Below are 461373 nucleotides of genomic sequence, written 5' to 3'. Positions count from 1 at the left end.
GCACATGATTCTCCCTGCGTACCGGTTTATGACGATCAAGGGCGGCTGGTTCATACCAATACATGTATGAAAGGTACTACGCAGGATAACTGGGAGACAGCAGGCGCTATTGCTGGCGGCGCTGCGGCGGTAGCAGGGTTGACGATGGGTATCATTGCGCTTTCTAAATGATACATGCAGGCGCGGCAATGCCGCGCTTTCAGTAATAATATAAAGGTCGTAAGGATACTCAGCGACGTAATCTGTTCAGCCTATCCCCCGAAAGTTAACACGATAAAACGCTCTCTTTTCTTACTCGCCCATCCCGATAGTATTTATTCTATTCCTTGTCCGATGCAGACAAAATTGTAGCTTGATAGCATCGTAAGCCGCATTACAAACAGGCTTTATACAGTAAGACTTAGAGCGTGATCATTAGGCGTAATTATTACAGACAGTCTGGATATAAACCGGAGCATACACGTAATACATGAGGATTTTGAGCACTGTCCCAGGGCCAAACTGGCAAATAAAATAGCCTAATGGGCCAGACTCTTAGTCCTCAGCGAATATCTCTATTGCTTATTAGAGGCGTAAGTAAAAGCCGTTTGTACATCTACTTCAGCACGGTTCACATTCGATGGTTCAGGCGGATATATGGCGGGAAATCACGTTTACTAAAACGGTTTTTATCCACTCTACGAAGATGTTTAAAACGTGTCGGCGTCATTACCCGATAACTTTTTCCATAGAAAGATAAATGCAAAAAGGCCCAGTCTTTCGATTGGGCCTTTTGTTTTATTTGATGTCTGGCAGTTCCCTACTCTCGCATGGGGAGACCCCACACTACCATCGGCGCTACGGCGTTTCACTTCTGAGTTCGGCATGGGGTCAGGTGGGACCACCGCGCTACTGCCGCCAGACAAATTCTTTTTCAAATGCCGAACTTTAACCGTATTAAGTGGTGCTGATACCCAGAGTCGAACTGGGGACCTCACCCTTACCAAGGGTGCGCTCTACCAACTGAGCCATATCAGCACACTAAATTTGATGCCTGGCAGTTCCCTACTCTCGCATGGGGAGACCCCACACTACCATCGGCGCTACGGCGTTTCACTTCTGAGTTCGGCATGGGGTCAGGTGGGACCACCGCGCTAGTGCCGCCAGGCAAATTCTGTTATCAGACCGTTTTTACGTTCTGATGTAATCTGAATCAGTGCTGAAAATCATCTCTCATCCGCCAAAACATCTTCGGCGTTGTAAGGTTAAGCCTCACGGTTCATTAGTACCGGTTAGCTCAACGCATCGCTGCGCTTACACACCCGGCCTATCAACGTCGTCGTCTTCAACGTTCCTTCAGGAGACTTAAAGTCTCAGGGAGAACTCATCTCGGGGCAAGTTTCGTGCTTAGATGCTTTCAGCACTTATCTCTTCCGCATTTAGCTACCGGGCAGTGCCATTGGCATGACAACCCGAACACCAGTGATGCGTCCACTCCGGTCCTCTCGTACTAGGAGCAGCCCCCCTCAGTTCTCCAGCGCCCACGGCAGATAGGGACCGAACTGTCTCACGACGTTCTAAACCCAGCTCGCGTACCACTTTAAATGGCGAACAGCCATACCCTTGGGACCTACTTCAGCCCCAGGATGTGATGAGCCGACATCGAGGTGCCAAACACCGCCGTCGATATGAACTCTTGGGCGGTATCAGCCTGTTATCCCCGGAGTACCTTTTATCCGTTGAGCGATGGCCCTTCCATTCAGAACCACCGGATCACTATGACCTGCTTTCGCACCTGCTCGCGCCGTCACGCTCGCAGTCAAGCTGGCTTATGCCATTGCACTAACCTCCTGATGTCCGACCAGGATTAGCCAACCTTCGTGCTCCTCCGTTACTCTTTAGGAGGAGACCGCCCCAGTCAAACTACCCACCAGACACTGTCCGCAACCCGGATCACGGGTCCACGTTAGAACATCAAACATTAAAGGGTGGTATTTCAAGGCCGGCTCCATGCAGACTGGCGTCCACACTTCAAAGCCTCCCACCTATCCTACACATCAAGGCTCAATGTTCAGTGTCAAGCTATAGTAAAGGTTCACGGGGTCTTTCCGTCTTGCCGCGGGTACACTGCATCTTCACAGCGAGTTCAATTTCACTGAGTCTCGGGTGGAGACAGCCTGGCCATCATTACGCCATTCGTGCAGGTCGGAACTTACCCGACAAGGAATTTCGCTACCTTAGGACCGTTATAGTTACGGCCGCCGTTTACCGGGGCTTCGATCAGGAGCTTCGCTTGCGCTGACCCCATCAATTAACCTTCCGGCACCGGGCAGGCGTCACACCGTATACGTCCACTTTCGTGTTTGCACAGTGCTGTGTTTTTAATAAACAGTTGCAGCCAGCTGGTATCTTCGACTGACTTCAGCTCCATGAGTAAATCACTTCACCTACGTGTCAGCGTGCCTTCTCCCGAAGTTACGGCACCATTTTGCCTAGTTCCTTCACCCGAGTTCTCTCAAGCGCCTTGGTATTCTCTACCTGACCACCTGTGTCGGTTTGGGGTACGATTTGATGTTACCTGATGCTTAGAGGCTTTTCCTGGAAGCAGGGCATTTGTTGCTTCAGCACCGTAGTGCCTCGTCATCACGCCTCAGTGTTAAAGTGAACCGGATTTACCTGGAACACACACCTACACGCTTAAACCGGGACAACCGTCGCCCGGCCAACATAGCCTTCTCCGTCCCCCCTTCGCAGTAACACCAAGTACGGGAATATTAACCCGTTTCCCATCGACTACGCCTTTCGGCCTCGCCTTAGGGGTCGACTCACCCTGCCCCGATTAACGTTGGACAGGAACCCTTGGTCTTCCGGCGAGCGGGCTTTTCACCCGCTTTATCGTTACTTATGTCAGCATTCGCACTTCTGATACCTCCAGCAACCCTCACAGGCCACCTTCGCAGGCTTACAGAACGCTCCCCTACCCAACAACGCATCAGCGTCGCTGCCGCAGCTTCGGTGCATGGTTTAGCCCCGTTACATCTTCCGCGCAGGCCGACTCGACCAGTGAGCTATTACGCTTTCTTTAAATGATGGCTGCTTCTAAGCCAACATCCTGGCTGTCTGGGCCTTCCCACATCGTTTCCCACTTAACCATGACTTTGGGACCTTAGCTGGCGGTCTGGGTTGTTTCCCTCTTCACGACGGACGTTAGCACCCGCCGTGTGTCTCCCGTGATAACATTCTCCGGTATTCGCAGTTTGCATCGGGTTGGTAAGCCGGGATGGCCCCCTAGCCGAAACAGTGCTCTACCCCCGGAGATGAATTCACGAGGCGCTACCTAAATAGCTTTCGGGGAGAACCAGCTATCTCCCGGTTTGATTGGCCTTTCACCCCCAGCCACAGGTCATCCGCTAATTTTTCAACATTAGTCGGTTCGGTCCTCCAGTTAGTGTTACCCAACCTTCAACCTGCCCATGGCTAGATCACCGGGTTTCGGGTCTATACCCTGCAACTTAACGCCCAATTAAGACTCGGTTTCCCTCCGGCTCCCCTATTCGGTTAACCTTGCTACAGAATATAAGTCGCTGACCCATTATACAAAAGGTACGCAGTCACACCCCAAAGGGTGCTCCCACTGCTTGTACGTACACGGTTTCAGGTTCTTTTTCACTCCCCTCGCCGGGGTTCTTTTCGCCTTTCCCTCACGGTACTGGTTCACTATCGGTCAGTCAGGAGTATTTAGCCTTGGAGGATGGTCCCCCCATATTCAGACAGGATACCACGTGTCCCGCCCTACTCATCGAGCTCACAGCACATGCGCTTTTGTGTACGGGGCTGTCACCCTGTATCGCGCGCCTTTCCAGACGCTTCCACTAACACACATGCTGATTCAGGCTCTGGGCTCCTCCCCGTTCGCTCGCCGCTACTGGGGGAATCTCGGTTGATTTCTTTTCCTCGGGGTACTTAGATGTTTCAGTTCCCCCGGTTCGCCTCATTAACCTATGGATTCAGTTAATGATAGTGTGACGAGTCACACTGGGTTTCCCCATTCGGAAATCGCCGGTTATAACGGTTCATATCACCTTACCGGCGCTTATCGCAGATTAGCACGTCCTTCATCGCCTCTGACTGCCAGGGCATCCACCGTGTACGCTTAGTCGCTTAACCTCACAACCCGAAGATGTTTCTTGCGATTCATCATCGTGTTGCGAAAATTTGAGAGACTCACGAACAACTTTCGTTGTTCTGTGTTTCAATTTTCAGCTTGATCCAGATTTTTAAAGAGCAAATATCTCAAACATGACTCGTAAGTCAGTTTTGAGATATTAAGGCAGGTGACTTTCACTCACAAACCAGCAAGTGGCGTCCCCTAGGGGATTCGAACCCCTGTTACCGCCGTGAAAGGGCGGTGTCCTGGGCCTCTAGACGAAGGGGACGTATCAGTCTGCTTCGCAAGACGCCTTGCTATTCACTTTTCATCAGACAATCTGTGTGAGCACTGCAAAGTACGCTTCTTTAAGGTAAGGAGGTGATCCAACCGCAGGTTCCCCTACGGTTACCTTGTTACGACTTCACCCCAGTCATGAATCACAAAGTGGTAAGCGCCCTCCCGAAGGTTAAGCTACCTACTTCTTTTGCAACCCACTCCCATGGTGTGACGGGCGGTGTGTACAAGGCCCGGGAACGTATTCACCGTGGCATTCTGATCCACGATTACTAGCGATTCCGACTTCATGGAGTCGAGTTGCAGACTCCAATCCGGACTACGACGCACTTTATGAGGTCCGCTTGCTCTCGCGAGGTCGCTTCTCTTTGTATGCGCCATTGTAGCACGTGTGTAGCCCTGGTCGTAAGGGCCATGATGACTTGACGTCATCCCCACCTTCCTCCAGTTTATCACTGGCAGTCTCCTTTGAGTTCCCGGCCGGACCGCTGGCAACAAAGGATAAGGGTTGCGCTCGTTGCGGGACTTAACCCAACATTTCACAACACGAGCTGACGACAGCCATGCAGCACCTGTCTCACGGTTCCCGAAGGCACATTCTCATCTCTGAAAACTTCCGTGGATGTCAAGACCAGGTAAGGTTCTTCGCGTTGCATCGAATTAAACCACATGCTCCACCGCTTGTGCGGGCCCCCGTCAATTCATTTGAGTTTTAACCTTGCGGCCGTACTCCCCAGGCGGTCTACTTAACGCGTTAGCTCCGGAAGCCACGCCTCAAGGGCACAACCTCCAAGTAGACATCGTTTACGGCGTGGACTACCAGGGTATCTAATCCTGTTTGCTCCCCACGCTTTCGCACCTGAGCGTCAGTCTTTGTCCAGGGGGCCGCCTTCGCCACCGGTATTCCTCCAGATCTCTACGCATTTCACCGCTACACCTGGAATTCTACCCCCCTCTACAAGACTCAAGCCTGCCAGTTTCGAATGCAGTTCCCAGGTTGAGCCCGGGGATTTCACATCCGACTTGACAGACCGCCTGCGTGCGCTTTACGCCCAGTAATTCCGATTAACGCTTGCACCCTCCGTATTACCGCGGCTGCTGGCACGGAGTTAGCCGGTGCTTCTTCTGCGGGTAACGTCAATTGCTGCGGTTATTAACCACAACACCTTCCTCCCCGCTGAAAGTACTTTACAACCCGAAGGCCTTCTTCATACACGCGGCATGGCTGCATCAGGCTTGCGCCCATTGTGCAATATTCCCCACTGCTGCCTCCCGTAGGAGTCTGGACCGTGTCTCAGTTCCAGTGTGGCTGGTCATCCTCTCAGACCAGCTAGGGATCGTCGCCTTGGTGAGCCGTTACCTCACCAACAAGCTAATCCCATCTGGGCACATCTGATGGCAAGAGGCCCGAAGGTCCCCCTCTTTGGTCTTGCGACGTTATGCGGTATTAGCCACCGTTTCCAGTAGTTATCCCCCTCCATCAGGCAGTTTCCCAGACATTACTCACCCGTCCGCCACTCGTCAGCAAAGCAGCAAGCTGCTTCCTGTTACCGTTCGACTTGCATGTGTTAGGCCTGCCGCCAGCGTTCAATCTGAGCCATGATCAAACTCTTCAATTTAAAAGTTTGATGCTCAAAGAATTAAACTTCGTAATGAATTACGTGTTCACTCTTGAGACTTGGTATTCATTTTTCGTCTTGCGACGTCAAGAATCCGTATCTTCGAGTGCCCACACAGATTGTCTGATAAATTGTTAAAGAGCAGGTGCGACGCGGCTTTCAGCTCACCGTCGCGAGGTGGCGTATATTACGCTTTCCTCTTTCAGAGTCAACCCTGAATTTCAGGATTTTTCTCTTCAACCGACCGGCTGTTTGTGTGAAGTGATTCACATCCGCCGTGTCGATGGAGGCGCATTATAGGGATCCCATTTTTTTGCACAAGCGTTTTTTGGATCTTTTTTTCTGTTTGTTGATTTTTCATCCCTTTCGCTCCATTCCTGCGCAAAGTGGCGATTTTTTGATGCTATCTCCCCTTGCACAACGCCGTTAAAGCAACCAAAGTCTTCATGACTATTCATTTATGATGAGGTAGACATGTCTGACACATTACGTCCTTATAAGGATCTTTTTCCTGAAATCGGTCAGCGCGTGATGATCGATACCAGCAGCGTGGTTATTGGCGATGTCCGTCTGGCAGATGATGTCGGGATCTGGCCGCTTGTGGTGATTCGCGGCGATGTGAATTACGTTGCGATAGGGGCTCGTACGAACATTCAGGATGGCAGCGTTCTTCACGTAACCCACAAGTCTCCATCCAATCCACACGGCAACCCATTAATCATTGGCGAAGATGTTACCGTTGGCCATAAAGTTATGCTGCACGGCTGTACCATCGGTAACCGCGTACTGGTCGGTATGGGCTCCATTGTGCTGGATGGCGCGATAATAGAAGATGACGTAATGATTGGCGCGGGAAGCCTGGTGCCGCAGCACAAACGGCTGGAAAGCGGCTATTTATATCTTGGCAGTCCGGTAAAACAGATCCGCCCCCTAAGCGATGCTGAGAGATCGGGCCTGCAGTACTCCGCCAATAACTATGTAAAATGGAAAGACGACTATCTTTCTCAGGATAACCATATCCAACCGTGATCGTCTTCCTGCTGGGCCAGGATTAATGCTTCAGCCTCTTCTTCCAGGTCCCAGCGATACTCACGAAAAATGGCCAGCCATTGCTCCGCTGTTTCTCCACCAAAGCGATACGCCAGTACATCTTTTTTTATTGCACACGTGAGTTGCATCCCATTGACCATGGCGGGAAAGATGACAGCGCTGGCGGCAGTATCCCATTCTTCGCGGTCAGGAAATTGTATGGCCTGGTTCACGCTAATAATTCCTGCTGTAGCAGCTCAATCACTGGCTCGACCTGCGGTAATACACCGTGCCAAAGCAAAACGGCATGTGCAGCCTGCCCCACCAGCATTCCCAGCCCATCTGCGTATCGTTTTGCGCCCTGTTGTACACACCAGGAGAGAAATGGCGTATTCCCTTTTTGATAGAACATGTCATAGCAACAGAGGGAAGGGTGAATAAGTGACGCCGGAATCGCCGGGATTTCGCCCCGTATGCCGCTGGAGGTCGCATTAATAATCAGGTCAAACTCACAACCATGCAGCTTGTCCATATCCGTGGCATGAACGCTGCCGGTATGAGCAAAGATTTTCGCCAACGCTTCGGCACGTGAAGCTGTACGGTTAGTGATAGTGACCGCGCAATCCAAAGAAAGCAGAGGTAACAGCACGCCCCGGGATGCGCCGCCCGCGCCAATCAGCAAAATACGCCATCCTGGGCGGATAAAATTTAACCGTTTGAGATCGCTTAATAAACCGATACCGTCAGTATTGTCGCCAAGCAAACGACCATCTTCCAGCCGCTTTAATGTATTGACTGCTCCCGCCAGCGATGCTCGTTCCGTTAACTCATCCGATCGCGCAAACGCCTCCTCTTTAAAAGGTACTGTGATGTTTGCGCCTTTTCCCCCTGCCGCGAAAAAGGCATCAAGCGTATTAATGAAATTATTAATAGGGGCCAGCACGCGACCATAGGGGTGAACAATATCTAGCTGCTGAGCAAACTGCTGATGAATAAATGGCGATTTGCTGTGAGCAATCGGATTTCCAAAAACAGCATAGGTTTCCATCATATTACCCCTGTCGAAACAGTTCGCCCGTCAGAGCATCGCGAATTTCTGAAGGATTTAAACGCCCACCCGTTGCGCCTTCAACCACCGGAAAATCATCGCCAAATTGCGCACGTACCTCTTCAACGGTACGACATGGCGGTAATCCGCTCAGATTGGCGCTGGTGGAAACCAGCGGTTTGCCATACGCATTGCATAGCGCGACCACCAGCGGGTGGTTGGTAACACGAACGGCCAGGGAATCAAAACGTCCCGTGAGCCAACGCGGCGTTGTCGCGGGCGCAGGAAAAACAAACGTTACCGGCCCGGGCCAGCAATCAAATACCGCTTTACGCTGTGCGGCGGTAAGTATGCTGTCATCAATATAAGGTTTTAACTGCTCAAAGCTGGCGGCAATCAAAATGAGTCCCTTATCGACGGGCCGTTGTTTTAACGCCAGCAGGCGCGTAACGGCTGTTTCACTATCGGGATCGCAGCCGACGCCGAAAACGGCTTCTGTTGGATAAGCGATGACATTTTCTTTATTCAGGAGATCTACCGCTGCGACGATAGATCCTGTTGGCAGGTTATTATTCACTTGTTTATTCCACCGGAACCGGCTTTCCACATTGTTTACTGGCGCAAAAGCGCTTCACGCCCTGCGCGGTTTTCTTTTCGATGAGTAGCGGATAATGGCACTCGGGGCATTCCCCCGCAACCGGTGTGAAGTTAATGACGAACTGACATTCCGGGTAGCGATCGCAGGAATGAAAGATTTTACCGTAACGAGAACGGCGCTGGACCAAATGTCCTTGCTGGCAGGCTGGACAGGCAATCGCCGTTTCATCCGGTTTATCAATAACCACTGTATGTTCACATTGCGGATACTGACTGCATCCGATGAACATGCCAAAGCGCCCCTGACGCAGCACCAGCACGGCGCCACACTCAGGGCACGGTTGCCCCTCCAGAATTTTAACGATATGTCCGTCCGCCTGACTTTTCAGCGGACGAACGTAATCGCATTCTGGATAGCGAGAACAGCCGAGAAACGGACCATGTTTCCCGGAACGAATGACCAGTTCGGCCCCGCACTGCGGGCAGGGCTCATTTTTACGCACCGAAAACAGTGCTGATTTAGCCATATTCACTCATGCAGCATTAACACCTATCAATGCAGCATACCTTCATTTACCTCAAAGAGTAATTCTTCCATTTGCTGATAGGCGTTTTCACAGCCCGGAATGTTGAATAACACCATCAAAATAACCCATTTCAAGTCTTCCAGGTCAAACTCTGCGGTATCCAGCGCCAGCACACGCTCAATCACCATTTCTCGTGTTTCGAGGTTTAGCACCTGAATCTGCTCAAGGAATAACAGGAACCCCCGGCAACTGGCATCAAGCCTTTCACACTCTTCAACCGTATAAATGCGCATTGAAAGAGGGTCGGAAGCAAGTTGCATGGGTTCCGCGAGGCCATCTTGATAGTCAGCGAGTTTTTCCAGCCACAGCAGCGCATTGTAGATGTCTTCGCGATCAAACCCAGCGTCGGTGAGATCACGCTCCAGTCTGTCCTGATCCACGCGCAGCTCGGCTTCGTTATGGATGTATGTTTCAAACAAATACATTAGTACGTCGAACATGGCTTGCCCTCCTTAATCGGACATAGCCGCCGGGTACAGCTGCGATCCATCCTGCTAACTCCAGTTCGAGTAGCTGAGCCACTACCGCTGGCACAGGTTGGCCGGCACGTTCAGCGACGACGTCAACAGGTGTTACCTCATCTCCTACGTTAGCCAGGAGCTCAGGAAATGGCAATGCCGCCTCATCCTGATTTAGTGAATAAAGTGAATTTTCCGCCGTAGTTGGCAACCAGTGTAAGCCGTATTGCAAATTTTCCAGAATATCCTCCGGCGTCGTCACAAGCGTGGCCCCTTGTTTAATTAACCAGTGCGTGCCTTCGCTTCCCGGACTACCGATAGGGCCTGGTAATGCAAAAACGTCCCGCCCCTGTTCAAGCGCGCAGCGCGCCGTCACCAACGAACCGCTGCGCAACGCCGCCTCAATCACCAGCACGCCTTTGCTCAGTCCGCTGATGATACGGTTTCTACGAGGAAAATTTTGCGGTAGCGGAGGCGTTGAAAGCGGAAATTCTGAGACCACTGCGCCGCCGGTGGCAATCAAGTTTTCAGCCAGCACGGCATGTCGGCGAGGATAAATCTTTGCCAAACCATTCCCTAACACCGCTACACTTTTTCCCCCCATACTCACCGCGGCGTTGTGTGCTACGCCATCAATTCCCCGGGCAAGGCCGCTGGTGATCGTCAAACCGCTTTTCGCAAGGCTTTCGCAAAGCAGACGTCCCCAGCGTTCTCCATACCAGGAGTGGCTCCGGCTTCCTACGACGGCAAGCTGGCAGGTATGCAGACAGGCAGGATCGCCGTCAATAAAAATAGCGCCGGGATAATCGTCAATAGCACGCAGTTGGGGAGGATAAATCTCACTATCCGCACACAGAAAATGGTGCTGCGGTAGTTCAAGCCAGCGTAATGTCTCATCAAGCACACCTGCTGGAAGCTGTAAAAAACGTTCAGCTTGCCGCGCGGTAAGACCAGCCTCCTGAAGGTGCGTGCGATTTATCTGAGGCTGGCGAATAAGCGAATTCGCCATGTTCAACATCGCCTCGCCATAAAGGTCGCCGACGTACATTAAACGTAACCAAATTTCGGTACGGGCCATCCTTTCCCTCCCCTGCCACAAGCAGTCTGAACAATCTTTGCGATTGGTCACTGATGCTGTCAATCAGGTGGGGATTTGTCTAGAATAGAGGTAATAATCTTTTCAACTCCTGAACACAACTCTGGATAATTATGTCAGTTTTGCAAGTGTTACATATTCCGGACGAGCGCCTTCGCAAAGTCGCAAAGCCGGTTGAAGAAGTGAATGCAGAAATTCAGCGTATCGTCGATGATATGTTCGAAACGATGTACGCCGAAGAAGGTATCGGTCTGGCTGCAACGCAGGTCGATATCCACCAGCGAATCATCGTGATTGACGTTTCGGAAAACCGCGACGAGCGCCTGGTACTCATTAACCCGGAATTGCTGGAGAAAAGTGGCGAAACGGGTATAGAAGAAGGCTGTCTGTCGATTCCGGAACAGCGCGCTTTAGTGCCGCGCGCCGAGAAAGTGAAAATCCGCGCGCTGGATCGCGACGGCAACCCGTTTGAGCTTGAAGCGGATGGTTTACTGGCAATCTGCATTCAGCATGAGATGGATCACCTGGTCGGTAAACTGTTTATCGATTATTTGTCGCCGCTGAAGCAACAACGTATTCGTCAGAAAGTAGAAAAACTCGACCGCCTGAACGCCCGGGCTTAAAGGACAAGAACCAACGTGTCAGATTCACTACGTATTATTTTTGCGGGTACACCTGACTTTGCAGCGCGTCATCTCGACGCGCTGTTAACTTCTGGACATAACGTTGTCGGCGTATTTACCCAACCCGATCGTCCAGCAGGTCGCGGCAAAAAGTTGATGCCCAGCCCGGTAAAAGTGCTGGCGGAAGAAAAAGGCCTGCCCGTTTTCCAGCCCGTGTCGCTTCGTCCTCAGGAAAACCAGCATCTGGTTGCTGACTTACATGCTGACGTCATGGTTGTCGTAGCATATGGTCTGATTCTCCCAAAGGCAGTGCTGGATATGCCCCGTCTCGGATGTATCAACGTTCACGGTTCGCTGCTTCCACGCTGGCGTGGCGCGGCGCCTATTCAGCGCTCACTCTGGGCAGGCGATGCGGAAACCGGCGTCACAATTATGCAGATGGATGTAGGGCTGGATACCGGCGACATGCTGTATAAACTTGCGTGCCCGATTACCGCAGAAGATACCAGTGGCTCACTGTATAATAAGTTGGCTGAACTTGGCCCGCAGGGGTTAATTACCACACTAAAACAACTGGCGGACGGCACAGCGACGCCTGAAGCGCAGAATGAAGCGCTGGTCACTCATGCGGAAAAGCTCAGTAAAGAAGAAGCGCGTATTGACTGGTCTCTCTCCGCAGCACAGCTGGAGCGTTGCATTCGCGCCTTTAATCCGTGGCCAATGAGCTGGCTGGAAATCGACGGTCAGCCGGTAAAAGTCTGGCAGGCGTCCGTCATTGAGGACGCCACGCAGTCGCTGCCGGGAACTATTCTGGCCGCGACGAAACAGGGCATTCAGGTTGCAACAGGCAAGGGGATATTAAATTTGCTTTCGCTTCAGCCTGCCGGCAAAAAAGCGATGAGCGCCCAGGATCTGTTAAATTCACGCCGGGAATGGTTTATTCCTGGTAACCGTCTTGCCTGACGGTCACGCCTTTATAAGCCCGGTGTTACCGGGCATTTTTATTTTATACATATGAAAAAACAAAACAATTTACGTAGTCTGGCAGCACAGGCCGTTGAACAGGTCGTCGAGCAGGGACAATCATTAAGTAATGTGCTCCCGCCGCTGCAACAAAAAGTCGCCGATAAAGACAAAGCGCTACTTCAGGAGCTGTGCTTTGGCGTCCTGCGCACCCTTTCACAGCTGGAATGGCTGATCAATAAGCTGATGTCTCGTCCAATGACCGGCAAGCAGCGTACTGTGCATTACTTAATTATGGTCGGCTTTTATCAGTTGCTGTACACCCGCGTCCCTCCCCATGCGGCGCTGGCTGAAACCGTTGAAGGCGCGGTCGCCATCAAACGTCCGCAGTTGAAAGGGTTAATTAACGGCGTCCTGCGCCAGTTCCAGCGCCAGCAGGAAACGTTGCTTAATGAGTTTGCGACCAGCGATGCGCGCTTTTTACATCCAGGTTGGCTGGTAAAGCGTTTGCAAAATGCTTACCCCACACAGTGGCAACGCATTATTGATGCGAATAACCAGCGTCCGCCTATGTGGCTACGTGTAAATCGTACACACCATACCCGCGACGGTTGGCTTGGCTTACTTGAAGACGCAGGCATGAAGGGATATCCGCATCCCGATTATCCCGACGCTGTACGTCTGGAAACGCCAGCTCCGGTACATGCTTTACCCGGTTTTGCTGAGGGTTGGGTAACTGTCCAGGATGCCTCTGCGCAGGGATGTGCGGTTTTTCTCGCTCCTCAGAACGGTGAGCACATTTTAGACTTGTGCGCCGCGCCCGGCGGTAAAACCTCGCATATTCTCGAAGTGGCCCCCGAAGCAGACGTGTTGGCGGTTGATATTGATGAACAACGGCTCTCCCGCGTTTACGACAACCTAAAGCGTCTTGGGATGAAAGCGACAGTTAAACAAGGGGATGGTCGTTATCCCGCCCAATGGTGCGGCGAGCAGCAGTTTGACCGTATTCTGCTGGATGCGCCCTGCTCCGCAACCGGCGTCATTCGCCGTCATCCAGATATCAAATGGCTGCGTCGCGATCGCGATATCGCGGAACTGGCGCAATTACAGGCGGAAATCCTTGATGCCGTCTGGCCGCGCCTGAAGCCCGGCGGGACGCTGGTTTACGCCACCTGTTCCGTACTGCCGGAAGAAAACCGCGATCAGATCAAAACCTTTTTGCAACGCACTCCCGATGCCGCACTCAGCGAAACGGGAACACCTGATCAGCCAGGACAGCAAAATCTGCCGGGCGGCGAAGAAGGTGATGGGTTCTTTTACGCTAAGCTAATCAAGAAGTGATGAGATAACGGGCCACGACTGATGAAAATTATCATACTGGGCGCAGGGCAAGTTGGCGGAACACTGGCGGAAAACCTGGTCGGCGAAAACAACGACATCACGGTGGTTGATACCAACGGCGAACGGTTACGCAGTTTGCAAGATAAGTTCGATCTACGCGTAGTTCAGGGGCATGGTTCGCATCCCCGCGTGTTGCGCGAAGCGGGCGCTGACGATGCGGATATGCTGGTCGCTGTCACCAGTTCAGATGAAACTAATATGGTTGCCTGTCAGGTAGCCTATTCACTCTTCAACACTCCAAACCGTATCGCCCGCATTCGCTCCCCGGACTATGTTCGCGATGCGGATAAACTCTTTCATTCTGAAGCGGTTCCGATTGATCATCTGATAGCGCCGGAGCAGTTGGTTATCGATAATATTTATCGTCTGATCGAGTATCCAGGAGCATTACAGGTTGTAAACTTTGCCGAAGGGAAAGTCAGTCTGGCAGTAGTAAAAGCCTACTATGGCGGTCCACTAATAGGTAACGCGCTCTCGACAATGCGAGAGCATATGCCGCATATCGATACCCGCGTTGCCGCAATTTTCCGCCATGACAGACCAATCCGTCCTCAGGGCTCGACTATCGTGGAAGCAGGGGATGAAGTCTTCTTTATTGCGGCTTCACAGCATATCCGTGCAGTAATGAGCGAATTACAGCGTCTGGAAAAACCCTACAAGCGCATCATGCTGGTGGGCGGCGGCAATATCGGCGCCGGGCTGGCAAGGCGTCTGGAAAAAGACTATAGCGTTAAATTGATCGAACGCGATCAACAACGCGCCGCAGAACTGGCTGAGAAACTGCAAAACACGATCGTCTTTTTTGGCGACGCTTCCGATCAGGAATTGCTGGCGGAGGAGCATATTGATCAGGTCGATCTCTTTATCGCGGTCACTAACGATGATGAAGCCAATATCATGTCCGCGATGTTGGCTAAGCGGATGGGTGCCAAAAAAGTGATGGTGCTGATTCAGCGTCGAGCTTATGTCGATCTTGTGCAGGGTAGCGTTATAGATATTGCGATTTCTCCGCAGCAGGCCACCATCTCTGCATTACTGAGCCATGTGCGTAAAGCAGATATCGTCGGCGTTTCCTCACTACGTCGCGGGGTTGCCGAAGCCATCGAAGCCGTCGCGCACGGCGATGAAAGCACTTCCCGCGTGGTTGGCCGCGTCATTGACGAAATTAAACTGCCGCCAGGCACCATTATTGGCGCGGTCGTTCGCGGTAATGATGTCATGATTGCTAATGACAATTTGCGCATTGAACAAGGCGATCACGTCATTATGTTTTTGACCGATAAAAAGTTTATTACCGACGTCGAACGTCTGTTCCAGCCAAGTCCTTTCTTCCTCTAATTTTAGGGGCGCTCATTCAGCGCCCTTTTTAATTCCCTTTATTTATCAAGGTTTAATTTATTTCGCTAAACAGAAGCCGTAAATGGAAAATGCCTTAGCATTTGTTAAACTTATAACGTCAGCTGCATAGGGAGAATAAAAATGAGTTTTATTAAAGAATTTCGCGAATTCGCGATGCGCGGGAATGTTGTGGATTTGGCAGTGGGTGTCATTATTGGCGCGGCATTCGGTAAGATTGTTTCTTCACTGGTTGCCGATATCATTATGCCGCCGTTGGGATTGTTAATCGGCGGGATCGACTTTAAACAATTTGCTTTTACGTTACGCGAAGCGCAGGGAGATATTCCGGCGGTCGTCATGCATTACGGCGTGTTTATCCAGAACGTATTTGATTTTGTGATTGTGGCCTTTGCTATCTTTGTTGCCATTAAGCTTATCAACAGACTCAACCGTAAAAAAGCAGAAGAGCCGGCAGCTCCGCCAGCGCCTTCTAAAGAGGAAGTGTTATTGGGCGAAATCCGCGATCTGCTGAAAGAACAAAATAACCGTTCTTAATAAGCAGAAGGCCAGTGGTAAAAAAGTCACTTACTTTCTTGCCACTGGCCTCCCAGTTCCCTCGATTACCGTGTTTACCTTTACGCAGATAACTTCCTTTGCCTTTCTTATTTTTTTCAACGCGTTGCCTGAACAGTGGATCATGCAGTAATGCCTCAATGGCATTGTCCTTTATCTGCCCTTTCTTATGTTGATAACGACTCATAATGTCTCCCGATTGTATAAATTAACGGCGCGAGTGTAGCCCCGCCGGTTCAATAAATCAACATCCTGATTTCGCTCCACTGGCCCCCTGCTCCAGGGCTTCCAGAATGGAACAATAGACGCTACTGTGGGCCGTTCCGCAACAAGCATCATTAAGCCTTTGTAACGAACGCTGCATCGTTTGCAGTTCCGCAATCCTGGCTTCAACCTCCTGCAATCGCTCTTGCACAATACTTTTTGACTCCTGACAGGTATGGTGCTCAGGATCAATTCGGATCGATAAAAGTTCGCGGATCGAGTCGAGCGTGAAACCCAACTGTCGCGCATAACGAATAAATTTGAGACGCTGCAGATCGTTTTCGGTATACAGACGAAACCCGCCTTCAGTACGTACCTCATGATCCATCATCTGCTGTTTTTCATAGTAGCGAATGGTATCAGGCGTTACGTCTGCCAGCTTTGCCAGCTCACCAATGCGATACATACAAGCTCCGTTAATTATCGTTGATTTTATGCAGCAGTTTTTCTGCATACTCACCGTGTAAAAAGTCGGTACTCAACCCAGCCTGCCGAAGTTTTAGTTCAAGCAGCGAGAGCTGGCGACTAACCTGATGGTATCGAGGGTCATCTTCCCGGATACTGTTGAGGATATCAAGTAACTGAATAGCGTCTCTGCGCTGCTCCAGTTCAGGGGGAAGACAGCCCGCATTCTTGAGTAAGCGATAACCCGCACGAAGTTCCGCCGGCACATGAGAATCATCATCCAGAATAAGCGGCTCGCCGCGGCCAGGCAGATTATCAAACTCGCCTTTACGCTGTGCCTCGATAATATGACGCTCTGCCCACTGGTCAAGTAACCACATACGTCGCTCCAGGGATTGAACGAAAAGAATACAATTATTGTAGATACATGGGGTTCAGGAGGGTATAAAAAAACCCGCCGAAGCGGGTTTTTTTACGTTACTACAGATTACTCTGCAGCAGCTTCTGTTTTCTCTGAACGATCAACCAGCTCGATGTATGCCATCGGCGCGTTGTCGCCTGCACGGAAGCCACACTTCAGAATGCGAGTGTAACCACCGGCGCGGCTCGCGAAACGCGGGCCCAGCTCGTTAAACAGTTTTGCCACGATCTCGTTATCACGAGTACGGGCGAATGCCAGACGACGATTAGCAACGCTATCAGTCTTGGCAAGAGTAATCAGCGGCTCAACTACGCGACGCAGCTCTTTCGCTTTAGGCAGGGTCGTCTTGATGATTTCATGACGAACCAGTGAACCTGCCATGTTGCGGAACATAGCCTGGCGATGGCTGCTGTTGCGGTTCAGTTGACGACCACTCTTACGATGGCGCATGACCTTATCCTTCTCAGTAAAACCTTAACCTGTGATCCGGTTACTCGTCAGCGATGCTTGCCGGTGGCCAGTTTTCCAGGCGCATACCCAGAGACAGTCCACGGGAAGCCAGCACGTCTTTAATCTCGGTAAGAGATTTTTTACCCAGGTTAGGCGTCTTAAGAAGCTCAACCTCGGTACGCTGTACCAGATCACCGATATAGTGGATAGCTTCTGCCTTGAGGCAGTTAGCAGAGCGGACAGTCAATTCCAGATCGTCAACAGGGCGCAGCAGGATCGGATCGAATTCTGGTTTCTCTTCTTTCACTTCCGGTTGACGTACATCACGTAAATCAACGAAAGCTTCCAGTTGTTCAGCCAGGATGGTTGCCGCACGACGAATCGCCTCTTCAGGATCGATTGTGCCGTTGGTTTCCATTTCGATGACCAGCTTGTCCAGGTCGGTACGCTGTTCTACACGCGCTGCTTCAACATTGTAGGCAATACGCTCTACAGGGCTGTAGCAGGCGTCGACCAGCAGACGGCCGATTGGGCGCTCATCTTCTTCCGAATGAATTCGGGTAGAAGCCGGCACATAACCACGACCGCGCTGAACTTTGATACGCATACTAATAGACGCGTTTTCATCGGTCAGGTGGCAGATCACGTGCTGCGGCTTGACGATTTCGACATCCCCATCATGGGTGATATCGGCTGCAGTCACAGGGCCAATGCCAGATTTATTCAAGGTAAGAATAACTTCATCTTTACCCTGAACTCTCACCGCCAGCCCTTTCAGGTTGAGCAGGATTTCCAGGATGTCTTCCTGAACGCCTTCTTTGGTGCTGTACTCATGTAGTACACCATCAATCTCAACCTCGGTCACCGCGCAACCCGGCATCGATGAGAGCAGAATACGGCGCAGTGCGTTACCCAGAGTATGGCCGAAGCCACGCTCTAAAGGCTCAAGGGTCACCTTGGCGTGCGTCGAACTCACTTGCTCGATATCTACCAGGCGCGGTTTTAGAAACTCTGTCACAGAACCCTGCATTGTGTCCTCTCTTTGGTACTAAGCTTTACTTGGAGTAAAGCTCGACGATCAGGTGTTCGTTAATGTCCGCAGACAGATCAGAACGCTCAGGCTTACGCTTGTACGTACCTTCCATCTTGCCAGCATCAACTTCCAGCCAGGTTGGCTTTTCACGCTGCTCAGCCAGCTCCAGAGCGGCTTTCACGCGAGACTGCTTCTTCGCTTTCTCACGAATGCTAACAACGTCATTCGGACTAACCTGATAAGAAGCGATGTTAACAACACGACCGTTTACCATAATTGCTTTATGGCTAACCAGCTGACGTGCTTCTGCACGAGTGGCGCCGAAGCCCATACGGTATACAACGTTGTCCAGACGACCTTCCAGCAGAGCCAACAGGTTTTCACCGGTGTTGCCTTTCAGACGTGCTGCTTCTTTGTAGTAGTTACGGAACTGACGCTCCAGCACACCGTAAATGCGGCGAACTTTTTGCTTTTCACGCAACTGCACACCATAGTCAGACAGACGCGGCTTGCGCGCACCGTGCTGGCCAGGAGCTTGTTCAATTTTACACTTGGTATCGATCGCGCGAACGCCAGACTTAAGGAATAAGTCGGTGCCCTCACGACGGCTCAGCTTGAGCTTAGGACCCAAATATCTTGCCATTTTCTTTCTCCAACTAACCTGGAAAACGAAGCGTTATACGCGACGTTTTTTCGGCGGACGACAACCGTTATGAGGGATCGGAGTCACATCAGTAATATTAGTGATGCGGAAACCAGCGGCGTTCAGAGCACGAATAGTAGATTCGCGGCCTGGACCCGGACCTTTAACCATAACTTCCAGATTCTTGATACCGTATTCTTTCACGGCGTCAGCGCAACGCTCTGCTGCAACCTGAGCTGCAAACGGAGTGGATTTGCGAGAACCACGGAAACCGGAACCACCGGCTGTTGCCCAACCCAGCGCATTACCCTGACGATCGGTAATAGTCACGATGGTGTTGTTGAAAGAAGCATGGATATGAGCCACGCCGTCAGAGACTTGTTTTCTTACACGTTTACGTGCGCGAACTGGTGCCTTTGCCATTATTCAATCACCCCGATTATTTCTTGATCGGTTTGCGCGGACCCTTACGGGTACGAGCGTTGGTCTTGGTACGCTGACCGCGAACCGGGAGACCACGACGATGACGCAAACCGCGATAGCAACCAAGATCCATCAGGCGCTTGATGCTCATGCTGATTTCACGGCGCAGATCACCTTCAACGACAAATTTGGCAACTTCGTCACGCAGCGTGTCGATTTGTTCTTCAGACAGCTCACTGATCTTAACATTTTCAGCGATACCCGCTGCAGCCAGGATGGCTTTAGAACGGGTCTTGCCGACACCGTAGATCGAAGTTAACGCGATCACGGCGTGTTTCTGATCAGGAATGTTAATGCCTGCTATACGGGCCACTATGCACTCCTACTATTTAATATGTACGTACCATGCTGAAAAGCCCGTTTTCAGGATACTCAAATGGAAACGTACAGACATACAAAAGATTGGCTGGCTAATCTAGCCAGCTCAACCCAACTTTGCAAGAAAAATATGCGAAAAAATCAGCCTTGGCGCTGTTTATGCTTCGGCTCGGCACTGCAAATCACACGGATGACACCATCACGCTTAACGATTTTGCAGTTACGGCATAATTTCTTGACGGAAGCACGAACTTTCATTTTTACTCTCCGTAACTTCTCAGGCGACCAATTAACGGCCGTAGCCTTTCAGGTTCGCCTTCTTCAATGCAGACTCATACTGACTGGACATCATCAGAGTTTGCACTTGAGCCATAAAGTCCATAATCACGACAACAACGATAAGCAGTGAGGTCCCACCGAAGTAGAACGGCACTTTCATTGCATCACGCATGAACTCCGGGATCAGGCAGATAAAGGTAATATACAGCGCACCAACCAGGGTCAGGCGGGTCATTACTTTATCGATATACTTCGCCGTTTGCTCTCCCGGACGAATTCCTGGTACAAATGCACCGGACTTCTTCAGGTTATCTGCTGTTTCACGCGGGTTGAAAACCAACGCCGTGTAGAAGAAACAGAAGAAGATGATTGCAGACGCATAGAGTAACACATAAAGCGGTTGCCCAGGCTGCAAATACAGCGAAATTGTTGTCAGCCAGTTCCAACCAGTACCGCCCCCGAACCATGACGCGATGGTCGCCGGGAACAGAATAATACTGGAAGCGAAGATTGCCGGGATTACCCCCGCCATATTCACTTTCAGCGGTAAATGTGTGCTCTGTGCAGCATAGACACGACGACCTTGCTGACGTTTGGCGTAGTTTACCACAATACGGCGTTGACCACGTTCAACGAATACTACAAAGAACGTCACTGCAAATACTAATACTGCAACCAACAGCAACACGAGGAAGTGCAGGTCGCCTTGACGCGCTTGCTCGATAGTATGGGCAATGGCTGGCGGGAGTCCCGCAACGATACCAGCGAAGATGATGATTGAGATACCGTTACCGATACCGCGCTCAGTAATCTGTTCGCCGAGCCACATCAGGAACATGGTTCCTGTAACCAGACTTACAACAGCGGTGAAATAGAATGCAAAGCCTGGATTCATCACCAGGCCCTGCATACCAGGCATATTCGGCAAACCGGTAGCAATACCGATCGACTGGAATATCGCCAGCACCAGAGTACCGTAACGGGTGTACTGGCTGATCTTACGACGACCAGACTCCCCTTCTTTCTTAATTTCTGCCAGCGTTGGATGAACCACCGTCAACAGCTGGATAATGATCGACGCCGAAATATACGGCATGATCCCCAGGGCAAAGATAGAAGCACGGCTGAGAGCACCACCAGAGAACATGTTAAACATTTCAATGATGGTGCCTCGCTGTTGCTCAAGCAGTTTGGCAAGTACAGCGGCATCAATACCAGGGATCGGAATAAAAGAGCCAATACGGAACACAATCAGCGCGCCGATAACAAACAGCAGTCTGCGTTTCAGCTCACCTAAGCCACCTTTGGCACTTTGAAAATCTAATCCCGGTTGTTTAGCCATCTGCTACTTATTCCTCGATTTTACCGCCAGCAGCTTCGATAGCAGCACGAGCGCCTTTAGTAACACGCAGGCCACGAACAGTTACCGGAGTAGTGACTTCGCCAGCCAGGATCACTTTCGCGAACTCGATCTGGATACCGATAATGTTTGCCGCTTTCAGCGTGTTCAGGTCTACAACGCCGCCTTCTACTTTCGCCAGGTCAGACAGACGAACTTCGGCTGTAATCGCTGCTTTGCGAGAAGTGAAGCCGAATTTCGGCAGACGACGGTACAGAGGCATCTGACCACCCTCGAAACCGCGACGTACGCCACCGCCAGAACGAGACTTCTGACCTTTGTGACCACGACCACCGGTTTTACCGAGGCCAGAACCGATACCACGACCCAGGCGTTTACCCGCCTTTTTGGAGCCTTCGGCCGGAGACAGAGTATTTAAACGCATCTCTTACTCCTCAACTTTAACCATGAAGGAAACCGCGTTGACCATACCACGAACAGCAGGAGTATCCTCGCGCTCTACGGTGTGGCCAATACGACGCAGACCCAGGCCAAGCAGCGTTGCCTTGTGTTTCGGCAGACGACCGATTGCACTGCGGGTTTGAGTAATTTTAATAGTCTTTGCCATGGTTTATTTCCCCAGAATTTCTTCAACGGATTTACCACGCTTGGCAGCGACCATTTCTGGAGAATTCATATTTTCCAGGCCATCAATAGTTGCACGAACCACGTTGATCGGGTTGGTGGAACCGTATGCTTTAGCCAGAACGTTATGAACCCCAGCAACTTCCAGAACGGCGCGCATTGCACCACCGGCGATGATACCGGTACCTTCGGAAGCTGGCTGCATGAATACACGAGACCCCGTGTGAACACCTTTAACCGGGTGCTGCAGGGTGCCGTTGTTCAGCGCGACGTTAATCATATTGCGACGGGCTTTTTCCATCGCTTTCTGGATCGCTGCTGGAACTTCACGCGCTTTACCGTAACCAAAACCTACGCGACCGTTACCATCGCCTACTACAGTCAGAGCTGTGAAGGAGAAAATACGACCACCTTTAACGGTTTTAGATACGCGGTTTACCGCGATCAGCTTTTCCTGCAGTTCGCCAGCTTGTTTTTCGATGTGAGCCATCTTACACCTCTACCTTAGAACTGAAGGCCAGCTTCACGGGCAGCATCTGCCAGTGCCTGGACACGACCATGATATTGGAACCCGGAACGGTCAAAGGACACATCTTTGATGCCTTTTTCCAGAGCGCGTTCAGCGACAGCTTTACCCACAGCTGCAGCCGCGTCTTTGTTACCGGTGTACTTCAGTTGTTCAGCGATAGCTTTTTCTACAGTAGAAGCAGCTACCAGAACTTCAGAACCGTTCGGTGCAATTACCTGTGCGTAAATATGACGCGGGGTACGATGTACCACCAGGCGAGTTGCGCCCAGCTCTTTGAGCTTGCGGCGTGCGCGGGTCGCACGACGGATACGAGCAGATTTCTTATCCATAGTGTTACCTTACTTCTTCTTAGCCTCTTTGGTACGCACGACTTCGTCGGCGTAACGAACACCCTTGCCTTTGTAAGGCTCAGGACGACGGTAGGCGCGCAGATCTGCTGCAACCTGGCCGATCACCTGCTTATCAGCGCCTTTCAGCACGATTTCAGTTTGAGTCGGACATTCAGCAGTGATACCTGCCGGCAGCTGATGGTCAACCGGGTGAGAGAAACCTAAAGACAGGTTTACTACATTCCCTTTAACCGCTGCACGATAACCTACACCAACCAGCTGCAGCTTCTTAGTGAAGCCTTCGGTAACACCGATAACCATTGAGTTCAGCAGGGCACGCGCGGTACCAGCCTGTGCCCAACCGTCTGCGTAACCATCACGCGGACCGAAGGTCAGTGCATTATCTGCATGTTTAACTTCAACAGCATCGTTGAGAGTACGAGTCAGCTCGCCGTTTTTACCTTTGATCGTAATAACCTGACCGTTGATTTTGACATCAACGCCGGCAGGAACAACGACCGGTGCTTTAGCAACACGAGACATTTTTTCCTCCGATTAGGCTACGTAGCAGATAATTTCGCCACCAAGACCAGCCTGGCGCGCTGCACGATCAGTCATAACACCTTTAGAGGTAGAAACAACTGCGATACCCAGACCGGCCATAACTTTCGGCAGCTCATCTTTACGTTTGTAGATGCGCAGACCTGGGCGGCTGACACGCTGAATGCTTTCTACAACAGCTTTACCCTGGAAATACTTAAGAGTCAGTTCCAGTTCCGGCTTGGTGTCGCCTTCAACTTTAAAATCTTCAATAAAACCTTCTTCCTTCAGCACGTTGGCAATTGCCACTTTCAGCTTGGAGGAAGGCATGGTGACCGCAGCTTTGTTCGCGGCCTGACCGTTACGGATACGGGTCAGCATATCCGCGATCGGATCTTGCATGCTCATCTGTCTTTACTCCCGTGATTCAATTGGTGACAATTACCAGCTAGCCTTTTTCAGACCCGGAATTTCACCGCGCATAGCGGCTTCACGGACCTTAATACGGCTCAACCCGAACTTCCGCAGGAAAGCGTGCGGACGACCAGTTTGACGGCAGCGGTTACGCTGACGTGACGGGCTGGAATCACGCGGCAGAGTCTGCAGCTTAAGAACCGCATTCCAACGATCTTCGTCGGTTGCGTTCACATCAGAGATGATCGCTTTCAGTTCAGCGCGTTTCGCGAAGTATTTATCAGCTAAAGCTACGCGTTTTACTTCGCGTGCTTTCATTGATTGCTTAGCCATTTAGTAACCCTACCTTACTTGCGGAACGGGAAGTCAAAGGCAGCCAGCAGAGCACGGCCTTCTTCGTCAGATTTCGCAGTAGTGGTAATGGTAATATCCAAACCACGAACGCGGTCGACTTTATCGTAGTCGATTTCTGGGAAGATGATCTGCTCACGGACACCCATGCTGTAGTTACCACGACCGTCGAATGACTTAGCGGACAAGCCACGGAAGTCACGGATACGAGGAACAGCAATAGTGATCAGGCGCTCAAAGAACTCCCACATGCGTTCGCCACGCAGAGTTACTTTACAGCCGATCGGATAGCCCTGACGGATTTTGAAGCCTGCAACAGATTTGCGTGCTTTGGTGATCAACGGTTTTTGACCGGAGATTGCTGTCAGGTCTGCTGCTGCGTTATCCAGCAGTTTCTTGTCAGCGATCGCTTCACCAACACCCATGTTCAGGGTGATCTTCTCGACCCGAGGGACTTGCATGACAGAATTGTAGTTAAACTCAGTCATGAGTTTGTTAACTACTTCGTCTTTGTAGTAATCATGCAGTTTCGCCATCGTACTACTCCAAATTACTTGATAGTTTCGCTGTTAGACTTGAAGAAACGGACTTTTTTGCCGTCTTCGAATCTAAAGCCTACACGGTCAGCCTTGCCGGTTGCCGCATTGAAGATTGCAACGTTAGAAACCTGAATTGCAGCTTCTTTTTCAACGATGCCGCCCGGTTGGTTCAGAGCCGGAACCGGCTTCTGGTGTTTCTTAACCAGGTTGATACCTTCAACAATGACCTTGCCGGAAGACAGGACATTCTTAACTTTACCGCGTTTACCTTTATCTTTACCGGTTAACACGATAACTTCGTCATCACGACGGATTTTCGCTGCCATGATTCGCTCCTTAGAGTACTTCTGGTGCCAGAGAGATAATTTTCATGAACTTCTCGTTACGAAGTTCACGAGTTACCGGCCCAAAAATACGCGTACCGATAGGCTGCTCGCTGTTATTGTTTAAAATAACGCATGCATTACCATCGAAGCGAATGACAGAACCGTCCGGGCGACGAACACCCTTCTTGGTGCGCACCACTACCGCCTTCAGCACATCACCTTTTTTGACCTTACCACGCGGAATCGCTTCTTTGATGGTGATCTTAATGATGTCGCCTACGCCTGCGTAGCGACGGTGCGAGCCACCCAGAACCTTGATACACATTACGCGACGTGCACCGGAGTTGTCGGCGACGTTCAGCATAGTCTGTTCTTGGATCATTTTAGTGCTCCGCTAATGTCAACTACTACTGAGACCCGAAAATCAGGTCGTTAAAAAAACCCCATATCGAGGGCGCGGCATTATAACACCGCAAATCAGATATGGGTAGAAAAAATAAACGGCCCATCGCTGAGCCGTTTATTCGTTGAGAATGCGTACTGTATTACAGAACCGCTTTCTCTACAACGCGAACCAGAGTCCAGGATTTGGTCTTGGACAGCGGACGGCATTCGCGGATTTCAACCACGTCGCCGATACCGCATTCGTTGTTCTCGTCATGTACGTGCATTTTGGTCGTACGCTTGATGAATTTACCGTAGATCGGGTGTTTCACAAAACGTTCGATAGCAACAACAATGGATTTCTCCATTTTGTCGCTAACCACGCGACCTTGCAGAGTACGGATTTTATCGGTCATTACGCACCCGCCTTCTCAGTCAGTAAAGTCTTAACGCGTGCGACATCACGACGCACTTGCTTCAACAGGTGAGACTGTTGCAGCTGGCCACTTGCAGCCTGCATACGCAGGTTGAACTGCTCACGCAGCAGGTTCAGTAGCTCGGTGTTCAGCTCTTCAACGCTCTTCTCACGCAGCTCTTTTGCTTTCATTACATCACCGTCTTAGTTACAAAGGTGGTTTTAATCGGCAGTTTCGCTGCTGCCAGCTTGAATGCTTCACGGGCCAGCTCTTCCGGTACGCCGTCCATTTCATACAGGACTTTACCCGGCTGAATCAAGGCAACCCAATACTCCACGTTACCTTTACCTTTACCCATACGCACTGCCAGCGGCTTTTCAGTGATCGGTTTGTCCGGGAATACACGGATCCAGATCTTACCTTGACGCTTAACTGCACGGGTCATAGCACGACGTGCTGCTTCGATCTGACGGGCAGTCAGACGACCACGGCCAACAGCTTTCAGGCCGAAGCTGCCGAAGCTAACATCCGCGCCTGCAGCCAGACCACGGTTGCGGCCTTTGTGCATTTTACGGAATTTTGTACGCTTTGGTTGTAACATCAGCGACGCTCCTTATTTACGGCCTTTACGCTGCTGCTTTTTCGGTTGAGCAGCCGGTTTTTCCGGTTGTTCAACAGCAGCCATACCACCCAGGATCTCGCCTTTGAAGATCCACACTTTAACGCCGATTACACCATAAGTGGTGTGCGCTTCAGAGGTGTTGTAGTCGATGTCAGCACGCAGAGTGTGCAGCGGTACGCGACCTTCGCGGTACCATTCGGTACGTGCGATTTCCGCGCCGCCCAGACGGCCGCTAACTTCAACTTTGATACCTTTAGCGCCCAGACGCATGGCGTTCTGTACAGCACGCTTCATCGCACGACGGAACATAACGCGACGTTCCAGCTGAGAAGTGATGCTGTCAGCAACCAGTTTAGCGTCCAGTTCAGGTTTACGAACTTCGGCGATGTTGATCTGTGCAGGAACGCCAGCGATATCCGCTACGACCTTACGCAGTTTTTCTACGTCTTCACCTTTTTTACCGATAACGATACCCGGGCGAGCGGTGTGAATAGTCACACGGATGCTCTTAGCCGGACGCTCGATAACGATACGAGATACAGACGCTTTAGCCAGTTCCTTCGTCAGGTACTGACGTACTTTAAAATCGCTGTCCAGGTTGTCAGCGAATTCTTTGGTGTTCGCAAACCAGGTAGAGTTCCATGGTTTTACAATACCCAGGCGAATACCATTAGGATGTACTTTCTGACCCATTGCTAGTCTCCAGAGTCTCAGCGATCGGACACAACCACAGTGATGTGGCTGGTGCGCTTCAGGATGCGATCTGCACGACCTTTTGCACGCGGCATAATGCGCTTCATGCTCGGGCCTTCGTCTACGAAAATTTTCGTAACTTTCAGATCGTCAATGTCAGCGCCATCGTTGTGTTCAGCGTTAGCAATGGCAGATTCCAGAACTTTCTTGACCAGTACAGCCGCTTTCTTGTTGGTGTAGGTCAGAATATCCAGAGCCTGCGACACTTTCTTACCGCGAATCAGGTCAGCAACAAGGCGAACCTTCTGAGCAGAAGAACGAGCATGGCGATGTTTAGCGATAGTTTCCATCTCTTCCTCCTACCTTATTTCTTCTTCGCTTTTTTATCAGCAGCGTGGCCGCGATAAGTACGAGTCGGTGCGAATTCACCCAGTTTGTGACCGACCATTTCGTCGGAAACAAATACCGGAACGTGCTGACGACCATTATGGACAGCGATGGTCAAACCGATCATGTTAGGAAAGATCGTTGAACGACGGGACCAAGTGCGCAGGGGCTTCTTGTCTCCGCTTTCCACCGCTTTCTCTACCTTCTTCAGCAAGTGCAGGTCAATAAAAGGACCTTTCTTGAGAGAACGTGGCATGGCTTATCCTCTAAAATTATTTGCTACGGCGACGTACGATGAATTTATCAGTACGCTTGTTGCTGCGGGTCTTCTTACCTTTGGTCTGAACGCCCCACGGAGTTACCGGGTGCTTACCAAAGTTACGACCTTCACCACCACCATGTGGGTGGTCTACTGGGTTCATCGCAGTACCGCGAACGGTAGGACGAACGCCACGCCAGCGTGCAGCACCTGCTTTACCCAGAACGCGCAGCATATGCTCAGCATTGCCAACTTCGCCCAGGGTTGCACGGCAGTCTGCTTCGACTTTACGCATTTCACCAGAACGCAGACGCAGGGTGACATAAGCGCCATCGCGAGCAACGATCTGAACGTAAGTACCAGCGGAACGCGCCAGCTGACCGCCTTTACCTGGTTTCATTTCTACGTTATGAACGGTAGAACCAACCGGGATATTGCGCATCGGCAGGGTGTTGCCTGCTTTGATTGCAGCATCAACGCCAGACTGAATCTGGTCGCCAGCTTTCAGGCCTTTCGGGGCCAGGATGTAACGGCGTTCGCCGTCTTTGTACAGAACCAGCGCGATGTTCGCGGAACGGTTCGGATCGTACTCAAGACGTTCAACAACTGCCGGGATACCGTCTTTGTTGCGTTTGAAGTCAACAATACGATAAGCCTGTTTGTGACCACCACCGATATGACGAGTGGTGATACGGCCATTGTTGTTACGACCACCGGATTTGCTGTTTTTTTCAACCAGCGGAGCAAAAGGTTTGCCCTTGTGCAGCTCTGGGTTGACCACTTTAACGACGTGGCGACGACCCGGAGATGTCGGTTTACATTTAACAACTGCCATTGTATTACTCCTCCGACTTACTCAGCGCCGCCGACGAAGTCCAGATTCTGGCCTTCTTTCAGGGTGACGTAAGCTTTTTTCCAGTCGCTACGACGACCGATACGCTGTCCGTGACGTTTAACTTTCCCTTTAACAACCAGGGTGTTAACGACTTCGACTTCGACTTCAAACAGTTTCTGCACAGCAGCTTTGATTTCTGCTTTGGTCGCGTCTTTAGCAACTTTGAGAACGATGGTGTTAGTTTTTTCCATCGCAGTAGACGCTTTTTCAGAAACGTGCGGTGCGCGCAGCACCTTCAGCAGACGTTCTTCACGAATCATGCCAGCATCTCCTCAACTTGCTTAACAGCATCAGCAGTCATTACGACTTTGTCGAAGGCGATCAGGCTAACCGGGTCGATACCAGTCGCATCGCGTACGTCAACCTTGTGCAGGTTACGTGCGGCCAGGAACAGGTTTTCGTCCAGCTCACCGGTGATGATCAGCACATCTTCCAGAGCCATGTCTTTCAGTTTCTGTGCCAGCAGCTTAGTTTTCGGCGCTTCTACAGAGAACTTCTCGACAACGATCAGACGATCCTGACGTACCAGTTCGGACAGGATGCTTTTCAGCGCGCCGCGGTACATCTTCTTGTTAACTTTTTGACTGTGGTCCTGCGGACGAGCAGCGAAGGTCACGCCACCGGAACGCCAGATCGGGCTCTTGATAGAACCTGAACGCGCACGGCCAGTGCCTTTCTGGCGCCACGGTTTTTTACCGGAACCAGTTACTTCAGCACGAGTCTTCTGAGCACGAGTACCCTGACGAGCACCAGCTGCATAAGCAACAACAACCTGGTGAACCAGCGCTTCGTTGAAATCACGACCGAAGGTAGTTTCGGAAACAGTCAGCGCGCTCTGCGCGTCTTTCAATACTAATTCCATTGCTATCCCCTTACGCCTTCACAGCTGGTTTAACGATCAGGTCGCAACCGGTTGCACCCGGAACACCACCCTTAACCAGCAGCAGGTTGCGCTCAGCGTCAACGCGTACTACGTCAAGGCTCTGAACGGTTACGCGCTCATTACCCATCTGACCTGCCATTTTCTTGCCTTTGAACACTTTGCCCGGAGTCTGGTTCTGACCGATAGAACCCGGAACGCGGTGAGACAAGGAGTTACCGTGAGTAGCGTCCTGGGTACGGAAGTTCCAGCGCTTAACGGTACCAGCGAAACCTTTACCTTTAGAGGTACCGGTTACGTCAACTTTTTTAACGTCAGCAAACAGTTCAACGCTGATGCTCTGACCTACGGTGTATTCTTCGCCTTCAGCCAGGCGGAATTCCCACAGACCACGGCCAGCTTCTACGCCAGCTTTAGCAAAGTGACCCGCTTCCGGCTTGGTGACACGGTTAGCTTTTTTAGCACCCGTAGTAACCTGAACAGCGCGGTAGCCATCGTTAGCCAGGTCTTTAACCTGAGTAACACGGTTTGCTTCAACTTCGATTACGGTTACTGGGATAGAGACGCCATCTTCAGTGAAGATGCGGGTCATACCCACTTTTTTACCGACTAAACCAATCATTGTATCAACCTCTCAATCGCTCGATGACCTGATTAACCCAGGCTGATCTGCACGTCTACACCGGCAGCCAGGTCCAGACGCATCAGAGCATCAACGGTTTTCTCGGTTGGCTCAACGATGTCAACCAGACGCTTGTGAGTGCGAATTTCGTACTGATCGCGCGCATCTTTGTTAACGTGCGGAGAGATCAGAACGGTAAAGCGCTCTTTGCGGGTCGGCAGCGGGATCGGACCGCGAACCTGCGCACCAGTGCGCTTGGCAGTCTCGACGATTTCCGCGGTTGATTGATCGATCAGACGATGATCAAACGCTTTCAGGCGGATACGGATTCTTTGGTTCTGCATGAGACCAGAGCTCCAATTATTTTATAAACGAAAATGATTACTCCTCACACCCATTACGATTGATGGGAGAGTGTAACCGTTCTTACGTAGCTCCCCGATTGGGAGCATTGTTAAATAGCCAAATCGGCTATTCGAGGTTCAAATCGAACCTGCCGTCAATTACGACAAGCCCGCGCATTATACGTAAATCTCAGCCTGACGCAAGTGTCGGATAGAAATTAAGCGCTTTATTCTTATGCGAGCATGATTCCAGGTGGTACGCATGGGATGGCAACGCGCATCTTTTCTTTGGAAGGCATCAGGCAAATCTGGCGATACGTCGTTGTCGCTGTCGCATAAATCTATAAAGGTGAGCACAAGCCTTGACGAGGATTTGCTTATGTTTGTTGCCCTCCCCTTTCTCATTTTTTATGCGTCGTTCTCTTTATTACTTGGCATATACGACGCGCGTACCGGTCTGTTGCCTGACCGGTTTACCTGTCCATTACTGTGGGGTGGTCTGCTTTATCACCAGATTTGCCTGCCGGAGCGTTTACCGGATGCGCTTTGGGGTGCTATCGCCGGCTATGGCGGATTCGCGTTAATTTACTGGGGCTATCGCCTGCGTTATCAGAAAGAGGGGCTTGGATATGGCGACGTCAAGTACCTTGCAGCCTTAGGAGCGTGGCATTGTTGGGAAACACTGCCGTTACTGGTTTTCCTTGCCGCCATGTTGGCCTGTGGCGGGTTTGGCGTCGCGCTACTGGTGAGAGGTAAATCGGCATTAATAAACCCGCTACCTTTTGGGCCATGGCTGGCGGTGGCGGGTTTCATAACAGGTTGGAAAGCTTTCTTTCCAGACGGTTAATCGGTAACCTTGATTTGTGATTGCAGATAATTTTGCATACCAAGTTTGGCAATCAAATCCAGCTCAGTTTCCAGCCAGTCGATGTGACCTTCCTCGTCGGCAAGAATTTCAATCATCATATCCCGGCTGACATAATCATGAACGCTATCGGCATAGGCTATTGCCTCACGTAGATCTTTTGCGCCTTCCAGTTCGAGCCGGAGATCCGATCGTAGCATCTCTTCGACATCTTCACCGATGCCCAGCTTGCCCAGATCCTGTAGGTTCGGTATGCCTTCCAGAAATAAAATACGCTCAATATACTTATCGGCGTGTTTCATCTCATCAATGGATTCATGGTACTCAACATCATTAAGCCGGGTCAGCCCCCAGTTTTTGAACATACGGGCATGAAGAAAATACTGATTAATTGCGACAAGCTCATTTCCCAATAGTTTATTGAGATAATTTATGATTTTAACATCACCTTTCATTTTATAGTCCCTCCGCTTCCACTCTCTAGAGCGTAGATGGGGCTACAGGGATGTCAAAAAAAAGAGTGTGACTCAGGCGATCTCTTTAAATTCCGGCATTTGCGTTAACTCATCCTGCATCACTTCTCGCGCGGCGCGAATACACTTACCACATTGATTTCCCACAGGAATAAATTTACGCAACTGTTGAAATGACTGTGGATGAAATTGTCGTACAGCCTGGCGGATTTTTTTATCGCTTATACCATTACACAAACAAACGTACATGATCGCTCCCGTTCAATTTCCGCACAAAGTGTAAATGAGAATGGTTATGATTACAATAGCACAAAGCGATTTACGCCATGGGAGAAGCGTTAAAAAGGGTGAATAAATATAACAGCGGCTAAATAGCAGGCAACAAAAAGGGCGCCGAAGCGCCCTCTTCAATTCAAAACTAATTAACGAGTAATTAGCCCAGAACTTTAGCAACAACGCCCGCGCCAACGGTACGGCCGCCTTCACGGATTGCGAAACGCAGACCGTCGTCCATTGCGATCGGGTGGATCAGGGTAACAACCATTTTGATGTTGTCGCCCGGCATTACCATCTCTACGCCTTCCGGCAGTTCGATGGTACCAGTCACGTCAGTAGTACGGAAGTAGAACTGCGGACGGTAGCCTTTGAAGAACGGAGTATGACGGCCGCCTTCATCTTTGGACAGAATGTACACTTCAGATTCGAACTTGGTGTGCGGCTTGATGGTGCCCGGCTTAGCCAGTACCTGACCACGTTCGATTTCTTCACGTTTGATACCACGCAGCAGAACACCTACGTTCTCACCGGCACGGCCTTCGTCCAGCAGTTTGCGGAACATTTCAACGCCAGTACAGGTAGACTTCTGAGTCTCTTTGATACCAACGATTTCAACTTCTTCGCCCACTTTGATGATACCGCGTTCTACACGACCGGTAACAACGGTACCACGACCGGAGATGGAGAATACGTCTTCGATCGGCAGCAGGAACGGCTTGTCAATCGCACGCTCTGGTTCCGGAATGTAAGAATCCAGGAAGCCAGCCAGTTCGATGATTTTCGCTTCCCACTCTGCGTCGCCTTCCAGCGCTTTCAGAGCAGAACCACGAACGATCGGCGTGTCGTCGCCCGGGAAGTCGTACTGAGACAGAAGTTCACGAACTTCCATTTCAACCAGTTCCAGCAGCTCTTCGTCATCAACCATGTCGCATTTGTTCAGGAACACGATGATGTACGGAACGCCTACCTGACGACCCAGCAGGATGTGCTCACGGGTCTGCGGCATCGGGCCGTCAGTCGCAGCAACAACCAGGATCGCGCCGTCCATCTGAGCAGCACCGGTGATCATGTTTTTAACATAGTCGGCGTGCCCCGGGCAGTCTACGTGTGCGTAGTGGCGGGTCGGGGTATCGTATTCAACGTGAGAAGTGTTGATGGTGATACCACGCGCTTTTTCTTCCGGAGCGTTATCGATCTGGTCGAATGCACGAGCAGCACCGCCGTAGGTTTTAGCCAGTACGGTGGTGATTGCAGCGGTCAGGGTAGTTTTACCGTGGTCAACGTGGCCGATGGTGCCGACGTTAACGTGCGGTTTTGTACGTTCAAATTTTTCTTTAGACACGGCTATATTCCTTACTATAGCGCTCTCCCCTTCAGGAGAGAGCACGGGATTTTGGTTTTTAACCCTGCGGCTTATTTACCACGGGCTTCGATTACGGCCTGAGCAACGTTGTTCGGCGCATCATCATACTTCAGGAATTCCATAGTGTACGATGCGCGACCTTTGGTCAGAGAACGCAGCTGAGTTGCATATCCGAACATTTCAGACAGCGGTACTTCAGCGTGGATCTTAACGCCTGTAACTTCAGATTCCTGACCTTTGAGCATACCACGACGGCGGCTAAGGTCGCCGATAACGTCACCGGTATTCTCTTCAGGTGTTTCTACTTCAACCTTCATGATCGGCTCAAGCAGAACTGGTTTTGCTTTCTTAAAGCCTTCTTTAAAGGCGATAGACGCAGCCAGTTTAAACGCCAGCTCAGAGGAGTCAACGTCATGGTAAGAACCGAAGTGCAGACGCACACCGAGATCAACTACCGGATAACCCGCCAGCGGGCCAGACTTCAGCTGCTCCTGGATGCCTTTATCAACGGCCGGGATGTATTCGCCAGGAATTACACCACCTTTGATGTCGTTGATGAACTCGTAACCTTTCGGGTTAGAGCCCGGCTCCAGCGGGTACATGTCGATAACAACATGACCATACTGACCGCGACCACCAGACTGTTTCGCGTGTTTACCTTCGATGTCGGTAACTTTCGCGCGAATCGCTTCGCGGTAAGCAACCTGAGGTTTACCCACGTTAGCTTCAACGTTGAATTCACGCTTCATACGGTCAACGATGATATCCAGGTGAAGTTCACCCATACCAGCGATGATGGTCTGGTTAGATTCTTCGTCAGTCCATACGCGGAATGACGGGTCTTCTTTCGCCAGACGGCCCAGAGCCAGACCCATTTTTTCCTGGTCAGCTTTGGTTTTCGGTTCTACCGCGATGGAGATTACCGGCTCAGGGAATTCCATACGTTCCAGAATGATCGGGTTTTCCGGATCACACAGGGTGTCACCGGTAGTCACGTCTTTCAGGCCGATAGCAGCCGCGATGTCGCCCGCGCGAACTTCTTTGATCTCTTCACGTTTGTTGGCGTGCATCTGAACGATACGACCGAAACGCTCACGTGCGGTTTTCACGGAGTTCAGTACGGTATCACCAGAGTTAACCACACCGGAGTACACACGGAAGAAGGTCAGGTTACCCACAAACGGGTCGGTAGCGATTTTGAACGCCAGCGCAGAGAACGGCTCGTCGTCGCTTGCGTGACGCTCAGCCGGAGTATCTTTACCGTCGTCCAGAATACCGTTGATCGCAGGTACGTCTACCGGGGATGGCAGGTAATCAATTACCGCATCCAGCATCGCCTGAACACCTTTGTTCTTGAATGCAGAACCACAGGTTACCAGGATGATTTCGTTGTTCAGAACGCGCTGACGCAGAGCTTGTTTGATCTCTTCTTCAGTCAGTTCTTCACCACCCAGGTATTTTTCCATCAGCTCTTCAGAAGCTTCTGCGGCGGACTCGATCAAGTTCTGGTGCCATTCGTTAGCCAGGTCCTGCATGTCAGCCGGGATATCTTCGTATTCGAAGGTAACGCCCTGGTCGGCATCGTTCCAGTTGATGGCTTTCATTTTCACCAGGTCAACAACGCCGGTGAAACCTTCTTCAGCACCAATTGCCAGCTGCAGCGGAACCGGGTTCGCGCCCAGACGGGTTTTGATCTGACCAACAACTTTCAGGAAGTTCGCGCCCATGCGGTCCATTTTGTTAACGAACGCAATGCGCGGAACTTTGTATTTGTTTGCCTGACGCCATACGGTTTCAGACTGCGGCTGAACACCACCAACTGCGCAGTAAACCATTACCGCACCATCGAGAACACGCATGGAACGTTCTACTTCGATAGTGAAGTCAACGTGCCCCGGGGTGTCGATGATGTTGATGCGATGCGGTTCATACTGCTTAGCCATACCAGACCAGAATGCAGTAGTCGCTGCGGAGGTGATAGTAATACCACGCTCCTGCTCCTGCTCCATCCAGTCCATGGTAGCTGCGCCGTCATGAACTTCACCGATTTTGTGGTTTACACCGGTGTAGAACAGAATACGTTCGGTAGTAGTGGTTTTACCGGCGTCGATGTGCGCACTGATACCGATATTACGGTAGCGTGCGATGGGTGTTGTACGAGCCATTTGATTCCTCGTTGATATCTTTAGGCGTTCAGTTAAGTTATCCAAAACGGGCGACTTACCTGAAGCGCCCGCCTGGTGACTATGACTCCGAAGGGATTACCAACGGTAGTGTGCGAACGCCTTGTTGGCTTCTGCCATACGGTGAACGTCTTCACGTTTCTTAACTGCAGTACCTTTGTTTTCTGCAGCGTCAGAAAGTTCGTTCGCCAGGCGCAGAGCCATGGATTTATCACCGCGTTTACGAGCAGCTTCTACGATCCAACGCATTGCCAGAGCATTACGACGGACCGGACGGACTTCAACTGGTACCTGATAAGTAGAACCACCTACACGGCGGGATTTAACTTCTACAGTCGGGCGAACGTTTTCGAGAGCGACTTCGAAAGCTTCCAGTTCAGATTTACCAGAACGCTGAGCCAGGGTCTCCAGCGCGCTGTATACGATTGATTCTGCAGTAGATTTTTTACCATCTACCATCAGGATATTGACAAATTTAGCCAGCAGTTCTGATCCGAACTTCGGATCCGGCAGAATTTTACGCTGACCAATGACGCGACGACGTGGCATGGAAATACTCCGTTGTTAATTCAGGATTGTCCAAAACTCTACGAGTTTAGTTTGACATTAATTTAAAACGTTTGGCCTTACTTAACGGAGAACCATTAAGCCTTAGGACGCTTCACGCCGTACTTAGAACGAGCTTGCTTACGGTCTTTAACGCCGGAGCAGTCAAGCGCGCCACGAACGGTGTGGTAACGAACACCCGGGAGGTCTTTAACACGACCGCCACGGATCAGGATCACGGAGTGCTCCTGCAGGTTGTGACCTTCACCACCGATGTAGGAAGTCACTTCAAAACCGTTAGTCAGACGAACACGGCAAACTTTACGCAGTGCGGAGTTCGGTTTTTTAGGAGTGGTAGTATATACACGAGTACATACGCCACGTTTTTGCGGGCATGCTTCCAGCGCAGGCACGTTGCTTTTCGCAACTTTGCGAGCACGTGGTTTGCGTACCAGCTGGTTAACTGTTGCCATTAAATAGCTCCTGGTTTTAGCTTTTGCTTCGTAAACACGTAATAAAACGCCCTCACACAATATGAGGACGCCGAATTTTAGGGCGGTGTCGAAAAGGTGTCAAGAAATATACAACGATCCCGCCATCACCAGGCCATCTGGTTGGCATACTTAACCGTGAGTCTGACAAACTCAGTATAGTCAACCCTGACGACACTGTCTGAAATTTGACCACCCAGGCCGCGGGCGTCAATGTCTTCTTTCAAGGCATAGACCGTTATGGGGGCATCACGCAGACTTTCAAGGAAGCGGTTACCTTCAATCGCGACGGTAACGCCATCCTGGAGCAGCAAAAGCGCATCGCCCTCTTTTAGCAGGCGCAGCAAAGCGGGAAAATCAACGCCCGAGGCGCAATGAGGTAAGGTATGCAGCATAAACGCCTCAGAATCTCAGGATGACATCATAGTTGCCAAGCTCGCGGCGTAACGCTACGGGTTCCAGCGGCGTGGCGTCTACCACAAAATTAACGTTCTCCAGACCACGCTCGCGCAGCGATGCCGCGCAGATCCAGCATTGATCAATATCGTACAAATCAAAGAGCTTGAAAGTAGCAATATAATCACGCGCCAGCACAGCGTCTGGTTTTTGTCCCGGTAATAACTGAAAGACGCCGTCGCTGATAAAAAAGACGCCCAGCGCTTCCGTTAGAGCTGACGTCGCCAGCAGCGCATCCAGTCCTTCACGGCCTGAGGCGCTGCCGTGCGGCGCGGTGGAAAAGACAAATGCAATACGTTTCATTAAAACTGCACCACCCGATCGCAGGTGAGAGATGCCTCCGCCAGCGCGCCCAGTCCGCTTAGCGTAAAGCCCGGCTGAAGATTGGCGGACGGCAACGCCAGTCTGCCAGCTTCAGTTTCATCAATAATACCGCGACGAAGCGCCGCCGCGACACAGATGTTCAGCGCTACGCCATGCTGCGTATTCAATTTCTGCCAGGCGCGTACCAGATCATATTCATCGCTCGCCGGCGAGGTCAGGAGATTGGCGTTATAGACACCTTCCCGATAGAAAAAGACGCTGGCTAACTCATGCCCCTCATTGAGCAGCGCGTGGGCGAACTGCAAAGCGCTGCTGGCCTGCTGGGTGCCATATGCCGGCCCGGTGACCATAATGGCATAACGCATTATTTATCCTGCCCCTGAAAATCGCCGCTTTTGAACTGGCGAATATAGAGGTAAACCGTGTGTTTTGAGATATTCAGACGATCGGCTACCTGGTTAATGGCGTCTTTAATATCGAAAATGCCTTTTTCGTACAGGTTAAGGACGATCTGACGATTTTTCGCGTTGTTAGAGACATTACGATCGGCATTCACTTCTTCGATCGTGAACTCCAGCGTCTGGGTGACTAAATCTTCGACTGAGGAGGCAAAATTAACCGCTGAGCCGACTTCCGGCGTTTCCGGCGGAATAAAGGTATTCATAATCTGTGAAAATGGCACATCAAGGTTCATGTTGATGCACAGTAGACCAATGACGCGCTGCTCGCGGTTGCGAATGGCAATCGTCAACGACTTCATCAAGACACCGCTTTTCGCGCGCGTGAAATAGCATTTCGACACGCTACTGTCCGCCCCTGTCATGTCGTGCAACATGCGCAACGCCAGGTCGGTAATCGGCGAGCCAATTTTACGGCCCGTATGTTCGCCATTGGCAATACGAATGGCTGAACATTTTAGATCCTGCAAAGAGTGCAATACGATTTCACAATGGGAACCTATAAGCATCGCTAACCCGTCCACTACCGCTTCGTAGGATTTCAGAATATCGAAGTCGGTTTGCTCGAAGGGACGCTGATCCAGCAAATCAAGTTCACTGGTTTCGTTGGTTAAAAGCGACCTGGACATGAAAAAAAACACTCCTTTTCAGGAGCCTGTCGTTATGTTTTCAGGGCAGGCTCATTATTTACGCGGATGATTAAATTAATACAGTGAGGGTTCATCTTTCCAGTACTAATTTGCTCGTCTATTTCAGACTACGTGCGCGTTGGCGGTCATTCAGCCTACGGTCTCGCCCTTAACGACCAGCACAAGCGCCGTTATCCGCAAATCAAATTATGGTGAGTAATATATCCGGCCTGCATAAAAAAAACCGCCGCTATTACAAGCGGCGGCTCTCAGTTTTTATTTTTTAGCAGCATCTGCGGCTTTAGCGTCAGCCGCATCGGCAGGTTTAGCATCCGCTTTCGGTGCTGGTTTGATATCCAGCAGCTCTACGTCGAATACCAGGGTGGAGTTCGCCGGGATACCCGGAACGCCCGTTTTACCGTAGGCCAGCGCCGGTGGGATAACCAGCTTGATCTTGCCGCCTTTCTTAATATTTTTCAGGCCTTCAGTCCAGCCAGGGATAACGCCGTCCAGACGGAAGGAGAGCGGTTCGCCGCGCGTGTAAGAGTTATCAAACTCTTTACCGTCGATCAGCGTACCTTTGTAGTTCACCACAACGGTATCGCTATCTTTCGGCGCCTCGCCTGTGCCTTCTTTCTCTACTTTGTAAAGCAGACCGGTAGAGGAGGTTTTCACGCCTTTCTCTTTAGCAAAAGCGTCGCGGAACGTTTTACCTTTTGCTTCGTTATCGGCAGCGTCTTTTTCCATCTTCGCCTGAGCAGCGCTCTTCACGCGTGCTTCAAACGTCTGCAGCGTTTGCTCAATTTCCTGATCGGACAGTTTGCTCTTATCGGCAAAGGCATCCTGAACGCCGGCAATCAACTGATCTTTATCCAGTTTGATGCCCAACTTTTCCTGCTCTTTAAGCGAATTTTCCATGTAACGACCCAGCGAGGCGCCCAGCGCATAAGCCGCTTTTTGGTCGTCGTTTTTAAATGCTGCTTTGCTATCAGCGGTAGCTGCCGGTTTCGCCGCATCAGCAGCAAAAGTGATCGGTGCGTGCATAGCAACGGCCATCGTAGTTGCCAGCAGCGTGGCTTTAAACAGTGATTTCATCCATATCTCCAGGGCCGGGGCATCTCGCCCCATGTTAACTTACGTAAGAAGCGTACTATAAATCGTTGCAGAACAAATCAACATACGAACACGCCCTATTATCACTTCTTTTCAGACTCTTTTTGTTTAAATTAGTTTCGTAGGGCGCGTAATGGTTGCTGTGAAAGCCGGTAAAGTTAAGTAGAATCCGCCGACGGAGACAACATAAAGAGGTACATCATGCAGGATATCACGATGGAAGCTCGTCTGGCTGAACTGGAAAGCCGTCTGGCGTTCCAGGAGATTACCATAGAAGAACTAAACCTGACGGTAACCGCACATGAAATGGAGATGGCGAAGCTGCGCGATCATCTGCGTTTGCTCACGGAAAAGTTAAAAGCCAGTCAGCCGTCAAATATCGCCTCTCAGGCAGAAGAAACGCCGCCGCCGCATTATTGAGACGAAAAAAAAAGCGGGGTTAACCCGCTTTTTTTGTGCCCGATGATTTATCGAACCAATGATAATACCCTAAGGATTTCGAGTCACAGCAAGGCGGCAAGCTTGAAAATTCCCCGGGAGCATAGATAACTATGTGACCGGGGTTTGAAAGCGTAGCCAACACCACGGTGGCTTGAAAGACGACGGGGATTAGTGGCAACCGCAGCCGCCTTTACCACCGCCACCGCAGCAGCCTTCGCCGCCGTGCTCGTGACCATGGTCATGACCATGACCGCCACAGCAGCCGTCTTCACCGTGATCGTGGTGGTGATCGTGCGCGCCGTGAACATGACCGTGAGCCAGTTCTTCTTCAGTCGCTTCACGAATCGCAACAACTTCGACGTTAAATTTCAGATTCTGGCCCGCCAGCATGTGGTTACCATCAACCACAACGTGATCGTCTTCCACTTCGGTAATCTCTACCGGTACCGGGCCCTGGTCGGTTTCAGCCAGGAAACGCATCCCTACCTGCAGTTCATCAACGCCCATAAAGACGTCTTTAGGCACACGCTGCACCAGATTTTCGTCATACTGGCCGTAAGCGTCGTTCGCGCCAACAGCGACATCAAATTTGTCGCCAACTTCATGGCCTTCCAGCGCGGTTTCCAGACCAGAGATCAGGGAGCCGTGACCGTGCAGGTAATCCAGCGGCGCACTCACCGGAGACTCATCAACCAACACACCGTCTTCTGTACGTACCTGATAGGCCAGGCTGACCACCAGGTCTTTTGCTACTTTCATGATATCTCCTGAGCATGGGAAGAATAGTGGCGCAGATTGTAGCGGAATTCTGCAGCCGTGTACCCCTTAGCTTAAAAAAACCTGCGGCATATCGCTAGTCCGGATGAAAAATCCCGATCACTTGCTCTTCTTTGCGAACATGCTCGCGAACGTCTTTATCCGCTTCCCGCATTTGATGCCCGCACTTAACGCATTCAACAATATCGACATTATTTTCACGCCACATCGCCATTGTATCCTGCGCCTGACAGGCCGGACATTTCGCGCCTGCAATAAAACGTTTACGGATTGCCATTGTTCACCTCTACTCAAATTCATCCCAGCCATCCAACTGGCGCCGTTCCTGTTGCATTTCGCGCTGAAAAATCTCCTCCAGTTCGCGTCGGGCCTCTCTGGCGCGCGAAATCTGTACCATGTCGCTATGCTCCGGGATCAGTTCCCGCAACATTCGCATATCCAGCCGACGAAAATGCAACTGCGCGCGTTGCGCCTGATGCGGATGCATACCTAACGACACCAGAGTTTTACGTCCCAATTCCAGCGCGCTGGAAAACGTTTCACGGGAAAACTGCGTGACGCCAGCCTGTAATAACTCATGGGCCTCCACACGTCCACGCGCTCGCGCAAGAATATGCAGATGAGGAAAATGCTGCTGACACAGCGCCACCAGCTTCATCGTGTCTTCCGGTTCATTACACGTGATGACTATCGACTCCGCCGCCTCCGCGCCCGCAGAACGCAGCAGCTCGACTTGTGTAGCGTCGCCGTAATACACTTTATAACCATATTTGCGCATCAGATTAACGGCGCCGATATCGCGTTCCAGCACGGTGATACGCATCTTATTCGCCATCAATAAGCGAGCGATCACCTGACCAAAACGGCCAAAGCCGACGACAATCACCTGGGGCTTATCATCCTCAACCCACGGCTTTTCATCATTCTCTTCCGGGCCATTAAGACGGCGCGATAACCACTTATCAATCCCTTTCATCAGTAGCGGCGTGGTCATCATTGATAACGTGACAGTCACCAATAATAACGCCATCTGATCGCCCTGAAACAGGCGCTGAGAAGAGGCGGTAGAAAAGAGCACAAAAGCGAACTCGCCCCCCTGACTCAGCACGCTGGCAAACTGCATCCGTTCAGAACTTCTTATTCCATATAGCCGCGCCAGCAGATACAGCGTCAGCATTTTTATGGCGACCAGAATAACAACGCTCGCCGCCACCCACAGTAAATGGGTATAAAGTACGCCGAGATTTAGCGACATACCGACGGAGATAAAGAACAGCCCAAGCAGTAAACCTTTAAAGGGATCGATAGCGTTTTCCAGCTCATGCCGGTATTCGCTCTCTGCCAGTAAAACGCCGGCAATGAAGGTTCCCAGGGCCATCGACAGTCCCAGCGCGTCCATAAATAAGGCGGCGCTCAACACCAGCAACAACGTCGCGGCAGTGAAGACCTCCCGCACGCCGGACGCAGCAATAAAACGAAATACCGGGCGCAACAGGTAACGACCGCCAATCAGCATTACCGCGAAGGCCAATACCTTCATTGCCACTTTAAACCAGTCGAAATGCTCGTCGGCCGATCCCGCCAATAAAGGCACCAACGCCAGCGCGGGGATCACCGCTAAATCCTGAAACAGTAAGACGGAAAACCCTAACTGCCCGGACTCGCTACGGTTCATGCCTTTCTCGCGCATCAGTTGTAGCGCCATCGCCGTCGAAGACATCGCCAGGCCAATCCCGCCGACGACCGCCGCCTGCCATAAGAAATCAGCAAGCATCAATAACCCCGCCAGCACCGCCGCGCTTAACAGCACCTGAGCAGCGCCGACGCCGAAGATAGAGCGCCGTAGTTGCCAAAGCCGGGACGGATTGAGTTCGAGACCAATGATAAACATCAGAAACACGACGCCCAGTTCGGAAAAGTGCAGGATCTCGTCAACGTCGCTGATAAATCCCAGCCCCCACGGACCGATGGCGATTCCCGCCAGCAAATACCCTAGCACCGCGCCGATGCCCAGCCTCGCGGCTAACGGCACCGCCGCCACCGCCGCGAAGAGGAACAACACTCCCGCTGTCAATAAATCAGCACCTTCCATCAATAGCCTCCCGCGCTCACAGGATTCGCCAGCCACTCGCCATAGGCTTTCGCATGACTGGCCAGCGTCTGCGGCGACTGGCGGCGCGCCCAGTACACAATAATGGGCGGCATCCAGTGCATCCGGCACATGGCCGCGGTCAGTTCAAAAGGGCGGAGTACATCGCTCATTGGATAGCGGTTTAGCGCGTCATACCGGTAAGCGCTCTCCGGCTCGCCGGTCGTAATCACGCTACGCCAGTACTTTCCCACCAGTTGGTTTCCCCCTGGTCCGCTGGCGAACCCCCGACTCAAAACGCGATCAAGCCATTCTTTCAGTAAAGCCGGACAGCTATAGGTGTAAAGGGGATGCTGAAAAACAATGACGTCGTGCTCACGTAACAGGGCTTGTTCATAGGGCGTGTCGATAAAAAAATCAGGATAGCGCGCATAAAGATCGTGCACGGTTACGTTATTGTGCTGTATGGCCGGTTTAAGCAGTACCCGGTTAGCAACCGAGTCCTGAGATTCCGGATGGGCATACAACAGCAAGACTTTCGCTGGCTGAGACATCAATCCCCCTCCCGGTTGTTTTGGGTCGATACATGCCATTCTTCAGGCCGCTTCTACGTTGACAGCGTTTGTTCAACTCAGGAACGTACTCTATGTCCGCCGCTTGGGATTAATGAGAGATATTCTTGTCCCTCACCAAAGGCGGCCTGAATGATTTTGTGTATCGTTGTTGTTTTGAGCTACCATTGCGCTCCAGCGCGGCGGTACGCCCGAATATTACATTATCATAATGATAAATTAACATAGTCTGAACATACGGCGCCTTATGATTGTTTTCTCCTCGTTACAAATTCGTCGCGGCGTGCGCGTCCTACTGGACAATGCCTCGGCTACCATTAATCCAGGCCAGAAAGTCGGCCTGGTGGGTAAAAACGGCTGCGGTAAATCTACCCTGCTGGCATTGCTAAAAAATGAAATCAGCGCCGATGCCGGGAGTTTTACCCTGCCCGGAACCTGGCAATTAGCGTGGGTGAATCAGGAAACACCTGCGTTGCCTCAGCCAGCGATTGAGTATGTCATTGATAGCGACCGTGAATACCGGCAGCTGGAGGCGCAGCTTAACGACGCCAACGAACGTAACGACGGACATGCTATCGCCTCCATACACGGTAAGCTGGACGCCATCGACGCATGGACCGTTCGCTCGCGCGCCGCCAGCCTGCTACACGGCCTCGGCTTCTCTAACGATCAGCTGGAACGTCCGGTCAGCGACTTTTCCGGCGGCTGGCGGATGCGCCTTAACCTGGCCCAGGCGCTGATTTGCCGTTCCGATTTACTGCTGCTCGACGAACCGACCAACCACCTCGATCTGGATGCCGTTATCTGGCTGGAAAAATGGCTGAAGAGCTATCCGGGCACCCTGATTCTGATCTCCCACGATCGCGATTTTCTTGACCCGATAGTGGATAAAATTATCCATATCGAACAGCAGACTCTGTTCGAGTACACCGGCAACTACAGCGCGTTTGAAGTTCAGCGCGCCACGCGCCTGGCGCAACAGCAGGCGATGTATGAGAGCCAGCAGGAGCGTGTGGCGCATCTGCAAAGCTACATCGACCGTTTCCGCGCCAAAGCGACCAAGGCCAAGCAGGCACAAAGCCGTATCAAGATGCTGGAGCGTATGGAGCTGATTGCGCCAGCTCATGTCGACAACCCGTTCCATTTCAGCTTCCGCGCGCCGGAAAGCCTGCCGAACCCGCTGCTGAAGATGGAAAAAGTCAGCGCAGGTTATGGCGATCGCATCATTCTGGAATCCATCAAGCTGAACCTGGTGCCCGGCTCACGTATCGGCCTGCTGGGCCGCAACGGTGCGGGGAAATCGACGCTGATCAAGCTGCTGGCGGGCGAACTGGAACCGTTGCACGGTGAAATTGGCCTCGCCAAAGGCATTAAGCTCGGCTACTTCGCCCAGCACCAACTGGAGTTCCTGCGCGCCGATGAATCCCCGTTGCAGCATATGGCGCGTCTGGCGCCGCAGGAACTGGAGCAGAAGCTGCGCGACTATCTCGGCGGCTTCGGTTTCCAGGGCGACAAAGTAACGGAAGAGACGCAACGTTTCTCCGGCGGCGAGAAAGCGCGCCTGGTACTGGCGCTGATCGTCTGGCAGCGTCCAAATCTGCTGCTGCTCGATGAACCGACCAACCACCTGGATCTCGACATGCGTCAGGCGCTCACCGAAGCGCTGATTGATTTTGAAGGCGCATTGGTCGTCGTGTCGCACGACCGCCACCTGATTCGCTCCACCACTGACGACCTCTATCTGGTGCACGACAAAAAGGTCGAACCGTTCGACGGCGACCTGGAAGATTATCAGCAGTGGCTGAGCGACGTGCAGAAGCAGGAAAACCAGGCCGACGACGCGCCGAAGGAAAACAACGCCAACAGCGCCCAGTCACGCAAAGATCAGAAGCGTCGCGAAGCCGAGCTACGTACTCTGACGCAGCCGCTGCGTAAAGAGATTACCCGTCTGGAAAAAGAGATGGAAAAGCTCAACGCCCAACTGGCGCAGGCGGAAGAGAAACTCGGCGACAGCAGCCTGTATGACCCCAGCCGTAAAGCGGAGATGACCGAGTGTCTGCAACTGCAGGCCAGCGCCAAATCCGGGCTGGAAGAGTGTGAAATGGCATGGCTTGAGGCGCAGGAGCAGCTTGAGCAAATGATGCAGAACGACTAACGCGCGGGGCGGACGATGAACCTGTCAATCACCGATGACATTACCTTCCGCAAGCTCACCATCTTCATGATGTTTGTGGAGAAAGGTAACATCGCCCGCACCGCCGAGGCGCTGAACACGCTGGAAGAGAACGTTCGTTGTCCGCTGTTCGTCCATAAAGGCCTCTTCGGTACTCGTCCCGATATAAAGGTTACCGTTGCGGTCGGCAGCACCGGAACAGAAGCCTGCGTTATGTGATTTAGCGGCAAAGGTTGCCGTGATTTATTTTCGTCAGCGCGTCGTTCACGCCAAATAATTTAAACGTCACCTCATCAACGCCAAGATTTTTCAGACGCGCAGTGTGTTTTTTAATATAAGCCTGCGCCGTTTCTTCGGATTCAAACAAGTAAATGCCGCCAGCTTGCTGGTTTTTCTCGCTTTCTGTCCAGATTTTCCAGATGAAGCCCGGCTCCTCATTGATAGACTCCGCCAGCCCGACCAGTTGCTGAGTCATCTCCTCGCCAAAAGGGCCGCTAAAGTTAAAATGGATCTGTAAAAGTGTTTTCGACATGCCTTCTCCTTGAGTCACATAACTATCGTGTTGCCACACTACCACGATTAATTCGGCTGATGCAGAGGTTCACGCGATTTCTGTGGGGTATTGCGCGCGCCTTGCATACCGCCCCCTCTGGGGAAATGAGGCGCAATTTTATTTCGCCAGACGACCAATTGAACGTAAAATCACATATTGACTAATCTGTGAACCTTATGCGCGGTATAGTATTGTTTCCAATTATCAATTGTTCTGGTGCTATGGTTGAGATCACGTCCACAGAAATGACCCCGCCTGTCAATGACTCGCATGAATTTATTCCCATGCGTGGCATTCGTAATCGCCATTTACAAACTATGCTGCCGCGCTTAATCCGCCGCAAAGTGAAGTTCAACGCCCACTGGCAGCGGCTGGAGCTACCGGACGGCGATTTTGTCGATCTGGCATGGAGCGAAGAACCGCAACAGGCAAAGCATAAACCGCGGCTGGTGGTCTTTCACGGTCTGGAAGGCAGCCTGAACAGCCCCTATGCCCACGGGCTGATTGAGGCGGCGCAAAAGCGCGGTTGGCTGGGCGTGGTGATGCACTTTCGCGGCTGTAGCGGCGAACCCAACCGTCTGAATCGTATTTACCACTCCGGTGAAACGGAGGACGGAGCCTGGTTTTTACACTGGTTACAGCGGGAGTTCGGCGCCGTTCCGACAGCCGCCGTGGGCTATTCGCTCGGCGGTAATATGCTGGCGTGCCTGCTGGCGAAAGAAGGCCGCGATATTCCCATCGAGGCGGCGGTGATTGTTTCTGCGCCTTTCGTTCTCGAAGCCTGTAGCTACCACATGGACAAAGGGTTTTCCCGCGTCTATCAGCGTTATTTGCTTAATCTGTTAAAAGCGAATGCGTCACGCAAGCTGGCGGCGTATCCCGGGTCGCTGCCGGTGAATCTGGCGCAACTGAAATCAATGCGCCGAATTCGCGAGTTTGACGACCTGATCACCGCGAAAATTCACGGCTTTGCCGACGCCATCGACTACTATCGTCAGTGTAGCGCCATGCCGTTGCTTAACCAGATTGCTAAACCGACGCTGATTATTCACGCTAAAGACGATCCGTTTATGGATCATCATGTGATCCCTAAAGCGGAAGATCTGCCCCCGCAGGTGGAGTATCAGCTGACTGAGCATGGCGGACACGTAGGATTTATCGGCGGTACGCCGCTGCGCCCTGAAATGTGGCTGGAACGCCGAATTCCTGACTGGCTGACAACGTACCTGGAGGCGTCATCATGATCATTCCCTGGCAGGGGCTCGCCCCCGACACGCTGGACAACCTGATCGAAAGCTTTGTGTTGCGCGAAGGCACCGATTATGGTGAACATGAACGTTCGCTTGAACAAAAAGTCGCTGACGTAAAACGCCAACTGCAATCCGGCGAGGCCGTGCTGGTATGGTCTGAATTACATGAAACGGTCAATATTATGCCGAAAAAGCAGTTTCGCGAATAAAACGCCTTTGCCGACAATACATTATTACTAAAGCTCAATCATGGAGTTGCCATGTCAGCCAAACATCCGGTGATAGCAGTAACAGGGTCAAGCGGCGCGGGGACCACCACCACCAGCCTCGCGTTTCGTAAAATTTTCGCGCAGTTAAATCTGCACGCCGCCGAGGTGGAAGGCGACAGTTTTCATCGTTACACCCGCCCGGAAATGGACATGGCGATCCGCAAAGCGCGTGACGCCGGGCGGCATATCAGTTATTTCGGGCCTGAAGCCAATGACTTCAGCCTACTGGAACATACCTTTATTGAGTACGGGCAGACGGGTAAAGGCCAGTCGCGTAAATATCTGCATACCTATGATGAAGCCGTACCGTGGAATCAGGTTCCCGGCACGTTTACCCCCTGGCAGCCGCTTCCCGAACCGACCGATGTGCTGTTTTATGAAGGACTGCACGGCGGCGTCGTCACCCCGCAACATGATGTCGCGCGTCATGTTGATCTGTTGGTTGGCGTGGTGCCTATCGTCAACCTCGAGTGGATTCAGAAACTAATCCGCGACACCAGCGAGCGCGGACACTCCCGTGAAGCGGTGATGGATTCCGTGGTGCGTTCCATGGACGACTACATCAATTACATTACGCCGCAGTTCTCGCGTACCCATATCAACTTCCAGCGCGTGCCGACCGTCGATACATCCAATCCGTTCGCCGCAAAGGGTATTCCCTCGCTGGATGAGAGTTTTGTGGTGATCCATTTTCGCAACCTGGAAGGGATCGATTTTCCCTGGCTCCTGGCGATGCTCCAAGGCTCGTTTATTTCTCACATTAATACATTAGTGGTGCCGGGCGGCAAAATGGGGCTGGCGATGGAGCTGATTATGTTGCCGCTGGTGCAGCGATTAATGGAAGGCAAAAAAATCGAATAACCGCGGTGAAATGCCCGATGGCGCTACGCTTATCGGGCCTACGAGATAAAAACGGGTAGGCCGGATAAAGCCACGCCGCCATCCGGCATCACATGTTACGCCGCAATCACTTCATACGAATGGGTAATATTGACCGCTTTTTCCAGCATTAGCGCCACCGAGCAATATTTTTCCGCGGAGAGATCGACAGCGCGCGCGACGGCAGCCTCTTTCAGATCGCTGCCGGTAACGATAAAATGCAGATTAATGTGCATAAACAGGCGCGGCGCGTCTTCCCGGCGCTCGGATGTCAGCTTCACTTCGCAGTTGGTGACATTCTGACGGCCCTTTTGCAGGATTGATACCACATCAATAGCGCTACATCCGCCAGCCGCCATTAATACCATCTCCATCGGACTCGGCGCTTTGTCACCGGAGTTACCATCCATTAAAATCTGATGGCCGGAGGAGGACTCTCCGAGGAACGTGAGTCCTTCAACCCACTTTACACGCGCTTGCATATTTCGTAACTCCAATGTTTCAATTTTCCTGAAAGATTACGCGCATACAACAAAACTGGCAATGGAAGGCGACCTGGGTCATGCTGAAGCGAGACACCAGGAGACACACGGCGAAAGCTATGCTAAAACAGACAAGATGCTACAGTAATACATTGACGTACTGCATGTATGCAGAGGACATCACATTACAGGCTACAATCTATTTTCGTAGCCCCCTTCCCAGGTAGCGGGAAGTATATTTTTGCAACCCCAGAGACAGTGCCGTTTTCTGGCTCTGGAGACAGCTTATAACAGAGGATAACCGCGCATGGTGCTTGGCAAACCGCAAACAGACCCGACTCTTGAATGGTTCTTGTCTCATTGCCACATTCATAAGTACCCGTCAAAGAGCACGCTGATTCACCAGGGTGAAAAAGCAGAAACGCTGTACTACATCGTTAAAGGCTCCGTGGCAGTGCTGATCAAAGATGAGGAAGGGAAAGAAATGATCCTTTCTTATCTGAATCAGGGTGATTTTATTGGTGAACTGGGCCTGTTTGAAGAAGGTCAGGAACGCAGCGCCTGGGTACGTGCGAAAACCGCATGTGAGGTCGCTGAAATTTCCTACAAAAAATTTCGCCAATTAATCCAGGTCAACCCGGATATTCTGATGCGCCTCTCTTCCCAGATGGCTCGTCGCTTACAAGTCACCTCTGAAAAAGTAGGTAACCTCGCCTTCCTTGACGTCACCGGGCGTATCGCTCAGACGCTGCTGAATCTGGCGAAACAGCCCGATGCCATGACGCACCCGGATGGGATGCAGATCAAAATCACCCGTCAGGAAATCGGCCAGATCGTCGGCTGCTCCCGCGAAACCGTTGGTCGTATTTTGAAAATGCTGGAAGATCAAAACCTGATCTCCGCGCATGGCAAGACCATCGTCGTCTACGGCACCCGTTAATTCCGTCAGAATGGCGCGTTTTATCATGCGCCATTTTTGTTTGCATCGATGTGGCGAAGACTGATTTATCACCCAGAGATTAATTACGCACTACGGCAAACGCTGGTGCTGTGCCTGCCTGTGGCTGTCGGTTTATTGATAGGCCAGCTACACCTGGGCTTGCTTTTCTCTCTTGTTCCCGCCTGCTGCAACATTGCAGGTCTGGATACCCCGCACAAACGCTTTTTTAAACGCCTGATCATCGGCGCGTCGCTGTTCGCCGGATGCAGTCTGGTAACGCAACTTCTGCTGGCGGAATCCATCCCCCTGCCGTTGATCCTGACCGGGCTCACGCTGGTGCTTGGCGTGACGGCGGAAATTAGCCCGCTTCACGCGCGGCTACTGCCAGCGTCGCTGATTGCCGCCATCTTTACCCTGAGTCTTGCGGGATACATGCCCGTCTGGGAGCCGCTGCTCATTTATGCGCTGGGCACGCTATGGTACGGCGTGTTTAACTGGTTTTGGTTCTGGCTATGGCGCGAACAGCCGCTGCGCGAGTCATTGAGTTTGTTATACCGTGAACTGGCCGATTATTGCGAAGCGAAATACAGCCTGCTCACCCAACATATCGATCCGGAAAAAGCGCTGCCTCCCCTGCTGATACGCCAGCAAAAAGCGGTCGATCTCATTACCCAGTGTTACCAACAGATGCATATGCTTTCGGCGCACAATAATAATGATTACAAGCGTCTACTGCGGGCTTTTCAGGAAGCGATGGATTTGCAGGAGCACATCTCCGTCAGCTTGCATCAGCCGGAAGAGGTACAGAAACTGGTAGAACGCAGCCATGCGGAAGAGGTGATTCGCTGGAATGCGCAAACGGTCGCCGCCCGCCTGCGCGTGCTGGCGGATGACATTCTTTATCATCGTCTGCCGACGCGCTTCTCCATGGAAAAACAGATTGGCGCTCTGGAGAAGATCGCCAATCAGCATCCTGAAAATCCGGTAGGCCAGTTCTGCTATTGGCACTTCAGTCGAATCGCCCGTGTGCTGCGTACTCAGCGGCCGCTGTACGCCCGCGACCTGATGGCCGATAAACAGCGTCGCCTGCCGCTACTTCCGGCGCTGAAAAATTATATGTCTCTAAAATCGCCGGCGCTACGCAATGCCGGACGCATCAGCGTGATGATGAGCATCGCCAGTCTGATGGGCAGCGCGTTGCACCTGCCTAAACCGTACTGGATCCTCATGACAGTGCTGTTTGTCACCCAAAACGGCTATGGCGCGACGCGCGTACGTATTCTGCATCGTTCGGTCGGAACGCTGGTCGGCCTGGTGATTGCCGGCGTCACGCTGCACTTACATATTCCCGAAAGCATTACGCTGGCGGTCATGCTGGTACTAACGCTGGCAAGTTATCTGATTATTCGTAAAAACTACGGCTGGGCGACGGTCGGCTTTACGGTGACGGCGGTATACACCATCCAGTTACTGACGTTAAACGGAGAGCAGTTTATTGTGCCGAGGCTGATCGATACGCTGATTGGCTGTTTAATTGCCTTTGGCGGCATGGTCTGGCTGTGGCCGCAATGGCAAAGCGGGCTATTACGTAAAAACGCCCATGATGCGCTGGAAGCCGATCAAGAAGCTATCCGACTGATCCTCAGTAACGATCCGCAGGCCACCCCGCTCGCTTATCAAAGAATGCGGGTCAACCAGGCGCATAACACGTTATTCAACTCGTTAAATCAGGCAATGCAGGAACCCGGGTTCAATACCCACTATCTGTCGGATATGAAACTGTGGGTCACGCACAGCCAGTTTATTGTCGAGCATATCAACGCCATGACGACGCTGGCGCGGGAACACACCATGCTGACGCCGGATCTGGCGCAGCGCTATCTGGAATCTTGCGAGATTGCAATTCAGCGCTGCCAGCAGCGCCTGGAGTACGACAGGCCAGGCGGCTCCGGCGATGTCAATATTCTGGAGTCGCCGGACATGCCGTCACATGGCTTATTGAGCACTCTGGAGCAACATTTACAGCGCATCATTGGCCATCTGAACACCATGCACACCATTTCGTCGATGGCCTGGCGTCAGCGTCCGCATCACGGTATCTGGCTGAGTAAGCGGCTACGGGATACAAAAGGTTAAGTCCGACTGCCGGATGCGCTACGCTTATCCGGCAATCCGCCATCAGGCCACCACCTTCCCTACCGCCTGCGCAAAGCGCTGCATTCCTTCATTGATATCCGCCTCTTCCACCACCAGCGACGGGGCAAAACGCATCACGTCGGCTCCGGCATTGAGCACCATCACGCCGGCCTCCGCTCCTGCGTACAGAAAATCGCGCGCCCGGCCTTTGTACTTCGGCTTCAGTTCCGCGCCAATCAGCAGCCCCATGCCGCGAATATCGCTGAAAATGTCAAATTGCTCGTCAATCGCCTGCAAATGTTGCACAAACTGTTGCCGCTTAGTGTGAATGCCTTGTAGTACCTCTGGCGTATTAATAATATCGAATGCCGCGCCAGCCACCGCACAGGCTAGCGGATTGCCGCCATAGGTTGAACCATGCGAACCGACATGGAAGGCCGAGGCGATCTCCTGCGTGGTCAGCATGGCGCTCACCGGAAAACCGCCGCCTAACGCTTTGGCGCTGGTGAGGATATCCGGCGTGACGCCGTAGTGCATATAGGCAAACAGGTCTCCGGTGCGCCCCATCCCGCACTGCACTTCATCAAACACCAGCAACGCCTGATGCTTGTCACACAGGTCGCGTAACCCTTTGAGGAATTCCGGTGTAGCCGCCTGCACGCCGCCTTCCCCCTGAATCGGCTCGACCACCACCGCGCAGGTGTGGTCATCCATTACCGCTTTCACCGCATGAAGATCGTTGAAAGGAACGTGAATAATGTCGGCGGGTTTCGGCCCAAAGCCGTCGGAATATTTCGGCTGTCCGCCGACAGAGACGGTAAACAAGGAACGGCCATGAAAGGCGTTATGGAAGGCAATGATTTTCGTTTTGAACGGGCTATGGCGCACGCAGGCATAATGACGCGCCAGTTTAAAAGCGGTTTCGTTCGCTTCGGTGCCGGAATTCATAAACAGCACGCGCTCGGCAAACGTGGCGTCGATCAGTTTACGTCCCAGACGCAACGCTGGTTCATTGGTAAAAACGTTACTGGTATGCCACAAGGTTTCCCCCTGGGATTTCAGCGCCTCGACCAGTGCCGGATGGCAATGGCCCAGCGCAGTCACTGCAATCCCGCCGGCGAAATCGATATACTCTTTGCCCTGCTGATCCCATACGCGGCTGCCTTTACCTTTGACCGGAATAAAGTCCGCCGGTGCATAAACAGGCAGAATCACCTCATCAAAAGTTGCGCGCGTAATAGCCGTTTGTTCAGTTGCCATATCATTACCACCCGGTTAAGTAGAAATGCCAGTGAAATTATAATCACAAAATATGAATAAAAAATCACTCAATAGCAACCACAAATCAACGCCGGAGGAAATTTTCCAGCAGAGCGTGTCCTTGTTCGCTGAGAATACTTTCCGGGTGGAACTGCACGCCTTCCAGATCCCACTCGCGGTGGCGAATGCCCATAATCTCCTGCGTTTCACTCCAGGCGGTGATCTCAAAACACTCTGGCAACGTGGCAGGGTCGACAATCAGCGAGTGGTAACGTGTCACGGTTAACGGGCTGGGCAATCCCCGAAACACGCCCTGTCCATTATGCGTAACAGGTGACGTTTTACCGTGCATCACTTTCGCTGCCCGCACCACCGACGCGCCAAAGGCCTGCGCCATCGCCTGATGACCCAGGCAAACGCCCAGCATCGGAATACGTCCGGCATAATGGCGGATAACCGCCAGTGAAATGCCAGCGTCATTTGGCGTACAGGGGCCAGGAGAGATAACGATTTTTTGCGGGTTCAAAGCGTCAATGTGCGCCAGCGTCAGCGCATCATTGCGCCGGACCTGCACTTCCGCGCCCAGTTCACAAAAATACTGGTAGAGGTTCCAGGTAAAGGAATCATAGTTATCGATAAGCAGGATCATGGCGGCTCCGGGTCAGTAGAACCGCACTATTTTACTCAGTTTCGCGAGCTTCGCTTATCGCTTTCTGAAAAATCGCCTGCAAAGCGGAGAGATCGCCCATCGCGCCGCTCTGGTTCGCCTGCTTCCATGTTTCAACCGCAATACCTTGCCAACTCAGCGCGTAGCCTGCATGTAGCGCCAGCTGTTCAAAGAAGATGCGCTGCGCCAGCCCGCTCCCCAAACGAAACGGATGAAGCACGTTAATTTCACAGTAGTAATGCGCCAGCCGCTCGACAAACTTCTCGTGCGCCAGACCGACCAGATAGCCCTCTTCTTCCAGATCCTGCATCAGAGCGTTGCCCTCTTTTTCGATATAGGCAAAGTGGCAGAAACGGGTATCGCCCTGGTAAATATCGACCTCCCGCAGTTGCCCTGCCCAGTCGAAAATATCCTGATAGAGCTGGCGATGAATCGCGCACAGATGAGGCAAGCCGCGTACCAGCGGCCCCAGTTCAATCGTGGCGGCACGGAGCGCGGTCATTTCATATGCCGCTTGCGCCAGTCGCTGGGCCTGATGAATCCCCAGCCGATTACGCATCACATTCAGCCCCGGATAGAGGTACGGATCGCGCCCTTCGCCAAATTTATCGCTCATAGTGCCTCCGAAGCTCGTCAAGACGTGCCAGCGCTTCATCGGCGGTCAGGGTTACTAAGGGGATCTCAATACCTTCGAGACGGCGGCTTTGCTGGAAGTTAACGTTGCGCCGCTGTTCCCAAAAGCGTGACTTTTGTTTATCGGTAAGTTTCTTCACCTGGCCTCCCTGAATATGTCTGTGCTTGACCACAAGTATAAGCAGCAATTTCAGGTTACGCTGAGACAGGGAGAAAACGCGGGCGGCTCGCACCCGCGCAGTCATATTTTATTTTATGGCAGGACTTTCGCGGAAAGGATAACGACTGGTTTTGTCGGCACATTCTGATAAGGCCCGACATCGTGCGTCGGTACCTGTGAGATTTTATCGGCGACATCCATACCTTTTACCACTTTTCCAAATACCGCATAGCCAAAGTCGCGCTGGCCGTGGTCGAGAAAAGCGTTATCCGCGACGTTAATAAAGAACTGGCTGGTGGCGCTGTCTTTATCTGCGGTGCGCGCCATCGCGATCGTGCCGCGAGTATTACGCAGACCGTTGTCGGCTTCATTCTTAATCGGCGGATTCGGTTTCTTCTGCTGCATCTGCTCGTTAAAACCACCGCCCTGAATCATGAAGCCAGGAATAACGCGGTGAAACGTAGTGTTGTTATAGAAACCACTGTTGACGTAATCGACAAAGTTTTTCACAGAAACCGGCGCTTTCTGGCTGTTCAGCTCCAGCTCAATATTCCCGGCGGAGGTGGTTAACAGCACATGAGGATCGCCTTTTGCTGCCAACGCTGCGGGAGAAAGAGCAGAAAGAGCGAAAACAGCTGCGACAGCCGCCAGAGTCGATTTGAGCATGAGATTTCCTTAAAGAGAGCAGAAATAAAGCAAGTGGAATGATTTTAAAGAGCCTTCCTGGGCCAGGCCAGCCCTTTACCTAATTTTACGTATATGAAACAAATGTAACGTTACGACGCAACGCCGTATTCTTGCAATATGATGTGACAAACATCACATTAAAAAATGTAATGAACATTACTATCACTAATAATTATTTAAATGCATCACAAAAGCGCCTAAAATCTGCCCGCTTAACGCGCCCTCCACGCGCTTCACTTCTCTTCAAGGCCAGACATGACTAACAGCAACCGCATCAAGCTCACATGGATCAGCTTTCTTTCCTACGCCCTGACCGGGGCGCTGGTGATTGTCACCGGGATGGTGATGGGAAATATCGCAGACTATTTTCAGCTGCCCGTTTCCAGCATGAGTAATACCTTTACTTTCCTGAACGCCGGGATTTTGATCTCGATCTTCCTCAATGCGTGGCTGATGGAAATCATCCCGCTGAAAACACAGCTACGCTTTGGTTTTATCCTGATGGTGCTGGCGGTGGCCGGGCTGATGTTCAGCCACAGCCTGGCGTTGTTCTCAGCGGCGATGTTTGTGCTGGGGCTGGTCAGCGGGATCACCATGTCGATTGGCACCTTCCTGATTACGCAACTGTATGAAGGGCGTCAGCGCGGTTCCCGACTGCTGTTTACCGACTCCTTCTTCAGCATGGCGGGGATGATTTTTCCTATGGTCGCCGCCTTCCTGCTGGCGCGTAGTATTGAGTGGTACTGGGTCTACGCCTGCATCGGCCTGGTCTACCTGGCGATTTTTATCCTGACCTTCGGCTGTGAATTTCCGGCGCTGGGTAAACATGCGCAGCACTCTCAGGCGCCTGTCGCCAAAGAAAAATGGGGCATTGGCGTACTGTTTCTCGCCGTCGCCGCGCTGTGCTATATCCTCGGTCAATTGGGCTTTATCTCCTGGGTGCCGGAATATGCCAAAGGCCTCGGCATGAGCCTGAATGACGCCGGGGCGCTGGTGAGTGATTTCTGGATGTCCTATATGTTTGGTATGTGGGCGTTCAGCTTTATCCTGCGCTTTTTCGATCTGCAACGCATCCTGACCGTACTGGCGGGTATAGCGGCGGTCCTGATGTATCTGTTTATTACCGGCACGCAGGCGCATATGCCGTGGTTTATTCTGACGCTGGGCTTCTTCTCCAGCGCCATTTATACCTCCATCATTACGCTGGGATCGCAGCAAACGAAAGTGGCCTCGCCTAAGCTGGTTAACTTTATTCTGACCTGCGGCACCATCGGAACGATGCTGACCTTCGTCGTCACCGGCCCGATTGTGGCGCACAGCGGTCCACAGGCGGCGTTACTCACCGCGAATGGTCTGTATGCGGTGGTCTTTGTGATGTGCTTTGCGCTCGGCTTTGTATCCCGTCATCGTCAGCATAGTTCGCCAGCGGCGCATTGATAATGATTGCCGGATGGCGACGCGATGCGTCTTATCCGGCCTACAGCGTAAGCTGTTGGTAGGCCGGATAAGGCGACGTCGCCCTCCGGCACTCTATCCCCCCCTCCTGACGAGGTAGGCCTGTTGGTCTAAAAACCCCTCATTTTGTATGTTATTTGTACAAACCTGAAAAGCCTGACAATTCCGCCACTTATAAAAATCCAGACAAATCAGCCACATACCCATTAAGAGGTATATAAAGGTGAATTTGATTTACATCAATAAGCGGGGTTGCTGAATCGTTAAGGTAGGCGGTAATAGAAAAGAAATCGAGGCAAAAATGAGCAAAGTCAGACTCGCTATTATCGGTAATGGTATGGTCGGCCACCGCTTTATTGAGGATCTCCTTGATAAATCCGACGCTAGCCTGTTCGACATTACCGTGTTCTGTGAAGAACCCCGTAAAGCCTATGACCGTGTCCACTTATCATCCTACTTCTCTCACCACACCGCGGAAGAGCTCTCTCTGGTGCGTGAAGGATTTTACGAGAAGCACGGCGTGAAGGTACTGGTTGGCGAACGCGCAATTACCATTAACCGTCAGGAGAAAGTGATTCACTCCAGCGCGGGTCGTACCGTTTATTATGACAAGCTGATCATGGCGACCGGTTCATATCCGTGGATTCCGCCGATTAAAGGCTCCGAAACCCAGGATTGCTTCGTTTACCGTACCATTGAAGACCTCAACGCTATCGAAGCCTGCGCCCGTCGCAGCAAGCGCGGGGCGGTGGTCGGCGGCGGTCTGCTGGGGCTGGAAGCCGCTGGCGCGCTGAAAAACCTCGGAGTGGAAACGCACGTCATTGAATTTGCGCCAATGCTGATGGCGGAACAGCTCGATCAGATGGGCGGCGAGCAGCTACGTCGCAAGATCGAAAGCATGGGCGTGCGTGTACACACCAGTAAAAACACGCAAGAGATTGTTCAGCAGGGTAACGAAGCGCGTAAGACTATGCGTTTTGCCGACGGCAGCGAGCTGGAAGTCGATTTTATCGTCTTCTCTACCGGTATTCGCCCACGCGACAAGCTGGCTACCCAGTGCGGTCTGGCCGTCGCGCAGCGCGGCGGGATCGTGATTAACGACACCTGCCAGACGTCCGACCCGGATATCTACGCTATCGGCGAGTGCGCCAGTTGGAACAACCGCGTTTACGGTCTGGTAGCACCGGGCTATAAAATGGCCCAGGTCGCCGTTGACCATATCCTCGGCAGTGAAAACGCCTTTGAAGGGGCGGATCTCAGCGCCAAGCTGAAGCTGCTGGGCGTGGACGTCGGCGGCATCGGCGACGCGCATGGCCGCACGCCGGGCGCGCGTAGCTACGTTTACCTCGATGAAAGCAAAGAAGTCTACAAACGTCTTATTGTCAGCGAAGATAACAAAACGCTGCTCGGCGCAGTACTGGTCGGCGACACCAGCGATTACGGCAATTTGCTGCAACTGGTACTGAACGCCATCGAACTGCCGGAAAACCCGGATTCGCTGATCCTGCCGTCGCACGCGGGCAGTGGTAAACCCTCTATCGGCGTGGATAAACTGCCGGACAGCGCGCAGATCTGCTCCTGCTTCGATGTGACTAAAGGCGATCTGATCGCCGCTATCAATAAAGGCTGTCATACCGTGGCGGCGCTGAAAGCGGAAACCAAAGCCGGAACCGGCTGCGGCGGCTGCATCCCGCTGGTGACGCAGGTACTGAACACCGAACTGGCGAAACAGGGTATTGAAGTCAACAACAACCTGTGCGAGCACTTTGCTTATTCTCGTCAGGAACTGTTCCACTTAATACGCGTGGAAGGCATTAAAACCTTTGAAGAACTGCTGGCGAAACACGGTAAAGGCTACGGCTGCGAAGTGTGTAAGCCGACCGTCGGTTCGCTGCTGGCGTCGTGCTGGAACGAATACATCCTCAAACCGCAGCACACGCCGCTACAGGATACTAACGATAACTTCCTGGCGAATATCCAGAAAGACGGCACCTACTCGGTGATCCCGCGCTCCGCTGGCGGTGAAATCACCCCGGAAGGTCTGGTGGCCGTGGGTCGTATCGCCCGCGAGTTTAACCTCTATACCAAAATTACCGGTTCTCAGCGTATCGGTCTGTTTGGCGCGCAAAAAGACGATCTGCCGGAAATCTGGCGTCAACTGATTGAAGCGGGCTTCGAAACCGGTCACGCGTACGCCAAAGCGCTGCGGATGGCGAAAACCTGCGTCGGCAGCACCTGGTGCCGCTACGGCGTGGGCGACAGCGTCGGTTTCGGCGTGGAGCTGGAAAACCGCTACAAAGGCATTCGCACCCCGCACAAGATGAAGTTCGGCGTCTCCGGCTGTACCCGTGAATGTGCGGAAGCGCAGGGTAAAGATGTGGGTATCATCGCCACTGAGAAAGGCTGGAACCTGTACGTTTGCGGTAACGGCGGCATGAAACCTCGTCATGCGGATCTGCTGGCAGCCGATCTCGATCGCGACACGCTGCTCAAGTATCTCGACCGCTTTATGATGTTCTACATCCGTACCGCCGACAAACTGACCCGTACCGCACCGTGGTTAGACAACCTGGAAGGCGGCATCGACTATCTGAAATCGGTCATCATCGACGACAAGCTGGGCCTGAACGAACATCTGGAAGAAGAGATGGCGCGCCTGCGCGCAGCGGTGGTCTGCGAGTGGACGGAGACCGTCAACACGCCAGCGGCGCAGGTTCGTTTCAAACACTTTATCAACAGCGACAAGCGCGACCCAAATGTTCAGGTTGTGCCGGAACGCGAACAGCATCGTCCGGCCACGCCGTATGAACGTATCCCGGTCACTCTGGTGGAGGAAAACGCATGAGCCAGTGGCAAAACATCTGCAAAATCGATGACATTCTGCCGGGAACCGGCGTCTGCGCGCTGTTAGGTACTGAACAAGTCGCGATTTTCCGTCCTTACCATAGCGATCAGGTATTCGCGATCAGCAACATCGACCCGTTCTTTGAAGCCAGCGTGCTGTCTCGTGGACTGATTGCGGAACACCAGGGCGAACTGTGGGTCGCCAGCCCGCTGAAGAAACAGCGCTTTCGCCTGAGCGATGGTTTGTGCATGGAAGACGAACAGTTTTCTGTGAAACATTACGACGCGCGGGTAAAAGACGGCGTGGTGCAGTTGCGCGGTTAATTATTTTTGGGAGGCGCAACGCCTCCCCTTTTTTGACGTATTTGTAGGTCTTTTATTGGTAGGCCTGATAAGCGTAGCGCCATCAGGCAATTGCAAAAGCACATTGCCGGATGGCGGCATAAATGCCTTATCCGGCCTACGGTTACGATTTTTTTATTTTTTGTACTTCAAGGATAATCAAATGTTTACAGACACTATCAATAAGTGTGCGGCTAACGCTGCGCGCATCGCACGCCTGTCGGCGAATAATCCGCTCGGCTTCTGGGTCAGTTCGGCAATGGCCGGGGCTTATGTCGGTCTCGGCATCATTCTTATTTTCACCCTCGGCAATCTGCTCGACCCGTCAGTGCGTCCTTTGGTGATGGGAGCGACCTTTGGTATCGCCTTAACGCTGGTCATCATCGCCGGTTCCGAACTGTTTACCGGCCACACCATGTTCCTGACGCTGGGCGTCAAAGCTGGCACCATCAGCCACGGTCAAATGTGGGCTATCCTGCCGCAAACCTGGCTTGGCAACCTGGTCGGCTCCGTCTTTGTCGCCCTGCTTTACAGCTGGGGCGGCGGCAGTTTGTTGCCGGTCGATACCAGCATCGTTCACTCAGTCGCGCTGGCGAAAACCACCGCGCCCGCCACGGTACTGTTCTTCAAAGGCGCGCTGTGTAACTGGCTGGTTTGTCTGGCAATCTGGATGGCGATCCGCACCGAAGGCACGGCGAAATTTCTTGCTATCTGGTGGTGCCTGCTGGCGTTTATCGCTTCCGGCTACGAGCACTCCGTCGCGAATATGACGCTGTTCGCCCTCTCCTGGTTTGGTCATCACAGCGACGCTTATACCCTGTCCGGAATCGGACACAATCTGTTGTGGGTCACTCTGGGTAATACTTTGTCCGGCGTCGTGTTCATGGGATTGGGTTATTGGTATGCTACGCCGAAATCGGAGCGTCCGGCTCCGGCAAAAATCAATCAGCCAGAGGCTGCTGCCAATAATTAAGGGGTAATGTCGTGGACCATTTGCCTATATTTTGTCAATTACGCGACCGCGACTGTCTGATCGTCGGCGGTGGCGATGTCGCAGAACGCAAAGCACGGTTATTGCTGGAAGCAGGCGCACGTTTAACGGTCAATGCGCTCACCTTTATTCCACAGTTCACCGTATGGGCAAATGAAGGCATGTTGACTCTGGTTGAGGGACCGTTCGACGAAACGCTTCTCGACTCGTGTTGGCTGGCGATCGCGGCCACCGACGACGATACCGTCAACCAGCGCGTCAGCGAAGCGGCGGAGTCACGCCGCATCTTCTGCAACGTGGTGGATGCGCCGAAAGCCGCCAGCTTTATCATGCCCTCCATTATTGACCGCTCGCCGCTCATGGTCGCCGTCTCCTCGGGCGGCACTTCCCCGGTGCTGGCGCGTCTGCTGCGCGAGAAACTGGAGTCGCTGCTGCCGCAGCATCTGGGGCAGGTCGCGCGCTACGCCGGGCAACTCCGCGCCCGAGTGAAAAAGCAGTTTGCCACGATGGGCGAACGTCGTCGCTTCTGGGAAAAATTTTTCGTCAATGACCGGCTGGCGCAGTCGCTGGCGAATGCCGATGAGAAAGCGGTTAACGCGACAACCGAACACCTGTTTAGCGAACCGCTGGATCACCGTGGCGAAGTCGTGCTGGTTGGCGCCGGGCCGGGCGATGCCGGACTGCTCACGCTGAAAGGGTTACAACAAATCCAACAGGCGGATATCGTGGTTTACGATCGCCTCGTCTCCGACGACATTATGAACCTGGTACGCCGCGATGCCGATCGGGTCTTTGTGGGGAAACGCGCGGGTTACCACTGCGTCCCACAGGAGGAAATCAACCAGATCCTGCTGCGTGAAGCGCAAAAAGGTAAACGCGTGGTACGCCTGAAAGGCGGCGATCCCTTTATCTTTGGTCGCGGCGGCGAAGAGCTGGAAACGCTGTGCCATGCCGGTATTCCTTTCTCGGTCGTGCCGGGGATTACCGCGGCTTCCGGCTGCTCCGCCTACTCCGGTATTCCGCTAACCCATCGCGATTACGCCCAGAGCGTACGTCTGGTCACGGGTCACCTGAAAACCGGCGGCGAGCTGGACTGGGAAAACCTGGCGGCAGAAAAACAGACGCTGGTGTTCTACATGGGGCTTAATCAGGCAGCGACTATCCAGGACAAACTGATCGCATTCGGTATGCAGGCCGATATGCCGGTTGCGCTGGTAGAAAACGGCACCTCCGTGAAGCAACGCGTCGTCCACGGTGTGCTGACGCAGCTCGGGGAATTAGCGCAACAGGTTGAAAGCCCGGCGCTGATTATCGTTGGCCGGGTCGTTGGTTTACGCGATAAATTAAATTGGTTCTCTAATCATTAATTAAAATAAGGCCCTGTTATTCAGGGCCTTATTTTACAACTACTCGTAACCCCAAATTATTTTTACTTAAAATTAAATTAAGCAATCCACTTTAAATACACCACGTGAATTTAAATACTAATAATATTGCGTAAAAACCCTTTTATTCGTCAAATTCCCCCATCATTCATTCACCTAATAAATAACACCGTTAAGCACTCAATTTGACCTGACCTGGTTATCGGGTGATAAAATAAACACTAAAGCATAATTTTCTTCTGGCCATTTCATCATTGCCTGTATCGCTCTCTGCATATGTTTAGTACGCAAGGAAAATATTAATTAAGGATGAACCCTATGCAAAAGAAAAAACTTATTTCTATCGCGATCGCTTTAACGCTACAAAGTTATTACATTCCGGCCATCGCCGCAGAAAATAACGATGATGAAAAAGAATGTCCCAGTAATATCTCCTCCCTGCCTAAAGAAAAACGCGCAAAACTCTCACCGACCTGCCTTGCTACATTACCTGAAAATGATAATCACTGGGGCTGGGTTGCTGGCGGCGTTGCTGCGCTGGTCGCAGGTGTGGCTATTGGCGTTGAAAATAACGGTGGCGGAGATTCCACTCATTCTTATACCCCCCCTACGCCCGATAATGGCGGCGACGTCACTCCGCCCGATAATGGCGGCAACGTCACTCCGCCCGACGATGGCGGCGATGACGATGTGACCCCGCCTGATGATAGCGGCGATGACGATGTAACCCCGCCTGATGATAGCGGCGATGACGATGTGACCCCGCCTGACGATAGCGGCGATGACGATGTGACCCCGCCTGACGATAGCGGCGATGACGATGTGACCCCGCCTGACGATAGCGGCGATGACGATGTGACCCCGCCTGACGATAGCGGCGATGATGATGTGACCCCGCCCGATGATAGCGGCGATGACGATGTGACCCCGCCCGACGATAGCGGCGATGATGATGTAACCCCGCCTGACGATAGCGGCGATGACGATGTAACCCCGCCTGACGATAGCGGCGATGACGACGACACGCCCACAGATAATTCTGTTACTACCTTCAGCAACGGCGTCACCATCGATAAAGGCAAAGACACCCTGGCCTTCGATAGCTTCAAACTGGATAACGGCAGCGTTCTCGAGGGCGCCGTGTTGAATTATTCAGAACAGGATGACCAGTGGCAGTTGACCACCGAAGACGGCAAAACGCTGAACGTCACCGGCTGGGACGTGACTGACGCCAATGCCGCCGTGATTGAAGGCACCCAGGAAAACGGTCTCTACTGGAAGTACGACAGCCGGGGCTATCTGATTATTGCCGACGATAACACCACGGTTATCACCGGCGACGGCGAATCGCATACCTCCGATCGCGGCATGGATATCAGCGGCCAGGATCGCACCGGCGTGATTATTTCCGGCGATCGAACCGTCAACACGCTCACCGGGGACTCCAGTGTGACCGACGGCGCCACCGGCATGGTGATCTCCGGCGACGGCACCACCAACACCATTTCGGGCCATTCAACGGTAGACAACGCCATCGGCGCGCTGATTTCCGGTAATAATACCACCACCGATTTCTCCGGCGACATTACCGTGAGCGGCGGCGGCACCGCCATCATCATCGACGGCGACAACGCCACGGTTCAGAATACCGGTACCTCCAGTATCAGCGGCGCAGGCTCCACTGGCACCACCATTGACGGCAATAACGCGCGCGTCAGCAACGACGGCGATATGACCATCACCGACGGCGCCACCGGCGGCCATATTATCGGCGACAACGCGGTTATCGATAATGTCGGGGATACCACCGTCAGCGGCGCGGGGTCCGCTGCGTTGTATGTCGATGGCGATAACACGCTCATTATCAATGAAGGCGATCAGACCATCTCCGGCGGCGCGACCGGTACGCGAATTGACGGCAGTAAGGCCCGTATCGCCAATACCGGCGATATCGCAGTGGATGGCGCAGGCTCTGCCGCTGTAGTTATCAATGGCGACAACGGCAGTCTGACCCAGGCGGGCGATCTGCTGGTCACCGACGGCGCGATGGGTATCATCACCTACGGCACCGGAAATGAAGCAAAAAATACCGGTAACGCCACCGTCCGCGATCAGGACTCGGTGGGTTTTGTGGTCGCTGGCGAACAAAACGCCTTCCGCAACAAAGGGAATATTAACGTCAGCCTCAACGGCACCGGCGCGCTGGTGAGCGGCAATACGTCACAGGTTACGCTGGATGGCGATATTAACGTTATTTCCGTGCAGGACAGCGATGGCGTATTCCGCGGCGCGACGGGCGTAAACGTGAGCGGCGACAGCAACACCGTCAATATCGCTGGCAACGTGAATATGAGCGCTGAGTTCGAGCAAAATTCTTTGATCGCCGGCGATACCCCGCTAACCGGCGTCACCGTTAACGGCGCCAACAACGATATCACCCTTGATGGCACATTTGACATCAACGTCGGCGATCTGTCGACAGTCAGTGGACAAGCGTTGAGCGTTATCGGTCTGAACGTTACGGGCGAGGGTAACAACGTAGATATCCGCGGCGGTATTAGCATTACCCATAGCCAGAATACGGATGGCTCGGTCAGCATCGTCACAGGCATCAATCTCAACGGCGACAGCGAAGTTACGCTAAGCGGTCAGTCCACAATAGATACAGCCACCATGATAGGAGGCGCTGTCACACTGGCCAAGGTCAGCAACGGCGGTTCTCTGATTCTGGATGACAATTCAATCATTGATATTAATGTCAATTATATAGATGTTAGCGCTTCCATTAACAATGCGCTATTAGTCGCTAACGGAGAAAATTCATCAATTGCGAACCAGGGCGATATCACAAGCCACGGCGTCTATTCCATTATGCGCGTCGACAATGGCGCAACTATCGGCAACAGCGGTGAGATCCTGGTTTACGCAACCAGTAACGGCGGCGGCGACGATCGTACTGCCGTTGCCCGCGCCGACGACGCAGGTTCAGTAATTCATAACCAATCTGGCGGTGATATCACCATCATATCTGACCAGCAACCTGTAAAATATAAAGGTTTTTCCTTTTTCCCGCTGAAATGGTACAACCATACCTTCTATGCAATGCTCGCCTCTGGATATGGCGATGTTGTCAATGATAAAGACGCCGCCATCCATTTGCAGGGCGCAGGCGTATATGGCGTTAGCGCCATCAAAGGAGCGGCGCTAAACGCAGGCGATATTTATCTGGATGGTTTTGTCCCGACGCTGGACGATGAAGGTGATATTACCAGCACAAGCTACTGGCATCCGTCATCGCTCTATCTCACCAGTGCAGGTATGGTCGCAGGCTCAACTGATGGCGGTGACGGCGACGCCACAGCCACCAATACCGGCACCATTAACGTTAATAACGCCGGGTTCGGCATGATGGCGCTCAATGGCGGCACCGCCATTAACCAGGGCACCATTAATCTCACCGCCGATGAGGGCGTCACCAAAATTGATGATAACCAGCTGGTCGGCATGGCGGCGCTCAACGGCGGGACCGTCATCAACGATACCACTGGCACCATCAATATCGATGCCAGCTATGGCAAGCCATTTTATGCTGATGACAGCAGCGTTGTCGTTAACTACGGCACAATCTGTGTTGCTGACTCTTGCCAAAACAGTAGTCAGTATAATCCCACGGACCCGATGGTTTCTTTCGCTTATAACGATGGGCTTCTCTCCGCTTATGGAGAGAATATTAAATTAAACAACAATATACTCATTCTCGGTGATGTGGGTAATGAAGGCGCAGTAGCAACCGAGAAAGTTAACGTCACTGACAGTGGATACCTCACCAACAGCGCCAGTGGCGAAATTACCAGCTTCGTCGTCGCGGAGAATGGAGGGAAAATTGATAACCGCGGCAAAATTACCTCTGTTGACGTTGAAGAGGGCGGGACGTTAACCAACAGTGGCGACATTAGCGACACGTTAACCGTGGGAGGTGGCGCAAGCGCCATCAACAGCGCCACGGGTTCTGTCAATCACATCGATATGTGGAAAGGCTCGCTGGATAACCAAGGATATATTGGCACTCTGATACTGCAAAACACCTCCGGGGCGGTAAGCAATACAGGTGTTATTGATGTTGTGAATTTTAAAGCCGCGACCGTATTCAATAATAATGGCACAGTGAACGATCTGGCTGTCGCCAGCGGTGCAACTGTGAATAACCTGAGCGGCGGTGTGGTCAGCATACCCGAACAAATGTGGAAAGGGACGCTGAATAACTGGGGCGAAGTAAACGGCACGATGGATATCGCCAACGGTACCTTTACCTTCTATAACGCCGGGACATTCAATGGCAACATCAAGACCGCCAGCGCCAAGGGAGGAATGGTAGAAAACGATGGCGTGATTAACGTAACCGGTAATAATGTCGTCGCCATGTCAGCCTCCGGCAGCGCCAAAATGGTGAATAACGGGGAAATTAACCTGGGAACAAAGGGTACGACCGACACTGGCATGATCGGAATGCAGCTTGAGTCCAATGCCAGCAGTTCCGCCGTCATTGAAAACAACGGCACCATCAATATCTACGCCAGTAATTCTTATGCATTCAGCCAGTTGGGCAGCAATGGCCATATCGTCAACAACGGTACGGTTTATATTGATGATAGCGTAACCGGCTCCGGCTTTATCAAGCAGAGCGGTAAAACCATCGAAGGCAGCGGTGAAAACGGCGACGGTACGGAAGTGCATTATGTTGACTTCATTGCGCCAACGGAACCGACCATTAACGATGGCATGGCGACCGTGACCACCGGCGACAGCGCAGGCTCATCCACCACCAACAACCTGTCCGGCTACGTGGTCGGCACCAGCGCCGACGGCAGCGCCGGTAAGCTCAAGGTCAGCAACGCCAGCATGAACGGCGTGGAAATCAACACCGGCTTTGCCGCAGGTACCGCCGACACCACCGTCAGCTTCGACAACGTGGTCGAAGGCAGCAACCTGTCTGACGCCGGCGCTATCCAGTCCACCACCGTGGTGTGGAACGCGCAGGGAAGCCAGGACAGCGACGGCAACGTTGACGTCACCATGACCAAAAACGCCTATGCCGATGTGGCGACCGACGCCAGCGTCTCCGGCGTGGCGAGTGCGCTCGACGCCGGTTATACCAACAACGAGCTGTATACCAGCCTCAACGTTGGCACCACCGCCGAACTGAACAACGCCCTGAAACAGGTCAGCGGCGCTCAGGCCACCACCGTGTTCCGCGAAGCGCGTATCCTCAGTAACCGCTTTAACATGCTGGCCGACGCGGCCCAGCAGATTAAAGACGGCCTGGCGTTTAACGTAGTGGCGAAAGGCGACCCGCGCGCTGAACTGGGCAACGACACTCAGTACGACATGCTGGCGCTGCGCCAGAAGCTGGATTTGACCACAAGCCAGAATCTGACGCTGGAGTACGGTATTGCGCGTCTGGATGGCGACGGTTCAAAAACCGCGGGCGATAACGGCCTGACCGGCGGCTACAGTCAGTTCTTCGGCCTGAAGCACAGCATGGCGTTTGAAGAAGGTCTGGCGTGGAATAACAGCCTGCGTTATGACGTGCATAACCTGGACAGCAGTCGCTCCGTCTCGTATGGCGACACCAACAAGGTGGCGGATTCCGACGTACGTCAGCAGTACCTTGAGTTCCGCAGCGAAGGGGCAAAAACCTTCACTCTGATGAGTGATACGCTGAAAGTCACGCCGTATGCCGGGGTGAAATTCCGCCACACCATGGAAGATGGCTACAAAGAGCGCAGCGCCGGAGATTTTAACCTGTCCATGAACTCTGGCAACGAAACGGCGGTAGACTCTCTTGTCGGTCTGAAGCTGGATTACGCCGGGAAAGACGGCTGGAGCGCCACCGCTACCCTGGAAGGCGGCCCGAACCTGAGCTACAGCAAGAGCCAGCGTACAGCGTCATTACAGGGTGCGGCGGGTCAATCGTTCGGCATAGATGACGGTCAAAAAGGCGGCGGCGTTAATGGCCTGGCAACCATCGGCGTGAAATATAGCAGCAATGATACTGCGCTACATCTGGATGCGTACCAGTGGAAGGAAGACGGTATCAGCGATAAAGGCTTTATGCTTAACGTTAAGAAAACATTTCGTTAAATAAACGACATTATATAACACTAATACAGGCCGCTTATTATTAAGCGGCCTTTTTTAAATCAGATTTCCAGGTAAAGATGAAGTCCTTATTTGGACTACCTGCATGGTTTATTAATTGCTATCGTACTATACGCTAAATAGATCTTATATTTATTCCACCAGTAGTGTTCGTTTTATCAACAAGGATTTTGACATGTTCAAATTTGTAAAAATTGCCGTTGTGGCAGGGGTTCTGGCAACGCTCACCGCCTGTACTGGTCATATCGAAAACAAAAAAAACAACTGCAGCTACGATTATTTGCTGCACCCTGCAATTTCTATTTCTAAAATTATTGGTGGTTGCGGCCCGGCTGCCGATCAATAATAGAAACGACTGCGCAGATACAAAAAAACCGGGATTTTCCCGGTTTTTTTACAGGTCAGATAAACGGTACGGCGCAGATGCCTTGTCCAACTTACGCTCGTTTGTAGGCCCGATAAGCTCGCGCCATCGGGCACGCAATACCCCTTACGGTTTCGCCACAAAGCCAATAGCTTCGTAAACGGCTTTCAGCGTTTCGGCCGCACGTGCGCTGGCTTTTTCCGCCCCGTCTTTCATCACCTTCTGCAAGAACGCTTCGTCGTTGCGGAAACGATGATAGCGCTCCTGCAACTCAGACAACATTCCGGAAACCGCCTCCGCCACTTCGCCTTTCAAATGGCCATACATTTTACCTTCAAACTGTTTTTCCAGTTCAGGAATGCTCTGACCGGTCACGGCGGAAAGAATATCCAGCAGGTTAGAGACACCCGCTTTCTCTTTCACATCATAACGCACTACCGGCGGCTCGTCGGAGTCAGTGACCGCTCGTTTGATTTTCTTCACTACCGATTTCGGATCTTCCAGCAGGCCGATCACGTTATTACGGTTATCGTCCGATTTGGACATTTTCTTTGTCGGCTCCAGCAGCGACATCACGCGCGCGCCGGATTTTGGAATAAACGGTTCCGGTACTTTGAAAATATCGCCATACAGCCCGTTGAAACGCTGGGCGATATCGCGGCTCAGTTCCAGATGCTGCTTCTGATCTTCGCCTACCGGCACCAGATTGGTTTGGTACAACAGGATGTCTGCCGCCATCAGCACCGGGTAATCAAACAGGCCGGCGTTAATGTTTTCCGCATAGCGCGCAGATTTATCTTTAAACTGCGTCATACGGCTCAGCTCGCCGAAATAGGTATAGCAGTTCAGCGCCCAGCCAAGCTGCGCATGTTCCGGCACATGGGACTGAACGAAAATAGTGCTCTTTTCAGGATCAATACCACATGCCAGGTACAGCGCCAGCGTATCCAGCGTCGCTTTACGTAGCTGCTGCGCGTCCTGACGCACGGTAATAGCATGTTGGTCTACGATGCAGTAGATGCAATGATAGTCATCCTGCATGTTTACCCACTGACGCAATGCCCCCATATAGTTGCCAATGGTCAATTCACCTGAGGGCTGTGCGCCACTAAAAACGATGGGCTTAGTCATTTTTTATTTCCTGGTTATCGCTATGCGGAAGCCCAAGTGCGGGCAAAAGATCGTTAAAACTGTCATAAATGACGTCCGGCTCGCTAAGAGCGATCGCTTCGCCATAATTGTAGCCGTATGTCAGGCCAACCGAAGGGCAGCCCGCCGCTTTTGCAGCCTGAATATCATTACGCGAATCGCCGACAAAAAGCATCTGCTCCGGCATCATGCCCAGCCGGCTTGCCACCAGCAACAGCGGCTCCGGATGCGGCTTCTTATTTTGCACATCATCGCCACCGATAACCACACTAAAGTATTTGGCGATATCAAGCGATTCCAGCAACGGCGCGACGAACGGCGTCGGCTTATTCGTCACCAGACCTAATGACAATCCGCTGGCGTGCAGCGCGCCCAGCGTGTCGGCGACATGCGGAAATAAAAAGGTGCCTTCTTCCGCCACTTCGCCATAATACCTGTCGAACAGTTTACGCAGAATGCGTACCTGTTCCTCGGCAGGAATATCTTCATCAACGAGCGGTTTCCCCATCGTCTTACGCAGCGTGGCGCGCTCCTCGCGAGCCCAGGCCAGCGCGCGTTCCATCAATACGTCTGCGCCGTTACCAATCCAGGTAATCACGCGCTCCTCGCCCGCGACCGGCAGTTCCAGCGCATACAGCGCCATATCCACCGCCGCGGCAAGACCCGGCGCGCTATCCACCAGCGTGCCGTCAAGATCAAAGGCGACGCCCCGAATATTCTGCAACTTATCCATGACTTACCTTTGCCAGCTCACTGCGCATTTCATCAATCACTTTTTTGTAGTCGGGCTTATCGAAAATTGCCGACCCCGCAACAAACATGTCCGCGCCTGCTGCGGCGATCTCGCCGATATTGTTCACCTTCACGCCGCCATCCACTTCCAGGCGAATGTCGTAACCGGACGCATCAATGCGGCGTCGCACTTCGCGCAGTTTATCCAGCGTCTGCGGAATAAAAGACTGGCCGCCGAAGCCTGGGTTCACGGACATCAGCAGGATCACATCCAGTTTGTCCATGACGTAATCGAGATAACTGAGCGGCGTTGCCGGGTTGAATACCAGCCCCGCTTTACAGCCGTGCTCTTTAATCAGCTGTAGCGTGCGGTCAACATGTTCGGAGGCTTCCGGGTGAAAGGTAATGATGCTCGCGCCAGCGGCGGCAAAGTCGGGCACGATACGGTCGACTGGCTTGACCATCAGGTGGACATCAATAGGCGCGGTAATACCGTACTGACGCAGGGATTTCAGCACCATCGGGCCGATAGTCAGGTTCGGCACATAGTGATTATCCATGACGTCAAAGTGTACAACATCAGCACCGGCAGCCAGCGCTTTGGCGGTGTCTTCACCCAGGCGAGCAAAATCAGCCGACAGAATTGAGGGGGCAATCAAATACTGTTTCATCCGCTTCTCCTTGAGAATTATTTTCTTGCAGGCGTGGCGACTCCTGGTTGGTACAGAGCCAGCAGTTCGTCCACCTTTTTACGTGTGCCGCCGTTGCTGCTTATACTGCGTCTAACTTTGACGACATGCAATTTTGCGAGTTGATACCACTCGCGTGTGAGCGCCGTATCATGGTTGGAAATGAGCACCGGTATCCGGTTACTGACCAGATTCTCAGCGATTTCCGCCAGATGCGCTTGTTGCGTCAGGCTAAAACTATTGGTGTGATACGCTGTGAAGTTAGCCGTGGCGGACAACGGCGCATAAGGCGGATCGCAATAGACCACCGACGACTTGTCCGCACGCGCCATACTGTCTGCGTATGACTCACAGTAAAAGAACGCATTCTGCGCTTTTTCTGCAAAGTGGTACAACTCCGCTTCCGGGAAGTAAGGTCTTTTATAACGACCAAACGGTACATTAAATTCCCCGCGCAAGTTATAGCGACAGAGTCCGTTATAACCGTAGCGGTTCAGATATAAAAACAGTACCGCCCGACGAAAGGGGTCCTGGCAGGTGTTGAACTCCTCACGGAGTTGGTAATAGACCTCAGCCTGGTTAGTTTCAGGCATAAACAGCTCGCGCGAAGCCTGTACGTACTCGTCAGTACGTAACTTCACGATGTTATAGAGGCTAATAAGGTCGCTGTTGATATCGGCGAGGATATAACGAGAAAAGTCGGTGTTAAGAAACACCGATCCGGCACCCACAAAAGGTTCGACAAGGCACTCGCCTTTTGGCAAATGTCGTTTGATATCATCAAGCAGAGGGTATTTTCCCCCTGCCCACTTCAAAAAAGCGCGATTTTTTTTCATGCTGACTAACTAATTACACCTTCTCCGGCTGTGGAGAAAGCTCCGACAGCATCCTGCGCTTTAGGCTGTGCCGCGTTGCTTTACGGCGCATTTGACGGTAGCAAATGCGCCCCTCGCGCCTGTCCTGAACAAAATAGCTGTCAGCGACACTCACAGGCAATTGCAGGACACAGCCTGGATTATTTCAGATCGGCCTGAACCTGATGCAACGGTTTTGCCCACGGGTTTTTCGCCTGCACATCGGCAGGTAAGGTGGACACCGCACGTTTAGCATCCTCTTTCGAAGCATACATCCCCGTTACCAGCACATACCACGGTTGTCCATTACGCGTCGTCTCGTATACCACATAATTTTTCAGGTTCTCTTTCTTCGCCCAACCGTTCAGGTTGTCGTAATTTGAAGAACTACTGAGCTGCAATGTGTAGTGGCTGGATGGCGCGCTCTTTAACGCGCCAACGTTGCCGGCGCTTTTCCCGCCGCCTGCGACAGGCGTCGTGGAGGCTTGCGCTGGTTTCGCGGTTTGTACCGGCGCAGCGCTTGCCGTCGCTGTCGGAGCAGCCGTCGTGGTGGTCGCTTTCGGCGTCGCGGCTGGCGCTGCCGGTTCCGTGCGTTTCACTGGCGCGACCGGTTTCTTCGGTTCCGCAGTCGTGGTTTTCGCCGTGGTCTGCGGTTTCTTAGGTTCAATGACGGCCTGTTTACGTTCCGGACGCGTGGTATGACGCTCGGCAGGTTCGCTAACCGCCGCCTGACGCGTCGTGCTGCCATTGCGAACTGGCGCGACGGTTGCAGGCTCTGTCGGCAACGTAGAGTTCACCGCAACATTGTTCATCTGCTCTGGATTCTGCGTCAGCGCATTATTCAGATCGCCCTGCACTTCCACGCGCTGCTGACCGTCAGCGACCACAGGCGACTGTCCCTGCGTCGGCGTTGAAGAAATCGGCGGCAAAGAAATATCCTGCGACGTATTGCCCGCGGTTTGTTCTGCGGAGGTGGCGCCCGGCGCAGGCTGGGTCGCATTCGCCTGATCGGCGGCATTACCGGAAAGATCAATACTCTTTTCGCCAGAGGCCGACGGCTCGCTGGAAGACGTTGAGGGGGCTTTCAGCGCGGAGCCGATACCGATAATCAATAGCAGCAGCACCAGTACGCCAACGCCCATCATCATGTACTGACGAGAGGCTGGCTTATGGGCCGCTTTTTTACGCTTACGTGGACGGCGTTCAACACGCTCTTCGTCCACCGTATCGTCTTCATCGGATTCGTACTCTTCTTCAACTTCAGGTTCTTCACTACGCGCTTTACGCGTACGCGTCGGACGGCGATCGTCGGCATCCAGATCAACGTCATCAAAGTTGATCTGCGGCTCATTATCGCGTTCTGAAGATTGACGAGAACGACCAGTACGACGATCGCTGGGATCGGGTTTCAGCTCGTCTTCTGGTTTGAATTCATCCATTTAACACCCCACTCAAAGGTTAATGCTTACGACATTGCACATAACCTGAAGCTAAAAGACTGACATCTACGCAATATCAGTCTGACCTTTCTTGTTGTTACGCCTGCTGACAGTCAGCAATCGCGCTAAGAACGACTTCGTGCGACACTCCGCCGCGCACTTCACTTTTCCCTATGGCCAGCGGAAGCACTAAACGCAGCTCCCCCGCTAACACTTTTTTATCTCGCAGCATGTGCGGCAAATAGTCCTGCGCGGACATCTCGCAAGGGCCATTGACTGGCAACCCGGCCCGTTCGAGTAGAGCGATGATGCGCTGCGTATCAGCAGAACTGAACTGCCCCAAACGCTCGGATGCGCGCGCAGCCATCACTATACCTGCGGCAACGGCTTCACCATGTAACCAATTGCCATATCCCATTTCCGCTTCAATGGCGTGGCCAAAGGTATGTCCAAGATTCAGTAAAGCACGTAAGCCCGCTTCACGCTCGTCGGCGGCAACAACTTCGGCTTTCAGCTCACAACAACGACGAATACAGTACGCCATCGCCGGGCCGTCCAGACGCAATAGCGCATCCAGATTCTCCTCAAGCCAGGTGAAGAAGTCTGCGTCGAGTATAATGCCGTATTTGATCACCTCTGCCAGTCCCGATGCCAGTTCGCGTGCGGGAAGCGTTTTCAGGCAATCAAGATCGACAACCACAGAAGCGGGTTGGTAAAACGCGCCAATCATGTTTTTGCCAAGGGGATGGTTGACGGCGGTTTTCCCGCCCACGGAAGAATCAACCTGCGACAGTAAGGTAGTTGGCACCTGGATGAAACGTACGCCTCGCTGGTAGCTGGCCGCCGCAAAACCGGTGAGATCGCCAATCACGCCGCCGCCAAGCGCGACCAGCGTGGTATCACGACCATGCGGTTTTTTCAGTAACGCCGTAAACACCGTATCCAGCACCGTCAGGCTCTTATACTGCTCGCCGTCAGGAAGAATCACGCTGTCTACGTTAACGCCCGCCCGTTCGAGTACGCCGCGAACCTTGTCCAGATAAAGCGGCGCCAGGGTTTCGTTGGTCACTAACATGACCTGATCGCCTGATTTCAGCGGCAAGAATGAAGCTGGTTCGTTAAACAAACCAGCCGCGATGGTGATCGGGTAACTACGTTCCCCGAGAGTGACTGTAATCCTCTCCATGACGCGACATCCACCTTAGTTACTTGTGCCCGCTTACCCAGCGTATTCTGCTTGAATTAGTTGCTTTCCAGCATATGAATAATCTGGTTTGCCACAACCTTAGCGCTTTGATCGTCGGTGCGAATGGTGACGTCGGCAATCTCTTCGTACAGCGGATTGCGTTCGTTAGCCAGCGCTTCCAGAACTTCGCGAGGCGGCGCTTCAACCTGCAACAGCGGGCGTTTTTTATCACGCTGCGTGCGCGCCAGTTGTTTTTCGATGGTCGTTTCAAGGTAGACCACGACGCCACGCGCGGAGAGACGGTTACGCGTTTCACGCGATTTTACAGAGCCACCGCCGGTTGCCAGCACAATACCCTGTTTTTCCGTCAATTCGTTGATAACTTTTTCTTCACGATTACGGAAGCCGTCTTCACCTTCAACATCGAAGACCCAGCCCACATCAGCTCCGGTTCGTTTCTCAATCTCTTGATCAGAATCGTAAAATTCCATATTGAGTTGTTGAGCTAACTGGCGCCCAATAGTGCTTTTTCCGGCACCCATAGGCCCAACCAGAAAGATATTGCGTTTCTCTGCCATTTTTTCGGTACTACTAAGACTATTCGTTAATGGTAAACCCGCTTCACAGACACCCAGCGCAGCAGGACATGAACTGAAACCTCATAAGATATTGCGAGAGTCAGACTGAAAATTATCTCAATACTCAAGCGGGTTTGGCAACTGAATAAATCACCAAGCCTGATTGTTGCAAAACCCGAGTTAGCGTTGCCGGATGGCGACCAGAACAACATATCCGGCCTACAAATTGCTCTACTTTCAAACAATTGTGCGCAATCCGCAGAACCAATACGTCTGCATCAGCGGACATTCAGCCGTTTATCATCGGTCTTATGCACACCTTCGGCAAGGCAAAGCGCATTAATCAATGCGTCAGCAACGAAAAGCACGACTCTCAAATCGGTACTCCTTGTATGCTAAATACATCCGCACGTCAAATCCCGCAGATGCGTTCAGTGCAAAAACAGCGCTTTTTTATGCATAAATTATTCTGTCGCCACCAGTCTGGGGGTGATAAACACCACTAATTCGCGTCGCTCGTCCTCTTTGCCGTCATGGCGGAAGAGCTGACCAAGCCAGGGAATATCCCCCAGCAGCGGCACGCTATCGCTACCCGATTTATTTTTTCGCGAAAAAATACCGCCCAGCGCCAGCGTCTCGCCGCTTTTTACCTCTACCTGCGTTTCAATTTCCTGTTTATCTATCGCCAGCACTTCGCCGTCAGCCTGTTGTAGTACCTGACCGGGGACATTCTGGCTGATATGTAACTTCAGGCGGATGCGCCCTTTTTGCAAAACGGTGGGCGTCACTTCCATTCCCAGCACCGCTTCTTTAAATTCCACGGAGGTCGCGCCGCTTTCGCCGCTGGAAACCTGATAAGGAATTTCGCTGCCTTGCTTGATACTGGCTGGCTGCAGATGCGAAGCCAGCAGCCGGGGGCTGGCGATAATATCCAACTGCTGCTTTTGTTCCAGCGCTGACAGCTCTAGATCCAGCAAGCGTCCGTTAATGCGCCCGATGTTAAACCCGACGCGTGAGGTGGCGGCGGCGACGGATAAATCACTGGAAAGCGTCGTCACGTCACCCACCGCGCCCGCTTGCGTCGCGTCAGCCAGCGTCCACTTTACGCCCAGTTCCCGTAGACTCTTTTCGTTAATGGTGACGATATGCGCCGCCAGTTCCACCTGCGCCACCGGCAGATCCATTTGCGATACCCATTTTTCCAACTCCGCCAGGGCCGCGCGATTATCGCGCAACAGCAGGCGGTTGGTGCGCTTATCTACCATGATGGTTCCCTTCGCGCTCAGGAGTTTCTCGCCCGCTTTCGCCAGTTCGGCGGCATCGGCGTATTGCAGGCTAATGCTGCGGTTTTCCAGCGGTAAATTAGCCTGAAGCCTTAACCGCTCGGCATCCTGCCGCGTACTGTGTTCTTTCTGCCAGGCCTGTGAATGAACATGGAGAATATTCCCCTCCTGACGCAGCACCAGCCCAGCGCTATTGACCACCGTCTGTAGCGCCTGTTTCCACGGCACATCCGTCAGATGTAGCGATAATGTCCCGCTGACGTCCGGCGACACCACCAGATTCTGCCGCTCCTGCTCGGCTAAAGTCTGCAAAACCTGCACCACAGGGACGTCGTCAACCACCAGCGTCACTTTCGCCGCTTTTCCCGCCTGTGCGGCGGGCATCAAGACTATCAGTATTATGGCTATCCATCGCTTCATTGCCCGCTCCCTGACGTAGCCACCGCCACTGCGGCGGCGCACAATTTTTACCGGTCGTTAACGTTAAGGCTTCCGCCGTCAGGCGGACAATCGTCCAACCGTTTTCCAGCGTCTGCCCTTCTTCCACTCGCCGCCATTTTTGCTGGCTATCTTTAAGAATGCCTGTCCATCGCTCGCCTTTACGTACCGCGCCCTGATATCGCCACTGCGAGAGTTCCGCTATCCGGCAGCGATCTTCCGGCGGGCGGAAGGGATCGCGCATTCCTGTCAACGTCAGCAAACAAAAACAGAGCAATACACTACGGCTAGCCTTCATTCGCCAGGCGCTCCAGTTGCAGCGTTATCAATAATTCCGCCCCCTCTCTACGCAATGAAAACCGACTTACGCTCATCTCGCTTTCGGCCAACCGGACAAACAGTGACGGCACCGCATCCCAGGACGTTTTCAGCGCCATTTCTCCCCCCTGCGCCGATGGCTGCCAGTGCAGCAAACGCAGGGGAGGAGCCTGGAAATCTAACGGCGAAAAAGGACGCGGATTTTCAACGGTGCGCCCGAAAAGCGGTTCAGCCGCGACGCTCAGACGGCGCAGATGACGCCACTGTTGTCGGGCGGCCTCGCGCTGCTGGCTTAACCGCGTTTGTTGCGTATCCAGCGTTTTCCAGCCGGGATAGCCCACAGATAACGCGACCGTCAGCGTCAGGCACAGCACGCCTGCACACCAACAAAAAACCCGACCACGGCGCGACATCCCGTACCAGATATCAAAGAGCGCGTTCACGGGCGGCGCTCCTCGTTAACTGATAATGGAACTGCCAGCGCCCTTGCGTATCCTGCCGCGTGGCGCCCGTGCGGTTTAGCGGAAAACTGACATAGTGACGAAGCGATGTCTCAAGCGTGAGCAGGGCGTCAAACGTTCTCGCCAGCCCTTCCAGCTCTAGCGTCTCTTGCTGATAATTGAGGCTTGTCAGCCATGCCTGATCTGGCAACAGGTTGGCAAGGTCAGTCAAGATAGATTGCCAGGCTTGCGTCAGTTCACGCTGCGCCTGACGTTGTAATCGCGCCTGTTGCTGCCGCTGACGCTGCTGCAACTGCGGTATGTTCGCCGCAAGCGCCGTCGTGCGTCCGTTTTCCGCCGTCAGTAGCAGTTCATTAATCCTCCCCTCCTGCCAAAAAACCAACCGGGCGATCGTCGCGAGGCTTGCTATCAGCAGCAGGGACGCGCCCCATACCACGCACCACAGCCGCAGACGCGCTACGTAATGTTGGCGCCGCCAGGGGAGCAAATTGACAGAATGCGCCATCAGCGTATCTCCCCCATGGCTAAACCCAGCGCAATCGCAAAGCGATAACCGTCCGGCGGAACCGGCGGTTGGCGGACGGTAACGACGCGCCAGGGGTCGAATTCGCCTTCGGCGCATAACGAAATATGTTCCGGCACGACGGATAACGTCGCGGCAAGATCATGCAGCGTCGTCGCCTCGCGCGCCGATTTACGCCCCCACGCATAGCGCGTCGCCCACAGCCACTGGCTCTCATCGCGCCAGACCAGACATTGCCGCCCCGAAGGTATAAACGGCAGCAAGCGCTGTAACGCGCAGGCATCGGGCGTTACAGCAGCGATGCGCACATTGAGCGTTTGCGCCAGCGTTAACAGCTCTGAAATTTCTTTGCTTTGCACGGCGGTAACGTTGAACGCGGGGCTCAGCGCATCGTCCTGAAAGTCGAAACGCAATAAGTCCGGATCCATATCCAGCTCACGCGCCATCGTTTGTGAAAGCCATGCGACTTGCTCACGTTCCCGCAGACGCATCGGCGGATGTGGAAAAGCGCGTTGCAATGTCCGATTTGCGGGAAAAGAGAGATAAATACGGTGACGTAGCGGCAGCTCGCGGCTCCAGGGTCGCAGTACGTGAGCCAGCGATTGCGGGTCAGGAATCGTACCCTCTGCCGTGGAGGCGTTCATCAGCGGCAGTCGCCACCAACGTTGCAGAGACCAGCCCGATGCGCCGCGAATAACGGCGATGGCCAGCGCTTCATGCTGCTGAATATGCAATCCTATTTGCCAGGTTTTAAAAGCCATAACGGTCGATCTCCTTATCACCCGTCGCGTTAACGGGTATATCAATGCGTCTGGCTTGCCTTTATACTACCGCGCGTTTGTTTATAAACTGCCCAAATGACACTAAATGGGAAATCTCCAGTGAAGTTCGTAAAGTATTTATTGATCCTTGCAGTATGTTGCATCCTGCTGGGAGCAGGCTCGATTTATGGCCTTTATCGCTATATTGAGCCGCAGCTACCTGACGTCGCGACATTGAAAGATGTGCGTTTGCAAATTCCGATGCAGGTTTACAGCGCGGATGGCGAACTTATCGCGCAATATGGCGAAAAACGCCGTATTCCCGTTACGCTCGATCAAATTCCGCCGGAAATGATCAACGCCTTTATCGCCACCGAAGATAGCCGCTTTTATGAGCATCACGGCATTGACCCGGTAGGTATTTTCCGTGCGGCCAGCGTCGCGCTCTTCTCCGGTCACGCATCGCAGGGAGCAAGTACCATTACCCAGCAACTGGCGCGAAACTTCTTCCTTAGCCCCGAACGCACGCTGATGCGCAAGATCAAGGAAGCGTTTCTGGCGATTCGTATTGAGCAGTTGCTGAATAAAAATGAGATCCTCGAACTCTATCTGAACAAGATCTATCTCGGCTACCGCGCCTATGGCGTTGGCGCGGCGGCACAGGTCTACTTTGGTAAGACGGTCGACCAGCTTAGTCTAAGCGAAATGGCGGTTATCGCCGGACTACCTAAAGCGCCTTCTACCTTTAACCCGCTCTACTCGATGGATCGGGCGATAGCGCGCCGTAACGTAGTGCTTTCGCGAATGTTAAGCGAGGGATATATCACTCAGGCGCAGTACGATCAGGCCCGTAGCGAACCTATCGACGCAAATTATCACGCGCCGGAAATCGCCTTCTCCGCGCCTTATCTATCGGAAATGGTGCGCCAGGAAATGTATAACCGTTATGGCGAAAGCGCTTACGAAGATGGTTATCGTATTTACACGACCATCACCCGCAAAGTGCAGCAGGCCGCGCAACAGGCGGTGCGTAATAACGTGCTGGACTATGACATGCGCCACGGTTATCGCGGCCCGGCGAATGTGCTATGGAAAGTGGGCGAAACGGCGTGGGACAGTAAAAAAATTACCGATACGTTGAAAGCGTTGCCGACCTACGGACCGCTGCTTCCCGCCGTGGTCACCAGCGCTAATCCGCAAGAGGCGACCGCTGCGCTTGCCGACGGTACGTCCGTTTCGCTACATATGGAAGGAATGCGTTGGGCGCGGCCTTACCGCTCGGATACACAGCAGGGGCCGACGCCGCGTAAAGTTACCGATGTCGTCCAGACAGGTCAGCAAATCTGGGTTCGTCAGGTGGATAACGACTGGTGGCTGGCGCAGGTACCGGAAGTGAACTCCGCGCTGGTTTCGCTTAACCCGCAAACTGGCGCGGTACTGGCGCTGGTCGGCGGTTTCGATTTTAATCAGAGTAAATTTAACCGCGCGACGCAAGCTTTGCGTCAGGTGGGGTCGAACATCAAACCGTTCCTCTACACCGCCGCAATGGATAAAGGGCTGACGCTCGCCAGTATGCTCAACGATGTGCCGATTTCCCGCTGGGACGCCGGGGCAGGTTCAGACTGGCGTCCGAAAAACTCCCCGCCGCAGTACGCCGGACCGATTCGTTTACGCCAGGGGCTGGGGCAGTCGAAAAACGTGGTGATGGTACGCGCCATGCGCGCCATGGGCGTCGACTATGCGGCGGAATATCTGCAACGCTTCGGCTTCCCGGCGCAGAATATCGTGCATACCGAATCGCTGGCGCTGGGCTCCGCCTCCTTCACGCCGATGCAGGTTGCGCGCGGTTATGCGGTGATGGCGAACGGCGGTTTCCTGATCGACCCGTATTTCATCAGCAAGATTGAGAACGATCAGGGCGGCGTGCTCTTCGAAGCGAAACCGAAAATCGCCTGCCCGGAGTGCGATATCCCGGTCATTTACGGCAATACGCAGAAATCCGACGTGCTGGAAAACACCAATGTGGAAGAGGTCGCGGTTTCGCAAGAGCAGCAAAACAGCGCCGTACCGATGCCTGAGCTGGAACAGGCAAACCAGGCGCTGGTCGCGCAAAACGGCACGCAGGAGTACGCGCCGCATGTGATCAATACGCCGCTGGCGTTTCTGATCAAAAGCGCGCTGAACACCAATATCTTCGGCGAACCCGGCTGGATGGGTACCGGCTGGCGTGCGGCGCGCGACCTTAAACGTCGCGATATCGGCGGCAAAACCGGTACGACCAACAGCTCGAAAGACGCATGGTTCTCCGGCTATGGTCCTGGCGTCGTCACTTCCGTATGGATCGGCTTTGACGATCACCGCCGTGATTTAGGCCGCACTACCGCTTCCGGCGCGATCAAAGATCAAATCTCCGGCTATGAGGGCGGCGCGAAGAGCGCGCAACCTGCATGGGACGCCTATATGAAAGCCGTGCTGGAAGGCGTGCCGGAACAGCCGCTAACGCCGCCGCCGGGCATTGTCACGGTGAATATCGACCGCAGTACCGGACAACTGGCGAGCGGCGGTAACAGCCGTGAAGAGTATTTCATCGAAGGCACGCAGCCGACACAACAGGCGGTACACGAGGTGGGAACCACCATTATTGATAATGGTGAAACACACGAACTGTTCTGATCAAAAAAGGCGCTCCGGCGCCTTTTTTATTGTGTTTAGCGGATGACGGCGAACGGGGAGACGAACCTCCCGTTGGCTTGATCAACGCCGCGCCATCAGGCAATTCGGCCCTGCGCTTTCAACCACTCGCGTACCAGAAACAGCGCGCTGACGTTGCGGGCCTCGTTAAAATCGGGGTCTTCCAGCAGATCCATTAAATGCGCCAGCGGCCAGCGTACCTGCGGCAATGGCTCAGGCTCGTCGCCTTCCAGCGACTCCGGATAGAGATCTTCCGCCACCACGATATTCATTTTGCTGGAAAAATAAGAGGGCGCCATGCTGAGTTTTTTTAAGAAGGTCAGGTTATGCGCGCCAAACCCGACCTCTTCTTTGAGCTCCCGGTTCGCCGCTTCAAAAACGGTCTCGCCCGGGTCGATCAATCCTTTCGAGAAGCCCAGCTCATAGGATTCGGTTCCCACCGCATACTCACGAATAAGAATCAGATGCTCATCAACGATCGGCACAATCATTACCGCCTCACGGGTTGATGGTCGCATACGTTCATACACGCGACGCACGCCGTTGCTGAACTCCAGATCCACGCTTTCTACGTTAAACAGTCGGGATTGTGCGACGGTTTCCACTTTCAGAATGGTGGGTTTTTGTAATGATTTGCTCATTGTGAGAATCTTTGCAGTGTAATCTGTGGTCATTGTGCGACATACCGCACGGTTTCGGCAATGCGAATTGCCGTTTATTTACATTTATGTAACGTAATAAAAATTAATTCTTATTTCAAATTAAAAGTCAATAGGTTGAAATAACTCCAGGAATTTGCTGATATTCCGTTTTTGGTGGTATTGCTATGATTTGCCTTCACTGGGATGCGCTTTACAATGCTCAAGTTCAACTCCACGCTTGCCGATAGCCAACCACAGAAAAATGTTTATTGGACAGGGTGCGACTGACCACGCCTGACAGACTTAGTAAGATGGGGAAAGCATGAGCACCATTCTGATTTTTATAGCTGCTTTGCTGGCCTGCTCTCTACTGGCAATATGGCGGTTCCGGGTAAAGTCCAGACGAGGGAGCTTACCGTGGATCAGCGCCTTTCAGGACGCGCAAACGCGTAAACTGTTGCCCGAAGAGCGCAGCGCGGTAGAAAACTATCTCGATAACCTTAGCCAGATCCAGCAAGTTCCGGGGCCGACAGGCGCCAGTGCTGCGCCCATCTCGCTGACGCTGAACGCGGAAAGCAACAGTGTCGTGATACTGACCCACTCCATCACCCGCTACGGCATTACCACTGACGATCCTAATAAATGGCGCTACTACCTCGACTCCGTCGAAGTCCATCTGCCGCCTTTCTGGGAACAGTACATCAATGATGAAAACAACGTTGAGCTGATCCTCACGGATACGCTGCCGCTGGTGATCTCTTTAAACGGCCATACGCTGCAAGAGTATATGCAGGAGTCGCGCGGCTACGCGCTACAGAATACGGCCTCTACGCAGGCGTCGATTCGCGGCGAAGAGAGCGAGCAGATTGAGCTGTTGAATATCCGTCAGGAGACCCACGAAGAATATGCGCTCAGCCGCCCGGCTGGCTTGCGCGAAGCGTTGTTAATCGTCGCCTCCTTTTTGTTATTCTTTTTCTGTCTGATAACACCAGACGTTTTTGTACCGTGGATGATAGGCGGCGCGATCCTGCTGCTGGCAGCCGGACTTTGGGGACTTTTTGCTCCGCCGTCGAAAAGCGCGCTGCGGGAAATTCACTGTCTGCGGGGAACGCCCCGCCGCTGGGGACTGTTTGGGGAGAATAATCAGGAGCAGATTAACAATATTTCGCTGGGCATCATCGACCTTATTTACCCTGCCCACTGGCAACCCTACATTACGCAGGATCTTGGGCAACAAACGGATATTGATATTTACCTTGATCGCCATGTCGCCCGCCAGGGCCGGTTTTTATCCCTGCATGATGAAGTGAAAAACTTTCCGTTGCAGCACTGGTTACGCAGCACTGTTATTGCTATCGGTTCGCTGCTGGTGTTGTTTATGCTGCTGTTCTGGATCCCGCTGGATATGCCAATTAAGTTCACGCTATCGTGGATAAAAGGCGCGCAAACCATTGAAGCAACAACGGTAAAACAGCTTGAAAAAGCTGGCGTACGGGTGGGCGATACGCTGCACCTGAGCGGTAAAGGAATGTGTAATATTCATTCCGGGGCGACCTGGAGCGGCCAGTCTAACTCCCCGTTTATGCCGTTCGATTGCTCGCAAATCATCTGGAATGACGCGCCTGCGCTACCGCTGCCGGAATCAGATCTGGTGAATAAAGCGATGGCGCTAAGCCAGGCGGTAAATCGTCAGCTCCATCCAAAACCCGAAGACGACTCGCGCGTCAGCGCATCTTTACGCTCCGCGATACAAAAATCGGGCATGGTATTATTAGATGACTTTGGCGATATTGTTCTGAAAACCGCTGATTTGTGCGCGGCGGAAGACGAGTGCGTGCGTCTGAAAAATGCGCTGGTTAATCTCGGTAACAGTAAGGACTGGAACGCGCTGGTGAAACGCGCGAACGCCGGCAAACTGGACGGCGTCAACGTGCTGCTACGCCCCGTAAGCGCAGAGTCGCTGGAAAATCTGGTCACGACCTCAACGGCGCCGTTTATTTCTCGCGAGACCGCGCGTGCCGCCCAGTCGCTGAATAGCCCCGCTCCCGGCGGATTCCTGATCGCCAGCGATGAAGGCAGCGAACTGGTTGATCAGGCCTGGCCGTCAACGCCGCTGTATGACTATCCCGCGCAGGAACAGTGGAGCGCCTTCCAGCGTCTGGCGCAAACGCTCATGCAGACGCCATTTAGCGCCGAGGGCATTGTCACCAGCGTGTATACCGATGCCAACGGCACGCAGCATATCAGCCTGCATCGTATCCCCGATAAATCCGGCTGGTGGCGTTACCTCGGCACCACGCTGCTGATGTTGGCAATGATAGTGAGCGCGTTCTACAACGGCATTCAGGCGTTCAGACGTTATCAACGCCACCGTACCCGTATGGCGGACATCCAGGAATACTATGAAAGCTGCCTCAATCCCAGGTTAACTGTCTCTCCGGAAAATCTCATCTGATAGCGCCGCCGTGCGACAGGGTATGCTACCCTGTCGCGCAAATTGCGTTACCCTGGAGTTCCCCATGCATATTGATATTGACTGGCAAAACGTGGATACCGTTTTGCTGGATATGGACGGCACGCTGCTTGATCTCGCGTTCGATAACTATTTCTGGCAAAAGCTGGTACCGGAAACCTACGGCGCGCAGCAGGGTATTTCGCCGCAGGACGCGCAGGAATATATTCGCCAGCAGTATCATGCCGTACAGCATACGCTAAACTGGTACTGTCTGGATTACTGGAGCGAGCGTCTGGGTCTGGATATTTGCGCTATGACGACGGCGCAAGGGCCGCGCGCCGTTTTGCGCGACGATACCGTACCGTTTCTGAATGCGTTAAAAGCCAGCGGAAAACGTCGGATTCTGCTCACCAATGCGCATCCACATAACCTGGCGGTGAAGCTGGAGCATACCGGTCTGGCCTCACACCTTGATTTATTACTTTCCACCCACACATTTGGTTATCCCAAAGAGGATCAGCGGTTATGGCGCGCTGTCACTGAGGAAACGGGAATAAGCGCAGAGAAAACGCTGTTTATCGATGACAGCGAACCGATTCTCGACGCCGCCGCCCGGTTTGGTATTCGCTACTGTCTTGGCGTGACGAATCCTGATTCCGGCCTGGCGGAAAAGCACTATACGCGCCATCCGTCTCTGAACGACTACCGCCGTCTGATCCCCTCGCTGATGTGAAGGAGACGCCATGAAAGAAAAGTCCTCCGTTGAGGTCAGACTGGATAAATGGCTGTGGGCCGCGCGTTTTTATAAAACCCGCGCGCTGGCCCGCGAGATGATTGAAGGCGGTAAGGTGCATTACAACGGCCAGCGCAGTAAGCCGAGCAAAATCGTCGAGCTGAACGCAACCCTTACCCTGCGTCAGGGAAATGACGAACGGACGGTGATCGTTAAAGCCATCACCGAACAGCGCCGTCCGGCCAGCGAAGCCGTCGCTCTGTATGAAGAGACGGCGGAAAGCGTGGAAAAACGCGAAAAAATGGCGCAGGCGCGCAAGCTTAACGCCCTGACCATGCCGCATCCGGACAGGCGACCGGACAAGAAAGAGCGCCGCGACCTGTTACGATTTAAACACGGCGACAGCGAATAACTGTCACCCGCAAGAGAGATGATTATGCCGCAACATGACCAATTACATCGTTATCTGTTTGAAAACTTTGCCGTTCGCGGCGAGCTGGTGACCGTTTCGGAAACCTTGCAACAGATCCTCGACAATCATACCTACCCACAGCCGGTGAAAACCGTACTGGCCGAACTGCTGGTCGCCACTAGCCTGCTGACCGCAACGCTGAAGTTTGCCGGTGACATTACGGTACAGCTCCAGGGCGACGGGCCGTTAAGCCTGGCGGTGATCAATGGCAATAATCAGCAGCAGATGCGCGGCGTGGCTCGCGTTCAGGGCGACATCCCTGACAATGCGGATCTCAAAACACTGGTTGGCAACGGCTATCTGGTGATCACCATTACGCCGGAAGAGGGTGAGCGCTATCAGGGCGTGGTGGGTCTGGAAGGCGATACTCTGGCGGCGTGCCTGGAAGATTACTTCCTGCGCTCCGAGCAGTTGCCGACGCGCCTGTTTATTCGTACCGGCGATGTCGACGGTAAACCGGCGGCAGGTGGAATGTTGCTTCAGGTGATGCCGGCACAGAATGCGCAGGCGGAAGATTTCGACCATCTGGCTATGTTGACGGAAACCATTAAAAGCGAAGAGCTGCTGACGTTACCGGCAAATGACGTGCTGTGGCGTTTGTATCACGAAGAAGAAGTCACGCTCTACGATCCGCAAGATGTTGAATTCAAATGCACCTGTTCACGCGAACGTTGCGCGGGCGCGCTGAAAACATTGCCGGATGAAGAAGTGGACAGCATTCTGGCGGAAGAAGGCGAAATCGATATGCACTGCGATTACTGCGGCAATCATTATCTGTTCAATGCGATGGATATCGCGGAGATCCGTAACAACGCCTCTCCTGCCGATCCACAGGTTCACTAATCGCCTCGTAGTCAGCAACGTCATTGCCTGATGGCGCTGCGCTTATCTGGCCTACAGCATCCCGCTCCGTAGGCCGGATAAGGCATTTATACCGCCATCCGACAAAAAGCTTACTCGTTGTAGTAATCCACATCCAACCGCTTACCATCAATAATGATATCGCGCCAGGCTTTGGGGGCTGAGTCTAACCGATGCCCGGCAATCGCGTGCAACAGTTGCGTCTTAGAAAACCCGTCCGGCAATCGGGCGAACGCTTTCTGCGTCCATTTCCCCTCTTTTAAGCCGTAGACCTGGCTCTCGGCAACAATAAAGTTATACAGCACCTGCTCAGGCTGACCGTCGCCGTTAAGATCCTGACTCACCAGCACGCAGGCATCCGGTTCAAGGCAGGAAGCGCCCGAATAACGCTGCTCTTTGACAAACGCCCAAAATGCGGCATCCGGCTTCTGACTACCGGGCGCAATCATCACCACCCGCGCTAAATCGTCCGCCGTCGGAGAGACCTTCTTTCTCTGCAAAAACGTCATCAGTTCACGATTGCGCTTTCTGTTCTGCGTAAACGCCTCGTCATCCCGCAACGATTTCAGCGCTTCCTGGCCAGGTTTGCCGCTGTGATCCAGCATATACAGGCTGATCTGATCCGCAGTAATTTTACCGCTATGGTAACGCGCCATATGGCTGTTGACGCTAATACGCCAGACATCAAGTACAGGCGAGGCCAGCAACAGCAATATCACCAGCGTCAACAAAGAGACGCTCAGTATCACCTTACCTTGCCACTCACCAGGGTCGCGTCCGCGGCGTAACAGACCGATCAGATAACCGAAGGACCATACCAGCAAGACAGACACCGTCAGCGCGCCATACAGACGATCCGGCGTCCAGCCGTATTGCTGAATGCGCACCCATAACGCCCAGCCCGCCAGCAGCATATATATCGGGGCAACGCACAGCGAGGCGCTAATCATGCCGCGTAGTACGCGCGGATAGGGTAATACGCGCTTTTGCGGTTCGTTGACAATCGCCACGAGGAGCAGCAGCATCAGCGTCAGCGTGGATAGCAGCCCCGCAGCGGAAACACGCGCAGAAATTGCCTCCAGTCCGGTAAAGGGTAACGTCACAATAAACAGCAATGCCAGCAGCGACACCACCGGCAGTAAACCCGTCGCGATCAGCGTCAGCAGCTTTTGCACCGCCGCCACAAGGCGCGACTGCGTGCGGGCGAGAATGACCGCCAGCGCCGTAATCAGGCCGATGGTCACATAAATAAAGGCTTCAGTTTCAAAGAAAAGGGTGCTGAAAAAGCGGATGCCTACCAGCCTGAATAGCGCGCTCCAGAGCAGAAGCACCAGCCAGAACAGTCCGTTAGCGACCAGGACGATAAACAATGTCAGTACGTTATGCCATAACCGCAGATAAAACTGGGGATAACGCGCCGAACCGGTTTGCGAATGTAGCTGATATTGCATCCAGGGCAATACCAGCATCGCCATCAACACAAGCCGGAGACCATACAGCCAGAGGAGCTCAGCCAGGCGCCATTTCTCCACCGCCTCAACCTGCCATTTCAGCCAGCCGCTCATTGCCAGCACGACCACAAAGATCAGCCCCAGCCAGCCCCACAGCGCGCGCTGTTTAAAAGAGACCACGGTAAGCAATAGCATTGACGACAACGCTATCGTCGCAGGCATACCATAGAACAGCCAGTCGCTATTTTGTGGTACCAGCCAGGCCATCAGCAGGTAGCACAAGACGCCCTGCAGCAAACCGGTGAGCAACATACCCCAGCGAGTAGTACGTGAAAGCGCTACACTTTCCATGTCGTTATCCAGAATGATGAGAAAGTCGCATTATTGCATCATCTGTTCACCGCCAGGCGTCGTCATGCATAATTCAGAAAAAAACGCAGAGAGGTGAATCGATATTGTTAATGTTGGTGTTACGTAACTTTCTTACATGAATGCGATTACAGTCACATTATGTCGGTCAAAAACACTTCCTTTTAACGTTTTCAGAACATTTTCCACAACAAAAGTAGGTTTCCTGCCATAATAACCGCCGCTGCGTGACAGGAGTCACAGTGTTTTTCGTCAATCGTGATTTTGTCCAGATACGTAAATATATGAGCCTTGTCGCGGTTAACCAACCTCAAAAAACCTTACTATTTTCGGTAATATATATTGGCTAAGGAGCAGTGATATGCGCGTTAACAATTTAACCCCGCAAGATCTCAAGGCTTATGGTATCAATGACGTCCAGGATATCGTTTACAATCCCAGCTACGACACCCTTTATCAGGAAGAACTTAATCCTGGTCTGGAAGGCTATGAGCGTGGCGTGTTAACTAACCTGGGCGCTGTTGCCGTTGATACCGGTATTTTTACCGGTCGTTCGCCTAAGGATAAGTATATTGTTCGCGACGACACCACGCGTGATACGCTGTGGTGGTCCGATAAGGGTAAAGGTAAAAACGATAATAAGCCGCTTTCCCAGGAAACCTGGCAACACCTGAAAGGTCTGGTGACGCATCAGCTTTCCGGTAAACGCTTATTCATTGTTGATGCGTTCTGCGGCGCAAATGCCGATACGCGTCTTTCCGTGCGCTTTATTACGGAAGTCGCCTGGCAGGCCCACTTCGTTAAAAATATGTTCATTCGCCCAACGGACGAAGAGCTGGTAGGCTTCAAACCTGACTTTATTGTCATGAACGGCGCGAAGTGCACCAACCCGCAGTGGAAAGAGCAAGGGCTGAACTCGGAAAACTTCGTGGCGTTCAACCTGACTGAACGTATTCAGCTTATTGGCGGCACCTGGTACGGCGGCGAAATGAAAAAAGGGATGTTCTCGGTAATGAACTACCTGCTGCCGCTCAAAGGTATCGCCTCAATGCACTGTTCCGCCAACGTGGGTGAAAAAGGCGATGTCGCGGTCTTCTTCGGCCTTTCCGGTACCGGAAAAACCACTCTATCCACCGACCCGAAACGTCGTCTGATTGGCGATGATGAGCACGGTTGGGATGACGACGGCGTGTTCAACTTTGAAGGCGGCTGCTACGCCAAAACCATCAAACTGTCGAAAGAAGCGGAGCCAGAAATTTATCATGCGATTCGCCGTGATGCGCTGCTGGAAAACGTCACCGTGCGCGAAGACGGCACCGTTGATTTCGATGATGGTTCCAAAACCGAAAACACCCGCGTCTCTTACCCGATCTATCATATCGATAACATCGTTAAGCCCGTGTCCAAAGCAGGTCACGCCACCAAGGTTATCTTCCTGACGGCGGACGCCTTCGGCGTGTTGCCGCCGGTTTCCCGTTTAACCGCTAACCAGACGCAGTACCACTTCCTGTCGGGTTTCACCGCTAAACTGGCCGGCACCGAACGCGGCGTCACCGAACCGACCCCCACCTTCTCCGCCTGCTTCGGCGCCGCGTTCCTGACGCTGCACCCGACGCAGTATGCTGAGGTGCTGGTGAAACGTATGCAGGCAGCAGGCGCGCAGGCTTATCTGGTTAACACCGGCTGGAATGGCACCGGCAAACGTATCTCCATCAAAGATACGCGCGCGATTATCGACGCCATTCTGAACGGTTCTCTTGATAACGCGGAAACCTTCCGTCTGCCGCTGTTCGATCTGGCGATCCCGACTGAACTGCCAGGCGTGGATACCCACATTCTCGACCCGCGTAACACCTACGCGTCGCCGGAACAATGGCAGGAAAAAGCCACCGCGCTGGCGAAACTGTTCATTGAGAACTTCGAGAAGTATACGGATACCCCGGCAGGCGAAGCGCTGGTTAGCGCCGGACCGAAGCTGTAAGGAACAGGCCGGATGGCGGCTTTGAACGGCGTCATCCGGCGTTAAGAAGAAAGGGAGGGTAATACCTCCCTTTCTTATGCCTCTTTTGTCGTCCCCTGGACGCGAGCCACAGGAACCGGTAGCCAGGCGCGAATTGACAATCCGCCACGCTCGCTGGTGCCAATCTCCAGCATCCCGTTATGGTTATCGATAATGCGCTGCACAATCGCCAGCCCCAGCCCTGTGCCGCTGGTGCTACGGGCGCTGTCGCCACGCACAAAAGGCTGGAACAGATGTTTACGCTGCTCCGGCTTAATGCCCGGCCCATCATCTTCTACCTGGAACCAGGCGCGATGCGACTCGGTGCCGCTGCTGACCTTAATCCAACCGTTGCCATAGCGGGCAGCATTGACCACCATATTCGCCACCGCGCGCTTAATCGAGAGCGGGTGCATTTTCACCTGGATGCTGCCTGCCTGAAGCGCAGTGTTAATCTCACGCTCATAGCCGCTTTCCGCCGCAATCACCTCGCCCAGTACGGAATTGAGATCCGCCATCTCCATTGGCATTTCCTGACCGGTACGCAGATAGTCAATAAACTGTTCGATAATGGCGTTACACTCTTCGATGTCTTTATTGATCGACTCCGCGAGATAACCGTCTTCCTCGCCCATCATCTCCGTCGCCAGACGAATACGAGTCAGCGGCGTGCGCAAGTCGTGGCTGACGCCCGCCATCAATAGCGTACGGTCATCGGCCAATTGTTTCACGCCGGCTGCCATATGGTTAAACGCCCGGGTAACAGAGCGCACCTCAGAGGCGCCATATTCACGCAGCGGCGGCGGAATAATTCCCTTCCCTACCTGCAGGGCGGCATGTTCAAGATCCACTAACGGTCGGTTCTGTATACGAATAAACAGCCACGCGCCGCCTATCGCCAGGAGCATAATCGCCAGCGTGTAACGGAAAAGCGGAGAAAAATCGCCCTGATGAATCTCGGTCAGCGGCACGCGCACCCAGATATTGGGCGACAGCCAGGTTTTGAGCCACACGACGGGCGAGCTTTTGTTGACCTCAACGCGCACTTCCGTCGGGCCGCCTAATTGCTGCGCCATCTGGTGGCTTAAGAATTCGTAGTGTTGCGCCCAACGCAGCCCGGCCTCTTCGGCGGCTTCGTTGGTGTAGAGAGAGATCCCCAGCTCGCGATAGATTTCCCGACGAAACGCAGGCGGCACGACTAACTGCGTGCCGTCCTCCAGTTGCAGCTTATCGGTCATCAGCATACGGACTTCGTAAGCCAGAACCTTATTAAACTGCTGGAGGCTCGGCAAAATCGCGAAGTTCAGCACCACCAGGTAGGTCGTCACCAGGCTGACGAACAGCAAGGTGACGATGAGCAACAGCGTGCGGGCAAATGAACTTCGCGGCGAGAAGCGCATTCGCCTCATGCTTTAGAACCGTCCGGTACGAAGACGTAGCCCAGGCCCCAGACGGTCTGAATATAACGCGGATGCGCCGGATCTTCTTCCACCATACGGCGCAGGCGGGAGATCTGGACGTCGATGGAGCGTTCCATCGCGGAATACTCGCGGCCACGGGCCAGATTCATCAGCTTGTCGCGAGAGAGCGGCTCGCGCGGGTGGCTTACCAGCGCTTTCAGTACCGCAAACTCCCCGCTGGTCAGCGGCATCGGTTCATCTTCACGGAACATCTCGCGCGTACCGAGGTTCAGTTTAAACTTACCGAACGCAATAACGGCCTCTTCCTGCGACGGCGCGCCGGGCAGTTCGTTTGCCTGACGACGTAACACGGCGCGGATACGCGCCAACAGCTCGCGCGGGTTAAACGGTTTAGGAATGTAGTCATCGGCGCCGATTTCCAGCCCGACGATACGGTCAACTTCTTCACCCTTCGCCGTGACCATAATGATCGGCATTGGATTACTTTGACTACGCAGGCGACGACAAATCGACAGACCATCTTCACCTGGCAGCATTAAATCCAGTACCATGAGATGGAAAGATTCACGGGTCAGCAGACGATCCATCTGCTCGGCGTTAGCGACGCTTCGAACCTGGAAGCCCTGCTCGGTCAGATAACGTTCCAGTAGCGCCCGCAGACGCATATCGTCATCAACCACCAGAATCTTATAATTCTCTTGCATTGTCTGTACTCCCAAAGGTTCGCAACAAATGTAAGTGTGTATTCTTAAAAAAGCTCACGTGAGTCACCAGCAAATTCTGGTATGAATTTCAGGCTAAATTGTTACAAAGCATATTTAACAGCAGCTTAAATATACAATTAATCGGCAACCCCATTATTTATTCTGTCGGGACGATCACGTTATACCCCGTGTGCGCAATATCGACAGCAAAGGTAAATCAACGAGATGAAAACGCCCCTGATCACCCGCGAAGGGTACGAAACACTCAAACAAGAGCTCAATTATCTCTGGCGTGAAGAGCGCCCGGAGGTCACCAAAAAAGTGACCTGGGCTGCGAGTCTGGGCGACCGCAGCGAGAATGCCGACTATCAGTATAATAAAAAGCGCCTGCGTGAGATCGACAGACGCGTCAGATATCTGACCAAATGCATGGAAAATCTCAAAATCGTGGATTATTCCCCGCAGCAGGAGGGCAAAGTCTTCTTCGGCGCCTGGGTGGAAATCGAAAATGATGACGGCGATACGCTGAAGTTCCGCATTGTCGGCTACGATGAAATTTTCGGACGTAAGGATTACATCTCTATCGACTCGCCGATGGCGCGGGCGCTACTGAAAAAAGAAGTGGGCGATCTGGCGGTGGTTAACACCCCTGTCGGCGAAGCAAACTGGTACGTCAATGCGATCGAATACGTCAAATAAGACAAGAAGAATCCTAAGCCCCCGCTGATGGCTGGCATTTTTGCCAGCCAATCCGTATAACTATCCCCTGATTTTTATCCTGAAGACGAAGCTAACCCATGATGAATGATTCTTTCTGCCGCATTATTGCGGGTGAAATCCAGGCAAATGCCGGGCAGGTTGAAGCTGCCGTTCGCCTGCTTGACGAAGGGAACACCGTGCCGTTTATCGCACGTTATCGTAAAGAAATCACCGGCGGTCTGGATGACACGCAGTTGCGTAACCTGGAAACGCGTCTGGGCTATCTGCGTGAGCTGGAAGACAGGCGTCAGGCCATCCTCAAGTCCATTTCCGAACAAGGCAAACTGACCGATGAGCTGGCTGGCGCCATCAACGCTACGTTAAGTAAGACCGAGCTCGAAGACCTCTACCTGCCCTATAAACCTAAACGCCGCACCCGTGGACAAATCGCCATTGAAGCCGGCCTTGAGCCGCTGGCCGATCTGCTCTGGAACGAACCGTCCCACGATCCTGACGTGGAAGCGGCAAAGTACATTGATGGCGACAAAGGCGTGGCGGACACGAAAGCCGCGCTCGACGGCGCACGCTACATTCTGATGGAGCGCTTTGCCGAAGACGCCGCATTGCTGGCGAAAGTGCGTGATTACCTGTGGAAGAACGCCCATCTGGTCGCCACGGTCGTGAGCGGCAAAGAGGAAGAAGGGGCAAAATTCCGCGACTATTTCGACCATCATGAGCCCATTGCTAACGTCCCGTCTCACCGTGCGCTGGCCATGTTCCGTGGTCGTAACGAAGGCATTCTGCAACTTTCGCTCAATGCCGACCCACAGTTTGATGAGCCGCCGAAAGAAAGCTACTGCGAGCAAATCATCATGGACCATCTCGGCCTGCGGCTAAATAACGCCCCGGCGGATAGCTGGCGCAAAGGCGTAGTGAGCTGGACGTGGCGTATCAAAGTCTTAATGCACCTCGAAACCGAACTGATGGGCACCGTGCGCGAACGTGCAGAAGATGAAGCGATTAACGTGTTTGCCCGTAACCTGCACGACCTGCTGATGGCAGCCCCCGCAGGCCTGCGCGCCACGATGGGCCTTGATCCTGGCCTGCGTACCGGCGTAAAAGTCGCTGTCGTTGACGGCACCGGCAAGCTGGTGGCGACGGATACCATTTATCCGCATACCGGTCAGGCGGCCAAAGCGGCTACCGTGATCGCCGCGCTGTGCGAAAAATACCACGTCGAACTGGTCGCGATTGGCAACGGTACGGCCTCGCGTGAAACCGAACGCTTCTATCTCGACGTACAGAAACAGTTCCCGAACGTGACGGCGCAGAAAGTGATCGTCAGCGAAGCGGGGGCGTCCGTGTATTCCGCTTCTGAGCTGGCGGCGCAGGAGTTTCCGGATCTCGACGTCTCCCTGCGCGGCGCGGTCTCTATCGCGCGTCGCCTGCAGGATCCGCTGGCGGAACTGGTGAAAATCGATCCGAAATCCATCGGCGTCGGCCAATATCAACACGATGTCAGCCAGACCCAGTTGGCGCGTAAGCTGGATGCGGTGGTCGAAGACTGCGTAAACGCCGTCGGCGTCGATTTGAATACCGCCTCCGTGCCGCTGCTGACCCGCGTCGCGGGCTTAACGCGCATGATGGCGCAAAACATCGTCGCCTGGCGCGATGAGAACGGTCAGTTTCAGAACCGCCAGCAACTGTTGAAGGTGAGCCGTCTGGGGCCGAAAGCGTTTGAGCAGTGCGCGGGCTTCCTGCGTATTAACCACGGCGATAACCCGCTGGATGCCTCCACCGTCCACCCGGAAGCCTATCCGGTTGTCGAACGCATTCTGGCGGCGACGCAGCAAGCGCTAAAAGATCTGATGGGCAACAGCAACGAATTGCGTCACCTCAAGGCCGCTGATTTTACCGACGATAAATTCGGCGTGCCGACCGTGAGCGATATCATCAAAGAGCTGGAAAAACCGGGCCGCGACCCACGTCCTGAATTTAAAACCGCGCAATTCGCCGATGGCGTCGAAACCATGAACGACCTGCTGCCGGGGATGATTCTGGAAGGGGCGGTCACTAACGTCACTAACTTCGGCGCGTTTGTCGATATCGGCGTTCATCAGGATGGCCTGGTGCATATCTCCTCGCTCTCGAATAAGTTCGTTGAAGATCCGCACACCGTGGTGAAAGCGGGCGACATCGTGAAGGTGAAAGTGCTGGAAGTGGATCTGCAACGTAAGCGTATCGCCCTGACCATGCGTCTGGACGAGCAGCCCGGCGAAACCGCCGCTCGCCGCGGCGGCGGCGCCGATCGCGCTCAGGGCAACCGCCCGGCATCTAAAGCGGCGAAACCGCGCGGTCGTGACGCCCAGCCAGCCGGTAACAGCGCCATGATGGACGCGCTGGCAGCCGCAATGGGAAAAAAACGCTAATCGGGTCATACGCAGGCCGGGTTACTTCTTATCCGGCCTGCGATTTTGCAATACGTCCAACCCTTTCTTTTTTAATTAACAATTAAATCTTATCCATTAGAACCTGTTAATTAATTTTCTTCTGCTACCCGCACTATTAATTATCACTTTATTAACAGATGAAACCTTAATTAAACATTAAAAACGGTGAATATTTGCACATTAGGGGTATTTGCAAAAAGACAAATAAATGTTGAGCCATATCAACATCGGCGCAAATTATCTCTTATTTGTACATTCCGTCACATTTTAATCGTTGAAGATAGAAACCATTCTCATTATCATTGTGTTGTTGATTATTTACTCTTTCCTTCGTTGGCTAAACATCGGGTCTCCTGCCGCCCCCCTGAGCGCCGCATGAGGTATACATCCAGTTAGTAAGAAACAAGTAGGTCGTATGCAATTCACTCCTGACACTGCGTGGAAAATCACCGGCTTTGCGCGTGAAATCAGCCCGGCGTATCGTCAAAAACTGCTTTCGCTCGGCATGTTGCCCGGCTCTTCATTTAATGTCGTCCGCGTCGCGCCCTTAGGCGATCCGATCCATATCGAAACACGACGCGTGAGTCTGGTTTTGCGTAAAAAGGATTTGGCGTTAATAGAAGTGGAAGCGGTTTCCTGTTAATACAGTGAGTCTATAAAAATGAAAAAATTAACCATTGGTTTAATTGGTAATCCTAATTCCGGCAAGACCACCTTATTTAACCAACTCACCGGCGCGCGTCAGCGCGTGGGGAACTGGGCGGGCGTCACCGTCGAGCGTAAAGAGGGCCAGTTCGCGACAACTGACCACCTGGTCACGCTGGTAGATTTACCCGGCACCTATTCTCTGACGACCATCTCGTCACAAACCTCTCTCGACGAACAGATCGCCTGCCACTACATCCTGAGCGGCGACGCCGACCTGTTGATAAACGTTGTAGACGCCTCCAATCTGGAGCGCAACCTCTATTTGACGCTGCAGCTGCTGGAGCTGGGTATCCCCTGTATTGTCGCGCTCAATATGCTGGATATCGCTGAAAAACAGCAGGTTCGTATTGATGTCGACGCTCTGTCCACGCGTCTGGGTTGCCCTGTCGTACCGCTGGTATCGACTCGCGGTCGCGGTATCGAGGCGCTGAAACTGGCCATTGACCGTCACAACGCTAACGACAACGTCGAACTGGTGCATTATGCCCAGCCGCTGCTGCGCGAAGCGGATTTCCTGGCCGACGCGATGGCCCAGGAGATGCCTTTACAACAGCGCCGCTGGCTGGGTCTGCAAATGCTGGAGGGCGATATCTACAGCCGGGCTTACGCAGGCGAGGCGGCACAAAACCTGGACACCTCCCTTGCCCGTCTGAAGGACGAAATGGACGACCCGGCGCTGCATATCGCCGACGCCCGTTATCAGTGTATCGCCGCTATTTGCGACGTGGTCAGCAATACCCTGACAGCCGAACCCAGCCGCTTCACCAGGGCGGTCGATAAAATTATCCTGAACCGCTTCCTCGGCTTACCGATTTTTTTGTTCGTGATGTACCTGATGTTCCTGCTCGCCATTAACATCGGCGGCGCGTTGCAACCCCTGTTTGATGCCGGTTCCGTCGCCATCTTTATTCATGGCATTCAATGGATTGGCTACACGCTGCACTTCCCGGATTGGTTAACCATCTTCCTGGCGCAAGGTCTTGGCGGCGGGATCAATACCGTCCTGCCGCTGGTGCCGCAAATCGGGATGATGTACCTGTTCCTCTCCTTCCTTGAAGACTCCGGTTATATGGCGCGCGCGGCCTTCGTCATGGATCGCCTGATGCAGGCGCTGGGACTACCGGGTAAATCCTTCGTGCCGCTGATTGTCGGCTTCGGCTGTAACGTACCTTCCGTGATGGGCGCCCGCACGCTTGACGCTCCGCGCGAACGCCTGATGACCATCATGATGGCGCCGTTTATGTCCTGTGGCGCGCGCCTGGCGATTTTCGCCGTCTTTGCCGCCGCCTTCTTCGGGCAAAACGGCGCGCTGGCGGTCTTCTCGCTGTACGTGCTGGGTATTGTCATGGCGGTATTAACCGGCCTGATGCTGAAGCATACCATTATGCGCGGCGAAGCCTCTCCGTTTGTGATGGAGCTGCCGGTTTACCACGTCCCGCATATCAAGAGCCTGATCATCCAGACCTGGCAACGCCTGAAAGGTTTTGTACTACGCGCCGGTAAAGTCATTATCATCGTGAGTATTTTCCTGAGCGCGTTTAACAGTTTCTCGCTGAGCGGCAAAATCGTCGATAACATTAATGACTCCGCCCTCGCCTCCGTAAGCCGCATCATCACGCCAGTCTTTAAACCGATCGGCGTCCATGAGGATAACTGGCAAGCGACCGTGGGCCTGTTTACGGGCGCCATGGCGAAAGAAGTTGTCGTCGGTACGCTGAACACGCTCTACACCGCCGAAAATATTCAGGACGAAGCGTTTAATCCTGCCGACTTCCACCTCGGCGATGAACTGCTGGGCGCGGTTGACGATACCTGGCAAAGCCTGAAAGACACCTTTAGCCTGAGCGTACTGGCTAACCCGATCGAAGCGAGTAAAGGTGACGGCGAAATGGCAACCGGCGCGATGGGCGTGATGGATCAAAAATTCGGCAGCGCCGCGGCGGCGTACAGTTACCTGATTTTCGTCCTGCTTTACGTACCGTGTATCTCGGTAATGGGCGCTATCGCCCGCGAGTCCAGTCGCGGCTGGATGGGCTTCTCCATCCTGTGGGGGCTGAATATCGCCTATTCGCTCGCCACGCTGTTCTACCAGGTTACCAGCTTCAGTCAACACCCGACATACAGCCTGATCTGTATTCTGGCAGTGATCGTCTTTAACGTTGTGGTGTTAAGCCTGTTGCGCCGCGCCCGCAGCCGTGTAGACATTGAACTGCTGGCAACCCGCAAAAACGTCAGTTCCTGTTGTTCGGGCACTGCGGGCAATTGTCACTAAGGGATGTAAAAAATGGCTTCATTGATACAGGTTCGCGATCTACTGGCGCTACGGGGGCGTATGGAGGCAACGCAAATCAGCCATACGCTGCACGCTCCGCAGCCCATGATCGACGCCATGCTGAATCAACTGGAGATCATGGGTAAAGCGGTACGTATCCCGGAAGAACCGGACGGCTGCCTTTCAGGCAGCTGTAAAAGTTGTCCGGAAGGTAAAGCCTGCCTGCGCGAATGGTGGGCCTTGCGTTAGCCTTCGCCGGGTAGCGACGTAACGCGTCTTATCCGGCCTTTATCCCGCGTTATGTTGCCCGGTACGCGTCACGCTGCCGGGCAATTTTGCGTCATGTCTTCCACAAAGATGAAAGCGTTACCGCCGTGCGCATTTATCTCCCCATGCGCCTCGCAAGCGCACTAATCCCCTACTGCAATCAGCCCGGTCTGCGCGTAGTGTCACGCCATTGAACTTCACCGATGACGGATCGATATGGCGACCTCAACAACATCCACGCCGCATGACGCGGTATTCAAACAGTTTTTATGCCACCCCGATACTGCACGGGATTTTTTAGAAATTCATCTCCCGACGACATTACGTCAAATCTGTAATCTGAATACGTTACGGCTGGAGTCCGGTAGCTTTATTGAAGAGGATTTACGCCCCCATTATTCCGATATTCTTTGGTCGCTGGAAACAAGTGAAGGTGAAGGTTACATTTACGTGGTTATTGAACATCAGAGTACGCCGGACGCGCATATGGCATTTCGGCTGATGCGTTACGCGATGGCTGCAATGCAACGGCACCTGGAGGCCGGGCATAAGACGTTGCCGTTAGTGGTGCCAATGCTGTTTTACCACGGAAACCGAAGCCCGTATCCGTTCTCATTATGCTGGCTGGATGAATTTGCCGACCCGGTGATGGCGCGTAAGCTATACGCCACCGCCTTTCCTCTGGTCGATATTACGGTCGTGCCGGACGACGAGATTATGCGGCACCGACGGGTCGCGCTGCTGGAACTCATACAAAAACACATCCGCCAGCGTGATCTAATGGGGCTTGTCGAACAGCTGGTCGCCCTGCTGGTTAAGGGATACGCTAATGACACCCAGCTTCAAAGTTTGTTTAATTACATGATGCACACTGGCGACGCCGCGCGCTTCAATACGTTTATCCGCCAGGTGGCTATGCGTATCCCACAGCATAAGGAGAAGATCATGACTATCGCAGAAAGATTACGTCAGGAAGGACATCGTAACGGGCTACAGCAAGGCAAACAGGAAGGCCAACGGCTCGCCGCATTGCGCATTGCCCGCTCCATGCTAAACGATGGTTTCGATCGCGATACCGTGCTTAGGGTTACCGGGCTGGCGCCTGCCGATCTGGCATCTGAAAACCATTAATCTGGCAGAATGGTCCGGGCCCGGCAACGCCCTGGTTACAGCGATGATTTTAGCGTCATCAGCGCCTGACAAAACGCCGCCGGATGCGAGATAAACGGCGCATGGGCCGCCTTCGCCATTATCTGTGATGTACTGTGCGGCCATAACGTATCGAGCAAAGGCACGATTTTACGCGGCACCAGACCGTCCAGATAACCATACAAACGCAAAAACGGCATGTTCACATTTTTAAGCGCTTCTCGTAGATCAACCGTTTTTAAGATTTCCAGTCCGCCATTGAGCACGTCTACATCCGGCATAGGCTGCGCCAGCACCACGCTTTTTAAGGTGCGGGCATCCTGACGCGCCGTCTCCGTCCCTAACGTTTGCAGCGCCAGAAAACGCTCCACCGTGCGCTGAAAATCGTCGCTAAGCTGCTGCTGGAATCCACCGAGGATTTCCGGTTTTATTCCCGGCCACCCCTCACGCGCGCTAAAGCATGGCGAAGAGGCGACTGTCACCAGCGCCTGAACGCGTTCAGGGTGGGTGAGCGCCATCTGACTCGCCACCAGGCCACCCAGGCTCCAGCCAAGCCAGATAGCCTGGTCCGGCGCGTTCTTCGCTACCTGCGCCGTCATCTCTTCAAACGTCATAGCGCCAAACCCCGAACTACGGCCATAGCCCGGCAAATCGACCAGATGCAGCGTAAAATGCGAGCCGAGTTCCTCGCGAATGCAATGCCATACCTCCGCGTTCAATCCCCATCCGTGCAGCAGCACAAGATGACAATTTCCCTCGCCGTAGGTCTGCCACCAGATGTCATTCATCAGTTACTGTTCTCTTTTGTCTAACAAGGATGCACCTATGCTAACAGTACCGGGATTATGCTGGCTATGCCGAATGCCGCTGGCGTTAAGCCACTGGGGGATTTGTTCCGTATGCGCGCGCGCCGTTCGTCAGCGCGTCAGCCTGTGTCCGCAATGCGGATTACCTGCCGCGTATCCTTCGCTCCCCTGCGGTCGCTGCCTGCAAAAACCACCGCCCTGGCAGCGTCTGGTGAGCGTCAGTGACTATACGCCGCCCTTGAGTTTACTGGTGCATCAGCTTAAATTTACCCGCCGCAGCGAAATTGCCGCCGCACTGGCGCGTCTACTGCTGCAGGAAGTACTCATGGCGCGCCGCAGCACTGGCTTGCAGCTTCCCGACAGAATCGTCAGCGTTCCGCTCTGGTCGCGCCGACACTGGCGGCGGGGATTTAACCAAAGCGATCTGTTATGTCATCCGTTAGCGCGCTGGCTGGGCTGCGCGTGGGACAGCCAGACCATTACGCGGGTACGGGCGACCGCAACACAACATCATCTCAGCGCCAGGTTACGTAAACGCAATTTGAAAAACGCGTTTCGCCTTGAATTGCCGGTACAGGGTCTCCATATGGTTATTGTGGATGATGTCGTCACTACCGGAAGTACCGTCGCGGAAATCGCGCAACTGCTTTTGCGCAACGGCGCAGCGACTGTCCAGGTATGGTGCCTGTGTCGAACCTTGTAGAGCCTCGATGATGGGCGTATTATAACCAACTAAAATAGTCAACTATTAGGCCATTACTATGATCCGTATTTCCGATGCTGCACAAGCGCACTTTGCCAAACTGCTGGCAAATCAGGAAGAAGGGACGCAAATCCGCGTATTTGTCATTAATCCCGGCACTCCTAACGCAGAGTGCGGCGTTTCTTATTGTCCGCCCGACGCCGTAGAAGCCACCGATACTGCACTGAAATTTGACCTGTTGACCGCTTATGTCGACGAGCTGAGCGCGCCCTATCTGGAAGACGCGGAAATTGATTTCGTGACCGACCAGCTAGGTTCTCAACTCACATTGAAAGCGCCAAACGCGAAGATGCGCAAAGTGGCCGATGACGCGCCGCTGATGGAGCGCGTGGAATATGCTCTGCAATCGCAGATTAACCCGCAGTTGGCGGGCCACGGCGGTCGCGTCTCGCTGATGGAAATTACCGATGAAGGCTATGCAATTCTGCAGTTTGGCGGCGGTTGTAACGGTTGCTCGATGGTTGACGTCACGCTGAAAGAAGGGATCGAGAAACAGTTGCTGAATGAATTCCCGGAACTGAAAGGGGTTCGCGATCTGACCGAACACCAGCGCGGCGAGCACTCCTACTACTAAGATTTTCCCTGCATCCATGCCCGATGGCGCTTGCGCCTGTCGGGCCTTGTCTGCCCAACCGTAGGCCGAATAAGGCGTATACGCCGCCATCCGGCGCTATCAGCCACATCTCAGAACAATGGTCCTTCTTCTTTCGCCGATAACATGACCTGTGTCTCATAATTTAAATTTTGCCTGCCAGGGTCATTTTCAACACCCATATGTTACCCGTATCATTCTTATGGGCACCTAACATCCATATAACATCTGACTACGCTCATTCGTTTCAACGGTAATCAGTATTGGTGCTATTGCGACTCTGTTCCCGTCGGGAACAACAGGAATTTGTCGTCGAAACAATGACGTTACCCATAACAAAGTAAAGGCCAGGTAAATCATGCCATTAGTCATCGTTGCTATCGGTGTTATCTTGTTACTTCTTCTGATGATCCGCTTCAAAATGAACGGATTTATCGCCCTTGTCCTGGTAGCGCTCGCTGTCGGGTTGATGCAGGGAATGCCGCTGGATAAAGTCATCGGCTCCATCAAAGCCGGTGTCGGCAGTACGCTTGGCAGTCTGGCCCTGATTATGGGGTTCGGCGCCATGCTGGGCAAAATGCTTGCCGACTGCGGCGGCGCTCAACGTATCGCCACTACCCTGATCGCGAAATTTGGTAAAAAGCATATTCAGTGGGCCGTAGTGTTAACCGGCTTTACCGTCGGCTTCGCTCTGTTCTATGAAGTGGGCTTTGTTCTGATGCTGCCGCTGGTATTCACCATTGCCGCAGCGGCGAATATCCCGTTACTGTACGTCGGCGTGCCGATGGCCGCGGCGCTCTCCGTCACACACGGTTTCCTGCCGCCGCACCCGGGCCCAACCGCGATCGCCACGATTTTCCATGCTGATATGGGTAAAACGTTGCTGTTTGGTACGATTCTGGCGATCCCGACCGTGATCCTTGCCGGCCCGGTTTACGCCCGTTTTCTGAAAGGCATCGATAAGCCGATCCCGGAAGGCCTGTACAGCGCGAAAACTTTTACGGAAGAAGAGATGCCGGGCTTTGGCGTCAGCGTCTGGACGTCGCTGGTTCCGGTGATTCTGATGGCGATGCGTGCGGTTGCCGAGATGATTCTGCCAAAAGGCCACGCTTTCCTGCCCGTTGCCGAGTTCCTGGGCGACCCGGTAATGGCTACGTTGATTGCCGTACTGATTGCGATGTTCACCTTTGGCCTGAACCGCGGACGTTCCATGGATCAGATTAACGATACGCTGGTCTCTTCCATCAAAATTATCGCCATGATGCTGCTGATCATTGGCGGCGGCGGCGCGTTCAAGCAGGTGCTGGTCGATAGCGGCGTGGATAAATACATCGCTTCAATGATGCATGAAACCAATGTCTCTCCGCTGTTGATGGCGTGGTCTATCGCGGCGGTGCTGCGTATCGCGCTGGGCTCTGCGACTGTCGCGGCGATTACCGCAGGCGGCATTGCGGCGCCGCTGATCGCCACTACCGGCGTTAGCCCTGAACTGATGGTTATCGCAGTCGGTTCCGGGAGCGTGATTTTCTCTCACGTCAACGACCCGGGCTTCTGGCTGTTCAAAGAGTATTTCAATTTGACTATCGGCGAGACCATTAAATCCTGGTCGATGCTGGAAACGATCATCTCCGTCTGCGGCCTGATCGGCTGTCTGCTACTGGGTATGGTGGTTTAAGCGAGGCGGCTTGTAGGCCGGATAAGGCAGCAATGTGCGCCAGGATTGCCTGATGGCGCTGCGCTTATCAGGCCTACGTGCTCTCACCATCATAAAGCCGGGGAAATCCCCGGCTTTATTACTTCTTCTTCGCGGCCGCTTTTCGGCGCTTATCCAAATCCTTAATCAGCTTGTTTACGCCCTCATCGGCAAACATCTGCTCCAGCGTGGCGGTGAGCTTCCGTCGCCAGTTTTTATACTGATCGCTGGTGCCCGGTACGTTAACCGGATCGGCCATATCCAGCCAGTCCTCCGGCTGAAGCCCCAACAGACCGCTGTTACTGTCGGCGATATAGCGCTGAAGTCCGCGATTTAGCGTTGGCGTCATCGACATTAACGATGCCTTATGCCCGGCGCGTTTTGGCAGACAGCCATATTTATGCAGCGCGTCCAATAGCCCCTGTTTCGCCCGCTCGCGATCCTCATACAGCCCGCGCAGAATCACTTCATCCGGATAAAGCCCCAGAGCTTTACCCAACGTCAGGTCACCGCATTCCCAATAGCCGCGCAGCGTGGGGAGATCGTGCGTCGAGGCGACAGCCATCGATTGTTGCGGATACGCGCCTGGCGCGCGGAAGTTTTTCTCAAGGTCATTTTCAAACCACAGCACTTTATAAGAATAGACCCCGCTATCGCGCAGCTTGCCGACAATCTCAACTGGCACCGTCCCCAGATCTTCGCCTATCACCATACAGCGGTGACGTTGGCTCTCCAGCGCCAGAATAGCCAACAGATCGTCAACCGGATACTGAACATATGCCCCGCGATCCGCTGTTTCGCCATACGGTATCCACCACAGACGCAGCAACGACATGACATGGTCAATGCGCAACGCGCCGCAGTTTTGCATATTGGCGCGCAGCAGGTCGATAAAGGGCTCATACGCCCGGGCGACAATGATATGCGGGTCCATTGGCGGCAGCCCCCAGTTCTGACCGAGCGGGCCGAGGATATCCGGCGGCGCGCCGACAGATGCTTTCAGGCAGTACAGCTCCCGGTCGCACCAGGTTTCCGCGCCGCCTTCCGCTACGCCAACCGCCAGATCGCGGTACAGACCAATCGGTAGTTTAAAACTCTGGCAGGTATCCCAGCAGGCGGCGAATTGGCGCCAGGCCAGCCACTGAAGCCAGAGGTAAAACTCCACCTCTTCGCGGTGCGCTTCACAGAATTGTTTTACAGCGGGAGACTCTACCGACTGGTACGCCTCCGGCCAGGCTGGCCAGCCCCAGCGCTGCTCATCCTCTTTCGCCTGATACGCATGCAGCGCGTCGAATGCCGCCTGCCAGTAAAGGCTCTCGCCTTCACGGGCGATAAAGTGACGAAACTCCGCCATTTGCGCATCGTCGCGAGCGGCAAAGCGCGTCCACGCCATCCGCAACGCCGTGATTTTCAGCGCGGTAACGGTAGCGTAATCCACCCATTGCGCATCGCGCGCCTGTCGCAGCTTTTGCTGTGTGGCGGGCATTTGCCACCATGCCTGAGCCTCTTCGCTCAGGCGGAAATCTTCGACGGCATTGACGTCGATATATATCACGTTCAGCCAGCGACGAGACGAGGGGCTGTAGGGACTGGCGCTCTCCGGATTCGCCGGATAAAGCGCGTGGATCGGGTTCAGGCCGATAAACGCGCCGCCGCGTGTCGCCACGTCGACCAGCATCGACTTTAAATCGCCGAAATCGCCAATACCCCAGTTTTTTTCTGAACGCAGAGTATAAAGCTGGACGCAGGCCCCCCACAGTTTTTTCCCTTCCAGTAGCGCCTGCGGCTCATAGCATCGCGGCGGGGCGACGATAATACGGCAGTGCGTACGCTGTTCATCCTGGGTCAACGTCAGGGTGTGGTAGCCCTCCGGCAATGTAGCCGGAAGGTTAAGTTTTTTACCGCCCGTCACGCGCCCTTTGTAATGCACGCCCTCTTCCGTAGTCAGCAGCCAGGCAAACTCACCGCGCCCCTCTACCGGCAACGCCATTTTTTTACCCGCGGTATAAACCTTCACATTCGGCACGACCGCCTGTGGTCCTGTTGTCGTGCCGTGCATCGCCGCCAGCAAACGTCTCTTGGTTTCAGCGCCAATAGACTGCGGTTTGCCATGAGCATTGATGTAACTGGGGCTGATCCCCGCCGCCAGCGCGGCACTATCGAGACGTTTATTTTCCATCGCGCTCCCTTAGCGTTTTGCCTGCCAGATACGGGCCTGATAATCGCGAATAGAGCGATCGGAACTGAACATACCGCAGCGCGCGGTATTGAGGATCGCGGCGCGCGTCCACGCTTCCTGGTCGCGATACAGCGCATCCACCTGCTTTTGCGCCTCGACATAAGCGGCGAAGTCCGCCATGACCAGGTACGGATCGCCCCCCTGTTTGCCGAGGCTATGCAGCATCTGGTCAAAGGCATGTTTATCGCCATTGCTGTATTGACCGCTTTCCAGCTCTTTTAGCACCGCATCCAGCACTTTGTCTTTTTTACGCCATTTCACCGGATCGTAGCCTTTGGCTTTGAGCGCCTTGACCTCTTCCACAGTATGGCCAAAGATAAAGATATTCTCTTCACCCACCTTCTCAGCGATTTCAACGTTAGCGCCGTCCAGCGTTCCCACTGTCAACGCCCCGTTCAGCGCCAGTTTCATATTGCCGGTGCCGGACGCCTCTTTCCCGGCAGTGGAAATTTGCTCGGAAATATCCGCCGCCGGAATGAGCATTTCCGCCGCCGAGACGCAGTAATCCGGCAGGAAAACCACCTTCAGCTTATCACCCACCGCCGGGTCGTTATTAATGGCTTCCGCAACCTTATTGATAGCAAAAATGATGTTCTTCGCCAGGTAATAGCCCGGCGCCGCCTTCGCGCCAAACAAGAATACGCGCGGTACGCGATCAGCCTGCGGGTTTTCGCGGATCTCTTTGTACAGCGCCAGAATATGCAACAGATTCAGATGCTGACGCTTGTACTCATGCAGGCGTTTGATCTGAATATCAAAAATCGCATGGCTCGAAATCTCAATCCCGGTACGGGCCTGGATGAATTTCACCAGCCGTTCTTTGTTCGCCCGTTTGATGTCGCGATACTGCTGACGGAACTTCGCATCGTCAGCGTATTTTTCGAGGTTGATCAACTGGTCGAGATCGTTAGCCCACTCTTTTTTCAGCGTTTTATCCAGCAACGCCGCAAGCTGCGGATTGCACTGTTTGATCCAGCGACGCGGCGTAATGCCGTTGGTGACATTGTGGAATTTGTTCGGCCAAAGTTGGTGATATTCCGGGAACAGATCTTTCACCACCAGATCGGAGTGCAGCGCCGCCACACCGTTGACCGCAAAGCCGCTGACCACGCACATATTGGCCATGCGCACCTGACGGTCATACACCACCGCCAGTTTTGCCCATACCTGCTTATCACCAGGCCAGGTGTTATCGACCAGCTTCTTAAAGCGGTCGTTAATCTCTTTGATGATCTGCATATGACGCGGCAGCAGCGCTTTCACCAGCTTCTCATCCCAGCACTCCAGCGCTTCCGGCATCAGGGTGTGGTTGGTGTAGGCGAAGGTTTTGCTGGTGATAGCCCAGGCGTCATCCCAGCTCAGTTGGTGCTCGTCAATCAGCACGCGCAGCAGTTCCGGAATGGCGATGGTCGGGTGAGTATCGTTCAACTGAATGACCTCGTAATCCGCCAGCTCATGCAGTTTGCGTCCGGCCAGATGATGGCGACGCAGAATATCCGCTACCGAGCAGGCGCACTGGAAGTATTGCTGCATCAGGCGCAGTTTTTTGCCCGCCGTGTGGTTATCGTTGGGATAAAGCACCTTCGTCAGTTTTTCCGCATCGATACCCTGCTGTTCCGCCCGCAGGAAAGCGCCGTCGTTGAATTTGGTCAGATCAAACGGATGCGCGTGGGTCGCCTGCCACAAACGCAGCGGTTGCGCGACACCGTTACGATAGCCTAACACCGGCAGATCCCAGGCCTGGCCTGTAATCACAAAGCTTGGCTCCCAGCGCCCTTCTTTGGTGACTTTACCGCCGATCCCAACCTGGACGTCCAGCGCCTCGTTGTGGCGGAACCACGGATAGCTGCCGCGATGCCAGTCATCCGGCGCTTCCATCTGCTTGCCTTCAACAAATGACTGACGGAACAGCCCATACTGGTAGTTCAGACCATAGCCCGTAGCGGACTGCCCGACGGTGGCCATCGAATCGAGGAAGCAGGCGGCCAGACGTCCCAAACCACCGTTGCCGAGCGCCGGATCGACTTCCTCTTCCAGCAGATCGGTCAGATTAATATCGTGCGCTTTCAGTACATCGCTAACGTCCTGGTACCATCCCAGATTTAACAGGTTATTTCCCGTCAGGCGACCAATCAAAAATTCCATCGAAATGTAGTTCACATGACGCTGGCCTTTTGTCGGCTGCGCTACCGGTTGCGCGCTCAGTAATTCCGCCAGCGCGCCGCTAACGGCCTGCCACCACTGACGAGGCGTCATGTCGGACGCCGACAGTAAACCGAAACGCTGCCACTGACGCGTCAGGGCGGCCTGGAATTGATCTTTATTGAAGGTTGGCTGTGACATAGGAAATCCGTCCTCGGGTAATAAAACAACGTTATCGCTAGTTTGCCAGGCTCGATGTTGACCTTCCTCCTCCCGGCAATGATTAGGGAGGGAGGAGGAGCGGGGATGAGCATAAAAGTGTGATCGCCGCCACTTACCCCTGTATAAACGCGCCGATTCCTGTCAACGACACTCAGTGTTACGCATAATCAAATGAATAAACAGAAATAACAGTAAATCGCGAAGGGGTATTTTCGAAGATTATATGAACGCCGAAATAGTTTCTTATCTGAAATATTCAGCGGCGGGAGATTCACTAACTAAACATAATTAATTAAACGCCTGGTATCGTCATTGTGTTAAATCCGCATCATGTCCAGGACATTATTTACAATAACGAAAATATGACCTCAGCCCAGCTCTGACGCTCGTTTCAACCGCGCTGAATACTTTTTTAATACCGTTATTTAGAATTGTGACAGAGTGCAAATTCAGACACATAAAAAGTCTGCTTAGCTTGCATTAAAATGCTTTCTGGCCGACCTTATATCTATTAATTACGAAGCGCAAAAAAAATCGCAGTTCCCCCCATTTCCCACAGTGAAGTGATTGCTATGTTGATTCCGTCTAAATTAAGTCGTCCGGTTCGTCTCGACCATACCGTGGTTCGTGAGCGGCTGTTGGCTAAACTTTCCGGCGCGAACAATTTCAGGCTCGCCCTGGTAACCAGTCCTGCTGGCTATGGGAAAACCACGCTTGTCTCACAGTGGGCGGCGGGCAAAAATGAATTAGGCTGGTACTCTCTCGACGAAGGCGATAACCAGCAAGAGCGGTTCGCCAGTTACTTAATTGCCGCAATCCAACAGGCCACCGGCGGACACTGCTCTACCAGCGAAGCGATGGCGCAAAAACGTCAGTACGCCAGCCTGACGTCCCTCTTCGCACAGCTCTTTATTGAACTGGCGCAGTGGCATCGCCCGCTTTATCTGGTGATTGACGACTACCATTTGATTACCAATCCGGTGATTCACGACGCGATGCGCTTTTTCTTACGTCATCAGCCGGAAAATTTCACCCTGGTGGTGTTATCGCGTAATTTACCGCAACTGGGCATCGCTAACCTGCGCGTGCGCGATCAGCTGTTGGAAATCGGTAGCCAGCAGTTGGCTTTTAACCATCAGGAAGCAAAGCAATTTTTTGACCGTCGTCTTTCGTCGCCCATTGAAGCCGCTGAGAGCAGCCGCATGTGCGACGATGTTGCCGGTTGGGCCACTGCGCTACAGTTGATCGCCCTCTCCGCGCGCCAGAACCATACCTCTGCGCATCACTCCGCCCGCCGTCTTGCCGGGATTAATGCCAGCCACCTTTCTGATTATCTGGTGGACGAAGTACTGGATAACGTGGATGTCAGCACCCGACATTTTTTACTTAAAAGCGCGATCTTACGCTCAATGAATGACGCGTTGATCGTACGCGTGACCGGCGAAGAAAACGGCCAGATGCGGCTGGAGGAGATTGAGCGCCAGGGGTTATTCCTACAACGCATGGACGACACGGGCGAGTGGTTTAGCTATCACCCGTTGTTTGGTAGCTTTCTGCGCCAGCGTTGCCAGTGGGAACTGGCGGCGGAACTGCCGGAGATCCACCGCGCGGCCGCAGAAAGCTGGATGGAACAAGGTTTTCCCAGCGAAGCTATACATCATGCGCTGGCGGCGGGTGACGCGCAAATGCTGCGCGATATCCTGCTTAATCATGCGTGGGGGCTGTTTAATCACAGTGAACTGGCGCTGCTGGAAGAGTCATTAAAAGCGCTGCCGTGGGAAAGCCTGCTGGAAAATCCGCGGCTGGTGTTGTTACAGGCCTGGCTGATGCAAAGCCAACACCGCTACAGCGAAGTGAATACGTTGCTGGCGCGCGCCGAGCAAGAGATCAAAGGGGTCATGGACGGCACGCTACATGCTGAATTTAACGCGCTGCGCGCTCAGGTCGCCATCAACGACGGCAATCCGGAAGAGGCAGAGCGGCTGGCGAAACTGGCGCTGGATGAGCTTCCTCTCGCCTGGTTTTATAGCCGTATTGTCGCGACCTCCGTTCACGGTGAAGTGCTGCACTGTAAAGGCGATCTCAGCCAGTCTTTATCGCTGATGCAGCAAACCGAACAAATGGCGCGCCATCATGACGTCTGGCATTACGCGCTGTGGAGCTTAATTCAACAAAGCGAAATTCAGTTCGCCCAGGGATTCCTGCAGGCCGCATGGGAAACGCAGGAGAGAGCCTTCCAGTTGATCAAAGAGCAACATCTGGAACAACTGCCGATGCATGAGTTTCTGGTACGTATCCGCGCGCAATTGCTGTGGGCGTGGGCGCGCCTTGACGAAGCGGAGGCCTCGGCGCGCAGCGGTATCGCTGTGCTGTCCACCTTCCAGCCGCAACAACAGTTGCAGTGCCTGACGTTACTGGTGCAGTGCTCGCTGGCGCGCGGCGATCTGGATAATGCCCGTAGTCAGCTTAACCGACTGGAAAATTTATTAGGCAATGGTCGTTATCACTGCGACTGGATCTCTAACGCCGATAAGGTGCGTGTCATTTACTGGCAGTTAACCGGCGACAAAAAATCCGCCGCCAACTGGTTACGTCATACGCCCAAACCGGCGTTTGCCAATAACCATTTTCTGCAAGGGCAATGGCGGAATATCGCCCGCGCGCAGATCCTGCTGGGCGAATTCGAGCCTGCGGAAATCGTGCTGGAAGAGTTAAATGAGAATGCCCGTAGCCTGCGCTTAATGAGCGATTTAAACCGCAATCTGCTGTTACTCAATCAGCTTTACTGGCAATCCGGGCGGAAAAACGATGCCCAGCGCGTATTGCTTGATGCCTTACAGCTCGCCAACCGCACCGGATTTATCAGCCATTTTGTGATTGAAGGCGAAGCCATGGCGCAACAATTGCGTCAGCTTATCCAGCTCAATACGCTGCCGGAGATGGAGCAGCATCGCGCGCAGCGCATCCTGCGAGAGATTAACCAACATCACCGGCATAAATTCGCCCATTTTGACGAGGGCTTCGTCGAGCGCCTGCTTAACCATCCGGATGTCCCGGAGCTTATTCGCACCAGCCCGCTCACCCAGCGTGAATGGCAGGTGTTAGGGCTTATCTATTCCGGTTACAGCAACGAACAGATTGCCGGCGAACTGGCGGTGGCCGCGACCACCATTAAGACGCATATCCGCAACCTCTACCAGAAACTCGGCGTCGCGCACCGTCAGGACGCGGTACAGCACGCGCAGCAGTTGCTGAAGATGATGGGGTACGGGGTTTGACGTGTGCCTGATGAGCTTATCAGGCCTACGATCACGCGCAGAGTTAGGCCTGATAAGACAGTCTCTTTAGCACAGCTCTAATTGAATATGGTGGTCGGCAATCACCTGCATCACGCCCGGCGGCGGCAGGGTATCGGTGTAGACCGCATCGACCATACTAATGCTGCCCATGTTTACCATCGCGTTACGGCCAAATTTAGAGTGATCCACCACCAGCATCACATGGCGCGAATTTTCGATAATCGCGCGCTTGGTGCGTACCTCATGATAGTCAAATTCCAGCAACGAGCCGTCGCTATCAATACCGCTAATACCGAGAATGCCGAAATCGAGACGGAACTGGGCGATAAAGTCCTGCGTCGCTTCGCCAATAATGCCGCCGTCGCGGCTGCGGAGTTCGCCGCCGGCGAGGATAATACGAAAATCCTCTTTCGCCATTAGCGTGTTCGCTACGTTCAAATTGTTGGTCACGATCCGCAAATTACTGTGCCCTAACAGGGCGTGCGCTACGGCTTCCGGCGTCGTGCCGATATCAATAAACAGCGTTGAACCATTGGGGATCTGGGCCGCGACTTTGCGAGCGATGCGCTCTTTTTCTTCCGTTTGCGTCGCCTTACGATCGTGCCACGGCGTGTTCACCGAGCTGGAGGGCAACGCCGCGCCGCCGTGGTGGCGCAAAATCATATTCTGTTCCGCCAGATCGTTAAGATCCCGACGAATGGTTTGCGGGCTGACAGAAAAATGCTCCACCAGCTCTTCCGTACTGACGTACCCCTGTTTTTTCACCAGTTCAATGATCGCGTCATGCCGTTGTGTTTGTTTCATGAATAATCTCTGAAAGTAACCAACCTTGCGCCGGATAGCGGCATTCGCCCTACCCGGCCTGGAAAAATATCTCGACCACAGGCCGGATACGCCTCACGTTCGTTTTCGCGCATTCAGCGTATCAACAAAGGCCATCGCTAAACCGACGATAAGCCCGGCGATGTGCGCGCCGTTCGCCATAGACATGCCAAACCAGTCAAACCAACCAGCGACTATCCACAATAATGCAAAAATAATTAAGCCGCGCTGGAGGTAAATTCCGCTTTGCGGATCGCGCTCTCCGCGCAGCCACACGTAACCCATCAGCGCATAGACGACGCCAGACAGCCCGCCAAACCACGGGCCGCTAAATTTCTGCTGTACATAGCCGCTTAGTAGCGCGCTTATCACCGTAATGACGATTAATTTACCGCTGCCCAGGCGCTTCTCTACCGCCCCGCCTAGATACCACCACCACAGCAGGTTAAAAAGAATATGCATCAGTGAGAAGTGCATAAAGATATGGGTGAAGTAGCGCCAGACTTCAAATTTTAAAACCGGATCGAACGGCCACGCCAGCCACACCATCACCGTCTGATCGCCGATGAGACTCATCGCGATATAGACCAGCACGCAGGCGAGCATCACGATCCAGGTAACAGGGCCGGCTCGTTCACGCAGCGTGGCGAGAAAGGGAAAACGGCGGTAGCGTAGCCCGCTGTTCGTCTGCCCGGACTGCCAGCTAGCCGCCAGATAACGCGGATCGCCGGGATTTTCTATAAACCGCGCCAGCTCGACCCGCACACGTTCGGCCTGCGATTCATCCGCCAACCAGATATCGCTTTGATTATGTTGCTGAATAGTAAGAATGACGCCCTGGGTGGCCATGTAATCAACAAATGCCTGCGCCACGCGAGGATTCGCAAAGGAAGTAATCATCAACATTATTGCTGTCGCTTAGTCCATACAAAAGAAGACAGTATATATACCCTTCTCGTCGGAGGCTGCATCTTTATGGGATTACGCGCCATTTGCGACATCGGCAGGGAAACGGCGATGCCAGGCCTCAAACCCGCCGTCAATGCTGTAAACCGCATCATAGCCTTGCTGGAGCAGATACTGCGCGGCGCCTTTACTACTGTTGCCGTGATAGCACATTACCATCACGGCGGTATCGAAACCATGCTCACGCATAAACGCGCCCAGCGTATCGTTAGTCAAGTGAAACGCCTGCGGCGCATGACCCATGGCATAACTTTGCGGATCGCGAATATCGACCAGCACCGCCGCGCCCTGGTGCAGTTTCTGATACGCCTCTTCTACAGTGATACATTCAAATTGTTCCATGAATCGCTCTTTCATTATTACCGGTGAAGCCAATTAAGGCATTTTATCGCCCAGTGTACGTTGACGGAGTAGCTTAACGCCATAATGTTATACATATCACTCTAAAATGTTTTTTCGATGTTACCAATAGCGCGTTTCTTTGCTATTATGTTCGATAACGAACATTTTTGAACTTTAACGAAAGTGCAAGAGGGCAGCATGGAAACCAAAGATCTGATCGTGATAGGCGGGGGCATTAACGGTGCAGGCATCGCGGCTGATGCCGCCGGACGCGGTTTGTCCGTACTCATGCTGGAAGCGCAGGATTTGGCCTGCGCGACCTCTTCCGCCAGTTCGAAACTTATCCACGGCGGCTTACGCTACCTTGAACACTACGAGTTCCGTCTGGTCAGCGAAGCGCTGGCCGAACGTGAAGTGCTGTTGAAAATGGCGCCGCACATCGCCTTCCCGATGCGTTTTCGTCTGCCGCACCGCCCGCATTTACGTCCGGCCTGGATGATCCGTATCGGTCTGTTTATGTACGATCACCTCGGCAAACGTACCAGTTTACCCGGTTCCACCGGTGTGCGGTTTGGCGCAGATTCGGTACTCAAACCTGAAATCGTGCGCGGATTCGAATACTCCGACTGCTGGGTAGACGATGCGCGTCTGGTGCTGGCTAACGCACAGATGGTGGTGCGTAAAGGCGGCGAAGTCCTTACCCGTACTCGCGCAACCGCCGCTCGTCGGGAAAATGGCCTGTGGATTGTCGAAGCGGAAGATATCGACACCGGTAAAAAATATGTCTGGCAGGCGCGCGGACTGGTTAACGCCACCGGACCGTGGGTCAAACAGTTCTTCGACGAAGGGATGCATCTGCCGTCACCGTATGGCATCCGCCTGATCAAAGGCAGCCATATCGTCGTGCCGCGCGTCCATAATCAGAAGCAGGCGTATATTCTGCAAAACGAAGATAAACGTATCGTCTTTGTCATTCCGTGGATGGAGGAGTTTTCGATCATTGGCACAACCGATGTCGAATATAAAGGCGATCCGAAAGCGGTAAAAATCGAAGAGAGCGAAATTAATTACCTGTTGAAGGTCTATAACGCGCACTTCCAGAAACAACTGGGGCGCGATGACATCGTCTGGACGTACTCCGGCGTCCGTCCGCTGTGCGATGATGAGTCCGACTCACCGCAGGCGATCACTCGCGATTATACCCTGGATATCCATGATGAAAACGGCAAAGCGCCGCTGCTTTCCGTGTTTGGTGGTAAGCTCACGACCTACCGTAAGCTGGCCGAACACGCGATGGAAAAACTGGCGTCTTATTATCCAGGCATCGGGCCGGCATGGACCAAAACGTGCGTACTGCCCGGCGGCGACATCGACGGCAGCCGCGAAGATTACGCGGCGAAGCTGCGTCGTCGTTATCCGTTCCTGACGGAATCGCTGGCGCGCCACTATTCGCGCACTTACGGTAGCAACACGGAGTGGATTCTCGGCGAAGCTACGTCACTGCTTGATTTAGGCGAAGATTTCGGTCATGAGTTTTACGAAGCGGAACTCAAGTACCTGGTGGATCACGAATGGGTGCGCCGTACTGAAGACGCTATCTGGCGTCGCACCAAAGAAGGCATGTGGCTGACCGCCGAACAGCAGTCCCGCATCACTCAGTGGCTGGCGGCGTATGTTGAGAAACACCAGCTTTCACTGGCGTCGTAATAAAATCCGGGGCGGTTTATACCGCCCTTTTCGCCACATACCGCATTCACTCGCCGGGTTTTGTACAGCCGGGCATATGATTAGTGATACGGTAGCGCTCGACACTTATTTTGGTAATAAAGAAGGGTTTTGCCAGCGCTTCGCTATTCCAGAGAGTTTTCCCCGTTTTACACCAGCTTTTATGAGTAAAGTTGGCATAATGAACCACGCTCTCCTCCCCCAGCCCCCTTTCAAAATGCGCGCGTTTATCACCGTCGGCCACGCTAAAGTCAGCATAAAAAAGATTGCTGTCCAGGTTAAACGTCATTTCTATTTCACTGGCGGACGATGGAAAGAACACAGGCAGCCAGGTCCAGATACCGGACTGCTCGGGTATGGCGGCATAATCAGGAAAATAGCTTACCAGGCGATCATCGCAGGCGGTCAGCACAGCGATGATGCTCAATGCAGCGCCCCACCTCACCACACCGGTAGCCGCCGTTTCTCAAACGGCCAATATACAAAGCGCGCCTGAGCAGCATTGAGGCGAATAAAGACCTCACGCGGCAAATGAAAGCCAGGCCTGGTACACAACTCCTGACAGCTCGTACAACTTTCCTCGCAACCGCTTTTAGCCTGATAGAACCGGGCGTATAGCGTCAACGCCGACTGCTTTTTCCTGAATACCCTCAGGCTATTGTCGTTGTGGTATTTCAAGGCGCCCTTAAATACCTGAAAGATAAAAATATCAGTCGCATCGCTGTACTCACGAAGGCCACGCGTGGTTATCACGCTCCGCTGCTGATGAAAACCCTGCGCGGAAAAAATGACCGTGAAATCATCGAGTGTTTTGATGTCGCAGGTATGAGCTGGCACCACATCAATATAAGGATCGAAGTCCAACGACGCACCGCAGGCGCTAATACGGCTAATCGTATCAGGCTCAAGAGAAAATCCAGGCCAGATACCACTAGATGTTAAGCCAATCCCTAACATGACATCATATACATGCAGCCCTTCCAGCCCCTGCGCGCCCATGAATGCTTCACTCTCGTCGAGGACCTGATTAATCAGCTCAGCAACAATATCTTTATGCCACGAAGTGGATTCACGCCGTGCAATACGAATATCAGCGCCGCTGGCCGGGTCTACGCCTACCAGTTCCACATATAATTTAACCTCTTCCATTTAGTCCCTTTATTTCGCGGCCGGATACAGCGGCACATATCCCACATCCTGCACCAACTGTTGTCCCTGCGGGCTTAGAAACCAGTCCACCAGCTTTTGTGTTTCCGCTGTGGGGTGTTCACGGGTGACCATATAAACATCAACCGTGTACGGGTAACTGCCGTTACGAATATTTTCAACCGTCGGCGCAACATCGTTTATCGCCAGTAATTTAATCTCTTTATTGCTGTGCATCTGCGTAGCGTAATAACGAAAGGTATAGCCAATGGCGTTGTGAGTGTTGCGATGTTCGGTAATTACCTTAATCATGCCGTCCATTACGCTCACTACTTCCGTTTCCTGTGGCGACATCATCCGGGTATTTTTCATTACTTTCGCCAGCATCACCGTCTGGCTGTCAGAATCTATAAGCCTTTCAGACCGCTGACGAAGCTATTGGCGCTGTTTGATGTTGGGTTACGCTTCGCCCCACCCAACAAGTCCAAAATATCAATGCGCTACAAATTTTCGTTGGATGCAATCCAACATTTATTAGGCTCCGGCATTTGTCAGTAGCCTCCTTTATCTGGAACTTTGCGAATAAGCACTAACTCATTGCCATTGAGAAGATAATAATCATAAGACTTCTCCAACGACTCAGTGGTTTTATAAGCTACCAGCAATCGACTCTTTTTATCCATATACAGAATCTCTTCACCTATAGGCTGCGGCTCTTCGTCCGTCCCGCTATAATAGACCTGAAAGGTGTGGGATAACGCGCGCCCTGTTCGCTTGTTGATAAAAGCAATAACATGACACCCAGAACCGCCGCAGCCCCATTCGGTCTGGGCATACTCACCCGCAAAAACGGCGTCGTTCTGCAATGCTTCTTTGAAACGTGTGTGGAACATATTGGTGAACTCATCCGTGCGGTCTACGCTTGTCGCCGTTTTCCCATGATAAATAACCGCAGGGTAATCTTTACCTTTTGGTAAGGCGTCTTCTGCCAGGCCCAGCGGTGAAATCATCTCCAGCAACAGAATTGAAGAAATAAATGCAATAGCCTGTTTTTTCACAGTCCATAAATATTTATTTAATAAATCAGCATCCATACAATTATTCATCCTAAATATAAAAATGGGCAATCGCGATATTCGCTACCACCCATCTTAATAGCTTAATAAAAATATTAAGTCACATCGGAAAAATAATCACAACCGCACCGGATCAATATGCCAGATATTTTCGGCATACTCTTTGATGGTTCTGTCCGATGAGAAGTAGCCCATATTGGCAATGTTGAGCATCGCTTTCGTCGTCCACTCTTCCGGGCGACGATACAACTCATCCACCTTATCCTGGCAGTCCACGTAGCTGCGGTAGTCCGCCAGCACCTGATAGTGATCGCCAAAGTTAATCAGCGAATCTACCAGATCGCGGTAACGGCCTGGCTCTTCCGGATTAAAGACGCCGCTACCAATCTGCGTCAGTACCTGATGTAGCTCTTCATCTTTTTCATAATAGTCGCGAGGCTTATAACCCTGCCTGCGCAACGCTTCCACCTCTTCGGCAGTATTACCGAAGATAAAGATATTCTCCTCGCCGACATGCTCCTGCATCTCTACGTTCGCGCCATCCAGCGTACCAATGGTGAGCGCGCCGTTCAGGGCAAATTTCATATTACTGGTGCCGGAAGCTTCTGTTCCTGCCAGCGAAATCTGCTCAGACAGGTCGGCAGCGGGAATGATCACCTGCGCCAGGCTGACGCTGTAGTTCGGGATAAACACCACTTTCAGCTTGTCGCCAATCTGCGGATCGTTGTTAATCACTTTCGCCACGTCGTTGATCAGATGAATAATGTGTTTTGCCATGTAATAGGCGGAAGCCGCCTTACCGGCAAAAATATTCACCCGCGGCACCCAGTCGGCCTCCGGATTTTCTTTAATGCGGTTATAGCGGGTAATGACATGCAGTACGTTCATCAACTGCCGCTTGTATTCGTGAATACGCTTAATCTGCACGTCAAATAACGCTTTAGGGTTTACCACCACATTCAGTTGTTGCGCTATCACTACCGCCAGCCGTTTTTTATTTTCCAGCTTCGCCTGACGCACCGCATGATTGACCAGCGGATAATCACAATGCTGTTTCAGCTCGCTGAGCTGACTAAGATCGGTACGCCAGGTACGACCAATATTCTCATCCAGCACGTCAGACAGCGGCGGGTTTGCCAACGCCAGCCAGCGGCGCGGCGTAACGCCGTTAGTGACGTTACAAAAACGGGTCGGGAAAATCTTCGCAAAATCCGCGAACAGCGACTGCACCATCAGGTTGGAATGGAGTTCAGAAACGCCGTTGACTTTATGGCTGACCACCACCGCCAGCCAGGCCATCCGTACCCGGCGACCGTTCGACTCATCAATAATCGACGCGCGTCCAAGCAGGCTGGTATCGTTGGGATATTGCTCTTGCAACGTTTTCAGGAAATAGTCGTTAATCTCGAAGATAATCTGCAGGTGACGGGGCAGAATTTTCCCCAGCATATCGACAGGCCAGGTTTCCAGCGCCTCGCTCATCAGCGTATGGTTGGTATAAGAGAAGACCTGACAGCACACCTCAAACGCGTCGTCCCAGCTAAATTTATGTTCATCAATCAGCAGACGCATCAGCTCCGGAATTGACAGCACCGGATGCGTATCGTTGAGGTGAATGGCGATTTTATCCGCCAGATTCTCATAGGTTTTATGCAGTTGATAATGACGGTGCAGGATATCCTGCACTGTCGCCGAGACCAGAAAATACTCCTGGCGCAGGCGTAGCTCTCGTCCGGAATAGGTGGAATCGTCCGGGTAGAGCACCCGTGAAACGTTCTCAGAGTGGTTTTTATCTTCCACCGCCGCAAAGTAGTCGCCCTGGTTGAATTTACCGAGGTTGATTTCACTACTGGCCTGCGCATTCCACAGCCGCAGTGTGTTAGTGGCGTCGGTGTCGTAACCGGGGATGATCTGATCATACGCGACGGCCAGAATCTCTTCCGTCTCAATCCAGCGCGCTTTTTTACCTTCCTGCTGAATGCGCCCGCCAAAAAGCACTTTATAGCGTGTATTGTGGCGCTTGAACTCCCACGGGTTGCCATATTCCAGCCAGTAATCCGGAGATTCTTTTTGCCGCCCGTCGACAATATTCTGCTTAAACATGCCGTAATCGTAGCGAATGCCATACCCGCGACCCGGTAATCCTAGCGTCGCCAGCGAGTCCAGGAAGCAAGCCGCCAGCCGTCCTAAGCCGCCGTTGCCAAGCCCTGGGTCATTCTCTTCATCGATCAGCTCTTCGAGATCTAAGCCCATGGCCTCCAGCGCGCCTTTAACGTCATCATAAATGCCTAGCGAGAGCAGCGCGTTAGAGAGGGTACGACCAATCAAAAACTCCATCGACAGGTAATAAACCTGCCGGGTTTCCTGCGATAATTGGGCTCGATTAGAACGCAGCCAGCGCTCCACCAGACGATCGCGCACCGCGAACAATGTGGCGTTCAGCCATTCATGTTTATTGGCAATGACCGGGTCTTTACCAATCGTAAACATCAGCTTATAGGCAATAGAATGCTTAAGCGCCTCAACGCTGAGTGTGGGCGATGCATAAGTAAACGGAGCATTCATATAAATGATTCCTGGATGACTATTTCAAGCGATAGTACAGCTCGCGGTATGATTTCGCGGCAACTTGCCAGCTAAAATCCATCGCCATCGCCTGCCGTTGTACAAACCGCCAAAGCGAAGGCCGTGACCACAACACAAAAGCACGCCGAATCGCGCGTAGCAACGACCAGGCGTTACTGTCTTCGAAGACAAAACCGCTGGCGATACCGTCCGCCAGATTTTCCAGCGAACTGTCGGAGACCGTATCGGCCAACCCCCCGGTACGCCGCACCAGAGGCAGCGTGCCATACTTTAAGCCATATAACTGCGTTAAGCCGCACGGTTCGAAACGACTGGGCACCAGAATGACGTCCGCGCCGCCCATAATGCGATGCGAGAAAGCTTCGTGATAGCCGATCTGTACGCCAACCTGCCCTGGGTGTTCCGCCGCCGCCGCGAGGAACCCTTCCTGAAGCACCGGATCGCCCGCGCCGAGTAGCGCCAACTGCCCGCCCTGCTCCAGCAGCCCCGGTAACGCCTCCAGCACCAGATCCAGACCTTTCTGGTTGGTCAGACGGCTTACCACGGCGAACAGCGGCACTTTGTCGTTAACCTTCAACCCCATCGCAATTTGTAGCTGACGTTTGTTTTCCGCCTTCTCTTCCAGGGTATCGCGCGTGTAGCGCGACGCCAGCAGCAGATCGGATTCCGGGTTCCAGATTTTCTCATCCACGCCGTTCAGTATGCCGGACAAGCGCCCTTCCAGATGACGCTGGCGCAGCAGGCCTTCCATACCATAAGCAAACTGCGGTTCGGTAATTTCACGCGCATAGGTCGGGCTCACCGCCGTAATATGGTCGGCATAGTACAAACCGGCCTTCAAAAAGGAGAGTTGTCCGTTGAACTCCAGCCCATGCATATTAAAGAATGACCACGGCAGTTCGATGTCATCCATATGCTTTGCATAAAACATGCCTTGATAGGCCAGGTTGTGTACGGTAAAGACCGATTTCGCCGGCCGCCCGCGCGCTGCCAGATAGGCGGGCGCCAGCCCGGCGTGCCAGTCATGGGCGTGCACCACGTCGGGGCGCCAGAATGGATCAAGTCCGCAGGCCATTTCACAGCCGACCCACCCTAACAGGGCAAAGCGCAGCACGTTATCGGTATAGGCATATAAATTCGTATCGTGATAGGGACTGCCTGGACGCTCGTACAGATGCGGCGCGTCGATCAGATAAATGCCCACGCCGTTATAATGCCCGAACAGCAGCGATATCTTACCTGCGAAAGTATCGCGGCGGCTCACCACATGCGCGTCGGGTATCCCCCGACGGATATCGGGAAACCCTGGAAGCAGAACGCGAACATCAACACCATCCGCAATTTGTGCCGCAGGCAACGCGCCTATCACATCCGCCAGACCCCCAGTCTTCAGCAGGGGGAACATCTCTGAACATACATGTAAAACCTGCATTATCGCTCCTGTTTGACCTGCAGTTTGCGCAGCATTTCACGCGTGACCAGTACAATACCTTCTTCTGAACGGTAGAAACGACGAGCGTCCTCTTCCGCATTTTCACCAATCACCATGCCTTCCGGGATAATACAGGCACGGTCAATAACACAGCGACGTAAACGGCAGGAGCGCCCTACCCAAACCTCAGGTAACAACACTGCCGAATCAATATTACAAAAAGAATTTATTCTCACCCGTGGGAAGAGCACAGATTGCACCACCACCGAACCGGAGATAATGCAGCCGCCGGAGACCAGCGAGTTCAGCGTCATACCGTGGCTACCGGAGCGGTCCTGCACGAATTTCGCAGGCGGTAGCGATTCCATATGCGTACGGATAGGCCAGTTCTGGTCATACATATCCAGCTCCGGCGTCACCGAGGCTAAATCCAGGTTCGCCTTCCAGTAAGCTTCCAGCGTACCTACATCGCGCCAGTACGGTTCGGCTTGTGGATCGGACTGCACGCAGGAGAGCGGGAAAGGATGCGCGTAAGCCATACCTTCGCGGGTGATTTTGGGGATAATGTCTTTACCGAAATCGTGGCTGGAAGCGTCATCTTTATCGTCTGCCGCCAGCAACTCATACAGGTAATCGGCGTCAAAAACGTAAATGCCCATACTGGCCAGCGATTTGCTGGCGTCACCAGGCATTGCGGGGGGATTCGCCGGCTTTTCGACAAAATCAATAATCTTGTCGCTTTCATCGACCGCCATCACGCCGAACGCCGTCGCTTCTTTGATCGGCACCGGCATACAGGCCACCGTGCAACGTGCGCCCTTTTCAACGTGATCGATCAACATACGCGAGTAGTCCTGCTTGTAGATATGATCGCCTGCCAGGATGACGACATATTCCGCTTTATAGCGACGAATAATATCCAGGTTCTGGGTCACCGCGTCTGCCGTGCCGCGATACCAGTTTTCGCCCTTCATACGCTGTTGGGCTGGCAGCAGATCGACAAATTCGTTCATCTCTTCGCTAAACAGTGACCAGCCGCGCTGAATATGCTGCACCAGCGTATGGGACTGATACTGAGTGATCACGCCGATACGGCGAATCCCGGAGTTCAGACAATTAGATAAGGCGAAATCGATGATGCGGAACTTCCCACCAAAGTGGACGGCTGGTTTGGCGCGTTTGTTCGTTAAATCTTTTAGACGCGTGCCGCGGCCGCCGGCCAGGATTAGGGCAACAGATTTCAGTGGCAGCTGGCGCGCCAACATTACACGATCGTTCTTCTCTAAACTCACCATGATTAACTCCTTTTTTATCCTCTCTGGAACACACACAGTCCATGCGCAGGTCCCTGCCAGACCGCCGTTATCACCGGATTATCCTCTCCAGCGAATGGGGGAACGGCGCGCCATTCCCCTTCGGGTAAAACTATATCTGTCACCTCAAGCGTGGCATTTATCGCAATCAGAAAACGGTCCGACAACAGAATTTGCATCAGCTTAGGCCCGTTTTGCCACTCATCCGCACTCAAGGGTTGCGCGTTTTTATTCAGCCAACGCACGTTGCCATCGCCTTCTTCCCACCAGCTATTGCCGGTTAAAGCCGGTATCTGCTGACGCAAACGAATCAGCGCGGCGGTAAACGTGGTTAACCCACGGTTTGCCTGCTGCCAGTCCAGCCAGGTTAAGGCATTATCCTGACAGTAGGCGTTATTGTTGCCGTGCTGGCTATGGCCATGTTCATCGCCTGCCAGCAGCATCGGCGTTCCCTGAGAGAGCAGTAGCGTCGCCAGCAGGGCATGAATGCTGTCGCGCCGCCGCTCCATTAAATCAAGCGGACCGCCTAATCCTTCTTTACCATGATTGTCGCTGTAATTGCTGTTGGTGCCGTCGCGATTTTCCTCACCGTTCGCCTCATTGTGTTTCTGATTGAAACAGACGCAGTCCCGGAGCGTAAAACCGTCATGCGCCGTGAGCAGATTGACAGAGGCGCCGGGCGTGCGGCCATTGCGTTTAAACACATCGCTGGAAGCGGCGAAACGACAGGCAAATTCCCCCGTCGTCAGGTTACGCGGCAACCAGAATCGGCGGGCCGCATCGCGAAAATGATCGTTCCACTCGGCAAACGGTGGCGGAAAATTCCCGACCTGATAGCCGCCCTCGCCAATATCCCACGGTTCAGCAATCAGCTTGACCGTTGATAACACAGGACACGCTTTAATCGCGGCGAACAGCGGCGCATCCTGGCGAAACGTCGGCGTGCGCCCCATGACGGACGCCAAATCAAAACGAAAACCATCGACATGACAGGTTTCCACCCAATAGCGCAAACACTCGCACGCGTATTCCACCACGCCAGGATGGCTTAAATTGAGCGTGTTGCCGCACCCCGTCCAGTTGTGATAATCGCCATCGTCCCTTATCCAATAATAGCTACGGTTATCAATTCCGCGCAGGGAGAAGGTTGGACCGTCCAGATCCAGCTCGGCGCTATGGTTTAATACGATGTCCAGAATGACCTCAATCCCCGCGCGATGCAGCGCCTTCACCGCGTCGCGAAACTCGTCCAGCGCCGTCTCGGGCGAACTGGCCCAGGCGGGATGCAGCGCGAACATCGCCATCGGGTTATAACCCCAATAATTGGTCAGTCCCATACGTTGCAGGCGCGGCTCGCTGGCAAACTGCGCCACCGGCAACAGTTCCAGCGCCGTAATGCCAAGCTGTTTGAAATACGCCACCATGACCGGATGACCGAGCGCTTTATAGGTGCCGCGTATCTCCTGGGGGAGTTCCGGATGCAGGTAGGTAAGCCCTTTGACATGCGCTTCATAGATGACCGTTTTTCCCCACGGCGTGCGCGGCGCGGCGTCATCTTCCCAGTCATAATGGTCGCTGATTATCACGCTTTTCGGCGCCACCGCCGCGTTATCGCGGTAATCCGGTTCATCGTGTCCGCCGTGCAACAGCGGATGATCTTTTAGTTCGCCCTCCACCCGGCGCGCATAAGGATCAAGCAGTAACTTCGCCGGATTAAACCGATGCCCCTGCGCTGGCTGCCACGGGCCATGTACGCGATAGCCATAGCGCAAACCAGGCCTGGCGCCTGCCAGATAACCATGCCAGACATCGCCGCGACGTCCTGGCAGGTCATAGCGGCGCTCATTCCCTCGGGAATCAAAAACGCACAGCTCTACGCGCTCCGCATGGGCGGAAAAGAGCGTGAAATTCACGCCATGACCGTCATACGTTGCGCCATGCGGCGTTGCTTCGCCGATCGCAAGCTGCGTCATTCCCCCTCCCGCATCAGCCAGATCGTCGCCAACGGCGGTAACGTCAGGCTAAGAGAGTGCTGACGGCCATGGCTTTCGATCTCATCGCTGTGCACCACGCCGCCGTTGCCGGTGTTGCTACCGTGATAATGCATCGAATCAGTATTGAGAATTTCACGCCAGCGTCCCGGCTGGTTGATGCCAAAACGGTAGTCGTGGCGAGGAACGGGCGTAAAGTTGCTGGCGATGATGATCTCGTTACCGGCTTTATCACGGCGTACAAAAATCAGTACCGAGCGTTCATTGTCATCGACCACCAGCCACTCAAAGCCGTAAGCATCAAAATCCAGCTCATGCAACGCTTTATGGTGGCGATAGGTGTGGTTGAGATCGCGTACCAGACGCTGAACCCCGTGGTGCCAGTTATCGCCCCCCTCCAGCAAGTGCCAGTCGAGGCTGGCGTCATGGTTCCACTCGCGTCCCTGGGCAAACTCATTCCCCATAAACAGCAGTTTCTTGCCGGGGAAGGCCCACATCCAGCCATAGTAGGCGCGCAGGTTGGCGAATTTTTGCCACGCATCGCCCGGCATACGATCGAGAATGGATTTCTTGCCGTGAACCACCTCATCGTGCGACAGCGGCAGAACAAAGTTTTCGGTATGGTTGTACAACATACCAAAGGTCAGCTTGTCGTGATGATACTGGCGGTACACTGGGTCCAGCTTCATATAGTCCAGCGTGTCGTGCATCCAGCCCAGGTTCCACTTGTACCAGAACCCCAGGCCGCCCGTTTCCGGTGGACGCGTCACGCCAGAGAAGTCTGTCGACTCTTCCGCCATGCTGACCGCGCCGGGCACCTGCTCGCCAATAATGCGGTTGGTATTACGCAGAAACTCAATGGCTTCCAGGTTTTCACGACCGCCGAACTCGTTCGGTATCCACTCGCCCTCTTTGCGGCTGTAGTCGCGGTAGATCATAGAGGCCACCGCATCGACACGCAGCGCATCAATCCCAAAACGCTCCATCCAGTACAGGGCGTTACCCACCAGATAATTACTGACTTCACGACGACCATAGTTGTAGATCAGCGTATTCCAGTCCTGGTGATAGCCCTCGCGCGGGTCGCTGTGCTCATAGAGGTGGGTGCCGTCAAACTCCGCGAGGCTAAATTCATCGGACGGGAAATGGCCCGGCACCCAGTCGAGAATGACGTTAAGGCCCGCCGCATGGGCCGCATTGATGAAATAGCGGAAGTCGTCCCGCGTACCAAAGCGGCGGGTCGGCGCGTAGAGGCCGGTCGGCTGGTAGCCCCAACTGCCGTCAAACGGATGTTCGTTGACCGGCAAGAGTTCAAGGTGCGTAAAGCCCATCCATTTGGCGTAAGGCACAAGCTGATCCGCCAGCTCACGATAGCTCAGCCAGAAATTGTTATCCGTATGGCGGCGCCATGAACCTAAATGCACCTCATAAATCGAGATCGGCGCATCAAACTGATTGGCTTTTTGTCGTTCTTCGCTTGGCGTCACTTTCTCCGGCAGTCCGCAAATCATCGACGCCGTTTCCGGACGCATCTGCGCCTCAAAAGCATAGGGATCGGCTTTAATGCGCAGATTACCATTCGCATCAAGCAGCTCGAATTTATACAGTTGTCCATTATGCGCGCCGGGGATAAACAGCTCCCAAATACCGCTCTCTTTGCGCAGACGCATCGGGTGGCGACGCCCATCCCAATAGTTGAATTGCCCGACAACCGAAACGCGACGAGCATTAGGCGCCCAGACGGAGAAACGGGTGCCGGTGACGCCATCCATCGTATCGGCGTGCGCGCCCAGCGTTTCATAAGGACGCAGGTGGGTGCCTTCCGACAATAGCCAGGCATCCATTTCCTGTATTAATGGACCAAAACGGTAAGGATCGTCGATGAGGTTCTGCTGTCCGTGCCAGGTCACGGCGAGCTGATAGCGAAAGAAATTTTTACGTCGGGGTAAAACGCCGCAGAAAAAACCGCGAGCGTCGAGGCATTCCAGTTTGCCGACTTTACGTCCGGTTTTGGGTTCAATCACCCATACGTCGGTGGCGTCAGGTAATAGGGCGCGGACTTCTAGTCCGGCTTGGGTCTGGTGCATTCCGAGTACGGAAAAAGGGTCCGCAAAATGTCCTGCAATTAGCGCATTAATCACGTCTCTATCGATACGACTGGACATGGTTTGTCATCCTGTTTTGTGGCGTCACTCCATCTCACTGAATTCAACATCAGGTAGTGACACTTCTTTGACCTGAACGGCGCAGCACACTATGCATCCTATCTGCGTCGTCCTACCTTCAGGTTAGGCTTAATACCCGTGGGATTAAGCTACCCTTAAAGAATAGCCAATGCTCTGCTTAACTCCTGATAAAAATGAAACATCTGCGTTTACTCCTGTATTACGCAAAAAAAAGGGTGACGATGCACCCTACATATCAATCTGACGTCTGCTTGCCGACTACACCTTATCTGGCGGATATTGCTGGATGGTGGCGCTGACACGCCTTATCCGGCCTACAGAACCACACGCAGGCCCGATAAGCGCTGCAATAGCTACTACGCCAACTGGCGCAGCATTCGACGCAGCGGCTCGGCGGCGCCCCATAACAACTGGTCGCCTACGGTAAACGCCGACAAGAACTCTGGCCCCATGTTCAGCTTACGCAGACGACCAACCGGCGTAGTCAACGTGCCGGTCACCGCCGCCGGGGTTAATTCGCGCATAGTGATATCACGATCGTTCGGCACCACTTTCGCCCACGGATTATGTGCCGCCAGCAGTTCTTCCACCGTCGGAATGGATACCTCTTTTTTCAGCTTGATGGTGAACGCCTGGCTGTGACAGCGCAGCGCGCCGACGCGCACACACAAACCATCAACCGGGATCACAGAGGCGGTATTGAGGATCTTGTTGGTTTCCGCCTGGCCTTTCCACTCTTCGCGGCTTTGGCCGTTATCGAGCTGTTTGTCGATCCAGGGAATCAGGCTTCCCGCCAGCGGTACGCCAAAGTTATCCACCGGCAGCTCGCCGCTGCGGGTCAATGCCGTAACTTTGCGTTCAATATCAAGAATTGCGGAAGACGGCGTCGCCAGTTCATCGGCGACATGGCCATACAACTGACCCATTTGGGTTAACAGCTCGCGCATATGGCGCGCGCCGCCGCCGGAGGCGGCCTGATAGGTCGCGACGGATACCCAGTCAACGAGATTATGGGCAAAGAGACCGCCCAGCGACATCAACATCAGGCTAACGGTACAGTTACCGCCCACAAAGGTCTTCACGCCATTGTTCAGGCCGTCGGTAATCACGTCCTGGTTGACCGGGTCGAGAATAATAATGGCATCATCTTTCATGCGCAGCGTAGAAGCCGCGTCAATCCAGTAACCTTGCCATCCGCTTTCGCGCAGCTTTGGATAAATTTCGTTGGTATAATCGCCGCCCTGGCAGGTCACGATGATATCGAGCGCTTTTAGCGCATCCAGATCAAAAGCGTCCTGTAGCGTGCCGGTGGAGGTGTCGCCGAAGGTGGGCGCCGCCTGTCCAAACTGGGAGGTAGAAAAGAAAACAGGGCGAATAGCGTCGAAATCGCGCTCCTCTACCATGCGTTGCATGAGAACAGAGCCGACCATTCCGCGCCAGCCGATAAAACCAACATTTTTCATAGCGTTTTTTTCCTGCAAAGAGATGTGCTGTGTATGCGCGCCAGTATCCTGTGGCGCATCCTTCACCATACAAAAAGCAGCCAAAGTCGCAAGTGAAATTAATCAATGATAGCGAAGCCATCAGTAATGCGACTTATCCTGCCTTACCGCGCAAGCAGAAAGTCCAGTGGCGATTATCAGGGAATTTGCGTTAGGAAGGGAATCATTTCCGTCGCTGTTTTATTGATCCTAATTATGGATCAGCGTAGAAATTTGCCTGCTTTTATGCGCGTACTGAAACATGGCGAGGCAAAATGTCGTTGGGCGATTGCCATGCACACCTCAATAAAAAAACCGGGTAGCGATTACGCCTTACCCAGCTTACGGTGTCGATATGTGCCCGTTTCCAGGCCCGGTAAGCACAGCGCCACCGGGCAACAAGACTCAGCTCAGCAGTTGGAAAGCAATCATTCCGACAATCGCGCCGACCGTGCCGAGGATAGTTTCCATCATCGTCCAGGTCTTCAGCGTCTGCGCTTCGGTCGCGCCGGTAAATTTACCGAACAGCCAGAAGCCGGCGTCGTTAACATGAGAAACCACAATTGAACCGCCGGCGATACAGATAGAGAGCGCCGCCATCTGCGCGCCGGAGAAATTCAGTTGCTCAATGACCGGCATCACCAGACCGACCGCGGTTAAACACGCCACGGTCGCGGAACCCTGAATGATGCGCACCGCCGCCGCCAGCACAAAGCAGGTAATGGCAATCGGCAGCCCCATGCCGGTTAACGCTTCGCCCAGCGCCGGGCCGACGCCGGAGTCAACCAGTACCTGTTTGAACACCCCGCCTGCGCCAATCACCAGCAGAATAATGCCCGCCGGTTGCAGCGCGTGGCCGCAGATTTCCATCACTTTGTCTTTCGGCATCCCCTGACGCATCGCCAGGCCGTAAATCGCTACCAGACAAGCGACCAGAATCGCAGTGAAGGGGTGGCCGATAAACTCAAACCATTCGTAAGCGGTGGAACCTTCCGGCACAAAACGCGCGGCGATCGTTTTCAGTCCTACCAGCACCAACGGCAGCAGGATCAGCGACAGGCTGAAGCCGAAAGAAGGCATTTTGCCTTCGCCCAGATGCGGCTCGGTAATGTCGTCAGGAATACGTAGCTCAACGTAGCGGCTGATAAAATTCCCCCACAGCGGCCCGGCGATAATCATGCCAGGAATGGCGGCGCACAGCCCAATCAGGATCATCCAGCCGAAATCAGCATGCATCTGAGAAGCCAGCAGCATCGGCGCAGGCCCAGGCAACAAAAACGCCGCGGCTGCCGCCACGCCCGCAAACAGCGGAATGACCAGCTTCACCAGGTTTGTGCCGGTATGACGCGCCATTGAGAACGCCACGCTTATCAGCAGCACAATCGCCACTTCAAAGAACAGCGGGAGCGCGCAAATCAAGCCGGCCAGGCCAATCGCATAGTGCGCGCGGTTATGGCCAAAGGATTTAAGCATCTTGACGGCTATCTGATCGACCGCGCCGGTTTCATGCAGAATTTTACCGAACATCGCCCCCAGCGCGACCACAATCGCCAGGAAGCCCAGCGTGCCGCCCATCCCTTTTTCCATGGTCGCGGCGATTTTATCAAGCGGCATCCCTGAAAAAAGCCCCGCGCCCATTGAGACGACCATTAACGCGACGAAGGCGTGCATACGCGCCTTCATCACGAGAAACAGCAGCAGTAAGACGGAACCGACGGCGGTTAAAACCAGTGTTAATGTACTCACAGCGTACTGCCTTTATTGATGACCTCAATGGTGCTCGCCACGACGCCTTCCAGCGGCTGGTCGATATCCACCACCAGAACATCGCGTTCGTCGGCACCCGGCTCTTGCAGCGTTTCAAACTGCGTCACCAGCATCTGGGTTTTGAAGAAATGACCTTTGCGCGCTTTCAGACGGCTTTCAATGACGTCGAAATCACCTTTCAGATAGATAAAGGAGAGGTTCGGGTTTCCCTCGCGCAGCAGGTCGCGATAGTGTTTTTTCAGTGCGGAACAGACGATCAGCGAGATTTTATTGGTACGCTGCATCGCGAAAGCGGCGTCGTTCAGCGCCTGCAACCACGGTTTGCGGTCATCATCATTCAACGGCTCGCCGGAGGCCATTTTTTCAATATTGCAGCGCGGATGCAGAAAATCGCCGTCCAGAAACGCGGCATGAAGCTGATGCGCCACGGCGCTTGCGACAGCGGATTTACCGCTGCCTGATACGCCCATCAGAACGTAAACGTGGTGATCATGATTAGTCGTGCTCAAAGCGGGCCCCCACTCTACAAGTTGCAAAATTTGTTACGGGTAACTGTTATCGGTAACATTGTCCAACCGCACCATTCACGACGCAATGACCATTCGTGCCAAAAGTGAATAAGTGTGAGCTACTTCAAAGTTGTCAGACTAAATAGATCCGCCCGGTGACAAGGTGAAACCTAAATCTAACATTTTCGGCGTGACCGTTTCGCCGCGAATGCGGGCCAACAGACGTTCCGCGCCAATGCTGCCCATTCGCTCGCGCGGCGTCAGGACGCTTGCCAGACGCGGTTCCATCACCTGGCCGATGTCATGACCGTGGAACCCGGCGATCGCCATGTCGTCCGGGATTTTTAGCCCCAGGCGCTGGCATTCGAAGGCCGCCCCCACCGCCAGGTCATCGTTGGTGCAAAAAATACCGTCAAGCTGTGGGTATTCGCGTCGCGCCTGGCGCATGAGTTCGATACCGGAAGAGTAGGATGAAGATTGCTCCATCATCACACTGTAAGGAACCAGGCCTGCGTCCCGCATCGCCTGTTCATAACCCTTCTGCTTGATGATAGTACGTTCGTCGAGGCGCGCCCCCAGATAGGCGATATGACGATGACCGCGCGCGATAATCGCGGCGGTCATCTGGCGCGCGGCCTCGAAGTTGTCAAAACCAACGGCAATATCGAGACACGGCGACTGGCTGTCCATCAGTTCCACCACCGGAATCCCGGCGACTTCGATCATTTTTAAGGTGCGCGGCGTATGGGTACGCTCAGTGAGGATCAGGCCGTCGATATTCCAGGAGAGCATCGATTCCAGGCGCTCCTGCTCCATCTCCGGTTTATAGCCGTAGTGCGCCAGCATGGTTTGATAACCATGCGCGTCGGTGACAGCCTCAATGCCGCGTAACACTTCCGCAAAGACCTGGTTGGTTAAAGACGGCAGCAGAACGCCAATGGCGCGGCTGGTGGCGTTGGAAAGAATGTCAGGCGCGCGATTAGGAATGTACCCGAGCTCATCAAGCGCAGCCGCAATTTTACCCCGCAGCGCGACGGAGACCTGCTCCGGATTACGCAAAAAACGGCTGACCGTCATTTTGGTCACGCCCACACGGTCGGCCACATCCTGAAGTACGGGTCTTTTCTTTTTCATCGTCCTGAAAGGTATAAAAGGGATAGATTTGCCCAGTTTACCACGGACGTGCGGAATTAATGACAAACGATGAAAAGCCGGATGGCAACGCTTTCGCGTCTTATCCGGCCTACAAAAGGTTACAGCACGTTAGACTGGCGGCAAGTCAAACAACAACACTTCGCTGTCGCTGTCGGCATGAATCGAGATTGCCTGCTCATCCCAAATCGCCAGGCCGTCGCTGGTCGTCGCTTTGGTACCGTTAATGGTCACGTTACCTTTTACCACCTGGATCCAGACGCGGCGTTCAGCGGCAATCTGATGCACCGACTGTTCATCTTTGAGCAGCGCCCAGCGGTACAGCTCCATATCCTGGTGGACCTTCAGCGAACCATCGCGAGCATCTGGCGAAAGCACCAGTTGCTTGCCCTGCGCGGCGTCGAAGCGACGCTGTTCGTAGCGCGGCGTGATGCCGGTTTCTTGCGGAATGACCCAGATCTGATACAGCCGCAGACGATCCGTTTTGCTCGGGTTGTACTCGGAGTGGCGAACGCCGGTCCCGGCGCTCATAATCTGGAATTCACCGGCCGGAACCTGTTCTTTATTGCCCATACTGTCCTGGTGTTCTACGGCACCTTCCAGCACATAGGTCAAAATTTCCATGTCTTTATGCGGATGCGTGCCGAACCCCTGGCCTGCGTCGATCACATCGTCGTTAATCACACGCAGCGCCGAGAACCCCATAAAGTTCGGATCGTAATAATCGGCAAAAGAAAAAGTATGCCAGGAGTCAAGCCAGCCATGATTCGCATGACCGCGGTCGTTTGCTTTGCGTAAGTAGATCATTGTATTCACCCCCAGATGTTTTCGATGGAATAAGTGTGGACTCATTCCGTCCGGGATCATAGAGGGTGAAAATTGACTCCTCTGTTCAAAAAATATGAATAAGCGCAGAGGAGTCTGTAATGGCTATTTAGCGAGGGTTATCGTCGCAGGCGATGCCTGTTCGAAAGCACGTTCGAGGATTTCCAGATTGGTAAGAACTTCAGATTCCTTGACGTAATTAGGCATACCGACGGTCAACGTCTGGTACAGCGCATCATAAACACGACCATAGTCACCCGTTTCCGGTTTCACCTCTTCTTTCACCGTAACGCCGTCGTCATTGACATACTCCAGCACACCGACGGATTCGTCAGCGGCGAAACCGGGTTCACCGGGCATAATGTTCGCTTTCAGGCTGGTTTCTTGTTGATCGATACCGTACTTCACAAACGAACCTTTAGTCCCATGCACGATAAATTTCGGGTAATCAATTTTCACCAGATGGCTGGTTTTAACGATAGCCTTCAAATCGCCATAAAACAGTTGCGCTTCAAAGGTGTCATCCGGATTCGCTTTATTACGCAGGCTACGAATGTCATACGCGACATGATCCGGGCGGCCAAATAGCGAAATAATTTGATCCATGGTGTGGACGCCAAGTCCGTAGAAAGCGCCATCCTGCGGCAGGCCCGGTTTGGTTTCCGCCACGGGTCGGTAGTAGTCAAAATGGCTTTCAACTTCGACAATCTTGCCCAGTTTCCCGCTCTCAATCGCTTTTTTAGCCGTGAGAAAACAGGAATCAAAACGCCGATTCTGATATGGCGTGACGGTCAGTCCTTTGCTTCGCGCCAGGTCGAACAACACTTTTGCCTGCGCCAGCGTCGGCGTGAAAGGTTTCTCAACCAGCACATTTTTACCCGCTTCCAGCGCGCGTTTGGCGTATTCGAAATGGCTGTCAGCATGCGTACAGACGATCACCAGTTTTACCTGCGGATCGCCCAACACCTCATCCAGATCGCTGGTGAAGTGAATATGCGAATACTGCGGCGCCTGCTCTTCCGGTTTAGCGTGACGACGGAAAATATGCGCGACATGCCAGGCATCTTTCCGATTCAGAACGTAGGGGAGATGGTAACGGGTGGTACTTTTGCCGAATCCAATAAATGCGCAGTGTAAGGTCATGAGACGATCCTTTTGAAGATGATTGTCTACACCATAGCGCAAAGCGTGAAGAGACTGAATGTTGGATTCTTTGCCGGATGCGGCGTTGCCTTTTTGGGCCTACAAAAGCAGATGCCTCAAGATCGGCCGTCGGCGTCGCGGTCAGTTTGTTCACGGCAAGCGCGCAGGGCCCGGAGCGTACTAAATGTACGTGGGGAGCACGAGCACTTCCCGGGGACAAAATGACAAGTAAGCCAGGCTGAAACAAAACCCAAAAAAAAGCCAGCAAAAGCTGGCTAAAATAATACTGGAAGCAATGTGAGCAATGTCGTGCTTTCAGGTTCTCCGTAGGGGTTTCCCTGAACGCAAGGCAATAATAATCATTCTCATTCGCACTTGTCTACTTCTTTTTGCAAAAAAATGCGGTTGACGGAATTTTCTTTCTCAGCGAGTGTAAATACACAATTAACCCTGCAGGAGATAAGGAATGAGTGAAATAGTGATACGCCACGCTGAACCGAAAGATTACGACGCCATTCGTCAGATCCACGCCCAGCCGGAGGTGTACCACAACACGCTACAGGTTCCTCATCCTTCCCTCGAAATGTGGCAGGCGCGGCTAACCGAGCAAGCCGGGGTTAAACAACTGGTTGCCTGCATTGACGATATTGTCGTTGGCCATCTTTCTATTCAGGTCACCCAACGTCCCCGCCGCAGCCACGTGGCCGATTTTGGTATCTGCGTGGATGCCCGGTGGCACAATCGCGGTATTGCCAGCGCGCTGATCCGCACGATGATCGACATGTGCGACAACTGGCTGCGCGTCGAGCGTATTGAGTTAACGGTGTTTGTTGATAACGAGCCCGCCGTGGCGGTGTATAAGAAGTACGGCTTTGAAATCGAAGGCACCGGTAAGAAATACGGCCTGCGCAACGGTGAGTACGTTGATGCGTACTTTATGGCGCGCGTGAAATAGCGCTTCCCCGCCCCACCCTGTGGGGCGAAACGTCACAAACCTTCACAATATTCCAGTTATTGCAACCTACTTCCCCTATATCAAAACAATAACCATCTGAATTTCATGGTTATTGCCGCTTTAAGCTTTATCACCGTTTTTTCCGTAATTTTAGCAATATTAATATTACATTTTTGTTTTTTTTTGGTTTCTGCCATCACTTTATGGTGACAATCACAACAATATACTTCTCCCGGGACTAATTTAACCACGGTGAGGTAAAAAATGAAATTTGAACGCCATCATAGAATATTGAAGGAACTCAGTATTTCGGGAGTTGTAAAAGTTTCAAATCTGGCGAAAAGTCTCAAGGTAACAAAGGAAACTATTCGTTCAGATCTCAATGAACTTGCCGGACAGGGATATCTTACTCGCTGTCATGGTGGTGCATTTATTACCCTTGATTCTCTTGATAACGTCGCAAAAAATGAAATTGCTTATGTGCTGGAAAAATATGAATCAGCGCAGAAAAATAAAAAAGGTCTCTCTGCCATGAAAAATAATGTATGTGTTATTGGCTCGTTCAATGTTGATATTATCAGTTATCTACCGAGATTACCCTCAACGGGAGAATCATTGCTGGCCGATAAATTTATTTTTTCACCCGGCGGTAAGGGATGTAATCAGGCATTAGCAGCAAGCTATGCCGACTCTGATGTGCATTTTATTACTAAAGTCGGCTCAGACCATTTTAGTGATTACGCCATTAATTTTATAAACTCATCAAAAATCCATAAAAGTGTTATCTACCAGACCAAAGAAACACAAACAGGTACAGCAACCATCATGGTGAATGGAGATACCGGAGATAACGTCATCGCTATCTACCCTGGCGCCAACATGACAATTTCCCCTGATGAAATCACCATTCAGAAAGAAGCCATTATTCATTCAGATATTGTTCTTGTCCAACTGGAGACGAATTACGAAGCGCTGCAGCAAACAATTCGTCTCGCACAAAAAAATGACATACCGGTCATCATCAATCCAGCGCCATACAATGACATGGTTAACACCATCATTGATAACATTGACTATATTACGCCAAATGAAACGGAAGCAGGCCTGCTGGCCAATATGGCGGTTAATGATATCGAATCAGCCAAATGCGCGGCCAAAATTATTCATCAGAAAGGCGTCAAAAATACCATTATTACATTAGGTAGCAAAGGTTCGCTTGCTTATGATGGCACACAATTCATCTATTCCCCGGCATTTCCGGCAGTTGTAAAAAATACGGCGGGAGCGGGTGACGCTTTCAATGGCGCCCTCGCATCTGGTCTTGCAAAAGGAAAGTCACTGGCATCCGCATTGTGCTACGCCAGCGCATTTGCCTCACTTGCGGTTGAAACGCCTAATGCCTCTGATATGCCGGAAAACGACTCCGTTCTTCATCGTATTCAGGGTTCACATTACAAACAAACTATCTCTACTCACTAAATCAAGGAGCAGACTATGAACAATACGCAGAAAAAACTAAAGGTGCTCTTTATTGGAGAATCCTGGCATATTCATATGATTCATTCAAAAGGTTATGACAGTTTCACCTCCAGTAAATATGAAGAAGGCGCTACATGGTTACTGGAATGCTTGAGGAAAGGCGGCGTTGATATTGATTACATGCCTGCCCACACGGTACAAATTGCCTTTCCAGAGAGTATTGACGAATTAAATCGTTACGATGTGATTGTTATTAGCGACATTGGTAGTAATACCTTCCTGTTGCAAAACGAGACATTTTATCAGCTAAAAATAAAACCAAACGCTCTGGAGTCCATTAAAGAGTACGTCAAAAATGGCGGTGGACTACTCATGATTGGCGGCTATCTGTCGTTCATGGGTATTGAGGCAAAAGCCAATTATAAGAACACCGTTCTTGCTGAGGTTCTGCCAGTTATTATGCTTGATGGCGATGACCGGGTAGAAAAGCCAGAGGGTATTTGTGCTGAGGCTGTCTCACCTGAACATCCTGTTGTTAACGGATTCTCAGATTATCCGGTATTTCTTGGATATAACCAGGCCGTCGCCAGAGACGATGCCGATGTCGTATTAACAATAAATAATGACCCATTGTTAGTGTTCGGTGAATACCAACAGGGTAAAACCGCCTGCTTTATGAGTGACTGCTCCCCACACTGGGGAACCCAGCAGTTTATGTCATGGCCGTTTTATACCGACCTGTGGGTCAACACGCTTCAATTCATCGCCAGAAAATAAAAAACAATGGAGTAACGAAAGTTACTCCTTTTATAAAATATAAGGATTGATGTATGAACAAGAATAAGTACTCAACCCCCTTACTGATGCTTGCCACCATCTTAGCCGGTATGCTTTCCCCGATGCAGTCTGCCGTTAATGGGCAGTTAGGACATTGGTTACAAGACGGTAATGCTTGCGCAGTAATCTCGTTTGCCAGCGGTCTGGTCGTCATGTTTTTTATTATTATTGCGCGCAAAGAAACACGCCAGCAATTCGCCTCAATCCCTACTCTGATTAAAAAGAGAAAAATCCCGCTATGGAATTGGTTTGCAGGATTATGCGGGGCGATGGTCGTATTTTCTGAAGGCGCATCCGCCAGCGCACTGGGCGTTGCCACCTTTCAAACGGCATTAATTTCCGCCCTGCTCCTTTCCGGCCTGCTGTGCGACCGTTTTGGCATCGGTGTGGAGGAGAAGAAATATTTTACGCCATGGCGCATTACTGGCGCATTGTTCGCCGTTATCGCCACCATTTTTGTCGTGTCGCCACAGTGGCACTCAACCTCGTTTATCCTGCTCGCTATCCTCCCCTTTTTGGCAGGGTTACTCGCTGGCTGGCAGCCTGCAGGGAATGCGAAAGTCGCCGAGGCAACGGGCTCCATGCTGGTGTCCATTACATGGAACTTCATCGTCGGCTTTTGTGTCCTGGGCGCGGCGCTGGCGATACGTATCGCATTAGGCCATGTCACCATCCAGTTACCCGATACATGGTGGATGTATCTCGGTGGTCCGCTGGGTCTGCTGTCCATCGGGCTAATGGCGATTCTGGTGAGAGGCTTAGGGCTATTGATGCTGGGCGTAGCGTCAACAGCAGGCCAACTGCTTGGCTCAGTGCTAATTGATGAATTGATCCCTTCATTAGGCAATACGGTCTACCTGGTCACCATCATCGGTACGCTGTTCGCGTTAGTCGGTGCGATTGTGACCACCATCCCTGAATACAGAGCATCCAAAATGGCGCAAAGAATGGAGGTGTCAGAATGAAAGGTTTCCTGCAAACCGTAACAGGCCCGGTGGCGCATACGGATATGGGGCTGACGCTACCGCATGAACATCTGTTTAACGATCTGTCTTCGGTCGTAGACGAGCCACATTATGCTTTTTCACAGCAACTGGTGGGAAAGAAAGTCAGTGCTGACCTGCAGTGGGGGCTGAAACACGACCCATACTGCTGCGCCGATAACATGGACCGCAAAGAGATTGATGATGTTATCTTCGAAATCAATAACTTTATGTCTTTGGGCGGCAGGACGATTGTCGACGCCACCGGATCAGAATCCATTGGACGGGACGCCTCAGCGCTGCGAGAAGTTGCCTTAAAAACGGGTTTGAATATCGTTGCGTCATCCGGACCTTATCTGGAGAAATTTGAAAGCACCCGGATCCATAAACCTGTTGAGCTGTTAGCCTCACTCATTGATAAAGAACTGAATCAGGGTATTGGCGAGACGGATATTCGCGCGGGCATGATCGGTGAAATCGGCGTATCTCCCGCGTTTACCCAAGCGGAGCGTAACAGCCTGCGGGCAGCGTCTCTGGCACAATGTAACAACCCCCACACGGCGATGAATATCCATATGCCAGGGTGGCTGCGACTGGGTGATGAGGTGCTGGATATCGTGCTGGAAGAAATGAACGTCTCTCCGGCAAAAGTCTCGCTGGCGCATTCGGACCCTTCAGGAAAAGATGTCGTCTATCAACGTAAAATGCTCGACCGTGGCGTATGGCTTGAATTTGACATGATTGGTCTGGACATCACCTTCCCAAAAGAAGGTGTCGCGCCGGGCGTTCAGGAGACCGCAGATGCAGTAGCGAATCTGATTGCACTGGGTTACGCCGACCAAATCGTTTTAAGCCATGATGTTTTTCTCAAACAGATGTGGGCGAAAAATGGCGGAAATGGCTGGGGGTTTGTCCCGAATGTCTTCCTCGCCTATCTGGCTGCTCGCGGAGTAGACAAGGATACTCTGCGCAAGCTTTGTATTGATAATCCAGCCCGATTACTCACGGCATAATCTGCAAATAGCCCGGTGTCTGACACCGGGCCTGGAATTAAAAATCAGTATCCCGCCGTTAAATCATCCACCGAACGCGGGTCAGACGCACCGTACAGTTCGCCATCCGGGCCAACCATAATACTTTGGGTACTGCCCATCGCTTCTTTCAGCGCGACTTTCTGCCCTTTCTGTTCCAGCAACTTTAGCGTATCGGGGCTGAAGCCCTTTTCTACCCGCAGTTCGTCCGGCAACCATTGATGATGGAAACGCGGCGCGTTGGTCGCTTCGGCGACGTTCATGCCGAAATCAATGCTGTTCACTACCATTTGCAGCACGGTAGTGATGATTCGACTCCCACCAGGACTGCCGGTCACCAGCCAGGTTTTGCCATCTTTAACGACGATAGTCGGCGACATCGACGACAGCGGACGCTTCTTCGGACCGACCGCGTTAGCATCGCCGCCCACCAGGCCATAAACATTAGGTACACCGGGTTTAGCAGAAAAATCATCCATTTGATTATTCAGCAGAATACCGGTATTTCCCGCCACAATTCCTGTGCCGAAGGTGGTGTTCAGGGTATAGGTCACCGCCACAGCATTGCCGTCTTTATCCACCACCGAGAAGTGGGTGGTCTGGTTGCTTTCATACGGGGCGAGCTTGCCCGGTTTGATCTGACTGGAAGGTTTTGCCTTATTAATATCAATTTGATCGGCCAACGTTTTTGCATAGGCTTTGTGGGTCAGCGCCTGCCACGGCACTTTCACAAAGTCCGGATCGCCCAGATACTCTGAGCGGTCAGCGTAGGCATATTTTTCCGCTTCCGCCATGATTTGCATGGCATCGGCGCTGCCAAAGCCGTACTTCTTCATGTCGAAATTTTCAAGGATATTGAGAATTTGCACGATGTGAATACCGCCCGAGGATGGCGGCGGCATGGAGAAGACCTGATACCCGCGATAGTCACCGCTGATTGGCGTACGCTCAACGGCTTTATAGCTGGCTAAATCCTCTTTGGTCATCAGACCGCCGTTCTTGTGCATTTCCCCGGCAATCTGGTCAGCAATCGCCCCTTTATAAAACGCATCCGGGCCGTTTTCGGCAATCATTTCCAGGCTTTTCGCCAGATTCTTCTGGACCAGCTTATCGCCTTTTTTCAGCGGCTCGCTGTCTTTCCAGAAAATGGCTTTGCTGTTCTCATGGTTGGGGATCACTTCGCTGCCGTAAGTTTTTAAGTCGTCGGCCAGCGCATCGTTAACCACAAAACCCTCTTCCGCCAGCTTCATCGCCGGACGCACCACTTTATTCAGCGGCATCGTGCCGTATTTCTCCAGCGCCAGCGAGAACCCCGCCACGGTACCCGGCGTACCGGATGCCAGATGCGACGTCAGCGACTTTTTCGCATCGGCGTTACCCTGCTCGTCGAGGAACATATCACGGGTCGCGCCAGCAGGCGCCATTTCACGAAAATCAATCGCCGTGGTAGCGCCATCTTTAGTGCGCAGCAGCATAAAACCCCCGCCGCCCAGATTCCCGGCTTGCGGATGCGTCACAGCCAGCGCATAGCCCACGGCGACGGCGGCATCCACGGCATTACCGCCCTGCTTTAAGATATCCACGCCAACCTGCGTCGCCATTGCATCCACCGAGGCCACCATCCCTTGCGTCGCCCGCACAGGATGAAAGACATCTTCTTCAACACCATAGGAGACTGGCGGCGCGACGGGAGGATTGGCCACCGCGCTAAACGTCCCCCCGGCCAGCAGAGCGGCGATCGCCACCCAGCGCATAAACGTTGGTTTCATCGTTGTTTTTCTCCAGATGAATGGGTGTATGTCCCGTTTAATCCTGGTCCACAACGCTTAAAAAATCATCATCATGGCGAAATAGAGGTACACTTAAAAAGAGGCCTCATCGGGAGGAGACGACAATGAAACGCTTACTACTTATTACGGCTTTGTTACCCTTTGCTGTATTGGCCCAGCCAATTAACACTATGAATAATCCTAATCAGCCAGGTTATCAGATCCCCAGCCAGCAGCGTATGCAGACGCAGATGCAAACGCAGCAGATTCAGCAGCAGGGTATGTTGAAACAACAGATGCAAACGCAGGCGCGCAGCCAGCAGCAAAATCTACAGTCGCAGTTGAATGCCAATACGCAGCGGGTTCAGCAGGGACAGCCGGGCAACGGTATGCTCGGTCAGCAAACGCTGCCCAATACGCAGGGCGGAATGCTCAGCGGCAGCGGAAATCCGGACCGGATGCTAAACCATTCCCAGCCAATGTTGCAGCAGGGCAGCGGGACGCCGCAACCTGACATCCCGCTGAAAACCATCAGCCCTTAAAACTGACGGCCCTTAAAACTGAAAGTGAGGGCCGATGTCATCAATGCGATCGGTGCAGATACAATCCACGCCCCAGCGCAGCAGCTCTGCCGCCCGCTGGGGCTGATTGACGGTATACACCAGAATCCGCAGACCCGCGGCCTTAATCTCTTGCACTCGCGTCTCATCGAGTAATTTATGGTTGAGATGGAGGGAAACACAGCCCAGACGGGTCGTCAGTTCACGCCAGTCTTCACGCCATTTATCCAGCAGTAACCCGCGCGGCAGTTCAGGTGCTGCCGCCTGCGCCGCCTCCAGCGCCTCTATCTCAAAGGAAGAAAGCAGCGGCGGTGTCATCCCGGCCCACAGTTCGCGGGCGGCCAACGCCACGACGCGTCCTGTTAGCCTTCCGCTCCCCGTTGTCGGTTTTATCTCAATATTCGCCATCATGCCGTGTTTACGGCAGCGCTCCGCCACCTGCGAAAGCAACGGCAGCGGCTCGCCTTTAAATTCGCCGCTAAACCAACCGCCAGCGTCCACACGCAATAAATCCTGCCAGTTCAACTCGCCCGCCACACCCCAACCGTTGCTGGTGCGCTCCAGGTTATCGTCATGCAGCAGGAAAATTTCGCCGTCTTTCGACAGCTTGGCATCAAACTCAATCATGGTGTGCCCGTATCGCGCGCCCACGTCAATCGCCGCCAGAGTGTTTTCCGGCGCCAGTTTACCGCCGCCGCGATGGGCGACAATGTGGGGATAAGGCCAGTTACTCATACACGTTGTCCTGTTTCGCCATCAAAAATATGTCGCTGATGTTCCGGCAGATGCAGCCATAGCGTACTGCCCGCTGCCGGGCGCTGCTGATGCGCCAACCGCACCACCAGTTTCTGATCGCCCCAGCACCCATGCGCCAGATTATCCGCGCCCAGAATCTCCAGCGTGTCTACCGTTAACGGCACGCCGCCTTCCGCCTGCGAGCTTAACGCAATATGCTCCGGGCGGATACCCAGCGTCATTTTACGTCCGGCATGACCCCGATAGCCCGCACCTATCGGCAACGCCAGACCGCCAGGCAATTCGAAACGGTCGCCGGAAGCGCTGATAACGCCGTCCAACAGGTTCATCGCCGGGCTGCCGATAAAGCTCGCCACGAAGCGACTGGCCGGTTTTTCATACACCTCTACCGGCGTGCCAATCTGTTCTGCGACGCCTTTATTCATCACCATCACCCGCTGGGCCAGCGTCATCGCCTCTACCTGATCGTGAGTAACATAGAGCGAGGTGGTACGAAGACGACGATGCAGATGTTGTAACTCCAGACGCATCTGCACGCGCAGCTTGGCGTCGAGGTTAGAGAGCGGTTCGTCGAATAAGAAGACTGCCGGCTCGCGGACGATCGCGCGCCCCATTGCCACGCGCTGCCGTTGACCGCCGGAAAGCTCGCGTGGACGGCGTTTAAGCAGGCCGTCCAGCTCCAGAATGCGCGCCGCCTCCCGCACGCGTTCTTCAATATGCGCTTTGCTCATACCGCGAATTTTTAGTCCCCACGCCATGTTCTCCTCTACGCTCATATGGGGATAGAGAGCATAGTTCTGAAATACCATCGCGATGCCGCGATCTTTGGGCTCCATCTCGGTGACCCGTTTGCGATCAATCCAGATATCGCCGCCGGTCACGCGTTCCAGACCGGCCACCATCCGCAACAACGTTGATTTGCCGCAGCCGGACGGCCCGACCATCACGATAAATTCGCCATCCGCCACGTCCAGCGTTAACGGTTGAATGACCTGGGTTTTGCCGTCCCAGCTTTTGGTTACTGCCTGTAGTTTTAAACCAGCCATTTTTATTTCTCACTGTCCACTAAACCACGCACAAACGCCCGTTGCATGGCTAACACAATTACGACCGGAGGGATAAGGGTGAGCAGCATTGCCGCCATCACCTGGTTCCATTGCGTGGTACCTTCGCCGGTAGCGATCATCCCTTTGATACCCGCTACGGCAGTGCCAAGATTCACGTCGGTGATAATCAACAGCGGCCACAGATACTGGTTCCAGCCGTAGATAAAGGTGATGACGAATAACGCCGCCAGGTTGGTTTTTGACAGCGGCAACACGATGTCGCGGAAAAAGCGCATCGGCGACGCGCCGTCAATACGGGCCGCCTCCACCAGTTCATCCGGAAGCGTCATGAAGAACTGACGAAACAGGAAAGTGGCGGTAGCGGACGCCATCAGCGGTAGCGTCAGACCAGCATAGCTGTCGAGCATTTTCAGGTTGGCGATCACTTCCACCGTCGGGAAGATACGTACTTCAACCGGTAGCATCAGGGTGATAAAAATCATCCAGAAGAACAGGTTACGCAGGGGAAAACGAAACCAGACGATGGCGAATGCGGAAAGCATAGATACCGTGATTTTGCCTACCGTAATGCTGAACGCCATAATGAAACTGTTAAGCATCATCAGCCAGAATGGCGCGCTATTAACACCGACGCCGTTGACCCAAATAGTTTTGATATTCTCCAGTAACTGCGTGCCGGGAAGCAGCGTCATCGGCGTCTCAAACACCGCGCGGTCGTCCAGCGTCGCCGCGACAAACGCGACATACAGAGGAAACAAAATGACCGCGATCCCCAGAATCAGCATGGTATGGCTGAATATTGTCAGCCCGCGACGATTCTCTATCATTGGTAACGCACCTTACTTTCCACATAGCGGAACTGCACCACCGTCAGAATGATGACGAGGAACATCAACACCACCGACTGCGCGGCGGACGCCGAGAGATCCAGACCGGTAAACCCTTCGCGATAAATCTTATAAATCAGCGTCGTGGTGGCTTGTACCGGCCCGCCGGCGGTCGCGGCGTCGATCACCGGGAAGGTGTCGAAAAAGGCATACACCAGGTTGACCACCAGCAGGAAGAAACTGACCGGCGCAATAAGCGGCAAAGAAAGCCGGAAGAAACGACGAATCGGCCCGGCGCCGTCAATGGCCGCCGCTTCCACCAGCGAGCGGGGAATAGATTGCAGCGCGGCAAAGAAGAATAAAAAGTTGTAACTAATCTGCTTCCAGACTGACGCAAATACCACCAGGAACATCGCCTGACCGCTGTTTTGCGCGTGGTTCCAGTCATAGCCGAATTCGCCGAGGAAATGGGTGATTAATCCCCGCCCCGGGTTAAACAGGAAAATCCACAATACGGCGGCGACGGCGGGCGCGACGGCATAAGGCAGCAGCATCAGCGTCTGATAAAAACGGCTGCCGCGCACCACGTAATCCACCAGGGCGGCGAAAAACAACGAGACCAGCAGGCCGCTAAACGTGACCAGCGCGCTGAATTTAATCGTAGTCCAGAAGGCGTCGAGATAATAACTGTCGTGAAAAAGCGCGACGAAATTCTCCAGCCCGACAAATTGGCTGGAAAAACCAAACGGATCGACGCTTTGCAGCGAATACCACAGCGCTTCGCCCGCAGGCCAGATAAAGAAAATAACGGTGATAACCAACTGCGGGGCAACCAGTAAATACGGCAGCCAGCGCGAGCGGAACACCGGACGGGATGATGACATGAAGGTTCTTTTCCTGGAAGGTGTCGGATGGCGGTGCAAGCACCTTATCCGGCCTACAAACGCTGTAGGCCTGATAAGCGCAGCGCCATCAGGCACTTATACACTTAAGATTTGCTCGCTTTCTCAAAACGACGCAGTAACTGATTCCCGCGATCCACCGCGGTATCCAACGCCTGTTGTGGGGTTTTCTTCCCGGTCCAGACGCTTTCCAGCTCTTCGTCCACGATAGTACGAATCTGCGGCATATTGCCCAGACGCAAGCCTTTGGTGAAGGGTAACGGCGGCTTATTCAACATCTGGCGAGTGGCGATATCCGCACCGGGGTTTTTATCGTAATAACCCTGCTCGCGGGTCAGCTCGTAGGCGGCGGTGGTAATCGGCAGGTAGCCAGTTTTTTGATGCCATTCAGCAGCGTTTTCCGGTTTTGCCAGGAAGTCGAGGAATTTGGCGACGCCGGTATAGGTTTCTTTATCTTTACCCTGCATGACCCATAGGCTGGCTCCGCCGATAATGGCGTTTTGCGGCGCGCCCTTGATATCAGCGTCGTACGGCATCATACCCACGCCATAGTTAAATTTGGCATACTGGCGGATATTGGCGAGCGAACCGGAGGACGCGGTTGTCATCGCGCAGTCACCGTTATAAAACTTCTCGGTAGACTCGTCCTTACGCCCAACATAGCTAAAATCGCCTTTTTTATTCATCTCTTCCAGCAGCGCGATATGTTTCACCTGCTCTGGCTTATTAAACTCCAGCACCGCATCTGTACCGTCAAATCCATTGTTTTTACTGGCGAAGGGGAGACCGTTCCAGGCGCTGAAGTTTTCCAGTTGGATCCAGCCTTGCCAGCCGCTGGCGTAACCGCATTTCATGCCTGCCGCTCTCAGTTTCGCGGTATAGTCAGCCAGCTCCTGCCAGGTTTTCGGCGGCTGTTCCGGATCTAAACCGGCTTTCTTAAAGGCGTCTTTGTTGTAGTACAGTACCGGCGTGGAGCTGTTAAAGGGCTGGGAGAGCAGATGCCCGCTTTTAGCATCGGTGTAGTAGCCTGCAACGGTTGGTACAAACTGGGACTCGTCAAAGTTAATACCGGCGTCTTTAAACACTTCATAAACCGGCTTAATGGCTTTCGAGGCCATCATGGTCGCCGTCCCAACCTCATAAACCTGCAATATTGCCGGCGCGTTGCCGGTACGGAATGCCGCGATCCCGGCGCTCAGGTTCTGTTCATAGTTCCCCTTATAGACCGGAACGATTTTGTAATCCGGATTGGCCTGGTTGAAACGTTGCGCCAGTGAATCAACTTCTTTGCCTAACTCCCCTTCCATTGAATGCCAGAATGGAATAGTGGTGACGGCCAACGCCTGACCCGTAAATGCCAGACTCAGCGCCAGTCCTAAAGCTGTATGTCGTAACGATATCATCGGTTATCTCTCTTTTTGTGCCGGGATGCGCGATATCACGCGTTTTATGTTCGCGGGGGTAACATGACATGCTCGAATGACAGAAAAATAACTTTTTTATTACAAAAAAAAGATAGTAAGGCGACAGAGAGATGGCAAGGCAGTGAAAGCGCCGGAAAAGAAAAGTGGGAGCTACGGCACGTCTGACAGCGTAATGCCGACCAGACATGCGTTATTTGGCTGGCGTCAGCAGTTAATCACGATGAGAATACTTTTTGTACTGATTTTGTAAGCGCCGCTGATCTCGCCGCTCGCGTTCACGCTGAATGTCGGATTTTTCATCCTCCCACGTTGCACAATCCGGATGATGACGCACTTCGCAGGTCGTTGCGGCCAGTGGATTAGGCGTTGCGGTTTCTTCTTGCCAGATAGCAGGATCGCGGGGATCAAAATCGTTTGAGGTTAAGGCGTTAACACTGAACGAAGCCGCGAACAACAGCGTTCCCATTATGCAGGCGCCTGAACGTATCATCCTTGCTCCTTCTTCGGTGGTTATAGTTGATAACTATTCTCAACTATAACATATTGGTACGAAAAATGTTCTACTGATTTGCCGAATGGCGAGTAATCCGCCAGGTCCGGTAAGCGGTAGCGCCACCGGGCGCGTTTGCCAGATGGCAGCTGTAAACTGCGCCTTATCCGCCCAGATAGGCGCTGCGCACCGCTTCGTTCGCCAGCAGTGCATCACCGGTATCGGATAGCACCACGTGGCCGTTTTCCAGCACATAACCGCGGTCGGCGAGCTTCAGCGCCTGGTTAGCGTTTTGCTCGACAAGGAAGATGGTCATACCCTGCTCGCGCAACTGCTCAATGGTGTCGAAGATCTGCTGGATGATGATCGGCGCCAGCCCCAGCGACGGTTCATCCAGCAGCAATAGCCTCGGCTGGCTCATCAGCGCGCGGCCAATCGCCAGCATCTGCTGTTCGCCGCCGGACATGGTGCCCGCTCGCTGGATACGGCGTTCATGCAGGCGCGGAAACAGCTCGTACACCCATTTGATACGCTCCTGAAACCGATCGCGCTCGGCAAAAAAACCGCCCATCGCCAGGTTCTCTTCCACCGTCATCCGCGAGAAGACGCGCCGCCCTTCCGGTACTATCGCCACCGCTTCACGCATGATTTTCGCCGTCTGCCAGTCGGTGATGTCTTTACCGTCAAACACCACCCGTCCGCTGGAGGCGCGCGGATCGCCGCACAAGGTGCCAAGCAGCGTCGTTTTCCCCGCGCCGTTAGCGCCAATCAGGGTAACGATTTCCCCCTGGTTGATGTGCAGACTGACGTCGTGCAGCGCCTGAATCTTGCCGTAGTGGGCGCTGACTTTTTCAAACGTTAACATCGTTTTTTCCATCTTATGCCTCACCCAGATAAGCGCGGATGACGTCCGGGTTGTTGCGGATCTCTTCCGGCGTGCCGTTCGCCAGCGGCGTGCCCTGGTTCACCACGTAAATGCGATCGGAAATGCCCATCACCAGCTTCATATCGTGTTCAATCAGCAGGATCGTGGTGTTGTGATGGTTACGTAGTTCGGCAATCAGCTCATCCAGCTCTTTGGTCTCTTTCGGGTTAAGACCAGCCGCCGGTTCGTCGAGCATCAGAATTTCTGGCTGCGTCACCATGCAGCGGGCAATCTCCAGCCGGCGCTGGTCGCCGTAGGCCAGATTACTGGCCTGGCGGTTGGCATGTTCCAGCAGGCCAATACGCTCAAGCCAGGTCGCCGCGCGGTCCAGCGCTTCGCTTTGCGCGCGGCGGAAAGCGGGCGTTTTCAACAGGCCGGAAAAGAGGCCCGTTTTCAGTTGCTGGTGCTGCGCCACCAGCAGGTTTTCAATCACCGTCATTTCGCGAAACAGGCGCACATGCTGGAAAGTGCGTACCACGCCCATGCGGGCGATCTGCTGGCCCGGCAACCCTTCCAGATGCCGCTCGCGCAACATGATCGTACCGCCTGTCGGCTTATAGAAACCGGTCAGGCAGTTAAACACCGTCGTTTTACCCGCGCCGTTAGGGCCAATCAGCGACACAATTTCCCGCTCACGCAATTCCAGTGATACATTGTTGACCGCCAACAAACCGCCAAAGCGCATCATCAGGCCGTTAACCGCTAATAATGGCTGACTCATGCCTGCTCTCCTTTCGCCTGACCACTTTTCAGCTTCAACTGCGGACGCGTCATCGGCAGCAATCCCTGCGGGCGCCAGATCATCATCAACACCATCAAACCACCGAGCATCAACATGCTGTATTCGTTGAAGTCGCGCATCAACTCGCGCGACACCACCAGCAGAACCGCCGCCAGGATCACCGCAAACTGCGAGCCCATTCCGCCCAGCACCACAATCGCCAGCACGAAGGCGGATTCGGCGAAGGTGAAAGATTCCGGGCTGACAAAGCCCTGGCGGGCGGCAAACAACGTCCCGGCGAAACCGGCAAACGCGGCGCTGATAGTAAAAGCGGTCAGCTTGATACGCGTCGGGCTTAAACCTAATGAGCGACAGGCGATCTCATCTTCACGCAACGCTTCCCACGCCCGGCCCAGCGGCATACGCAGCAGGCGGTTAATGACAAACAGCGACAGGACCACCAGCAACAGGGCCACCAGATAGAGGAAAATGACCCGGTCGGATGGGTCGTACTTCACGCCAAAGAAATTGCTGAAGGTATCCCAGCCGCCTTCGCGGGTGTTGCGGCTAAACTCCAGACCAAACAGCGTCGGTTTGGGGATCTGACTGATGCCGTTCGGGCCGCCGGTAATTTCAGTGTTGTTGAGCAGCAGGATACGGACGATTTCGCCGAAGCCGAGCGTCACAATCGCCAGATAGTCGCCGCGCAGACGCAGTACCGGGAAGCCGAGCAGGAAACCGGCGGCGGCGGAGACCAGTCCCGCCAGCGGCAGGCAGGTCCAGAAACCCAAACCATAATAGTGGTTGAGCAGCGCAAAGGTATAAGCGCCGATGGCGTAAAAGCCGCCGTAGCCCAATACCAGCAGGCCGGACAGCCCCACCACCACGTTCAGCCCCAGACCGAGGATGATATAAATCATGGTCATAGTGGCGATATCCACGCTACCGCGCGACACCATAAACGGCCACGCCACGGCGATAACCAGCAGCGCCATCAGAAACAGCTTTTGCTTAACGGTAGAGCCATCGATCGCCGGCAGAATAAACTTCGGTCCGGAGACGTGCTTCACCGCTTTCTGGAACATCGGACGCAGCAACTGAAAGAAAAAAACCACTGCCGTACCGATAAAGATCCACTGCCAGCGGATGTCGGCGGCGGTATCCACCACCAGTTTGGTGCCGTCCAGCTCCAGTTGTACGCCCATGAAGACGCCAGCCAGAACGAAGAACATCGCCGCAGAGAATAGCGCCATCGCAATATGCATCGGTTTCATACTTTCTCTACCTCCGGACGCCCCAGGATACCGGTCGGCATCACCAGCAGTACCAGAATCAGCAGAGCGAACGATACGACATCTTTATATTCGGTACTTAAATATGCAGACGAGAGCGCTTCGGCGACGCCCAAAATCAGACCGCCGATCATCGCGCCCGGAATGCTGCCAATACCGCCCAGCACCGCCGCGGTGAACGCTTTCATCCCGGCCATAAAACCGATGTAGGGGTTAATCACGCCGTAAAATTGCCCAAGCAGCACACCCGCCACCGCCGCCATTGCCGCGCCGATAACAAACGTTAGCGCAATGACGCGGTCGGTATTAATGCCGAGCAGGCTGGCCATTTTCAGATCCTCCGCGCAGGCGCGGCAGGCGCGGCCCATCCGGGAGTAGCGAATGAAAATGGTGAGCGCCAGCATAGCCAGAAAGGTGACTATCCAGATAACCGCCTGCATGGTGGTGATGGACGCGGAAAAGTTTTCGCTGCTGCCCACAATCCACTGGCCGTTAAACAGGCTGGGTAACGCCACGTCGCGCGAACCTTCCGTCAGGCTGACGTAGTTTTGCAGAAAGATAGACATCCCGATGGCGGAAATCAGGGCGATCAGGCGCTTGGAGTTGCGCACAGGCCGGTAAGCGACTCGCTCGATACTCCAGCCGTAGGCGCTGGCAATAATAATCGCGCCGATAAATCCGGCGGCCACCAGGAGCCAACTGGTGTCTATTCCCATCATCATTAGCGCGGCGATGATCATAAAAGAGACGTAGCTGCCGATCATATACACCTCGCCATGAGCGAAGTTGATCATGCCGATAATGCCGTACACCATCGTATAACCGATAGCAATCAGCGCGTAGGTGCTCCCCAGCGTGACGCCATTAAACATCTGCTGCAAGAAATAGAGAAACTGCTCGGACATAAGGTAACCTTTTTAAACCCGCCCGGCGTGCGGGCGGTGGGATAACTTATCTTCTGGCATTACTTCGCGACGGTTGACGAGCCGTCGGCGTGCCACTGGAAGACGCCAAATTCAAATCCCTTAAGATCGCCTTTTTCATCCCATTTCAGCGGCCCAATAACGGTATCAGCCCCGTTAGCTTTAAGATCTTTCACCAGATCCAGCGGAGCATGGCTGGCGCTACGCGTCATTGCGGTCGCCAGCGACTGGACGGCGGCGTAGGTGATCCAGACATACGGACCGCTGGGATCTTTCTTGTCGGCTTTCAGCGCCTCGACAATCGCTTTATTCGCCGGGTCCTGGTCATAACGTTTTGGCATCGTCACCAACATGCCTTCCGCCGCACCGCCCGCAATATTGGACAGCGACGCGTTACCCACGCCTTCCGGCCCCATAAATTGCGTTTTCAGGCCATTAGCCCGCGCCTGGCGCAGCATCTGCCCCATTTCCGGGTAGTAGCCGCCGTAATACACAAAGTCGATATTCTCTTTTTGCAAGCGAGCAATCAGGGCGGAGAAATCTTTTTCACCGGCGGTAATACCATCAAAAAAGACAATATTGGCATTGCCCTGCTTCAGACCATCCTGCACGGAGCGCGCCAGTCCTTCGCCGTATTGCTGTTTATCGTGAATGATAGCGATGCGCTGCGGTTTCACCGTTTCCAGGATATATTTCGCGGCTGTTGGCCCCTGGGAGGAGTCCAGGCCGGCGGTACGCATAATGTACTGATAGCCGCGCTGGGTCAGCTCCGGGTTAGTCGCCCCCGGGGAGATCATCAGAATACCTTCATCTTCATAGATATCGGATGCTGGCTGAGTAGAAGAAGAACACAAGTGACCAATAACGTACTGAATACCGTCGTTAACGATTTTGTTGGCCACCGCCACCGCCTGTTTTGGATCGCAGGCATCATCGTACTCTACGCCGACCAGCTTATCGCCTTTAATACCGCCTTTAGCGTTGATGTCTTTAATGGCCTGGCGCGCGCCGTTAAATTCCATATCGCCCCATTGCGCTACCGGGCCGGACATCGCCCCGACTATGGCGACTTTAATATCATCTGCCATTGCCCCCTGCGAGACTGCTAATGCAACAATCCCTGCGATTATTGTTTTCGCTTTCCGTTTCATGTGCCTGTATCCCCATTCGTGATGTTATATGTTTTGTTTTTTGCTGGTTAAAAAGCAGACTGTACTTTTTATAAATGGTGCGCTTTTTACTGACTCATTAATGAGTTAGCGCAGCATTTAAAGCATAATAAGATTAAAATCTCTATTTTTCAGTCTATTAAGAAAAGATAATATTCTGCTTTTCGCTATAGATAAACAAAAAAAAGCATGCTTGTCAGCATAAAATAACGGCATATTAAGCGGAATAATTCACTAGCATTCAGGGAATTATGCTGCCTGTTTTCCATTCTCTAATGCTTCAAACTGTAATTATCGTTGTTAAAAAATTAATAACCTGGTAAATGACACAAAAAAGAGAAAGCATCTGGCCTGCCTGTTTCGGTACACTGATCGCATCTTTTGAAATCGGGACAAGCCGTCGATGAAGCTGACTATCCTTCGTTTAGAACACTTTAGCGCTCAGGATCAGATCGATCTGGGCAAAATCTGGCCGGAATATTCCGCCTCCTCATTAAGCGTAGATGAAACGCACCGGATTTATGCCGCGCGGTTTAACGAGCGTTTGTTGGGCGCCGTAAGAGTGACGCTGAGCGGAACGCAGGGCGCGCTGGATTCCTTACGCGTGCGTGAAATCACCCGTCGTCGCGGCGTCGGGCAATACCTGGTAGAAGAAGTCATCCGCGATAATCCCAACGTCTCGTCGTGGTGGATGGCGGATGTCGGTGTTGAAGACCGCAGCGTGATGGCCGCGTTTATGCAAGCGTTAGGTTTTACCGCCCAGCATGACGGCTGGGAGAAGCGCTAAAAGAAAGCCGGATGGCGCTGACGCTTATCCGGCCTACATGCCGGGAGAAAAGATAAAAACCACCTCGCAATTTTCCAAGAATTTCGCGTTGCAGGCAGGCGGCAAGTTATGAAATCCCCGGGAGCTTACATAAGTAAGTGACCGGGGTTGAATAACGTAGCCAACGCACCTGCAGCGCGAAAGGCGCCAGGAAAATTACTTAGCGTCTGTCGCCGTACCGTTCGCATGCCAGTCAAATACGCCGAACTCAAATCCTTTCAGATCGCCTTTCTCATCCCACGACAGCGGTCCCATTACGGTGTCGACCGTGGCGCCTTTCAGGTATTTGGCAATTTCCGCCGGATCGTCAGACTGGTTCAGGCCCGCCTGTAAGGATTGCAGCGCGGCGTAGGTGGTCCACACGAATGCGCCGCTAGGATCTTGTTTCTTGGCTTTGATGGCATCCACAATCGGTTTGTTCGTCGGCACCTGATCGTAGTTCTTCGGTTTGGTGACCAGTAAGCCTTCCGCTGACTCTCCGGCGATGTTAGACAGCGAGACGTTCGCCACCCCTTCCGGCCCCATAAACTGGGTTTTCAGCCCTGCGGCGCGAGACTGGCGCAGGATCTGCCCCATTTCCGGGTGATAACCGCCGTAGTAGACAAAGTCGATATTCTCTTTTTTCAGACGCGCTACCAGAGTGGAGAAATCTTTTTCGCCGGCGGTGATGCCGTCAAAGAATACGACGTTAACGCCGCCTTTCTTCAGACCGTCCTGCACCGCGCGCGCCAGCCCTTCGCCGTACTGCTGCTTATCGTGGATAATCGCGATGCGCTGCGGTTTTACCTTCTCCAGAATATACTTTGCCGCCGTTGGCCCCTGGTCAGAGTCCAGACCGGTGGTACGCAAAATCAGGTTATAGCCGCGTGCGGTCAGCTCCGGCGCGGTCGCCGCCGGGGTTATCATCAGGATGCCTTCGTCTTCGTAGATATCAGACGCTGGCTGTGTGGAAGAGGAGCATAAGTGACCGATAACATACTTGATGCCGTCGTTCACCACTTTGTTAGCGACAGCTACCGCCTGTTTCGGGTCACAGGCGTCGTCATATTTCACCGCGACGAGCTTATCGCCTTTAATACCGCCTTTCGCATTGATATCGGCAATTGCCTGTTCCGCACCGGTAAACTCCTGATCGCCATACTGCGCTACCGGACCGGACATCGCGCCGACAACCGCGACTTTAATGTCCTCGGCGAATGCCATATGGCTTAATGACAGGGCGATACATCCTGCCAATAACGTTTTACCCTTCATATTCATCCTGATAATCCCCATTATTCTGGTTGTTACGTGTGTTGTGGTGTTATTGTTCAGCACTTTATTTCGATTATTGGCTAGCTACTCGTGCTTTAGCAGCATACTCTGCTAAAACATACCCGATTTTTATTATTTTGGAATAGCTAAATTTACATCCAGATAACAGATTTGTGTCGGTGGGGGAGAGGAAGGGCCCGTAGGCCCGATAAGCGAAGCGCCATCGGGCAAACGTGTTGCCGGATGGCAGCGTAAACGCCTTATCCGGCCTACAAAAAACAAAACCCCCGAATTCACATTCGAGGGTTCATTGGCAATTCGCGAAGATTACGCTTCGATCGCAGCGCGAAGCTTTTTCATGGCGTTCTTTTCAAGCTGGCGCACACGCTCAGCGGAGACGCCGTAACGATCGGCCAGCTCCTGCAGCGTAGACTTAGTGTCTTCGTCCAGCCAGCGAGCGCGGATAATATCCTGGCTACGCTCGTCGAGCCCCTGCATCGCGTCGGTCAGTCGGTTGGCGGCCTGCTCTTCCCAGTTATCGTCTTCAATGCCGTCGGCAAAGTTAGACGATTTATCCTGCAGATACAGCACCGGCGCCATTGGCTGGCTGTCGGACTCATCGTCCGAAGACATGTCAAACGTCATGTCCTGCGCCGCCATACGCGACTCCATCTCACGCACGTCTTTACTGGAAACACCCAGTTCGCGCGCCACCATTTCAACCTCATCCTGATTAAACCAGCCCAGACGCTGCTTGGTTTTACGCAGATTAAAGAACAGCTTACGCTGCGCTTTCGTGGTTGCGACTTTAACGATACGCCAGTTACGCAGCACGTATTCGTGAATTTCTGCTTTAATCCAGTGTACGGCGAAGGAGACCAGGCGCACGCCTACTTCCGGGTTGAAACGACGTACGGCTTTCATCAGGCCGATGTTGCCTTCCTGGATCAAATCCGCCTGCGGCAGACCATAGCCCGCATAGTTACGAGCAATATGAACAACAAAGCGCAGGTGAGACAGGATCAGCGTTTTAGCTGCTTCCAGATCGCCCTGGTAATGCAGCCTTTCAGCCAATGCCCGCTCCTCGTCAGCCGATAACATCGGCCACGCGTTCGCCGCCCGGATATAAGATTCCAGGTTGCCAACAGGGGCTAAAGCTAAATTTTGCATTTCTTTGGTCATTCAAATCCTCTCAATCAGTATTGCCTGGCACCGTCAGCGAGCAACAACCGTGCCAAAGCCGATGAGCAACGAGAATATCACCCACTCTTTTATCAGACAGTGATTTTATCCACAAGTTCAATGTAACACTGTGCATAATTTGCACAAATCTTGTGACATAAAGATGATGCGCGGGGAAGAGACAACAGGGACTCTTTCCCTGCGAACGGAAGCCCATTGCAGGGAAAGATTATACCACGATTTTATCAATCGGGAGTAAAGTGACGTAAATGTTGCACCGTGGCCAGCCAGGCGGCGATCCAGCCGATCATGGAACAGACCAGCAGCAGCAACAGGCACTCATCGAACGATAAGCCATTGAGATCAAACTTCGTGCCGAAGACCTGCGCCACTTCAGTCACCGCCGATGATAAACGCATCACCAAAATTTCAGACAATATCAGTGAAAGAAACGCGCCGGAAAAACCGAGCAACGCGCCGCCGTAGAGGAACGGACGCAGGATAAAGCCATCGGTCGCGCCAATCAGCTTTTGCACGTTAATGGTATCGCGACGGGCAAAAATGCTCAGGCGCACGCTGTTGCCGATAACGAGGAAGACCGCCGCGACCATCAGCACGCCGATCATCGCCGACACACGGCCCACCAGCCCGGTGAGCGCCGCCAGGCGCGCAAACCAGCTATCATCCATGCGGACTTCGTCAATGCCGTTAATCTGCGAGATACGGTCGCGCAGCGTATTAAGCGAGGCGGTATTTTGAAAGTCCAGCTTGGGGATCACCACCGCCACTGCCGGCAGCGGGTTCTCTTCCAGCATGTCCAGCGCGCCGCCAAAACCCGACCAGTTGCGGAATTCTCCCAGCGCGTCCTCACGGGACAGGTAGTTGACCTTTTCAACGCCCTGCTCGGCCTGAAGCTGCCCAACAACCCGCGCCGCCGCGTCATCATCCAGCGTTTTTTGCAGATAAACGGTGATCTGCGGCGACGGATAATACTGAGTCGCCGCCTGGTTGACGTTCTTATAGACCATGTAACAGACGCTGGGCAGCGTCAGGGAGATGGCGATCACCATCACCGTCAGAAACGTCGCCAGCGGTTTGCTTTTCAGATCTTGCAGCGCGCCGTGCCAGGCATAGCGCACCTGTTCATTAAAGACATTCGTTTTACGTGAGTTCGGTTTCGGTGTCGGCTTCTGGCGTCCTGGCGCGTTGCGCCCGCCGCCTGTTCCGCCGCGAGACTTACGCAGTCGATCCAGCCGTCCGCCGAACTGCCTGATTTGGTTAATCGCGTCGCGCCTATTCATTGGCCAGGCCTCCATGCAGATGTCCATCGCTCAGGACGAGCTGCCTATAGGAACGACGGGAGATAAGTCCAATATCGTGCGTCGCCATCAGTACCGTCACCCCTACGCGGTTAAACTCTTCAAACAGACGTAAAATCCCTTCCGACAACGCGTCGTCCAGGTTCCCGGTCGGTTCATCCGCCAGCAATACCGCTGGCTTATTGACCACCGCGCGGGCGATGCCCACGCGCTGTTGTTCGCCTCCGGAGAGTTGAATCGGGAAGTTTCTCGCTTTGTCCAGTAGTCCAACCTTATCCAGCGCCGCCGACACACGACGACGGATATCATCGCCGCTGGCGCCGGCAATGATTAACGGTATCGCCACATTGTCATAGACCGTGCGATCCATCAGCAGATGGTGATCCTGGAAAATCATCCCAATCTGGCGGCGCAAAAACGGCACTTCGCGGTTTTTCAGGCGCGTAATATCATGCCCGCTGAAGAAGATTTTGCCGGCGCTGGGCCGCTCAATCCCACAGATTAGCTTCAGCAGGGTACTTTTCCCCGCGCCGGAGTGGCCGGTCAGAAACGCCATCTCGCCTGGCCGCATATGGAATGTCACTCCCTGCAGCGCTTGTCTCCCGCCGAGATAGGCCTTGCTGACATGTTCAAAGCGAATCATTGTTAATCCTCTCGGGCAAAAAGTGCCTCAATAAAATCGTCCGCCTTAAACGGACGCAAATCCTCGATACGTTCGCCCACGCCAATGTAACGGATAGGGATACCAAACTGGTCAGCTACCGAGAAAATCACCCCGCCTTTCGCCGTACCGTCCAGCTTGGTCAGGGTAATACCGGTTAAGCCTACCGCTTCATGGAACAGTTTGGCCTGGCTTACCGCGTTCTGTCCGGTGCTGGCGTCAATGGTCAGCATAACTTCATGTGGCGCTTCTTCGTCCAGCTTTTTCATGACACGAACGATTTTTTTCAGCTCTTCCATCAGGTGCGACTTGTTCTGCAGACGCCCTGCCGTATCGGCAATTAACACATCCACATTACGCGCCTTCGCGGCCTGGATAGCGTCAAAAATCACCGAGGCGGAGTCCGCGCCGGTATGCTGGGCGATAACCGGAATGTTGTTACGCTGTCCCCAGACCTGTAGCTGTTCGACCGCCGCCGCGCGGAAAGTATCCCCCGCCGCCAGCATCACTGATTTACCCTGCTGCTCAAACTGGCGCGCCAGTTTACCGATAGTGGTGGTTTTACCCACGCCGTTTACGCCAACCATCAGAATAACAAAAGGCGTTTTACCTTCAATATTAAGCGGTTCGTCTACCTTCGCCAGAATCTCGCCCATCTCGCCTTTCAACAGACCATACAGCGCCTCGGCATCTTTAAGCTGTTTGCGGCTGGCGCCTTCCGTCAGATTAGCGATAATCTTACGCGTGGTTTCTACCCCGACATCAGCGATGAGCAACTGCTCTTCCAGCTCCTCGAACAAATCATCGTCGATTTTCTTGCCGCGGAACAGACTGATAAATCCGGAACCGAGATTTTCTTTGGTTTTCAGCAGACTGCGTTTCAGGCGGGCAAAGAAACCTTCTTTAGTCGGTTTTTCCTGTTCCTGAACGATCGCTTCCACCGGCGCGTCTTCTTCCGCCGGCGGAACAACCATCACCGCCTCTTCCGCCGCCTGAGCGGCCAGCGCCTGCGCTTCCAGCTCTTCGTCGGTGAATTTCGCCGCGTTTTCGCCCTCTTCTTCTACCGCGGCAATGACCTCTACGGTTTCCGCTTCGGCCTGCCACTCTTCCGGCGAGATAGCCTCGTCTTTGACCTCTTCCGGCAGCGGCAATTCTTCGCGTTCCACCGCGATCTGCGGCGCTGCCGTCTCAACAGCCGTCGCGGGCTCCGGCTCTACCGGCTGCGGTTTTTCGCTCTCCTGAACTTTCTCAGTAACGTCCACCACCTCTTCCGCAAAGGCTTCGGTTTCTGCTTTGCTGTGCGCGGGCGTTTGCGCGTCTATGTCTGCCGCCGTTTCAACAGGGGGCTCAACCGGTCGTTGTTCCTCAACAATCTGCTGTTCTTCGGTCTGTTCCTGCTTCTGCTCTTTATCACCGAAGCCCAACCAGGAAAAGAAGCCACGTTTTTTCTGTTTTGCCATCTGCGACTACACCCCTCGCGGCGCTATATACATGGAAGCTAAAAAAATGATGAAATAGTCTATCACTTAACTTAATTCACATCACCGCCTGGAATAACTTGCAACAGGCGGTTCGAGCAAGAGAAATGAAAAAACCGACTCACTCTGGCAGCGGCCAAATCCGCATTATTGGCGGGCAATGGCGTGGCCGTAAATTACCGGTTCCGGACAGCCCGGGTCTGCGTCCCACCACCGATCGCGTGCGCGAAACGTTATTTAACTGGCTGGCTCCGGTAATGGTAGACGCCCATTGTCTGGATTGCTTTGCCGGCAGCGGCGCTCTGGGCCTGGAGGCGCTATCGCGTTATGCGGCCCAGGCAACGTTACTGGAAATGGATCGCGCCGTATCGCAGCAGTTGCAAAAAAATCTGGCGACGCTGAAAGCCAACAATGCTCGCGTCGTCAATACCAATACTCTGGCCTTCCTCAGCCAGCCGGGAACGCCGCATCACGTCGTCTTTGTCGACCCGCCGTTTCGTAAAGGGCTGCTGGAAGAGACGTTACAATTGCTGGAAACCCAGGGATGGCTGGCCGACGACGCGCTAATCTACGTAGAAAGCGAGGTGGAAAACGGTCTGCCGCCCGTTCCGGCGAACTGGGCATTGTATCGAGAAAAGGTGGCCGGACAGGTCGCTTATCGTCTGTATCAGCGCGACGCGCAAGGAGAAAATGATGTTGATTAATCTGGGCCGCTTATTAATGCTCTTCGTGTGGGCATTTTTGATTCTTAATCTGGTGCAACCCTTCCCGCGCCCGCTCAATATCTTCGTCAACGTGGCGTTGGTGTTCATGGCGCTGATGCACGGTATGCAGTTGGCGTTGCTGAAATCAACGATACCGAAAGAGGGTCCGCAGATGACGACGGGAGAGAAAATCCGCATTTTCCTGTTCGGCGTGTTTGAGCTGCTGGTCTGGCAGAAGAAGTTTAAGAACAAAAAATAACGTTTGCTGCCGGATGACGGTTTATTCGTTATCCGGGGTACGGCTAACAAACCCGACGAACCGCGTTCCCTTATAGCTCAGCGTACCTTGATCGCCCACCGTCAAAGCGTGGTACTGCTGCGCTTGTAAACGGAACGTTTTTTCCAGACCGCCATTGAGCGGCTTAAAACTTGCCTCATAGCGCATACTGGTTCCCGCCGGGCTCACTTCCTGCTGGCGAGAGCGTCGGTCATTAACCGGCTTCTCCCGTTTATTGCTGACCACGACCAGCTTTTGCTGTAACGGCGCCGCCTCATTAGCGGCTTTTTCCCGCCGTTGCTGAACGAAGCGGAACGACGCGGCAACTACGATTAATGCAATGATTATAATGAAGAAAATCGGTGGCTTACTCATACTGTTAACCTGTCAGAAAATGCGGAAATAAGCATACCCTGCCCGTTATAGTGTTGTCATCTGACCGTCACGGCCTCTACACTGAATAATAGAGCCGCAAGCATACCGTTTGCGAAAAAATAACGAATTCAAGGAATTAAGATGCTTTGGTCGTTTATCGCTGTCTGCCTGTCCGCATGGCTGTATGTGGACGCCTCCTATCGCGGGCCAGCCTGGCAACGCTGGGTTTTTAAGCCCGTCACGTTATTACTGTTGCTGTTACTGGCCTGGCAAGCGCCGATGTTTGACGCCATCAGTTATCTTGTGTTGGCCGGGCTGTGCGCCTCGCTGGTCGGCGATGCGTTAACGCTCTTACCGCGTCAACGCCTGCTGTACGCCGTCGGGGCATTTTTCTTATCGCATCTGCTCTACACCATTTACTTTGCCAGCCAAATGACGTTGTCGTTCTTCTGGCCGCTGCCGCTGGCGTTACTGATAGTCGGCGCGTTGCTTATCGCCGTTATCTGGACGCGACTGGAGGAGCTACGCTGGCCGGTATGTACTTTTATCGCCATGACTCTGGTCATGGTCTGGCTGGCGGGCGAACTGTGGTTCTTCCGCCCAACGGCGCCAGCCCTTTCGGCCTTTACCGGCGCGACGCTGCTGTTTATCGGCAATATCGTCTGGCTGGGTAGCCATTACCGCCGCCGTTTCCGGGCGGATAACGCGATTGCCGCCGCCTGCTACTTTGCCGGACACTTCCTGATTGTTCGCTCGCTGTACCTGTAAATAATAGCGCTTGACTCTGGAGTCGACTCCAGAGTGTATCCTCCGGTTAATGAGAAAATTATCATCAACCGGAGGACGTTATGTCGACCCCTGATACCGATGGCAAAAAAGTCCCGCCCTTTACCTCCTTCAGATTAGCCCCGGCAATACAGAAGGCCGATAGCTGCTGCTGCGAAGAACATTGCGCGTCCAGCGCGCCTGTTTCTACTGCCGTGGCAGGCACGCGCTATACCTGGAAAATCTCCGGCATGGACTGCGCCGCCTGCGCCCGAAAAGTGGAGAATGCGGTCCGCCAAATTCGCGGCGTCAACCAGGCGCAAGTGCTGTTCGCCACCGAAAAGTTAGTGGTCGATGCCGACGCCGACCTCCGCGCGCAAATTGAACGCGCCGTACAGAAGGCGGGTTATACCTTGCGTAGCGAAGATTCGCGCGACGCCGCGCCTGAATCTCGTCTTAAAGAGAACCTGCCGCTTATTACGCTGATCATTATGATGGCGATAAGCTGGGGGCTGGAGCAATTTAACCACCCGTTCGGCCAACTGGCCTTTATCGTCACCACTCTGGTCGGTCTGTATCCTATTGCCCGCCAGGCGCTGCGGCTGATGAAAAGCGGCAGTTGGTTCGCTATTGAAACGCTGATGAGCGTCGCCGCCATTGGCGCGCTGTTTATTGGCGCGACGGCGGAGGCGGCAATGGTATTGCTGCTGTTCCTCATCGGCGAGCGCCTGGAAGGATGGGCCGCCAGCCGCGCCCGTAAAGGCGTCAGCGCGTTAATGGCGCTTAAACCGGAAACGGCGACCCGTCTGCGCGACGGCGTACGGGAAGAGGTCGCTATTAATACCCTGCGACCGGGCGATATTATCGAAGTCGCCGCCGGGGGGCGTTTACCCGCCGACGGTAAACTGGTTTCCGGTTTCGCCAGCTTTGATGAAAGCGCGCTCACCGGCGAGTCTATCCCAGTGGAGCGCGCAACGGGCGACAAAGTCCCGGCAGGCGCGACCAGCGTTGACCGTCTCGTCACCCTGGAGGTGCTATCTGAACCTGGCGCCAGCGCGATTGACCGTATCCTGACGCTGATTGAAGAGGCGGAAGAGCGCCGTGCGCCCATTGAGCGGTTTATTGACCGTTTCAGCCGCATCTACACGCCAGTCATTATGGTCATCGCACTGCTGGTGACGCTTATTCCGCCGCTGATGTTCGATGGCGGCTGGCAGGAGTGGATTTATAAAGGGCTGACGCTGCTGCTCATCGGCTGCCCGTGCGCGCTGGTGATCTCCACGCCCGCGGCCATTACCTCCGGGCTGGCGGCGGCGGCACGGCGCGGCGCATTGATTAAAGGCGGCGCAGCGCTGGAGCAACTGGGCCGTATCACGCAGGTTGCCTTTGATAAAACCGGTACGTTGACCATCGGTAAACCACGGGTGACGGCGATTCATCCGGCAAGCGCTATCAGCGAGGCTGAACTGTTGGCGCTGGCGGCAGCCGTAGAACAAGGCGCTACGCACCCGCTGGCGCAGGCTATTGTCCGCGAAGCGCAGACACGCGATCTGGCGATCCCGACGGCGGAATCGCAGCGAACGCTGGCCGGCACCGGAATTGAAGCGCAGGTTAACGGCGAACGTATTCTGATTTGCGCGGCGGGAAAACAGCCTGCGGCAGCGTTTGCCGGGCAAATTAGCGAACTGGAAAACGCCGGGCAGACGGTGGTTCTGGTGCTACGTAACGAGACCGTTGTTGGCGTCCTCGCCCTCCAGGATACGTTGCGTGACGATGCGCGCGACGCCATCCGCGAACTGCATCAGTTAGGCGTTAACGGCGTGATTCTGACCGGCGATAACCCACGGGCGGCGGCAGCGATTGCCGGCGAGCTGGATCTGGCGTTTAAAGCCGGACTACTGCCGGAAGACAAGGTGCGGGCAGTCACCGCCCTTAACCAACAAGCGCCGCTGGCGATGGTGGGCGACGGCATTAATGATGCGCCCGCGATGAAAGCCGCCAGTATCGGAATTGCGATGGGCAGCGGTACTGACGTCGCGCTGGAAACGGCTGACGCCGCCCTTACTCATAACCGTCTGCGCGGGTTAGCGCAGATGATTACGCTGGCGCGCGCTACCCACGCGAATATCCGGCAGAACATCACCATTGCGCTGGGGCTGAAGGCCATTTTCCTGGTGACGACGCTACTGGGTTTTACCGGGCTATGGCTGGCAATCCTGGCGGATACGGGAGCCACGGTATTGGTGACCGCCAATGCGCTACGTTTGCTGCGTAAAAACTAATCTTCTCCCACCCGGCGGCGTCGTGTCGCCGGGTTATCCCGCGATATTCCTTTCTTTGTACATATTATTCACGCGAAAATTATTTATTTTCTATTACTTATCAAACCATTAATCAGAAATAGCGTGATTTGATGTAAGGTTAATTTTTATCCAACCGATATTGATCATACCGTCTACAAAATAAGGAATGTTAGGCACTATGAAAAATATCAAAGTCATCACCGGCGTTATCGCGACGCTGGGCATATTTAGCGCCTTATTGCTGGTGACAGGAATACTGTTTTATTCCGCCGTCAGCAGCGATCGGCTGAATTTCCAGAATGCGAGCGCGCTGAGTTACCAACAACAGGAACTGGGCGGCAGTTTTCAGACATTGATCGAAACCCGCGTCACCATTAACCGCGTGGCGATACGCATGTTAAAAAATCAGCGCGATCCCGCCTCGCTGGACGCCATGAACACGCTGTTAACCAACGCTGGCGCGTCGCTCAACGAAGCGGAAAAGCATTTCAACAACTACGTGAACTCCGAAGCGATCGCAGGCAAAGATCCGGCGTTGGATACCCAGGCCGAAGCCAGCTTTAAGCAGATGTATGACGTTTTGCAGCAGTCTATCCACTATCTTAAAGCCGATAATTACGCCGCCTATGGCAACCTTGACGCGCAAAAAGCGCAGGATGACATGGAGCAGGTATATAACCAGTGGCTCTCTCAAAATGCGCAATTAATAAAATTAGCCAGCGATCAGAACCAGAGCAGTTTTACCCAGATGCAATGGACGCTGGGGATAATTCTACTTATCGTGCTCATCGTACTGGCGTTTATCTGGCTGGGGCTGCAACGCGTTCTACTCCGCCCGCTGCAACGGATTATGGCGCACATTCAAACTATCGCCGACGGCGATCTTACCCATGAGATAGAGGCCGAAGGACGCAGTGAAATGGGCCAACTGGCCGCCGGTCTCAAAACGATGCAGCAGTCGTTAATCCGTACCGTCAGCGCGGTGCGCGATAACGCAGACTCTATCTATACTGGCGCAGGCGAAATTTCCGCCGGTAGCAGCGACCTCTCTTCCCGTACCGAACAGCAGGCCTCGGCGCTGGAGGAGACCGCCGCCAGCATGGAACAGTTAACCGCCACGGTACGGCAAAACACCGATAACGCACGACAGGCGACGGGTCTGGCGAAAACCGCATCAGAAACCGCGCGTAAAGGAGGACGCGTGGTGGATAACGTAGTGAGCACCATGAACGATATCGCCGAAAGTTCGGAAAAAATCGTGGACATCACCAGCGTGATTGACGGTATCGCCTTCCAGACTAATATCCTGGCGCTGAACGCCGCGGTAGAAGCCGCCCGCGCCGGCGAACAGGGGCGAGGATTCGCGGTCGTCGCCGGAGAGGTACGCACGTTGGCCAGCCGTAGCGCGCAGGCTGCCAAAGAGATCAAAGTACTGATTGAAAACTCCGTGTCGCGCATTGATACCGGCTCTACGCAGGTACGCGAAGCGGGAGAAACCATGAAAGAGATCGTCAACGCCGTGACCCGCGTGACCGATATTATGGGCGAAATCGCCTCTGCCTCCGATGAGCAAAGCAAAAGCATTGAGCAGGTGGCGCAGGCGGTATCGGAAATGGACAGCGTGACGCAGCAAAACGCCTCGCTGGTAGAGGAATCCGCAGCAGCGGCAGCGGCGCTGGAAGATCAGGCTAACGAACTTCGTCAGGCGGTCGCCGCGTTCCGCATCCAGAAACAGCCTCGTCGGGAGGCGTCGCCAACGCCGTTAAGCAAAGGTTTAACGCCACAGCCCGCCGCAGAACAGGCGAACTGGGAAAGCTTCTAATCAGAATGTTATCTGCCGTGCGGTTAATGCGCTTTACGCAATAAATAGCGGTACGGCAGACCCTCCGTCTCTTGCGCCAGCAAATCGTGTTCCATAAAGGTACAGAACCCCGGAATATCACGCGTTGTCGCCGGATCGTCGGCGATAATCAGCAATGTTTCGCCAGTTTGCATGTTGCGCACCGTTTTGCGCACCATCATTACCGGTTCAGGGCAACGCAGCCCCAGGGCGTCAAGCGTATGGTCAGGGGAGGAAAACAGATCGCTCATCTTCGTCTCAATGGTAGAAAAACGGCGATATTTTACGCCCATCTTCGTCAGTAAGCCAGGCAGGTTAACGATTGCGTGAAAATTAGCCATTGCAATGCCAGCGCAAAACAGTATTATGCGGCGGTTCTTTATTGGGTTCCCTCACCCCATCCAACAAAAAGGTCACAATATGACTCCGTTTACACAATCACAGCGCATAAAAGCGTTGTTCTGGCTATCGCTATTCCATTTACTGGTGATCATTTCCAGTAACTATCTGGTGCAGCTCCCCATCACTATTTTTGGTTTCCACACGACCTGGGGCGCGTTTAGTTTTCCTTTTATTTTTCTCGCCACCGATCTTACCGTGCGTATTTTTGGCGCACCGCTGGCGCGCCGCATTATCTTCGCCGTCATGATCCCCGCGCTGCTGGTGTCGTATGTGGTGTCATCGCTGTTCTATATGGGCGCCTGGCAAGGTTTCGCCGCGCTGGCGAACTTTAATCTGTTTGTCGCCCGTATCGCCGCCGCCAGCTTTATGGCCTACGCGCTGGGACAGATCCTTGATGTCCATGTGTTTAACCGCCTGCGCCAAAATCGTCGCTGGTGGCTGGCGCCGACCGCTTCAACGCTGTTTGGCAATATCAGCGATACCCTTGCCTTTTTCTTCATTGCGTTCTGGCGAAGCCCCGATGCCTTTATGGCCGAGCACTGGATGGAAATTGCGCTGGTGGATTATTGCTTTAAGGTGCTCATCAGCATTATTTTCTTCCTGCCGATGTACGGCGTTCTACTGAATATATTGCTGAAAAAGCTGGCAGATAAATCTGAAATTTCCCCATTACCGGCAAGTTAAAGGTTCGTTTTCCGAGTTGTGATAAGATGAGCGAATGAGCCGTTATGGCCGTTTATCGAAAGGAAGAAGTCAATGCGCAATTTGGTTAAATATGCCGGTATTGGCCTGCTGGTTATGGGGCTTGCGGCCTGTGATAACAACGATACAAAAGCGTCGGCAGAAAGCGCCGCCGCAGAAAGCCAGGCCTCCGGTCAGCCCATCAGCCTGATGGATGGCAAACTCAGTTTCTCACTGCCGGCGGATATGACCGATCAAAGCGGTAAGCTGGGCACCCAGGCGAATAATATGCACGTTTATTCTGACCCGACGGGCCAGAAAGCGGTGATTGTTATCGTCGGCGATAATACCGATGAAGCGTTGCCGGTGCTGGCGAACCGCCTGCTTGAGCAACAGCGTAGCCGCGACCCGCAGCTTCAGGTCGTCACCAATAAGTCTATTGAGCTCAAAGGCCATACGTTGCAACAACTGGACAGCATTATCTCCGCGAAAGGCCAGACGGCGTACTCTTCCATCGTGCTGGGCAAAGTGGATAACCAATTGCTGACGATTCAGGTCACGCTGCCTGCGGACAATCAGCAAAAAGCGCAAACCACGGCTGAAAACATCATCAATACGTTAGTTATTAAGTAACCTTTACGATGATGATGCGGCCTCCGGCAGTGCAGACGGAGGCCGTTTTTTTAAGCGCCAGGTCAGCAATAACGCCATCGCTACCAGCCCGGCTGCCGCCAGATAAATCACCGGCACGCCCGCCCAGGTCATCACCAGCCCCGCCAGCGGCCCGGTAACCCCCAAAGACATATCCATAAAGACGGTATAGGTCGCCAGCGCCGCGCCCTGGTTCTGCGGCGGCACGGCTTTGACGGCCACCACGCCCAGCGCCGGAAAGACCAGCGAAAACCCCATCCCCGTGAGTAAAACGCCGATTTTTGCCATCCACGGCATGGCTGCCGTTCCCACCAGTAACAGACCAATAATCTCCACGCCAAAGCAGATCATGGCGACATTCAACCCGCCTAAACGATTGATACCGTTAGGGAACAGCAAACGCGTGCCGACAAACGCGACGCTAAATAACGTGAGCGCAAAGGCGGCACCATCCCAGCCTTTAGCATCATAAAATAAGGTAATAAACGTCGCGATGACGCCAAACCCTGCCGAGGCCAGCGCCAACGCCATACCATACAGCCAGACACGCCCCAGCACCGCGCGAAACGGCAGCGGCTTGCCTTTGTTCGCCTTCACCGACGGACGTGGAAGGGCTAACAGTATCGCCAACAGCGCCACGCCCATCACCGTTAGCGCCAGCCCCTGTAACCCGCCCCAGGCATAACACAGCACGCCCAGCGGCGCGCCCATCGCCATTGCGCCGTAGGTGACGATACCGTTCCAGGAGATAACCCGACCAATATGCAACGACCCGACGACGCCGACGCCCCACAGTGTCGAACCGGTGCCGGCAAAACTTTGCCCAATCCCCAAAATCACGCGACCCAGCCCCAGTAGCAACAAACTGATCAGCGGCCAGGCGCTGGCGATATCCGCCAGCAGGTAGCCGAGTCCGCTTAAAAAACAGCCGCATAAGCCAAAGACAACGATTTTTTTCGGCCCTAATACATCCGCATACCGCCCGGCATGGGGACGGCTTAACAGAGTGGCGAAGTATTGCAGGCTGATAATAAGCCCCGCCCAGAACGCGCTGAATCCCATCGCATCATGCACATAGCCTGGCAAGACGGCGAGCGGCAGGCCGATGGTCAGGTAGCTGGCAAAGTTAAACATCACAATGGAGACAATACGCAGATTGAGGCGCAATCCGTTTAGCGCCGGTTCAGCGACGGGTTCGGGCATGAGTATCACCGCATTTTTACAACATGTTTTCTTTTCTATCATGGCGCGCGGTGAAAATCAGTAGTGAGATTCAGATTATCGGTATCAGGGCAGCCGCTACACTTAGAAAAAAACACAACAAGGAAAACTTCATGGCAACCGCTCAACCCGACAAAACGGGTATGCATATTCTGCTGAAACTGGCCTCCCTGGTTATTATTCTCGCCGGGATTCATGCCGCGGCGGATATTATTGTACAACTCTTGCTGGCGCTCTTTTTCGCCATTGTTCTTAATCCATTAGTGACCTGGTTTATTCGCCGGGGCGTGAAGCGACCGCTGGCGATTACTATCGTGGTGGTCGTCATGCTGATCGTGCTTACCGCGCTGGTGGGTGTGCTTGCTGCATCGCTTAATGAATTTATCGCTATGCTGCCTAAATACAGCAAGGAGCTGACGCGTAAGGTCTTACACCTTCAGGAGTTAATGCCCTTCCTGAATTTACATATGTCGCCGGAACGTATGCTCCGCGGGATGGATTCCGATAAAATCATGCTCTTCACCACAACATTAATGACCGGCGTATCGGGCGCGATGGCAAGCATTGTGCTGCTGGTGATGACCGTGGTTTTTATGCTGTTTGAGGTGCGTCACGTGCCTTATAAATTACGTTTCGCGCTAAACAATCCACAAATCCATATTGCCGGCCTGCACCGCGCCCTGAAAGGCGTCTCGCATTATCTGGCGCTGAAAACGCTGCTCAGTTTATGGACGGGCGCGATTATCTGGCTGGGACTGGCGTTAATGGATATTCAGTTTGCGCTAATGTGGGGCGTACTGGCCTTTTTGCTCAATTACGTTCCTAATATCGGCTCGGTGATTTCCGCCGTTCCCCCCATGATTCAGGCGCTGTTATTTAACGGTTTTTACGAGTGCGTACTGGTCGGCGCGCTCTTTTTGGTGGTCCATATGGTGATTGGCAACATTATGGAGCCACGCATGATGGGCCATCGTCTGGGAATGTCCACGCTGGTGGTATTTCTTTCGTTATTGGTCTGGGGATGGCTATTAGGCCCGGTCGGGATGCTCTTGTCCGTTCCTTTGACCAGCGTCTGCAAAATCTGGATGGAAACTACTAAAGGCGGCAGCAAACTGGCGATCTTGCTGGGGCCAGGCCGACCGAAAAGCCGTTTACCGGGATGAGGCGACAGATGCTACAATCTCCTCTTCTTCATAGGCAACGTTGGTCCTGATATGTACCAGATCGTTCTGGGAAAAGTGTCAACATTAAGCGCAGGTCAATTGCCCGACGCGTTAATCGCTCAGGCACCGCAGGGCGTTCGCCGGGCAAGCTGGCTGGCCGGGCGCGTGCTGCTTTCCCGTGCGCTCTCGCCGCTACCGGAGATGGTGTATGGCGAACAGGGTAAACCGGCTTTTTCCGCCGGAACGCCGCTGTGGTTTAACCTCAGCCATAGCGGCGACACTATTGCTCTGTTGCTTAGCGACGAAGGTGAAGTCGGCTGCGATATTGAAGTGATCCGCCCGCGCGATAACTGGCGTTCGCTGGCAAATGCGGTATTCAGCCTCGGCGAACATGCTGAAATGGAAGCGGAACGTCCGGAGCGACAACTGGCGGCCTTCTGGCGTATCTGGACGCGTAAAGAAGCCATCGTAAAACAACGCGGCGGCAGCGCCTGGCAAATCGTCAGCGTGGACAGCACGTTGCCCTCTGCCTTGTCGGTCAGCCAGTGTCAGCTCGATACGCTCAGTCTGGCAGTCTGTACCCCCACACCGTTTACGCTGACGCCGCAGACGATAACAAAAGCGTTATGACACATTAATTTTTCCCTCTGGCGGCGGACGTGTGTTACAAAATGCGGAGCTTCCCATGCGCCGACGCGCCATACCAAAAGGTTTAAGTCAGATGCAACGTGTCACCATCACCCTCGATGACGATTTACTGGAAACGCTGGACAGCCTGAGCCAGCGACGCGGCTATAACAATCGCTCCGAAGCGATCCGTGATATTTTGCGCGGCGCTCTGGCGCAGGAGGCCACCCAGGAACACGGTACACAGGGTTTCGCGGTACTTTCATATGTTTATGAACATGAGAAACGGGATTTAGCCAGCCGCATCGTCTCCACCCAGCATCATCATCATGATTTATCCGTCGCCACGCTGCACGTCCATATCAACCACGATGACTGTCTGGAGATCGCCGTTCTGAAGGGCGATATGGGCGACGTACAGCATTTTGCCGATGATGTTATCGCCCAGCGCGGCGTGCGCCACGGCCACTTGCAGTGTTTGCCGAAAGAAGACTAACGCCCCAGCGCCTTGCCGGGGGCGCTTCGCTTGCCCGGCCTACGCTCGCACGTCGTCGTTTGTAGGCCGGATGAGGCGCAGCCGCCCTCCGGCAATAGTGTTCACGCCATCGTGCCAATCGTTTTTCTGAAGCGTAACAGCGCTATCAGGAAGAACACGCCGCCTATCGCCAGCAGGGTCAGGAACTGCGGCCAGACGATGCTCAAACCTGCGCCGCGATAAAGAATAGCCTGGGCAAGGCTGACAAAATGCGTCGTCGGCATGGTCAGCATAATATCCTGCACCGCCTGCGGCATACTTTCGCGCGGCGTGGAACCGCCGGAAAGCATTTGTAGCGGTAACAGTACCAGAATCATTAATAACCCCAGTTGCGGCATCGAACGGGCGATGGTGCCCATAAAAATCCCAATTGAAGTGGTGGCGAACAGGCTCAGCGCTACGCCCAACATAAACAATGGGATCGATCCTTCAATCGGTACGCCAAGTACGCCTTTCACCATCAGCATCAAAGACAAACCGGAAACCACCAGCACGACCAGCCCCATCGACCATACTTTTGCCATCATGATCTCAAAGGGCGTGACCGGCATCACCAACAGATGCTCTACCGTGCCGTGTTCTCGCTCGCGGATCAGCGCCGATCCGGTCAGCACTATCGCCAGCATGGTAATGTTGTTGATAATCGCCATCACGCCGCCAAACCACGCCGGGTCCAGATTCGGGTTAAAGCGCATCCGAATCTCCAGCGACACCGGCTGAACGTTATCTCCCCGCGCGCGCGCCACAAAGCTGTTGACCTCGCCGCTAATAATATTCTGGATATAACTGTTGCCGGTAAACGCCTGGCTCATGCGCGTCGCATCGACGTTAACCTGAATATCAGGCTGACGTCCGGCCAGCACATCACGCTGGAAATTCGGCGGAATATTGACCGCAAAGGTATAGCGTCCGGCATCCAGTCCGGCATCCATTTCCGTTGCCGTAATCATCTCCGGCGGCAGAAACCACGGGCGGTAAAAACTATTCACAATACGGTTCGACAACTGTGACTGATCCATATCGGCGATGGCGATAGGGGCAAGATGCAACGAACCGGGCAGGACGGTAGCGGAGGAGTAAACCGAAATCGTAAAGGCGAAGACGATCAGCGACAGCATCGCTTTGTCGCCCAGCAGACTGCGCAGTTCTTTAACGCCGAGGTTATAAATATTACATAATCCGCGCATTACCCCTCCTGTTTTTTCAGCAGCAGAATGCTCAGACCCATCACCACCGGGACGGCAATCAGTAACGGCATAAATAACGGCCAGAGATCGGACAGATCCAACGCTTTGGAAAACGTCCCACGCGCGATCGTCAGAAAATGGCTGGTCGGGTAGATCTCGCCGATCCATCTTCCCGGTCCTTCCAGCGAAGCCACCGGATCGATCATGCCGGAAAATTGTGTTGCCGGAATGAGGGTAATAATCGACGTCCCAAAAATAGCGGCGATTTGGCTCTTCATAAACGTAGAGATCAGCAGCCCCAGACCGGTGGCGATGATGACGTAAAGTAGCGCCGCGAGGGTAAGCGTGAGAAAGCTGCCTTTCAGCGGCACGCCGAACACAAAGACCGACAGCGCGCACAGTAGCAAGAAGTTCAGCATACCCAGCGCGATATACGGCAGTTGTTTACCCAGCAAAAATTCGCTGCGCGTCGTCGGCGTTACGTACAGATTAATCATCGACCCCAGCTCTTTCTCCCGCACCACGCTCAGGGCGCTAAGCATTGACGGGATCATCATGAGCAGCAGCGGAATGACCGCCGGAACGATAGCGGGCAGACTTTTCACATCCGGGTTATAACGATAGCGCGTTTCAATGTTGAGCAGCCCGGTCTGTTTAACCGGGTTCGGCTGACGACTTGCCGCCTCCTGCAGCCAGCTTTGGTGCATCGCCTGAACGTACCCCTTCACCGTCTCGGCGCGGCTGGGCATGGCGCCATCCACCCAGACGCCAATCTGCGCTGGCGTACCGCGAGCAATATCGCGGCCAAAATTAGGCGGGATCTCAATGGCAACCGCCAACTCTCCCGAACGCATCCGCCGGTCAAGCTCGTCATAGCTGGCGAGCGGCGGCTGTTCGATAAAATAGCGCGATCCCGCCAGATTGAGCGACCATGCCTGGCTGCTGACGGTTTGATCGCGGTCGAGTACGGCAAAACGCAGGTTCTCCACGTCCATACTGATGCCATAGCCCATAATCAGCATCAGAATTACCGTTCCCAGCAGCGCCAGCGTCGAGCGTACCGGATCGCGGCGTAGCTCCAGCGCTTCGCGGCGACTGTAGCTGAACAAACGCCGGAAGCTCAATCCCTGCCGCGACGGTTTACCTGACGCGGCGGGCGTCTGGGATGGCGGTATTGGGGTTTCAGGAGCCGCTCCCGCAGCTTCCTGTAGCCAGGAAATAAACGCCGCCTCCAGATTGGCCGCGCCCCGCTGTTGCACCAATTCCTGCGGCGTACCGCTGGCGAGCACTTTACCGGCGTGCATCAATGACATTCGGTCGCAACGTTCCGCTTCGTTCATAAAATGGGTCGAGATAAAAATCGTCACCTTATCCTGACGCGAAAGATCGACCATAAGCTGCCAGAACATATCCCTGGCGACCGGATCAACGCCGGACGTTGGCTCATCAAGAATCAGCATTTCCGGGCGATGGATCACCGCTACCGCCAGCGATAAACGCTGGCGGATACCGAGCGGCAACGAAGCGGGGAGCGTATCTTCCACCTCCGTTAGCATAAAGCGTTCGATCATCTGCGCGACGCGCGCCGGGATCTCCGCTGGCGGAATATGAAACAGGCGGGCATGAAGTTCCAGATTCTGCCGCACGGTGAGTTCGTTATAGAGCGAAAAAGCCTGCGACATATACCCGACCCGGCGACGGGTATCGATGTCGTTCGGGTCTACCGGCTGGCCAAATAGCCAGGCCTGGCCTTCGCTGGCGGGAAGCAGACCGGTCAGCATTTTCATGGTGGTCGATTTGCCGCAACCGTTTGAACCAAGGAAGCCAAAAATCTCGCCGCGCGGAATGCGGAAATTAACATGGTCAACCGCGACGAACTTACCGAAGCGCATGGTCAGATCTTTCGCCTCAATGGCAATCTCTTCCTGCTCAGCGTGATACGGCGGGATCACCACTGGCTTATGCGCCTGGCGCTGCGCTTCTGGCAACAGGGCGATAAACGCCTGTTCCAGCGTCGCGCTATGGGTTTTTGCCCGCAGTTGCTGCGCGCTGCCGGTTGCCAGTACCTCGCCCGCATTCATCGCCACCAGCCAGTCAAAACGCTCCGCCTCTTCCATATAGGCCGTTGCGACCAACACGCTCATATTGGTCTGCCGTTGGCGGATACTGTCGATTAAGTCCCAGAACTGAGCGCGGGAGAGCGGGTCCACGCCGGTGGTAGGCTCATCAAGAATCAGCAATTCCGGGTCATGAATCAGCGCACAGCACAACCCCAGCTTTTGTTTCATCCCACCGGACAGCTTCCCGGCAGGACGGTCACGAAACGGCGCCAGGCCGGTGCTGTTCAGCAGCTCGGTAATACGCGCTTCGCGTTCAGCTTTGTCATGACCAAAGAGACGAGCGAAAAAATCGACGTTCTCATAAACCGATAACGTGTGATAAAGGTTTTTCCCCAGCCCCTGCGGCATCCAGGCGATGCGCGGACAGACGTCGCGGCGATGTTTCGCATCGCGCATATCGCCGCCCAGGACGATAACGTTCCCTTGCTCAATCACCCGCGCGCCAGAAATCAGCGACAGCAGGCTCGACTTACCCACCCCGTCCGGACCAATCAGCCCGACCATACTACGGGCGGGAATGTCCAGCGTGATATTGTTCAGCGCGACCGTTTTTCCGTAATGCTGGCTCACCCCCTCAAGCTGCGCCACGGGAGGAACAGGCACCAGCGTCAGCGACGTCATTGCGACAGCCTCACGCTTAGAGCGTCAGGCCAGGGCACGCGCTCATCCAGACGAACCCAGGCCATTCCCGGCAAACCGGTTTTGACATATTCCAGATGCTGTCGCAGCAGCTCTGGCGGAATACGCGCTTTGACGCGGAACATCAGCTTTAACCGTTCATCGTGGGTTTCCACGGTTTTGGGCGTGAACTGCGCCACGCTGGCGACAAAACTGATCGTCGCCGGAATACGCAGATCCGGCGCGGCGTCCAGCACCAGTCGCGCTTCGCCGCCGATCTTCAACAACCCCGCCTGTTCGGTCGGCAGGAAAAATGTCATATAAACGTCGCTAAGATCGACCATGTTCAACACCCGGCCGCCAGCCGATAACACTTCGCCCGGCTCCGCAACGCGGTACTGCACGCGTCCATCGCGCGGCGCTTTTAATTCGCTGTCGTCGATGTCGGCGACAATACGCCGCTCGGTCGCCTGCGCCGCTTCCACGCGCGTTTGCGCCTGGATAATACTGGTACGCGCCGCCTCAATCGCCGCTTTTGCCGCAGATACCTGCGCTTTGGCGGTCTCCAGGGCGGCGCGCGCGCTTTCCGCCGCCGCGCGATCGTCATCTAACTGTTGTACAGATACCGCGCCACGCTGCGACAGCGAACGGGAACGCACGTGACGTTTAGAGACGGAGTCCAGCTCAGCTTCCCGCTGTTTGACGACCGACTGCGCGGCGCGCATTTCACTCTGGCGTTGCTCCAGCAAGGCGCGGGCGGCGGCAACTGCGCTCTCGGCCTCTTTAATCTGCGCAATCGCCTCCAGCCGCTGCTCCTGCAGCACGCGGGTATCCATTTTCGCCAGCACCTCGCCCTGACGAACGAACTGCCCTTCCGAAACGAGGATGGTATCAATACGCCCGGCAATCTTAGTGGCAATATCCACTTCGGTGGCTTCAATTCTGCCGTTGCTGGCGGCAAACCCCTCCGGTATTCCCGCAGGGCGCAGCATCCACCAGGCTATCGCGGCCACCGCCACAAGAATCCCCGCTCCCCACCACACCAGATGACGCTTCATTTTGTCCATAATCGACCCGCCGTAATCCCTGTTGTCTAACCATGCGTGTCACAAAGTCCGCCGGGCGTGCGCTCAGCGGGGGTTTCCATCCGGGATAAGAATGAAAAAAGAAAAGGGGCCAGACGACGAACAGACGCCGATGAAGCGCTCGCCGTCAAAGGGAGTGAATGATGTAGGTACCCGGAAAAGAGGGAGTAATGTTGTCATCATCAGCGTTCCTGGCCGTAAATGAAACACGCATACTCATAACTGCTATAAATCGATACTAACACCTCTGTCCGGGATGTCTATTCGCTTATTGTTTGTAATGGTACTTAGCGTTTTGCCGCCAAATCCTGCGCGCAGGCCCAGGCGCTCGACCACGCCCACTGGAAGTTATAGCCGCCCAACCAGCCGGTGACGTCCATCACTTCGCCGATAAAATAGAGACCCGGCACGCGGCGCGCTTCCATAGTCCGCGATGATAGTTCGTTTGTATCCACGCCGCCCAGCGTCACTTCCGCTGTCCGATAGCCTTCGGTGCCGTTAGGCTGCACTTGCCAGGCCGTAAGCGTGTCAACTAACGCCTGCTGGTCACGAACGTTCAACTGCCTGAGCGATACATCCGGGATGTGCCCCAACTGTTGTAAACACTCCACCAACCGTTTCGGCAAATGCATCGCCAGCGTGTTCTTCAGACTCTGGTTCGGGTGCGCGTTACGCTGTTCATTGAGAACGTCTTCCAGCGAGAGGTCCGGCAATAAGTTAATGCTCACTAACTCGCCCGGTTGCCAGTAGCTGGAAATCTGTAAAACAGCGGGGCCGGACAGCCCACGATGGGTAAAAAGTAGGTTTTCCCGAAATACCGTGCCATTGCGGGCGGTAATCACGCAGGGCACAGAGACGCCAGACAGCGTCTGGAGCTGTTCTAACAGCGGCTTATGCAGCGTAAAGGGCACCAGCCCGGCGCGCGTCGGCAACACCTTGAGACCAAACTGTTCGGCGATTTTATAGCCAAACGGCGATGCGCCAAGCCCCGGCATCGACAGGCCGCCGCTGGCAATCACCAGCTTTTGCGTAGTCACCGTCTCGCCGTTCAGCGCCAGTATGAAACCCGACTCATCACGCTCGACGCTCAGTACCTCGCTACGCAGGCGCATCGTTACGCCGCCTTTGTCGCACTCGGCAACCAGCATATCGACAATGCGTTGGGCGGAATCATCGCAAAAAAGCTGTCCCAGCGTTTTCTCATGCCAGGCTATCCCATACCTGCCGACCAGATCGATAAAGTCCCACTGGGTATAGCGGGCTAATGCTGATTTGCAAAAATGGGGGTTCTGGCTCAAATACGCAGCAGGCTCAACATAAAGATTAGTAAAGTTGCAGCGGCCACCGCCGGACATGAGGATTTTACGTCCTGGCTTCTTGCCATTATCGACGAGCAGCACGCGGCTACCCGCCTGTCCTGCCTGCGCGGCGCAAAACATGCCCGCTGCGCCAGCGCCTATAATAACGGCATCAAACCTTTCCACGTCGCCTTCCTCTCTCAAATTCGGGCGGGAATTGTAAAGTTTCCTCAGTGGTCGCACCAGCGCGAAAAGCGCCTGAAAATGGTATTTATCTGAAATATATAAGATAATTCTTTAGTGATATCAAACAAAGCACGAAGTACATCAAAAAAAGTCTATATTTCACTTTGCCCGCGCCGCCAAAGTCACTGATAATGCGCCGCGTTCATGTCCTCAAAATGGCGTAACGTCCTATGCTACATTTGTTTGCTGGCCTGGATTTACATACCGGGCTTTTATTATTGCTTGCTCTGGCTTTTGTGCTGTTCTACGAAGCGATTAACGGCTTCCATGACACAGCCAATGCAGTCGCAACCGTGATTTACACCCGTGCGATGCGTTCGCAGCTGGCGGTTGTCATGGCGGCGGTGTTTAACTTTTTTGGCGTTTTGCTGGGAGGTCTCAGCGTGGCGTATGCCATTGTGCATATGCTACCGACGGATCTCCTGCTCAACATGGGTTCCGCGCACGGCCTCGCTATGGTCTTTTCCATGTTGCTGGCGGCGATTATCTGGAACCTCGGTACCTGGTATTTCGGGTTGCCGGCGTCCAGTTCCCACACGCTGATTGGCGCCATTATCGGCATCGGTTTAACTAATGCGATGATGACCGGCACGTCAGTGGTGGATGCGCTTAACATCCCGAAAGTTATCAATATTTTCGGTTCACTCATTATCTCCCCTATTGTCGGTCTGGTATTCGCCGGCGGTCTGATTTTCTTGCTGCGCCGCTACTGGAGCGGTACTAAGAAACGCGCCCGTATCCACCTGACGCCAGCCGAACGTGAAAAGAAAGACGGCAAGAAAAAGCCGCCGTTCTGGACGCGTATCGCGCTGATCCTCTCAGCTATCGGCGTGGCGTTTTCGCATGGCGCGAACGATGGTCAGAAAGGCATTGGCCTGGTCATGCTGGTGCTGATTGGCGTCGCGCCTGCGGGTTTCGTGGTCAATATGAATGCCTCCAGCTACGAAATCACCCGTACGCGCGATGCTATCAACAATGTCGAAACGTACTTTGAGCAGCGTCCTGACCTGCTGAAAGCCGTCACCGGCGTTGACCAACTGATTCCCTCTCCGGAACCGGGCGCGACTGAACCGACTGAATTCCACTGCCATCCGGCTAACACCATTAACGCGCTTAACCGTGCGAAAGGGATGCTGGCAAACGTGGAAAGCTACGACAAGTTAAGCGTTGAACAGCGTAGTCAGTTGCGTCGCATTATGCTGTGCATTTCCGACACGACCGACAAAGTCGTGAAATTGCCTGGCGTAAGCAGCGATGACCAGCGCCTGCTGAAAAAGCTGAAGACCGATATGTTAAGCACCATTGAGTATGCGCCGGTGTGGATCATTATGGCAGTGGCGTTGGCGCTGGGTATTGGTACGATGATCGGCTGGCGTCGCGTGGCGACCACTATCGGCGAGAAAATTGGTAAAAAAGGCATGACGTATGCGCAGGGAATGTCGGCGCAGATGACGGCGGCAGTCTCTATCGGTCTTGCCAGCTACACCGGTATGCCAGTTTCTACCACTCACGTCCTCTCCTCTTCAGTGGCGGGAACCATGGTCGTTGATGGCGGCGGGTTGCAGCGTAAAACCGTGACCAGCATTCTGATGGCCTGGGTATTTACGTTACCGGCGGCGATTATTCTTTCCGGCGTGCTGTACTGGCTTTCCCTGAAGATTATTTAAGCCAAATGGGCCGGATAGCGCTGTCGCTAATCCGGCCTGTCAGAATGAAGCAACACAGGCCTGACAGGCCGCTACAAGCGGCGTCATCCGGGATGGCTTATCTAACACAAGCGGGTCAGGAAACTGGCCCGCTTTTTTTATTCAGTGCCAAATCATGAGCGCAATCAAGCTCACCACCACCAAACCGCATAACGCGCTGGTCAGCAGAAACTGGCGGCGCACGCGTTCACAACGGCGAATAAATTCTTCATCATGATGATCGCGATAGCGCTGAGCGTAGATATACCATACCAGGCGCACCTGTTTGTTGGGCTGACCATGCGTGGTAAAGAAGCCGCCGCCATCGACATATTGATAGAGCAAAGGATCGCAACCACGAAGTACCACTAACAGTGCGCGTAGCGATGAGAAATAGCGCGCCATATTAACAATGCAAACGACACATAAAGCCCAGAATAGTGAGACGGTGCTTATCATATCTCCTCCCCGGCGACCCGCCCACGGAGTTCCTCTCCGGGACTACCGCTCCCCGATACCCTGCCAGACAATCAGTGAAAGAGTACTACGAAAGCCGTCCATATTAGCGCTCCGCATTCGAACGGCTCTTATACACATTGTAGGAGATCAGTTAATTTTTTTACCAGAAGGTTAATCACTATCAATGCAATTCCCTGAAAATTTTGTTTAACTAGCTGGCAAGCAAGGCAGATTGACGGATTATCCTGGTCGCTATAATGTAAGGATAGTTATGGTAAACGGCTGAGCTAGCCCCGCGCATAGAGTTCGCAGGACGCGGGTGACGCGGCGGCATAAGAAACGCCAGTAGCTCAATGGTCATCGACAACTTATGGAAGGAGTAACACTATGGCTTATAAACACATTCTTATCGCAGTTGATCTCTCCCCGGAAAGTAAAGTTCTGGTTGAAAAAGCGGTCTCTATGGCGCGCCCCTACAACGCGAAAATCTCCCTCATCCACGTTGACGTGAATTATTCAGACCTGTACACCGGTCTGATTGACGTCAATCTGGGCGATATGCAGAAACGTATCTCCGAAGAAACCCACCACGCGCTGACCGAGCTGTCTACCAACGCTGGCTACCCTATCACTGAAACCCTGAGCGGTAGCGGCGATTTGGGCCAGGTGCTGGTTGACGCCATCAAGAAATACGATATGGATCTGGTCGTTTGCGGTCATCACCAGGACTTCTGGAGCAAACTGATGTCTTCTGCGCGCCAGCTGATCAACACCGTTCACGTTGACATGCTGATTGTTCCGCTGCGCGACGAAGAAGAGTAATACTTGCCGTGCCGGCTGGCGGCTAAGACCGCATCTGGTCTATAGTCAATCAGGTTGGCCTGAACCATCAGGCAAATTCCGGCTCTCAACAACAACGCCCGCTTAGGTGGGCGTTTTGTTTATCCCCCCTTCTTCGCAGTACTCAGTACATCATTCCATCACACCAAACATAATTAGTGTGATCCACTAATTAGTTTGCGTATCATTTGTATAATAACCTATTGATCAGGCTAATAACCGCAGTCTATATCAGGGTAAGTCTTTTCGGCGCGTTTTGATATACGCGCTCATACGTTTCGGGATGGCATTAAAAGGCGAAGGAATATGAATACAACTGCACCTACGGGCTTGCTGCAGCAACCTCGTCCATTCTTCATGATCTTTTTTGTAGAATTATGGGAACGATTTGGCTATTACGGCGTCCAGGGCATCCTGGCGGTCTTTTTCGTTAAACAATTGGGTTTTTCTCAGGAACAGGCCTTTATTACCTTTGGCGCTTTTGCGGCGCTGGTTTATGGCCTGATCTCCATCGGCGGCTATGTTGGCGACCATCTGTTAGGGACTAAACGCACCCTGGTCCTGGGCGCGATTGTGCTGGCGATTGGCTATTTTATGACCGGCATGTCGCTATTAAATCCCGATCTGATTTTTATCGCACTGGGTACGATTGCCGTGGGCAACGGGTTATTTAAAGCCAATCCCGCCAGCCTGCTCTCTAAATGCTATCAGCCTAAAGATCCCCGGCTGGATGGCGCTTTCACCCTGTTTTATATGTCGATTAACATCGGTTCTTTGTTATCGCTATCGCTGGCGCCGGTGATTGCCGATAAATTTGGCTATGCGGTGACCTATAATCTGTGCGGCGCTGGTTTAATTGTTGCGCTTCTGGTGTACTTCGCCTGCCGTGGCATGGTGAAAAATATCGGTTCTGAACCGGATCATAAACCGCTACGTTTTCGCAATTTGCTGCTGGTACTGCTCGGCACCATCGTCATGATTTTCCTCTGCGCCTGGCTGATGCACAACGTTAAGATTGCCAATCTGGTGCTCATCATCCTTTCTATCGTCGTCACTATTTTCTTCTTTCGCGAAGCGTTTCGTCTGGATAAAACCGGCCGCAATAAAATGTTCGTGGCGTTTATTCTGATGATTGAAGCCGTGCTGTTTTACATTCTGTATGCGCAGATGCCTACCTCGCTGAACTTCTTTGCGATTAATAACGTGCATCATGAAATTCTTGGATTCGCCATTAACCCGGTGAGTTTTCAGGCGCTGAACCCATTCTGGGTGGTCGTCGCCAGTCCGGTACTGGCAGCGATTTACACCCGACTGGGTAGCAAAGGCAAAGATCTGACTATGCCGATGAAGTTTACGCTTGGCATGTTCCTCTGCGCGCTGGGTTTTCTGACCGCCGCCGCCGCCGGGATGTGGTTTGCCGATGCGCAAGGATTGACGTCGCCGTGGTTTATCGTGCTGGTGTATCTGTTCCAGAGTCTGGGCGAGCTGCTGATTAGCGCGCTGGGGCTGGCAATGGTCGCCGCTCTGGTGCCGCAGCATCTGATGGGCTTTATTCTGGGAATGTGGTTCCTGACCCAGGCCGCCGCCTTCCTGCTCGGCGGTTATGTGGCGACCTTCACTGCCGTACCGGAAAACATCACCGATCCGTTGCAGACGCTGCCAATTTATACCGGCGTCTTTAGCAAAATTGGTCTGGTAACGCTGGCGGTCACCGTGGTGATGGCCATTATGGTGCCGTGGTTAAACCGAATGATTAATACGCCAGATACCGAACAGTAATACTCAGTGCCGGATGCGGCTTACGCCTTATCCGGCCTACAAATAATTGAGAATCGTAGGCCCGATAAGCGCAACGCCATCGGGCAATCCGTTACTCCGTCAGAGGGGTTCCGGCATAAATATCAAACCGATGCCCTTTGGTAACGATGGCGTTGGGCGTCGCGACATCCGCCAGCGGCGGCGCATAATCGGGACGTTTGACCACCACGCGTTTGGTCGCCAACTGACGCGCCGGTTCCAGCAGTCCGTCGGCGTCGAGATCCGGCCCCACCAACGACTGAAATACCCGCATCTCTTTCTTTACCAGCGCGCTTTTCTGCCGGTGAGGAAACATCGGATCGAGGTAGACCACCTGCGGGCGCGGCGTGATATCGGTTAACGCCGTCAGGCTGGAAGCATGAATCAACTGCAAACGTTGCTGCAACCACGGACCGATGTCCGCATCGGCGTAGCCGCGCGTCAGACCGTCGTCGAGCAACGCGGCGACCACCGGATTACGCTCCAGCATCCGCACGCGGCAACCGACGGACGCCAGCACAAACGCATCGCGCCCCAGTCCGGCCGTGGCATCAACCACGTCCGGCAGATAATCGCCTTTGATACCAACGGCTTTCGCCACCGCTTCGCCGCGCCCGCCGCCGAACTTACGTCGATGGGCCATCGCGCCGCCGACAAAATCGACAAAAATACCGCCGAGCTTCGGTTCGTCGCGCTTGCGCAGCTCCAGATGTTGCGGCGTCAATACCAGCGCCATCGGGTTGTCTTCGTCATGCTCCAGTCCCCAGCGGGCAGCCAGAACAGATAAGGCGCCGTCTGTGGCGCCCGTTTCATCCATTAAGCAGATTTGCACGTAAAATCAGCCTTTAATCCCGTAATGCTCCAGCATCGCGTCCAGTTGTGGTTCACGGCCACGGAAGCGTTTAAAGAGTTCCATCGGCTCTTCAGAACCACCGCGAGTCAGGATGTTATCAAGGAACGACTGACCGGTCTCACGGTTGAAAATGCCTTCCTCCTCAAAGCGGGAATAAGCGTCCGCCGCCAGTACGTCGGCCCACAGATAGCTGTAGTAGCCTGCCGCATAGCCGCCAGCAAAGATATGGCTGAACGCGTGTGGGAAGCGGCCCCATGTCGGTGACGGCACCACGGCGACCTGTTTTTTAATTTCAAAGAGCGTCTCAAGAATTTTCGCTCCTTGCTGCGGATTAAATTCCGCATGCAGACGGAAATCAAACAGACCGAACTCCAGCTGACGCAGAATAAACAGCGCCGCCTGATAGTTTTTCGCCGCCAGCATTTTATCCAGCAGTTCCTTCGGCAACGGCTCGCCGGTTTCATAGTGGCCGGAGATAAACGCCAGCGCTTCCGGCTCCCAGCACCAGTTTTCCATAAACTGGCTTGGCAGTTCGACCGCGTCCCACGGCACCCCGCTGATACCGGAGACCCCGGCGGTCTCAATGCGGGTCAGCATATGATGCAGGCCATGACCAAACTCGTGGAACAGGGTGATCACTTCGTCATGGGTAAACAGAGCGGGTTTACCGTTCACCGGACGGTTGAAGTTACAGGTCAGATAAGCGACCGGCTTTTGCAATGTGCCGTCCGCCTTACGCATCTGGCCGACACAGTCGTCCATCCACGCCCCGCCGCGTTTGTGTTCGCGTGCGTACAGGTCAAGGTAGAAGCTGCCGCGCAGCTCGTTATTTTCGTCATACAGTTCAAAGAAACGCACTTCCGGGTGCCAGACATCAACGTCAGTACGCTCTTTGGCGGTGATGCCGTAAATACGTTTCACCACTTCAAACAGGCCATTCACGGCTTTGTTTTCCGGGAAGTACGGGCGTAGCTGCTCATCGCTGATGCTGTACAGGTGCTGTTTTTGCTTTTCACTGTAGTACGCGATATCCCACGGTTGCAGCTCCTCAACGCCAAATTCGGCTTTGGCGAAGGCGCGCAGCTGGGCCAGCTCTTTTTCCCCCTGCGGACGGGCGCGTTTCGCCAGATCGGTTAAGAAATCGAGCACCTGCTGCGGATTTTCCGCCATCTTGGTGGCCAGCGATTCATGGGCATAATTTTCGAAGCCCAGCAGTTGCGCCAGTTCATGGCGCAGCGCAAGAATTTCTTCCATCACCGGGCTATTATCCCACTTACCGGCGTTCGGCCCCTGGTCGGAGGCGCGAGTGGAATAGGCGCGATACATCTCTTCGCGCAACGCCTGGTTGTCGCAGTAGGTCATGACCGGCAGATAGCTCGGGATATCCAGGGTCAGCAGGTAACCTTCCTGCTCTTTGGCTTCCGCCTGGGCTTTAGCGGCGGCGAGCGCGCTTTCCGGCATTCCCGCCAGCTCGGCTTCGTCGGTGATGAGCTTCGTCCAGCCCATGGTGGCATCGAGCACATTATTGCTGTACTGGTTGCCCAGCTCAGACAGGCGAGTGGCGATTTCGCCGTAACGCTGCTGTTTCTCTTTCGGCAGACCGATGCCGGACAGTTCAAAATCACGCAGCGCGTTATCAACCGCTTTCTTCTGCGCGGTATTCAGCGTGGCGTAATGATCGCCGTCGCGCAGGTCGCGGTACGCGTTGTACAGTCCTTCATGTTGCCCAACCCAAGTGCTGTATTCCGACAGCAGCGGCAGCGTCTGTTCGTAGGCTTCACGCAGCTCCGGGCTATTTTTCACCGAGTTTAAGTGGCTAATTGGCGAGAAAATACGCCCCAGAACATCGTCGGCTTCCGCCAACGGCTGGCAGAGGTTTTCCCAGCTATACGGCGCGCCATGCGCCACAACGCCTTCTACCGCCGCCCGGCAATCGGCCAACGCTTTGGTGACCGCAGGCACCACATGCTCCGGTTTAATTGCAGAAAAAGGCGGCAGTGAAAAAGACGTTAGTAATGGATTGGTCATATGCGCAGTCCTGTAGAAGAAGGTGAGTGGAGCGCGCTTTTGGCGCTCTCGCGATGAGATCTAGAATGGGGGATAGTAAGGGGAATTTCAATGATGGACAGCGTACAGACGTGGGTATCGCTGCAATAAGCCGCCCCTTTAACATCATCCCGGCTTACGTTTTATAAGCCGGGTGACAACGTCAGCGCGTTTTTCTCGCCATCTCGTAAGCAGCGGACAGATCCAGACGCTGCCAGAACTGTTGATCCTCGGTCTCGCCCGACAACGGATATCCTGCCGGTAACGCCGTCTCTTCCATTAACGCCTGACGCTGCGCTGGCGACAGGTTCGGCAGCGCTGTCTGTAGCAGAACATCGGCGCCTTTTGGTATTTTCAACGACTGATGCTCGCCTTTCTGTTGCGGCAGGTTATAAGTCATGGTGAAGCGGTAGAAGGTATGCATAGCCGGAGCGCGGTACGGATCGTCTTTTCCGGCCGATGCCGCGCATTCGACAATCGTCGTACCGCACTCTTTCACCAGCGCCTCGCGCAGTTGAGCGCGAGCTTCGTTGAATAACGTACGATAATACGGATCGTTAAGATAATGCGCGACATTACGCTGCGCGACCATCCGCGCGCCCATCACATCCAGCGGATAGTGTACGCCAAGGACCAGGCGAGAATAGCCATAACGCGCGCCACGAATCACCAGCGCATCAAAGCGTTCCGGGATCATTTCCGCCATCAACAGCGCATCCGTATAACCGGTATTCGTGTGTCCGCTGGGAAAAGCACCGCCACCTGCGGTATAAGGATGACCATCTTTTACCACCACATCATCCGGCGTCAAATGGATAGTATTACCCGGCACCTGGTAAGGACGCGGGTAATGAAAATATTTTTTCGCCGCGCCGGTGCTGACTTCCGAGGCTTTAATCAACGCTGCCGCTTTGCCCAACTCACCTTTATCATAAGCGGCGAGAAATGCCCGCCCCAGCCGTGGCCCCATTGCGTCGCTCAGGAAATAGAGATACTCCACGCTTTCCGCATCCGCCAGCGCCTGGTGACGGGTATTAACATCGGCATCGTGATTAATCGCCGTCACCGTCGCCAGATTGTCTTTCAATACTGCTTCCGGCAATGTATTGAAGGCGGAAAGTAGGGTAATCCCCATCTGTTGATTCTCAGTAGTATGAAAATCATAACCGCTAGCCTGTAACCAGGCATTATCCGCCTGGATGGAATTCTGTCGCATCTGAGCCAGGGCGTCGCGAGTCAACGCGGCGGTATCGCCTTGTAATGCCTTACGCAACTGTGTCAGCCATTGAGCCTCAAGGTCATTAAAGGCGACGCTCGCCGAGTCGGGCGTCACGCTTTTCGCTATCGACTCCGCCTGGGACAGGGGAATATCTTTCGCCAGTGCCGGCATCGCCAGCGCCAGAGATGACGCCAGTACAGTAATGTGTAGTTTCATTATGGTTCCTTTCATTAAAAATAACGCCAGGTCAAAACTACTACCTTGCCCACAGGCGATGCTGGCCTGCGCAGTTGACGGTTTGATGATACGAACACGTCTTGCAATACTTTCACAACGCGCGAAACAACATGGCGGTACTGGGGTAATCTGCGCGGATCTGCGGTAAACTATCGGCTAACTTGTTTACTTCCCGGAATATCTGCATCCATGCTCAGTTATCGTCACAGCTTTCACGCTGGCAACCACGCCGACGTCCTTAAACATACCGTTCAGAGCCTGATCATCGAGTCGCTAAAAGAGAAAGAAAAACCGTTTCTCTATCTGGACACGCACGCGGGCGCGGGGCGTTATCAGTTGGGCAGCGAACATGCTGAACGTACCGGAGAGTATCTGGAAGGCATCGCCCGTATCTGGCAGCAGGACGATCTGCCCGCCGAACTGGAACCGTATATTAGCGTCGTAAAACATTTCAACCGCAGCGGGCAGTTACGCTACTATCCGGGCTCCCCGTTAATCGCCCGCCAGTTGCTGCGTGAGCAGGACAGTCTGCAACTCACGGAATTGCATCCCAGCGACTTCCCACTGTTGCGCGCGGAGTTTCAAAAAGACAACCGCGCCCGCGTGGAACGCGCTGACGGCTATCAGCAACTGAAAGCCAAATTGCCACCGGTTTCCCGCCGCGGTCTGATCCTCATTGACCCGCCTTATGAAATGAAAACCGACTACCAGGCGGTAGTCAGCGGCATCAGCGAGGGTTATAAACGTTTCGCCACTGGTACATACGCGCTATGGTATCCGGTGGTGCTCCGCCAGCAAATTAAGCGCATGATTCATGAGCTGGAGGCCACCGGCATCCGTAAAATCCTGCAAATTGAGCTGGCGATCCGCCCAGACAGCGATCAGCGCGGGATGACGGCGTCCGGTATGATCGTGGTTAACCCGCCGTGGAAACTGGAGCAGCAGATGAACAACGTGCTACCGTGGCTGCACAGCAGGTTGGCGCCAAACGGTCACGGACACACTTCGGTAAGCTGGATCGTGCCGGAGTAATCACAGCCATCGGTGGAACCTTTCACCTTCAGGTATACAATCGCGAATATTTTGGCGGGTAGCGCAGAATCTATCCGTCCGACAACGAACATAAAGGAGCGGTCATGACCAAACACTATGATTACATCGCTATCGGCGGCGGCAGCGGCGGTATCGCCTCGATTAACCGCGCCGCTATGTACGGCCAGAAATGCGCGCTCATCGAAGCCAAAGAGCTGGGCGGCACCTGTGTTAACGTGGGCTGCGTGCCGAAGAAAGTGATGTGGCATGCCGCGCAGATTCGTGAAGCGATTCATCTGTATGGCCCGGACTACGGTTTTGACGCCACGATTAATCAGTTCGACTGGAGCAAGCTGATTGCCAGCCGTACCGCGTATATTGACCGCATCCATACTTCATACGACAACGTGCTGGGCAAAAATAACGTGGATGTGATTAAAGGCTTTGCCCGCTTTGTCGATGCCAAAACCATTGAAGTGAACGGCGAAACCATCACCGCCGACCATATTTTGATTGCTACCGGCGGCCGTCCGAGCCATCCGAGCATTCCAGGCGTGGAATACGGCATTGATTCCGACGGTTTCTTTGCGCTGTCTGCCTTGCCGGAACGCGTCGCGGTGGTAGGCGCAGGTTATATCGCCGTTGAACTGGCTGGCGTTATCAACGCGCTGGGGGCGAAAACGCATCTGTTTGTCCGGAAACATGCGCCGCTGCGCAGTTTTGACCCAATGATTAGCGAAACGCTGGTTGAGGTGATGAACGCCGAAGGCCCGCAACTGCATACTCACGCCGTGCCGAAAGCGGTGGTGAAAAACGCCGACGGCAGTCTGACTCTGGAACTGGAAGATGGCCGCAGTGAAACCGTTGATTGCCTGATCTGGGCCATTGGTCGCGAACCGTCGACCGACAATATTAATCTGGCGGCAGCGGGCGTGAAAACCAATGAAAAAGGTTACATCATTGTCGATAAATTCCAGAATACCAACATTGAAGGCATTTACGCCGTTGGCGACAACACTGGCGCGGTAGAACTAACGCCAGTCGCCGTCGCCGCCGGTCGCCGTCTCTCCGAACGCCTGTTTAACAACAAGCCGGACGAGCATCTGGACTACAGCAACATCCCGACCGTGGTCTTTAGCCATCCGCCTATCGGCACCGTCGGGTTAAGCGAGCCGCAGGCGCGCGAGCAGTACGGCGACGAACAGGTGAAAGTCTATAAGTCATCGTTTACCGCTATGTATACCGCGGTAACGACGCACCGCCAGCCGTGCCGTATGAAGCTGGTCTGCGTCGGGCCGGAAGAAAAAATTGTGGGTATCCACGGTATCGGCTTCGGCATGGATGAAATGTTGCAGGGCTTCGCGGTAGCGCTGAAGATGGGCGCTACCAAGAAAGACTTCGATAATACCGTCGCCATTCACCCGACCGCATCGGAAGAGTTTGTGACCATGCGTTAATATCTTGTGCGCCCATCTTCGAGGGTGGGCGCACAAGCCTGCATGATTAATACGTACTGAAATAACTCTGGATCAGTTCCGGATTACGCGTCTGAGTTAGTGCCGTCATCAGCAACACCCTCGCCTTCGCGGGGTTGAGCGAGTCAGACACCAGTCCAGGCTGTCCTTTATCCAACGGTACTACGCCGTTTCCGGTGCGGGAAGCGCGCACCACGATAATCCCGGCTTTCTCCGCTTTTTTAATCCCCGCGTCGCTGCGTACCGAGACCGAACCTGCGCCGGTTCCGGCATAAATAATACCGTCCGCGTGATGGGCGATCGCCGCATCATACATATATTCCGGGTCGTCCTGATAGCCGTAAATAATCACCACATTGGGTAATTTCTTGATATTACGTACGTCAAAAACAGAGCGCAGGGTATGAATTTTTTCCACCCGCGTTTCGAACTGTGGCTGACCATTAACGATGACCCCCAGATAGCCCTCTTCCGGCGCTTTAAAGGTATCCAGAGTCGTGGCATTAGTTTTCGTCACAAAGCGCGCCGAACCAATACGATCGTTTAAAACCACCATCACGCCGCGTCCCTTCGCATTCGGGTCAGCAGCCACCGTGACCGCTTCCAGCAGGTTCATTGCGCCATCGGCGCTGATTGCCGACGCGGGCCGCATTGCAGCGGTAAACACCACCGGTTTGTCACTTTTCACGGTCAAATTAAGAAAGTAGGCGGTTTCATCGAGCGTGTCAGTGCCATGAGTAATAACCACACCGTCAACATCGTCCTGCGCCAATAACGCATTTACCTTCTGTGAAAGTTTCAGGATAATATCGCTGGTCATATTTTCGCTACCAATATTCGCCACCTGCTCGCCGTCAACGCGAGCGATATTATTCATTTCCGGCACGGCATTTATTAATGTTTGCACGCCAAGTTCACCGGATTTATATCCGGCGGTTTGCGTATTATTGGCTGCCGTCCCGGCGATAGTACCGCCTGTCGCGAGAATAACAATATGCGGTAGTGACGTTGTGCTAAATACACAGTGGCTGATGAGCAGCAACACGGTGGCCATGAAAACTCTAATTTTCATTTTCTTCCTCTGAATTAAAAATAATAAGTGACGTGTGCTATAAAAACATGAATAACAATCAGGCCAGAACCATTTTTCCTATTAACAGCCCGACAATGACCGAGACAATCACGTTAACTAATCCCGGACGCATAAAACTATGGTTAAGCACATATTTGCCGATACGCGTCGTACCGGTATCGTCAAACGCCAGCGCCGCCAGACACTGCCCCGCCACCGGAATAAAGAAATAGCCGTTAACGGCAGGCCAGGAGCCGATTAACGCATAAGCGGGCAACCCTAACGCCAGCCCCAGCGGCAACAGAATTAACGTCGTTGCCGCCTGACTACTGACCATAGCGGACACGAAAAACATCATAATGGCGATAAGCCAAGTATGCTGTTGCAATAGAGTTTGCACTTCTGCCTTAATCAACGCGATATGACCATTCACGAACGTCTCACTCATCCAGGCCAGGCCGAAGGCGCAGACAATCGCCAGCGCGCCCGCCCGAAATACCGTACCGCTGATAATCTGATCGACCTGCGGCCGGCATAACAACACAATCAGGCAGGCAAAAGAGAGCATCGTAATCTGGATAGCGGCGGACATCGAAAGCGGTTGTAGCCCTTTCGCTGTCTCCACCATGGGCCGAAGCGCCGGAATCAGTCCTAAGAGAACGATAACGATCGCGCTGGTCAGAAATAACGCCACCGACAATTTGGCGCGCGAAGTGACCACCGTATTTTTACTTTCTTTCTGCGCAGGTTTAATTAACCCTTCAGCAAGCCGACGTTGATATTCCGGATCGTCTTTTAACTCTTTTCCTTTATTAAAGGTCGCTATTGCCCCCATCGCTACACCGATTAACGTGGCGGGCACGCAAATCATCATAATGGTTGAAATAGAGACGCCCAACGGCGCCATTAAACCAATCATCGCCGCCATGGCGGCAGATATAGGACTGGCGGTGATCGCCTGTTGCGATGCAATAACAGAAATAGATAAAGGACGTTCCGGTCGAATACCTGAATCCCGTGCGACTTCAGAAATAACCGGCAGCAAGCTATAAACGACATGCCCCGTTCCTGACATAAACGTGAAGATATAACAGATAAACGGCGCTAATAACGTAATGTAACGAGGGTGGCGACGCAGAATTTTTTCCGCCAGTTTGACCAGTAAATCCAGCCCGCCGGAGGCCTGTAAAGATGCGGCCGCCAGGACAACAGAAAGAATTATCAGAATAACATCAATCGGTGGCGTAGAAGGCGTCAGGCCAAAAATAAAAACCATCACGCCGACGCCTAACCCGCCGACCATCCCTAAAAATACGCCGCCGATCCTGGCGCCTATCATCAGGGCCACAAGGATAAAACATAATTCCGTCCAAAACATACTTCCTCCTGGGTTATCTGGAGTGAGTGTCGCTTTACATTGAGGGACGTAACCTATTGTGCAAACGGTTTACCAAAACCAAATGCGCCGTAATGAGATAACACCTGCGCCGCCGATTTCCCGCCCTGCCGCATGGCGCGTAACACGCTTTCTTTATCGGGTTCCGCCATACCCGATTGCAAAATGGAAAGCAAAAAACCGGTTAAGAAGGCGTCGCCTGCGCCCAGCGTATCGACAGGTTCGATATAAACAGGTTGCCACTCCAGATAATCCCTGCCGGAAAAATAATAAACTTTTTCATGCCCGCAGGTGGCAATAAGATGCCGACAGCCATAACGATAAAGTTTATTGAGTTTTATTTTGATTTCATCTGGCGATAACCCACTACAGGAGACAAATCCATAATCTACCCACGGGCATACCTTTTCAAAATAGTCGTCTGTACCGCGCCCGGAAAAATCAAAAGAGAGTAAGACGGTTTGTTGTTTAATTTTCTCCAGCTCCGATTCCAGATGGCCGTTAATACTGGAATGGACTAAGGTAAATTGTGATATATAACGAAGATCGTCGTCAGACAAGCTAAAAGGATGTTCCCGCAATACGCCGTTTTTGTTGCTGGCGACAAATTGCCGATCGCCATGCGTGAGACGGATACAGGCATACCCATTTTCGCCGGTATAATGGCGGCTGTGAGAGATGTCTATCTGTAGCTGGTGTAATACATCCTGTACGTGCTGCGCGGCGTCGTCATTGCCAAACGCCCCCATAAACGCGCTGGGGATGTCTGCTAATTTCGCATAGACAGCAAAATTTAATGCATTACCGCCGGGGTACATGATGCCGGAATGCAGGTATTTATCGACAACGTTGTCGCCAATACCCAATACGCTGATGCTCATCATTATTCCTTGTTTGTCTTTACAATAAAAAGCGTCCCTGCTTTTTTATCCATCCTGATGTAATTAATATTCCACTTTCCACATATAGCGGCGCGTCGTTAACGGATGCTGACGCGCCTCAGCTAACGCCCGATTGTAAACGGGATAAACGTTATTAAAGAGAGAGTGGTTAAAGTAATCAATAACCGTGGTTTTAATGGTCGATAGCCCCAGTTCTTTCGCATCGACAACTTCAATCCGGCGACCATATTTTTTCAGGAAGTTTAACGCGCGTTCATCCACCGCCCGCGTATTGCCCTCGGAAAACTGGAAGAAGAAAGGCGTATTCGCATCGGTAATTTCAAAGGGCCCGTGGAAAAACTCACCGCTATGAATACAGGCGGAATGTATCCATTGCATTTCCATAAAGATACAGATGCTCTGCAGGTAGGCTGCGCCATAGCCCGCGCCGCTGGCGACGGTGTAAATGACTTTATCGTCTTTATATTCCTGCGCGAACGCCTGCGCACGCTCCGCTACCTGCTCGCAAGCGCGCCAGACGATACGGTTGATTTTGCTGACGCCATCCTGAAAATCGTCGTAGTGCGCATACCCTTCCGTCTGCTGGAGCAGTTCGACCGCACTCAGCAGGCCTTTCATCGTTTTCTCTCCGGCAATATCTTTACCGTCGCCAAACGTGTACGTTTCCACATAGTCGCAATGCGCCACCAACGGTGAATCCATTATCCAGGTTAAACCAATGACCGGCGCGCCGTGCTGACGGGCGATTTCAGCCGCTTTAATTGTCTCTGGCGTATTACCTTTGTGGGAGGCGACAACCACAACGGCATTTTCTCCCAGCGCTACCGGCGGGTTGTTAATAAATTCTCCGCTGTTATACAGACCGACAGTCAACGCTTTCGCTTCTTTTTCTAAAAATGCTTTCGCCGGATAGAACGCCGCATAAGAACCGCCGCACGCCACGTAATAGACGTGTTTAACGCCTCCTTTCTCTGCCTGGCTGGTCACAATATTGCTAACTGTCTCTTTCATACCCATCATGCTTTCCTCTGGTTCCATCAATGATACAGGCGAGGATTCGCCATAAATGACTCATAATGTATTATTATTTTTATATGACATTTAAAGACATTTGATCAAGATGGAAACCAAAAAAAATCGGGATCCGCGATCTGGATCCCGATTCAGCCTGCTCTTCGTTAGCGTAATGCTGACATCATACGGTAAACCGTATTTTATCGCCGACAATCAACTGTTGCGAAACGCAGGAGAGTTCTCCTTTGTTATCAATCATTTCACTTTTTATCAGGATCAGCGGATAACCCTCGTTGACGCCAAGATAATGGGCGACTTCAAAGCTGGCATAAACCAGTTCGATCATCTTACGGGAGTGGGTAAACCATAAATGGTATTTCTCGCGTAAGCATTCATACAAAGAGTGATTATTAAGATCTTCGTCCAGCAAAAACGCAAAACGTGGGGGAAGATGTACGGTTTCCAGCGATACCGCCACATCGTCGGCATAGCGGATACGTTCAATGACGACCGCTTTTTCGCCATCGTTCATATTCAGTAACGCTTTTGTCTCATCGTCTACCGATTCAAAAACGGATTTGATGGTGCGTGACCCCGGGCGACGTCCCTGGGACTGGCATAACTCGCTGAAACTCATGATGCCGGTCATGCTGCGCTGAAATTTCTCACCAGAGACAAAGGTGCCTTTGCCGGAGACACGGGTCAGCAAATTTTCACGCGTCAGCGCATCCAGCGCCTTACGGACCGTGACCCTGCTCACCTGCCAGCGCGCGCTCAGTTCATTTTCCGTCGGGATCTGCTGGCCTGGTTTATACTCTCCACGCGCAATGGCCTCTTTTAAGGCGGCTTCAAGCTGCTTATAAAGCGGTTTGGCGCTTTTACTGTCGGGTTGCTCGATCATTTGTATCCATTTGTATTATCATGGTGCCATAGCTTGTATTATAACTATTTACGTTACCTTTGCTTGTGAATCCACGCCATGCGGCGACGTAGTGATACCGCTATGAAACGAATGTTCTGATTTTAGGTCTGGGGAGGGCGTCATGAAAATAGGATTTTCGCAATACTATTCAGTAACTTATGAAGTGTTTTTCTTGAGAGGTAGATTGTAAAATGTGATCTACCGCACACTTTGCCACTCAGGTATCGAAGCGAATGTCTACGCTTAATAGACAGCCGGGCAACACCCGTATCTTTTACGACGCAAGCCGGAGGTCCTTGTCATTATGCTCAACCAGAAATTAAACCCCACGCCTTCTGAAGATCTGACTATTGATGTCGATCTGCTTTATGAAACAGACCCGTGCGAGTTAAAGCTGGATGAAATGATCGAGGCGGAACCGGAGCCGGAGATGATCGAGGGGCTTCCCGCCTCTGACGCCCTGACCCCTGCCGATCGGTATCTCGAACTGTTCGAGCATGTACAGTCAACAAAACTGTTTCCAGACAGTAAAACGTTCCCGGACTGCGCGCCGAAGATGGACCCGCTTGATATCCTGATCCGCTACCGTAAGGTCAGACGCCACCGTGATTTTGACTTACGCCGCTTCGTCGAGAACCATTTCTGGCTACCGGAAACCTTATCCAGCGAGTATGTCTCTAACCCCGAAAACTCGCTCAAAGAACATATTGACCAGCTTTGGCCGATACTGACGCGCGAACCGCAGGATCATATTCCGTGGTCTTCGCTGCTGGCGCTGCCGCAATCCTATATCGTGCCGGGAGGCCGTTTTAGCGAAACCTATTATTGGGACTCTTATTTTACCATGCTGGGTCTGGCGGAAAGCGGGCGCGAAGACTTACTTAAATGTATGGCGGATAATTTCGCCTGGATGATTGAAAACTATGGCCATATTCCCAATGGTAACCGGACCTATTATCTGAGCCGCTCGCAGCCGCCGGTTTTCGCCCTGATGGTTGAACTGTTCGAAGAAGATGGCGTGCGCGGCGCGCGGCGTTATCTCGACCATCTCAAAATGGAATACGCCTTCTGGATGGACGGCGCCGAATCGCTGGCGCTCAACCAGGCTTATCGCCACGTTGTGCGGATGCCGGACGGTTCCCTGCTGAACCGCTACTGGGACGATCGCGACACGCCGCGCGACGAGTCCTGGCTGGAAGATGTCGAAACCGCAAAACACTCCGGTCGTCCACCCAATGAAGTCTACCGGGATTTGCGCGCCGGGGCGGCGTCCGGCTGGGACTATTCTTCACGCTGGCTACGCGATGCGGGCCGGCTTGCCAGCATACGTACGACCCAGTTTATCCCTATCGATTTGAACGCTTTTCTGTATAAACTGGAGAGCGCTATCGCCAATATTTCAGCACTGAAAGGCGAACGTGACACCGAGGCGCTATTTCGCCAGAAAGCCAGCGACCGACGCGCCGCCGTGAACCATTATCTGTGGGATGATGAAAACGGCTGTTATCGGGACTATGACTGGCGACGCGAAGAAATGGCGCTCTTTTCCGCCGCCAGTATCGTGCCGCTGTATGTCGGTATGGCGAACCACGAGCAGGCCGACCGTCTGGCAAATGTGGTGCGCAGCCGTCTGTTAACGCCCGGCGGGATTATGGCGACCGAATACGAAACCGGCGAACAGTGGGATAAACCGAACGGCTGGGCACCGCTGCAATGGATGGCGATTCAGGGCTTCAAACTGTATGGCGACGATATGCTGGGCGATGAAATCGCCCATAACTGGTTAAAAACAGTGAACCATTTTTATCAGGAGCACCATAAACTGATCGAGAAATACCATATTTCCGGCGGTACGCCCCGCGAAGGCGGCGGCGGCGAGTATCCGCTACAGGACGGGTTCGGCTGGACCAATGGCGTGGTGCGCCGCCTGATTGGCCTTTACGGAGAGCCTTAACCTGCTCCGGCCTCAGTGAATCGCATCATAAATGGCTGACTGAATTTTCAGCCATTTTTTATTGTCTGCGCTGGGCCGGGCCTGAGCGCGCAGTCGGGCCTGCTCCGTATCGTGCTGCTGGCGCGTCACAACAGCCGGAACAGTGCAAAACGTTTGCAAATAGGTTTTATGCATCGCGGTCAGCGGCGCGCCGCTCGACATGTCATGACTTAACGTTGTGATAAATCGTCGACAAGGTTTGACCTCATCCATCAGCGCGGGATAACGCAACAACAGTTGCAGCACTTCGGTATGTCCTGCCGCAAACGCCTGCTCCGTCCACGCGAGCTGCCAGTTCATTCCGCCCTGGAGGAACAGCGCCGTCACCCGCGTATCATTGCGCTCTATCGCCGCCCGCATGGTAAACGCATCCCAGGTAATCCCCATATGATTGAGCGTTTCCCGCGCGGAAGGCGCCTCGCGCGGCGGTTCATCCTGCGCCATTGCGGGAGCTTGCCCGTTATCGGAGCCTGGCGACGACGAACTAAATAGCCAGAACGCGCCCGCCAGTATCGCCAGCGTCATGACGCCAACCCCGCCCCACAAAGCGCCGGAAATAAGTTGCTCACGCTCTTCAGGCGTACGCGGAGGCCGCTTACGCGGTGGTTCTATGCTCTCGCTAATCTCATGCTTATCTCCCCCGGCCTGCCGATCTTTAAGCCGCGCGGTTTCCCAGAACTGGCGCAATTCACGTTCATCCGCCAGCAGAAACGAAGCGGGATTCACGCGAGTACGTTTTTCGGCATAGGCGCGCTGGATGGGCCGAACGATTTGCTGATACTGAACGTTTAGCAGCATAAGCTGCGCTGAGGTGAGCGGCTGCCTGGCGATAACCTCGTTTCGCGCGAGGCGGCAATCATCCAGAAACATACGCAGGGTGGTGCGCGACTCGGCGAACAGCGTTAACGCTGAGGCGTCATTAAAAATTCTGACGTAATGACGGGCAAACAATTTTTTATCGACCACCATAAGCGCTAGTTCGCTGAACAACATGCCTTCCAGCGCATGTTGATCTTCTCCCTGTTTTAACCACTGGCGCAAACGGTCCGGGCCAAAATTTTGCTTGAGGTAGTGATTCAGCGACGCCCGATCCGGCCATGCGCGCGCAATAAGCGCTTTTAACGTCAGTTCTATCGCCCGAAGCTGGCGCTGCGCCTCAAGATGCGCCTCCTGGTCGGGGTCTTCCAGCTCAGTTTGATACGTCAGTAGCGGCTGCTGCTGACGTAGATGTTCCAGCGAGGTGACAAAACGCAACGCGGCAAGGAGTTGATTTTCGCTCACCTCTTGCCCGCTGTCATACTGGGGAACATGCTGCTGAAGGTGACGTAGTTGCAGCATAAACTGGCTCAACTGCGCGTCATTTATCCGCAATTTTTTCGCCACCGCGCCCCAACCGCCCAGGTTAAGACGCGCCTGCTCAAGTTGTTCCATGAACCACCGGGGCTCTTTTCCCTCTGTGGTATGAATACCCAGCAACAGCAGGATTTCTATTGATGCCTGGCGGATAATCCCCAGGCTATGTTCAAAAGGCGCGCGTGTCGCCTGCGAAGCGCTATTCGTCATTATCTTCCCTAAAAAGACGATCCCGCGACGAGATCTTCGTTTTCTTTTAATTATGTTTTTTCATAGATATAACAGATTTAGCCACATTTCAGTGACTTAATCTTAATGATTGCAAATTTATAAGAAGATCGGTTACTAACCAAAAACATCAGTTTTTCATTCTGTCAACGCGGCGTGACGCTGAACGGCATAGACCTTTTCCCTGCCTGCGTTTGGCCGTCTGACCGCTAGCCACGCGTGCAGCACACTTTATAATCGCGCTTTTTATGAGAAAGATGCCATGCCGCACATTTCATCTCGCTTTAGCTCCGCCTGCATCGCGTTTATTAAACAGTGGCAGGGTCTGTCGCTGGAAAAGTATCGCGATCGGCAGGGTAACTGGGTGATTGGTTACGGGCATATGTTGACGCCGGATGAGACGCTGACGTTCATTACGCCCGACCAGGCGGAGGCATTCTTGCTGGATGACCTCAATAGCTGCGATATGCTGCTACAGAATTGTTTGCCGGAACTTAACGATCGGTTTCAACGCGAAACGCTTATTGCGCTGATGTTCAGCATCGGACATCAGCGTTTTTTATCATTAATCAATACGGGTGATATTTCACAGCCAGAAATAAGCGGACTGCGAATTTAACGTCGTTAATTCGATTCATTTAACATCATGGCGGCCTGGGTACGATTTTTTACATCCAACCGCCGGTAAAGCGACTCCAGATGCGCTTTAACCGTCCCGGTACTAATATTTAACGCCCGCCCAATTTGTTTATTTGATTCTCCTGCGGCAAGCATCTGTAAAATTTCCCGCTGGCGGTCGCTTAACGCTTTTATATCACGGGACTCCAGCTCCGTTGAATTTAACCAATCCCCCGGTAAAAACATCATCCCGCGAGCGACAGCATTGAGCGCAAGGACAAAGGTTTCGGCATCAGAATCGCGTGGCACCACGGCCTGAACGTTAAATTGCATGACTTCATGCAGCCACTTTTGACTGCCATCCATCGCCGTGATAATAATCTTCACCTCCGGAAATTGCTGCGCGATTCTTTGTAACACCTCGCGGCAAAATTCAGCATCCAGGCCGCTATCCAGCATGACCAGCGCATCCGGCGCGCTTTCTATTTTTTGCCAGAGTTCTTCTGCCTGACCGACACTCTGGATACTTATTCCTGGAATGTGCTGCTGCAAACTGATTTTCATTCCATGAATAAATATTGACTGCCTGTCAAACATGATTACCTGCATTACTTTTCTCCACCTGGGTAAGATAATAGTCTCAAGATGAGGAAGGGTATTACCCGTAGGGTAAAATAAGAAGTCGCCATTTGGTATAGGCCATTTTACCGATAGTCATTGGTTGAGGAAGGGAAAGGTTATGAATATTTACAGCTTCAACATCGGGATTACAGAATTCGCTAAAATTAGCGTTTTAAAGTAAGGAATATCTTATTAGTACAAACAGACAAGGCTAATTTGAATATTAATTCAATGAAGAGTACGCCTGGCGCGTCACAAAGGAAATATCTGCTTTTCGCCTGATGTGTTACAAAAAATAAAGTAGCACATTTTGTTAAAAAATAGCCAATCTGCCTGAAAACCGCGACGATGGGTCAATGACAATACCGTGTATGTACATGCATTTCTCTCTCCCACTACACCCGCGGCTATCAGCGTGTTTTACCGCTCTCGTCCCGTTTATCGGCTTTTTGGCGCTAAAAAGCCTGGCCGGAAGGCGATAAATCCGCCGCGCAACGTGATCAGACGTATTCGTCACGCGAGCAATGATTGCGAAAGGGCTTATTAGATGCTAGAAAATCAATAAAACCAGCCGCTTCAGCGTCACTGTTTCAATAAAAACAATAATAGAGCCTGATGATGGATAAAATATATGCAATGAAATTGTTTGTACGCGTGGCGGAACGGGAAAGTTTTTCCCGTGCAGCAGAGGATATCGGCCTTCCCAAAGGCAGCGTCTCACGGCAAATACAAGCGTTAGAACATCAACTGGGCATCCGCCTGCTCCACCGCACCACCCGGCGGGTACAGCTTACTCAGGACGGAATGGTTTACTACGAACGGGCAAAAGATCTGTTGAGTAACCTTGATGAACTGGAAGGTCTTTTCCAGCCTGATCCCGCCAGTATCAGTGGCAAAATACGGGTAGATATACCGCCATGTCTCGCAAACAGCCTCATCATGCCGCGCCTGCCCACTTTTTTGCATCAGTATCCCGGCATTGCGCTGGAATTTTGTAGTAGCGATCGACAGGTCGATTTACTACGGGAAGATTTCGACTGCGTGGTGCGCACAGAGCCGCTACATGCGCCAGGGATACTGACGCGCCCGCTTGGCAAACTGAGGATGGTGAACTGCGCCAGCCCACAATACCTGGCGCGCTTTGGGTATCCAGAAAACCTTGACGACCTCGCCTCACATGCGGTGGTGCATTATTCATTAACACCGGGAGTCTCTTCACCGGGTTTTGCCTTTGAAACTCCCCACGGTATGCAGTGGGTAAAAACCGGCGGAATGCTAACGGTAAACAGTACGGAGACCTGGCATACGGCCTGTCTGGCAGGATTAGGGATCATTCAGACGCCGCGCATTGCTGTACGGGAGGCGTTACGCGCCGGAACGCTCATTGAAATTTTACCGCAATATCGCGCCGCTCCACTGCCGGTGACGCTGCATTATCCCCATCGCCGTAATCTTTCCCGCCGGGTACACCTGTTTATGGTATGGCTGACTGAAACCATTAAAGAGGCCGCAGAGTAGCCGCATTTTCAGCATCCACCGGGGAGAAGCTATACTGACATATTCTATTAATGATGAAGGACTACCGACCTGATGACGCAGGAAAATGACGTAAAACGCCCTATTCAGGAACTGGAGCACGACCCGATACAAAAAATAGAAACGCAGCCGCATGACGCCCCGGAAAAAAACGAAAAGGCAAATCAGGCGTTGCATTCCGTCACCTCCCTGGTGCAAAAAATTCAGCGTCAACCAATGGTGGCCCACCTCATTCGCGCGACCGAACGTTTTAACGATCGACTGGGTAATCAGTTTGGCGCGGCTATCACCTACTTTTCGTTTCTGTCGATGATCCCGATAATGATGGTGTCCTTTGCCGCGGCAGGTTTTATCCTCGCCTCGCACCCTAATCTACTGGAAGATATTTTCAGCAAGATATTGATGAATGTGAGCGATCCTACGCTGGCGTCCACGCTTAAAAATACGATTAATACGGCGGTTCAACAGCGTACCACGGTAGGGCTGGTCGGACTGGGTATCGCGCTCTATTCCGGCGTTAACTGGATGGGCAACCTGCGGGAAGCGATTCGCGCCCAGTCACGGGACGTCTGGGAGCGCAAGCCGCAGGATCAGGAGAAAATCTGGCTCAAATATCTACGCGATTTTATCTCGCTGATTGGATTATTAATCGCTTTAATCATTACGCTGTCCATTACTTCCATCGCCGGTTCCGCCCAGCAGATGATCATCTCCGCCTTGTATCTCGACAGCATCGAATGGTTAAAACCGGCCTGGCATTTGATCGGTCTGGCCATCTCTATTTTTGCCAACTATCTGCTTTTCTTCTGGATTTTCTGGCGACTGCCTCGCCATCGTCCCCGTAAAAAAGCGTTGATTCGCGGGACATTTATTGCCGCTATCGGTTTTGAGGTGATTAAAATCATTATGACCTATACGCTGCCGTCACTGGTGAAATCGCCTTCCGGCGCAGCGTTTGGCTCCGTACTCGGTCTGATGGCCTTCTTCTACTTTTTTGCCCGTCTGACGTTATTCTGCGCGGCCTGGATAGCCACCGCCGAATACAAGGACGACCCGCAAATGCCGGGTAAAACGCAACGCTAGTCTGCGGCTTGCTGCCGAATGGCACGCACGGCGTCGTCATTCGGCCTACTGCTGTGTGTACCCAGGCCGGGCAAGCAAAGCGTACCCGGCGGTACAATCAGGCACGTCCTTCCGCCTCATCTCATTGTTTCAGCATATAAATCCAGTAATTAACTTTTATTTAACCAGAAACCAGTTTTATCCACCAATTCTAAAATTATGTGAAGCATTTCATAGACGCAAAATGGCTGGCTTAAACATTATCCCCTTTTTGCGCTTTTTTTGACCATTTTTGGCTTTTGTTACACATTGAAATATAACTTTTGCTGTGCGTAATATGGCTATTCGTTCGCTAAAAATAAGAAAATAGTATGCAAGCAACCGCCACAACACTCGACCATGAGCAGGAACATGTTCCGGTAAACTCACGCAATAAAGTCGTTATTGCCTCGCTTATCGGCACCGCAATTGAGTTCTTCGACTTCTATATTTACGCCACCGCTGCGGTGATCGTGTTCCCCCTTATCTTCTTCCCCCAGGGCGATCCCACTGCGGCAACGCTACAATCGCTCGCCACCTTCGCTATCGCGTTTGTGGCGCGTCCGATCGGCTCTGCGCTATTCGGCCACTTCGGCGACCGGGTAGGCCGCAAAGTCACGCTGGTGGCTTCGCTGCTGACGATGGGGATCTCCACGGTCATTATCGGTCTGTTACCGGGCTACGCGACGATAGGTATTTTCGCGCCGTTGCTGCTGGCGCTGGCGCGTTTCGGTCAGGGACTGGGGCTGGGCGGCGAATGGGGCGGCGCAGCGTTATTAGCGACGGAGAATGCGCCGCCGCGCAAACGCGCGCTGTATGGCTCCTTCCCACAGTTGGGCGCGCCGATCGGCTTCTTTTTTGCCAATGGCACCTTCCTGTTGCTCTCCTGGCTGCTGACCGACGAGCAGTTTATGAGCTGGGGCTGGCGCGTGCCGTTTATCTTCTCGGCGGTGCTGGTGATTATTGGCCTGTATGTGCGCGTGTCGCTGCATGAAACGCCGGTGTTTGCGAAAGTCGCCGCAGCGAAAAAACAGGTAAAAATACCGCTGGGCACGTTGCTGACGAAGCATGTCCGCGTAACCATTCTCGGCACGTTTATCATGCTGGCGACCTACACGCTGTTCTATATCATGACCGTCTATTCCATGACTTACAGCACTGCCGCCGCGCCGGTAGGGCTTGGCTTGCCGCGCAATGAAATACTGTGGATGCTGATGATGGCGGTGATTGGTTTCGGCGTGATGGTGCCCGTCGCCGGCCTGCTGGCGGACGCATTTGGCCGTCGGAAAAGCATGGTCATCATTACCACGCTCATCATTCTCTTCGCGTTGTTCGCCTTTACCCCGCTGCTGGGTTCAGGCAATCCAGCGCTGGTATTCGTATTCCTGTTGTTAGGCCTGAGCCTGATGGGACTGACCTTCGGCCCAATGGGAGCGCTGCTGCCGGAGCTATTTCCGACGGAAGTGCGCTATACCGGCGCATCGTTTTCCTACAATGTGTCATCAATTCTGGGCGCTTCCGTCGCGCCATATATTGCCGCATGGCTGCAAAGCCACTACGGGCTGGCGGCGGTAGGGGTTTACCTGGCGTCAATGGCGGCGCTGACGCTGATTGCACTGCTGTTAACCCATGAGACGCGTCATCAGGCGTTGTAATAGGACGCCGGATGGCATCATCCGGCGCTACGTTTCACGTTACTGCTTCATCTGCGTTAAAATCGTCCGGCACTGATTGGCTTCGCCTTCAGAGGGCGAAATGAGCGCCAATAGCGCGGCGGCGGGCGTTACCAACGTCGCCAGCGCTGCCGCAACCGCGCCGCGCGCAATCAGCGGGCCGGGCTTGACGCCCGCCTGCGGATTTTTAAATGTCCCACGCACGTACAGCGGCGATCGCAGCGTAATAATACGAATCCCCTTACTTTCCGGATCAATGGTTAAATCGAGCTGTTCAGAGGCGAAGCTCGCCGTACCGGTCACGTTAATCAACGCATTTTCTGTATCAAAAGCAAAAATTTGCGGTCGCGCCACGCCGTTCGCAATATTGAGATTCGCCGCCGCGCAGTTAACCCGCACTTCGTCATCGCCAAAAATCTGCCCGACAATATAGTTGCCGACGTTCAGCCCCACGATTTCCATCAGGTTGCGGCTAATCAATCCATCATTCATCAATAATTTCAGATTGCCGTTACTGTTGCCAAGCAGCGCGGCGACCGAGTTGCCCGTCCCGCGAATATCCGCATCGCCGTTCAGCTCGCCCAGCGTTTTCTGCATCAGCTCCACATCCGGCATCAGTTCTTTAAGCTTCAGCCGACGCGCCTGTATATCCGCCCGCCCCTGCATTGGCTTTTTATCCCCTTCCAGATGGATGTTGGAGACAATACTGCCGCCTGCCAGACCAAACTTCAGCGGCTGTAGACGTAAGTCGGCGTTTTTCAGGATGATATGGGTCGAAAGATCGCTAATCGGTAGACTGCCGCCATGCTCAATACGTCGGCCTTTAAACCGGACATCGGCGTCCATAACGTCCCATTTGTCGGTTTCAAAGCGATCGTAAGGCAACACTTTATCCGCCGGCTGAACATTCTTCTCGCCTTTGCGCTGTTCAGACCGTTTCGACTGCTCAGCGTCTTTCCCGGAATCCACGCCAATCAGCGGCCCAAGATCGGCCAGTCGTAACTGGCGCGATTCGACATCGCCTTCCAGTTTAGGGCGCGGTTTACCGGTGGTATAAGTGAGGGAGCCGTGGATATCACTGTCGCCAATGCGCCCGTTAAAACCGCGATAATCAAATACCGATGACTTTTCGGCGTCAATTTTCGCCACCAATCGCCCATCGGTCTCAAACGGCGGCGTATCCGGCAGCAGCACGCCGGTTAAATCATATAAATCGCCCAGTGAATCGCCAGAGAATTTAAGCCGCAGATCGACGCCGCCCATTTTCATCGGCTCGTTCACCACGCCGCTAAAAGCCACCCGCGTGTTGCCAGAGCGGAAATCGGCCTGCACAGGAAAAGGCGTACTTTCGCTGCGTAGCGCCAGCATACCGCCTATTTTGCCCGTACCGGTCAACGGTTCCCCGTTATAACGCCCCTGCGCCTTCAGGCCGAAGACATAGTCGCCCACGCTGGATTTGTCTTCTTTTCCTTTCGTTCCCGTCACTTCGCTGAACGGCAACGGTTTGCCTAACGGATCGATCAGAATAGTGATATCCGCTTTGCTGACCTTATCATCGATCGCGATTCGCCCCTGGTCGAAGAGAATATTATCCAGCCGGAAGGACCAGGCGGAAGGTTTAGCATTGGGGTCCGTATTCTTGTCTTGCGCGAGGTTAAAGGTCCAGTTATTGGTTTTCTCAGACAGGCGAATAAGACGCGCGTCGGGTTTCACCAGTTTGATCCACGGCAGCCAGACGGTTTTGGTCAGGAGCGCCAGTGGGGCAAGCGTCGCCTCAACGCGTGGCAGATGTACCATCGTGACTTCCGGAATATCCGGCGGATTGCCGACAATGACGTCTTCCGCGTGAACATGCGGCCACGGTACCCAGCTTCGCCAGCCGGTCTCCTGTTTTTGGCGCTCCCACACCACGCCTAAATCGCCGCGAATAGCGAAAGGCCGGTTCAATTCGGTAGAGACTTTCTGGTTGATGGTCGGTTTGAGGCGGTTCCAGTCAAATGTTGCGATCAACAAAATCACTATGGCGATCAACAACAAGAAAGTCCCTGTGATGGCGGCGGTTATTTTGCCTGCTTTAGTCATGTGTTATTTCCTCACTTCTTCCCTTGCCTGTCCTAAAGATAGTTCAGCCAGACGAAAAAGGAGGATGACCGCGCCTCGTAATACCACGTATTACGGGAACAGTCTGGCATTACAGGGTCAGAATCACCTCTTCGAGCGATATCAGCGGCACGGGTCGAGAAAGAAAATAGCCCTGGGCGGCAAAGGCGGGCGAACGCTGCACATCACGCCACTCTTCCAGCGTCTCCACGCCCTCGACAATAACGCCGCGGCAGTAGCGGTTCATCAGTTGCAGCAGCAGAGTGAACAGGTTGCGTCCCTCCGGGGACTGACGCAGCATGACGAACAGCTCGCGCGCCACTTTAATGTAGTCATAACGCACTTCGCTCAGCGCTGAAAAATTGGCCATACCGGTACCAAAATCATCCAGCCACAGCGGGCCGAACTCACACATCGAGGCGAAAGAGGAGTCTTTCGGCAAACGAATATGTTCCACCAGTTCGAAACGCAGCCAGGGTAAGCGCTCCATCGCTGCCAGAATGTCCGGCTGTCGTCGCATGGCAATCAGCGTAGGGCCGTCGACATTGACCGATGCCAATAAGTGATGACGAGTGAAAAAATCCGCTTTTTGTTCAAGCTGATGAAGTTGTTCTTTCACTACGTCAATGCGGTGTCGAACCGCTAACTCCGCGAAATAACGATCCGGGGCAATACGTCTGGAAGGGTTATCAGGATGGGTGACGACAGTGAGAAGTTCAACCGCCATCAAACGGCCATCCGTCTGGTATATCGGCTGGTAAGTATAGGCACGCTCGCATTGCAGCCAATAGCGCCGTTCCTGCAAATTTTCTATACCTGCATCAGGAACGCGTAGCTGCTGGATAACCTGCTTTATCATCTCAGTTGTCCTGTTAATGGGAGTGTGACTGTCCGGACTCGTCAAAGGTTATCGGCGTTCAGGCAGAGAACTTTACCCTCGGTCCCTGGCAAAATAAAAACAGACCACGAAACTTGTCAAAAATACGCACTTGCTCAAAAAAATAATGGACCGATGTTTTAATATTATTGACCACTAAACATCCACAGCGCACACTAACGCTAATTTTTACAGATCAGGTTCACGACTATGTCTAAAAAGATTGCCGTGATTGGCGAATGCATGATTGAGCTGTCGCAGAAAGGCGCTGATGTTCAGCGCGGCTTCGGCGGCGACACGCTGAATACCTCCGTTTATATTGCCCGTCAGGTCGATTCTGCCGCTCTGGCCGTTCACTATGTGACGGCGCTGGGTACTGACAGTTTCAGCCAACAGATGCTGGAGGCGTGGCAGCATGAAAATGTGGATACCTCGCTAACGCAGCGGATGGAAAATCGCCTGCCAGGCCTCTATTACATCGAAACCGATGATACTGGCGAGCGTACCTTCTACTACTGGCGTAACGAAGCGGCAGCGAAATTCTGGCTGGAGAGCGAGCAGTCAGCGGCTATCTGCGAGACGCTGGCAACCTTCGATTATCTCTACCTGAGCGGCATTAGCCTCGCGATTTTAAGCCCAACCAGCCGTGATAAACTGCTGTCTTTATTGCGTGAATGTCGGGCCAACGGCGGGAAAGTCATTTTTGATAATAACTATCGCCCGCGTTTATGGACAAGTCGCGAAGAAACGCAGCAGGTCTATCAAAAGATGCTGGAATGTACTGATATCGCCTTCCTGACACTGGACGATGAAGACGCGCTATGGGGTCAGCAACCGGTGGAAGAGGTCATTGCCCGCACCCATGCGGCAGGCGTGCAGGAAGTGGTGGTAAAACGCGGGGCGGACTCTTGCCTGGTCTCGATTCAGGGCGAGGCGCTCATTGACGTTCCGGCAGTAAAACTGCCGAAAGAGAAAGTGATAGACACCACTGCCGCAGGCGACTCCTTCAGCGCCGGTTATCTGGCTGTTCGTTTGACGGGCGGCAGCGCGACGGATGCCGCGAAGCGCGGACACCTGACGGCCAGCACGGTGATTCAGTACCGTGGGGCCATTATTCCGCACGACGCGATGCCGCAGTAAGTCATTCGCTCTTGCCCGGTGGCACTGCGCTTACCGGGCCGGCAGGCGGCAGCTTACTGTGCCGCCGGTGTATCCGTCACTTCCGGATGCGTCTCATCTGCTTCAACAGCGGCGGCAGTTGTCGGGACCATGATTTCATCCCACGTCGCCTTTAACGCCTTCATATTAAATTCCGGCTCGCCTTGCGGTTGCAGCAAAATCAATGCCATCTCCTGCGATAGCTGCTGACGTAGATTCTGATTGAGCATATCGACGGTCAGGCTGTTGAGGAAATTCTGACGCAACTTCTGATACTGCTCCGGCGCGATATCCACCACCTGATTCTGCAGCGAGCGCATACGCTGTCCAGCCAAAATGTCAGTATCGGTACGCGCGTAGGTCGCGAACAGCTTTTGCAATTCGAGATTTTTCTGCGCCACCAGAGCAGTAAACTCCTCTTCCGACAAACCTTTATCGCGTACTTTCGCCAGTTCATTCGCCACCAGGCTCAAATTGGTATTGAGCTTATCATTAGGTGATTCAATGTTGATGGCGCACTGCGCGCGCAGGAACAGAACCCGGCAGTCAAACCCCAGGCCAATATCTTTCGCGTTATTTTTAGTAAGCTCTTGCTGGATATGCCAGAACAGCGCTTCACGCGCCAGATCCGCCTGCCAGTAGCGCAACAGCGCCGCCGATTCGCGAATCGGTTGCCACGGCGTATCCCACATAATGGAGAGACGATCCTGGCGCACCGCATCGGTCATAATGCTCACTGATTCCGCCCGCAGCGGCGAAAGCGTCGGCACCGGGGCGGGCGTTTCGCGTTTACCTTTCAGCGTACCGAACGTTTTATTGATCTGCTCGGCGACGGAGCGCGCATCAATGTTGCCGACAACAATCAGCGTCATGGCATCCGGGGTGTACCATTTTTCATAGAAAGCCTGAATTTTGGCTGCGTCTACCGGCTGCTTTAACGGTTCCGCGGGATCGTGCCCCAATAACGCCGATCCTTTCAGCCGATAACGCCACCAGCCCTCTTTAGTATCTGCTGGCCACGTCGCAACCATATCTTCGCTGCTTAACGCATGATTCACCGTCTCTGGCGTAATGGTTAATTTACCGGAGACGTTAGCCAGATAGGTCAGCGCTTCTTTCAGCAGATCGTTACGGTTATTGGGTAAACTGAGGTTATAGAGCGTGGAATCATAAGAAACAATAACGGGCGGCATGGGACGTTTCGGATCAAACCCTTGCTGCCATAAAGAACGTGCCTGTGCGGCATCCAGACCACCGCTTTGCGTCAGCGCGATACGGGGAATCGCATGGCTGAACCCGCTCTGTTGCGTACTTTCGGTGAGCGAACCGGTATTAACCTGGAGACGAACTTCAATACGATCGCTGGGGCGCTGAGGCGTAGCCAACACTTGCCACTGTAACCCATTAGCCAGCGTCCCCTGTTGCCATGCCGGATCGGGCTGGAGCGCATCTGCCTGCACATAGCCGGCAGAGGCCAACATCAACAGACTGCCCGCTAAGAGTCGAATTTTTGTGCCCTGCATGTGAACCCCTGATCAACAATCCTGGTAATAAAAAGACAGCCCCGGCAGGGATGCCTGAATATGACGTAAAAACACTTCGTGTTAGACCGCGAGAACCTAAAAATGTCACGGAAGAAGTGAAATAATCCCTAAGCATCATGCTGTATGCTTTGGGCGCAGGGGTCAATTATGCGCAAACACCCGCAGTCCTGGAAGGGACTACGGGCATAAGTGGCGAGATTAGGAGGAAATTTCGTGCGTTTTGCCATCCGGCGCACGATTATTAAGCACATCGTCCAGCTTTTGGTGATCTAACTCTTTCACCCATTTGGCAACCACCACCGTCGCCACGCCGTTACCCACCAGGTTAGTCAGCGCGCGCGCTTCGGACATAAAGCGGTCGATACCGAGGATTAACGCCAGTCCCGCAACCGGTAAATGGCCCACGGCGGAGATAGTGGCCGCCAGCACGATAAAGCCGCTTCCGGTCACGCCCGCAGCGCCTTTTGACGAGAGCAGCAGCACGACCAGCAACGTGATCTGGTGGAAGATATCCATATGGCTGTTGGTCGCCTGGGCGATAAACACCGCCGCCATCGTCAGGTAGATAGAGGTGCCATCGAGGTTGAACGAATACCCCGTCGGGATCACCAGCCCTACCACCGACTTACGGCACCCCAGTTTTTCCATCTTATCGAGCATACGCGGCAACGCTGACTCGGAAGAGGAGGTGCCGAGCACAATGAGTAATTCTTCCCGGATATAGCGAATAAATTTAAAAATGCTAAAGCCCGTTACCCGTGCAATCGTCCCCAGCACCACCACCACAAAGAGAATACAGGTGATATAGAAGCAGATAATGAGCTGCCCCAGTTGCACCAGGGAACCGACGCCGTATTTACCGATGGTGAAGGCCATCGCGCCGAATGCACCAATCGGCGCCAGGCGCATGATCATATTGATGATGCCGAAAATGACCTGCGAAAAACTCTCAATCACATTGAAAATGAGCTGGCCTTTGCTGCCCAAACGGTGCAGCGCAAAACCAAACAACACCGCAAACAGTAAGACCTGCAGAATGTTGCCGCTGGCAAACGCGCCGATCACACTGCCCGGTATAACATCCATCAGGAAGGCAATAATGCCCTGCTCCTTAGCTTGTGCGGCATAAACGGCCACCGCCTGCGCATCCAGCGTTGCCGGATCGACGTTCATCCCGGCGCCAGGCTGCACGACGTTGACGATGATAAGACCGATAATCAGCGCAATCGTACTGACAATTTCAAAGTAAAGCAGCGCGACCGCGCCGGTACGGCCCACCGCTTTCATGCTTTCCATGCCTGCGATGCCCGTCACGACAGTACAGAAAATGACAGGAGCGATGATCATCTTAATGAGCTTAACGAACGCGTCGCCAAGCGGTTTCATTTGTGCGCCCAGTTCAGGATAGTAATGGCCAAGGAGAATACCAATGGCGATTGCCGTCAGGACCTGAAAATAAAGACTTTTGAACAGAGAGGTTTTCATAGGGTGTCCTTGAAGTAAAAACCACAGGTCTTGTAAGGTTATGAGTAACCTGCGGCCTTAAAATAACACCCACACAACATGACAGAAATGCGCCAGGATCATAATTGAAACAAAAATGTTAAAAAGTTTGAGCTGGCTCGCACAAGCGCGACCTTTTTTAACTTTTGTAATCAGGATTTTCGTGCGACAGATACCGTTCTTCAAAGATATCCGCGGGAACGGGCCGAGCAAACAGGAAGCCTTGCGCGACGTTGACTCCCGCCTGTTCCAGCCACGCGCGTTGCGCCTCGTTCTCCACGCCCTCGGCAATCAATTGTAAATTAAGACTGCGGGCCATCAGGATAATCGCCGTCACCATACTGTGATCATCCGGTAACCCATCGACAAACATTTTATCAATTTTAAGGATATCGACCGGTAGCGACTTCATATGCTGTAACTGGCGCAGCCCCGCGTAACCCATGCCAAAATCATCCAGTGCGATACGCACGCCAGCATTACGTAACGGACGTAAGATAGCGACGGCAGCGTGCGGATCGTCGATACGGCGGCTTTCAGTGACCTCAAGAATCAGCGTACCCGGTTGAATACGATAGCGGTTTAACAATTCCAGCAGCTCCGATACCATGCCAGGGTGCATGAGCTGTAACGCGGAAAGATTGACGGAGAGCGGCAATGTCACGCCGCGCTCCTGCCAGGCGGCAAGCTGGCGGCAGGACTCTTCCAGCACCCAATGGCCTACTGTGACCATCAGGCCGCAGGATTCAATGCGCTCAATCAGCCCCTCCGGCAATTCCCAGCTACCGTCCGGCTGCTGCATACGTAACAAGGCTTCGGCGCTTAATACGTTGCCGCTGCGCATCTCGACCTGCGGCTGCAGCCAAATGGCAAACTGATGATTATCCAGCGCGGTAAGGATATCGCTCTCTTCGGTAAGGCGCTGTTGAGCGGCCTCCATCTGCGCCGGGTCAAAGAACTGGATCTGATTTTTACCTTTTCGGCGCGCGGTAAACGCGGCGGAGACGGCGCGACCATAGAGCTCTTCGGCGGTCAGATCGCCATAATACATCGCAATGCCAATACTGCAGCTTGGGCGCAGTTGAATACCCTGAATGGGCAGTCGTTCATTAATGATAGTGAGTATTTGCTGACCTAATGTGATGGCGTGCCACGGCTCTTTGACGCCGTGGGCGATAATGGCAAAGTCATAGCCGCTGACCTGCGTAAGCACCATGCGCGGCGCCAGCACCGACTTCAGCTTCTCAACCAACGTCAGTAATAGAATCTCCCGCTGCGTTTCTTGCAGCACGCCTGCCGTGTCACGCAACGTTTCGCACGTCACGATAATAAGCGCGGTGGTCTGTTGGCGGGTGATAACCTGTTCCAGCAGCGCCATTAAAAAGGCTTTATTGGGCAGCTCGGAAACCGGAAAACGCATCGCGTTGTCCGTTTGCTCCTCGCGTTGACGCTGCATAAGCTGCTGGTTGAGGTTATAGCTGCGCACCAGCATCCCAATTTCATCATCCTGATGCAGACGCGGCAACGCCAGCTGATGTCCGATCAGCTCCTGCTGCGGAATGTCGTTCAGCTCGCGGGCGATTTTGCGCAGCGGATGCACAATCAGGCGGTTTACGCACCAGGCGATGGCCACCGTCAGGATCAGCGATAAAAGTAAGTAAATGGTCACTAACGTAGAGAGCGCGCTCATGACGAATTTGTACATACGGTACGAATCCGCCTGCAATACAAGGTAGGCCAGCGGTTGCGGATTGGCGGGACGCTCCAGCGAATAAACCGGCAAAGAAATTTGTACCGGCAGTTCGAAGAGACGCGTCACCATAACCGGGACGGGGCGTTCAGGAATGAAGCGCTTACGCAACGCCTGGAACTGATTCGGCAATACCACATCGGCGCGACTCACCACGCCCGCAGGTTTAATACTTTCCAGAATGGTTTCCGCGCCGGGGAGATCCGCTTTTAAAATCGCGGAAGAAAGAGGTTCCCGAACAGATCGCGCGATGCTTTCCAGTTGCGTAGCCGTGTTGTAGCGGTTCTGCTGTACCAGATGGAACAACAAAACGGTGCAAAAGACAAAAACAAACACCATGACAACGGCCGCAACCATTGCCATCTGTTTAATTGTTAACGAGCGGCTGACGCGCAAATTGACTCTCCCTGGATATCCCGGACTGCCGCCTGAGTATACCCGATTGCAGCGGCATTAAGAGAGGCTGTATCTGAAAAGGACTTTTCTGAATAACGGTTAATAATAGCGTCTGATGGCGCTGCGCTTCTCAGGCCTACGACGCCTGTCAATACGTAGGCCTGACGCAATAATTACCAGTCAGCGTAAGGCACCAGAGGCTGCGGCGGTAAATCCATATCCCCCTGCCAGCCCGCCGCGGAATAACGGACATACAGCAGCAGATGACTGGGGGTATAGTCTTTCGCCTGCTGAATATCGACAGCCGTACCCACAAACCAGTTGGCAGTGACCCGGCGTTCAATGAGCGCCCGTGCGGTATAGCCAAATCCCTGGCTGCTACCGCCGCCGTTGGTCTGGTCACGCGCATCCTCCTGATAATCCGCCGGGATCAAATTCATCAGCGGATAACGCGGCATGGTACGGTTGCGGGAGTGCGACCAGGATACCGAGCCGCCTAGCTCCCACGACCAGTTTTCCGTACGCTGCCGCCACATCACCGGCACCGCAAACGACAGGTATTCCTGCGGGCTATAATAACCGCCCTGACCCAGTGAATAACCGCTCAGATCTTTGTCGTAATGCCAGATCATGTTATTCAGCCCGACGGTAACGCGGCGGTTATTCTCGTTAATCACCTTATAGTAATAACCGGTCATCCAGCGCACGCGCCAGTTATCTTCCACATTTTTACCGCTCAACTGGTCGCCGCTGAGCGACGCCCAAACACCGTTTGCTTCGCCTTTATCATAGCTGAGACTGACGCCGCCGCCGTTGGCCCGCACGCCGCCCCATTTGGTGCCGGTATTGCTGCTGGCGTCCTTTTGCCCGCCAAACGCCAGCAGCGAGCTGGAGATCGGGCGACGATGCGCGTTCAGGGTATAACCCAACGGCCCGATATCGTCGCTATAGCTGACGCCGCCGACCACATCAACGACATTAAAGCCCATCGGCGTCGTGCCGATATCCCAGCGCCAGGTCTCATTCTGCCAGCCGACCGCCACGCTCGCGCCCGTATCGGCCTGGCTACGATGTCCGCTGCATTTCTCCAGCGTACAGGTACCCCAGTTATTATCGTATTTTCCATCCGCATCCGTAGAGAAGCGGCCAACATCCATATTCACCATATCAGTACGAAAGAACGCCCGCCCGTCCGACCAGGGCGCATCCACCTGAAGCATCGTGGTATGCGCCTTCAGATCGGAGTAGCCGCCAGTCCCGCTCGACCCCCAATAATCGTGCGCCAACGTGACATTGAGATCCTGCTGACGGTACAACTCCGCCGCATCGCTACGCACGCCGCGTTTTAGCCAGTCATCTTTTTCATCATTGCGCGTCAGGCGGGTAAAGGTATCGTTATCCTGGGGACGAACCGGCGTAATCGCCGCGGCGACCATTGCGTCTTTGTAGGTCTCCAGCGCCCGCTGCGGCTCGCCCGTTTGCGCCTGAAAAGCGGCGGCGTCACGCAATACCATCGCGCTTTCCATTGATGGCGGCTGTGCTTTTGCCTGCGGCGTAATGCGGTTGAAGGTCCGCGCCGCCGCCGTGATATCGCCAAGCTGGAGCTGCGCCTGCGCGACGCGGCGCTGCATGTTAAGAGAGGTGATTTGCGACGCAGGCAGCGCCGCCAGTTGAGCGCGCGCCGCGGCGTTATCGCCCTGTGCGATGTCGATTTCCACCCGCCCCAGCATGGCATCGACATTACCCGGTTCCCGCGCCAGAACGGCGTCATAAGCGGCGCGGGCCGCCGCATTATCGCCACGCTGCTGCGCCCAGTCCGCCAACGTTAACGCAATGCGCGTAGAGGGAGGCTGCTGACGTAACAACGCTTCCGCTTCGCGTTCTTTGCCGCTATCGCGCAAGCGGTTAGCGCTTTCCAGCACCTGGTTACTTTGCAATCGGCCCGCCAGTTCCTGAATATTGCTGTTCCACTGGCTGGTCGGCAGGGTATTGAGATGCGCCAGCGCCGCCCGGTCCCGATCGCTGCCGGAAAGATAAAGCCCATAAGCATAGACCTGTTCCGGATCGTTTGGCTTCTGCTGCGCCAGAGAGCGCATTTGCGCATCGGCCTGGGCGTGCTGCCCGGCCTGCCACAGATCGCGTGACAGTCGGTACGTCACCCACACGCTCCCCGGATCTAATGCCAGCCGACGACGGTGCAGTTCTGCGGCCTGCGCCCATTTGCCCTCGCTTTCCAGCGTTTCCGCCTGCTGCGCCAGACGGTCATTTTCCAGACTGCGTTCGATATCGTCGATACTGCGCCGCTGGCTGGCGGAAAGAGAAGCGATAAACGCGGCGGCTTTTTGCGGCGACTGCTGGCGATAAAGATTCGCCAGCCCGCGTACAGCATTTGTATTACCGCTATCCATACGCAGCGTCTGCTGATAATAACGTTCGGCGGCGGCATTATCTTTGCGCGCCATCGCCACATCCCCCAGCCCCAGCACCGCGTAGCTGTCGGTGTTATCCACTGCTCGCGCCTGCTGATAGAAACGCTCCGCCTGGGCCAGATTATTCGCTTTTAAGGCCGCGTCGCCCTGCTGAATTAACAGCCAGTAGCGATTGACCTTCAGCAGACTCTCCCACTTATCGCGGCTGCTGCTGTGCGGCGCCATCGCCAGCGCTTTTTCAAACTGCGCGACGGCGCGGGCGCGATCGCCACGCTGTGAGTATGCCTGCCCAAGCGCGCCGACCGCCTCGCTGTCGTCCTGCCGGGCGCTCACCGCCTGCTGCAATTGCGCAATAGCGTTGCCGCCTTCTCCGGCATTAACCGCCGCGATGCCCTGCGAGCGCGCGCGAAACGCCGGATCGGCTAACTGTTTTTGCTGCTCGCTAAGCTGGGCGCGGGCGGCAGACACGCTATCGCCTTCGCTAAACTGCGTCAGATAGTCTTGCAACGCTTTTACGCTGGCGTCGCTCACCGGGAGATCTTTTATCTGCTGGTACCAGATGGCGGAGGCCGCGCTGCGTCCCGTACTGGATTTCGCCATCTGTTTTAGCACCGCAAATCCCTCATCGCGCCGCCCGCTGGCGAACAACAGTTGCGCCAGCGCATTTTGCAGAGCGTTATTACCCGGACTGACGGCATTGATTTTCTGTAGCTGGTTAATCGCTTCGTGACGGCGGGCGGGCAATTTCGCCACGGTCGTCCAGTATTCGACCGCCAGTTCGCCCTCCGGCGGATAACCTTTAAACAGCTTGTCGTAGCTGGCGATCGCTTGTTCAGTATGGCCGGTCGTCGCCAGTAAACGCGCCTCCTGCAAAGACTGACGTCCTTGCGGCGTGGAGAGCAGCATCGCGGTGCGGGAAGATTGATACGCCGTCGACTCCGGCGCCAGTTGCGCCAGCCGGTCAAGTAGCTTCTGCGCCCCATCGCTATCCCCCTGGCGCAACAGATAGCGGAAACGGGCGGCGATAACCTGTGGATCATTGGGGTCGATCAGCTCCAGGCGATAGAGCGACTGACGGACTAAGTCCTCACGGTGCGTGGCCTCGCCCAGCCGAACCTGCTCCAGCAACTGTTGCTGCGCGGAGGTCGCTGCGCCGGCAAGCGGTGTTAGCGCCATACCAAGCGATAAACCCAACAATGCCCGAGAAACGCCCCTTTTGCCAGGTAAGGCATTTCGACCGCCAGCCGGCAAAAAAGCGTGCATGAGACTTAACGTGAACTTACGCATTCCTGGCCCCAGTCAGGTAATAATTCACCTTTGACGGTGAAGCGAAAACGGTGCTGATCCCAGCCTTGTCCAAAGAGAGTCAGCACATAGTTGTAATAGGCATCGCTGCCAGGAAAATGGTCTGCGACCCGCTGTCGCTGCACGGCCTGGGCGTCGCGATTTTGCAGGAAAGGCAGTAAGGCGGCGGAAAACCCGACCGGCCCCGTCCCTTGCGCGTTCCCGCTGACGACATCCACTTTCTCCGGTGGAACGCCGTTTTTCATCGTTAACGTCGCCATCGGTTTAAATCGCGCCAGTAAACGCGCTTTTTGCGGATCGCCATCATGCATCATTCCCGCCCATAAATAGACGCGAATCGCATCGTAGCTACTGATCAGCGTCTTTTCCGCTTTCAACTGCCAGCCTTGCTTGCTTTCATAACGCACCCAGTCCGGCGAGAAACCTTTCGGCGCGGTTTCCAGCAAAAGCCGCAAATTGGTTTCCCGTAGCGTCGACCACGGCGCGCCAAAACGGCTAAAGTATTGCGCCAACTGCGGCGGCAGATAGCTTGGGTTAAAACGCCAGCTATTCGCCTCGGCAAAGCCGATTTTGCCAGGTAGCAGCATTGAGCCCAGCCCCGGCACATTCACGACCTCTTCGCGGGCGATGCGTTTTAGCAACGCCGTGCCCACCTCGGTATAACGCGTCTCTTTCCACAGACGACCGGCCTCCAGCAGCGACCATGCCATCCAGATATCGCCGTCGGACGCGGAGTTGCTGTCCAGCACCGACCAGGTGTCGGGATCTTTTTGCCCCCACAGCCAGGCGGGCAGATGTTCACGCAGCGATCCCTGCGCCAGATTGTTTTGCGTCCAGTTAAACAGTTGCGCGAACGCCGGTCGATCGTTCGCTGCCAGGGCAAAGAACATGGCGTAGCTTTGCCCTTCGGAGGTGGTAATTTTTCGCGCATCGCCCGGATCGATAACGCGTCCCTGCTGGCTAATGTAATCTTTCTTGAACTGTTCCCACGCAGGCCAGCTACAGGCTGCCTGCGCATTTATTGCCGTCAGCATGACGAGCATCGTTATCCATCCGCGCAGCATAGTCATCATGCGTTACTCATGGTCAGGGTCGAGACGACGGCGACTGAGAATACGTAGCAGACGCCACAATACCCACGCCAGTAATACCACACTGAGGGCCGCCAGTACCGCCAGCAGCACCGGGTGATTCGCCAGCGCATACCACAGCCGCTCAAACCACGGCAGATGTCCGACGTAATAGATATCGCCAACGCGCAGACTGTGAACGCCGGACTCGCGGATCACCGCCACGGAACCAAACATCGCGGCGCGTTTACCGCTGTCATTCACGGCGTCGTTCAGTAGCTGGTAGCCGCGTGGGCTGTCAGCCAGCAGAGCAATCACGCTGCGCTGATCATTAAACGGCGACTGGAAGCCCACCACCGCCGCCATCGGGCCGCTGGCGGTGACGGTGGACTGCGCATCCGCCGCACGATCGGCCTCATCCGGCATAATCGACGGGAAAGCGGTCTGCCGCATCGGGGTTTTTACCCAGCTTTGTGTCGCCTGCACCAACAGATCGATACGCTTATCATCTTTTAGCTTGCCCGGAATAGCGCCAATAATCAGCAGATCGGCGTCTTTGTCGGCTATCTGAGCGCTATCATCGGTGATGGTCAGATTAATTGCCGGGAAACCGGTCTGCCCGCCAATGGCGCCGACCGTATTCAGCAGCGTTTCCATTTGCGCTTCGGTTGGGGTCTTCGGCATCACCGCCAGCGTGTCAGACAGGTCGGCCATCCGGCTGAACGGGAAACCCGCATTGGCGAACGCGCGTAAATCCGGCATCGCGATAAAGTGGTAATATTTCGAAAAATCGATAGTGGAGTCATCCCCTATCACCACATGATTCGGTACCGGCTGGAAGGTAATACAGTTGTCCACCGACCCGCCCGGCATCGGGTTCATGTAGCGGAAGTCAAAACGTAGTTGGTTCATCGCCCCCAGTTTGAGCGCCGGAATAGACACATCCGTTTTACCATCCAGCAGTCCCTGAAGTACCGGCAAGCGCAACAGGAGTCGATTAGTTTCCTGCGTGCTATTAAGGCTAAAGGCTTGCAGGAACTGGTTATTCAGACTGATATCCAGCCGTGAACTGTCTTTGGTCGGCGGCGAGGTATAACGGTAGTTGAGATCCATATCAATACCGTTGCTACGCAGCAAATAGAGGTCCGGCGGCAGATTCAAAGAAACGTTGATGGGCGCCGGCTCCAGCCCACTCGACTGGAGCTGCTCTTCATAGGTTTTCAGCTCGCCAAAAGTGACCGGGCGATCGGTACGCACCCAGTTCGGCGCATCATACGGTTTGCGCGCCAGCAGCGGTTTTACATCGTTGACCACCACGCTGGAACCACGGAAGAGAATATTCCCTTGCGCGATACCTTTTGCCGCCTGCAACAGGTCTTTATCATCACGGCCAAACACGACCAGCAACTTCACATACGGATTATCCGGATGGCTCATCATCTCGATAACCGGCGCGTTAACCGCAGGATGATCGCGCAGGAAATCGGGGCGTCGATCGTTGGTGGCGAACACGATCGCATTGCGATCCGGCAGGTGATTATACAACACCGGGAAGCGCTGACCGCGCCAGCCCGCCCGCGAGCCAAACCAGGACGCGACAATAGAAGCCGCCTGCTGCTGCGCCAGGTCCGGCATGTCAGCAAACACTATCGGCAACGTCACCGGACGGTTATCCCGCGGATCAAAAAACGGCACCGGAAAGTGGGACAGATCGTTATTCACCGCCAGCATGTTATAGGTCAGATCCAGGGCGCTATTTCGCCCGATGTCTAACCACAGAGTACTGCTGGCCGGGTTTTCACACACGTCGCGATAGTGGCCGACAAACTCCAGCCGCACCCGGTTAAAGTCGGTGATAAATAGCGGATTGATAGGTACCTGCGCCAGCGTCTTTTTCCCCAACTGCTCTTTTGTCACCGGCAGTACGCCCATCAGTTCGTCATTGAGATAAACCTTGAGCTGCGACTGAACCGGCAGGAGCGACGGCGAGGGCGTATATTCCAGATTCAGCACCGCTTTCGACGCCACTTCATCGCTGCGCATACCAAATTCAATGCCGCCGTTAGGGTTAACGCCACGCAGCGCCATACTGCCCGGCGGCGGCGCGATTTGCGCAAAGGTCAGCTTGACCTCGCGCGAAGGCGCGGTCTGCGCCACGACGAGCGCCTCAGTTGCGGGCGACGGCGCAGGCTCGGTGGGTTCAGCATTTATCAATGGCGGCATCGCAGGCGCCGCCGCCGTCATGAAAGCAGGAAACGCGCTTAATCCTATTACCGCCGCACACATCCAGGACAATTTTCTTTTCATCGCATTATCATCATTGTTGAGCCTGAGCCATAACCCGATCCGACGGCTGTATCGCCGCTTGCCGCTCCGGGCGACGCGGAATAAACGATACAATCCAGGCAATTAACGCCGTCAACGATCGGAAAATTACTTTTACTGAAGGCGGCGCGAACTCCGCGAGGTGGCGATATCCGCGGAAGCCCAGCTTCAGAATATCCAGCAAGCTTTCCAGCGGTTTATCTTCCGGGAAGCTATCTTGCCAAAGCGCCCACGTATCGGCGCGCGCGAAGGTACACTGCACAAAATCAATATGTTGTTTGGTGGTGAGCGGCATCAGTTGCAGCCCGACCTCATTGCCCGTTACGCGCACCACCTGCGTTGGAAAGACATATTCCTGCTGCCCGCGTTTAAGCAATAGATTCACTTTCTGCCCTTCCAGCACCTGCGCCTGACCGTTGATCTTGATGCCTAACCCGCCGTCGGAGAAGTCATGTACGGTACAGGAGAACAAATGTCCATCTTCGCGGGCGATGGCCCCCGGCATGGCAATCTCGACCCGATGCGCGCGCCTGACCTGTTTACTCTCTACCGAAACCGCAACCGCGCCGCCGAGAATGACCAGGTTGTAGAAGACCCACACCAGGCTAACGATGACGGTCAGCGTTTCATTTTCCGGCCCGTAATAGTATCGCCATACGCCCGCCGCCACGCCGAGCAGGTTAAGCAAGACAAGGAAGATATACGGACGCGAGATTACCCAGTCGACGTACTTCTCTTCCACCAGCCCGCCTTTCGCCGTGACGTTAAATTTCCCTTTGTGCGGATTGATCAACGCGACCAGAGTCGGCGGTGCGATATACCATGCCAGTACCGTTTCATAGATTTCACTCCAGAAAGAGTGACGATACTTGCCCTGAATCTTCGAGTTAGTCAGGCTGGCGTGGACCATGTGCGGTATCACAAATAGCGCAATCATCAACGCAGGCGCATAAATGATATAGGCGTGCAGCAGCAGAAAAGCCAGCGGCGCGGTCAGAAAGATCAGACGCGGAATGCCGGACAAGAAATGGAACATCGCGTTGAGGTAGCACAGCCGCTGCGCCAGTTTTAAGCCTTTACCAAACAGAGGGTTATCGAGGCGGAAAATTTGCACCATGCCCCGCGCCCAACGAATACGCTGCCCGATATGCGCCGACAGGCTTTCCGTCGCCAGCCCCGCCGCCTGCGGAATGCGCATATACGCTGAGGTATAACCTCGCCGGTGCAGCCGGAGCGAAGTATGCGCATCTTCCGTCACCGTCTCAACGGCGATACCGCCAATCTCATCCAGCGGCTTACGGCGAATCACCGCGCACGATCCGCAAAAGAAAGTGGCGTCCCACATATCGTTACCGTCCTGTACCAGTCCGTAAAACAGCGTGCCTTCGTTAGGCGTTTTACGAAAACGTCCCAGGTTGCGCTCAAACGGGTCCGGGGAGAAGAAATGATGCGGCGTCTGCATCATCGCCAGCTGTTTTTCTTTCAGGAACCAGCCCATTGTCATTTGCAGAAACGAGCGTGTCGGCACATGGTCGCAATCGAAGATCGCCACAAACTCGCCTTTCGCGTGTTTTAGCGCATTGTTGATGTTGCCGGCTTTGGCGTGTTCGTGCGTGGCGCGGGCAATGTAATGCACGCCAACATGTCGGGCAAACTGACGAAATGATTCGCGCCCGCCGTCATCAAGGATCCAGATATTCAGCTTGTCCTTCGGCCAGTCAATGCCAAGCGAAGCGTAAATGGTATTTTTGACTACATTAAGGTCTTCGTTATAGGTCGGTACAAAAATATCCACCGTCGGCCACTGCGACATCTCTTTCGGCAACGGCACCGGTTGACGATTTAACGGCCACACCACCTGGAAGTACCCCAGCACCAGCACAATCCAGGCGTAGGTTTCCGCAAACAGCAGAATCAGCCCGCACACCAGACTGACCGGGTCGTCCCAATTTAGCGTCGAGGTATAGCGCCACCAGATATAACGACAGGAGACCGTTAGCGACAGCACGATGAGCATCAGCGCGGAAAAGCGTCCCGGCATACGTCGTACCAACAGCGCAACGCCCCACAGCAACAGCAGAAAGATAAATTGCGATAGCGGGTTAAATGGCTGCGTAATACAGATCAGCGCCAGTATCAGTGAAAAGGTCACGATAACGCCCAGAATAAAACGCCGGGCGCCGTTGCTAAGATGTCCCAGCTCTTTTTCCTTTTCCAGGTGCGTTGTCTTTTGGCGCACCCGTTCCGGTAAGGTATCCATCCATTGATGGTAACGTCCACAAACGTCCTTCAGGCGCGCAAATGACCGCCAGCGCGGTTCATGACGTTCTTTAGTCGACGAGATCATCACCAGCCAGAGGGTCTGAATGAGGTAACGGGCCGGGTCCAGCGGGCGCGGGCGGGCGGCGTTAATATGCGGATAAAGCGCTTTATGCCCGTCGCGAATACGCTGCCAGCGCGGATGCTCAAGCGGAAACACTATCCACGCCAGAATCGTCCACAGGCAGCCGAGCGCTGCGCTAAACGGCGACGCGCCGTGGCGGCGGTAACCCTGATAGCGCTCGCTCAAGCGCGCGCTAACCGGCGGGATAAGCAGCCACCGGGAAAGGGCGCTCATCGCGGGCTCCCGGCGGACGTTTTGTCGCCCGCATCATGCAGCAGGCACCAGTTCGCCAGCGTTAACACCTCTTCGGCGGCTAACGAATCGCTGCGATATTCGCCTAACGGCTGTTTCGACGCCATGCACTCCGCCATCGCCTCATCGCGATGGATCACAATAGGCAGCAACCGGCGCTGGCTTTGCAGCCAGACCTGGTACAGATCGTCCTGTAACTGGCTGCCGATGCGTAAGTCATTGATCAGAATATGCGCTCCGGCAGGCAACGCCTGCTGATGAAGGCGAATATGGCAGTTAGCGTCAACCTGGGCTATCGCCAGCGTATGGTCGCAGAGGCTCACCAGCTGCCCTGTCAGCGGTGACGCGCCGTAGGGCAAGTCCAGTAAAATCCAGCTATAACGCCCGCTCGCTTTCAGCGCCTGGATAGCCGATCCGATCTCTCCCAGCGTCTCCTGCCAGGCCTGCGGATTTTCCCGCTCTTGCACGGTGAGCTGTCCAAACGGCAGTAGATCAAGCTGTGAGGTATAACGTAATCCAGCATCGCGCCAGTCCTGGCCGTCCAGCAACGATCGCGCCCAACCGCCCTGATGGACGAAGTCGACGTTAAACGACATACGCAGCAGGTTATCGGGGCTGGCGTCAATCACCAGGACATTTTCCCCTAAGATTTGTAACGCCCAGGCGAGTGCTGCGGTGAGAGATGTGGTTCCCACCCCGCCGCGCACGCCCTGCAGTCCCAGAATCGCCATTCATGGCTTCCTTAATGAATGTGGTTGCGCAAATTCAGCCAGGAGTGGCCATCTTTTAATCGCCGCCGCCAACTGTTCGCGTTGGGAAATATCGGTATAATCTATTTCGGGTAGTGAAAACGCCTGGCTTAATGCCAGAAAATCATTTTGAAAAGTGTAGCCCAACGTTGGATCGGACTGAGCGCCAGGTTCATTGTTATACATTCTGGTTGCTCCTTTTTAAATATTTCTCACTGGCAGCATTACGCCCCGTAGTCAATACGGGAGAACGCGCATTTTTCATCTTTCCGTGACATCATTTATAATGTGTAAAAATGCAAAGCGCAGAGTTACAGGGCATCCTGCCGGACAAATTGATTCACATGCTAAATCTGATGCGTTTTAATTTCAATGTTAGGTTTATTTCTGTGCTTTCGCTAGTAAACTGATAAACAGTTAAAATAGTGACATGAGGGACACTGTGGACCCCGTATTTTCTCTCGGCATCTCATCATTATGGGATGAACTGCGCCATATGCCAACCGGCGGCGTCTGGTGGGTTAACGCCGATCGCCAGCAAGATGCCATCAGCCTGGTGAATCAAACGATTGCGTCACAAACGGAGAATGCAAATGTCGCCGTCATCGGCATGGAAGGCGATCCTGGCAAAGTAATCAAATTAGATGAATCTCACGGTCCGGAGAAAATCCGCTTATTTGCCATGCCGGATTCAGAAAAAGGGCTATACTCTTTGCCCCACGATTTGCTTTGTTCTGTTAACCCGACGCATTACTTTTTCATTCTTATTTGTGCAAATAACACGTGGCGGAATATAACGTCAAAAAGCCTGCATAAATGGCTGGAAAAAATGAATAAATGGACTCGTTTTCATCACTGTTCATTGTTGGTTATTAACCCTTGTAATAATAGCGATAAACAGTCCTCGTTGTTGATGGGCGAGTATCGCTCACTTTTTGGCCTCGCCAGTTTACGTTTTCAGGGCGACCAACATTTGTTCGATATTGCCTTCTGGTGTAACGAAAAAGGCGTCAGCGCCCGACAGCAGTTATTGCTGTGTCAGCAGGACGAACGCTGGACGCTATCCCATCAGGAGGAGACGGCAATTCAGCCGCGTAGCGACGAAAAACGCATTCTTAGCCACGTCGCCGTCCTTGAAGGCGCGCCGCCGCTCTCGGAACACTGGACGCTTTTCGACAATAACGAAGCGCTATTCAACGACGCGCGCACGGCGCAGGCCGCGACAATTATTTTTTCGCTTACACAGAACAACCAAATCGAGCCGCTTGCTCGTCGCATTCATACTTTGCGGCGCCAGCGGGGAAGCGCGCTGAAAATTGTCGTGCGCGAAAATATCGCCAGTTTGCGCGCCACCGATGAGCGCCTGCTGCTGGGCTGCGGCGCGAATATGATCATTCCCTGGAACGCCCCGCTTTCACGCTGCCTGACGCTTATTGAAAGCGTGCAGGGGCAGCAGTTCAGCCGTTACGTACCGGAAGACATCACCACGCTACTGTCGATGACGCAGCCGTTGAAACTGCGCGGTTTTCAGCCGTGGGATACCTTCTGCGATGCCATCCATACGATGATGAGCAACACCCTGCTCCCCGCCGACGGGAAAGGCGTTCTGGTCGCGCTGCGCCCGGTGCCGGGCATTCGGGTTGAGCAGGCGTTAACATTATGTCGGCCAAACCGAACCGGCGATATTATGACCATCGGCGGCAACCGTCTGGTGCTGTTTTTATCATTCTGCCGGGTCAACGATCTGGATACCGCGTTAAACCATATTTTCCCTTTGCCGACGGGCGATATTTTCTCTAATCGTATGGTCTGGTTCGAAGATAAACAAATCAGCGCCGAGCTGGTGCAGATGCGCTTATTGTCGCCGGAACTGTGGGGAACGCCGCTACCGCTGGCAAAACGCGCCGACCCGGTAATAAATGCCGAACACGATGGCCGCATCTGGCGTCGTATTCCTGAACCCCTGCGATTGCTCGACGACACCGCGGAGCGTGCATCATGATGACCATCAGCGATATCGTGCAAATTATTCTTTTTTGCGCGCTGATTTTCTTTCCGCTGGGGTATCTGGCGCGTCATTCGCTACGCCGTATCAGTGATACAACCCGGCTGCTATTTGCCAAACCTCGTTATGTAAAACCAGCCGGAACTCTGCGCCGCGCTACGAAAGTCAAGGCAGACAAAAAATGACTCAGCATACTCAAACTCCATCAATGCCTTCTCCGCTCTGGCAATACTGGCGCGGTCTTTCCGGCTGGAACTTCTATTTTCTGGTCAAGTTTGGCCTGCTGTGGGCAGGCTATCTGAATTTTCATCCTTTACTGAATTTGGTATTCATGGCGTTTCTGCTCATGCCAATACCAAAGTATCGCCTTCACCGGTTGCGCCACTGGATTGCCATTCCCGTCGGCTTCGCGCTGTTCTGGCATGATACCTGGCTGCCCGGCCCGCAAAGCATTATGAGCCAGGGGACGCAGGTGGCGGAATTCAGCTCCGGTTATCTGCTCGATCTGATCGCCCGTTTTATTAACTGGCAAATGATCGGCGCCATCTGCGTACTGCTGGTTGCCTGGCTTTTTTTATCACAGTGGATTCGGGTCACGGTGTTTGTGGTCGCCATCATGGTATGGCTGAATGTCCTGACATTAACCGGCCCGGTTTTTACGCTGTGGCCGGCAGGCCAGCCAACCGATACGGTGACGACGACTGGCGGTAATGCGGCCGCTACCGTCGCGACAGCGGGCGATAAGCCGGTCATCGGCGATATGCCTGCGCAAACCGCGCCGCCGACGACCGCAAATCTGAACGCCTGGTTGAACACCTTCTATGCCGCGGAAGAAAAGCGGAAAACGACGTTCCCGGCGCAGCTTCCGCCTGATGCGCAGCCGTTCGACCTATTGGTCATCAATATTTGTTCGCTCTCCTGGTCGGATGTCGAAGCGGCAGGCCTGATGTCACATCCGCTATGGTCGCACTTTGACATTTTGTTTAAACACTTTAATTCCGGCACGTCTTACAGCGGCCCGGCGGCCATTCGTCTGCTGCGCGCCAGCTGTGGTCAACCTTCGCACACCCGACTTTATCAACCAGCCGATAACGAATGTTATCTGTTTGATAATCTGGCGAAACTGGGCTTTACTCAGCATCTGATGATGGATCATAACGGTGAATTTGGCGGCTTCCTGAAAGAAGTTCGCGAAAACGGCGGTATGCAGAGCGAACTGATGAACCAGTCCGGCCTGCCAACCGCCCTGCTGTCATTCGACGGCTCGCCGGTATATGACGATCTGGCGGTCCTGAACCGCTGGTTGACAGGGGAAGAACGTGAAGCCAATTCCCGCTCCGCGACTTTCTTTAACCTGCTGCCGCTGCACGATGGCAACCACTTCCCTGGCGTCAGCAAAACGGCGGATTATAAAATCCGCGCGCAGAAACTGTTCGATGAACTGGACGCCTTCTTTACCGAACTGGAGAAATCCGGGCGTAAGGTGATGGTGGTGGTCGTACCGGAGCACGGCGGTGCGCTGAAGGGCGACAGAATGCAGATCTCTGGCCTGCGCGATATTCCCAGCCCCTCCATCACCAACGTCCCGGCGGGCGTGAAATTTTTTGGCATGAAAGCCCCGCATGAGGGCGCGCCGATTGATATTAACCAGCCGAGCAGCTACCTGGCGATTTCCGAACTGGTCGTACGCGCCGTGGACGGTAAGCTCTTTACCGAAGACAGTGTGAACTGGAACAAGCTGACCAGCAATCTGCCGCAAACCGCGCCGGTTTCAGAAAACGCTAATGCGGTGGTGATTCAGTACCAGGGTAAGCCCTACGTTCGTCTGAATGGCGGCGACTGGGTGCCTTACCCGCAGTAAACCGAAAAAGGCCGCAAGGTTTCCCCTGCGGCCTGGTTCGGGCGCATGTTGCCATTACGGCGGACAGACGCTCAAAACGCGTTACTTCCTGTCACGTAGCCAGTTGACGATCACACTGGCGATAATGCCAGCAATGATCGGCGCTGCCAGATCGTGCCAGAAGGCCACGCCCAACTGCGTAAGCGTCATATAGCCGCCTTGTTGCAATGGCAACCGTTCGCGGCTATCCTTGATGTGTTGAGGTTCAAGTTAGCCCCCGTCAGGTTGCCAGGTTTATACCAGTCAACGTGCGGGGGTTTTCTCTATCCAGCAACCTATGCCGCCGGGGATCAAGCCCCGCAACATTGCGCCTCACCGGGTAAACCCGGCTTGCTGCTGATATTACGGCAAAATCCCCGTCCCGGCACGGCGCTAACGTACAATCTGCGTGACGCTTCGCAGACGATTATTTTTATTTGCCAGAATACATTCAGCATTTCTGAGGCTGGCAGTCAGCCGCTCAATTCTGTAAATTATGCCTCCTCGCGGCCAGTCCCGGTGATACCGAAACCCTCGTTCAGCATCCTGCGTCTATGACATATTCGCCTTTTGCGCCAGAGGAATGGCTAAAAGCAGGTATTACCGACGAACTTATCCGTCTTTCAGCGGGACCTGAAGATCCCGACGATATTATTCATGACCTTGAACGCGCCAGCAGAAAAGCAGCATTCTGACGATTGCTCGGCGAACCGCTGTCACCGGTTTGCCGCATCGGGTATCAAGGCACTATAGCCTGGTTATAGGCAGCATTCTTTATGAGAGAGCTGCGTATATTTTGGGCAGGGGGCTCTATGCAGGACGACACATTACCATTAAATAACAGTAACGCTACGACCACACCGCTTTCAACGAGGTTACCGTTTACAAAATATGATTTTGGCTGGGTGCTCTTGTGTATCGGTATGGCAATCGGCGCCGGTACCGTCTTAATGCCAGTGCAAATAGGTCTCAAGGGGATCTGGGTATTTATTACCGCTTTTATCATCGCCTATCCCGCTACCTATATTGTGCAGGATATTTATCTAAAAACGTTATCTGAAAGCGAAACCTGTGACGATTATACGGATATTATCAGTCACTATCTTGGCAAAAACTGGGGCATTTTTCTCGGTGTAATCTATTTTCTTATGATTATCCACGGGGTGTTTATTTATTCCCTGTCGGTGGTGTTTGATAGCGCCTCCTATATCAAAACCTTCGGCCTTACTGAAGCCGATCTTTCGCAGTCTATTATCTATAAAGTCGCGATTTTCGCCGTGCTGGTGGCGATTGCCTCCGGCGGGGAAAAATTATTATTTAAAATTTCCGGCCCGATGGTGGTGGTAAAAGTCGGGATCATTCTGATATTCGGTTTTGCGATGATCCCACACTGGAATCTTGATAATATTTCCGCCTTTCCCGCCGCATCGGTTTTCTTTCGCGACGTACTGCTCACTATCCCATTTTGCTTCTTTTCTGCGGTCTTCATTCAGGTACTAAACCCAATGAACATCGCCTATCGTAAGCGCGAACCTGACCGTGTGCTGGCCACCCGGATGGCGATTCGCACGCATCGCATTAGCTATATTACGCTGATTGCCATTATTCTCTTTTTCTCGTTCTCGTTTACCTTTTCGATTAGCCATGAAGAGGCGGTATCAGCGTTCGAGCAGAATATTTCCGCCCTTGCACTGGCAGCTCAGGTAATCCCTGGCCATATCATCCACATTACCTCTACCATCCTCAATATTTTTGCCGTACTTACCGCGTTCTTTGGTATTTATTTAGGTTTTCACGAAGCGCTTAAAGGTATTGTGCTGAATGTATTGAGTCGTATTATGGATGTCAAAAACGTCAACCCACTGTTACTGACATCTGGAATCTGTGTCTTTATCGTGGTGACTCTGGTTATTTGGGTTTCGTTTCGCGTCTCAGTATTGGTCTTTTTCCAGTTAGGCAGTCCGCTTTATGGCATTGTCGCGTGTATTATTCCCTTTTTCCTGATTTATAAAGTAGCGCAACTGGAAAAATTACGCGGCCTGAAAACCTGGCTTATTCTGTTATATGGAATATTGTTGTGCCTGTCGCCGTTATTAAAATTGATTGAATAAGTCGTACCGGAGAGCCATGCCCGGTGGCGCTACGCTTACCAGGCCTACAGGTACGGTGTAGGCTTGATAAGGCGCAGCCGCCATCCGGCATAAAACGCAATTAACTCAGCGGTTTCTGCGGATTTTCATCCTGATCGACGGCAAAGCAGGCCACCAACTGGCCGTCGTACTCTTTAAGCTGCGGCTGTAACTGCGTGCAGGGTCCGAAGCGACGGCTGCAGCGGGCGTTGAAGGCGCAGCCCGGCGGCGGGTTCAGCGGGCTCGGCAACTCGCCGGTCAGCTTAATCCGCTCACGGCGATCGTCCGGATTCAGCCGCGGCGTGGCGGAGAGTAACGCCTGGGTATAGGGATGACGTGGATTGTTAAAAATCTGCTCTTTGGTCCCTTTCTCCACGCAGCGGCCTAAGTACATGACCATCACTTCATCGGCGATGTGTTCCACCACCGACAGGTCGTGCGAGATAAAGACATAAGACAGCCCCATATCCTGTTGCAAATCCATCATCAGGTTCAGCACCTGGGCGCGCACCGACACGTCGAGCGCGGAGACCGGTTCGTCGGCAATCACTACGTCCGGATCAAGCATCAGACCGCGGGCGATAGCGATACGCTGACGCTGGCCGCCGGAGAACATATGCGGATAGCGGTCGTAGTGCTCGGTTTTCAGCCCCACCTTCGCCATCATCGCCAGCGCTTTTTCACGACGCTGCGCTTTACTCAGGCTGGTATTGATCAACAACGGCTCTTCCAGAATTTGCCCCACTTTCTTGCGTGGGTTCAGGGAACCGTAGGGGTTCTGAAACACAATCTGAATTTTCTGCCGCCGTAGTTTCTGCGCGTGCGGATCGTGTTTGAGCAGATCCTGCCCCTGGTAATAAAGCTCGCCGCCGGTTGGCGTTTCAATCATCGTCAGCAGGCGACCCAGTGTGGATTTTCCACAACCGGACTCCCCCACTACGGCCAGCGTTTTACCGCGTTCGAGATTAAACGACACGCCGTCCAGCGCTTTTACCAGCCGTTCCGGAGAAAAGATCCCCTTCTTCACCGGATAGTGTTTTTTCAGGTCGATAGCCCGCAACAGCGGCTGTTGCAAGGTGGCCTCATGCGTGCTCATAGTGTGGGCCTCCCGGCATCATCGAGTGGGTAATGACATTTTGACTGACGTCCATCGTCCAGTTGGTTGAGAGCAGGTTCTTCCGCACGGCATCTGTCCGTGGCGTAGGGGCAGCGCGGGTTAAGCAGACAGCCCGTCGGTCGGTCATATTTCCCCGGCACCACGCCCGGCAGCGACGCCAGACGCGCTTTGTCCTGAGCAAACTCTGGTAACGCTCGTAGCAGTGCCTGGGTGTAGGGATGACGCGGCGCGCGGAAAATATCCTGCGCAGCGCCAGTTTCGACGACCTGCCCGGCGTACATGACGATAATTTTGTGCGCCGCTTCCGCCACCAGCGCCAGGTCATGGGTAATCAGCACCAGCGCCATGTTCTCTTTTTGCTGCAACTCCAGTAGCAGCTCAATGATTTGCGCCTGAATGGTCACATCCAGCGCCGTGGTCGGTTCATCGGCAATTAACAGCTTTGGTCGACAGGCTATTGCCATCGCAATCATCACGCGCTGACTCATGCCGCCAGAAAGCTGGTGCGGATAGACATCCAGACGAGAAGCCGGATCGGGAATGCCCACCTGGTTCAACAGGTCAATCGCTCGCTGACGACGGGTTTTCTTGTTCCCGCCCTGATGTACCTTGATGGCTTCCATAATCTGAAAGCCAACGGTATAGCAAGGATTGAGGCTGGTCATCGGGTCCTGGAAAATCATCGCCACTTCAGCGCCCACCAGGTTGCGACGTTCCTTCTCGGAAATGCGCTTCAGATCCTGTCCGTTAAAGAGCAGGTTTTCCGCCATCACGCGGCCTGGGTAATCGATAAGCCCCATAATCGCCAGCGAGCTGACGGATTTGCCGGAGCCAGACTCGCCGACAATACCGACCACCTCACCCTGCTTCACGCTGTAGCTAATGCGGTCGACGGCTTTGAACGGTGTCCCTTCGTCGCCGAAGTGCACCGATAATTGATCTACATTTAATAACGCCATCTCGAACCTCTTACTGCTTCAGTTTGGGATCGAGCGCGTCACGCAGACCGTCACCCATCAGGTTAAATGCCAGCACCGTCAGCAGAATCGCCAGCCCCGGGAAGGTCACCACCCACCAGGCGCTTTGCGCGAACTGCAATACGTCAGAGAGCATGGTGCCCCACTCCGGCGTTGGCGGCTGCGCGCCCATGCCAAGAAAGCCGAGGGCGGCCATATCGAGAATGGCGTTAGAGAAACCGAGCGATGCCTGAACGATCAGCGGCGCAAGGCAGTTCGGGAAAATATTGACGAACATCTGACGCATCGCGCCTGCGCCCGCCACGCGGGAGGCAGTCACATAATCGCGGTTCACCTCTACCAGAACCGCCGCGCGGGTTAAGCGGACATAGTGCGGCAGCGCCACAAACGTCAACGCCAGCGCAGCGTTGCCGATGGAGGGGCCGAAGATCGCCACCAGCACCAGCGCCAGCAGCAGGCTCGGCAGGGCCAGCATAATATCGACCACGCGCATGATGATGTTATCGACCAGACCGCCGAAGTAGCCCGCGACCAGGCCGAGAATAATCCCCATTACCAGCGACAGGACAACCACCAGACAGCCGACCAGCAGCGACAAACGCGCGCCATACATCAGGCGCGAGAGGACATCGCGACCAACATCATCCGTTCCCAGAATATGCGCCCAACTGCCGCCTTCCTGCCAGACCGGCGGCGCCAGCAGCGCATCGCGGAACTGCTCTGCCGGGTTGTACGGCGCAATAAAGTTGGCAAACACCGCAATCAGGATCACGATGAGAACATACGCCAGCCCGACGACCGCGCCTTTATTGCGTTTGAAATAGTGCCAGAACTCCCGCAATGGCGTCATGGGCGCCGGTGCGGCATTAACATTATTTTCAGTAACCTGTGACATGATGGCCCCTTACTTCTTATGCCGAATACGCGGGTTCACCACGCCGTACAGCAGGTCTACCAGCAGGTTGACGAGAATAATCATCGTCGCTACCAGTAACACGCCGCCCTGCACTACCGGATAATCGCGGCGTTGCAGCGCATCGATCAGCCAGCGCCCCAGACCGGGCCACGAGAAGATAGTTTCTGTCAGAATCGCGCCCGCCAGCAGCGTCCCGACCTGCAGGCCGATCACGGTGACGACTGGCAGCATGGCGTTACGCAGAGCATGGACGATAATGACGCGCATCCTGGTCAACCCTTTGGCGCGTGCGGTACGGATGTAATCCTCCCCCAGCACTTCCAGCATCGACGAACGGGTCATACGCACAATGACGGCCAGCGGGATTGTACCGAGCACCATCGCAGGCAGGATCATATGCGCCAGCGCATCAATAAAGTTACCCTCTTCGCCCCAGATAGCGGTGTCGATCAGCATAAAGCCCGTCAACGGATTGGTATCATCAAGGAACACCATATCGCTCACGCGCCCGGAAACCGGCGTCAGGTTCCAGTGGACGGAGACCAGCATGATCAGCATCATGCCCCACCAGAAGATAGGCATAGAGTAACCGGTCAGCGCCAGGCCAACAGCAGTGTGATCGAAGATAGAACCGCGCTTCACTGCGGCCAGCACGCCCACCGGAATCCCCACGGCGACGGCAAAAATCATGGCGCAGACGCCAAGTTCCAGCGTCGCTTTAAAGCGAGGCACAAACTCGTCCCACACGGGGATTCGGCTTTTCAGCGAGATGCCTAAATCGCCATGCATCACCCCCCAGATATAATGGAGGTACTGCTGCCACATCGGTTTATCAAGACCGAGTTCAGCCAGCAGTTGAGCATGACGCTCAGGGGAAATACCTCGCTCACCCGCCATGATCATCACCGGATCGCCGGGGATCATGTGGACAAAGGCAAAGGTGAGAAGGGTAATACCGATAAACGTCGGGATAACGAGTCCCAAACGTCGGAGAATGAACTGCAACATAACCCGAATTCTCTCTCATGACCCACGGCCTGGAACCGTGAGTCTGTATTGCTCACAAATCTTATCCCACGCAAACTGCATCGCGGATAAAGCATTACGCCGGATGGCGCTGCGCTTATCCGGCCTACACAACACCGGGGCGCAGCGCTCTTTTAATTATTCGACAGAGACGTTTTCGAAGTGATGTTTGCCTAATGGATCAACCACATAGCCTTTAACTTCTTTACGCACTGGCTCATAAACCGTGGAGTGAGCGATGATCAGCGCTGGCGCCTGGTCATGCATCACGACCTGGGCCTGTTTATAGAGTTCAATACGCTTGTTGTGGTCATCGGTCGCACGCGCAGGCTGAATCAGGTCTTCAAACGGCTTGTAGCACCATTTTGAATAGTTGGAGCCTTGCTGGGCGGCATCGCAGCTGAACAGCGTGGCGAAGAAGTTATCCGGATCGCCATTATCGCCGGTCCAGCCCATCATCACCGTCTGGTGCTCGCCATCTTTAGCGCGCTTGAGGTATTCGCCCCATTCATAGGTGACAATTTTGGCCTGAACGCCAATCTTCGCCCAGTCCGCCTGGATCATTTCCGCCATACGACGCGCATTCGGGTTATAGGGACGCTGTACCGGCATCGCCCACAGATCGATGGTGAAGCCTTTTTCCAGACCGGCTTCTTTCAGCAGCGCCTTCGCTTTTTCCGGATCGTAGCCGTAGTCTTTAATATCGTCGTTGTAGCCCCACATTGTCGGCGGGATCAGGTTTTTCGCCGCAACGCCCGCGCCCTGATAAACGGCTTTGATGATGGCCTCTTTATTCACGGCATAGGTCAACGCCTGGCGAACTTTGACGTTATCCAGCGGTTTTTTCTGTACGTTGTAGGAGAGATAACCCACGTTCAGACCGGCCTGCTCCATCAGGTTGATGTTTTTATCTTCTTTCATGCGCGCAATATCCGCCGGGTTCGGATACGGCATCACCTGACATTCGTTCTTCTGCAGTTTGGCGTAACGCACAGAGGCGTCAGGGGTGATGGAGAAGACCAGACGGTCGATCTGCGGCTTCGTGCCCCAGTAGCCGTCAAAAGCTTTGTAGAGAATGCGGGAATCTTTCTGATATTGCACCAGTTGGAACGGGCCAGTGCCGACCGGGTTCAGATCCACTTTTTCCGGCGTACCGGCTTTCAGCATGTTGTCAGCATATTCTTTAGAAAGAATAGAGGCGAAGTCCATGGCTAAATCGGCAAGGAACGGCGCTTCCGGACGCGTCAGCACAAACTGCACCGTGTGATCGTCTACCTTCTTCACTTCGCTAATCAGATCCGGCAGCCCCATGCCTTCAAAGTATTCATAGCTGCCGCCAGACACTTTATGGTACGGGTTCTGCTCGTTTTTCTGCCGGTCAAAAGAGAACACGACATCATCGGCGTTCAGCTCGCGCGTGGGTTTGAAATCCTTGCTGGATTGCCATTTCACCCCTTTACGTAGGTGGAACGTATAGGTTTTACCGTCTTCGCTGATATCCCACTTCTCAGCAAGACCCGGGATCACTTCCGTGGTGCCGGTTTTGAATTCAACCAGACGGTTATAGATAGGTACGGAGCTGGCATCATAGGTGGTGCCAGACGTAAAGAGCTGTGGGTTAAAGCCTTCCGGCGAGCCTTCTGAACAATAAACCAGGGTTTTGGCCTGCACGCTGGCTGCAACGGTCATGGCCACCAGGCTCAAACCAAGCTTCAGCATCCCTGACTTCTTCAAGGAAATACTCATTCTTCTGCTCCAATAATTGTGATGTATGTTGTTTTGCCCTTTGCAAAGGCTTTTACCGCCCGGCCTTTTTTGTTTTTTACCTGGTCAGGTCAGTAGTGAGAGGTGGGGATTCCGTTCGCATAATCGACTGAGTTGCAGTGCGGATTCTCCATAAAATGCCCCTCATTCCCTACAATCTGTCAATAGAATGTCAAAACGTCAATACAGGTAACCAGCTTTTACAACAACGGTGAGAATTAACAAACAAAGATTAAAAAAAGTTCAGAAGGGTATTTTCAGCAGGGAAATTTGTGCTATGGGCAGAAAGGCAGAGTTATTCACTTAATATTTTGCAACAGTTAGTGATTAACAATTAGCCATTAATTGAAAAATTTCTTTCGATATGTTGATTATCTGAGCGATTAATACCACTAACGCTAAAACGCACAGGCGAAAATGCTGAGGTTATCCATAAGCCGTGTGCAAAAAAGAGTTATCCGGACATTGAAAAACACCATCGAATATGTCACAAAATTGTAAATAAGTAGGCCGTCGTGCGGCCTACCGCGATCACAAAAACTAACTTTTGACCCTGGCCTGCGTGCGCTTTTCGCTCCAGTTAAACAACGAGTTCACCAGAATCGCTGTCAACGTCCCCGCTGCCATGCCGTTGCCAAAGACCATCTGTACGCCCGCCGGGAAATTCTGATACAGGCCGGGTACCAGTATAGGTAGCATTCCCATGGCCAGCCCCATCGCCAGCGCGTAGGTTTTACCCGGCGTATGCAGTGGCTCACGCGCAATCATATCAATGCCGATGACCCCGATAATGCTGAAGACAATCACCGCCGTACCGCACACCACCGAACCTGGCAAACAGGTCGCCAGACGTACCAGCGGCGCGAATATGGCAATCAGGATTAACAACCCTCCGGCAGCCGCAGTCACGAAACGCGATTTCACATTAGTGGTGCGTACCACCCCAATATTTTCGCCGGAGGTGATAATTAAGGAGGTGCCAAAAATCCCCCCCAGCAGCGACATTACCGCATCACCACGAATGGTGCGTGGAATCGCCTGCTGCACATTTTGCGTAGAATTGACTATTTCCGCGGTCGCAATCGTTTGCCCGGTTGCTTCAGCCATAGAGATGACCGCGTAAATCAGTAACGGCAGCGAGGCGGAGAGATCAAAAATCGGCCAGCCGAACGGCAAAAGCTGTGGGAAACTAAACAGCGGCCCGTGACCAACACCGCTAAAATCGGTGCTGCCCAGCGCCATTCCCAGCAACGTCCCCGCTAAAAGGCCGAACATCACCGCCAACTGGCGCAAAATACCGCTAAACGCCAGCGCGAAAATCAGCGTTATCAGGATAGTCCCCAGCGATAAAATGATACTGGTTGGATGAGCGAAGTCGGCGCTCCCTGGCTGGCCAATGATCAACCCGCCGTACAGGCGAATAAGGTTAATCGACACCATTAGCAGCATGATGCCAATGATAAAGGGGGGAAAATGGTGCAGGCAGCGGCGGAAAATCGGCAACGCGATAAAGTAGAACAGCGAGGTCAGAATTACGGCGCCAATCGCGGTCTGGATATTGGTCTGTAAAGCGATCGCAACGAAAATCGCAATCGGCGCGCCCCCCGGTACCATAATAAACGGCAAACGCGCGCCCACCCCTTTCACACCCAGGCTTTGCAAAATAGCGCCCAGACCGCACATCAGAAAGGTCGCGCTAAGTACCGAGGCGGTCACCGTATCGGTAAAGTGCAGCGCTTTGGCGATCAGGAAGACGGAGGTAATGGGGGTGGCGGCAACGACCAGCACATGCTGAAGCGCCAAAAGTAAGGTGGTTTGCCAGGGTAATGCATCGTTATCCGGCGTAGTAAGGCCAGGTTGCGGCATGATTAACTCCCATAAAACATCAAAAAAATAACCGCCAGCGCGGGCTGGCGGTCTGCATTATTTCAACCAACTAATGGCATCAGCGGCATAGCGATGCGCACGGAAGGCGCTGTTCTGTTTTCCAGGAATAATGCCTTTACTGAGGTGCTCCGGATATTCATTAAAGAACGGAATGATATATTCCCATACCGTTTCGCCTTCCGGGGTGACTTCAAACAGGCGGCCAAACGCCGATTCACAGATAAAGGTGTTGCCGTTCGCCAGCCGCTGCGCGCTCCCCATATACGGCGAGAAAAACGCCGGCGGGAAGATATCGCGATACTGCCAGGTAATCGCTTTGGTCTGCGGATCGAACTCCAGCACCGTGGAGTGCGGCGAGGTGACGCCGGGACGCAGGTTGCCGTTATCGAAAACCAGAATCGATCCGTTCTCCATCTCAACCGGCGTGTGCTGCTGCGCTACGACTTCCGGCCCTGCATGCCAGATAACCTTCCCGCTCTCTTTATCCACGGCAATGACACCGGAAGTGGTACGCAGGCTCATCAGTACCAGGCCATCACGGGTGACGGACAGGCCGTTAATCATCGGCCAGTGGCGGCGATCGAAAATATCATGAATCGGGAAATCTTCCGGATTCAAATGCTCCCAGGCACGCCATTCCCAGACCACTTCACCGTCGCGATTGACCTCTTTGACGACGTCGCTCTGAATCACGCCGTCCGGCGCATCGCGGCGTGGGTCGCCGCCGGTAACACGGGCGGCGATATCGGCAGGTAACGGCGACGCGGCGGTATACAGCAGGTTACCGTTTTCCAGCCACTGCGCATCGTGGTGATGGTAAATATCTTCGTAATGCCAGACGATTTCGTTATCCGGCGTCACTTCGTAGAAGTCGCCGCCGTGCCAGAGATCCCACGCCGGATAGAGGTTCGCTGAAGTGCGGTGGCTGCCGTTATAACCCAGATTACCGTTCGGCAGCAGCACTGCATCACGCCCGGCGCGAACCGGAAGCTGCCACTGATGCGCGACTTCGCCCTGCTCGTCCACCAGGTAAACCCGCCCTTCGGCGGTTTGCGGCGCAAAAAGCGTATAGCCGCCAAAGCTCTTCGCCTTATCAGCGTAGATAAGGCCCGCCAGACGGCGTCCAAGGGTGAAAGTCGAATCCTGAGTTAAGTGTGCCACATCGCCTCCTGAGGAATAAATTTGCGCCAAAATACCCCATTAAAACGTTTTAATGAAGAGTTTTTTACGATCCTCACCGAAAAAAAGCAAACGTTACCGTCTGGTAAATATGCTACCCTGTGCGCAAACTTTCGAAGGTCAGGAAGCAGATGGCTGTTCAAAATAAAAAACGCGCAAAGTTGATTGATGTTGCCCGCCATGCAGGCGTGTCGCCAGGGACGGTATCCAATGCCTTGCACAACACCCGCTTTGTCGAGCCGCAGACGCGACGGCGTATTGAAGAGGCCATTGTTGCGCTCAACTACACGCCGAATATTCGCGCCCGCCAGTTGCGAACCGGCAAAACCAATACCATTGCCTTGCTCTCTTCGGTGCCGCTGGCGATTGCCTCCGGTGCGTCACGACTGGGATTTATGATGGAGGTGGCGTTAACGTCCGCGATGATGGCGCTGGAAAAACAGCATGCGCTGATTCTGGTGCCGCCGGGGGCAAATCCACTGGATGCCGTCAGCTTTGACGCGGCGATCCTGATTGAGCCGGCGGAGAACGACCCGCAGCTCCAGGCGCTGGCGCAAGCGGGCATTCCCTGCGTCACCATTGGCCGCACGCCGGGCGCCGACACGCCTGTGCCGTGGGTTGAGCTGCACTCGGCGGCAACAGCACAGCTTCTGCTAACGCATCTGGAGGCCTCCGGCGCCAGCAAATGTGCGTTATTTGTCGGTAACACTCGGCGAACATCAGTTCAGGAGAGCGAAGCGGCTTACCAGCGCTGGTGCGCGGGGCGCCAGGACCCCGTCGTCTACTCTCTCAATGAAAGCGAGGGTGAAAATGCCGGCTACCAGGCCGCGCAGCAGCTATTACAGGCGCATCCCGACGTTGACGGCGTGCTGGTGCTGATCGATACCTTTGCCAGCGGCGCGGTACGCGCTTTTCAGGAACAGGCAGTAGCTATCCCGGAGCGGATGCGCGTGGTCACCCGCTATGATGGTATCCGCGCGCGCGAATCGCTGCCGCCGCTGACGGCAGTGAATATGCATCTTGATGAGGTGGCGCGACAGGCAATCACACTATTATTTGATTTGCTGGCGGGCAAGAAGGTCAGTCACAGCGACGGGATCATGCCTGAACTGGTGGTGCGAGCGTCAACCTGCTGGTGATAGAGGATGACTCGCCACTGCGTGGCTCGCCCTGCGGGCCGTTGCTGACGCAACGTTCTCTCGCTGCGCTCGAGTCGAACCTCTTGCCCCCGGAGGTTCTCATCCTCGTCAGGCTTCAGATGCAAAAAACCCTGCTCGTTGAGCAGGGTTTCTGAATTTGGTCGGTGATAGAGGATTCGAACCTCCGACCCCTTCGTCCCGAACGAAGTGCGCTACCAGGCTGCGCCAATCACCGAATGCGGGCGCATCTTACTGCTCAGGCGCACGCCCGTCAATCCCTTAGTCGCAAAATACAATTCAATCGGCGAGAAAGTCGGCAGACAACCTACTTCGCGGCGACTTTCTGCGCATCGGGAATATGGCACCAGTTGTTGTTCTGGTTAATGCCGCCATCCGGCGATGTATACCCCAGGCAGCCCATTATCGTATCGTACAGCTCCACATGACGACGCGGCACTTTGATCTCCGCCTGCTGTTTCAGGTGAGCGAACATCTGCGCATGTTGCGGACTGGCAAGATATTTATCCGACATCCATACCAGCATCGGAACACGGAATTGCTCCGGCGGCGCCATATTGCGCGGCGTACCGTGCAAATGTTCACGTTCGTTAATCGACTCGCCGTGGTCAGCCGCGTAGAACACAATCGCTTTTTTATCACGTAGCTGATCGAACACACTGGTAATAAAGTGATCCACATAGGTCACGGAGTTATCGTAAGAGTTGATCATCTGCGCTTTCGTGCAGCCGCTATCGACCCCAATACATTCGGGCTTCCACTGAGCGTAGCTGCGCGGATAACGTTGCGTATAGTTAAAATGCGACCCCTTAGTATGCAGGATAATCAGATGCTTACCCTCCGGGTTCTGGGCAAGCGAGTTCTGCATCTCATCAATCAACAGCATATCATCAACCGTTTTACCACGGTTACGCGGCTCGGCGCCGATCTGCTCGCGGTAGGAGATATTATCCGCCATGGTATTGCTATAGAACCACATCTCGCTCTGCATGGCGTACAGATCGGAACTGAATCCGAGCTGTTTGAGAACGGCAAACACATTCTGCTCTTTTAAGGTACGCTGCGGGTTATTATCCGCCCCGCCTTCCCGTACAAACATACAGCGTAAAGAAAGCTTCGTCGCGGTATCGCAAGAATAGCCGCGGAACGCCGCCAGATTTTTTTCCTGCGCCAGCTTCGGCGTGGTATTACGCTCGTAGCCGAAAATCCCCATGTGATCCCAACGGGTCGTCTCACCGATAATGAAAACGACGTAGGTGTCATCCCCATCCTTCGGCGCAACATAGGTAAATTTCCTGGCCGGGTTTATTAACGAATTATTGTCCGACGACTCATCTACCTGCGCCCAGGCATACAGCCCTAACGCAGATAACCAGTTTGAAGGCAGATAGGAGTTCGCCACCACGCCGCCATAGCTGGGTAAGTCGATACCTGTCGCCCGTTCAACCTTTTTTTGCTGTATATCCAGCAGGCGGATAGGCGCCCACACCATTACGCCTGCGAGTACCACTACAGCGGCGCTGCGAAAACGCTGCCCCGGCGTACGTAGCTGGCGCAACAACGTGTAGCGACAGTGGTTACTCCAGATAAAGATGAGCGGAAGCAGGCTCACGGCAATCAGCCACAATACGAAGTGCAGCCCCACCACCTCTTTCGAGAGATCGATATCGGTGGTCATAACAGACGCAATAATGCCGTAGCCAATCACCACGTTCAGGAAGGTCATGTAATAACTGGCGCCAGCGGAAAACAGCACCACCAGCGTGGCCAGCACACGCCAGACGCGTCGGCCAAACAGTGAAAGAAGACGAAGTAAGAAGAAAGTGACCAGCACCGTGGCGCCAAGTTCGACAACTGCGGAGAGGCCTTTCCAAATGGTAAATTCTTGCGCATAACTGCCGAAACGGCGGTAAAACACGGCGCAATTCATAAACAGACCGATATAGAGCGCAAGCAAGAAACTAAGTTTCTGCTGCGTCATCGATTTAATGTATCTCATGCAAACAAACCCTGGGAATCGGGATAAAAACGACCTGTACAACGATTCTTTAATCAAACAGGTAAATATGCGGCTAACGCAGATGTGAGAAAGTCTACCAGCGCGGCTAAGTAGACCACAGGAAGCGCAAAAAGTGTCTATAGAGAATGTGATTGACCTATATATTTTTGTAAATATATAGACAGGGTATTAGATGAACTTCTAATAAGTCCAGGCGGCGGTTTATCTCGTTAAAAGCGAGCGCTCACCCCCAGGGTATACAAATAATCGCTATCCGTAGCGCTATTTTCCGCCTGGGAAAACGCCGCATACGCCGCCATGTGCGGGTTAAGTAACACGTCCGCGCCTACGGTGACATCCAACCAGTTTCCCGCCTGATTTCCTGCGGTCATACGACTCAACCCGGACTGCGCTTTCCAGATATTTTCCCCAAACTGTTGGTTATAGCTGATTTGCGCCCAGGGACGGACATCGCCGAACTGCGAGTTTACCCGCCAGCCTAACGTACTGACGCTGGCGTGCCATAACGGATCGGTAAGCGCTAATGTCGTCGCGCTATCGCCATATTCGTTATACATTGATGACGTCGAACCGTCGTAATGCAGCGCCGCGACCGGCCCAGTGGTCACGCGTCGGGAAAGCGGAAAATTCCAGCCCATACTGATACCGCTGGTCGCATCAAGCGGGGTTTCATCCGCCAGGCTAAGCACCGGACCCACCGTATTTTGCGTAGACTGAATACGTTCGGCCAGTATGTCGTTGTAATTCGGTTGGTGATCGCTGTCCCAGGTATAGCGTTCCGTCGTATGCCCCGGAGCCGCTTCAGCGATATATTCTTGTTGCCAGGCATACGTGGTATTGATAAAAAACGAGCAGGCCATAAGGCCCGCCAGACAACGCAATGTCCGGCGACCACGGCGTTTTCTTACAATCATCAACGCGACTCCAGAGTAGAGCCGAATTCGGCGATATTATTGTCATTGAATGAAGGATGTCGGGCATCAGCCCTGTATTAACTATTGTCCTTTTAGCGGGCCCGTCAAGGCGGGTTGAAGGAAATTTTCGCGGTAACCACAATAACGAGGAAGTCTATGCAGCGTTGCGACTGGGTCAGCCAGGACCCCCTTTATATTGCCTATCATGATAACGAGTGGGGCGTGCCGGAAACCGATAGCAGAAAGCTGTTTGAAATGATCTGTCTTGAAGGTCAACAGGCCGGTTTATCCTGGATCACCGTGCTTAAAAAGAGGGAGAACTACCGCGCCTGTTTTCATCAGTTTGACCCGGTACGCATCGCAGCTATGCAGGAGGAGGATGTTGAACGCCTGCTGCAGAACACGGGCATCATACGACATCGCGGTAAAATTCAGGCCATTATCAGTAACGCCCGCGCCTGGCTTGCGATGGAGCAAAACGGCGAGTCTTTCGCCGATTTTGTCTGGTCATTCGTTGATGGCCAGCCGCAGATCACCCAGGCGGCCAGCCTGGATGAGATCCCTACCTCAACACCTGCGTCCGATGCGCTTGCTAAGGCATTAAAAAAACGCGGTTTCAAGTTTGTCGGTACGACTATCTGTTACTCCTTTATGCAGGCGTGCGGACTGGTCAACGACCATATTACCGGCTGTTTTTGCCATCCGGGAGAAAAACATGATTCGCAAATCCCAGAGTGAAGACATGGCGTCTATTCTGGCGCTGTGGATGAAAAGTACCATTTATGCCCATCCCTTTATCGAAGAACGTTACTGGCACGAGAGCGAAGCAATTGTACGCGACGTCTATTTACCCGCCGCGCAAACCTGGGTATGGGAGGAAAATGGACAACTGAAAGGCTTCGTCAGCGTACTGGAAGCCCGTTTTGTCGGGGCGCTGTTTGTCGCCCCCGACGCGTTAAGACACGGCATTGGCAAAGCGCTTCTGGAATATGTCCAGCAACGTTTTCCTCTGCTGAGCCTTGAGGTTTACCAGAAAAATCAATCCGCCGTAAACTTCTACCATGCGCTTGGTTTTCGTATTGAAGATAGCGCCTGGCAGGAGGATACCGCCCACCCCACCTGGATTATGAGTTGGCAGGCGGATCAAACGCCGTAAGCGGTAGCGCCGGGCCGGTATATTTCTCAAACCAGACCAGCGCGGTGTTGCCCGCACAACCGTTCCCCAGCCGGGAACTGGGAAGATCTTTTGTCAGGACGTTTACCGCGCCGTTTTTGCATATGCCGCCTGCGGTAGGTTCAGGGTCCGGCCATGCGCCTTCGTGAATACAGATCACGCCAGGCCGAATTCCGTCGGTAACGACCGCGCCCGCCAGAACCTGCCCGCGATGATTCCAGACGCGTACCGTATCGCCATCGACGATTCCACGCGTTGTCGCATCCTGCGGATGAATCGTCACCGGTTCGCGTCCGGCTACCGCATACCGCTCCCGTAACGAACTGTAGTTAAGCTGGCTATGCAGACGGTGCGCCGGATGCGCGGAAAGTAGCTGAACCTGCCCCGCATCAGCGTTCCCGTGCCACTCATCCGGCACCAGCCACATCGGATGGCCGGGACAATCCGCGTAACCATAGCTGGCAATGCGCGCAGAATAGATTTCGATTTTGCCGCTGGCCGTTTTTAGCGGATGGTTATCAGGATCGCGGCGAAAATCCGCGAAGCGCACAAACTGCGCGTTGGCGGGATTTTCCGGCATCTCCAGTAAACGGTTAGCCTGCCAGAATGCGGCAAACGGCGGCAGCGTCACCCCCTGGCTGGCGCCACGCTGGGCGGCAATATTGTAGAAAGTCTCCAGCCACGCCAGCTCACTTTTTCCTTCGGTGAACCGAGCGTAACCGCCGGCTTCCCACCGTTCGCTCAGTTCAGCAAAAACGTCAAAATCATTCCGCGCCTCCCACCGGGGCGACACGACCTGCTTCATCGGCGCCAAATGCTGATTGCTATAGTCGCCGGTCATGGTTAAATCGTTACGCTCATAGCTGGTGGTCGCAGGCAGAACAATATCCGCGTGTTTCGCGGCGGCCGTCCAGAAACATTCTGAGATAACGACCAGTTCCGGTTTTTGCCACGCGCGAATCAGACGGTTGGTATCCTGATGATGGGTAAAGTTCGCGCCGCCCGCCCACCAGATAAAACGAATATCCGGGAAGCGGCGATCCATCCCATTGTGTTGGTAAAACCCACCGGGGTTTTCCAGCGCCTCGACAATACGCGCCACCGGTATTTTATCTACCGCATCGACCCCGCCAGGGATGCTTCCCTGCATCGAGGCTAACACGGCGGCGCGGCGCGTCGGGTTTCCGCCGTTAGCAAAATGATAAGAAAAACCAAACCCGCCGCCAGGCGTACCAATTTGCCCCAGCATTGCGGCCAGCGTGACGATCATCCAGTGCTTTTGCTCGCCGAACTGCTGACGCTGCATTCCCCAACCGGCCATCAACATGGTGGTGTTATGATGAAATATTTCCGCCAGTTCACGAATTTTCACCGCAGAAACGCCGCAAATTTCCGCCGCCCATTCCGCTGTTTTGGCCGTACCGTCGGTCTTGCCCAAAAGATAGTCGGCGAAACGGTCATAACCCGTCGTGCAGCGGGCAAGGAACGCTTCATCCTGCCAATCGTTTTCCACCAGCGTATGGGCGATCCCCAACATTAACGCCACATCGGTGCCCATATGCGGGGCGATCCACTCCATCTTATCGCCAAAAAAGTCGACGCTTTCCGATCGCATCGGATCGATGCAGATCAGGCGCTTGCCGCTTTGTCGCAACGCCGCAAAATAGTCGAGCCCCTGTTCATCCGAGGCGTTCCAGGCAATTTTCAGAGTATTCAGCGGGTTCGCGCTCCAGAGCACCACCACCTCGCTGTGTTCCAGCACCACCGGCCAGCTAGTCTGCTGCTGGTAAACCTCGTTGCCACCCACTACATAAGGCATGATAGCCTGCGCCGCGCCGGTGGAATAATCGCCAAGATGGCCGGTATACCCTCCCGCCAGCGCCATGTAACGCTGCAATAGCGTAGCCGCTTTATGCAATACGCCGTTCGAACGCCAACCGTAGGAGCCGGCGAAGATGGACGATGGTCCATAACTTTCGCGAATACGTTTGTGCTGAGCGTGGATCAGATCCAGCGCGTCATCCCAACTTACGCGAACAAACTCATCCTGCCCGCGTATGCCTTGCGGCTTATCGGGAGAAGCCAGGAACCCTTTACGCACCATCGGGAAGCGAACCCGCGTTTTACTGTGAACCTGGTCATGCACAACGGTTTGCAGGGAGTTTTGGTGTGCCGTCGGGAGTTCGCCATACGAGGCAAAAATGCGTTCTCCGTCGGTTTCAACGCGGACTGGCCCCCAGTGTGCGGCGGTCAATACCGAATGACGCGATGGTACGTGGGTCAAGGTTCGCTCCTGAATTATTGGGATTATTTATTTTGCCGATCAATGTTACTTACAAATTTCAGAGTTTTCCCTGGAATTTTCTTCATGTGCAGACGTCATAATCAACCGCCACGGTCGCTGTGGTAAAAATAAAAAAGTGATAAGGATTTAAGATGAAAAAACGTGTATTTGTGATTGCTGCCATCGTGAGCGGCGCCCTGGCAGTATCTGGCTGCACAACAAACCCTTACACCGGCGAACGCGAAGCAGGTAAATCCGGCATTGGCGCGGGTATTGGATCGCTGGTCGGCGCAGGCATCGGCGCACTCTCCTCCTCCAAAAAAGATCGCGGTAAAGGCGCGCTGATTGGCGCGGCGGCTGGCGCGGCGCTGGGCGGCGGCGTGGGTTACTACATGGACGTACAGGAAGCGAAACTGCGTGACAAAATGCGGGGCACAGGCGTTAGCGTGACGCGAAGCGGCGATAATATCATTCTGAATATGCCGAATAATGTCACCTTCGACAGCAGCAGCGCGACGCTGAAACCGGCAGGCGCTAACACGCTGACCGGCGTGGCGATGGTGCTGAAAGAGTATCCCAAGACCGCCGTCAATGTGGTGGGCTACACCGACAGTACCGGTAGCCACGATCTGAATATGCGTCTGTCGCAGCAGCGTGCTGACTCCGTCGCCAGTTCGCTGATCACCCAGGGCGTCGACGCCAGCCGTATCCGTACCAGCGGAATGGGTCCGGCGAATCCGATCGCCAGCAACAGTACGGCAGAAGGTAAGGCGCAAAACCGCCGCGTCGAAATTACCTTGAGTCCATTGCAGTAAACTACCGTACCGGGTAAAGCGGTATGCTTTACCCGGCCTGCATTACTCCCTCGCCATTCCCTCGCCAAACCGGATACATCGCGCATTACTCGGTATTCATTCATTATTTACCACGACACGGCTGCCGACAGCGGGGAAATTGGCTGGTCGATGATGGCTAAACGGGTTAATAATAAGCCTGTTCCGGTTGGCGCATGCCGCGCTTACCTTTTGATTTACGGAGAGTCGCATGAAGCCGTCCATCATTCTCTACAAAACCCTGCCTGATGATTTGCTGCATCGCCTGGAGGCGCATTTTACCGTCACCCAGGTACCGAACCTGCATCCGGAAACGGTAGCGCGACACGCGCAGGCATTTTCCAGCGCGCAAGGCCTTCTGGGCGCCAGCGAAACCGTTAACCGCGCGCTGCTGGAAAAAATGTCGGCGCTACGTGCGGCGTCGACCATCTCGGTGGGATACGATAATGTCGAGGTGGACGCCCTTACTGCTCGCAAAATAGTCCTGATGCACACGCCTGCCGTTTTGACGGAAACCGTTGCCGATACGGTGATGGCGTTGATGCTGGCTACTGCCCGCCGCGTGGTGGACGTCGCAGAACGGGTTAAAGCGGGTGAATGGACGGAAAGCATTGGCCCGGCGTGGTTTGGCGTCGATGTGCATCACAAAACACTCGGTATCGTTGGGATGGGGCGTATCGGGATGGCGCTGGCGCAGCGAGCGCACTTTGGGTTTACCATGCCGGTTCTCTATCACGCCCGTCGGCGGCATCAGGAGGCGGAAGACCGGTTTAACGCCCGCTACTGCGATCTGGATACGTTGTTGCAGGAGGCTGATTTTGTCTGCGTGATCCTGCCGCTAACGGCAGAAACGCGACATCTGTTTGGCGCAACACAGTTTGCCAGAATGAAATCGTCCGCCATTTTTATTAATGCCGGACGCGGCCCGGTGGTCGATGAAAACGCGCTGATTGCCGCGCTGCAAAACGGTGAAATATATGCGGCAGGTCTGGATGTCTTTGAGCAGGAACCGCTATCCGTGGATTCGCCCCTGCTGAACATGTCTAATGTCGTCGCGGTGCCGCATATTGGCTCGGCAACGCATGAGACGCGCTACAACATGATGGCCTGTGCGGTGGATAATTTGATTGATGCGCTGCAGGGAAAAATAGAGAAGAACTGCGTCAATCCGCAGGCGGCGGGATAACGCTACAGGCCCGATAAGCGCTGGCTTGCGCTTATCGGGCAGACTGTCATTACTGAGTCGCGTTTACCGCCGCCGTCCAGGCCTGATTAAACGCCTGATGCTGCGAGGCCAACGGCCCAATCAGCGCATTATATTGGCTGGCCTGCTGTGAGGTCGGGAACTGAATGCCGTTCGCGACAAAGCTCACCTGCTCGCCCTGTTGCGCAATATAATCGCCCACTTGTACCAACTGCTGCGTAAAGATCTGCGCCGCCGGGATCAGCGGCTGCAAAGCATCTGCCGGCACGGTGACCACTTTTTTGTAGACCTGATCAAACACAGGCTTCAGGTCATCGGCCTGCTTTAACGCGCCATGCGCGGCATCAGCCTGCAGTTTTGCATTCTGCAACTGTTGCGCCAGCACGCCTAACGAACCATTTGCCTGCCGCAGCGGCTCACGTTGCGTCATATAATCCTGCGGAACGCGGATGGCGTTAACGCTATCGACCACCGGGCGCAGACCGGAATCCATCGCCTGGTTTACCTGCTGCGAGTAGCCATACAGTATCGCGTAATCAGACACGAACGGACCAAACTGTTTTTTCTGATCGGCCGTCAGCGTTGGTAAACGCTCTCCGCTACGCATTGCTGTATTCTGCAGGAAATCGACAAACGCTTTGCGCTGATCGCCTTCTTTATCAAAACACCCGCTCAGGCTAAACACCATTAATAACGCCACAACAGGCGCAAACCAGCGAGAGCAGGACTTACCTGTCGCCATTGTTAATACTCCTTTCACCCAAAAATGCGCACAACGACACCTGCGTGCCTGACGGCTTACAAGGATAGTCCAGGTCAGGCTTGCAGGATACCCTTTCCACGCGATCTTGTAGCGGAAAATTATGTTTATCTGCATCAATGCTTAATTTGTTATTTTATTGTTAATTTTTGGCCTGACACTGCGATAAAAAACGCGGCAAGAAAGCTTTCCAGCGGGGGATGTAATATTTTTTTAATCTTTACAATTATTTTCTGAAAGACGGATATACCTTCCTGGATCAAATTGTTAGCGTCCTAAAAGTCGCGTAGCGTAAGGCATCGAAACGAATCGATAGCGCTTCCTGGCGGCGCGTCACCCCCCACCCGCAAGTTTCCCGACTATTCTTAAGAGGCTTCGATGCACTTCACGATCCCGCTGTGTGATTTACAGGAGTTCTCAATGGAATATAAAGATCCGATGTTTGAGCTGCTGAGCAGCCTGGAACAAATTGTTTTTAAAGATGAAACGCGAAAGATCACCCTGACGCAAAAACCCAATCCTTTTACCGAATTTGAACAGTTACGGAGAGGGACGGGACTAAAAACAGATGAATTCGCCAGAGCGCTGGGCGTAACGGTTGCCATGGTTCAGGAATGGGAATCGAAACGCGAAAAACCCACGCCAGCAGAGCTCAAATTGATGCGCCTGATACAGGCAAACCCACGCTTAAGTAAGCAATTGATGGAGTAATTTTTACCCCTTTCTGTTTTAACGGTCCTGCGCAAGGACCGTTTTCCCCGCTCGATTCCTGACCTGGAGAAATAAAGTAAAATAAAAGTTGCATCGCCCGGCATTACATGAGTTAATGTGCTCAACGGTTTGACGTACAGACCATTAAAGCAGTTTAGTAAGGCAAGTCCCTTCAAGAGTTATCCATTAGATACCCCTCGTAGTGCGCATTTCCTTAACGCTTAAAAAATCTGTAAAGCACGCCATAACGCCGAAAGGCACACTTATTTTTTAAAAGGTAATACACTATGTCCGGTAAAATGACTGGTATCGTAAAATGGTTCAACGCTGATAAAGGCTTCGGCTTTATTACTCCTGATGACGGTTCTAAAGACGTGTTCGTACACTTCTCCGCTATTCAGAACGATGGTTACAAATCTCTGGACGAAGGTCAGAAAGTTTCCTTCACCATCGAAAGCGGCGCTAAAGGCCCGGCAGCTGGTAACGTAACCAGCCTGTAAGCTTAAAAAGCTCAGAATTTTGAATCCCTGCCTGATGGCGGGGATTTTTTTTATTCCAATTCCCCCTCTCCCCCAGCATAACTTTGCATTACTTTACCCTGCGTTCCTTTGACCTTTCCCTTAGGGGAACCCCTATAGTAGGCAGGGAGATTGTTCACAAGGAATTGAAGTTATGTCGAAATCATCATGGTTATTACTTTTGGGTTTATGCGCCAGCGGCTCCGCGCTTGCGGCATCCGCAGAATCCGCTTTTCTAGCGCAACATGGGCTGGCGGGAAAAACGGTTGAGCAGATCGTGGATACGATTGATCAGACGCCGCAGAGCCGTCCTTTGCCTTACTCCGCGTCGATTACCAGTACCGAGCTCAAATTATCTGACGGAGAGCAGATTTATACGCTGCCGTTAGGCGACAAATTCTATCTCTCTTTTGCGCCCTATGAATGGCGGACACACCCCTGTTTTAACCACAGCCTTTCCGGCTGTCAGGGAGAAATGCCGAATAAACCGTTCACTGTAAAAGTGACAGACAGTAAAGGCGCTGTCATCGTACAAAAAGAGATGCAAAGCTATCGAAACGGATTTATCGGTGTTTGGCTACCGCGCAATATGGAAGGGACGCTGGAAGTAAGCTACAACGGTAAAACGGCGTCACATGCCATTGCCACCAGAGATGACAGCCAGACCTGTCTGACGGAATTACCATTACGTTAAAAAAATGCCCGATAACATAATGGGTTATCGGGCCTATAAAACGCCAACAAGATAAAATTAACAGAGTGCCTTGAGAATGCATAACGCCACAAGAATGGCAGAGGTGGGCTCACTTTGTACTGACCCCAAAACCTGGACAGATTAACCGAGGCATCAGCGAAAGAGTCCATTTAATACATGGGCTCTTTTTTGTTTCTGGCTATAACTAAATAACATTGTCCGCAATCGAATTATCCATTCCGTTGCTTTCTTGCATCACGCGGATTCCTGTCTCATCAATATTTTGTTCGTCGTATTCTTCCTGAATTTAACCTTAGACGTTCTATCAAATTATCGCTTATAGCGATTTGAACGTAACAGTCTTTGCATTCTATTGAGGGAGCCTAAGGAACAAAGTTCGCTGCTGAGTTTGTGATGATTTGAAACCATGGTGAATGTAGAAATTTTTGGCTTCTTCGATAAGTGCATGAACCATGATTGCACGTACACCAATATTCTCGGCAACCCGATAGCAACGAAGCACTGCATCATGAAGTAAATCAGCACCAAGCCCTTTTCCATGGAATGAGAGATCGACAGCAAGACGGGCAAGTATAATGACAGGGATGGGATCTGGCATGTTACGCCGAAGATTGCCTGTCGCTTCTGTATGGTTGACGCTGCCGGTGGCCAGAGAGTAAAAACCGGCTACTTGCTTCGTGTCTTTCTTGCACACCACAAATGTTCTGGCCGCTCCGAGAGCCTGGTTTTTGAGGCCCTTTTGCTTCAACCAGTCATCGAGCACAGCTTCACCGCTGACGAACTCAGCTACCTGATGAAAAGCGGACAAAGGTTCTGGTGCTGTTACACGTCCCACTGAGGTTTCCTTGCCAGCAGTTTTTCGATAACGGGATCATCTGCGACCGGTGCATCAAGCAGATTGATGAACTCCTCATATTGCTCATCGTTAAAGTTAAATACACGGCGGTCAAGGATCACTTTCTCGGCAGCCTGGCAGGCCGTTTCCAGAATGAAATCTGTACGTGACTTGTGAAGGATTTCCGCAGCTGCATCAATGAGCGCCCGCTGCGATTCCTTAGCTCTAAGGTTAAGTTGAACATCTGATTTCATGAGACACCCTTTGTATAGCATTTGCTTTACAAGAATAGCACAACCACCATGTATAGCAAACGATATACATCAAGTCGTCGTTTTTCATTTTTTGAATACTGATGTTCGCTTTGTGCCAGCAGCGGAAATTGCTCATTGTAGCGGTTTACTGAGTTCAACAAGGCAAAAGAACAATGCTGCCTTTCTGCAGGCTGACTATTATTTCGCCAAACATTTCCTCATCAGAGCATTTTGTAATGTCACTCCACGGCAAATAGGAAAGCCTCGCTCCACTATATGAAAGCCGTGTCGTAGAAAGAACACTTCCGCAGCCTTACTTACATTTGAAGTAAGTTCACTAATTCCACGCTGTCTGGCTTCCTCATGAATGCAATTCATCAGTAGTGTCCCTACCCCCTGTCTTGAATAGGTTCCTGATACAAAGAAATGATCAATGTATCCATTTGGTTGAACATCTGCATATCCAGCTATTTCACCATCCAGCTCTACAACAAAAGGTTGTAATTCCTTAATGTGATTGGCCCATCGCTCCAGGTCGATATCTGCTGGGGCCCAAGCATCAATTTGTTCACGTGTGTAGTAGTGTGATGCGATCGTATGTACAGATGAGAAAAAAACTCTGAATAACGATATTTCATCCCCATTACTGAACCTTCTGATTTTCATAAAACCTCATTGTGAGAGTTACTTGTAGAACAATACTAATTTTTGTGAAATAGGGCGTCCGTTCCTCTCTCATAGCAGACATTTGCGTGACCGTATCCACCAACGTTCAGGTTTCCTGATAGCATCCCTGTACAGACCTTGTTAATTTCTGCCTGGATAGCTCTTTAGGCGGTATTCAACCGGGCTGAGTCCGTTAAATCTAAGGCTAATTCGTCGGGTATTGTAGTATCGTATGTAATCCTCAATAGCTATCTTAAGTTCATCAATATCCTTAAATTTACTGGTGTAAAAACTTTCTGATTTTAAAGTCCCGAAAAAACATTCTGCACAGGCATTATCAAGGCAGTTGCCTTTGCGGGACATATTTTGGATGATGCCAAACTCTCGTAACTGATACTGGTACCATCAATGACGGTATTGCCAGCCCTGATCTGAATGAAGAACCGGATTGGTACCCGCATCAAGTCTGGCAAATGCCTTCATGAGTATGTCATCGATCATCGGCATGGTTGGACGTTCTGAAATACTGTAGGGGATAGCTTCGTTATTGAAGAGATCAATAATGGGTGCAATGCACTTTTGATTTATAGTCAGGTGGGGCTTTTCTCTGTCTGCCTTTTGGTAAATACCTGAGACAAACAGTCTCAAGCACCCGTAGCTATTCTAACGCCAATATCCGTACCGCCAGCGTTAATGTATTCCTGAAATATTTTTTGCCAATCAATAGAAATAACCGCGTCTATGAGTTACAGAATTATTAGCGAATCGACTGATACTATTTATATTATAAAAAAACCTGCCCGAAAGCAGGTTTTTGTTTATTTAACTGAACGCTTATTGCAGTAACGAAATATCCGCAACCTGCAGGAACAGTTCGCGTAGTTTCGACAACAACGTCAGGCGGTTGATACGGATATCTTTCTCTTCCGCGTTAACCATAACATTTTCGAAGAATTCATCCACCGGCGCGCGCAGAGCAGCCAGCTCAATCAACGCTTCCTGATAACGACCATCGGCAAAGTACGGCTGAAGCTTATCACGCAGCACAACCAGATGTCTGGCCAACTCAATTTCCGCCGCTTCTTTCAGTACGGAGGCGTGGACGATATCGTTCAGCGGCTCAGTGGCTTTCGCCAGGATGTTGGAGACGCGCTTGTTCGCCGCCGCCAGCGCAGAGGCTTCTTCCAGGGTGCGGAAGTGCGATACCGCTTTCATACGAGCATCGAAATCTGCCGGACGGGTCGGACGACGCGCCAGTACCGCCTGGATGGTGTCGACGGTGTAACCTTCGTCCTGATACCAGGCGCGGAAGCGACCCAGCATAAAATCGATCACATCATCGACTACGTTAGCATTGGTCAGCTTGTCGCCATACAGACGCGCCGCTTCTTCGGTCAGCGTTTGCAGATCAAGGTTGAGGTTCTTCTCAACAATGATGCGCAGCACGCCCAGCGCGGCACGACGCAGCGCAAACGGGTCTTTGTCGCCTTTCGGATGCTGACCGATACCGAAGATACCCGCCAGAGTGTCCATCTTATCGGCGATCGCCAACGCACAGGCCACCGGGTTAGACGGCAGGTCATCACCGGCAAAGCGCGGCTGATACTGCTCGTTCAGCGCCACAGCGACATCTTCCGCTTCACCATCGTGACGCGCGTAGTGCATCCCCATCACACCCTGGGTGTCGGTGAACTCGAAGACCATGTTGGTCATCAGGTCGCACTTGGAGAGCAGGCCCGCACGAGTGGCGTGGTTAACGTCAGCGCCAATCTGACCGGCAATCCAGCCTGCCAGTGCCTGAATGCGATCGGTCTTATCGCGCAGGGTACCCAACTGCTGTTGAAACAGCACGGTTTGCAGACGCGGCAGATGATCTTCCAGACGTTTTTTACGGTCGGTATTGAAGAAGAATTCGGCATCCGCCAGACGCGGACGCACCACTTTCTCGTTACCGGAGATAATCTGGGTCGGATCTTTCGATTCGATGTTCGCGACGAAGATAAAGTTTGGCAGCAGCTTGCCCGCGTTGTCATAAACCGGGAAATACTTCTGGTCGCCCTTCATGGTGTACACCAGCGCTTCGGCAGGCACGGCGAGGAATTTCTCTTCGAATTTCGCCGTCAATACCACCGGCCATTCCACCAGCGAGGCGACTTCTTCCAGCAGGCTTTCGCTCAGGTCGGCATTACCGCCAATCTTACGTGCTGCTTCTTCGGCGTCCGCTTTGATTTTGGCTTTACGCGCTTCGTAATCCGCAATGACTTTACCGCGCTCCAGCAGAATTTGCGGGTACTGGTCAGCATTGTCGATAGTGAACTCAGGCTCACCCATAAAGCGGTGGCCGCGAATGACGCGGTCAGACTGAATGCCCAGGATGGTCGCCGGAATGACCTTATCGCCCAACAGCAGGGTCACGGTGTGCACCGGACGCACGAAGTGGACGTCAGACGCGCCCCAGCGCATCAGTTTCGGGATCGGTAGTTTCGCCAGCGAGGTGGCTACCATGTTCGGCACCAGCGCTTCGGTACTTTCGCCCTTCACGTGGGCGCGATACAGCAGCCATTCGCCTTTGTCGGTCTTCAGACGCTCGGCCTGATCAACGGTGATCCCGCAGCCGCGCGCCCAGCCTTCTGCCGCTTTGCTCGGTTTGCCTTCGGCGTCGAACGCCTGGGCAATCGCCGGACCACGTTTTTCGACTTCGCGATCGGGCTGAGATTCAGCAAGGTTCGCCACTTTCAGCGCCAGACGGCGCGGGGCGGCAAACCATTCAACGTTACCGTGCGCGAGGCCGGCGTTATCCAGCTCCGCAGTGAAGTTCGCAGCAAAGGACTCAGCCAAACTGCGCAGGGCTTTTGGTGGCAGCTCTTCAGTGCCGATTTCCACCAGAAAAGTTTTCTCAGACATGGCCGCCTCTTACTTGTCTTTGTTGCACATCGGGAAGCCGAGGGCTTCACGGGAAGCATAATAAGCCTCTGCCACTGCTTTGGTCAGGGTGCGAATACGCAAAATGTAGCGCTGACGTTCGGTGACGGAGATAGCTTTACGCGCATCCAGCAGGTTGAAGCTATGGGCGGCTTTCAGAATACGCTCGTAGGCCGGCAGCGGCAGCGGGTTTTCCAGCGCCAGCAGCTGCTGGGCTTCTTTTTCATACTGCTCGAAGCAGGTGAATAAGAAATCCACATCGGCGTATTCAAAGTTATAGGTGGACTGCTCCACTTCGTTTTGATGGAACACGTCACCGTAGGTGGTTTTACCCAGCGGGCCATCGCTCCAGACCAGGTCGTAAACGCTGTCCACGCCCTGGATATACATCGCCAGACGTTCCAGACCGTAGGTGATTTCACCGGTCACCGGCTTGCACTCCAGGCCGCCGACCTGCTGGAAGTAGGTGAACTGCGTCACTTCCATGCCATTCAGCCACACTTCCCAGCCGAGTCCCCAGGCGCCCAGCGTCGGGTTCTCCCAGTTATCTTCCACGAAACGGATGTCGTGAATGGTCGGGTCCATACCCAGCTCTTTCAGAGAACCGAGGTACAGCTCCTGAATATTCTCCGGAGACGGCTTAATCACCACCTGGAACTGATAGTAGTGCTGTAAGCGGTTCGGGTTTTCGCCGTAGCGGCCATCGGTCGGACGACGAGAAGGCTGCACATAGGCAGTCGCCATCGGCTCTGGCCCCAGCGCGCGCAGGCAGGTCATTGGATGAGAAGTTCCCGCGCCGACTTCCATGTCCAATGGTTGAACAATGGTGCAGCCCTGGCGAGCCCAGTAATCCTGTAAGGTCAGGATCAAGCCCTGGAAGGTCCTGGTATCAAACTTTTGCATATTATTTCGTGCTGGATACGTGTGGATTTAAAGGAAGGAGCCAGTATACCCGCTGGATGCGAGATATACAGTATGAAACCGGTTTGTTTAGCGAAAATTGCCGGATTTCGCGGCATCACACCTCACCAGGCGCGGCTTTTACCGCATAGAAAGATGTAAAAACTGCCCATCTGCATCAAAAGAGCAGACAAAACTCTCTTTACGGAAGGTATTACCACGCATCTCATAGCTCCCCTGAAACTGCTCGAAGCCGGTAACAGCAATTTTCTGTGCGCCAGTGTTGTAACGCTGCGCCGCCTGGGCTTTACACAATGCTTCCATATCCAGCGTGCGTGTTGGGCTCACTTTACTCTGCTGGGCTTTTTGCGTCGGTGGCGGTGTCGCTGTGCATCCCACCAGAGCGATGGCTATCATCACAGTACAGAAATACTTCATTATCATTTTTATTACCGTCTGGTTTGCTGGTCAGTCTTATTATTAAGGTTTGTGGGTAGCAGACACATTGTGCGAATCTCCTTACGCCATCACAAGATGTAGCGTAGAAAGTCAGATTTTTCCAGTGAGCCACCGCGCTGGAACTCTATTGAAACGGAAGCTGAGGAACTGATGCAGCCTAAAATTAACTGGATTGATAACCTGCGAGGGATCGCCTGTTTAATGGTAGTGATGATCCATACTACAACGTGGTACATCACCAACGCCCACAGCGTCAGCCCGCTAAACTGGGATATTGCGAATGTCCTGAATTCGGCTTCGCGCGTTAGCGTTCCCCTGTTTTTTATGATTTCAGGCTATCTTTTTTTTGGCGAGCGCTGCGCGCAACCGCGGCATTTTTTACGTATCGCCCTGTGCCTTATCTTTTACAGCGTTGTCGCCCTGGCTTACATTTCACTTTTTACTTCGATCAACGTCGAGCTTTCGCTAAAAAATGTGCTGCAAAAACCCGTGTTTTACCACCTGTGGTTTTTCTTTGCGATTGCGGTGATCTACCTGGTATCGCCATTAATCCAGGTAAAAAACGTGAGCGGCAAAATGCTCCTGACGCTGATGGTGGTCATTGGTATTATTGCTAACCCAAATACTGTGCCGCAAAAAATCGGCGGCGTTGAATGGTTGCCCATCAATCTGTATATCAGCGGCGACACGTTCTACTACATTCTCTACGGTATCCTGGGCCGCGCCATTGGAATGATGGAGACGCAAAAGTCATCGCTGACGCTTATCTGCACTGCCCTGTTCATCATCGCGGTATTTGTTATTTCTCGCGGCACATTGCATGAATTACGCTGGCGCGGAAATTTTGCCGATACCTGGTATCTGTATTGCGGTCCCATGGTGTTTATTTGCGCTGTCTCACTGTTCACGGTAGTTAAAAATAAGCTGAATGCGCGGACGTTACCTGGACTGGGGCTTATCTCCCGCCATTCGTTGGGTATTTATGGTTTCCACGCGCTGATTATCCATGCGCTACGTACTAATGGTCTGGAGTTAAAACGTTGGCCGCCGTTAGACATCGTGTGGGTTTTTGCCGCGACGGTGACAGGAAGCCTGCTACTTTCCATGCTGTTACAGCGTATTGATAAACGGAAATGGGTTAGCTAAACGACAATGATGGCTCCGGCCATCATTCATCATCACTGTAGGAAGCGTAAAGATCGGTTCCATATATACTGACCCCCAGCGCCACCAGACACAGTATTTTCAGCGCGCCCGCCAGCGCCAGGTTAAATACGCCGACCGCGACCATGCCGATGCCAAGCAACAGCAAAGATTTACAACGAGAAAGCAAGCGGTCATTCCCCGTGTGTTCCTGGCGAATTAAGACAGGAAAACCGCACATGACGATTGCCGCAAAAAAATATCCCTTTTCGCTTAATGTATGACAGCCTGGCCACAGTCCCACCAGGTATACCACTGCACCGACGACTAACATTCCCAGGCCGAATATCCGTTTCCTGCGCGCAACGTGATCGTCCATCTCACTCTCCTTGTGGTTGAGTGAGACACATTAAGCGAAGAAATAGCGATGAAAAAGGCGCCTGCTTAGCAATAATATAAAAATCAGAAAACACACATACTTACTTCGATATAATTCAATAGAATCAATATTTACGGGAAATGCCTTTCAGCCAAAACCGAAAGGCATTCTGACTTATGACATCAACGGCAACAGCTGCTGATAGAGTCGACGGAAGGTTTCACGACGTTGTTGATAAACCGCATGACGCTGCGCATCAGGATAATGCGCCTGCTCCAGCGGCAACTGCGGCAATACATCGGCGAGCGGAGTCTGTTTATTCACCGCAATTTGCGCCAGACGCGCCGCGCCCAGCGCTGGTCCCACATCGCCGCCAGTACGATAATCAAGCTGTAGCCCGCTAATATCAGATAGCATCTGACGCCAGTATTCGCTGCGCGCCCCGCCGCCGATAAGCGTCACGCTGGCGGGCTTGACGCCGCAGGCGTGAACCACATCCATGCCATCCGCCAGAGCATATCCCACGCCTTCCAGTACCGCCCGCGCCAGTTCCGCCGGGCCATGCTGATGGGTTAAACCAAAGAAAACGCCTTTTGCCTGCGGATTATTATGCGGCGTGCGCTCGCCGGACAGGTACGGCAAAAACCAGATCGAATCGGCATGCTCATCCGCCTGCTGTGCAGCGGCAATCAGCGCCGGGACGTTCTCCTGCCCGGTGAGTTTAGCCGCCCAGTCCAGACAAGAGGCGGCGCTCAACATCACAGACATTAAATGCCAGCGTTCCGGCAGCGCATGGCAAAAACTGTGTACTGCGCTCTCCGGTTTACTCAGAAAGCCGTCGCTGACGGCAAAATAGACGCCCGATGTTCCAAGTGAGAGCATCGCCTGTCCGGCATCGATCATTCCTACGCCGACCGCGCCAGCCGCATTGTCGCCGCCGCCCGCCACCACAGGTACTGCTGGCATTCCCCATGCGCTGGCTACCTCTGGCAGCAACGTTCCGGTAATGTCACTACCTTCAAATAACGCTGGCATCTGCTGTCGGGTTAAATGACAGGCGTTGAGCATAACGTCGCTCCAGTCGCGCTTTTTCACGTCCAGCCACATCGTTCCCGCCGCATCCGACATATCGCTGGCAAAGACGCCCGTCATTCGCAGCCGTAGAAAATCTTTCGGCAGCAGAACTTTGTCTATCTGGCGGAAAATATCCGGTTCGTGGCGCTGCACCCAGACTAATTTGGGCGCGGTAAAACCGGGCATCATCAGATTACCGGTTATCGCACGCGACTGCGGCACCTGTTTTTCCAGCCAGGCGCACTCTTCGCTACAGCGTCCGTCATTCCATAAAATCGCTGGTCGCAGAACCTGCTGACGGCTATCAAGCAATGTCGCGCCATGCATTTGTCCGGCGATGCCCAACGCCCGGACGCCACTTAACGACTGTTGCCGACCTAAACCTTTAACCGCACGATCCGTCGCCTGCCACCACTGCTCTGGTTCCTGTTCCGACCATAAGGGATGCGGACGCGATACGGTCAGTTTTTCAGTATGCGTAGCCAGCACATCGCCCTGCTCATTCAACAGGATAGCTTTTACACCCGATGTACCAAGATCGATCCCGATATACATAGTGTGGGTTCCTTTACTGAAAGCGCCCGGCAGCGCTACGCTTACCGGGCTAATCACGACTACAGGCCGGGCTAACGCGGAGTCGCCCGGTAGATAGGGTTATTTATCAAACAGATAACGGTTAACCAGATTTTCTAACAGCTCCTGATGACCGCTTTGATGTACTGGCGCCAGATTATGCTGCTCCGCATACTGCGCCAGTTCGCCTAAGGAGAGTTGTCCTTTCAGAATCTGCTGACCCAGCTCGCCATTCCAGCCGGCATAGCGCTTCGCCACGCGTTTATCCAGCTCGCCGTCTTCAACCATACGCGCGGCGATTTTCAGCGACAACGCCATCGTATCCATCGCGCCGATATGACCGTAGAACAGATCGTATTTATCGGTGCTCTGGCGACGAACTTTGGCGTCGAAGTTGAGACCGCCCGTCGTGAATCCGCCCGCTTTCAGGATTTCGTACATCACCAGCGCGTTCTCTTCAACGCTAATCGGGAACTGATCGGTATCCCAGCCCAGTTGCGCATCGCCGCGGTTGGCGTCAACGGAGCCAAAAATACCCAGCGCGATAGCGGTCGCGATTTCATGGTGGAACGAATGACCCGCCAGCGTCGCGTGGTTCGCCTCAATGTTCACTTTGATCTCTTTTTCCAGGCCGAACTGTTTGAGGAAGCCATAGACCGTTGCAACGTCATAATCATACTGATGTTTTGTCGGTTCCTGCGGTTTCGGTTCAATCAGCAGCGTGCCCTGGAAACCCATTTTATGTTTGTGCTCGACCACCATTTGCATAAAGCGGCCAATCTGTTCGCGTTCCTGGCGCAGATCGGTATTCAGCAACGTTTCATAACCTTCGCGCCCGCCCCACAGGACGTAATTTTCGCCGCCCAGTTTATGCGTGGCGTTCATTGCCGTAACCACTTGCGTCGCTGCCCAGCTAAAGACCTCCGGGTCCGGGTTAGTGGCGGCGCCTGCGCCATAGCGCGGGTTGGTAAAGCAGTTCGCTGTTCCCCACAGCAGTTTTACGCCGCTCTGCTCCTGTTTCGCCGCCAGCACATCCACCATCTGCGCGAAGTTGTTTTTATATTCTTTCAACGACGCGCCTTCCGGCGACACATCCACGTCATGGAAGCAATAAAAAGGCACATTCAGTTTGTGGAAAAATTCAAACGCCACGTCCGCTTTGCGTTTCGCCAGCTCCAGCGCTTCGCCCGGTTGCTGCCACGGACGATTAAACGCGCCTACACCAAACATATCCGCGCCGTTCCAGCAGAAGGTATGCCAGTAACAGGCCGCGAAACGCAGGTGATCTTCCATACGTTTACCTAAAACCAGCTCGTCGGGATTGTAATGACGAAATGCCAGCGGGTTAGTCGATTGAGGGCCTTCATAGCGAACACGATCGAGTTGGTCAAAATAAGCCTGCATAGTGAGCTCCATAATCAGATAAGACGGCAAGTAAACGACATAACGTCATACTGGAATTTCCTGATTTATTGCTCAATTACGTTATTTCACACCGCTATTAAGAGAATCCCCAAATGTGCTCTGGCTCTCAAAAAAACGCTGAAAACCACAGAAGAAAAAAGCGATCGCGATCGAATCCTGGAAAATAAACAAAAAACCGTAATATACAGATAAGAAATGACAATTGTCATCCGCCGTTTGCTGTGATGAATTTCGCATAACGTTTCAGGCGCAAAATAATTTGTCATCATTCGCCAGACCGTTATGTCAGCCGTTTTGATAGTATCCATGAGTCCAGGTTCACTTTTGCAGGATATATCCTCATGTTTGATAAACGTCACCGCATCACTCTGTTATTTAACGCGAATAAAGCCTATGACCGTCAGGTAGTGGAGGGGGTGGGTGAATATTTACAAGCCTCGCAATCCGAATGGGATATATTTATTGAGGAAGATTTCCGTGCCCGTATCGATAACATTAAAGAGTGGTTAGGCGACGGCGTTATTGCCGATTACGATGATGACGATATCGCGCAATTATTGGCCGATGTCGACGTACCCATTGTCGGGGTCGGCGGTTCTTACCATCTTGCTGAAAATTATCCCGCCGTTCATTACATCGCCACCGATAATCATGCGCTCGTTGAAAGCGCTTTCCTGCATTTAAAAGAAAAAGGCGTTAACCGCTTCGCGTTTTACGGTTTGCCCGACTCCAGCCGCAAACATTGGGCGGCGGAACGGGAATACGCCTTTCGCCAGCTGGTCGCCGAGGAAAAATACCGCGGCGTAGTCTATCAGGGGCTGGAAACCGCGCCGGAAAACTGGCAGCACGCGCAAAATCGCCTCGCCGACTGGCTTCAGACGCTGCCGCCGCAAACCGGCATCATTGCCGTAACGGATGCCCGCGCCCGTCACGTATTGCAGGCCTGTGAACACCTGCATATTCCGGTGCCGGAAAAACTTTGCGTTATCGGTATTGATAACGAAGAGTTAACCCGTTATCTGTCGCGCGTCGCGCTTTCCTCCGTCGCGCAGGGGGCGCGGCAAATGGGCTATCAGGCGGCGAAGCTGCTGCACCGTTTGCTGGCGCGCGAAGAGATGCCGTTACAGCGCATTCTGGTGCCGCCGGTGCGCGTCATTGCGCGCCGCTCGACAGACTATCGCTCCCTGACCGATCCGGCGGTTATCCAGGCGATGCACTTTATTCGTAACCATGCCTGTAAGGGCATTAAAGTCGAGCAGGTGCTGGATGCGGTTGGGATTTCACGTTCAAACCTGGAAAAACGTTTTAAGGAAGAAGTTGGCGAGACGATACATTCGCTGATCCACGCCGAAAAGCTGGAAAAAGCGCGTAGTTTGTTGATTTCTACCACGTTGGCGATAAACGAAATTTCGCAAATGTGCGGCTACCCGTCACTGCAATATTTCTATTCGGTGTTTAAAAAGGAGTACGTCACTACGCCTAAGGAGTATCGCGACCAGCATAGTGAAGCGTTGTTGTAGTTTATCCAGCCTACAGATGCCTTGTAAGCCGGATAGCGTAGCGCCATCCGGCACACAGAATTACATATGCGCGGCGATCAGACGCTGGTTGTCCTGGTACATCGCGAACAAGTAGTTGTTATAGCGCGACCCCTGGGTAGAGTAACCCTTCAGCTTATGAATCATCGCCGTGGCGGTGACTTCCTGATCCGCCTTACGCAGTTGGGCGCGCGACTTGCGGAAAGAAGAATAAGCCGGATGCGTGTTCAGGTTGGCGACATACGCGCTCACCGACTCCTCAACCGACGCGAATTGCGAGTAACCTTTCACCTTACCCGGCGTATTGGTACAACGCCCTTTCGTACACTTCATGCCGAACAGGTTATTGTTGCTACGCGCCAGTTTAGAGGTTCCCCAGCCGCTTTCCGCCGCCGCCATCGTCGCCACCATGCTGGTTGGGATAATGTCGACGCGCTCCAGCAACGTATTCCACGGAATACGACGCGTGTTGCCGGACCAGCTCACTTTATAGCGCTTCGCGATATCTTTCATACGCGCGCGCTCAGACGGCGACCAGCGGTTCTGGTACTGTTTTGAGATCAGCCAATTACGGTCCGCGGTAATCGCGGCATTTTGGCTGGTGATGTAAGGCATAACGGTCCGGAGAAACGCTTTTTTTCTGGGGGTTCCGGAAGGGTATTTTCGCAAATCAGGAAGTGAACTGCTCTTTGCACTATTGCGAGAATACTCTTGTTTACTGCTAACCTGTTTATAACTTTTCTCGGTTATGTGGGACTTTTGACTCGTTTGTGTTGCGTGCGTCTTTGCCAGCACCTCACCCGAAAATGCGATGGTGAGTAACATAAGAATCATTGCCCCATATCGTCGCATGGGAGTCAATATCATTAGGTCTCCTGGTCGGATTGATACATTCCAACACCTTTTATTTTTCACGAAGTTAAGGTTTGAACCCCAAATTCTAGCAAAAATAGGCTTAAAAAGCACCTCAGGGAATAGTCTTAATCCGAAACTATGTCAACTATTAACGATAACAGACAGCAATAATGCCAATAAAATGTGGCGCTTATCGCAAATAGAGGCGTTTTTTTGCGCCTCGTCGCTCACCCTCGCGCCTCCTCCTGCGCGACTCTCTGCGGGGGAGGAGTTCATTCGCCTAAAAACCAGGCAAGCTGATGAATATTGCCCACAAAGGATAGCGTGATGAAACTTGCCGCCTTCGCTCTGACGCTGATACCCGGTATCGCGATCGCCTCATCATGGACCTCGCCCGGTTTTCCGACGTTCTCGACGCAGGAAACCGGACGCTTTACCAGCCATGCTGCATTAACAAAAGGTACACGCGCGTTAACGCTCCATATTGACCAGCAGTGCTGGCAGCCCTCCGGCGCCATAAAACTCAACCAGATGTTGTCGTTAAAACCCTGCGAAGGCGCGCCGCCGCAATGGCGTTTGTTTAAAGATGGCGACTATACAATAACGGTAGATACCCGCTCCGGTACGCCGACCCTGTTGTTATCGATAAAAACTGAACCTGAACGCACCACACAGCTCACCTACCAGTGTCCCGTCTGGGATGGTTCGCCGCTCACGCTGGATGTTAGCCAGACCTTTCCGGAAGGGACGGTAGTGCGCGATTATTACAGTGGTCAAACCGATACCGTCCAAAACGGGCAAATCACGCTGCAACCTGCCGACAGCCACGGGCTTTTATTGCTGGAACGCGCGGAAACCCATGCATCAGCGCCTTTTAACTGGCGCAACGCCACCGTTTATTTTGTGCTTACGGATCGCTTTCGCAATGGCGATCCAACCAACGACCACAGCTATGGTCGCCATAAGGATGGTATGCAAGAGATTGGCACTTTCCACGGCGGCGATTTGCGCGGGTTGACGAGTCAACTGGACTATCTACAGCAATTAGGCGTGAACGCCTTGTGGATAAGCTCGCCGTTTGAACAGATCCACGGCTGGGTCGGCGGCGGGACAAAAGGCGATTTTCCTCATTACGCCTATCACGGCTATTACACTCAGGACTGGACGACGCTGGATGCCAATATGGGCAGCGAAGCCGATCTCCGCGCGCTGGTCGACGGCGCGCACCAGCGCGGCATCCGTATTTTATTTGACGTAGTAATGAATCATGCCGGTTACGCCACGCTGGCGGATATGCAGGAGTATCAGTTCGGCGCGCTCTATTTATCCGGCGCGGAACGGCAAAAAATTCTCGGCGATCGCTGGACAAACTGGCGACCCGCCGCCGGACAAAGCTGGCACAGCTTTAACGACTACATCAACTTCAGCGACAGCGCCGCCTGGGAAAAATGGTGGGGGAAAAAGTGGATTCGTACCGATATTGGCGACTACGACAGTCCGGGATTTGACGATTTAACCCTGTCGCTGGCCTTTCTGCCGGATATAAAAACGGAATCTACCACGCCTTCCGGCCTACCCGCGTTCTATGCCAACAAACCCGATACTAAAGCAAAGTTCATTGAAGGCTATACGCCACGGGATTATCTGACTCACTGGTTAAGCCAGTGGGTGCATGATTACGGCATTGACGGGTTCCGGGTCGATACTGCCAAAAATGTTGAGCTTCCTGCCTGGCAACAGCTAAAAACCCAGGCCAGCGCGGCATTACGCGAGTGGAAGCAGGCCAATCCGGACAAAGCGCTGGATGATAGCCCGTTCTGGATGACTGGCGAAGCGTGGGGCCACGGCGTCATGAAAAGTGACTATTATCGCTATGGTTTCGACGCGATGATCAATTTTGATTATCAGGAGCAGGCCGCGAAAGCGGTCGATTGCCTGGCGGAAATGGGGCCAGTCTGGCAGCAGATGGCGGATAAAATGCAGGATTTCAACGTATTAAGTTACCTCTCCTCGCATGATACGCGCCTTTTCCGTGAGGGCGGTGATAAGGCGGCGGAACTGCTGCTGCTTTCGCCGGGCGCGGTGCAGATCTTTTACGGCGATGAATCCGCTCGTCCCTTCGGCCCCACCGGCTCCGACCCCCTGCAAGGCACCCGTTCAGATATGAACTGGCAGGACGTGAGCGGAAAGTCAGCCGCAGCCGTCGCGCACTGGCAGCGTATTAGCCAGTTCCGCGCCAGACATCCCGCCATCGGCGCAGGCCAACAAACCACGCTGACGCTAAAACACGGGTACGGTTTTGTACGCCAGTACGGCGACGATACGGTGATGGTCGTCTGGGCAGGCCGCCGCTAATCATGGCGCTACCGGTCCCCTCGCGTACCGGTAGCCCCTTCAAAATAAAAAACTAACCTGATAAAAATTTGTAGCATAAAACATCAATACTACCGCCTGACCCCCATTTGCGCCCCGCCATTTGTAGCGTTATGGTTATCCACTTTGACAGACAGTTCGATAGATCACCCGTTATGACATTTTCACTTTTCGGCGATAAATTTACCCGCCATTCAGGCATTACCCGCCTGATGGAGGATCTCAACGACGGCTTACGCACGCCAGGCGCCATCATGCTTGGCGGCGGTAACCCGGCACACATCCCTGCAATGCAGGATTATTTCCAGACGCTACTGACAGAGATGGTAGAAAGCGGCAAAGCCGCTGATGCGCTTTGTAATTATGACGGTCCCCAGGGAAAAACGGCGCTACTGAATGCACTGGCCGTACTGCTACGTGAAACGCTGGGATGGGATATCGAACCACAGAATATTGCGCTGACAAATGGCAGTCAGAGCGCGTTTTTCTACTTATTTAATCTCTTCGCCGGACGTCGCGCCGACGGCAGTACGAAAAAGGTACTATTCCCGCTTGCGCCGGAATACATCGGCTATGCGGATTCCGGTCTGGAAGACGACCTCTTCGTTTCGGCGCGCCCGAATATTGAACTGCTGCCGGAAGGCCAGTTTAAGTATCACGTCGATTTTGAGCATCTGCACATCGGCGAAGAAACGGGGATGATTTGCGTCTCGCGCCCGACCAACCCAACCGGTAACGTTATCACCGACGAAGAGCTGATGAAGCTGGACAGACTGGCGAATCAGCACAACATCCCACTGGTGATTGATAACGCTTATGGCGTACCGTTTCCGGGCATTATCTTTAGCGAGGCGCGCCCGCTGTGGAACCCCAATATTATCCTATGCATGAGCCTCTCAAAGCTGGGGCTGCCCGGCTCCCGCTGCGGGATTATCATCGCCAATGATAAGACGATTACCGCCATTGCCAACATGAACGGCATCATCAGCCTTGCGCCCGGCGGCATGGGTCCGGCGATGATGTGCGAAATGATTAAGCGTAACGATCTGCTGCGGCTGTCGGAAACGGTTATCAAACCTTTCTACTATCAGCGCGTTCAACAGACGATCGCGATCATTCGTCGCTATTTATCCGAAGAACGCTGCCTGATTCATAAACCGGAAGGCGCAATATTTTTGTGGCTGTGGTTTAAAGATCTGCCGATTACCACCGAGCTACTCTATCAACGCTTGAAAGCGCGCGGCGTGCTGATGGTGCCGGGCCACTATTTCTTTCCCGGACTGGATAAACCCTGGCCGCACACACACCAATGTATGCGGATGAACTACGTGCCTGAACCGGATAAAATCGAGGCGGGCGTAAAAATTCTGGCAGAAGAGATTGAACGCGCCTGGCGTGAAGGCTGACGGTTATTCCGGCCATCATGCAGGCCGGAACGACGTTCAGAAAGGTTGAGAATAGAGGCGCTGGCGCTGCACGTGTGCTGCGTCAACGCACTGTAACGCACTGGTCGGGCAGGCTTCCACGCACGCCGGCCCCGCTTCCCGATGCCAGCAAAGATCGCATTTAATCGCCTGCGCGCCTGACGTGGACGCCACCACGGTCATCGCGCCAAACGGGCAAGCCAGCATACAGCTTTTACAACCAATGCAGCGCGAGGCGTCACGAAGATATGCCCCCGATCACGTCGAAGCGCCTGTACCGGGCAGACATTCGCGCACGGCGCGTCCTCACACTGATGGCAGACCGTGGCCGTGGTGAAGCTATCCTCTTTTATCACCCGGATACGCGGCACAAAGTCCGCCGTCGTCACCGCCGCGCTATTCTGCTGTTCCTGGTGCGACACCACGCAGGCGACCTCGCAGGTACGACACCCGATACACGCCGACGCATCCGCCATAATAAACCGGTTCATTGTTCTCCCCCTGCGTTAAAACGCCAGAATGCCAGAGAGCCATTCCCCGCCGCTTTGATCCCACTACGCAAACGGACAAATTTTGTCAGATGCCTGATAAAACCTGGTGAGCTGTCTTATTCGCGAACGGTAAATCCCAGCTCATTAGAGATAGCCTGTGCGGTTTCACGCAACGGTTTGAGCAGATTTTTATCGCCGATCTGTTTTAGCCGTGACGTCGACAGTGAAATAGAAATGGCGTAAGGCACCCGATGGTGAATATCAAACACAGGCACAGCAATACAGGAAACGCCCAGTTCATTTTCTTCGCGATCCATTGCCATGCTGGTTTCACGAATTTGCGCCAGCTCATCGTACATTGCTGGTAAATCGGTAATGGTGTTGCGAGTCAGCAGCTGGATCTGATCTTTATGGCTTTCCCAGTAAGACGCCACATAATCCGGCTGACCAAACGCCATATAAATTTTCCCCATCGCCGAGCAGTACAGCGGCATATGCTGGCCAATGTAGGCACGCGTGCGCAGCATACCGGTGGTCGGTTCCAGCTTATAAATCAGGATAGCGTGATCATCTTCACGGCTGGAAAAATTCACCGTCTCGCCGGTGGTCAGGTTGAGCGCCTCAAGGTGCGGTGCCGCAACGTGGATGATATTCAGCGATGACAGGGCTTTTTGGCCGACGGCAATAAACTTTGTCGTCAGACGGTAGCTCCCGGCCGCCGGCGCTGGCGTCACGTATCCGCAGGATTGAAGCCCCTGCAACAAACGATGGACGGTGCTCTTGTTCAACCCCGCCAGCTCCGACAGGTGCGCCAGTGGGCAACCGTTCGGGTAGTTACTCAAAATTTCTATCAACATCAGGCCACGAAACAGGCTCTGACTCCCCGCAGGCTTCTCTTTATCGTTGTTCTGGCTCATCAGAAAACTCTCTCCTTTCTTGGGCGATCAGATGGTAGCTCAAAGTGTGTTGCAGTTCACGATATCAGCATAAAAAACATAACCCGATGATTTTAATCGTTTTTAAAAACCTTCTCTGGCGTTGCCATGTCAATTTTTGATCTATATATTTGGAACTACATTTCGTATTATGAAATTTATCGACAAAAAAACATACTAAAATTTCTAACAATCGACCAGGAGAACAGGGATGAAAGTAACTTTCGAAGAGTTAAAAGGGGCCTTCTACCGCGTCTTGCGGTCGCGGAATATTGCGGAAGATACCGCCGACGCCTGCGCGGAAATGTTCGCTCGCACCACCGAGTCCGGTGTCTATTCCCACGGCGTGAACCGCTTTCCCCGCTTCATTCAGCAACTAGATAACGGCGACATTATTCCTGATGCTAAACCGCAGCGGGTTACCAGCCTCGGCGCCATCGAACAGTGGGATGCTCAGCGCGCTATCGGCAACCTGACGGCGAAAAAGATGATGGACCGGGCCATCGAGCTGGCTTCCGATCATGGTATTGGCCTGGTGGCGTTACGTAATGCTAACCACTGGATGCGCGGCGGCAGCTACGGCTGGCAGGCGGCGGAAAAAGGCTATATCGGCATTTGCTGGACCAACTCCATCGCCGTCATGCCGCCGTGGGGCGCGAAAGAGTGCCGTATCGGTACCAATCCGTTGATCGTCGCCATCCCGTCTACGCCGATCACTATGGTAGATATGTCGATGTCGATGTTCTCTTACGGCATGCTGGAGGTTAACCGCCTGGCCGGCCGCGAACTGCCGGTGGACGGCGGTTTCGACGATAACGGTCAGTTGACCAAAGAACCGGGCGTTATCGAGAAAAATCGCCGCATTTTACCGATGGGTTACTGGAAAGGATCTGGTCTGTCGATTGTGCTGGACATGATTGCCACCCTGCTTTCCAACGGCTCTTCCGTTGCCGAAGTGACCCAGGAAAACAGCGATGAATATGGCGTTTCGCAGATCTTCATCGCCATAGAAGTGGATAAGCTGATCGATGGCGCAACCCGCGATGCCAAACTGCAGCGGATTATGGATTTCATCACCACCGCTGAACGTGCTGACGACAACGTCGCGATTCGGCTGCCCGGCCACGAATTTACCAAATTGCTGGATGACAACCGCCGTCACGGTATCACCATTGACGACAGCGTCTGGGCCAAAATTCAGGCGCTGTAAGGAGCCACATCATGATTTTTGGACATATCGCGCAGCCAAATCCATGTCATTTGCCAGCCGCGATCGAGAAAGCGCTTCACTTTTTACGTACCACCGACTTTCGCACGCTGGAACCCGGCGTAGTGGAAATCGACGGCAAAAATATCTTCGCGCAGATTATCGATATGACCACCCGCGATGCTGCTGAAAATCGTCCGGAAGTCCATCGCCGCTATCTGGATATTCAGTTTCTGGCATGGGGCGAAGAGAAAATTGGGGTTGCCATTGATACCGGTAATAATCGAATCAGCGAGTCATTATTAGAACAGCGCGATATTATTTTTTATCACGACAGTGAACATGAATCATTCATTGAAATGATACCGGGAAGTTATGCCCTGTTTTTCCCGCAGGATGTTCATCGTCCAGGTTGTAATAAAAACATTGCTACGCCGATACGGAAAATAGTCGTAAAAGTCGCCATAGACGTTTTATAAAATAGAGTTTACTGGAGCACAAAATGAAAAATAATACCGGTTATATTATCGGTGCGTACCCTTGTGCACCCTCATTTCACCAGAAGAGTGAAGAGGAAGAGACGGAATTCTGGCGGCAACTCTCTGATACTCCGGATATCCGGGGGCTGGAGCAGCCTTGTCTTGAACATCTTCACCCGCTCGGCGACGAGTGGTTATTGCGCCATACACCGGGAAACTGGCAAATCGTGGTCACCGCGATAATGGAAACCATGCGCCGCCGTAGCGAAAACGGTGGTTTTGGATTAGCGTCCAGTGACGAGGAGCAGCGTAAAGCCTGCGTGGAATACTACCGTCATCTTTATCAGAAGATAAATAAACTCAATGCGAAAACCCCCGGCAAAGTCATAGCCCTTGAGCTTCATGCCGCCCCACTGGCGGGCAATCCGAACGTGGCGCAGGCAACCGACGCCTTTGCGCGCTCATTAAAAGAGATTGCCAACTGGGACTGGTCCTGCGACCTGGTGCTTGAACACTGCGACGCGATGACCGGCCCCGCACCGCGCAAAGGATTCTTACCGTTAGTAAACGTACTGGAAACTATTGCCGACTATGACATAAGCGTCTGCATTAACTGGGCGCGCTCGGCTATTGAAGGGCGGGATACCTCTCTACCGCTGATCCACACGCAGCAGGCCAAACAGGCTGGAAAACTCGGGGCGCTGATGTTCTCCGGTACAACGCTGGATGGAGAATACGGCGAATGGCAGGACCTCCATGCTCCGTTTGCACCTTTCTGTCCACAAAGCCTGATGACGGAGAAACATGTTAAAGAACTCATTACCGCCGCAGCTCCCGAACTGTTGCAGTTTACCGGTATTAAATTGTTGGAAATCAATGCCAGCGCCGATATTAATCACCGCATAAATATATTACGCGATGGTATTAACATGATGAAAAAGGCCACAAGCCGCTAACCTGAATTAAACATAATCACCTTAATTCTCGGCCTGCAACTCAACGTTGCGCCGACCTAATATAAACCAAACATAAGAAATTAAGTTCCACTATTCAGCATCGAAAGAAATAAGTTTCTATAACCTGATGGAGTCGTTATGAAGCGGGTACTTGAGGGCATACTTGCGGTATTAATTGCCGTACTTTCCTGCATTGTATTTATTAACGTTATTTTACGTTACGGTTTTGAGAGCAGTATTTTGTCGGTAGATGAACTATCACGTTATCTATTTGTATGGCTGACGTTTATTGGCGCCATCGTTGCATTTATGGATAACGCTCACGTTCAGGTTACTTTTGTGGTGGAAAAACTTTCGCCAGCGAATCAGCGTCGACTCTCGCTGCTGACGCATTCGCTGATTTTATTGTTATGCCTCGCATTAGGCTGGGGCAGCCTGCAAAAAGCGTTGCAGGACTGGAGCGATCACTCGCCAATCCTCGGTTTACCGATCGGCCTGATGTATATCGCCTGTCTGCCCACAAGCGTTGCCATCGCGTTAATCGAGCTGCGTCGGCTTTATCACTTAATAACGCGTAACGATTCCTTTCAACAACCACAGCAAGGAGCCTAATCATGGCCGTGGTGATATTTCTCTGCTGCCTGCTCGGCGGGATCGCGATAGGTTTACCCATCGCCTGGTCGCTGCTGCTTTGCGGCGCTGCTCTGATGGCATACCTGGATATGTTTGACGTGCAGATTATGGCGCAAACCCTGGTTAACGGCGCGGACAGTTTCTCCCTGCTGGCCATTCCCTTTTTTGTTTTGGCCGGTGAAATCATGAACGCGGGCGGCCTGTCAAAGCGAATTGTCGACCTGCCGATGAAGCTGGTCGGCCATAAGCCCGGCGGCCTGGGCTACGTGGGCGTCATTGCGGCAATGATTATGGCCAGCCTTTCCGGCTCTGCGGTAGCAGATACCGCTGCGGTCGCCGCGCTGCTGGTGCCGATGATGCGCTCCGCAAACTATCCGATCAACCGCTCCGTTGGGTTAATCGCTTCCGGCGGGATCATTGCGCCAATTATTCCGCCCTCGATTCCTTTTATTATCTTCGGCGTTTCCAGCGGCTTGTCGATCAGCAAGCTGTTTATGGCCGGGATCGCACCGGGCATCATGATGGGCGCGGCGCTTATGCTCACCTGGTGGTGGCAGGCCGGGCGATTAAATCTCCCTTCTCAGCCTAAAGCAACACCGCGTGAAATCTGGCAATCATTGGTTTCAGGTATCTGGGCGCTGTTTCTACCGGTGATTATTATCGGCGGCTTCCGTTCCGGACTTTTCACGCCAACGGAGGCAGGGGCGGTCGCCGCGTTTTACGCCCTCTTTGTCGCCGTAGTTATCTATCGGGAATTAACGTTTTCCAGTCTCTACCACGTGCTGGTCAATGCCGCCAAAACGACGTCAGTCGTCATGTTTCTGGTGGCCGCGGCCCAGGTATCCGCCTGGCTGATTACGATCGCGGAATTACCCATGATGGTGTCAGATTTGCTGCAGCCGCTGGTCGACTCTCCGCGACTCTTATTTATCGTCATTATGATCTCAATTATGGTCGTCGGTATGGTGATGGACTTAACGCCAACGGTGTTAATTCTTACCCCTGTATTATTGCCATTAGTTAAAGAAGCCAATATTGATCCGATTTATTTCGGCGTCATGTTCATTATTAACTGCTCTATTGGATTAATCACACCGCCCGTTGGCAACGTCCTCAACGTTATTTCCGGGGTAGCAAAATTGAAATTTGATGACGCGGTAAGAGGCGTATTCCCTTACGTTGTCGTACTGATGTCGCTGCTGGTTTTATTTATTTTTATTCCCGAGCTAATTATCACACCGCTTAAATGGATTAATTAAAGGATAATATTATGAAATTACACGTTATTGCTCGTTCATTATTGATAGCTGGTCTGACGGTTTTCAGCGTGTCGTCTCTGGCGGCGCAATCTTTACGTTTTGGTTATGAAACACCGCAAACTGACTCCCAACATATTGCCGCGAAAAAATTTAACGAACTATTAAAAGAAAAAACTAACGGCGAATTAACGCTAAAACTCTTTCCTGACAGCACATTAGGTAACGCCCAGGCAATGATCAGCGGGGTGCGCGGCGGAACCATTGATATGGAAATGTCCGGTTCGAACAATTTCACCGGCCTGGCCCCTGTATTCAACTTACTTGATGTCCCCTTCCTGTTTCGCGATACCGCGCATGCGCATAAAACGCTCGACGGCAAAGTCGGCAATGAACTGAAAAAATCACTCGATTCAAAAGGGTTAAAAGTCCTCGCCTACTGGGAAAACGGCTGGCGCGACGTCACCAACTCCCGCGCGCCGGTAAAAACGCCGGGCGATTTGAAAGGCTTAAAAATCCGCACTAACAACAGCCCAATGAATATCGCGGCCTTTAAAATCTTCGGCGCGAACCCTATTCCGATGCCATTCTCCGAAGTCTATACCGGCCTCGAAACCCGTACGATTGATGCCCAGGAACACCCTATCAACGTCGTGTGGTCAGCGAAATTCTATGAGGTACAGAAATACCTCTCCCTCACTCATCACGCCTATTCGCCTCTGCTGCTGGTAATCAATAAAGCCAAATTCGACGCTTTAAGCCCGCAGTTCCAGGAGGCACTGCTGAGTTCCGCCAAAGAAGCGGGTGACTATCAGCGCAAACTGGTCGCCGAAGATCAGCAAAAAATTATCGATGGCATGAAAGAAGCCGGAGTTGAAGTCCTGACCGACATCGACCGTAAAGCCTTCAGCGATGCGCTGGGCAGCCAGGTGCGCGATATGTTCCTGAAAGACAACCCGCAGGGCGCCGATCTCCTGAAAGCCGTGGACGAGGTGCAATAAGTCATGAGCAATTACTGGCTGGGGTTAGATTGTGGTGGGAGTTGGCTAAAAGCCGGGTTGTACGATGGCGCAGGCCGGGAAGTAGCGGTGCAACGCCTGCCGCTACACGCTTTAAGCCCGCAGCCAGGCTGGGTTGAACGCGATATGACCGAACTGTGGCAACAGTGCGGCTCGGTCATCAACAAACTGCTGACGCACACGGGGGTGAGCGGCTCACAAATCCGCGGTCTGGGCATTTCCGCTCAGGGTAAGGGCCTGTTTCTGTTAGATAAAAGCGATCGGCCATTAGGTAAAGCGATACTCTCTTCCGACCGTCGCGCCATGGAAATTGTCCAGCGCTGGCAAAAAGAAGCGGTTCCGCAAAAACTCTACCCGCTGACCCGGCAAACCCTGTGGACCGGACATCCGGTCTCCCTTTTACGCTGGGTAAAAGAGAATGAGCCGCAGCGCTACGCGCAGATAGGCAGCGTCATGATGACGCATGACTATCTGCGCTGGTGCTTAACCGGCGTGAAGGGCTGCGAAGAGAGCAACATCTCCGAGTCCAACCTCTACAACATGGCGACGGGCCAGTACGACTCACGTCTGACCGAGTGGCTGGGCATCAGTGAAATCGATAGCGCGCTGCCCCCCGTGGTGGGTTCAGCCGAAATATGCGGGGAGATCACCGCTCAGGCGGCCGCCATCACCGGTCTGGCGGCGGGTACCCCCGTCGTCGGCGGCCTGTTTGACGTGGTTTCCACCGCCCTTTGCGCCGGTATTGAGGATGAATCAACGCTCAATGCGGTGATGGGGACCTGGGCCGTCACCAGCGGCATCGCTCACGGTCTGCGCGACCATGAGGCCCACCCTTACGTCTATGGCCGCTACGTCAATGACGGGCAGTATATCGTTCACGAAGCCAGCCCGACCTCCTCCGGCAACCTTGAATGGTTTACCGCCCAGTGGGGCGACCTCTCTTTTGACGAGATCAATCAGGCGGTCGCCAGCCTGCCGAAAGCCGGTAGCGACCTCTTTTTTCTGCCGTTTCTCTACGGCAGCAATGCCGGACTGGAGATGACCTGCGGTTTTTACGGCATGCAGGCGCTGCACACCCGCGCGCACCTGCTGCAGGCGATTTATGAAGGCGTGGTCTTCAGCCATATGACCCACCTCAACCGCATGCGTGAACGTTTTACCGACGTTTGCGCCCTGCGCGTTACCGGCGGACCGGCCCACTCCGACGTCTGGATGCAGATGCTGGCGGACGTCAGCGGTTTACGCATTGAACTGCCGCAGGTGGAGGAGACCGGCTGCTTCGGCGCGGCGCTGGCTGCCCGCGTCGGCACTGGCGTATATCGCGATTTCCGCGAGGCCCAACGCGACCTGCAGCACCCGGTGCGCACGCTGCTGCCGGACATGACCGCACACGCCCTCTACCAGCGCAAATACCGCCAATACCAGGATTTGATTGAAGCACTACAGGGCTATCACGCCCGTATTAAGGAGCACGCATTATGAGCCGACCATTACTGCAACTGGCGCTCGACCACACCAGTCTGGAAGCAGCCCAACGCGATGTCGCCCTACTACAGGATCATGTCGATATCGTTGAGGCCGGAACCATCCTTTGTTTAACCGAAGGCCTTAGCGCGGTGAAAGCCCTGCGAGCGCAGTGCCCGGAAAAAATCATCGTCGCCGACTGGAAAGTGGCCGATGCCGGTGAAACCCTGGCGCAGCAGGCTTTTGGCGCTGGCGCCAACTGGATGACCATCATCTGCGCCGCGCCGCTCGCCACGGTCGAGAAAGGCCATGCCGTCGCGCAATCCTGCGGCGGTGAAATCCAAATGGAACTGTTCGGCAACTGGACGCTGGACGACGCCCGAGACTGGTATCGCGTCGGGGTTCGCCAGGCGATTTACCACCGCGGACGCGATGCGCAGGCCAGCGGGCAGCAGTGGGGAGAGGCGGACCTGACGCGTATGAAAGCGTTGTCCGACATCGGCCTTAAGCTGTCAATTACCGGTGGTATTACCCCGGCCGATCTACCGCTGTTCCGCGACATTAACGTTAAGGCATTTATCGCCGGACGCGCGCTGGCAGGTGCCGCCCATCCGGCGCAGGTCGCCGCCGAATTCCACGCCCAAATTGACGCCATCTGGGGATAACAACATGCGTAATCATCCATTAGGTATTTACGAGAAAGCACTGGCGAAAGATCTCAGTTGGCCGGAGCGGTTGGTGCTGGCAAAAAGCTGCGGTTTTGATTTTGTTGAGATGTCGGTGGATGAAACCGACGAACGTCTTTCTCGCCTGGAGTGGACGCCAGCCCAACGCGCATCGCTGGTGAACGCGATGCTGGAAAGCGGCGTCGCCATCCCGTCGATGTGTCTCTCCGCCCATCGTCGATTCCCTTTTGGCAGCCGCGACGAGGCGGTGCGCGAGCGGGCGCGTGAAATCATGACCAAAGCCATCCGTCTGGCGCGCGACCTGGGGATCCGCACCATCCAGCTGGCGGGTTACGACGTCTATTACGAAGAACACGACGAAGGCACCCAGCAACGTTTCGCCGAAGGGCTGGCGTGGGCGGTGGAACAGGCCGCAGCGGCGCAGGTGATGCTGGCGGTGGAGATCATGGATACCGCGTTTATGAACTCCATCAGCAAGTGGAAAAAGTGGGACGAGATGCTTTCGTCACCGTGGTTCACCGTTTATCCAGACGTCGGCAACCTCAGCGCCTGGGGGAACGACGTGACCGCCGAGCTGAAGCTGGGGATTGACCGTATCGCCGCAATTCATCTGAAAGATACGCTGCCGGTGACCGGCGATAGCCCCGGCCAGTTCCGCGACGTGCCGTTTGGCGAAGGATGCGTTGATTTTGTGGGCATTTTTAAAACGCTGCATGAGCTGAATTATCGCGGTTCATTTCTGATTGAGATGTGGACAGAGAAATCCAGTGAGCCGGTGCTGGAAATTATCCAGGCCCGCCGCTGGATTGAATCACGGATGCAGGAAGGAGGTTTCACATGTTAGAGCAACTGAAAGCCGAGGTGCTGGCGGCAAACCTGGCCCTCCCGGCGCACGGGCTGGTCACCTTTACCTGGGGCAACGTCAGCGCGGTCGATGAGACGCGCAAACTGATGGTCATCAAGCCTTCCGGCGTTGAATATGAGGTGATGACCGCCGACGATATGGTGGTGGTAGAGATCGCCAGCGGTAAGGTCGTTGAAGGCCATAAAAAACCGTCGTCCGATACCGCGACCCATCTGGCGCTCTATCGCCGCTATCCGCAGATCGGCGGGATCGTGCATACCCATTCCCGCCATGCGACGATCTGGTCGCAGGCCGGGCTCGATCTGCCCGCCTGGGGCACCACCCACGCCGACTATTTCTATGGCGCGATCCCCTGTACCCGACTGATGACCGTTGAGGAAATTAACGGCGAGTACGAGTATCAGACCGGCGAGGTGATTATTAAAACCTTTGAAGAGCGCGGTCTGGATCCGGCGCAAATCCCGGCGGTATTGGTTCATTCACACGGCCCGTTTGCCTGGGGTAAAAATGCCGCCGATGCCGTCCACAACGCCGTGGTGCTTGAGGAGTGCGCCTATATGGGGCTGTTCTCGCGCCAGCTGGCCCCGCAGCTACCGGATATGCAATCTGAACTGCTCGATAAACACTATCTGCGTAAACATGGCGCGAATGCCTATTACGGGCAGTAACAGCCTATGTCGGATGGCGGCTGCGCCTTATCCGACATACAAAACTTGCAATATCAATACGTTGCGATGAACTCTTGTAGGCCCGATAAGCAAAGCGCCATCGGGCATTCAGTTTGCAACCGCTTTGTCAGAGGGCCAAAGATTATACTCAAGAATTAACGTGTTCCTTACTGTAGCGCCGCTTCCAGGCGGTAGGCGTCAGGCCGGTGTGCTTGCGGAAGATCTGGCGAAAGTAACCAACGTCATTAAAACCGCACCGCTCCGCCACCTCTTTTAACGAACGCGCGTCGCTAATCAGCAACTTTTCCGCCTCGCGCACCCGCTGGCGGTGGATGGCTTCCGTTAGCGTAAGGTGAAATACCCGCCGATAAACGCGTCCCAGATAATCCACATTGCAATGCAGTTCTTTCGCCAGAACTGAGCTGGAAAGCGGCAGGTGATAGTGCGTTCGAATCAGCTGCTGCACTTTCCAGGCCAGCGACACGCCTGCGGCCTCGGCGTTTTCATTCTGCCGGGCGTCAACGGTGAGCTGCTGCAAAATCAGCAGCACGATGAACTCCAGCGCCGGGCTGCGCTGGTGCTTTTCCTGCTCGTTCATAAACTGGCGAAAAAGCGCAATCAGCGCCTGCGGATCGGCAACCTGGGTATGCTGCGGCACGGAAAGATGCGTCAGCCAGCGCGGGTCGCTGTCCGGCGCTTTGACCTCAAAATGGAGCCAGTAAAATTTAAGATCGGCGGGAAACTCCTCAACGCCAATATGGCGGCGATGCGGCCAAAGCAACAGGCTTTCCCCGGCTTCAACACAGAAAACACATTCTTCTTCCTGAATTTTCAGGCAGCCTTTTTCCACAAATATAATTTCCCACGATTGCAGACGCCTGGCAGGATGACGCCCAATGCCGCGAGAAATAAATAATCCGCCGTTTTGGACTTTAATCGGTAATGTTATGGATAATTCGAGCATTAATATGTCATTTCCCGCTCATTCAGCACCGCATTTCATATTACCTTTTGATTATTAACTAAAAATAGTCATTTCACTCGATCCATCTCACATTTTTAAATATGGGTCGGAATCGTCATCTTTTTTTACTCTTTTATCGCCTTGTCGCTCACCGCTATCTGGGCAAAATGAATCAGGTCATAACGCGAAAATAAAAATTACTGCCATAAAATACCCCGTCAGCGAGGAATATCTATGACCTCTACAGCCTTAAGGAGCACGAAATGAACGTACTGGAAGTCGATCTGCATAAACTGACGGTCAGCGATCCGTTCCTTGGACAGTATCAACAACTGGTTCGCGATGTGGTTATTCCTTACCAGTGGGATGCGTTAAACGATCGTATTCCAGAGGCTGAACCCAGCCATGCCATTGAAAATTTCCGCATTGCCGCAGGACAGCAGACGGGCGACTTTTACGGCATGGTCTTTCAGGACAGCGACGTGGCGAAATGGCTGGAAGCGGTTGCCTGGTCACTGTGCCAGAAGCCCGATCCCGCGCTTGAGAAAACCGCCGATGAGGTGATTGAACTGGTGGCCGCCGCACAGTGTGACGATGGCTATCTCAATACGTACTTTACGGCAAAAGCCCCGCAAGAACGCTGGAGCAACCTGGCGGAGTGCCACGAGCTTTATTGCGCCGGGCATCTGATTGAAGCAGGCGTCGCCTTCTTTCAGGCCACCGGCAAGCGTCGGCTGCTAGACGTCGTTTGTCGCCTGGCCGATCATATCGACAGCACTTTCGGCCCTGGCGAAAATCAGCTGCACGGCTATCCTGGCCACCCGGAAATTGAGCTGGCGCTGATGCGTCTGTATGAGGTAACAGAGCAGCCGCGCTATATGGCGCTGGCAAGCTACTTTATCGGGCAGCGCGGTGCCCAACCGCACTTCTACGACGAAGAGTACGAAAAACGCGGCCAAACCTCTTACTGGCATACCTACGGCCCGGCGTGGATGGTCAAAGACAAAGCCTACAGCCAGGCGCATCTGCCAATTTCGCAGCAGCAGACGGCCATTGGCCACGCGGTACGTTTTGTCTATCTGATGACTGGCGTGGCGCATCTCGCTCGCCTGAGCAACGATGAAGGCAAACGCCAGGACTGCCTGCGCCTGTGGAAAAATATGGCGCAACGTCAGCTGTATATCACCGGAGGCATCGGTTCACAGAGCAGTGGCGAAGCCTTTAGCTGCGATTACGATTTACCGAATGATTCGGTCTATGCGGAAAGCTGCGCTTCAATCGGCCTGATGATGTTCGCCCGCCGGATGCTGGAAATGGAAGCCGATAGCCAGTACGCCGACGTGATGGAGCGCGCGCTGTACAATACCGTCCTCGGCGGTATGGCGCTGGATGGCAAGCATTTCTTCTACGTCAACCCGCTGGAAGTGCATCCAAAATCGTTAAAATTCAACCATATTTACGATCACGTTAAGCCCATTCGCCAGCGCTGGTTTGGCTGCGCCTGCTGCCCGCCGAACATCGCCCGCGTGCTCACCTCCCTTGGTCACTACATCTACACGCCGCGTGCGGATGCGCTGTACATCAATATGTACGTGGGTAACAGCGTGGAAATACCGGTTGAAAATGGCGCGCTCAAACTGCGGATTGGCGGGAACTACCCGTGGCATGAGCAGGTGAAGATCGCCATCGACTCTGTGCAGCCGGTACGTCACACGCTGGCGCTACGTCTGCCGGACTGGTGCCCTGAGGCAAAAGTGACGCTCAACGGGCTGGAAGTGGAGCAGGATATTCGCAAAGGTTATCTGCATATCCGTCGAACCTGGCAGGAGGGCGATACGATAACCCTGACGCTGCCGATGCCGGTTCGCCGCGTGTATGGCAATCCGCTGGCGCGTCACGTCGCCGGTAAGGTCGCCATTCAGCGCGGGCCGCTGGTCTATTGCCTTGAGCAGGCCGATAACGGCGAAGAACTGCATAATCTGTGGTTACCGAAAGAGAGTGAGTTCCGGGTCTTTGAGGGCAAAGGGCTTTTTGCGCATAAGATGCTGATTCAGGCTGAAGGCGAGAAGCAAAGCGCCCCAGATGCGCAGCATCAGGCGTTGTGGCACTACGATAACGCGCCGTCATCGCGCCAGCCGCAGACGCTAACGTTCATTCCGTGGTTTAGCTGGGCCAACCGCGGCGAGGGCGAAATGCGGATTTGGGTCAACGAGCGGTAATACTGTGCCGGATGGCGGCTGCGCCTTATCCGGCCTACAAGATTTGCAATATCAGTATATTGCGATGAATTTTTGTAGGCCCGATAAGCGCAGCGCCATCGGGCATTACCACCAGGCTAATATCAACGCGGTAGGCCCGATAAGCGAAGCGCCATCGGGCATTACCGTCAGGCTGATATCAATGCGGTAGGCCCGATAAGCGCAGCGCCATCGTGCATTACCACCAGGCTGATATCAATGCGGTAGGCCCGATAAGCGCAGCGCCATCGGGCATTACCTCTTGCGTCAGAACAGCCCCAGCGGCTTATCGGAATAGCTCACCAGCAGACACTTGGTTTGCTGGTAGTGTTCCAGCATCATCTTATGCGTTTCGCGCCCGATGCCCGACTGCTTATAGCCGCCAAACGCCGCGTGTGCCGGATAGGCGTGATAGCAGTTGGTCCATACGCGCCCGGCCTGAATGCCGCGACCCATCTTATAAGCCAGATTGCCGTTGCGGCTCCAGACGCCTGCGCCGAGGCCATACTGCGTATCGTTAGCGATTTCCAGCGCCTCCTCCATGGTTTTAAAGGTGGTTACCGCCAGCACCGGGCCAAAGATCTCCTCCTGAAAGACGCGCATATTATTCTTACCAAACAGGATAGTGGGCTCAAGGTAATAGCCCTCTTTAAGTTCGCCATCCAGCTCCTTGCGTCGCCCACCGGTCAGAATATCGGCCCCCTCTTTTTTACCGATATCGATATAATTGAGGATAGTCTCAAGCTGGCCGTGGGAGACCTGCGCCCCCATTTGCGTACCGCTATCTAGCGGGTTCCCACTGCGAATGCTCTCTACCCGGCGAATAGCGCGCTCCATAAAGCGCTCATAGATGGACTCCTGGACCAGCGCACGGCTTGGACAGGTACACACCTCGCCCTGGTTAAAGGCAAACAGGGCAAAACCCTCCAGCGCTTTATCAAAGAACGCATCTTCTTCATCCATCACGTCAGCAAAGAAGATATTTGGCGATTTACCGCCTAACTCCAGCGTCACCGGAATAATATTCTGCGTAGCGTACTGCATGATCTGTTGACCCACTTCCGTCGAACCGGTAAACGCCACCTTCGCGATACGTTTCGAGGTCGCCAGATATTCACCGATCTCGCCGCCCGCGCCGTTCACGACGTTGACGACGCCCGGCGGTAACAGATCGCCAATGACTTCCATCAACAGCAGAACGGAAAGCGGCGTCAGGCGTGCCGGTTTAAGCACTACGCAGTTACCCGCCGCCAGCGCTGGCGCCATTTTCCAGCTTGCCATCAACAACGGAAAGTTCCACGGGATTATCTGCCCCACGACGCCAAGCGGTTCGTGAAAATGGTAGGCCACGGTTTCGCTATCAACTTCGCTGATCCCGCCCTCCTGCGCACGTATACAGGAGGCGAAATAGCGGAAATGATCGATCGCCAGCGGTACGTCGGCGGCGCTGGTTTCACGAATCGGTTTACCGTTATCCCAGGTTTCCGCTGTCGCCAACAGTTCGAGGTTTTGTTCCATCCGATCGGCGATCTTAAACAAGATAGCGGCACGGTCTTGTACTGACGTATGCGCCCACTTATCTTTCGCCTTATGCGCGGCGTCGAGCGCTAAATCGACATCTTTTTTACCGGAGGAAGCGACTTCACATAGCGGCTGGCCGGTCACTGGCGTCAGGTTTTGATAATATTCGCCGTCGGCGGGCGCAACCCAGTCACCGCCAATAAAATTGTCATAGCGGGCTTTTAATTTCAGTGGGTACCCGTATTCACCTGGCTGAATACGTGTTGAAGGGGGATTGTTCGTCATGACCAACTCCTTATTGTAAAGGTACTCCACAAGGGTAGACGGTACTGGTGAATTTTTCGCCAATGGTTTCCCGCTTTACGACAGCAATCACGAATTACTTTCCTTTACGTTTCTCCGTCTGGTTTTAGCCATACTAAACAGGTGCCTGTTTAACGTACGGAGAACACTATGCAGCAATATATCGGTATTGATGTGGGAGGAACTCACGTCAAATATGGCGTGATTAACAGTGACGGCGAAGAATTAACCCATCATCAATTCGATACGCCAGAGGACGCCTCCACGTTTACCCGCAAATGGCAGGATGTGGTGGCGCGTTGCCAACAGGACTATGACATTGCGGCAATCGGGGTCAGTTTCCCCGGCCATATTAATCCCCATAACGGTCATGCGGCAAAAGCGGGCGCGCTGGCTTACCTGGATGACGTCAACCTGATGGAGTTGTTCAGCGGGCTGACCGATCTGCCGCTGGTCGTGGAGAACGACGCGAACTGCGCGGCGCTGGGCGAAATGTGGCGAGGCGCCGGGCAGCATTATGACAATCTGGTCTGTATCACCATTGGAACCGGCATTGGCGGCGGTATTATCGTCGGACGAGAGCTGTATCGCGGCGCACATTTCCATGCCGGTGAATTCGGCGTCATGCCGGTCGGGAACAATGGCGAAAGTATGCATAAAATCGCGTCAACCAGCGGATTAATGGCGTCGTGCCGCCAGGCGCTGGCGCTGCCTGCCGAAGAGATGCCGCCTGCGGATGTGATCTTCGAACGAATGGCGACCGATGTTCATCTGCGTGAGGCGGTCAATGACTGGGCGCGTTATCTGTCACGCGGCGTTTACAGCGTGATCTCTATGTTTGATCCGGGCGTGGTGCTGATCGGCGGAGGAATAAGCGAACAGGAAAAACTCTACCCGCTCCTGACGCGGCATCTTGAAACGTTTGAAATGTGGGAGGCGCTCCAGGTGCCGATTCAGCCCTGCCAACTGGGAAATCAGGCGGGCAGGCTGGGCGCCGTCTGGCTGGCGCAGCAAAAACTCGACCGAAGCTAACGTATTACGCCTTATCCGGCCTGCATCGTCTACGCAGGCCCGGTAAGCGTCCGCGCCACCGGGCAAAGGCGTTACATCGCCGCGCGATAAATTTCCACAATCTCATCGTGAGTCGCCTGAATCGGGTTCGTCAGACCACAGGCATCTTTAAGAGCATTGGTCGCCAGAACCGGGATATCTTCTTCCTTCACGTTTAGCTCGCGCAGTCCCGCCGGAATGTTGACTTTCTGCGACAGTTGGCGAATGGCCGCCACACACGCCTGCGCGCCTTCCGCCTCGCTCATATCTGATACATCGACGCCCATCGCCGCTGCGCAATCACGCAGGCGAGCCGCCGCTACCTGGCTGTTGAATACCTGCACATGCGGCAGCAGAACCGCGTTACATACGCCGTGCGGTAGGTTGTAGAAACCGCCAAGTTGGTGCGCCATAGCATGAACGTAGCCCAGCGACGCATTGTTAAACGCCATTCCCGCCAGAAACTGAGCATAAGCCATCGCTTCACGCGCCTGGACATTGCTCCCCTCTTCAACCGCAACAACCAGATTTTCCGCAATCATCGTTACCGCTTTCAACGCGCAGGCATCGGTAATAGGCGTTGCCGCAACGGAAACATAAGCTTCAATCGCGTGGGTTAACGCATCCATACCGGTTGCCGCCGTCAGGGATTTCGGCATACCAACCATTAAAGAGGAGTCGTTGACAGAGAGCAGCGGCGTAACGTGTTTATCGACGATAGCCATTTTAATATGACGTTCTTCGTCGGTGATGATACAAAAACGGGTCATTTCAGACGCGGTGCCGGCGGTCGTATTAATCGCAATCATCGGCAACTGCGGTTTCGCGGAGCGGTCAACGCCTTCATAGTCACGAATATCGCCGCCATTCGCCGCCACCAGAGCGATACCTTTCGCACAGTCGTGCGGGGAACCGCCGCCCAGCGAGATAACGCTGTCGCAGCCATTTTCTTTCAGAAGCTTCAACCCAGCTGCCACATTGCTGGTGGTAGGGTTAGGCTGCGTACCATCATAAATCACGCTAAAAATATCACGTTCCTGTAGCGCTTTTTGAATATCACCCGCCATCCCTAATTTTGTCAGCATAGCATCCGTAACAATTAATGTACGGCGAAAACCATATTCCGCCATCGTATTCATTGCGTTCTTTAATGAATCGGTACCAATTACATTCACGGAAGGAATAAAAAACGTTGAAGCTGCCATTATACTGTCCTTAATTACCAGAATAAGGTGCGAAGAATACGGGTGAAATTATCCTAATAATATGATCACGATGACTATTTTAAGAAGTCAGAAAAATAAAAAGCACATTAGGTTAATTTCCTGATGTGCTTTTATAAATCAACTCAATAATTGTATTGATTCATTTCTGATTTAATTTAACCATTTCATTCTTTTTGCGGAAATAATAATGCATCACGTAATAAATGATCATTCCCACGGCGTCGTGTAAATCCAATCCGGTCAAAATATTCAAGAATCTGAATAGCCAGTTTCCGCCCTACATTCAGCCTGTCGCGAAAATCCGCCGCACACGTTGATCCTCTCTCTTGATCCAGCTCGCGGATCATATTGGCGAAAGCGACAATCCGATCGTTACGATAGTACCGATCTTTTACGATCGCGGTAATGATGCCTTGCTGTGCCGCCTGCCGCAGCACCAGCCGCATCAATTGTTCTTCCGTTCCGGTCTCTTTCGCCAGATCGCGTACCCACCAGGGCTCATCGCCAAATAGCGGTTCAACTTTTTGCCAGACGGCCTGCTGCTCATCGCTAAATCCCGCTTTATGATCCGGCAGATGCAACCAACCGTGATGGCTATGAATCAGGCCGTCGTCGCGCATCCGCTCGATCAGCATCAGGACCAGCGCTTCATCTTCCATTGGCAGGGCCATGCGGCGTAAACGCTCGCGTCCCGGCCCCGGTTCATCGCGGTGCTGTTCGTGGTAGGTCGCCAGCGTATCGAGAATCTTACGCTGCCAGCGGGCGGCGACGGGCGCGCTTAGCAGATTGTCTCCGGCCTGGATAAAACCATGTTGCTCAATAAGCTGACGCATACCGAGAGGATTAAGCTGACGCGCCCAACCGAAATCCGGCAGGTTGACGGCGCCGCGTTCCAGATGAATGGCCAACGCCGCGCTATCGTCCTGCGCGGCGGCAAGCGTTGAAAGCCAGTGCAAATAATCTGGCTTACGTTTACCGCGACGCGGCGCCTTAAGCGTCACCACGCGTGCGCCGGCAAGGGTGGCGCGTGCGGAAATATCACGCAGCACCAGTCTGTCATTATCGGCCAGCCACAACGGCGTATCGAAGATCAGCTCGGCCAGCCCGCCTTCCAGCAAAGAGACGCGACCGGTCACATGGCTGGCGGCATGGTGAATATGTAGCGGCTGCCATTGGGAAAGCGGCGCATGAAGTGCCAGAGAAACGATCACCCGGGAAAAAGCTTCCCCCACCGGCGCATCGGAAAGCAGCCAGTCGCCGCGGTTAAGCTGTTCCTTCTCCGCATCGCCCGCAATATTGAGCGCAATACGTTGCCCGGCGTGCGCATGGTCGGTAGGCTGATTTTGTGCGTGCAGGCTACGCACCCGCATCGGTTTATTTACTCCGGTTAACCACAGCGTATCACCTACCTTCACCTCTCCGCTCAGCGCCGTTCCGGTCACCACCAGTCCCGCCCCTTTCACCGTAAACGCACGGTCGATAGCCAGACGGAAGCGATGCTGCGCGGCGTGCAAACGTGCAGGAAGCTGCTGTAAATGAGCGCGAAGTTCTGCAATACCGTGTCCTTCATTGGCAGCGGTGACAAATAAAACGGTATCGGCGAAGCCATAGTTGTCGAGCGCCGCCAGTACCTCTTCTCGTACTTCACCGATACGCGCCTCGTCCACGCGATCGGCTTTGGTCAGCGCGACGGTGAGCTGGAGATTGCCCGTCAGTTGCAGGATCTGTAAATGCTCGCGCGTTTGCGCCATGACGCCGTCATCACAGGCGACCACCAGCAAAGCGTGATCGATACCGCCTACGCCCGCCAGCATGTTAGAGAGGAATTTTTCATGCCCAGGCACATCGATAAAGCCCAGCACACGGCCATCCGGCTGCGGCCAATAGGCGTAACCCAGATCGATAGTCATCCCGCGTTTTTTCTCTTCCGGCAGACGGTCGGCATTGACCCCGGTAATCGCCTGGAGCAACGTTGTTTTACCGTGGTCTACGTGTCCGGCAGTTGCAATAATCATTTCAGCATCATCTCCATAAACCGGCTTTCGTCTTCAAGACAGCGCATATCCAGCCATAAACGGCCATCATAAATTCGGCCAATGACCGGTACAGGCAGCGTGCGCCAGCGAGCCGCCAGCGCCTCCAGCCGACTACCGCGCCCGTCGTGCGGGGTAAAGGTCATGGCGGCGCTGGGAAGGCGGTCTACCGGTAATGAACCGCTGCCGATTTGCGACAGGCAGGGTTTAACCTCCAGCGCAAATTCATCGCCGTAACGTGCCGCCAGCCGCGCCTGTAACCGCTGCGCTTGTTCGCGAATCGACGCTTCACTGCGGGTTAACAGACGCAGGGTGGGTAATTTCTCCGCCAACGCTTCCGGGTGCAGATACAGACGTAACGTGGCCTCCAGCGCCGCCAGCGTCATTTTATCCGCGCGCAGAGCGCGTTTCAGCGGATGGCTTTGCAGTTGGGCAATCATCGCTTTTTTGCCGACGATGATCCCGGCCTGCGGCCCGCCCAGCAACTTATCGCCGGAGAAGCTTACCAGGCTGACGCCTGCGGCAATGAGCTGCTGCGGCATCGGCTCTTTGGGTAAGCCATATTGACTTAAATCCACCAGCGAACCGCTGCCCAGATCCGCCACCACCGGAATATCCAGCTCTCGCCCGATTTCCGCCAGTTCCGCTTCCTCTACCGTTTTGGTAAAGCCCTCAATGCTGTAATTACTGGTATGCACCTTCATCAACAGCCCGGTATTTTCATTTACCGCCTGACGGTAATCTTTCGCGTGCGTCCGGTTGGTGGTGCCCACTTCATGCAGCGTACAGCCCGCCTGGCGCATAACATCCGGAATACGAAACGCGCCGCCGATTTCGACCAGCTCGCCACGCGAAACCACTACCTCTTTGCCGCTGGCGGTCGCCGCCAGCATCAGCAATACCGCCGCCGCATTGTTATTGACGATACAGGCGTCTTCCGCCCCGGTGATACGGCATAATAGCGTCGCCAGCGCCCGGTCGCGATGCCCCCGCCCGGCGCCATCCAAATCGTATTCCAGCGTCACCGGCGCGCGCATCGCCTGCGTTACCGCCTCAATCGCTTCTTGCGCCTGCAATGCGCGGCCAAGATTGGTGTGCAGCACCGTCCCCGTCAGGTTAATCACCGGGCGCAGCGCGCTTTGCGCCGCATTTTCCAGCCGGAGTTTCGCCTCTTGCGCCCAGTCTGCGTACCAGTCGGGAAGCGTTTGCGTATTCCGTATGACGTCGCGCGCGTCGTCAAGCATCCGCCTAAGCAGATCAACCACCTGGGTATGGCCATACCGATCGCGCAGAGAAAGAAAAGCGCTATCGTGCAATAAGCGATCGATAGCAGGAAGCTGGCTGTAGAGTGTACGCGTTTCGCTTGTCATGAAAATGCCTGGCTGTTGGTGGCCCTCTCCTGGCGGGAGAGGGATATCGACATAAGGGGGATTGTAACGTGAGTTTGCTCAGGCGGACATAATGCGCGTCAAGCCTTTGGCGCTTCGGTGCGGGCAAAGCTTTCGCGTTGAAAAAGCGTTTCGACCAGTTTGACCAGGTGGGGGCGGCTAACACACCAGCCGGGCGCAACCCGGCGGAAGTTGAGATAGCCTACCGCACAGGCAATCGCGATAGTCGCCAGATTGACCGTATCCGTTTTTAGCGTCCCGTCGCTCAGATAACTTTCGAGCATATCCAGGCTGCGGTTGATTTTTTCCCGCTGGCGCAGCAGTTCCGTTTCCGATTGTTGCGCCGCCGGGCGCGCCTGTTCGCGTACAGACACCAACGCTGCATCCATAATACCGTCAGCCAACGCTTCGAGCTGGCGAACTTTAAGCGCTGCCATCGGGTCACGCGGGAGCATCGCTGGCGCGATATCCAACAGCTCAATATATTCCGCGATGATCGGCGAATCGAACCAGTACTCCCCTTTCTCCGTCACCAGCGCTGGCACCTTACCCAGAGGGTTGTATTGCGCCACGCCGTTATCCGCCTCGTAGGGTAATTCATTAATAAATTCGAAGGTAATGCCCTTTTCGAGCAGCAGAATAGAGATTTTGCGCACAAAAGGGCTGGTGTAGCTACCGATGAGTTTCATGCCGTGTCCTTTTTGCCAACCAGTAAAAATCATAGTATGGCTCAAATAAGACGAAAAGAGACGCAAAAAGAGGTTGCTGAATGACATAACGTGAGAAGGCTCGCGACAAAATGTTTGCCGGATCGTATTGACGTTACCCGGGCTTAAAATTTCTTGTGAAGAAGATCACAAAAATTCAACAAAGCACCAAAATAAAAATGTGAAATATCTCACATAAAATTGCCTTTTAAGAGCTAAAAATTAGATTCGTTGTTTTTTTACACAGCCACTTTGTGATCAATATCACATCAATTACCTCTCTACCCCCTATATTTATGTGACACAAATCACATAAATTGTCCCTGTCTGGACAGTTGAACGATTCAGTGCCAGATTGCGCAGTATCTACACTACAGGGTCCGGCTACCTCTGCCGCTACATTAACAAACCTCGGGCTTTCAGCCTGCGCGACAGCAACATAAGAAGGGGTGTTTTTATGTCATCCGATATTAAGATCAAAGTGCAAAGCTTTGGTCGATTCCTCAGCAATATGGTGATGCCTAATATCGGCGCGTTTATCGCGTGGGGTATTATCACCGCATTATTTATTCCAACAGGGTGGTTGCCTAACGAAACGCTGGCGAAACTGGTTGGTCCGATGATCACCTACCTGCTGCCGCTGCTCATCGGTTATACCGGCGGTCGTCTGGTTGGCGGCGAACGCGGCGGCGTAGTGGGCGCTATCACTACCATGGGCGTTATTGTCGGCGCGGATATGCCGATGTTCCTCGGCTCGATGATCGCCGGTCCATTAGGCGGCTACTGCATTAAGAAATTCGACAGTTGGGTAGACGGTAAGATCAAATCCGGTTTTGAGATGTTGGTGAACAACTTCTCCGCTGGCATCATCGGTATGATCCTCGCCATCCTGGCGTTCCTCGGTATTGGTCCGGCGGTTGAAGTCCTGTCCAAAATTCTGGCGGCGGGCGTTAACTTCATGGTGGCGCACGATATGCTGCCGCTGGCGTCCATTTTTGTTGAACCGGCGAAAATCCTGTTCCTCAATAACGCGATTAACCACGGCATCTTCTCACCGCTGGGTATCCAGCAGTCCCATGAGATGGGTAAATCCATCTTCTTCCTGATTGAAGCTAACCCGGGTCCGGGGATGGGCGTCCTGCTGGCGTACATGTTCTTCGGTCGTGGCAGCGCTAAACAGTCTGCGGGCGGCGCGGCAATTATCCACTTCCTGGGCGGTATCCATGAGATCTACTTCCCGTACGTGCTGATGAACCCACGCCTGATTCTGGCGGTGATTCTCGGCGGTATGACCGGCGTATTCACCCTGACCATCCTGAACGGCGGTCTGGTCTCTCCGGCATCTCCGGGTTCCATTCTGGCGGTACTGGCGATGACGCCAAAAGGCGCTTACTTCGCTAACATCGCTGCCATCGTGGCGGCAATGGCGGTGTCCTTCGTGGTGTCTGCAATTCTGCTGAAAACCAGCAAAGTGAAAGAAGAAGATGACATTGAAGCGGCCACCCGTCGTATGCAGGACATGAAAGCGGAATCTAAAGGCGCCTCTCCGCTGGCGGCTGGCGACGTGACCAACGACCTGAGCCATGTGCGTAAAATCATCGTGGCTTGCGATGCCGGTATGGGTTCCAGCGCGATGGGCGCAGGGGTACTGCGTAAGAAAGTACAGGATGCGGGCCTGAGCCAGATCTCCGTCACCAACAGCGCCATTAACAATCTGCCGCCGGATGTGGATCTGGTCATTACTCACCGTGACCTTACCGAGCGCGCGATGCGTCAGGTACCGCAGGCGCAGCATATTTCGCTGACCAACTTCCTGGATAGCGGCCTGTACACCAGCCTGACCGAACGTCTGGTTGCCGCACAGCGCCACAATACTAATGAAGAGAAAGTACGCGACCATCTGAAAGACAGCTTTGAGGAGGGTGATAACAACCTGTTCAAGCTGGGCGCGGAGAATATCTTCCTGGGCCGTAAAGCCGCTAACAAAGAAGAGGCGATTCGCTTTGCCGGTGAACAACTGGTGAAAGGCGGCTATGTTGAGCCGGAATACGTCGAGGCGATGCTGGACCGCGAAAAGCTGACGCCGACTTACCTCGGTGAATCCATCGCAGTACCGCACGGCACGGTAGAAGCGAAAGACCGCGTGCTGAAAACCGGCGTGGTGTTCTGCCAGTATCCGGAAGGCGTACGCTTCGGTGAAGAAGAAGACGATATTGCCCGTCTGGTCATTGGTATCGCCGCACGTAACAATGAGCACATCCAGGTCATCACTAGTCTGACCAACGCGCTGGATGATGAATCCGTGATCGAACGTCTGGCGCACACCACCAGCGTGGATGAAGTGCTGGAACTGCTGGCAGGTAAAAAAGCTTAACAGTTAAGTATCCCCAAAATAGTTCGAGCTGCAGGAAGGCGGCAACGCAGTGAATCCCCAGGAGCGTACATAAGTACGTGACTGGGGTGAGCGAGGAGAGCCAACGCATCTGCAGTTCGAAATATGAAGGCGATATCCTCTCCCTTGTGGAGAGGGTTAGGTTGAGGGAAAAGCCTCACCCCAGCCCTCTCGGGTAAAAACATTAATGAAGGTTAATACTATGAAAGCATTACATTTTGGCGCAGGTAATATCGGTCGTGGCTTTATCGGCAAACTGCTGGCTGACGCGGGGATACAACTGACGTTTGCGGATGTAAACCAGGTCGTACTCGATGCCCTGAATGCCCGTCATAGCTATCAGGTTCATGTTGTGGGTGAAAATGAGCAGGTGGATACCGTTTCCGGCGTCAACGCTGTCAGCAGCATCGGCGATGATGTTGTCGACCTGATTGCCCACGTTGATTTAATCACTACTGCCGTGGGTCCGGTTGTGCTTGAGCGTATCGCTCCGGCCATCGCTAAAGGGCTGGTAAAACGTAAGGCGCAGGGCGTGGATGCCCCGCTGAATATCATCGCCTGTGAAAATATGGTGCGCGGCACCACACAGCTCAAAGGTCATGTGATGAACGCGCTGGCGGATGGCGATAAAGCCTGGGTTGAACAGCACGTCGGTTTTGTCGATTCCGCCGTTGACCGTATTGTGCCGCCATCTGCTTCCGCCACCCATGACCCGCTGGAAGTGACGGTAGAAACCTTCAGCGAGTGGATCGTCGATAAAACCCAGTTTAAAGGCGCGTTGCCGACCATTCCGGGGATGGAGTTAACGGATAACCTGATGGCATTTGTCGAACGTAAACTCTTCACGCTGAACACAGGTCATGCTATAACCGCGTACCTCGGCAAATTAGCCGGTCATCAAACCATTCGCGACGCCATTCTCGATGAGAGTATTCGCGCGGTGGTTAAAGGCGCGATGGAAGAAAGCGGCGCGGTGCTGATCAAACGCTACGGTTTTGACGCCGACAAACATGCGGCATACATTCAGAAAATCCTCGGTCGTTTTGAAAACCCGTATCTGAAAGATGATGTTGAGCGCGTTGGACGTCAGCCGCTACGCAAACTCAGCGCGGGCGACCGTCTGATCAAACCGCTGCTTGGCACCCTGGAATATGGTCTGCCGCATGTGAATCTGGTCAAAGGGATCGCGGCGGCGATGCATTTCCGTAGTGAAGAAGATCCGCAGGCACAGGAACTGGCCGCGCTGATTGACGAAAAAGGTCCACAGGCCGCTCTGGCGCAAATTTCCGGGCTGGATGCCAATAGCGATGTGGTGGCGGAGGCGGTTAACGCTTATAACGCGACCAAATGACGCAGAACCCGGCGCAGGTTAGCCTGCGCCCAAATAACAGATTGTCAGATATGCAGGCAATAATGGAACAAACCCAGGCCTTTGAAAATCGTGTGCTTGAGCGTCTGAATGCTGGCAAAACCGTACGGAGCTTCCTGATTACTGCCGTCGAGTTATTGACCGAGGCGGTGAATATTCTGGTGCTCCAGGTGTTTCGCAAAGACGACTATGCGGTGAAATACGCTGTGGAACCGTTGCTGGACGGCGACGGACCGCTGGGCGATCTTTCGGTACGTCTGAAACTTATCTATGGCCTGGGCGTACTCAGCCGCACCGAATATGAAGATGCGGAGCTGTTAATGGCGCTGCGCGAAGAGCTGAATCACGACGGCAATGAGTACGCCTTTACCGACGATGAAATCCTCGGGCCGTTTGGCGAACTACACTGCGTCATGGCGCTGCCGCCGCCGCCGCATTTTGATACGTCCGACGCGGCGCTCTACGCCATGCAAATTCAGCGCTACCAGCAGGCGGTGCGTTCGACGATGGTTCTCTCCCTGACCGAGCTGATTTCTAAAATCAGCTTAAAAAAGGCCTTTCAAAAGTAAATCCCGCCGTTAACCTCTTTCTTCTTCTTTTGGTCGGTACAGCCGCCGGTAATATTCCAGACGCTGCAAATAAATGGGCGCGCTCTCCGACGGCACCTCGGAAGGAACATAATCACGCGGCGGCGTTTTATTCAGGTATTCACGGAACGCCTGGCTGGACGCCATAAAATCGACGGCTTTATCAATAAGAAGTGGTACGTTCTCACCTATTTTTGCCATGATAGATCCTCCATGTGTGACCCGCGTCTGACTCCCGCGGTCGCTTATTTGAGTTTAGGATCAATTTAGCGTTGTCATTGAGGAAAATGTGCTTAATCGCTTTTCTTGCCGGCAAAAAAGGCGCTTCATCTTTTCTTTCGAAAAAAAGATTTTATTCTCAAAGAGATAACTAAATAATTAGCGGTGTAATACTTGCCATAATTGATTATCTTTACGTCATGAGTTGTGAAGAATCACTCACTGCGCGCATACTATAGGGTATCTATCCCATTTCTATCAGAAGCAATCCCATGAAAGAAGTTGAAAAAAACGAAATTAAACGCCTGAGCGATCGTCTTGACGCTATTCGCCACCAGCAGGCAGGTCTCTCTCTGGTTGAATCCGCCGATAAATACGCGGAGCTGGAAAAAGAAAAAGAGACGCTGGAAGCAGAAATTATCCGTCTGCGCGAAGTACACAGCCAGAAACTGAGTAAAGAAGCGCAGAAGCTGATGAACCTGCCGTTTCGCCGCGCGATCACTAAAAAAGAGCAGGCCGATATGGGCAAACTCAAAAAAAGCGTACGCGGCCTGATCGTGGTGCACCCGATGACGGCGCTGGGCCGGGAAATGGGGCTCAAAGAGATGACAGGGTTCGCGAAGAGCGAGTTCTAAACCTTCCGCATCCCAGGCTCTCAGGACACCCGTGTACGGAGGATGTCTTGAGAGCATCGGGCTATATTCCGAATTTTTATCCAGACGTATTTACACCGCTTATATACAAGTTCATTTTTAACGGTAATCCCCGCTTTTTCGGGATGAAAAATTCCACTATCATGCCTATTTGTATTTATGCAATGAATTTTTTCATCCCCTTTTCTCATATCCCGCAGAATATGATTGACCCGAAAAATTAAATAACATTATCATCCATGAAAAAAAATGCTCATACATAAACATTATAATTATATTTTTATAAAGTATTGCTATGAGTAATTGATAAACAACGTCGGGTATTTGCACATTCCTATAGAAACAATGAATGTTTTAATTATAACCATATATTAATGGCTATTGGCAATGTTCGCAAATGATGAGTTAGCTGTATAAATAACAGGTTAACTATTTATATTATATAAATTATTAACAAGGATATTTTATATGCACAAAAATGGAAAATTTATCCCCCTGCTTGCGTTGGGATTCACATTCTTTTTATCTGGTTGTGATTACTTTGCAGATAAACACCTTGTTGAAGAACTGAAAAAACAACAAAAAGAACAAGAAACGAAGATAAATCTGTTAGAAAAACAACAAAAAGAACAAGAAGCAAAGATAAATTTGCTAGAAAAACAACAAACTACAGTTATCAACACAACTCAAAAGGTCGCCGAAGTCGTTGGCCGCGTTGAACGCAAACAACGGCTATTCGACTACACAGAACTGGATCCATCACAAACGCGCTATTTTATTATTAACAACGGCAATATCGGATTAGCCGGGCGTATTCTATCTATTGAGCCAATAGATGATGGAAGTGTTATTCATCTTGATTTAGTTAACTTACTCAGCATTCCCGTATCAAACCTTGCGTTTAATATGACATGGGGTACGAAAAAACCTTCCGAGGCAAAAGATCTGCCTCGCTGGAAACAACTCCTGCTTAACACGAAAATGGATTCGACAATCGAACTTTTACCGGGAACATGGACAAACGTCACGCTAACATTAAAAGGCGTATCGCCCAATAATCTTAAGTATCTAAAAATAGGTATTAACATGGAGAATGTCATATTCGACAGCATACAACCTATTAATGATACGAAAAAGAAGCCAAAAAAATAATAGCCATTGATACAACTATTTTAGAAAAGGAAAGCACTTATCCATGAACAGAATATTTAAAGTCCTCTGGAATGCCGCTACGGGAACATTTGTTGTCACCAGCGAAACCGCAAAAAGCCGCGGCAAAAAAAGCGGCCGCAGAAAGCTGGCGGTTTCCGCACTCATCAGTCTTAGCAGTATTATGGTCTCTGCGGATGTATTGGCCAATGCAGGTAAAGATACTGGCAGCGGTGTTACTCCATCCGACTCCACTGCAGGAACAGGGTGGATTGCAATTGGTACCGATGCCACAGCCAATACTTACACCAACGTTGATGGCGCAAGCGCCGCAATGGGTTATCACGCCTCCGCGATGGGGAAATGGAGTACCGCCATTGGTTCATACAGCCAGTCCACCGGCAACTCTTCGCTAGCGCTTGGCGTAAAATCCGTTTCAGCCGGTGACCGGGCTATTGCGATGGGGGCCTCATCCTCAGCTGGCGGGAGTTATTCGATGGCAATGGGCGTGTATGCCGATTCGAGCGGCGCAAACTCGGTTGCATTAGGTTATAAATCTGTCGCAAGCGGAGCAACTTCCGCTGCATTAGGTTATCAAGCCACTGCGAGCGGCGACGACAGCGCTGCATTTGGTAATGGCGCACAAGCGATAGGCACCAACTCAGTTGCCCTTGGCGCGGGCTCTACCGCTCTGGAAGACAATTCGGTCGCCGTGGGTAACAGCACCACTCAGCGACAGATCACCTACGTTGCTAAAGGCGACATCAATGCCAACAGTACCGATGCCGTTACAGGTGCGCAAATTTATTCTTTAAGTCAATCCGTCGCCGATCGACTAGGCGGAGGGGCTTCCGTTAATTCTGATGGTACAGTGAATGCGCCCCTCTACAAGGTGGGCACAGGCATCTACAATAACGTAGGCAGTGCGTTAAGCGCACTTAACACTTCTATCACGAATACAGAGGCCTCTGTCGCAGGATTAGCCGAAGACGCGCTGTTGTGGGATGGCAACACAAGCGCATTCAGCGCTAACCACAGCGGAAGCGACAGCAAGATTACCAATCTGGCGGCAGGTACCCTGGCCGCAGACAGCACTGATGCGGTTAACGGCTCCCAGTTGTTTGATACAAATGAGAAAGTGGATCAGAACACCGCTGATATCACTACCAATACCGACAGCATTAACCAGAACACAACCGATATCGCCGCCAATACGGCCAGCATCAATCAGAACACCACTGATATCGCCACCAACACCACCAATATCAACAGCCTGAGCAACTCCGTTACCACGCTCACCGACGATGCCCTGTTGTGGGATGGCAGCGCAAGCGCATTCAGCGCCAACCACAGCGGAAGCGACAGCAAAATCACCAATCTGGCGGCAGGTACCCTGGCCGCGGACAGCACCGACGCCGTTAACGGCTCCCAGCTGTTTGCCACCAATGAAAATGTGTCTCAGAACACCACGGATATCGCTGCCAATACTGACAGCATTAACCAGAACACCACTGATATTGCCACCAACACCACCAATATCAACAGCCTGAGCAACTCCGTTACCACGCTCACCGACGATGCCCTGTTGTGGGATGGCAGCGCAAGCGCATTCAGCGCTAAGCACAACGGAAGCGACAGCAAGATCACCAATCTGGCGGCAGGCACCCTGGCCGCAGACAGCACCGACGCCGTTAACGGCTCCCAGCTGTTTGCCACCAACGAAAATGTGTCTCAGAACACCACGGATATCACTGCCAATACCGACAGCATTAACCAGAACACCACTGATATCGCCACCAACACCACCAGTATCAACAACCTGAGCAACTCAGTTACCACGCTCACTGACGATGCCCTGTTGTGGGATGCAGCCTCTGGCGCATTCAACGCTAACCGCAACGGAAACGCCAGCAAAATCATTAATGTCGCCGCCGGGGACCTTTCTGAAGACAGTACAGACGCGGTGAACGGCTCCCAGTTGTATGAAACCAACCAGAAGGTGGATCAAAACACCTCTGCTATCGCAGATATTAATACGTCCATCACTAACCTTAGCTCTGACAACCTGAGCTGGAATGAGACAACGAGTTCGTTCTCTGCCAGCCACGGAAGTAGTACAACAAACAAAATCACCAACGTTGCTGCCGGAGAGCTGTCTGAAGAAAGTACCGACGCCGTTAACGGATCGCAGCTGTTCGAAACCAATGAAAAAGTGGATCAGAACACGACCGATATCGCTGCCAATACCACCAACATCACTCAGAACAGCACCGCGATTGAGAACCTGAATACTTCTGTCTCCGACATTAATACGTCCATTACCGGCCTCACTGATAACGCTCTGTTATGGGACGAAGACATCGGCGCTTTCAGCGCAAACCACGGTGGAAGCATCAGTAAAATAACCAATGTCGCCGCCGGGGCGCTTTCTGAGGACAGTACAGACGCGGTAAACGGCTCACAGTTGTATGAAACCAACCAGAAGGTAGATCAAAACACCTCTGCTATCGCGGATATCAATACGTCCATCACCAATCTTGGTACCGATGCACTGAGCTGGGATGACGAAGAGGGTGCGTTCAGCGCCAGCCACGGTACCAGCGGTACCAATAAGATAACCAATGTGGCAGCAGGTGAAATCGCCAGTGACAGTACTGACGCTGTTAATGGCTCTCAGCTTTATGAAACTAACATGCTGATTTCTCAGTATAATGAATCTATTAGCCAACTAGCCGGCGATACCAGCGAAACCTATATCACGGAAAATGGTACCGGCGTGAAATACATCCGTACGAATGATAACGGGCTTGAAGGCCAGGATGCATACGCAACGGGTAACGGCGCAACGGCAGTGGGTTACAACGCCGTCGCATCCGGTGCTTCGAGTCTGGCGCTTGGAGAGAACAGCAGCAGCAGCATTGAGGGCAGTATCGCTTTGGGCAGTGGCTCCACCTCTAACCGCGCGATTTCATCAGGTATACGAGCAACGAGCGTAACAAGCGATGGCGTCGTCATTGGCTACAATACAACAGACAGAGAGTTGCTGGGCGCGTTGTCATTGGGGACGGATGGAGTAAGCTATCGTCAAATTACCAACGTTGCGGACGGCTCTGAAGCGCAAGATGCGGTAACAGTTCGTCAGTTACAAAATGCCATTGGTGCGGTCGCCACTACACCGACCAAGTACTACCACGCAAACTCAACGGAAGAAGATTCACTGGCTGTCGGGACTGACTCACTGGCAATGGGTGCGAAAACCATCGTCAATGCTGATGCAGGTATTGGTATTGGTCTGAATACACTGGTGATGGCTGATGCCATCAACGGTATTGCTATCGGTTCTAACGCACGCGCCAACCATGCAAATAGTATTGCAATGGGTAATGGTTCTCAGACCACTCGCGGCGCACAGACTGACTACACCGCCTACAACATGGACACACCGCAGAACTCTGTCGGTGAGTTCTCTGTCGGCAGTGAAGACGGTCAACGTCAGATCACTAACGTCGCAGCGGGTTCGGCAGACACCGATGCCGTAAACGTTAGTCAATTGAAAGTCACCGACAGCCGTGTTGCCGCAAATACCGAAAGCATTAATAACCTGAACACGCAGGTGAGTAGTCTTGATACTCGCGTCACCAATATTGAAAACGGCATTGGCGATATCGTCACTACCGGTAGCACCAAGTACTTCAAGACCAACACTGATGGCGTAGATGCAAATGCCCAGGGTGCGGACAGCGTCGCGATTGGATCTGGCTCTATTGCTGCCGCTGAAAACAGCGTAGCGTTGGGCACAAATTCAGTCGCAGATGAAGCTAATACTGTGTCTGTCGGCTCTTCTACCCAACAACGCCGTATTACCAACGTTGCCGCAGGGGTGAACAACACTGACGCGGTTAATGTGGCGCAACTTAAAGCTTCAGAAGCAGGCTCCGTGCGTTATGAAACCAATGCAGATGGTTCGGTTAACTATAGCGTGCTCAACCTGGGAGACGGGAGTGGCGGTACCACTCGGATCGGCAATGTTTCAGCGGCGGTGAACGATACGGATGCGGTTAACTATGCGCAATTGAAACGCAGCGTCGAAGAAGCAAACACCTATACCGACCAGAAAATGGGTGAAATGAACAGCAAAATCAAAGGGGTAGAAAACAAGATGAGCGGCGGTATCGCCTCAGCGATGGCCATGGCCGGTCTGCCACAAGCCTACGCCCCAGGTGCCAACATGACCTCGATTGCTGGCGGTACATTTAATGGTGAAAGTGCCGTCGCCATTGGTATCTCCATGGTAAGTGAAAGCGGGGGCTGGGTGTATAAATTGCAAGGAACCAGTAACAGCCAGGGCGATTACTCTGCAGCTATTGGCGCTGGCTTCCAGTGGTAATGGAGTAACAATACTCCCGACATCAAAGGCAATGGCATTATGCCATTGCCTTTTCACTTCCCTTTGTTGTCCTCACCCCTTAATTGGCCCTACCAATTCCCGCTAAATCCGGCCACATGTTCACATTTCATTAAATTACCCCTACAATATCGTTGCCAATAAATAACATTTGGTTAACCATTTGTTGTCATTATCCATACACAACAATATTGGCAGGACCACTTTTACACATAATGTGACCCCAACGAGATGAGCAAAGATTCATCCCATTATGCGTGTGGTTCTCAGGAGACCTGCAATGAACCTCTGGCAACAAAACTATGACCCGGCGGGTAATATCTGGCTTTCCAGCCTGATCGCATCGCTCCCAATCCTGTTCTTCTTTTTCGCCCTGATTAAACTCAAGCTGAAAGGCTACGTTGCCGCTTCGTGGACGGTGGTTATCGCGCTCGCCGTCGCGCTGCTGTTCTATAAAATGCCGGTCGATCACGCGCTGGCATCGGTCGTGTATGGCTTCTTCTACGGGCTATGGCCGATTGCCTGGATAATCATCGCCGCGGTCTTCGTCTATAAAATCTCGGTAAAGACCGGGCAGTTTGACATTATCCGCTCGTCAATTCTGTCGATAACCCCCGATCAACGCCTGCAAATGCTGATTGTCGGCTTCTGCTTCGGCGCGTTCCTTGAAGGTGCGGCGGGTTTCGGCGCGCCGGTGGCGATAACCGCCGCGCTGCTGGTGGGTCTGGGCTTTAATCCGCTGTATGCGGCAGGGCTGTGCCTGATTGTAAACACCGCGCCAGTCGCCTTTGGCGCGATGGGTATTCCGATTCTGGTTGCCGGACAGGTTACGGGCCTGGACAGCTTTGAAATCGGTCAGATGGTAGGCCGCCAGTTGCCATTCCTGACCATTATCGTGCTGTTCTGGATTATGGCGATTATGGACGGCTGGCGCGGCGTGAAAGAAACCTGGCCTGCGGTGATGGTCTCTGGCGGTTCATTTGCTATCGCCCAGTATCTCAGCTCCAACTTTATCGGGCCGGAACTGCCGGACATTATCTCTTCTCTGGTGTCTCTGGTGTGTCTGACGCTGTTCCTCAAACGTTGGCAGCCGGTACGCATCTTCCGCTTCGGCGATATGGGCGCGTCGCAGGTCGATCAGACGCTGGCCCGTACCCGCTATACGACAGGACAAATTGTTCGCGCCTGGTCGCCGTTCCTGTTCCTGACCGCCACGGTCACTCTCTGGAGCATACCGCCGTTCAAAGCGCTGTTTGCCCCCGGCGGCGCGCTGTATGACTGGGTAATTAACGTTCCGGTACCGTATCTCGATAAACTGGTCGCCCGTATGCCGCCAGTCGTACACGAAGCGACCGCTTACGCGGCGGTGTATAAATTTGACTGGTTCTCCGCCACCGGCACAGCGATCCTGTTTGCCGCGCTGTTGTCTATCGTCTGGCTGAAAATGAAACCCTCAGCCGCAATCCAGACCTTCGGCAGCACGCTGAAAGAGCTGGCGTTGCCGATTTACTCCATCGGCATGGTGCTGGCGTTCGCGTTTATCTCGAACTATTCCGGGCTTTCCTCCACGCTGGCGTTAGCGCTGGCGCACACCGGCAGCGCCTTCACGTTCTTCTCGCCGTTCCTCGGCTGGCTGGGGGTATTCCTGACCGGCTCGGATACCTCATCTAACGCGCTGTTTGCCTCTCTACAGGCTACCGCGGCGCAGCAAATCGGCGTTTCGGATGTGCTGATGGTGGCGGCAAATACCACCGGCGGCGTGACCGGCAAGATGATCTCGCCGCAATCTATCGCCATCGCCTGCGCGGCGGTGGGGCTAGTAGGGAAAGAGTCCGATCTGTTCCGTTTTACCGTCAAACACAGCCTGATCTTCACCTGTATGGTGGGCGTGATCACTACGCTTCAGGCCTATGTTTTAACCTGGATGATTCCGTGATTGTGATGCCAAAACGCCTGTCTGACGAGATTGCCTCTCGCGTGCGGGCGCTGATTGAAGAACAAAACCTGGAAGCGGGCATGAAATTGCCCGCCGAGCGCCAGTTGGCTCTACAGCTTGGCGTATCACGCAACTCTTTACGCGAAGCGCTGGCGAAGCTGGTCAGTGAAGGCGTGCTGGTGAGTCGTCGCGGCGGCGGGACATTTGTCCGCTGGCAACACGAAACCTGGTCTGAACAGAATATCGTTCAGCCGCTGAAAACCCTGCTGGCGGACGATCCTGATTACAGCTTCGACATTCTGGAAGCCCGCCACGCCATTGAAGCCAGTACGGCCTGGCACGCCGCCATGCGGGCCACCAGCGCCGACAAAGAGAAGATCAGACTCTGCTTTGATGCGACGCTCAGCGAAGACCCGGATCTCGCCTCCCAAGCCGACGTGCGCTTTCATCTGGCGATCGCGGAAGCCTCGCACAATGTGGTGCTGTTGCAAACCATGCGCGGTTTCTTCGACGTCCTGCAATCCTCCGTCAAACAGAGTCGCCAGCGTATGTATCTCGTTCCGCCCGTATTCTCAAAGCTGACGGAACAACACCAGGCGGTGATGGACGCCATTCTGGACGGTAACGCCGACGGCGCGCGTAAAGCGATGATGGCGCACCTCAGTTTTGTCCACACCACGATTAAACGATTTGATGAAGACCAGGCCCGCCAGGCGCGTATTACCCGCCTGCCCGGCGACCATAATGAGATGACCAGGGAGAATAAATCATGATTATTTCAGCAGCCAGCGATTATCGCGCCGCAGCTCAGCGCACGTTGCCTCCTTTCCTCTTCCACTACATCGACGGCGGCGCGTATGCGGAATATACCCTGCGCCGAAATGTGGAAGACCTGTCGCAAGTCGCTCTGCGCCAGCGCGTGCTGAAAAATATGTCCGATTTAAGCCTGGAAACGACCCTGTTTAACGAAACGTTGTCGATGCCGGTGGCATTAGCGCCGGTAGGCCTGTGCGGCATGTACGCCCGTCGCGGCGAAGTACAGGCCGCCGCCGCCGCAGACGCAAAGGGCATTCCGTTCACCCTTTCCACCGTCTCCGTCTGTCCGATTGAAGAAGTCGCCCCCACGCTTAAACGCCCCATGTGGTTTCAGCTCTACGTATTACGCGATCGTGGTTTTATGCGCAACGCGCTTGAACGAGCAAAAGCGGCGGGCTGCTCCACGCTGGTCTTTACCGTGGATATGCCGACGCCGGGCGCGCGCTACCGTGACGCCCACTCCGGGATGAGCGGCCCAAACGCGGCCATGCGCCGTTACTGGCAGGCGGTGATGCACCCTAAATGGGCGTGGGATGTCGGCCTGAACGGTCGCCCGCATGATTTAGGCAATATTTCCGCCTATCTGGGTAAACCGACCGGCCTTGAGGACTATATCGGCTGGCTGGCAAATAACTTCGATCCGTCCATCTCCTGGAAAGATCTGGAGTGGATACGCGAATTCTGGGACGGCCCAATGGTGATCAAAGGGATCCTCGATCCAGAAGATGCCCGCGATGCGGTACGTTTCGGCGCTGACGGTATTGTGGTGTCGAATCACGGCGGCCGCCAGCTCGATGGCGTGCTCTCTTCCGCCCGCGCCCTGCCCGCCATTGCCGATGCGGTGAAAGGTGATATCGCCATTCTGGCGGATAGCGGGATTCGTAACGGGCTGGATGTCGTGCGTATGATTGCGTTGGGGGCCGATACCGTACTGCTGGGTCGGGCCTATCTCTACGCGCTGGCGACGGCAGGAAAAGCGGGTGTCGCCAACCTGCTGGACCTGATCGAGAAAGAGATGAAAGTCGCCATGACCCTGACCGGCGCGAAATCCATTAGTGAAATCAGTGGCGATTCACTGGTGCAGGAACTGGGGAGAAGTTTGCCCGCCGCGCTGGCGCCAATGAGCAAAGGCGATGCCGCCTGAACGCCTGGCGCGTGAGAGCCCGGTAAATTTCTGCTATTCTGCCCCCCGCATTTAAGGGGGCATCATGCTTAACATCGTACTCTTCGAACCAGAAATCCCGCCGAATACCGGCAACATCATTCGTCTTTGCGCCAATACCGGCTTTCGTCTGCACATCATCGAACCGATGGGGTTTACCTGGGATGATAAGCGCTTACGCCGCGCAGGGCTGGACTATCACGAATTCGCCGCGGTTCAGCGCCATCACGATTATGCCGCCTTTGTCGCCGCCGAAAACCCGCAGCGCCTGTTTGCGTTGACGACAAAGGGCACGCCCGCCCATAGCGCCGTAAGCTATCAGGATGGCGATTATTTGATGTTTGGCCCGGAAACGCGCGGCCTGCCCGCCAGCATTCTCGATGCGTTGCCTAAAGAGCAGAAGATTCGCATTCCGATGATGCCGGATAGCCGTAGCATGAACCTGTCGAATGCGGTGTCGGTAGTGGTGTATGAAGCGTGGCGCCAGTTAGGATACCCCGGCGCGGTATTGCGCAGTTGATTTGTGCCGGATGGCGGCTGACGCCTTATCCGGCCTACATTAATATTGATAATATTCGTTTCGAGCGTTATCGGCGCAGCCAGATTGGACACGGACTGCGCTTGTCTACCTGAGCGTACACGCAATACGAGAGGATGACGAGCATAGCCCAGGTTCAATATGGCAAGTAAGATAGCTCGAAATCAGATGCCGTCGCCATACTCAAACGTATGGTGTAGCCCGTTGAAATGCTGGTCCATATCCATCGACGGCTTATCGCTGCCCGGCTTGCCGACAATACGCGCCGGAACGCCTGCGGCGGTAGTGTGCGGCGGGACAGGCTGTAAAACAACGGAACCTGCGCCAATTTTCGCGCCGCGCCCCACCTCGATATTGCCGAGAATTTTCGCGCCCGCGCCAATCATCACGCCTTCGCGGATTTTAGGATGGCGATCGCCGCTCGTTTTCCCGGTACCGCCCAGGGTGACGGATTGCAGGATCGACACATCATCCTCAATAACCGCCGTCTCCCCCACCACAATACCGGTGGCATGGTCGAGCATAATCCCGCGGCCAATTTTCGCTGCCGGGTGAATATCCACCTGAAACGAGACCGAAACCTGATTTTGCAGGAAGATAGCCAGCGCGCGGCGACCTTTATTCCACAACCAGTGACCAATGCGGTAGGCCTGTAGCGCATGAAAGCCTTTCAGATATAACAGCGGCGTGGAGTATTTATCCACCGCCGGATCGCGAGTGCGCACGGCCTGAATATCGCAGGCTGCCGACGCGATCATTTCCGGGTCGGCGGCATAGGCCTCTTCAACCACTTCACGGATAGCGATAGCGGGCATGATGGGCGAAGCCAGTTTATTTGCCAGCATATAGCTCAGCGCACTGCCCAGATTTTCATGCTTGAGTAGCGTGGCGTGATAAAAACTGGCCAACATAGGCTCACAGTCAGCTAAAGCGCGGGCTTCAGCTTTAATATTCTTCCAGACGATTTCCAGTTCTTCACACGGCATGGCTTACTCCAGACGGGCAGAAAACGACCAACCCGTTCTGTGCGGGTTGGGTCGTTTATGCAAACAGTTCCTTACGGCTAGTGGCGACTCAGCTCTTCCTTGCGGGCGCGACCTAATAACGTTAATGCTGCCTCGCGCGCGTTTTTTCCGCAATACAATACTTGATAAATTTCCTCGGTTATTGGCATTTCAACACCAAAACGGTGCGCCAATTCACGAACTTCTTTCGTATTGCGATAGCCTTCGACCACCTGGCCAATCTTATCCTGCGCGCCTTTAACGTCCATGCCCTGGCCAAGCATCATGCCAAAACGACGGTTGCGCGACTGGTTGTCGGTACAGGTCAGCACCAGATCGCCTAAGCCCGCCATCCCCATAAAGGTGGCGGGATCGGCACCAAGCGCTGCGCCAAGCCGCGACATTTCGGTCAGTCCACGCGTGATTAGCGCCGTGCGGGCGTTCGCGCCGAAGCCGATGCCGTCAGACATCCCCGCGCCAATCGCAATCACGTTTTTCACCGCGCCGCCAAGCTGCACGCCGATAAAATCCGCATTGATATAGACGCGAAAACTTTTTCCGCAGTGCAACAGTTGCTGGAGATCGTCGGCAAAGGTCTCATCGGTTGAGGCCAGCGAGATTGCCGTCGGCAAACCCGCCGCCAGCTCTTTAGCGAACGTAGGACCGGAAATCACCGCCAGCGGGATTTGATCGCCTAACGCTTCGCGAGCGACATCCTGCAACAGGCGCCCCGTTTCCGCTTCCAGGCCTTTGGTCGCCCATACCAGACGCGCATCCGGACGCATCAGCGGTTTAATCTGCCGCAGCACGTCGCTGAAAACATGGCTTGGCACCACCACCAGAATGTTACGACTGGCCGCCAGCGCGGTTGCTAAGTCGCTTTCCAGGTGTAACGTATCGGGAAAAGGCACATCGGGAAGGAACGCGACGTTGCAGCGATCGTGCTCCAGGGTCGCGATATGTTTTGGGTCGTGGCCCCACAGGACAACCTGGTGGCCGTTTCTCGCCAGAGTGATGGCAAGAGCGGTGCCGTACGAGCCGGCACCGATGACTGTCATTGACGCATTACTTTGGTTCATCAGGCATCCTGATGTTCTTCAGTACCTTCGCCAGCCTGCTGCTGCAAATAGTTCATGAACAGCGCATCAAAATTGACCGGCGCAAGGTTCAGTTGCGGGAACGTACCGCGTGAAACCAGGCTGGTGATGCACTCGCGAGCATACGGGAACAAAATGTTCGGGCAGTATGCGCCCAGGCAATGCGCCATCTGAGTACCTTCAATACCGCTGATGGAGAAAATACCGGCCTGCTGAACTTCGCACAGGAACGCGGTTTCTTCCCCCAAGGAAGCCGTTACGGTAACACGCAGCACAACTTCATAAACGTCATCCGCCAGTTGGGAAGATGCCGTATCAAGATCCAGTTTAACCTCTGGCTGCCAATCTTTCTGGAAAACATGCGGTGCGTTTGGCGCTTCGAAAGAAACATCCTTGGTATAGATACGTTGGATCTGGAAAGCCATTTCAGTGTTATTTTGTTCTGACATGTGTAAAACCCTTTAGTGTTGTCCTTAAATACTTGAGTACGCCTTAACGCAACAGCGGATCCAGTCCACCACGCGCATCCAGCGCATACAAGTCGTCACAACCGCCAATGTGCTGTGCATCAATAAAAATTTGCGGAACCGTCGTTCGGCCACTACGTTTGATCATCTCTTCACGCTTCACGGCGTCGCCGTCAATCGCAATTTCCTGGAAACTCACGCCCTTGCTGTTTAACAGCGTCTTTGCACGATGGCAAAACGGACAGGTTGCTTTGGTGTAGATTTCAATATTGGCCATGACTTCGCTCCTGTTTTTTACCCGATGGATTTCATGTCGACGCAAGGGCAAGTCATTCCCCTTACGTCATGAAAACGACGGGTAATCACTTACCGCGCACCAGAGGCAGATTCTCGCCGCTCCAGCCTGCTACGCCTTCTTTCAACACAAAGACCTTTTCAAAGCCGGCTTTTGTCAGCGCGTTAGCGGATTCCTGGCACTGCATACCAGAACCGTCGACCACGATAATCGGCTTGTCTTTGTGCTTTTCCAGTTCGCCAACATTGTTGGCTTTGATTTCGCTCGGCAGCAAATTGGTCGCGCCAGCGATATGGCCTTTACGGAAATCATCACGTTGACGTAAATCCACAACAACGGCGTCCTCTTTGTTGATAAGGCGCGTGGCTTCGCCGCGTGTAATCACCTTAACTTTTGAAGTCAGACCTTTGAACGTGGTAAATAAAACCGCCACCAGTAACGCAATCCAGGCGATACTCAGTATGGGATGACGGCCAACAAATTGCATAATTTCTTGCATGGGGGGTAACAACTCCCGACGTAGTGATTAAAAAACCAGGAAAGGAGTATACCTGCGCAGTGGCGCAAATACAGCCAGAGCGTGCACTGGAATGCATTTTTGCGGGGCGCTACGAAAAAAAATCACGCTATTACTTGCCTTCTCACGCCAGCGCGATCCCTTTCTTTGATCTTCTGAGGCTATTTTATCGATTCAGCTGTAGTAAAATTACGCAATTATTTTGTCTATTGAGTATGAGGTTGTCGCAATGTCGGTTTCTAAAAAACCTATGGTACTGGTGATTCTGGATGGCTACGGCTACCGTGAAGAACAGCAGGATAACGCTATCTTAAACGCCAAAACCCCGGTGATGGATGCTCTGTGGGCAAAACGTCCGCATACCCTGATCGACGCATCCGGTCTGGAAGTGGGTCTGCCTGACCGCCAGATGGGCAACTCCGAAGTGGGCCACGTTAACCTGGGCGCAGGCCGCATCGTTTATCAGGACCTGACGCGTCTGGACGTTGAAATTAAAGAACGTACTTTCTTTGCTAACTCAGTCCTGACCAATGCGGTAGACCAGGCGAAAAACGCCGGTAAAGCGGTTCATATTATGGGTCTGCTGTCCGCGGGCGGCGTCCACAGCCACGAAGATCACATTATGGCGATGGTGGAACTGGCCGCAGAGCGCGGCGCAGAAAAAATCTATCTGCACGCCTTCCTCGACGGTCGCGACACGCCGCCGCGCAGCGCTGAAGCCTCGCTGAAAAAATTCGAAGACAAATTCGCCGCGCTGGGCAAAGGCCGCGTGGCGTCTATCGTCGGTCGTTACTACGCTATGGACCGCGACAACCGTTGGGATCGCGTGGAAAAAGCGTATGATCTGATGACCCTGGCGCAGGGCGAATTCCAGGCAGATACCGCTGTGGCTGGCCTGCAGGCCGCTTACGCTCGTGATGAAAACGATGAGTTTGTCAAAGCGACCGTTATCCGCGCCGAGGGCCAGGCTGATGCGGCGATGGAAGACGGCGATACGCTGATTTTCATGAACTTCCGCGCTGACCGCGCGCGCGAAATTACCCGCGCTTTCGTTAACGCTGATTTCGACGGCTTTGCGCGTAAGAAAGTGGTTAATCTGAACTTTGTGATGCTGACCGAATACGCCGCCGACATCAAAACTGCCGTTGCCTACCCACCAGCGTCGCTGGCGAATACCTTTGGCGAATGGATGGCGAAAAACGACAAAACTCAGCTGCGTATTTCCGAAACGGAAAAATATGCGCACGTAACCTTTTTCTTTAACGGCGGCGTAGAAGAACCGTTTGCTGGCGAAGAGCGCATTCTGATCAACTCCCCGAAAGTGGCCACTTATGACCTGCAACCGGAAATGAGCTCTGCAGAATTGACTGAAAAATTGGTCGCGGCGATCGAAAGCGGTAAGTACGACACCATCATTTGTAACTATCCAAACGGCGATATGGTCGGTCATACCGGCGTGATGGAAGCCGCCATCAAAGCGGTGGAAGCGTTGGATAACTGCATTGACCAGGTAACAAAAGCGGTTGAGTCCGTTGGTGGACAACTGTTGATTACCGCGGACCACGGCAACGCGGAGCAGATGCGCGATCCGGCGACCGGTCAGGCGCATACCGCCCACACCAACCTGCCGGTGCCGCTGATTTATGTCGGCGAGAAAAACGTGAAGGCGGTTGAAGGCGGCAAACTTTCAGACATTGCGCCTACCATGCTGTCGCTGATGGGGATGGAAATCCCGCAAGAGATGACTGGTAAGCCGCTGTTCATCGTGGAATAATCCCTCCCCATGAGGGGAAAGGCGATTAACACCATTCAACAGGCCGTGAAACCAAGAACGTTTTCAGTCAGGCCTTTGTTCTACGCCAGCGTACTTAGCGCTGGCGTATTGTTGTGCGCCTTTTCCGCCCACGCGGATGACCGTGATCAACTCAAATCTATTCAGGCCGATATCGCCGCGAAAGAACGCGACGTACGCCAGCAGCAGCAACAGCGCGCCAGCCTCCTGGCACAACTGAAAGCCCAGGAAGAGGCCATCTCGGCCGCAGCGCGTAAGCTGCGCGAAACGCAAAGCACTCTGGATCAGTTAAACGCGCAAATTGATGAGATGAACGCCTCAATTGCCAAACTGGAGCAGCAAAAAGCCAGCCAGGAGCGTAATCTCGCCGCGCAGTTGGACGCCGCTTTCCGCCAGGGCGAACACACCGGCATTCAGCTTATTCTTAGCGGAGAAGAAAGCCAGCGTGGGCAACGCCTGCAGGCCTACTTCGGCTATCTGAACCAGGCGCGCCAGGAGACTATCGCCGAACTGAAACAGACTCGCGAACAGGTCGCCACGCAAAAAGCCGAGCTGGAAGAGAAGCAAAGCCAACAACAAACGTTGCTGTATGAACAGCGCGCCCAGCAGGCGAAGCTGGAGCAGGCGCGTAATGAACGTAAGAAAACGCTTGCCGGACTGGAGTCGTCTATTCAGCAAGGCCAGCAACAGTTAAGCGAACTACGCGCCAACGAATCACGCCTACGCAACAGTATCGCGCGGGCAGAAGCGGCGGCCAAAGCGCGAGCGGAGCGTGAAGCCCGCGAAGCGCAGGCGGTACGCGATAAGCAGCAGGAAGCCTCGCGTAAAGGCAGCACCTATAAGCCGACGGAAAGCGAGCGTTCGCTAATGTCCCGCACCGGCGGTCTGGGCGCGCCTCGCGGTCAGGCATACTGGCCGGTACGCGGCCCGATATTGCATCGCTATGGCGAACGGCTGCAAGGTGAGCTACGTTGGAAGGGGATGGTGATCGGCGCGTCGGAAGGCACCGAGGTCAAAGCCATCGCCGACGGCAGGGTGATTCTGGCGGACTGGCTGCAAGGCTATGGCCTGGTGGTGGTCGTGGAGCATGGTAAAGGCGATATGAGCCTTTACGGCTATAACCAGAGCGCGCTGGTCAGCGTAGGCGCGCAGGTGCGCGCCGGACAACCTATCGCCCTTGTGGGCAGTAGCGGCGGTCAGGGCAGACCCTCGCTTTATTTCGAAATTCGTCGCCAGGGTCAGGCCGTCAATCCACAGCCGTGGTTGGGAAAATAAGTTTTGCCTCAGTTTCGTCGCTCCATTCTCACGCTGGCCACTTTGCTGGCGTTTGCACATCCCGTTTTCGCTGGCAAGCTCGCCATCGTGATTGATGATTTTGGCTATCGCCCGCATACGGAAAACCAGGTTCTGGCGCTGCCGCCAAACATCTCCGTCGCCGTGCTGCCCAACGCGCCGCACGCGCGCGAAATGGCAACTAAAGCGCACAATAGCGGGCATGAGGTGTTAATCCATCTGCCGATGGCGCCGCTAAGCAAACAGCCGCTGGAGAAGGATACGCTGCGACCAGATATGAGCAGCGATGAGATCGAGCGCATTATCCGCGAGGCGGTAAACAACGTGCCGTATGCCGTCGGGCTTAATAACCACATGGGCAGCGCAATGACTTCCAGCCTGTTCGGTATGCAAAAAGTGATGCAGGCGCTGGAACATTACAATCTCTATTTTCTCGACAGCATGACGATTGGCAATAGCCAGGCGATGCGCGCGGCATCCGGTACGGGTGTGAAAGTGATCAAGCGCAAAGTGTTCCTCGACGATACGCAAAACGAGGCGGATATTCGCCGTCAGTTTAATCGCGCTATTGAACTGGCCCGTCGCAACGGTTCCGCTATCGCGATTGGTCATCCGCATCCCGCAACGGTTCGCGTGCTGCAACAGATGGTTTATCGCCTGCCGGCGGATATCACCCTGGTACGTCCAGGCAGCCTGCTCAACGAACCGCAGGTAGATACGTCCCGACCTGATTTGACGCCGCAGAAAATTGACGCGCCGCGCAATCCCTTTCGCGGCGTGAAGATGTGCAAGCCGAAAAAACCGCTGCAACCGGTCTACGCTACGCGCTTTTTCAGCGTCATCGGCGAGAGTATTACGCAAAGTTCCGTGGTTGCCTGGTTTCAGCACCAGTGGCAAGGCTGGGGGAAAATCGCCGCGCCTAAAAACGTGAGCGCTAAGACAGATTGAGCGCCTTACGGGCCATACGACGGTGCGACAAGGTTTTGTCGCGCCATTGCCACAGCCGGAAAGACCAGATCAGCGTCTGATAAGCCGCTTTCGCGCTGCGGACGTTAGCCATCATCCGTCTATACATGCCAGAAGTAAAAATTTCGGCAATCATACGCTGGCGGGTCAAAATATCAGGTTCTTTACGCACCGCATGACAAACGCGTAACGCTTCCCAGGTAATTTGCTGGCGAAACTCCGGGTAAATCGGAATACGATGGGCATAATCACGATTGAGCTTTTCTAATAATCGCGTAATTTTAATATAATGCCGCTGATAATTAAGATTTTTATTGCCTTGTCTTTGCAAACGGCTTACCGAATTATCATGCAGGAAATATTTATATAATGTTTGTTCGGTATAACGTACGCGCGTGGCATTAAACATAACTTCCGTCGACCATAATATGTCCTGATGATGTAGTCCGGGAACGAAAGTAATATTGTTATCGGTAATTAACGCACGTCGATAAACGCCCATCCAGACAACATGCGTCCAGCGCCGCGAGGCCAGCGCCATACGCAACCAATCCGGTCCGCTTAATACCCCGGTGGAACGCAGACGATCGGTCGGAATAGATTGCCAGGCGTGCCCGGTTTTTCGGACGCACCAGTCCGCATTACACTGCGCAACGTCCAGATCATCGTTAAGCGCCATGGTCATCAGCGTTTCATACATCTTCGGGTAGACCAGGTCATCCGCATCGACAAAGGCGACGTAATCGCCGGTCGCCGCTTGCAGGCCAAGATTACGGGCGACAGATGCGCCAGCATTGGCCTGATGAAGCAGTCGAACATGCGGGTAATGTTCCGCGTAATGTTTTGCTATCTCAACGGAATGATCCGTCGATCCATCATTCACAATAATAATTTCCAGCGCCGACCACGTTTGCGCGATTAACGACGCCATGCAAGCATTAAAATCCGCTCCCGCATTATATAACGGGATAATGATACTCACTTTGGTTTTACTATTTTTCATAACGATTACCAGAAAAACCTTAATTTACCCTGCCTTTATACTGTGGCTCTATTAAGAAACTATTAAGCCGCCATAATTAATTTTTACAGTAAAAAGCAAGCACAAAACTCAGAGTAGAGCGTGACGTTAGCGAGTAAAATAAGAGTAAAGCGCAATTACGAATGCTTGATGTCTATGACAATTCTTTACGGCTTTCCAGATTTTCCCTAACAAAAAAGGTTGGCGAATGACACCAACCTTTTACGATGAAACGTATATCAGACCCGATAAATATCATCGGGTCTCTATACATATTAATCCCAGCTCAGAATAACTTTTCCTGACTGGCCTGAACGCATGGCGTCAAAACCTTTCTGGAAATCATCAATAGAGAAACGATGGGTGATAATCGGTGACAGATCCAGACCGGACTGGATCAGCGCCGCCATTTTGTACCACGTTTCGAACATCTCACGACCATAAATACCTTTAATGAACAAGCCCTTAAAGATGACTTTTGTCCAGTCGATAGACATATCTGATGGCGGAATCCCCAGCATCGCAATACGACCGCCGTGATTCATGGTGTCCAGCATGGTACGAAACGCCGGCGGCGCGCCGGACATCTCCAGACCCACATCGAACCCTTCGGTCATTCCCAGCTCCGCCATGACGTCGTTCAGGCTCTCTTTCGCGACGTTGACCGCGCGGGTGACGCCCATTTTACGCGCCAGCTCCAGACGGTATTCATTGACGTCAGTAATCACCACATGACGCGCGCCGACATGTTTCGCCACCGCGGCGGCCATTACGCCGATTGGCCCCGCCCCCGATACCAGTACATCTTCGCCGACCAGATCGAAAGACAGCGCCGTATGCACCGCATTACCAAACGGGTCGAAAATAGAGGCTAAATCATCAGAAATGTTATCCGGGATTTTAAACGCATTGAACGCCGGGATGACCAGGTATTCCGCGAAGCAGCCGGGACGGTTGACGCCCACGCCAGTGGTGTTGCGACACAGGTGAGTACGACCGCCGCGGCAGTTGCGGCAATGACCGCAGGTGATATGACCTTCGCCGGAGACGCGATCGCCGATTTTAAAGCCTTTCACTTCCTGACCGATGCCGACCACTTCGCCGACATATTCATGCCCCACGACCATCGGAACCGGGATGGTTTTTTGCGACCAGTCATCCCAGTTATAGATGTGAACGTCAGTGCCGCAGATGGCTGTTTTACGGATTTTAATCAGCAAATCGTTATGGCCGACTTCCGGTTCCGGAACGTCGGTCATCCAGATGCCCTCTTCCGCTTTCAGTTTGGATAACGCTTTCATCTTACATCCTCAGGCAATCACGCCCAGTTGTTTACCAATACGCGTGAACGCGTCTACCGCACGCGTAATTTGCTCAGGCGTATGCGCCGCAGACATCTGGGTACGAATACGCGCCTGACCTTTTGGTACGACCGGATAGAAGAAACCGGTAACGTAAATGCCCTCTTTTTGCAGTTCGCGGGCAAATTTCTGCGCGACAACCGCATCTCCCAGCATTACCGGGATGATGGCGTGATCCGCGCCTGCCAGCGTAAATCCCGCGGCAGACATCTGCTCACGGAACTGCCGGGCGTTCGCCCACAAGCGATCGCGCAGTTCTGCGCCCGCTTCCACCATCTCTAACACTTTAATAGAAGCCGCCACGATCGCCGGCGCCAGGGAGTTGGAGAACAGATATGGGCGGGAACGCTGACGCAACCACTCAACGACCTCTTTACGCGCCGCGGTATAGCCGCCGGATGCGCCGCCTAACGCTTTGCCCAGCGTACCGGTAATAATATCTACGCGGCCCATTACGTCGCAGTATTCATGGGAACCGCGACCGTTTTCGCCGACAAAGCCTACCGCGTGAGAATCATCAACCATCACCAGCGCATCGTATTTATCGGCCAGATCACAGACGCCTTTCAGATTGGCGATGACGCCATCCATTGAGAACACCCCGTCGGTGGCGATCAGGACATGACGCGCGCCGGCTTCACGCGCCTCTTTCAGCCGCGCTTCCAGCTCAGCCATATCGTTGTTGGCATAGCGATAGCGCTTCGCTTTACACAAACGCACGCCGTCAATGATAGACGCGTGGTTCAGCGCGTCGGAAATAATAGCGTCTTCCGCGCCCAGCAACGTCTCAAACAAGCCGCCGTTAGCATCGAAACAGGAGGAATACAGAATCGCATCTTCCATGCCGAGGAAGCTTGCCAGCTTTTGCTCCAGCGCTTTGTGGCTGTCCTGGGTACCGCAGATAAAACGCACGGACGCCATACCGAAACCGTGGCTGTCCATGCCCGCTTTTGCGGCATTAATCAGCTCGGGGTGATTCGCCAGCCCGAGATAGTTATTGGCGCAAAAGTTAATAACGTGGCTTCCATCCGCCACGGTGATATCCGCCTGCTGCGCAGACGTAATAATGCGCTCTTCTTTAAACAATCCTTCCGCTCGGGCGGTTTCCAGATCGTTGGTTAACTGTTTGTAAAAATCCCCACGCATTGCGATTCTCCAGACTGGGCAAATTTCAGCACATATTACCCAAAGCGATACGTTGATACGAGATGACGCGTCATCACTTCTTTAAAATGCAGCATAAATCACGCGTATCCTCACGGGTTATCAGTGAATGGATGAATAGTGTTATGATAAGAGCATTCATGTCTGAGACAGTCTCTGACACCATAATTCAAAGGTTACAGTTATGATCATCGTTACCGGCGGCGCGGGCTTTATCGGCAGCAATATCGTTAAGGCCCTGAATGATAAAGGTATCACCGATATTCTGGTGGTGGATAACCTGAAAGACGGCACCAAGTTTGTAAACCTGGTGGATCTGAACATTGCTGACTATATGGATAAGGAAGATTTCCTGATCCAGATTATGTCCGGAGAAGAGCTCGGCGATATCGAAGCTATTTTCCATGAAGGCGCCTGCTCTTCCACCACCGAGTGGGACGGCAAGTATATGATGGATAATAACTATCAATACTCCAAAGAGCTGCTGCACTATTGTCTTGAACGCGAAATCCCGTTCCTCTACGCCTCTTCTGCCGCCACCTATGGCGGTCGCACGTCTGATTTCATCGAATCGCGCGAATACGAAAAACCGCTTAACGTTTACGGCTATTCTAAATTCCTGTTTGATGAATACGTGCGCCAGATCCTGCCAGAAGCGAACTCGCAGATTGTCGGTTTCCGCTATTTCAACGTCTATGGACCACGTGAAGGCCATAAAGGCAGCATGGCAAGCGTGGCATTTCATTTGAATACACAGTTAAACAACGGCGAAAGCCCGAAACTGTTTGAAGGCAGCGAAAACTTCAAGCGCGACTTCGTTTACGTGGGCGATGTGGCCGCCGTTAACCTGTGGTTCCTGGAAAGCGGCAAGTCCGGCATCTTTAACCTGGGCACAGGCCGTGCGGAATCTTTCCAGGCCGTCGCCGACGCGACGCTGGCATACCATAAAAAAGGTAGCATTGAATACATTCCGTTCCCGGATAAGCTGAAAGGTCGCTATCAGGCGTTTACGCAGGCGGATTTAACCAATCTGCGCAACGCGGGCTACGACAAACCCTTTAAGACCGTCGCCGAAGGCGTCACGGAGTATATGGCCTGGCTGAACCGCGACGCGTAAGTATGAAAATTTTGGTCATTGGCCCGTCCTGGGTGGGCGACATGATGATGTCGCAAAGTCTCTATCGCACGCTTAAAGCGCGCTATCCCCAGGCGATAATCGACGTGATGGCGCCAGCCTGGTGCCGTCCGTTATTATCGCGTATGCCGGAAGTTAACGAGGCGATACCCATGCCGCTGGGCCACGGCGCGCTGGAAATCGGCGAGCGCCGTAGATTGGGCCATAGCCTGCGTGAGAAGCGCTACGATCGCGCCTGGGTGCTGCCAAATTCGTTTAAATCGGCGCTGATTCCTTTCTTTGCCAATATCCCGCACCGTACCGGCTGGCGCGGCGAAATGCGCTATGGCCTGCTGAACGATGCGCGCGTCCTTGATAAAGACGCCTGGCCGCTGATGGTGGAGCGCTACGTGGCGCTGGCCTATGACAAGGGCGTGATGCGCACGGCGAAAGATCTGCCGCAGCCGCTACTCTGGCCACAGCTCCAGGTTAGCGAGGGTGAAAAGTCGCTGATGTGCAGCGACTTTTCACTATCTTCTGAACGTCCTCTGATCGGCTTTTGCCCCGGCGCGGAATTTGGCCCGGCAAAACGTTGGCCGCACTATCACTACGCCGAACTGGCAAAACAGCTCATTAACGAAGGGTATCAGGTCGTACTGTTTGGCTCGGCAAAAGACCATGAAGCCGGAAATGAGATCCTGGCGGCGCTGAATAGCGAGCAGCAGGCATGGTGTCGCAACCTGGCGGGGGAAACCCAGCTGGAACAGGCCGTCATTCTGATAGCCGCCTGTAAAGCCATCGTCACTAACGATTCCGGGCTGATGCACGTCGCGGCGGCGCTCGACCGCCCGCTGGTCGCCTTGTATGGCCCAAGTAGCCCGGATTTCACGCCGCCGCTGTCTCATAAGGCCCGGGTGATTCGTCTCATTACGGGTTATCACAAAGTGCGTAAAGGTGATACGGCGCAAGGCTATCACCAGAGCCTGATCGATATCACGCCGCAGCGGGTTCTGGAAGAGCTTCATTCGCTGTTGTCGGAAGAGGGCGTTTAATGCGGGTTTTGATCGTTAAAACATCATCAATGGGCGACGTATTACATACCCTGCCTGCGCTTACCGACGCGCAACAGGCGATTCCGGGGATTCAATTTGATTGGGTTGTCGAAGAAGGGTTTGCGCAAATTCCGTCCTGGCACAGTGCTGTCGATCGCGTGATTCCCGTCGCTATTCGCCGTTGGCGCAAAGCCTGGTTTTCCGCGCCCATTAAAGCGGAACGCACAGCCTTTCATCGGGCGGTATGCGCATACCAATACGACGCTGTGATTGATGCGCAGGGGCTGGTGAAAAGCGCGGCGCTGGTGACGCGTCTGGCGCATGGGATAAAGCACGGTATGGACTGGAGTACCGCCCGCGAACCGCTGGCCAGCCTGTTTTATAACCGTAAACACCATATCGCAAAGCAACAACATGCGGTTGAACGGACGCGCGAACTGTTCGCCAAAAGTCTGGGATACGATAAACCGCAGTCGCAGGGCGATTATGCCATCGCAAAACATTTTCTGCATTGCCAGCAGGCGGTTAGCGATCCGTATGCGGTGTTTTTACATGCCACGACCCGCGATGATAAACACTGGCCGGAAGCAAACTGGCGCGAGCTTATCGGCCTGGTGGGCAACACCGGATTACGGATAAAACTTCCCTGGGGCGCGCCTCATGAGGAGGCCCGGGCTAAACGACTGGCCGAAGGCTTTGACTATGTGGATGTGTTACCGCGTATGAGCCTGGAGGAGGTCGCCAGAGTGCTGGCTGGCGCAAAATTTGTCGTATCGGTTGATACCGGCCTGAGCCATCTCACCGCCGCGCTCGACAGACCGAATATTACGCTATATGGCCCAACGGACCCTGGGTTAATTGGAGGTTATGGGAAGAACCAAATGGCATGCTGCTCACCAGAACAGAACCTGGCGAATTTAGATGCCACAAGCGTATTTGGAAAGATTCATTAAAGAGACTCTGTCTCATCCCAAACCTATTGTGGAGAAAAGATGCTAACCACATCATTAACGTTAAATAAAGAGAAATGGAAGCCGATCTGGAATAAAGCGCTGGTTTTTCTTTTTGTTGCTACGTATTTTCTGGATGGTATTACGCGTTATAAACATTTGATAATCATACTTATGGTTATCACCGCGATTTATCAGGTCTCACGCTCACCGAAAAGTTTCCCCCCTCTTTTCAAAAATAGCCTATTTTATAGCATAGCAGTATTATCATTAATCCTTGTTTATTCCATACTCATATCGCCAGATATGAAAGGAAGTTTCAAGGAATTTGAAAATACGGTACTGGAGGGTTTCTTATTATATACTTTATTAATTCCCGTACTATTAAAAGATGAAACAAAAGAAACGGTTTCGAAAATAGTACTTTTCTCCTTTTTAACAAGTTTAGGGCTTCGCTGCCTTGCAGAGAGTATTCTGTATATCGAGGACTATAATAAAGGGATTATGCCATTCATAAGCTATGCGCATCGACATATGTCCGATTCCATGGTTTTCTTATTTCCAGCATTATTGAATATTTGGCTGTTTAGAAAAAATGCAATTAAGTTGGTTTTTTTGGTGCTTAGCGCTATCTACCTTTTCTTTATCCTGGGAACCCTATCGCGAGGGGCATGGTTGGCGGTGCTCATAGTAGGTGTTCTGTGGGCAATACTGAACCGCCAATGGAAGTTAATAGGAGTTGGTGCCATTTTATTAGCCATTATCGGCGCTTTGGTTATCACTCAACATAATAACAAACCAGACCCAGAACATTTACTGTATAAATTACAGCAGACAGATAGCTCATATCGTTATACTAATGGAACCCAGGGTACCGCGTGGATACTGATTCAGGAAAACCCGATCAAGGGCTACGGCTATGGTAATGATGTGTATGATAGTGTTTATAATAAACGCGTTGTCGATTATCCAACGTGGACCTTTAAAGAATCCATCGGTCCGCATAATACCATCCTGTACATCTGGTTTAGTGCTGGCATATTGGGTCTGGCGAGCCTGGTCTATTTATACGGCGCTATCATCAGGGAAACAGCCAGCTCTACCTTCAGGAAAGTAGAGATAAGCCCCTACAATGCTCATCTTTTGCTATTTTTATCTTTCATTGGTTTTTATATCGTTCGTGGTAATTTTGAACAGGTCGATATTGCTCAAATTGGTATCATTACTGGTTTTCTGCTGGCGCTAAGAAATAGATAAAAAAACGCGCTGATACTTATTACGGTATCAGCGCGTTTTCCATCATCAGGACTCAATCACTTATCAAACCAGCTTTTCATTTGTTCCTCGAAACGCTGCGCTACATTTTCCCAACTGTATTTTGAAAACACCAGGGATTTTGCTTTTTCGGCAATCTGGTGGCGTTCCTTATCAGCAAGCGCACGGTTAATATCATTAATTATACTGTCGCTCGACATAGGCTCTGCGAGGTGATAGCCCGTTATGCCATCTAACACAAATTCGCTAATTCCCCCTTTTTTGCTGGCAAGAACCGCTTTTCCTGCTGCCATCGCTTCTACAGCCACCATGCAAAATGCTTCTTCAACCTGAGATGGCACAATAACCAGATCGGCTATATGATAGAAGTTATGCATCTGGTCGGGAGATTGCCCCCCAGCCATAATACAATCCGTTCCAATCTCTTTTGCGGCGTCCAGTACTTTCTTTTGATACTCTGCTTTTTCACCCTTGCGGCTTGCATAAGGGTCGCCAACAACGACAAGTTTAATATTACTTCTTAAGGTACGTAATTTTTTGAACGCCTGCAAAAGCAACAGGATGCCTTTATCAGGCGAAATTCTCCCGGCATATAAGAGAACGGTGGCATCTTCCGCAATATTTAATTGCTGACGAAGATTATCTTGTGGGTTTCTTTTATAAGTCTCAGCACAAAAACCATTAGGCACAATACTAACAGCAGCGGCAGGCAATCTTTCTTCATAAAACGCTTTAAGAAACTGACTGGGCACGATAATTTTTGCATCGTTATCAGGAAGTTCTGGTTCAAATGCGTTATGCATGTGCATAACCAGTTTTGCATTCGGATTGCGCTCTCTGATCTGCCGATACAGTTTCATACTATTATGAATAACAATGACGCTATCTTCCTGGGTAGTCACTTTATCTCTAATATTAAGGACGCGCTGGGAATAGGGTAGTGGGTCGAGACGAGTCCATTTCTGAAAAAGACGCTTATAAACTTTACTAAACCCAATGTAATGAATATCACAGTTATCGTTTATTTTATTATATTCAGGATAGCCAGCATTCTTTATACAAGCAATAGCACTCGGTATTGATAGTCGTTTTGCAACCTGGTAAATCCAGGTTTCTACCGCAGCCGCACCACGAGGAGGAATTGAAAATATAGGAGTAACAGTAAATATGATTTTTTTAATCATAATAGCTATAATCCAGAATAGTTAACTTTATAGAAAAAGAAATGTTATAGAAAAAGAAATGCGTGCCAAAGCAACGCAAAATAATGATTTATCTAGTGTCTAGACAATTTTATCGTAATATATTTCATCCTCAAGTTCCGAGGCTGTAATATATGGAATAATATCGTAATGAATTGCAGTATCATCTGATAAATTAAAGATATTTAAATCACTCACATTTTTTCTCATAAAAGTAAAAAATGGCAGTATTTTAAACAGGTCTTTACTAAGCTCAGATGGCATAGGGCTGGTAGATTCGTCATAGAAACGTGGGCAACTCCCTGTTAAGTCAAGCCCAGAACATATAATACGACCATACTTAAGGGAATAGGCAACCTGAATAGCGGTATAAGCAATAGTATGGCAAGAGCAATAGCCGATGCTGATATCCTTGCAAAATCCAGCCAGTCGTCCTCTTTTCGAAAGAGGAACTGAAATAAGTAATGCTTTATGAACCCGCTTGAGGATATTAAATTTAATTTTCTTTAAAAAGCCCCCTTTTTCTCGGCGATAAAAGGAGCGAATAATTAAACAGTTTTCTTCAATATATTTTTGATCATCTACTGAAGCCTGTTCGTACACATCAAGATTGACGATAGTAAACTGACTGTTACGGCTAAAGTTATAAAAATCTTCGCGCCGGCGATGAAGGAAGCGAACATCCGTCAGAAGGTACAAAAATGGCTTGACGTTATTGTTTAGCAAATATTGAACAGAACCATTGACTGCAATGACATCTTTCATTCGTAACAAGGACAGCGGCGTCTTTCTGGACGTAGGACCAGAAAGAAAAATAATACAATCTTCAGCCGTTCTTTTCGCAATAAGTTGCAGAACATCGGCGTGAGTTATGAAATTAACGCTGCCCATAAAAAACTCGTATGTTTATCATGCAACCTATAAATAAATGTTATATTCAATAACTAATATTACATCTCAAATTCTCTCAAGTATGTCATAACGCTGCAGCAAATAAAAGTCAGTCAGCCCCTTAAATTAAACCAAACGTGCTACATTGGTCAGCGCTTTTCCTTACCCTTAATACGACGAAGGAAATTTCGAAGTTTTTTCTTATAAATCAATAAGTAAAATCCGATATCTCTCACATTATTTTTGATACCATAATGTCTTTCTAAATCAATACGATCCTTTGCTTTTCGTTGCCTGGAAGGTCTTTTTCCGGACAAATCGATAATTCTGATCTCATTTCCTTGCAGGATAAAGTTACCTTTATGGGGATCGCCCGAAACCATACCATGCTGATGCAGGGAATATATCGACTGTTTGATTTTCCCTCTCACCTCGTCAGAAATTTCTGGCATATCAACAAGTTCAATACCTTCAATATACTCAATTATCATCACGTATGTTTTTACATAGCGTAATGTTTTAATTTCCGCCAGCAGGTAAAAATCATTAAGCGTCGCAAACCCTTCACGCCGCACACGATCTGTCTGATGAAAAAGCTTTTCGTAGTAATCTCCTTTTACTAACGATTTGAAAAATCGTTCAGTATTTTTTACTTTTGGACTAAATACTTTGAGAATATATTTTCCGTAGTCTGTATTAATCAATACAACTTTTGTATCTTCTATATTACGGAAGACTTTAATAATCTGATGATTATAAGATAGAAAATCTTTGAATATCTCAATGTATTTTTCACCGTCTTTTTTGACAAAGACGGTATAGTTTTTAACCTTTTTTTCAATAATCATAATGGAGATTTAGGGAAGGAAATTATTTGTGGAAAATTTTACGATAAAGATATGCTCTTCCAGCCAGAAGGCCTTTAAAGTAATGACCTTGCACGAGAAGATGTTTATATCGCTTCTTAAATTCAACTATGGTACGCGCATCTTTTGCGGGAAAATCTTTCCAGGGCGAATTCAGTCGTGCATTTTTATAATAGATAACTGAAGGATAATTTGCCCAGGCATGCCATGGTTTTGTAGCGCCCGTATAATGAATTAAAATAGTATTATCATTAATTATATTGCTATATTTTTTATGTGACTTATCTTTCAACTCACTTTTGATAGTATAAATGGTATTATACGGTCGCGGAAGAAAAATGACTTTATCCTGTAGGAGAATATTCAAAACATCCTGATCGGGATATTTAAAAGAGTCAGCCTCTTTACCTGCCAGAAGTAAAAATGCCTTTTCAGTTAAGGCATTCTCTTTCCATAATTTCAGGTTAACAAAAACCACGCCGGAGTTAAAATAACCACCTTGTAAATTAAATGCTCTTAATCTCTCATTTACCTTATTCTGGATGGAATCAACATCTTTTACGACCGCAGCGATCTTCTCTGTCAGATCAAGCTGTAAAAGATCTTGCAAAGATCCTTTGCATACAACATCGGCATCCAAATAAAGTAATGTGTTTACCTTCTTGCTGAGATAATCGAAAGCAAATAAACGAAAATACATTGCTCTCGACCATACTTTAGTTTGAGGCAATACCTCAAGGCTTTCTACTTTAATAAGATAAAGAGAAATTTTTATGTGATGCTGTACGGCTAAACGCTCTATATATTTTACAAAACACGAGGAGTATGAATCACAAATAATATGGAAAGCGAGCGGGATATTATTATTTAATACAACTGAAGCAATTGATACCCCCACACCATCAAGATAGTTTTCATCAACACCATAAGAAATGTTTAATACGTTATCATCATTATTATTATTACTTTCATCAAAAACTTTATATTCAGCTATTTCTATCTCAGGAAATGAATCCATTACATCACCTATGGGTTTTATTCAAGAAGTTTACGTTTAAAGTAGGCTATATAATAATTTATACCCGAAGTATAATGCTTCTGATTAAACATATGCTTTGCCGCATAACGTAACTGATGACTAGTGACTGGATTTAAAAGTGCACAATGAGACCATGGTGAGTTGCTCTTAGCCTGTAAAAAATATTGTGACACAGGATAAGCCCCCCAACTATGCCAGGGCTTCGTTGGTCCGATATAATGAACAAATACAGTCTCAGCATCAACTGGATTAATAACTGAATCTTTTAATTCATAGTTAAGACTAAATTGTGTATTAAATTTTTTATCAACAAAACGTGCTTTATTCACTAACAATATATTTAATACATCCTGATCAAGGTGCGTTATGCGCTGTACTACCTCCGGATCTTTTAGCATTTCAATCGCTTTCTTAGAGATATTTTCTGCGGTCCAAAGAGGTATGTTAATTAAAATAAAACCGGCATTAAAATAGCCAGAAACCAGCCCAGGCGTTGCCAGGCTAACCGAGCGCTTAGTCCACCATTCCAACTCGCCTTCAGCAACGACAGCCGCAATCTCATTTTCAGCGAAGTTAAGCTCAATAAGCTCCTGAATACTCCCCTTACATGCAATATCAGCATCCAGATAAAGTACTCTATCTGTTTTATCTGAAAAATAATCGGCGATAATGAATCTAAAGTATGTTGCATAGGTCCAGTTTTTGGTACTGGGTAGCGATTTTAAGCGCTCACAGTCGATTAGGTAAACAACAATCTGCGTAGCGTACTGTTTTGCTAATGCCTCAAATCGCTGCTGGTCTTCAGAGTCAAAGAAATCGGTAAAAACATGGAAAGCTAACGCCTTCTCTGGGTTAGCAAGGAGAACCGATGCAATAGAGACACCACAGCCAAAAAGAAAGTTTTTATCAATCCCATAAGCTATATTAAATTTATCAGCATCACTATGTTGTGCATAGTTATAATCTAAAGTCTGTTGAATGACTTCTTCTTCAAAATATTTTCTGCTCATAGTGATCACTTTTGTAATTTCGAGAATATTGCATTATTAAAATTTTTAAAATATAGCACATCGTAAAATCTCTCAATCGTGCCGGGAATAATATCATGCTGATATTTTACTTCACCAGAAATAACACGATTAAGGTGTCCTACAAAATCATCTATAGCCCCCGGGGTGTAAAGCTCACCATTCAAACCGGGTTTAATCATATCGCGCGGACCAGACATACAATCAGAACTAATACACGGAATTCCATATGACATTGCTTCCAGCAGGGTCATAGGAAATCCCTCAAACGCAGAGGTAAGTAGTAACGCGGTGACATTTTTTATTTTTTGCTGTACGACTTGCCACGGCGCGCTTTGCCAACCATACCAGATCACACGCTGCTCAATACCAAGCTCCCGACTATAGGCCTGGCACTTTTCAAAATCTGAGCCATCACCAATAATATGTAGCTGCCATTCCCCTGTCGTACGAGCTAAGCCATCAAATAAATCTTTAACTCTTTTCTGTCCTTCAAATTTAAGACGCCCTACATAGAGAAATACAGCGGGTTTATCGCGCTCAGGCGACGGCACAATGATTGTTTTAATAGAGACAGGATTATAAACGACGCTAATATTTTGCGCTGAGATACCCCGTGCCATCATCTGTTCTTTAATACCACTACTGATGGCCAGATGATAATCTGCGTACGTTATACATTCTGCATGTTTTTTATGGTCGAGCGAAAAATGCGGCCACGAGAAAATAGTAAACTGTTTACCACTTTTCTTTCGTGCTTTATTGGCATAAAGACATGAGATGACATCAATACATATCACAATATCCGGTGACGTTTCTTTCAGCCACTGACTAAAATTATAAACATGCTTAGCTCGACGAAGAAAACTTAATTTTATATTTGAGAATGATTGCGCATATTTAATCGCTTTTAGCCATGCTTTATCCATTTTGTCATTACGACAAAAGAAAAACATTTCACAGTTGATTTTCGGAGAGCTATTTTCAAACGTATGGATAACGTTGCTAATAACGGTTTCCATCCCTCCAAAACCAGATACCGCTTCGCCTATAAATGCTATTTTCAATGAAGTCACCATTTGCTGACACTCATGTTATTCGGCTTCCTTCACTTTTAAAATTCTGTAAGAACAAACCCAATCAACACTATATTTATACTGAGACCTGATTAAAATCGAACCCCAGTCCATGATTAAAGCTATCTTTTAGAAAAGGGCTGGTTATTTTATAGTTTTTGATAGTTGAGATATTATTTAGGTTATACTGAACTGTGCTATTAAATCCATATATCTCTAATGACATCCCTTGCTCCAGATATTCTAAAATAATGTCCTCGGCTATCATTTCAGAGCTAACATTCAATACACCATTAAACTGATGAGAGTCATATCGAGGGTGAGGAATATATATATCAACCGCTTCTTTTTTAATAAACCGCTGAAGATGCTGAAGAAAAACACACTCATCTTCTTTATTTTTTAACGCATCAGTATATACAGTTCCCAATAATACTTTTTTAAAGCCATTATTCGTATCAGGAAGACCGTTATGGTGTACCAATATAATTCCTTCGGTCTTTTCAATTATGTTGGTTCTATTAGGAAATAGAGTATAATGTTTTGCGTCTAACTTTAATATTTCATCTTTATGATATTTACGCCCCATCAGCTTTCGTATTAACTTCGATGTGGCGCTTATATTCTTATTTTCATACATTATACTTTTCTGATTGATATTATTTGTACCATCATCAAAGGTTTTTATTTCAGAAAAAGTGATACAGGATAAAATATGGTGTATAAGCGGGACATGAAAATTCGCGAAGAAAACAGTATGATATTCTCTGGCATACTTTTCCATGATTTTTTTAGCATACCGTGTTCTTTGAATCGTTTTAAATGTCGAAAATTTTGCTACCTGCGGGACGATGTCTGAGTGCCGACATAACGGCTGAATTTTTTTTAAATAGTACTGATTTTTTACGTTATCTACATCGCCAATAAATAAAACATCAACTTTTTTCAACTGCTCTTTTTCTATAATTGACCGTGCAATCAATAATTGCAAATTAGTCATGCATATGAATAGAAACATATAGCCTCTAAGCTATTTAAATATATAAATTTTATATTAAAGATTTTTTCTTATTGTTCTTTCTTTAATTCGAGCGGCTTTAACATCCGCCTGATGAATCAACCCCGATTCTTTGTGCAAAATCTCTCGCAGGGGGAGAGAGAAATACTCACGCATAAACCGGAATATATCTCGCTGAGTCAGGCCAATATTCATTGAAGAAAAATAAAGCCCAATTAAATCCTTGTCACGCCAGCGAAGGGGAACGTGCTGACGTATCTGCGCGCGATGCAGGTCGATTACGGAGATTTTTAAATCCTCTTCACGACCTGTGAAAGGTAAATGCAGAAGAAAGTGGCAAATATAACAGTCACGATGGTTAATTCCCCCGGCGTGCATTTTACGTACCATAGTCGCAACACGCTTAATGATCATCCACTTCACCTGCGCGTCCGGTGGATTAACAGCCCAGTCAGCACAGTAGTCTTCAAGGCTAATCGTGGGCGTTAAATCTTCGGTGATAATAAATGATGTTCTGGTTAGCGGATTTACGCCTTTTTCACCAAAACCAACGCCGTGCATCGTATCAACGCCCAGCTCATGTAGATGATGAATGGCGTGCCATTCTCTGTCAGCGCCCAGAACAGGCATACGTAACGAAATCAGGTTCTTCACAATTTCTTTCAGCGAAGTGCCTTTATGCCACTTCAGGAAGTAGCTTTTGCCGTCCAGCTCAAACCGCAATGTTCGACGCGTCTCCAGCTCTCTGAACACTTCGCCCTGTAACGTTTTCACTTCCTCAAAAGCATCTTTACCGCGCCATAGTGTGGTTAACGGCGCTTTCAGCTCAACCATCTAAATCACCTGTAATAATATCTGCGGCCTTCTCCGGTAAGCTGTATAAATCCTGGGTATCAGCATAATACCGCGCATTTTCAGCCCAGGCGCTGCGTAAGGAAGGCTGTGTCAGCGCTTTGAGTAAAACCTCATTTAGCGCATCCTGGCGGAATGGTTCAGTCATCGCTTCGCCACAGTTTGCATCCACAATATAATGTGCATAACCGCACACCGCGGTTGTCAGCACCGGCAAACCAGCAGTAATGGCTTCCAGCAAAACAATACCAGCAGCTTCCTGATAGGCTGGATGCAGTAAAAGGTCGGCTGCCGCCATTAACTCCGCGATATCATTACGTCCGGAGAAAAAATGCACATTCGTGCCGACGCCGCTTCTTTCAGCCAGCGCTGCAAACTTCTTCGGCTTATCCTGCCCAACAACATAGAGCACCGTATTTTGCCGTAAAGATTCGGGTAGCGATGCCAGCGCTTCAATAGAGCGATCCACACCTTTACGGGTAAAGTCAGACCCTACTTGCAACAGTAATTTTTGCTGTTCTGAGATACCATTTTTCTGACGATAAATTTGACGACTGTTTGGGATCTGTTGGCTATATTTTCTGTCCGGGTAAATCCCCGGAGGAAGAATATGGAAACGCTCCGCTTCAGTCTGATAATGTTTTTGGAAGTCAGCAATCTGCTTATTCGTCAGCATTAATAGTTGCGTCGGCTTGCCGTGTTCAAACGTGGCGCGTTCAAAAGCAGCATAATGCCGATAGCGTGATGTCAGGCGATAGAAAAATCCTTTTTCCTGTGCGACTTTTTCGGCGTAACACACGTCTGCGGCGTAATACACATCAAGGCCCGGCATCTTATTGAATCCAACCACCCGATCGACAGGGTGGTCGCGCAAATGGTGTTGCACCCAGGCATAATATTCTGCGTTACGACCGTGGTTCGTCCGGGATTTAACCGGCACGCGGATTAATTCAAAGTTATCCGGGCATTCCCCTTCCCATGACTGAGTATAAACACGAACCTGATGCCCTCGCGCCGCCACGGTTTGGGCAATGCGCATAAAATCACGCTGCAGACCGCCAAAAGGAAAATATTTATATAAGCAAAAGGCAACTCTCATAGCAGGCTGTCCAAATCTATGGGGCGTGCCTCATGCGGCAGCATTTTTTCCGTCGCGGCGATAACATCTTCAGCCGGAATCACGGAAAGGTATTTTTTATTACGATCAAGCTCATGCCGTTCAGGCATCGGCTGATAATTTCCTGCCCAAAACTGAATGATGTCGTCGGTCCAGGGACGCCAGAATACATGATCCGTCGCGCCGAAAAGGCAAATGACCGGCGTTTTGACTGCTGCGGCAATATGACCAGGGGCCGAATCAACGCCGATAAAGAGATCCGCATGGTCAATCAACGCGCCCAATTCAGGAAAGCGAGTTTTACCCGCCAGACCAGTAACCGGTTTTGTCTCACAGCCGCGTGCAATAGCATCCACGCAGGCCATCTCGTCTGCGGCCGGGCCTGACGTCAGTACAACCTGATAACCGCGGCGCTGCACGGCATCAATAACCTGAGAGAATTTATCATTATCCCAGCACTTAAATAGCTGCCGTGCCGTAGGCTGAATAACAACATATTGTCGGGTCACACCAAGTTGTTTGAGCTGTTGTCGCATGTTTTCCCAATGTTCCGGGCGATAGCTCATGGTGGTTTCCGTGACATACTGTTTTAACGCTAACGGCTTTAGCGCGGATAATGTGCGCTCAACAGCATGTTCTCCCGCATAAGGTACTAAATGCGTAAAGCTCTTTTTCCATAAAGCAGACTGACGATTACCGAAATCCTGCGAGATTTTTGTTTTTGCGTTTAAAAAACGCACAATAAGCGCCACGCTCCACTGATCGGTGAGATTGACGACCAGATCATACGAGTTAGCACGCAATTTTTTGATTAGCGATAGCGCGTTTTTAATCTTCTCTTTTGTTCCTGCGCCTTTGTTACTGATGCCGTAGAGTGCATTAATCTCCGGATTTTCCGACAATATCGGTATGGTGTTCTGGTAAAGAAGCACATCGATTTTTGCATCGGGATAATTCTGCTTCAGCGTACTGATGACAGGGGTGGTAAGTAACATGTCTCCATGAAAACGCATTTTTATAATCAGAATTCTTCGAAATGGCTTTTCCACAAGCGACTCTTTGGTTGAAATTGTCCGGATAAATAAGCAGAAAAAAGCACGCTACCGCCCCAGGCTTCACAGCAACCCGATGGCTAATACCGCACTCATTTTAGATGCGCTAGTGTAACACTTCTTTCGCAGCAATCCGATACGAATAATTTTTATACATAATCATTTTTTTAATCATAAATTCAAAGAGATATTAATTTATCCCTCTCTTGTGAATGGTCATTCCCATTGTCTGGGGCGACAAGGGCGGCAAATTTCAATGGATTGCGTAAAAATGCAAAAATAATGGGGTTCAGCGCCTGGAATCCTCGCTTCTGAGCCAATTTGGCGCAAAAATGGGAAAAGTAATGGTAAAGCCCAGGCTAAATACATAGAATCCCCAGCACATCCATAAGTCAGCTATTTACTATGCTCGAATTGCTTTACACCGCTCTTCTCTACCTTATTCAGCCTCTGATCTGGATACGGCTTTGGGTGCGTGGACGTAAAGCGCCGGCCTATCGTAAACGCTGGGGTGAACGCTACGGATTCTACCGCCGTCCGTTGAAACCGGGCGGAATCATGCTGCATTCCGTCTCGGTGGGCGAAACTCTGGCGGCCATCCCATTGGTCCGCGCTCTACGTCATCGCTATCCCGATCTGCCTATTACCGTAACGACCATGACGCCGACCGGCTCGGAGCGCGTCCAGTCCGCCTTTGGCAACGATGTTCAGCACGTTTACTTGCCTTATGATTTGCCCGATGCGCTCAATCGTTTCCTCAATGAGATTGATCCTAAGCTGGTATTGATCATGGAGACTGAGCTCTGGCCAAATCTGATTGCTGCGCTGCACAAACGTCATATTCCGCTGGTTATCGCTAATGCGCGGCTTTCCGCCCGCTCCGCCGCGGGTTATGCGAAGCTTGGCAAGTTTGTCCGTACGCTCCTGCGCCGTATCACCCTGATTGCCGCGCAAAACGAAGAAGATGGCGAACGCTTTGTGGCATTGGGCGCGAAGAACAATCAGGTCACGGTCACCGGCAGTCTGAAATTTGATATTTCAGTTACGCCGCAGCTGGCGGCTAAAGCCGTTACGCTACGCCGCCAGTGGGCGCCGCACCGTCCGGTCTGGATTGCCACCAGCACCCACGATGGCGAAGAGAGTATCGTTATCGCCGCTCACCAGGCGTTATTACATCAATTCCCGAATTTATTACTGATTCTGGTGCCCCGCCATCCAGAGCGTTTCCCGGATGCTATCAATCTTGTGCGTCAGGCAGGGTTAAGCTACATCACTCGCTCTTCGGGCGAAGTGCCGTCCGCCAGCACCCAGGTCGTGGTAGGCGATACTATGGGCGAATTAATGTTGCTCTATGGCATTGCCGATCTCGCCTTTGTTGGTGGTTCGCTGGTTGAACGCGGCGGTCATAACCCGCTGGAGGCCGCCGCTCATGCGATTCCGGTACTGATGGGTCCGCATACCTTTAACTTTAAAGATATTTGCGCCCGTCTGGATCAGGCGAGCGGACTTATCACGATTACCGATGCGGCTACGCTGGCAAAAGAAGTTTCCTCTTTACTGACCGACGCTGATTATCGTAATTTCTACGGACGTCACGCAGTTGAAGTGCTGTATCAAAATCAGGGCGCGCTCCAGCGTCTGCTGCAACTGCTGGAACCTTATCTGCCACCGAAAACGCATTGAGGACTGTCATGCAAAAACGGGCGATTTATCCAGGCACGTTTGATCCGATTACTAACGGTCATCTCGATATTGTGACGCGCGCAACGCAGATGTTCGACCATGTCATTCTGGCCATCGCCGCCAGCCCCGGTAAGAAACCCATGTTCACCCTGGACGAACGTGTGGCGCTGGCGCAAAAAGCGACCGCACACCTGGGTAACGTAGAGGTGGTGGGCTTTAGCGACCTGATGGCCAATTTCGCCCGCGACAGACAGGCGAATATCCTGATTCGTGGTCTGCGCGCGGTGGCGGATTTTGAATATGAAATGCAGTTGGCGCATATGAATCGCCATCTGATGCCGCAACTGGAAAGCGTTTTCCTGATGCCGTCCAAAGAGTGGTCGTTTATTTCATCGTCGCTGGTCAAAGAAGTGGCGCGCCATCAGGGCGATGTGACCCACTTTCTGCCGGACAATGTGCATCAGGCGCTAATGGATAAGTTGAAATAAATTTCCTTCCTTACCGGGCCTGGCATTTTACTTCTGACAGTGACGGCAATAGAACGTCGCACGCTGTGCGTGTTTCGTTGCGACTATCGGCGTACCGCATACCCGACACGGCTCGCCTTTGCGCCCGTACACCTGCAACTCCTGCGCAAAATAGCCCGGTTTCCCATCGCTTTGCAGAAAATCCTTCAGCGTTGTCCCGCCTTGTTCAATAGAGCGCAGCAAAACGGCTTTAATCACCCGTGCCAGCAGATCGCACTCCTCTGTCGAGAGTGACGACGCCAGGCGGTCAGGGTGAATACCAGCGGCAAACAGCGACTCGCTGGCGTAGATATTCCCCACGCCGACCACCAGCTTGTTATCCATCAGCCAGGGTTTAATCGCCGTCTTCTTCTTCGCGCATTTCTGCTGCAAATATTCGCCATTAAACTCATCGCTTAGCGGCTCCGGTCCCAGATGCGCCAGTACGTTATGCCCTTCCAGCTCTTTGGTCCATAACCAGGCGCCAAAGCGGCGAGGATCGGTATAACGTAGAATTTTGCCGTTGCTCATCACCAAATCGACATGGTCGTGCTTTTCCGCCGGCAGCGCTTCCGACAGTATCCGCAAGCTTCCCGACATCCCCAGGTGAATAATTATCCAGCCGTCAGGCAGCTCCAGCAGTAAATATTTAGCACGACGCTGAACGCTAAGGACGGGAGTATCACTCAGACGATAAATTTCATCTGAAACCGGCCAGCGCAGACGGCCGTTACGGATATGGGCGTGCAGGATAGTAGCGCCAACTAAATGGGGTTCAATACCCCGGCGGCTGGTTTCAACTTCGGGTAATTCAGGCATAACGTCTCCGGCTGTGTGGCAGGTCTCATTAATATGGGGACGGCCAGAAAACAAAAAACCCCGCCGAAGCGAGGTTTTTATTACATCAAAGCGAGAATTATTTGATTTTCGCTTCTTTGTAGATCACGTGCTGACGGACAACTGGATCGAATTTTTTCAGTTCCAGTTTTTCCGGTTTAGTACGTTTGTTCTTCGTAGTGGTATAGAAGTGACCAGTACCAGCAGAAGAAACCAGCTTGATTTTCTCACGAATACCTTTAGCCATGACTTATTTCCTCTTAGTACTTAGTACTTTTCGCCACGGGCACGCAGTTCAGACAGAACTGTTTCGATGCCTTTTTTATCGATGATACGCATACCTTTAGCAGATACACGCAGGGTGACAAAACGCTTCTCGCTCTCAACCCAGAAACGGTGAGAGTGCAGGTTAGGCAGGAAACGGCGTTTAGTCGCGTTCAGTGCGTGGGAACGGTTGTTACCGGTCACCGGACGCTTGCCAGTAACTTGGCAGACTCGGGACATGTCTATTCTCCAAAAATCAAATTAGCTCGAGCTTCGTATGGGGTATCGGCGCCTCGTCAGGCTTTACAGCCTGGTCATCGCGCAGTTCTATTGAACTCTCGATTGCCAGGCCCAAATGCCAAACCCGAGATTCTCAAAGGTGGCGTAGTATACGCTGACCCGGCGATATGCTCAAGTCCCGAACAGACAAAGATCCCGATGGATCGCGCAAAGAATCTTAAATCCAGCCGCGTTCGGCAAAAGAAACGTACTCTCCGCGCCCAATTATCAGGTGATCGAGCACCCGGATATCCATAAACTGGCAACACTTTATCACGCGCTCAGTGATAAGTTTATCTGCTTTACTTGGCTCTGCGCAGCCTGAAGGGTGGTTATGCGCCAGAATGACCGCTGAAGCATTGAGTTTAATCGCTTCCCGAACAATCTCACGCGGATGCACCTCTACGTGGTTAAGCGTGCCGGAAAACAGGCGGCTGTGCTGAAGCACCCGGTGCTGGGCATCGAGGAAGATCACCAGAAAGATCTCACGCTCTTCACCCGTCAGTTGGCTTTGCAGAAATTCCCGCGTCATTTCCGGACTCAGCAACGCACTTTCCTCATTCATGCGCACGCTGTAATAGCGCCTTGCCAGCTCAGCAATGCCTTTCAACTGCGCGAATTTCGCCAGGCCGATGCCGTTTACGCCGCGAAACTGCGCAAAGTCCGCCGACAGCAGGCCATACAGTGACCCAAAGTGCTGCAATATCTCTTTTGCCAACGTCATAACATCTTTTCCCGGCGTGCCGGTACGTAAAAAAAGCGCCAGCAGCTCCACGTCGCTGAGGGAAGCAATGCCGGATCTGAGCATTTTTTCACGCGGTAATAATTCGTCCAACGTATCCATACGCGCACCTCCTTTTTTAAGGAAGCGGCATAGTGGCATAGCCTTTGGGAGAGATCGACGCCCCGATTTTGTTCTTGCGTAGCGCCTCGCAAAGTGGAGCGCAGGCAACGACACGACGCCGTAGAGATTGTGATAAAATAGCCGCCTTTCAAAGTCACCCAACAGGAAAGACATGATGAGCCTGGCCGGTAAAAAAATTGTTCTCGGCATTAGCGGCGGTATCGCTGCGTATAAAACGCCGGAGCTGGTGCGCCGTTTACGTGAGCGCGGCGCTGACGTGCGCGTGGCAATGACCGAGGCGGCAAAAGCCTTTATTACCCCCCTGAGCTTACAGGCAGTGTCGGGCTATCCCGTATCCGACAGTCTGCTTGACCCTGCCGCTGAAGCCGCGATGGGGCATATCGAGTTGGGGAAATGGGCCGACCTGGTGATTCTTGCCCCCGCGACCGCCGATCTGATCGCCCGTGTAGCATCGGGTATGGCTAATGATTTAGTCTCCACCATCTGCCTGGCGACGCCAGCCCCGGTGGCCGTTCTTCCGGCCATGAACCAACAGATGTACCGCGCTGCTGCCACGCAACATAATCTGGAGGTGCTCGCCTCTCGCGGCCTGTTCATTTGGGGGCCGGATAGCGGCAGTCAGGCATGCGGCGATGTAGGCCCAGGCCGAATGCTGGACCCATTAGTTATCGTTGATAAGGCCGCCGCGCATTTCGCTGCCATCAACGATCTGCGACATCTTAATATCATGATTACGGCAGGCCCGACGCGCGAACCGCTCGACCCTGTGCGTTATATTTCCAACCACAGCTCAGGTAAAATGGGCTTCGCTATTGCGGCGGCCGCAGCGCGTCGCGGCGCAAATGTCACGCTGGTCTCCGGTCCCGTTTCGTTACCAACGCCGCCTTTTGTAAAACGGGTTGATGTCATAACCGCGCTGGACATGGAAGCCGCTGTTCAGGCCGCCGTTCAACAGCAGCACATTTTCATTAGCTGCGCCGCCGTGGCTGACTATCGCGCAGAGACTATCGCCAGTGAAAAAATCAAAAAACAGGCGGCGCAAGGTGATGAATTACTAATAAAAATGGTCAAAAACCCGGACGTTGTCGCCGGGGTGGCCGCACTCAGTGACAATCGACCCTACGTTGTTGGGTTTGCCGCGGAAACGAATAATGTGGAAGAATACGCCCGGCAAAAACGTATCCGTAAGAACCTTGACCTGATTTGTGCAAATGATGTTTCTCTTTCAAATCAGGGATTTAATAGCGATAAAAACGCTTTACACCTTTTCTGGCAGGATGGAGATAAAGTCTTACCGCTTGAGCGAAAAGAACTCCTGGGCCAATTATTACTCGACGAGATCGTGACCCGTTATGATGAAAAAAATCGACGTTAAGATTCTGGACCCGCGTGTTGGTCAGCAGTTTCCGCTGCCGACTTATGCTACTTCTGGTTCTGCCGGGCTTGACCTGCGCGCCTGTCTCGACGACGCCGTAGAACTGGCGCCTGGCGCAACGACGTTGGTGCCTACCGGATTGGCCATTCATATCGCCGATCCATCACTGGCGGCAGTCATGTTGCCGCGTTCTGGCCTGGGCCATAAACATGGTATCGTGCTGGGCAACCTGGTCGGGCTGATTGATTCCGATTATCAGGGGCAACTGATGGTTTCGATCTGGAACCGTGGTCAGGACAGTTTTACCATTGAACCGGGCGAACGTATCGCGCAAATGGTGTTTGTTCCGGTCGTTCAGGCCGAATTTAATCTGGTGGAAGCATTTGACGCCACCGAACGTGGCGAGGGCGGCTTCGGTCATTCTGGCCGTAAGTAAATTTTACGCATCCCCATAACGTCATAATACTGCCGCAAGCGCTGAGTTTGCGGTTATAGCGTGGGTGCTCGCCTGGCAAGTGCTTATTTTCAGGGGTATTTTGTAACATGGCAGAAAAACAAACTGCGAAAAGGAATCGTCGCGAAGAAATACTTCAGTCACTGGCGCTGATGCTTGAATCCAGCGATGGAAGCCAACGCATCACGACGGCAAAACTGGCGGCCTCGGTCGGCGTTTCCGAAGCGGCGCTATACCGCCATTTTCCCAGCAAGACCCGCATGTTCGATAGCCTGATTGAGTTTATCGAAGATAGTCTGATTACCCGTATCAATCTGATTTTAAAAGATGAAAAAAACACCAGCACGCGTTTGCGCCTGATTGTGTTGCTGATTCTGGGTTTTGGCGAACGCAACCCTGGCCTGACGCGCATTCTTACCGGGCACGCGCTGATGTTTGAACAGGATCGCCTGCAGGGGCGCATTAATCAGCTTTTTGAACGCATCGAAGCGCAGCTCCGCCAGGTGCTACGAGAAAAAAGAATGCGTGAAGGCGAAGGCTACACGACGGATGAAAATCTGCTGGCAAGCCAACTGTTAGCCTTCTGTGAAGGTATGCTTTCACGGTTCGTGCGTAGCGAATTTAAATACCGCCCAACGGACGATTTCGACGCCCGCTGGCCGCTCATTGCCGCTCAGCTACAGTAACGCTGACTGGATAGTGGCTCACGCCTTATCCCGGCGACAGAAACATAAGCCCGGTAAAGCGCCACCGGGCAATTCGCTTACACGCCAAATTCTTCCCGGTATGCTCGCACAGCCGCCAGATGCTCAGCCATATCAGGTTTTTCTTCCAGATAGGCAATCAGGTCTTTCAGCGTAATGATGGAGATAACCTTACAACCATAGTCGCGCTCCACTTCCTGAATCGCGGAAATCTCGCCGCGGCCACGTTCCTGACGATCCAGCGAAATCAGTACGCCAGCCAGTGTAGCCCCGTGCGCCTGAATAATCTCCATCGACTCGCGAATCGCCGTACCTGCGGTAATCACGTCATCCACCAGCATCACGCGGCCCTGTAGCGCGCTGCCCACCAGACTCCCGCCTTCGCCATGATCTTTTGCCTCTTTGCGGTTAAAGCAGTACGGCAGGTCTTTATCGTGATGTTCCGCCAGCGCAACCGCCGTCGTCGTCGCGATCGGAATACCTTTGTATGCGGGGCCAAACAGCAGATCAAATTCAATACCGGAATCCACCAGCGCTTCGGCATAAAAACGGCCTAACAACGCCAGGTCGCGCCCGGTATTAAACAGCCCGGCATTGAAGAAATAGGGGCTTTTGCGCCCGGATTTCAGCGTAAACTCGCCAAACTTTAGTACCTGCTTGTTAAGCGCAAACTCAATAAACTGGCGCTGATACGGTTTCATGGATTCGCTCCTTTTCTTACTTTCATCATTTACGAAATTTACGGACAAAAAAAAGGCGACTTTTCAGTCGCCTTAAAATCAATTTTCTAACGCCGCCTTCTGCGTCGCCACAATGGATTCAATTCCCCCTCGGGCCAGCGCCAACAAAGTGAGAAGTTCTTCATGGCTGAACGGCTCGCCTTCCGCGGTACCCTGTACTTCAATAATGCGGCCGTCTTCAGTCATCACGACGTTCATGTCGGTTTCTGCGGCGGAATCTTCAACATATTCCAGATCGCAGATCGCTTCGCCGTTAACGATGCCTACGGAAACCGCCGCCACCATGCCTTTCATCGGGTTGGTTTTCAGCTTACCGTTGGCAACCAATTTATTCAGCGCATCCGCCAACGCCACGCAGGCACCGGTAATAGACGCTGTACGCGTACCGCCATCGGCCTGGATTACATCGCAGTCCAGCGTAATGGTAAATTCGCCGAGCGTTTTCAGATCGACCGCCGCACGCAGCGCACGCGCGATCAAACGCTGAATTTCCATAGTACGACCGCCCTGCTTACCCTTTGCTGCTTCACGCGCATTACGGGTATGGGTAGCGCGAGGCAACATGCCATACTCTGCGGTGATCCACCCCTGGCCTTGTCCTTTCAGAAAACGTGGGACGCCTTCTTCAATGGAGGCGGTGCACAACACTTTGGTATCTCCAAATTCGACCAGTACCGAGCCTTCAGCGTGTTTTGTATAGTTACGGGTCAGGGTTACGGGACGCACCTGATTAGCGCTACGGCCTGCTGGACGCATATTGAGATCTCCGGCTTAAAACGAATGTGGCTGCGCATTATACGGACTTCCGATGGTTATTCCTATCCTGACAAGGCCTGGATAGCTATAATCCCCTCATCTCTCCTTTAAAAACGGGAACATTTATGATCCGCAGTATGACCGCCTACGCCCGGCGTGAAATCAAGGGTGAATGGGGTAGCGCGACCTGGGAAATGCGCTCGGTAAACCAGCGTTATCTGGAAACTTACTTTCGTCTGCCGGAACAGTTCCGTAGTCTTGAACCCGTCGTGCGCGAACGCATTCGTACACGCCTGACGCGCGGCAAAGTCGAATGTATGCTGCGTTTTGAACCCGATGCCAGCGCGCAAGGCGAGCTTATTCTGAATGAAAAGCTAGCGAAACAATTAGTTAGCGCCGCAAACTGGGTCAAAATGCAGAGCGACGAAGGGGAAATCAATCCGGTTGATATTTTGCGCTGGCCAGGTGTCATGGCGGCGCAAGAGCAGGATCTGGACGCGATTGCCGCAGAAATTTTAGCCGCGCTGGACGGTACGCTGGATGACTTTATCATCGCGCGCGAAACGGAAGGCCAGGCGCTGAAAGCGCTGATTGAACAACGTCTGGAAGGCGTCAGCGCCGAAGTAGCGAAAGTCCGCGCGCATATGCCGGAAATCCTGCAATGGCAGCGTGAACGCCTGGTCGCGAAGCTGGAAGATGCTCAGGTTCAGTTGGAAAACAACCGTCTGGAGCAAGAGCTAGTGATGATGGCGCAGCGCATTGATGTGGCGGAAGAGCTGGATCGTCTGGAAGCGCACGTCAAAGAGACTTACAACATTCTGAAGAAAAAAGAGGCGGTAGGGCGCCGTCTGGACTTCATGATGCAAGAATTTAACCGTGAGTCGAACACTCTGGCCTCCAAATCCATCAACGCTGATGTAACTAACTCCGCTATTGAATTAAAAGTGTTGATCGAGCAAATGCGCGAGCAGATTCAGAATATCGAGTAACGTTTCACGCGATCTCGTGTTGTCTCATTAAGTCTTACCTGGACAAAAAGGCCATTGTAAATCATGGCCTTTTTTGTTTTATATAGTCTCATATCGTATCACTAGAGCGCGTGTTTCGTATGTACATAGACGTGTACATACTGGCATTTATGACACGCAGTTTATGTACACAGCAATGAGACAAGATAAGCATGTCAAAACTGACAGACTTACAAATCAGAGCATGGATAAAATCGGGTGAGCATTTTGCTGGTCGCTCTGATGGGGGTGGGCTGTATTTGTGCTTCCCAGAAAATTACTCAGTACCCTTTTGGCGTTTGCGTTATCGTTTTGCGGGCAAACAGCGATCGCTGGTCATAGGCACGTACACCGAGCTGTCACTCGCTAAAGCACGAGCAAAAGCTAAAGAACAGTCAGCACGGGTTGCATTGGGTTATGACGTTGCGGGGGAAAAGCAAGAACGCAAAGCTGAAGCGCTGAGGAAGATGGAGGATGAAAAGCACGCGCTACGTGTTTCAGAACTTGCAGCTGAATACTTTGAACGCCAGATTCTCAATCGGTGGAAGCATCCAGACATCCTACGTCGTCGCATAGATAAGGACATTAATCCGGCAATCGGTCGCCTCAGAATTGAAGAGGTTAAAGCCAGGGATATTGATGACATGCTGCAAAAAATAGTTCAGCGTGGTGCACCTACAGTCGCTAACGATGTGCTCAGATGGACTCGTCGTATCTTCGATTACGGGATAAGACGGCATATGCTAGAAACGAATCCTACTAGTGCTTTTGAAATTGATGATGCAGGTGGGCAGGAAAAAAGCAGGGAACGCTGGCTAAGCCGAGAAGAGCTTGCGCGATTCTTACAGGCAATGCCGATGACAAAAGGTTTCTCACGTCAGAACGAACTGACAATGAAACTTCTGCTGGTGTTTTGCTGCCGCAAGATGGAGCTTTGCGGTGCTCGTTGGGAAGAGTTCGATTTTAATGAAGCAGTTTGGCGCTTACCCGCAGAGCGGGTAAAGAATGGCGATGCGATTGATATACCTATCCCGGCAGTAGCTCTTGAATGGCTGAAGGAACTGCATCAAATGTCCTGCAATAGCCAGTGGGTGCTGCCAGCAAGAAAGATGCAGCACCGGATGATTCCTCACATTCAGGAAAGTACACTCCCCGTAGCATTGAGCAAGGTGAAGGGTAACCTCCCCGACGTACCTAATTTTACTATTCATGATTTTCGACGTACCGCGCGATCGCACCTGGCTGCATTAGGGATTGATCCAGTAGTTGCAGAACGCTGCCTGAACCACAGAATCAAAGGTGTTGAGGGGATATACAACCGTTATCAGTATTTCGATGAGAGGAAGCAGGCGTTGGAGCTGTGGGCTGACTTGCTGGTTTCTTTAGAAAGAGGTGAAGGCTATAACGTGACGCCGTTGAGAAAGGGGATTGCATGAAATTCACCAGTAAGTAATGCACAGTCGGGGGTGTTACATGTCAACAGTTGGGTTTTCAATCTTCTTCTCGCGCCATATCCTTCTAAATGGTCAGCACTTGTGAGATGTGTTCTTGATTTAACGGCCAATTTGAGGGTAAATGTAGCTATCTGTAAAATCTACCGACCGTTACACTTATGTTAAAAAAACAAGAAGCTAAGAACGAAAAAAAAGATGGTTGGCCCGACTTTTATCCATCTGATCTTGAGTTACCACCGAAGGATGCTGTCGATGCGGCTGGAACCTTATACAGACTGGTTAAATCATTACCTCCGACAGAAGAGTGTTTTTGGTCAACCCATCAAGAACAGCCTAATAGGCATGAAAAATGTAATACCTTAGAAAAAAAGCAGGCGGTTTATGGTACGAGTATGTGGGCTAGTAAAGACCTCTTACTGGAGGCGATGGAATCGCTACCGGAAGCCTTGAAACAACGCAAGTTGGCCTGCGGCGTAGTCAACGCTAGTATGGGGAAAATGCGTAAAACCCTTGAAGAAGGTCATATTACATTGTGGCTAAAAAAAAGTAGCCACATTCATATAAATTTTAGCGAGGCTAAATAAATGGAATTATTCGCTAGTGATCCAAGATTTGGTAAACTAAGAATAATAAATGTTTACCTCGAGTTTGATGGTCCAAAAATCTTCTATGCCGAAAATGAAAGCGGCTCAACTTTTTTTGTATACTGGGTTGGTGACGAAGAAGCTTTCGAAAACTGGTATGTAATTCCGTGTTCAAAATCTAAAATAATAGCTTTTGAAAAGAAACAATTAAATTTAAAAACAATACTCGAGCAACAGGAACAAGAGTATTTTTACGATGTTAAATTGCCATTCTCTTCAAGTGAAGAGTTAATTGTTGATTTTAAACATAGAAATAAAATAGCAGAGATAGAACTCCCTAAGGAAAATGTATTTGTAAAAAACATAAAAATTTACGCGCCTAGTATTCTTGAAAACGATCTCATTCCAACACATGAGTTAATTGTATCTAAAACAAACAAGAAATCTAAGAAAAATGTTTTATTAGAACATATGAGCCTTGTGTGTGATAGATTTAGTGAGCTGGTTTTTGGCTTTAATAAATCTCATGATATTGTTAGTAGTTTACAACCGTTGAATGCTAGATATGGTTCTTTTGCTATTTCTCTCCACGCAGAAAACTTAACGAAATTCGAAGAGTTTTTGGCAAAAGTATCAGAACTAATGATACATAAAAAAGATATCACTTCCTTCTTAGAGGAATGGGATATAGATATTAAAGTTTTTCTGAATTTATTAAAAGCAATAGAAAATTCAAGTATTGATTTTGAACTGCGCTCTTCAGCAGAACCAGAAAAAATCATAAAAATATACAAGATAGATGCAGAGATATATTTATCTCGCCTTAAAAAAAGAGCACTTACATATATCTCATCTATCAAAGTTCCACAAGGAAATGATATAGAGAAGGTATTCAAGCTTATTGATTTAAAATGGAATAATGAACCAGTAAATGCTGTGTCATTGAATGTGGAACCAAGACTAGTTGCTTACTATAGACAATCTGCTCATATACTTGGATTTGTTGAATATAATGGTGAGCTAACCCCTCAGGGGCAAAGAATTGCTCTTTCAGATAATAATACAAAATATAGGATTACTGCTAATGCCTTTGAAGCCAGTGAGTGTGTATGGGCATGGATAAATCATTTTGATTTAACTAATATAGCCGAGATAGATCCTAATACTGCAAAGGATTTTCTGACTGAACGCTGTCCGACTTTGTCTGGTCAAACGATTAGCCGTAGAGCAAACACTCTATCATCATGGTGGAAACAGCTCATACCACATTATTTAGATGTTAAAGCTGTCAATGATGAGAAACATCAAAAAAACGGAGTTTAATTAAAGCAAAGAATAAAGAGAGGCTTGCCTCTCTTTATTCTTTTAATCTAGCATTATCCTTCAGATACATGTTTAGATAACTGTTGGAGCTTTTTAATAAACACATCCCAGTTATAAGAACAAATTGCTCCCATACATAAATAACCAATCTTTACACTATTCTTTTCTGTATCAGGATTAGAACCACCTGTAAGAATTATCAACCCACTATAAAGGAGGCAAAATATCAATATCCCTATAATTACAGAAAGAATTGGAGCCATCAAATAGCCCCATAAATGATCTATATCTAACTTTTTATTTACAGCAGCATATTTGTGCAATGAAGTAATACCTAATGTTGCACCACCTAAAATAGCACCAAATGTAGTAAAAATCGCAAGTTTTATTTCCTCATTCACAGTAAAGGTATTATTAAAATGCAATATCCTTCCTAAAAAAGAAAAATCGCCTGACCACGATAGGAATAAATATTTTATCGAAAGAAAAGAGTAGGTCATCAAATAAATAAAAATGATGAAAGCTAAAATCAGCCTTCCCCAACTAAAAGGTATCTCTTCAGGATTATTTTCCATTATTTATCTCTTACTATTTTTTTTAGATTAAAAATGTGATTTTTACTCATATTGAAAGACTGGTTGATCACGAGCCAGAAAAGGCAAACATTATTATACAACTACGTTTATGTTTACTATACCACCGTTTATTATATAATGCATCAATGTATTATGCCACAATCACACCGTATAGATTTACCAAGTGGTTAGCAGCCCTTAAAATTAACTTACCGATGATTTATAAAATCATTCAGCAAGGCACTTCGGATAAGAGCCACAGTAAATTATGGCTCTTATTCGTTTAACTATTTTAGAACATATTTCCCATCCAATGAACCAACAGCAGAGACACCGCAATGGTTTTCACAGCTACGAGTCATAACATTAACTGTGCCATCTTTCAATTCACTGATCACCGCCACACATGCACTCGAAGAATCACTGTAGATCCAGCGATTTCTCTGTCCTTCTCCAGCCCTAACAGATTCAGCCATACCTCCTATACTACATAAACTAGAAGTATTACTATGAGATCCATTAATACTAAACTCGGCAATCTCAACTCCCGGAGATAATGACAGAACATTATTATTTTTCGTAAAAACGAAAGTATTAGCCAAAGAGGAACCTGTAACAAAAATAAAAATAATAGAAAACCTTCTCATTATAATACCTGTCATAAATCTTTGGAGTTATTATTGTCAATAACATAACCTGTATAGCTCAAAAAAATACGAGCTAACTCTCGCATGTCATTTTCAGTAGTAGCCTCAATAACTTTATCGCCAGATACGAGACCATTTAAATAAATCTCACCATTTTCTTCTCTAAAAATAAACCCAGAAGAAGGTCTCCCTGTTGTTTTTATTTTAAATCCAGCATAACCTTTATAATTGATCATCTCTAATGATGTTAAATCTGGAAGTTCATAAATCAATGACAGACTCTCTCTTAATGTATGATATTCAAAGTAACTACCAAACCCATCTAAAAATAAAATTGAATCTAACTGTTTATTATTAAATCCTAATTGTTGGACTTTGTTAGTGTTCTTAGTTGATAATTCCCTGATAACTTCCTCAGGTGTCTTATGAGTTTTATTATATTCTTGAGAAGCTAGATCTCTCTTTATCTTATCTATTGCTTCGGAAAATTTAATATATTCAATTTTGCCACTAAGATGATCAAAGCATTCGTTCCAAAGATAATCCATCTGCTTAGAATACATTCGTTCAATGCATTGAGCATCAGTACAAGCATTTCTCTTATTAAGCCAATCTATTTGCGATTTTCTAATTTTAGATTTTGCTTCTTCAGGCATATCAGGCCCCATAGCTATTTTATAGTTCTGGGATAGATAGTCGTCCAAACGACTTAACTTATGATCTGAGCAAATCATTTTTTCAACACCTGAAGCTACTGTATTACAATCAAAAGAAGCAGCATAACTTGTACTGCAAGCCATCATTGAAAGAATAAATAAAGATTTTTTGTTTATGATATTTACCATGAGAAGTCCTTATTTTAAAAGCCTAGCAAACATATTTTAGAGAACCATCAATTGTATAGGTAGATGATATATATGGTGATTCTATGAGCCTGAACGTTCCCGCGCCAACGATATGATTCATAACCCGAACATCCTGGAAGGATGATTTCTCATACGATTGTGCTCGGTGATAGAATGCAGAATATGCAACAAGTCCCTCACCCCAAGTAATATCTCTTGCGGGTCCAACGATTGCGTTACAAAAAGACTTATGAAAATCAAATAATTGTTCAGCGCCCCTTCCGACTGAACAGCTTGAAAAGCAAATACACTTACCTCTTAATATAGGCCACGCTATACGATCAAAATCCCTCCATGTAATAAAATCCTCGTCTGTTAACATAAAACCATCACATGAACCGTGAGCACTTATATGTACATATTTTATGTGTTCTCGTTGCGCTATTTTTAATGCTTTTACTAGCATTCCTTCATTAACTACTTCAGTACATTTTGCAGCTACACCTTGTAACTCCAAAACCTTCCTTAGTGTATTTCCCTCGTATCTCTCATCATAAATATCCTGATCGCTGCGTGATTCAATAATAAGTATTTTTTGTTTTTTCATTACTTTCGCCCACAAAGACCTTCAATGATGGTCTTTTAACCGATGTATCAATATGAACCATCCTTGATAAGCATGATTACTGTAAAAGCCATATGACTTCGCACATCTCAGTTCAGCACCTCATCAAACAGCCATAGGAGAGCAAAAACACATTTATAATCCATAGATGATATTCATACAAGAGCAAAAAGCCCACAAACTTCCATCTATAGACATTATGGGGAGTGGTGGTATATGGCTCAGCTATCTTCAGATAGTGCAGATAAACAGGTAGGGCAGCGCATTCAGATGCGACGTAAAGAGCTAGGGATAACAGCTCAGCACCTGGCCGAACTTGTCGATATCTCTCATCAGCAACTCTCACGCTATGAACGTGGTACAAACAAGATCAATGTGGCACATCTTGTTAACATCGCTATTAAATTGAATACACCAATTAGTTGGTTTTTTATTGACTGCTTTTCGACATTAGACAATGAATCTAAGAACCAGCAAGATTTTGTGCCAGTCAAGGATGCCGATTTAAAAAATCGTTTTGATCAGATATGGCCTCGATTAACCCATGAGCAAAGACGTGTACTGATTATGCTCTTAGATGAATATACGAAATGAGACTTAAAAGTAAAGCCTCATTTCTTCCAAAAATATGACTACCGTCCGATATTCAGACCTCGTCATCCATTGCTGTAAGTAGTTTAAGAATTTTATTTTTATCAAAAAATCGTTCAAGAAATTTTTCGTTACCTGATAGGCCACGTTTTTTCCCAATTTTGTCTATATAAATTTTGGTTTCCTTATTTTTTAGTTCTGCGAGGATAGCTTCCTTTGACCATTTTTTTTCATTACTAAGATGATCAACATACTTATAGACACCTAATGTTTTAATTGATCGGCTAGTAGTCGGAGAATATCCAAAACTTTCGTCGCTAGTTCTTAATAAATATTTAAAAATTGCCGAATACATTTCAACAAGATTGTGCATTTGAGGCTTAGGTCTCTTATAACCTAGCACCTCACACAAATCGCTTAATTTTTCAAAACTTTCATCATCAAGCCGAAGTTGAATATGATTTCTTCCTATTTTTTCAAGCTGCTTTTTGCGTGTGTTCTGATACTCAATATTGGCTTTACGTCGAGCTTTTAAAGATTCATCAATACCCTTAGATCCACCATCCTTTTCTTCGTCCTCGAAATCCTCCACTTCATCATCAGTCTTAAATTCAAAAGGATCATCAAGTTCGCTCAATTTTATGTGCTTTAACGCCATTACCAACCCCTTATGGTTTTCTGATCATCAGATCACGGACAAGCTTCAAACTGTCAAATTTAGATCTGATGATCAGACTACCATGTAAAAAATCTGATGATCAGATAAAAATGCCACAAAAAAGACAAAAAAATATCGCCATATTTAACAATAGGTTAATGAACAACCCCATCCCTCACCCCCTGATAATGAGGCATTTTTTATCGCAAAAACCATCCATTCTGAAAAATCTGTAAATGCGGGGGAGCATCAATTGGATGCGTTAACTAAACAGGCTTTAACCATGACTGCTCTACGCCTAATCAAGATCAAAACAGTCCTTGAATACTGTGCTTTCTCACGCGCTACGCTCTATCGCCAAATCAAAGCAGGTCATTTCCCTGAACCAGTTCGCCTGACTGGTGGTGTAAACGCATCTTCTCGCTCAGTAGCGTGGAGAGAAGAGGAAGTACAGTTGTGGATTACCAGCCGCCAGAAAGTACCGCTATCAGAAACAAGAAGAAATTGAGCGAAAAAGCTCATCGCTCTAATAGCACGTTATATGCACATCTATAGGGATAGTGATTATCTGATTCAATACTCACTATCCCATACCAATAGTTATTTCTGTAAGGGATATAAATGAAACTTAACAAACGAAACATAGAGTTTTGTTGTTCACTTGATATTGGCATGAATACCAGAGATCAAAAGTTAAAAATGCGAGTTGATAAGCTATGTGTTGTAAGTCAATTCGATAAAAATACCGAAATGAAGATTACATATGCAAAACTGAAAAGGATGAGACACAAGGAATTCAAACAATATCGCGTTCAATATATCCTTAACAAAGTTGGGAAACCTTATCGAAAAGCGTTATTGATCCGAGGGAAGAAGAAACACTCACCTGTACTGTTGCGAATAGATTATTCTCCAATAAATCGTAATACAGGAGGAATACGTCTAGATTTTCGCCCCCAGCATATGAAGTCCACAAAAATAGATCATTTGCTATCGTGGATAAATAGTCGATTAGGAGGAATATTCTACCAGCTGCTGGCGCAGGCATGGATTACACAAATTGATGTCGCTCTTGACGTCTACAAATGCAAATTGGATGATTATATATGGGGCTTAGAACGTTCAGGAAAAACAGCATACTTTGATAAGGAAAATGGTTTACCGGGACTAAGGATAGGAAGTTGCCGCTCGCTTTTACACATCCTTTGCTATGGAAAAGTTGATGTTAACAGCGGTAGAAAACTGGTATTTAAGGAAAGAGCCAAATTCATTAACATTAATTTTGATGAGTATCAGCAATTCTTGCGTATTGAGGCTCGGTACAGGCCAAACACTAAACCCACAAGCAAGAAGGGTAACGTTTTAATGCTGGCCCACCTTTCAGAGATGAGAAATCCCTTCGAGCGACTCCGGGTCTACTCGAAAGATTTGGGGGATGAGTTATTGGAAAGAGGGCTTCTTTGTACCTTGCCAGACGCTCCCAGCATCGCTGAAATGAAGCGCTACATGCTGGCAACTATGCAATACCCACGCTTGCCTCGCAAAGTCGAAAGACTCATTGCAGAGCACGAAACAGATCTGTTCAATAAATACACAGTCTGGACGCAGTGGTCACGCTGCGTTGCTCAATTAAGCGGCATTTTCAGTATAGCGTCTGTTTTCTGTGTACATAGACGTGTACATAATGAAAAGACCGAGTAGATAAAAATCAATGTAATCAAACACTATACACCACTACTCAACATTCAAATCCAAATTCTGGCGCTCAATATGTCACAGAGCCCGCCTTATGCGGGCTCTCGCGTTTATCGGTAGTACGTTTTTAATTTCCGGCGAATAGCGTCGATAAGGCGCCGCTTCCACTCTACCGTTGAAGCCCGATACTGCATAAAAATAGCGCCTTCCGCCTGCTCCCCGGCAAGCGGCAGGACAAAAAGACCGCGCTTATCGGATAAATTTTCATACCAGGGGCGCGGTACAATCGCCATTAGCGGCGCCGACTGGACAGCAGGCGCAAGTTGACTGTAATCATGACAAACAAACGCCAGCGGACGTTCAAACCCGGCACGAGCCTGCTGCCTGTCCAGTTCGTTGTTCTCTTTTGTCCACGGCAAACAGTAAATGTGCTGATAATGCTGTAGATCAGCAAAATTCAACTCTGCGGCATTCTCCAGACGTGAACGCAATGGCGCGCCATAAACCGCAATCAAACGCGTAGTCCCCACCCGCTCGTAATGCAGAGCGCTGACCTGCTTTTGATGGTCGCCAATTGCCAGCACCAAATCAACCGAGCTATCCAACAGTTCATCACGCCAGGGTCGGCGGGCAAAAGGAAGGCACTCGATCACCGCCTGATGAAGATGACCTTTCTCTGCGAGAACGGGCGTAAGCAGCGCGTTCAATGCGGGAGGAAGTACCACCCGGAAACAACGGGAGCCGTTCTCTTTATCGCCAAACAGCTCCTCATTAAGCGAAACAAACACAGGCGCCAATTTGTCACGCAGCGCCTGCGCATAAGGCGTAGGAATCTGGCGGTTCCCTTCCCGTCGAAACAACGGGTCGTTTAGCGCATCGCGCAATCTCATTAACGCATGACTTACCGCAGAAGGCGACAAAGCCAGCTTTTGCGCCGTTTTCCCCGTAGAGCTCGTCTCCAGCAGCACATACAGTACTTTTAACAGGTTCATATCCATTTGCAGCAAGTTCATTAAACGTCTCTCTTATTGAACCTGGCTAAATTACTGCCAGGTATACTGCGGGCGCTTCAATCAGGAGAACATTATGAATCGCTATGCATTATTCTTTGTATGTATATTTTCAACATCAGCACTTCCTGCCATGGCGGCATTAGATCCTTCACAACCGTTATCACCCGCGCCTCCGTTATCACTGTTTAAAGCGTGGGCTAAGCCTATGAAGCCGTTTCAAATCACAGAAGGCGTGTGGTATGTCGGCACGGAAAATCTCTCTTCTATTCTGCTGACCACCCCGGCAGGGCATATTCTTATTGATGCGGGATTGGATGAAAGCGCACCGCAAATTAAAGCGAATATTGAAGCGGCAGGATTCCGCCTCACAGACATACGCTATCTATTGAACAGCCATGCGCGGCTGGATCAAGCGGGGGGCATGGCACGTTTGAAAGCGTGGAGCGGCGCACAATTGGTCGCCAGCCAACCCAACGCCGATCAGATGGCGAGGGGTGGACGAGAGGATTTTGCGCTTGGCGATGCGCTCCCCTTCCCGCCCGTCACCACTGATAAAATTATCCACAACCAGGAAAGCATCAGCCTCGGAGGGATAACCGTGACAGCACTATTCACGCCCGGACATCTGCCCGGCTCAACTTCCTGGCGCGTAACGCTCCGCAACGGCAAGACGCTAATTTACGCAGATAGTCTCGCCACGCCCGACTATCTGCTGATTAACAACAAAAACTACCCTGACCTGGTTACTGATATTCAGAGTAGCTTTAAGACACTGGCCGCCCAGCATGTTGATATCTTTATTGCCAACAAAGGTGACCGCTTCGGGCTACTGGAGAAACGACAGCAACTTCGCAACGGCGATACACAGGCATTCTTTGATTCCAATGGCTTGCAACAGTATGTGGAACGCTCACGTCAGCGCTTCATCACACAACTTACCGCACAGCAGCCATAATGAAATGACGCACCGGCGGCGCGTCCAGGGCGCCGTTCAGGTAATTTATCTAAGTCAAAACAGAAAAACCTCGCATACAATAAACCACAAAAATGACGTTCAATTTATTGATATTTATAATAAATAATTATTAATCATAAATTTAAAATCATTACTAAAATTTATTAATCGTGTAATGCCTTAGAAAATCTCAATCGTGATACAGCGCACAAATCGTTAATCTTCGCCCCCAGTAAATTAGGGGGAAATCATGCTGTTGCACGTTCTTTATTTAATTGGCATTACTGCCGAGGCCATGACGGGCGCACTCGCTGCGGGTCGTCGTCGCATGGATACATTCGGTGTAATTATTATTGCTACCGCCACCGCCATTGGTGGAGGCTCGGTTCGCGACATTCTGCTCGGTCACTATCCGCTGGGTTGGGTGAAGCATCCCGAATATGTCATTATTGTGGCGACTGCCGCTGTATTGACCACCATTGTTGCCCCCGTCATGCCCTATTTACGCAAGCTTTTCCTGGTACTTGACGCGCTGGGGTTGGTGGTTTTCTCTATTATTGGCGCTCAGATAGCCCTTGATATGGGCGAAGGGCCAATTATCGCCGTGGTAGCCGCCGTCACTACCGGCGTCTTTGGCGGCGTACTCCGCGATATGTTCTGCAAACGCATTCCACTGGTGTTTCAAAAAGAGCTATATGCCGGCATTTCGTTCGCCTCGGCGGTGCTCTATATTGCGCTACAACATTACGTCATGAATCCGGATGTCGTCGTTATCTCTACGTTACTGTTTGGCTTTACAGCAAGGTTATTAGCGCTACGTCTTAAACTTGGCCTGCCGGTATTTTATTACCGCCATGAAGGGCACTAAGACCCAAATCCGGGAATATGCTGAGCAGACAGCCATCTGCTCAGCGCTTTGATCTGCGGATTATCCCGCCAGTCGATAACTCTCCCGGCACGGCGCTCGCCCGTCGCTGGCAACTGCCGCCAGTGTTGCTCTGTTCGCATTAATAACTGCTCCCATGAACGATCGCCGCTGGCCTGTAATGCGGCCTGCGTTAAGGGGATATCCATCGCCATGATCCAGCGGGTAAACGACTGCCGGCGCGCCAGGTTAAATTGCCGCCATATCTGCTCGCTTTTTCCTTTAGCAAAGCCTGGCGTGTTGGCTATTTGCGCTGACGTCAGGGCAAGCCAGGAGAAGATATGCTCAAAGCGATGCGTCTGATGCAAGGCCCGCCAGCTGGCTTCGCCCATTCCGTCCAGACCCAACGCCGATCGTGATCCCAGCCATACCAGCCTGGAGATAAACTGTTCCTGACACGTTGCCGACGCGTAAAAGCAGGTCAGCGAGTTGAAATGGCTATCAGGCGGTACAGGCTTACTCCGCTCACGACTCCGCCAGACGACCTCATCAAGCCGGGGAATGCCTTGCCCGGCCAGACTCACCAGGATCTGATCGCCCGGCGCGATATCCCACGCTTCCCAACGTTTCACAGAGCCGATATTGACCCGCTGAACCCGCTTATCATCCAATATAACGGGGACAAGCGACGCTACTACGGTAATTTTGCCGCTTTTCCCCACCGAGAACTGAATAGCGCTCACTTGCGCGACCTGCGCTACTGGCGGATATTTCCATGCTGCCAGCCAGTCGCCCTGCCCGGGTCGCCAGTATTGTGCCGCGGGCTCTTTAGCCATGCGTATCACTACGCCATCCGTCACAAAGGGCAACGCTGACGTCAGCCATGACTGGCGCGCCCGCTCGACCTCGCTGGCATCTTTTACCGCCAGGGTATATTTCTTCGTCAGACTGAATCCAGCCTTAGCAAGTTGGCTTAATCTTTCGGGCATATTTGCCGGACCGTCCGGCCACGCCCAAATAAAAATACCCAACGAATTTAGCGCGGAGGCGTTATCCTGGCGCATTAACATTCCTGCGACTTTCGAGCGCGCATTCATCCCGCCCATCCGTTGCTGGATATGCCCCTCGCGCTGTAGAAAGATTTCGCCCTGCAACACCGCGTTAGCAAGCGCGCCTTGTGTTGTCTGCGGTATAGAGGGGATCAGGCGAATTTTTGGCGTCCAGTCCTCGCCTTGTAGTCCGTTACCTCGGCTGATAGCCCTGGCCAGTTTACCGTTTTGATAAACCAGCGTTACCGCTACGCCATCCACTTTTGGTTGTACCCAAAGCTCGCTGCGCCCGCGCATCCACTGTTCTACCGCCTGCCGGTCCGCGAGTTTACGTACGCCCGTATGCGCAACAGGATGCATTGTTGTACCGTTTAACGGCGGTGAAACCGGAGTAGATGAAACATCCTGACCAACACAGCGTTGCCACTGAACCAGCCTTGCGCTGAGTTGGTCGTACACACTATCGTCAACCGCGCTAACGCCTTGTTTCCAGTAAATGTCATTCCAGTCAGCGAGCTGTTGCTGTAAACGGGCGATTTCTTCAGCGGCCCTTGCTGGCGGCCAGGCCGGGCAAAGCGCCCCACTCTGCGAATGCCACAATAAAATTCCCCACGCCATACTTTTCCATAATCTCATCACGACCTCCTGCGCACATTGCCCGGCAGGTATAGCGCTTTAGTGAATAAAAACCGACAGGTAAAAATGCATCATCCGAGCCGCTTTCCAGATTTTTTGGTGGGTTGCTGCAACGACGCGATAAAAGCGGAAAAAGGGACGCAAAATGCAATAATCTGGCGCAAAAAGTGTGACAAAGACTACGTCGCATAACGGCGATGTGTATAATAAGCCCGTATCAAGGCTCTATTTCGATAATCACAGACGTAAGATACTCATGGCTCAAGGTACGCTTTATATTGTTTCTGCCCCCAGTGGCGCGGGTAAATCCAGCCTGATTCAGGCTTTATTAAAAACCCAACCGTTGTATGACACTCAGGTTTCCGTTTCACATACCACGCGCGCGCCGCGTCCGGGTGAAGTGCACGGTGAGCACTATTTCTTTGTAAATCATGATGAGTTTAAAACCATGATTGGCAGGGAGGCGTTTCTGGAGCACGCGGAAGTGTTTGGCAATTACTACGGCACTTCGCGCGAAACCATTGAGCAAGTGCTGGCAACCGGCGTTGATGTTTTTCTGGATATCGACTGGCAGGGCGCCCAGCAAATTCGCGAAAAGATGCCGCAAGCACGCAGCATTTTTATTTTGCCGCCGTCAAAGATCGAATTGGATCGCCGTTTACGCGGCCGCGGGCAAGATAGCGAAGAAGTCATTGCCAAACGAATGGCGCAAGCGGTTGCAGAAATGAGCCATTACGCCGAATATGATTATCTTATTGTGAATGACGACTTTGATACCGCGTTAAGCGACTTGAAAACCATCATTCGCGCTGAACGTCTGCGTATGAGCCGCCAAAAGCAGCGTCATGACGCTTTAATCAGCAAATTGTTGGCAGACTGAACCCACTTTCAGTATCATGCCCAGTCATTTCTTCACCTGTGGAGCATTTTAAGTATGGCACGCGTAACTGTTCAGGACGCTGTAGAGAAAATTGGTAACCGTTTTGACCTGGTACTGGTCGCCGCGCGTCGCGCTCGTCAGATGCAGGTAGGCGGAAAGGATCCGCTGGTACCGGAAGAAAACGATAAAACTACCGTTATCGCGCTGCGCGAAATCGAAGAAGGTCTGATTAACAACCAGATCCTCGACGTCCGCGAGCGCCAGGAACAGCAAGAGCAGGAAGCCGCTGAATTACAAGCCGTTACCGCTATTGCTGAAGGTCGTCGTTAATCACAAAGCGGGTCGCCCTTGTATCTGTTTGAAAGCCTGAATCAACTGATTCAAACCTACCTGCCGGAAGACCAGATTAAGCGTCTTCGGCAGGCGTATCTCGTTGCACGTGACGCTCACGAGGGCCAGACACGTTCAAGCGGTGAACCCTATATCACGCACCCGGTAGCGGTGGCCTGTATTCTGGCCGAGATGAAACTCGACTACGAAACGCTGATGGCCGCTCTGCTGCATGACGTGATTGAAGATACCCCCGCCACCTATCAGGACATGGAACAGCTTTTCGGTAAAAGCGTTGCCGAGCTGGTAGAGGGGGTATCGAAACTTGATAAGCTCAAGTTCCGCGATAAGAAAGAGGCGCAGGCCGAAAACTTCCGCAAAATGATTATGGCGATGGTGCAGGATATCCGCGTCATCCTCATTAAGCTTGCTGACCGTACCCATAACATGCGCACGCTGGGCTCGTTACGCCCGGACAAACGTCGCCGCATCGCCCGTGAAACCCTCGAAATTTACAGCCCGCTGGCACACCGTTTAGGTATCCATCACATCAAGACCGAGCTTGAAGAGCTGGGTTTTGAAGCGCTGTATCCTAACCGCTACCGCGTCATCAAAGAAGTGGTAAAAGCGGCGCGCGGCAACCGTAAAGAGATGATCCAAAAAATCCTCTCTGAAATCGAAGGACGTTTGCAAGAGGCGGGCATTCCGTGTCGCGTTAGCGGTCGCGAAAAACATCTTTACTCGATCTACTGCAAAATGGTGCTCAAAGAGCAGCGTTTTCACTCGATCATGGACATTTACGCTTTCCGCGTCATCGTTCATGACTCCGATACCTGCTATCGCGTACTCGGCCAGATGCACAGTCTCTATAAGCCTCGTCCGGGACGGGTGAAAGACTATATTGCCATTCCCAAAGCGAACGGCTATCAGTCTTTGCACACCTCGATGATCGGCCCGCACGGCGTTCCTGTTGAAGTCCAGATCCGTACCGAAGATATGGATCAGATGGCGGAAATGGGGGTCGCGGCGCACTGGGCGTATAAAGAACACGGTGAGACCAGCACCACGGCGCAGATCCGCGCCCAGCGCTGGATGCAGAGCCTGCTGGAGCTACAACAGAGCGCCGGTAGTTCGTTTGAATTTATCGAAAGCGTAAAATCCGATCTCTTCCCGGATGAGATTTACGTTTTCACCCCGGAAGGACGCATTGTCGAACTGCCCGCTGGCGCTACGCCGGTGGACTTCGCCTACGCCGTGCATACCGATATCGGCCACGCCTGCGTCGGCGCGCGTGTCGACCGGCAGCCTTATCCGCTGTCGCAGCCGCTTAGCAGCGGTCAGACCGTCGAAATTATTACCGCGCCGGGCGCGCGTCCCAACGCCGCCTGGCTGAACTTTGTCGTCAGCTCTAAAGCGCGCGCTAAAATTCGTCAGTTGCTGAAAAACCTCAAACGTGATGACTCCGTAAGCCTGGGCCGTCGTCTGCTTAACCATGCTTTAGGCGGTAGTCGTAAGCTGGCGGAAATTCCGCAGGAAAATATTCAGCGCGAATTGGATCGTATGAAGCTGGCAACGCTTGACGATCTGCTGGCGGAAATCGGTCTCGGCAACGCGATGAGCGTAGTGGTCGCGAAAAATCTGCAGCAAGGCGAAGCCGTGGTGCCGACCGTTGCGCAATCGAATCACGGCCACCTGCCGATTAAAGGCGCGGATGGCGTGCTTATCACCTTTGCGAAGTGTTGTCGTCCGATCCCAGGCGACCCGATCATCGCTCACGTCAGCCCAGGTAAAGGACTGGTGATCCACCATGAATCCTGCCGTAATATCCGTGGATACCAGAAAGAGCCAGAGAAATTTATGGCGGTCGAATGGGACAAAGAGACGGAGCAGGAATTCATTACCGAAATCAAGGTGGAAATGTTTAACCATCAGGGCGCGCTGGCTAACCTGACGGCGGCGATTAATACCACCACCTCCAATATTCAAAGCCTGAATACTGAAGAGAAAGATGGTCGCGTCTATAGTACCTTTATTCGCCTTACCGCACGCGATCGCGTACATCTGGCGAATATCATGCGCAAAATCCGCGTGATGCCAGACGTTATTAAAGTCACCCGTAACCGAAACTAGCGCTATGAATCCAAAACGTTATGCGCGTATATGCGAAATGCTCGCCAGGCGTCAGCCTGATCTCACGGTCTGCATGGAGCAAGTCCACAAACCTCATAACGTTTCTGCAATCATTCGTACCGCAGATGCCGTTGGCGTCCATGAAGTCCATGCTATCTGGCCAGGTAGCCGGATGCGCACCATGGCTTCCGCAGCGGCGGGCAGCAACAGTTGGGTACAGGTGAAAACTCACCGTACCATTGGCGATGCGGTAGCCCATTTGAAAGGACGGGGAATGCAGATTCTGGCAACCCATCTTTCTGATAAGGCCGTAGACTTTCGCGAGATTGATTACACGCGCCCGACCTGTATTCTGATGGGTCAGGAGAAAACCGGTATTACTCAGGAAGCATTAGACCTGGCGGATCGGGACATCATCATTCCGATGATCGGCATGGTACAGTCGCTGAACGTTTCCGTCGCCTCCGCGCTCATTCTTTATGAAGCCCAGCGCCAGCGACAGAACGCGGGCATGTATCTGCGTGAAAATAGCATGTTGCCGGAAGATGAACAGCAGCGCCTGCTGTTTGAGGGTGGTTATCCGGTGCTGGCGAAAGTCGCTAAACGTAAAGGTCTGCCTTATCCTCGCGTCAATCAGCAGGGCGAAATCGACGCCGATGCTGACTGGTGGGCGACGATGCAGGCGGCAGGGTAATCACCATGTCAGGCCGCTTGTTAGACGCTGTTCCGCTCAATTCCCTGACAGGCGTCGGCGCAGCGCAAAGCAGTAAACTGGCGAAAATTGGCCTGCACACCGTGCAGGACCTCCTGCTCCACCTCCCTCTGCGTTACGAAGACCGCACCCATCTCTACCCCATTGGCGAACTGCTGCCTGGCATCTACGCCACCGTTGAAGGTGAAGTGCTGAACTGCAATATCACTTTCGGCGGTCGTCGGATGATGACCTGCCAGATTAGCGACGGTTCCGGCATTCTTACCATGCGCTTTTTCAATTTTAACGCGGCGATGAAAAACAGCCTGGCGACGGGACGGCGTGTGCTGGCCTACGGGGAAGCGAAGCGCGGCAAGTATGGCGCAGAGATGATCCATCCGGAATATCGCCTGCAGGGCGATCTCAGCACGCCGGAACTTCAGGAAACGCTCACCCCCGTCTATCCGACCACCGAGGGCGTGAAGCAAGCGACACTGCGCAAGCTTACCGATCAGGCGCTGGAGCTGCTCGACACCTGCGCCATTGCCGAACTACTGCCGCCGGAACTGGCGCAGGGTATGATGAGCCTGCCGGAGGCGCTACGTACCTTGCATCGCCCGCCGCCGACACTCCAGCTCGCCGATTTAGAAACCGGTAAACACCCGGCGCAGCGGCGGCTTATTCTTGAAGAGCTACTGGCGCATAACCTCAGTATGCTGGCACTTCGCGCAGGCGCGCAGCGCTACCACGCTCAGCCGCTAAGTACCAACAACATATTGAAAGACAATCTGCTGGCGTCGTTGCCGTTTAAACCCACCAGCGCGCAGGCGCGGGTGGTAGCAGAGATCGAACGTGATATGGCTCTGGATGTGCCGATGATGCGTCTGGTTCAGGGCGACGTCGGCTCAGGGAAAACGCTGGTTGCGGCGCTTGCCGCCTTGCGCGCTATTGCCCACGGTAAGCAGGTGGCGCTGATGGCGCCGACCGAATTGCTGGCTGAACAGCACGCAAATAATTTCCGCAACTGGTTCGAACCGTTGGGCGTTGAAGTGGGTTGGCTGGCAGGTAAGCAAAAAGGTAAAGCGCGTCAGGCGCAGCAAGAGGCTATTGCCAGCGGTCAGGTGCAGATGATTGTCGGCACCCACGCTATCTTTCAGGAACAGGTGCAGTTTAACGGGCTGGCGCTGGTGATCATCGACGAACAGCACCGCTTTGGCGTCCACCAGCGTCTGGCGCTGTGGGAAAAAGGCCAGCAGCAGGGCTTTCACCCACATCAGTTGATTATGACCGCAACGCCCATTCCGCGCACCCTGGCGATGACTGCCTACGCCGATCTCGATACCTCGGTGATTGACGAGCTACCGCCGGGCCGTACCCCTGTCACTACCGTTGCGATTCCGGATACCCGTCGCCATGAAATCATTGATCGTGTGCGCAACGCCTGCACAACCGAAGGCCGTCAGGCCTACTGGGTCTGTACGCTGATTGAAGAGTCCGACCTGCTGGAAGCGCAGGCGGCGGAAGCCACCTGGGAGGAGCTCAAGCTGGCGCTGCCGGAGTTGAATATTGGCCTGGTACACGGCCGCATGAAGCCCGCCGAAAAACAGGCGGTGATGCAGGCCTTTAAGCAGGGTGAACTGCATCTGCTGGTCGCCACTACGGTGATTGAGGTGGGGGTCGATGTTCCTAACGCCAGCCTGATGATTATTGAAAACCCGGAGCGGCTGGGCCTGGCGCAGTTACACCAGCTCAGAGGGCGCGTTGGCCGTGGCGCGGTCGCATCGCACTGCGTGCTGCTCTATAAATCGCCGCTGTCGAAAACGGCGCAGAAGCGTTTACAGGTATTGCGCGACAGCAACGACGGCTTTGTGATTGCACAAAAAGATTTAGAGATTCGCGGCCCGGGGGAATTACTGGGCACGCGCCAGACGGGTAACGCCGAATTTAAAGTAGCTGATTTGCTGCGCGATCAAGCCATGATCCCCGAAGTTCAGCGTATTGCCCGTCATATTCACGAACGTTATCCGCAGCAGGCACAAGCGCTGATTGAGCGCTGGATGCCGGAAACCGAACGTTATTCCAACGCCTAATGAGCACGGCGGCTTTAATGCCGCCGTACAAACTATTATTGCGCGAAAATCGGTAACAGCAGGTACAGCTTGATTACCAACGCATTAACGATATCGATAAAGAACGCACCAACCATCGGCACCACCAGGAACGCCATATGCGAGGGGCCAAAACGGTCGGTAATCGCCTGCATATTAGCAATGGCGGTCGGCGTTGCGCCCAGGCCAAAACCGCAGTGACCCGCCGCCAACACCGCTGCATCGTAGTTTTTCCCCATCATGCGCCAGGTGACGAAGATCGCGTACAGCGCCATGAAGATGGTCTGTACCACCAGAATCGCCAGCATCGGCAGCGCCAGCGACGCCAGTTCCCACAGCTTCAGGCTCATCAGCGCCATTGCCAGGAACAGTGACAGGCTCACGTTCCCCAGCACCGAAACAGCACGCTCAAATACGCGATAAAAACCCACCAGCGCCAGGCCATTGCTGAGGATCACCCCAACAAATAGCACACAAACGAAGACCGGCAGTTCAAGCACCGTTCCCGCCAGTAGCTGCGCTACGATTTTGCCCACGGTCAGACAGATAGCAATCAGGGCGATGGTTTCGATTAGCACCAGAGAAGTGATCATACGGCCCACATCCGGCTTTTCAAAGGCTGTCGGCACGGCCTGATCGTCAGGCATTCCATCCGGCGTGGTGGAGTGTTTCACCAGATAACGCGCTACCGGGCCGCCTATCAACCCGCCCAGCACCAGGCCAAAGGTTGCACATGCCATCGCAACTTCGGTGGCATTGGCAAAACCATAACGTTCGACAAACAGTTTACTCCACGCCGCGCCGGTACCGTGTCCGCCGGACAGCGTAATTGACCCGGCAATCAGCCCCATTAACGGGTCCAGCCCCAACAGACTCGCCATGCCGATACCGATGGCATTCTGCATCAGCAGTAATCCGACCACGACGACCAGGAAGACGCCAACAACGCGTCCCCCCTTGCGCAGGCTGGCAAGGTTAGCGTTAAGGCCGATCGTCGCGAAAAACGCCAGCATCAACGGATCGCGCAGGGTCATATCAAAGTTGACCTCCCAACCGACGCTTTTTTTCAGCACCAGCAGCGCAACCGCGACCAGTAACCCCCCCGCCACCGGCTCCGGAATCGTATATTTCTTCAGTAAGGAGACAGACTGGACCAGCTTGCGACCCAGTAGCAGCACCAGCGTGGCGGCGACAAGGGTCGATAAGGTATCGAGTTCAAACATTTAAAGCTCCTGTAGTGCGCTGTGACATGTGCGCACAAATCATTTCCTGAGTCAGTTTTTTAGCTCTTTGCGAGTCTTCGGCATGGATTTTAAGCAGAAAAAGGCAAAAAGTTATATAAAAAGGTGCATTTATCTTTTTTAAATATTAAGAATATTCGCTCGCAATCGTTTGCTTTTACCACCTGGTCAGATAAAATCACCGCTTTTCCACCACGAGAATGTCCCTGATGTCCGTTAACGCCATCGAGCCGGCAGATGCGCAACCGGTTGCGCAGACGCAAAACAGCGAATTAATTTACCGTCTTGAAGATCGCCCGCCGCTCCCTCAAACCCTTTTTGCCGCTTGTCAGCATCTGCTGGCCATGTTTGTCGCGGTAATCACGCCAGCGCTGTTAATCTGCCAGGCGTTGGGTTTACCGGCGCAGGATACGCAGCACATTATCAGCATGTCGCTGTTCGCCTCCGGCGTAGCCTCTATTATTCAAATCAAAGCGTGGGGGCCGGTAGGATCGGGGCTGTTATCCATCCAGGGAACCAGTTTTAACTTTGTCGCCCCGCTGATTATGGGCGGTACCGCGCTGAAAACCGGCGGCGCGGACGTCCCGACGATGATGGCGGCGCTGTTCGGCACGCTGATGCTGGCAAGCTGCACCGAGATGGTGCTTTCTCGCATTCTACATCTGGCGCGACGGATTATCACGCCGTTAGTCTCCGGCGTCGTGGTGATGATTATTGGCCTGTCGCTGATTCAGGTGGGGCTAACCTCCATCGGCGGCGGCTATGCCGCCATGAGCGACAACACCTTTGGCGCACCGAAAAACCTGCTGCTGGCCGGCGTCGTCCTGGCCATTATTATCCTGCTGAATCGGCAGCGTAATCCCTACCTGCGCGTGGCTTCTTTGGTTATTGCCATGGCGGCAGGCTATCTTTTGGCCTGGTTTATGGGCATGTTGCCTGAGAATAACGCGCCAGTCTCGCAGGACATCCTGATGGTGCCGACCCCGCTGTATTATGGTCTGGGCATTGACTGGAACCTGTTACTGCCGTTGATGCTGGTCTTTATGATTACGTCGCTGGAGACCATCGGCGACATCACCGCCACCTCTGATGTCTCCGAGCAGCCGGTATCCGGCCCCTTGTATATGAAACGGCTAAAGGGCGGCGTACTGGCTAACGGCCTGAACTCATTTGTTTCAGCGGTATTTAATACGTTCCCGAATTCCTGTTTCGGTCAGAACAACGGCGTAATTCAGTTGACCGGCGTCGCCAGTCGCTATGTGGGATTTGTCGTCGCGCTGATGCTGATTGTGCTCGGCCTGTTCCCGGCGGTAAGCGGTTTTGTGCAGCATATCCCGGAACCGGTGCTCGGCGGCGCCACGTTAGTGATGTTCGGCACCATTGCCGCCTCCGGGGTGCGTATTGTCTCGCGTGAGCCGCTGAACCGCCGCGCGATTCTGATTATCGCCCTGTCGCTGGCCGTGGGTCTTGGCGTCTCGCAACAGCCGCAGATCCTGCAGTTCGCGCCGGAATGGGTGAAAAATCTGCTCTCATCCGGAATTGCCGCTGGCGGCATCACGGCTATCGTGTTGAACCTGATTCTCCCGCCGGAAAAACCGTAAAAACCCTGCGGCGGCGACGCGATTCGCCGCTGCTGTAACGCTCTTTCACCATTCCTGTCTTGAGGATTGCACGCAAATCGTGCATAAATCCCCTATGTGCATTTCACGGGATGGAAGACCATGAAATTGATTGGGAGGTTGCTTCTCTATGTGCTGATCGCCTGTTTAGTGGTGATTTTCGGCTTTTATTTTCTGCTGCAAACGCGCTGGGGCGCAGATCACATCAGCAACTGGGTATCAGAGAACAGCGGTTATCACCTCACCTTCGACGTGATGGATCATCGTTTTTCCGCCCCATCCCATCTTTTACTGGAGAATGTGACCTTTGGTCGTGATGGTCAGCCTGCTACCCTGGTCGCGAAAACCGTAGATATCGGTCTGAGCATTCGCCAGTTAACCGCGCCGCTGCATGTCGACACGATTCTGTTACAGGACGGCACGCTGAATATTTCAGTGCAAACTGCCCCTTTCCCGTTTGAGGCCGACCGCCTGCAACTTCGCAATATGGCGCTCAATAGTCCCGGCAGCGAATGGCGGTTGAGCGCCCAGCGCGTTAACGGCGGCGTTATGCCCTGGCGCCCCGAAGCCGGTCGGGTATTGGGCAATAAAGCCCAGATCCAACTGAGCGCTGGTTCGCTGACGTTAAACGACGTTCCCGCCACTAATGTGCTTATTGAAGGCAGTATCGACCATAATCAGGTGATGTTAAACACCGTCGGCGCCGATATGGCGCGCGGAGCGTTAACCGGCGTCGCCCGGCGTAACGCTGACGGTAGTTGGGTCGTTGAAAATCTGCGGCTGAATGATATTCGGTTACAAAGCGATAAATCCCTGAGCGAGTTTTTCGCGCCGCTTACTACGGTTCCATCTTTGCAGATTGGTCGTCTTGAAGTGACGGACTCCAGCCTGCAAGGACCAGACTGGGCAGTCACCGATCTTGACCTGAGTTTGCGCAATCTGACTCTGCGCAAAGAAGACTGGCAAAGTCAGGAAGGTAAATTATCGATGAACGCCAGCGAGTTTATTTACGGCTCGCTGCACTTGCTCGATCCAATCCTGAACGCCGAATTTTCACCACAGGGCGTTGCGCTACGCCAGTTCACCACCCGCTGGGAAGGCGGTATGGTCAGAACTTCCGGCGCCTGGTTACGCGAGAGCAAAGCGCTTATTCTGGACGATACCGCTATCGCCGGGCTGGAGTATACGCTGCCGGAAAACTGGAAGCAGCTATGGATGAAGCCGTTGCCCGACTGGTTGAATAGCCTGACGCTGAAAAAATTCAGCGCCAGCCGCAACCTGGTGATTGATATCGACCCGGCCTTCCCGTGGCAAATCACCGCTCTGGACGGCTACGGCGCAAACCTGGAGCTGGTACAACATCATCAATGGGGCGTCTGGAGCGGCAATGCGACCCTCAACGCCGCAGCGGCAACCTTTAACCGTGTGGATGTGCGCCGCCCGTCGCTGTCGTTGACGGCTAATGCCAGCACAGTCAACATCAGCGATCTGAGCGCGTTTACTGGAAAAGGGATACTGGAAGCCACTGCCAGCGTATCGCAACTGCCGCAGCGTCAGACGCAAATCAGCCTGAACGGACGCGGCGTACCAATGGATGTGCTACAACAGTGGGGCTGGCCGGCATTACCGATTGCTGGCGATGGCAATATTCAGCTCACGGCCAGCGGCAATATTCAGGCCGATGCGCCGTTGAAACCGACGGTAAACGGGCAATTACACGCGGTCAACGCACAAAAGCAGCAGATAACGCAGACGATGCAAGCGGGCGTGGTGTCCGGCGGGGAAGTTACGTCAACGGAGCCAGCGCTGTAATTGAGGGCTTGCCCGGTGGCGCTGACGCTTACCGGGCTTACGATTCTTGCTCATTTGTAGGCCGGATAAGCGCAGCTCACAGCACCATCCGGCGATTCAGATTTAAAGCGTAATCACCACTTCATTTCCCAGCGGGGTAACCACTACGCCCAGTTCACTTCCCGCATATGAGCCGCATTTGGTACCGCTAATCTGCGTAATATTACGCAGACACAGCGTCCAGTTGCGCGCCTCGCCTTCGCCGCTCACCGTAATGGTATTGCCTGTGCGTTTCGCCTGCAGCGTAAAGATTGTCGAACCATCCGTAGCAGGGACTTCGCAGACCGCTTCGCAGCCGTCATCCAGATGGAATAACTGGAAGGCCGTACCCTCATGCCAGGCGTAATCGGGCTTCTGGCTATTGTTGCCCAGCGCCAGTAGTGTATTGTCACGCACGTACACTGGCAGGCTCAGGAAGTCATGCTGCTGTTTATGCCAGCGGCTGCCCTGCACTTCATCGTTGCGCCACAGGTGCGTCCAGCGGCCTTCTGGCAGATAGAACTCCACGTCGCCCGCTTCACTAAATACCGGCGCTACCATGACCGCATCTCCCAGCATGTACTGGCGATCAAGATAATCACACGCCGGATCGTCCGGGAACTCCAGCATCATCGCCCGCATCATTGGCGTACCGGCTTCGTTGGCGCGCGCCGCTTCCCGATACAGATACGGCATCATCCGGCACTTCTGTTCGGTGAAGAAGCGCACCACGTCACAGGACTCGTCGTCATAGGCCCACGGAACCCGGTAGGATTTGCTACCGTGCAGGCGGCTGTGGCTGGAGAGCAAGCCGAATGCGCACCAACGCTTGTAGACATGCGCCGGCGCGGTATTCTCGAATCCGCCAATATCATGGCTCCAGAAGCCAAATCCTGACAGGCCAATGGACAGCCCGCCGCGCAGGCTTTCCGCCATCGATTCGTAGTTGGCGTAACAGTCGCCGCCCCAGTGCACCGGGAACTGTTGCGCGCCCACCGAGGCGGAACGGGCGAACAGCACCGCCTCTTCAACGCCGACGGTCTCTTTCAGCACGTTCCACACCAGTTCGTTGTAGATATAGGCATAATGGTTATGCATTTTCTGTGGATCTGAACCATCAAACCACTGCACATCCGTTGGAATGCGTTCGCCGAAGTCAGTTTTGAAGCAGTCCACTCCCATCTCCACCAGGCCCTTCAGCTTGTCGGCATACCATTCGCAGGCTTGCGGGTTGGTGAAGTCGTAAATCGCCAGTCCCGGCTGCCATTTATCCCACTGCCACAAGGAGCCGTCCGGGCGTTTAAGCAAATACCCTTTCTCTTTTAGCTCCTGGAAGACCGGGGATTTCTGGCCGATGTAGGGGTTAATCCACACGCAGACTTTCAGCCCTTTCGCTTTCAGGCGGCGAATCATCCCTTTCGGATCGGGGAAAGTCACCGGGTCCCAATCAAAATCGCACCACTGAAAAGCTTTCATCCAGAAACAGTCGAAGTGGAAGACGTGCAGCGGTAGATTGCGCTCGGCCATACCGTCGATAAAGCTGTTAACGGTCGCTTCGTCGTAGTTGGTGGTAAATGAGGTGGTCAGCCACAGGCCAAACGACCAGGCGGGCGGCAGCGCCGGACGACCCGTAAATTGGGTATAGCGGTTCAGCACGTCTTTCGGGGTCGGGCCGTCGATGACGAAGTATTCCAGATACTCGCTCTCAACGCTGAACTGGACTTTGGAGACTTTCTCGGAGCCAATTTCAAACGACACGCACTGCGGATGGTTTACCAGCACACCGTAGCCACGGTTGGTGATATAGAACGGGATGTTCTTGTAAGACTGCTCGGTGCTGGTGCCGCCGTCGCGGTTCCAGGTCTCCACCGTCTGACCGTTACGCACCAGCGCGGTAAAGCGCTCGCCCAGCCCGTAGACGGTTTCGCCCACGCCGAGATCCAGGCGCTCGAACATGTAGTTGCGCCCGCTGTTGGTGTCCTGTACATAGCCGTTATTTTTCAACTGGCTACCGGTGATACGTACACCGTTGCGCAGAAAATCCAGGGACCAGAGCTCGCCTTTGGTGACGCGCACGCTCAGGCTGCCGCTCTTGAGTTCGGCAAATTCGGCGTTGTTCTGCATCTCTACGTTGATATCTTGCAAGACATTGAGTGGATAATGTGGGCCGTTATCCAAAGCGCCCTGGAAGTGTTCCATCCGTACACCTATCACTCCTTCCTGCGGCGAGAAAAAGCGCAAGGTAAACAACGGGGTATCCAGTTGCCAGGTTCGTTCGCGGACATCGCGCGGCGCGGCATAGACCACCATCTCATTCCCCTGCTGTTCAACGTCGAACACCTGAACCGGGTGAATCAAATTAAGGCCAGGCTGGATCAGCCAGTTTCCGTCGCTAATTTTCATAGTCTGTTCCTTTAGTTCTGCAATTCTTTATGGGGAAATTCTTGTTCGTTACGGTGTGCGCCCTGCGCCAGTTGTTCCAGAATGGTTTTCAGGAACGGGCTTTTCAGGGTGTAGTAGCGTTTAGCGATCGCGGCGCTCAGCAGATAACAGATGGCCGGGACGATAGTGAACAGAGCGATGATGATGCTGATCGTGGCGCTGTTTTGCGTTTTCGCCGCCGCGTCGTAACCGCCGCCTGCCAGCATCCAGCCAATCAGCGCCCCGCCGAGGGCAAGACCCAGTTTCAGCACGAACAACGTGCCGGCAAAACTGATCCCCGTCAGGCGTTTGCCGTTACACCATTCGCCATAGTCGACGGTGTCAGACATCATCACCCACTGGATAGGCGTGACTAACTGGTGCAACACGCCAATCACGAAGATAAAGACGAACATAGCGATCGTGGCGTGCATCGGTACGAAGAACATCGCCACGCTGATTACTGCGAGTAAAGCGTTGGTCCAACAGAAAACGCTCACTTTGCATTTCCAGTCGGTCAACGGTTTTGCCAGCGCCGAGCCAATCAGGTTGCCGACGCAATAGGTGGTGAGGAAGGCGACAAACACGCCCGGCTTGCCCAATATCCAGGTGACGTAATACATCATCGCCCCGCCGCGCACGCATACCGCCAGAATATTCAGGATGGTGAGCAGGCCGACTATGCGCCACTGGTCGTTGTGCCAGATATCACGCAGGTCTTCACGCATGGAGGTATGGGTGGCAGGCGCTTCAACGCGCTCTTTGGTGGTAAAGAAGCAGAACGCCAGCATCAGGAACGCCACCACCGAGAGCGCCGCGATACCCCCCTGGAAGCCCAGCGCCTTATTCTCGCCGCCAATCAGTTTCACCAGAGGCATCATCAGTACGGTAGAGAGCATTCCGCCCGCCGTTGCCAGCACAAAGCGCCAAGATTGCAGGGAGATACGCTGCGTTGGGTCATTGGTTATTACCCCCCCCAACGCGCAGTAAGGGATGTTGACCACAGTGTACAGAAGGGTGAGCAACGTGTAGGTGATGGCGGCATAAATCATTTTGCCGTTCAGACTGAGATCCGGCGTGCTATAAGCCAGCACACAAACGATACCAAACGGCAACGCGCCAAACAGCACCCAGGGTCGGAATTTGCCCCAGCGAGAGCGGGTGCGGTCGGCCAGCAGGCCCATGCAAGGGTCGGAGATGGCATCAAGCGCACGCGCCAGTAAAAACATGGTGCCGACAAAACCAGCAGGAATGCCGAAAATATCGGTATAGAAGAACATCATATATAACATGACGTTATCAAAGATGATGTGGCTCGCGGCATCGCCCATACCATAGCCAATCTTCTCCTTAACGGAGAGAATTTCACTTTTCATTACGCATCCTTAACGCTCACAACACTCACTGATACCGGTTACAGTTTTTGTAAACCTTCCCTGCGAGCGTGAATATTCCGTTATTTAGTTATCAAATTACGATTCTTGTTTTCTGTGATCGGGGTAGCGTCAAAAAGTGTGATGAAATGTAACTAATGGATTTTATGGGGATTTACATGAAACCGATCATGGCAGAAGGAAAGGGAAGTTAAAAAAGCACGGGAGGGGATGTGGAAACGCCAGGAAGTAGCTATAATGCGCGCGCCTCCATGTAGCAATCGAGGCGCGGAAGATCGTCGTCTCCGGTGAGGCGGCTGGACTTCAAATCCAGTTGGGGCCGCCAGCGGTCCCGGGCAGGTTCGACTCCTGTGATCTTCCGCCAATTAGCCTCTTCTGAACTAAATAAAATGAATTGCCACGCGCCCGTGGACTTCGGTATCCGACCCGAGCCTTTATCCCCACACGTTGCATCAACCACCAGACTTTGCTTACACCGCATTGTTCCTGATATCCCGCAGATCGAGACAGATCTTGCGATAGCCATAAACACAGCCCGATTCCAGCCAGAACTGCCTGTATGCCCCGTCAGATTCAGGTCAACATGATGCCGTCGTGAATGTGGCGGCTTTATCCAGGCGTAAAGACTATGGGTAGTAATATCAAGACGTGTTGCGACGCTGGAAACAGAATGGCCGCGCTCAATAATCTGTTTTACCGCTTTAATTTTAAACGCTTCGGGATAACATTTACCGCTCATGGGCTCTTCTCTTTAAGTCATCTTAAATGACTCAGCGGTGTCTGTTAAACCTGTGGCGATTCACTCCTCCGTTTTATCCAGACAAAATTATCCTGATAATGTGCTGTAGCGGCTGAATGACTTAATAACACATCAACCTAAACACTGAATAGTTTCTCAGTTACCTGATTTTTCATTGTTATCTATTAGATACTGCAAGCATTTCATCTTTATACCCTTGTTCTCCCATACGTCCTGTTTATTCTTACCCCCCCATTATTATATTTCAGTAGTAAAATATCCGTATACATTCTTATACCAGGTACTCATATTACTCCACATAATCGTGCTATTCACATTTAGAGATCACGTCATCGAACTGCTGACGAAGGAATCTCTATGCATAAAGCCCGTCTCACTGAGCATCAGAACATCACCATAATTAAGTTGGTCGAAGCTGGACGAGCGGTTAAAGATATCTGCCAGGAGGCGGATATTTGTGAAGTGACTGACGACATCTATGGACATTAGGTTTGACCACATTCTGTTTCTCACTAATGTGCTCCGGGAAAGAGTTTTCATCAGATGAGCAATTGAAAAGAGAAGCCAGAAGCTGAAGTTGCTTCGACCGATAACTCTGTCAGGTGCTCAGACCGTCACATTCAGAATTAAGTTAGATCAACTTATTGGCAAGGTATAACTCCCGGCGTTAAGTTACAAGATTTTCTCATGGCATTAGCATTACACCCTCTTAAAGTTTACATGTGTCTCTATAAAATAGTCTTAAATTTGTATATAAGAAGTTGATGAGAGCACAAATGTCACCATTAAGTCATTGAATAACAATGCAATAAAAGAAAAAATCTTAAATTAGGTTTTAATAATAAGAATTCATTACAGGTTTACAGGAATTACTTTTATATTTCATCACATCACTCCGATAGTGACGAAGGCAGCAGATAGATGGTATTGAGAACCGTTATTTATCACTCTCATGATTTAGCAAATAGTGCTGTTTTAAGATTTTTTATGATATTGGAGATTATGTATAAAAATCCCAATGGGTGAAATACAAATCCGAAATGATGTATTACGACTGTCGGATCTGTCATGGTTCCTTAAAGCTGTATTTTAGGTCTTTCCAGGAGTTTATGACACTGACAATAATTCGCGACTTTTGACAGCCGTAGCACTGTATATTATCTGGATTGACACATTTATTTACCAATGAAATATTAATAGAAACATCGACGGGAGTCGTTCAGGATGATGAGAAAGCCTTCACAAATTGTCCATTGCATTAGTTGCGATTTATCCTGTCAATTATTCCCTGACAGCGCAGTACGGGTGCAATACTGTCATAATGCGGCATTTTCCATCTGGCCAGATGGTAATGCTTTCCTGAAAAAAGGGTTTATTGAAAAGTTATTGCTTGATAGACACAACCATTTATCCAGCGGTTTTATCTTTGTTGATTTTTCTTTCCCGAATCTTCGACGATTTACCGATTTGCAATGGGCTGACAGTCTGGCAGACAGTGGCATGCATATTGTCCTGATTTCTGACAGAAGTTTAACTCCGCTGGCCAATTACTGGATTTTGAAAAGCAATAAAATACAAGGAATTATTTATTCCGATGACGATGATATTGTGCAACAGCAAAAGATGCACCGCTTGTTTACCGGTCGGCTCGCCAACAGTAAACGTGGACGAACGCTTAACTATACGGAATTTATATTACTGAAGCGCTTTGTATCAGGAATAAGTATTCAGCAGATTGTAAATATTGACAATATTGATATTAAGAAACTTTATGTGCATAAGCTGCGGCTTGAAAATAAGCTAGGGCATAGCATTCATAAAATAATATCAAATATTTTATAGATCCGTTTCCATTTTTATTATTTCCATATTATTGCGATGTGGAAGACGCTTTACGCCATAATGCAGGAGGCAGAATGCCAACTCCCCAAAATTACTCATTCATCGCCATAGCGGTATCAGCAGCATTAGCCTCTATGGTATTTCCCTCCCAGGCGGCCTGGGTCGACGTTGATAGTCTGCCATCCAGTGGGCTGGTCAGCCAGTTGCCGCCGGAATTACAGGCTATTATTCCCGCTCAGGCCAGTACCGGTTTCACCAAAGTCGGTACCATGCCCAACTACGTTTATCAGTGGAACACCGGTACCATCCCGGTTTATGGCAATGGCCTCACGCTTAATGGGCCGGGCGCGGAGGCGTTTGAACACACAGTCACGGTTATTCAAAACAGCGGGACGGGAAGTCCGGGCGTGATTTTTGGCAACGACCTGACCATTCGGACGCAGTCGGCGAATGCCGCGAATAATGGTAGAGACGTCGATGGCATCCGTACTCACGGCGCGAATACTCCGGATAACCCGGTATTTATTATTACCGGTGACCGTACCCGCATCTACGTGGATGGTCAGGATGGTGACGGTATTAACGCCGGATATAACTCACTGGGCCAGGGTTGGACCGGATCGGCCAATATTTACGTCGGCGACGATCTGTATATCAAAACAACAGGTAGCCAGGGACGTGGAATTACAGCTAACGCCATGCGGGATGCGTCACGTGCCAAAAATACGATTGTCGTCGGCAATCGTGCACATATTGTTACTACCGGCGACAGTTCGGAGGGGCTACGTACCGGACAAAGCGGTTCGTTGATTCGTCTGGGTGACGATGCAACCATCGAAACCTCCGGCGCATCCTCAACGGGGATTTACGCAGCATCATCCTCCAGAACCGAGCTTGGCAACAACGCTACTATTACGGTGAACGGTGCCAGCGCACACGCGGTATATGCAACTAACGCTACCGTTAATTTGGGAGATAATGCCACTATTAGCGTCAACAGCGCCAGTAAGGCTGCATCCTATAGTAAAGCCCCTGCCGGTTTATACGCCCTCTCCCGAGGCGCCATTAATCTGGCAGGCGGTGCGGCTATTACTATGGCGGGCGATAACAGTAGCGAAAGTTACGCCATCAGCACGGAGACTGGCGGCATTGTTGACGGTTCTTCAGGAGGACGTTTCGTCATCGACGGTGATATTCGTGCTGCTGGCGCCACCGCTGCCAGCGGTACGCTACCGCAGCAGAACAGTACGATTAAGCTCAATATGACGGACAACTCGCGGTGGGACGGGGCGTCGTACATCACCAGCGCTACGGCGGGCACAGGCGTTATCTCTGTACAAATGAGCGATGCGACCTGGAATATGACCAGCAGCTCAACGCTCACTGACCTGACGCTGAATAGTGGCGCAATCATTCACTTCAGCCATGAAGATGGCGAGCCATGGCAAACGCTCACCATCAATGAAGATTATGTAGGCAACGGCGGTAAGCTGGTCTTTAATACTGTGCTCAACGATGATGATTCCGAAACGGACAGGCTGCAGGTTCTCGGCAATACTTCAGGCAACACATTTGTTGCAGTAAATAATATTGGAGGAGCCGGGGCGCAAACCATTGAAGGTATTGAAATTGTTAACGTTGCTGGCAATTCTAACGGTACTTTCGAAAAAGCAAGCCGTATTGTTGCCGGAGCCTATGACTACAACGTGGTGCAGAAAGGTAAAAACTGGTATCTGACCAGCTACATTGAGCCGGACGAACCGATTATTCCTGATCCAGTAGACCCAGTTATCCCTGACCCTGTCATTCCCGATCCGGTGGACCCTGATCCTGTAGACCCGGTCATCCCTGACCCTGTTATTCCCGATCCGGTGGACCCTGATCCTGTAGACCCTGAGCCAGTAGACCCGGTCATCCCTGATCCGGTCATTCCTGACATAGGGCAATCTGACACACCGCCGATAACAGAACATCAGTTCCGTCCGGAAGTGGGCAGCTATCTTGCCAACAACCATGCGGCAAATACGCTGTTCATGACGCGTCTCCATGACCGTCTGGGTGAAACCCAGTACACCGACATGCTGACGGGTGAGAAGAAGGTCACCAGCCTGTGGATGCGTAACGTCGGCGCCCATACTCGCTTCAACGATGGCAGCGGGCAGCTAAAAACCCGCATCAACAGCTATGTGTTACAACTGGGAGGCGATCTGGCACAGTGGAGCACTGACGGTCTTGACCGTTGGCATATTGGTGCAATGGCAGGTTATGCCAACAGCCAGAACCGCACGCTGTCGTCCGTGAGTGACTATCATTCCCGTGGTCAAGTCACCGGTTACAGCGTCGGCCTTTATGGCACCTGGTATGCTAACAATATCGATCGGTCTGGAGCTTATGTGGATACCTGGATGCTGTACAACTGGTTTGATAACAAGGTTATGGGTCAGGATCAGGCCGCTGAGAAATATAAATCCAAAGGAATTACCGCCTCGGTTGAAGCCGGTTACAGCTTCAGGTTAGGTGAAAGCGCGCATCAAAGCTACTGGTTGCAGCCCAAAGCGCAGGTAGTATGGATGGGCGTGCAGGCTGACGACCATCGCGAAGCCAATGGTACTCTCGTGAAGGATGATACCGCCGGTAATCTGCTAACCCGCATGGGCGTAAAAGCCTATATTAACGGCCACAACGCTATTGATAACGATAAATCTCGAGAGTTCCAGCCGTTCGTGGAAGCGAACTGGATCCATAATACGCAGCCTGCCAGCGTGAAGATGGACGATGTCAGCAGCGATATGCGTGGTACGAAAAATATTGGTGAACTGAAAGTGGGCATTGAAGGGCAAATTACCCCGAGCCTGAACGTATGGGGTAACGTGGCGCAACAGGTAGGTGACCAGGGCTATAGTAATACCCAAGGCCTACTGGGGGTTAAATACAGTTTCTGATTCAGGTAACAACAGAGCCGCTGATCTTCAGCGGCTTTTACCCGGAAGCGCTTTCATTTGGCTGATACGTTCCATAAACGGCTCCCAAAACAGCTTAATGTGTACAGAAAAATATCGGGCGTTTCCCGATGGTGAACATAAAGCCACGATGGCCCTGAGTCAGGATGGTGTAACTGATACTTTTCCCTGGATAGACATAAAAATCGGGTAAAACCGTCTCGATAACCGCATCGGACAGTGTTTCGTCACGCGTGACTTTGTTGATATCCGTCGATATAAAATGGGTGCTGTCTTTATTTTCACTCCAAACATAGGAAACATCACGGCGGATCACGCCGCTCATTTTATTATCGACGTAATACGTTCCGCTGATGGAAACCACCCCAGTGCGTTTTTTCAGCGAATACATAAAGTCCAGCGTCAGGTTAGCCTGAGTGTTGTTATAAAACACAATCACAGGCGCCGTACATTTCTCTGGATCCCGGTTCTTTTCCGTATATAAATGAACAAGATGCCCAAGCCCTACTCCCAGAAACAGTAGCGTCAGGCAGGCTAACATCAGTGCCTTTTTACCCATGTGTCACCCCGCGGAAAAAAAGCGTCACGCAGCCTGTATCGCCGCGCGTTTTATACGGTTGCTGACAAATCAATGCCGTAACCGCTGGGGTGCGACTGCTGGAAGGAAAATAGACCCATGGGTATTTCTGACAATCCATACCGGTTTTTAGAATCATTGACTTATAGCCTGCAAAGCGGCTACCGCTTTCGATATCTTCATTCCGCGAGAAAAAATGACAACCCTGCGTTGTTTCAACCAGCGTGTAGCGATCATAAAAATCCTTATCGGGAACGGTTTGCCAGCTTATAGTGCCAAGCAAAATACCGACAGCAAATGTCCCGGTCATCCAAAGTACAGGTACATAATGTTTAAACCAACGCCCTGACATACGCGGCGGCGTCTCACCCTTTTTTTCTATTGTCTGAGCGAAGTCTTTGCGGATGGTCATGATGCTCGCGCCAGGCTCAATCTGAAAGCCTCTACGCGGAACCGTGATTATCAGCGTATCTTCATTTTCGCCAACGGTACGTAATCCGCGGCGAATAATGGAGATATTCTGATAAAGCGTATTTGCCGACACCACCATGCCGTCTTCTTCCCACACTTTTTGAAAGAATGTTTGTTGTGAGACGACAGAGGGGGCGTTTTCCAGCAGAAGGCGCAAGCAACGGCTGGCGGGCGTTGTCAGAATAATGTTGAGATCTGGCCTCGATAATGACGCCAGGCGATTCATTTCTGGATTAAATTCAATATTATCGTTAATTATCCATAACATCGCATTGTTACCATGCCAAAACATAACGTAGTTGGAGAGGGTTAATAGACACCACTGAGTATAGTCTGATGCTGTGGCTGCGTAGCAGGACATGGATTGTCCCCTGCACATACCGATCATATAGAAGAGCGAGAGGCATAAGACATTAACAGGTAAGCGTAGACACCGCTTTTCTCATTATAGCAGACTCAGGGGTGAAAGTACGTTTGGTTTTCTTGTTCGTTAAGTCACCTGTTTTGTGTTGAGGTGAGAATATCACCTTTAATCAGGTGGCCAAATTTACTGTGCCACTACGCTTTAATATCTCATATATAAATCATGAAAAAATATATCCTGACAATCTATATCATATGAAAGACAGGGTTTTATTGAACGTGTTCTCTATAATGGCTTGTAATATCCAAAAAAGCAGCACTCGTTATGTAGGGATAGTTTTCAATTCATTAAGAGTTACAGTAGCCATACTTAATAGCAGCACGCTTCCCACTTAATATTTAAGCTACGCTTTATGTTATTTAAATATAAATAAGTTAACTCTTAATTGAACCATTTCAAATTTATACTAAATAAGTTTAAAACTATCTATCAGAAACAATTTGTAGGGACATAGTTTGTTTTTTCAATCAATAATTCTCTCTGACATGTAAAATAGAAACATTTATTCATAATATGAATATTGTTGTGATAACAAATTCGCGTGAAAGTAAATCGACTGAAGGTGATGCCGATGAATATTCCTTCAGAAAGAACTCAACAGGGTAATCCAAAATCGGCAACGGATTACTGTCATCAGCTTAAAAACGGAAATCGCCCCGGCGATTAATGACTTTAACACTGATAGTGATTATCAGTGAAAGGCAACAACAAGGAATGAATTATGTCTACACCCGCGAATTTTAACGGTCAACGCCCTGCCATTGATGCTAACGACGCAGTAATGCTGCTGATTGACCACCAAAGTGGCCTGTTTCAGACCGTCGGCGACATGCCGATGCCGGAATTACGCGCGCGCGCCGCGGCGCTGGCTAAGATCGCTACCTTATGCAATATGCCGGTCATTACTACCGCATCCGTACCACAGGGACCGAATGGTCCGCTGATTCCGGAAATCCATGCGAATGCGCCACACGCGCAATATGTCGCGCGTAAAGGGGAAATTAATGCCTGGGATAATGCCGATTTTGTACAAGCGGTAAAAGCGACAGGCCGTAAAACGCTGATCATCGCCGGTACTATTACCAGTGTCTGCATGGCTTTTCCAGCCATCAGCGCCGTCGCGGAAGGTTACAAGGTATTTGCGGTAATTGATGCCTCCGGTACGTACAGTAAAATGGCGCAGGAAATTACGATGGCCCGCGTGGTGCAGGCGGGCGTAGTACCAATGGATACCGCGGCGGTAGCCTCTGAGCTGCAACGTACCTGGAATAGGGAAGATGCCGCAGAATGGGCGGATGTATATACCAAAATATTCCCGGCCTATCAGCTACTGATTGAAAGTTATACCAAAGCGCAGGAAGTAGTAAAAAATAATGAACTGCTGGATTCTCAGCGCGCATAAATAACGCCCTGAAGCGGCTAAATAGCCCCATTTAATGGGGCTATTTTACTTGCCATTTTGGTCCTGGGCAGTGCTCAAAATCCTCACGTACTACGTGTACGCTCCGGTTTTTGCGCGCTGTCCGTGTCCAAACTGGCTGCGCCAATAACGCCTGGTGGGATAGGCTCTTAATCAAATACGCCATTAATAATCGCCGTGACCACCGCGGTACTGAGCGCGATCAGCACCAGATTATCCCCAACGATTTTCCACTCATAGCCCGGATAATAAGGTAATTGTCCCAGCATAGACGCCGGCACCGTTTTTTTAGCGATTCCCGGCGGCAGCGGTTTTCCTCTCGCCAGATTTTTCGCAATCCCCGGAGGTAAAGACTGATAACCCGTCAGCCCTAAATTCACTGCCAGTTGCCTGGCGACAGCATAGCTAATGTCCGACTCGACGTGATCCGGTTTACCGCCATTTTTACGGTGTTCCGTTTTTTGCCCGGCATTTCCTTTATGGCCGTTACCGTTATTACCCTGATTAGCCGCGTTATTACCATGTCCGCCGCCATTGCCATTTCCCGGATTCGCCAGCACAGGCGTAGCGCTCAGGGAAAACGTAATCAACGTCGCCAGGACGGCGGTTAAACCACGACGATTATTCATGATATTGCCCTTCTGATGTGGGATACCATGAAAATAGCGCCCCGCCATAAAAAGAACAACTACATCGATTCTTATTTTAAGCGGGGCTCGCCAACAGCAGCTTATCGTATCCAGATAGTCAGTAAAATCAGGATGATTGCTATCAGGACAACCTGATAAAAAATTTTGTCCAACCCTCTTTTTTGCATGGCGTCACCTCGTTATAAAACGATTTGCCAGAGGGCTAAACACAACACCAACAGGCTAATCAGTAAAAATATCAGCGCGATGATTTTATCGGGTGAGCGATTCATCTGGGCGATCCTCAAACATCATTAAAACCACTGGCCAAAGCGTTTGATATAAAAGCGCTTCATGCCTTGCGCCACCAGACAGTAGCTCAATAATGTCGCCACCAACCACGGGAAGTAGCTCAGCGGCAGCGGCTCCAGTCCAACCATCGCACCCAAAGGTGAGAATGGAATATAAATGCCTATCGCCATAATCAAGCCGGTCGTCAATAATACCGGCAACGTCGCCCGACTTTGGATAAACGGTATTTTCTGCGTCCTTAGCATATGCACGACCAGTGTCTGCGAGAGCAGACCCTCAATAAACCAGCCGGACTGAAAGAGCGCCTGCGCCTCTACGTTATTAGCCGCAAAGACGTACCACATCAACGCAAAGGTTGTGATATCGAAAATAGAAGACGTTGGGCCAATCCATAGCATAAAACGACCAATATTTTTCGCGTCCCATTTCCGCGGCTTACGCAGGAACTCTTTATCCATTTTGTCCCACGGCAACGACAACTGCGAAATATCGTACATCAAATTCTGGATCAACAGATGAATCGCCAGCATCGGCAGAAACGGAATAAACGCGCTGGCTACCAGTACCGAAAAAACATTGCCGAAATTAGAGCTGGCGGTCATATTCAGGTATTTAATGATATTGCCAAAGGTTTCCCGCCCTTTGATGACGCCTTCCTCAAGCACCATGAGATCTTTTTCCAGCAGAATAATATCTGATGACTCTTTAGCAATATCGGCGGCGCTATCGACGGAAATCCCCACATCCGCATCACGAAGCGCGGGCGCGTCGTTGATCCCATCCCCAAGAAAACCAACGGTATGACCATTTTTCTGTAGCGCTTGCAAAATACGCGTTTTTTGTAACGGCGTCAGCCGGGCGAATACTGCGCGTTTCTCCACTTCAGACGCCAGTTCGGCATCTGACATAGCCTCAACCTGGGTTCCGGTCAGGATATCGTGCGTATCAATACCCACTTCCAGACAGATACGCGCCGTCACGACCGGATTATCGCCGGTGAGGACTTTGACCGCCACGCCGTTATCCCGCAACGCGGCAATCGCTTTTCCGGCGCTCTCTTTCGGCGGATCGAGAAAAGTGAGCATCCCTTCGATGGTAAGTTCGGTCTCATCCTCCACACTTAATGTCGGATTGTTCCCGGAACCATCCAGCTTACGTGTCGCTATCAGCAATACACGGAATCCCTGCGCATTGTAATCTTCGGTTTTCGCCAGCAGCAGCTCGCGGCGTGTTTCCGTCAGCGCCACCACACGATCGCCTTCGCGAAGATGGGTGGCTACCATCATCATCTCTTCAACAGCGCCTTTGCAGATCAGGCATCTGTCTCCATGCTGCGTATCCTCCACCAGGACCGATACCCGGCGACGTACAAAGTCGAATGGCAGTTCATCGCGTTTAACGAAGCGCGCTTTTGTCGATGGCGCGATGCGACCCTCGCCAAAACGCAGTATGGCGCGATCCATCACATTCCGGGCGCCGCTCTGGCTGCTACTATTCAGCCAGGCCAGCATCAATACCCGGCTGCTTTTTACACCGCTCACATCCAGATGATGCTCCAGAAAAATATTGTCCTGGGTTAAGGTGCCGGTTTTATCTGTACACAACACATCCATCGCGCCGAAGTTTTGAATAGCGTTCAGGCGCTTGACGATCACTTTGCGCCGCGACATCGCAATCGCGCCTTTTGCCAGGTTGGAACTGACAATCATGGGCAACATTTCCGGCGTCAACCCCACCGCAACCGCCAGCGCGAACAGCGAAGCCTCTACCCAGTCTCCCTTACTGAACCCATTGATCAGCAGGACAACCGGCACCATGATCAGCATAAAGCGTATCAACAGCCAGCTCACGCTGTTGACTCCACGATCGAAAGCCGTCTGGGTACGCGTACCCACAATGGATTTCGCCAGCGAGCCGAACCAGGTACGGCTTCCCGTCGCAACCACGACCGCTTGCGCTCTGCCGCTGGTTACATTGGTTCCCATCAGACAGATATTGCCCAAATCTAACAGGCTTTTATCTTTGTCAGGCAATTGCTCGCTGTCTTTACCTGCCACATCAGCCATAACATCGTATTTTTCTACGGGTAATGATTCACCACTAAGAATTGACTGGCTGATAAAGAGATCGCGCGACGCCAGCAGCCGGACGTCGGCGGGCACCAGATCGCCTGCGGCCAGAAAAACCACATCGCCCGGCACCAGTTCTTCAATGGGAATCTCTTCCTGCACCGCGCCTATATTGCCCGGCCCACGACGCAACACCGTGGCGGTGGTGCGAACCATCTTTTTCAGCGCCTGTGCTGCTCTGTTAGTGCGAAACTCCTGCCAGAAACGCAATAACCCGCTCAAACTGACCATCGTCAGAATAATCAGCACGCCGGTGAGATCGGTCTCTTCGCCACGGCGTAACGGGAGCCAGTAATCCGTGATAAAACTGACCCCTGCCAGTGCGATCAGAACGTAAATAAACGGGTTATTGAATGCCTGCAGAAGCTGAACCAGCACCGGAGGAACTTGCTCATGCGCCACTTCATTGCGCCCATACACTTTCAACCGTTCGCTGGCCTCTTCTATCGTGAGGCCCTGACGATGGCTGTTCAGCCGCGCCAGTGTCTCCTCCGGGCTATGAAAAGCTTCCGCTTCGATCGGAAATACTTTTTTATGCTGCTTATCATTTTCTGACGCCGGGCGATTGAGTTTCCGGTTTTCAATGTTCATGTCAGTCATGATGAATCCCCAAAATTAAGGTGTAGTGTTTCCTGCATATCACGCCCAGGGAATAGCAAACTCACGATTTGAAGGTGAATGCCCCGGGAGAATTATCTATGCATAAAAAAGGTTATTGCTTACTCACTATTTTGAGTGGGTTTTATTTTATCGACTCGGGAATATCCATCATTCCCTCCTTATACGCCTGGCGTAATGTTGCAATTGAATAAAAACTATTATTGACTATCAATGCTCCAGTGAATTGCGGTGATATTATCGTTATCACCTATTCTGGATATAATCAGTTCTCGCGTTTTACGATAATCAGCATGACCCACGAGCTCGGCACGGATTTCTTTATAGCCCTGTTCCTGAGCGGGGACCGAACCTAACCCTTGTAAACAGATCGCGGCCTCTTTTACGATATTCAGTAACCACTGACGAACCTCGCTCTCATCTTCTTTATTACAGGTTACTTTCAGGATATAACGTTTTTCTCCCTCGGCGGATACCGGGAGTTGATTTATACGCTGCGCCGCTTCACGCAGTAAAATATTGGCACAAAGAATAATGATCGTCGCCGCCAGCGCATTTTTGAACTGCCCTAAGCCGCATAACACGCCGATGCCCGCCGAACACCATAGCGTTGCCGCAGTGTTCAGCCCGCGCACATTCATCCCTTCGCGCATGATGACGCCCGCCCCCAGAAAGCCAATACCAGAGACAATCTGCGCCGCAATTCTCCCGGGGCTGTCTGGCGATGTCGTCATGGAGCTCAGAATAAAAACGGCGGCGCCTGTCGCCACCAGCGCATTAGTGCGTAATCCCGCCATACGTTGACGCCATTGTCTTTCCGCGCCAATCAGCGCGCCCAACAGCATAGCGGCCAGTAAATTCAAAATATAAGGAAACATTAACATACGTTCCTCCATTTTTTCTGGAAGAATAAGTACGTGCTATATTTAGCACACGACAAATCTCTGCCCTGAGGCAATTAGCGTCGTGTTAACGGCGGAGGAAATAAAGCGTGTTTAAACATGAACATGACGATTACCTCGCGACAATGCGCGTGTTGTAACATTATTGGGATGACAATCGTCACAAGGGGAGATTGCTGCCCACCGGTTCGGCAAGCAGCGCAGGAATAGCGTGCGTTAACTTGCCAGATGATTTACGTAAAAGTGACTGTCCAACATATTACTCCTGCATGAATTTGCGCTTATTATAGTCAGTCAATATGTTCTGTAAAGTGCAAAGGCGGGGATAGTGACGATTTGTTTAAGTTTGTTTGATATTTTCTATGACAAAAAAATGACAATATTATGTCAATAACAGGCTCGTCTGAAATCATTAAACAATAAATTCCTGCTTAATGCCGGCGATAGCTCTGTTATGATGCCTGCACGTAAAAAAATAAAACAACATGACGAGGAAAAAATGGGTTCCACCAGAAAAGGGATGCTAAACGTCCTGATTGCCGCCGTATTGTGGGGGAGTTCAGGCGTTTGCGCGCAGTACATCATGGAGCAAAGCCGTATGTCGTCACAGTTCCTGACGATGATACGTTTGTTATTCGCCGGGCTGATACTGGTGACCTTCTCCTTTATGCACGGCGATAAGATATTTTCGATTCTTAAAAACCGCAAAGATGCACTGAGTCTGCTGATTTTCTCCGTGGTGGGCGCGCTCACCGTTCAGCTAACCTTCCTGCTTACGATTGAAAAATCCAATGCCGCCACCGCGACAGTGCTGCAATTTTTATCGCCGACCATTATTGTGGCGTGGTTTGCATTAGCGCGAAGAACACGACCAGGCATTCTGGTCTTAACGGCCATTCTTACATCGCTTATCGGCACCTTTTTACTGGTGACTCACGGCAATCCAACATCGCTGTCGATCTCTTCAGGCGCGCTGTTCTGGGGTATCGCCTCCGCATTTGCCGCCGCCTTTTATACGACCTGGCCTTCCAGGCTAATCGCCCAATACGGCACACTGCCAGTGGTCGGCTGGAGTATGTCCTTTGGCGGCCTTATTCTGCTGCCCTTCTACGCTAAAGAAGGAACGCACTTTGCGGTGAGCGGCAGTCTGATTCTGGCCTTTTTCTACCTTGTGGTGATCGGTACGTCGCTGACGTTCAGCCTGTATTTGAAAGGCGCGCAACTGATTGGTGGCCCCAAGGCCAGCATTTTAAGCTGCGCGGAACCGTTAAGCAGCGCCCTGCTGTCGCTGCTGCTGTTGGGGATTAGTTTTACCTTGCCGGACTGGCTGGGCACGCTGCTCATTCTCTCGTCAGTGATTCTGATCTCCCTCGATTCCCGTCGACGCGCGCGGGCCGCTTAACGCCGTTGATAATCACGATGACCGGGCGGAAGAGGGAAAAGTTTAATGGCGCTTTGCCTTAATCTCTTCGTCAGAAAGCCCGGTAATCATCAGCACCATCTCTCGCTCGATCCCCTGTTCCAGCATCGTATGCGCAATACGCAAGGCCTCCTCCTGCTTACCTTGATGTATACCTTGTTGTACGCCTTCACGCTTACCTTTTCTGCGCCCCGATTCACGTATTCTGTCTACGATCGTCATTAATCTCTCCTTGTGTTGGGGAACACGACGCGCCACCTCGCGGATAAACTTGCCAAAACGAGGCGTGCTGCCATGCTGTATTAGCAAATAATTAAACAGCGCTTTTAGCTGACTGTCATTAGCGTTTCCCGTAATCAGAAGTACCGCTAAGCGCTCGACCAATCCCATCAGGTCGCGCTGACGTATATGCTTTTGTACCAGCTCCAGCATCGCGATACGTCGATGCTGCATAATCTCGTTATCCGGCACCACCGTAATGTCTACCAGTGGAAATGCCGTCGCATAAAGCTGACGCGCCAGTGCAGGATCGTCAAACTCATCCAGCCAGCAAAGCGAAAAGGGATACGGGCTTTTCGCGCCATGGTAAAACAGCATGGGAATCACCAGCGGTAACGTTTTATGGCCAGCATCCAGATGGCGCTGCATCGCGGCAGTCGCGTAACGCATTAACCGGAACGCCATATGCGCGTCCGGCGTACTCTGATGCTCTATAACGACATAGATATAACCGTCGCCTTCACACGTTTTTAGCGACCAAAGGACATCGGAATAAAACGCGCGTAAATTTTTCTCGATAAAACTGTCTGGCGCCAGTTTCAACGTCGTCAGATCGCAACGTATTCTTAGCGAATGGGGAAGATGAATATTGAGAAAATCCCGCGCGGTATCCGGATGGCGTAAAAACGTTTTGAATACCGCATCATGAGGCGTGGACGTGGGGCTTTTTTTCATGGCGATCCGTCACCTGAGGAATAAGATGACGCCACTGTACTCGCCAAAAATACAGACAGCATTCAGGAAAATTTACCCCTGCGAGGAGGCTCGAAAGGGAATCACTGACGGCTGCAATAGGTACATTTTTGCCCAGCCTGCTACGCATTATCGCCCGATAGCGTAACGCTAACCGGGCCTACAAATACACGTCATCTGTAGGCCAGGTAAACGCAGCGCTCTTCGGCGATAAATCTCACACCAGCGCTTTGACTATCTCCATCAACCGAATGATGTCTTCGGGGCGCGTATTGCCGGTTTGCGGATCGATAATCGAGCTGTAAACATGCGGCATGACGCGCGGCACGCCTGCTTCCAGGCAGGTTTGCAGGATAATACCGAAATTATCCAGTGAGATACCGCCGGTCGGCTCGATGAGCGTCATGCCGTGGCGGGCGGCGGTTGTCGCCAGCGCATAGAGTTCCGGTAACGACTTCTCGCCGCCCATCGGGAAAAACTTCGCCGCATGTGCGCCCATATCCTGCATCATGCGTACCGCCGCTTCACAGGAAACGCGGGCTGGCGTTCCCTGGCTGCTGCTGACGCCGGTAGAAATCACCACCTCGCCAGGCGTTCCCGTCGGGCTGACCAGGGCGTTAATATGTGTTTGCTCGCCGCCTGTCGCCGCCAGTGCGCCCGCTGCGAAGCCGCAGCCGGTAAAAGTCTGGTTAACATGCGCCGGGTGGACGGCGGCGGCAATCATCGCCGCTTTATAGAACTGCGCCGGATCGCCCGCGCCCAGGCCGACAGAAATTGACGGCACCTGCGCCATCCAGCGCTTAACCTCCTGCACACCCTCTTCCACGGTGGCAAACTGGGCGGAAAGCACGCCGATTACCGCATGGCCTTCGGCTGCGTCATAGATCTCCCTGGCGTTGGCGATATCTTTCGCCAGTACGTTAATCGCCACCCGCTGACGATAAAAATTAATCTGCTGCATGTTCTGCAATCTCCCTGAGTCGCGCCACAATCAATGCCATTTCCCCTTCGGCTACCGTGCGTGGATCGAGGCTAAAAACCCCCTGATGAAGCTGATATTTGCGGGCGTAAATCGCTATCTCACCGCCGCGCAACTGCGCTTCGACGTCCTGCGCATTCAGTCCCAATTCAGATGCGTTCACCCGCACACGAATACGCCAGATTGCACGCCCGGCCTCATCCTGTTCGATATCGGCATAAAGCCCGCGAATGGCGGAAATCGCTTCCGCGACCGGCTGTAACTGTGCTGCGGTCACGGTCGTCTGGCCCTGGTGGTAATTCTCCAGCGCATACACCAGCCCAACCATGTTTTCCTTGCCGATTTTCATTGCCCTGGCAATCCCCTGGTGCTGCGCTTTGCAGGCGGCAATCCACGTTTTCTTACCAGTGATAAAGCCGGAGGTTGGCGCATTAAAGGCTTTCGCCCCACTGTAGATAACCATATCCGCGCCGCTCGCCACCCAGCCGCGCAAATCCTCTTCCGCCGCGGCATCGACAATCAACGGCAGGTGGTTGGCCTGCGCCACCTGTACAAAATCGTCAATGCTCAACATGCCTTTCTGTACGCAATGGTGTGATTTCACATACAGTAGCGCGGCGGTCTTTTCGTTAATGGCGCTTTCCAGTTGCCAGCGGGCCGCCAGATTGCTCGACCCCACTTCCACTATGCGCCCGCCGCCAAGACGAATGGCGCTGGTGACTGGCGCGCCGTAGTCCACATTATGCCCGCGCAGCATCACCACCTCATTGGCCATACCGCTACTGTCCGGCATCAGGGCGACGCGCGCCCGATCGCCGTGGGTGATAGCGGCAGCGACGGCAATGGCAATACCCGCCGAGGCGCACGAGGTGATATAGCTATCTTCAGCACCCGTATAGCGCGATATCAGTTCGCCGGTTTTTTCCACCAGCGCGTCAATCTCGACGAAAGCGGAAGCCGCGCGCGCGGTGGCCTGCATGACCTCCGGCGCGACGCTTGAGACGCCCAGAATGGTCATTTTGCCGCAGGCGTTAATGACCTTTTTCAACCCCAGTTGTTGATAGATATTCGGCGTCATGATTTACAGCACTCCCAACAACGAACAGACTATGCTCAGTGCGACAATCGACAGTAAAATGGTGGTGTAGCGCGGCCCTTTTTTTACCAGATAGAAGTAGATGGCGAATACCGCCGCCAGTGGCAGTAAGCCCGGCGCGATAGAGTCGAGGATCTGCTGAACCACCACTTCAGATCCTTTCAAGGCGCTAATTTTTAACGGCGTGGTGATTTTGACGTAGCTGGCGGAAAGCGCGCCCATCATGATCAAACCCAGCACGTTGGCCCCGTAGATCAGTTCTTTGATTCGCCCCCCTTGCAGCAGGCCGATAATCGAATCACGCCCCAGCGTATACCCCTTGTGGACCATGCCGTAGCTGATCGCCAGGGTGATCGCCGGGTAGAGAATCAGCGGGATAATACCGCCCATCGCGCTGCCATTTGCCGCGAACGGAATAAAGATCGCTATCAGCAGCGGCATCACCGCCGCCCAGATAATCGAGTCGCCCATCCCGGCAAGCGGCCCCATCAGGCCAGTTTTAATGCCGGTGATAGACGAGTCGTTAATCGGCTCGCCGCGCGTTTTTTGTTCTTCCATGGCAATAGAGATGCCCTGAATCACCGCGCCGAAAGTCTGCTCGGAATTAAAGAAGTTAAGGTGGCGTTTTAGCGCTTCTACCTGCTCCTCTTTTTGCGGGTAGAGTTTTTTGATGATCGGCGTCATCGAGGCGCAGAAAATCAGGCTTTGTAAGCGCTCATAGGAGCTGGAAACCTCGGCGCCCAGCCAGTAGATAAACCAGGCTTTGGTGATGTCTGCTTTGGTCAGCGCCCCGCTTTCCCGCGCGCGCTCAACCAGTTCATGTTGCATTACGTCACTGCTCATCATGCTGCTCCTTCATTTTTCGCCAGGCCTTTAATCAGGAAGGCGACACAGGTGCCGAAGATGGCCATCGCCATGATGTCGACCTTGAGGTACAACACCGCGAAGAACCCGCCGATAAACCACGGCAACAGGCTCTTTTTACCGATCACCATAATGGTGATGGCAAAGCCCAGCGCCGGCAGAATGCCGCCCATGATTTCAAAGGAGTGGGTTAACCAGTGCGGCATCAGTTTAAGGAAACTTTCCACCACATCCTGGCCAAAGTAGTTAGCGGCAAAGACCACCGGGAAGCGCAGCACCAGCCCCAGCAATGCCGGGTAAAGAAAGGCGCAACGCATGATGCCCGCCATGTTTGCCGTTTCCGCGTGTTTATCCGCCATATGCACCCAGGCGGCGTTCAGCGTGCGCCTCAGCTGATCGAGAAACACGCCAATCACGCCAAACGGGATTGCCAGCGCGATCGCCAGGTTTGGGTCCATACCGGCCTTCACCGCGATAGGAATGGAGATACAGGCCGCCAGCGCCGGGTCCGACGGCACGTTGCCGCCCGGCGTTGAGGTCACGCCCAAATAAACGAGCTGCATCCCTGCGCCGATAATCATCGCGGTCTGCATGTTGCCAAGCAAAAGCCCGACAAATACCGCGATCACCACCGGTTGTAACAACATCGCGGAGAAGGTGTAGCCGAGGCGTAAACGGGCAAACCAGTAATACAACCCCATCAGGCTTGCAAAAAGTAAGGTATCCATAATGTTATCCTATACACTTCATCCTTCAGGCTGCCTCATTGTTGGCTGCCTTCGCTCACCCCAGTCACTTACTTTAGTAAGCTCCAGGGGATTCACTCAGTTGCCGCCTCGATGCATCCAGAATGATTTTGTGTCTATTAAAGGGTTAGAATTTTTTCAGGATATCGTCGAGCGGCTGCGGCTTATCTTCCGGGATGGTCTGGAAAAATACCTGAACGCCACGGTTTTTCAGGTCGTTAAGAATGCCGACGTCTTTTTCATCCAGCGTAATATTCTGAAAAACCGCCTTGCGGTTTGGCCCGCCGCCGAGACCGCCAACCTGAATGCGGGTAACGTCAAAGCCCAGTTGTATGGCGTTCTGCACCGCCGCCAGTGAGGGAAAAAGCACCAGCACGTTACCGTCGCCAAGCTGATTTTCTTTCCATGCGGCGGCAAAACTCTGGTTGCCGAAGCAATCCACTTTGATATTTGGCGGCGCGGCCATCAGGTAGATATTTTTCATAAACGGATCGGCATCCAGTTCATCACTCACAACGGCTATCCGGTTCGCCTGAGATTGTCCGACCCACTTCGTGACAACCTGCCCATGAATGAGACGGCTGTCGATGCGGCATAAAACGATATTGGCCATGATGTTTTCCTTAGAGTGATTGTTGTAGCTGACGTACATGGGCGACCACATCCAGGCAGCTACTGCGCCCGGCCTCAACTAACTCATCCACGCAGGCGGTTAGCATCCCTTGTTCGCGCCTGTCCAGCGCCTCCAGCAGTAGCGACGCATTCAGTCCGGCAATCACCGCCACCGGATAATCGGCGCTTAGTCGCGCCGCGACGTTGGACGTCGTGCCGCCGACAAAATCTGTCAGGATCAGCGAGCCCTCCGGCAGCGTTTTCACCACGGCCTCGACGCGTTGATAAAACTCGCCCAGCGTATCGACAGGCATTAGCGCGATTTCCGTCACGCCTTTAATTTCGCCCGTGACCATACGCAGGCTGTTGCAAAGCGGTTGTCCCCAGCCGCCATGCGTCAGCAGCAGGATGTGGGGCAACGGTTGTGTGGTAGTCAAAATGGCCTCCTGGCGCAATTACATGAGGACACCGGCATATATTGCCCGGTGGCACTGCGCTTACCGGGCCTACAGGACACTCCCGGTAGGCCGAATAAGGCGTTTACGCCGCTATCCGGCATAACGCATCATCAGAAGAGCAAAGGTTGTGCCAGAATTTGTGTCACGCGAGGAAGAAGAAAGGTCTGGCGAGGCGCGAAGCCCCGCCAGTAAAAGGATTAGCTATAGAGCAGTTCGTAGATATAAAAATATTCCGCATCCGATAAACGGATGGCGTAGGCGTCTTCGATCGGCAGAAAAGCGGATTTGATGACACTAAACGCGCGCGCGTCCAGATTCGGCTGACTTTCCAGCGCCATCTGTAACGGTTTTCGGTTAATCACAATACGCTCTACCATACAGCAGCAGTGGATCAGGAAGCGCAGTGTCACCTGGCGGCTTGGTTTCAGGGAAAGCGAAGACGTCAGATGGTTAAAAACGCCCTCCATCTCTTTCAGAATACGCTGCGGGTTAAGCACGGAAATATGGTTGATGATGCTCTCCATCGTTAGCGCGCTGATAAAGCGCATCGCGCTGCGCTCCATCTCCAGACGGCGTTCAGCGTTGGACAGATCGGGCGTTAACAGGCTCAACACCAGTTCCGGCCCTTGTTCGGAGAAAAGCTCTTCCAGCGAAATAAACGGAATATCCGGCAGCCCCGGCTGGAAAGTGCCGACAATCCCCGCCAGCCGCTCGCTGGCATTCAATGCCTGCTGAACGCGCTCCAGACTACGTACCTCGTTATAATCAAGGATCACCATCCTGGTGTCCTGCGACATCAGTTCGCCAAAGCTCTCCTCCAGCACCTTTTTGATTTTTTCCGCCGTTCCCATGCCGGTAATACAGGAGATGACCAGCACTTTGCCGCCGTTCTCCTGCTGCGGCGTACAAAGCTGGCAGGGGATATTTTTACTCTGCAGGAGCGCCGTCAGCTGTAGTAAATCGCTGGTTTCATAGCTTAAATCCAGCCCGACTTCCAGCAGACTGGTCAGCGTGATGTTCGGCATGAGCAAAACATCTATCTGGAATAACTTACTGATCGTACTGCCGAAATGGATCAATGAACCGATGTCCACCAACAGGATAAGCCGCCGATATTGGCGGGTTTGAATCATTTGGGTCAGCGTTTCCAGCGTGTCATGCACCGACTGTTCAAACGGCATGTCGATGGCGCTGAACAGCTCGCGCTCCAGCACGCGGTTGACATATTGCGCCTGACTGGTGGCGGTGGTCGCGCCGTGAGCGATCAAAATGACCCCGCAGTCGGGGCTGGCATCGATGCGCTGACGATAATGGCGGCACTCTTTCAGGAACAGGCATAGCCAGACCACTTCCGTCGCCGGACACTGAATATGCAGCAGTTCGTTGATTTTCCGACACAGCAGCGCGGCGTTGTCATATTCGTCTTTGCAGCGATCCAGGATCAAACTGGAAGAGTAAAGCTGCGGGATCAGGCCACGCTGCACGTAGCCTATCAGCGCCAGGAAGTGTTTACGCAGTGGGTTAACCAGATTTTCCGGCAGCGAAAAGCCCAACACCTGCTCTACGCAGCCAATCAGCAGCGTCACGCGCTCTTCAATCTGGTCGCCATAGCGCGGCGGATGCGCCACGCTGTCGCGGCTGTAGAGACCGTATTCAAAAATCGAGCTGAGTTTATTTTTCAGGATCGCCAGCGTCTCCGCCGGGGGGACGTTACTGTTGCGCAAATTAACATATTCGCGCGTCAGGAAGCTGTAAAAGAGGTCGCTCTCTTCAATTTCCGCCCCGGTCGCCAGCGACGTCTTCAATGCGGGCAGCGTGCGCGCGTCTATATTTAGCCGCGCTTTACCGTCAAACAGAGTATCCACCAATAGACGCTGTTCCGGCGTCGGGTTAACCGACATCTCCGCCAGCCGTTTATCCAGCTGTAGCGTGTCGTTATGCTCGGTCATTCCCGATGCCCACGCCTGAGCGCAAAGAAACTGAATATCGCTTTTTAGCTGACCGATATTGCCTTCCAGGGGTTTATTCAGCAACCAGAGCAACAACGGTTTATCAATGCTGACCGTGCGTTCTATTTTGCGGCTTTCCCGCTGTAAGAACCCCACGATCAGTTCGATCTGTTCTTCAACGGAGCGCTGGCGAATGCCCGGCAAATCAATGCATACCTGAATACGCCGCTGGAAAGTACGTAACAGCGCCGACCCGACCGGCTCGGTAGTGGCGCAAATCAGGCGTACCGAAATTGATCGCGGCTGGCTGCTCACGCCGAGCGGACGGTACTCGCCTTTATCCAGAATAGAGAACAGCTTTTCCTGCCCTTCATAAGACAGACGGTGCACCTCGTCCAGCAGCAGATAACCACCGTCCGCCTGCTCCACGAGGCCTGTTTTATGTTCATTCGCGCCGGTAAATGCCCCCTGCCGATGACCAAACAGATGAGAGGAGAGCAGTTCCGGGTTATGGGCGTATTCCGCGCAGTTAAAGTAGACCAGCGGCGGGATAACGCCGCTCGCCTGTTCACAGGCGAAACGGTGCATCAGTTCCGCAAAAAAGGTTTTACCGACGCCGGACGGCCCGGTAAGCAGAACGTGTAAACCGTGCGGATAGAGTACCGCCGCACGGCCTTTTTCTACCGCATCACGCAGGCTACGATCGTAACCAATCAGGCTGGTAAACGGATCGTCGGGCGCGTAATGCTCTTCATGCGGTAGCACATCCGCCACCGTTCGCACCTCGCGTTCAGACTCTTCCAGCTGTCGTCCCAGCAACGTTTCCAGCGCCTGGCGATGCAGAAAATAGACCGGGCGGCCACGGCTTTTGATTGCCAGGCCGTCATTCCATAACTGATTGAGATCTTTGCTGACGGAGTTACGCGCCAGCCCAAGATTGAAACCTATCGCCTCCGCCGTAAACGCCGTCTCCTGCGCCAAATCGGCAAGACATAGCCCGCGCGTCAGCCGTTCCAGCTCTCCCAGTACGATCTCAATACGTCTCATTACACTACCGCTTACGAAATAAAAGAGTAGTCAGAACATACACTATTCTGCCACGCAAGAAAGTGAAGGCGCAGCGAGAAACCGCCTTCCCACTTTTGCCTGACTTCAACGCCAACGGATAACACGCCCCGATGAGTGAACGTCGCACGGTCTACACTTACTCTTGAAAAAGTGCAAACCGATAAGGATACCGTTTATGAAACGAAAAACGCTTCTGCTTATTGCCGCGCTTGTCGCGCTACCGGGCGTCACGTATGCCGACTCTCCGTTTAGCTCACTCCAGTCGGCGCATGAAAAAACCACGATTTTAAAGGATTTGCGCAAAATGTGTACGCCCAAAGGCGCGCTAACCGATGAAGCCTGGGAGAAAAAAATCATGGCGAGCGAGGGGAACCAGCAGCATATTCGGGAGGCGATGATCGCGATAGAGCGCAACAATCAGCATAACTACTGGCAGGCTCTCGGCAAGGTGGAATGCCCGGAGATGTAGCACACCTTTTCCGTTTTTTGGTCGCGAAAATGCGGACTGTAACCGGTTTCTGTTCGCCAAAATCGCGTATTCTGGAGCGAATTTACGCGATCAAGGAGTACGACAATGCGATACCGTTTTCCCGATAACTTCTGGTGGGGCAGCGCCTGCTCAGCGTTGCAAACCGAAGGGGATAGTCTGAATGGCGGTAAAAGCCAGACCACGTGGGATGTGTGGTTCGAGCGCCAGCCGGGTCGTTTTCATCAGGGCATCGGTCCAGCAGAAACCTCAACGTTCTATCGCCACTGGAAGCAAGACATCGCGCTACTGAAACAGTTAAAACATAACAGTTTTCGCACCTCGCTAAGCTGGGCGCGGCTCATTCCAGACGGCGTAGGCGAGGTGAATCCACAAGCGGTGAGCTTCTACAATCACGTCATCGACGAGCTACTGGCGCAGGGCATCACGCCGTTTATTACGCTGTTCCATTTTGATATGCCGATGGTCATGCAGGAGAAAGGCGGCTGGGAAAATCGCGACGTCGTAGAGGCGTTTGGTCGGTACGCGCAAACGTGTTTTACCTTGTTTGGCGACCGCGTGAAGCACTGGTTTACCTTTAACGAGCCGATTGTGCCGGTGGAAGGCGGCTATTTGTACGACTTCCACTATCCCAATGTGGTGGATTTTAAACGTGCAGCCACCGTGGCGTACCATACCGTGCTGGCGCACTCGACCGCCGTGCGCGCCTGGCGCGCCGGGCGCTACGACGGTGAAATCGGCGTAGTGCTGAATCTGACGCCGTCCTACCCACGCTCGCAGCATCCCGCCGATGTACAAGCCGCGCATCATGCGGATCTGTTATTCAACCGCAGTTTTCTTGACCCGGTATTAAAGGGAGAATACCCGGCGGACTTGGTGGCGCTGCTGAAAACCTATGACCAGTTGCCTGCCTGTCAGCCAGGCGATCGTCAGCTTATTACCGACGGCAAAATCGATTTACTGGGGATTAACTATTATCAGCCGCGCCGCGTGAAATGCCGTGATACGGCGGTGAATCCGCAAGCGCCGTTTATGCCGGAGTGGTTATTTGACTATTACGACATGCCGGGGCGCAAGATGAACCCTTACCGCGGCTGGGAAATTTACGCGCCAGGAATTTACGACATCATCACCAACCTGCGGGATAATTACGGCAATCCGCGCTGTTTTATCTCCGAAAACGGGATAGGCGTTGAGAACGAGCAGCGTTTTGTGCAAGCGGGACAGATTCACGATGATTACCGGATTGACTTTATTTCTGAGCATCTTAAATGGCTGCATAAAGGCATTAGCGAGGGCTGTCACTGTCTTGGCTACCACATGTGGACCTTTATCGATAACTGGTCATGGCTGAACGGCTATAAAAATCGCTATGGTTTTGTACAACTGGATTTAGCCACCCAAACGCGCACGGTGAAAAAAAGCGGAGAATGGTTTGCCGCCACCGCAGAGCATAACGGTTTTGATTAAGCGTTTATTATTGCCGGATGACGACTAACGTCGTATCCGGCCTACAAATGGCAGCAATATCAACTCATTGGCGTAATACGGACTTTCGCCGCCACGACTAACGCCGTCAACAGCATCAGACCGCCGGAAAGCGCCAGCGGCGAAAGCAGCCCGAAATTGTCGAGCGCATAACCGCCCACCGCCGCGCCACAGGTATTTGCCAGTTGAATCACCGCGACCTGGATGGAACCGGCTTTTTCCGCCTGATCGGCAAGGGAACGAGTGATCCACGTTGACCATCCCACCGGCACCAGCGCAAACGCCAGCCCCCAGATAATCGCTATGACCGCCGCCACGGTTTTGTCGCTTCCCCACACAATGAGCGTCAGCGCGCTCAGCGCCAGTAGCAGCGGCGCACCGGCCAGCGCCAGTTTTACCGAACGTTTCAGGACATAAGATGAGAAAGAAGTACCAACGAAGCTGGCAATACCAAAACTTAGCAACACCAGCGTCAGACCATCAACGTCAAAGCCCGCCAGATTCATATAGACCGGGCGAATATAGGTAAAGAAAGCGAACTGCCCGGCAAAAGACATAAAGATGGCGATCATCCCGGCCATCACGCCAGGGCGTTGCAACAGGCTAAACATATTCTGTTTCTGGTGAGAAGGTTCGCCCGGCAGCGACGGCAGTGATTTCACCACCCAGATGACGCACAGTACGCCCATCACCGCAGCGGCGTTAAAGACATTACGCCAGCCAATAATACCGCCCAAAAAACTGCCCAGCGGCGCGGCGATCACTAACGCGATGGAAACCGCGCCAAAAATCACCGACAGCGCTTTCGGCACGGTACGCGCGGGAACCAGTCGCATGGTCAGCGACGCCGACATCGCCCAGAATCCGCCCAGCGCCAACCCAAGACAGGCGCGGCCCAGCAATAGCAGCGTAAAGCTGTTGGCAAAGGAGACCATCAGACAAGAAGCCGTCAGCAAAACGGCGAACAGAATAACGATATAACGCCTGTCGGTCGCCTGAATAATCTGGGTAATGAACAGGCTGGAAAACATCGCGACAAATGCCGTAACGGTGACCGACTGACCGGCGACGCCCTCGGAGATCCCCAGATCCTGCGCCATCGGCGTCAACAGACTAACGGGCAAAAACTCAACGGTAATCAGGCAGGCGACACAAAACGCTACGGCAAAAACGGCTGACCAGTTAGGCCTGGCAACCCCATCAGCGCGGAATTTTTCTGCGATATTTTCATTCATTGTGGTTACCTGCGTCGTTTTAGTGCGGAAAATTCATGCAGTGTAACATTACAAAATGTGATCTGATTAACGTTTTAGCAACTGACATTGTTGCGCTGCATTTTGCGAGGCTGGTCGAGCGTTGAGAATTAACTTCTCTCGCTGCGTGCAAAACCAAAAGGTAAGACATAGTGTATCACCTGGTGCTATACTTTAGATTACAGGATGTCAACCTGATGCGAATCTTCAAAACCAGGTGGTTTAACAGAGAAGCGAAGTCCCACACGATAAAAGATGACGAGTTAAGCGAGGCCATCAACGCCGTACTGCAAGGAAAAGCAGATAATCTTGGCGGCGGAGTTTATAAAAAACGTCTCAATCAAAATCGCGATCGCGCAATCGTGTTGGCAAAGGGAGGCGAGCATTGGTTTTACACCTTCCTGTATGCCAAACAGGATATGGCCAACATTAGCTATCGCGAACTCGCGGGTTTCCGTGAGTTAGCAAAACACTATGCTTGCCTGACCGAAGATCAGATAACGGCACTCATTAATAACAAAGAACTGGTAGAGGTGCGCCATGTCAGCAAAAACTAAATTCAAAAGCCCTGCCTTTGAAGCGATTCATAGCGCGGCATCTGGATTATTTAGCGTGGATGCCATTCCCCAGGAGACAATGCGCAGTTTTGACACGGCCTGCTTAAGCAGCATCAAAGATCTGCAGCCACTTGAAATAAAAGCGTTACGAGAAGAACTCAACGTTAGCCAGTCGGTTTTCGCTCGCTACCTGAATACCAGCGTATCAACGGTTCAAAAGTGGGAAAGCGGCGCCAAGCGTCCCAGCGGGATGTCACTGAAACTACTTAATGTTGTCCAAAAACACGGGCTAAAGGTGCTGGTATGAGGGTTTTACCGATGGTCTGTTAAGGCTAAGTCGGATGTCTGGGGTTGGGCAAAGTTAAAATGTCCGCTAAGCGCCAACAACAGACGCTGCTCACTTTATCAATCATCGGGAAAGATTAATGAGTACTATAAGTTGTTAATCGACAGTATCATGGTTTTATGAATCAATTGATAGGCGTTATGACATGGATATTAATGAGTTTCCACCGGGAGTAATGGAACACCTTGGCTGGTATGTGTATCGATTAATTGATCCCAGGGACGGAAGTACCTTCTACGTGGGGAAGGGAAAAGGCAATCGTGTATTTGCTCATATGCGCGGTGAGGTTGCAGCAGTGGATGATGATGAGTTACTTAGTAACAAGCTCAAGCAACTTCGAGAGATAAGATTAGCTGGTCTTGAGGTCATTCATGTTATTCACCGACACGGTATAGCTGATGAAAAGACCGCTTACGAGGTTGAAGCCGCCCTTATAGACGCCTACCCCGGTTTAACTAATATCATGAACGGTGCTGGCAGTAATGAATATGGCGCTGCACACATCAAAGAGTTAATCGCCACGTACCAACCTGAAACAATTGTATTCCAACATAAAGCCCTGATGATCTCTGTTAACAGAAGTTCAAAAGATGTGGACCTTTATGATGCCGTACGTTTTAGCTGGCGGGTCAGCGTTGAGCGTGCCCGTAAGGCTGAAGTTATATTGGCTACAGTGAAGGGAATCGTAAGGGGTGTATATGTCGCTGATGAGTGGCTCAAATCTACCCGTGAGAATTTCCCAGAGATATCCTCATGGGATGAAGACGAGGAGTTTGAAGCTACTCAAAATTCCCGCTTTGGATTTCGAGGAAAAGTAGCGCCACCTGCGATAGCACAGCTTTATCTCGGTAAAAAGATTCCAGAGGATCTTAGAAAGAAAGGTGCGATGTCACCTGTGAGATATTCTCCTGGTTTCGATTCCTAAAGAGTCTGTCAGTAATTCTGTATAACTTTAAAGGTGATCGCTCAGGTGGTCACCTAACTTGAGAATAAAACGACTCACCGCCAGTTTTGGATCGGCATACTCCATTTTTTCGAACGTAGCAACAATTTCGCGCGGGGTCATCCCTTTAGTCAGTTCCGCCGCAAGGGCTTTGAGTTTCTTTTCGTCCATAATTTGCCTGTCCCGTTGTTGAAATGAGCACTTCAACAACGGGTAATTAAACAAATTTAATAACAGTCTCAGACGGGATTGTTTTCCGGGTGGAGACGATTCATACGATAATGAGTGCAGGAAGCCTCTACAACTTCCTGCGCTGTTTGACGGGAATTGCACTATACTGACTCACCAAAGCCATCAGCAAATGCAGATTTTAATTCATCCATAAAAGCCAGTTCATCCTGTCCATCACAAATTAAATCAATCATTGTGTTTCCCTTTACGCCAGCCCCCAAAATACTCATCATTCCTTTAATGGGAATTTCTTTGTCATTATTAACTAGCGTTAATGAAGACTGGTATTTTTTGACAATTTTCGCAAGCGTAGCGGCTGGCCGCGCATGAAGCCCCGTACTGTTCATAACGCGTACTTTTTGTCTAATCATATATTTTCCTTAAGAGACTTTGCGGAATGCTGAGTGATTTTTATTCATCATCTTAATTTTAGAATAAACATCATCCTCAACTGCCTGTTTTGCGTTCGCCATGACACGCGCCAGATTAGCCTCGTTGTTATTATTTACCCAAGCCTTACCAACAGTAGTAATAAAGGCTTTGCGCAAATCACTCGCAATATTCACTTTGGCTACTTTGTAATTAACAAAGCTGCGAAGAATATCCGCGTCAATACCAGAACCTCCATGAATAACCAAAGGTACCGGACTGACAGACGCGATGCGTTGTAATAGCGGGATATCAATGCGTGGGATATCTTCAAGACCATGTACATTACCAATTGACACTGCCAGCATGTCGCACCCTGTCTCCTCAACAAAGCGCTGAACCTTCTCAGGTTCAGTTTTGCAGTCAGCCTCGCTGACATGATCATCTTCCTTACCCAGAATAGCGCCTAATTCCGCTTCGACGGGAACACCAAATGATTTACAGAAATCGACGGCTTCTCGGGTAAATGCAATATTTTCTTCGAACGGTAGCGCCGCGCCATCAATCATTACTGAGGTAAATCCGGCCCGGACAGCCTGCTTAACATCTTCCAGAGTTTTCCCATGATCCAGATGCAGGCTGACAGGAATATCCATTTTATCGGCATGTCGCTTAACTATTTCATAAATGTAATCGTAACCTGAAAGCTGTGCATTAGTAGGAGCAATTTGAATAAAATTGGGCAATCCGGAACGTTCTATTGCATTAAGAATGGAAATTGTTGTCTCCAGGTTCGTTGTATTAAATGCACCCGCAAGGACATGTTTTTCCTGAATACAATTGAGCAGGATCCTACCATTGACTAAAGGCATATTAACTCCAGATATTTATGTGAGCAGTGTAAGTAAATTATCGAACTATTGAGTTATCACAGTTATTCACCAATAAGCGCCCCTTCTTGCCGCAGTTTAAATTGATAAAATGACAGCCATTGCTGCTGATATATTTTCAACTTTGCAGAACGAACCGCGTCAGGAAAATATCGCTCAGCCACAGGAACAGTCGGGGGGACAACATTCGGACAGGCTATCAACAATGCTCCAAGGGAGACGGTTTCATCAAAAGCAATGGCCTCAATTGGACACTGGAGGATGTCAGCCTTCAACTGGAGCCAGTATGGGTTTTTCACCGCAGGGCCAATGACTTTTACTGTCCTGCCCGCCGGGATATTAAAGCACCCGTGACAGTGTGCAAACTCCATCGCCAGGCCAATAAAGACACTCTCAAGCAGAGACTCCGGAGGAAGTGAATCCGTCAGACCAAAAAGCAGGCCACGGGTGTGCCGATTTTTATTTGGCGAACCCGAGCCCCGCAAATGAGGAATAAATACCGGCACATGCTCGACAGACCAGGAAGGTTTGAGGTATTGCTCCATGGCTTTTTCCAGGCCTGTGCTTATTTCCTTATCAGTTAAACGAAAGGTTTTTTTCACCCATTCAAGCGCATAACCGCCGACAGGCAGAGAAGCGAAAAGCGTGAAAAATTCACCATCGGAGTAACAACCATTTGCCAGCTTATCCCTGCGAGCCTGCACATCAAGCGTTGGTTGTGTATTCAGCAGTAAAATACCCTCTGTCGTGCCAGTAGAATTCAGCACATCGCCCGGTTGCAGCTGTAATGCGCGGGCACCGACCATATGATCGTGCCCGGCCAGGGTAACTTTTACCTCATGAGAGAAGCCCAATTCCTCTCTAAGCGTTGCCGTCACCCATCCGGCCACTTCACCTGGCTTTATCAACGGAGCCAGTACACCGAACGGTATGCCGAGAATCCCGGCAGCATTACGAGACCAGGTACGGCGAGCAATGTCCAGACACAACGTTCTACTGGCCAGGGATATTTCCGTCTTTTTCGCACCTGTCATTCGCCACAACAACACTTCTGGTGCATGTAACCAGCAGATATCTTTTCTTTCATGCAAGGAGTAGTTATCAAGCAACCATCTCATTTTAAATGCTGAGTAATTACTGTGAGGTGGCAATCCCGTTATAGAATACAGTTCTTCAGCCTCTGCCTTGCTTAATGACGAGAGATAAGATTCACCACGTCGATCATACCAGGCCAGCATCGGGGTAAGAATGACGCCCTCCTTATCCACAAAGACACCAGACTCACCGAAACTCGCAATACTGATATTTTTTACCGGAAACGGTACTGAAGCCACCAGTTCAGCCATTACCAGTCGCAGTGCCTGCCACAGCGCTTCGACATCGAAATCTACCTCGCCTTTGTCCGACGATATTATTGGCGTCGGAAACTTGCGGACTTCCAGAACTGACACGTCATGACAGGAATAACAGCTGACTTTGCAGTTAGTTGTGCCAATGTCAATGACAAGCGCTGCGTGGTAATCAGGCATAGACCGTTCCTTTTGTCAGGCGAAAAACACCATAAATAATCAGCGCAAGCACAGGAATCAGCCCGATAGCAATAATATTTCCGTTGAATATTTCAAGCAGCCAGAAACGGAAGGGGTTACCGCCATCAAGGAAGCTTGATACCTGACCACTTGACCCCTCAGCCATTTTGAAATTGACATCCTTAGCCATACTGGTAATAAATGGCGCAATTTTGGTCGCAATCCACAAGTCGGCGACAATAACAGGAATTGCGGTTATCACAGCCCGGAAAATATTGCCACGACATGCCAGTACAATCATGGAAGCCATGACTGCCAGGTTCGCAAGGTCTCCGAGTGGCAGGACTTTATTGCCAGGAAGAAGGAATGCAATAAAGACAGAGATGGGTGTCAGAATCAGTGCTGTAGATATAATGGCTGGGTTACCTACTGCTACCGCGATATCCAGTCCGATAAAGAGATCATCACGGCCAGGATATTTGGCATTCAAATATTTCTTAATGGCTTCAGACAGAGGTAATAAACCTTCCATCAAAATTCGTACCATACGCGGAAGAATGAACATGACACCGCCAATGCTGATCCCCAGCAATAGGATATGTTTAAAGTCATACCCGGCAATGATGCCCAACAAGACCCCCAGAATAGTACCCACCATCATAGGCTCACCGAAGATTCCCATTTTTTTCTGAACGTTTTCCGGATCAATATGAATACGGTTAACGCCAGGGATTTTGTCGATAATTTTGTCGAACAGCAATCCAATCGGAAAGAAGACGACAGATGACAGGGTCGGAAGTGAAATACCTTCCAGACCGAAGTACTTTGCCACTAATGGCGCAGACCAGTCCGCCAGTTTGAGAACCACGATCGCGGCAATAGCGGCTGCGGACAGACCCAAAACAAAACTCCCTGTGCTGTAGTAAACCAGCGTTCCAGCCAGGGCAAAGTGCCAGTAGTTCCACATGTCGACATCAACAGTACGTGTCTTATTCAGAGCCAGCATGGCGACATTAATCAGCATCGTCAGCGGAATGACAAAGGGTGCGATTGGTGAGCCCCAGGTAATTGCGGCCAACGGTGGCCAGCCTAAATCGACCACAGGCAGACTAATACCAGTTCGCTCAACCATTGCCTGTGCAGCCGGGCCTACGTTGCTGGTAAGTATGTCAAAGATGGCATAAATTCCGACAAACCCTATTCCGACAATTAACGATGAGCGAAGTGCTTTAGCGGGTTTTACTTTGAAGAACAATGCCAGGAAAAAAAGGACCAGCGGCAATAAAACCGTTGGGCCAAATCCCAGGACATATTGCACAACGGTATAGAGAGTATGTGCTATATCATTCATATCCGACCTCTTATTCAGATGTGACCAGACCTCGCGTTAGCGCCTGGATAATTTATCTGTTTTTTTATTTATGAAATCAGGCTTGGCCTTTAAGGATTGAAACTATTTTTTCAAGAACTTTATCTTCACCTACTCCGGTAATGATTGGCAGGCCACTAACAACCGGAATATCCAGTTCATAAGGAACTTTCGTTGTTGATACAACCAAAGCTGCACCATCGGTATTGTTTGGCAATGAGGCTACATTAGTTTGGGAATAATTAACATCAAGCCCATTGTCTTTACAATATTCCATTACTTTTTCTGCCACAGCCGTGGAAGTAGCAACACCCGTTGCGCAAACAAATAGTATCATTTTACTCATACTTCACCTCTTTCAGATATGCGTGTGTAAATTGACTGATAAATTTCATCATCATTCATGACCAGTAACTGCTGCATAAAATCCTCATCCTGGATCACATCCATAATCCAACCCAGTACGTTGAGCTGCTTATTGCTTTCACCTAAAGCAAGCATAAACACCACCCTGACAGGTACGGGATCTGGTTCCCCGCCCATATCTTCGAAATTGACGGGTTCTGCCAGTATTCCAACGCTAATGGCGTTTTGGCGAACATACCTGTGATCAGTATGTGGAATAGCGACACCTACAGGCTCAACCGGTAGACCCGTTGGAAAATTCTGTTCTCGCGTAATGACGTGATCGGCAAAATCAGATACAACCATACCATCGTTAATTAACGGACTGGCAAGAGCCTTGATTATGTCATTCTGACTCACCTCTTTAGGGAGGTGGCGAACATAATAACGGCGAAAATGAATATCCTGCATAGATTCCTCTTTGCTAGTTAGGCATCCAGGCGCTGTAAAATAGTGCCAAGATAATATTTATTACCTTTTAACCAGACGTTACCAAAATCAATGGCCAATCCTCTAGAGAAAAATACCAACTGTTCCAAATGCAAAACAGGTGCGTCTTCACCAATATCAAGATAATGGCCTCGCTCATTACCAATTAATTTGGCTGCGTAACGGCTTTCAGAAAAACTTATTTTCTTATCGGATAATCTTTCTATTGCTGAAAATAAATTCTCCCTGGTAAAATCTACATCAATAATACCGGGGCAGAGATCAATGTTGATACGATTTTCAATCAACATGACTTTTTCATCGCCAATACAACGAAGGCGTTTAAGAAATAAAACATCTTGTCCCGGTTTGATACTCAGTTTTTCTGCTACAAAGCGGTTAGCGGGTTCCAGTCGGGAGGTTATGACGCTGGTTGTGAAGTTTATCTTCTGGCTGGCTAAGGCTTCAGCAAAGGAGAGCAAACCTTCACCCAGTGGGTAAGCAACATTTTCCTTCTTTACGAAAGTTCCTTTACCCTGCACTTGCACAAGAACACCTTCCCGGACAAGTTGGTCAACCGCTTTTTTAACGGTACCGCGACTCACCTCCAGCATATCCATGATTTGAAACTCTGAAGGTATCCGGTCATCCTCAACTAATTCTCCGCTATAAATACTTTCCCTTATCCACTCCACAACCTGTTGATACAGTGGGATGTGTGAACTTTTACTCAATGTTTTCATGGGGCGCGCCTAAACATTTAGAGTTGTCTATAGACAATCATGTACAACTTCGAGTTTATGATAAGAAATTTTGAGACAGGAGGTATGGCAAGGAGTCACAGTTTTAGTGTTCAAAACGAGATCACATTTCCGTGATATATGTCACGGAAATGATGAGCTATAAGTCTCTGATGTTTTGGCGTCGTTAGCGGTTATTCGGTGCGTTACTTCTGTGGTTCACCCTTAGCAAATACGCTGGCGGCTACGCTTTATTTAGCTAACGATGAATCGCGCCATCTGGCCGTTAATCGTGGCTCGCCGCCCCTGCCAGCCTCATTCATCTCGTCTTTTGTTAACGAGATAGTGAAGAGTATCAATGCAGCCAGTGGACACCCTCTTCCGGCTGAAAAAAGGCGTTATAGCGCAGTTGAAACGCGTTGATCTCCTGCATATCGGGTTCCATTTCGCGCAAAAAACCCAGCGCCAGCCGTACCTGTGTATCGGTGATCGGCGCGGCTAAACGCGCTTTTTGCAGCAACCGATGCCACCGCTGCAAATTCTGATCGCCGCCATCGACAATCACCATTTGCCAGATCAGTAACACCTGAGCGGCATTTTGCAAATGCGACTCATCAGGGCGATGCAGATACTGTAAAAACTCACCGCCCGCCGTTTTACCCATCTGATCAATCATCGATTCTATCGGCACTACATCAATATTCAGACGTTCGCTCAGGCGGCGAATCGCCCGGCGGGTATCCGATGTCAGCACCCGAAAACCCACAATAAACACCACCACAAACGTGGCCAGAATCAACCAAATCATGCGCACATCCGTCACCAAACAGGATGCCCATCATAACGGTAAATTTATAACTGTCGACGTTCTGGCCTGTCAGGATGTGATTTATTAACGCCTGTCTTCATTTACGCAAGACGCCGGATATCCTGTCTGACGAACGCAAGGCATAAAAAAGCCCGGCGTTAAGCCGGGCAAAACGTTACCAAATGCACACATTTAAGCGATATTGACTTGCTGAATTTTTTTCTCACGGCGGATTTTGCGCTCTTCCATCACGGCGACCATCGCCATCAGGCAGATACAGCCGATCGCGGCGGCGTCCAGCGCGGCGAAGGTGCCCGCCCAGCCGGTCAGACCAAAAACGGGGGTGCCGTCGGCAATCATGCCCAGACCCAGCTTGGCAAAGCTATCGCCGATAAGATAAGCGAAGGTTCCCTTGATACCGTCCGCAGCGCCGATAGCTTTTTTCGGTACGAAACCGACTGCCGCCACGCCAATTAACAGCTGCGGCCCAAACACCAGGAAACCGAGCGCGAACAGCGAGGCCAGATAGACATACTGGTTGCTGGCGTGCTGGTAGACGCCGAGGGTGGCGATGATTAACGCCAGCGCCACACAGGCTACCAGCGCACGACGACCGTTCGCCAGGTCAGAGAGCCAGCCCCACAGCAACGTGCCGACCAGCGCGCCCACTTCGAACAGGGTAAAGCCCTGAATCGCCACCTCTTTAGAAAGTTTCAGTTCCTGGAAGGCGTAGACGGTTGACCACTGGTCGATACCAATACGCACCACATACAGGAAGATATTGGAGAAGCACAGCAGCCAGATCACTTTGTTTTTCAATACATATTCAACAAAGATCTGCCACTTGGTCATTTCGTTTTCTTCAGTCTCTTTATCCTCTTCGCTGATCTCTTCGCCGAACAGTTCTTCAGCTTTACCCAGACCGTAAGACTCCGGGGAGTCGCTGCCAAAACGCAGACCGATAAAGCCAACAATCAGCGCGATAATCGACGGGAAGATAAACATGCCGATGACGTGACCGTCGAACAGGTAGTTGGCGCCGAACAGCGCCACGCCTGCCGCGCCCGCGCCGCCGAGGTTGTGGGAGATATTCCAGAAGCCGAGAAAGGTGCCGCGTTTACGACGCGGAGTCCATTTGGTGATGGTCGAGTAGCTGCACGATCCGCCGGTACTCTGGAAGAAACCGCTCAGGGCATAGAAAGCGATCATCAGAAACAGACTGGTTGACCCCGCGCCCATACTGGCGCTGAAGCCGAGCATACAGATAGCGGAGAGGATCAACATAAACGGTAGAAACTGCTTGGTATTTTTACCGTCAGCGTAGTAGGAAACCAGCGTTTTCCCCACGCCGTAGGTGATCGAAAAGCCCAGGCCAATCATCCCCAGCTCGGTCATGCTCAACCCGTAGGTAGAGATCATGTCGTTCTGCGCGATGTTAAAGTTTTTGCGGATCAGGTACATGGTCAGGTAGCCGATAAAAACCACCAGATAGGACTGCATGAACGGCTTGAACCACATTTTACGCCGCACATCGAGCGGCAGATCCAGGGTCGGCTTGCGCACCTGGTTTAAGAAGGCCAGCATGGATTACTCCTGAGCTAATTTTTATACCTGCGAATGGCAGGCATTGTAAAAATCCACAGGAAAAGTGGCCTGCGACAGCGTCCAGGCAAAACCGGGAAAATTTCTTAGTTTTGCCCCATTCAGCGCAAAAAGGTGAGGTGCGTCACGCTTCGCTGGTCTCGCGTGGGGCCTGGGCGTTCAGAAATGGCAGCAGCAATAGCGCGGAGATCCCCGCCGCGATGGCGATGACCGCAAAAAAACCGGTCCAGTGCCAGATCTCCAGCACTTTCGCTAACGGCCAGCCGGAAAGCGACGCGCCGAGATAGGCGAACAGGCCGACAAAGCCGGTGGCCGCGCCCGCCGCCTCTTTATGCGAGCACTCCGCCGCCGCCATGCCAATGAGCATCTGCGGGCCGAAAACAAAGAAACCGGTGGTGAAGAAACAGGCCGCCTGCATCACGTAACTGGCGAACGGCATCAGCCACAGCGAACCCACAGAGAGCAGAATCCCGGCGGCGAAGATTAAATTCATCGGTCCGCGGTTGCCGTTGAAGAGTTTGTCCGAGCCCCAGCCCGCCACCAGCGCGCCGATAAATCCCCCCAGCTCAAACATCGATACTGCCGTGTTGGCCGTGACCAAATCTACGCCCAGCGTCTCGGACATATACAGGTTGCCCCAGTCATTGATCGCCGCGCGCACCACGTACACTAAGACGTAACACAGCGAAAGCAGCCAGATATAGGGATTCAACAGCACATATTTAGCGAGGATTTCTTTGCGGCTTAGCCCCGCGCCCTCTTGCTGTTGGGCTACCTCCAGCGCATCGTGCCGCCAGTCGCCTACCGGCGGTAAACCAATCGCCTGCGGACGGTCGCGCAGCCGCCAGCAGAGGACCATGCCCACCCCGATGGCAAGCAATCCGGCCACCATCATTCCGACGCGCCAGCCATAATGCAGGGCGACAGCGGCCATGACGAGAGGGATCAGCGCCCCGCCGACATTATGCGCGGTGTTCCATAACGCCCACCAGCCGCCGCGTTCGGTACGCGAGTACCAGGCGGTCAGCAAACGGGCGCAAACCGGCGATCCAAACCCCTGGAAAAAGGCATTCAACGCCCATAGCAGAGCAAAGGCCCACAGCGAGGTCGAGAAGCCGAACAGAATATTCACTACGCCGGTCGCAATCAGCCCGATGCCCATAAAATAGCGAGCGTTGGAGCGATCGCTAACGATGCCGGAAACAAATTTCGACACCCCGTAGGTGATGTAAAACAGCGTCGCCAGCAGGCCGATATCGCTGCGGGTCAGAATGCCGCTGGCAAGGATTTCCGGCGCGGCGGCGTTAAAGCTTTTACGGGTGAAATAGAACAGCGCATAACCCAACCAAATGGTGATCAGGATGTGCCGCCGCCAGTAGCGATAGCGGGCGTCAACCTCGTGCTTATCGGTGATGAGCGGCGCGTTGGCCGGGGCTTTTAAAAACGAAAGCATTATCCTTCCTTAAACGTAACGCTGGGGCAACGAGACGCTCACCCGCGTACCGTGGGTACAAGAGATGGTTAGCGTCCCGCCGAGCGCCGACACGCGTTCGCGCATTCCGGTCAGGCCGAAGCCCTGCTGCTGAGAGCCCGGCGGCAGGCCGCTGCCGTCATCCTCAATCACCAACATCAGCCGCTCATCCTGCTGCCAGCCCTGGAGCGTCACCGCGCTGGCATTGGCATGTTTTACGATGTTATTCAGCCCTTCCTGACAGACGCGAAACAGCGTCACGCGCTGACTTTCACTCAGCGCCGTTTCGTCAATTCGCCAGTCGAGGTGACTGACAATACCGCGGCTTTCCAGCTCCATTTCGCGCAGCAGCGAACGGATGGCCTGCGCCAGCGTTAAGTCGTCTAGCTGGCGCGGGCGCAAGCGCCCCAGCAGGCGACGCACGGCGTCATACACGCCCAGCGAAAGCTGCTCGATAAGTTGCCCGCTCTGCTTCACGCCGCCGTTATCCGCCGCCAGTCGTTGCACAATGCCCGCCTGGGTTCGAATCGCGGTGATGGTCTGCCCGATGTCATCGTGCAGCTCACGCGCAACATCGCGCCGCACGCTCTCTTCGGTCTCCAGAAGACGCTCCGCCAGCCGATGGTTGCGCGCCAGCTCCTTTTGCAACGACTGGTTCAGCTCGCGCAGACGCTGAATGCCAGCGCCAAGCAGTAGCCCGGTCAGGCTTTGCACCAACAGCGAAAGTAATAAATCGACGGGATGATCGTGCCAGGTCTGGCTGGCGATCAGCGCGATAGCATTCATCAGCGTGGCAATGAGCGCGCCCTGCCAGCCATAATGCCAGGCGAGCGCGATAATCGGCAATGCCAGGCAGAACGGCGTGAAGCGCGAAAGTTCAGCAGGTAAACCCAGTTGCAGCCACAGACTGACGATAAACAGCAGCAGATACCAGATCAGATGCCGCCCGCGCCAGTTTACCGGCTGCGATACCAGCGATGGTCCCAGCGGCAGCCAGGTAGTGCTGGTGAGATAGTGCCAGAAAACCAGGCAGATGGGGGCCAGCGTCAGACCACCCGTGAGGGTCAGCAGTAGCGCGTTCCATGCCGCTTCCCCCTGCCCCAACCAGGGCAGGGATTGCAGTAGCGCCGCGGCGGTGAGGGCCGCGCCCTGAAGCAATAACGTGCGCCAGTCGCGCTGATGGCGGTAACGCGAAGTCAGCGCCACGGGCAGTAGCGTCAACACACTACCGATCATCAAAAGCGGCAGATGGGCCAGCGCAACTTCCTGCGCTAACCAGTACACCAGCAGCCACTCCGCGCCCAGCAATACTGGCCAGTATCCGCGCGGACATTGCAGCATAAGTCCCAGGCGCAGGCCGAAGGGAAAGAGCAGCGCCGCCAGCTCCGGGCGCTCTACCAGATGCAGGCTGATGCTCCACAGGCAGAACCACGCGGCGGAGAAAATAAAAAAACAGGCAACAACGGTGATTAAACGGGAAAAAAAGGTGTTCATTACCAACCGTCAAACATGCGATGCGCCAGTTCAACGTCATTGCTGACGCCTAATTTTTCCAGCAGATTCGCGCGATGGACATGCACCGTTTTTGGCGACAGCCCCAGCTCGGCGGCAATCTCTTTTACCGCCATACCCTGGGCGAGTTTTTCCGCCACCTGACGCTCGCGTTTGGTCAGCGGATCTTGCCGACCCGCCGCCAGTTTCACGGCAATATCGGGGGTCAAATAGCAGCCGCCCGTCGCCACCGTATGCACCGCGGCGATCAGTTCATCCGGACTACAGCGTTTAGAGAGGAAACCGCGCGCGCCGGCGTTCAACGCCTGTTCCACCAGCGCCGGGCTATCGTGAACCGAGAGCATGATCGTCGCCATCCCTTTTGGCAGTTGGCTTAGCAGCTCCAGTCCGGAAATATCCGGCATCGAGATATCGCAGATACACACCTGTACGCCGCGCCCCGGTAAGCCTGCCAACGCTTCGCGCCCGGAACCAAATTCGGCGACCACCTGCAAATCAGGTTCCAGCCCCAGTAGCTGTGCAAAGCCGGAGCGGACGATAAGGTGGTCGTCGATAAGGGCAACGGTAATCATGGGTTCATCCTGACGCTAAGGCATGCCTGATGGCGCTGCGCTTATCAGGCCTACGGGCAGGTGCCGTTGTAGGCCGGATAAGGCATTAATGCCGCCATCCGGCAAAAGCACTTACCTTAACGATAAGTGCCTGGGTGTTCAAGCCTTGAGCGGTCAGACAATGCCTGTCGTGACGGTGAACGTCCGGGTTTGCTGCGGTTCCAGTTGAAGCAAGGTTCCATTTCGCTGCGCCGCGAGAAAACCTTCAGGCCGACAGGTCGCGGGCAGGGCAAAGGCGGCTACCTGCTGATCGCCGTTATAAAGAATCCAGCGGGTCACGTAATTTAGCTCCGCGCTGGCGAAACGTGTCACGAACGTGGTGCCATCCGGGGCGATCATACTGAATTCCGGGGTATCCGTGTACCTGTCCAGTTCATCGGCGAAGAACACGATTTCCGGGTCGTAAAAGCCAGGCTCGTTGAGCGTTGCCAGCGAGGCTTCACCCTGCAAAAGTCGTTGATTAAACGCCAGCCACTGCGCCGTGGGTTTGACATGCGCCGGCACCGACTCGCGTAGCGTCAGCGCGGTATCCGGGATATTCTGGCGAAACGTGGCGTTCGGCACATAGGCATAGTTCATGTGGCACATGTACTGTAGCGGCATGGCGACTGAAGCCAGGTTAGTCACGGTCATCTGAATATCAAACAGCGCGCTTGCTTTACGCATTACCACCGTAGGTTGCGCCTGATAATGATGACCGAACCCCATCACATACTCGTAGCGCCCGGTCACGCGCAGACTGTCGCCCTCTAACTCCAGCCAGGCGTCGTCCATGGCAGCGCAGGGCATCTCGCCGTGCAGCGGATGTATATCTTCCGGCGACGGGCAGCCATTCGCCAATAGTCCGGAATGGAAAGCAAAGCAACCATACGTTGCCACCACTTCCGCAGCTGGCTTCGGCTGGCGGAACATGTTGCGCATAGTCAGATCATGACCGTCAAACTGCGCGTCCCAAATCATCTGCCCCATCCAGGGCAGAATCACCAGATGACCGCGGCTGTTTTGTATTTTCAATCCTTCCACGCCGCTGGCGTAACGAAACGCCGTAACCGTAAAATCATCATTTTCCAGCAAGATACGCGGCTGCTCGCTAAAAAGCTCCCGCCATAATGTAATACGTGTTGTCATGGTTGATCTCCTCAGGACGCGGCGACTTCAGCCAGGTTGCCGCGCACTTTGCTTTCGCGCCAGAAGTAAACGCCAACGTAAACAAAGCACAGCATGGAAACCAGGAATGAGAGCTGTAACGAGTGGAACATGTCCGCCACGTAGCCCTGAATCGCGGGAACCACCGCCGCGCCGACAATCGCCATCACGATCACCGCCCCCGCCATTTCGGTATGCTCGTTATCGACGGTATCGAGCGTTCCGGCATAAATGGTCGCCCAGCAGGGGCCAAACAGAACGCTGACCAGCACCGCCACGTATACCGCGCTAAAGCTGGGCGCCAGCGCCACGTAGGCCAGGAACAGCGCGCCGATCACAGAGTAAAGGATCAGGACTTTTTCCGGGTTAAAGCGTGTCATCAGAATGTTGGCGATAAACTTGCCGATAAAAAAGCAGGCGAAGCTGTAGACCATAAAGGTTGAGGCATCGCGCTCATTGATATCGCCTAACTCCAGCGCCAGACGGATAGTGAACGACCAGACCGCCACCTGCATTCCCACATACAGGAACTGCGCCACAATACCGCGACGGAAACGGGCGTTGCTGGCGAGATAGCGTAACGTATCCAGCGCCGAGGGGCGTTTATGACTCGCGGTTTGCGCGACTTTACAGGTCGGGAAACGCGTCAGCAGGAACAGTACCATCACCACTACCAGGACCATAATCATGTACTTATAGGGTTCCAGAGTGTTTTCCAGCATCAGCACCTTGAAGTTGTGGACTTGCTCGGCATTCATGCCCGCCATCTGTTTTTCCAGGCTTTCCCCTTCGGAAAAGACCAGATACTTACCCAATAAAATGCCTGCCGCCGCGCCGATCGGATAAAAGGTCTGGCTGATATTCAGCCGCAGCGTGGCGTAGGCTTTCGGCCCGATCATCGAACTGTAGGTGTTCGCCGCCGTTTCCAGGAAACTCAGGCCAATCGCAATGGCAAAAATCGCCGCGAGGAACATGGTGTAGGTCGCCATGTGCGACGCCGGAAAAAAGAGCGTACAGCCGACAATGTATAGCGTCAGGCCGATAAGTATCGCCACTTTATAACTGGTTTTTTTAATGACCAGCGAGGCCGGAATAGCAATTAAAAAATAACCGCCATAAAAGGCGCTTTGTACTAATGCCGAAGCAAAGTTGCTCAGCGAAAATACACTTTTAAATTGCGTAATCAGAATATCATTTAACGCGGCTGCGCATCCCCATAATGGGAATAAACAGGATAACAAAATAAACTGGAACAGAGGTGTCTTATTCAGATACCCGTCGGGCATCTGAACGATGTTTTTATCGTTCATAGTGCTACCTTTAACAGTGCAGGGTGATTGTTATTCGTTCAACGAAAGATACTCATTAAATTGCTCAATGCTTGGATAAGAGGATTGGGTGCCTTTCCCGGTGACGCTGAAAGCGGCAAAGAGGACGGCTTTTTTCATGGCGGCTTCCACATCCCCGCTCTGGACGTAGTAATGCGCGAAACAGCCGATAAAGGCATCGCCCGCGCCGCTGGTATCGACAGCGTTCACTCGAAACGCCGGAACATGGACTTCCTGGTCACGCGTCATCCACAGCGCGCCTTTCTCACCCATGGTGACGATAATATTGTTCAGCCCTTTATCCACCAGCGAACGTGCCGCTGCGCGAATATGGTCATAGGTATCCACTGGCATACCGGTTAATATTTCCAGCTCGGTTTCATTGGGTACAAAGAAATCGCATTTACAGGCATAAGACATATCTAATTCCCGTAATGCTGGCGCAGGGTTTAATAACACTTCAATCCCGTGTTTCTTGCCAAATTCTATTGCGTGATAAACCGTTTCCAGCTGAACTTCCAGTTGCAGAACAATAAGCTGGCATTTTTTTAAATCTTCCGCTGCGCGATCGATATCTTCCGGCGAGAGAAACTTGTTAGCGCCTTTGATGATCAGGATGCTGTTGCTGGAGTTGGCGTTGACGAAAATCGGCGCTACGCCGCTGCTGGTACACGGTACTTTTTCTACATACGTCGTATTGATCCCCCAGGATTCGAGATTACGAATGGTGTTGTCGGCAAAAATATCGTCGCCCACTTTGGTCAACATCAATACTTTTGAATTGAGCTTAGCGGCCGCCACGGCCTGGTTCGCCCCTTTTCCGCCGCAGCCGATTTTAAACGCCGGCGCTTCCAGAGTTTCCCCTTCTTTGGGCATCTGGTTGGTGTAGGTGATAAGGTCCACCATGTTAGAGCCAATAACCGCGATATCCATTTTACTCCCTCTCAGAAATCGTCACACGACAATGATATTAAAATAACATTATCATGTTACTTCCGTATCATTTGTGACTATGATCGCGATTAGAGGATCATTTTGCCATTTACTTCGTGAACAATCCCTGGCGGAACATACGCGCATCAAATCATTTTTAGGGTTACAATTTACTGAAAATTAACTATTTATTGTTATAAAACGCGAATAAATCCACTTTTATTTCCTGACGGCCAGACGTATAGTAGTGCCACACTGTAATGTTCTCAGAAACACATAAATGTTACTGATAGAACATAACAACATGATTTGCGGAGAGGGTGAATGGAGACCAAGCAAAAAGAACGTATCCGACGCTTGATGGAGTTACTGAAAAAGACCGATCGAATCCATCTGAAAGACGCCGCGCGGATGCTGGAAGTTTCGGTGATGACCATTCGCCGCGATCTCAGCCAGGATGATGACCCTTTACCGCTGACGCTGCTCGGCGGCTATATCGTCATGGTAAATAAGCCTACGTCTTCAACCAATATGCCGCTGCCGGCGAAAAAGACGCATCATCGGGACGACCTTCCCGTTGCGATCCTGGCCGCCGGCCTGGTGCGTGAAAACGATCTGGTTTTTTTTGATAACGGTCCGGAAATGCCATTAGTTATCAGCATGATACCGGATGATATTACCTTTACCGGGATTTGCTACTCGCATCGGGTATTTATCGCGCTGAATGAAAAGCCTAATGCCACGGCGATTCTGTGCGGCGGCACCTATCGGGCCAAGAGCGATGCCTTTTATGATGCCAATAATCCTTCGGCGCTGGATTCGCTCAATCCGCGCAAAGTGTTTATTTCCGCCAGCGGCGTACATGAACATTTTGGCGTGAGCTGGTTTAACCCGGATGATCTTGCCGCCAAACGTAAAGCGATGGAGCGCGGTCTGCGCAAAATTTTGCTGGCGCGTCACGCCCTGTTTGATGAGGTCGCGCCTGCCAGCATTGGTCCGCTTTCTGCCTTTGATGTCCTGATTAGCGATCGCCCATTACCGACAGATTATGCCGTTCACTGTCGAAATGGTTCCGTCAAAGTCATCACGCCTGATTCGGAAAGTGAATAACTTACTCAAAAAAGACGGCAATTTTATTGAACATGGTGGGATCGGACTGGTTTCGTACCACCTTCGCCACGTCTTCCAGTTTATCGATCTGACTGATCATCTGTTCAAGCCGCTGATCGTCATTGACCAGAAGCCAGATGCGGCTCTGATCGCTACCCTGAATCGGTAAACAGAGAATACCCTCAACGTTGAAAGCGCGTCGGGCGAACAGCCCGCAGACGTGGGTCATCACGCCAGGATGGTTGCGAACGGTCAGCTCCAGAATAACGTTATCATGTGATTGTTTCTGCATGGCTTATTCCCCCACCATCTCTGTATTTGCCGCGCCCGGCGGCACCATCGGATATACTTTTTCTTCTGCATCAATGCGCACATGGATCAACGCCGGTCCAGGACGACGAATGATAGCCTGCAACGCCGCCTGCGGATCGGCTTCGTTATTCAAATCACAGGTGTCCAGACCAAACCCGGCGGCAATCTGCATAAAGTTGATGCTTCCCGGATAGGTTGCCGCAAAAACACCCTGTTTATAGAACAGACTCTGTTGCTGATGTACCAGTCCCAGCGCGTCGTTATTCATCAGGATAATTTTCACATCCAACTGGTTTTCACTGGCGGTAGCCATCTCCTGAATATTCATCATCAAACTACCATCGCCGGAAAAACACAGCACCTTGTTGCCCGGATTCGCCAGCGCCGCGCCAATCGCCGCGGGCAGACCAAACCCCATGGTGCCCAGCCCGCCGGAAGTCAGCCACTGACGCGGACGGTTGAGCGGATAAGCCTGCGCGGTCCACATCTGATGCTGACCTACGTCAGTGGTAATAATCGCGTTGTCGTCCACACAGGCGGCGACTGCGTTAATCAGCCCATAGTGACTAAGCGGGTTATTTTCCTGGGGAATACTGCAGGGGAATTCTTGCTGCAAGTCCGCCACCAACTGATGCCATGCTTCCCGCGGCTGTGCCTCGATATGGGGAATTAACTGTGCCAGTACATCATCGACATCCGCCTGAATAGCCACATGCGGCTGCTTAATTTTGCCTAACTCGGCGCGATCGATATCCACATGGATGATTTTGGCGTTCGGACAAAACTGCTCCGTTTTGCCAATCGCCCGGTCATCAAAACGCGCGCCCAGGACAATCAGTAAATCGGCCTCTTGCAGAATAAAATTGGTACTGCGCGCGCCGTGCATCCCCAGCATTCCTAACGACAGCGGATGCGCCTTAGGCAGCATTCCCAGCGCCATTAAGGTCATTGTCGTCGGCAGTTGAGCTTTTTCCGCCAGTTCGCGCACGCGTGTCGGCGCATTGATCACGCCGCCGCCCAGATACAGCACCGGACGCTTCGCCGCGTTAATCATTGCGGCGGCCTCGCGGATACTCTCTGCGCTAAACTCCGGCGGGGGTGATTTTTCCGCCGGCGACGGCAACGCATCCAGCTCAATTGTCGCCGTCTGCACATCTTTAGGAACGTCTATCCACACCGGGCCAGGACGCCCCGACTGCGCCAGACGAAAAGCATCGCTCATCACCTGAGGCAGCTCGTTGATATTTCTGACCAGATAGTTGTGCTTGGTGATGGGGATAGAGATACCGTAGGTATCCACTTCCTGAAACGCGTCAGTACCGATCATGGATGCCGGAACCTGCCCGGTAATGCAGATTAACGGAATGGAATCCAGGCGCGCATCGGCAATGGCCGTGACCAGATTGGTCGCGCCCGGCCCGCTACAGGCCATACAAACAGCAGGTTTACCCTCCGTTCGCGCCATCCCCTGCGCAATAAACCCCGCGCCTTGTTCGTGGCGCGCCAGAATATGACGGATTTGCGTACTTTGGCTTAACGCGTCGTAAACGGGGAGGATCGAACCGCCGGGAATGCCGGTGACGATACGAATCCCCTGGCGCTCCAGAAAATGAACAATAAATTCCGCGCCCGTAAAGCGCTGAGGTGTAGATGTTGTGCCCGAACTTGCCATGCTCCATTCCTTTTATTCTGAGCCGACGTTCCGGGAAGGTGTCTTAAACAAAAAACCCCGCCCGGTTTGCGCCGGTGGGGTTTTGGAATCGTGTGTGTTCCGGACCCTACGGCGCATTGCCGACGACCACCACCACACGCACGACGACCACTGCGCGAGATGGCGCAGTTGTTAGTAGGGTCGCGTTCAGCATGGAAGGGTTCATTAGGGGCCTTGTCTGTTTGTTATTAACACGTTTTATACAAGCACAGCGCTTTCAGCATGACAACGGAAAAATTTTCATCTGCACAAAAATGCTTCAGCGATCACATTTTTCTACGAATTTACACGCTTTGAGTATAGGCGTGATAAGCGTAGCGCCCTCCGGTAATCGCCGGGATTGATGATCACGCGTTTCACAATGCCGGAAAACAAAAAACCTCGCCGAAGCGAGGTTCTTACAGCGTAATGCGGGTGGTAGCCGCGAAGCACACTGTGTTATGTCAACAGCAGAAGTATACGCGTTCTGTGCAGAACGCGCAATTTCGGCGCGAATTTTGATGAATTTGAGTATGGATCAGAAGCTCCGTTCTGTCTATAAATTACTGTTAATTTATACAGTACTTAACTATAATGTCTTTGACACAATGTGTTATGCGGGGGCCGCATCGTAAACCGGCGCAACGAAGTCCTGGCTGAAACGGGTGGTGCCGTCAGCGCCTTAACCCCCTCGTGAGCACACTGTGTTATGTCAACACGCACACTATTCCTCGCAAAAGGGATCGCGTGCGCAACAGCTGGCAACAGGCAGCGGAAAGGTACGTCGGCTGGCAGTGCTCCTTAACCACAGGAGACGCGTATGAGCGTAGTGGATATCACCATTCTTATCCTGAAACTCATTGTTGCAGCACTGCAACTGCTTGATGCTGTTCTGAAATACCTTAAGTAATTCAGATTCAAGCCGCACCGAAGGGGAGCGGGCAACCGCTCCCCTTTCACCTTATCCGCTGGTCTTTCGCTTCCCGGGTATGTTACGTTTTTATGACACCCTCAACGACGCCTGACGCTATGACCCTTTCCGTTTTCTGCATTTTGCTGTTCGCCGCGCTGCTACATGCCAGCTGGAACGCCATTGTCAAAGCGGGAAACGATAAGCTCTACGCCGCGATCGGCGTCAGCGGTTCCGCGGCGGTCATGGCATTGATCCTTTTGCCCTTCTCGCCGCAGCCAGCTCACGCCAGTATCCCTTTTTTAGCGGCCTCTACCGCGCTCCAGGTGGTGTATACCGTCCTGGTCGCGAAAACCTATCAGGTCTCGGACATGAGCCAGACCTATCCTCTTATGCGCGGCACCGCGCCGCTGCTGGTGGCGCTCATTAGCGTTCTGTTTCTTGGCGACAGTCTGTCGTCGCTAGCCTGGGTCGGCATCGCAGTGATCTGTATGGCGATACTTGGGATGGCCTGTAATGGCCGCGCCAGTTCTCAACGTGGTGTCGTGCTGGCATTAACTAACGCCTGTTTTATTGCCGGATATACGCTGGTGGACGGGACCGGCGTAAGACTCTCCGAAACGGCGCTGGGCTATACGCTATGGTCATTTTTTCTCAACGGCGCCTGCCTGTTAACCTGGGCGATGATTGCGCGGCGGCGGGAAGCGTCGCGTTATCTGGCGCAACAGTGGAAAAAAGGCATTTTTGGCGGGATTGGCACTATGGGATCTTATGGGCTGGCGCTATGGGCCATGACCCAGGCGCCGCTGGCGGTGGTCGCCGCGCTGCGTGAGACGTCGATTTTATTCGGCGCGCTGATAGCCTGGCTGCTGCTTAAAGAGAAAGTGGCCGGGCTACGTCTGGTGGCGGCAGGCGGGATTGCCCTCGGGGCGATTTTACTCCGTCTGTCATGATCGCCCAATAACAGCCGCAGACGTAACACATTCTCGGCAACATTTGTTGCCGCTTTTGTTTACATATCCTGCCGTTCCTTCGTCTGCCATTGCTGGTCGCTGTCTGGCCTTCTTTTTCTGGTGTGATAGATTCCTCTCGCATTTATGGGAATGCGCAGCAAGTTATTCTTATTTTTTCTTTTTTTGAAAAGTAATCAGCGAAATGAAAAGGCAGAGAAACGTCAATTTGTTGTTGATGTTGGTGTTACTGGTGGCCGTAGGGCAGATGGCGCAAACCATTTATATTCCCGCCATCGCCGATATGGCACAAGCGCTAAACGTCCGGGAAGGCGCCGTCCAGAGTGTAATGGCTGCTTACCTCCTGACCTACGGCGTCTCGCAACTGTTTTACGGCCCGCTTTCCGACCGGGTTGGGCGCCGACCGGTAATCCTCGTCGGCATGTCTATTTTTATGGTAGCGACTCTGATCGCCATGACCACGCATAGTTTGACGGTGTTGATTGTCGCCAGCGCCATGCAAGGGATGGGAACCGGCGTTGGCGGAGTAATGGCGAGAACGCTCCCGCGCGATCTGTATGAAGGAACGCAACTTCGTCACGCCAATAGCCTGTTAAATATGGGGATTCTGGTCAGCCCGCTGTTAGCGCCGCTGATTGGCGGTCTGCTGGACACCCTGTGGAACTGGCGCGCTTGTTACGCTTTCCTGCTGGTGCTTTGCGCTGGCGTCACCTTCAGCATGGCGCGCTGGATGCCGGAAACCCGCCCCGCCGGCGCGCCGCGCACACGGCTGATCGCCAGCTATAAAACGCTGTTTGGCAACGGCGCATTTAACTGTTATCTGCTGATGCTAATCGGCGGGCTGGCTGGCATTGCGGTCTTTGAAGCCTGTTCCGGCGTGCTGATGGGGGCAGTATTAGGTCTCAGCAGTATGGTGGTAAGCATTCTGTTTATTCTGCCGATTCCGGCGGCGTTCTTCGGCGCCTGGTTTGCCGGACGCCCGAATAAACGCTTCTCAACCCTGATGTGGCAGTCAGTTATTTGCTGTCTGCTGGCAGGCCTTATGATGTGGATTCCCGGCTGGTTTGGCGTGATGAACGTCTGGACGCTACTCATCCCCGCTGCGCTGTTTTTCTTCGGCGCCGGGATGTTATTTCCACTGGCCACCAGCGGCGCGATGGAGCCGTTTCCGTTCCTCGCAGGCACCGCTGGCGCGCTGGTCGGCGGGCTGCAAAATATTGGTTCCGGCGTACTGGCGTGGCTTTCGGCAATGCTGCCGCAAACCGGTCAGGGCAGCCTGGGACTGTTGATGACCCTTATGGGGTTGCTGATCCTGGCGTGCTGGCTGCCGCTGGCGTCACGGATATCGCATCAGGGACAGACGGTTTAACGTTCCCCTCGCCCGGCTTTTTGCCGGGCGTTTCACATTCCGGCGCGATCATCGCATTGAGCAGGGACTCTTGCGCCGGACGCCACGCTCCTTCTTCGCCGTCATAAAACTGTGTGTCCGCGTTTATCGCATACGGGATATGCGCTTTTTTCAGCTCGCAGGCCATAAAACGGGCAAACGCGAACTGTGAAGCGACCGGCGTCATTTTTATCGACTCTCCCGGCGCCCATCCGCCCACCCAGCTTGCATGGCCAGTCTTATGCTGCCAGCGAACCGCAGCGTTGATCCGTGCCCGAATCGCCGCTTTTTCCGCCGCCGTGCCTGATGTCCACGGATATTTACCGCCGCTTTTCAGGGGGCCCCACGGGAAGATGTGCCACTCCGCCAGTACATAGTTCTGGCTTTGCGCCGGCAGTTTAAGCGCCGACAAATCCTCCGGCGCGGCGCGCATGCGGGGGGCAACGAAAATCATCCGCTGTGGATCAATGGCGTGAATCAGGCGGATGGTTTTGTCATATACGCGATTCAGCGACGCCATATTATGATTAAGTTTGTCGGCAGGCTCATAAATGAGATCGAACCCCAGAAGCGGGGATGTCTGACCAAAATAGCGCGCGACCACGCTCCACCAGTTGATCAGCTCCTTTTCATGGCTGGCGCTGGGATCGGTTTTATACGCATCCGCCTGATAGGCAATAATGGGTATGACGCCATAGTATTCGCAGGCTTCTACCAGCTTACGCAAATGGATGAGGCGCGCTTCCGTCGGCGCGCCTGCCACACGGATACGGACATGCGTTAACCCTTTTGCCTTAAAATCCCGCACGACCAGCGGATCAAACTCGCGAATACCCCGTTCCGTTCGCGCCCAGTCAACATCCATCCCAACGCCAAGCTGCTGCGCATAGCGCGCCGCCGTCAAAGGCATCGGTTTCGCATAGACGACCGCGCTGGTCAGCATGAGAGAGGCAATAAGCGGTTTAAACACGACGCCCCCTAAAATTTTTACCACGGTGATAGCACGTATTTAGCATATTCACTCCCGGCAGGTGTAGCGGCAAAGCGTAATAAATCTTCACACCTGTTCCTGCAACCAGCGAATAAATGCCTCGATTTTCGGCCACTGCCTGCCAGGCAGAGTGGTGACATAATAATGCTGATGACATTTCAGCCTCATGTCACCAAAAGGCGCAATCAGTTCGCCGCTGTCGAGACGCTTTTGCACCAGCCGTTTACGCCCCATCGCCACGCCAATGTGGTTCATCGCGGCAATCACCGCTAAATCAGAACGATCGAAGCCAATGCCGGATGAATCCGGCAAATTTACTGCAAAATGCTGCGCCCAACTGTGCCACTCATCGGTGCCCGAATCGTTACTCCACGCTTGTCTGTCGTGTAAGAGCGTACAGTGCCGCAGGTTATTCAGGTTGTCCTGCAAGGCGAAACGTCGGGCGTAATCCGGGCTGCAAACGGGCAAAATCGCCTCATCCATTAAAAAATGGTGCGTGAGCTGCGCCGACGGCGCATCGTCAAAATAGATAGCCAGGTCAATGCCGGCACGCTGTAGGTTAACGTTATCGTTGCCGGTCAGCATAGTGAGAGAAATTGACGGATAGCGACGGGTAAAGTCCCCCAGCGCGGGCACCAGCCAGCACTGGGCGATAGAGGGACGGGAATACACGGTCAACGTGCCGGACAGTTCCTGATTTTTGATATCGAGGATTTCCTGATTCAACGTATCCAGCGACGATTTCAGCGCCCAGAATACCCGTTTGCCTTCATGGGTAAGCTCCACTTTACGGTGAGAGCGGACAAATAGCTGGATTCCCAACTCGGCTTCCAGTTGATTGATACGATGGCTTACCGCACTTGGGCTTAACGACAGCTCATCTGCCGCCAGAGCAAAGGACTGGTGTCTGGCCGCGACTTCAAAAGTATAGAGTTTGGATAACTGCCAGCCGTTGAGTAAGCGGTTTCGGGTATCGCGAAGGGGTTCCATGGCAACCTCAGTCATCTTTTAATTTCCCGAAGTGTAAAAAAACACGCTGAAAAAATCCGCACATAGATGAAGCAAAATGAACCATATCGCAAAATAAAGGCAATATTAGATGGAAATCACATAGTTGATTCAATTTACATCATGTGAATGGCAAATTATATCGTTTGTCAGGAGGTGCTGTTTTTCTGTCCAATAAGAACAGATTAATCACAGGGTAGGTGAGATATGCACGCTCAAATCTGGGTAGTGAGCACGCTGCTGATCAGCATCGTGTTAATCGTATTGACCATCGTGAAGTTTAAATTCCACCCCTTCCTGGCGTTACTGCTCGCCAGTTTCTTTGTCGGCGCGATGATGGGCATGGGGCCGCTGGAGATGGTCACGGCGATAGAAAACGGAATAGGCGGTACGCTCGGTTTTCTGGCCGCCGTTATCGGTCTTGGCACCATCCTCGGCAAAATGATGGAGGTTTCCGGCGCGGCGGAACGCATCGGGCTTACGCTCCAGCGCTGTCGCTGGCTCTCTGCTGACGTGATCATGGTACTGGTGGGACTGATTTGCGGTATCACGTTGTTCGTGGAAGTGGGCGTCGTGTTGCTCATCCCACTGGCGTTTTCTATCGCTAAAAAAACCCATACCTCGCTGCTGAAGCTGGCCATTCCGCTGTGTACCGCGCTGATGGCCGTCCATTGCGTGGTACCGCCGCATCCGGCTGCGCTGTTTGTCGCAAATAAACTGGGGGCGGATATCGGCTCGGTGATTGTCTACGGTCTGCTGGTCGGACTGATGGCCTCATTGGTCGGCGGCCCGCTGTTCTTAAAGTTTCTGGGTAATCGTCTGCCGTTCAAGCCCGTACCGACAGAGTTTGCGGATCTTGAAGTGCGCGCCGAAAACACCCTGCCATCGCTGGGCGCAACGCTATTTACCGTTCTGTTGCCGATTGGCCTGATGCTGGTGAAAACCGTCGCTGAACTGAATATGGCGAAAGACGGCACGTTGTATACGCTGCTGGAGTTTATCGGTAATCCGATCACCGCGATGTTTATCGCTGTCTTTGTAGCGTATTACATACTCGGTCTGCGCCAGCATATGGGGATGAGCGCGCTACTTACCCACACCGAAAACGGCTTTGGCGCCATTGCGAACATCCTGCTGATTATCGGCGCGGGCGGCGCGTTCAACGCCATTCTCAAAAGTAGCGGGCTGGCGGACACGCTGGCGGTGATCCTCTCAAATATGCATATGCACCCGATTCTGCTGGCATGGCTGGTAGCGCTGATTCTGCACGCGGCGGTCGGCTCTGCGACGGTGGCGATGATGGGCGCCACGGCGATTGTTGCGCCCATGCTGCCGCTCTATCCTGACGTCAGCCCGGAGATCATTGCGATTGCCATTGGTTCCGGCGCCATTGGCTGCACGATCGTGACCGATTCCCTGTTCTGGCTGGTCAAGCAGTATTGCGGCGCTACGCTGAATGAAACGTTTAAATACTATACGACGGCCACGTTTATCGCATCTTTCGTTGCACTGGCTGGCACATTCCTGCTTTCCTTTATCATCTGATCGTAAAGAGACGTACTATGGAAAACATACAAAAGCTCATCGCCCGGTATCCTTTGGTCGAGGATCTGGTCGCCCTCAAAGAAACCACCTGGTTTAACCCGGGCGCCACCTCTCTTGCACAAGGTCTACCGTATGTCGGCCTGACGGAGCAGGACGTAAACGCCGCCCATGACCGTCTGGCGCGCTTTGCGCCGTATCTGGCGAAAGCGTTTCCGCAAACCGCTGCCGCTGGCGGCATGATCGAATCTGACGTGGTCGCTATTCCGGCCATGCAAAAGCGGCTGGAAAAAGAGTATGGGCAAACGATCGACGGTGAAATGCTGTTAAAAAAAGACAGTCACCTGGCAATCTCTGGTTCCATTAAAGCGCGCGGCGGCATCTACGAGGTGCTAACGCACGCGGAAAAACTGGCGCTGGAGGCGGGTCTGTTAACCACCGACGATGACTATAGCGTGTTGCTTTCGCCGGAATTTAAACAATTCTTCAGCCAGTACAGTATCGCCGTCGGTTCAACCGGCAATCTGGGGCTATCGATCGGTATCATGAGCGCCTGCATCGGTTTTAAAGTGACGGTACATATGTCTGCCGACGCCCGCGCCTGGAAAAAAGCGAAGCTGCGTAGCCACGGCGTGACGGTCGTGGAATACGAAGATGATTACGGCGTGGCGGTTGAGCAGGGTCGTAAAGCAGCGCAATCCGATCCAAACTGTTTCTTTATCGACGATGAAAACTCCCGCACGCTATTTCTGGGCTATGCGGTAGCGGGTCAGCGTCTGAAAGCGCAATTCGCGCAACAGGGACGCGTCGTTGACGCCAGCCACCCACTGTTTGTTTATCTACCGTGCGGCGTTGGCGGCGGCCCTGGCGGCGTCGCCTTTGGCCTGAAACTGGCATTTGGCGACAACGTCCACTGTTTCTTTGCCGAACCGACCCATTCACCCTGCATGTTACTCGGCGTTTATACCGGTCTGCACGATGCCATCTCAGTACAAGATATCGGTATTGATAACCTGACGGCGGCTGACGGCCTGGCGGTAGGTCGCGCTTCAGGCTTTGTTGGTCGGGCAATGGAGCGTCTGCTTGACGGCCTCTATACCTTAGACGATCAAACAATGTATGACATGCTGGGCTGGCTGGCGCAGGAGGAAGGAATTCGACTGGAGCCATCAGCTCTGGCAGGGATGGCCGGGCCACAGCGCATTTGCGCCGCCACCGTGTATCAGCAAAGGCATGGATTCAGTCAGACGCAGCTCGGCAACGCGACGCATCTGGTATGGGCAACCGGGGGCGGCATGGTGCCGGAGGATGAAATGGAACAATACCTGGCAAAAGGACGCTAATACTCGCTCAGTGCCGGAAAGACGGCAGCGCCATCCGGCACGCCATCGCCTGATGGCGCTACGCTTATCAGGCTTACGACGCTAACGCAGCATCGCCATCAACTCCTCCGGCGAGCGATGCTGTTTCAGTAAATCCCGCATCACCCGCATATGCGGCGAGGAGTAGTTAAAAAAGGTCTGGTAGCCCTCGCAAAGCCGGTTTTTCCCCTGGCTATCCCGATGCTCAGGGCATCCGCCGCCGCAAAATCGTAATAAAGAGCACTTCTGACATTCAGCGCTTAGCGGCGCCTTGTCCGGCGCTTCAACGCCATTCCTGCCGCCGCACCACTGCTGTAGCGTCTCATCAAAAAGGCGGACCGAGATACGCTGAATATCTTCACGTACCCAAATATCAAATACGCTATTTAAAAACCGCCCCCAGTCTGCTGAACACAATGAATCCTCGGTCAACATTCCGTTCCGGTCATGTTCCAACAATGGGATAAAATGGACATTGCGAATGCCGAGCCGTTGTAAGTTACGGTACAGTTGCTGAGGGCGCTGGCTATTCTGGCGATTTACGACGACCTGAATCTGGTCATCACTTACGACAATGTCCTGACGTCCTGTCATATAAAATTCCCGATAAATGCAATAAGTTGGCGAATATGGGTAACAGCAAACAGGATTGCGAGCGACAACACCGCGAGGGAGATCAAAAATTTGTCACGCACGACATGAGTTTCGGAAAAATCGCTATGCGCGACATCCATCAAATTACGACTCAGGGTATAACGCCAAAGAATCACCGCCACTATCGCCAGAACGCTGATCGACACCCAGAACAAGAACCCCGCCTGATGCCAGTGGTGCCTGACGGCTAACGCCATTAACGCCCCGTATCCCAGCAGCGTGCGAAACCAGGCCAGCGAGGTACGTTCCGGTTGCAGCCCCGGATCGTTCTGCCGACGGGCTTTACGACTATCCGGCATACAGTACCAGCCCCATCACTATCACCGCGACAATCATCAAAATAACGCTGATGATCAACAGGCTATGGGTATAAGGCAAATCCTCTTTCAGACGCATCGCTTTTTCATTACGTAACCAGCGTAGATAGCCATAAATCGCCAGGCCGCCCGCAAACAGACAGAGTAATAACGCCAGCAGTTCACGGATCACTGGCGTGGCAAAATCCGGGGCGAGCTGATCAAGACCGACGCCTGCCGCCAGAAATCCCAGCGAGGTGCGAATCCACGCCAGAAAGGTACGCTCATTTGCCAGTGAGAAGCGATAATCCGGCGCTTCTCCGAGGCGGGAAATCTTCATGACGACTCCTTTTACGTTCTTATGTATTCCCGTTCGTTTTCAGAATACCACTCACGTTGTTGCTGATATGCTTCACATTATCCCGCAGCAAGGGAATCTTATTGCAAAATAACTGTAGTTCACTGGTGATGTGTTTCGGCGCAACCGCGCTCATTGCCGCTATTTTTCATTTCAGTTGCGACCTTTTTCAACGCCACCGCCAGGAAAGGCATTATTGCCGAATTAAAAGCTGAAAAACCACCCGTCGCGACGAAAAAAAAGCGAAGAAGATTGATAACTAACTGAAACAAATTGGAATTATGCTCGTTGCCATTACGCTGATTAGCGCGTTCATTGAGGAAAGAGATAAGAAGAAGAGCAGAAGTGTGACCGGTGCGGCGCGCGTTATCCAGCCTGGATTTAACACAGTGCATAGGCCGGATAAGCAACGCGCCATCAGGCGCTAACCCATTCCCCAAAAAATCACCGCCAGCAGTTGTGGCGTGATAATACGCAGGAACATCACTAACGGATAGACAGTCGCGTAAGAGAGCGCCGCCGCGCCGCTGGTGGCATGAAGATTGTTGGCAAATGCCAGCGCTGGCGGATCGGTCATCGAACCGGCCAGCATCCCGCACAGCGTCAGATAGTTCATTTTGGCAAAAATCCGCGCCAGCAAACCGACGGTAATCAGCGGAATAGCGGTGATGAAAATACCATAGCCAATCCAGCTTAATCCTTCGCCCTGCGTCAGCGTATCGACAAAATCGCCGCCGGATTTCAGCCCAACGACCGCCAGAAACAAAACGATGCCTAACTCACGCAGCGCGAGGTTGGCGCTCGGCGGCATAAACCAGTACAGCTTACCGATGCTGCCGATACGCCCCAAAATTAGCGCCATGATCAGCGGCCCGCCGGCCAGCCCCAGTTTTAACGCGACCGGGAATCCCGGCACAAACAACGGGATTGACCCAAGCAGAACCCCTAACCCGATGCCGATAAACACCGGCAGCATCTGCACCTGCTGGAGTTTTTGCTGCGCGTTGCCGACCACATTGGCTACCGCATCAATCGAGGCAGGACGCCCCACCAGATTGAGAATGTCGCCAAACTGCAGGCTGGCGTCGCTACTGGCGACCAGCTCAACGCCCGCGCGGTTAAGACGGGAGATAACCACGTCATAACGCTCTTTAAAGTGCAAATCGCGGATACGTTTGCCGAGCACTTTTTCGTTGGTGACGACCACACGCTCGACGCGTAAATCCGTGCCGCGCGTCGACAACGAGGTGTCCACTTCCTTGCCGATCACCAGTTGCGCGTTATGCAGGTCGGTAGATTGGCCGACGAGGTGCAGCAGGTCGCCTGCCTGGATAATCGTCCCCGGCGACGGCACCATCAGCGTATCGTCGCGTTTCAGGCGTGAGCAAATAATTTTATCGCTGTTCAGGATCGGCACATCCTGGATAGCCATATTATTGAGGTTCGGATTCTCGACACGGATATTCATTGTTTGAATTAATGAATGACCGTTAGCGAGAGAGGATTCGTGCTTCTGCGCCTCCGCCTCGACGTTAACGCGAAAAATCAGCCGCATCAGCCACATGGTGAGCAAAATACCGCAGATGCCAAACGGATACGCCATCGCATAGCTCATCCCCATCTGATCCACCAGATCCACTGGCGTTCCCAGATCGCGCAGGATTTGCTGACCCGCCCCTAACGCAGGCGTATTGGTGACTGCGCCGGAGAAAATCCCCAGCACCACTGGCAGCGGAATAGCGAAAATTTTATGCAGAATCGCGGTGACCAACCCGCCCATAATCACAATCAGAACAGCAAACAGATTGAGACGCAGCCCGGAAACGCGTAGCGAGGCGAAAAACCCCGGCCCCACCTGTATGCCGATGGTATAAACAAAAAGAATCAGGCCGAATTCCTGGATAAAGTGCAGCATATCGCCGCTCAGCGTCACCCCAGCCTGATCGACGAAGTGGCCGACGATAATACCGCCGAACAGAACGCCGCCAATACCAAAGCCGACACCGCGCACTTTAATGTTGCCGATCCATAAACCGACAACCGCCACCAACGCCAGAACGCTGACCGTCAATGCGATATCACTCATCTTTTCTTCCCTGTGAGTAACATTTCAATTTATAGGGATTATGACTGAACCGTTAAGGCATATATACAGCATGGCGCACATTCTCATGTTACAAAACCGCCCAGACGTCCTGACTTCGGCAGCGTCTTACCCTTTTTCGTGGCACAAAAAAGCCCCGCCATCTCTGGCGGGGCAAGGCAAGGAGCTTATTAGCTATTTAATGCGGAGCGTTCGTTAATGGCGATACGCTGCGGCGCAATGGTTTCCGGCTCGTTACGGGTTAAATCAATATGCAGCAGGCCGTTGGTAAACGTCGCGCCGGAAACTTCCATATTCTCAGCCAGCGTAAAGCTCAGGCTAAAAGGCTGCATGACCAGGCCCTGATGTAACCATTTGGGCTCGTTTTCCGGCTGTTCCGGCGTGCCTTTCACCGTCAGGCGCGTGCCTTCCAGTTGAATATCCAGATCTTCCTGACGGAAACCGGCTAACGCTAAGGTAATGCGATAATGGTTATCGTCGCTTTTTTCGATGTTATAGGGCGGGAAGCTCTGGCTTTCGCCGCTGTTTTGCAGCGCATTGGCCAGCTTGTCAAAACCGATCCATTGACGCAGCAGTGGGGATAAATCGTAGTTACGCATAATCATTTCTCCTTCTAAGAAGCGAGTTTTTACCTTCACACTTTACGTGCGAATATGCTCCCTGACGGCGAGCATGGGATGACAGGCCGCGCAACGCGACCCGACGGAATCAGTTAATTTCGATACGGCGCGGTTTGTTCGCTTCCGGAATCACGCGCTCCAGTTCGATATACAGCAGCCCGTTGACCAGGTTTGCGCCGCGAACGTGAATGTTTTCCGCTAACTGGAACTTACGCTCAAAGTTACGCTCGGCAATGCCCTGATACAGGTAAGTACGTTCTTTCTGCTCGTCCGCATGAGCGCCTTTTACCACCAGTAAATTATCCTGGGCAGTAATCTCCAGTTCGCTTTCCGCGAAACCGGCAACGGCAATGGCGATGCGGTAGTGGTTTTCGTCTACCAGCTCAACGTTGTACGGAGGGTAGCCGCCATTACTTTGGCTTTGGTTATTTTCAAGCAGGTTAAACAGACGGTCAAAACCAATGGCAGAACGGTACAGCGGGGATAAATCAAAGTTACGCATAATCATAAACTCCTGAAATCAGCGAGAATGTCAGACCTTCCATCATGGACAGGCCAGGATTGCCAGAACACCCATCAGGCGTGCCCTTCTATTCACTACGTCTTATAAATGGGTCTGAATACGTACTTTTCAAGTATTTTAATCCGACTTTTTTTTGCAGTTTATTGGCTATTGCATAGACTGGTTGGGACAGCACTGATTGTTAAAGTGCGATTACTGCCACAGTGCCGCGTACTGGTGATGTTATTTTTAGCAACGGATCGCTATAACTCATCATGCAAATAACGACAACCAACAGATGAATGAGTGATGATAAAAAACGTGTTGTTAACGCTGATAATATGGAATGGGATGCTTTTATTAGGCGGTTGTTCAAGCGTCATGTCGCACACCGGCGGTAAAGAGGGTACTTATCCTGGCACGCGCGCCAGCGCTACGATGATCGGTAACGATGAGACAAACTGGGGCACCAAATCGTTGGCTATCCTGGATATGCCGTTTACCGCCGTGATGGATACGATCCTTCTGCCGTGGGACATCTTCCGCAAAGACAGTTCGGTAAGATCGCGCGTAGAGAAAAGCGAGGAGGAGACGAAAATGACCAATGCCGTCATCCCCCCGGCGAAGATGCCTCCTCCCTGATCTATCGCCCGGTTTCCGTCACCCATAGCTGACGGAACCCTTTCACCTCTTCCATCCATGCGACGTGTCGCCCATCCGGTGAAAAAACGACGGCGTCCGCAGACGGCGGGTTGTCGTGCCTGGCGGTTAAGAAGTCGATCCTCCCACTTTGTGCGTCGCAGCAGGCAATCCGATTTTCCAGCACCAGTCCCAGCCATTTACCCGACGGATGCCAGTTAAACGCTGACTGTACGCCGGTCGCATGATGCGTTAACTGCCGGGGCTCGCCTCCCTGCGGCGATATCAGCCACAGTTGCGCTACGCCGTTATCGTCCCGCATCAAAAAGGCGATCGCCGTCGCCTGCGGATTACTGCGGACCCAGTGGCGTGGTTCGTTAGTGAGCCCAGGGTAAACACGCTGGTGAGTAAAGGTAAGACGCCGCTGAACTACGCCCAACGGCGGCGATGGCATCGTTGATTCGGTTCCCGTCAGCGGCGTGTCGCCTGCCTGTTTCCAGCCGTTTTCATGACACGGTAAATCGACAATAAACAGCTCCGGGACTTTTTTGCCCGTCAGCGACAGCGTATCGCCAATAAAGGCGATCTGGCGGTTGCCCACCCAGCCCTCTTCATAGGCGCGGTTAATGTCATCGCTGCCAGGTCTCGGCGCAGGCGTCGTGCGGCTAACCAGTACGCACCAGTGGCTACCGCTGTATTCGCGCGGATGCTGAACCGGCACCGTAACCGGCCCATACGGCACGGCCACGCCGACATTACGCAGATCCAGCGCCGGATCTCGCTCATGCAGAACGTGGTCATTATAGGTAAAACTCACCAGCTCGCCGTTCGGGCTAAATACATGGACGTGGCTGCCGCCGCGCAGCGCGCCGGGAGTATACGGCGCAGTAATATCCATCGCATCGAGGTTAGTCACGCCCCCCGGCGTTGCAATAACGCCCCGACGGTGGTGGAAATCGTAATGCCACGTCTCATCAGGGTTTTCAGGGCCATGAATAAACACATAGTGATTGTCGGCAGGATGCACCGTCACCACGCCGACATGCGCGCCCTGCACGGCGCGATAAATCACCTCCACGTCGCCGGTATGCACATTGACACGCTCAATGGTCTTGCCCGTAAATGACGCGCCTGAAGGCCGTACATCAAAGACCAGCCACTGGCTGTCAGGTGTCCAGGTATTGGTGTTGGTAAGCTGGTGATGGCGCGGCGTAAAGGTGATTTGTTTCATAGGATGTCCTGATAAGAGACGATGCTCGCCATCATACTTCACACGGGCTTCACTTTCAGGCTTTAGCGTATCGTTGAGATAGCCAGGCCCGATGGCGCCACGCCACCGGGCCGTCAGGGCATTATTTCTCCTGCGCCAGCCGGATACTGCGCTCTATCACCGCCCGCCGGGCGTCACCCGCCGGCAGCAGCTTCAGCATCATCTCCCAGGCCGCCACCGCCTCGCCAAAGCGCTGCTGCTCAAAGGCGCTGAACGCATACAGGCTTAACACCCGGATATCCGTGTGGTCACGGCTCACCAGCCGGCGCAGCAGCTCCCCGCCGCGGCGGTTATCCTCCGGGTCGGACGAGCGCGTCAGCGCCTCCGCGTAGCCCAGCGCCGCATCGCTGTTTTTCGGGTCCAGGCGGTAGGCGTTCGCATACGCCCCGGTGGCGGTACCGGCATTACCCAGTACCATACCGGTGCGCCCCAGCATGAGCCAGCCCTCAACATTGCCGGCATCATTCTGCAGGCGGGTGCGCAGCCCCAGCGCCAGCCGCGCCATCTCCTCTTCATTCAGCGGCTGCGCCTGCGGGTCCAGCGCCCGCGCCAGCAGCCCGGGCGTCTGCGCCGTCGCCTGCTGCCAGGCCCTGACCTGCTGATAGCTGCCGGTCTGTGAGTAACTGATGGCGGCCACGACCAGCGCAATGACGGCCCCCGGCACGTAAACGCCCCACCCGGCGCGCGCGCCGCAAACCGGGGTGTCCGCCGGCAGCGGCTCCCGGCGCAGGCGCACCCGCCGGCGCGTCCGGGCAACGATTATCCACCCGCCCGCCACGATGGCGGCCAGCGGCAGCACCCACAGCAGCACCGTCAGCGGGGTCAGCGGCGGGTCGTAGGTGACAAAGTTGCCGTAGCGCGCCACCATGTAATCGATGATTTCCTGGCGGCTCTTCCCCTCCTGCATCAGGTCATACACCCTGCGGCGCATGTCGGTGGCTATCATCGCGTTCGAGTCCGCAATGCTGTTGTTCTGGCATTTCGGGCAGCGCAGCTGCTCCGTGAGCTGGCGGAACTGCTGCTCCTGCGCTTCATCTTTAAACGGCATCACGTCGGTGGTCGCCCGCGCTGACCCGGAGATAACCAGCGCCAGCATCAGCATCACCATGCCCGGTAACAGTCTCATTGCGCCGCCTCCCGGCTGTATCTGTCCCACAGCGGTTTCAGTTCACTTTCCCATACCCGGGCATTCAAATCGCCCGCATGGCGGTAGCGGATAATCCCCCTGCCGTCGATGAGGAAGGTTTCCGGCGCGCCGTACACGCCCAGGTCCAGCCCCAGCATCCCGTCGCTGTCCGATAAACTCAGCGCATACGGGTTACCCAGTTCCTTTAACCAGGCCACCGCCTTCGCCCGGTCGTCCTTATAGTTCAGCCCGACCACCCGGATACCCTGCGCGGCCAGCCGGTTCAGGTACTGATGCTCGGCGCGGCAGGTCGGGCACCAGGTGGCCCAGACGTTAAGCAGCACCGGTTTCCCCTGCGTCAGCACCTCCGCCTGGTAGTACTGACCCGGCGTCTCCAGCGATTCCAGGCGGAACGCCGGCACCGGCTTTCCGGTCAGTGCCGATTCGAGATTCGTCGGGTCATCCCCCTGCGCGTTGCGCGCCAGCTGCCACAGCAGCGCCGCGGCAATCAGCAGAAAAATCAGCAGCGGTAATAACAGTACGTTGCGTTTCATCCGGCCTCCGGCAATGGTTTACGGCGGCGGTAGCGCGGGTCCGCCAGGCACAGCAGCCCGCCCAGCGCCATCAGCAGCCCCCCGGCCCATATCCAGCGGACAAACGGTTTGTAGTACAGGCGCACGGCCCACGCGCCGTTGTCCAGCTCCTCCCCGAGCGCGGCGTACAGGTCGCGGGTCAGCCCGCCGTCAATCGCCGCCTCGGTCATCACCATCCGGCTGGTGTTGTAGAGCCGTTTCTCCGCGTGCAGCACCGCCTCCGGCTCGCCGTGGCGCGTCACCCCGATGAGGGCCACCCCGCCACGGTAGTTGGGGCCGGTGATGTCCCGCACCTCCCGGAAGGTGAAGCGGTAGTCGTGAATGGTCACGCTGTCGCCCGCCCGCATCCGCACGTCACGCTCCACGCTGTAATTCTGGCTGAAGGCGATGCCGGTAATCGTCACCGCCAGCCCGAGGTGCGCCGCCACCATTCCCAGGTAGCTGAGGGAAATCCTGGCGCCGCGGGACACGCGCTGTACGGCTTCGGCCACCGCCAGCACCGCAATCCAGCAGGCCATCGCCATCCCCACCGCCGTCATGGCGATGATTTTATCTTCCAGCAGCCATGGCAAAAGTACCGACAGCACCAGGGTGGAGACCAGGGCGGTGAGCAGCAGTTTCCTGATGTTACGCGGCCGGTCCCGGCCCCAGCGCACCAGCGGCCCCACCCCCAGCAGCAGGGCAAAGGGGACCATCAGCCAGGTGAACATGGTGTTAAAGAACGGCTCCCCCACCGAAATGCTGCCCAGCCCCAGCTGTTTGTGCACCAGCGGCAGCAGGGTGCCCAGCAGCACCACCAGCATGGCGGCCATCAGCAGGACATTATTGCCGAGCAGCAGCGACTCGCGCGACCACAGCGTGTTGTTCACCCGCGAACGCACCCGGTGCCCGCGCACGGCGAACAGCAGCAGCGAGCCGCCGGTGACCAGCACCATAAAGGCGAGGATAAACATCCCGCGTGCCGGGTCGGAGGCGAAGGCGTGCACCGACACCAGCACCCCGGAGCGCACCAGGAAGGTGCCCAGCAGGCACAGCGAGAAGGCGCAGATGGACAGCAGCAGCGTCCACGCCCTGAAGCCGGCGCGCTGTTCCGTGACCGCCAGCGAGTGCAGCAGGGCGGTGCCCGCCAGCCACGGCATAAAGGAGGCGTTCTCCACCGGGTCCCAGAACCACCAGCCGCCCCAGCCCAGCTCGTAGTAGGCCCACGCCGAGCCGAGCACGATGCCCAGCGTCAGGAACACCCACGCCGCCAGCGTCCACGGGCGGGCAAAACGGGTGAACGCGCTGTCCAGACGCCCGCTCAGCAGCGCGGCGATGGCGAAGGCGAAGGCCACCGAGAAGCCGACATAGCCCATGTACAGCAGCGGCGGGTGGAAAATCAGCCCCGGGTCCTGCAGCAGCGGGTTCAGGTCGCGCCCCTCCACCGGAAAGGCCGGCAGCGTGCGGGCGAACGGGCTGGAAGTGAACAGGATGAACGCCAGAAAACCGGCGCAGACCATTCCCATCACCGCCAGCACCCGGGCGACGATATCCGCCGGCACCGGCCGGCTGAACACCGCCACCGCCAGGGTCCAGCCGCTCATCAGCAGCACCCACAGCAGCAGCGAGCCCTCGTGCGCTCCCCAGGTGGCGGCCACCCGGTACCACACCGGCAGCTGCGTGTTCGAGTTGCCGGCGACATAGGCCACGGTGAAGTCGTTAACCACAAAGGCGTGCACCAGCACGAAAAACGCGCCCGCCACGCAGATAAACAGCAGCCAGGCGAACACCCCGGCCGACGCCATCATCCGCGCGTCGCCGCGCGCCACGCCCCACAGCGGGTAAACGGACAGCAGCAGCGCCACGCCGAGCGCCAGGCACAGCAGCGCGTGGCCGTATTCAGGCATCATGATGAGGTGTCCTTATCAGCGCGTTGCGGGCGGCGGTGGTTTTCCTGCATCGCCTTTTCCACTTCCGGCGGGGTGTAGTTCTCGTCATGCTTGGCCAGCACCTCCTGCGCCAGGACGTGGTTGCCCTTCTCCAGGGTGCCCTGCACCACCACCCCCTGCCCCTCGCGGAACAGGTCCGGCAGTATCCCCTCATAGCTCACCGTCACCGCCCCTTCGGCGTCGTAGAGGCTGAAGTTCACCTTCAGCGAGTCCGGGGCGCGCCTGACGCTGCCGGGCATCACCATCCCGCCGACGCGCAGGCGCTGGCCCGCCGCCGGCAGCTGCTGCGTCTCGCGCTTGCCGTAGAGAATTTCGCCGGGGGTATAGAACAGGTCGATATTCGCGCGCAGCGCGTACAGGACCAGGGCGGTGGTCAGCCCCAGGCCCGCCAGCACCGCGCAGACCACCCATAGCCGGTTTTTACGTCGCAGGTTCACGCCGCCTCCTGTTGCGCCTGTGCGGCACGCATCCGCGCCTCGCGCGCCCGCTGCTGCGCCACGCCGCGCAGAATGGCCCGGCGCTGCAGCACCGTGTGCAGCGCCAGCAGCGCCAGCGGCGCCACGGTCATCGCCACCGCCAGCCAGACAAAAAAGGCGTACCCGCCCATGGCGAAAAAATCGCTCCACGATGAAAATGCCGGACTCACCGGTGCCCCCTTTTCAGTATCAGTTCGCTCACCCACGGGCGGCGTTTTTCCATCAGTAAAATCAGGTTGCGCATCCGCATCAGCGCCAGCGTCATAAAGAGCAGCAGGTAGCCGGCGATGGCCCAGCGCAGCGGCGAGCGCATCGCCGGGTCGATACTCTGCTGCATCTGCGTCGAGCCCTGGTGCAGGGTGTTCCACCACTCGACGGAATAGTGGATAACCGGCAGGTTCACCACGCCGACCAGCACCAGAATGCCCGCCGCGCGCCCGGCCATTTTACGGTCGTCAAAGGCGTGCCACAGGGCGATGACCCCGGCGTAGAGAAACAGCAGCACCAGCTCCGAGGTCAGGCGCGCGTCCCACACCCACCAGGTGCCCCACATCGGTTTGCCCCACGCCGCGCCGGTGACCAGCGCGATGAAGGTGTACACCGCCCCCACCGGCGCCATCGCCGCGACGGCAAGGCTGGCCATTTTCATCTGCCAGACCAGCCCGGTAAACGCCGCCACCGCCATCGCCGCATAGATACCCATTGACCAGATGGCCGCCGGGACATGCAGGTACATAATGCGGTAGCCCTCCCCCTGCTGGTAGTCCGCCGGGGCGAAACCAAAGCCCCGGGCCCAGCCGGTGGCCAGCACGATGATGCCGGCCGCCGCCAGCCACGGCACGAGCCTGCCGCAAATCTGATACAGCCGGGGCGGCGCCGCCAGCTGATGAAGGGTTTTCCACATAGTCGTCACCTGACCTCCTGAAACCAGTAAAATGTCCGTCGCGCCGGAGCGCTACTGCACGCTGAGGCGCAGCGCCGCCGCGGTGGCGAACGGGCTTAACGTCGCGCTGCCCGCCAGCAGCGCCCCCAGCACCGCCAGATAGCCGTCAGCGGGTAAATGCATCGATGCCGCGTCCATCGCCGCGGCGGCGAAAATCAGCACCGGGACACTCAGCGGCAGCACCAGAATGCCCAGCAGGACGCCGCCGCGCCGCAGGCCGGCCGTCAGCGCAACGCCCGGCGCGGCGAGAAACCCCAGCGCCGGCGTGCCGAGCAGCAGCGTCAGCGCCATGATTTTCCAGCCGTACACGTCCATCCCCAGCAGCAGCGCCACCAGCGGGGAGAGCATAATCAGCGGCAGGCCGGTCACCGCCCAGTGGGCCAGCACCTTCGCCAGCACCACCGCCGGCAGCGGCACCGGCAGCAGCATCAGCTGCTCCAGGCTGCCGTCCTGCAGGTCGTCGCGAAACAGCCGCTCCAGCGCCAGCAGCGAGGCCAGCAGCGCCGCCACCTGGATGATGCCCGGCGCGATACGCGCCAGCAGCTGCGGCTGCGGCCCGACGCTTAACGGAAACAGGGTGATGACCATCAGGAAGAACCACAGCGGGCCGGCGATGTCCGCGCCGTGGCGGAACGCCACGCGCAGTTCGAGACAGAAGACACGCCACATCACAGCCCAGCCTCCCCGCCGGTCAGCGCCAGGCGGCGGACGGTGTCCGCGGCCCCCGGCAACGGCTGGTGGGTGGTGAGAATGACCATCCCGCCCTGCGCCGTGTGCGCCGCCATCCGCCGGGTGAGGCGCGCCACGCCGTTAACGTCAATGGCGGTGAACGGCTCGTCGAGCACCCACAGCGCGGCGCGGGTCAGCCACAGGCGGGCCAGCGCCACCCGGCGCTGCTGCCCGGCCGAAAGCCGGGCGACCGGCACGTCCTCAAATCCCGCCAGCCCGGCCTGCGCCAGCGCCTCCGGGAGACGCGCGCCGTCGCCGGGGTGGAAGAAATGCAGGTTCTCCCGCGCCGTCAGGCGGGTTTTAATCCCCGGCTGGTGCCCTATCCACAGCAGGCCGGAATGGAAGCTGTCGCGCACGCGGCGCAGGGGTTCGCCCTGCCAGTACACCTCGCCGCCGTCCGGACGCGCCAGCCCGGTCAGCAGGCGCAGCAGGGTGGTTTTTCCGGCGCCGTTGCCGCCGGTGACCTGCACCCACTCCCCGGCCTCCACGGTGAACGACAGCCCGCTGAACAGCGTCCTCTCGTCCCGCTCGCAGTACAGATCTCTGGCTTCAAGCATCATTGTCATTGCGCATATTCAGGTTGATATGGCGTATAAACACCGGTCAGGCTTTCCAGGAAGGCGACGATATCGTCAATATCGTTTTGCGGCAGATCTGTGCCAACCTGGTAACGCAGCATCAGTTTTACCGCGCCATCCAGCGTCGGTACGTCGCCCCGATGGAAATAAGGCGCTGTTAACGCGACGTTGCGTAAGCCCGGGACTTTTTGCCGTAATTTATCGCGAACCTCTTTGGTGACGTTCATACGACCAATATCCGCTGCGGTAATTTCGCCAAAATTAAAGTCTCGCTTTAATCCCAATGGTTCAAAAGAGCGCCCGCCTAAAATGATACCGCCGTGACAGGTTGCACATTTATTTTCTTTAAATAATTGATAACCGTGTTTCTGTTGCGCAGTCAGCGCATTTTCATCTCCACGTAGCCATTTATCAAAGGCGGAATCCGGCGTTATCAACGTTTTTTCAAATTCGGCGATCGCATCAGTAATATTTTCCCCGGTAAATCCTTGCGGATAAACCGCCTGGAAATCTTTTTTCAGGACAGGATCTTTATCAAGCTTGCTAATAATTTCATCCCAGGATTTAGAAGCCATTTCAATAGGATTTAACGGCGGTCCGCCTGCTTGCTCCTGCAGGGTTGCAGCACGACCATCCCAAAATTGTTCGATATTAAATACGGAGTTGAATACCGTCGGCGCATTTATTGGTCCTACCGCACCGCCAACGCCAATTGAGGTTTTTCTGCCATCGACACCGCCCGCATTTAACGCGTGACAATGCGCACAGGATATTGTGCTGTCGCCGGATAAACGTTCATCATGATAAAGACGGAAACCTAAGTCGACTTTTTTCGCATCGACGGGAATATTGCGCGGAATAGGCTGAACGGGTTCATTCCGGTGCGCGGCGTCGGTATCGGCGCTGGCATAGTTGCGCTCACGCTGATCGGCTATCCAGTTCAGGATGTCAGTACGCTCTTTATCGCTGACGCCCCCCGCCCAGTGCAGCGCGACATAGCGGGTTGGCGGCATAGTCTGATGTTGCATAACCCATTCAATTTTATTCAGTTCGCTTTGCGGCACCGGCGTATCCGCAATCAGGGCGGCCCGTACCGCCTCCAGGTTAAACGATTTGTAGCCGAGCTGGATATCGTAATCCATTAGCTGCTTTGCCACCGGAAAAGAGGAATAAAAAGGTAATTCAGCGGAAGGCGTATGACAATAATCACATCCTTTCTCCCTGAAATAACCCAGTATTTTATTATTTTCACCCACAACCGAGGCCTGCACATCGCTTTTTTTACTGCGCTGTTTGTCGTAATACCATACATACCCGGACAAACCTAAATAACATAACAGCCCAACGGTGATAACCGTTGTCGCATAGAGGGTAATTTTTTTCATATCACTATCCTTATGGGGTATTGCGGCATGATTAATTAAATTTTATTTTTTTACTCATGAGGCCCGTCAATACTAAATACAAACCCATCATGGATATTGATTGGTATCAATAATTACAATTGGCTAAACCTATAGATATGATAACCCCCGACTATCGTAAGATTTATTTTGCGATGCCCGTCACAGGGTTTATTCAGCCGCAACAATGGATAAATCCTCTTTTCCGTCATCAAAACGAACGATAGCCAACAATAATTGACTTAACGCAGCATAAAAACCATAGGAATCATGCTTAAAGCAATTATTTGTAAATTCCGGAAGCCATTCCAGTAATGACGACAATGTTTTCTGGCGTAATTTATTCATTCTCCGTTGTTGGAACGATTCACCCAATGAAAAATGTAAATGGCTGAGTAATTCCAGATAAATCGCCAGGTGGTCGGTCGGCTCTTTAAAATCGTCGTTGACCTCCATCCCGGCTTCAAGCAATAAATGTTTAATCATGCCGGGTTCCTGCTGCGGGTATTGCGAGGCGTAGGGCAAGGCCGATTTTTTATCCGTCATCAGGAACAATCCGCAAAAATCTGCGGCCAGCTCCAGCTGCGCATCCTGGCGTAGGCTAAGCGCGGCAATTTTTTGTTCGAGTAACGCCACCGACGCCGCCAGCGCAGGCTGACGCTTTAACAGCGCCAGCCAGTCCGCGATTTCCGCGGACTGTAATTGTATTAACCCTTCATCATCCACTTCCCGGAAAAAGAGTAACGCCAGCCATGCATATACGCAGGCGTACTGTTCCTGAGCAAGCGCTGGCTGCTTATTCATGCGGATTCCCCTGCGATGCGGGTACATATTCACACTGCGCGACCATCTCGACCGGACCGTTAAACGCCGTGACGTTATCAATAGGGCCGGTATATTTTTCAATTTCCACCAGCGTCGTATGCGCGCTGGTCGCCTGCGCGAGCTGTGATGTACCGATATCCAGCGTTAATACGTTAGGGTTGCCGTACTTACACAACGCATTGATGTCGCCGCCTTTATCAGGATCGTACCAGGCGCCTTCATGAATTCGCGCCACGCCCGGCGCATAGCGATCGGAAACTACCGCCCCCGCCAGTACCTGCCCGCGTGCATTGAATACCCGCACGATGTCACCGTTGCGGATCCCGCGCGCGCTGGCATCCTGTGGGTTAATAAAGACCGGCTCCTTGCCGCCAACGGCATATTGCTGACGCAGCGCTTCCGACTCGCACAGTTGGGAATGCAGACGGAAATCAGGGTGGACGGATTGTAAGTGCAGCGGCCAGCGCTGCGATCCCGGCCCGCCATGCGAGCGTTCGATTTTTTCGAACCACATGGGATGGCCCTGACAATCGTCGTATTGCATGTCGGCGATCGTTTTGGAGTAAATCTCGATCAAACCGCTTGGCGTGCCCAACGGCTCCAGGTCCGGATCTTCACGGAAAGCCTGATGGCGCACAAACATCTGCGGATGATCAAACTCGATGTACTCCTGTTGATTCCAGAACACCTCGAAAGTCGGTAAGTGGATACCGCGACCTTTTCCCTGCTGGCTCCCTTCCTGCCAGATGCGTTTCAGCCAGCCCATTTCATCAAGACCTTCCGTGAATGCCGCTTCACGGTTAAAGCGTCGGCAGAGATCGCGGAAAATATCAAAGTCGTTACGCGCTTCAAACTGCGGCGACACCACCTGTTTCATGGCGATAATGCCGCGGTTAGAGTGGTTGCCGAACTGATCGAGGTCGTTACGCTCAAATTGGGTGGTAGCCGGCAAAACGATATCCGCAAAACGGCAGGTCGACGTCCACTGGTTATCAATAGCGATGACCGTTTCCAGCTTGCGCCAGCCTTCAATTATGCGGTTAATTTGTTGGTGTCGGTGGAACGGGTTGGTCCCGGCGAACACGCACATCTTCAGCGGCGGTAATTTAACCGATTTGCCGTTCCAGTTAATGACCTTGCCCGGTTCAAGAATGGCATCCATAAAACGTGCAATAGGAATGGTGCTGCTGTAGCCTTTGTAATCCGTGCTGTCGTGTACTGGCGGAACGGTCGTCGAACCGGAAAAGCCGCTTAAAATGATCCCTTTACGGCCAGGCGTCCCGGCGCCGTTGTAGTGCCAGCCAAAACCAAAGCCGCCGCCCGGTAAACCAATCTGTCCCAGCATTGCCGCCAGCACGACGACCATCCATGACCACTGTTCGCCATGCTGCATACGTTGTACGCACCAGCCAGCGATGATTTGCGTTCTGTCGCCCGCCATCTGCCGCGCCAACGCGCGGATGGTGTCGGCGTCAATACCGCACAGTTTTTCCGCCCAGGCGGCATCTTTGGGCTGTCCATCTTTTTCGCCCAGCAAATAGGGGAGGAACTGGTCAAAACCGACGCAGTAGTTATCGAGGAAATTTTTATCGTACAGTTTCTCGCTGTACAGCGTATGTGCCAGCGCCAGTTGTAACGGGACATCCGTCTGCGGGTTAATGGCGATATGTTTGACCTTATCGCGCCCCAGATAATCGTGCGTGGAGGTGACGACCGGGTCGATGCTGATGACCGAGATAGCGCCGCTGGCAACCTTCTCTTTTAATTGTTCATAGTACTGATAGACATCGTGATCCGGGCACCACCAGTTTGCCTGCTGGTTTTTCACCATATCAGAACCCCATAGCACAATCGTTTTACTGTTCTGTAAAACCAGAGGCCATGACGTTTGCTGCTCGTACACTTCCATTGAACCCACCACGCGCGGCAGAATCACCTGCGCCGCGCCGGTCGAATAGTCCCCTCCCGTGCTGACGCTATTGCCATGTAGCGCAATCGCGCGCGCCAGCATCCCGGAGGCGTTATGGAACATGCCGGTAGATTGCCAGCCGCTCGCCGTCAGTAACGCGCTCGGCCCGTAGGTTTTTTGCACCCGCTCCAGTTCCTGATAGAACAGATCCAGCGCTTCATCCCAGGAGACGCGCACAAAACGATTATCGCCGCGCTGCGAGGTGTCGCTTTGATGACCTTTGCGCATCCAGTCGACGCGCACCATCGGATAGCGAATACGCGCCGCGTTGTGGACGTGATCGGGCAGACCAGCGATCATTTTGGACGGGTATTTATCCTGTTCAAACGGTTTTGCCGCCACAAATCGACCGTCAACCACCGTGGCGCGAATAGCCCCCCAGTGAGAACCGGTAAGGATACCCTCTTTCGTCGCGGCGCCTGGCGCAGCGGCATCCGCTGCGCGGGCGCTACGGGGCGTCAGCAGTGACGGCCCCAGCATTCCTGCCACCGTCAAACCGCCAAGCTGCGCCAGAAAACGTCGACGAGAGACGTGTAGCGTGTCCTTATTTTTCATTGTGTTCTCCCTTATCGCTGTGCGGCGTATTGGTGGTATCAGACGCATTCATCTGGAGATATTTCAACAAGGTACGTTCTTCACGCTTATCCAGACTGGTGAAACCGATCATGCCGTTGAGCGTGCCGATCCAGCCGTTAGCGTCAAAGTGCGCTTTGTCCGGCGCGCCGTGACACTGATTACAGGTGCCGTTATAGAGGGAGTCGGCATAGGCCCAAATCGGTTTAATGTCATTTACCATGTCGCCTTTTTGCATCCACGCGGTTGCCTGTAATTTGCTCCACTGAGTATTGGTCGCCGCGACGGTGGTCTCTTCCAGCGTTTTCACATGCTGTTGCACATCGCCGCGAATCGAAGCGACAAAAATACGTTTACCGGGCAACTGCGTCAGCACGCGCTGACGACCGTCCGTCTCCGTCCAGCCTTCGATTTGCACTTGCAGCCAGTCACCGTCCCGTTTAAGGACTTTCACTTCAGAAGCAGGTAACAACGAACCTGCCGGTTCTTTATCGCCTTTAGCGGCGTAAATCGGCTTGATATCCAGCGAATAGAGCGTATCGCCGTCATTATGCGTACTGGCGCTGGCGCGCAGTTCATCAAACTGTTTGCGGAAACCGCTGCTCATATCCGGTAGCTGGTGGGCAATCCCTTTATGGCAGTCGATGCAGGACTGATTTTCTTTCGCGGCGATTTTCATTTGCCGCGCCGCTTCCGGGTTCTGTTTCGCGTGATCCATCGCATCGTAGTTATGGCAGGAACGACAGGTCGCGGAGTTATTCTCTTTCATGCGCGCCCATTCACGCTCGGCAAGCTCGGCACGTTTGGCTTCAAATTTTTCCGGGGTATCAATCGAGTGGGCGATAAATGTCTGGTAAAGATCGTTGCTGGCTTCCAGCTTACGTTTCACCATGCCTGGAATATCAGGGGGGATATGGCAATCGTGACATTCCGCGCGTACGCCGGAAGCGTTCTGGAAATGTACGGACTGTTTATATTCCTGATACACCGGCTGCATACTATGGCAGCTGACGCAAAACTCTGTCGTACTGGTCAGTTTGATACCGACGTGAGGTAACACGATCAGCGCAACGCCGATCACAATCCCGACAATGACCAGCGCCAGTATCGACCAACGGGCGCTTGGCCTGAGTAGCGCTCTCCAGAGTTTTCGCATAATAGCCCCTGTAATTATATGGTTTAATGCGCAGATCTTATTCCGCAAATATGAACAGCGTCACTGGTCAGGATGAACGGGATACGGCAATATATGAACAGATATGAACAGAAAGAGACCGCGCGCAGGATGTCACATCACATTGTTATTGTTGAGGATGAACCTGTTACTCAGGCCAGATTACAGGCCTATTTTGAGCAGGAGGGGTATCGCGTTTCGGTGACCGACAGCGGCGCGGGCCTGCGCGACATCATGGAGCATGAGCACGTTTCGCTGATCCTGCTGGATATCAACCTCCCCGACGAAAACGGGTTGATGCTGACCAGGGCGCTACGCGAACGTTCCACGGTGGGCATTATTCTGGTGACGGGGCGTTGCGACCAAATCGACCGCATCGTCGGGCTGGAGATGGGCGCGGACGACTACGTCACCAAGCCGCTGGAACTGCGCGAGCTGGTAGTGCGGGTGAAAAATCTTTTGTGGCGCATCGATCTGGCCCGCCCCACGCCGCAAAATGCCAGTGAAAACTGCTATATGTTTTCCGGTTACTGCCTGAACGTGATGAATCATACGCTGGAGCACAATGGTGAAGCCATTAAGCTTACGCGCGCGGAGTACGAGTTACTGCTGGCCTTTGTGACCAACCCAGGCAAAGTGCTGCATCGCGAACGTCTGCTGCGAATGCTTTCCGCCCGCCGCGTAGAGACTCCGGATCTCCGCACGATTGATGTCCTGGTTCGCCGCTTACGCCATAAAATTACGCCGGAACTGCTGGTCACACAGCATGGCGAAGGCTACTTTTTAGCCTCGGAGGTGTATTGATACAGATAGACGGGCCGAAATCCCGGAGGCGATAGCGAACGGCGAACGCGCGCGCTGTCGGCGTTGTTATGCGTCAAAATAAGCACCGGCGGGCTGATATTTTCAGGCACCGGTTGCCCCTGTAAGACCTTAATCGACTGCGTTATCGCTAATTCTCCCTGCCAGGCCATCTGATCGCTGAGCGCCATCAGGATATGGCCGCGTTTTAAACCGCGATAAACCTGATGCGTCAGATAAAATGAGACGATCGTGAGCGGAGTCGTCAAATTTCGCCCTTCGCCCATCGCCGCCTCCGCTGCTATCGCCGACCCGGCGACCACATTGGCGTCCGGATGGCGCTCCAGCATTTCCTGGAGTAAGTTTCGCTGCACTTCAATGTCGTTATCGCCCCAGGCGATATCCACAATGTTGATCGCGCTGCCTTTAATTGCCTGACGAAAACCCGCCACCATCTCCTGACTGCCGCCGGCTTCTTCCGGCCCCGGGAAGAGTAAAACGTTAAGCGCTTTTCCTTTGCTCCACTGCACCAGGAAACGTCCCGGCAGATACCCCATCTGAAACCACGGCAGACCAACGCGGGTTGCGACGCTGGCATCGTGAATCATGTTCACCAGTTCAATAACCGGCACATTACCGGCATACCGTTCCAGCTCCGGGAAACGATCGGTACTGCTGCCAAGCAGAATAGCGTCGGCACCCCACTCCCGGCACTGCATCATTTGCTGTTGTTGCGTCGCCAGTTGCCGATAGCCATTCGCTTCCAGCACTTTTAAATCAACGCCATACAATTTGGCCGCTTTTTGCATCCCGTAGTTGACGGACAACCAGTAAGAATCTTTCAGGCTGGGGTATAATGCGCACAGTTTCCAGGGTTTACTCGCATTGACTGACGTTTGCCGCCAGGGAATCGCCCGATCGGCGCGCGTCCAGTGTAGCAGTCCGGTTTCGGCTGACGCCGTTTCTACATTCGAGACGATGATTATCAAAAAAAAGAACGAAATAAGCGCGCGCATGATAGCCCCACCAGCAACAAGGTTTTATCCTAATGGTTTTTCCGGCGGCAACTCAACCCATTTCACCCGCGGCGCATAAATGTCAACGCCTTCACTGACCCGCAGATTATGGCTGGCCTTCGCCCTGATGGCGGCACTCACCCTGCTCAGCACCGTGATCGGCTGGATAAGCCTGCGCGTCATTAGTCAGGTGGAGCAAACCAATACGCAAGCGCTGCTCCCCACGATGAATATGGCCAGGCAGTTAAGCGAAGCCAGCGCTTACGAGCTCTTTTCCGCGCAAAATCTGACCAATGCCGACAGTGAGGGCGTTTGGCTGGCGCAGGGGAAGATGCTGAAAGCGCAAAGCCTTAAAATTAACCATCTTTTGCAGGCATTAAGCGAGCAGGGATTTAATACCTCGGCCATCGCCCGGCAAGAAAAAGAGATTGCGCAAACGCTTGGGCAACAGGGAACACTGGTCGGTGAAATTCTCACGCTGCGCGCACAGCAACAGCAGTTAAGCCACCAGATTGCGGAGGCGGCGGAAAGCATTGCCGCCCAGGCTCACGGTCAGGCCAATAATGCAGCGACATCTGCGGGCGCCACCCAGGCCGGTATTTACGATCTTATCGAAAGCGGTAAAGGGGATCAGGCTGAACGCGCGCTTGACCGACTGATTGATATCGACCTTGAGTATGTGAATCAGATGAATGAGTTGCGGGTCAATGCCCTGCGGTTTAAGCAGCTCATTGTGACCTTAAAAGACGCGCAAGGGCTGAGCGATGCCGAGGACACCGATGAAAAACTTAATCAGTTGGTTAAAATTTTATCCCGCCGCCAGCAGCGTATAGAAGATCCTACCGTTCGCGCCCAAATCGCCGACGCGCTGGAGAAAATAAACCAGTACACCACACTAGTTACCCTGTTTCGTAAGGAAAATGCCATCCGCGACCAGCTTCAAACGCTTATGGCCAATAACCTCTTTCAGTTTACCCGCTTCAGTACGGAAGTGTCGCAGTTGGTGAACGCCATCGAAAAACGAAACGAGGCTGGGTTAGCGCGCCTTACACACGCCAGTCAGCGTGGGCAAATAGGGTTAGTGATCTTAGGTATCCTGGCGCTGTGCTCATTAAGTTTTATCCTTTGGCGAGTGGTTTACCGTTCCGTATCCCGCCCGCTGGCGCAACAAACGCAGGCCTTACAGCGGCTACTGGAGGGCGATATTGACTCACCGTTTCCGGAGGCGGCTGGCGTCAGCGAACTGGATACCATCAGCCGTCTGATGGAAGCGTTTCGCGCCAACGTGCGCAAATTAAACCGCCATCGTGAGGATTTGGCGGAACAGGTGCGATCGCAAACGGCGGAGCTTCATGCGCTGGTGCTGGAACACCGGCAGGCGCGCGCCGAAGCGGAAAAGGCCAACGAGGCGAAATCGACGTTCCTTGCCGCCATGAGCCATGAAATTCGCACGCCGCTTTACGGCATTCTCGGTACGGTACAATTGCTGGCCGATAAACCGCTCATGGCAAACTACCGCGACGACTTACAGGCCATTAATGATTCAGGCGAATCGCTACTGGCGATTCTTAACGATATTCTTGATTACTCGGCGATTGAAGTAGGCGGCACCAACGTTTCTATTAGCGAGGAACCGTTTGAACCGCGACAATTGTTGAATAGCGCGCTGCATTTAATGCACAGCCGCGTGCAGGTGGCGCTCATCGCCGACTTTAGCGAGCAACTCCCCTCCACGCTACAAGGCGATCCACGCCGGATACGTCAAATTGTGATTAATCTTTTAAGTAATGCGGCGAAATTTACCGATCGCGGCAGCATAGTGCTACGCACGTTTTGCGACGATCAGAGCTGGTTTATTGAGGTTGAAGATACCGGATGCGGTATTCCTGAAGCGAAGCTGACGGCTATTTTCAAACCGTTTGTGCAGGCGACAGGACGCCGGGGCGGGACGGGCCTGGGGCTGGCTATCAGCGCCAGCCTGGCAGAGGCGATGGGCGGGACGCTAACCGTCACCAGTACGCTTCATGTTGGCAGTTGTTTTCGCTTACAACTGCCGGTTCGCCACCCCAGACCCGCAAGCAAAAATGCGTTCAGGGAACCGATAAATCTTAACGGACTACGCCTGTTGCTGATTGAAGATAATATGCTGACGCAGCGTATTACCGCTGAAATGCTCACGGGTAAAGGGGTGAAGGTCTCAGTAGCTGAAAGCGCGAATGACGCGCTACGCTGTTTAGCCGAAGGCGAGTCCTTTGATGTGGCGCTGGTGGATTTTGATTTACCGGATTATGACGGCTTAACCCTGGCGCAGCAGTTGATGAGCCTGTATCCCGCCATGAAACGCATTGGTTTTAGCGCGCATGTGATAGACGATAATCTTCGTCAGCGTACCGCCGGTCTTTTCTGCGGGATTATTCAAAAGCCCGTTCCCCGCGAGGAGCTTTACCGTATGATAGCGCACTATTTACAGGGCAAATCTCACAACGCGCGGGCGATGCTGAATGAACATCAGCTTGCCGGCGATATGGCGTCTGTCGGCCCGGAAAAGCTCCGGCAATGGGTCGCCTTATTCAAAGACAGCGCGCTGCCTTTAGTCGAGGAGATCGAGGCGGCGCGCGCCATGAATGACGACGTTAACATTAAGCGGCTGGCGCATAAATTAAAAAGCGGCTGCGCCAGCCTGGGGATGACGCAGGCAACCGAAGCCTGTCGGGAGCTGGAATTGCAACCGCTTAGCGATATAGATATTAAAACTATCGTGACGCAGGGAGTGACGGCGCTCGACGCATGGATAGCCGGTCATCCTTCGCCATAATAGCTTCCGGCTCGCCAAACGACGCATTTCACATCGCCAGTTATCAGGACATAAAACAGTACGCCGAGGGTATAAGAGGGAAATAGCCTACGGCTACTGCCTGTTTAATGATTCTGTGTTTTTTCGTCCTGTAGCCGTGCCTGCTCCGCCAGGGCGGCAAAATCTTTTTCGCTGTAATAGTGCGCGGGAGGCGGTAGCTGCGCCATATCCTCGCTGGGCCACAATTGTAGTTGCGCCAGCGTGCTAAGCTGGATACCGCGCCAGCGATGGGGCAAGCTCAGCGGCAATAGCGGCATTATCTCGCCAGGAATGGCGGTCGGCAGGCGGTCATCGCCCATCTGATAATTACGATGCAGCACCAGATATTTTTCCGGTACCCGCCGCTGGCTGTTCCACCAACGGCCATCAAGCATATCAAACTGGAAACGGGTGATCTGCGCCGGCTGCGCTGCCAGCTGCGTCAGCGCTTGCCGCAGCGCGGTTTCCATCGCCGTGTTGTACATCTCTTGCGTTTTCGTCTGGCCGCCGACAATTAAAGACGCCGCCAGACGGGCACCCGCGAGGTTAGAATAGAGATCTTCCGGCGAAAAGGCCGATACTCCCTCAGAAAATCCGCGAACAGACTCGAAACCGTACCATTGGGCGATTTCGTGCCACTCCGCCACCTGGAACGCCAGATGCGCCGACAGCCAGGCGGCCAGCGTGTAACGCTCGCGTGCATCGACCGGAGGGGTAAAAGCAGTAAAAACCAGACGCCGTTCGGCCAGCTCCTCGCCCAGATTCAGCGTAAAAGCCTGCCCCAGCTTTGGTAGTAGTTGGCTGAAGATATACACTGTCATATCAGCGGTATCCCTCACATGTGCGGTGTCGATGAATCCGCCACGCAAGGTATACACAATACCGTTATTCTCACCGCTAAGGCCAATCAGGTTTGCCACGCCCGAGTACAGATGGTCGTTGTACTGATGATGCCCCAGCGAGTCCACCGTCACGACGTTATTTAACTGATAGAGCGGAACCGGCAGTCCCAGCAGCTCGGCATGCAGGTCGTAACCAAAAGCACAACACGGCCGCAACCCCTTTGGCAGCGGCTGCGGCGGCATCGTCGGCCAGGCTTCACTGGCAGCAGGCGTTGGGTGAGTGGACAGATAGAGCGTCAGTGGTAAGGCGGCGCGGGCGCTCCCCGCCAGAAACAGTAGCGCCAGAAAGATAACCCGAACGACGGACCTCAAAATGCTTCTCCTACCTGAAAATAAAAACCGCTGCTAGCTTTGCCCACGCCGTAATCCAGCCGCACGTTGACGCGCGGCTTGAACTCAAAGCGATAGCCCACGCCCGCAGAAGGCAGCCATCGCCCGTCATCCAGATGGTGCAAAGACGATCCCATGGTGCCCGCGCCCACCCAACCGACAACGCCATGCCGCCAGCTCAGCTTATGGCGATATTCCAGCTGACCGCTGATAGCATTTTTATCGCGATAGCGCCCTTCATAATAGCCGCGCATACGATGGTTACTGCCCAGCAGCGGCAGCATATTCCACGGCACGTCGCCCTGGGTAAAGGCGCCGTCAGCTTCCCAGGCCAGCACGTCTTTATCATTGACGGCATGGTAACGACTATAGTGCAGTTGGTATTCATCAAACCGCGTATCGCTACCGACGTCCGGTGCGAAGTGGGTATAGCGAAGGGTGGCATACTGCCCTTTGCGTGGGTTAGGTATAAAATCACGATCATCCCAGCTAATCTCAACGCTACCGCCGTTACTCAGTGAAGAACAGCCCTGCGCGGTACTTTGAATTTTGGGCGGATCGGTCTCATCAATTTGCGCGGCGTGCTGTACATCCAGCGTCCAGCCAACGCCAAGATAGATATTGTTAACAAGCCGACGATACAGCATGGGTTGCAGATCCAGCACCTGCGCAGTATAGGCCTGCTTATGGCTGTCTTTATCACCAGCGGCAAAACCCTGTCCCCAATAGTAAGTGGGCGTGTCGCTCAATGCGCCAGTGAGGAAGAAACGCCAGCGATCTTGCGCGAAAAAAGCGTAATTTTGCAGGCTTACGCCAAAAGCGCCTGTGGAGCTGAAATAGCTGCTCAGCGACAGCGTGGATACCTGGCTAACCTTATCGGCAGGATCGGGGCGATACATACCGACGATGGCGGTGCCGATGCCCAGCCCCAGTTCAGGGGTATAAAATGGCCCGGGCATTACTCCCCAGTTGACGCCTTTGGCGGCATCGTAAGTATCGCTATCCCCCATTTGTTGTAGCCAGCCGTCCACCTGGCTGCGGCTGGGCAGCGCCGCCTGCGCCACGCCGGACAGCACACCGACGACGCAAAGCAACAGTCGGTAATGGCAGCGATTCAAAAGCGGTACTCACCGGCCACAAAGAAGCTATTGCGCTCGGCAAAGCCAAACTCGGTGGTAACGTTGAAATGGCGGGTTATTTCATACTGAGCGCCCAGCAGCATGTTCCACGGTGATTGTAGATGCTGTTTGACGTCAAAGCGGCCGTTATTGTTATAGTTAGCCATACTCACCAGCCTTTGTAGCGTCGCTGACGGCATGGTCAGGTCGTCGAGGCTGCCTTTAAACTCCTGCTGCACATCCTGATACATGCTGCCGACCCAGACGTTTAGCTTGCCCGACGGCAGATGCATCTTATCTATACCCGGGGTGGTAAAACGGTAACCAACGCGAGGTGAGACGGTAAAGGCGTCGATGCTGCCATCAAGAATATCGAACTGTGTCTGGGTGTAGTTAGCATCAACAGCGGTAAACCAGTTACCTACGCCGCCGACCAGCGTGGTGCCGATGCCATAGGTAGTGCCTTTAAAGTCGAGTTTAAATTTGAGGTTTTGCAGATCGGCGGGATGAAAAACGTGGCCATTTTTCGTCATCAACCCAACACCAATTTGCGAAACGGAATGACCATCGGTATAGCCCACCAGGCCGTACACATTCATAAATGGCAGCAGCCAGGCATCCAGCTTGACCGTTTCGGTCTTGCTCTTTTCACGGGTATGACCGACGTTAATTTTAAATACGTTATCTAATGGAATTCCCCCGTTGGGACCTAAAGCCAGGCCATTAAAGTTGATGCTATCAACGTTAATATTCTGCCCAATATTCATGTAGTTAATATTGAGGCCAAATGGCTCGGGAAGCTCATAGCCACGCTTTCGGGCTTCATCACCCAGAAAAGGCAACACTGATGTACTGGCAGGCTTTGCCACCGGCGTTGTCGCGACTGGCGGTGTGGCAGCAGATGGGACGTCATCCTGATAGCTATAAACAAGCGACAGGTTCGCCGGGGGGCTGGTAGCCGCCCAGGTAGAAAAAGCCATAGCGGGCAGCGCCAACAGCAAAAGGGAGCGTTTTTTCATAATGATGAAGCGTTTATTCTGGCGAGAAGCGCCGCCGGATCGAAAGGAGGAAGGAGAATATAGTAATCGTCGCCTGGTGGGCGGGATTTCTGTGCGAATTAATCTTTTGAAATAAAAAACTATTTTCTACAACGTCTTTGTTGCAACACATTAGCTTCATGGGTGGAACTATCGGCCCGACGGCGATCGGGCCGGAGTGAATCAGGACAGAACATGTTGTTCAATCGCCCAGGCAACACCATCTTCAAGGTTCGATTTAGTCACAAAGTTAGCCACCTCTTTGACCGACGGAATGGCGTTGTCCATTGCCACGCCCATACCGGCGTATTCGATCATCGCAATGTCGTTTTCCTGATCGCCAATCGCCATCACCTCCTCTGGCTTAATACCCAGCGCCTCGGCCAGTGATTTTACGCCAGTGCCTTTATTAACCCGTTTATCGAGGATTTCAAGGAAATACGGCGCACTTTTCAGCACGGTGTACTTTTCCTTCACCTCTGCCGGTATACGCGCAATCGCCCGGTCGAGAACGGCAGGCTCATCGATCATCATAACTTTCAGGAACTGGGTGTTCGGGTCCATCTTCTCCGCTTCACAAAATACCAGCGGAATGGTCGCCACATACGACTCATGCACCGTGTAGTAGCTGATATCGCGGTTAGCGGTATAAAGCGTATTTCGGTCTAATGCGTGGAAGTGAGAACCCACCTCACGGGACAGTTTTTCCAGGTAACGGTAGTCATCATAGCTGAGCGCCGTTTGCGCAACCGTACTGCCATCCCCTGCTTTCTGCACCAGCGCCCCGTTATAGGTGATGCAATAATCACCGGGCTGTTCCATGTGAAGTTCTTTCAGGTAACTGTGCACACCCGCATACGGACGGCCTGTGGTCAGCACCACGTTTACCCCTTTTTCACGCGCAGCGGCAATCGCGTTTTTAACCGCCGGAGAAATGGTGTGATCGGGCAGCAGAAGGGTGCCATCCATGTCGATAGCAATAAGTTTGATAGCCATGAAATCCCCGCATTAAATGAGTCCTGACTCATGCTAACGCGATTCCGCTCAAAAAACAGTAAAGAATCCAAGAGAAAGGGGGATAAGATTCACAAACGGGATTCCCCTTTTCAGGCCGTATTCTCCCATCCTGATGTATTAGATAACCTCATTAATCAAACAGAAAATACCGTTTTTCTAAAAGAATGTGTATTGCTACTTTGGACATCATCACTTAGAGCCTAATGGGATTGGCTCTTAATCAGTAAAAATCAACAAAAACTTATATTTTAAAACAACCTTATCCGATGAGAAGGAGATCGCTAATGTCGATGGCCCTTACCGCCCCCCCAACCAGGAAAAGATTTTTAATCGTTGCCTGTCTGTTTATTGGAATATTTATTGCTTATCTCGATCGCGTTAATGTTTCGGTATTAGCCGCGAATGAACCCTTCTTAGCCTATATGGGTATTGAAAGTATGCCATTGCAAATCGGCATGATGATGACCGTCTTTCTGGCCGCTTATGGTATCGCTAACGTTGTATTATCACCGCTTGGCGATTATCTCGGCCCCAGAAAAGCAATGATGCTTTGTATTCTGATCTGGACTATCGCTTTAATGGTTGGCGGCGTAGCAACATCATTCGCTCTAATTATTATTTGCCGTATATTACTGGGCATCGGAGAGGGATTTTATTATCCACTGCAAAGCGTATTTATTAAAAACTGGTTCCCGAAGCAGGAGCGCGGCAGAGCAAACGCGGCGTGGATCGTCGGCCAGTCGGTGGCACCCGCCATTGCGATGCCTTTTTTCACCTGGTGGATAGGCACCCACGGCTGGCGTTCCAACTTCTTTTTATGCGCCGCTCTCGGGTTAATCCCACTCTGGCTACTCTGGCGATATGTTGCTGATAAACCAGAACAACATAAAAGTATCAGCGAACAGGAACTGGCTTATATCAAAGCCGGACAGGAAACGGAAAGCGCAGGCAACAGCGAAAGTTTTATGTTGCGGGTCAAACCGGTGATCACCAACTATTGCTACTGGTTGCTGGTGCTGTGGTACCTGTGCCTGCAATGCCTGTACTGGGGGATGATTACCTGGCTGCCGACCTATCTTAAATCAGCCAGAGGATTTAGCTGGGCGGAAATGGGCTGGCTGGCGTCGCTTCCCTTTGTCCTGTCAATATTTTCTAAAGCCGCTGCGGGGATCTTCGTCGATAAAATAGGACGCAGCGCCCCCATATTAATGGTATTAATGTTTTTCGCTGGCGTCAGTATCTATTTCGGTACCATAACCGAACATAAATATATGTCAGCGGTACTCCTCTCCTTTGCTGTTGCTTTCTGTACGATGGGTACGCCCGTTGCCTGGACGTTATTACAGGGAATGATACCCGGAAAATCTATTTCCGCCGCCAGCGGCGTAATGAACGGCGTCGCCAATGGACTCTCTTCATTATCTCCCGTATTTATCGGCTTATTTATTTCTATCACTGGAACTTATACCGGCGGCTTACTATGCCTGGTTTTTATCAGCGCTATCGCCGTGGTATCGGCATTAATCTTAACGATTAAAAAATATTAATTACGAGGAGTAAATGATGAAAATTACCAGCGTTGATATTATTGATGTGGCGAACGATTTTGCGTCCGCCACCAGCAAATGGCGTCCGGTGGTGGTAAAAATTAATACCGACGAAGGCATTTCCGGTTTTGGCGAAGTCGGGCTGGCTTACGGCGTCGGCGCCTCTGCGGGCATCGGCATGGCAAAAGATTTAGCCGCCATTATCATCGGCATGGACCCGATGAATAACGAAGCTATCTGGGAAAAGATGCTCAAAAAAACCTTCTGGGGGCAGGGCGGCGGCGGCATCTTTTCCGCGGCGATGAGCGGCATCGATATCGCGCTGTGGGATATCAAAGGCAAAGCATGGGGCGTACCGCTGTATAAAATGCTTGGCGGCAAAAGCCGCGAGAAAATCAGAACCTACGCCAGTCAGCTACAGTTTGATTGGGGGGACGGCAGCGATAAAGATATGCTGACCGAGCCGGAGCAGTATGCACAGGCGGCGCTGACCGCCGTCAGCGAAGGCTATGACGCAATAAAAGTGGATACCGTCGCAATGGATCGCCACGGCAACTGGAACCAGCAAAACCTCAACGGGCCTCTCACCGATAAAATCCTTCGTCTGGGCTACGACCGTATGGCCGCCATTCGTGATGCGGTCGGCCCGGACGTGGATATCATCGCCGAAATGCACGCCTTTACGGATACTACATCCGCAATTCAGTTTGGTCGCATGATAGAAGAACTGGGTATTTTCTACTACGAAGAACCAGTCATGCCATTAAACCCCGGACAAATGAAACAAGTGGCTGATAAAGTTAATATTCCACTGGCGGCTGGCGAACGCATTTACTGGCGCTGGGGATACCGTCCTTTCCTGGAAAACGGCAGCCTGAGCGTTATTCAGCCCGATATCTGCACCTGCGGCGGCATCACCGAAGTGAAGAAAATCTGCGATATGGCGCACGTTTACGACAAAACGGTGCAAATCCACGTTTGCGGCGGGCCGATTTCCACGGCGGTGGCGCTGCATATGGAAACCGCAATCCCCAACTTCGTCATCCACGAACTGCACCGGTATGCGCTGCTGGAACCGAATACACAGACCTGTAAATACAACTATCTACCCAAGAACGGCATGTACGAAGTCCCGGAGCTTCCTGGTATCGGCCAGGAGCTGACCGAGGAAACCATGAAAAAATCACCAACCATCACCGTAAAATAAGCCAACTGTCTGCCTGCGCCGCAGGCAGACCCCCTGTATTTGCGAGTCGTATCAACACGACCTTATCCAGCCTGAGATAAAATCCTCTCTGTAAAGGGGTAACACAGGTGGCAAATGAATTTAACTATCCGGCAATTTCGCGCGTTTCTGGCCGTCGCGGATTTGCGTAGTTTTACCGCCGCCAGCAAATATCTGTGCATCACGCAGGGCGCCGTTAGCGGTTTAATCAACGAAATGGAAAGCCAGATGGAGGTTTCCCTTTTCGACCGCACTTCGCACGTGGTGAAGCTGTCGCCCGACGGCGAAAAATTTTTGCCCTCCGCTATGCGGGTGGTTGAAGAGTTTCAACGGGCCGAAAATTATGCCCGCGACCTGAAAGAGATCAAAAAATCCCTGGTGCGGGTTGTTGGCGCGCCGCTGATCGCCTGTGCCTTTTTGCCGAAAATTATCCATGCCTTTAAGCGGCAGCACCCGCATACCCATGTACAGCTTATTGATAAGCCCATGTCGCAATTACAAAAAAGCATTATGTTGGGAGAAGCGGATTTCGGTATCGGCCCTGAGCGACCGCTGGAACCGGAAATCGACAAACAAACGCTGTTCACAACGGAAATCGCCCTGTACTGCCATCCGGACTATCGGCTGCATAAAAAAACGGTTCGCTGGGAAGAGATTCAGAGCGAAGAGCTGATCGCCGTTGGCAACGAATCCATTCCGACGATCTCCGCGACCGCTGGCGTGCGCATTAAGCCCAAAATGACGGTGGAACATATGGCGACCGCCATGTCGCTGGCGGCGCAGTGTGAAGGCGTGGTGATCGCCGGAACCTTTTCCCGCCATTACGCCAAAAGCTACCAATTAGCGACCTGTTCGCTCACGCCTCCGCTGCGGCGCAATATGAACCTTTATTTCCATGCGTGGCGCGCACAAACGCCCGCCACGCAGCGCTTTAGAGATTTTTTATTTAGCTATGTCGATGAACATCATGATGCCCCGGCCAACCAGCGGTAGGCCGGGGATTAAGGCAGGTTAAATATCGATATTCGCTGCTTTCAGGGCGTTCTCTTCGATAAAGGCACGACGCGGCTCAACGGCGTCGCCCATCAGCGTGGTGAACAACTGATCGGCAGCAATCGCATCTTTAACGGTCACACGCAGCATACGGCGGCTTTCCGGGTCCATGGTGGTTTCCCACAGCTGATCCGGGTTCATTTCACCCAGACCTTTATAACGCTGGATAGCCAGACCGCGACGTGATTCTTTCACCAGCCACTCCAGCGCCTGCTCGAAGCTGGTTACCGGCTGGCGACGCTCGCCGCGTTCAATAAACGCATCCTCTTCAATCAGACCGCGCAGCTTCTCGCCCAGCGTGCAGATACGACGATATTCCGCGCCGGTCACAAACTCGTGATCCAACGGATAATCGGTATCCACGCCATGCGTACGCACGCGAACAATCGGCTCGAACAGATTCTGTTCCGTATTAGTATGAACATCGAACTTCCACTGACTGCCGTGCTGCTCTTTCTCATTCAGCTCGGTAATCAGCGCATTCACCCAGCGCGTTACAGTCTGCTCATCAGAAAGATCGGCTTCGGTCAGAGTTGGCTGATACACCAGCTCTTTGAGCAGCGCTTTCGGGAAGCGACGCTCCATACGACCAATCATTTTCTGCGTGGCGTTATATTCAGAGACCAGTTTTTCTAACGCTTCGCCGGATAGCGCCGGCGCATGAGCGTTCGCGTGCAGAGTCGCACCGTCAAGCGCGATGGAAATCTGGTACTGATCCATCGCTTCGTCGTCTTTAATGTACTGTTCCTGCTTGCCTTTCTTGACTTTGTACAGCGGCGGCTGGGCAATGTAGACGTGGCCGCGTTCAACGATTTCCGGCATCTGACGATAGAAGAAGGTCAACAGCAGCGTACGGATGTGCGAGCCGTCGACGTCCGCATCGGTCATGATGATGATGCTGTGATAGCGCAACTTGTCCGGGTTGTACTCGTCGCGACCGATACCGCAGCCCAGCGCGGTAATTAGCGTCGCCACTTCCTGAGAGGAGAGCATCTTGTCGAAGCGCGCTTTCTCGACGTTGAGGATTTTACCCTTCAGCGGCAGAATCGCCTGGTTCTTGCGGTTACGCCCCTGCTTCGCAGAGCCGCCCGCGGAGTCCCCTTCCACCAGGTACAGTTCGGACAGCGCCGGGTCGCGTTCCTGGCAGTCCGCCAGTTTGCCCGGCAGGCCCGCTAAGTCCAGCGCGCCTTTACGACGGGTCATTTCACGGGCGCGACGCGCCGCTTCACGCGCACGCGCGGCGTCGATAATTTTGCCGACGACAATTTTCGCGTCAGATGGGTTTTCCAGCAGGTATTCGCTCAGCAGTTCGTTCATCTGCTGTTCTACCGCCGATTTCACCTCGGAAGAGACCAGCTTATCTTTGGTCTGCGAGGAGAATTTCGGGTCCGGCACCTTCACGGAAACCACCGCAATCAGACCTTCACGGGCATCGTCGCCGGTGGCGCTGACTTTGGCTTTTTTGCTGTAGCCTTCTTTGTCCATGTAGGCGTTCAGCGTGCGGGTCATCGCCGCACGGAAGCCTGCCAGGTGAGTACCGCCGTCGCGCTGCGGAATGTTGTTGGTAAAGCAGTAGATGTTTTCCTGGAAACCATCGTTCCACTGCAGCGCTACTTCCACGCCGATACCGTCTTTTTCGGTGGAGAAGTAGAAGATATTCGGGTGGATCGGCGTTTTATTCTTGTTGAGATATTCAACAAACGCCTTGATGCCGCCTTCGTAGTGGAAATGATCTTCTTTGCCATCGCGCTTGTCGCGCAGGCGGATAGAGACGCCTGAGTTCAGGAATGACAGTTCACGCAGGCGTTTCGCCAGGATCTCATATTCAAATTCAGTGACGTTGGTGAAGGTTTCGTGGCTCGGCCAGAAACGTACCATCGTACCGGTTTTATCGGTATCGCCAGTGACGGCCAGGGGTGCCTGCGGCACGCCGTGCTCGTAGATCTGACGGTGAATTTTGCCATCTCGCTGGATAACCAGTTCCAGTTTTTGCGACAGAGCGTTGACTACCGAGACGCCCACGCCGTGCAGACCACCGGAGACTTTATAGGAGTTATCGTCAAATTTACCGCCCGCGTGCAGAACGGTCATGATCACTTCCGCCGCCGAGACGCCTTCTTCCGGGTGAATCCCGGTCGGAATGCCACGGCCATCATCCGTTACGGACACGGAGTTATCGGCGTGAATAGTCACGACGATATCTTTACAGTGACCTGCGAGCGCTTCGTCGATAGCGTTATCTACCACCTCGAATACCATGTGGTGCAGACCGGTGCCGTCATCCGTGTCGCCGATATACATACCCGGGCGCTTACGCACCGCATCCAGCCCTTTCAGGACTTTGATACTGGAGGAGTCATAAGAATTCGACATCAACGTTTCTCGCTCATTTAATCTTGGGTTAATCCGTTATTTTACCCTTTTCCACGGTAAACATCTTCGAATTTTCATCCGACATGTCTATAACGTGTTCAGCGCTAATTACGCTGACAAAGACCTGCGATTGCGTGGCTTTTAAGCGGCTGGCCAGCAGTCCGCGACGCGCATCGTCAAGTTCAGAGGCAAAATCATCTATCAGGTACAGGCAGCGCCGCCCGCTTTCGCGGGTGAGGAACTCGCCCTGCGCCAGACGTAAGGCGCACATCAATAACTTTAGCTGCCCGCGCGACAGGGTATCTTCCACCGGCGCGCCGTCAGCGCGAATGCGAAAGTCCGCTTTATGCGGCCCGTGCGCGGTGTAGGTCAACATACGGTCACGCTCAAAGCTTCGCTCCAGCACGTCCGCATAGTCTGTCTCTTTCTCCCAGCCGCGCTGGAAAGAGAACGTCAGGGAAAATTCAGGTAAAAACTGCTGACAGGTATCCGCCATGTCCTGTGCGATAGCGATGCTGTACTCCGCCCGCCAGGTACTAATTTGTTCCGCCAACGGGATCAGCTCTTTATCCCACGGGCGCAATTGCTCATAACGACTCACCTGGCGCAGCGCAGCATTACGCTGTTTCAGCAATCGTTTCAGGTTACTCCAGGCGGTGAAGAATCCGGCTTCGTTGTGAAAGCATCCCCAGTCAAGGAACGCTCTTCTGTATTTGGGGCCGCCGTTGAGTAAAGTAAACCCCTCCGGCGTAATCAACTGCATCGGCATTAAATGCGCCAGCTCCGCGATCTTGTGACCGTCGGTACCGTCGATACGGACTTTGCTGTCGCCCTGCTTATCTTTGGTTAAGCCAATCGACGTCTCACGCTCTTCGCCCTGTAATCGCCCGTGGAGAACAAACGCTTCCTGCTCATGACGAATCACGCGGCCAGGCTGCAAACTGCGAAACGCCCGACCGTGGCCAAGCGTATAGATAGCTTCCAGCACGCTGGTTTTGCCGCTGCCGTTGGCGCCAACCAGGAAGTTAAAGCCGGGGGATAAAGCGAGATCCGCATTTTCTATGTTGCGGAAGTCTTTGATTAAAAGGCGCGTCAGTGACATATATTAGTACATTCGTCCAGGGGCGTGTGTGTCGCAGCCAGTTCGTCTACCGCCAGCGCGCAGAAAGCGGAGCGTACACGAAGTACGTGAGCATTTCGAGCACTGCCGGGAGGCGAAATGGCAAGTAAACCAGCCCCTTTTCAGATTCTACAGCCTCATTGGCATAACAACATAGGCAGCCGACTGTGACGCCGCATCCTCAATCTGTACGCTGGATACGGAATCCGTCAGCATAATGCGCACGGTTTCGCACTTCAGCGCATTGAGCACGTCCAGCACGTAACTGACGTTAAAGCCGATTTCCATCTCCATCCCGCCGTAGCTCACGTCCAGAATCTCTTCCGCTTCTTCCTGCTCCGGGTTATTGGCGGTGATTTTGAGCTGATTCTCACTGACGTACAGACGCACGCCGCGGAATTTCTCATTCGAGAGGATTGCTGCGCGGGCAAACGCCTGCTTGAGGATATCGCAGCCCGCTTCCAGATGTTTATCCGGATTCTTCGGCAATACGCGACGGTAATCCGGGAAGCGACCATCCACCAGCTTCGAGGTAAAGATAAAGTCGCCGACGTGCGCGCGGATATTATTACTGCCGATCTGCACGCGCAGCGGGTTTTCGCCACCGTCAAGCATACGCATCAGTTCAATCACGCCTTTACGCGGCACAATCACCGAGTGGCTGGGTAAAGACGCCTCCAGCGGCATTGAGCACACCGCCAGACGGTGGCCGTCGGTCGCAACAGTGCGCAGTTCGCTGCCTTCCGTTTCAAACAGCATACCGTTTAAGTAGTAGCGCACATCCTGATGAGCCATCGAAAACTGGGTCGCTTCAATCAGGCGCTTCATCGTGGCCTGCGGCAGCGTAAATTCAACTTCGCTTTGCCAGTCGTCAAGATTCGGGAAATCGGCGGCAGGCAGTGTAGACAGCGAGAAGCGGCTACGGCCAGAACGCACCAGCATCCGATCGCCTTCCAACTGAACGGCAATCTCCGCGCCCTCCGGCAGGCCGCGGCAGATATCAAAGAATTTCCGCGCCGGCACGGTAGTGGCGCCTGGCTCATGCGGCTGAGAAAGCGTAACGCGCGCGACCATCTCCATTTCAAGATCGGTGCCGGTCAGAGAAAGCGTACCGTCCGCTACCTGGAGGAGCAGGTTACCGAGAATCGGCAGCGTAGGACGACCGCCCAGCGGGCCGCTGACCTGCTGAAGCGGTTTTAATAAATGTTCACGTTCAACGGTAAATTTCATAGGATCACGACGACAATGTTCTGATTAAATTAGAAAAATCTTCTTTGATATCGTGGCTTTCTTCACGCAGTTGCTCAATTTTACGACAGGCATGAAGTACGGTAGTGTGGTCGCGCCCGCCAAACGCATCGCCGATTTCCGGCAGACTGTGGTTGGTGAGCTCTTTTGCCAGCGCCATAGCCATCTGGCGCGGACGTGCTACCGAGCGAGATCGACGCTTAGAAAGCAGATCCGCAATTTTGATTTTGTAATACTCCGCCACCGTCTTCTGAATATTGTCGATGGTGACCAGTTTTTCCTGCAACGCCAGTAAATCGCGCAGCGCTTCGCGCACAAAGTCGATAGTAATCGCCCGGCCGGTAAAGTTGGCATTGGCGATCACCCGGTTCAACGCGCCTTCCAGTTCACGCACGTTAGAGCGTAGACGTTTGGCGATAAAGAACGCGACCTCGCCTGGCAGACGAATATCATTTTCGTCCGCTTTTTTCATCAGGATCGCCACGCGGGTTTCCAGTTCTGGCGGTTCGATCGCCACTGTTAGCCCCCAACCAAAGCGGGACTTGAGACGATCCTCAACACCGTTGATCTCTTTCGGATAGCGATCCGACGTCAAAATGATCTGCTGATTGCCTTCCAGCAGAGCGTTAAAGGTGTGGAAAAACTCTTCCTGGGATCGTTCTTTATTGGCGAAGAATTGAATATCGTCGATCAGCAATGCGTCAACGGAGCGGTAGTAGCGTTTAAACTCTTCGATGGCGTTATTTTGCAGGGCTTTTACCATGTCCTGCACAAAGCGCTCGGAGTGCATATACACGACTTTCGCGTTGGGTTTGCGCGCCATAATGCCGTTACCCACCGCGTGCAGCAGGTGAGTTTTACCCAGACCGGTGCCGCCATAGAGGAATAACGGGTTATAGGCGCCGCCAGGATTATCCGCCACCTGACGTGCCGCCGCGCGCGCCAGTTGGTTGGATTTACCTTCGACGAAGTTATCAAATGTATGTTTAACATTGACGTTGGAGCGGTAGGTCGGCTCCGCCGGCGCTGGTACGTTATCCCAGCCCGAACGGGCCGCAGGCGCTACGCGCTGCGGCTGCGCCGTTGTTGTCTGCGCAGGCGCGACAACGTTATGCACAGGCGTTTTTAGCGTTTGCGTAACGGGCTTTGTTCCCACTTCAAAACGCAGTTGTGGGGCATCCGCACCGCAGAATGTGTTGAGTAATCCATTGATATTGTTGAGGTACTTATCTCTTACCCAATCGAGCACAAAACGGTTTGGCGCATACAAAGCCAGCGTGTTATCGCTCAGTTCCGCCTGCAACGGGCGTATCCACATACTGAATTCTGTGGCTGGTAACTCATCCTGCAATCGGGCAAGACACTGCTGCCAAAGCGAAAGTGACACGGCGGACTCCACTCGAACAAAAGTCGATAAATGACAAAGGCTGATACATTAATGATTGTTGGCGCACGTCGATAAGACCCTGCATGAAGGGTGACGCACGAACCGCTGTCTGCGGTTTTCACGGATCTTTCAAACGATCGCGACTTCACGCAGTCTGAAAGATTTC

426 protein-coding genes, 4 tRNA genes, 4 rRNA genes, 1 other RNA gene, 10 pseudogenes and 1 other annotated feature (1 of these 446 only partly in view) are annotated in these 461373 nt (G+C 52.8%); of the genes and pseudogenes, 162 read left to right on the top strand and 283 right to left on the bottom strand.

The genetic code is table 11. From position 1 onward, the window contains the following. Positions 1-171, top strand: partial view of a membrane protein gene (locus LDB27_RS02215; protein ID WP_000825645.1) — the 3' portion only. The gene continues 51 nt to the left of window position 1, outside the view; the window shows 171 of its 222 coding nt (coding positions 52-222); its start codon lies beyond the left edge, outside the window; it ends in the stop codon at positions 169-171. Positions 172-786: 615 nt separating this feature from the next. Here LDB27_RS02215 and rrf (LDB27_RS02210) read toward each other — a convergent pair. From rrf (LDB27_RS02210) to LDB27_RS02180, 7 genes are all read right to left on the bottom strand, one after another. Then, positions 787-902: ribosomal RNA gene (rrf, locus tag LDB27_RS02210) — 5S ribosomal RNA — on the bottom strand. Between the two features lie 39 nt (positions 903-941). Beyond that, positions 942-1017, bottom strand: a tRNA-Thr gene (locus tag LDB27_RS02205). A 14-nt stretch (positions 1018-1031) separates the two neighbouring features. Then, positions 1032-1147 (bottom strand): 5S ribosomal RNA (gene rrf / locus LDB27_RS02200). A 93-nt stretch (positions 1148-1240) separates the two neighbouring features. Continuing rightward, a 23S ribosomal RNA gene (locus tag LDB27_RS02195) occupies positions 1241-4146 on the bottom strand. Between the two features lie 193 nt (positions 4147-4339). Continuing rightward, positions 4340-4415 (bottom strand) — tRNA-Glu (locus LDB27_RS02190). A gap of 85 nt (positions 4416-4500) precedes the next feature. Beyond that, positions 4501-6042 (bottom strand): 16S ribosomal RNA (locus tag LDB27_RS02185). The 16S, 23S and 5S rRNA genes sit together here with 2 tRNA genes alongside, the layout of an rRNA operon. A gap of 208 nt (positions 6043-6250) precedes the next feature. Beyond that, entirely contained in the window at positions 6251-6403 is a 153-nt protein-coding gene (locus tag LDB27_RS02180; protein ID WP_000795911.1) for a hypothetical protein, read from the bottom strand. 113 nt (positions 6404-6516) lie between these two features. On the opposite strand from LDB27_RS02180, the gene LDB27_RS02175 reads away from it, so the two are divergent. Further along, positions 6517-7071, top strand: coding sequence for a gamma carbonic anhydrase family protein (locus LDB27_RS02175; protein ID WP_001285635.1), 555 nt, complete (start codon positions 6517-6519; stop codon positions 7069-7071). On the opposite strand, the gene LDB27_RS02170 is transcribed toward LDB27_RS02175, so the two are convergent. From LDB27_RS02170 to dprA, 6 genes are read right to left on the bottom strand one after another with little or no spacing between them, the layout of a single operon-like run. Continuing rightward, positions 7047-7304 carry a DUF1488 domain-containing protein gene (locus LDB27_RS02170; RefSeq protein WP_001070577.1) on the bottom strand — a complete coding sequence of 86 codons (258 nt, stop codon included), beginning with the start codon at positions 7302-7304 and terminating at the stop codon, positions 7047-7049. The two genes, LDB27_RS02175 and LDB27_RS02170, sit on opposite strands and share 25 nt — an antisense overlap. Continuing rightward, complete coding sequence (gene aroE, locus LDB27_RS02165) at positions 7301-8119, bottom strand: shikimate dehydrogenase (RefSeq protein WP_000451207.1); 819 nt, start codon at positions 8117-8119, stop codon at positions 7301-7303. Before aroE ends, LDB27_RS02170 begins: the two co-directional genes overlap by 4 nt. 4 nt (positions 8120-8123) lie before the next feature. Next, positions 8124-8696 (bottom strand): L-threonylcarbamoyladenylate synthase type 1 TsaC, encoded by a 573-nt coding sequence (gene tsaC / locus LDB27_RS02160; RefSeq protein ID WP_001063621.1) that lies wholly within the window; start codon positions 8694-8696, stop codon positions 8124-8126. Between the two features lie 4 nt (positions 8697-8700). Next, positions 8701-9243 (bottom strand): type I DNA topoisomerase, encoded by a 543-nt coding sequence (locus tag LDB27_RS02155; RefSeq protein WP_001129712.1) that lies wholly within the window; start codon positions 9241-9243, stop codon positions 8701-8703. A 26-nt stretch (positions 9244-9269) separates the two neighbouring features. Continuing rightward, on the bottom strand, positions 9270-9743 hold the full coding sequence (smg, locus tag LDB27_RS02150) for a DUF494 family protein Smg (RefSeq protein WP_000460663.1): 474 nt from the start codon (positions 9741-9743) through the stop codon (positions 9270-9272). Next, positions 9715-10839 (bottom strand): DNA-protecting protein DprA, encoded by a 1125-nt coding sequence (gene dprA / locus LDB27_RS02145; protein WP_000124533.1) that lies wholly within the window; start codon positions 10837-10839, stop codon positions 9715-9717. Before dprA ends, smg begins: the two co-directional genes overlap by 29 nt. A gap of 131 nt (positions 10840-10970) precedes the next feature. Between dprA and def the strand changes: the two genes are divergently transcribed. From def to mscL, 5 genes are all read left to right on the top strand, one after another. Next, positions 10971-11480 carry a peptide deformylase gene (gene def / locus LDB27_RS02140; RefSeq protein WP_000114987.1) on the top strand — a complete coding sequence of 170 codons (510 nt, stop codon included), beginning with the start codon at positions 10971-10973 and terminating at the stop codon, positions 11478-11480. A 15-nt stretch (positions 11481-11495) separates the two neighbouring features. Beyond that, complete coding sequence (gene fmt, locus LDB27_RS02135) at positions 11496-12443, top strand: methionyl-tRNA formyltransferase (protein WP_001285165.1); 948 nt, start codon at positions 11496-11498, stop codon at positions 12441-12443. 51 nt (positions 12444-12494) lie between these two features. Further along, on the top strand, positions 12495-13784 hold the full coding sequence (gene rsmB / locus LDB27_RS02130) for a 16S rRNA (cytosine(967)-C(5))-methyltransferase RsmB (RefSeq protein WP_000744597.1): 1290 nt from the start codon (positions 12495-12497) through the stop codon (positions 13782-13784). Between the two features lie 21 nt (positions 13785-13805). Beyond that, positions 13806-15182 carry a Trk system potassium transporter TrkA gene (trkA, locus tag LDB27_RS02125; RefSeq protein ID WP_000691374.1) on the top strand — a complete coding sequence of 459 codons (1377 nt, stop codon included), beginning with the start codon at positions 13806-13808 and terminating at the stop codon, positions 15180-15182. 141 nt (positions 15183-15323) lie between these two features. Then, a complete protein-coding gene (gene mscL / locus LDB27_RS02120; RefSeq protein WP_000008119.1) occupies positions 15324-15737 on the top strand; it encodes a large-conductance mechanosensitive channel protein MscL in 414 nt (137 codons plus the stop codon). A 1-nt stretch (position 15738) separates the two neighbouring features. Here mscL and LDB27_RS02115 read toward each other — a convergent pair. From LDB27_RS02115 to rpsJ, 31 genes and pseudogenes are all read right to left on the bottom strand, one after another. Then, a pseudogene (locus LDB27_RS02115) lies at positions 15739-15942 on the bottom strand (alternative ribosome-rescue factor A); the annotation flags it as partial. A gap of 57 nt (positions 15943-15999) precedes the next feature. Next, the gene (zntR, locus tag LDB27_RS02110; RefSeq protein WP_000285585.1) at positions 16000-16425 is read right to left on the bottom strand and encodes a Zn(2+)-responsive transcriptional regulator; all 426 of its coding nucleotides are present in this window, start codon (positions 16423-16425) and stop codon (positions 16000-16002) included. Between the two features lie 10 nt (positions 16426-16435). Next, positions 16436-16804, bottom strand: coding sequence for a DUF1992 domain-containing protein (locus LDB27_RS02105; protein WP_000266515.1), 369 nt, complete (start codon positions 16802-16804; stop codon positions 16436-16438). 107 nt (positions 16805-16911) lie between these two features. Next, complete coding sequence (gene rplQ / locus LDB27_RS02100; protein WP_001216370.1) at positions 16912-17295, bottom strand: 50S ribosomal protein L17; 384 nt, start codon at positions 17293-17295, stop codon at positions 16912-16914. A gap of 40 nt (positions 17296-17335) precedes the next feature. Then, positions 17336-18325 carry a DNA-directed RNA polymerase subunit alpha gene (locus tag LDB27_RS02095; RefSeq protein WP_001162094.1) on the bottom strand — a complete coding sequence of 330 codons (990 nt, stop codon included), beginning with the start codon at positions 18323-18325 and terminating at the stop codon, positions 17336-17338. Positions 18326-18350: 25 nt separating this feature from the next. Then, positions 18351-18971: a 30S ribosomal protein S4 gene (gene rpsD, locus LDB27_RS02090; RefSeq protein ID WP_000135226.1), complete on the bottom strand. Its 621-nt coding sequence runs from the start codon at positions 18969-18971 to the stop codon at positions 18351-18353. A gap of 33 nt (positions 18972-19004) precedes the next feature. Next, positions 19005-19394 carry a 30S ribosomal protein S11 gene (gene rpsK, locus LDB27_RS02085; protein WP_001029758.1) on the bottom strand — a complete coding sequence of 130 codons (390 nt, stop codon included), beginning with the start codon at positions 19392-19394 and terminating at the stop codon, positions 19005-19007. 16 nt (positions 19395-19410) lie between these two features. Beyond that, a complete protein-coding gene (gene rpsM, locus LDB27_RS02080; RefSeq protein ID WP_000090780.1) occupies positions 19411-19767 on the bottom strand; it encodes a 30S ribosomal protein S13 in 357 nt (118 codons plus the stop codon). A gap of 146 nt (positions 19768-19913) precedes the next feature. Then, positions 19914-20030, bottom strand: a complete 117-nt coding sequence (gene rpmJ, locus LDB27_RS02075; RefSeq protein WP_000868187.1) for a 50S ribosomal protein L36 — start codon at positions 20028-20030, stop codon at positions 19914-19916. Between the two features lie 31 nt (positions 20031-20061). Further along, positions 20062-21393, bottom strand: coding sequence for a preprotein translocase subunit SecY (gene secY / locus LDB27_RS02070; RefSeq protein ID WP_001118864.1), 1332 nt, complete (start codon positions 21391-21393; stop codon positions 20062-20064). Between the two features lie 7 nt (positions 21394-21400). Continuing rightward, complete coding sequence (gene rplO, locus LDB27_RS02065) at positions 21401-21835, bottom strand: 50S ribosomal protein L15 (RefSeq protein WP_001238917.1); 435 nt, start codon at positions 21833-21835, stop codon at positions 21401-21403. A gap of 3 nt (positions 21836-21838) precedes the next feature. Further along, the gene (rpmD, locus tag LDB27_RS02060) at positions 21839-22018 is read right to left on the bottom strand and encodes a 50S ribosomal protein L30 (protein ID WP_001140434.1); all 180 of its coding nucleotides are present in this window, start codon (positions 22016-22018) and stop codon (positions 21839-21841) included. Between the two features lie 3 nt (positions 22019-22021). Next, complete coding sequence (gene rpsE / locus LDB27_RS02055) at positions 22022-22525, bottom strand: 30S ribosomal protein S5 (RefSeq protein WP_000940121.1); 504 nt, start codon at positions 22523-22525, stop codon at positions 22022-22024. A 14-nt stretch (positions 22526-22539) separates the two neighbouring features. After that, a complete protein-coding gene (gene rplR, locus LDB27_RS02050; RefSeq protein WP_000358956.1) occupies positions 22540-22893 on the bottom strand; it encodes a 50S ribosomal protein L18 in 354 nt (117 codons plus the stop codon). A 9-nt stretch (positions 22894-22902) separates the two neighbouring features. After that, positions 22903-23436: a 50S ribosomal protein L6 gene (gene rplF, locus LDB27_RS02045; protein WP_000091939.1), complete on the bottom strand. Its 534-nt coding sequence runs from the start codon at positions 23434-23436 to the stop codon at positions 22903-22905. A gap of 12 nt (positions 23437-23448) precedes the next feature. After that, on the bottom strand, positions 23449-23841 hold the full coding sequence (gene rpsH, locus LDB27_RS02040) for a 30S ribosomal protein S8 (protein WP_000062611.1): 393 nt from the start codon (positions 23839-23841) through the stop codon (positions 23449-23451). A gap of 33 nt (positions 23842-23874) precedes the next feature. Further along, complete coding sequence (rpsN, locus tag LDB27_RS02035; protein WP_001118932.1) at positions 23875-24180, bottom strand: 30S ribosomal protein S14; 306 nt, start codon at positions 24178-24180, stop codon at positions 23875-23877. 14 nt (positions 24181-24194) lie between these two features. Beyond that, complete coding sequence (rplE, locus tag LDB27_RS02030; RefSeq protein ID WP_001096206.1) at positions 24195-24734, bottom strand: 50S ribosomal protein L5; 540 nt, start codon at positions 24732-24734, stop codon at positions 24195-24197. Between the two features lie 14 nt (positions 24735-24748). Continuing rightward, on the bottom strand, positions 24749-25063 hold the full coding sequence (gene rplX / locus LDB27_RS02025) for a 50S ribosomal protein L24 (RefSeq protein ID WP_000729185.1): 315 nt from the start codon (positions 25061-25063) through the stop codon (positions 24749-24751). A 10-nt stretch (positions 25064-25073) separates the two neighbouring features. Next, entirely contained in the window at positions 25074-25445 is a 372-nt protein-coding gene (gene rplN, locus LDB27_RS02020; RefSeq protein WP_000613954.1) for a 50S ribosomal protein L14, read from the bottom strand. A gap of 163 nt (positions 25446-25608) precedes the next feature. Next, a complete protein-coding gene (rpsQ, locus tag LDB27_RS02015; RefSeq protein WP_000130101.1) occupies positions 25609-25863 on the bottom strand; it encodes a 30S ribosomal protein S17 in 255 nt (84 codons plus the stop codon). Further along, on the bottom strand, positions 25863-26054 hold the full coding sequence (gene rpmC / locus LDB27_RS02010; protein WP_000644742.1) for a 50S ribosomal protein L29: 192 nt from the start codon (positions 26052-26054) through the stop codon (positions 25863-25865). The genes rpsQ and rpmC overlap by 1 nt, the downstream gene beginning before the upstream one ends. Further along, on the bottom strand, positions 26054-26464 hold the full coding sequence (gene rplP, locus LDB27_RS02005) for a 50S ribosomal protein L16 (protein ID WP_000941208.1): 411 nt from the start codon (positions 26462-26464) through the stop codon (positions 26054-26056). Before rplP ends, rpmC begins: the two co-directional genes overlap by 1 nt. 12 nt (positions 26465-26476) lie before the next feature. Further along, on the bottom strand, positions 26477-27178 hold the full coding sequence (gene rpsC, locus LDB27_RS02000; RefSeq protein WP_000529945.1) for a 30S ribosomal protein S3: 702 nt from the start codon (positions 27176-27178) through the stop codon (positions 26477-26479). 17 nt (positions 27179-27195) lie between these two features. Continuing rightward, positions 27196-27528: a 50S ribosomal protein L22 gene (gene rplV / locus LDB27_RS01995; protein WP_000447529.1), complete on the bottom strand. Its 333-nt coding sequence runs from the start codon at positions 27526-27528 to the stop codon at positions 27196-27198. A gap of 14 nt (positions 27529-27542) precedes the next feature. Beyond that, positions 27543-27821, bottom strand: coding sequence for a 30S ribosomal protein S19 (gene rpsS, locus LDB27_RS01990; protein WP_001138115.1), 279 nt, complete (start codon positions 27819-27821; stop codon positions 27543-27545). A gap of 16 nt (positions 27822-27837) precedes the next feature. Continuing rightward, the gene (gene rplB / locus LDB27_RS01985; RefSeq protein ID WP_000301869.1) at positions 27838-28659 is read right to left on the bottom strand and encodes a 50S ribosomal protein L2; all 822 of its coding nucleotides are present in this window, start codon (positions 28657-28659) and stop codon (positions 27838-27840) included. 17 nt (positions 28660-28676) lie between these two features. Then, positions 28677-28979, bottom strand: coding sequence for a 50S ribosomal protein L23 (gene rplW / locus LDB27_RS01980; RefSeq protein WP_000617546.1), 303 nt, complete (start codon positions 28977-28979; stop codon positions 28677-28679). Continuing rightward, positions 28976-29581: a 50S ribosomal protein L4 gene (rplD, locus tag LDB27_RS01975; protein ID WP_000424395.1), complete on the bottom strand. Its 606-nt coding sequence runs from the start codon at positions 29579-29581 to the stop codon at positions 28976-28978. Before rplD ends, rplW begins: the two co-directional genes overlap by 4 nt. A 10-nt stretch (positions 29582-29591) precedes the next feature. Beyond that, entirely contained in the window at positions 29592-30221 is a 630-nt protein-coding gene (gene rplC, locus LDB27_RS01970) for a 50S ribosomal protein L3 (protein ID WP_000579838.1), read from the bottom strand. Positions 30222-30253: 32 nt separating this feature from the next. Further along, positions 30254-30565 (bottom strand): 30S ribosomal protein S10, encoded by a 312-nt coding sequence (gene rpsJ, locus LDB27_RS01965; protein WP_001181005.1) that lies wholly within the window; start codon positions 30563-30565, stop codon positions 30254-30256. 379 nt (positions 30566-30944) lie between these two features. Here rpsJ and hopD point away from each other — a divergent pair, with 379 nt between their 5' ends. Next, positions 30945-31412, top strand: coding sequence for a prepilin peptidase (gene hopD / locus LDB27_RS01960; protein WP_000495847.1), 468 nt, complete (start codon positions 30945-30947; stop codon positions 31410-31412). Here hopD and bfr read toward each other — a convergent pair. From bfr to fkpA, 11 genes are all read right to left on the bottom strand, one after another. After that, positions 31409-31885 (bottom strand): bacterioferritin, encoded by a 477-nt coding sequence (bfr, locus tag LDB27_RS01955; RefSeq protein WP_000675530.1) that lies wholly within the window; start codon positions 31883-31885, stop codon positions 31409-31411. The two genes, hopD and bfr, sit on opposite strands and share 4 nt — an antisense overlap. A gap of 72 nt (positions 31886-31957) precedes the next feature. Continuing rightward, positions 31958-32152: a bacterioferritin-associated ferredoxin gene (gene bfd / locus LDB27_RS01950; RefSeq protein WP_000289082.1), complete on the bottom strand. Its 195-nt coding sequence runs from the start codon at positions 32150-32152 to the stop codon at positions 31958-31960. Positions 32153-32336: 184 nt separating this feature from the next. After that, positions 32337-33521 carry an elongation factor Tu gene (gene tuf / locus LDB27_RS01945; protein ID WP_000031748.1) on the bottom strand — a complete coding sequence of 395 codons (1185 nt, stop codon included), beginning with the start codon at positions 33519-33521 and terminating at the stop codon, positions 32337-32339. 71 nt (positions 33522-33592) lie between these two features. After that, entirely contained in the window at positions 33593-35707 is a 2115-nt protein-coding gene (gene fusA, locus LDB27_RS01940; RefSeq protein ID WP_000124693.1) for an elongation factor G, read from the bottom strand. A 96-nt stretch (positions 35708-35803) separates the two neighbouring features. Then, positions 35804-36274: a 30S ribosomal protein S7 gene (gene rpsG, locus LDB27_RS01935; RefSeq protein WP_001138043.1), complete on the bottom strand. Its 471-nt coding sequence runs from the start codon at positions 36272-36274 to the stop codon at positions 35804-35806. Positions 36275-36369: 95 nt separating this feature from the next. Then, a complete protein-coding gene (gene rpsL / locus LDB27_RS01930) occupies positions 36370-36744 on the bottom strand; it encodes a 30S ribosomal protein S12 (RefSeq protein WP_000246815.1) in 375 nt (124 codons plus the stop codon). A 125-nt stretch (positions 36745-36869) separates the two neighbouring features. Further along, positions 36870-37157, bottom strand: a complete 288-nt coding sequence (gene tusB, locus LDB27_RS01925) for a sulfurtransferase complex subunit TusB (protein WP_000903398.1) — start codon at positions 37155-37157, stop codon at positions 36870-36872. A 7-nt stretch (positions 37158-37164) separates the two neighbouring features. After that, entirely contained in the window at positions 37165-37521 is a 357-nt protein-coding gene (tusC, locus tag LDB27_RS01920) for a sulfurtransferase complex subunit TusC (RefSeq protein WP_000820705.1), read from the bottom strand. Next, positions 37521-37907, bottom strand: coding sequence for a sulfurtransferase complex subunit TusD (tusD, locus tag LDB27_RS01915; protein WP_001268010.1), 387 nt, complete (start codon positions 37905-37907; stop codon positions 37521-37523). The genes tusC and tusD overlap by 1 nt, the downstream gene beginning before the upstream one ends. Further along, complete coding sequence (locus LDB27_RS01910) at positions 37907-38629, bottom strand: transcriptional regulator (RefSeq protein ID WP_000091471.1); 723 nt, start codon at positions 38627-38629, stop codon at positions 37907-37909. The genes tusD and LDB27_RS01910 overlap by 1 nt, the downstream gene beginning before the upstream one ends. A gap of 276 nt (positions 38630-38905) precedes the next feature. Continuing rightward, positions 38906-39724, bottom strand: a complete 819-nt coding sequence (fkpA, locus tag LDB27_RS01905) for an FKBP-type peptidyl-prolyl cis-trans isomerase (RefSeq protein WP_000838225.1) — start codon at positions 39722-39724, stop codon at positions 38906-38908. Positions 39725-39943: 219 nt separating this feature from the next. Between fkpA and LDB27_RS01900 the strand changes: the two genes are divergently transcribed. Beyond that, on the top strand, positions 39944-40162 hold the full coding sequence (locus LDB27_RS01900; RefSeq protein ID WP_001152701.1) for a protein SlyX: 219 nt from the start codon (positions 39944-39946) through the stop codon (positions 40160-40162). 189 nt (positions 40163-40351) lie between these two features. On the opposite strand, the gene slyD is transcribed toward LDB27_RS01900, so the two are convergent. From slyD to kefG, 4 genes are all read right to left on the bottom strand, one after another. Continuing rightward, entirely contained in the window at positions 40352-40942 is a 591-nt protein-coding gene (gene slyD / locus LDB27_RS01895) for a peptidylprolyl isomerase (RefSeq protein ID WP_000861341.1), read from the bottom strand. 94 nt (positions 40943-41036) lie between these two features. After that, complete coding sequence (locus LDB27_RS01890) at positions 41037-41237, bottom strand: YheV family putative zinc ribbon protein (protein WP_001007735.1); 201 nt, start codon at positions 41235-41237, stop codon at positions 41037-41039. Positions 41238-41246: 9 nt separating this feature from the next. Next, positions 41247-43052, bottom strand: a complete 1806-nt coding sequence (gene kefB, locus LDB27_RS01885) for a glutathione-regulated potassium-efflux system protein KefB (RefSeq protein WP_000398129.1) — start codon at positions 43050-43052, stop codon at positions 41247-41249. Next, positions 43052-43603, bottom strand: a complete 552-nt coding sequence (gene kefG, locus LDB27_RS01880; RefSeq protein ID WP_000081820.1) for a glutathione-regulated potassium-efflux system ancillary protein KefG — start codon at positions 43601-43603, stop codon at positions 43052-43054. The genes kefB and kefG overlap by 1 nt, the downstream gene beginning before the upstream one ends. 265 nt (positions 43604-43868) lie before the next feature. Between kefG and LDB27_RS01875 the strand changes: the two genes are divergently transcribed. Both LDB27_RS01875 and LDB27_RS01870 read left to right on the top strand, forming a co-directional pair. Continuing rightward, on the top strand, positions 43869-45776 hold the full coding sequence (locus tag LDB27_RS01875; protein ID WP_000634769.1) for an ABC transporter ATP-binding protein: 1908 nt from the start codon (positions 43869-43871) through the stop codon (positions 45774-45776). A 15-nt stretch (positions 45777-45791) separates the two neighbouring features. Then, positions 45792-46013, top strand: coding sequence for a helix-turn-helix domain-containing protein (locus tag LDB27_RS01870; RefSeq protein ID WP_001054030.1), 222 nt, complete (start codon positions 45792-45794; stop codon positions 46011-46013). A 1-nt stretch (position 46014) separates the two neighbouring features. Here LDB27_RS01870 and LDB27_RS01865 read toward each other — a convergent pair whose 3' ends face one another. Next, positions 46015-46326, bottom strand: a complete 312-nt coding sequence (locus tag LDB27_RS01865; RefSeq protein ID WP_000047689.1) for a monooxygenase — start codon at positions 46324-46326, stop codon at positions 46015-46017. 197 nt (positions 46327-46523) lie between these two features. On the opposite strand from LDB27_RS01865, the gene LDB27_RS01860 reads away from it, so the two are divergent. From LDB27_RS01860 to LDB27_RS01850, 3 genes are read left to right on the top strand one after another with little or no spacing between them, the layout of a single operon-like run. Further along, a complete protein-coding gene (locus LDB27_RS01860) occupies positions 46524-47591 on the top strand; it encodes a hydrolase (protein ID WP_001214114.1) in 1068 nt (355 codons plus the stop codon). Beyond that, complete coding sequence (locus LDB27_RS01855) at positions 47588-47806, top strand: YheU family protein (protein WP_000586568.1); 219 nt, start codon at positions 47588-47590, stop codon at positions 47804-47806. Before LDB27_RS01860 ends, LDB27_RS01855 begins: the two co-directional genes overlap by 4 nt. A gap of 51 nt (positions 47807-47857) precedes the next feature. Beyond that, entirely contained in the window at positions 47858-48727 is an 870-nt protein-coding gene (locus LDB27_RS01850; RefSeq protein WP_001274690.1) for a phosphoribulokinase, read from the top strand. A gap of 95 nt (positions 48728-48822) precedes the next feature. Here the strand turns inward: LDB27_RS01850 and LDB27_RS01845 are convergent, their stop codons facing one another. After that, positions 48823-49227 (bottom strand): OsmC family protein, encoded by a 405-nt coding sequence (locus tag LDB27_RS01845; RefSeq protein ID WP_001148915.1) that lies wholly within the window; start codon positions 49225-49227, stop codon positions 48823-48825. 307 nt (positions 49228-49534) lie between these two features. Here LDB27_RS01845 and crp point away from each other — a divergent pair, with 307 nt between their 5' ends. Then, positions 49535-50167, top strand: coding sequence for a cAMP-activated global transcriptional regulator CRP (gene crp / locus LDB27_RS01840; RefSeq protein ID WP_000242758.1), 633 nt, complete (start codon positions 49535-49537; stop codon positions 50165-50167). 48 nt (positions 50168-50215) lie between these two features. Continuing rightward, positions 50216-52303, top strand: a complete 2088-nt coding sequence (locus LDB27_RS01835; RefSeq protein ID WP_000269311.1) for a YccS/YhfK family putative transporter — start codon at positions 50216-50218, stop codon at positions 52301-52303. A 42-nt stretch (positions 52304-52345) separates the two neighbouring features. Here the strand turns inward: LDB27_RS01835 and argD are convergent, their stop codons facing one another. The 5 genes from argD to ppiA form a co-directional block, all read right to left on the bottom strand. Further along, on the bottom strand, positions 52346-53563 hold the full coding sequence (argD, locus tag LDB27_RS01830; RefSeq protein WP_000190027.1) for a bifunctional acetylornithine/succinyldiaminopimelate transaminase: 1218 nt from the start codon (positions 53561-53563) through the stop codon (positions 52346-52348). An 85-nt stretch (positions 53564-53648) separates the two neighbouring features. Next, positions 53649-54212, bottom strand: coding sequence for an aminodeoxychorismate synthase component 2 (pabA, locus tag LDB27_RS01825; RefSeq protein WP_000601879.1), 564 nt, complete (start codon positions 54210-54212; stop codon positions 53649-53651). 31 nt (positions 54213-54243) lie between these two features. After that, positions 54244-54846, bottom strand: coding sequence for a putative adenosine monophosphate-protein transferase Fic (locus tag LDB27_RS01820; protein WP_001280675.1), 603 nt, complete (start codon positions 54844-54846; stop codon positions 54244-54246). Continuing rightward, positions 54836-55003: a YhfG family protein gene (locus LDB27_RS01815; RefSeq protein ID WP_001519136.1), complete on the bottom strand. Its 168-nt coding sequence runs from the start codon at positions 55001-55003 to the stop codon at positions 54836-54838. The genes LDB27_RS01820 and LDB27_RS01815 overlap by 11 nt, the downstream gene beginning before the upstream one ends. Positions 55004-55116: 113 nt before the next feature. Then, positions 55117-55689: a peptidylprolyl isomerase A gene (gene ppiA, locus LDB27_RS01810; RefSeq protein ID WP_000920478.1), complete on the bottom strand. Its 573-nt coding sequence runs from the start codon at positions 55687-55689 to the stop codon at positions 55117-55119. Positions 55690-55965: 276 nt separating this feature from the next. Here ppiA and tsgA point away from each other — a divergent pair, with 276 nt between their 5' ends. From tsgA to LDB27_RS01775, 7 genes are all read left to right on the top strand, one after another. Beyond that, on the top strand, positions 55966-57147 hold the full coding sequence (gene tsgA / locus LDB27_RS01805; protein WP_000185264.1) for an MFS transporter TsgA: 1182 nt from the start codon (positions 55966-55968) through the stop codon (positions 57145-57147). A 319-nt stretch (positions 57148-57466) separates the two neighbouring features. Continuing rightward, entirely contained in the window at positions 57467-60010 is a 2544-nt protein-coding gene (gene nirB / locus LDB27_RS01800; RefSeq protein ID WP_000049257.1) for an NADPH-nitrite reductase large subunit, read from the top strand. Continuing rightward, positions 60007-60333, top strand: coding sequence for a nitrite reductase small subunit NirD (gene nirD / locus LDB27_RS01795; RefSeq protein WP_000084812.1), 327 nt, complete (start codon positions 60007-60009; stop codon positions 60331-60333). The genes nirB and nirD overlap by 4 nt, the downstream gene beginning before the upstream one ends. A 181-nt stretch (positions 60334-60514) precedes the next feature. After that, positions 60515-61324, top strand: coding sequence for a nitrite transporter NirC (gene nirC, locus LDB27_RS01790; RefSeq protein WP_000493571.1), 810 nt, complete (start codon positions 60515-60517; stop codon positions 61322-61324). Positions 61325-61335: 11 nt separating this feature from the next. Further along, a complete protein-coding gene (cysG, locus tag LDB27_RS01785) occupies positions 61336-62709 on the top strand; it encodes a siroheme synthase CysG (RefSeq protein ID WP_000349902.1) in 1374 nt (457 codons plus the stop codon). 327 nt (positions 62710-63036) lie between these two features. Then, on the top strand, positions 63037-68868 hold the full coding sequence (locus LDB27_RS01780) for an autotransporter adhesin BigA (RefSeq protein WP_371062307.1): 5832 nt from the start codon (positions 63037-63039) through the stop codon (positions 68866-68868). Positions 68869-69061: 193 nt separating this feature from the next. Beyond that, entirely contained in the window at positions 69062-69232 is a 171-nt protein-coding gene (locus tag LDB27_RS01775) for a YhfL family protein (protein WP_000472323.1), read from the top strand. Between the two features lie 144 nt (positions 69233-69376). Here the strand turns inward: LDB27_RS01775 and trpS are convergent, their stop codons facing one another. The 12 genes from trpS to LDB27_RS01715 form a co-directional block, all read right to left on the bottom strand. Further along, positions 69377-70381: a tryptophan--tRNA ligase gene (trpS, locus tag LDB27_RS01770; RefSeq protein ID WP_000165562.1), complete on the bottom strand. Its 1005-nt coding sequence runs from the start codon at positions 70379-70381 to the stop codon at positions 69377-69379. After that, positions 70374-71132 (bottom strand): phosphoglycolate phosphatase, encoded by a 759-nt coding sequence (gene gph / locus LDB27_RS01765; protein ID WP_000359647.1) that lies wholly within the window; start codon positions 71130-71132, stop codon positions 70374-70376. The genes trpS and gph overlap by 8 nt, the downstream gene beginning before the upstream one ends. After that, positions 71125-71802: a ribulose-phosphate 3-epimerase gene (rpe, locus tag LDB27_RS01760; protein ID WP_000816283.1), complete on the bottom strand. Its 678-nt coding sequence runs from the start codon at positions 71800-71802 to the stop codon at positions 71125-71127. The genes gph and rpe overlap by 8 nt, the downstream gene beginning before the upstream one ends. A 17-nt stretch (positions 71803-71819) precedes the next feature. After that, entirely contained in the window at positions 71820-72656 is an 837-nt protein-coding gene (gene dam / locus LDB27_RS01755) for an adenine-specific DNA-methyltransferase (protein ID WP_000742132.1), read from the bottom strand. Positions 72657-72835: 179 nt separating this feature from the next. After that, complete coding sequence (gene damX, locus LDB27_RS01750; RefSeq protein WP_000343142.1) at positions 72836-74113, bottom strand: cell division protein DamX; 1278 nt, start codon at positions 74111-74113, stop codon at positions 72836-72838. A gap of 97 nt (positions 74114-74210) precedes the next feature. Further along, complete coding sequence (gene aroB / locus LDB27_RS01745) at positions 74211-75299, bottom strand: 3-dehydroquinate synthase (RefSeq protein WP_000439821.1); 1089 nt, start codon at positions 75297-75299, stop codon at positions 74211-74213. A 56-nt stretch (positions 75300-75355) separates the two neighbouring features. After that, positions 75356-75877 (bottom strand): shikimate kinase AroK, encoded by a 522-nt coding sequence (gene aroK, locus LDB27_RS01740; RefSeq protein ID WP_000818621.1) that lies wholly within the window; start codon positions 75875-75877, stop codon positions 75356-75358. A 464-nt stretch (positions 75878-76341) separates the two neighbouring features. Next, positions 76342-77580: a DNA uptake porin HofQ gene (hofQ, locus tag LDB27_RS01735; protein WP_225519914.1), complete on the bottom strand. Its 1239-nt coding sequence runs from the start codon at positions 77578-77580 to the stop codon at positions 76342-76344. After that, positions 77495-77896 carry a HofP DNA utilization family protein gene (locus LDB27_RS01730; RefSeq protein ID WP_000648142.1) on the bottom strand — a complete coding sequence of 134 codons (402 nt, stop codon included), beginning with the start codon at positions 77894-77896 and terminating at the stop codon, positions 77495-77497. Before LDB27_RS01730 ends, hofQ begins: the two co-directional genes overlap by 86 nt. After that, a complete protein-coding gene (locus LDB27_RS01725) occupies positions 77886-78359 on the bottom strand; it encodes a hypothetical protein (protein ID WP_000992486.1) in 474 nt (157 codons plus the stop codon). Before LDB27_RS01725 ends, LDB27_RS01730 begins: the two co-directional genes overlap by 11 nt. Next, a complete protein-coding gene (locus tag LDB27_RS01720; RefSeq protein ID WP_000951388.1) occupies positions 78343-78882 on the bottom strand; it encodes a PilN domain-containing protein in 540 nt (179 codons plus the stop codon). Before LDB27_RS01720 ends, LDB27_RS01725 begins: the two co-directional genes overlap by 17 nt. After that, positions 78882-79661, bottom strand: coding sequence for a hypothetical protein (locus LDB27_RS01715; RefSeq protein ID WP_000874749.1), 780 nt, complete (start codon positions 79659-79661; stop codon positions 78882-78884). The genes LDB27_RS01720 and LDB27_RS01715 overlap by 1 nt, the downstream gene beginning before the upstream one ends. Positions 79662-79781: 120 nt before the next feature. On the opposite strand from LDB27_RS01715, the gene mrcA reads away from it, so the two are divergent. Beyond that, complete coding sequence (gene mrcA / locus LDB27_RS01710) at positions 79782-82334, top strand: peptidoglycan glycosyltransferase/peptidoglycan DD-transpeptidase MrcA (RefSeq protein WP_000673812.1); 2553 nt, start codon at positions 79782-79784, stop codon at positions 82332-82334. Positions 82335-82429: 95 nt separating this feature from the next. On the opposite strand, the gene nudE is transcribed toward mrcA, so the two are convergent. Next, a complete protein-coding gene (gene nudE / locus LDB27_RS01705) occupies positions 82430-82993 on the bottom strand; it encodes an ADP compounds hydrolase NudE (protein ID WP_000045725.1) in 564 nt (187 codons plus the stop codon). 322 nt (positions 82994-83315) lie between these two features. Here nudE and igaA point away from each other — a divergent pair, with 322 nt between their 5' ends. The 4 genes from igaA to hslO all read left to right on the top strand — a co-directional run bounded on the left by igaA (position 83316) and on the right by hslO (position 87496). Beyond that, positions 83316-85448, top strand: coding sequence for an intracellular growth attenuator protein IgaA (gene igaA / locus LDB27_RS01700; protein ID WP_225519913.1), 2133 nt, complete (start codon positions 83316-83318; stop codon positions 85446-85448). A 64-nt stretch (positions 85449-85512) separates the two neighbouring features. Beyond that, on the top strand, positions 85513-86181 hold the full coding sequence (yrfG, locus tag LDB27_RS01695) for a GMP/IMP nucleotidase (RefSeq protein WP_001520508.1): 669 nt from the start codon (positions 85513-85515) through the stop codon (positions 86179-86181). Positions 86182-86191: 10 nt separating this feature from the next. Further along, the gene (gene hslR / locus LDB27_RS01690) at positions 86192-86593 is read left to right on the top strand and encodes a ribosome-associated heat shock protein Hsp15 (protein ID WP_000660721.1); all 402 of its coding nucleotides are present in this window, start codon (positions 86192-86194) and stop codon (positions 86591-86593) included. A 24-nt stretch (positions 86594-86617) separates the two neighbouring features. After that, the gene (hslO, locus tag LDB27_RS01685) at positions 86618-87496 is read left to right on the top strand and encodes an Hsp33 family molecular chaperone HslO (RefSeq protein WP_001135571.1); all 879 of its coding nucleotides are present in this window, start codon (positions 86618-86620) and stop codon (positions 87494-87496) included. 110 nt (positions 87497-87606) lie between these two features. Here the strand turns inward: hslO and LDB27_RS01680 are convergent, their stop codons facing one another. After that, positions 87607-89316, bottom strand: a complete 1710-nt coding sequence (locus tag LDB27_RS01680; RefSeq protein WP_000446445.1) for a DUF4153 domain-containing protein — start codon at positions 89314-89316, stop codon at positions 87607-87609. Positions 89317-89695: 379 nt separating this feature from the next. On the opposite strand from LDB27_RS01680, the gene pckA reads away from it, so the two are divergent. Next, complete coding sequence (gene pckA / locus LDB27_RS01675) at positions 89696-91315, top strand: phosphoenolpyruvate carboxykinase (ATP) (RefSeq protein ID WP_001265689.1); 1620 nt, start codon at positions 89696-89698, stop codon at positions 91313-91315. Positions 91316-91389: 74 nt separating this feature from the next. Here pckA and envZ read toward each other — a convergent pair whose 3' ends face one another. Further along, on the bottom strand, positions 91390-92742 hold the full coding sequence (gene envZ / locus LDB27_RS01670; protein ID WP_001253818.1) for a two-component system sensor histidine kinase EnvZ: 1353 nt from the start codon (positions 92740-92742) through the stop codon (positions 91390-91392). Continuing rightward, on the bottom strand, positions 92739-93458 hold the full coding sequence (gene ompR / locus LDB27_RS01665) for a two-component system response regulator OmpR (RefSeq protein WP_001157751.1): 720 nt from the start codon (positions 93456-93458) through the stop codon (positions 92739-92741). The genes envZ and ompR overlap by 4 nt, the downstream gene beginning before the upstream one ends. Positions 93459-93683: 225 nt before the next feature. On the opposite strand from ompR, the gene greB reads away from it, so the two are divergent. The 6 genes from greB to LDB27_RS01635 all read left to right on the top strand — a co-directional run bounded on the left by greB (position 93684) and on the right by LDB27_RS01635 (position 100985). Continuing rightward, positions 93684-94157, top strand: coding sequence for a transcription elongation factor GreB (greB, locus tag LDB27_RS01660; RefSeq protein WP_000856695.1), 474 nt, complete (start codon positions 93684-93686; stop codon positions 94155-94157). A gap of 98 nt (positions 94158-94255) precedes the next feature. Next, complete coding sequence (locus LDB27_RS01655; RefSeq protein ID WP_000980661.1) at positions 94256-96586, top strand: Tex family protein; 2331 nt, start codon at positions 94256-94258, stop codon at positions 96584-96586. 436 nt (positions 96587-97022) lie between these two features. Further along, on the top strand, positions 97023-97250 hold the full coding sequence (gene feoA, locus LDB27_RS01650; RefSeq protein ID WP_001160955.1) for a ferrous iron transporter A: 228 nt from the start codon (positions 97023-97025) through the stop codon (positions 97248-97250). 18 nt (positions 97251-97268) lie between these two features. Further along, the gene (gene feoB, locus LDB27_RS01645) at positions 97269-99587 is read left to right on the top strand and encodes a Fe(2+) transporter permease subunit FeoB (RefSeq protein ID WP_000736964.1); all 2319 of its coding nucleotides are present in this window, start codon (positions 97269-97271) and stop codon (positions 99585-99587) included. A 12-nt stretch (positions 99588-99599) separates the two neighbouring features. After that, complete coding sequence (gene feoC / locus LDB27_RS01640) at positions 99600-99836, top strand: [Fe-S]-dependent transcriptional repressor FeoC (RefSeq protein WP_000157589.1); 237 nt, start codon at positions 99600-99602, stop codon at positions 99834-99836. Between the two features lie 234 nt (positions 99837-100070). Beyond that, positions 100071-100985, top strand: coding sequence for an Rpn family recombination-promoting nuclease/putative transposase (locus LDB27_RS01635; RefSeq protein WP_000235958.1), 915 nt, complete (start codon positions 100071-100073; stop codon positions 100983-100985). 35 nt (positions 100986-101020) lie between these two features. Here the strand turns inward: LDB27_RS01635 and bioH are convergent, their stop codons facing one another. Further along, entirely contained in the window at positions 101021-101791 is a 771-nt protein-coding gene (bioH, locus tag LDB27_RS01630; RefSeq protein ID WP_000998138.1) for a pimeloyl-ACP methyl ester esterase BioH, read from the bottom strand. Between the two features lie 37 nt (positions 101792-101828). On the opposite strand from bioH, the gene gntX reads away from it, so the two are divergent. The 3 genes from gntX (at position 101829) to gntT (ending at position 104839) form a co-directional block, all read left to right on the top strand. Further along, positions 101829-102512 (top strand): DNA utilization protein GntX, encoded by a 684-nt coding sequence (gene gntX / locus LDB27_RS01625; protein ID WP_000958738.1) that lies wholly within the window; start codon positions 101829-101831, stop codon positions 102510-102512. A gap of 58 nt (positions 102513-102570) precedes the next feature. After that, complete coding sequence (gene nfuA, locus LDB27_RS01620; RefSeq protein WP_000619387.1) at positions 102571-103146, top strand: Fe-S biogenesis protein NfuA; 576 nt, start codon at positions 102571-102573, stop codon at positions 103144-103146. 376 nt (positions 103147-103522) lie between these two features. Then, on the top strand, positions 103523-104839 hold the full coding sequence (gntT, locus tag LDB27_RS01615; RefSeq protein ID WP_001131768.1) for a gluconate transporter: 1317 nt from the start codon (positions 103523-103525) through the stop codon (positions 104837-104839). A gap of 118 nt (positions 104840-104957) precedes the next feature. Here gntT and malQ read toward each other — a convergent pair whose 3' ends face one another. After that, positions 104958-107036 carry a 4-alpha-glucanotransferase gene (malQ, locus tag LDB27_RS01610; RefSeq protein ID WP_000428718.1) on the bottom strand — a complete coding sequence of 693 codons (2079 nt, stop codon included), beginning with the start codon at positions 107034-107036 and terminating at the stop codon, positions 104958-104960. Between the two features lie 9 nt (positions 107037-107045). Then, a complete protein-coding gene (gene malP, locus LDB27_RS01605) occupies positions 107046-109439 on the bottom strand; it encodes a maltodextrin phosphorylase (protein ID WP_000082253.1) in 2394 nt (797 codons plus the stop codon). Between the two features lie 593 nt (positions 109440-110032). Here malP and malT point away from each other — a divergent pair. After that, a complete protein-coding gene (gene malT, locus LDB27_RS01600) occupies positions 110033-112738 on the top strand; it encodes an HTH-type transcriptional regulator MalT (RefSeq protein WP_000907030.1) in 2706 nt (901 codons plus the stop codon). Positions 112739-112804: 66 nt separating this feature from the next. On the opposite strand, the gene LDB27_RS01595 is transcribed toward malT, so the two are convergent. The 3 genes from LDB27_RS01595 to glpE all read right to left on the bottom strand — a co-directional run bounded on the left by LDB27_RS01595 (position 112805) and on the right by glpE (position 114889). Beyond that, entirely contained in the window at positions 112805-113563 is a 759-nt protein-coding gene (locus LDB27_RS01595) for a DeoR/GlpR family transcriptional regulator (RefSeq protein WP_000815084.1), read from the bottom strand. 93 nt (positions 113564-113656) lie between these two features. Continuing rightward, the gene (gene glpG, locus LDB27_RS01590) at positions 113657-114487 is read right to left on the bottom strand and encodes a rhomboid family intramembrane serine protease GlpG (RefSeq protein ID WP_000928702.1); all 831 of its coding nucleotides are present in this window, start codon (positions 114485-114487) and stop codon (positions 113657-113659) included. A gap of 75 nt (positions 114488-114562) precedes the next feature. Further along, a complete protein-coding gene (gene glpE / locus LDB27_RS01585) occupies positions 114563-114889 on the bottom strand; it encodes a thiosulfate sulfurtransferase GlpE (protein ID WP_000434523.1) in 327 nt (108 codons plus the stop codon). Positions 114890-115087: 198 nt separating this feature from the next. On the opposite strand from glpE, the gene glpD reads away from it, so the two are divergent. After that, entirely contained in the window at positions 115088-116596 is a 1509-nt protein-coding gene (gene glpD, locus LDB27_RS01580) for a glycerol-3-phosphate dehydrogenase (RefSeq protein ID WP_000448178.1), read from the top strand. A gap of 46 nt (positions 116597-116642) precedes the next feature. Here the strand turns inward: glpD and LDB27_RS01575 are convergent. The 10 genes and pseudogenes from LDB27_RS01575 to asd form a co-directional block, all read right to left on the bottom strand. After that, positions 116643-117062 (bottom strand): annotated as a pseudogene (locus LDB27_RS01575) (hypothetical protein); the annotation flags it as partial. Further along, entirely contained in the window at positions 117056-117763 is a 708-nt protein-coding gene (locus LDB27_RS01570) for a membrane protein (protein ID WP_000393231.1), read from the bottom strand. The pseudogene LDB27_RS01575 and the gene LDB27_RS01570, both read right to left, overlap by 7 nt. A gap of 9 nt (positions 117764-117772) precedes the next feature. Continuing rightward, a pseudogene (locus LDB27_RS01565) lies at positions 117773-118168 on the bottom strand (PstS family phosphate ABC transporter substrate-binding protein); the annotation flags it as partial. 143 nt (positions 118169-118311) lie between these two features. Continuing rightward, a complete protein-coding gene (locus tag LDB27_RS01560; RefSeq protein ID WP_000338410.1) occupies positions 118312-118854 on the bottom strand; it encodes a hypothetical protein in 543 nt (180 codons plus the stop codon). A gap of 99 nt (positions 118855-118953) precedes the next feature. After that, complete coding sequence (gene glgP / locus LDB27_RS01555; RefSeq protein WP_000993424.1) at positions 118954-121401, bottom strand: glycogen phosphorylase; 2448 nt, start codon at positions 121399-121401, stop codon at positions 118954-118956. Between the two features lie 19 nt (positions 121402-121420). Beyond that, the gene (glgA, locus tag LDB27_RS01550) at positions 121421-122854 is read right to left on the bottom strand and encodes a glycogen synthase GlgA (protein WP_001197669.1); all 1434 of its coding nucleotides are present in this window, start codon (positions 122852-122854) and stop codon (positions 121421-121423) included. After that, entirely contained in the window at positions 122854-124149 is a 1296-nt protein-coding gene (gene glgC, locus LDB27_RS01545) for a glucose-1-phosphate adenylyltransferase (RefSeq protein ID WP_000253995.1), read from the bottom strand. Before glgC ends, glgA begins: the two co-directional genes overlap by 1 nt. Positions 124150-124163: 14 nt before the next feature. After that, positions 124164-126140 (bottom strand): glycogen debranching protein GlgX, encoded by a 1977-nt coding sequence (gene glgX, locus LDB27_RS01540; RefSeq protein WP_000192478.1) that lies wholly within the window; start codon positions 126138-126140, stop codon positions 124164-124166. Beyond that, positions 126137-128323 carry a 1,4-alpha-glucan branching enzyme gene (gene glgB, locus LDB27_RS01535; RefSeq protein ID WP_000098550.1) on the bottom strand — a complete coding sequence of 729 codons (2187 nt, stop codon included), beginning with the start codon at positions 128321-128323 and terminating at the stop codon, positions 126137-126139. The genes glgX and glgB overlap by 4 nt, the downstream gene beginning before the upstream one ends. Positions 128324-128700: 377 nt before the next feature. Next, positions 128701-129807, bottom strand: coding sequence for an aspartate-semialdehyde dehydrogenase (gene asd / locus LDB27_RS01530; protein WP_000799940.1), 1107 nt, complete (start codon positions 129805-129807; stop codon positions 128701-128703). A gap of 126 nt (positions 129808-129933) precedes the next feature. Between asd and LDB27_RS01525 the strand changes: the two are divergent. Continuing rightward, positions 129934-130308: pseudogene (locus tag LDB27_RS01525) on the top strand (MarC family protein); the annotation flags it as partial. Here LDB27_RS01525 and gntU read toward each other — a convergent pair. From gntU to LDB27_RS01500, 5 genes are all read right to left on the bottom strand, one after another. Next, complete coding sequence (gene gntU, locus LDB27_RS01520; RefSeq protein WP_000105950.1) at positions 130231-131571, bottom strand: gluconate transporter; 1341 nt, start codon at positions 131569-131571, stop codon at positions 130231-130233. The pseudogene LDB27_RS01525 and the gene gntU overlap by 78 nt on opposite strands. Then, positions 131568-132101, bottom strand: coding sequence for a gluconokinase (gntK, locus tag LDB27_RS01515; RefSeq protein WP_000108342.1), 534 nt, complete (start codon positions 132099-132101; stop codon positions 131568-131570). The genes gntU and gntK overlap by 4 nt, the downstream gene beginning before the upstream one ends. Before the next feature lie 138 nt (positions 132102-132239). Beyond that, positions 132240-133235: a gluconate operon transcriptional repressor GntR gene (gene gntR, locus LDB27_RS01510; protein ID WP_000730239.1), complete on the bottom strand. Its 996-nt coding sequence runs from the start codon at positions 133233-133235 to the stop codon at positions 132240-132242. Positions 133236-133364: 129 nt separating this feature from the next. Then, complete coding sequence (locus LDB27_RS01505) at positions 133365-134060, bottom strand: pirin family protein (RefSeq protein WP_000639793.1); 696 nt, start codon at positions 134058-134060, stop codon at positions 133365-133367. Positions 134061-134183: 123 nt separating this feature from the next. Then, on the bottom strand, positions 134184-135221 hold the full coding sequence (locus LDB27_RS01500) for an oxidoreductase (protein WP_000172381.1): 1038 nt from the start codon (positions 135219-135221) through the stop codon (positions 134184-134186). Between the two features lie 466 nt (positions 135222-135687). On the opposite strand from LDB27_RS01500, the gene yhhY reads away from it, so the two are divergent. From yhhY to LDB27_RS01475, 5 genes are all read left to right on the top strand, one after another. Next, complete coding sequence (yhhY, locus tag LDB27_RS01495) at positions 135688-136176, top strand: N-acetyltransferase (RefSeq protein ID WP_001290279.1); 489 nt, start codon at positions 135688-135690, stop codon at positions 136174-136176. 264 nt (positions 136177-136440) lie between these two features. Then, positions 136441-137655, top strand: a complete 1215-nt coding sequence (locus LDB27_RS01490) for a PfkB family carbohydrate kinase (RefSeq protein WP_000667447.1) — start codon at positions 136441-136443, stop codon at positions 137653-137655. Between the two features lie 15 nt (positions 137656-137670). Next, positions 137671-138432: a glutamine amidotransferase gene (locus LDB27_RS01485; RefSeq protein ID WP_001066509.1), complete on the top strand. Its 762-nt coding sequence runs from the start codon at positions 137671-137673 to the stop codon at positions 138430-138432. A 53-nt stretch (positions 138433-138485) separates the two neighbouring features. Further along, positions 138486-139457: a DMT family transporter gene (locus tag LDB27_RS01480; RefSeq protein ID WP_001038949.1), complete on the top strand. Its 972-nt coding sequence runs from the start codon at positions 138486-138488 to the stop codon at positions 139455-139457. Further along, the gene (locus LDB27_RS01475; protein ID WP_000675709.1) at positions 139454-140488 is read left to right on the top strand and encodes a phosphotriesterase; all 1035 of its coding nucleotides are present in this window, start codon (positions 139454-139456) and stop codon (positions 140486-140488) included. The genes LDB27_RS01480 and LDB27_RS01475 overlap by 4 nt, the downstream gene beginning before the upstream one ends. Positions 140489-140532: 44 nt before the next feature. Here the strand turns inward: LDB27_RS01475 and ggt are convergent, their stop codons facing one another. Continuing rightward, positions 140533-142275 (bottom strand): gamma-glutamyltransferase, encoded by a 1743-nt coding sequence (ggt, locus tag LDB27_RS01470; protein ID WP_000805103.1) that lies wholly within the window; start codon positions 142273-142275, stop codon positions 140533-140535. A gap of 125 nt (positions 142276-142400) precedes the next feature. Here ggt and LDB27_RS01465 point away from each other — a divergent pair, with 125 nt between their 5' ends. Further along, positions 142401-142817, top strand: coding sequence for a DUF2756 family protein (locus tag LDB27_RS01465; RefSeq protein ID WP_000826042.1), 417 nt, complete (start codon positions 142401-142403; stop codon positions 142815-142817). 12 nt (positions 142818-142829) lie between these two features. Here LDB27_RS01465 and ugpQ read toward each other — a convergent pair whose 3' ends face one another. The 11 genes from ugpQ to livK form a co-directional block, all read right to left on the bottom strand. After that, on the bottom strand, positions 142830-143570 hold the full coding sequence (gene ugpQ, locus LDB27_RS01460; protein WP_000073548.1) for a glycerophosphodiester phosphodiesterase: 741 nt from the start codon (positions 143568-143570) through the stop codon (positions 142830-142832). Then, complete coding sequence (locus tag LDB27_RS01455) at positions 143567-144637, bottom strand: sn-glycerol-3-phosphate import ATP-binding protein UgpC (RefSeq protein ID WP_225519912.1); 1071 nt, start codon at positions 144635-144637, stop codon at positions 143567-143569. Before LDB27_RS01455 ends, ugpQ begins: the two co-directional genes overlap by 4 nt. Before the next feature lie 2 nt (positions 144638-144639). Continuing rightward, on the bottom strand, positions 144640-145485 hold the full coding sequence (ugpE, locus tag LDB27_RS01450) for a sn-glycerol-3-phosphate ABC transporter permease UgpE (RefSeq protein WP_000572196.1): 846 nt from the start codon (positions 145483-145485) through the stop codon (positions 144640-144642). Next, positions 145482-146369: a sn-glycerol-3-phosphate ABC transporter permease UgpA gene (ugpA, locus tag LDB27_RS01445; protein WP_000099303.1), complete on the bottom strand. Its 888-nt coding sequence runs from the start codon at positions 146367-146369 to the stop codon at positions 145482-145484. Before ugpA ends, ugpE begins: the two co-directional genes overlap by 4 nt. A 104-nt stretch (positions 146370-146473) precedes the next feature. Continuing rightward, a complete protein-coding gene (gene ugpB / locus LDB27_RS01440; protein WP_000624747.1) occupies positions 146474-147790 on the bottom strand; it encodes a sn-glycerol-3-phosphate ABC transporter substrate-binding protein UgpB in 1317 nt (438 codons plus the stop codon). Positions 147791-148022: 232 nt separating this feature from the next. Continuing rightward, positions 148023-148301 carry a hypothetical protein gene (locus LDB27_RS01435; RefSeq protein WP_000621258.1) on the bottom strand — a complete coding sequence of 93 codons (279 nt, stop codon included), beginning with the start codon at positions 148299-148301 and terminating at the stop codon, positions 148023-148025. Between the two features lie 163 nt (positions 148302-148464). Then, positions 148465-149178 carry a high-affinity branched-chain amino acid ABC transporter ATP-binding protein LivF gene (gene livF, locus LDB27_RS01430; RefSeq protein ID WP_000416114.1) on the bottom strand — a complete coding sequence of 238 codons (714 nt, stop codon included), beginning with the start codon at positions 149176-149178 and terminating at the stop codon, positions 148465-148467. Position 149179: 1 nt separating this feature from the next. Beyond that, entirely contained in the window at positions 149180-149947 is a 768-nt protein-coding gene (gene livG, locus LDB27_RS01425) for a high-affinity branched-chain amino acid ABC transporter ATP-binding protein LivG (protein ID WP_000082080.1), read from the bottom strand. Beyond that, a complete protein-coding gene (gene livM / locus LDB27_RS01420) occupies positions 149944-151221 on the bottom strand; it encodes a branched chain amino acid ABC transporter permease LivM (RefSeq protein WP_000803764.1) in 1278 nt (425 codons plus the stop codon). Before livM ends, livG begins: the two co-directional genes overlap by 4 nt. Beyond that, complete coding sequence (gene livH / locus LDB27_RS01415; RefSeq protein ID WP_000003007.1) at positions 151218-152144, bottom strand: high-affinity branched-chain amino acid ABC transporter permease LivH; 927 nt, start codon at positions 152142-152144, stop codon at positions 151218-151220. Before livH ends, livM begins: the two co-directional genes overlap by 4 nt. 59 nt (positions 152145-152203) lie before the next feature. After that, complete coding sequence (gene livK, locus LDB27_RS01410) at positions 152204-153313, bottom strand: high-affinity branched-chain amino acid ABC transporter substrate-binding protein LivK (protein ID WP_000822976.1); 1110 nt, start codon at positions 153311-153313, stop codon at positions 152204-152206. 421 nt (positions 153314-153734) lie between these two features. Here livK and panM point away from each other — a divergent pair, with 421 nt between their 5' ends. Next, positions 153735-154118 (top strand): aspartate 1-decarboxylase autocleavage activator PanM, encoded by a 384-nt coding sequence (gene panM / locus LDB27_RS01405; RefSeq protein ID WP_000778873.1) that lies wholly within the window; start codon positions 153735-153737, stop codon positions 154116-154118. Continuing rightward, entirely contained in the window at positions 154096-154230 is a 135-nt protein-coding gene (locus tag LDB27_RS01400; RefSeq protein ID WP_001517957.1) for a hypothetical protein, read from the top strand. Before panM ends, LDB27_RS01400 begins: the two co-directional genes overlap by 23 nt. 83 nt (positions 154231-154313) lie before the next feature. Here LDB27_RS01400 and livJ read toward each other — a convergent pair whose 3' ends face one another. The 5 genes from livJ to ftsY form a co-directional block, all read right to left on the bottom strand. Beyond that, positions 154314-155417: a branched chain amino acid ABC transporter substrate-binding protein LivJ gene (gene livJ, locus LDB27_RS01395; RefSeq protein ID WP_001530031.1), complete on the bottom strand. Its 1104-nt coding sequence runs from the start codon at positions 155415-155417 to the stop codon at positions 154314-154316. Between the two features lie 321 nt (positions 155418-155738). Further along, a complete protein-coding gene (rpoH, locus tag LDB27_RS01390; RefSeq protein ID WP_000159623.1) occupies positions 155739-156593 on the bottom strand; it encodes an RNA polymerase sigma factor RpoH in 855 nt (284 codons plus the stop codon). 245 nt (positions 156594-156838) lie between these two features. Beyond that, a complete protein-coding gene (ftsX, locus tag LDB27_RS01385) occupies positions 156839-157894 on the bottom strand; it encodes a permease-like cell division protein FtsX (protein ID WP_001081704.1) in 1056 nt (351 codons plus the stop codon). After that, positions 157887-158555, bottom strand: a complete 669-nt coding sequence (gene ftsE, locus LDB27_RS01380) for a cell division ATP-binding protein FtsE (protein WP_000617729.1) — start codon at positions 158553-158555, stop codon at positions 157887-157889. The genes ftsX and ftsE overlap by 8 nt, the downstream gene beginning before the upstream one ends. A 2-nt stretch (positions 158556-158557) precedes the next feature. Beyond that, entirely contained in the window at positions 158558-160033 is a 1476-nt protein-coding gene (gene ftsY, locus LDB27_RS01375) for a signal recognition particle-docking protein FtsY (RefSeq protein ID WP_001118681.1), read from the bottom strand. A gap of 125 nt (positions 160034-160158) precedes the next feature. Here ftsY and rsmD point away from each other — a divergent pair, with 125 nt between their 5' ends. Both rsmD and LDB27_RS01365 read left to right on the top strand, forming a co-directional pair. Beyond that, complete coding sequence (gene rsmD, locus LDB27_RS01370; RefSeq protein ID WP_000743275.1) at positions 160159-160755, top strand: 16S rRNA (guanine(966)-N(2))-methyltransferase; 597 nt, start codon at positions 160159-160161, stop codon at positions 160753-160755. After that, entirely contained in the window at positions 160745-161014 is a 270-nt protein-coding gene (locus tag LDB27_RS01365) for a DUF1145 family protein (RefSeq protein ID WP_000906762.1), read from the top strand. Before rsmD ends, LDB27_RS01365 begins: the two co-directional genes overlap by 11 nt. A 21-nt stretch (positions 161015-161035) precedes the next feature. Here the strand turns inward: LDB27_RS01365 and LDB27_RS01360 are convergent, their stop codons facing one another. After that, entirely contained in the window at positions 161036-161407 is a 372-nt protein-coding gene (locus LDB27_RS01360) for a DUF2500 domain-containing protein (RefSeq protein WP_000042846.1), read from the bottom strand. A gap of 141 nt (positions 161408-161548) precedes the next feature. Between LDB27_RS01360 and LDB27_RS01355 the strand changes: the two genes are divergently transcribed. The 3 genes from LDB27_RS01355 to tcp all read left to right on the top strand — a co-directional run bounded on the left by LDB27_RS01355 (position 161549) and on the right by tcp (position 166297). Next, positions 161549-162175 carry a lysoplasmalogenase gene (locus LDB27_RS01355; RefSeq protein ID WP_000964735.1) on the top strand — a complete coding sequence of 209 codons (627 nt, stop codon included), beginning with the start codon at positions 161549-161551 and terminating at the stop codon, positions 162173-162175. Between the two features lie 80 nt (positions 162176-162255). Next, positions 162256-164454, top strand: coding sequence for a Zn(II)/Cd(II)/Pb(II) translocating P-type ATPase ZntA (gene zntA / locus LDB27_RS01350; RefSeq protein WP_000106652.1), 2199 nt, complete (start codon positions 162256-162258; stop codon positions 164452-164454). 199 nt (positions 164455-164653) lie between these two features. Next, entirely contained in the window at positions 164654-166297 is a 1644-nt protein-coding gene (gene tcp, locus LDB27_RS01345) for a methyl-accepting chemotaxis citrate transducer (RefSeq protein ID WP_225519911.1), read from the top strand. Between the two features lie 23 nt (positions 166298-166320). Here tcp and tusA read toward each other — a convergent pair whose 3' ends face one another. Continuing rightward, positions 166321-166566: a sulfurtransferase TusA gene (gene tusA, locus LDB27_RS01340; RefSeq protein WP_001541054.1), complete on the bottom strand. Its 246-nt coding sequence runs from the start codon at positions 166564-166566 to the stop codon at positions 166321-166323. Positions 166567-166735: 169 nt separating this feature from the next. Here tusA and LDB27_RS01335 point away from each other — a divergent pair, with 169 nt between their 5' ends. Together LDB27_RS01335 and LDB27_RS01330 are read left to right on the top strand one after the other, a co-directional pair. Beyond that, on the top strand, positions 166736-167401 hold the full coding sequence (locus tag LDB27_RS01335) for a 7-cyano-7-deazaguanine/7-aminomethyl-7-deazaguanine transporter (protein ID WP_225519910.1): 666 nt from the start codon (positions 166736-166738) through the stop codon (positions 167399-167401). Between the two features lie 72 nt (positions 167402-167473). Beyond that, on the top strand, positions 167474-168031 hold the full coding sequence (locus LDB27_RS01330) for a DcrB family lipoprotein (RefSeq protein ID WP_001245277.1): 558 nt from the start codon (positions 167474-167476) through the stop codon (positions 168029-168031). A gap of 3 nt (positions 168032-168034) precedes the next feature. Here the strand turns inward: LDB27_RS01330 and LDB27_RS01325 are convergent, their stop codons facing one another. After that, positions 168035-169294, bottom strand: a complete 1260-nt coding sequence (locus LDB27_RS01325; protein ID WP_077905455.1) for an MFS transporter — start codon at positions 169292-169294, stop codon at positions 168035-168037. Between the two features lie 89 nt (positions 169295-169383). Here LDB27_RS01325 and LDB27_RS01320 point away from each other — a divergent pair, with 89 nt between their 5' ends. The 3 genes from LDB27_RS01320 to nikR all read left to right on the top strand — a co-directional run bounded on the left by LDB27_RS01320 (position 169384) and on the right by nikR (position 171556). Further along, a complete protein-coding gene (locus LDB27_RS01320; RefSeq protein WP_000179588.1) occupies positions 169384-170433 on the top strand; it encodes an AI-2E family transporter in 1050 nt (349 codons plus the stop codon). Between the two features lie 51 nt (positions 170434-170484). Then, a complete protein-coding gene (acpT, locus tag LDB27_RS01315; RefSeq protein WP_000284366.1) occupies positions 170485-171063 on the top strand; it encodes a 4'-phosphopantetheinyl transferase AcpT in 579 nt (192 codons plus the stop codon). 91 nt (positions 171064-171154) lie between these two features. Next, complete coding sequence (gene nikR, locus LDB27_RS01310; protein WP_001190057.1) at positions 171155-171556, top strand: nickel-responsive transcriptional regulator NikR; 402 nt, start codon at positions 171155-171157, stop codon at positions 171554-171556. Between the two features lie 101 nt (positions 171557-171657). On the opposite strand, the gene LDB27_RS01305 is transcribed toward nikR, so the two are convergent. The 4 genes from LDB27_RS01305 to LDB27_RS01290 form a co-directional block, all read right to left on the bottom strand. Beyond that, entirely contained in the window at positions 171658-172782 is a 1125-nt protein-coding gene (locus tag LDB27_RS01305; protein ID WP_001214468.1) for an ABC transporter permease, read from the bottom strand. Continuing rightward, positions 172782-175523, bottom strand: a complete 2742-nt coding sequence (gene rbbA / locus LDB27_RS01300) for a ribosome-associated ATPase/putative transporter RbbA (RefSeq protein WP_000202930.1) — start codon at positions 175521-175523, stop codon at positions 172782-172784. The genes LDB27_RS01305 and rbbA overlap by 1 nt, the downstream gene beginning before the upstream one ends. Next, the gene (locus LDB27_RS01295; protein WP_000359836.1) at positions 175520-176587 is read right to left on the bottom strand and encodes an HlyD family secretion protein; all 1068 of its coding nucleotides are present in this window, start codon (positions 176585-176587) and stop codon (positions 175520-175522) included. Before LDB27_RS01295 ends, rbbA begins: the two co-directional genes overlap by 4 nt. A gap of 305 nt (positions 176588-176892) precedes the next feature. After that, the gene (locus LDB27_RS01290; protein ID WP_000439244.1) at positions 176893-178089 is read right to left on the bottom strand and encodes an NAD(P)/FAD-dependent oxidoreductase; all 1197 of its coding nucleotides are present in this window, start codon (positions 178087-178089) and stop codon (positions 176893-176895) included. 230 nt (positions 178090-178319) lie between these two features. Here LDB27_RS01290 and pitA point away from each other — a divergent pair, with 230 nt between their 5' ends. Further along, on the top strand, positions 178320-179816 hold the full coding sequence (gene pitA, locus LDB27_RS01285) for an inorganic phosphate transporter PitA (RefSeq protein WP_000902764.1): 1497 nt from the start codon (positions 178320-178322) through the stop codon (positions 179814-179816). A gap of 141 nt (positions 179817-179957) precedes the next feature. On the opposite strand, the gene uspB is transcribed toward pitA, so the two are convergent. Next, positions 179958-180293: a universal stress protein UspB gene (uspB, locus tag LDB27_RS01280; protein WP_000626193.1), complete on the bottom strand. Its 336-nt coding sequence runs from the start codon at positions 180291-180293 to the stop codon at positions 179958-179960. A gap of 387 nt (positions 180294-180680) precedes the next feature. On the opposite strand from uspB, the gene uspA reads away from it, so the two are divergent. Both uspA and dtpB read left to right on the top strand, forming a co-directional pair. Beyond that, the gene (gene uspA / locus LDB27_RS01275) at positions 180681-181115 is read left to right on the top strand and encodes a universal stress protein UspA (RefSeq protein WP_000323565.1); all 435 of its coding nucleotides are present in this window, start codon (positions 180681-180683) and stop codon (positions 181113-181115) included. Between the two features lie 324 nt (positions 181116-181439). After that, positions 181440-182912 (top strand): dipeptide/tripeptide permease DtpB, encoded by a 1473-nt coding sequence (gene dtpB, locus LDB27_RS01270; RefSeq protein ID WP_001098268.1) that lies wholly within the window; start codon positions 181440-181442, stop codon positions 182910-182912. 91 nt (positions 182913-183003) lie between these two features. Here the strand turns inward: dtpB and rsmJ are convergent, their stop codons facing one another. The 3 genes from rsmJ to LDB27_RS01255 all read right to left on the bottom strand — a co-directional run bounded on the left by rsmJ (position 183004) and on the right by LDB27_RS01255 (position 187264). Then, positions 183004-183762 carry a 16S rRNA (guanine(1516)-N(2))-methyltransferase RsmJ gene (gene rsmJ / locus LDB27_RS01265; RefSeq protein ID WP_001165130.1) on the bottom strand — a complete coding sequence of 253 codons (759 nt, stop codon included), beginning with the start codon at positions 183760-183762 and terminating at the stop codon, positions 183004-183006. A 6-nt stretch (positions 183763-183768) separates the two neighbouring features. Further along, on the bottom strand, positions 183769-185811 hold the full coding sequence (gene prlC, locus LDB27_RS01260) for an oligopeptidase A (RefSeq protein WP_000184178.1): 2043 nt from the start codon (positions 185809-185811) through the stop codon (positions 183769-183771). Positions 185812-185992: 181 nt separating this feature from the next. Then, on the bottom strand, positions 185993-187264 hold the full coding sequence (locus LDB27_RS01255) for an acid phosphatase (protein ID WP_000766149.1): 1272 nt from the start codon (positions 187262-187264) through the stop codon (positions 185993-185995). Positions 187265-187474: 210 nt separating this feature from the next. On the opposite strand from LDB27_RS01255, the gene LDB27_RS01250 reads away from it, so the two are divergent. Both LDB27_RS01250 and gorA read left to right on the top strand, forming a co-directional pair. Continuing rightward, the gene (locus tag LDB27_RS01250; protein WP_000954235.1) at positions 187475-188317 is read left to right on the top strand and encodes a 23S rRNA (adenine(2030)-N(6))-methyltransferase RlmJ; all 843 of its coding nucleotides are present in this window, start codon (positions 187475-187477) and stop codon (positions 188315-188317) included. 104 nt (positions 188318-188421) lie between these two features. Further along, positions 188422-189774, top strand: a complete 1353-nt coding sequence (gene gorA / locus LDB27_RS01245; RefSeq protein ID WP_000160768.1) for a glutathione-disulfide reductase — start codon at positions 188422-188424, stop codon at positions 189772-189774. Between the two features lie 46 nt (positions 189775-189820). Here gorA and fraE read toward each other — a convergent pair whose 3' ends face one another. From fraE to LDB27_RS01220, 5 genes are all read right to left on the bottom strand, one after another. Then, a complete protein-coding gene (gene fraE, locus LDB27_RS01240; protein WP_000702751.1) occupies positions 189821-190864 on the bottom strand; it encodes a fructose-asparagine asparaginase in 1044 nt (347 codons plus the stop codon). A gap of 58 nt (positions 190865-190922) precedes the next feature. Then, complete coding sequence (locus tag LDB27_RS01235) at positions 190923-192242, bottom strand: anaerobic C4-dicarboxylate transporter family protein (RefSeq protein ID WP_000498935.1); 1320 nt, start codon at positions 192240-192242, stop codon at positions 190923-190925. 53 nt (positions 192243-192295) lie between these two features. Then, a complete protein-coding gene (fraD, locus tag LDB27_RS01230; RefSeq protein ID WP_000028436.1) occupies positions 192296-193141 on the bottom strand; it encodes a fructose-aspartate kinase in 846 nt (281 codons plus the stop codon). 63 nt (positions 193142-193204) lie between these two features. Further along, complete coding sequence (gene fraB, locus LDB27_RS01225; protein WP_010989080.1) at positions 193205-194182, bottom strand: 6-phosphofructose-aspartate deglycase; 978 nt, start codon at positions 194180-194182, stop codon at positions 193205-193207. Positions 194183-194357: 175 nt separating this feature from the next. After that, on the bottom strand, positions 194358-195077 hold the full coding sequence (locus LDB27_RS01220) for a GntR family transcriptional regulator (protein WP_000572566.1): 720 nt from the start codon (positions 195075-195077) through the stop codon (positions 194358-194360). 325 nt (positions 195078-195402) lie between these two features. Here LDB27_RS01220 and LDB27_RS01215 point away from each other — a divergent pair, with 325 nt between their 5' ends. Then, positions 195403-197052 carry an alpha,alpha-trehalase gene (locus LDB27_RS01215; RefSeq protein ID WP_000934254.1) on the top strand — a complete coding sequence of 550 codons (1650 nt, stop codon included), beginning with the start codon at positions 195403-195405 and terminating at the stop codon, positions 197050-197052. 12 nt (positions 197053-197064) lie between these two features. Here LDB27_RS01215 and LDB27_RS01210 read toward each other — a convergent pair whose 3' ends face one another. Continuing rightward, a complete protein-coding gene (locus LDB27_RS01210; protein WP_000185014.1) occupies positions 197065-198654 on the bottom strand; it encodes an STY4199 family HEPN domain-containing protein in 1590 nt (529 codons plus the stop codon). A 280-nt stretch (positions 198655-198934) separates the two neighbouring features. Here LDB27_RS01210 and LDB27_RS01205 point away from each other — a divergent pair, with 280 nt between their 5' ends. Beyond that, a complete protein-coding gene (locus LDB27_RS01205) occupies positions 198935-199291 on the top strand; it encodes a glycoside hydrolase family protein (protein WP_001120251.1) in 357 nt (118 codons plus the stop codon). A gap of 5 nt (positions 199292-199296) precedes the next feature. Here LDB27_RS01205 and LDB27_RS01200 read toward each other — a convergent pair whose 3' ends face one another. Further along, positions 199297-199899, bottom strand: a complete 603-nt coding sequence (locus LDB27_RS01200) for a response regulator transcription factor (protein WP_225519909.1) — start codon at positions 199897-199899, stop codon at positions 199297-199299. A gap of 630 nt (positions 199900-200529) precedes the next feature. Here LDB27_RS01200 and LDB27_RS01195 point away from each other — a divergent pair. The 3 genes from LDB27_RS01195 to LDB27_RS01185 all read left to right on the top strand — a co-directional run bounded on the left by LDB27_RS01195 (position 200530) and on the right by LDB27_RS01185 (position 204203). Beyond that, a complete protein-coding gene (locus LDB27_RS01195; protein WP_023208289.1) occupies positions 200530-201429 on the top strand; it encodes a LysR family transcriptional regulator in 900 nt (299 codons plus the stop codon). A 72-nt stretch (positions 201430-201501) separates the two neighbouring features. Next, positions 201502-202530 carry an inner membrane protein YhjD gene (gene yhjD / locus LDB27_RS01190; protein ID WP_225519908.1) on the top strand — a complete coding sequence of 343 codons (1029 nt, stop codon included), beginning with the start codon at positions 201502-201504 and terminating at the stop codon, positions 202528-202530. A 350-nt stretch (positions 202531-202880) separates the two neighbouring features. Beyond that, positions 202881-204203, top strand: coding sequence for an MFS transporter (locus LDB27_RS01185; RefSeq protein ID WP_001148981.1), 1323 nt, complete (start codon positions 202881-202883; stop codon positions 204201-204203). Positions 204204-204242: 39 nt separating this feature from the next. Here LDB27_RS01185 and LDB27_RS01180 read toward each other — a convergent pair whose 3' ends face one another. Beyond that, positions 204243-206303 carry an AsmA family protein gene (locus tag LDB27_RS01180; RefSeq protein WP_000158689.1) on the bottom strand — a complete coding sequence of 687 codons (2061 nt, stop codon included), beginning with the start codon at positions 206301-206303 and terminating at the stop codon, positions 204243-204245. A 109-nt stretch (positions 206304-206412) separates the two neighbouring features. Further along, positions 206413-207180: a cyclic-guanylate-specific phosphodiesterase gene (gene pdeH, locus LDB27_RS01175; RefSeq protein WP_000595626.1), complete on the bottom strand. Its 768-nt coding sequence runs from the start codon at positions 207178-207180 to the stop codon at positions 206413-206415. Between the two features lie 228 nt (positions 207181-207408). Between pdeH and LDB27_RS01170 the strand changes: the two genes are divergently transcribed. Next, positions 207409-208338 (top strand): sugar kinase, encoded by a 930-nt coding sequence (locus tag LDB27_RS01170; RefSeq protein ID WP_000037583.1) that lies wholly within the window; start codon positions 207409-207411, stop codon positions 208336-208338. Positions 208339-208391: 53 nt separating this feature from the next. On the opposite strand, the gene LDB27_RS01165 is transcribed toward LDB27_RS01170, so the two are convergent. The 9 genes from LDB27_RS01165 to bcsR form a co-directional block, all read right to left on the bottom strand. Then, positions 208392-209879 carry a M16 family metallopeptidase gene (locus tag LDB27_RS01165; protein ID WP_001163179.1) on the bottom strand — a complete coding sequence of 496 codons (1488 nt, stop codon included), beginning with the start codon at positions 209877-209879 and terminating at the stop codon, positions 208392-208394. 219 nt (positions 209880-210098) lie between these two features. Beyond that, the gene (gene dctA / locus LDB27_RS01160; RefSeq protein ID WP_000858228.1) at positions 210099-211385 is read right to left on the bottom strand and encodes a C4-dicarboxylate transporter DctC; all 1287 of its coding nucleotides are present in this window, start codon (positions 211383-211385) and stop codon (positions 210099-210101) included. A 157-nt stretch (positions 211386-211542) separates the two neighbouring features. Beyond that, positions 211543-213549, bottom strand: coding sequence for a biofilm formation regulator HmsP (hmsP, locus tag LDB27_RS01155; RefSeq protein ID WP_001266362.1), 2007 nt, complete (start codon positions 213547-213549; stop codon positions 211543-211545). A 173-nt stretch (positions 213550-213722) separates the two neighbouring features. Beyond that, positions 213723-217265: a cellulose synthase complex outer membrane protein BcsC gene (bcsC, locus tag LDB27_RS01150; protein WP_001225206.1), complete on the bottom strand. Its 3543-nt coding sequence runs from the start codon at positions 217263-217265 to the stop codon at positions 213723-213725. Beyond that, a complete protein-coding gene (gene bcsZ / locus LDB27_RS01145; RefSeq protein WP_000988811.1) occupies positions 217247-218356 on the bottom strand; it encodes a cellulose synthase complex periplasmic endoglucanase BcsZ in 1110 nt (369 codons plus the stop codon). The genes bcsC and bcsZ overlap by 19 nt, the downstream gene beginning before the upstream one ends. A gap of 3 nt (positions 218357-218359) precedes the next feature. Further along, complete coding sequence (gene bcsB / locus LDB27_RS01140) at positions 218360-220660, bottom strand: cellulose biosynthesis cyclic di-GMP-binding regulatory protein BcsB (protein WP_000823799.1); 2301 nt, start codon at positions 220658-220660, stop codon at positions 218360-218362. Positions 220661-220670: 10 nt separating this feature from the next. After that, positions 220671-223295, bottom strand: coding sequence for a UDP-forming cellulose synthase catalytic subunit (gene bcsA, locus LDB27_RS01135; RefSeq protein ID WP_001275338.1), 2625 nt, complete (start codon positions 223293-223295; stop codon positions 220671-220673). After that, positions 223292-224044, bottom strand: a complete 753-nt coding sequence (gene bcsQ / locus LDB27_RS01130) for a cellulose biosynthesis protein BcsQ (RefSeq protein ID WP_000996131.1) — start codon at positions 224042-224044, stop codon at positions 223292-223294. Before bcsQ ends, bcsA begins: the two co-directional genes overlap by 4 nt. After that, positions 224045-224248 carry a cellulose biosynthesis protein BcsR gene (gene bcsR / locus LDB27_RS01125; protein ID WP_000282616.1) on the bottom strand — a complete coding sequence of 68 codons (204 nt, stop codon included), beginning with the start codon at positions 224246-224248 and terminating at the stop codon, positions 224045-224047. Between the two features lie 244 nt (positions 224249-224492). On the opposite strand from bcsR, the gene bcsE reads away from it, so the two are divergent. Genes bcsE through bcsG form a run of 3 tightly spaced genes read left to right on the top strand, consistent with a single transcriptional unit; the run spans position 224493 to position 227928 of the window. Then, positions 224493-226064, top strand: coding sequence for a cellulose biosynthesis c-di-GMP-binding protein BcsE (gene bcsE / locus LDB27_RS01120; RefSeq protein ID WP_001205759.1), 1572 nt, complete (start codon positions 224493-224495; stop codon positions 226062-226064). Next, on the top strand, positions 226061-226252 hold the full coding sequence (gene bcsF, locus LDB27_RS01115) for a cellulose biosynthesis protein BcsF (protein ID WP_000988321.1): 192 nt from the start codon (positions 226061-226063) through the stop codon (positions 226250-226252). The genes bcsE and bcsF overlap by 4 nt, the downstream gene beginning before the upstream one ends. Then, positions 226249-227928, top strand: coding sequence for a cellulose biosynthesis protein BcsG (gene bcsG / locus LDB27_RS01110; protein ID WP_000192012.1), 1680 nt, complete (start codon positions 226249-226251; stop codon positions 227926-227928). The genes bcsF and bcsG overlap by 4 nt, the downstream gene beginning before the upstream one ends. 81 nt (positions 227929-228009) lie before the next feature. Here bcsG and LDB27_RS01105 read toward each other — a convergent pair whose 3' ends face one another. Continuing rightward, positions 228010-228117, bottom strand: a complete 108-nt coding sequence (locus LDB27_RS01105; RefSeq protein WP_001537650.1) for a type I toxin-antitoxin system toxin Ldr family protein — start codon at positions 228115-228117, stop codon at positions 228010-228012. A gap of 371 nt (positions 228118-228488) precedes the next feature. Here LDB27_RS01105 and LDB27_RS01100 point away from each other — a divergent pair. After that, a pseudogene (locus tag LDB27_RS01100) lies at positions 228489-228641 on the top strand (PLP-dependent transferase); the annotation flags it as partial. Positions 228642-228758: 117 nt separating this feature from the next. Continuing rightward, positions 228759-230057: an aromatic amino acid transport family protein gene (locus LDB27_RS01095; RefSeq protein ID WP_001150163.1), complete on the top strand. Its 1299-nt coding sequence runs from the start codon at positions 228759-228761 to the stop codon at positions 230055-230057. Positions 230058-230157: 100 nt separating this feature from the next. On the opposite strand, the gene dppF is transcribed toward LDB27_RS01095, so the two are convergent. The 7 genes from dppF to LDB27_RS01060 form a co-directional block, all read right to left on the bottom strand. Continuing rightward, a complete protein-coding gene (dppF, locus tag LDB27_RS01090) occupies positions 230158-231171 on the bottom strand; it encodes a dipeptide ABC transporter ATP-binding subunit DppF (RefSeq protein ID WP_000103563.1) in 1014 nt (337 codons plus the stop codon). After that, a complete protein-coding gene (dppD, locus tag LDB27_RS01085; RefSeq protein ID WP_001196509.1) occupies positions 231168-232151 on the bottom strand; it encodes a dipeptide ABC transporter ATP-binding protein in 984 nt (327 codons plus the stop codon). The genes dppF and dppD overlap by 4 nt, the downstream gene beginning before the upstream one ends. Positions 232152-232161: 10 nt before the next feature. Further along, positions 232162-233064: a dipeptide ABC transporter permease DppC gene (gene dppC / locus LDB27_RS01080; RefSeq protein ID WP_000084690.1), complete on the bottom strand. Its 903-nt coding sequence runs from the start codon at positions 233062-233064 to the stop codon at positions 232162-232164. A 9-nt stretch (positions 233065-233073) separates the two neighbouring features. Further along, the gene (gene dppB, locus LDB27_RS01075; protein ID WP_000938843.1) at positions 233074-234093 is read right to left on the bottom strand and encodes a dipeptide ABC transporter permease DppB; all 1020 of its coding nucleotides are present in this window, start codon (positions 234091-234093) and stop codon (positions 233074-233076) included. Between the two features lie 156 nt (positions 234094-234249). Further along, positions 234250-235857 carry a dipeptide ABC transporter periplasmic-binding protein DppA gene (gene dppA, locus LDB27_RS01070; protein WP_000028049.1) on the bottom strand — a complete coding sequence of 536 codons (1608 nt, stop codon included), beginning with the start codon at positions 235855-235857 and terminating at the stop codon, positions 234250-234252. Between the two features lie 558 nt (positions 235858-236415). Next, a complete protein-coding gene (locus tag LDB27_RS01065; RefSeq protein WP_001136076.1) occupies positions 236416-237741 on the bottom strand; it encodes a uracil-xanthine permease family protein in 1326 nt (441 codons plus the stop codon). Between the two features lie 57 nt (positions 237742-237798). Next, complete coding sequence (locus tag LDB27_RS01060; RefSeq protein ID WP_000940805.1) at positions 237799-238923, bottom strand: aryl-sulfate sulfotransferase; 1125 nt, start codon at positions 238921-238923, stop codon at positions 237799-237801. A gap of 149 nt (positions 238924-239072) precedes the next feature. On the opposite strand from LDB27_RS01060, the gene LDB27_RS01055 reads away from it, so the two are divergent. Beyond that, complete coding sequence (locus LDB27_RS01055) at positions 239073-240080, top strand: substrate-binding domain-containing protein (protein ID WP_000290695.1); 1008 nt, start codon at positions 239073-239075, stop codon at positions 240078-240080. Here the strand turns inward: LDB27_RS01055 and LDB27_RS01050 are convergent. From LDB27_RS01050 to LDB27_RS01035, 4 genes are all read right to left on the bottom strand, one after another. Then, a non-coding RNA gene (locus tag LDB27_RS01050) (RtT sRNA) lies at positions 240072-240204 on the bottom strand. The two genes, LDB27_RS01055 and LDB27_RS01050, sit on opposite strands and share 9 nt — an antisense overlap. A 34-nt stretch (positions 240205-240238) precedes the next feature. Next, a tRNA-Pro gene (locus LDB27_RS01045) sits at positions 240239-240315 on the bottom strand. A 90-nt stretch (positions 240316-240405) separates the two neighbouring features. After that, positions 240406-242097: a kdo(2)-lipid A phosphoethanolamine 7''-transferase gene (eptB, locus tag LDB27_RS01040; RefSeq protein WP_001269247.1), complete on the bottom strand. Its 1692-nt coding sequence runs from the start codon at positions 242095-242097 to the stop codon at positions 240406-240408. A 230-nt stretch (positions 242098-242327) separates the two neighbouring features. After that, on the bottom strand, positions 242328-243032 hold the full coding sequence (locus tag LDB27_RS01035; protein WP_000637073.1) for an autotransporter outer membrane beta-barrel domain-containing protein: 705 nt from the start codon (positions 243030-243032) through the stop codon (positions 242328-242330). A 156-nt stretch (positions 243033-243188) separates the two neighbouring features. Between LDB27_RS01035 and tag the strand changes: the two genes are divergently transcribed. Further along, positions 243189-243770: a DNA-3-methyladenine glycosylase I gene (gene tag / locus LDB27_RS01030; protein WP_001188416.1), complete on the top strand. Its 582-nt coding sequence runs from the start codon at positions 243189-243191 to the stop codon at positions 243768-243770. Next, positions 243748-244188: an N-acetyltransferase gene (locus LDB27_RS01025; protein ID WP_000619902.1), complete on the top strand. Its 441-nt coding sequence runs from the start codon at positions 243748-243750 to the stop codon at positions 244186-244188. The genes tag and LDB27_RS01025 overlap by 23 nt, the downstream gene beginning before the upstream one ends. Here the strand turns inward: LDB27_RS01025 and LDB27_RS01020 are convergent. Then, entirely contained in the window at positions 244157-246490 is a 2334-nt protein-coding gene (locus LDB27_RS01020; RefSeq protein WP_000150094.1) for a molybdopterin guanine dinucleotide-containing S/N-oxide reductase, read from the bottom strand. The genes LDB27_RS01025 and LDB27_RS01020 overlap by 32 nt on opposite strands. 152 nt (positions 246491-246642) lie before the next feature. On the opposite strand from LDB27_RS01020, the gene LDB27_RS01015 reads away from it, so the two are divergent. Together LDB27_RS01015 and ghrB are read left to right on the top strand one after the other, a co-directional pair. Then, complete coding sequence (locus LDB27_RS01015; RefSeq protein WP_000747548.1) at positions 246643-247305, top strand: OmpA family lipoprotein; 663 nt, start codon at positions 246643-246645, stop codon at positions 247303-247305. A gap of 229 nt (positions 247306-247534) precedes the next feature. Beyond that, the gene (gene ghrB, locus LDB27_RS01010; protein WP_000804695.1) at positions 247535-248509 is read left to right on the top strand and encodes a glyoxylate/hydroxypyruvate reductase GhrB; all 975 of its coding nucleotides are present in this window, start codon (positions 247535-247537) and stop codon (positions 248507-248509) included. Between the two features lie 49 nt (positions 248510-248558). On the opposite strand, the gene LDB27_RS01005 is transcribed toward ghrB, so the two are convergent. After that, positions 248559-249269 (bottom strand): DUF3053 domain-containing protein, encoded by a 711-nt coding sequence (locus LDB27_RS01005; RefSeq protein WP_000190524.1) that lies wholly within the window; start codon positions 249267-249269, stop codon positions 248559-248561. A gap of 438 nt (positions 249270-249707) precedes the next feature. Between LDB27_RS01005 and LDB27_RS01000 the strand changes: the two genes are divergently transcribed. The 3 genes from LDB27_RS01000 (at position 249708) to cueP (ending at position 251210) form a co-directional block, all read left to right on the top strand. Next, the gene (locus tag LDB27_RS01000; protein ID WP_000455790.1) at positions 249708-249998 is read left to right on the top strand and encodes an HTH-type transcriptional regulator; all 291 of its coding nucleotides are present in this window, start codon (positions 249708-249710) and stop codon (positions 249996-249998) included. 287 nt (positions 249999-250285) lie between these two features. After that, entirely contained in the window at positions 250286-250498 is a 213-nt protein-coding gene (cspA, locus tag LDB27_RS00995) for an RNA chaperone/antiterminator CspA (protein WP_000014594.1), read from the top strand. A gap of 172 nt (positions 250499-250670) precedes the next feature. Further along, a complete protein-coding gene (gene cueP, locus LDB27_RS00990; protein ID WP_000047140.1) occupies positions 250671-251210 on the top strand; it encodes a copper-binding periplasmic metallochaperone CueP in 540 nt (179 codons plus the stop codon). A gap of 370 nt (positions 251211-251580) precedes the next feature. Here cueP and LDB27_RS00985 read toward each other — a convergent pair whose 3' ends face one another. From LDB27_RS00985 to LDB27_RS00955, 7 genes and pseudogenes are all read right to left on the bottom strand, one after another. After that, a complete protein-coding gene (locus LDB27_RS00985) occupies positions 251581-252066 on the bottom strand; it encodes a GNAT family N-acetyltransferase (protein WP_000533907.1) in 486 nt (161 codons plus the stop codon). Then, a complete protein-coding gene (locus LDB27_RS00980; RefSeq protein WP_000965886.1) occupies positions 252054-252341 on the bottom strand; it encodes a DUF1778 domain-containing protein in 288 nt (95 codons plus the stop codon). The genes LDB27_RS00985 and LDB27_RS00980 overlap by 13 nt, the downstream gene beginning before the upstream one ends. A 177-nt stretch (positions 252342-252518) precedes the next feature. After that, entirely contained in the window at positions 252519-252986 is a 468-nt protein-coding gene (locus LDB27_RS00975) for a GNAT family N-acetyltransferase (RefSeq protein ID WP_000702452.1), read from the bottom strand. Between the two features lie 141 nt (positions 252987-253127). Next, positions 253128-253559: pseudogene (locus LDB27_RS00970) on the bottom strand (transposase); the annotation flags it as partial. A 261-nt stretch (positions 253560-253820) separates the two neighbouring features. Continuing rightward, positions 253821-255890: a glycine--tRNA ligase subunit beta gene (gene glyS, locus LDB27_RS00965; protein ID WP_001291738.1), complete on the bottom strand. Its 2070-nt coding sequence runs from the start codon at positions 255888-255890 to the stop codon at positions 253821-253823. 9 nt (positions 255891-255899) lie between these two features. Then, positions 255900-256811 (bottom strand): glycine--tRNA ligase subunit alpha, encoded by a 912-nt coding sequence (glyQ, locus tag LDB27_RS00960; protein WP_001168556.1) that lies wholly within the window; start codon positions 256809-256811, stop codon positions 255900-255902. 138 nt (positions 256812-256949) lie between these two features. After that, positions 256950-257252: a YsaB family lipoprotein gene (locus tag LDB27_RS00955; RefSeq protein ID WP_000605592.1), complete on the bottom strand. Its 303-nt coding sequence runs from the start codon at positions 257250-257252 to the stop codon at positions 256950-256952. A 165-nt stretch (positions 257253-257417) separates the two neighbouring features. Between LDB27_RS00955 and LDB27_RS00950 the strand changes: the two genes are divergently transcribed. Further along, positions 257418-258413, top strand: coding sequence for an acyltransferase (locus LDB27_RS00950; protein ID WP_001182584.1), 996 nt, complete (start codon positions 257418-257420; stop codon positions 258411-258413). 22 nt (positions 258414-258435) lie between these two features. Here the strand turns inward: LDB27_RS00950 and LDB27_RS00945 are convergent, their stop codons facing one another. From LDB27_RS00945 to xylA, 3 genes are all read right to left on the bottom strand, one after another. Next, a complete protein-coding gene (locus tag LDB27_RS00945) occupies positions 258436-258789 on the bottom strand; it encodes a YiaA/YiaB family protein (RefSeq protein WP_000340932.1) in 354 nt (117 codons plus the stop codon). A 174-nt stretch (positions 258790-258963) separates the two neighbouring features. Further along, positions 258964-260418 (bottom strand): xylulokinase, encoded by a 1455-nt coding sequence (gene xylB / locus LDB27_RS00940; protein WP_000275320.1) that lies wholly within the window; start codon positions 260416-260418, stop codon positions 258964-258966. A gap of 99 nt (positions 260419-260517) precedes the next feature. After that, positions 260518-261840 (bottom strand): xylose isomerase, encoded by a 1323-nt coding sequence (gene xylA, locus LDB27_RS00935; RefSeq protein WP_001149561.1) that lies wholly within the window; start codon positions 261838-261840, stop codon positions 260518-260520. Positions 261841-262202: 362 nt separating this feature from the next. Here xylA and xylR point away from each other — a divergent pair, with 362 nt between their 5' ends. Then, positions 262203-263381: a D-xylose utilization transcriptional activator XylR gene (xylR, locus tag LDB27_RS00930; RefSeq protein WP_225519907.1), complete on the top strand. Its 1179-nt coding sequence runs from the start codon at positions 262203-262205 to the stop codon at positions 263379-263381. A gap of 60 nt (positions 263382-263441) precedes the next feature. Here the strand turns inward: xylR and LDB27_RS00925 are convergent, their stop codons facing one another. Then, positions 263442-264266, bottom strand: coding sequence for a protein bax (locus tag LDB27_RS00925; protein ID WP_001562170.1), 825 nt, complete (start codon positions 264264-264266; stop codon positions 263442-263444). A gap of 315 nt (positions 264267-264581) precedes the next feature. Between LDB27_RS00925 and LDB27_RS00920 the strand changes: the two genes are divergently transcribed. After that, positions 264582-266609, top strand: a complete 2028-nt coding sequence (locus tag LDB27_RS00920) for an alpha-amylase (protein WP_000761320.1) — start codon at positions 264582-264584, stop codon at positions 266607-266609. 173 nt (positions 266610-266782) lie between these two features. Further along, on the top strand, positions 266783-268033 hold the full coding sequence (avtA, locus tag LDB27_RS00915; protein ID WP_000144384.1) for a valine--pyruvate transaminase: 1251 nt from the start codon (positions 266783-266785) through the stop codon (positions 268031-268033). A gap of 36 nt (positions 268034-268069) precedes the next feature. Here the strand turns inward: avtA and LDB27_RS00910 are convergent. Further along, a pseudogene (locus LDB27_RS00910) lies at positions 268070-268542 on the bottom strand (4Fe-4S dicluster domain-containing protein). Between the two features lie 116 nt (positions 268543-268658). Beyond that, complete coding sequence (gene yiaJ, locus LDB27_RS00905) at positions 268659-269459, bottom strand: IclR family transcriptional regulator YiaJ (RefSeq protein WP_225519906.1); 801 nt, start codon at positions 269457-269459, stop codon at positions 268659-268661. 229 nt (positions 269460-269688) lie between these two features. Here yiaJ and yiaK point away from each other — a divergent pair, with 229 nt between their 5' ends. From yiaK to araD, 10 genes are all read left to right on the top strand, one after another. Next, entirely contained in the window at positions 269689-270687 is a 999-nt protein-coding gene (yiaK, locus tag LDB27_RS00900) for a 3-dehydro-L-gulonate 2-dehydrogenase (RefSeq protein ID WP_000869008.1), read from the top strand. Between the two features lie 11 nt (positions 270688-270698). Beyond that, positions 270699-271163, top strand: a complete 465-nt coding sequence (locus LDB27_RS00895) for a YhcH/YjgK/YiaL family protein (RefSeq protein WP_000576060.1) — start codon at positions 270699-270701, stop codon at positions 271161-271163. 23 nt (positions 271164-271186) lie between these two features. Next, positions 271187-272119, top strand: a complete 933-nt coding sequence (locus LDB27_RS00890; protein WP_000794984.1) for a DUF4862 family protein — start codon at positions 271187-271189, stop codon at positions 272117-272119. Between the two features lie 138 nt (positions 272120-272257). Beyond that, entirely contained in the window at positions 272258-272731 is a 474-nt protein-coding gene (yiaM, locus tag LDB27_RS00885) for a 2,3-diketo-L-gulonate TRAP transporter small permease YiaM (protein WP_000832316.1), read from the top strand. Between the two features lie 2 nt (positions 272732-272733). Beyond that, a complete protein-coding gene (gene yiaN / locus LDB27_RS00880; protein ID WP_000301822.1) occupies positions 272734-274011 on the top strand; it encodes a 2,3-diketo-L-gulonate TRAP transporter large permease YiaN in 1278 nt (425 codons plus the stop codon). Positions 274012-274022: 11 nt separating this feature from the next. Next, positions 274023-275009: a 2,3-diketo-L-gulonate TRAP transporter substrate-binding protein YiaO gene (gene yiaO, locus LDB27_RS00875; RefSeq protein WP_000766343.1), complete on the top strand. Its 987-nt coding sequence runs from the start codon at positions 274023-274025 to the stop codon at positions 275007-275009. A 3-nt stretch (positions 275010-275012) separates the two neighbouring features. Then, entirely contained in the window at positions 275013-276509 is a 1497-nt protein-coding gene (locus tag LDB27_RS00870; RefSeq protein ID WP_000074077.1) for an FGGY-family carbohydrate kinase, read from the top strand. Further along, on the top strand, positions 276506-277156 hold the full coding sequence (gene ulaD / locus LDB27_RS00865) for a 3-keto-L-gulonate-6-phosphate decarboxylase UlaD (protein ID WP_225519905.1): 651 nt from the start codon (positions 276506-276508) through the stop codon (positions 277154-277156). Before LDB27_RS00870 ends, ulaD begins: the two co-directional genes overlap by 4 nt. Positions 277157-277160: 4 nt before the next feature. Continuing rightward, on the top strand, positions 277161-278021 hold the full coding sequence (locus LDB27_RS00860; RefSeq protein ID WP_001244030.1) for an L-ribulose-5-phosphate 3-epimerase: 861 nt from the start codon (positions 277161-277163) through the stop codon (positions 278019-278021). Next, positions 278015-278710, top strand: coding sequence for an L-ribulose-5-phosphate 4-epimerase (araD, locus tag LDB27_RS00855; RefSeq protein WP_000893171.1), 696 nt, complete (start codon positions 278015-278017; stop codon positions 278708-278710). The genes LDB27_RS00860 and araD overlap by 7 nt, the downstream gene beginning before the upstream one ends. A gap of 148 nt (positions 278711-278858) precedes the next feature. Here araD and LDB27_RS00850 read toward each other — a convergent pair whose 3' ends face one another. Further along, complete coding sequence (locus tag LDB27_RS00850) at positions 278859-279674, bottom strand: AraC family transcriptional regulator (protein ID WP_000891808.1); 816 nt, start codon at positions 279672-279674, stop codon at positions 278859-278861. 263 nt (positions 279675-279937) lie between these two features. Here LDB27_RS00850 and LDB27_RS00845 point away from each other — a divergent pair, with 263 nt between their 5' ends. Then, positions 279938-281893, top strand: coding sequence for a glycoside hydrolase family 127 protein (locus LDB27_RS00845; protein ID WP_001101498.1), 1956 nt, complete (start codon positions 279938-279940; stop codon positions 281891-281893). Between the two features lie 285 nt (positions 281894-282178). Here the strand turns inward: LDB27_RS00845 and aldB are convergent, their stop codons facing one another. Then, a complete protein-coding gene (gene aldB / locus LDB27_RS00840) occupies positions 282179-283717 on the bottom strand; it encodes an aldehyde dehydrogenase AldB (RefSeq protein ID WP_000183993.1) in 1539 nt (512 codons plus the stop codon). A gap of 168 nt (positions 283718-283885) precedes the next feature. Between aldB and LDB27_RS00835 the strand changes: the two genes are divergently transcribed. Continuing rightward, positions 283886-284767 (top strand): ROK family protein, encoded by an 882-nt coding sequence (locus LDB27_RS00835; RefSeq protein WP_001188271.1) that lies wholly within the window; start codon positions 283886-283888, stop codon positions 284765-284767. Positions 284768-284838: 71 nt separating this feature from the next. On the opposite strand, the gene yiaY is transcribed toward LDB27_RS00835, so the two are convergent. The 4 genes from yiaY to LDB27_RS00815 form a co-directional block, all read right to left on the bottom strand. Then, positions 284839-285990: an L-threonine dehydrogenase gene (yiaY, locus tag LDB27_RS00830; RefSeq protein WP_000741520.1), complete on the bottom strand. Its 1152-nt coding sequence runs from the start codon at positions 285988-285990 to the stop codon at positions 284839-284841. A 185-nt stretch (positions 285991-286175) separates the two neighbouring features. Continuing rightward, positions 286176-288026, bottom strand: coding sequence for a selenocysteine-specific translation elongation factor (selB, locus tag LDB27_RS00825; RefSeq protein WP_023230722.1), 1851 nt, complete (start codon positions 288024-288026; stop codon positions 286176-286178). Next, entirely contained in the window at positions 288023-289414 is a 1392-nt protein-coding gene (selA, locus tag LDB27_RS00820; RefSeq protein ID WP_000200188.1) for an L-seryl-tRNA(Sec) selenium transferase, read from the bottom strand. Before selA ends, selB begins: the two co-directional genes overlap by 4 nt. A 98-nt stretch (positions 289415-289512) precedes the next feature. Further along, positions 289513-290121, bottom strand: coding sequence for a glutathione S-transferase (locus LDB27_RS00815; RefSeq protein WP_000766675.1), 609 nt, complete (start codon positions 290119-290121; stop codon positions 289513-289515). Positions 290122-290596: 475 nt separating this feature from the next. Between LDB27_RS00815 and mtlA the strand changes: the two genes are divergently transcribed. The 3 genes from mtlA to mtlR all read left to right on the top strand — a co-directional run bounded on the left by mtlA (position 290597) and on the right by mtlR (position 294469). After that, positions 290597-292513, top strand: coding sequence for a PTS mannitol transporter subunit IICBA (gene mtlA / locus LDB27_RS00810; RefSeq protein WP_000093290.1), 1917 nt, complete (start codon positions 290597-290599; stop codon positions 292511-292513). A gap of 220 nt (positions 292514-292733) precedes the next feature. Next, the gene (gene mtlD, locus LDB27_RS00805; protein WP_000645385.1) at positions 292734-293882 is read left to right on the top strand and encodes a mannitol-1-phosphate 5-dehydrogenase; all 1149 of its coding nucleotides are present in this window, start codon (positions 292734-292736) and stop codon (positions 293880-293882) included. Then, a complete protein-coding gene (mtlR, locus tag LDB27_RS00800; protein ID WP_000193201.1) occupies positions 293879-294469 on the top strand; it encodes a mannitol operon repressor MtlR in 591 nt (196 codons plus the stop codon). The genes mtlD and mtlR overlap by 4 nt, the downstream gene beginning before the upstream one ends. A 9-nt stretch (positions 294470-294478) precedes the next feature. Here the strand turns inward: mtlR and LDB27_RS00795 are convergent, their stop codons facing one another. Then, complete coding sequence (locus LDB27_RS00795) at positions 294479-294688, bottom strand: hypothetical protein (protein WP_001062558.1); 210 nt, start codon at positions 294686-294688, stop codon at positions 294479-294481. Between the two features lie 290 nt (positions 294689-294978). Between LDB27_RS00795 and LDB27_RS00790 the strand changes: the two genes are divergently transcribed. The 7 genes from LDB27_RS00790 to trmL all read left to right on the top strand — a co-directional run bounded on the left by LDB27_RS00790 (position 294979) and on the right by trmL (position 305347). Continuing rightward, the gene (locus LDB27_RS00790; RefSeq protein WP_000665687.1) at positions 294979-295341 is read left to right on the top strand and encodes a YibL family ribosome-associated protein; all 363 of its coding nucleotides are present in this window, start codon (positions 294979-294981) and stop codon (positions 295339-295341) included. A gap of 486 nt (positions 295342-295827) precedes the next feature. Beyond that, positions 295828-296511 carry a DUF3251 domain-containing protein gene (locus LDB27_RS00785; RefSeq protein ID WP_000549448.1) on the top strand — a complete coding sequence of 228 codons (684 nt, stop codon included), beginning with the start codon at positions 295828-295830 and terminating at the stop codon, positions 296509-296511. A 43-nt stretch (positions 296512-296554) separates the two neighbouring features. Further along, positions 296555-300895, top strand: coding sequence for a trimeric autotransporter adhesin SadA (sadA, locus tag LDB27_RS00780; protein ID WP_001079638.1), 4341 nt, complete (start codon positions 296555-296557; stop codon positions 300893-300895). A 298-nt stretch (positions 300896-301193) separates the two neighbouring features. Continuing rightward, positions 301194-302849, top strand: a complete 1656-nt coding sequence (gene lldP / locus LDB27_RS00775; protein WP_001055308.1) for an L-lactate permease — start codon at positions 301194-301196, stop codon at positions 302847-302849. Beyond that, complete coding sequence (gene lldR, locus LDB27_RS00770) at positions 302846-303622, top strand: transcriptional regulator LldR (RefSeq protein WP_000636700.1); 777 nt, start codon at positions 302846-302848, stop codon at positions 303620-303622. The genes lldP and lldR overlap by 4 nt, the downstream gene beginning before the upstream one ends. After that, positions 303619-304809: an FMN-dependent L-lactate dehydrogenase LldD gene (lldD, locus tag LDB27_RS00765; protein ID WP_000587001.1), complete on the top strand. Its 1191-nt coding sequence runs from the start codon at positions 303619-303621 to the stop codon at positions 304807-304809. Before lldR ends, lldD begins: the two co-directional genes overlap by 4 nt. Before the next feature lie 64 nt (positions 304810-304873). After that, positions 304874-305347 (top strand): tRNA (uridine(34)/cytosine(34)/5-carboxymethylaminomethyluridine(34)-2'-O)-methyltransferase TrmL, encoded by a 474-nt coding sequence (trmL, locus tag LDB27_RS00760; protein ID WP_000932335.1) that lies wholly within the window; start codon positions 304874-304876, stop codon positions 305345-305347. A gap of 182 nt (positions 305348-305529) precedes the next feature. On the opposite strand, the gene cysE is transcribed toward trmL, so the two are convergent. The 5 genes from cysE to LDB27_RS00735 all read right to left on the bottom strand — a co-directional run bounded on the left by cysE (position 305530) and on the right by LDB27_RS00735 (position 308727). Continuing rightward, on the bottom strand, positions 305530-306351 hold the full coding sequence (gene cysE, locus LDB27_RS00755) for a serine O-acetyltransferase (protein ID WP_001112114.1): 822 nt from the start codon (positions 306349-306351) through the stop codon (positions 305530-305532). Between the two features lie 77 nt (positions 306352-306428). Next, complete coding sequence (gpsA, locus tag LDB27_RS00750; protein ID WP_001076596.1) at positions 306429-307448, bottom strand: NAD(P)H-dependent glycerol-3-phosphate dehydrogenase; 1020 nt, start codon at positions 307446-307448, stop codon at positions 306429-306431. Then, a complete protein-coding gene (gene secB / locus LDB27_RS00745; RefSeq protein WP_000003370.1) occupies positions 307448-307915 on the bottom strand; it encodes a protein-export chaperone SecB in 468 nt (155 codons plus the stop codon). Before secB ends, gpsA begins: the two co-directional genes overlap by 1 nt. Positions 307916-307958: 43 nt before the next feature. Next, positions 307959-308210 carry a glutaredoxin 3 gene (gene grxC / locus LDB27_RS00740; protein ID WP_001273796.1) on the bottom strand — a complete coding sequence of 84 codons (252 nt, stop codon included), beginning with the start codon at positions 308208-308210 and terminating at the stop codon, positions 307959-307961. A gap of 85 nt (positions 308211-308295) precedes the next feature. Beyond that, positions 308296-308727, bottom strand: a complete 432-nt coding sequence (locus LDB27_RS00735) for a rhodanese-like domain-containing protein (protein WP_001156179.1) — start codon at positions 308725-308727, stop codon at positions 308296-308298. Between the two features lie 247 nt (positions 308728-308974). Here LDB27_RS00735 and gpmM point away from each other — a divergent pair, with 247 nt between their 5' ends. From gpmM to LDB27_RS00720, 3 genes are read left to right on the top strand one after another with little or no spacing between them, the layout of a single operon-like run. After that, positions 308975-310519 (top strand): 2,3-bisphosphoglycerate-independent phosphoglycerate mutase, encoded by a 1545-nt coding sequence (gene gpmM / locus LDB27_RS00730; RefSeq protein ID WP_000116588.1) that lies wholly within the window; start codon positions 308975-308977, stop codon positions 310517-310519. A 33-nt stretch (positions 310520-310552) separates the two neighbouring features. Further along, complete coding sequence (envC, locus tag LDB27_RS00725) at positions 310553-311812, top strand: murein hydrolase activator EnvC (protein WP_230319576.1); 1260 nt, start codon at positions 310553-310555, stop codon at positions 311810-311812. 3 nt (positions 311813-311815) lie between these two features. Next, positions 311816-312778 (top strand): divergent polysaccharide deacetylase family protein, encoded by a 963-nt coding sequence (locus LDB27_RS00720; protein ID WP_001135510.1) that lies wholly within the window; start codon positions 311816-311818, stop codon positions 312776-312778. Here the strand turns inward: LDB27_RS00720 and LDB27_RS00715 are convergent. From LDB27_RS00715 to kbl, 3 genes are all read right to left on the bottom strand, one after another. Then, the gene (locus tag LDB27_RS00715) at positions 312765-313799 is read right to left on the bottom strand and encodes a glycosyltransferase (protein ID WP_000798191.1); all 1035 of its coding nucleotides are present in this window, start codon (positions 313797-313799) and stop codon (positions 312765-312767) included. The genes LDB27_RS00720 and LDB27_RS00715 overlap by 14 nt on opposite strands. 293 nt (positions 313800-314092) lie before the next feature. After that, the gene (gene tdh / locus LDB27_RS00710) at positions 314093-315118 is read right to left on the bottom strand and encodes an L-threonine 3-dehydrogenase (RefSeq protein ID WP_000645990.1); all 1026 of its coding nucleotides are present in this window, start codon (positions 315116-315118) and stop codon (positions 314093-314095) included. 9 nt (positions 315119-315127) lie between these two features. Beyond that, positions 315128-316324 (bottom strand): glycine C-acetyltransferase, encoded by a 1197-nt coding sequence (gene kbl / locus LDB27_RS00705; RefSeq protein ID WP_001213790.1) that lies wholly within the window; start codon positions 316322-316324, stop codon positions 315128-315130. Positions 316325-316526: 202 nt separating this feature from the next. Here kbl and rfaD point away from each other — a divergent pair, with 202 nt between their 5' ends. From rfaD to rfaL, 4 genes are read left to right on the top strand one after another with little or no spacing between them, the layout of a single operon-like run. Next, positions 316527-317459 carry an ADP-glyceromanno-heptose 6-epimerase gene (gene rfaD / locus LDB27_RS00700; protein ID WP_000587771.1) on the top strand — a complete coding sequence of 311 codons (933 nt, stop codon included), beginning with the start codon at positions 316527-316529 and terminating at the stop codon, positions 317457-317459. Between the two features lie 2 nt (positions 317460-317461). After that, positions 317462-318508, top strand: coding sequence for an ADP-heptose--LPS heptosyltransferase RfaF (gene rfaF / locus LDB27_RS00695; protein ID WP_000699196.1), 1047 nt, complete (start codon positions 317462-317464; stop codon positions 318506-318508). Then, the gene (rfaC, locus tag LDB27_RS00690; protein ID WP_001264614.1) at positions 318508-319461 is read left to right on the top strand and encodes a lipopolysaccharide heptosyltransferase RfaC; all 954 of its coding nucleotides are present in this window, start codon (positions 318508-318510) and stop codon (positions 319459-319461) included. The genes rfaF and rfaC overlap by 1 nt, the downstream gene beginning before the upstream one ends. Before the next feature lie 39 nt (positions 319462-319500). Continuing rightward, positions 319501-320715, top strand: coding sequence for an O-antigen ligase RfaL (rfaL, locus tag LDB27_RS00685; protein ID WP_000958452.1), 1215 nt, complete (start codon positions 319501-319503; stop codon positions 320713-320715). Positions 320716-320771: 56 nt separating this feature from the next. On the opposite strand, the gene LDB27_RS00680 is transcribed toward rfaL, so the two are convergent. From LDB27_RS00680 to rfaQ, 10 genes are all read right to left on the bottom strand, one after another. After that, on the bottom strand, positions 320772-321917 hold the full coding sequence (locus LDB27_RS00680; RefSeq protein WP_000591827.1) for a lipopolysaccharide N-acetylglucosaminyltransferase: 1146 nt from the start codon (positions 321915-321917) through the stop codon (positions 320772-320774). A gap of 99 nt (positions 321918-322016) precedes the next feature. Further along, a complete protein-coding gene (waaZ, locus tag LDB27_RS00675; protein WP_000536017.1) occupies positions 322017-322826 on the bottom strand; it encodes a 3-deoxy-D-manno-oct-2-ulosonate III transferase WaaZ in 810 nt (269 codons plus the stop codon). Between the two features lie 149 nt (positions 322827-322975). Further along, complete coding sequence (rfaY, locus tag LDB27_RS00670; protein WP_000582813.1) at positions 322976-323674, bottom strand: lipopolysaccharide core heptose(II) kinase RfaY; 699 nt, start codon at positions 323672-323674, stop codon at positions 322976-322978. A gap of 22 nt (positions 323675-323696) precedes the next feature. Further along, the gene (rfaJ, locus tag LDB27_RS00665; RefSeq protein WP_225519904.1) at positions 323697-324710 is read right to left on the bottom strand and encodes a glycosyltransferase family 8 protein; all 1014 of its coding nucleotides are present in this window, start codon (positions 324708-324710) and stop codon (positions 323697-323699) included. A 17-nt stretch (positions 324711-324727) separates the two neighbouring features. After that, on the bottom strand, positions 324728-325741 hold the full coding sequence (gene waaO, locus LDB27_RS00660) for a lipopolysaccharide 3-alpha-galactosyltransferase (protein WP_000088486.1): 1014 nt from the start codon (positions 325739-325741) through the stop codon (positions 324728-324730). A 5-nt stretch (positions 325742-325746) separates the two neighbouring features. Continuing rightward, a complete protein-coding gene (gene waaB / locus LDB27_RS00655) occupies positions 325747-326826 on the bottom strand; it encodes a lipopolysaccharide 1,6-galactosyltransferase (RefSeq protein ID WP_015406235.1) in 1080 nt (359 codons plus the stop codon). Positions 326827-326911: 85 nt separating this feature from the next. Further along, entirely contained in the window at positions 326912-327835 is a 924-nt protein-coding gene (locus LDB27_RS00650) for a UDP-glucose--glucosyl LPS a 1, 2-glucosyltransferase (RefSeq protein ID WP_000183409.1), read from the bottom strand. A 54-nt stretch (positions 327836-327889) separates the two neighbouring features. Continuing rightward, positions 327890-328687 carry a lipopolysaccharide core heptose(I) kinase RfaP gene (rfaP, locus tag LDB27_RS00645; RefSeq protein ID WP_000229819.1) on the bottom strand — a complete coding sequence of 266 codons (798 nt, stop codon included), beginning with the start codon at positions 328685-328687 and terminating at the stop codon, positions 327890-327892. Next, positions 328680-329804, bottom strand: coding sequence for a glycosyltransferase family 4 protein (locus LDB27_RS00640; RefSeq protein WP_001261579.1), 1125 nt, complete (start codon positions 329802-329804; stop codon positions 328680-328682). Before LDB27_RS00640 ends, rfaP begins: the two co-directional genes overlap by 8 nt. After that, positions 329801-330871, bottom strand: coding sequence for a lipopolysaccharide core heptosyltransferase RfaQ (gene rfaQ, locus LDB27_RS00635; protein ID WP_001528295.1), 1071 nt, complete (start codon positions 330869-330871; stop codon positions 329801-329803). Before rfaQ ends, LDB27_RS00640 begins: the two co-directional genes overlap by 4 nt. Positions 330872-331279: 408 nt before the next feature. Here rfaQ and waaA point away from each other — a divergent pair, with 408 nt between their 5' ends. Then, entirely contained in the window at positions 331280-332557 is a 1278-nt protein-coding gene (gene waaA / locus LDB27_RS00630; RefSeq protein WP_000891580.1) for a lipid IV(A) 3-deoxy-D-manno-octulosonic acid transferase, read from the top strand. An 8-nt stretch (positions 332558-332565) separates the two neighbouring features. Continuing rightward, the gene (gene coaD, locus LDB27_RS00625; protein WP_001171884.1) at positions 332566-333045 is read left to right on the top strand and encodes a pantetheine-phosphate adenylyltransferase; all 480 of its coding nucleotides are present in this window, start codon (positions 332566-332568) and stop codon (positions 333043-333045) included. A gap of 27 nt (positions 333046-333072) precedes the next feature. Here the strand turns inward: coaD and mutM are convergent, their stop codons facing one another. The 4 genes from mutM to radC form a co-directional block, all read right to left on the bottom strand. After that, positions 333073-333882 carry a bifunctional DNA-formamidopyrimidine glycosylase/DNA-(apurinic or apyrimidinic site) lyase gene (gene mutM / locus LDB27_RS00620; RefSeq protein WP_001114515.1) on the bottom strand — a complete coding sequence of 270 codons (810 nt, stop codon included), beginning with the start codon at positions 333880-333882 and terminating at the stop codon, positions 333073-333075. Between the two features lie 97 nt (positions 333883-333979). Beyond that, positions 333980-334147 (bottom strand): 50S ribosomal protein L33, encoded by a 168-nt coding sequence (gene rpmG / locus LDB27_RS00615; protein ID WP_001051798.1) that lies wholly within the window; start codon positions 334145-334147, stop codon positions 333980-333982. Positions 334148-334167: 20 nt separating this feature from the next. After that, positions 334168-334404, bottom strand: coding sequence for a 50S ribosomal protein L28 (rpmB, locus tag LDB27_RS00610; protein ID WP_001519051.1), 237 nt, complete (start codon positions 334402-334404; stop codon positions 334168-334170). Positions 334405-334621: 217 nt separating this feature from the next. Next, the gene (radC, locus tag LDB27_RS00605; RefSeq protein ID WP_000380129.1) at positions 334622-335287 is read right to left on the bottom strand and encodes a RadC family protein; all 666 of its coding nucleotides are present in this window, start codon (positions 335285-335287) and stop codon (positions 334622-334624) included. Between the two features lie 175 nt (positions 335288-335462). Here radC and coaBC point away from each other — a divergent pair, with 175 nt between their 5' ends. From coaBC to slmA, 3 genes are all read left to right on the top strand, one after another. Then, entirely contained in the window at positions 335463-336683 is a 1221-nt protein-coding gene (coaBC, locus tag LDB27_RS00600) for a bifunctional phosphopantothenoylcysteine decarboxylase/phosphopantothenate--cysteine ligase CoaBC (RefSeq protein ID WP_000050105.1), read from the top strand. Further along, complete coding sequence (gene dut / locus LDB27_RS00595) at positions 336661-337119, top strand: dUTP diphosphatase (protein WP_000976078.1); 459 nt, start codon at positions 336661-336663, stop codon at positions 337117-337119. The genes coaBC and dut overlap by 23 nt, the downstream gene beginning before the upstream one ends. A 107-nt stretch (positions 337120-337226) precedes the next feature. Then, entirely contained in the window at positions 337227-337823 is a 597-nt protein-coding gene (slmA, locus tag LDB27_RS00590; protein ID WP_000818607.1) for a nucleoid occlusion factor SlmA, read from the top strand. A 77-nt stretch (positions 337824-337900) separates the two neighbouring features. On the opposite strand, the gene pyrE is transcribed toward slmA, so the two are convergent. Together pyrE and rph are read right to left on the bottom strand one after the other, a co-directional pair. After that, positions 337901-338542 carry an orotate phosphoribosyltransferase gene (gene pyrE, locus LDB27_RS00585; RefSeq protein ID WP_000806167.1) on the bottom strand — a complete coding sequence of 214 codons (642 nt, stop codon included), beginning with the start codon at positions 338540-338542 and terminating at the stop codon, positions 337901-337903. Between the two features lie 78 nt (positions 338543-338620). Beyond that, positions 338621-339337, bottom strand: a complete 717-nt coding sequence (rph, locus tag LDB27_RS00580) for a ribonuclease PH (RefSeq protein WP_001247078.1) — start codon at positions 339335-339337, stop codon at positions 338621-338623. A 125-nt stretch (positions 339338-339462) separates the two neighbouring features. Here rph and LDB27_RS00575 point away from each other — a divergent pair, with 125 nt between their 5' ends. From LDB27_RS00575 to LDB27_RS00560, 4 genes are all read left to right on the top strand, one after another. Further along, on the top strand, positions 339463-340326 hold the full coding sequence (locus tag LDB27_RS00575) for a YicC/YloC family endoribonuclease (protein ID WP_000621347.1): 864 nt from the start codon (positions 339463-339465) through the stop codon (positions 340324-340326). A 191-nt stretch (positions 340327-340517) separates the two neighbouring features. Next, positions 340518-341780 (top strand): tyrosine-type recombinase/integrase, encoded by a 1263-nt coding sequence (locus LDB27_RS00570; protein ID WP_000041075.1) that lies wholly within the window; start codon positions 340518-340520, stop codon positions 341778-341780. Between the two features lie 176 nt (positions 341781-341956). Then, the gene (locus tag LDB27_RS00565; RefSeq protein WP_000914671.1) at positions 341957-342382 is read left to right on the top strand and encodes a hypothetical protein; all 426 of its coding nucleotides are present in this window, start codon (positions 341957-341959) and stop codon (positions 342380-342382) included. Next, complete coding sequence (locus LDB27_RS00560; protein WP_000418442.1) at positions 342383-343705, top strand: DUF6575 domain-containing protein; 1323 nt, start codon at positions 342383-342385, stop codon at positions 343703-343705. It abuts the gene before it with no gap. Between the two features lie 53 nt (positions 343706-343758). On the opposite strand, the gene LDB27_RS00555 is transcribed toward LDB27_RS00560, so the two are convergent. The 4 genes from LDB27_RS00555 to LDB27_RS00540 all read right to left on the bottom strand — a co-directional run bounded on the left by LDB27_RS00555 (position 343759) and on the right by LDB27_RS00540 (position 346379). Beyond that, positions 343759-344280, bottom strand: a complete 522-nt coding sequence (locus LDB27_RS00555; RefSeq protein WP_000429952.1) for a hypothetical protein — start codon at positions 344278-344280, stop codon at positions 343759-343761. A 287-nt stretch (positions 344281-344567) separates the two neighbouring features. Beyond that, positions 344568-344927 (bottom strand): hypothetical protein, encoded by a 360-nt coding sequence (locus LDB27_RS00550; protein ID WP_024132318.1) that lies wholly within the window; start codon positions 344925-344927, stop codon positions 344568-344570. A gap of 11 nt (positions 344928-344938) precedes the next feature. Further along, positions 344939-345772: a lysozyme inhibitor LprI family protein gene (locus LDB27_RS00545; protein ID WP_001529980.1), complete on the bottom strand. Its 834-nt coding sequence runs from the start codon at positions 345770-345772 to the stop codon at positions 344939-344941. A 22-nt stretch (positions 345773-345794) separates the two neighbouring features. Next, the gene (locus LDB27_RS00540; RefSeq protein ID WP_023254606.1) at positions 345795-346379 is read right to left on the bottom strand and encodes a hypothetical protein; all 585 of its coding nucleotides are present in this window, start codon (positions 346377-346379) and stop codon (positions 345795-345797) included. 234 nt (positions 346380-346613) lie between these two features. On the opposite strand from LDB27_RS00540, the gene LDB27_RS00535 reads away from it, so the two are divergent. Beyond that, entirely contained in the window at positions 346614-346991 is a 378-nt protein-coding gene (locus LDB27_RS00535) for a helix-turn-helix domain-containing protein (RefSeq protein WP_000068011.1), read from the top strand. Between the two features lie 52 nt (positions 346992-347043). Here LDB27_RS00535 and LDB27_RS00530 read toward each other — a convergent pair whose 3' ends face one another. After that, the gene (locus tag LDB27_RS00530) at positions 347044-347646 is read right to left on the bottom strand and encodes a hypothetical protein (protein ID WP_001185418.1); all 603 of its coding nucleotides are present in this window, start codon (positions 347644-347646) and stop codon (positions 347044-347046) included. Between the two features lie 253 nt (positions 347647-347899). On the opposite strand from LDB27_RS00530, the gene LDB27_RS00525 reads away from it, so the two are divergent. Both LDB27_RS00525 and LDB27_RS00520 read left to right on the top strand, forming a co-directional pair. After that, on the top strand, positions 347900-348154 hold the full coding sequence (locus LDB27_RS00525; RefSeq protein WP_369700139.1) for a helix-turn-helix transcriptional regulator: 255 nt from the start codon (positions 347900-347902) through the stop codon (positions 348152-348154). 113 nt (positions 348155-348267) lie between these two features. Continuing rightward, a complete protein-coding gene (locus LDB27_RS00520; RefSeq protein ID WP_000773613.1) occupies positions 348268-349347 on the top strand; it encodes a hypothetical protein in 1080 nt (359 codons plus the stop codon). A gap of 104 nt (positions 349348-349451) precedes the next feature. On the opposite strand, the gene LDB27_RS00515 is transcribed toward LDB27_RS00520, so the two are convergent. Further along, on the bottom strand, positions 349452-350354 hold the full coding sequence (locus tag LDB27_RS00515) for a LysR family transcriptional regulator (RefSeq protein ID WP_001050869.1): 903 nt from the start codon (positions 350352-350354) through the stop codon (positions 349452-349454). A gap of 73 nt (positions 350355-350427) precedes the next feature. On the opposite strand from LDB27_RS00515, the gene LDB27_RS00510 reads away from it, so the two are divergent. Both LDB27_RS00510 and LDB27_RS00505 read left to right on the top strand, forming a co-directional pair. Then, a complete protein-coding gene (locus LDB27_RS00510) occupies positions 350428-351309 on the top strand; it encodes an HARLDQ motif MBL-fold protein (RefSeq protein ID WP_001082970.1) in 882 nt (293 codons plus the stop codon). A gap of 250 nt (positions 351310-351559) precedes the next feature. After that, positions 351560-352177 (top strand): trimeric intracellular cation channel family protein, encoded by a 618-nt coding sequence (locus tag LDB27_RS00505; RefSeq protein WP_000924334.1) that lies wholly within the window; start codon positions 351560-351562, stop codon positions 352175-352177. On the opposite strand, the gene ligB is transcribed toward LDB27_RS00505, so the two are convergent. Continuing rightward, complete coding sequence (gene ligB / locus LDB27_RS00500) at positions 352174-353859, bottom strand: NAD-dependent DNA ligase LigB (RefSeq protein WP_001241828.1); 1686 nt, start codon at positions 353857-353859, stop codon at positions 352174-352176. The genes LDB27_RS00505 and ligB overlap by 4 nt on opposite strands. 256 nt (positions 353860-354115) lie before the next feature. On the opposite strand from ligB, the gene gmk reads away from it, so the two are divergent. The 5 genes from gmk to recG are packed head-to-tail and all read left to right on the top strand — an operon-like array spanning position 354116 to position 359980. Next, positions 354116-354739 (top strand): guanylate kinase, encoded by a 624-nt coding sequence (gene gmk / locus LDB27_RS00495; protein WP_000046966.1) that lies wholly within the window; start codon positions 354116-354118, stop codon positions 354737-354739. 54 nt (positions 354740-354793) lie between these two features. Then, positions 354794-355069, top strand: coding sequence for a DNA-directed RNA polymerase subunit omega (gene rpoZ / locus LDB27_RS00490; RefSeq protein WP_000135058.1), 276 nt, complete (start codon positions 354794-354796; stop codon positions 355067-355069). A gap of 18 nt (positions 355070-355087) precedes the next feature. Then, entirely contained in the window at positions 355088-357199 is a 2112-nt protein-coding gene (spoT, locus tag LDB27_RS00485) for a bifunctional GTP diphosphokinase/guanosine-3',5'-bis pyrophosphate 3'-pyrophosphohydrolase (RefSeq protein ID WP_000280481.1), read from the top strand. Positions 357200-357203: 4 nt separating this feature from the next. Continuing rightward, positions 357204-357893 (top strand): tRNA (guanosine(18)-2'-O)-methyltransferase TrmH, encoded by a 690-nt coding sequence (trmH, locus tag LDB27_RS00480; protein WP_001068436.1) that lies wholly within the window; start codon positions 357204-357206, stop codon positions 357891-357893. 5 nt (positions 357894-357898) lie between these two features. Beyond that, positions 357899-359980: an ATP-dependent DNA helicase RecG gene (gene recG, locus LDB27_RS00475; protein WP_000016757.1), complete on the top strand. Its 2082-nt coding sequence runs from the start codon at positions 357899-357901 to the stop codon at positions 359978-359980. A 35-nt stretch (positions 359981-360015) separates the two neighbouring features. On the opposite strand, the gene gltS is transcribed toward recG, so the two are convergent. Further along, positions 360016-361221 (bottom strand): sodium/glutamate symporter, encoded by a 1206-nt coding sequence (gene gltS / locus LDB27_RS00470; protein ID WP_000462249.1) that lies wholly within the window; start codon positions 361219-361221, stop codon positions 360016-360018. A 227-nt stretch (positions 361222-361448) separates the two neighbouring features. Between gltS and xanP the strand changes: the two genes are divergently transcribed. Next, positions 361449-362840, top strand: coding sequence for a xanthine/proton symporter XanP (gene xanP, locus LDB27_RS00465; RefSeq protein WP_000115428.1), 1392 nt, complete (start codon positions 361449-361451; stop codon positions 362838-362840). Between the two features lie 120 nt (positions 362841-362960). Continuing rightward, positions 362961-364670, top strand: coding sequence for an AsmA family protein (locus LDB27_RS00460; protein WP_000766648.1), 1710 nt, complete (start codon positions 362961-362963; stop codon positions 364668-364670). Positions 364671-364772: 102 nt separating this feature from the next. Here LDB27_RS00460 and yicI read toward each other — a convergent pair whose 3' ends face one another. Then, the gene (gene yicI, locus LDB27_RS00455; protein ID WP_000703007.1) at positions 364773-367091 is read right to left on the bottom strand and encodes an alpha-xylosidase; all 2319 of its coding nucleotides are present in this window, start codon (positions 367089-367091) and stop codon (positions 364773-364775) included. A gap of 11 nt (positions 367092-367102) precedes the next feature. Next, positions 367103-368485 carry a glycoside-pentoside-hexuronide family transporter gene (locus tag LDB27_RS00450; protein WP_000834255.1) on the bottom strand — a complete coding sequence of 461 codons (1383 nt, stop codon included), beginning with the start codon at positions 368483-368485 and terminating at the stop codon, positions 367103-367105. 287 nt (positions 368486-368772) lie between these two features. On the opposite strand from LDB27_RS00450, the gene LDB27_RS00445 reads away from it, so the two are divergent. Then, a tRNA-Sec gene (locus LDB27_RS00445) sits at positions 368773-368867 on the top strand. A gap of 14 nt (positions 368868-368881) precedes the next feature. On the opposite strand, the pseudogene LDB27_RS00440 reads toward LDB27_RS00445, so the two are convergent. Further along, positions 368882-369242 (bottom strand): annotated as a pseudogene (locus LDB27_RS00440) (transposase); the annotation flags it as partial. Positions 369243-369620: 378 nt separating this feature from the next. Here LDB27_RS00440 and LDB27_RS00435 point away from each other — a divergent pair. The 3 genes from LDB27_RS00435 to misL all read left to right on the top strand — a co-directional run bounded on the left by LDB27_RS00435 (position 369621) and on the right by misL (position 374047). Further along, the gene (locus LDB27_RS00435) at positions 369621-369752 is read left to right on the top strand and encodes a transposase (protein ID WP_000548510.1); all 132 of its coding nucleotides are present in this window, start codon (positions 369621-369623) and stop codon (positions 369750-369752) included. 735 nt (positions 369753-370487) lie between these two features. After that, the gene (locus tag LDB27_RS00430) at positions 370488-371105 is read left to right on the top strand and encodes a helix-turn-helix transcriptional regulator (RefSeq protein ID WP_000984806.1); all 618 of its coding nucleotides are present in this window, start codon (positions 370488-370490) and stop codon (positions 371103-371105) included. Between the two features lie 74 nt (positions 371106-371179). Beyond that, positions 371180-374047 (top strand): intestinal colonization autotransporter adhesin MisL, encoded by a 2868-nt coding sequence (gene misL, locus LDB27_RS00425; protein WP_001143049.1) that lies wholly within the window; start codon positions 371180-371182, stop codon positions 374045-374047. Between the two features lie 94 nt (positions 374048-374141). Here the strand turns inward: misL and LDB27_RS00420 are convergent, their stop codons facing one another. Continuing rightward, positions 374142-374606 (bottom strand): hypothetical protein, encoded by a 465-nt coding sequence (locus LDB27_RS00420; protein WP_023213975.1) that lies wholly within the window; start codon positions 374604-374606, stop codon positions 374142-374144. Positions 374607-374616: 10 nt separating this feature from the next. Further along, a complete protein-coding gene (locus LDB27_RS00415) occupies positions 374617-375474 on the bottom strand; it encodes a winged helix-turn-helix domain-containing protein (RefSeq protein WP_001278059.1) in 858 nt (285 codons plus the stop codon). Positions 375475-376258: 784 nt separating this feature from the next. On the opposite strand from LDB27_RS00415, the gene LDB27_RS00410 reads away from it, so the two are divergent. After that, on the top strand, positions 376259-376939 hold the full coding sequence (locus LDB27_RS00410; protein ID WP_000106461.1) for an isochorismatase family protein: 681 nt from the start codon (positions 376259-376261) through the stop codon (positions 376937-376939). Positions 376940-377106: 167 nt separating this feature from the next. On the opposite strand, the gene cigR is transcribed toward LDB27_RS00410, so the two are convergent. The 5 genes from cigR to LDB27_RS00390 form a co-directional block, all read right to left on the bottom strand. Then, positions 377107-377586, bottom strand: a complete 480-nt coding sequence (cigR, locus tag LDB27_RS00405) for an anti-virulence regulatory inner membrane protein CigR (RefSeq protein WP_001065324.1) — start codon at positions 377584-377586, stop codon at positions 377107-377109. A gap of 101 nt (positions 377587-377687) precedes the next feature. Next, positions 377688-377774, bottom strand: a complete 87-nt coding sequence (gene mgtU, locus LDB27_RS23815) for a magnesium transporter protection protein MgtU (protein WP_252515021.1) — start codon at positions 377772-377774, stop codon at positions 377688-377690. Positions 377775-377786: 12 nt separating this feature from the next. Continuing rightward, positions 377787-377879, bottom strand: a complete 93-nt coding sequence (gene mgtR / locus LDB27_RS00400; RefSeq protein ID WP_001082118.1) for a protein MgtR — start codon at positions 377877-377879, stop codon at positions 377787-377789. Positions 377880-377900: 21 nt separating this feature from the next. Beyond that, entirely contained in the window at positions 377901-380627 is a 2727-nt protein-coding gene (gene mgtA / locus LDB27_RS00395) for a magnesium-translocating P-type ATPase (protein WP_000131296.1), read from the bottom strand. Between the two features lie 218 nt (positions 380628-380845). Further along, positions 380846-381541, bottom strand: a complete 696-nt coding sequence (locus LDB27_RS00390; protein WP_000392700.1) for an MgtC family protein — start codon at positions 381539-381541, stop codon at positions 380846-380848. Positions 381542-382046: 505 nt separating this feature from the next. Between LDB27_RS00390 and LDB27_RS00385 the strand changes: the two genes are divergently transcribed. Beyond that, the gene (locus LDB27_RS00385) at positions 382047-382949 is read left to right on the top strand and encodes an EamA family transporter (protein ID WP_000535970.1); all 903 of its coding nucleotides are present in this window, start codon (positions 382047-382049) and stop codon (positions 382947-382949) included. 42 nt (positions 382950-382991) lie between these two features. Here the strand turns inward: LDB27_RS00385 and LDB27_RS00380 are convergent, their stop codons facing one another. The 8 genes from LDB27_RS00380 to dagR all read right to left on the bottom strand — a co-directional run bounded on the left by LDB27_RS00380 (position 382992) and on the right by dagR (position 391690). Then, positions 382992-383921 carry an Rpn family recombination-promoting nuclease/putative transposase gene (locus LDB27_RS00380; protein WP_000749536.1) on the bottom strand — a complete coding sequence of 310 codons (930 nt, stop codon included), beginning with the start codon at positions 383919-383921 and terminating at the stop codon, positions 382992-382994. Positions 383922-384156: 235 nt separating this feature from the next. After that, a complete protein-coding gene (dagF, locus tag LDB27_RS00375; protein ID WP_001186156.1) occupies positions 384157-384900 on the bottom strand; it encodes a 2-dehydro-3-deoxy-phosphogluconate aldolase in 744 nt (247 codons plus the stop codon). Next, entirely contained in the window at positions 384887-385996 is a 1110-nt protein-coding gene (gene dgaE / locus LDB27_RS00370; RefSeq protein WP_000188456.1) for a D-glucosaminate-6-phosphate ammonia lyase, read from the bottom strand. Before dgaE ends, dagF begins: the two co-directional genes overlap by 14 nt. 3 nt (positions 385997-385999) lie before the next feature. Next, positions 386000-386860 (bottom strand): PTS system mannose/fructose/sorbose family transporter subunit IID, encoded by an 861-nt coding sequence (locus LDB27_RS00365; protein ID WP_001526325.1) that lies wholly within the window; start codon positions 386858-386860, stop codon positions 386000-386002. Next, the gene (locus LDB27_RS00360; RefSeq protein ID WP_000380259.1) at positions 386857-387606 is read right to left on the bottom strand and encodes a PTS mannose/fructose/sorbose/N-acetylgalactosamine transporter subunit IIC; all 750 of its coding nucleotides are present in this window, start codon (positions 387604-387606) and stop codon (positions 386857-386859) included. The genes LDB27_RS00365 and LDB27_RS00360 overlap by 4 nt, the downstream gene beginning before the upstream one ends. Before the next feature lie 145 nt (positions 387607-387751). Beyond that, positions 387752-388237, bottom strand: coding sequence for a PTS system mannose/fructose/N-acetylgalactosamine-transporter subunit IIB (locus LDB27_RS00355; protein ID WP_001284298.1), 486 nt, complete (start codon positions 388235-388237; stop codon positions 387752-387754). Between the two features lie 10 nt (positions 388238-388247). Next, a complete protein-coding gene (locus LDB27_RS00350) occupies positions 388248-388673 on the bottom strand; it encodes a PTS sugar transporter subunit IIA (protein WP_000214106.1) in 426 nt (141 codons plus the stop codon). 218 nt (positions 388674-388891) lie between these two features. Continuing rightward, positions 388892-391690, bottom strand: a complete 2799-nt coding sequence (gene dagR / locus LDB27_RS00345; protein ID WP_001252680.1) for a transcriptional regulator DagR — start codon at positions 391688-391690, stop codon at positions 388892-388894. A 196-nt stretch (positions 391691-391886) separates the two neighbouring features. On the opposite strand from dagR, the gene LDB27_RS00340 reads away from it, so the two are divergent. Both LDB27_RS00340 and LDB27_RS00335 read left to right on the top strand, forming a co-directional pair. After that, entirely contained in the window at positions 391887-392180 is a 294-nt protein-coding gene (locus tag LDB27_RS00340; RefSeq protein WP_000824213.1) for a YicS family protein, read from the top strand. A 105-nt stretch (positions 392181-392285) separates the two neighbouring features. Continuing rightward, positions 392286-393668: a glycoside hydrolase family 1 protein gene (locus LDB27_RS00335; protein ID WP_001270480.1), complete on the top strand. Its 1383-nt coding sequence runs from the start codon at positions 392286-392288 to the stop codon at positions 393666-393668. 59 nt (positions 393669-393727) lie between these two features. Here the strand turns inward: LDB27_RS00335 and nepI are convergent, their stop codons facing one another. Continuing rightward, positions 393728-394921 (bottom strand): purine ribonucleoside efflux pump NepI, encoded by a 1194-nt coding sequence (gene nepI, locus LDB27_RS00330; protein ID WP_001004800.1) that lies wholly within the window; start codon positions 394919-394921, stop codon positions 393728-393730. 215 nt (positions 394922-395136) lie between these two features. On the opposite strand from nepI, the gene LDB27_RS00325 reads away from it, so the two are divergent. The 3 genes from LDB27_RS00325 to LDB27_RS00315 all read left to right on the top strand — a co-directional run bounded on the left by LDB27_RS00325 (position 395137) and on the right by LDB27_RS00315 (position 396767). Continuing rightward, positions 395137-395496, top strand: a complete 360-nt coding sequence (locus LDB27_RS00325; RefSeq protein WP_001217953.1) for a type II toxin-antitoxin system RelE/ParE family toxin — start codon at positions 395137-395139, stop codon at positions 395494-395496. Continuing rightward, positions 395480-395803: a helix-turn-helix domain-containing protein gene (locus LDB27_RS00320; protein WP_001274842.1), complete on the top strand. Its 324-nt coding sequence runs from the start codon at positions 395480-395482 to the stop codon at positions 395801-395803. Before LDB27_RS00325 ends, LDB27_RS00320 begins: the two co-directional genes overlap by 17 nt. A gap of 184 nt (positions 395804-395987) precedes the next feature. After that, positions 395988-396767 (top strand): LEM-3-like GIY-YIG domain-containing protein, encoded by a 780-nt coding sequence (locus LDB27_RS00315; RefSeq protein WP_000353909.1) that lies wholly within the window; start codon positions 395988-395990, stop codon positions 396765-396767. Positions 396768-396794: 27 nt separating this feature from the next. Here the strand turns inward: LDB27_RS00315 and LDB27_RS00310 are convergent, their stop codons facing one another. The 13 genes from LDB27_RS00310 to uhpA all read right to left on the bottom strand — a co-directional run bounded on the left by LDB27_RS00310 (position 396795) and on the right by uhpA (position 408712). Further along, the gene (locus LDB27_RS00310; protein ID WP_000343619.1) at positions 396795-396956 is read right to left on the bottom strand and encodes a hypothetical protein; all 162 of its coding nucleotides are present in this window, start codon (positions 396954-396956) and stop codon (positions 396795-396797) included. Between the two features lie 161 nt (positions 396957-397117). Next, entirely contained in the window at positions 397118-397387 is a 270-nt protein-coding gene (locus LDB27_RS00305) for an HPr family phosphocarrier protein (RefSeq protein WP_000621026.1), read from the bottom strand. A 9-nt stretch (positions 397388-397396) separates the two neighbouring features. Next, entirely contained in the window at positions 397397-398257 is an 861-nt protein-coding gene (locus LDB27_RS00300) for a class II aldolase (RefSeq protein WP_001131798.1), read from the bottom strand. A gap of 62 nt (positions 398258-398319) precedes the next feature. Then, complete coding sequence (locus LDB27_RS00295; protein ID WP_001113554.1) at positions 398320-399804, bottom strand: FGGY-family carbohydrate kinase; 1485 nt, start codon at positions 399802-399804, stop codon at positions 398320-398322. Then, positions 399797-401155 (bottom strand): PTS galactitol transporter subunit IIC, encoded by a 1359-nt coding sequence (locus tag LDB27_RS00290; protein ID WP_000997827.1) that lies wholly within the window; start codon positions 401153-401155, stop codon positions 399797-399799. The genes LDB27_RS00295 and LDB27_RS00290 overlap by 8 nt, the downstream gene beginning before the upstream one ends. A gap of 76 nt (positions 401156-401231) precedes the next feature. Continuing rightward, a complete protein-coding gene (locus LDB27_RS00285; RefSeq protein WP_000041396.1) occupies positions 401232-401519 on the bottom strand; it encodes a PTS sugar transporter subunit IIB in 288 nt (95 codons plus the stop codon). Further along, positions 401516-401989, bottom strand: a complete 474-nt coding sequence (locus tag LDB27_RS00280) for a PTS sugar transporter subunit IIA (protein ID WP_001152238.1) — start codon at positions 401987-401989, stop codon at positions 401516-401518. Before LDB27_RS00280 ends, LDB27_RS00285 begins: the two co-directional genes overlap by 4 nt. 17 nt (positions 401990-402006) lie before the next feature. Continuing rightward, positions 402007-402750: a GntR family transcriptional regulator gene (locus tag LDB27_RS00275; RefSeq protein ID WP_000854956.1), complete on the bottom strand. Its 744-nt coding sequence runs from the start codon at positions 402748-402750 to the stop codon at positions 402007-402009. A gap of 352 nt (positions 402751-403102) precedes the next feature. Continuing rightward, positions 403103-403555, bottom strand: a complete 453-nt coding sequence (locus LDB27_RS00270; RefSeq protein WP_001519640.1) for a DUF1198 domain-containing protein — start codon at positions 403553-403555, stop codon at positions 403103-403105. 192 nt (positions 403556-403747) lie between these two features. Next, positions 403748-405139 (bottom strand): hexose-6-phosphate:phosphate antiporter, encoded by a 1392-nt coding sequence (gene uhpT, locus LDB27_RS00265; RefSeq protein ID WP_000879181.1) that lies wholly within the window; start codon positions 405137-405139, stop codon positions 403748-403750. Positions 405140-405281: 142 nt separating this feature from the next. Further along, complete coding sequence (locus LDB27_RS00260; protein ID WP_000948174.1) at positions 405282-406610, bottom strand: MFS transporter; 1329 nt, start codon at positions 406608-406610, stop codon at positions 405282-405284. Positions 406611-406619: 9 nt separating this feature from the next. Next, positions 406620-408122, bottom strand: coding sequence for a signal transduction histidine-protein kinase/phosphatase UhpB (uhpB, locus tag LDB27_RS00255; RefSeq protein ID WP_001091263.1), 1503 nt, complete (start codon positions 408120-408122; stop codon positions 406620-406622). Beyond that, positions 408122-408712, bottom strand: a complete 591-nt coding sequence (gene uhpA, locus LDB27_RS00250) for a transcriptional regulator UhpA (protein ID WP_000633672.1) — start codon at positions 408710-408712, stop codon at positions 408122-408124. The genes uhpB and uhpA overlap by 1 nt, the downstream gene beginning before the upstream one ends. A gap of 22 nt (positions 408713-408734) precedes the next feature. Here uhpA and LDB27_RS23900 point away from each other — a divergent pair. Further along, a pseudogene (locus tag LDB27_RS23900) lies at positions 408735-408920 on the top strand (hypothetical protein); the annotation flags it as partial. On the opposite strand, the gene LDB27_RS00245 reads toward LDB27_RS23900, so the two are convergent. From LDB27_RS00245 to rbsK, 3 genes are read right to left on the bottom strand one after another with little or no spacing between them, the layout of a single operon-like run. Continuing rightward, positions 408866-409879, bottom strand: a complete 1014-nt coding sequence (locus tag LDB27_RS00245; protein WP_000213199.1) for an aldose 1-epimerase family protein — start codon at positions 409877-409879, stop codon at positions 408866-408868. The pseudogene LDB27_RS23900 and the gene LDB27_RS00245 sit on opposite strands and share 55 nt — an antisense overlap. An 11-nt stretch (positions 409880-409890) precedes the next feature. Next, a complete protein-coding gene (gene fucP, locus LDB27_RS00240) occupies positions 409891-411207 on the bottom strand; it encodes an L-fucose:H+ symporter permease (protein ID WP_000998359.1) in 1317 nt (438 codons plus the stop codon). Between the two features lie 30 nt (positions 411208-411237). Beyond that, positions 411238-412158: a ribokinase gene (gene rbsK / locus LDB27_RS00235; protein ID WP_000350272.1), complete on the bottom strand. Its 921-nt coding sequence runs from the start codon at positions 412156-412158 to the stop codon at positions 411238-411240. Between the two features lie 324 nt (positions 412159-412482). Here rbsK and LDB27_RS00230 point away from each other — a divergent pair, with 324 nt between their 5' ends. Next, positions 412483-413268, top strand: coding sequence for a DeoR family transcriptional regulator (locus LDB27_RS00230; protein WP_000448642.1), 786 nt, complete (start codon positions 412483-412485; stop codon positions 413266-413268). A 1-nt stretch (position 413269) separates the two neighbouring features. Here LDB27_RS00230 and ilvN read toward each other — a convergent pair whose 3' ends face one another. The 3 genes from ilvN to ivbL form a co-directional block, all read right to left on the bottom strand. Continuing rightward, entirely contained in the window at positions 413270-413560 is a 291-nt protein-coding gene (ilvN, locus tag LDB27_RS00225; RefSeq protein WP_001171826.1) for an acetolactate synthase small subunit, read from the bottom strand. A gap of 3 nt (positions 413561-413563) precedes the next feature. Then, positions 413564-415252 (bottom strand): acetolactate synthase large subunit, encoded by a 1689-nt coding sequence (gene ilvB, locus LDB27_RS00220; RefSeq protein WP_000168439.1) that lies wholly within the window; start codon positions 415250-415252, stop codon positions 413564-413566. A 106-nt stretch (positions 415253-415358) separates the two neighbouring features. Continuing rightward, positions 415359-415457 carry an ilvB operon leader peptide IvbL gene (gene ivbL / locus LDB27_RS00215; protein WP_001541152.1) on the bottom strand — a complete coding sequence of 33 codons (99 nt, stop codon included), beginning with the start codon at positions 415455-415457 and terminating at the stop codon, positions 415359-415361. A gap of 522 nt (positions 415458-415979) precedes the next feature. Between ivbL and LDB27_RS00210 the strand changes: the two are divergent. From LDB27_RS00210 to emrD, 4 genes and pseudogenes are all read left to right on the top strand, one after another. Further along, positions 415980-416094, top strand: a pseudogene (locus LDB27_RS00210) (hypothetical protein). Then, the gene (gene tisB, locus LDB27_RS00205; protein WP_000117642.1) at positions 416091-416180 is read left to right on the top strand and encodes a type I toxin-antitoxin system toxin TisB; all 90 of its coding nucleotides are present in this window, start codon (positions 416091-416093) and stop codon (positions 416178-416180) included. The pseudogene LDB27_RS00210 and the gene tisB overlap by 4 nt, the downstream one beginning before the upstream one ends. Positions 416181-416272: 92 nt before the next feature. Next, positions 416273-417133: a DMT family transporter gene (locus tag LDB27_RS00200; RefSeq protein WP_001526328.1), complete on the top strand. Its 861-nt coding sequence runs from the start codon at positions 416273-416275 to the stop codon at positions 417131-417133. A gap of 202 nt (positions 417134-417335) precedes the next feature. Continuing rightward, positions 417336-418520, top strand: a complete 1185-nt coding sequence (gene emrD / locus LDB27_RS00195; protein ID WP_000828745.1) for a multidrug efflux MFS transporter EmrD — start codon at positions 417336-417338, stop codon at positions 418518-418520. Here the strand turns inward: emrD and LDB27_RS00190 are convergent. Beyond that, complete coding sequence (locus LDB27_RS00190) at positions 418447-419532, bottom strand: cellulase family glycosylhydrolase (protein ID WP_000238928.1); 1086 nt, start codon at positions 419530-419532, stop codon at positions 418447-418449. The genes emrD and LDB27_RS00190 overlap by 74 nt on opposite strands. 63 nt (positions 419533-419595) lie before the next feature. After that, positions 419596-420519 (bottom strand): DNA-binding transcriptional regulator DsdC, encoded by a 924-nt coding sequence (gene dsdC, locus LDB27_RS00185; protein ID WP_001541637.1) that lies wholly within the window; start codon positions 420517-420519, stop codon positions 419596-419598. A 225-nt stretch (positions 420520-420744) separates the two neighbouring features. On the opposite strand from dsdC, the gene dsdX reads away from it, so the two are divergent. Together dsdX and dsdA are read left to right on the top strand one after the other, a co-directional pair. Beyond that, positions 420745-422082, top strand: a complete 1338-nt coding sequence (gene dsdX / locus LDB27_RS00180; RefSeq protein WP_225519903.1) for a D-serine transporter DsdX — start codon at positions 420745-420747, stop codon at positions 422080-422082. A gap of 17 nt (positions 422083-422099) precedes the next feature. Beyond that, complete coding sequence (gene dsdA, locus LDB27_RS00175; protein ID WP_000427989.1) at positions 422100-423422, top strand: D-serine ammonia-lyase; 1323 nt, start codon at positions 422100-422102, stop codon at positions 423420-423422. A gap of 81 nt (positions 423423-423503) precedes the next feature. On the opposite strand, the gene LDB27_RS00170 is transcribed toward dsdA, so the two are convergent. The 6 genes from LDB27_RS00170 to ibpA form a co-directional block, all read right to left on the bottom strand. Next, a complete protein-coding gene (locus LDB27_RS00170; RefSeq protein ID WP_000147835.1) occupies positions 423504-424034 on the bottom strand; it encodes a radical SAM protein in 531 nt (176 codons plus the stop codon). Then, on the bottom strand, positions 424031-424393 hold the full coding sequence (locus LDB27_RS00165) for a DUF202 domain-containing protein (protein WP_001113454.1): 363 nt from the start codon (positions 424391-424393) through the stop codon (positions 424031-424033). Before LDB27_RS00165 ends, LDB27_RS00170 begins: the two co-directional genes overlap by 4 nt. After that, complete coding sequence (locus tag LDB27_RS00160) at positions 424383-424730, bottom strand: YidH family protein (protein WP_000703964.1); 348 nt, start codon at positions 424728-424730, stop codon at positions 424383-424385. Before LDB27_RS00160 ends, LDB27_RS00165 begins: the two co-directional genes overlap by 11 nt. 442 nt (positions 424731-425172) lie before the next feature. Beyond that, positions 425173-426834: a putative transporter gene (locus LDB27_RS00155; RefSeq protein ID WP_001279793.1), complete on the bottom strand. Its 1662-nt coding sequence runs from the start codon at positions 426832-426834 to the stop codon at positions 425173-425175. Between the two features lie 188 nt (positions 426835-427022). Then, positions 427023-427451: a small heat shock chaperone IbpB gene (gene ibpB, locus LDB27_RS00150; RefSeq protein WP_001246919.1), complete on the bottom strand. Its 429-nt coding sequence runs from the start codon at positions 427449-427451 to the stop codon at positions 427023-427025. Positions 427452-427560: 109 nt separating this feature from the next. Beyond that, positions 427561-427974 (bottom strand): small heat shock chaperone IbpA, encoded by a 414-nt coding sequence (gene ibpA, locus LDB27_RS00145; RefSeq protein WP_001532742.1) that lies wholly within the window; start codon positions 427972-427974, stop codon positions 427561-427563. Next, positions 427968-428041: a sequence feature (ROSE (Repression Of Heat Shock gene Expression) occurs in the 5'-region of heat shock genes and acts as an RNA thermometer to modulate expression.), on the bottom strand. It overlaps the preceding gene by 7 nt. A gap of 242 nt (positions 428042-428283) precedes the next feature. On the opposite strand from ibpA, the gene LDB27_RS00140 reads away from it, so the two are divergent. Next, positions 428284-428616, top strand: a complete 333-nt coding sequence (locus tag LDB27_RS00140; RefSeq protein WP_001543704.1) for a YceK/YidQ family lipoprotein — start codon at positions 428284-428286, stop codon at positions 428614-428616. 1 nt (position 428617) lies between these two features. Here the strand turns inward: LDB27_RS00140 and LDB27_RS00135 are convergent, their stop codons facing one another. From LDB27_RS00135 to torC, 13 genes are all read right to left on the bottom strand, one after another. Continuing rightward, complete coding sequence (locus LDB27_RS00135; RefSeq protein WP_000809941.1) at positions 428618-429844, bottom strand: DUF3748 domain-containing protein; 1227 nt, start codon at positions 429842-429844, stop codon at positions 428618-428620. A gap of 121 nt (positions 429845-429965) precedes the next feature. Beyond that, complete coding sequence (locus tag LDB27_RS00130) at positions 429966-431009, bottom strand: cytochrome c-type biogenesis protein CcmH (RefSeq protein WP_225519902.1); 1044 nt, start codon at positions 431007-431009, stop codon at positions 429966-429968. After that, positions 431006-431563 (bottom strand): thiol:disulfide interchange protein DsbE, encoded by a 558-nt coding sequence (gene dsbE / locus LDB27_RS00125; protein WP_000828299.1) that lies wholly within the window; start codon positions 431561-431563, stop codon positions 431006-431008. The genes LDB27_RS00130 and dsbE overlap by 4 nt, the downstream gene beginning before the upstream one ends. Further along, positions 431560-433491 (bottom strand): heme lyase CcmF/NrfE family subunit, encoded by a 1932-nt coding sequence (locus LDB27_RS00120; RefSeq protein ID WP_225519901.1) that lies wholly within the window; start codon positions 433489-433491, stop codon positions 431560-431562. Before LDB27_RS00120 ends, dsbE begins: the two co-directional genes overlap by 4 nt. After that, positions 433488-433967 carry a cytochrome c maturation protein CcmE gene (ccmE, locus tag LDB27_RS00115; protein WP_001053615.1) on the bottom strand — a complete coding sequence of 160 codons (480 nt, stop codon included), beginning with the start codon at positions 433965-433967 and terminating at the stop codon, positions 433488-433490. The genes LDB27_RS00120 and ccmE overlap by 4 nt, the downstream gene beginning before the upstream one ends. Beyond that, a complete protein-coding gene (gene ccmD / locus LDB27_RS00110; protein ID WP_000074110.1) occupies positions 433964-434176 on the bottom strand; it encodes a heme exporter protein CcmD in 213 nt (70 codons plus the stop codon). The genes ccmE and ccmD overlap by 4 nt, the downstream gene beginning before the upstream one ends. Beyond that, complete coding sequence (locus LDB27_RS00105) at positions 434173-434910, bottom strand: heme ABC transporter permease (RefSeq protein ID WP_225519900.1); 738 nt, start codon at positions 434908-434910, stop codon at positions 434173-434175. The genes ccmD and LDB27_RS00105 overlap by 4 nt, the downstream gene beginning before the upstream one ends. Positions 434911-434961: 51 nt before the next feature. Further along, a complete protein-coding gene (gene ccmB / locus LDB27_RS00100) occupies positions 434962-435621 on the bottom strand; it encodes a heme exporter protein CcmB (protein WP_000990028.1) in 660 nt (219 codons plus the stop codon). Next, positions 435618-436235, bottom strand: a complete 618-nt coding sequence (gene ccmA / locus LDB27_RS00095) for a cytochrome c biogenesis heme-transporting ATPase CcmA (protein WP_001530032.1) — start codon at positions 436233-436235, stop codon at positions 435618-435620. Before ccmA ends, ccmB begins: the two co-directional genes overlap by 4 nt. Positions 436236-436240: 5 nt before the next feature. After that, positions 436241-437641 (bottom strand): cytochrome-c peroxidase, encoded by a 1401-nt coding sequence (locus LDB27_RS00090; protein ID WP_000724469.1) that lies wholly within the window; start codon positions 437639-437641, stop codon positions 436241-436243. 189 nt (positions 437642-437830) lie between these two features. Continuing rightward, complete coding sequence (torD, locus tag LDB27_RS00085) at positions 437831-438463, bottom strand: molecular chaperone TorD (RefSeq protein ID WP_001041512.1); 633 nt, start codon at positions 438461-438463, stop codon at positions 437831-437833. Then, positions 438456-441008, bottom strand: coding sequence for a trimethylamine-N-oxide reductase TorA (torA, locus tag LDB27_RS00080; protein ID WP_000790678.1), 2553 nt, complete (start codon positions 441006-441008; stop codon positions 438456-438458). Before torA ends, torD begins: the two co-directional genes overlap by 8 nt. Then, complete coding sequence (torC, locus tag LDB27_RS00075) at positions 440998-442182, bottom strand: pentaheme c-type cytochrome TorC (protein ID WP_001230254.1); 1185 nt, start codon at positions 442180-442182, stop codon at positions 440998-441000. The genes torA and torC overlap by 11 nt, the downstream gene beginning before the upstream one ends. Before the next feature lie 129 nt (positions 442183-442311). Here torC and torR point away from each other — a divergent pair, with 129 nt between their 5' ends. Continuing rightward, complete coding sequence (torR, locus tag LDB27_RS00070; RefSeq protein ID WP_001562512.1) at positions 442312-443004, top strand: two-component system response regulator TorR; 693 nt, start codon at positions 442312-442314, stop codon at positions 443002-443004. On the opposite strand, the gene torT is transcribed toward torR, so the two are convergent. Continuing rightward, positions 442977-444017 carry a TMAO reductase system periplasmic protein TorT gene (torT, locus tag LDB27_RS00065; protein WP_001202038.1) on the bottom strand — a complete coding sequence of 347 codons (1041 nt, stop codon included), beginning with the start codon at positions 444015-444017 and terminating at the stop codon, positions 442977-442979. The genes torR and torT overlap by 28 nt on opposite strands. 79 nt (positions 444018-444096) lie before the next feature. Between torT and torS the strand changes: the two genes are divergently transcribed. Continuing rightward, positions 444097-446832 carry a TMAO reductase system sensor histidine kinase/response regulator TorS gene (torS, locus tag LDB27_RS00060; protein ID WP_000106939.1) on the top strand — a complete coding sequence of 912 codons (2736 nt, stop codon included), beginning with the start codon at positions 444097-444099 and terminating at the stop codon, positions 446830-446832. 104 nt (positions 446833-446936) lie between these two features. On the opposite strand, the gene LDB27_RS00055 is transcribed toward torS, so the two are convergent. From LDB27_RS00055 to yidA, 4 genes are all read right to left on the bottom strand, one after another. After that, complete coding sequence (locus LDB27_RS00055; RefSeq protein WP_001258177.1) at positions 446937-448064, bottom strand: DUF4056 domain-containing protein; 1128 nt, start codon at positions 448062-448064, stop codon at positions 446937-446939. Beyond that, positions 448061-449200, bottom strand: a complete 1140-nt coding sequence (locus tag LDB27_RS00050) for a BamA/TamA family outer membrane protein (RefSeq protein ID WP_001078029.1) — start codon at positions 449198-449200, stop codon at positions 448061-448063. The genes LDB27_RS00055 and LDB27_RS00050 overlap by 4 nt, the downstream gene beginning before the upstream one ends. Continuing rightward, positions 449197-450219 (bottom strand): hypothetical protein, encoded by a 1023-nt coding sequence (locus LDB27_RS00045; protein ID WP_000747395.1) that lies wholly within the window; start codon positions 450217-450219, stop codon positions 449197-449199. Before LDB27_RS00045 ends, LDB27_RS00050 begins: the two co-directional genes overlap by 4 nt. Positions 450220-450420: 201 nt before the next feature. Then, positions 450421-451233: a sugar-phosphatase gene (gene yidA / locus LDB27_RS00040; protein WP_000985571.1), complete on the bottom strand. Its 813-nt coding sequence runs from the start codon at positions 451231-451233 to the stop codon at positions 450421-450423. A gap of 305 nt (positions 451234-451538) precedes the next feature. On the opposite strand from yidA, the gene LDB27_RS00035 reads away from it, so the two are divergent. The 3 genes from LDB27_RS00035 to LDB27_RS00025 all read left to right on the top strand — a co-directional run bounded on the left by LDB27_RS00035 (position 451539) and on the right by LDB27_RS00025 (position 455019). Then, on the top strand, positions 451539-452801 hold the full coding sequence (locus LDB27_RS00035) for an MFS transporter (RefSeq protein WP_000061264.1): 1263 nt from the start codon (positions 451539-451541) through the stop codon (positions 452799-452801). 13 nt (positions 452802-452814) lie between these two features. After that, on the top strand, positions 452815-454008 hold the full coding sequence (locus tag LDB27_RS00030) for a mandelate racemase/muconate lactonizing enzyme family protein (protein ID WP_023230708.1): 1194 nt from the start codon (positions 452815-452817) through the stop codon (positions 454006-454008). 114 nt (positions 454009-454122) lie between these two features. Then, entirely contained in the window at positions 454123-455019 is an 897-nt protein-coding gene (locus LDB27_RS00025; protein WP_001054586.1) for a LysR family transcriptional regulator, read from the top strand. Positions 455020-455037: 18 nt separating this feature from the next. Here LDB27_RS00025 and gyrB read toward each other — a convergent pair whose 3' ends face one another. From gyrB to dnaA, 4 genes are all read right to left on the bottom strand, one after another. After that, positions 455038-457452, bottom strand: a complete 2415-nt coding sequence (gyrB, locus tag LDB27_RS00020; RefSeq protein WP_000072047.1) for a DNA topoisomerase (ATP-hydrolyzing) subunit B — start codon at positions 457450-457452, stop codon at positions 455038-455040. Positions 457453-457480: 28 nt separating this feature from the next. Then, positions 457481-458554 carry a DNA replication/repair protein RecF gene (recF, locus tag LDB27_RS00015; RefSeq protein WP_000060080.1) on the bottom strand — a complete coding sequence of 358 codons (1074 nt, stop codon included), beginning with the start codon at positions 458552-458554 and terminating at the stop codon, positions 457481-457483. A gap of 147 nt (positions 458555-458701) precedes the next feature. Next, complete coding sequence (dnaN, locus tag LDB27_RS00010; protein ID WP_000673472.1) at positions 458702-459802, bottom strand: DNA polymerase III subunit beta; 1101 nt, start codon at positions 459800-459802, stop codon at positions 458702-458704. 4 nt (positions 459803-459806) lie between these two features. Continuing rightward, positions 459807-461207 carry a chromosomal replication initiator protein DnaA gene (gene dnaA, locus LDB27_RS00005; protein WP_000059093.1) on the bottom strand — a complete coding sequence of 467 codons (1401 nt, stop codon included), beginning with the start codon at positions 461205-461207 and terminating at the stop codon, positions 459807-459809. Positions 461208-461373: the final 166 nt, after the last annotated feature.

Source organism: Salmonella sp. JXY0409-18 (assembly GCF_020268625.1).
GTDB lineage: Bacteria > Pseudomonadota > Gammaproteobacteria > Enterobacterales > Enterobacteriaceae > Salmonella > Salmonella enterica.
Note: the sequence above shows the minus strand (reverse complement) of the source record. Positions and strands in the feature narration are given on the sequence as shown.

Excerpts from the sequence above, each read along its gene's own strand:
- LDB27_RS01360 (WP_000042846.1), bottom strand. The coding sequence starts at position 161,407 with ATGAGTAAGCCACCGATTTTCTTCATTATAATCATTGCATTAATCGTA.
- LDB27_RS00340 (WP_000824213.1), top strand. The coding sequence starts at position 391,887 with ATGAAACGAAAAACGCTTCTGCTTATTGCCGCGCTTGTCGCGCTACCG.
- emrD (WP_000828745.1), top strand. The coding sequence starts at position 417,336 with ATGAAAAGGCAGAGAAACGTCAATTTGTTGTTGATGTTGGTGTTACTG.
- ligB (WP_001241828.1), bottom strand. The coding sequence starts at position 353,859 with ATGAGATTATGGAAAAGTATGGCGTGGGGAATTTTATTGTGGCATTCG.
- LDB27_RS00560 (WP_000418442.1), top strand. The coding sequence starts at position 342,383 with ATGGAATTATTCGCTAGTGATCCAAGATTTGGTAAACTAAGAATAATA.
- LDB27_RS00925 (WP_001562170.1), bottom strand. The coding sequence starts at position 264,266 with ATGATATTGACTCCCATGCGACGATATGGGGCAATGATTCTTATGTTA.
- radC (WP_000380129.1), bottom strand. The coding sequence starts at position 335,287 with ATGGATACGTTGGACGAATTATTACCGCGTGAAAAAATGCTCAGATCC.
- rpsL (WP_000246815.1), bottom strand. The coding sequence starts at position 36,744 with ATGGCAACAGTTAACCAGCTGGTACGCAAACCACGTGCTCGCAAAGTT.
- gph (WP_000359647.1), bottom strand. The coding sequence starts at position 71,132 with ATGGATAAGTTGCAGAATATTCGGGGCGTCGCCTTTGATCTTGACGGC.
- hopD (WP_000495847.1), top strand. The coding sequence starts at position 30,945 with ATGTTTGTTGCCCTCCCCTTTCTCATTTTTTATGCGTCGTTCTCTTTA.
- dsdA (WP_000427989.1), top strand. The coding sequence starts at position 422,100 with ATGGAAAACATACAAAAGCTCATCGCCCGGTATCCTTTGGTCGAGGAT.
- feoB (WP_000736964.1), top strand. The coding sequence starts at position 97,269 with ATGAAAAAATTAACCATTGGTTTAATTGGTAATCCTAATTCCGGCAAG.
- LDB27_RS00510 (WP_001082970.1), top strand. The coding sequence starts at position 350,428 with ATGAATCGCTATGCATTATTCTTTGTATGTATATTTTCAACATCAGCA.
- sadA (WP_001079638.1), top strand. The coding sequence starts at position 296,555 with ATGAACAGAATATTTAAAGTCCTCTGGAATGCCGCTACGGGAACATTT.
- argD (WP_000190027.1), bottom strand. The coding sequence starts at position 53,563 with ATGGCAACTGAACAAACGGCTATTACGCGCGCAACTTTTGATGAGGTG.
- rplQ (WP_001216370.1), bottom strand. The coding sequence starts at position 17,295 with ATGCGCCATCGTAAGAGTGGTCGTCAACTGAACCGCAACAGCAGCCAT.
- gntT (WP_001131768.1), top strand. The coding sequence starts at position 103,523 with ATGCCATTAGTCATCGTTGCTATCGGTGTTATCTTGTTACTTCTTCTG.
- LDB27_RS00895 (WP_000576060.1), top strand. The coding sequence starts at position 270,699 with ATGATTTTTGGACATATCGCGCAGCCAAATCCATGTCATTTGCCAGCC.
- LDB27_RS00300 (WP_001131798.1), bottom strand. The coding sequence starts at position 398,257 with ATGCCTTTAGTCAATGGTAGGATCCTGCTCAATTGTATTCAGGAAAAA.
- LDB27_RS00735 (WP_001156179.1), bottom strand. The coding sequence starts at position 308,727 with ATGCAAGAAATTATGCAATTTGTTGGCCGTCATCCCATACTGAGTATC.
- avtA (WP_000144384.1), top strand. The coding sequence starts at position 266,783 with ATGACATTTTCACTTTTCGGCGATAAATTTACCCGCCATTCAGGCATT.
- LDB27_RS01835 (WP_000269311.1), top strand. The coding sequence starts at position 50,216 with ATGTGGCGAAGACTGATTTATCACCCAGAGATTAATTACGCACTACGG.
- zntR (WP_000285585.1), bottom strand. The coding sequence starts at position 16,425 with ATGTATCGCATTGGTGAGCTGGCAAAGCTGGCAGACGTAACGCCTGAT.
- lldD (WP_000587001.1), top strand. The coding sequence starts at position 303,619 with ATGATTATTTCAGCAGCCAGCGATTATCGCGCCGCAGCTCAGCGCACG.
- LDB27_RS00170 (WP_000147835.1), bottom strand. The coding sequence starts at position 424,034 with ATGACAGGACGTCAGGACATTGTCGTAAGTGATGACCAGATTCAGGTC.
- LDB27_RS00090 (WP_000724469.1), bottom strand. The coding sequence starts at position 437,641 with ATGAAAAAAATTACCCTCTATGCGACAACGGTTATCACCGTTGGGCTG.
- rbsK (WP_000350272.1), bottom strand. The coding sequence starts at position 412,158 with ATGGATATCGCGGTTATTGGCTCTAACATGGTGGACCTTATCACCTAC.
- LDB27_RS00260 (WP_000948174.1), bottom strand. The coding sequence starts at position 406,610 with ATGCTTTCGTTTTTAAAAGCCCCGGCCAACGCGCCGCTCATCACCGAT.
- rpsS (WP_001138115.1), bottom strand. The coding sequence starts at position 27,821 with ATGCCACGTTCTCTCAAGAAAGGTCCTTTTATTGACCTGCACTTGCTG.
- LDB27_RS01715 (WP_000874749.1), bottom strand. The coding sequence starts at position 79,661 with ATGGCTTTTAAAACCTGGCAAATAGGATTGCATATTCAGCAGCATGAA.
- rplO (WP_001238917.1), bottom strand. The coding sequence starts at position 21,835 with ATGCGTTTAAATACTCTGTCTCCGGCCGAAGGCTCCAAAAAGGCGGGT.
- ompR (WP_001157751.1), bottom strand. The coding sequence starts at position 93,458 with ATGCAAGAGAATTATAAGATTCTGGTGGTTGATGACGATATGCGTCTG.
- dsbE (WP_000828299.1), bottom strand. The coding sequence starts at position 431,563 with ATGAAACGCAACGTACTGTTATTACCGCTGCTGATTTTTCTGCTGATT.
- bcsB (WP_000823799.1), bottom strand. The coding sequence starts at position 220,660 with ATGAAAAGAAAATTGTCCTGGATGTGTGCGGCGGTAATAGGATTAAGC.
- tisB (WP_000117642.1), top strand. The coding sequence starts at position 416,091 with ATGAGCGTAGTGGATATCACCATTCTTATCCTGAAACTCATTGTTGCA.
- damX (WP_000343142.1), bottom strand. The coding sequence starts at position 74,113 with ATGGATGAATTCAAACCAGAAGACGAGCTGAAACCCGATCCCAGCGAT.
- aroE (WP_000451207.1), bottom strand. The coding sequence starts at position 8,119 with ATGGAAACCTATGCTGTTTTTGGAAATCCGATTGCTCACAGCAAATCG.
- glyS (WP_001291738.1), bottom strand. The coding sequence starts at position 255,890 with ATGTCTGAGAAAACTTTTCTGGTGGAAATCGGCACTGAAGAGCTGCCA.
- LDB27_RS01485 (WP_001066509.1), top strand. The coding sequence starts at position 137,671 with ATGAACAATACGCAGAAAAAACTAAAGGTGCTCTTTATTGGAGAATCC.
- dgaE (WP_000188456.1), bottom strand. The coding sequence starts at position 385,996 with ATGACGCCGAATATCTATCAACAACTGGGGTTGAAAAAGGTCATTAAC.
- torT (WP_001202038.1), bottom strand. The coding sequence starts at position 444,017 with ATGCGCGCGCTTATTTCGTTCTTTTTTTTGATAATCATCGTCTCGAAT.
- tdh (WP_000645990.1), bottom strand. The coding sequence starts at position 315,118 with ATGAAAGCGTTATCCAAACTGAAAGCGGAAGAGGGCATCTGGATGACC.
- LDB27_RS02095 (WP_001162094.1), bottom strand. The coding sequence starts at position 18,325 with ATGCAGGGTTCTGTGACAGAGTTTCTAAAACCGCGCCTGGTAGATATC.
- uspB (WP_000626193.1), bottom strand. The coding sequence starts at position 180,293 with ATGATAAGCACCGTCTCACTATTCTGGGCTTTATGTGTCGTTTGCATT.
- rplN (WP_000613954.1), bottom strand. The coding sequence starts at position 25,445 with ATGATCCAAGAACAGACTATGCTGAACGTCGCCGACAACTCCGGTGCA.
- nfuA (WP_000619387.1), top strand. The coding sequence starts at position 102,571 with ATGATCCGTATTTCCGATGCTGCACAAGCGCACTTTGCCAAACTGCTG.
- gyrB (WP_000072047.1), bottom strand. The coding sequence starts at position 457,452 with ATGTCGAATTCTTATGACTCCTCCAGTATCAAAGTCCTGAAAGGGCTG.
- kefB (WP_000398129.1), bottom strand. The coding sequence starts at position 43,052 with ATGGAAGGTGCTGATTTATTGACAGCGGGAGTGTTGTTCCTCTTCGCG.
- LDB27_RS00540 (WP_023254606.1), bottom strand. The coding sequence starts at position 346,379 with ATGAAAAAACAAAAAATACTTATTATTGAATCACGCAGCGATCAGGAT.
- ftsE (WP_000617729.1), bottom strand. The coding sequence starts at position 158,555 with ATGATTCGCTTTGAACATGTCAGCAAGGCCTATCTCGGCGGGAGACAA.
- LDB27_RS00955 (WP_000605592.1), bottom strand. The coding sequence starts at position 257,252 with ATGATAATGAAGTATTTCTGTACTGTGATGATAGCCATCGCTCTGGTG.
- uhpA (WP_000633672.1), bottom strand. The coding sequence starts at position 408,712 with ATGATTACCGTTGCCCTTATCGACGACCACCTTATCGTCCGCTCCGGC.
- LDB27_RS01055 (WP_000290695.1), top strand. The coding sequence starts at position 239,073 with ATGGCTGTTCAAAATAAAAAACGCGCAAAGTTGATTGATGTTGCCCGC.
- dppC (WP_000084690.1), bottom strand. The coding sequence starts at position 233,064 with ATGTCACAGGTTACTGAAAATAATGTTAATGCCGCACCGGCGCCCATG.
- bcsQ (WP_000996131.1), bottom strand. The coding sequence starts at position 224,044 with ATGGCGATTCTGGGACTGCAGGGCGTGCGCGGCGGGGTGGGAACCACA.
- mgtA (WP_000131296.1), bottom strand. The coding sequence starts at position 380,627 with ATGACTGACATGAACATTGAAAACCGGAAACTCAATCGCCCGGCGTCA.
- dagF (WP_001186156.1), bottom strand. The coding sequence starts at position 384,900 with ATGCAGCAGATTAATTTTTATCGTCAGCGGGTGGCGATTAACGTACTG.
- LDB27_RS00140 (WP_001543704.1), top strand. The coding sequence starts at position 428,284 with ATGATAAAAAACGTGTTGTTAACGCTGATAATATGGAATGGGATGCTT.
- waaO (WP_000088486.1), bottom strand. The coding sequence starts at position 325,741 with ATGAGCAGAAAATATTTTGAAGAAGAAGTCATTCAACAGACTTTAGAT.
- recF (WP_000060080.1), bottom strand. The coding sequence starts at position 458,554 with ATGTCACTGACGCGCCTTTTAATCAAAGACTTCCGCAACATAGAAAAT.
- fkpA (WP_000838225.1), bottom strand. The coding sequence starts at position 39,724 with ATGAAATCACTGTTTAAAGCCACGCTGCTGGCAACTACGATGGCCGTT.
- LDB27_RS01210 (WP_000185014.1), bottom strand. The coding sequence starts at position 198,654 with ATGACGAATAGCGCTTCGCAGGCGACACGCGCGCCTTTTGAACATAGC.
- yiaO (WP_000766343.1), top strand. The coding sequence starts at position 274,023 with ATGAAATTACACGTTATTGCTCGTTCATTATTGATAGCTGGTCTGACG.
- LDB27_RS00640 (WP_001261579.1), bottom strand. The coding sequence starts at position 329,804 with ATGAGAGTTGCCTTTTGCTTATATAAATATTTTCCTTTTGGCGGTCTG.
- tusA (WP_001541054.1), bottom strand. The coding sequence starts at position 166,566 with ATGAGCGATCTGTTTTCCTCCCCTGACCATACGCTTGACGCCCTGGGG.
- rpsD (WP_000135226.1), bottom strand. The coding sequence starts at position 18,971 with ATGGCAAGATATTTGGGTCCTAAGCTCAAGCTGAGCCGTCGTGAGGGC.
- LDB27_RS01220 (WP_000572566.1), bottom strand. The coding sequence starts at position 195,077 with ATGATCGAGCAACCCGACAGTAAAAGCGCCAAACCGCTTTATAAGCAG.
- ftsY (WP_001118681.1), bottom strand. The coding sequence starts at position 160,033 with ATGGCAAAACAGAAAAAACGTGGCTTCTTTTCCTGGTTGGGCTTCGGT.
- bcsE (WP_001205759.1), top strand. The coding sequence starts at position 224,493 with ATGAGGGACACTGTGGACCCCGTATTTTCTCTCGGCATCTCATCATTA.
- torA (WP_000790678.1), bottom strand. The coding sequence starts at position 441,008 with ATGAAAAATAAGGACACGCTACACGTCTCTCGTCGACGTTTTCTGGCG.
- yiaN (WP_000301822.1), top strand. The coding sequence starts at position 272,734 with ATGGCCGTGGTGATATTTCTCTGCTGCCTGCTCGGCGGGATCGCGATA.
- zntA (WP_000106652.1), top strand. The coding sequence starts at position 162,256 with ATGTCGACCCCTGATACCGATGGCAAAAAAGTCCCGCCCTTTACCTCC.
- aldB (WP_000183993.1), bottom strand. The coding sequence starts at position 283,717 with ATGACGAACAATCCCCCTTCAACACGTATTCAGCCAGGTGAATACGGG.
- cueP (WP_000047140.1), top strand. The coding sequence starts at position 250,671 with ATGTCGAAATCATCATGGTTATTACTTTTGGGTTTATGCGCCAGCGGC.
- envZ (WP_001253818.1), bottom strand. The coding sequence starts at position 92,742 with ATGAGGCGAATGCGCTTCTCGCCGCGAAGTTCATTTGCCCGCACGCTG.
- LDB27_RS00155 (WP_001279793.1), bottom strand. The coding sequence starts at position 426,834 with ATGAGTGATATCGCATTGACGGTCAGCGTTCTGGCGTTGGTGGCGGTT.
- rpmC (WP_000644742.1), bottom strand. The coding sequence starts at position 26,054 with ATGAAAGCAAAAGAGCTGCGTGAGAAGAGCGTTGAAGAGCTGAACACC.
- LDB27_RS01560 (WP_000338410.1), bottom strand. The coding sequence starts at position 118,854 with ATGGATGCTGATTTATTAAATAAATATTTATGGACTGTGAAAAAACAG.
- pckA (WP_001265689.1), top strand. The coding sequence starts at position 89,696 with ATGCGCGTTAACAATTTAACCCCGCAAGATCTCAAGGCTTATGGTATC.
- coaBC (WP_000050105.1), top strand. The coding sequence starts at position 335,463 with ATGAGCCTGGCCGGTAAAAAAATTGTTCTCGGCATTAGCGGCGGTATC.
- pyrE (WP_000806167.1), bottom strand. The coding sequence starts at position 338,542 with ATGAAACCGTATCAGCGCCAGTTTATTGAGTTTGCGCTTAACAAGCAG.
- LDB27_RS01455 (WP_225519912.1), bottom strand. The coding sequence starts at position 144,637 with ATGGCTGGTTTAAAACTACAGGCAGTAACCAAAAGCTGGGACGGCAAA.
- LDB27_RS00130 (WP_225519902.1), bottom strand. The coding sequence starts at position 431,009 with ATGAGACTGTTACCGGGCATGGTGATGCTGATGCTGGCGCTGGTTATC.
- LDB27_RS00275 (WP_000854956.1), bottom strand. The coding sequence starts at position 402,750 with ATGAAAACATTGAGTAAAAGTTCACACATCCCACTGTATCAACAGGTT.
- LDB27_RS02180 (WP_000795911.1), bottom strand. The coding sequence starts at position 6,403 with ATGAAAAATCAACAAACAGAAAAAAAGATCCAAAAAACGCTTGTGCAA.
- LDB27_RS01875 (WP_000634769.1), top strand. The coding sequence starts at position 43,869 with ATGATTGTTTTCTCCTCGTTACAAATTCGTCGCGGCGTGCGCGTCCTA.
- LDB27_RS00310 (WP_000343619.1), bottom strand. The coding sequence starts at position 396,956 with ATGGACGAAAAGAAACTCAAAGCCCTTGCGGCGGAACTGACTAAAGGG.
- LDB27_RS00295 (WP_001113554.1), bottom strand. The coding sequence starts at position 399,804 with ATGCCTGATTACCACGCAGCGCTTGTCATTGACATTGGCACAACTAAC.
- feoA (WP_001160955.1), top strand. The coding sequence starts at position 97,023 with ATGCAATTCACTCCTGACACTGCGTGGAAAATCACCGGCTTTGCGCGT.
- yrfG (WP_001520508.1), top strand. The coding sequence starts at position 85,513 with ATGCATATTGATATTGACTGGCAAAACGTGGATACCGTTTTGCTGGAT.
- hofQ (WP_225519914.1), bottom strand. The coding sequence starts at position 77,580 with ATGAAGCGATGGATAGCCATAATACTGATAGTCTTGATGCCCGCCGCA.
- LDB27_RS00305 (WP_000621026.1), bottom strand. The coding sequence starts at position 397,387 with ATGATTAGACAAAAAGTACGCGTTATGAACAGTACGGGGCTTCATGCG.
- recG (WP_000016757.1), top strand. The coding sequence starts at position 357,899 with ATGTCAGGCCGCTTGTTAGACGCTGTTCCGCTCAATTCCCTGACAGGC.
- gorA (WP_000160768.1), top strand. The coding sequence starts at position 188,422 with ATGACCAAACACTATGATTACATCGCTATCGGCGGCGGCAGCGGCGGT.
- xanP (WP_000115428.1), top strand. The coding sequence starts at position 361,449 with ATGTCCGTTAACGCCATCGAGCCGGCAGATGCGCAACCGGTTGCGCAG.
- dppF (WP_000103563.1), bottom strand. The coding sequence starts at position 231,171 with ATGAGCACGCATGAGGCCACCTTGCAACAGCCGCTGTTGCGGGCTATC.
- LDB27_RS01505 (WP_000639793.1), bottom strand. The coding sequence starts at position 134,060 with ATGATCTACTTACGCAAAGCAAACGACCGCGGTCATGCGAATCATGGC.
- glyQ (WP_001168556.1), bottom strand. The coding sequence starts at position 256,811 with ATGCAAAAGTTTGATACCAGGACCTTCCAGGGCTTGATCCTGACCTTA.
- waaZ (WP_000536017.1), bottom strand. The coding sequence starts at position 322,826 with ATGGGCAGCGTTAATTTCATAACTCACGCCGATGTTCTGCAACTTATT.
- rpmJ (WP_000868187.1), bottom strand. The coding sequence starts at position 20,030 with ATGAAAGTTCGTGCTTCCGTCAAGAAATTATGCCGTAACTGCAAAATC.
- dppD (WP_001196509.1), bottom strand. The coding sequence starts at position 232,151 with ATGGCGTTATTAAATGTAGATCAATTATCGGTGCACTTCGGCGACGAA.
- gpsA (WP_001076596.1), bottom strand. The coding sequence starts at position 307,448 with ATGAACCAAAGTAATGCGTCAATGACAGTCATCGGTGCCGGCTCGTAC.
- LDB27_RS00850 (WP_000891808.1), bottom strand. The coding sequence starts at position 279,674 with ATGCTCGAATTATCCATAACATTACCGATTAAAGTCCAAAACGGCGGA.
- rplD (WP_000424395.1), bottom strand. The coding sequence starts at position 29,581 with ATGGAATTAGTATTGAAAGACGCGCAGAGCGCGCTGACTGTTTCCGAA.
- LDB27_RS00435 (WP_000548510.1), top strand. The coding sequence starts at position 369,621 with ATGCATAAAGCCCGTCTCACTGAGCATCAGAACATCACCATAATTAAG.
- LDB27_RS01730 (WP_000648142.1), bottom strand. The coding sequence starts at position 77,896 with ATGAAGGCTAGCCGTAGTGTATTGCTCTGTTTTTGTTTGCTGACGTTG.
- rfaJ (WP_225519904.1), bottom strand. The coding sequence starts at position 324,710 with ATGGATTCATTTCCTGAGATAGAAATAGCTGAATATAAAGTTTTTGAT.
- LDB27_RS00285 (WP_000041396.1), bottom strand. The coding sequence starts at position 401,519 with ATGAGTAAAATGATACTATTTGTTTGCGCAACGGGTGTTGCTACTTCC.
- LDB27_RS01095 (WP_001150163.1), top strand. The coding sequence starts at position 228,759 with ATGCAGGACGACACATTACCATTAAATAACAGTAACGCTACGACCACA.
- mtlR (WP_000193201.1), top strand. The coding sequence starts at position 293,879 with ATGACGCAGAACCCGGCGCAGGTTAGCCTGCGCCCAAATAACAGATTG.
- LDB27_RS01570 (WP_000393231.1), bottom strand. The coding sequence starts at position 117,763 with ATGGAAGAGGTTAAATTATATGTGGAACTGGTAGGCGTAGACCCGGCC.
- LDB27_RS00415 (WP_001278059.1), bottom strand. The coding sequence starts at position 375,474 with ATGTCCTGCTACGCAGCCACAGCATCAGACTATACTCAGTGGTGTCTA.
- rpsE (WP_000940121.1), bottom strand. The coding sequence starts at position 22,525 with ATGGCTCACATCGAAAAACAAGCTGGCGAACTGCAGGAAAAGCTGATC.
- LDB27_RS01255 (WP_000766149.1), bottom strand. The coding sequence starts at position 187,264 with ATGAAACTACACATTACTGTACTGGCGTCATCTCTGGCGCTGGCGATG.
- LDB27_RS00325 (WP_001217953.1), top strand. The coding sequence starts at position 395,137 with ATGCGAATCTTCAAAACCAGGTGGTTTAACAGAGAAGCGAAGTCCCAC.
- LDB27_RS00505 (WP_000924334.1), top strand. The coding sequence starts at position 351,560 with ATGCTGTTGCACGTTCTTTATTTAATTGGCATTACTGCCGAGGCCATG.
- uspA (WP_000323565.1), top strand. The coding sequence starts at position 180,681 with ATGGCTTATAAACACATTCTTATCGCAGTTGATCTCTCCCCGGAAAGT.
- dctA (WP_000858228.1), bottom strand. The coding sequence starts at position 211,385 with ATGAAAACCTCTCTGTTCAAAAGTCTTTATTTTCAGGTCCTGACGGCA.
- ppiA (WP_000920478.1), bottom strand. The coding sequence starts at position 55,689 with ATGCTCAAATCGACTCTGGCGGCTGTCGCAGCTGTTTTCGCTCTTTCT.
- LDB27_RS01635 (WP_000235958.1), top strand. The coding sequence starts at position 100,071 with ATGGCGACCTCAACAACATCCACGCCGCATGACGCGGTATTCAAACAG.
- tag (WP_001188416.1), top strand. The coding sequence starts at position 243,189 with ATGCAGCGTTGCGACTGGGTCAGCCAGGACCCCCTTTATATTGCCTAT.
- livF (WP_000416114.1), bottom strand. The coding sequence starts at position 149,178 with ATGGAAAAAACGATGTTAACGTTTGAAAAAGTCAGCGCCCACTACGGC.
- LDB27_RS00385 (WP_000535970.1), top strand. The coding sequence starts at position 382,047 with ATGGGTTCCACCAGAAAAGGGATGCTAAACGTCCTGATTGCCGCCGTA.
- LDB27_RS01820 (WP_001280675.1), bottom strand. The coding sequence starts at position 54,846 with ATGAGCGATAAATTTGGCGAAGGGCGCGATCCGTACCTCTATCCGGGG.
- LDB27_RS01365 (WP_000906762.1), top strand. The coding sequence starts at position 160,745 with ATGTTGATTAATCTGGGCCGCTTATTAATGCTCTTCGTGTGGGCATTT.
- secY (WP_001118864.1), bottom strand. The coding sequence starts at position 21,393 with ATGGCTAAACAACCGGGATTAGATTTTCAAAGTGCCAAAGGTGGCTTA.
- LDB27_RS00535 (WP_000068011.1), top strand. The coding sequence starts at position 346,614 with ATGGCTCAGCTATCTTCAGATAGTGCAGATAAACAGGTAGGGCAGCGC.
- LDB27_RS01335 (WP_225519910.1), top strand. The coding sequence starts at position 166,736 with ATGACTCCGTTTACACAATCACAGCGCATAAAAGCGTTGTTCTGGCTA.
- LDB27_RS00945 (WP_000340932.1), bottom strand. The coding sequence starts at position 258,789 with ATGGACGATCACGTTGCGCGCAGGAAACGGATATTCGGCCTGGGAATG.
- mtlD (WP_000645385.1), top strand. The coding sequence starts at position 292,734 with ATGAAAGCATTACATTTTGGCGCAGGTAATATCGGTCGTGGCTTTATC.
- LDB27_RS01400 (WP_001517957.1), top strand. The coding sequence starts at position 154,096 with ATGACGGCTGGGAGAAGCGCTAAAAGAAAGCCGGATGGCGCTGACGCT.
- rplX (WP_000729185.1), bottom strand. The coding sequence starts at position 25,063 with ATGGCAGCGAAAATCCGTCGTGATGACGAAGTTATCGTGTTAACCGGT.
- LDB27_RS02105 (WP_000266515.1), bottom strand. The coding sequence starts at position 16,804 with ATGTGGTTACTTGACCAGTGGGCAGAGCGTCATATTATCGAGGCACAG.
- livH (WP_000003007.1), bottom strand. The coding sequence starts at position 152,144 with ATGTCCGAGCAGTTTCTCTATTTCTTGCAGCAGATGTTTAATGGCGTC.
- mgtR (WP_001082118.1), bottom strand. The coding sequence starts at position 377,879 with ATGAATCGCTCACCCGATAAAATCATCGCGCTGATATTTTTACTGATT.
- yiaY (WP_000741520.1), bottom strand. The coding sequence starts at position 285,990 with ATGGCAGCTTCAACGTTTTTTATTCCTTCCGTGAATGTAATTGGTACC.
- rpoH (WP_000159623.1), bottom strand. The coding sequence starts at position 156,593 with ATGACCAAAGAAATGCAAAATTTAGCTTTAGCCCCTGTTGGCAACCTG.
- LDB27_RS00320 (WP_001274842.1), top strand. The coding sequence starts at position 395,480 with ATGTCAGCAAAAACTAAATTCAAAAGCCCTGCCTTTGAAGCGATTCAT.
- rplE (WP_001096206.1), bottom strand. The coding sequence starts at position 24,734 with ATGGCGAAACTGCATGATTACTACAAAGACGAAGTAGTTAACAAACTC.
- LDB27_RS01325 (WP_077905455.1), bottom strand. The coding sequence starts at position 169,294 with ATGATAGAAAAGAAAACATGTTGTAAAAATGCGGTGATACTCATGCCC.
- tusD (WP_001268010.1), bottom strand. The coding sequence starts at position 37,907 with ATGCGTTATGCCATTATGGTCACCGGGCCGGCATATGGCACCCAGCAG.
- lldP (WP_001055308.1), top strand. The coding sequence starts at position 301,194 with ATGAACCTCTGGCAACAAAACTATGACCCGGCGGGTAATATCTGGCTT.
- LDB27_RS00565 (WP_000914671.1), top strand. The coding sequence starts at position 341,957 with ATGTTAAAAAAACAAGAAGCTAAGAACGAAAAAAAAGATGGTTGGCCC.
- LDB27_RS01035 (WP_000637073.1), bottom strand. The coding sequence starts at position 243,032 with ATGATTGTAAGAAAACGCCGTGGTCGCCGGACATTGCGTTGTCTGGCG.
- LDB27_RS01465 (WP_000826042.1), top strand. The coding sequence starts at position 142,401 with ATGAAACGCTTACTACTTATTACGGCTTTGTTACCCTTTGCTGTATTG.
- aroB (WP_000439821.1), bottom strand. The coding sequence starts at position 75,299 with ATGGAGAGGATTACAGTCACTCTCGGGGAACGTAGTTACCCGATCACC.
- ibpA (WP_001532742.1), bottom strand. The coding sequence starts at position 427,974 with ATGCGTAACTTTGATTTATCCCCGCTGTACCGTTCTGCCATTGGTTTT.
- LDB27_RS01480 (WP_001038949.1), top strand. The coding sequence starts at position 138,486 with ATGAACAAGAATAAGTACTCAACCCCCTTACTGATGCTTGCCACCATC.
- bioH (WP_000998138.1), bottom strand. The coding sequence starts at position 101,791 with ATGAATGACATCTGGTGGCAGACCTACGGCGAGGGAAATTGTCATCTT.
- LDB27_RS00270 (WP_001519640.1), bottom strand. The coding sequence starts at position 403,555 with ATGATTTGGTTGATTCTGGCCACGTTTGTGGTGGTGTTTATTGTGGGT.
- bcsF (WP_000988321.1), top strand. The coding sequence starts at position 226,061 with ATGATGACCATCAGCGATATCGTGCAAATTATTCTTTTTTGCGCGCTG.
- LDB27_RS00550 (WP_024132318.1), bottom strand. The coding sequence starts at position 344,927 with ATGAGAAGGTTTTCTATTATTTTTATTTTTGTTACAGGTTCCTCTTTG.
- LDB27_RS00570 (WP_000041075.1), top strand. The coding sequence starts at position 340,518 with ATGTCAAAACTGACAGACTTACAAATCAGAGCATGGATAAAATCGGGT.
- LDB27_RS00520 (WP_000773613.1), top strand. The coding sequence starts at position 348,268 with ATGAAACTTAACAAACGAAACATAGAGTTTTGTTGTTCACTTGATATT.
- greB (WP_000856695.1), top strand. The coding sequence starts at position 93,684 with ATGAAAACGCCCCTGATCACCCGCGAAGGGTACGAAACACTCAAACAA.
- malQ (WP_000428718.1), bottom strand. The coding sequence starts at position 107,036 with ATGGAAAATAAACGTCTCGATAGTGCCGCGCTGGCGGCGGGGATCAGC.
- smg (WP_000460663.1), bottom strand. The coding sequence starts at position 9,743 with ATGTTCGACGTACTAATGTATTTGTTTGAAACATACATCCATAACGAA.
- LDB27_RS01435 (WP_000621258.1), bottom strand. The coding sequence starts at position 148,301 with ATGATACGTTCAGGCGCCTGCATAATGGGAACGCTGTTGTTCGCGGCT.
- LDB27_RS01355 (WP_000964735.1), top strand. The coding sequence starts at position 161,549 with ATGCTTTGGTCGTTTATCGCTGTCTGCCTGTCCGCATGGCTGTATGTG.
- cigR (WP_001065324.1), bottom strand. The coding sequence starts at position 377,586 with ATGAATAATCGTCGTGGTTTAACCGCCGTCCTGGCGACGTTGATTACG.
- LDB27_RS01330 (WP_001245277.1), top strand. The coding sequence starts at position 167,474 with ATGCGCAATTTGGTTAAATATGCCGGTATTGGCCTGCTGGTTATGGGG.
- LDB27_RS00975 (WP_000702452.1), bottom strand. The coding sequence starts at position 252,986 with ATGAAAATCAGAAGGTTCAGTAATGGGGATGAAATATCGTTATTCAGA.
- yiaM (WP_000832316.1), top strand. The coding sequence starts at position 272,258 with ATGAAGCGGGTACTTGAGGGCATACTTGCGGTATTAATTGCCGTACTT.
- rsmD (WP_000743275.1), top strand. The coding sequence starts at position 160,159 with ATGAAAAAACCGACTCACTCTGGCAGCGGCCAAATCCGCATTATTGGC.
- rfaD (WP_000587771.1), top strand. The coding sequence starts at position 316,527 with ATGATCATCGTTACCGGCGGCGCGGGCTTTATCGGCAGCAATATCGTT.
- LDB27_RS00785 (WP_000549448.1), top strand. The coding sequence starts at position 295,828 with ATGCACAAAAATGGAAAATTTATCCCCCTGCTTGCGTTGGGATTCACA.
- rplW (WP_000617546.1), bottom strand. The coding sequence starts at position 28,979 with ATGATTCGTGAAGAACGTCTGCTGAAGGTGCTGCGCGCACCGCACGTT.
- LDB27_RS01845 (WP_001148915.1), bottom strand. The coding sequence starts at position 49,227 with ATGCAAGCGCGTGTAAAGTGGGTTGAAGGACTCACGTTCCTCGGAGAG.
- bcsA (WP_001275338.1), bottom strand. The coding sequence starts at position 223,295 with ATGAGCGCCCTTTCCCGGTGGCTGCTTATCCCGCCGGTTAGCGCGCGC.
- cysE (WP_001112114.1), bottom strand. The coding sequence starts at position 306,351 with ATGCCGTGTGAAGAACTGGAAATCGTCTGGAAGAATATTAAAGCTGAA.
- yicI (WP_000703007.1), bottom strand. The coding sequence starts at position 367,091 with ATGAAAATTAGCGACGGAAACTGGCTGATCCAGCCTGGCCTTAATTTG.
- glgA (WP_001197669.1), bottom strand. The coding sequence starts at position 122,854 with ATGCAGGTTTTACATGTATGTTCAGAGATGTTCCCCCTGCTGAAGACT.
- LDB27_RS01870 (WP_001054030.1), top strand. The coding sequence starts at position 45,792 with ATGAACCTGTCAATCACCGATGACATTACCTTCCGCAAGCTCACCATC.
- LDB27_RS01170 (WP_000037583.1), top strand. The coding sequence starts at position 207,409 with ATGTCTAAAAAGATTGCCGTGATTGGCGAATGCATGATTGAGCTGTCG.
- slmA (WP_000818607.1), top strand. The coding sequence starts at position 337,227 with ATGGCAGAAAAACAAACTGCGAAAAGGAATCGTCGCGAAGAAATACTT.
- feoC (WP_000157589.1), top strand. The coding sequence starts at position 99,600 with ATGGCTTCATTGATACAGGTTCGCGATCTACTGGCGCTACGGGGGCGT.
- LDB27_RS01305 (WP_001214468.1), bottom strand. The coding sequence starts at position 172,782 with ATGCGCGGATTATGTAATATTTATAACCTCGGCGTTAAAGAACTGCGC.
- bfd (WP_000289082.1), bottom strand. The coding sequence starts at position 32,152 with ATGTACGTTTGTTTGTGTAATGGTATAAGCGATAAAAAAATCCGCCAG.
- LDB27_RS01775 (WP_000472323.1), top strand. The coding sequence starts at position 69,062 with ATGTTCAAATTTGTAAAAATTGCCGTTGTGGCAGGGGTTCTGGCAACG.
- LDB27_RS01900 (WP_001152701.1), top strand. The coding sequence starts at position 39,944 with ATGCAGGATATCACGATGGAAGCTCGTCTGGCTGAACTGGAAAGCCGT.
- rpsC (WP_000529945.1), bottom strand. The coding sequence starts at position 27,178 with ATGGGTCAGAAAGTACATCCTAATGGTATTCGCCTGGGTATTGTAAAA.
- rpsN (WP_001118932.1), bottom strand. The coding sequence starts at position 24,180 with ATGGCTAAGCAATCAATGAAAGCACGCGAAGTAAAACGCGTAGCTTTA.
- nikR (WP_001190057.1), top strand. The coding sequence starts at position 171,155 with ATGCAACGTGTCACCATCACCCTCGATGACGATTTACTGGAAACGCTG.
- rplF (WP_000091939.1), bottom strand. The coding sequence starts at position 23,436 with ATGTCTCGTGTTGCTAAAGCACCGGTCGTTGTTCCTGCCGGCGTTGAT.
- gntX (WP_000958738.1), top strand. The coding sequence starts at position 101,829 with ATGCTAACAGTACCGGGATTATGCTGGCTATGCCGAATGCCGCTGGCG.
- igaA (WP_225519913.1), top strand. The coding sequence starts at position 83,316 with ATGAGCACCATTCTGATTTTTATAGCTGCTTTGCTGGCCTGCTCTCTA.
- LDB27_RS01780 (WP_371062307.1), top strand. The coding sequence starts at position 63,037 with ATGAACCCTATGCAAAAGAAAAAACTTATTTCTATCGCGATCGCTTTA.
- dprA (WP_000124533.1), bottom strand. The coding sequence starts at position 10,839 with ATGGCCCGTACCGAAATTTGGTTACGTTTAATGTACGTCGGCGACCTT.
- LDB27_RS01295 (WP_000359836.1), bottom strand. The coding sequence starts at position 176,587 with ATGGACAAAATGAAGCGTCATCTGGTGTGGTGGGGAGCGGGGATTCTT.
- gpmM (WP_000116588.1), top strand. The coding sequence starts at position 308,975 with ATGTCGGTTTCTAAAAAACCTATGGTACTGGTGATTCTGGATGGCTAC.
- LDB27_RS00290 (WP_000997827.1), bottom strand. The coding sequence starts at position 401,155 with ATGAATGATATAGCACATACTCTCTATACCGTTGTGCAATATGTCCTG.
- xylB (WP_000275320.1), bottom strand. The coding sequence starts at position 260,418 with ATGTATATCGGGATCGATCTTGGTACATCGGGTGTAAAAGCTATCCTG.
- LDB27_RS01205 (WP_001120251.1), top strand. The coding sequence starts at position 198,935 with ATGCCGCACATTTCATCTCGCTTTAGCTCCGCCTGCATCGCGTTTATT.
- LDB27_RS01025 (WP_000619902.1), top strand. The coding sequence starts at position 243,748 with ATGATTCGCAAATCCCAGAGTGAAGACATGGCGTCTATTCTGGCGCTG.
- LDB27_RS00280 (WP_001152238.1), bottom strand. The coding sequence starts at position 401,989 with ATGCAGGATATTCATTTTCGCCGTTATTATGTTCGCCACCTCCCTAAA.
- rpmB (WP_001519051.1), bottom strand. The coding sequence starts at position 334,404 with ATGTCCCGAGTCTGCCAAGTTACTGGCAAGCGTCCGGTGACCGGTAAC.
- ggt (WP_000805103.1), bottom strand. The coding sequence starts at position 142,275 with ATGAAACCAACGTTTATGCGCTGGGTGGCGATCGCCGCTCTGCTGGCC.
- LDB27_RS00035 (WP_000061264.1), top strand. The coding sequence starts at position 451,539 with ATGTCGATGGCCCTTACCGCCCCCCCAACCAGGAAAAGATTTTTAATC.
- LDB27_RS00380 (WP_000749536.1), bottom strand. The coding sequence starts at position 383,921 with ATGAAAAAAAGCCCCACGTCCACGCCTCATGATGCGGTATTCAAAACG.
- rpmD (WP_001140434.1), bottom strand. The coding sequence starts at position 22,018 with ATGGCAAAGACTATTAAAATTACTCAAACCCGCAGTGCAATCGGTCGT.
- LDB27_RS00845 (WP_001101498.1), top strand. The coding sequence starts at position 279,938 with ATGAACGTACTGGAAGTCGATCTGCATAAACTGACGGTCAGCGATCCG.
- LDB27_RS01195 (WP_023208289.1), top strand. The coding sequence starts at position 200,530 with ATGGATAAAATATATGCAATGAAATTGTTTGTACGCGTGGCGGAACGG.
- LDB27_RS01720 (WP_000951388.1), bottom strand. The coding sequence starts at position 78,882 with ATGGCGCATTCTGTCAATTTGCTCCCCTGGCGGCGCCAACATTACGTA.
- eptB (WP_001269247.1), bottom strand. The coding sequence starts at position 242,097 with ATGAGATACATTAAATCGATGACGCAGCAGAAACTTAGTTTCTTGCTT.
- rpe (WP_000816283.1), bottom strand. The coding sequence starts at position 71,802 with ATGAAACAGTATTTGATTGCCCCCTCAATTCTGTCGGCTGATTTTGCT.
- rfaC (WP_001264614.1), top strand. The coding sequence starts at position 318,508 with ATGCGGGTTTTGATCGTTAAAACATCATCAATGGGCGACGTATTACAT.
- rplR (WP_000358956.1), bottom strand. The coding sequence starts at position 22,893 with ATGGATAAGAAATCTGCTCGTATCCGTCGTGCGACCCGCGCACGCCGC.
- LDB27_RS00335 (WP_001270480.1), top strand. The coding sequence starts at position 392,286 with ATGCGATACCGTTTTCCCGATAACTTCTGGTGGGGCAGCGCCTGCTCA.
- nudE (WP_000045725.1), bottom strand. The coding sequence starts at position 82,993 with ATGAGCAAATCATTACAAAAACCCACCATTCTGAAAGTGGAAACCGTC.
- tsgA (WP_000185264.1), top strand. The coding sequence starts at position 55,966 with ATGACTAACAGCAACCGCATCAAGCTCACATGGATCAGCTTTCTTTCC.
- crp (WP_000242758.1), top strand. The coding sequence starts at position 49,535 with ATGGTGCTTGGCAAACCGCAAACAGACCCGACTCTTGAATGGTTCTTG.
- nirC (WP_000493571.1), top strand. The coding sequence starts at position 60,515 with ATGTTTACAGACACTATCAATAAGTGTGCGGCTAACGCTGCGCGCATC.
- LDB27_RS00835 (WP_001188271.1), top strand. The coding sequence starts at position 283,886 with ATGCAGCAATATATCGGTATTGATGTGGGAGGAACTCACGTCAAATAT.
- glgB (WP_000098550.1), bottom strand. The coding sequence starts at position 128,323 with ATGTCCAGTCGTATCGATAGAGACGTGATTAATGCGCTAATTGCAGGA.
- LDB27_RS00025 (WP_001054586.1), top strand. The coding sequence starts at position 454,123 with ATGAATTTAACTATCCGGCAATTTCGCGCGTTTCTGGCCGTCGCGGAT.
- rpmG (WP_001051798.1), bottom strand. The coding sequence starts at position 334,147 with ATGGCTAAAGGTATTCGTGAGAAAATCAAGCTGGTTTCTTCTGCTGGT.
- selB (WP_023230722.1), bottom strand. The coding sequence starts at position 288,026 with ATGATTATTGCAACTGCCGGACACGTAGACCACGGTAAAACAACGTTG.
- LDB27_RS02155 (WP_001129712.1), bottom strand. The coding sequence starts at position 9,243 with ATGGCTAAATCAGCACTGTTTTCGGTGCGTAAAAATGAGCCCTGCCCG.
- LDB27_RS01680 (WP_000446445.1), bottom strand. The coding sequence starts at position 89,316 with ATGGAAAGTGTAGCGCTTTCACGTACTACTCGCTGGGGTATGTTGCTC.
- yiaJ (WP_225519906.1), bottom strand. The coding sequence starts at position 269,459 with ATGAGCCAGAACAACGATAAAGAGAAGCCTGCGGGGAGTCAGAGCCTG.
- LDB27_RS00860 (WP_001244030.1), top strand. The coding sequence starts at position 277,161 with ATGCGTAATCATCCATTAGGTATTTACGAGAAAGCACTGGCGAAAGAT.
- nepI (WP_001004800.1), bottom strand. The coding sequence starts at position 394,921 with ATGAATGAAAATATCGCAGAAAAATTCCGCGCTGATGGGGTTGCCAGG.
- LDB27_RS01320 (WP_000179588.1), top strand. The coding sequence starts at position 169,384 with ATGGCAACCGCTCAACCCGACAAAACGGGTATGCATATTCTGCTGAAA.
- LDB27_RS01910 (WP_000091471.1), bottom strand. The coding sequence starts at position 38,629 with ATGTCCAGGTCGCTTTTAACCAACGAAACCAGTGAACTTGATTTGCTG.
- LDB27_RS00545 (WP_001529980.1), bottom strand. The coding sequence starts at position 345,772 with ATGGTAAATATCATAAACAAAAAATCTTTATTTATTCTTTCAATGATG.
- rbbA (WP_000202930.1), bottom strand. The coding sequence starts at position 175,523 with ATGACGTCGCTGACGCTGGTGCCTGTTCCTCCCGTGGCGCAGCTTGAG.
- LDB27_RS00105 (WP_225519900.1), bottom strand. The coding sequence starts at position 434,910 with ATGTGGAAAACCCTTCATCAGCTGGCGGCGCCGCCCCGGCTGTATCAG.
- LDB27_RS01655 (WP_000980661.1), top strand. The coding sequence starts at position 94,256 with ATGATGAATGATTCTTTCTGCCGCATTATTGCGGGTGAAATCCAGGCA.
- torR (WP_001562512.1), top strand. The coding sequence starts at position 442,312 with ATGTCACATCACATTGTTATTGTTGAGGATGAACCTGTTACTCAGGCC.
- LDB27_RS01005 (WP_000190524.1), bottom strand. The coding sequence starts at position 249,269 with ATGGCGACAGGTAAGTCCTGCTCTCGCTGGTTTGCGCCTGTTGTGGCG.
- LDB27_RS00815 (WP_000766675.1), bottom strand. The coding sequence starts at position 290,121 with ATGAAACTCATCGGTAGCTACACCAGCCCTTTTGTGCGCAAAATCTCT.
- ugpB (WP_000624747.1), bottom strand. The coding sequence starts at position 147,790 with ATGATATCGTTACGACATACAGCTTTAGGACTGGCGCTGAGTCTGGCA.
- LDB27_RS00715 (WP_000798191.1), bottom strand. The coding sequence starts at position 313,799 with ATGAAAAATAGTAAAACCAAAGTGAGTATCATTATCCCGTTATATAAT.
- LDB27_RS01015 (WP_000747548.1), top strand. The coding sequence starts at position 246,643 with ATGAAAAAACGTGTATTTGTGATTGCTGCCATCGTGAGCGGCGCCCTG.
- LDB27_RS00245 (WP_000213199.1), bottom strand. The coding sequence starts at position 409,879 with ATGACAACACGTATTACATTATGGCGGGAGCTTTTTAGCGAGCAGCCG.
- fraB (WP_010989080.1), bottom strand. The coding sequence starts at position 194,182 with ATGATGGGTATGAAAGAGACAGTTAGCAATATTGTGACCAGCCAGGCA.
- bcsC (WP_001225206.1), bottom strand. The coding sequence starts at position 217,265 with ATGCGTAAGTTCACGTTAAGTCTCATGCACGCTTTTTTGCCGGCTGGC.
- LDB27_RS01595 (WP_000815084.1), bottom strand. The coding sequence starts at position 113,563 with ATGAAACAAACACAACGGCATGACGCGATCATTGAACTGGTGAAAAAA.
- LDB27_RS00045 (WP_000747395.1), bottom strand. The coding sequence starts at position 450,219 with ATGAAAAAACGCTCCCTTTTGCTGTTGGCGCTGCCCGCTATGGCTTTT.
- LDB27_RS01860 (WP_001214114.1), top strand. The coding sequence starts at position 46,524 with ATGCGCGGTATAGTATTGTTTCCAATTATCAATTGTTCTGGTGCTATG.
- ilvB (WP_000168439.1), bottom strand. The coding sequence starts at position 415,252 with ATGGCAAGTTCGGGCACAACATCTACACCTCAGCGCTTTACGGGCGCG.
- rfaY (WP_000582813.1), bottom strand. The coding sequence starts at position 323,674 with ATGATTATTGAAAAAAAGGTTAAAAACTATACCGTCTTTGTCAAAAAA.
- mtlA (WP_000093290.1), top strand. The coding sequence starts at position 290,597 with ATGTCATCCGATATTAAGATCAAAGTGCAAAGCTTTGGTCGATTCCTC.
- LDB27_RS01890 (WP_001007735.1), bottom strand. The coding sequence starts at position 41,237 with ATGGCAATCCGTAAACGTTTTATTGCAGGCGCGAAATGTCCGGCCTGT.
- rsmB (WP_000744597.1), top strand. The coding sequence starts at position 12,495 with ATGAAAAAACAAAACAATTTACGTAGTCTGGCAGCACAGGCCGTTGAA.
- dtpB (WP_001098268.1), top strand. The coding sequence starts at position 181,440 with ATGAATACAACTGCACCTACGGGCTTGCTGCAGCAACCTCGTCCATTC.
- LDB27_RS00165 (WP_001113454.1), bottom strand. The coding sequence starts at position 424,393 with ATGCCGGATAGTCGTAAAGCCCGTCGGCAGAACGATCCGGGGCTGCAA.
- fusA (WP_000124693.1), bottom strand. The coding sequence starts at position 35,707 with ATGGCTCGTACAACACCCATCGCACGCTACCGTAATATCGGTATCAGT.
- rpsK (WP_001029758.1), bottom strand. The coding sequence starts at position 19,394 with ATGGCAAAGGCACCAGTTCGCGCACGTAAACGTGTAAGAAAACAAGTC.
- acpT (WP_000284366.1), top strand. The coding sequence starts at position 170,485 with ATGTACCAGATCGTTCTGGGAAAAGTGTCAACATTAAGCGCAGGTCAA.
- mscL (WP_000008119.1), top strand. The coding sequence starts at position 15,324 with ATGAGTTTTATTAAAGAATTTCGCGAATTCGCGATGCGCGGGAATGTT.
- LDB27_RS00450 (WP_000834255.1), bottom strand. The coding sequence starts at position 368,485 with ATGAAAAGTGAAATTCTCTCCGTTAAGGAGAAGATTGGCTATGGTATG.
- fucP (WP_000998359.1), bottom strand. The coding sequence starts at position 411,207 with ATGAACGATAAAAACATCGTTCAGATGCCCGACGGGTATCTGAATAAG.
- LDB27_RS00135 (WP_000809941.1), bottom strand. The coding sequence starts at position 429,844 with ATGAAACAAATCACCTTTACGCCGCGCCATCACCAGCTTACCAACACC.
- dppA (WP_000028049.1), bottom strand. The coding sequence starts at position 235,857 with ATGAGTATTTCCTTGAAGAAGTCAGGGATGCTGAAGCTTGGTTTGAGC.
- bfr (WP_000675530.1), bottom strand. The coding sequence starts at position 31,885 with ATGAAAGGTGATGTTAAAATCATAAATTATCTCAATAAACTATTGGGA.
- LDB27_RS00890 (WP_000794984.1), top strand. The coding sequence starts at position 271,187 with ATGAAAAATAATACCGGTTATATTATCGGTGCGTACCCTTGTGCACCC.
- rfaP (WP_000229819.1), bottom strand. The coding sequence starts at position 328,687 with ATGGTTGAGCTGAAAGCGCCGTTAACCACACTATGGCGCGGTAAAGAT.
- LDB27_RS00360 (WP_000380259.1), bottom strand. The coding sequence starts at position 387,606 with ATGGATACCTTACTTTTTGCAAGCCTGATGGGGTTGTATTACTGGTTT.
- LDB27_RS01165 (WP_001163179.1), bottom strand. The coding sequence starts at position 209,879 with ATGCAGGGCACAAAAATTCGACTCTTAGCGGGCAGTCTGTTGATGTTG.
- selA (WP_000200188.1), bottom strand. The coding sequence starts at position 289,414 with ATGACAAGCGAAACGCGTACACTCTACAGCCAGCTTCCTGCTATCGAT.
- LDB27_RS00680 (WP_000591827.1), bottom strand. The coding sequence starts at position 321,917 with ATGATTAAAAAAATCATATTTACTGTTACTCCTATATTTTCAATTCCT.
- livJ (WP_001530031.1), bottom strand. The coding sequence starts at position 155,417 with ATGAATATGAAGGGTAAAACGTTATTGGCAGGATGTATCGCCCTGTCA.
- glpE (WP_000434523.1), bottom strand. The coding sequence starts at position 114,889 with ATGGAACAATTTGAATGTATCACTGTAGAAGAGGCGTATCAGAAACTG.
- trkA (WP_000691374.1), top strand. The coding sequence starts at position 13,806 with ATGAAAATTATCATACTGGGCGCAGGGCAAGTTGGCGGAACACTGGCG.
- LDB27_RS01215 (WP_000934254.1), top strand. The coding sequence starts at position 195,403 with ATGCTCAACCAGAAATTAAACCCCACGCCTTCTGAAGATCTGACTATT.
- LDB27_RS01250 (WP_000954235.1), top strand. The coding sequence starts at position 187,475 with ATGCTCAGTTATCGTCACAGCTTTCACGCTGGCAACCACGCCGACGTC.
- rfaL (WP_000958452.1), top strand. The coding sequence starts at position 319,501 with ATGCTAACCACATCATTAACGTTAAATAAAGAGAAATGGAAGCCGATC.
- yiaK (WP_000869008.1), top strand. The coding sequence starts at position 269,689 with ATGAAAGTAACTTTCGAAGAGTTAAAAGGGGCCTTCTACCGCGTCTTG.
- ilvN (WP_001171826.1), bottom strand. The coding sequence starts at position 413,560 with ATGCAGAAACAATCACATGATAACGTTATTCTGGAGCTGACCGTTCGC.
- uhpT (WP_000879181.1), bottom strand. The coding sequence starts at position 405,139 with ATGCTGGCCTTCTTAAACCAGGTGCGCAAGCCGACCCTGGATCTGCCG.
- fraE (WP_000702751.1), bottom strand. The coding sequence starts at position 190,864 with ATGAAAATTAGAGTTTTCATGGCCACCGTGTTGCTGCTCATCAGCCAC.
- ccmA (WP_001530032.1), bottom strand. The coding sequence starts at position 436,235 with ATGCTTGAAGCCAGAGATCTGTACTGCGAGCGGGACGAGAGGACGCTG.
- rph (WP_001247078.1), bottom strand. The coding sequence starts at position 339,337 with ATGCGTCCAGCAGGCCGTAGCGCTAATCAGGTGCGTCCCGTAACCCTG.
- bcsG (WP_000192012.1), top strand. The coding sequence starts at position 226,249 with ATGACTCAGCATACTCAAACTCCATCAATGCCTTCTCCGCTCTGGCAA.
- LDB27_RS01105 (WP_001537650.1), bottom strand. The coding sequence starts at position 228,117 with ATGACGCTTACGCAGTTGGGCGTGGCCTTCTGGCACGATCTGGCAGCG.
- LDB27_RS01865 (WP_000047689.1), bottom strand. The coding sequence starts at position 46,326 with ATGTCGAAAACACTTTTACAGATCCATTTTAACTTTAGCGGCCCTTTT.
- rfaF (WP_000699196.1), top strand. The coding sequence starts at position 317,462 with ATGAAAATTTTGGTCATTGGCCCGTCCTGGGTGGGCGACATGATGATG.
- aroK (WP_000818621.1), bottom strand. The coding sequence starts at position 75,877 with ATGGCAGAGAAACGCAATATCTTTCTGGTTGGGCCTATGGGTGCCGGA.
- trmH (WP_001068436.1), top strand. The coding sequence starts at position 357,204 with ATGAATCCAAAACGTTATGCGCGTATATGCGAAATGCTCGCCAGGCGT.
- LDB27_RS01235 (WP_000498935.1), bottom strand. The coding sequence starts at position 192,242 with ATGTTTTGGACGGAATTATGTTTTATCCTTGTGGCCCTGATGATAGGC.
- LDB27_RS00555 (WP_000429952.1), bottom strand. The coding sequence starts at position 344,280 with ATGGAAAATAATCCTGAAGAGATACCTTTTAGTTGGGGAAGGCTGATT.
- LDB27_RS00410 (WP_000106461.1), top strand. The coding sequence starts at position 376,259 with ATGTCTACACCCGCGAATTTTAACGGTCAACGCCCTGCCATTGATGCT.
- LDB27_RS01000 (WP_000455790.1), top strand. The coding sequence starts at position 249,708 with ATGGAATATAAAGATCCGATGTTTGAGCTGCTGAGCAGCCTGGAACAA.
- LDB27_RS00950 (WP_001182584.1), top strand. The coding sequence starts at position 257,418 with ATGCAGCCTAAAATTAACTGGATTGATAACCTGCGAGGGATCGCCTGT.
- rplV (WP_000447529.1), bottom strand. The coding sequence starts at position 27,528 with ATGGAAACTATCGCTAAACATCGCCATGCTCGTTCTTCTGCTCAGAAG.
- xylR (WP_225519907.1), top strand. The coding sequence starts at position 262,203 with ATGTTTGATAAACGTCACCGCATCACTCTGTTATTTAACGCGAATAAA.
- rpsG (WP_001138043.1), bottom strand. The coding sequence starts at position 36,274 with ATGCCACGTCGTCGCGTCATTGGTCAGCGTAAAATTCTGCCGGATCCG.
- glgX (WP_000192478.1), bottom strand. The coding sequence starts at position 126,140 with ATGACGCAGCTTGCGATCGGCGAAGCAACGCCGCATGGCGCAACGTAT.
- torS (WP_000106939.1), top strand. The coding sequence starts at position 444,097 with ATGTCAACGCCTTCACTGACCCGCAGATTATGGCTGGCCTTCGCCCTG.
- yhjD (WP_225519908.1), top strand. The coding sequence starts at position 201,502 with ATGACGCAGGAAAATGACGTAAAACGCCCTATTCAGGAACTGGAGCAC.
- LDB27_RS00160 (WP_000703964.1), bottom strand. The coding sequence starts at position 424,730 with ATGAAGATTTCCCGCCTCGGAGAAGCGCCGGATTATCGCTTCTCACTG.
- LDB27_RS01490 (WP_000667447.1), top strand. The coding sequence starts at position 136,441 with ATGAAATTTGAACGCCATCATAGAATATTGAAGGAACTCAGTATTTCG.
- ugpA (WP_000099303.1), bottom strand. The coding sequence starts at position 146,369 with ATGTCATCATCCCGTCCGGTGTTCCGCTCGCGCTGGCTGCCGTATTTA.
- asd (WP_000799940.1), bottom strand. The coding sequence starts at position 129,807 with ATGAAAAATGTTGGTTTTATCGGCTGGCGCGGAATGGTCGGCTCTGTT.
- LDB27_RS00365 (WP_001526325.1), bottom strand. The coding sequence starts at position 386,860 with ATGATGAGCAGTGACGTAATGCAACATGAACTGGTTGAGCGCGCGCGG.
- def (WP_000114987.1), top strand. The coding sequence starts at position 10,971 with ATGTCAGTTTTGCAAGTGTTACATATTCCGGACGAGCGCCTTCGCAAA.
- bcsZ (WP_000988811.1), bottom strand. The coding sequence starts at position 218,356 with ATGATGACTATGCTGCGCGGATGGATAACGATGCTCGTCATGCTGACG.
- trmL (WP_000932335.1), top strand. The coding sequence starts at position 304,874 with ATGCTTAACATCGTACTCTTCGAACCAGAAATCCCGCCGAATACCGGC.
- LDB27_RS00650 (WP_000183409.1), bottom strand. The coding sequence starts at position 327,835 with ATGACTAATTTGCAATTATTGATTGCACGGTCAATTATAGAAAAAGAG.
- torD (WP_001041512.1), bottom strand. The coding sequence starts at position 438,463 with ATGAATAAGCAGCCAGCGCTTGCTCAGGAACAGTACGCCTGCGTATAT.
- kbl (WP_001213790.1), bottom strand. The coding sequence starts at position 316,324 with ATGCGTGGGGATTTTTACAAACAGTTAACCAACGATCTGGAAACCGCC.
- rplB (WP_000301869.1), bottom strand. The coding sequence starts at position 28,659 with ATGGCAGTTGTTAAATGTAAACCGACATCTCCGGGTCGTCGCCACGTC.
- LDB27_RS00355 (WP_001284298.1), bottom strand. The coding sequence starts at position 388,237 with ATGGCCAATATCGTTTTATGCCGCATCGACAGCCGTCTCATTCATGGG.
- cspA (WP_000014594.1), top strand. The coding sequence starts at position 250,286 with ATGTCCGGTAAAATGACTGGTATCGTAAAATGGTTCAACGCTGATAAA.
- LDB27_RS01180 (WP_000158689.1), bottom strand. The coding sequence starts at position 206,303 with ATGACTAAAGCAGGCAAAATAACCGCCGCCATCACAGGGACTTTCTTG.
- grxC (WP_001273796.1), bottom strand. The coding sequence starts at position 308,210 with ATGGCCAATATTGAAATCTACACCAAAGCAACCTGTCCGTTTTGCCAT.
- LDB27_RS00430 (WP_000984806.1), top strand. The coding sequence starts at position 370,488 with ATGATGAGAAAGCCTTCACAAATTGTCCATTGCATTAGTTGCGATTTA.
- LDB27_RS00790 (WP_000665687.1), top strand. The coding sequence starts at position 294,979 with ATGAAAGAAGTTGAAAAAAACGAAATTAAACGCCTGAGCGATCGTCTT.
- panM (WP_000778873.1), top strand. The coding sequence starts at position 153,735 with ATGAAGCTGACTATCCTTCGTTTAGAACACTTTAGCGCTCAGGATCAG.
- LDB27_RS01065 (WP_001136076.1), bottom strand. The coding sequence starts at position 237,741 with ATGCCGCAACCTGGCCTTACTACGCCGGATAACGATGCATTACCCTGG.
- mgtU (WP_252515021.1), bottom strand. The coding sequence starts at position 377,774 with ATGCAAAAAAGAGGGTTGGACAAAATTTTTTATCAGGTTGTCCTGATA.
- malT (WP_000907030.1), top strand. The coding sequence starts at position 110,033 with ATGTTGATTCCGTCTAAATTAAGTCGTCCGGTTCGTCTCGACCATACC.
- yhhY (WP_001290279.1), top strand. The coding sequence starts at position 135,688 with ATGAGTGAAATAGTGATACGCCACGCTGAACCGAAAGATTACGACGCC.
- dagR (WP_001252680.1), bottom strand. The coding sequence starts at position 391,690 with ATGAGACGTATTGAGATCGTACTGGGAGAGCTGGAACGGCTGACGCGC.
- hslR (WP_000660721.1), top strand. The coding sequence starts at position 86,192 with ATGAAAGAAAAGTCCTCCGTTGAGGTCAGACTGGATAAATGGCTGTGG.
- waaA (WP_000891580.1), top strand. The coding sequence starts at position 331,280 with ATGCTCGAATTGCTTTACACCGCTCTTCTCTACCTTATTCAGCCTCTG.
- dam (WP_000742132.1), bottom strand. The coding sequence starts at position 72,656 with ATGAAAAAAAATCGCGCTTTTTTGAAGTGGGCAGGGGGAAAATACCCT.
- glpD (WP_000448178.1), top strand. The coding sequence starts at position 115,088 with ATGGAAACCAAAGATCTGATCGTGATAGGCGGGGGCATTAACGGTGCA.
- rpsH (WP_000062611.1), bottom strand. The coding sequence starts at position 23,841 with ATGAGCATGCAAGATCCGATCGCGGATATGCTGACCCGTATCCGTAAC.
- fraD (WP_000028436.1), bottom strand. The coding sequence starts at position 193,141 with ATGAGCATCAGCGTATTGGGTATTGGCGACAACGTTGTCGATAAATAC.
- LDB27_RS00460 (WP_000766648.1), top strand. The coding sequence starts at position 362,961 with ATGAAATTGATTGGGAGGTTGCTTCTCTATGTGCTGATCGCCTGTTTA.
- malP (WP_000082253.1), bottom strand. The coding sequence starts at position 109,439 with ATGTCACAGCCAACCTTCAATAAAGATCAATTCCAGGCCGCCCTGACG.
- tusB (WP_000903398.1), bottom strand. The coding sequence starts at position 37,157 with ATGCTGCATACCTTACCTCATTGCGCCTCGGGCGTTGATTTTCCCGCT.
- LDB27_RS01855 (WP_000586568.1), top strand. The coding sequence starts at position 47,588 with ATGATCATTCCCTGGCAGGGGCTCGCCCCCGACACGCTGGACAACCTG.
- uhpB (WP_001091263.1), bottom strand. The coding sequence starts at position 408,122 with ATGAACACCTTTTTTTCCCGTTTAATCACCGTTGTTGCCTGTTTTTTT.
- pabA (WP_000601879.1), bottom strand. The coding sequence starts at position 54,212 with ATGATCCTGCTTATCGATAACTATGATTCCTTTACCTGGAACCTCTAC.
- LDB27_RS00980 (WP_000965886.1), bottom strand. The coding sequence starts at position 252,341 with ATGCTATACAAAGGGTGTCTCATGAAATCAGATGTTCAACTTAACCTT.
- dppB (WP_000938843.1), bottom strand. The coding sequence starts at position 234,093 with ATGTTGCAGTTCATTCTCCGACGTTTGGGACTCGTTATCCCGACGTTT.
- yidA (WP_000985571.1), bottom strand. The coding sequence starts at position 451,233 with ATGGCTATCAAACTTATTGCTATCGACATGGATGGCACCCTTCTGCTG.
- tusC (WP_000820705.1), bottom strand. The coding sequence starts at position 37,521 with ATGAAACGTATTGCATTTGTCTTTTCCACCGCGCCGCACGGCAGCGCC.
- gntR (WP_000730239.1), bottom strand. The coding sequence starts at position 133,235 with ATGAAAAAGAAAAGACCCGTACTTCAGGATGTGGCCGACCGTGTGGGC.
- rpsJ (WP_001181005.1), bottom strand. The coding sequence starts at position 30,565 with ATGCAGAACCAAAGAATCCGTATCCGCCTGAAAGCGTTTGATCATCGT.
- araD (WP_000893171.1), top strand. The coding sequence starts at position 278,015 with ATGTTAGAGCAACTGAAAGCCGAGGTGCTGGCGGCAAACCTGGCCCTC.
- pitA (WP_000902764.1), top strand. The coding sequence starts at position 178,320 with ATGCTACATTTGTTTGCTGGCCTGGATTTACATACCGGGCTTTTATTA.
- secB (WP_000003370.1), bottom strand. The coding sequence starts at position 307,915 with ATGTCAGAACAAAATAACACTGAAATGGCTTTCCAGATCCAACGTATC.
- xylA (WP_001149561.1), bottom strand. The coding sequence starts at position 261,840 with ATGCAGGCTTATTTTGACCAACTCGATCGTGTTCGCTATGAAGGCCCT.
- ugpQ (WP_000073548.1), bottom strand. The coding sequence starts at position 143,570 with ATGAGTAACTGGCCTTATCCCCACATTGTCGCCCATCGCGGCGGCGGT.
- tcp (WP_225519911.1), top strand. The coding sequence starts at position 164,654 with ATGAAAAATATCAAAGTCATCACCGGCGTTATCGCGACGCTGGGCATA.
- ghrB (WP_000804695.1), top strand. The coding sequence starts at position 247,535 with ATGAAGCCGTCCATCATTCTCTACAAAACCCTGCCTGATGATTTGCTG.
- LDB27_RS00575 (WP_000621347.1), top strand. The coding sequence starts at position 339,463 with ATGATCCGCAGTATGACCGCCTACGCCCGGCGTGAAATCAAGGGTGAA.
- dnaN (WP_000673472.1), bottom strand. The coding sequence starts at position 459,802 with ATGAAATTTACCGTTGAACGTGAACATTTATTAAAACCGCTTCAGCAG.
- livG (WP_000082080.1), bottom strand. The coding sequence starts at position 149,947 with ATGAGTCAGCCATTATTAGCGGTTAACGGCCTGATGATGCGCTTTGGC.
- dut (WP_000976078.1), top strand. The coding sequence starts at position 336,661 with ATGATGAAAAAAATCGACGTTAAGATTCTGGACCCGCGTGTTGGTCAG.
- LDB27_RS00420 (WP_023213975.1), bottom strand. The coding sequence starts at position 374,606 with ATGTTAGCCTGCCTGACGCTACTGTTTCTGGGAGTAGGGCTTGGGCAT.
- livK (WP_000822976.1), bottom strand. The coding sequence starts at position 153,313 with ATGAAACGGAAAGCGAAAACAATAATCGCAGGGATTGTTGCATTAGCA.
- dsdC (WP_001541637.1), bottom strand. The coding sequence starts at position 420,519 with ATGGAACCCCTTCGCGATACCCGAAACCGCTTACTCAACGGCTGGCAG.
- LDB27_RS00230 (WP_000448642.1), top strand. The coding sequence starts at position 412,483 with ATGGAGACCAAGCAAAAAGAACGTATCCGACGCTTGATGGAGTTACTG.
- nirB (WP_000049257.1), top strand. The coding sequence starts at position 57,467 with ATGAGCAAAGTCAGACTCGCTATTATCGGTAATGGTATGGTCGGCCAC.
- LDB27_RS01200 (WP_225519909.1), bottom strand. The coding sequence starts at position 199,899 with ATGCAGGTAATCATGTTTGACAGGCAGTCAATATTTATTCATGGAATG.
- misL (WP_001143049.1), top strand. The coding sequence starts at position 371,180 with ATGCCAACTCCCCAAAATTACTCATTCATCGCCATAGCGGTATCAGCA.
- ulaD (WP_225519905.1), top strand. The coding sequence starts at position 276,506 with ATGAGCCGACCATTACTGCAACTGGCGCTCGACCACACCAGTCTGGAA.
- LDB27_RS00315 (WP_000353909.1), top strand. The coding sequence starts at position 395,988 with ATGGATATTAATGAGTTTCCACCGGGAGTAATGGAACACCTTGGCTGG.
- rpsQ (WP_000130101.1), bottom strand. The coding sequence starts at position 25,863 with ATGACCGATAAAATCCGTACTCTGCAAGGTCGCGTGGTTAGCGACAAA.
- LDB27_RS00920 (WP_000761320.1), top strand. The coding sequence starts at position 264,582 with ATGAAACTTGCCGCCTTCGCTCTGACGCTGATACCCGGTATCGCGATC.
- ftsX (WP_001081704.1), bottom strand. The coding sequence starts at position 157,894 with ATGAATAGGCGCGACGCGATTAACCAAATCAGGCAGTTCGGCGGACGG.
- trpS (WP_000165562.1), bottom strand. The coding sequence starts at position 70,381 with ATGACTAAGCCCATCGTTTTTAGTGGCGCACAGCCCTCAGGTGAATTG.
- rplC (WP_000579838.1), bottom strand. The coding sequence starts at position 30,221 with ATGATTGGTTTAGTCGGTAAAAAAGTGGGTATGACCCGCATCTTCACT.
- livM (WP_000803764.1), bottom strand. The coding sequence starts at position 151,221 with ATGAAACCGATGCATATTGCGATGGCGCTATTCTCTGCGGCGATGTTC.
- LDB27_RS02175 (WP_001285635.1), top strand. The coding sequence starts at position 6,517 with ATGTCTGACACATTACGTCCTTATAAGGATCTTTTTCCTGAAATCGGT.
- LDB27_RS01850 (WP_001274690.1), top strand. The coding sequence starts at position 47,858 with ATGTCAGCCAAACATCCGGTGATAGCAGTAACAGGGTCAAGCGGCGCG.
- kefG (WP_000081820.1), bottom strand. The coding sequence starts at position 43,603 with ATGTCTCAGCCAGCGAAAGTCTTGCTGTTGTATGCCCATCCGGAATCT.
- ugpE (WP_000572196.1), bottom strand. The coding sequence starts at position 145,485 with ATGATAGAGAATCGTCGCGGGCTGACAATATTCAGCCATACCATGCTG.
- glgC (WP_000253995.1), bottom strand. The coding sequence starts at position 124,149 with ATGGTGAGTTTAGAGAAGAACGATCGTGTAATGTTGGCGCGCCAGCTG.
- torC (WP_001230254.1), bottom strand. The coding sequence starts at position 442,182 with ATGCGAAAACTCTGGAGAGCGCTACTCAGGCCAAGCGCCCGTTGGTCG.
- LDB27_RS00515 (WP_001050869.1), bottom strand. The coding sequence starts at position 350,354 with ATGAACTTGCTGCAAATGGATATGAACCTGTTAAAAGTACTGTATGTG.
- slyD (WP_000861341.1), bottom strand. The coding sequence starts at position 40,942 with ATGAAAGTAGCAAAAGACCTGGTGGTCAGCCTGGCCTATCAGGTACGT.
- bcsR (WP_000282616.1), bottom strand. The coding sequence starts at position 224,248 with ATGTATAACAATGAACCTGGCGCTCAGTCCGATCCAACGTTGGGCTAC.
- prlC (WP_000184178.1), bottom strand. The coding sequence starts at position 185,811 with ATGACCAATCCATTACTAACGTCTTTTTCACTGCCGCCTTTTTCTGCA.
- LDB27_RS01475 (WP_000675709.1), top strand. The coding sequence starts at position 139,454 with ATGAAAGGTTTCCTGCAAACCGTAACAGGCCCGGTGGCGCATACGGAT.
- LDB27_RS00030 (WP_023230708.1), top strand. The coding sequence starts at position 452,815 with ATGATGAAAATTACCAGCGTTGATATTATTGATGTGGCGAACGATTTT.
- rpoZ (WP_000135058.1), top strand. The coding sequence starts at position 354,794 with ATGGCACGCGTAACTGTTCAGGACGCTGTAGAGAAAATTGGTAACCGT.
- hslO (WP_001135571.1), top strand. The coding sequence starts at position 86,618 with ATGCCGCAACATGACCAATTACATCGTTATCTGTTTGAAAACTTTGCC.
- coaD (WP_001171884.1), top strand. The coding sequence starts at position 332,566 with ATGCAAAAACGGGCGATTTATCCAGGCACGTTTGATCCGATTACTAAC.
- LDB27_RS00870 (WP_000074077.1), top strand. The coding sequence starts at position 275,013 with ATGAGCAATTACTGGCTGGGGTTAGATTGTGGTGGGAGTTGGCTAAAA.
- LDB27_RS00200 (WP_001526328.1), top strand. The coding sequence starts at position 416,273 with ATGACACCCTCAACGACGCCTGACGCTATGACCCTTTCCGTTTTCTGC.
- ivbL (WP_001541152.1), bottom strand. The coding sequence starts at position 415,457 with ATGAACCCTTCCATGCTGAACGCGACCCTACTAACAACTGCGCCATCT.
- glgP (WP_000993424.1), bottom strand. The coding sequence starts at position 121,401 with ATGAATGCTCCGTTTACTTATGCATCGCCCACACTCAGCGTTGAGGCG.
- pdeH (WP_000595626.1), bottom strand. The coding sequence starts at position 207,180 with ATGATAAAGCAGGTTATCCAGCAGCTACGCGTTCCTGATGCAGGTATA.
- rplP (WP_000941208.1), bottom strand. The coding sequence starts at position 26,464 with ATGTTACAACCAAAGCGTACAAAATTCCGTAAAATGCACAAAGGCCGC.
- LDB27_RS00795 (WP_001062558.1), bottom strand. The coding sequence starts at position 294,688 with ATGGCAAAAATAGGTGAGAACGTACCACTTCTTATTGATAAAGCCGTC.
- gltS (WP_000462249.1), bottom strand. The coding sequence starts at position 361,221 with ATGTTTGAACTCGATACCTTATCGACCCTTGTCGCCGCCACGCTGGTG.
- mutM (WP_001114515.1), bottom strand. The coding sequence starts at position 333,882 with ATGCCTGAATTACCCGAAGTTGAAACCAGCCGCCGGGGTATTGAACCC.
- LDB27_RS01185 (WP_001148981.1), top strand. The coding sequence starts at position 202,881 with ATGCAAGCAACCGCCACAACACTCGACCATGAGCAGGAACATGTTCCG.
- LDB27_RS00390 (WP_000392700.1), bottom strand. The coding sequence starts at position 381,541 with ATGGAGGAACGTATGTTAATGTTTCCTTATATTTTGAATTTACTGGCC.
- dsdX (WP_225519903.1), top strand. The coding sequence starts at position 420,745 with ATGCACGCTCAAATCTGGGTAGTGAGCACGCTGCTGATCAGCATCGTG.
- nirD (WP_000084812.1), top strand. The coding sequence starts at position 60,007 with ATGAGCCAGTGGCAAAACATCTGCAAAATCGATGACATTCTGCCGGGA.
- gmk (WP_000046966.1), top strand. The coding sequence starts at position 354,116 with ATGGCTCAAGGTACGCTTTATATTGTTTCTGCCCCCAGTGGCGCGGGT.
- ibpB (WP_001246919.1), bottom strand. The coding sequence starts at position 427,451 with ATGCGTAACTACGATTTATCCCCACTGCTGCGTCAATGGATCGGTTTT.
- LDB27_RS01500 (WP_000172381.1), bottom strand. The coding sequence starts at position 135,221 with ATGACCTTACACTGCGCATTTATTGGATTCGGCAAAAGTACCACCCGT.
- LDB27_RS00120 (WP_225519901.1), bottom strand. The coding sequence starts at position 433,491 with ATGATGCCTGAATACGGCCACGCGCTGCTGTGCCTGGCGCTCGGCGTG.
- LDB27_RS00530 (WP_001185418.1), bottom strand. The coding sequence starts at position 347,646 with ATGGCGTTAAAGCACATAAAATTGAGCGAACTTGATGATCCTTTTGAA.
- glpG (WP_000928702.1), bottom strand. The coding sequence starts at position 114,487 with ATGTTGATGATTACTTCCTTTGCGAATCCTCGCGTGGCGCAGGCATTT.